This is a genomic window from Curtobacterium sp. DN_7.5, from assembly GCF_022655355.1.
Classification (GTDB): Bacteria; Actinomycetota; Actinomycetes; order Actinomycetales; family Microbacteriaceae; genus Curtobacterium; species Curtobacterium luteum.
Genome location: NZ_CP093378.1, coordinates 1,884,243 through 2,345,615 on the forward strand (window position 1 = coordinate 1,884,243; position 461,373 = coordinate 2,345,615).

Annotated in this window: 377 protein-coding genes, 6 tRNA genes, 3 rRNA genes, 1 other RNA gene and 2 pseudogenes (2 of these 389 running past the window's edge); 115 read left to right on the forward strand and 274 right to left on the reverse strand. The window is 72.0% G+C overall.

Annotation, left to right across the window (positions count from 1 at the left end):
- On the reverse strand, positions 1-10 hold the 5' end (the start) of the coding sequence (locus MON03_RS08800) for a heme o synthase (protein ID WP_022902336.1). 917 nt of this gene lie to the left of the window's left edge; the window shows 10 of its 927 coding nt (coding positions 1-10); its start codon is at positions 8-10; its stop codon lies beyond the left edge, outside the window.
- A gap of 520 nt (positions 11-530) precedes the next feature.
- On the opposite strand from MON03_RS08800, the gene tkt reads away from it, so the two are divergent.
- The 6 genes from tkt (at position 531) to pgl (ending at position 8,833) form a co-directional block, all read left to right on the forward strand.
- A complete protein-coding gene (gene tkt / locus MON03_RS08805; protein ID WP_175329187.1) occupies positions 531-2,624 on the forward strand; it encodes a transketolase in 2,094 nt (697 codons plus the stop codon).
- Positions 2,625-2,750: 126 nt separating this feature from the next.
- Complete coding sequence (gene tal, locus MON03_RS08810; protein ID WP_022902303.1) at positions 2,751-3,863, forward strand: transaldolase; 1,113 nt, start codon at positions 2,751-2,753, stop codon at positions 3,861-3,863.
- 1 nt (position 3,864) lies between these two features.
- The gene (locus MON03_RS08815) at positions 3,865-5,463 is read left to right on the forward strand and encodes a phosphoglucose isomerase-related protein (protein WP_022902304.1); all 1,599 of its coding nucleotides are present in this window, start codon (positions 3,865-3,867) and stop codon (positions 5,461-5,463) included.
- Positions 5,464-5,485: 22 nt separating this feature from the next.
- Positions 5,486-7,024, forward strand: coding sequence for a glucose-6-phosphate dehydrogenase (zwf, locus tag MON03_RS08820; protein ID WP_022902305.1), 1,539 nt, complete (start codon positions 5,486-5,488; stop codon positions 7,022-7,024).
- Complete coding sequence (locus MON03_RS08825; protein WP_022902306.1) at positions 7,021-7,965, forward strand: glucose-6-phosphate dehydrogenase assembly protein OpcA; 945 nt, start codon at positions 7,021-7,023, stop codon at positions 7,963-7,965. Before zwf ends, MON03_RS08825 begins: the two co-directional genes overlap by 4 nt.
- A gap of 97 nt (positions 7,966-8,062) precedes the next feature.
- Positions 8,063-8,833, forward strand: coding sequence for a 6-phosphogluconolactonase (gene pgl, locus MON03_RS08830; RefSeq protein ID WP_031272339.1), 771 nt, complete (start codon positions 8,063-8,065; stop codon positions 8,831-8,833).
- A gap of 408 nt (positions 8,834-9,241) precedes the next feature.
- Here the strand turns inward: pgl and MON03_RS08835 are convergent, their stop codons facing one another.
- The 11 genes from MON03_RS08835 to uvrB form a co-directional block, all read right to left on the reverse strand.
- Positions 9,242-9,604 (reverse strand): RNA polymerase-binding protein RbpA, encoded by a 363-nt coding sequence (locus tag MON03_RS08835; protein ID WP_175329185.1) that lies wholly within the window; start codon positions 9,602-9,604, stop codon positions 9,242-9,244.
- Positions 9,605-9,607: 3 nt separating this feature from the next.
- Positions 9,608-9,859, reverse strand: a complete 252-nt coding sequence (gene secG, locus MON03_RS08840; protein WP_022902309.1) for a preprotein translocase subunit SecG — start codon at positions 9,857-9,859, stop codon at positions 9,608-9,610.
- A 119-nt stretch (positions 9,860-9,978) separates the two neighbouring features.
- Positions 9,979-10,758 carry a triose-phosphate isomerase gene (tpiA, locus tag MON03_RS08845; protein WP_242088105.1) on the reverse strand — a complete coding sequence of 260 codons (780 nt, stop codon included), beginning with the start codon at positions 10,756-10,758 and terminating at the stop codon, positions 9,979-9,981.
- Positions 10,755-11,972 (reverse strand): phosphoglycerate kinase, encoded by a 1,218-nt coding sequence (locus tag MON03_RS08850; RefSeq protein WP_175329183.1) that lies wholly within the window; start codon positions 11,970-11,972, stop codon positions 10,755-10,757. Before MON03_RS08850 ends, tpiA begins: the two co-directional genes overlap by 4 nt.
- Positions 11,973-11,975: 3 nt before the next feature.
- A complete protein-coding gene (gap, locus tag MON03_RS08855) occupies positions 11,976-12,980 on the reverse strand; it encodes a type I glyceraldehyde-3-phosphate dehydrogenase (RefSeq protein WP_175329182.1) in 1,005 nt (334 codons plus the stop codon).
- A 307-nt stretch (positions 12,981-13,287) separates the two neighbouring features.
- Positions 13,288-14,268 (reverse strand): DNA-binding protein WhiA, encoded by a 981-nt coding sequence (gene whiA, locus MON03_RS08860; RefSeq protein ID WP_242088107.1) that lies wholly within the window; start codon positions 14,266-14,268, stop codon positions 13,288-13,290.
- A gap of 76 nt (positions 14,269-14,344) precedes the next feature.
- Positions 14,345-15,241 (reverse strand): RNase adapter RapZ, encoded by an 897-nt coding sequence (gene rapZ / locus MON03_RS08865; RefSeq protein WP_242088108.1) that lies wholly within the window; start codon positions 15,239-15,241, stop codon positions 14,345-14,347.
- A gap of 129 nt (positions 15,242-15,370) precedes the next feature.
- Positions 15,371-17,404 carry an excinuclease ABC subunit UvrC gene (gene uvrC / locus MON03_RS08870; protein WP_242088109.1) on the reverse strand — a complete coding sequence of 678 codons (2,034 nt, stop codon included), beginning with the start codon at positions 17,402-17,404 and terminating at the stop codon, positions 15,371-15,373.
- Positions 17,405-20,446, reverse strand: a complete 3,042-nt coding sequence (uvrA, locus tag MON03_RS08875) for an excinuclease ABC subunit UvrA (protein WP_175329180.1) — start codon at positions 20,444-20,446, stop codon at positions 17,405-17,407.
- 48 nt (positions 20,447-20,494) lie between these two features.
- Positions 20,495-21,418 carry an SDR family NAD(P)-dependent oxidoreductase gene (locus tag MON03_RS08880; RefSeq protein WP_242088110.1) on the reverse strand — a complete coding sequence of 308 codons (924 nt, stop codon included), beginning with the start codon at positions 21,416-21,418 and terminating at the stop codon, positions 20,495-20,497.
- Positions 21,408-23,480: an excinuclease ABC subunit UvrB gene (gene uvrB / locus MON03_RS08885; protein WP_277927286.1), complete on the reverse strand. Its 2,073-nt coding sequence runs from the start codon at positions 23,478-23,480 to the stop codon at positions 21,408-21,410. The genes MON03_RS08880 and uvrB overlap by 11 nt, the downstream gene beginning before the upstream one ends.
- A 214-nt stretch (positions 23,481-23,694) precedes the next feature.
- Here uvrB and MON03_RS08890 point away from each other — a divergent pair, with 214 nt between their 5' ends.
- Entirely contained in the window at positions 23,695-25,029 is a 1,335-nt protein-coding gene (locus tag MON03_RS08890) for an MFS transporter (protein ID WP_242088111.1), read from the forward strand.
- Between the two features lie 107 nt (positions 25,030-25,136).
- Here MON03_RS08890 and MON03_RS08895 read toward each other — a convergent pair whose 3' ends face one another.
- The 7 genes from MON03_RS08895 to polA form a co-directional block, all read right to left on the reverse strand.
- The gene (locus MON03_RS08895; protein ID WP_242088112.1) at positions 25,137-26,378 is read right to left on the reverse strand and encodes an acyltransferase; all 1,242 of its coding nucleotides are present in this window, start codon (positions 26,376-26,378) and stop codon (positions 25,137-25,139) included.
- Complete coding sequence (locus MON03_RS08900) at positions 26,375-27,871, reverse strand: class I adenylate-forming enzyme family protein (RefSeq protein ID WP_242088113.1); 1,497 nt, start codon at positions 27,869-27,871, stop codon at positions 26,375-26,377. Before MON03_RS08900 ends, MON03_RS08895 begins: the two co-directional genes overlap by 4 nt.
- A 22-nt stretch (positions 27,872-27,893) precedes the next feature.
- On the reverse strand, positions 27,894-28,949 hold the full coding sequence (locus MON03_RS08905; protein ID WP_175329174.1) for a BPSS1187 family protein: 1,056 nt from the start codon (positions 28,947-28,949) through the stop codon (positions 27,894-27,896).
- Positions 28,946-29,548 carry a dephospho-CoA kinase gene (gene coaE, locus MON03_RS08910; protein WP_175329173.1) on the reverse strand — a complete coding sequence of 201 codons (603 nt, stop codon included), beginning with the start codon at positions 29,546-29,548 and terminating at the stop codon, positions 28,946-28,948. Before coaE ends, MON03_RS08905 begins: the two co-directional genes overlap by 4 nt.
- 96 nt (positions 29,549-29,644) lie before the next feature.
- Positions 29,645-31,114 carry a 30S ribosomal protein S1 gene (rpsA, locus tag MON03_RS08915; RefSeq protein ID WP_175329172.1) on the reverse strand — a complete coding sequence of 490 codons (1,470 nt, stop codon included), beginning with the start codon at positions 31,112-31,114 and terminating at the stop codon, positions 29,645-29,647.
- 266 nt (positions 31,115-31,380) lie between these two features.
- Positions 31,381-33,060, reverse strand: coding sequence for a DUF885 domain-containing protein (locus MON03_RS08920; RefSeq protein WP_242088114.1), 1,680 nt, complete (start codon positions 33,058-33,060; stop codon positions 31,381-31,383).
- Positions 33,061-33,320: 260 nt separating this feature from the next.
- Positions 33,321-35,990, reverse strand: a complete 2,670-nt coding sequence (polA, locus tag MON03_RS08925; protein WP_242088115.1) for a DNA polymerase I — start codon at positions 35,988-35,990, stop codon at positions 33,321-33,323.
- Positions 35,991-36,091: 101 nt separating this feature from the next.
- Between polA and MON03_RS08930 the strand changes: the two genes are divergently transcribed.
- Entirely contained in the window at positions 36,092-36,460 is a 369-nt protein-coding gene (locus MON03_RS08930) for a PaaI family thioesterase (RefSeq protein ID WP_042726647.1), read from the forward strand.
- Between the two features lie 942 nt (positions 36,461-37,402).
- On the opposite strand, the gene MON03_RS08935 is transcribed toward MON03_RS08930, so the two are convergent.
- From MON03_RS08935 to MON03_RS08950, 4 genes are all read right to left on the reverse strand, one after another.
- On the reverse strand, positions 37,403-38,008 hold the full coding sequence (locus MON03_RS08935; RefSeq protein ID WP_022903868.1) for an ANTAR domain-containing response regulator: 606 nt from the start codon (positions 38,006-38,008) through the stop codon (positions 37,403-37,405).
- A 69-nt stretch (positions 38,009-38,077) separates the two neighbouring features.
- Positions 38,078-38,158, reverse strand: a tRNA-Leu gene (locus MON03_RS08940).
- A 7-nt stretch (positions 38,159-38,165) separates the two neighbouring features.
- On the reverse strand, positions 38,166-39,656 hold the full coding sequence (locus tag MON03_RS08945) for a HAMP domain-containing sensor histidine kinase (RefSeq protein WP_242088116.1): 1,491 nt from the start codon (positions 39,654-39,656) through the stop codon (positions 38,166-38,168).
- A 47-nt stretch (positions 39,657-39,703) separates the two neighbouring features.
- Positions 39,704-40,387, reverse strand: coding sequence for a response regulator transcription factor (locus MON03_RS08950; protein ID WP_242088117.1), 684 nt, complete (start codon positions 40,385-40,387; stop codon positions 39,704-39,706).
- Positions 40,388-40,543: 156 nt separating this feature from the next.
- Between MON03_RS08950 and MON03_RS08955 the strand changes: the two genes are divergently transcribed.
- Positions 40,544-41,086 carry a hypothetical protein gene (locus MON03_RS08955; RefSeq protein WP_242088118.1) on the forward strand — a complete coding sequence of 181 codons (543 nt, stop codon included), beginning with the start codon at positions 40,544-40,546 and terminating at the stop codon, positions 41,084-41,086.
- Between the two features lie 136 nt (positions 41,087-41,222).
- Here the strand turns inward: MON03_RS08955 and MON03_RS08960 are convergent, their stop codons facing one another.
- The 4 genes from MON03_RS08960 to exaC form a co-directional block, all read right to left on the reverse strand.
- Positions 41,223-42,389, reverse strand: coding sequence for a GAF domain-containing protein (locus tag MON03_RS08960; protein WP_175329166.1), 1,167 nt, complete (start codon positions 42,387-42,389; stop codon positions 41,223-41,225).
- Between the two features lie 354 nt (positions 42,390-42,743).
- Complete coding sequence (locus MON03_RS08965) at positions 42,744-43,709, reverse strand: helix-turn-helix domain-containing protein (protein WP_242088119.1); 966 nt, start codon at positions 43,707-43,709, stop codon at positions 42,744-42,746.
- 156 nt (positions 43,710-43,865) lie between these two features.
- On the reverse strand, positions 43,866-44,255 hold the full coding sequence (locus tag MON03_RS08970; RefSeq protein WP_242088120.1) for a DUF779 domain-containing protein: 390 nt from the start codon (positions 44,253-44,255) through the stop codon (positions 43,866-43,868).
- The gene (exaC, locus tag MON03_RS08975; RefSeq protein ID WP_242088121.1) at positions 44,255-45,796 is read right to left on the reverse strand and encodes an acetaldehyde dehydrogenase ExaC; all 1,542 of its coding nucleotides are present in this window, start codon (positions 45,794-45,796) and stop codon (positions 44,255-44,257) included. Before exaC ends, MON03_RS08970 begins: the two co-directional genes overlap by 1 nt.
- 181 nt (positions 45,797-45,977) lie before the next feature.
- Here exaC and MON03_RS08980 point away from each other — a divergent pair, with 181 nt between their 5' ends.
- Entirely contained in the window at positions 45,978-46,517 is a 540-nt protein-coding gene (locus tag MON03_RS08980; protein ID WP_242088122.1) for an HdeD family acid-resistance protein, read from the forward strand.
- A 10-nt stretch (positions 46,518-46,527) separates the two neighbouring features.
- On the opposite strand, the gene MON03_RS08985 is transcribed toward MON03_RS08980, so the two are convergent.
- From MON03_RS08985 to fmt, 18 genes are all read right to left on the reverse strand, one after another.
- Positions 46,528-47,625: a VIT1/CCC1 transporter family protein gene (locus MON03_RS08985; RefSeq protein ID WP_175329162.1), complete on the reverse strand. Its 1,098-nt coding sequence runs from the start codon at positions 47,623-47,625 to the stop codon at positions 46,528-46,530.
- Between the two features lie 274 nt (positions 47,626-47,899).
- A complete protein-coding gene (gene pyk, locus MON03_RS08990; protein ID WP_242088123.1) occupies positions 47,900-49,345 on the reverse strand; it encodes a pyruvate kinase in 1,446 nt (481 codons plus the stop codon).
- Between the two features lie 144 nt (positions 49,346-49,489).
- Positions 49,490-50,947, reverse strand: coding sequence for a glutamate synthase subunit beta (locus MON03_RS08995; protein ID WP_175329160.1), 1,458 nt, complete (start codon positions 50,945-50,947; stop codon positions 49,490-49,492).
- Positions 50,948-51,036: 89 nt separating this feature from the next.
- Positions 51,037-55,650, reverse strand: coding sequence for a glutamate synthase large subunit (gene gltB, locus MON03_RS09000; RefSeq protein ID WP_502798664.1), 4,614 nt, complete (start codon positions 55,648-55,650; stop codon positions 51,037-51,039).
- A 279-nt stretch (positions 55,651-55,929) separates the two neighbouring features.
- Entirely contained in the window at positions 55,930-56,913 is a 984-nt protein-coding gene (gene lgt / locus MON03_RS09005) for a prolipoprotein diacylglyceryl transferase (RefSeq protein WP_175329159.1), read from the reverse strand.
- Between the two features lie 251 nt (positions 56,914-57,164).
- A complete protein-coding gene (trpA, locus tag MON03_RS09010; protein WP_175329158.1) occupies positions 57,165-57,965 on the reverse strand; it encodes a tryptophan synthase subunit alpha in 801 nt (266 codons plus the stop codon).
- Positions 57,962-59,176 (reverse strand): tryptophan synthase subunit beta, encoded by a 1,215-nt coding sequence (gene trpB / locus MON03_RS09015; RefSeq protein ID WP_022903082.1) that lies wholly within the window; start codon positions 59,174-59,176, stop codon positions 57,962-57,964. Before trpB ends, trpA begins: the two co-directional genes overlap by 4 nt.
- A 103-nt stretch (positions 59,177-59,279) precedes the next feature.
- Positions 59,280-60,062 (reverse strand): indole-3-glycerol phosphate synthase TrpC, encoded by a 783-nt coding sequence (gene trpC, locus MON03_RS09020; protein WP_242091444.1) that lies wholly within the window; start codon positions 60,060-60,062, stop codon positions 59,280-59,282.
- A 16-nt stretch (positions 60,063-60,078) separates the two neighbouring features.
- Positions 60,079-60,318, reverse strand: coding sequence for an HGxxPAAW family protein (locus MON03_RS09025; protein ID WP_022903083.1), 240 nt, complete (start codon positions 60,316-60,318; stop codon positions 60,079-60,081).
- Positions 60,305-61,126 (reverse strand): Trp biosynthesis-associated membrane protein, encoded by an 822-nt coding sequence (locus MON03_RS09030; RefSeq protein ID WP_175329157.1) that lies wholly within the window; start codon positions 61,124-61,126, stop codon positions 60,305-60,307. The genes MON03_RS09025 and MON03_RS09030 overlap by 14 nt, the downstream gene beginning before the upstream one ends.
- Entirely contained in the window at positions 61,123-62,649 is a 1,527-nt protein-coding gene (locus tag MON03_RS09035) for an anthranilate synthase component I (protein WP_242088124.1), read from the reverse strand. Before MON03_RS09035 ends, MON03_RS09030 begins: the two co-directional genes overlap by 4 nt.
- Complete coding sequence (gene hisI / locus MON03_RS09040) at positions 62,646-63,029, reverse strand: phosphoribosyl-AMP cyclohydrolase (RefSeq protein ID WP_022903086.1); 384 nt, start codon at positions 63,027-63,029, stop codon at positions 62,646-62,648. Before hisI ends, MON03_RS09035 begins: the two co-directional genes overlap by 4 nt.
- A 124-nt stretch (positions 63,030-63,153) precedes the next feature.
- Positions 63,154-63,963 carry an imidazole glycerol phosphate synthase subunit HisF gene (gene hisF / locus MON03_RS09045; protein WP_277927212.1) on the reverse strand — a complete coding sequence of 270 codons (810 nt, stop codon included), beginning with the start codon at positions 63,961-63,963 and terminating at the stop codon, positions 63,154-63,156.
- The gene (gene hisG / locus MON03_RS09050) at positions 63,960-64,799 is read right to left on the reverse strand and encodes an ATP phosphoribosyltransferase (RefSeq protein ID WP_022903088.1); all 840 of its coding nucleotides are present in this window, start codon (positions 64,797-64,799) and stop codon (positions 63,960-63,962) included. The genes hisF and hisG overlap by 4 nt, the downstream gene beginning before the upstream one ends.
- Before the next feature lie 112 nt (positions 64,800-64,911).
- On the reverse strand, positions 64,912-65,175 hold the full coding sequence (locus MON03_RS09055; RefSeq protein WP_058726551.1) for a phosphoribosyl-ATP diphosphatase: 264 nt from the start codon (positions 65,173-65,175) through the stop codon (positions 64,912-64,914).
- Positions 65,176-65,267: 92 nt separating this feature from the next.
- Complete coding sequence (gene rpe, locus MON03_RS09060) at positions 65,268-65,927, reverse strand: ribulose-phosphate 3-epimerase (RefSeq protein ID WP_242088125.1); 660 nt, start codon at positions 65,925-65,927, stop codon at positions 65,268-65,270.
- 181 nt (positions 65,928-66,108) lie between these two features.
- Positions 66,109-67,680, reverse strand: coding sequence for an RsmB/NOP family class I SAM-dependent RNA methyltransferase (locus tag MON03_RS09065; RefSeq protein WP_242088126.1), 1,572 nt, complete (start codon positions 67,678-67,680; stop codon positions 66,109-66,111).
- Positions 67,677-68,612, reverse strand: a complete 936-nt coding sequence (gene fmt / locus MON03_RS09070) for a methionyl-tRNA formyltransferase (protein ID WP_242088127.1) — start codon at positions 68,610-68,612, stop codon at positions 67,677-67,679. Before fmt ends, MON03_RS09065 begins: the two co-directional genes overlap by 4 nt.
- Positions 68,613-68,711: 99 nt before the next feature.
- On the opposite strand from fmt, the gene MON03_RS09075 reads away from it, so the two are divergent.
- Positions 68,712-69,167, forward strand: coding sequence for a DUF4383 domain-containing protein (locus MON03_RS09075; protein ID WP_022904568.1), 456 nt, complete (start codon positions 68,712-68,714; stop codon positions 69,165-69,167).
- A gap of 77 nt (positions 69,168-69,244) precedes the next feature.
- Here MON03_RS09075 and MON03_RS09080 read toward each other — a convergent pair whose 3' ends face one another.
- The 16 genes from MON03_RS09080 to MON03_RS09155 all read right to left on the reverse strand — a co-directional run bounded on the left by MON03_RS09080 (position 69,245) and on the right by MON03_RS09155 (position 88,334).
- Positions 69,245-70,429: a glycine C-acetyltransferase gene (locus tag MON03_RS09080; protein ID WP_242088128.1), complete on the reverse strand. Its 1,185-nt coding sequence runs from the start codon at positions 70,427-70,429 to the stop codon at positions 69,245-69,247.
- Entirely contained in the window at positions 70,429-71,487 is a 1,059-nt protein-coding gene (gene tdh, locus MON03_RS09085; RefSeq protein ID WP_242091446.1) for an L-threonine 3-dehydrogenase, read from the reverse strand. Before tdh ends, MON03_RS09080 begins: the two co-directional genes overlap by 1 nt.
- Before the next feature lie 395 nt (positions 71,488-71,882).
- Complete coding sequence (locus MON03_RS09090) at positions 71,883-73,865, reverse strand: primosomal protein N' family DNA-binding protein (RefSeq protein WP_242088129.1); 1,983 nt, start codon at positions 73,863-73,865, stop codon at positions 71,883-71,885.
- Between the two features lie 8 nt (positions 73,866-73,873).
- Complete coding sequence (gene metK / locus MON03_RS09095; RefSeq protein ID WP_242088130.1) at positions 73,874-75,088, reverse strand: methionine adenosyltransferase; 1,215 nt, start codon at positions 75,086-75,088, stop codon at positions 73,874-73,876.
- Between the two features lie 5 nt (positions 75,089-75,093).
- Entirely contained in the window at positions 75,094-75,357 is a 264-nt protein-coding gene (gene rpoZ, locus MON03_RS09100; RefSeq protein ID WP_022906709.1) for a DNA-directed RNA polymerase subunit omega, read from the reverse strand.
- A 53-nt stretch (positions 75,358-75,410) separates the two neighbouring features.
- Entirely contained in the window at positions 75,411-76,331 is a 921-nt protein-coding gene (gene gmk, locus MON03_RS09105) for a guanylate kinase (protein ID WP_175329149.1), read from the reverse strand.
- Positions 76,328-77,200, reverse strand: a complete 873-nt coding sequence (gene pyrF, locus MON03_RS09110) for an orotidine-5'-phosphate decarboxylase (protein ID WP_242091447.1) — start codon at positions 77,198-77,200, stop codon at positions 76,328-76,330. Before pyrF ends, gmk begins: the two co-directional genes overlap by 4 nt.
- A gap of 71 nt (positions 77,201-77,271) precedes the next feature.
- Complete coding sequence (carB, locus tag MON03_RS09115; protein WP_242088131.1) at positions 77,272-80,550, reverse strand: carbamoyl-phosphate synthase large subunit; 3,279 nt, start codon at positions 80,548-80,550, stop codon at positions 77,272-77,274.
- Positions 80,550-81,749: a glutamine-hydrolyzing carbamoyl-phosphate synthase small subunit gene (gene carA / locus MON03_RS09120; protein WP_242088132.1), complete on the reverse strand. Its 1,200-nt coding sequence runs from the start codon at positions 81,747-81,749 to the stop codon at positions 80,550-80,552. Before carA ends, carB begins: the two co-directional genes overlap by 1 nt.
- Positions 81,749-82,294 (reverse strand): PH-like domain-containing protein, encoded by a 546-nt coding sequence (locus MON03_RS09125; RefSeq protein WP_022902503.1) that lies wholly within the window; start codon positions 82,292-82,294, stop codon positions 81,749-81,751. The genes carA and MON03_RS09125 overlap by 1 nt, the downstream gene beginning before the upstream one ends.
- A complete protein-coding gene (locus MON03_RS09130) occupies positions 82,291-83,646 on the reverse strand; it encodes a dihydroorotase (RefSeq protein WP_242088133.1) in 1,356 nt (451 codons plus the stop codon). Before MON03_RS09130 ends, MON03_RS09125 begins: the two co-directional genes overlap by 4 nt.
- The gene (locus tag MON03_RS09135) at positions 83,643-84,638 is read right to left on the reverse strand and encodes an aspartate carbamoyltransferase catalytic subunit (RefSeq protein ID WP_022902501.1); all 996 of its coding nucleotides are present in this window, start codon (positions 84,636-84,638) and stop codon (positions 83,643-83,645) included. The genes MON03_RS09130 and MON03_RS09135 overlap by 4 nt, the downstream gene beginning before the upstream one ends.
- Positions 84,635-85,255 carry a bifunctional pyr operon transcriptional regulator/uracil phosphoribosyltransferase PyrR gene (gene pyrR / locus MON03_RS09140; RefSeq protein WP_242088134.1) on the reverse strand — a complete coding sequence of 207 codons (621 nt, stop codon included), beginning with the start codon at positions 85,253-85,255 and terminating at the stop codon, positions 84,635-84,637. The genes MON03_RS09135 and pyrR overlap by 4 nt, the downstream gene beginning before the upstream one ends.
- Positions 85,256-85,312: 57 nt before the next feature.
- Positions 85,313-85,789 (reverse strand): transcription antitermination factor NusB, encoded by a 477-nt coding sequence (nusB, locus tag MON03_RS09145; protein WP_022902499.1) that lies wholly within the window; start codon positions 85,787-85,789, stop codon positions 85,313-85,315.
- An 11-nt stretch (positions 85,790-85,800) separates the two neighbouring features.
- Positions 85,801-86,364 carry an elongation factor P gene (efp, locus tag MON03_RS09150; protein WP_022902498.1) on the reverse strand — a complete coding sequence of 188 codons (564 nt, stop codon included), beginning with the start codon at positions 86,362-86,364 and terminating at the stop codon, positions 85,801-85,803.
- Between the two features lie 281 nt (positions 86,365-86,645).
- Positions 86,646-88,334 (reverse strand): ABC1 kinase family protein, encoded by a 1,689-nt coding sequence (locus tag MON03_RS09155; protein WP_175329142.1) that lies wholly within the window; start codon positions 88,332-88,334, stop codon positions 86,646-86,648.
- 147 nt (positions 88,335-88,481) lie between these two features.
- Between MON03_RS09155 and MON03_RS09160 the strand changes: the two genes are divergently transcribed.
- Together MON03_RS09160 and MON03_RS09165 are read left to right on the forward strand one after the other, a co-directional pair.
- The gene (locus tag MON03_RS09160; protein ID WP_242088135.1) at positions 88,482-88,784 is read left to right on the forward strand and encodes a hypothetical protein; all 303 of its coding nucleotides are present in this window, start codon (positions 88,482-88,484) and stop codon (positions 88,782-88,784) included.
- The gene (locus MON03_RS09165) at positions 88,784-88,963 is read left to right on the forward strand and encodes a hypothetical protein (RefSeq protein WP_242088136.1); all 180 of its coding nucleotides are present in this window, start codon (positions 88,784-88,786) and stop codon (positions 88,961-88,963) included. Before MON03_RS09160 ends, MON03_RS09165 begins: the two co-directional genes overlap by 1 nt.
- A gap of 18 nt (positions 88,964-88,981) precedes the next feature.
- Here the strand turns inward: MON03_RS09165 and aroB are convergent, their stop codons facing one another.
- The 9 genes from aroB to MON03_RS09210 all read right to left on the reverse strand — a co-directional run bounded on the left by aroB (position 88,982) and on the right by MON03_RS09210 (position 99,479).
- Positions 88,982-90,079 (reverse strand): 3-dehydroquinate synthase, encoded by a 1,098-nt coding sequence (gene aroB / locus MON03_RS09170; protein ID WP_175329140.1) that lies wholly within the window; start codon positions 90,077-90,079, stop codon positions 88,982-88,984.
- Complete coding sequence (locus tag MON03_RS09175; RefSeq protein WP_502798665.1) at positions 90,076-90,660, reverse strand: shikimate kinase; 585 nt, start codon at positions 90,658-90,660, stop codon at positions 90,076-90,078. The genes aroB and MON03_RS09175 overlap by 4 nt, the downstream gene beginning before the upstream one ends.
- A 59-nt stretch (positions 90,661-90,719) precedes the next feature.
- Positions 90,720-91,940: a chorismate synthase gene (aroC, locus tag MON03_RS09180; protein ID WP_242088137.1), complete on the reverse strand. Its 1,221-nt coding sequence runs from the start codon at positions 91,938-91,940 to the stop codon at positions 90,720-90,722.
- A gap of 45 nt (positions 91,941-91,985) precedes the next feature.
- On the reverse strand, positions 91,986-93,623 hold the full coding sequence (gene mltG / locus MON03_RS09185) for an endolytic transglycosylase MltG (RefSeq protein ID WP_242088138.1): 1,638 nt from the start codon (positions 93,621-93,623) through the stop codon (positions 91,986-91,988).
- Positions 93,624-93,713: 90 nt separating this feature from the next.
- A complete protein-coding gene (ruvX, locus tag MON03_RS09190) occupies positions 93,714-94,163 on the reverse strand; it encodes a Holliday junction resolvase RuvX (protein ID WP_022904368.1) in 450 nt (149 codons plus the stop codon).
- A 2-nt stretch (positions 94,164-94,165) separates the two neighbouring features.
- Positions 94,166-96,823 carry an alanine--tRNA ligase gene (alaS, locus tag MON03_RS09195; protein WP_242088139.1) on the reverse strand — a complete coding sequence of 886 codons (2,658 nt, stop codon included), beginning with the start codon at positions 96,821-96,823 and terminating at the stop codon, positions 94,166-94,168.
- Positions 96,824-96,915: 92 nt separating this feature from the next.
- Positions 96,916-97,098: a hypothetical protein gene (locus tag MON03_RS09200; RefSeq protein WP_175329137.1), complete on the reverse strand. Its 183-nt coding sequence runs from the start codon at positions 97,096-97,098 to the stop codon at positions 96,916-96,918.
- A 127-nt stretch (positions 97,099-97,225) separates the two neighbouring features.
- Complete coding sequence (rpsD, locus tag MON03_RS09205) at positions 97,226-97,855, reverse strand: 30S ribosomal protein S4 (protein WP_058726527.1); 630 nt, start codon at positions 97,853-97,855, stop codon at positions 97,226-97,228.
- Positions 97,856-98,105: 250 nt separating this feature from the next.
- On the reverse strand, positions 98,106-99,479 hold the full coding sequence (locus MON03_RS09210) for a replication-associated recombination protein A (protein WP_242088140.1): 1,374 nt from the start codon (positions 99,477-99,479) through the stop codon (positions 98,106-98,108).
- Between the two features lie 143 nt (positions 99,480-99,622).
- Here MON03_RS09210 and MON03_RS09215 point away from each other — a divergent pair, with 143 nt between their 5' ends.
- Both MON03_RS09215 and MON03_RS09220 read left to right on the forward strand, forming a co-directional pair.
- Positions 99,623-100,435 carry a peptidylprolyl isomerase gene (locus MON03_RS09215; RefSeq protein ID WP_242088141.1) on the forward strand — a complete coding sequence of 271 codons (813 nt, stop codon included), beginning with the start codon at positions 99,623-99,625 and terminating at the stop codon, positions 100,433-100,435.
- 113 nt (positions 100,436-100,548) lie between these two features.
- Positions 100,549-101,781 carry a DUF349 domain-containing protein gene (locus MON03_RS09220; protein ID WP_022902284.1) on the forward strand — a complete coding sequence of 411 codons (1,233 nt, stop codon included), beginning with the start codon at positions 100,549-100,551 and terminating at the stop codon, positions 101,779-101,781.
- 230 nt (positions 101,782-102,011) lie between these two features.
- On the opposite strand, the gene MON03_RS09225 is transcribed toward MON03_RS09220, so the two are convergent.
- The 5 genes from MON03_RS09225 to MON03_RS09245 are packed head-to-tail and all read right to left on the reverse strand — an operon-like array spanning position 102,012 to position 105,298.
- Positions 102,012-102,974 (reverse strand): bifunctional riboflavin kinase/FAD synthetase, encoded by a 963-nt coding sequence (locus tag MON03_RS09225; protein WP_242088142.1) that lies wholly within the window; start codon positions 102,972-102,974, stop codon positions 102,012-102,014.
- Between the two features lie 8 nt (positions 102,975-102,982).
- Positions 102,983-103,447: a hypothetical protein gene (locus MON03_RS09230; RefSeq protein ID WP_242088143.1), complete on the reverse strand. Its 465-nt coding sequence runs from the start codon at positions 103,445-103,447 to the stop codon at positions 102,983-102,985.
- Between the two features lie 60 nt (positions 103,448-103,507).
- On the reverse strand, positions 103,508-103,873 hold the full coding sequence (locus MON03_RS09235) for a hypothetical protein (protein WP_022902281.1): 366 nt from the start codon (positions 103,871-103,873) through the stop codon (positions 103,508-103,510).
- Positions 103,874-103,876: 3 nt separating this feature from the next.
- Positions 103,877-104,812 carry a tRNA pseudouridine(55) synthase TruB gene (truB, locus tag MON03_RS09240; protein ID WP_242088144.1) on the reverse strand — a complete coding sequence of 312 codons (936 nt, stop codon included), beginning with the start codon at positions 104,810-104,812 and terminating at the stop codon, positions 103,877-103,879.
- A gap of 39 nt (positions 104,813-104,851) precedes the next feature.
- A complete protein-coding gene (locus tag MON03_RS09245) occupies positions 104,852-105,298 on the reverse strand; it encodes a hypothetical protein (protein ID WP_242088145.1) in 447 nt (148 codons plus the stop codon).
- Between the two features lie 71 nt (positions 105,299-105,369).
- Between MON03_RS09245 and MON03_RS09250 the strand changes: the two genes are divergently transcribed.
- Positions 105,370-106,269 carry an iron-sulfur binding domain-containing protein gene (locus MON03_RS09250; protein WP_242088146.1) on the forward strand — a complete coding sequence of 300 codons (900 nt, stop codon included), beginning with the start codon at positions 105,370-105,372 and terminating at the stop codon, positions 106,267-106,269.
- Between the two features lie 3 nt (positions 106,270-106,272).
- Here the strand turns inward: MON03_RS09250 and rbfA are convergent, their stop codons facing one another.
- The 10 genes from rbfA to dxr all read right to left on the reverse strand — a co-directional run bounded on the left by rbfA (position 106,273) and on the right by dxr (position 119,807).
- Entirely contained in the window at positions 106,273-106,710 is a 438-nt protein-coding gene (rbfA, locus tag MON03_RS09255) for a 30S ribosome-binding factor RbfA (RefSeq protein WP_242088147.1), read from the reverse strand.
- Between the two features lie 90 nt (positions 106,711-106,800).
- The gene (infB, locus tag MON03_RS09260; RefSeq protein WP_242088148.1) at positions 106,801-109,638 is read right to left on the reverse strand and encodes a translation initiation factor IF-2; all 2,838 of its coding nucleotides are present in this window, start codon (positions 109,636-109,638) and stop codon (positions 106,801-106,803) included.
- Positions 109,639-109,712: 74 nt separating this feature from the next.
- Positions 109,713-110,027 (reverse strand): YlxR family protein, encoded by a 315-nt coding sequence (locus MON03_RS09265; RefSeq protein WP_175329130.1) that lies wholly within the window; start codon positions 110,025-110,027, stop codon positions 109,713-109,715.
- A gap of 107 nt (positions 110,028-110,134) precedes the next feature.
- The gene (gene nusA / locus MON03_RS09270; RefSeq protein WP_022902274.1) at positions 110,135-111,130 is read right to left on the reverse strand and encodes a transcription termination factor NusA; all 996 of its coding nucleotides are present in this window, start codon (positions 111,128-111,130) and stop codon (positions 110,135-110,137) included.
- A 580-nt stretch (positions 111,131-111,710) separates the two neighbouring features.
- Positions 111,711-113,465, reverse strand: a complete 1,755-nt coding sequence (locus MON03_RS09275) for a proline--tRNA ligase (RefSeq protein ID WP_242088149.1) — start codon at positions 113,463-113,465, stop codon at positions 111,711-111,713.
- 480 nt (positions 113,466-113,945) lie between these two features.
- Positions 113,946-115,079, reverse strand: a complete 1,134-nt coding sequence (ispG, locus tag MON03_RS09280) for a flavodoxin-dependent (E)-4-hydroxy-3-methylbut-2-enyl-diphosphate synthase (RefSeq protein WP_031272324.1) — start codon at positions 115,077-115,079, stop codon at positions 113,946-113,948.
- A 63-nt stretch (positions 115,080-115,142) separates the two neighbouring features.
- Positions 115,143-115,694, reverse strand: coding sequence for a cysteine hydrolase family protein (locus MON03_RS09285; RefSeq protein WP_277927213.1), 552 nt, complete (start codon positions 115,692-115,694; stop codon positions 115,143-115,145).
- Positions 115,691-117,148, reverse strand: coding sequence for a purine-cytosine permease family protein (locus MON03_RS09290; RefSeq protein WP_242088151.1), 1,458 nt, complete (start codon positions 117,146-117,148; stop codon positions 115,691-115,693). The genes MON03_RS09285 and MON03_RS09290 overlap by 4 nt, the downstream gene beginning before the upstream one ends.
- A gap of 123 nt (positions 117,149-117,271) precedes the next feature.
- On the reverse strand, positions 117,272-118,606 hold the full coding sequence (locus tag MON03_RS09295; RefSeq protein ID WP_242088152.1) for a M50 family metallopeptidase: 1,335 nt from the start codon (positions 118,604-118,606) through the stop codon (positions 117,272-117,274).
- A 112-nt stretch (positions 118,607-118,718) separates the two neighbouring features.
- On the reverse strand, positions 118,719-119,807 hold the full coding sequence (gene dxr / locus MON03_RS09300) for a 1-deoxy-D-xylulose-5-phosphate reductoisomerase (protein WP_242088153.1): 1,089 nt from the start codon (positions 119,805-119,807) through the stop codon (positions 118,719-118,721).
- 64 nt (positions 119,808-119,871) lie between these two features.
- Here dxr and MON03_RS09305 point away from each other — a divergent pair, with 64 nt between their 5' ends.
- Entirely contained in the window at positions 119,872-120,396 is a 525-nt protein-coding gene (locus tag MON03_RS09305; RefSeq protein WP_022904886.1) for a hypothetical protein, read from the forward strand.
- Between the two features lie 70 nt (positions 120,397-120,466).
- Here MON03_RS09305 and MON03_RS09310 read toward each other — a convergent pair whose 3' ends face one another.
- The gene (locus MON03_RS09310; protein ID WP_022904885.1) at positions 120,467-121,444 is read right to left on the reverse strand and encodes an FKBP-type peptidyl-prolyl cis-trans isomerase; all 978 of its coding nucleotides are present in this window, start codon (positions 121,442-121,444) and stop codon (positions 120,467-120,469) included.
- A gap of 6 nt (positions 121,445-121,450) precedes the next feature.
- Positions 121,451-121,948 (reverse strand): OsmC family protein, encoded by a 498-nt coding sequence (locus tag MON03_RS09315; RefSeq protein WP_242088154.1) that lies wholly within the window; start codon positions 121,946-121,948, stop codon positions 121,451-121,453.
- 35 nt (positions 121,949-121,983) lie between these two features.
- Here MON03_RS09315 and MON03_RS09320 point away from each other — a divergent pair, with 35 nt between their 5' ends.
- Positions 121,984-122,955: an asparaginase gene (locus MON03_RS09320; protein ID WP_242088155.1), complete on the forward strand. Its 972-nt coding sequence runs from the start codon at positions 121,984-121,986 to the stop codon at positions 122,953-122,955.
- Here MON03_RS09320 and MON03_RS09325 read toward each other — a convergent pair.
- From MON03_RS09325 to MON03_RS09430, 23 genes and pseudogenes are all read right to left on the reverse strand, one after another.
- Positions 122,876-123,751 carry a hypothetical protein gene (locus MON03_RS09325; RefSeq protein WP_242088156.1) on the reverse strand — a complete coding sequence of 292 codons (876 nt, stop codon included), beginning with the start codon at positions 123,749-123,751 and terminating at the stop codon, positions 122,876-122,878. The two genes, MON03_RS09320 and MON03_RS09325, sit on opposite strands and share 80 nt — an antisense overlap.
- Positions 123,752-123,857: 106 nt before the next feature.
- Positions 123,858-125,792 carry an FHA domain-containing protein gene (locus MON03_RS17375; RefSeq protein WP_277927214.1) on the reverse strand — a complete coding sequence of 645 codons (1,935 nt, stop codon included), beginning with the start codon at positions 125,790-125,792 and terminating at the stop codon, positions 123,858-123,860.
- A gap of 3 nt (positions 125,793-125,795) precedes the next feature.
- Positions 125,796-125,864 (reverse strand): annotated as a pseudogene (locus MON03_RS17470) (zinc-ribbon domain-containing protein); the annotation flags it as partial.
- Positions 125,861-128,338 (reverse strand): transglutaminase TgpA family protein, encoded by a 2,478-nt coding sequence (locus MON03_RS09335; RefSeq protein WP_175329121.1) that lies wholly within the window; start codon positions 128,336-128,338, stop codon positions 125,861-125,863. The pseudogene MON03_RS17470 and the gene MON03_RS09335, both read right to left, overlap by 4 nt.
- Positions 128,335-129,747 (reverse strand): DUF58 domain-containing protein, encoded by a 1,413-nt coding sequence (locus tag MON03_RS09340; RefSeq protein ID WP_242088157.1) that lies wholly within the window; start codon positions 129,745-129,747, stop codon positions 128,335-128,337. Before MON03_RS09340 ends, MON03_RS09335 begins: the two co-directional genes overlap by 4 nt.
- Positions 129,744-130,715: an AAA family ATPase gene (locus MON03_RS09345; protein WP_242088158.1), complete on the reverse strand. Its 972-nt coding sequence runs from the start codon at positions 130,713-130,715 to the stop codon at positions 129,744-129,746. Before MON03_RS09345 ends, MON03_RS09340 begins: the two co-directional genes overlap by 4 nt.
- 78 nt (positions 130,716-130,793) lie before the next feature.
- Complete coding sequence (locus MON03_RS09350) at positions 130,794-136,637, reverse strand: Ig-like domain-containing protein (protein WP_242088159.1); 5,844 nt, start codon at positions 136,635-136,637, stop codon at positions 130,794-130,796.
- On the reverse strand, positions 136,634-138,046 hold the full coding sequence (locus MON03_RS09355; RefSeq protein ID WP_242088160.1) for a serine/threonine-protein kinase: 1,413 nt from the start codon (positions 138,044-138,046) through the stop codon (positions 136,634-136,636). Before MON03_RS09355 ends, MON03_RS09350 begins: the two co-directional genes overlap by 4 nt.
- Before the next feature lie 131 nt (positions 138,047-138,177).
- A complete protein-coding gene (locus tag MON03_RS09360) occupies positions 138,178-138,999 on the reverse strand; it encodes a PP2C family protein-serine/threonine phosphatase (protein WP_022904252.1) in 822 nt (273 codons plus the stop codon).
- A gap of 52 nt (positions 139,000-139,051) precedes the next feature.
- Complete coding sequence (locus tag MON03_RS09365; protein WP_242088161.1) at positions 139,052-139,786, reverse strand: FHA domain-containing protein; 735 nt, start codon at positions 139,784-139,786, stop codon at positions 139,052-139,054.
- Positions 139,787-139,839: 53 nt separating this feature from the next.
- Positions 139,840-140,400, reverse strand: a complete 561-nt coding sequence (locus tag MON03_RS09370) for a hypothetical protein (protein ID WP_242088162.1) — start codon at positions 140,398-140,400, stop codon at positions 139,840-139,842.
- Between the two features lie 98 nt (positions 140,401-140,498).
- A complete protein-coding gene (locus MON03_RS09375; protein ID WP_307839864.1) occupies positions 140,499-141,269 on the reverse strand; it encodes a YaaA family protein in 771 nt (256 codons plus the stop codon).
- A complete protein-coding gene (locus MON03_RS09380) occupies positions 141,266-141,529 on the reverse strand; it encodes a F0F1 ATP synthase subunit epsilon (protein WP_022905158.1) in 264 nt (87 codons plus the stop codon). Before MON03_RS09380 ends, MON03_RS09375 begins: the two co-directional genes overlap by 4 nt.
- 1 nt (position 141,530) lies before the next feature.
- Positions 141,531-142,985: a F0F1 ATP synthase subunit beta gene (atpD, locus tag MON03_RS09385; RefSeq protein WP_242088163.1), complete on the reverse strand. Its 1,455-nt coding sequence runs from the start codon at positions 142,983-142,985 to the stop codon at positions 141,531-141,533.
- Positions 142,986-143,032: 47 nt separating this feature from the next.
- Positions 143,033-143,935 (reverse strand): F0F1 ATP synthase subunit gamma, encoded by a 903-nt coding sequence (locus tag MON03_RS09390; protein ID WP_022905155.1) that lies wholly within the window; start codon positions 143,933-143,935, stop codon positions 143,033-143,035.
- A complete protein-coding gene (gene atpA, locus MON03_RS09395) occupies positions 143,936-145,564 on the reverse strand; it encodes a F0F1 ATP synthase subunit alpha (protein ID WP_022905154.1) in 1,629 nt (542 codons plus the stop codon).
- A 110-nt stretch (positions 145,565-145,674) separates the two neighbouring features.
- Positions 145,675-146,469, reverse strand: a complete 795-nt coding sequence (locus MON03_RS09400) for a F0F1 ATP synthase subunit delta (RefSeq protein ID WP_022905153.1) — start codon at positions 146,467-146,469, stop codon at positions 145,675-145,677.
- Between the two features lie 2 nt (positions 146,470-146,471).
- Positions 146,472-147,017, reverse strand: a complete 546-nt coding sequence (locus tag MON03_RS09405; protein ID WP_022905152.1) for a F0F1 ATP synthase subunit B — start codon at positions 147,015-147,017, stop codon at positions 146,472-146,474.
- A 9-nt stretch (positions 147,018-147,026) separates the two neighbouring features.
- Complete coding sequence (gene atpE / locus MON03_RS09410) at positions 147,027-147,269, reverse strand: ATP synthase F0 subunit C (protein WP_022905151.1); 243 nt, start codon at positions 147,267-147,269, stop codon at positions 147,027-147,029.
- A gap of 58 nt (positions 147,270-147,327) precedes the next feature.
- Positions 147,328-148,188 carry a F0F1 ATP synthase subunit A gene (gene atpB / locus MON03_RS09415; RefSeq protein ID WP_502798666.1) on the reverse strand — a complete coding sequence of 287 codons (861 nt, stop codon included), beginning with the start codon at positions 148,186-148,188 and terminating at the stop codon, positions 147,328-147,330.
- 105 nt (positions 148,189-148,293) lie between these two features.
- Positions 148,294-148,773, reverse strand: a complete 480-nt coding sequence (locus MON03_RS09420) for a Cg1360 family ATP-synthase-associated protein (RefSeq protein WP_022905149.1) — start codon at positions 148,771-148,773, stop codon at positions 148,294-148,296.
- Positions 148,770-149,996 (reverse strand): MraY family glycosyltransferase, encoded by a 1,227-nt coding sequence (locus tag MON03_RS09425; RefSeq protein WP_022905148.1) that lies wholly within the window; start codon positions 149,994-149,996, stop codon positions 148,770-148,772. Before MON03_RS09425 ends, MON03_RS09420 begins: the two co-directional genes overlap by 4 nt.
- On the reverse strand, positions 149,993-150,667 hold the full coding sequence (locus tag MON03_RS09430; protein ID WP_022905147.1) for an L-threonylcarbamoyladenylate synthase: 675 nt from the start codon (positions 150,665-150,667) through the stop codon (positions 149,993-149,995). Before MON03_RS09430 ends, MON03_RS09425 begins: the two co-directional genes overlap by 4 nt.
- A gap of 38 nt (positions 150,668-150,705) precedes the next feature.
- On the opposite strand from MON03_RS09430, the gene MON03_RS09435 reads away from it, so the two are divergent.
- Positions 150,706-151,356: an HAD family hydrolase gene (locus tag MON03_RS09435; RefSeq protein ID WP_175329111.1), complete on the forward strand. Its 651-nt coding sequence runs from the start codon at positions 150,706-150,708 to the stop codon at positions 151,354-151,356.
- Positions 151,357-151,444: 88 nt separating this feature from the next.
- On the opposite strand, the gene prmC is transcribed toward MON03_RS09435, so the two are convergent.
- The 9 genes from prmC to argS all read right to left on the reverse strand — a co-directional run bounded on the left by prmC (position 151,445) and on the right by argS (position 163,406).
- Positions 151,445-152,320: a peptide chain release factor N(5)-glutamine methyltransferase gene (prmC, locus tag MON03_RS09440; RefSeq protein ID WP_502798699.1), complete on the reverse strand. Its 876-nt coding sequence runs from the start codon at positions 152,318-152,320 to the stop codon at positions 151,445-151,447.
- Between the two features lie 20 nt (positions 152,321-152,340).
- Positions 152,341-153,423: a peptide chain release factor 1 gene (prfA, locus tag MON03_RS09445; protein WP_175329110.1), complete on the reverse strand. Its 1,083-nt coding sequence runs from the start codon at positions 153,421-153,423 to the stop codon at positions 152,341-152,343.
- A gap of 3 nt (positions 153,424-153,426) precedes the next feature.
- A complete protein-coding gene (gene rho, locus MON03_RS09450) occupies positions 153,427-155,610 on the reverse strand; it encodes a transcription termination factor Rho (RefSeq protein WP_242088164.1) in 2,184 nt (727 codons plus the stop codon).
- Positions 155,611-155,773: 163 nt separating this feature from the next.
- Complete coding sequence (thrB, locus tag MON03_RS09455; protein WP_175329108.1) at positions 155,774-156,763, reverse strand: homoserine kinase; 990 nt, start codon at positions 156,761-156,763, stop codon at positions 155,774-155,776.
- A gap of 2 nt (positions 156,764-156,765) precedes the next feature.
- The gene (gene thrC, locus MON03_RS09460) at positions 156,766-157,845 is read right to left on the reverse strand and encodes a threonine synthase (RefSeq protein WP_175329107.1); all 1,080 of its coding nucleotides are present in this window, start codon (positions 157,843-157,845) and stop codon (positions 156,766-156,768) included.
- A 59-nt stretch (positions 157,846-157,904) separates the two neighbouring features.
- The gene (locus tag MON03_RS09465; RefSeq protein ID WP_175329106.1) at positions 157,905-159,236 is read right to left on the reverse strand and encodes a homoserine dehydrogenase; all 1,332 of its coding nucleotides are present in this window, start codon (positions 159,234-159,236) and stop codon (positions 157,905-157,907) included.
- 27 nt (positions 159,237-159,263) lie between these two features.
- Entirely contained in the window at positions 159,264-160,745 is a 1,482-nt protein-coding gene (locus MON03_RS09470; RefSeq protein WP_242088165.1) for a diaminopimelate decarboxylase family protein, read from the reverse strand.
- Between the two features lie 43 nt (positions 160,746-160,788).
- Entirely contained in the window at positions 160,789-161,544 is a 756-nt protein-coding gene (locus MON03_RS09475; RefSeq protein ID WP_175329104.1) for an LmeA family phospholipid-binding protein, read from the reverse strand.
- Between the two features lie 191 nt (positions 161,545-161,735).
- Positions 161,736-163,406, reverse strand: a complete 1,671-nt coding sequence (gene argS, locus MON03_RS09480) for an arginine--tRNA ligase (protein ID WP_022903538.1) — start codon at positions 163,404-163,406, stop codon at positions 161,736-161,738.
- 58 nt (positions 163,407-163,464) lie between these two features.
- Here argS and MON03_RS09485 point away from each other — a divergent pair, with 58 nt between their 5' ends.
- Positions 163,465-164,043 (forward strand): hypothetical protein, encoded by a 579-nt coding sequence (locus MON03_RS09485; RefSeq protein WP_022903539.1) that lies wholly within the window; start codon positions 163,465-163,467, stop codon positions 164,041-164,043.
- A 212-nt stretch (positions 164,044-164,255) separates the two neighbouring features.
- On the opposite strand, the gene MON03_RS09490 is transcribed toward MON03_RS09485, so the two are convergent.
- Positions 164,256-164,327, reverse strand: a tRNA-Arg gene (locus tag MON03_RS09490).
- Between the two features lie 150 nt (positions 164,328-164,477).
- Between MON03_RS09490 and MON03_RS09495 the strand changes: the two genes are divergently transcribed.
- Together MON03_RS09495 and MON03_RS09500 are read left to right on the forward strand one after the other, a co-directional pair.
- Positions 164,478-168,428 carry a Pls/PosA family non-ribosomal peptide synthetase gene (locus tag MON03_RS09495; protein ID WP_242088166.1) on the forward strand — a complete coding sequence of 1,317 codons (3,951 nt, stop codon included), beginning with the start codon at positions 164,478-164,480 and terminating at the stop codon, positions 168,426-168,428.
- An 8-nt stretch (positions 168,429-168,436) separates the two neighbouring features.
- Entirely contained in the window at positions 168,437-169,762 is a 1,326-nt protein-coding gene (locus MON03_RS09500) for a M1 family metallopeptidase (RefSeq protein ID WP_242088167.1), read from the forward strand.
- Between the two features lie 48 nt (positions 169,763-169,810).
- Here MON03_RS09500 and MON03_RS09505 read toward each other — a convergent pair whose 3' ends face one another.
- A complete protein-coding gene (locus MON03_RS09505) occupies positions 169,811-170,113 on the reverse strand; it encodes a helix-turn-helix transcriptional regulator (protein WP_022903381.1) in 303 nt (100 codons plus the stop codon).
- Between the two features lie 31 nt (positions 170,114-170,144).
- Here MON03_RS09505 and map (MON03_RS09510) point away from each other — a divergent pair, with 31 nt between their 5' ends.
- Positions 170,145-170,912: a type I methionyl aminopeptidase gene (gene map / locus MON03_RS09510; RefSeq protein WP_242088168.1), complete on the forward strand. Its 768-nt coding sequence runs from the start codon at positions 170,145-170,147 to the stop codon at positions 170,910-170,912.
- Here map (MON03_RS09510) and MON03_RS09515 read toward each other — a convergent pair.
- Both MON03_RS09515 and MON03_RS09520 read right to left on the reverse strand, forming a co-directional pair.
- A complete protein-coding gene (locus MON03_RS09515; RefSeq protein WP_242088169.1) occupies positions 170,896-171,462 on the reverse strand; it encodes a 4'-phosphopantetheinyl transferase family protein in 567 nt (188 codons plus the stop codon). The two genes, map (MON03_RS09510) and MON03_RS09515, sit on opposite strands and share 17 nt — an antisense overlap.
- A gap of 41 nt (positions 171,463-171,503) precedes the next feature.
- The gene (locus MON03_RS09520; RefSeq protein WP_141399211.1) at positions 171,504-171,707 is read right to left on the reverse strand and encodes a hypothetical protein; all 204 of its coding nucleotides are present in this window, start codon (positions 171,705-171,707) and stop codon (positions 171,504-171,506) included.
- Positions 171,708-172,016: 309 nt separating this feature from the next.
- Here MON03_RS09520 and MON03_RS09525 point away from each other — a divergent pair, with 309 nt between their 5' ends.
- From MON03_RS09525 to MON03_RS09545, 5 genes are all read left to right on the forward strand, one after another.
- Positions 172,017-173,939: a TPM domain-containing protein gene (locus MON03_RS09525; RefSeq protein ID WP_242088170.1), complete on the forward strand. Its 1,923-nt coding sequence runs from the start codon at positions 172,017-172,019 to the stop codon at positions 173,937-173,939.
- A gap of 74 nt (positions 173,940-174,013) precedes the next feature.
- Positions 174,014-174,739 (forward strand): PspA/IM30 family protein, encoded by a 726-nt coding sequence (locus MON03_RS09530; RefSeq protein WP_022902778.1) that lies wholly within the window; start codon positions 174,014-174,016, stop codon positions 174,737-174,739.
- 79 nt (positions 174,740-174,818) lie between these two features.
- Complete coding sequence (locus MON03_RS09535) at positions 174,819-175,640, forward strand: arginase family protein (protein ID WP_242088171.1); 822 nt, start codon at positions 174,819-174,821, stop codon at positions 175,638-175,640.
- A gap of 70 nt (positions 175,641-175,710) precedes the next feature.
- Entirely contained in the window at positions 175,711-177,114 is a 1,404-nt protein-coding gene (locus tag MON03_RS09540) for a dihydrolipoyl dehydrogenase family protein (RefSeq protein ID WP_242088172.1), read from the forward strand.
- Entirely contained in the window at positions 177,111-177,467 is a 357-nt protein-coding gene (locus MON03_RS09545; RefSeq protein ID WP_242088173.1) for a Fe-S oxidoreductase, read from the forward strand. Before MON03_RS09540 ends, MON03_RS09545 begins: the two co-directional genes overlap by 4 nt.
- 546 nt (positions 177,468-178,013) lie before the next feature.
- On the opposite strand, the gene MON03_RS09550 is transcribed toward MON03_RS09545, so the two are convergent.
- A complete protein-coding gene (locus MON03_RS09550; protein ID WP_148286031.1) occupies positions 178,014-178,817 on the reverse strand; it encodes an ABC transporter ATP-binding protein in 804 nt (267 codons plus the stop codon).
- 8 nt (positions 178,818-178,825) lie between these two features.
- A complete protein-coding gene (locus tag MON03_RS09555; protein WP_022902198.1) occupies positions 178,826-179,737 on the reverse strand; it encodes a siderophore-interacting protein in 912 nt (303 codons plus the stop codon).
- Between the two features lie 64 nt (positions 179,738-179,801).
- Here MON03_RS09555 and MON03_RS09560 point away from each other — a divergent pair, with 64 nt between their 5' ends.
- From MON03_RS09560 to MON03_RS09585, 6 genes are read left to right on the forward strand one after another with little or no spacing between them, the layout of a single operon-like run.
- Positions 179,802-180,758 (forward strand): alpha/beta fold hydrolase, encoded by a 957-nt coding sequence (locus tag MON03_RS09560; RefSeq protein ID WP_242088174.1) that lies wholly within the window; start codon positions 179,802-179,804, stop codon positions 180,756-180,758.
- Between the two features lie 60 nt (positions 180,759-180,818).
- The gene (locus tag MON03_RS09565) at positions 180,819-182,348 is read left to right on the forward strand and encodes an ABC transporter substrate-binding protein (protein ID WP_242088175.1); all 1,530 of its coding nucleotides are present in this window, start codon (positions 180,819-180,821) and stop codon (positions 182,346-182,348) included.
- Between the two features lie 29 nt (positions 182,349-182,377).
- Positions 182,378-183,331, forward strand: coding sequence for an ABC transporter permease (locus MON03_RS09570; RefSeq protein ID WP_242088176.1), 954 nt, complete (start codon positions 182,378-182,380; stop codon positions 183,329-183,331).
- Positions 183,328-184,224 (forward strand): ABC transporter permease, encoded by an 897-nt coding sequence (locus MON03_RS09575; RefSeq protein ID WP_242088177.1) that lies wholly within the window; start codon positions 183,328-183,330, stop codon positions 184,222-184,224. Before MON03_RS09570 ends, MON03_RS09575 begins: the two co-directional genes overlap by 4 nt.
- Positions 184,221-185,015 carry an ABC transporter ATP-binding protein gene (locus MON03_RS09580; RefSeq protein WP_242088178.1) on the forward strand — a complete coding sequence of 265 codons (795 nt, stop codon included), beginning with the start codon at positions 184,221-184,223 and terminating at the stop codon, positions 185,013-185,015. The genes MON03_RS09575 and MON03_RS09580 overlap by 4 nt, the downstream gene beginning before the upstream one ends.
- Entirely contained in the window at positions 185,012-185,794 is a 783-nt protein-coding gene (locus MON03_RS09585; protein ID WP_175329091.1) for an ABC transporter ATP-binding protein, read from the forward strand. Before MON03_RS09580 ends, MON03_RS09585 begins: the two co-directional genes overlap by 4 nt.
- Before the next feature lie 158 nt (positions 185,795-185,952).
- Here the strand turns inward: MON03_RS09585 and MON03_RS09590 are convergent, their stop codons facing one another.
- Positions 185,953-187,416, reverse strand: coding sequence for an amidase (locus MON03_RS09590; protein WP_242088179.1), 1,464 nt, complete (start codon positions 187,414-187,416; stop codon positions 185,953-185,955).
- A gap of 120 nt (positions 187,417-187,536) precedes the next feature.
- On the opposite strand from MON03_RS09590, the gene MON03_RS09595 reads away from it, so the two are divergent.
- Complete coding sequence (locus MON03_RS09595) at positions 187,537-187,842, forward strand: putative quinol monooxygenase (RefSeq protein ID WP_242088180.1); 306 nt, start codon at positions 187,537-187,539, stop codon at positions 187,840-187,842.
- 42 nt (positions 187,843-187,884) lie between these two features.
- Here MON03_RS09595 and MON03_RS09600 read toward each other — a convergent pair whose 3' ends face one another.
- Positions 187,885-188,511, reverse strand: coding sequence for a dihydrofolate reductase family protein (locus MON03_RS09600; protein WP_242088181.1), 627 nt, complete (start codon positions 188,509-188,511; stop codon positions 187,885-187,887).
- A gap of 71 nt (positions 188,512-188,582) precedes the next feature.
- Between MON03_RS09600 and MON03_RS09605 the strand changes: the two genes are divergently transcribed.
- A complete protein-coding gene (locus MON03_RS09605; protein ID WP_242088183.1) occupies positions 188,583-190,247 on the forward strand; it encodes an ABC-F family ATP-binding cassette domain-containing protein in 1,665 nt (554 codons plus the stop codon).
- A gap of 424 nt (positions 190,248-190,671) precedes the next feature.
- Positions 190,672-192,708 (forward strand): glycoside hydrolase family 43 protein, encoded by a 2,037-nt coding sequence (locus MON03_RS09610; protein ID WP_242088184.1) that lies wholly within the window; start codon positions 190,672-190,674, stop codon positions 192,706-192,708.
- A gap of 67 nt (positions 192,709-192,775) precedes the next feature.
- Here the strand turns inward: MON03_RS09610 and MON03_RS09615 are convergent, their stop codons facing one another.
- Both MON03_RS09615 and MON03_RS09620 read right to left on the reverse strand, forming a co-directional pair.
- Positions 192,776-193,258 (reverse strand): gluconokinase, encoded by a 483-nt coding sequence (locus tag MON03_RS09615; RefSeq protein ID WP_083881886.1) that lies wholly within the window; start codon positions 193,256-193,258, stop codon positions 192,776-192,778.
- Between the two features lie 47 nt (positions 193,259-193,305).
- The gene (locus MON03_RS09620) at positions 193,306-194,835 is read right to left on the reverse strand and encodes a GntP family permease (RefSeq protein WP_229727779.1); all 1,530 of its coding nucleotides are present in this window, start codon (positions 194,833-194,835) and stop codon (positions 193,306-193,308) included.
- A 267-nt stretch (positions 194,836-195,102) separates the two neighbouring features.
- On the opposite strand from MON03_RS09620, the gene MON03_RS09625 reads away from it, so the two are divergent.
- Positions 195,103-195,810, forward strand: coding sequence for a FadR/GntR family transcriptional regulator (locus MON03_RS09625; RefSeq protein WP_242088185.1), 708 nt, complete (start codon positions 195,103-195,105; stop codon positions 195,808-195,810).
- A 305-nt stretch (positions 195,811-196,115) separates the two neighbouring features.
- Here the strand turns inward: MON03_RS09625 and MON03_RS09630 are convergent, their stop codons facing one another.
- From MON03_RS09630 to MON03_RS09650, 5 genes are all read right to left on the reverse strand, one after another.
- Positions 196,116-196,730, reverse strand: coding sequence for a GNAT family N-acetyltransferase (locus MON03_RS09630; protein WP_242088186.1), 615 nt, complete (start codon positions 196,728-196,730; stop codon positions 196,116-196,118).
- A gap of 364 nt (positions 196,731-197,094) precedes the next feature.
- Positions 197,095-197,775, reverse strand: coding sequence for a uracil-DNA glycosylase (locus tag MON03_RS09635; protein WP_242088187.1), 681 nt, complete (start codon positions 197,773-197,775; stop codon positions 197,095-197,097).
- 5 nt (positions 197,776-197,780) lie between these two features.
- On the reverse strand, positions 197,781-198,500 hold the full coding sequence (locus tag MON03_RS09640) for a Type 1 glutamine amidotransferase-like domain-containing protein (RefSeq protein WP_242088188.1): 720 nt from the start codon (positions 198,498-198,500) through the stop codon (positions 197,781-197,783).
- Positions 198,497-199,030, reverse strand: coding sequence for a phosphoribosyltransferase (locus tag MON03_RS09645; protein WP_242088189.1), 534 nt, complete (start codon positions 199,028-199,030; stop codon positions 198,497-198,499). The genes MON03_RS09640 and MON03_RS09645 overlap by 4 nt, the downstream gene beginning before the upstream one ends.
- A gap of 159 nt (positions 199,031-199,189) precedes the next feature.
- Complete coding sequence (locus MON03_RS09650) at positions 199,190-199,966, reverse strand: SDR family oxidoreductase (protein ID WP_242088190.1); 777 nt, start codon at positions 199,964-199,966, stop codon at positions 199,190-199,192.
- A 92-nt stretch (positions 199,967-200,058) separates the two neighbouring features.
- On the opposite strand from MON03_RS09650, the gene MON03_RS09655 reads away from it, so the two are divergent.
- The 7 genes from MON03_RS09655 (at position 200,059) to MON03_RS09685 (ending at position 208,533) form a co-directional block, all read left to right on the forward strand.
- Positions 200,059-201,144: an acyltransferase family protein gene (locus MON03_RS09655; protein ID WP_242088191.1), complete on the forward strand. Its 1,086-nt coding sequence runs from the start codon at positions 200,059-200,061 to the stop codon at positions 201,142-201,144.
- Between the two features lie 299 nt (positions 201,145-201,443).
- Positions 201,444-202,772: a bifunctional o-acetylhomoserine/o-acetylserine sulfhydrylase gene (locus MON03_RS09660; RefSeq protein ID WP_175329080.1), complete on the forward strand. Its 1,329-nt coding sequence runs from the start codon at positions 201,444-201,446 to the stop codon at positions 202,770-202,772.
- Between the two features lie 32 nt (positions 202,773-202,804).
- The gene (locus tag MON03_RS09665; protein WP_242088193.1) at positions 202,805-203,812 is read left to right on the forward strand and encodes an acyltransferase family protein; all 1,008 of its coding nucleotides are present in this window, start codon (positions 202,805-202,807) and stop codon (positions 203,810-203,812) included.
- Between the two features lie 58 nt (positions 203,813-203,870).
- Positions 203,871-205,070 (forward strand): homoserine O-acetyltransferase MetX, encoded by a 1,200-nt coding sequence (gene metX / locus MON03_RS09670; RefSeq protein ID WP_242088194.1) that lies wholly within the window; start codon positions 203,871-203,873, stop codon positions 205,068-205,070.
- A gap of 181 nt (positions 205,071-205,251) precedes the next feature.
- A complete protein-coding gene (locus MON03_RS09675; protein WP_242088195.1) occupies positions 205,252-206,409 on the forward strand; it encodes a sensor histidine kinase in 1,158 nt (385 codons plus the stop codon).
- A 19-nt stretch (positions 206,410-206,428) separates the two neighbouring features.
- Positions 206,429-207,751 (forward strand): MHYT domain-containing protein, encoded by a 1,323-nt coding sequence (locus MON03_RS09680; protein WP_242088196.1) that lies wholly within the window; start codon positions 206,429-206,431, stop codon positions 207,749-207,751.
- Between the two features lie 110 nt (positions 207,752-207,861).
- Complete coding sequence (locus tag MON03_RS09685; RefSeq protein ID WP_175329076.1) at positions 207,862-208,533, forward strand: response regulator; 672 nt, start codon at positions 207,862-207,864, stop codon at positions 208,531-208,533.
- A gap of 234 nt (positions 208,534-208,767) precedes the next feature.
- On the opposite strand, the gene MON03_RS09690 is transcribed toward MON03_RS09685, so the two are convergent.
- The 5 genes from MON03_RS09690 to MON03_RS09710 form a co-directional block, all read right to left on the reverse strand.
- Positions 208,768-210,033 (reverse strand): MFS transporter, encoded by a 1,266-nt coding sequence (locus MON03_RS09690; RefSeq protein ID WP_242088197.1) that lies wholly within the window; start codon positions 210,031-210,033, stop codon positions 208,768-208,770.
- Between the two features lie 268 nt (positions 210,034-210,301).
- Entirely contained in the window at positions 210,302-210,481 is a 180-nt protein-coding gene (locus MON03_RS09695; protein WP_242088198.1) for a scaffold protein involved in DNA repair, read from the reverse strand.
- Between the two features lie 155 nt (positions 210,482-210,636).
- Positions 210,637-210,945, reverse strand: a complete 309-nt coding sequence (locus MON03_RS09700; protein WP_022902613.1) for a thiamine-binding protein — start codon at positions 210,943-210,945, stop codon at positions 210,637-210,639.
- Positions 210,942-212,231 carry a glycosyltransferase 87 family protein gene (locus MON03_RS09705; protein WP_242088199.1) on the reverse strand — a complete coding sequence of 430 codons (1,290 nt, stop codon included), beginning with the start codon at positions 212,229-212,231 and terminating at the stop codon, positions 210,942-210,944. Before MON03_RS09705 ends, MON03_RS09700 begins: the two co-directional genes overlap by 4 nt.
- A gap of 454 nt (positions 212,232-212,685) precedes the next feature.
- Positions 212,686-213,543: an ADP-dependent NAD(P)H-hydrate dehydratase gene (locus MON03_RS09710; protein WP_242088201.1), complete on the reverse strand. Its 858-nt coding sequence runs from the start codon at positions 213,541-213,543 to the stop codon at positions 212,686-212,688.
- Positions 213,544-213,567: 24 nt separating this feature from the next.
- On the opposite strand from MON03_RS09710, the gene MON03_RS09715 reads away from it, so the two are divergent.
- The 5 genes from MON03_RS09715 to MON03_RS09735 all read left to right on the forward strand — a co-directional run bounded on the left by MON03_RS09715 (position 213,568) and on the right by MON03_RS09735 (position 220,054).
- Positions 213,568-214,206, forward strand: coding sequence for an HAD family hydrolase (locus tag MON03_RS09715; protein ID WP_242088203.1), 639 nt, complete (start codon positions 213,568-213,570; stop codon positions 214,204-214,206).
- Entirely contained in the window at positions 214,203-215,285 is a 1,083-nt protein-coding gene (locus MON03_RS09720) for an NADH:flavin oxidoreductase/NADH oxidase (protein WP_022902607.1), read from the forward strand. The genes MON03_RS09715 and MON03_RS09720 overlap by 4 nt, the downstream gene beginning before the upstream one ends.
- 62 nt (positions 215,286-215,347) lie before the next feature.
- Positions 215,348-217,303, forward strand: a complete 1,956-nt coding sequence (locus tag MON03_RS09725; protein ID WP_242088204.1) for a hypothetical protein — start codon at positions 215,348-215,350, stop codon at positions 217,301-217,303.
- 202 nt (positions 217,304-217,505) lie between these two features.
- A complete protein-coding gene (locus MON03_RS09730; RefSeq protein WP_022902605.1) occupies positions 217,506-218,975 on the forward strand; it encodes a hemolysin family protein in 1,470 nt (489 codons plus the stop codon).
- On the forward strand, positions 218,972-220,054 hold the full coding sequence (locus MON03_RS09735; protein WP_242088205.1) for a hemolysin family protein: 1,083 nt from the start codon (positions 218,972-218,974) through the stop codon (positions 220,052-220,054). Before MON03_RS09730 ends, MON03_RS09735 begins: the two co-directional genes overlap by 4 nt.
- A gap of 162 nt (positions 220,055-220,216) precedes the next feature.
- Here MON03_RS09735 and guaB1 read toward each other — a convergent pair whose 3' ends face one another.
- Complete coding sequence (guaB1, locus tag MON03_RS09740; protein WP_022902603.1) at positions 220,217-221,656, reverse strand: GMP reductase; 1,440 nt, start codon at positions 221,654-221,656, stop codon at positions 220,217-220,219.
- Between the two features lie 253 nt (positions 221,657-221,909).
- Here guaB1 and MON03_RS09745 point away from each other — a divergent pair, with 253 nt between their 5' ends.
- Positions 221,910-225,707 carry a multifunctional oxoglutarate decarboxylase/oxoglutarate dehydrogenase thiamine pyrophosphate-binding subunit/dihydrolipoyllysine-residue succinyltransferase subunit gene (locus MON03_RS09745; RefSeq protein ID WP_242088206.1) on the forward strand — a complete coding sequence of 1,266 codons (3,798 nt, stop codon included), beginning with the start codon at positions 221,910-221,912 and terminating at the stop codon, positions 225,705-225,707.
- Between the two features lie 223 nt (positions 225,708-225,930).
- Here the strand turns inward: MON03_RS09745 and MON03_RS09750 are convergent, their stop codons facing one another.
- The 3 genes from MON03_RS09750 to MON03_RS09760 form a co-directional block, all read right to left on the reverse strand.
- Complete coding sequence (locus MON03_RS09750) at positions 225,931-226,371, reverse strand: GNAT family N-acetyltransferase (protein WP_022902601.1); 441 nt, start codon at positions 226,369-226,371, stop codon at positions 225,931-225,933.
- 62 nt (positions 226,372-226,433) lie between these two features.
- On the reverse strand, positions 226,434-226,676 hold the full coding sequence (locus MON03_RS09755) for a zf-HC2 domain-containing protein (protein ID WP_022902600.1): 243 nt from the start codon (positions 226,674-226,676) through the stop codon (positions 226,434-226,436).
- The gene (locus tag MON03_RS09760) at positions 226,673-227,482 is read right to left on the reverse strand and encodes a sigma-70 family RNA polymerase sigma factor (RefSeq protein ID WP_175329065.1); all 810 of its coding nucleotides are present in this window, start codon (positions 227,480-227,482) and stop codon (positions 226,673-226,675) included. The genes MON03_RS09755 and MON03_RS09760 overlap by 4 nt, the downstream gene beginning before the upstream one ends.
- A gap of 114 nt (positions 227,483-227,596) precedes the next feature.
- Between MON03_RS09760 and aroA (MON03_RS09765) the strand changes: the two genes are divergently transcribed.
- From aroA (MON03_RS09765) to MON03_RS09800, 8 genes are all read left to right on the forward strand, one after another.
- Positions 227,597-228,982, forward strand: a complete 1,386-nt coding sequence (gene aroA, locus MON03_RS09765) for a 3-phosphoshikimate 1-carboxyvinyltransferase (RefSeq protein WP_242088207.1) — start codon at positions 227,597-227,599, stop codon at positions 228,980-228,982.
- The gene (gene rsgA / locus MON03_RS09770) at positions 228,979-230,019 is read left to right on the forward strand and encodes a ribosome small subunit-dependent GTPase A (protein WP_242088208.1); all 1,041 of its coding nucleotides are present in this window, start codon (positions 228,979-228,981) and stop codon (positions 230,017-230,019) included. The genes aroA (MON03_RS09765) and rsgA overlap by 4 nt, the downstream gene beginning before the upstream one ends.
- 544 nt (positions 230,020-230,563) lie before the next feature.
- A complete protein-coding gene (locus MON03_RS09775) occupies positions 230,564-231,742 on the forward strand; it encodes an ABC-2 transporter permease (RefSeq protein ID WP_148286056.1) in 1,179 nt (392 codons plus the stop codon).
- Positions 231,743-231,793: 51 nt separating this feature from the next.
- Positions 231,794-232,576, forward strand: coding sequence for an inositol monophosphatase family protein (locus MON03_RS09780; RefSeq protein ID WP_242088209.1), 783 nt, complete (start codon positions 231,794-231,796; stop codon positions 232,574-232,576).
- 614 nt (positions 232,577-233,190) lie between these two features.
- Positions 233,191-235,890 (forward strand): helix-turn-helix transcriptional regulator, encoded by a 2,700-nt coding sequence (locus tag MON03_RS09785; RefSeq protein WP_242088210.1) that lies wholly within the window; start codon positions 233,191-233,193, stop codon positions 235,888-235,890.
- 407 nt (positions 235,891-236,297) lie between these two features.
- The gene (gene glmS, locus MON03_RS09790; protein WP_242088211.1) at positions 236,298-238,112 is read left to right on the forward strand and encodes a glutamine--fructose-6-phosphate transaminase (isomerizing); all 1,815 of its coding nucleotides are present in this window, start codon (positions 236,298-236,300) and stop codon (positions 238,110-238,112) included.
- Between the two features lie 185 nt (positions 238,113-238,297).
- Entirely contained in the window at positions 238,298-239,011 is a 714-nt protein-coding gene (locus tag MON03_RS09795; protein WP_175329057.1) for a M50 family metallopeptidase, read from the forward strand.
- 253 nt (positions 239,012-239,264) lie between these two features.
- Positions 239,265-239,873 (forward strand): NUDIX domain-containing protein, encoded by a 609-nt coding sequence (locus tag MON03_RS09800; RefSeq protein WP_242088212.1) that lies wholly within the window; start codon positions 239,265-239,267, stop codon positions 239,871-239,873.
- 15 nt (positions 239,874-239,888) lie between these two features.
- Here the strand turns inward: MON03_RS09800 and MON03_RS09805 are convergent, their stop codons facing one another.
- On the reverse strand, positions 239,889-241,130 hold the full coding sequence (locus tag MON03_RS09805; RefSeq protein ID WP_242088214.1) for an amidohydrolase family protein: 1,242 nt from the start codon (positions 241,128-241,130) through the stop codon (positions 239,889-239,891).
- 203 nt (positions 241,131-241,333) lie between these two features.
- On the opposite strand from MON03_RS09805, the gene MON03_RS09810 reads away from it, so the two are divergent.
- Positions 241,334-242,758: an O-acetylhomoserine aminocarboxypropyltransferase/cysteine synthase family protein gene (locus tag MON03_RS09810; RefSeq protein ID WP_229727778.1), complete on the forward strand. Its 1,425-nt coding sequence runs from the start codon at positions 241,334-241,336 to the stop codon at positions 242,756-242,758.
- A gap of 2 nt (positions 242,759-242,760) precedes the next feature.
- Positions 242,761-244,116, forward strand: a complete 1,356-nt coding sequence (locus MON03_RS09815) for an LLM class flavin-dependent oxidoreductase (RefSeq protein ID WP_242088216.1) — start codon at positions 242,761-242,763, stop codon at positions 244,114-244,116.
- 81 nt (positions 244,117-244,197) lie between these two features.
- On the opposite strand, the gene MON03_RS09820 is transcribed toward MON03_RS09815, so the two are convergent.
- The 8 genes from MON03_RS09820 to MON03_RS09855 form a co-directional block, all read right to left on the reverse strand.
- Complete coding sequence (locus MON03_RS09820; RefSeq protein ID WP_242088218.1) at positions 244,198-245,868, reverse strand: APC family permease; 1,671 nt, start codon at positions 245,866-245,868, stop codon at positions 244,198-244,200.
- Between the two features lie 125 nt (positions 245,869-245,993).
- Complete coding sequence (locus MON03_RS09825) at positions 245,994-246,752, reverse strand: hypothetical protein (protein WP_242088219.1); 759 nt, start codon at positions 246,750-246,752, stop codon at positions 245,994-245,996.
- Between the two features lie 153 nt (positions 246,753-246,905).
- Positions 246,906-247,282: a transfer-messenger RNA gene (gene ssrA / locus MON03_RS09830) on the reverse strand.
- Positions 247,283-247,375: 93 nt separating this feature from the next.
- Positions 247,376-247,852 carry an SsrA-binding protein SmpB gene (gene smpB, locus MON03_RS09835; RefSeq protein WP_022904941.1) on the reverse strand — a complete coding sequence of 159 codons (477 nt, stop codon included), beginning with the start codon at positions 247,850-247,852 and terminating at the stop codon, positions 247,376-247,378.
- Between the two features lie 229 nt (positions 247,853-248,081).
- Complete coding sequence (gene ftsX, locus MON03_RS09840; RefSeq protein ID WP_031274380.1) at positions 248,082-248,996, reverse strand: permease-like cell division protein FtsX; 915 nt, start codon at positions 248,994-248,996, stop codon at positions 248,082-248,084.
- Positions 248,993-249,751, reverse strand: coding sequence for a cell division ATP-binding protein FtsE (ftsE, locus tag MON03_RS09845; RefSeq protein ID WP_031274382.1), 759 nt, complete (start codon positions 249,749-249,751; stop codon positions 248,993-248,995). The genes ftsX and ftsE overlap by 4 nt, the downstream gene beginning before the upstream one ends.
- 71 nt (positions 249,752-249,822) lie before the next feature.
- Complete coding sequence (gene prfB / locus MON03_RS09850) at positions 249,823-250,932, reverse strand: peptide chain release factor 2 (RefSeq protein WP_031274384.1); 1,110 nt, start codon at positions 250,930-250,932, stop codon at positions 249,823-249,825.
- Between the two features lie 96 nt (positions 250,933-251,028).
- Positions 251,029-252,213, reverse strand: a complete 1,185-nt coding sequence (locus MON03_RS09855) for a cysteine desulfurase family protein (protein WP_242088220.1) — start codon at positions 252,211-252,213, stop codon at positions 251,029-251,031.
- A 77-nt stretch (positions 252,214-252,290) separates the two neighbouring features.
- Between MON03_RS09855 and MON03_RS09860 the strand changes: the two genes are divergently transcribed.
- The 3 genes from MON03_RS09860 to glgB all read left to right on the forward strand — a co-directional run bounded on the left by MON03_RS09860 (position 252,291) and on the right by glgB (position 259,280).
- The gene (locus MON03_RS09860; protein WP_242088221.1) at positions 252,291-254,330 is read left to right on the forward strand and encodes a glycogen debranching protein; all 2,040 of its coding nucleotides are present in this window, start codon (positions 252,291-252,293) and stop codon (positions 254,328-254,330) included.
- 205 nt (positions 254,331-254,535) lie between these two features.
- Positions 254,536-256,536, forward strand: coding sequence for an alpha-1,4-glucan--maltose-1-phosphate maltosyltransferase (locus MON03_RS09865; RefSeq protein WP_242088222.1), 2,001 nt, complete (start codon positions 254,536-254,538; stop codon positions 256,534-256,536).
- Complete coding sequence (glgB, locus tag MON03_RS09870; protein WP_350355048.1) at positions 256,533-259,280, forward strand: 1,4-alpha-glucan branching protein GlgB; 2,748 nt, start codon at positions 256,533-256,535, stop codon at positions 259,278-259,280. Before MON03_RS09865 ends, glgB begins: the two co-directional genes overlap by 4 nt.
- Positions 259,281-259,421: 141 nt before the next feature.
- On the opposite strand, the gene MON03_RS09875 is transcribed toward glgB, so the two are convergent.
- Both MON03_RS09875 and MON03_RS09880 read right to left on the reverse strand, forming a co-directional pair.
- Positions 259,422-260,441 carry a tetratricopeptide repeat protein gene (locus MON03_RS09875; RefSeq protein WP_242088223.1) on the reverse strand — a complete coding sequence of 340 codons (1,020 nt, stop codon included), beginning with the start codon at positions 260,439-260,441 and terminating at the stop codon, positions 259,422-259,424.
- On the reverse strand, positions 260,438-262,174 hold the full coding sequence (locus MON03_RS09880; protein ID WP_242088224.1) for a DUF8094 domain-containing protein: 1,737 nt from the start codon (positions 262,172-262,174) through the stop codon (positions 260,438-260,440). The genes MON03_RS09875 and MON03_RS09880 overlap by 4 nt, the downstream gene beginning before the upstream one ends.
- Positions 262,175-262,357: 183 nt before the next feature.
- Between MON03_RS09880 and MON03_RS09885 the strand changes: the two genes are divergently transcribed.
- On the forward strand, positions 262,358-264,238 hold the full coding sequence (locus tag MON03_RS09885; protein WP_242088225.1) for a coiled-coil domain-containing protein: 1,881 nt from the start codon (positions 262,358-262,360) through the stop codon (positions 264,236-264,238).
- 112 nt (positions 264,239-264,350) lie between these two features.
- On the opposite strand, the gene MON03_RS09890 is transcribed toward MON03_RS09885, so the two are convergent.
- The 10 genes from MON03_RS09890 to MON03_RS09935 form a co-directional block, all read right to left on the reverse strand.
- Positions 264,351-265,115, reverse strand: coding sequence for an alpha/beta hydrolase (locus MON03_RS09890; RefSeq protein ID WP_242088226.1), 765 nt, complete (start codon positions 265,113-265,115; stop codon positions 264,351-264,353).
- Positions 265,112-265,414, reverse strand: a complete 303-nt coding sequence (locus tag MON03_RS09895; protein WP_242088227.1) for an Rv1322 family protein — start codon at positions 265,412-265,414, stop codon at positions 265,112-265,114. Before MON03_RS09895 ends, MON03_RS09890 begins: the two co-directional genes overlap by 4 nt.
- A gap of 12 nt (positions 265,415-265,426) precedes the next feature.
- Positions 265,427-266,431 (reverse strand): aggregation-promoting factor C-terminal-like domain-containing protein, encoded by a 1,005-nt coding sequence (locus tag MON03_RS09900; protein ID WP_242088228.1) that lies wholly within the window; start codon positions 266,429-266,431, stop codon positions 265,427-265,429.
- 61 nt (positions 266,432-266,492) lie between these two features.
- On the reverse strand, positions 266,493-267,041 hold the full coding sequence (locus tag MON03_RS09905) for a DivIVA domain-containing protein (RefSeq protein WP_022904073.1): 549 nt from the start codon (positions 267,039-267,041) through the stop codon (positions 266,493-266,495).
- A 120-nt stretch (positions 267,042-267,161) separates the two neighbouring features.
- The gene (locus MON03_RS09910) at positions 267,162-268,187 is read right to left on the reverse strand and encodes a phosphatidate cytidylyltransferase (RefSeq protein ID WP_242088229.1); all 1,026 of its coding nucleotides are present in this window, start codon (positions 268,185-268,187) and stop codon (positions 267,162-267,164) included.
- Positions 268,187-268,741, reverse strand: a complete 555-nt coding sequence (gene frr / locus MON03_RS09915) for a ribosome recycling factor (protein ID WP_022904072.1) — start codon at positions 268,739-268,741, stop codon at positions 268,187-268,189. The genes MON03_RS09910 and frr overlap by 1 nt, the downstream gene beginning before the upstream one ends.
- A gap of 46 nt (positions 268,742-268,787) precedes the next feature.
- Complete coding sequence (gene pyrH / locus MON03_RS09920) at positions 268,788-269,507, reverse strand: UMP kinase (protein WP_242088230.1); 720 nt, start codon at positions 269,505-269,507, stop codon at positions 268,788-268,790.
- 111 nt (positions 269,508-269,618) lie between these two features.
- Complete coding sequence (gene tsf, locus MON03_RS09925; protein WP_022904071.1) at positions 269,619-270,446, reverse strand: translation elongation factor Ts; 828 nt, start codon at positions 270,444-270,446, stop codon at positions 269,619-269,621.
- A gap of 80 nt (positions 270,447-270,526) precedes the next feature.
- Positions 270,527-271,438, reverse strand: a complete 912-nt coding sequence (rpsB, locus tag MON03_RS09930) for a 30S ribosomal protein S2 (protein WP_175329042.1) — start codon at positions 271,436-271,438, stop codon at positions 270,527-270,529.
- Between the two features lie 324 nt (positions 271,439-271,762).
- Complete coding sequence (locus tag MON03_RS09935; RefSeq protein ID WP_242088231.1) at positions 271,763-273,205, reverse strand: sugar porter family MFS transporter; 1,443 nt, start codon at positions 273,203-273,205, stop codon at positions 271,763-271,765.
- An 872-nt stretch (positions 273,206-274,077) separates the two neighbouring features.
- Between MON03_RS09935 and MON03_RS09940 the strand changes: the two genes are divergently transcribed.
- Entirely contained in the window at positions 274,078-274,464 is a 387-nt protein-coding gene (locus MON03_RS09940; RefSeq protein ID WP_242088233.1) for a M23 family metallopeptidase, read from the forward strand.
- Positions 274,465-274,477: 13 nt separating this feature from the next.
- Here the strand turns inward: MON03_RS09940 and MON03_RS09945 are convergent, their stop codons facing one another.
- The 9 genes from MON03_RS09945 to rplS all read right to left on the reverse strand — a co-directional run bounded on the left by MON03_RS09945 (position 274,478) and on the right by rplS (position 281,601).
- Positions 274,478-275,431, reverse strand: coding sequence for a tyrosine recombinase XerC (locus MON03_RS09945; protein ID WP_242088235.1), 954 nt, complete (start codon positions 275,429-275,431; stop codon positions 274,478-274,480).
- A 16-nt stretch (positions 275,432-275,447) separates the two neighbouring features.
- Positions 275,448-276,695, reverse strand: a complete 1,248-nt coding sequence (gene dprA, locus MON03_RS09950) for a DNA-processing protein DprA (RefSeq protein ID WP_242088237.1) — start codon at positions 276,693-276,695, stop codon at positions 275,448-275,450.
- Complete coding sequence (locus tag MON03_RS09955) at positions 276,692-278,221, reverse strand: YifB family Mg chelatase-like AAA ATPase (protein WP_242088238.1); 1,530 nt, start codon at positions 278,219-278,221, stop codon at positions 276,692-276,694. The genes dprA and MON03_RS09955 overlap by 4 nt, the downstream gene beginning before the upstream one ends.
- Positions 278,218-278,580 (reverse strand): YraN family protein, encoded by a 363-nt coding sequence (locus tag MON03_RS09960; RefSeq protein WP_022902320.1) that lies wholly within the window; start codon positions 278,578-278,580, stop codon positions 278,218-278,220. Before MON03_RS09960 ends, MON03_RS09955 begins: the two co-directional genes overlap by 4 nt.
- A gap of 149 nt (positions 278,581-278,729) precedes the next feature.
- Positions 278,730-279,080, reverse strand: coding sequence for a histone-like nucleoid-structuring protein Lsr2 (locus tag MON03_RS09965; RefSeq protein ID WP_022902321.1), 351 nt, complete (start codon positions 279,078-279,080; stop codon positions 278,730-278,732).
- A gap of 92 nt (positions 279,081-279,172) precedes the next feature.
- Positions 279,173-279,496 carry a DUF2469 family protein gene (locus tag MON03_RS09970; protein ID WP_022902322.1) on the reverse strand — a complete coding sequence of 108 codons (324 nt, stop codon included), beginning with the start codon at positions 279,494-279,496 and terminating at the stop codon, positions 279,173-279,175.
- A 102-nt stretch (positions 279,497-279,598) separates the two neighbouring features.
- Positions 279,599-280,303, reverse strand: coding sequence for a ribonuclease HII (gene rnhB / locus MON03_RS09975; protein WP_242088239.1), 705 nt, complete (start codon positions 280,301-280,303; stop codon positions 279,599-279,601).
- On the reverse strand, positions 280,300-281,043 hold the full coding sequence (gene lepB, locus MON03_RS09980; RefSeq protein WP_242088240.1) for a signal peptidase I: 744 nt from the start codon (positions 281,041-281,043) through the stop codon (positions 280,300-280,302). Before lepB ends, rnhB begins: the two co-directional genes overlap by 4 nt.
- Before the next feature lie 201 nt (positions 281,044-281,244).
- Positions 281,245-281,601: a 50S ribosomal protein L19 gene (gene rplS / locus MON03_RS09985; protein WP_022902325.1), complete on the reverse strand. Its 357-nt coding sequence runs from the start codon at positions 281,599-281,601 to the stop codon at positions 281,245-281,247.
- 178 nt (positions 281,602-281,779) lie between these two features.
- Here rplS and map (MON03_RS09990) point away from each other — a divergent pair, with 178 nt between their 5' ends.
- Positions 281,780-282,571, forward strand: coding sequence for a type I methionyl aminopeptidase (map, locus tag MON03_RS09990; RefSeq protein WP_242088241.1), 792 nt, complete (start codon positions 281,780-281,782; stop codon positions 282,569-282,571).
- Between the two features lie 315 nt (positions 282,572-282,886).
- Here map (MON03_RS09990) and trmD read toward each other — a convergent pair whose 3' ends face one another.
- The 8 genes from trmD to aroA (MON03_RS10030) all read right to left on the reverse strand — a co-directional run bounded on the left by trmD (position 282,887) and on the right by aroA (MON03_RS10030) (position 292,492).
- Positions 282,887-283,591, reverse strand: a complete 705-nt coding sequence (trmD, locus tag MON03_RS09995; RefSeq protein ID WP_242088242.1) for a tRNA (guanosine(37)-N1)-methyltransferase TrmD — start codon at positions 283,589-283,591, stop codon at positions 282,887-282,889.
- A gap of 4 nt (positions 283,592-283,595) precedes the next feature.
- Positions 283,596-284,153, reverse strand: a complete 558-nt coding sequence (gene rimM / locus MON03_RS10000) for a ribosome maturation factor RimM (RefSeq protein ID WP_175329033.1) — start codon at positions 284,151-284,153, stop codon at positions 283,596-283,598.
- A gap of 19 nt (positions 284,154-284,172) precedes the next feature.
- Complete coding sequence (locus tag MON03_RS10005; RefSeq protein WP_022902329.1) at positions 284,173-284,409, reverse strand: RNA-binding protein; 237 nt, start codon at positions 284,407-284,409, stop codon at positions 284,173-284,175.
- A 4-nt stretch (positions 284,410-284,413) separates the two neighbouring features.
- Positions 284,414-284,833 carry a 30S ribosomal protein S16 gene (rpsP, locus tag MON03_RS10010; protein ID WP_242088243.1) on the reverse strand — a complete coding sequence of 140 codons (420 nt, stop codon included), beginning with the start codon at positions 284,831-284,833 and terminating at the stop codon, positions 284,414-284,416.
- Positions 284,834-284,976: 143 nt separating this feature from the next.
- The gene (locus MON03_RS10015; protein ID WP_242088244.1) at positions 284,977-287,097 is read right to left on the reverse strand and encodes an oxidoreductase; all 2,121 of its coding nucleotides are present in this window, start codon (positions 287,095-287,097) and stop codon (positions 284,977-284,979) included.
- 4 nt (positions 287,098-287,101) lie between these two features.
- Positions 287,102-287,968 carry an SDR family oxidoreductase gene (locus MON03_RS10020; RefSeq protein WP_242088246.1) on the reverse strand — a complete coding sequence of 289 codons (867 nt, stop codon included), beginning with the start codon at positions 287,966-287,968 and terminating at the stop codon, positions 287,102-287,104.
- Positions 287,969-288,046: 78 nt separating this feature from the next.
- Entirely contained in the window at positions 288,047-289,228 is a 1,182-nt protein-coding gene (locus MON03_RS10025; protein WP_242088247.1) for an acyl-CoA dehydrogenase family protein, read from the reverse strand.
- 3 nt (positions 289,229-289,231) lie between these two features.
- Positions 289,232-292,492, reverse strand: coding sequence for a 3-phosphoshikimate 1-carboxyvinyltransferase (gene aroA / locus MON03_RS10030; protein ID WP_242088248.1), 3,261 nt, complete (start codon positions 292,490-292,492; stop codon positions 289,232-289,234).
- Between the two features lie 153 nt (positions 292,493-292,645).
- Between aroA (MON03_RS10030) and MON03_RS10035 the strand changes: the two genes are divergently transcribed.
- The 4 genes from MON03_RS10035 to MON03_RS10050 all read left to right on the forward strand — a co-directional run bounded on the left by MON03_RS10035 (position 292,646) and on the right by MON03_RS10050 (position 296,852).
- Entirely contained in the window at positions 292,646-293,776 is a 1,131-nt protein-coding gene (locus MON03_RS10035) for a glutamate--cysteine ligase (protein ID WP_022903586.1), read from the forward strand.
- A gap of 97 nt (positions 293,777-293,873) precedes the next feature.
- Positions 293,874-295,004: a tetratricopeptide repeat protein gene (locus MON03_RS10040; protein WP_242088249.1), complete on the forward strand. Its 1,131-nt coding sequence runs from the start codon at positions 293,874-293,876 to the stop codon at positions 295,002-295,004.
- Complete coding sequence (locus MON03_RS10045; protein ID WP_242088250.1) at positions 295,001-295,528, forward strand: hypothetical protein; 528 nt, start codon at positions 295,001-295,003, stop codon at positions 295,526-295,528. The genes MON03_RS10040 and MON03_RS10045 overlap by 4 nt, the downstream gene beginning before the upstream one ends.
- Before the next feature lie 61 nt (positions 295,529-295,589).
- The gene (locus tag MON03_RS10050; protein WP_242088251.1) at positions 295,590-296,852 is read left to right on the forward strand and encodes an ATP-binding protein; all 1,263 of its coding nucleotides are present in this window, start codon (positions 295,590-295,592) and stop codon (positions 296,850-296,852) included.
- 83 nt (positions 296,853-296,935) lie between these two features.
- On the opposite strand, the gene ffh is transcribed toward MON03_RS10050, so the two are convergent.
- A complete protein-coding gene (gene ffh / locus MON03_RS10055) occupies positions 296,936-298,498 on the reverse strand; it encodes a signal recognition particle protein (RefSeq protein ID WP_242088252.1) in 1,563 nt (520 codons plus the stop codon).
- Between the two features lie 78 nt (positions 298,499-298,576).
- Here ffh and MON03_RS10060 point away from each other — a divergent pair, with 78 nt between their 5' ends.
- The 3 genes from MON03_RS10060 to lipA are packed head-to-tail and all read left to right on the forward strand — an operon-like array spanning position 298,577 to position 300,908.
- Positions 298,577-299,110 (forward strand): hypothetical protein, encoded by a 534-nt coding sequence (locus MON03_RS10060; RefSeq protein ID WP_242088253.1) that lies wholly within the window; start codon positions 298,577-298,579, stop codon positions 299,108-299,110.
- Positions 299,111-299,154: 44 nt separating this feature from the next.
- Entirely contained in the window at positions 299,155-299,928 is a 774-nt protein-coding gene (gene lipB / locus MON03_RS10065; protein ID WP_175329026.1) for a lipoyl(octanoyl) transferase LipB, read from the forward strand.
- Positions 299,925-300,908: a lipoyl synthase gene (lipA, locus tag MON03_RS10070; protein ID WP_242088254.1), complete on the forward strand. Its 984-nt coding sequence runs from the start codon at positions 299,925-299,927 to the stop codon at positions 300,906-300,908. The genes lipB and lipA overlap by 4 nt, the downstream gene beginning before the upstream one ends.
- Positions 300,909-301,111: 203 nt before the next feature.
- On the opposite strand, the gene MON03_RS10075 is transcribed toward lipA, so the two are convergent.
- Both MON03_RS10075 and ftsY read right to left on the reverse strand, forming a co-directional pair.
- Positions 301,112-301,270, reverse strand: a complete 159-nt coding sequence (locus MON03_RS10075) for a hypothetical protein (RefSeq protein WP_175329025.1) — start codon at positions 301,268-301,270, stop codon at positions 301,112-301,114.
- Positions 301,271-301,401: 131 nt separating this feature from the next.
- Positions 301,402-302,271 carry a signal recognition particle-docking protein FtsY gene (gene ftsY, locus MON03_RS10080; protein ID WP_175329024.1) on the reverse strand — a complete coding sequence of 290 codons (870 nt, stop codon included), beginning with the start codon at positions 302,269-302,271 and terminating at the stop codon, positions 301,402-301,404.
- A gap of 212 nt (positions 302,272-302,483) precedes the next feature.
- On the opposite strand from ftsY, the gene MON03_RS10085 reads away from it, so the two are divergent.
- The gene (locus tag MON03_RS10085; RefSeq protein WP_242088255.1) at positions 302,484-303,509 is read left to right on the forward strand and encodes a TerC family protein; all 1,026 of its coding nucleotides are present in this window, start codon (positions 302,484-302,486) and stop codon (positions 303,507-303,509) included.
- Positions 303,510-303,638: 129 nt separating this feature from the next.
- On the opposite strand, the gene MON03_RS10090 is transcribed toward MON03_RS10085, so the two are convergent.
- From MON03_RS10090 to MON03_RS10120, 7 genes are all read right to left on the reverse strand, one after another.
- The gene (locus tag MON03_RS10090) at positions 303,639-307,385 is read right to left on the reverse strand and encodes a chromosome segregation SMC family protein (protein ID WP_242088256.1); all 3,747 of its coding nucleotides are present in this window, start codon (positions 307,383-307,385) and stop codon (positions 303,639-303,641) included.
- Between the two features lie 69 nt (positions 307,386-307,454).
- On the reverse strand, positions 307,455-308,426 hold the full coding sequence (gene mutM, locus MON03_RS10095) for a bifunctional DNA-formamidopyrimidine glycosylase/DNA-(apurinic or apyrimidinic site) lyase (protein WP_242088257.1): 972 nt from the start codon (positions 308,424-308,426) through the stop codon (positions 307,455-307,457).
- A gap of 3 nt (positions 308,427-308,429) precedes the next feature.
- Positions 308,430-309,275, reverse strand: a complete 846-nt coding sequence (rnc, locus tag MON03_RS10100) for a ribonuclease III (protein ID WP_242088258.1) — start codon at positions 309,273-309,275, stop codon at positions 308,430-308,432.
- Between the two features lie 13 nt (positions 309,276-309,288).
- On the reverse strand, positions 309,289-309,492 hold the full coding sequence (rpmF, locus tag MON03_RS10105; RefSeq protein WP_079236346.1) for a 50S ribosomal protein L32: 204 nt from the start codon (positions 309,490-309,492) through the stop codon (positions 309,289-309,291).
- 45 nt (positions 309,493-309,537) lie between these two features.
- On the reverse strand, positions 309,538-310,098 hold the full coding sequence (locus MON03_RS10110; protein ID WP_242091453.1) for a YceD family protein: 561 nt from the start codon (positions 310,096-310,098) through the stop codon (positions 309,538-309,540).
- 195 nt (positions 310,099-310,293) lie between these two features.
- On the reverse strand, positions 310,294-310,788 hold the full coding sequence (gene coaD / locus MON03_RS10115) for a pantetheine-phosphate adenylyltransferase (RefSeq protein WP_175329020.1): 495 nt from the start codon (positions 310,786-310,788) through the stop codon (positions 310,294-310,296).
- 19 nt (positions 310,789-310,807) lie between these two features.
- The gene (locus MON03_RS10120) at positions 310,808-312,994 is read right to left on the reverse strand and encodes an ATP-dependent DNA helicase RecG (protein WP_242091454.1); all 2,187 of its coding nucleotides are present in this window, start codon (positions 312,992-312,994) and stop codon (positions 310,808-310,810) included.
- Positions 312,995-313,174: 180 nt separating this feature from the next.
- Here MON03_RS10120 and MON03_RS10125 point away from each other — a divergent pair, with 180 nt between their 5' ends.
- On the forward strand, positions 313,175-313,738 hold the full coding sequence (locus MON03_RS10125; RefSeq protein ID WP_242088259.1) for an RsmD family RNA methyltransferase: 564 nt from the start codon (positions 313,175-313,177) through the stop codon (positions 313,736-313,738).
- A 238-nt stretch (positions 313,739-313,976) separates the two neighbouring features.
- Here MON03_RS10125 and thiL read toward each other — a convergent pair whose 3' ends face one another.
- Entirely contained in the window at positions 313,977-314,972 is a 996-nt protein-coding gene (thiL, locus tag MON03_RS10130; RefSeq protein WP_242088260.1) for a thiamine-phosphate kinase, read from the reverse strand.
- Between the two features lie 24 nt (positions 314,973-314,996).
- Here thiL and MON03_RS10135 point away from each other — a divergent pair, with 24 nt between their 5' ends.
- Positions 314,997-315,482: a DUF3515 family protein gene (locus tag MON03_RS10135; protein ID WP_242088262.1), complete on the forward strand. Its 486-nt coding sequence runs from the start codon at positions 314,997-314,999 to the stop codon at positions 315,480-315,482.
- Between the two features lie 188 nt (positions 315,483-315,670).
- On the opposite strand, the gene MON03_RS10140 is transcribed toward MON03_RS10135, so the two are convergent.
- From MON03_RS10140 to leuC, 6 genes are all read right to left on the reverse strand, one after another.
- Positions 315,671-316,756 (reverse strand): D-alanine--D-alanine ligase family protein, encoded by a 1,086-nt coding sequence (locus MON03_RS10140; protein WP_175329018.1) that lies wholly within the window; start codon positions 316,754-316,756, stop codon positions 315,671-315,673.
- 29 nt (positions 316,757-316,785) lie between these two features.
- Complete coding sequence (locus MON03_RS10145) at positions 316,786-317,799, reverse strand: NAD(P)H-dependent glycerol-3-phosphate dehydrogenase (RefSeq protein ID WP_175329345.1); 1,014 nt, start codon at positions 317,797-317,799, stop codon at positions 316,786-316,788.
- Positions 317,800-317,890: 91 nt separating this feature from the next.
- Positions 317,891-318,709, reverse strand: coding sequence for a lysophospholipid acyltransferase family protein (locus MON03_RS10150; protein WP_242088264.1), 819 nt, complete (start codon positions 318,707-318,709; stop codon positions 317,891-317,893).
- Positions 318,710-318,714: 5 nt separating this feature from the next.
- A complete protein-coding gene (murA, locus tag MON03_RS10155; RefSeq protein WP_242088266.1) occupies positions 318,715-320,082 on the reverse strand; it encodes a UDP-N-acetylglucosamine 1-carboxyvinyltransferase in 1,368 nt (455 codons plus the stop codon).
- Positions 320,082-320,678 (reverse strand): 3-isopropylmalate dehydratase small subunit, encoded by a 597-nt coding sequence (gene leuD / locus MON03_RS10160; RefSeq protein ID WP_022904722.1) that lies wholly within the window; start codon positions 320,676-320,678, stop codon positions 320,082-320,084. The genes murA and leuD overlap by 1 nt, the downstream gene beginning before the upstream one ends.
- Positions 320,678-322,135, reverse strand: a complete 1,458-nt coding sequence (gene leuC / locus MON03_RS10165; protein ID WP_242088267.1) for a 3-isopropylmalate dehydratase large subunit — start codon at positions 322,133-322,135, stop codon at positions 320,678-320,680. The genes leuD and leuC overlap by 1 nt, the downstream gene beginning before the upstream one ends.
- Positions 322,136-322,339: 204 nt before the next feature.
- Here leuC and MON03_RS10170 point away from each other — a divergent pair, with 204 nt between their 5' ends.
- Entirely contained in the window at positions 322,340-323,407 is a 1,068-nt protein-coding gene (locus tag MON03_RS10170) for an FUSC family protein (RefSeq protein ID WP_242088268.1), read from the forward strand.
- Positions 323,408-323,584: 177 nt separating this feature from the next.
- On the opposite strand, the gene MON03_RS10175 is transcribed toward MON03_RS10170, so the two are convergent.
- From MON03_RS10175 to MON03_RS10185, 3 genes are read right to left on the reverse strand one after another with little or no spacing between them, the layout of a single operon-like run.
- Positions 323,585-324,190, reverse strand: coding sequence for a histidine phosphatase family protein (locus MON03_RS10175; protein WP_242088269.1), 606 nt, complete (start codon positions 324,188-324,190; stop codon positions 323,585-323,587).
- Entirely contained in the window at positions 324,187-324,576 is a 390-nt protein-coding gene (crcB, locus tag MON03_RS10180; RefSeq protein WP_242088270.1) for a fluoride efflux transporter CrcB, read from the reverse strand. Before crcB ends, MON03_RS10175 begins: the two co-directional genes overlap by 4 nt.
- A complete protein-coding gene (locus MON03_RS10185) occupies positions 324,573-325,097 on the reverse strand; it encodes a fluoride efflux transporter FluC (protein WP_242088271.1) in 525 nt (174 codons plus the stop codon). Before MON03_RS10185 ends, crcB begins: the two co-directional genes overlap by 4 nt.
- A gap of 161 nt (positions 325,098-325,258) precedes the next feature.
- Between MON03_RS10185 and MON03_RS10190 the strand changes: the two genes are divergently transcribed.
- Positions 325,259-326,119 (forward strand): ATP-grasp domain-containing protein, encoded by an 861-nt coding sequence (locus MON03_RS10190; protein WP_242088272.1) that lies wholly within the window; start codon positions 325,259-325,261, stop codon positions 326,117-326,119.
- 12 nt (positions 326,120-326,131) lie between these two features.
- Here MON03_RS10190 and MON03_RS10195 read toward each other — a convergent pair.
- The 13 genes and pseudogenes from MON03_RS10195 to MON03_RS10255 form a co-directional block, all read right to left on the reverse strand.
- Positions 326,132-326,538: pseudogene (locus MON03_RS10195) on the reverse strand (RidA family protein).
- Positions 326,539-326,617: 79 nt separating this feature from the next.
- Positions 326,618-328,954 carry a GNAT family N-acetyltransferase gene (locus MON03_RS10200; protein ID WP_242088273.1) on the reverse strand — a complete coding sequence of 779 codons (2,337 nt, stop codon included), beginning with the start codon at positions 328,952-328,954 and terminating at the stop codon, positions 326,618-326,620.
- Positions 328,951-330,399: a lysine N(6)-hydroxylase/L-ornithine N(5)-oxygenase family protein gene (locus tag MON03_RS10205; protein WP_242088274.1), complete on the reverse strand. Its 1,449-nt coding sequence runs from the start codon at positions 330,397-330,399 to the stop codon at positions 328,951-328,953. Before MON03_RS10205 ends, MON03_RS10200 begins: the two co-directional genes overlap by 4 nt.
- The gene (locus MON03_RS10210; protein WP_350355050.1) at positions 330,396-331,790 is read right to left on the reverse strand and encodes a pyridoxal phosphate-dependent decarboxylase family protein; all 1,395 of its coding nucleotides are present in this window, start codon (positions 331,788-331,790) and stop codon (positions 330,396-330,398) included. Before MON03_RS10210 ends, MON03_RS10205 begins: the two co-directional genes overlap by 4 nt.
- A 277-nt stretch (positions 331,791-332,067) precedes the next feature.
- Positions 332,068-333,561: a reverse transcriptase family protein gene (locus tag MON03_RS10215; RefSeq protein WP_242088275.1), complete on the reverse strand. Its 1,494-nt coding sequence runs from the start codon at positions 333,559-333,561 to the stop codon at positions 332,068-332,070.
- 162 nt (positions 333,562-333,723) lie between these two features.
- Positions 333,724-333,799 (reverse strand) — tRNA-Glu (locus MON03_RS10220).
- Positions 333,800-333,856: 57 nt separating this feature from the next.
- Positions 333,857-333,932 (reverse strand) — tRNA-Glu (locus tag MON03_RS10225).
- Positions 333,933-334,091: 159 nt separating this feature from the next.
- Entirely contained in the window at positions 334,092-334,727 is a 636-nt protein-coding gene (locus MON03_RS10230; protein ID WP_022904244.1) for an MBL fold metallo-hydrolase, read from the reverse strand.
- Between the two features lie 215 nt (positions 334,728-334,942).
- Entirely contained in the window at positions 334,943-335,944 is a 1,002-nt protein-coding gene (locus MON03_RS10235) for a LacI family DNA-binding transcriptional regulator (RefSeq protein ID WP_175329007.1), read from the reverse strand.
- Between the two features lie 20 nt (positions 335,945-335,964).
- Positions 335,965-336,399 carry a hypothetical protein gene (locus tag MON03_RS10240; protein WP_242088276.1) on the reverse strand — a complete coding sequence of 145 codons (435 nt, stop codon included), beginning with the start codon at positions 336,397-336,399 and terminating at the stop codon, positions 335,965-335,967.
- A gap of 5 nt (positions 336,400-336,404) precedes the next feature.
- Entirely contained in the window at positions 336,405-337,316 is a 912-nt protein-coding gene (locus tag MON03_RS10245; RefSeq protein WP_022904247.1) for a carbohydrate ABC transporter permease, read from the reverse strand.
- Positions 337,313-338,287: a carbohydrate ABC transporter permease gene (locus MON03_RS10250; protein WP_022904248.1), complete on the reverse strand. Its 975-nt coding sequence runs from the start codon at positions 338,285-338,287 to the stop codon at positions 337,313-337,315. Before MON03_RS10250 ends, MON03_RS10245 begins: the two co-directional genes overlap by 4 nt.
- Positions 338,288-338,447: 160 nt before the next feature.
- Complete coding sequence (locus tag MON03_RS10255; protein WP_175329006.1) at positions 338,448-339,734, reverse strand: ABC transporter substrate-binding protein; 1,287 nt, start codon at positions 339,732-339,734, stop codon at positions 338,448-338,450.
- A 326-nt stretch (positions 339,735-340,060) separates the two neighbouring features.
- On the opposite strand from MON03_RS10255, the gene MON03_RS10260 reads away from it, so the two are divergent.
- Positions 340,061-341,392 carry a glycosyltransferase gene (locus MON03_RS10260; protein WP_242088277.1) on the forward strand — a complete coding sequence of 444 codons (1,332 nt, stop codon included), beginning with the start codon at positions 340,061-340,063 and terminating at the stop codon, positions 341,390-341,392.
- A gap of 316 nt (positions 341,393-341,708) precedes the next feature.
- Here MON03_RS10260 and MON03_RS10265 read toward each other — a convergent pair whose 3' ends face one another.
- The gene (locus MON03_RS10265; protein ID WP_242088278.1) at positions 341,709-343,010 is read right to left on the reverse strand and encodes a glycosyltransferase family 2 protein; all 1,302 of its coding nucleotides are present in this window, start codon (positions 343,008-343,010) and stop codon (positions 341,709-341,711) included.
- A 146-nt stretch (positions 343,011-343,156) separates the two neighbouring features.
- Between MON03_RS10265 and MON03_RS10270 the strand changes: the two genes are divergently transcribed.
- From MON03_RS10270 to MON03_RS10285, 4 genes are all read left to right on the forward strand, one after another.
- Complete coding sequence (locus MON03_RS10270; RefSeq protein ID WP_022903341.1) at positions 343,157-343,318, forward strand: hypothetical protein; 162 nt, start codon at positions 343,157-343,159, stop codon at positions 343,316-343,318.
- Between the two features lie 91 nt (positions 343,319-343,409).
- The gene (locus tag MON03_RS10275; protein WP_242088279.1) at positions 343,410-344,336 is read left to right on the forward strand and encodes a beta-1,6-N-acetylglucosaminyltransferase; all 927 of its coding nucleotides are present in this window, start codon (positions 343,410-343,412) and stop codon (positions 344,334-344,336) included.
- Entirely contained in the window at positions 344,336-345,946 is a 1,611-nt protein-coding gene (locus MON03_RS10280; RefSeq protein WP_242091456.1) for a lipopolysaccharide biosynthesis protein, read from the forward strand. Before MON03_RS10275 ends, MON03_RS10280 begins: the two co-directional genes overlap by 1 nt.
- A complete protein-coding gene (locus MON03_RS10285) occupies positions 345,943-347,133 on the forward strand; it encodes a glycosyltransferase family 4 protein (RefSeq protein WP_022902584.1) in 1,191 nt (396 codons plus the stop codon). Before MON03_RS10280 ends, MON03_RS10285 begins: the two co-directional genes overlap by 4 nt.
- Before the next feature lie 16 nt (positions 347,134-347,149).
- Here the strand turns inward: MON03_RS10285 and MON03_RS10290 are convergent, their stop codons facing one another.
- The 26 genes from MON03_RS10290 to otsA all read right to left on the reverse strand — a co-directional run bounded on the left by MON03_RS10290 (position 347,150) and on the right by otsA (position 383,750).
- Positions 347,150-347,878, reverse strand: a complete 729-nt coding sequence (locus tag MON03_RS10290; RefSeq protein WP_022902585.1) for a class I SAM-dependent methyltransferase — start codon at positions 347,876-347,878, stop codon at positions 347,150-347,152.
- 63 nt (positions 347,879-347,941) lie between these two features.
- Entirely contained in the window at positions 347,942-348,853 is a 912-nt protein-coding gene (locus MON03_RS10295; RefSeq protein WP_175329000.1) for a glycoside hydrolase family 16 protein, read from the reverse strand.
- Complete coding sequence (locus MON03_RS10300; protein WP_242088280.1) at positions 348,838-351,228, reverse strand: DUF7402 domain-containing protein; 2,391 nt, start codon at positions 351,226-351,228, stop codon at positions 348,838-348,840. The genes MON03_RS10295 and MON03_RS10300 overlap by 16 nt, the downstream gene beginning before the upstream one ends.
- Positions 351,215-354,805, reverse strand: coding sequence for a glycosyltransferase family A protein (locus MON03_RS10305; RefSeq protein WP_242088281.1), 3,591 nt, complete (start codon positions 354,803-354,805; stop codon positions 351,215-351,217). The genes MON03_RS10300 and MON03_RS10305 overlap by 14 nt, the downstream gene beginning before the upstream one ends.
- Positions 354,802-355,764, reverse strand: a complete 963-nt coding sequence (locus tag MON03_RS10310) for a glycosyltransferase family 2 protein (protein ID WP_022902116.1) — start codon at positions 355,762-355,764, stop codon at positions 354,802-354,804. Before MON03_RS10310 ends, MON03_RS10305 begins: the two co-directional genes overlap by 4 nt.
- On the reverse strand, positions 355,761-356,657 hold the full coding sequence (locus MON03_RS10315) for a glycosyltransferase family 2 protein (protein WP_175328996.1): 897 nt from the start codon (positions 356,655-356,657) through the stop codon (positions 355,761-355,763). Before MON03_RS10315 ends, MON03_RS10310 begins: the two co-directional genes overlap by 4 nt.
- 331 nt (positions 356,658-356,988) lie before the next feature.
- Positions 356,989-359,748, reverse strand: a complete 2,760-nt coding sequence (locus tag MON03_RS10320; protein WP_242088282.1) for an alpha/beta fold hydrolase — start codon at positions 359,746-359,748, stop codon at positions 356,989-356,991.
- A 663-nt stretch (positions 359,749-360,411) separates the two neighbouring features.
- A tRNA-Gln gene (locus tag MON03_RS10325) sits at positions 360,412-360,486 on the reverse strand.
- Positions 360,472-361,509: an NAD(P)/FAD-dependent oxidoreductase gene (locus MON03_RS10330; RefSeq protein ID WP_242088283.1), complete on the reverse strand. Its 1,038-nt coding sequence runs from the start codon at positions 361,507-361,509 to the stop codon at positions 360,472-360,474. Before MON03_RS10330 ends, MON03_RS10325 begins: the two co-directional genes overlap by 15 nt.
- Positions 361,510-361,535: 26 nt before the next feature.
- A complete protein-coding gene (gene gltX, locus MON03_RS10335; RefSeq protein ID WP_242088284.1) occupies positions 361,536-363,023 on the reverse strand; it encodes a glutamate--tRNA ligase in 1,488 nt (495 codons plus the stop codon).
- Positions 363,024-363,127: 104 nt separating this feature from the next.
- A 5S ribosomal RNA gene (gene rrf, locus MON03_RS10340) occupies positions 363,128-363,244 on the reverse strand.
- 135 nt (positions 363,245-363,379) lie between these two features.
- Positions 363,380-366,506: ribosomal RNA gene (locus MON03_RS10345) — 23S ribosomal RNA — on the reverse strand.
- Between the two features lie 465 nt (positions 366,507-366,971).
- Positions 366,972-368,493 (reverse strand): 16S ribosomal RNA (locus MON03_RS10350).
- The 16S, 23S and 5S rRNA genes sit together here, the layout of an rRNA operon.
- A gap of 508 nt (positions 368,494-369,001) precedes the next feature.
- Complete coding sequence (locus tag MON03_RS10355) at positions 369,002-369,772, reverse strand: fumarylacetoacetate hydrolase family protein (protein WP_022904386.1); 771 nt, start codon at positions 369,770-369,772, stop codon at positions 369,002-369,004.
- A gap of 30 nt (positions 369,773-369,802) precedes the next feature.
- A complete protein-coding gene (locus MON03_RS10360; RefSeq protein ID WP_175328681.1) occupies positions 369,803-370,912 on the reverse strand; it encodes a branched-chain amino acid aminotransferase in 1,110 nt (369 codons plus the stop codon).
- Positions 370,913-370,926: 14 nt separating this feature from the next.
- Entirely contained in the window at positions 370,927-371,994 is a 1,068-nt protein-coding gene (locus tag MON03_RS10365) for a 3-isopropylmalate dehydrogenase (protein ID WP_242088286.1), read from the reverse strand.
- Between the two features lie 13 nt (positions 371,995-372,007).
- Positions 372,008-373,597 (reverse strand): phosphoglycerate dehydrogenase, encoded by a 1,590-nt coding sequence (gene serA / locus MON03_RS10370; RefSeq protein ID WP_242088287.1) that lies wholly within the window; start codon positions 373,595-373,597, stop codon positions 372,008-372,010.
- A gap of 160 nt (positions 373,598-373,757) precedes the next feature.
- The gene (locus tag MON03_RS10375; protein WP_148286238.1) at positions 373,758-374,141 is read right to left on the reverse strand and encodes a hypothetical protein; all 384 of its coding nucleotides are present in this window, start codon (positions 374,139-374,141) and stop codon (positions 373,758-373,760) included.
- The gene (locus MON03_RS10380; protein ID WP_175328684.1) at positions 374,138-374,563 is read right to left on the reverse strand and encodes a hypothetical protein; all 426 of its coding nucleotides are present in this window, start codon (positions 374,561-374,563) and stop codon (positions 374,138-374,140) included. Before MON03_RS10380 ends, MON03_RS10375 begins: the two co-directional genes overlap by 4 nt.
- Before the next feature lie 97 nt (positions 374,564-374,660).
- Positions 374,661-375,851, reverse strand: coding sequence for a mannitol-1-phosphate 5-dehydrogenase (locus MON03_RS10385; protein WP_242088288.1), 1,191 nt, complete (start codon positions 375,849-375,851; stop codon positions 374,661-374,663).
- 209 nt (positions 375,852-376,060) lie between these two features.
- Positions 376,061-377,086, reverse strand: coding sequence for a ketol-acid reductoisomerase (gene ilvC / locus MON03_RS10390; protein ID WP_022904393.1), 1,026 nt, complete (start codon positions 377,084-377,086; stop codon positions 376,061-376,063).
- Between the two features lie 45 nt (positions 377,087-377,131).
- On the reverse strand, positions 377,132-377,632 hold the full coding sequence (gene ilvN / locus MON03_RS10395; protein WP_022904394.1) for an acetolactate synthase small subunit: 501 nt from the start codon (positions 377,630-377,632) through the stop codon (positions 377,132-377,134).
- Entirely contained in the window at positions 377,629-379,452 is a 1,824-nt protein-coding gene (locus MON03_RS10400; RefSeq protein WP_175328685.1) for an acetolactate synthase large subunit, read from the reverse strand. The genes ilvN and MON03_RS10400 overlap by 4 nt, the downstream gene beginning before the upstream one ends.
- A gap of 46 nt (positions 379,453-379,498) precedes the next feature.
- Complete coding sequence (gene ilvD / locus MON03_RS10405; RefSeq protein ID WP_242088289.1) at positions 379,499-381,193, reverse strand: dihydroxy-acid dehydratase; 1,695 nt, start codon at positions 381,191-381,193, stop codon at positions 379,499-379,501.
- Between the two features lie 195 nt (positions 381,194-381,388).
- Positions 381,389-382,171, reverse strand: a complete 783-nt coding sequence (gene otsB / locus MON03_RS10410; RefSeq protein ID WP_229728069.1) for a trehalose-phosphatase — start codon at positions 382,169-382,171, stop codon at positions 381,389-381,391.
- Positions 382,164-383,750 (reverse strand): alpha,alpha-trehalose-phosphate synthase (UDP-forming), encoded by a 1,587-nt coding sequence (gene otsA / locus MON03_RS10415; protein ID WP_022902426.1) that lies wholly within the window; start codon positions 383,748-383,750, stop codon positions 382,164-382,166. Before otsA ends, otsB begins: the two co-directional genes overlap by 8 nt.
- Positions 383,751-383,947: 197 nt before the next feature.
- Between otsA and MON03_RS10420 the strand changes: the two genes are divergently transcribed.
- The gene (locus MON03_RS10420; protein ID WP_242088290.1) at positions 383,948-386,518 is read left to right on the forward strand and encodes a hypothetical protein; all 2,571 of its coding nucleotides are present in this window, start codon (positions 383,948-383,950) and stop codon (positions 386,516-386,518) included.
- A gap of 69 nt (positions 386,519-386,587) precedes the next feature.
- Positions 386,588-387,559: a magnesium transporter CorA family protein gene (locus MON03_RS10425; protein WP_242088291.1), complete on the forward strand. Its 972-nt coding sequence runs from the start codon at positions 386,588-386,590 to the stop codon at positions 387,557-387,559.
- On the opposite strand, the gene MON03_RS10430 is transcribed toward MON03_RS10425, so the two are convergent.
- Together MON03_RS10430 and MON03_RS10435 are read right to left on the reverse strand one after the other, a co-directional pair.
- Positions 387,556-389,136 (reverse strand): glycoside hydrolase family 17 protein, encoded by a 1,581-nt coding sequence (locus MON03_RS10430; RefSeq protein ID WP_242088292.1) that lies wholly within the window; start codon positions 389,134-389,136, stop codon positions 387,556-387,558. The two genes, MON03_RS10425 and MON03_RS10430, sit on opposite strands and share 4 nt — an antisense overlap.
- A 65-nt stretch (positions 389,137-389,201) precedes the next feature.
- Positions 389,202-390,353, reverse strand: coding sequence for an SLC13 family permease (locus MON03_RS10435; protein ID WP_022904227.1), 1,152 nt, complete (start codon positions 390,351-390,353; stop codon positions 389,202-389,204).
- A gap of 94 nt (positions 390,354-390,447) precedes the next feature.
- On the opposite strand from MON03_RS10435, the gene MON03_RS10440 reads away from it, so the two are divergent.
- Positions 390,448-390,639: a hypothetical protein gene (locus tag MON03_RS10440; protein ID WP_022904226.1), complete on the forward strand. Its 192-nt coding sequence runs from the start codon at positions 390,448-390,450 to the stop codon at positions 390,637-390,639.
- Between the two features lie 78 nt (positions 390,640-390,717).
- On the opposite strand, the gene MON03_RS10445 is transcribed toward MON03_RS10440, so the two are convergent.
- Positions 390,718-391,884, reverse strand: coding sequence for a mechanosensitive ion channel family protein (locus MON03_RS10445; RefSeq protein ID WP_242088294.1), 1,167 nt, complete (start codon positions 391,882-391,884; stop codon positions 390,718-390,720).
- A gap of 92 nt (positions 391,885-391,976) precedes the next feature.
- On the opposite strand from MON03_RS10445, the gene MON03_RS10450 reads away from it, so the two are divergent.
- Together MON03_RS10450 and MON03_RS10455 are read left to right on the forward strand one after the other, a co-directional pair.
- Entirely contained in the window at positions 391,977-393,518 is a 1,542-nt protein-coding gene (locus tag MON03_RS10450) for an amino acid permease (protein WP_022904224.1), read from the forward strand.
- 70 nt (positions 393,519-393,588) lie between these two features.
- Positions 393,589-393,888 carry a hypothetical protein gene (locus MON03_RS10455; protein ID WP_242088296.1) on the forward strand — a complete coding sequence of 100 codons (300 nt, stop codon included), beginning with the start codon at positions 393,589-393,591 and terminating at the stop codon, positions 393,886-393,888.
- A 521-nt stretch (positions 393,889-394,409) separates the two neighbouring features.
- Here the strand turns inward: MON03_RS10455 and MON03_RS10460 are convergent.
- Complete coding sequence (locus tag MON03_RS10460; RefSeq protein ID WP_022904221.1) at positions 394,410-394,622, reverse strand: SCO4848 family membrane protein; 213 nt, start codon at positions 394,620-394,622, stop codon at positions 394,410-394,412.
- Between the two features lie 211 nt (positions 394,623-394,833).
- Between MON03_RS10460 and MON03_RS10465 the strand changes: the two genes are divergently transcribed.
- The gene (locus MON03_RS10465; RefSeq protein WP_242088297.1) at positions 394,834-395,484 is read left to right on the forward strand and encodes an IMPACT family protein; all 651 of its coding nucleotides are present in this window, start codon (positions 394,834-394,836) and stop codon (positions 395,482-395,484) included.
- A 129-nt stretch (positions 395,485-395,613) separates the two neighbouring features.
- Here MON03_RS10465 and MON03_RS10470 read toward each other — a convergent pair.
- Positions 395,614-395,689 (reverse strand) — tRNA-Lys (locus tag MON03_RS10470).
- 100 nt (positions 395,690-395,789) lie between these two features.
- Here MON03_RS10470 and bcp point away from each other — a divergent pair.
- On the forward strand, positions 395,790-396,260 hold the full coding sequence (gene bcp / locus MON03_RS10475; RefSeq protein ID WP_022904219.1) for a thioredoxin-dependent thiol peroxidase: 471 nt from the start codon (positions 395,790-395,792) through the stop codon (positions 396,258-396,260).
- Between the two features lie 99 nt (positions 396,261-396,359).
- Here bcp and MON03_RS10480 read toward each other — a convergent pair whose 3' ends face one another.
- The gene (locus MON03_RS10480; protein WP_175328691.1) at positions 396,360-396,791 is read right to left on the reverse strand and encodes a hypothetical protein; all 432 of its coding nucleotides are present in this window, start codon (positions 396,789-396,791) and stop codon (positions 396,360-396,362) included.
- A 259-nt stretch (positions 396,792-397,050) separates the two neighbouring features.
- Between MON03_RS10480 and MON03_RS10485 the strand changes: the two genes are divergently transcribed.
- Positions 397,051-397,299 carry a WhiB family transcriptional regulator gene (locus MON03_RS10485; RefSeq protein WP_022904217.1) on the forward strand — a complete coding sequence of 83 codons (249 nt, stop codon included), beginning with the start codon at positions 397,051-397,053 and terminating at the stop codon, positions 397,297-397,299.
- Between the two features lie 238 nt (positions 397,300-397,537).
- Here the strand turns inward: MON03_RS10485 and MON03_RS10490 are convergent, their stop codons facing one another.
- On the reverse strand, positions 397,538-399,043 hold the full coding sequence (locus tag MON03_RS10490; RefSeq protein ID WP_175328692.1) for a sensor histidine kinase: 1,506 nt from the start codon (positions 399,041-399,043) through the stop codon (positions 397,538-397,540).
- 117 nt (positions 399,044-399,160) lie between these two features.
- On the opposite strand from MON03_RS10490, the gene MON03_RS10495 reads away from it, so the two are divergent.
- Entirely contained in the window at positions 399,161-399,661 is a 501-nt protein-coding gene (locus tag MON03_RS10495) for an Rv3235 family protein (RefSeq protein WP_022904215.1), read from the forward strand.
- 183 nt (positions 399,662-399,844) lie between these two features.
- Here the strand turns inward: MON03_RS10495 and secA are convergent, their stop codons facing one another.
- The 6 genes from secA to mtrA form a co-directional block, all read right to left on the reverse strand.
- The gene (gene secA / locus MON03_RS10500; protein WP_242088298.1) at positions 399,845-402,622 is read right to left on the reverse strand and encodes a preprotein translocase subunit SecA; all 2,778 of its coding nucleotides are present in this window, start codon (positions 402,620-402,622) and stop codon (positions 399,845-399,847) included.
- A gap of 154 nt (positions 402,623-402,776) precedes the next feature.
- Complete coding sequence (gene hpf / locus MON03_RS10505; RefSeq protein ID WP_022904230.1) at positions 402,777-403,478, reverse strand: ribosome hibernation-promoting factor, HPF/YfiA family; 702 nt, start codon at positions 403,476-403,478, stop codon at positions 402,777-402,779.
- A 175-nt stretch (positions 403,479-403,653) separates the two neighbouring features.
- Entirely contained in the window at positions 403,654-404,427 is a 774-nt protein-coding gene (locus MON03_RS10510) for a ComF family protein (RefSeq protein ID WP_242088299.1), read from the reverse strand.
- Positions 404,428-404,529: 102 nt separating this feature from the next.
- Positions 404,530-406,506: an LpqB family beta-propeller domain-containing protein gene (locus MON03_RS10515; RefSeq protein WP_242088300.1), complete on the reverse strand. Its 1,977-nt coding sequence runs from the start codon at positions 406,504-406,506 to the stop codon at positions 404,530-404,532.
- Complete coding sequence (gene mtrB, locus MON03_RS10520) at positions 406,503-408,191, reverse strand: MtrAB system histidine kinase MtrB (RefSeq protein ID WP_242088301.1); 1,689 nt, start codon at positions 408,189-408,191, stop codon at positions 406,503-406,505. Before mtrB ends, MON03_RS10515 begins: the two co-directional genes overlap by 4 nt.
- A 5-nt stretch (positions 408,192-408,196) precedes the next feature.
- Positions 408,197-408,871 (reverse strand): MtrAB system response regulator MtrA, encoded by a 675-nt coding sequence (gene mtrA, locus MON03_RS10525; RefSeq protein ID WP_022904652.1) that lies wholly within the window; start codon positions 408,869-408,871, stop codon positions 408,197-408,199.
- Positions 408,872-409,312: 441 nt separating this feature from the next.
- Between mtrA and MON03_RS10530 the strand changes: the two genes are divergently transcribed.
- The 5 genes from MON03_RS10530 to MON03_RS10550 are packed head-to-tail and all read left to right on the forward strand — an operon-like array spanning position 409,313 to position 414,804.
- The gene (locus tag MON03_RS10530) at positions 409,313-410,431 is read left to right on the forward strand and encodes a glycerophosphoryl diester phosphodiesterase membrane domain-containing protein (protein WP_242088302.1); all 1,119 of its coding nucleotides are present in this window, start codon (positions 409,313-409,315) and stop codon (positions 410,429-410,431) included.
- Positions 410,383-411,069, forward strand: a complete 687-nt coding sequence (locus MON03_RS10535) for a DUF4129 domain-containing protein (RefSeq protein ID WP_242088304.1) — start codon at positions 410,383-410,385, stop codon at positions 411,067-411,069. Before MON03_RS10530 ends, MON03_RS10535 begins: the two co-directional genes overlap by 49 nt.
- Positions 411,066-412,382: a DUF4350 domain-containing protein gene (locus MON03_RS10540; protein ID WP_242088306.1), complete on the forward strand. Its 1,317-nt coding sequence runs from the start codon at positions 411,066-411,068 to the stop codon at positions 412,380-412,382. The genes MON03_RS10535 and MON03_RS10540 overlap by 4 nt, the downstream gene beginning before the upstream one ends.
- Positions 412,379-413,374, forward strand: a complete 996-nt coding sequence (locus MON03_RS10545) for an AAA family ATPase (RefSeq protein WP_242088307.1) — start codon at positions 412,379-412,381, stop codon at positions 413,372-413,374. The genes MON03_RS10540 and MON03_RS10545 overlap by 4 nt, the downstream gene beginning before the upstream one ends.
- Entirely contained in the window at positions 413,374-414,804 is a 1,431-nt protein-coding gene (locus tag MON03_RS10550; RefSeq protein ID WP_242088308.1) for a DUF58 domain-containing protein, read from the forward strand. The genes MON03_RS10545 and MON03_RS10550 overlap by 1 nt, the downstream gene beginning before the upstream one ends.
- 7 nt (positions 414,805-414,811) lie before the next feature.
- Here MON03_RS10550 and MON03_RS10555 read toward each other — a convergent pair whose 3' ends face one another.
- Positions 414,812-415,807 carry a stage II sporulation protein M gene (locus MON03_RS10555; RefSeq protein ID WP_242088309.1) on the reverse strand — a complete coding sequence of 332 codons (996 nt, stop codon included), beginning with the start codon at positions 415,805-415,807 and terminating at the stop codon, positions 414,812-414,814.
- 159 nt (positions 415,808-415,966) lie between these two features.
- On the opposite strand from MON03_RS10555, the gene MON03_RS10560 reads away from it, so the two are divergent.
- Positions 415,967-416,836 (forward strand): RDD family protein, encoded by an 870-nt coding sequence (locus tag MON03_RS10560; protein ID WP_242088310.1) that lies wholly within the window; start codon positions 415,967-415,969, stop codon positions 416,834-416,836.
- A gap of 378 nt (positions 416,837-417,214) precedes the next feature.
- On the opposite strand, the gene ahcY is transcribed toward MON03_RS10560, so the two are convergent.
- Positions 417,215-418,693, reverse strand: coding sequence for an adenosylhomocysteinase (gene ahcY / locus MON03_RS10565; RefSeq protein ID WP_242088311.1), 1,479 nt, complete (start codon positions 418,691-418,693; stop codon positions 417,215-417,217).
- Positions 418,694-418,816: 123 nt separating this feature from the next.
- Positions 418,817-419,029, reverse strand: coding sequence for a DUF3499 family protein (locus MON03_RS10570; protein ID WP_242088312.1), 213 nt, complete (start codon positions 419,027-419,029; stop codon positions 418,817-418,819).
- 58 nt (positions 419,030-419,087) lie between these two features.
- On the opposite strand from MON03_RS10570, the gene MON03_RS10575 reads away from it, so the two are divergent.
- Positions 419,088-419,528: a metallopeptidase family protein gene (locus MON03_RS10575; protein ID WP_242088313.1), complete on the forward strand. Its 441-nt coding sequence runs from the start codon at positions 419,088-419,090 to the stop codon at positions 419,526-419,528.
- 49 nt (positions 419,529-419,577) lie between these two features.
- On the opposite strand, the gene MON03_RS10580 is transcribed toward MON03_RS10575, so the two are convergent.
- The 5 genes from MON03_RS10580 to manA all read right to left on the reverse strand — a co-directional run bounded on the left by MON03_RS10580 (position 419,578) and on the right by manA (position 426,695).
- On the reverse strand, positions 419,578-420,984 hold the full coding sequence (locus MON03_RS10580) for a DUF5719 family protein (RefSeq protein ID WP_242088314.1): 1,407 nt from the start codon (positions 420,982-420,984) through the stop codon (positions 419,578-419,580).
- Positions 420,981-423,833 (reverse strand): glycosyltransferase family 2 protein, encoded by a 2,853-nt coding sequence (locus MON03_RS10585; RefSeq protein ID WP_242088317.1) that lies wholly within the window; start codon positions 423,831-423,833, stop codon positions 420,981-420,983. Before MON03_RS10585 ends, MON03_RS10580 begins: the two co-directional genes overlap by 4 nt.
- Before the next feature lie 123 nt (positions 423,834-423,956).
- A complete protein-coding gene (locus MON03_RS10590) occupies positions 423,957-424,289 on the reverse strand; it encodes a WhiB family transcriptional regulator (protein WP_083882040.1) in 333 nt (110 codons plus the stop codon).
- Positions 424,290-424,464: 175 nt separating this feature from the next.
- Positions 424,465-425,433 (reverse strand): UDP-glucose 4-epimerase GalE, encoded by a 969-nt coding sequence (gene galE, locus MON03_RS10595; protein ID WP_175328706.1) that lies wholly within the window; start codon positions 425,431-425,433, stop codon positions 424,465-424,467.
- 53 nt (positions 425,434-425,486) lie between these two features.
- Positions 425,487-426,695 carry a mannose-6-phosphate isomerase, class I gene (gene manA / locus MON03_RS10600; RefSeq protein WP_242088319.1) on the reverse strand — a complete coding sequence of 403 codons (1,209 nt, stop codon included), beginning with the start codon at positions 426,693-426,695 and terminating at the stop codon, positions 425,487-425,489.
- 42 nt (positions 426,696-426,737) lie between these two features.
- Here manA and MON03_RS10605 point away from each other — a divergent pair, with 42 nt between their 5' ends.
- On the forward strand, positions 426,738-428,135 hold the full coding sequence (locus MON03_RS10605; protein ID WP_242088321.1) for an O-antigen ligase family protein: 1,398 nt from the start codon (positions 426,738-426,740) through the stop codon (positions 428,133-428,135).
- Positions 428,136-428,194: 59 nt separating this feature from the next.
- Here MON03_RS10605 and MON03_RS10610 read toward each other — a convergent pair whose 3' ends face one another.
- Positions 428,195-429,559 (reverse strand): hypothetical protein, encoded by a 1,365-nt coding sequence (locus tag MON03_RS10610; RefSeq protein ID WP_242088324.1) that lies wholly within the window; start codon positions 429,557-429,559, stop codon positions 428,195-428,197.
- A gap of 91 nt (positions 429,560-429,650) precedes the next feature.
- On the opposite strand from MON03_RS10610, the gene MON03_RS10615 reads away from it, so the two are divergent.
- Positions 429,651-430,952 (forward strand): O-antigen ligase family protein, encoded by a 1,302-nt coding sequence (locus MON03_RS10615; RefSeq protein WP_175328710.1) that lies wholly within the window; start codon positions 429,651-429,653, stop codon positions 430,950-430,952.
- Between the two features lie 202 nt (positions 430,953-431,154).
- Here the strand turns inward: MON03_RS10615 and MON03_RS10620 are convergent, their stop codons facing one another.
- Positions 431,155-431,901 carry a polyprenol monophosphomannose synthase gene (locus tag MON03_RS10620; protein ID WP_022903786.1) on the reverse strand — a complete coding sequence of 249 codons (747 nt, stop codon included), beginning with the start codon at positions 431,899-431,901 and terminating at the stop codon, positions 431,155-431,157.
- Positions 431,898-434,387, reverse strand: a complete 2,490-nt coding sequence (locus MON03_RS10625; protein ID WP_242088326.1) for a glycosyltransferase — start codon at positions 434,385-434,387, stop codon at positions 431,898-431,900. Before MON03_RS10625 ends, MON03_RS10620 begins: the two co-directional genes overlap by 4 nt.
- 139 nt (positions 434,388-434,526) lie before the next feature.
- On the opposite strand from MON03_RS10625, the gene MON03_RS10630 reads away from it, so the two are divergent.
- The gene (locus tag MON03_RS10630; protein ID WP_242088328.1) at positions 434,527-435,810 is read left to right on the forward strand and encodes a glycosyltransferase family protein; all 1,284 of its coding nucleotides are present in this window, start codon (positions 434,527-434,529) and stop codon (positions 435,808-435,810) included.
- A gap of 154 nt (positions 435,811-435,964) precedes the next feature.
- Here the strand turns inward: MON03_RS10630 and MON03_RS10635 are convergent, their stop codons facing one another.
- Both MON03_RS10635 and MON03_RS10640 read right to left on the reverse strand, forming a co-directional pair.
- Complete coding sequence (locus MON03_RS10635) at positions 435,965-438,508, reverse strand: hypothetical protein (RefSeq protein ID WP_242088330.1); 2,544 nt, start codon at positions 438,506-438,508, stop codon at positions 435,965-435,967.
- Positions 438,508-439,095 (reverse strand): hypothetical protein, encoded by a 588-nt coding sequence (locus MON03_RS10640; protein WP_242088331.1) that lies wholly within the window; start codon positions 439,093-439,095, stop codon positions 438,508-438,510. The genes MON03_RS10635 and MON03_RS10640 overlap by 1 nt, the downstream gene beginning before the upstream one ends.
- A gap of 228 nt (positions 439,096-439,323) precedes the next feature.
- Between MON03_RS10640 and MON03_RS10645 the strand changes: the two genes are divergently transcribed.
- The 5 genes from MON03_RS10645 to MON03_RS10665 all read left to right on the forward strand — a co-directional run bounded on the left by MON03_RS10645 (position 439,324) and on the right by MON03_RS10665 (position 444,592).
- On the forward strand, positions 439,324-440,226 hold the full coding sequence (locus MON03_RS10645; RefSeq protein ID WP_175328715.1) for an ABC transporter permease: 903 nt from the start codon (positions 439,324-439,326) through the stop codon (positions 440,224-440,226).
- A 4-nt stretch (positions 440,227-440,230) separates the two neighbouring features.
- Entirely contained in the window at positions 440,231-441,460 is a 1,230-nt protein-coding gene (locus MON03_RS10650; protein WP_242088333.1) for an ABC transporter ATP-binding protein, read from the forward strand.
- Between the two features lie 2 nt (positions 441,461-441,462).
- The gene (locus tag MON03_RS10655; RefSeq protein ID WP_242088334.1) at positions 441,463-442,512 is read left to right on the forward strand and encodes a glycosyltransferase family 2 protein; all 1,050 of its coding nucleotides are present in this window, start codon (positions 441,463-441,465) and stop codon (positions 442,510-442,512) included.
- 77 nt (positions 442,513-442,589) lie between these two features.
- Positions 442,590-443,732: a glycosyltransferase family 4 protein gene (locus MON03_RS10660; protein ID WP_242088336.1), complete on the forward strand. Its 1,143-nt coding sequence runs from the start codon at positions 442,590-442,592 to the stop codon at positions 443,730-443,732.
- Positions 443,729-444,592 carry a glycosyltransferase family 2 protein gene (locus MON03_RS10665; RefSeq protein ID WP_022904979.1) on the forward strand — a complete coding sequence of 288 codons (864 nt, stop codon included), beginning with the start codon at positions 443,729-443,731 and terminating at the stop codon, positions 444,590-444,592. Before MON03_RS10660 ends, MON03_RS10665 begins: the two co-directional genes overlap by 4 nt.
- Before the next feature lie 222 nt (positions 444,593-444,814).
- Here the strand turns inward: MON03_RS10665 and MON03_RS10670 are convergent, their stop codons facing one another.
- Genes MON03_RS10670 through MON03_RS10680 form a run of 3 tightly spaced genes read right to left on the reverse strand, consistent with a single transcriptional unit; the run spans position 444,815 to position 448,113 of the window.
- The gene (locus MON03_RS10670; protein ID WP_242088337.1) at positions 444,815-446,623 is read right to left on the reverse strand and encodes a glycosyltransferase family protein; all 1,809 of its coding nucleotides are present in this window, start codon (positions 446,621-446,623) and stop codon (positions 444,815-444,817) included.
- A 7-nt stretch (positions 446,624-446,630) separates the two neighbouring features.
- The gene (gene rfbA, locus MON03_RS10675; protein WP_022904981.1) at positions 446,631-447,494 is read right to left on the reverse strand and encodes a glucose-1-phosphate thymidylyltransferase RfbA; all 864 of its coding nucleotides are present in this window, start codon (positions 447,492-447,494) and stop codon (positions 446,631-446,633) included.
- Positions 447,495-447,504: 10 nt separating this feature from the next.
- A complete protein-coding gene (locus MON03_RS10680) occupies positions 447,505-448,113 on the reverse strand; it encodes a dTDP-4-dehydrorhamnose 3,5-epimerase family protein (RefSeq protein WP_031274433.1) in 609 nt (202 codons plus the stop codon).
- A 116-nt stretch (positions 448,114-448,229) separates the two neighbouring features.
- On the opposite strand from MON03_RS10680, the gene MON03_RS10685 reads away from it, so the two are divergent.
- From MON03_RS10685 to MON03_RS10715, 7 genes are all read left to right on the forward strand, one after another.
- The gene (locus MON03_RS10685; protein ID WP_022904983.1) at positions 448,230-449,171 is read left to right on the forward strand and encodes a glycosyltransferase family 2 protein; all 942 of its coding nucleotides are present in this window, start codon (positions 448,230-448,232) and stop codon (positions 449,169-449,171) included.
- Positions 449,164-450,768 carry a glycosyltransferase family 39 protein gene (locus MON03_RS10690; RefSeq protein WP_242088339.1) on the forward strand — a complete coding sequence of 535 codons (1,605 nt, stop codon included), beginning with the start codon at positions 449,164-449,166 and terminating at the stop codon, positions 450,766-450,768. The genes MON03_RS10685 and MON03_RS10690 overlap by 8 nt, the downstream gene beginning before the upstream one ends.
- Positions 450,765-452,339, forward strand: a complete 1,575-nt coding sequence (locus tag MON03_RS10695; RefSeq protein WP_242088341.1) for a glycosyltransferase family 39 protein — start codon at positions 450,765-450,767, stop codon at positions 452,337-452,339. Before MON03_RS10690 ends, MON03_RS10695 begins: the two co-directional genes overlap by 4 nt.
- 7 nt (positions 452,340-452,346) lie before the next feature.
- Entirely contained in the window at positions 452,347-453,333 is a 987-nt protein-coding gene (rfbB, locus tag MON03_RS10700) for a dTDP-glucose 4,6-dehydratase (protein WP_175328722.1), read from the forward strand.
- A 35-nt stretch (positions 453,334-453,368) separates the two neighbouring features.
- Complete coding sequence (gene rfbD / locus MON03_RS10705) at positions 453,369-454,220, forward strand: dTDP-4-dehydrorhamnose reductase (protein WP_242088343.1); 852 nt, start codon at positions 453,369-453,371, stop codon at positions 454,218-454,220.
- 146 nt (positions 454,221-454,366) lie between these two features.
- Positions 454,367-455,509, forward strand: a complete 1,143-nt coding sequence (locus MON03_RS10710; protein ID WP_242088345.1) for a glycosyltransferase family 4 protein — start codon at positions 454,367-454,369, stop codon at positions 455,507-455,509.
- A 76-nt stretch (positions 455,510-455,585) separates the two neighbouring features.
- Positions 455,586-457,169, forward strand: a complete 1,584-nt coding sequence (locus MON03_RS10715; RefSeq protein ID WP_242088346.1) for a glycosyltransferase family 39 protein — start codon at positions 455,586-455,588, stop codon at positions 457,167-457,169.
- 49 nt (positions 457,170-457,218) lie between these two features.
- On the opposite strand, the gene purE is transcribed toward MON03_RS10715, so the two are convergent.
- From purE to MON03_RS10735, 4 genes are all read right to left on the reverse strand, one after another.
- The gene (purE, locus tag MON03_RS10720; RefSeq protein WP_242088348.1) at positions 457,219-457,731 is read right to left on the reverse strand and encodes a 5-(carboxyamino)imidazole ribonucleotide mutase; all 513 of its coding nucleotides are present in this window, start codon (positions 457,729-457,731) and stop codon (positions 457,219-457,221) included.
- A 9-nt stretch (positions 457,732-457,740) separates the two neighbouring features.
- Positions 457,741-458,847 carry a glycosyltransferase gene (locus tag MON03_RS10725; RefSeq protein ID WP_242088349.1) on the reverse strand — a complete coding sequence of 369 codons (1,107 nt, stop codon included), beginning with the start codon at positions 458,845-458,847 and terminating at the stop codon, positions 457,741-457,743.
- A gap of 19 nt (positions 458,848-458,866) precedes the next feature.
- Complete coding sequence (locus tag MON03_RS10730; RefSeq protein ID WP_242088351.1) at positions 458,867-460,534, reverse strand: glycoside hydrolase family 6 protein; 1,668 nt, start codon at positions 460,532-460,534, stop codon at positions 458,867-458,869.
- Between the two features lie 193 nt (positions 460,535-460,727).
- Positions 460,728-461,373: the 3' portion of a 5-(carboxyamino)imidazole ribonucleotide synthase gene (locus tag MON03_RS10735; protein ID WP_242088352.1), read on the reverse strand. It continues 491 nt past the right edge of the window; only the last 646 of its 1,137 coding nucleotides appear in the window; the start codon falls outside the window, past its right edge — the gene reads right to left on this strand; it ends in the stop codon at positions 460,728-460,730.

Consider the following 461,373-nt stretch of genomic DNA (forward strand, 5'->3'; position numbering starts at 1 on the left):
GCCGGGTCACGGTGGCAGTGGGCAAGGGAACCTCAGTCTGTTTCGCGTCAGCTCGCACACTCGGTGGACGGCTCCGTCGTCGTCCGGGCGTGCGTCGACCCGGAATGACCACGGGCCTCCGTCAGTTTAGGCCATCGAGGCGCCGCGACGATGCCCCGCCCCGCCATCCGGACCGATCGACGGTCGGACGAGCACTCCCCCGCCACGCGTGGCCGTGCCCGCCCGGACCGTGTGACCGCGACGGACCGACGACGCTGACACGCCCGGGCCGTCCGGACGGTCGGCGTTGGAGCGCTGCACCCCGCGTCCGCACACGGTGAACAGAACGTGTCACCTGAACCCTCACTGAGTGCATGGTCACTATGCTGGAGTCGCCCTCCCGCAGTGCGTGCCCCGAAGACGTCGGTCACGACGAGCCGGTCGGCCGCCAGCAGACGGCGACCCGAACCCCGGCCCCCGGGATGGCGATCATGTCCGTGCGATGGCACGAGCCCTCGCACATGTCGCATTCAAGAAGGGTCAACATCCAAGTGGCTGAATTCACCTGGGACGCCATCGACAGGAAGGCCGTCGACACGGCCCGCGTACTCGCCGCCGACTCGGTCGAGGCCGCCGGCAACGGTCACCCCGGCACCGCGATGAGCCTCGCGCCGGTCGCCCACCTGCTCTTCCAGAAGGTGATGCGTCGCGACCCCAGCGACTCCACCTGGATCGGCCGCGACCGCTTCATCCTCTCCGCGGGCCACGCCTCGATCCTCCAGTACGTGCAGTTCTACCTGCACGGCTACGGTCTCGAGCTCGAGGACCTCCAGCACCTCCGCAAGTGGGGCTCGAAGACCCCGGGTCACCCGGAGTACGGCCACACCGACGGCGTCGAGATCACGACCGGCCCGCTCGGCCAGGGTCTCGCGTCCGCCGTGGGTTTCGGCTACGCGCAGCGCTTCGAGCGCGGTCTGTTCGACCCGGAGACCGCCGACGGCGAGTCCCCCTTCGACCACTTCACCTACGTGATCGCCGGTGACGGCGACATGCAGGAGGGCGTGACGAACGAGGCCGCGAGCCTCGCCGGTCGCCAGCAGCTCGGCCGCCTGGTCGTCTTCTACGACTCGAACCAGATCTCGATCGAGGACGACACCGACATCGCGTTCTCCGAGGACGTCGCAGCCCGCTACGAGGCGCTCGGCTGGCACGTCCAGCACGTCGACTGGAAGAAGACGGGCGAGTACTCCGAGGACGTCGAGGAGCTGTACCGCGCCGTCGAGGCCGCCAAGGCGGAGACGACGAAGCCGTCGCTCATCGTCCTCAAGACGATCATCGGCTGGCCGTCGCCGACCAAGCAGAACTCCGGCAAGATCCACGGCTCCGCCCTCGGCGGCGAAGAGCTCAAGGGCCTCAAGGAGGTCCTCGGCTTCGACCCCGAGCAGACCTTCCACGTCGACCCCGAGGTGCTCGAGTACACCCGCGGCGCCGTCGCCAAGGGCCAGGCGGAGCACGCCGAGTGGCAGAAGACCTTCGACGCGTGGGCCTCGGCCAACCCGGAGAAGAAGGCGATGCTCGACCGCATCAACGCCGGCGAGCTCCCCGAGGGCCTCGAGGAGGCGCTCCCGGTCTTCCCGACCGAGAAGGCCGTCTCGACCCGTGCCGCGTCCGGCAAGGTCATCAACGCCATCGCGCCGCTCATGCCCGAGTTCTGGGGCGGTTCGGCCGACCTGGCCGAGTCGAACCTCACCACGATCGAGGGCGCCAAGTCCTTCGGCCCGGCCGAGGCCTCGACGAAGACCTGGAGCACCGACCCGTACGGCCGCGTGCTGCACTTCGGCATCCGCGAGCACGCGATGGGTTCGATCCTCTCCGGCATCGTCCTGCACGGGAACACCCGCCCCTTCGGCGGCACCTTCCTCATCTTCAGCGACTACATGCGCCCGGCGGTCCGTCTCGCCGCGCTCATGAAGGCGCCGGCGATCTACGTCTGGACGCACGACTCGGTCGCCCTCGGCGAGGACGGCCCGACGCACCAGCCGATCGAGCAGCTCACCGCCCTCCGCGCGATCCCGGGTCTCGACGTCGTCCGTCCGGCCGACGCCAACGAGGTCGCCTACGCGTGGCTCGAGATGCTCAAGCACAAGGACCGCCCGGCCGGCATCGCGCTGAGCCGTCAGAACCTCCCCGTCTTCGAGCGGGGCGAGGGCGAGGCTTCGGGTGAGACCTTCGCGTCGGCCAAGAACGTCGGCAAGGGCGCGTACATCCTCGCCGAGGCGCCGAACGGCACCCCGGACGTGATCCTCATCGCGACCGGCTCCGAGGTCCAGATCGCCGTCGAGGCGCGCGAGCAGCTCAAGGGCGAGGGCATCAACGCCCGCGTCGTGAGCGCGCCGTCCCTCGAGTGGTTCTTCGAGCAGTCGGAGAACTACCGCGACCAGGTGCTCCCGAAGGACGTCACCGCCCGCGTGTCCGTCGAGGCGGGCATCGCCATGAGCTGGCGCGACATCGTCGGCGACAAGGGCCGCAGCGTGTCGATCGAGCACTTCGGTGCCTCGGCCGACTACCAGACGCTCTTCCAGGAGTTCGGCTTCACGACGGAGCACGTCGTCGCGGCCGCGAAGGAAAGCATCGCGGCCTCCTGACCCACCAGGGCCGGGTCCGGTCACCCGGATCCGGCCCTGCTGCCGGGAGGCGCGGCTCGGCCCCGCCACGCGCCCCCGGTCCCCACGACCACGGCCACACGGCCGACGAAGGAAGAAGAACAACACATGGCTGAGACCACCCCCACCGCCGCCCTCTCCGAGGTCGGCGTCAGCATCTGGCTCGACGACCTCTCGCGCGAGCTCCTCGAGACCGGCAAGCTCGAGCAGCTCATCGCCGAGAAGAACGTCGTCGGCGTCACCACGAACCCGACGATCTTCGCGTCCGCCCTCGCCAAGGGCGAGCGCTACGACGCCCAGGTCAAGGAGCTCGCCGCCGCGGGCACCGACGTCACCGACGCGATCTTCGAGATCACCACGCAGGACGTCGCCGACGCGTCCGACGTCTTCAAGCCGATCTACGACGAGACCAAGGGCTTCGACGGCCGTGTCTCGATCGAGGTCGAGCCGGGCCTCGCGCACGAGACCCAGAAGACCATCGAGCAGGCCAAGTTCCTGTTCGACAAGGTCGGCAAGGAGAACGTCCTCATCAAGATCCCGGCGACCGTCGAGGGCCTCGAGGCCATCACCGAGGTCATCGCCGCCGGCATCTCGGTCAACGTGACCCTGATCTTCTCGCTCGAGCGCTACCGTGCCGTCATCGACGCGTACCTCGGCGGGCTCGAGAAGGCCAAGGCCGCCGGCCACGACCTCTCGAAGATCCACTCGGTCGCCTCGTTCTTCGTGTCCCGCGTCGACTCCGAGATCGACAAGCGCCTCGACGCCGTCGGCACCGACGAGGCCAAGGCCCTCAAGTCGAAGGCCGGCATCGCCAACGCACAGCTCGCGTACCAGGTCTGGACCGAGGCGTTCGCCACCGAACGCGCCCTCGGCCTCCTCGAGTCCGGTGCGAACACGCAGCGTCCGCTGTGGGCCTCGACCGGTGTCAAGGACCCGTCGCTGCCCGACACGCTCTACGTGACCGAGCTCGCCGCCCCGAACACCGTGAACACCATGCCGGGCAAGACGCTCGACGCGACGTTCGACCACGGCGAGATCCACGGCGACGCCATCGCCGGCTCGTACGACGCCGCGCAGGAGGTCCTCGACCAGGTCGCCGCGCAGGGCATCTCCTACGACGAGGTCGTCGCGCTGCTCGAGAAGGAGGGCGTGGACAAGTTCAACGTCTCCTGGGGCGAGCTCGTCGACACCGTGAAGAACGCCCTCGAGGGCGCGAAGTAGCGTGACCGTCTCCATCGCCGCCAGCGGCGCGGCTGCACGGGCCATCGACACGGTGGTCCCGCAGCTCGTCGCCGACCTGGTGGCGTCGGGCATCACGGCGCAGGACCCCGGTCTCTGGGGCCCTGCCGCCGAGTCGGAGGCGTCGAAGCGTCTCGGGTGGACGGAGGCCGTCTCGGTCTCCCGTCCGCTCGTCGCGGAGATCACGGCGCTGCGCGAGCAGCTCGCCGCCGACGGGGTCGACCACGTCGTCCTCGCCGGCATGGGCGGCTCCTCGCTCGCGCCCGAGGTGATCACGCGGACGTACGGCGTCCCGCTGACGGTGCTCGACTCGACCGACCCGGGCCAGGTCCGGGCGGCGGTGGGACACGACCTCGAGCGCACCGTGCTCGTGGTCTCGTCGAAGTCCGGCTCCACCCTGGAGACCGACTCGCAGCGACGGGTGTACGAGCAGGCGTTCCGTGACGCGGGGATCGACCCCGCGTCACGGATCGTCGTCGTCACCGACCCGGGCTCCTCGCTCGACGACCTCGCACACGACGCCGGGTACCGCGTGTTCACCGCGGACCCGGACGTCGGTGGCCGGTTCTCGGCCCTGACCGCGTTCGGCCTCGTGCCGTCCGGGCTCGCCGGCGCCGACATCGACGAACTCCTCGACGAGGCCGACGCCATCTCGGTGCTCCTCGCCGTGGACACCGACGAGAACCCTGGGCTGGTCCTCGGCGCCGCCCTCGCGACGCTCGACCCGGCCGTGGCGAAGATCGGCATCGTGCCGGACGGCACCCACATCGTCGGGTTCGGCGACTGGGTCGAGCAGCTCCTCGCCGAGAGCACCGGCAAGGACGGCAAGGGGCTGCTGCCCGTCGTGCTGACGCCGGACTCCCCCGAGGTCACCGCGGGTCTCGCCGACCTGCAGATCGTCCGCATCGTCGGTTCGCGCGAGGACGAACGGCACGTCGCCGAGGGCGAGGTCGAGATCGACGGCACCCTCGGTGGCCAGTTCCTCGTGTGGGAGTACGCGGTCGCCGTCGCCGGGCGCCTCATCGGGATCAACCCGTTCGACCAGCCCGACGTCGAGGCCGCCAAGGCCGCGGCACGCGGGCTGCTCGACGATGGCCCCGCGCCGACGGAGCCGGCCTTCACCGAGGGCGGCACCGCCGTCCGCGCGACCGCCGGTCTGGCGGTCGGGACGACGATCGCGGAAGCCGTGACGGGCCTCCTGGCCGGACTCGACGCGACCGGCTACCTGGCCGTGCAGGCGTACGTGGACCGCACCGCGAACCGCGACCTCGAGTCGCTCCGCGACGCCTTCGCGGCGCGCAGCGGCCGACCCGTCACGTTCGGCTACGGCCCGCGCTTCCTGCACTCGACCGGGCAGTACCACAAGGGCGGACCCGCGAACGGCGTCTTCCTGCAGATCGTGGCCGACGAGGCGGAGGACCTGGCGATCCCAGGCCGCTCCTTCACGTTCGGCCGACTCATCCAGGCCCAGGCCGCCGGCGACGCGAGCGTCCTCGCGCAGCACGGCCGGCCGGTCCTGACCCTCACGACGTCGGACGTCGCCGCTGCCACCGCAGCGTTGCGCGCCGCCGTCTCCCTCTGACTCGTAAGGAGTTCACCGACTCATGTCACCGGTGGCGATCACCCCGGAGCACAACCCGCTCCGGTTGCCGACCGACCGACGTCTGAACCGGATCGCGGGCCCCAGCACCCTCATCATCTTCGGCGTGACGGGTGACCTGTCGCGCAAGAAGCTGATGCCCGCGGTCTACGACCTCGCGAACCGGGGGCTGCTGCCACCCGGCTTCGCGCTCGTCGGGTTCGCCCGGCGCGACTGGGAGGACCAGGACTTCTCCCAGCTCGTGCACGACGCGGTCCGGGACCACTCCCGCACCCCCTTCGACGAGGCCGTCTGGAAGCAGCTCGAACAGGGCATCCGCTTCGTGCAGGGCTCGTTCGACGACCCCGAGGCGTTCCTCGAGCTCAAGCGCACCGTCGACGAGCTCGACGCCGAACGCGGCACGCTCGGCAACCACGCCTTCTACCTGTCGATCCCGCCGAAGATGTTCCCGGTCGTGACCGAGCAGCTCAAGGTCTCCGGGCTCACCGAGAAGTGCGACGGCTCCTGGAGCCGCGTCGTGGTCGAGAAGCCGTTCGGCTCGGACCTCCGCACCGCACGCGAGCTGAACGCGATCGTCGAGAGCGTCTTCGCTCCCGACGACGTCTTCCGCATCGACCACTACCTCGGCAAGGAGACCGTCCAGAACCTCCTGACGCTCCGGTTCGCGAACCAGATGTACGAACCCATCTGGAACTCGAACTACGTCGACCACGTGCAGATCACGATGGCGGAGGACATCGGCGTCGCCGGACGTGCCGCGTACTACGACGGCATCGGGGCGGCGCGTGACGTCATCCAGAACCACCTGCTGCAGCTCCTGGCGCTCACCGCGATGGAGGAGCCGGTCTCGTTCAAGGCCGCGGACCTCCGTGCTGAGAAGGAGAAGGTGCTCTCCGCGGTCCGGCTCCCGGCCGACCTGGCGACGGCCACCGCCCGCGGGCAGTACGCCGGCGGGTGGCAGGGCGGCGAGAAGGTGCTCGGGTTCCTCGAGGAAGCGGGCATGAACCCCGAGTCCACGACCGAGACCTACGCCGCGATCAAGCTCGACATCGCGACCCGCCGCTGGCAGGGCGTCCCGTTCTACCTGCGTGCGGGCAAGCGCCTCGGCCGCCGCGTCACCGAGATCGCGATCGTGTTCAAGCGCGTCCCGGAGGACGTCTTCGGCATCCCCCAGTCGCCGCTCGGCCAGAACGCGCTCGTGATCCGCGTCCAGCCGGACGAGGGCGTCACGCTCCGCTTCGGTTCGAAGGTGCCCGGCGTCGGTACGCAGGTGCGCGACGTGACGATGGACTTCGGCTACGGGCACGCGTTCACCGAGGCCTCGCCCGAGGCGTACGAGCGACTCATCCTCGACGTGCTCCTCGGCGACCCGCCCCTGTTCCCCCGGCACCAGGAGGTGGAGCTGTCCTGGAAGATCCTCGACCCGATCGAGGAGTTCTGGCGTGAGCAGGGTCAGCCCGAGCAGTACCGTCCCGGCACGTGGGGCCCGGCGTCCGCCGATGCCCTGCTCGCCCGCGACGGCCGGACCTGGAGGCGTCCATGAAGATCGACATGCCGAACACCACGGTCTCGAAGATCCAGAAGAAGCTCGTCCACATCCGCGAGGAGGGCGGTGCGGTCGCACTCGGCCGCGTCCTCACGCTGATCATCTCGACGGCCCTCGGCCACGAGGAAGAGGCGATCAACGCGGCGAACGAGGCGTCCCGCGAGCACCCGATGCGCGTCATCATCGTCTCGAAGAACGAGGGCGACACGAAGTCCCCGGGCCGTCTCGACGCGCAGATCCGCGTCGGCAGCGACGCGGGTGCGAGCGAGGTCATCGTCCTCCGCGCCTACGGCGAGACCGCCACCGACGAGGAGAGCCTCGTCACGGGTCTCCTGCTGCCGGACGCTCCGGTCGTGGCGTGGTGGCCGGATGCCGCTCCGGCGCAGCCGTCCGAGTCCGCTCTGGGCCGGATCGCCCAGCGCCGGATCACGGACGCCGCCGCGCAGAAGGACCCGAACGAGGCCATCGCGGCGCTCGGCGCGTCCTACGTCCCGGGTGACACCGACTTCGCCTGGACGCGTCTGACGCTCTGGCGCAACCAGCTCGCCGCGGCGCTCGACCAGCCGCCGTACGAGCCGGTCACCGCGGTGGAGGTCTCCGGGGCGTTCGACAGCCCGTCGACGATCCTCCTGGCAGCCTGGCTGCAGCTGCAGCTCGAGGTCCCCGTGGCCGTCGTCACGTCGCCGCGTGCGACCGGCTCGAGCGGGATCCACGGCGTCAAGCTCGTCCGCGAGTCCGGCGCCATCGAGCTCGAGCGCTCCCTGGTGGACGTCGCGACGCTCTCGATGCCCGGGCAGCCCACGCACGATCTGTCGCTGCCGCGCCGGAACCTGCGCGACTGCCTGGCCGAGGAACTCCGTAGACTCGACCCGGACGTCCTCTTCGGAGACGTCGTCAAGCACGGGGTGCCCCAGCTGCGCGAGTCCATCGCCGGCTGAGCACACCACTCGACCGGTCCGTCCGCACCCGCGGGCGGACCGGTCGGACCGAAGGCGGTCCGCTCGCCGGCCTGCCGACCTCGAACACGGGAGTCACGTGACCAACGAACGACGGGTGCTCGTACACCCCGACAAGCAGGCCCTCGGCGCGTCGGTCGCCGCACGCTTCATCACCAAGATCATCGACGTGCTCGACGAGCAGGAGCGCGCGGACATCGCCATCAGCGGCGGTTCCGTGTCCACCCTCGTCCTCGCGGCGATCGGGCAGTCGCAGGCTCGTGAGAGCGTCGACTGGTCGAAGGTGCACGTGTGGTGGGTCGACGAGCGCTGGGTGCCCGCCGGCGACGCCGACCGCAACGACACCGGGACGCAGTCGGACTTCTTCGAGCACGTCGACATCCCGGCGGAGAACATCCACCCGATCGCGACGTCGGACTCCGGCCTGTCGATCGAGGACGCCGCGCTGCAGTACGAGCGCGAACTGCAGGACGCCGCTCCCGAGGGTGCCGCCGCGCCCCGGTTCGACATCACGCTGCTCGGCGTCGGCCCCGACGGGCACACCGCGTCGCTGTTCCCGGAGTTCCCGCAGCTCACCGTCACCGACCGTGCCGTGCTGCCGGTCGACGACTCCCCCAAGCCGCCGCCGCAGCGCCTGACGCTCACCTACCCGGTGATCAATGCGTCGCAGCGGGTCTGGGTGATCCTGTCCGGCGCCGAGAAGGCGTCCGTGCTCGGGCTCGCCCTCGCCGGCGCCGCCGTGGACGAGGTCCCCGTCGGCGGCGTCCAGGGTCGGAAGCGCACCGTCTTCTTCGTCGACCAGGACGCCGCGCGCGACGTCCCGGAGAACCTCATCGCGTCGACGTACTGACGCGGGACCCCGGACGGGAGGCGCGGTGCCGGCTGGCACCGCGCCTCCCGTCGTTCGCGGGGTGCGCCGGGCGCGGCGCGCCGGGCGCCGTGCGTGCCGGGCGGTCACGACTCCCCGCGACCCTTCGCCGACCGGTCGCGAACCGTCGGCCAGGCGGAGCGTGAGCGACCGTTCGTGACCAGGACAGGGCGTCCAGACGGGGTGTCGCGACCGCCCCGACACGCCGGCCCCGCCCCTCGTGTTGGTCGCAGGAACTGTCGCTCGCCGGCGCGTCTGACGGCATGTCGTGCGACCAACGCGCACGGCACGCGGCATGTCGTGCGACCAACGAACACGCGGCGGGCCGACGAGCAGACACAAAGGCCCCCGTACCGGGTCGGTACGGGGGCCTTCGGACGTGCGTGGTGCCTACTTCGAGGCGGTGCCGCGACGCTCGCGGAGCTGCTGGAGCGCGTCCTCGAGGAGCTGAGCTGCCTCTTCCTCGGTGCGGCGCTCCTTCACGTACGCGAGGTGCGTCTTGTACGGCTCGGTCTTCGCGACGACGGGTGGGTTCTCCTTGTCGCGGCCGGCCGGCAGACCGGTCGACGGCGAGTCCACCGTCTCGGGGATCTCGTCCTCGGGAAGGCCGGCGGCGAAGTACCGCACGACCTCGTTGCCCAGGGCGTCCCAGTACGAGATCGCCACGCGCTCGGCCTGGACCCCCCGGTCCTGCTCGCCCATCGGGCCCGCGCCCACGCGCGACCCGCGGATGGCGCTGCCTCCTGATGCCATGTGTCAGCTCCCCGTCGTGAACTTGTTGATGAGACCGAGCACGATGATCGAGATGATCCAGACCAGACCGAGGATCACCGTGATGCGGTTGAGGTTGCGCTCGGCGACGCCGGACGCCCCGAGGTTGCTCGTCACGCCGCCGCCGAACATGTCGGAGAGGCCGCCACCGCGGCCCTTGTGCAGCAGGATGAGGAGCGTGAGCAGGAGGCTCGTGATCGCGAGCAGGACCTGCAGCACGACGGAGAGAATCGCCACGACGTACCTTTCGTGTCAGTCAGCCATGCGAGTATACCGGCCCGGTGGACCGGACCGAGCCCGCAGGCCGGGCGTGGCTCAGGCCGGCCGTGCGGACACGACCGGCCTGAGTGCGGTTGTCAGAGTCCGACGTGCTGCCGGAAGCGCGCGATCGCCGCGAACTCCTGGACGTCGAGCGACGCCCCGCCGACCAGTGCTCCGTCGACGTCGGGCTCGCGGAGGAACCCGGCGATGTTGCCGGACTTCACCGATCCGCCGTAGAGGACACGGGTCGCCGCAGCGGCCTCGTCCCCCCAGGCGGCGGCGATGCCGCGACGGATCGCCGCGCACTCCTCCTGCGCCTGCTCAGCCGTGGCCGCCTGGCCGGAGCCGATCGCCCAGACCGGCTCGTAGGCCACGACGATCTCGGCGGGCTGCACGGCGTCGAGGACGACCTGCAGCTGCTCGACCGCGACGACACCTGCGCCGCGCTCCTCACGCTGCTCGCCGGTCTCACCGACGCAGACGACCGGCACGAGCCCGTGCTTGATCGCCGCTGCGGTCTTCGCCGCCACGACCTCGTCGGTCTCGCTGTGCATCGTGCGACGCTCGGAGTGGCCGACGATGACGTACTGCGCGTCCAGCGCGGCGAGGAAGGCACCCGAGACGTCACCGGTGTAGGCACCGGAGTCGTACTGCGAGAGGTCCTGTGCGCCGAAGCGGATCGGCAGCTTGTCCGCCGAGATGAGCGTCTGCACGCTGCGGAGGTCGGTGAAGGGCGGGAACACCGCCACCTCGACGTCGTCGAAGTCGTGGCGGGCGTCCTTCAACGTCCATGCGAGCTTCTGCACGGTGGCGATGGCCTGGAGGTGATCCAGGTTCATCTTCCAGTTACCGGCGATGAGCGGAGTTCGGCTCATCGGGACCACCCCAGTGCTTCGAGACCGGGCAGCGCCTTGCCCTCGAGGAACTCGAGGCTCGCACCGCCGCCGGTCGAGATGTGCCCGAACTGGTCGTCCGAGAACCCGAGCGACCGCACGGCCGCGGCGGAGTCACCGCCACCGACGACCCCGAGGCCGTCGACCTCGGTGAGCGCCTGCGCGACGGTCTTCGTGCCGGCGGCGAAGGCCGGGAACTCGAACACGCCCATCGGGCCGTTCCAGAACACCGTCTTCGAGCCGGACACCGCCGACGCGAAGCGCGCGGCCGTCTCCGGACCGATGTCGAGCCCGATGCCGTCGGCACCGAACGAGGACGACTCGATCGCGTCTGCGGCGACCGTCTCGTGCGCTGCGTCCGCCGCGAACCCGGAGGCCACGACGACGTCGGTCGGCAGGTCGATCGTGACCCCGAGCTCCTGTGCCCGCGAGAGGTACTCGCGGACGGTGTCGAGCTGGTCCGCCTCGAGGAGCGACTTCGCCACCCCGTGGCCCTGGGCCGCGAGGAACGTGAAGAGCATGCCGCCACCGATGCAGAGCGTGTCGACCTGCGGCAGGAGGTGGTCGATGACGCCGAGCTTGTCGCTCACCTTCGAGCCGCCGAGGACGACCGTGTACGGCCGCTCCGGGGTCGACGTGAGGCGCTCGAGGACCGTCAGCTCGGTCTCGATGAGCGAGCCGGCGGCCGACGGCAGCGCCGACGCGAGCTCGTACACCGAGGCCTGCTTGCGGTGCACGACACCGAAGCCGTCCGACACGAACGCGTCGCCGAGGGCGGCGATGCGCTCGGCGAACGCCTGGCGCTCGGACGCGACCTTCGAGGTCTCCTCCGGGTTGAAGCGGAGGTTCTCGAGCAGCAGGACGTCACCGTCGCCGAGATCCGCGACGGCCGCGGTCGCCTCGTCGCCGACGGTCTCGCCGACGAAGGTGACCTCCTTGCCGAGGAGCTCGGAGAGACGCTGCGCCACGGGGGCGAGCGAGTACTCGGGCGCCGGCGACCCGTCGGGCCGACCGAGGTGCGAGATCACGATGACGCGGGCGCCGGCGTTGACGAGCGTGTTCAGCGTGTCGAGCGACGCACGCACGCGGCCGTCGTCGGTGATCCTGCCGTCCTTGAGCGGGACGTTCAGGTCACACCGGACGACGACGCGCTTGCCGGCGAGGTCGCCGAGGTCGCCGAGGGTTCGGAGCGCCATGGGTTAGAGGCGCTCGCCCACGTACTCGGTGAGGTCGACGAGGCGGTTCGAGTAGCCCCACTCGTTGTCGTACCACGAGGTGATCTTCACGAGACCGCCGATGACCTTGGTCAGGCCGGAGTCGTAGATCGAGGAGTGCGGGTCCGTCGTGATGTCGGTCGACACCAGCGGGTCCTCGCTGTAGAGCAGGATGCCCTTGAGCGGGCCCTCCGCGGCCTCCTTGTAGGCGGCGTTGATCTCGTCGACCGTGACCTCGGACTTGGTCTCGAGGGTGAGGTCGGTGATCGAGCCGGTGGGGACCGGGACGCGCAGCGCGAAGCCGTCGAGCTTGCCGGCGAGCTCCGGGAGGACCAGGCCGATCGCCTTCGCCGCACCGGTCGAGGTCGGGACGATGTTCAGGGCCGCGGCACGGGCGCGACGCGGGTCCTTGTGCGGGCCGTCCTGGAGGTTCTGGTCGGCGGTGTAGGCGTGCACCGTCGTCATGAGGCCGCGCTCGATGCCGAACTTGTCGTGGAACACCTTGGCGAGCGGCGCGAGGCTGTTCGTGGTGCAGGACGCGTTCGAGATGATGTTGTGGTTCGCCGGGTCGTACGAGTCCTCGTTCACGCCGAGCACGATCGTGACGTCGTCACCGGTCGCCGGGGCCGAGATGATGACCTTCTTGGCGCCCGCGTCGATGTGCTTCTGCGCGTCGGCGGCCTTGGTGAAGAAGCCGGTCGACTCGATGACGATGTCGACGCCCAGCTCGCCCCACGGGAGGTTGGCGGGGTCGCGCTCCGCGAGGACCTTGATCGCCTTGCCGTCGACGACGATGTTGTCGCCGTCGAGCTCGACCGTCGCCGGGAGCTTGCCGGTGATGGAGTCGAACTTCAGCAGGTTCGCGAGCGACGCGTTGTCGGTGAGGTCGTTCACCGCCACGATCTCGAGGTCGCTGCCCTTGGCCAGTGCGGCCCGGAAGAAGTTACGGCCGATGCGGCCGAAGCCGTTGATACCGATCTTGACGGTCAATGGATCTCCTGGTGGGTGTGGAGCGCCCGAGGGGGCGCTGCTTTCGGAGTCGGGGGCCCTTCGGGCCCACGTGTGGTGGACGATACGCCCCGTAACGTCGCCGTAACGACCCTAGCAGTCGGACACTGCGCGACCGTGCCGGATGACGGTCCGTCCGGACGGTCGCGACGAGAGCGCCCACCAACGGACGGGAGGCTCCCCACCGGCACGGCCGAACCGCCGCTGGCGCGTCGCTCCGGAACCGGCGGCGTGGGCCCAGGTGCCAGCTGGCTCCGCGCCTCCCGTCCGATGGGTCGTCAGACCCCGATCAGGCCCCTTCGAGCTCCTCCGGGACGCTCGCCTCGGTCCCCGGGACGCCGAGGTCCGACGCCTTCTTGTCGGCCATCGCGAGGAGCCGGCGGATCCGCCCGGCGATCGCGTCCTTCGTCATCGGCGGCTCAGCGTGCTGCCCGAGCTCGTCGAGCGACGCGTCACGGTGCTCGAGGCGCAGCGAGCCGGCGTACTTGAGGTGGTCCGGGACCTCGTCGCCGAGGATCTCGAGCGCGCGCTCGACCCGGGCGCACGCGGCCACGGCGGCCTGCGCGGAACGGCGGAGGTTCGCGTCGTCGAAGTTGACCAGGCGGTTGGCGGTGGCGCGGACCTCGCGCCGCTGGCGCATCTCCTCCCACTCGGCCGTCGTCCGTGCTGCACCCATGACGGTGAGCATCTGGCCAATCGCCTCGCCGTCGCGGATGACGACGCGGTGGACACCCCGGACCTCGCGGCCCTTCGCGGCGATGCCGAGCCGGGAGGCCGCGCCGACGAGCGCCATCGCGGCCTCGTTGCCGGGGCAGGTCACCTCGAGCGCGGCGGCGCGACCCGGGTCGGTCAGCGTGCCGGACGCCAGGAACGCACCGCGCCAGATGGCGGCGAGGTCCTCGCGGTTGCCCGTGGTGAGGCGGTTCGGCAGCCCACGGACGGGCCGACGACGCGCATCCATCAGCCCGGTCTGGCGCGCGAGGGTCTCCCCCGCCTCGAGCACCCGGACCAGGTACCGCGTGCCGCGACGGGAGGACGCGGACGACCCGACGCTCGCCTCGGACCGGACGCCGTAGAGCTCGGCCAGGTCCTTGCGCACCCGGTGCACGATGATGCGGGTGTCGAGCTCGACCTCGACGGCGATCCTGCCCGAGATGACGTGCAGGCCGCCCGCGAACCGCAGGATGGTCGCGAGTTCGGCGGCGCGGACCGTGTTGCGGTTCACGACGACCCTGGCCAGTTCGTCCTTGACCTCGGCAGTCAACGGCACAGCATCATTCCTAACGTTTTCTCGGTGGGGCTCCGCGGCCCGGCGACGCTCGCGTGGGGAGCGGCCGGAGGGACGGTCACTCCCGGCCGAGATCTCGGTTCTTCACACGCACGGCGACGCTGGGCATCCCGCGGAGGAGACTCGCCAGCTCGGCGACGATGGCGACCGAACGGTGCTTGCCGCCGGTACAGCCGATGGCGATCGTAGCGTGTCTTTTGTTCTCGCGCTGGTACCCCTCGAAGACCGGCTCCAGCACATCGGCGTAGCGCTCGACGAACGGACGGGCTCCCGGCTGTGCCAGGACGTACTCCGAGACAGGGGCGTCGAGCCCCGTGTGGGCCCGGAGTTCCGGGACCCAGTAGGGGTTCGGGAGGAAGCGGACGTCGGCCACCATGTCGGCGTCCGCGGGCAGGCCGTACTTGAACCCGAAGCTCATCAGCGTGACCTGCACCCCGACGAAGTGGTCGTCCGCGAACTTCTCGGTGACGGTGTTCGCCAGCTGGTGGATGTTCAGGTCAGAGGTGTCGATGATCATGTCCGACGCCTCGCGGAGCCCGGACAGCCGGGCGCGCTCGCGGCCGATGCCGTCGAGGAGCGTGCCGTCGCCCTGCAGGGGGTGCGGACGCCGGACCTGCTCGAACCGACGGACCAGCACGGCGTCGGTGGCTTCGAGGAAGAGCACCCGCACCCGCGCGGAGGTCGTGGACCGGACCTGTTCGACCGCCTGCTCGGGGTCGGTGAAGAACCGGCCGCCGCGGACGTCCACGACGGTGGCGATCTTCGGGATCTTCTCGCCGGCGCGGTCGGCCAGTTCGCTCAGCGGCGCGAGCATCTGCGTCGGCAGGTTGTCGACCACGTACCAGCCGAGGTCTTCGAGGGCCTTCCCGACCGTGGACCGCCCCGCACCGGACATCCCCGTGACGATGAGGATGTCGTGTTGTTGGGGGGTGGTGGTAGCGGCGGTGTCAGTCATCTGGGAGGGAGCTCCGTCGTCGCGGCCCGGGCGGGTCGCCCGGGAGGGTGTCGGCTGGTGGTCGGCCACGTCAAGGCTATCGCCCGTGCCGTGCGGGGCGCGCGGATCGGCCGGGAGGCACGCATCGCCTCACGCGGGCAGTTCCGGCCCGTCGTCGGTCACGTCCGGCACGACGACCACGGAGCGCTCGTCGTCGCGGACCGGGGCCGCTCCGTCGGGTGCCGAGGCGCTGGCAGGTGCGGACGCGCTGCCGGGTGCGGAGGCACTCGTCGGGGCCTGTGCGAGCTTGGCGACCACGGCGGCCGCCGTCGCGGGTCCGATGCCGGGCACCACACCGATCTCCTCCGCGGTCGCGGCCCGGAGGCGCGCGACCGACCCGAAGTGCTTCAGCAGCGCGGCGACCCGCGACGGCCCCAGCCCCGGTATCTCGGAGAGCTGCGACCGGACGTCCCGCTTGCGACGGGTGCGCTGGTGCGTGATCGCGAACCGGTGTGCTTCGTCGCGGATGCGCTGGACGAGGAAGAGCGCCTCGGAGTTGCGCGGCAGGATCACCGGGAAGTCGTCGTCGGGCAGCCAGAGCTCCTCGAGGCGCTTCGCGATGCCGACGAGCGCGATGTCGTGCACCCCGGCCTCGTCCATCGCCCGCTTCGCCGCCTGCACCTGCGGTTGCCCGCCGTCGACGATCAGCAGCTGCGGCCGGTAGGCGAAGCGTTTCGTCGGCTTCGAGCCCTCCACGACGTCGTCGGTGGTGACGTCCGGGACGTCGGGCACCGCTGCGTCCTCGTCGAGGCGTGCCAGCCGCCGCGAGAGCACCTGGTACATGCTGTCGGTGTCGTCCGTCGTCTCGGCGATCGTGTACCGCCGGTACTGGTCCTTCCGGGGCAGCCCGTCCTCGAACACGACCATCGAGGCGACGACGTTCGTGCCCTGCAGGTGCGAGATGTCGTAGCACTCCATGCGCAGGGGCGCTTCCGTCATGCCGAGCGCGTCCTGGATGTCGGCCAGGGCCGCGGACCGCGTCGTGTAGTCCGCGGAGCGCTTGGTCTTGTAGAGCATGAGCGCCTGCGCCGCGTTCTGCTTCGCCGTCCGCGCCAGCCCGGCCCGGTCACCGCGCTGGGCGGTGCTGAGTTTGGTGCCACGGCCGCCCCGTCGCTGGCTGAGCCACTCCTGCAGGGCCTCGGCGTCCTCCGGCAGCTCGGGCACGACGACCTCACGCGGCGGCTCGTCACCCGCGGCGTAGTTGCCCTGCACGATCTGCTCGACGAGGTCGCCCGTGGCGATGTCGAGCTCCTTGTCGACGACCCAGCCGCGCACACCGCGGATGCGGCCGCCACGGACGGAGAACAGCTGCACCGCCGCGGCGAGCTCGTCCTCGGCGATCCCGAACAGGTCGAGGTCGACGCTGTCACGCAGCACGACCGCGCTCTTCTCGAGCACCGCCTCGAGCGCCTCGACCTGGTCGCGGTACTTCGCCGCCTGCTCGTACTGCATCGCGTCGGCCGAGGCGCCCATCCGCTGCCGGAGGTGCGTGATGACCCGACGGTCGTAGCTCGACATGAAGCGCACGAACTCCTCGACGAGCGCGCGGTGCTCCTCGATCGTGACCTTCTGCGAGCAGGGCCCGCCGCACTTGCCGATCTGCCCCGGGAAGCACGGCTTCCCGGTCTGCATCGCGCGCTTGTACGAGGAGTCCGAGCACGTGCGGATCGGGAACACCTTGATCATCAGGTCGATCGTGTCGTGGACGGCCCAGATCTTCGGGTACGGACCGAAGTACTTCGCACCCTTGATCCGCCGGTTCCGCGTCACCATCACCCGCGGGGCTTCGTCACCCAGGGTGATCGCCATGTACGGGTAGGACTTGTCGTCACGGAACTTGACGTTGAACGGCGGGTCGAACTCCTTGATCCACGTGTACTCGAGCTGCAGCGCCTCGATCTCGGAGCCGACGGTCGTCCACTCGACGCTCCGCGCCGTGAGGACCATCCGCCGGGTGCGCTCGTGGAGCGTCGGCAGCGGCGCGAAGTAGTTGCTCAGGCGTGCGCGGAGGTTCTTGGCCTTGCCGACGTACAGCACCCGGCCGTTCTCGTCGCGCCACCGGTAGACGCCCGGGTCGGTCGGGATCTCCCCCGCCTTCGGCCGCCACGGAACGGTGTCCGCCACCTACCGAGCACCCGCCTTCTGCTTCGTGCCCGACTTCGCCCCGGCCCGCGCCGACGCACTCGCCGTGCGGGCGCCCACGGCCTGCTCCTTGCCCACGCGGGCGTCCTGCGCGTCGAAGATCTCGCGCAGGAAGACACCGGTGTGGCTCTCCGGCACGTCGGCCACGTGCTCGGGCGTCCCGGTGGCGAGGACGGTCCCGCCACCCGCGCCGCCTTCGGGACCCATGTCGATGAGCCAGTCCGCCGACTTGATGACGTCGAGGTTGTGCTCGATCGTGATGACCGTGTTGCCCTTGTCGACCAGGCTCTGCAGGACGAGCAGGAGCTTCCGGACGTCCTCGAAGTGCAGCCCCGTCGTCGGCTCGTCGAGCACGTAGACGGTGCGCCCGGTGGACCGACGCTGCAACTCCGTCGCGAGCTTGACGCGCTGCGCTTCGCCGCCGGACAGGGTCGTCGCGCTCTGGCCGAGCCGGACGTACCCGAGGCCGACGTCGACCAGGGTCTTCATGTAGCGGTGGATCGCGGAGATCGGCTCGAAGAACTCCGCCGCCTCGCTGATGGGCATGTCGAGGACCTCGGAGATGTCCTTGCCCTTGTAGTGGACCTGGAGGGTCTCGCGGTTGTACCGGGCACCGCCGCAGACCTCGCACGCCACGTACACGTCAGGCAGGAAGTTCATCTCGATCTTGATCGTGCCGTCGCCCGAGCAGTTCTCGCAGCGACCGCCCTTGACGTTGAAGCTGAAGCGGCCGGGCTGGTACCCGCGGGCCTTGGCCTCGGGCGTCTCGGCGAACAGCTGCCGGATCCGGTCGAACACGCCTGTGTAGGTCGCGGGGTTCGAGCGCGGTGTCCGGCCGATCGGTGCCTGGTCGACGTGCACGACCTTGTCGAGCTGGTCGAGGCCCTTGACGCGCGTGTGCTTGCCGGCGATGTGCCGGGCGCCGTTGAGCTGGTTCGCCATGACCTTGTAGAGGATGTCGTTGACCAGCGTCGACTTGCCGGAGCCGCTCACACCGGTCACCGCCGTGAACACCCCGAGCGGGAAGTCCACGTCGATCTCCTGCAGGTTGTTCGCCCGGGCGCCCTGCACGCTGACGACGCGCTTCGGGTTGACCTTCCGGCGCTCGGCCGGGACCTCGATCGCACGCCGGCCGGCGAGGTAGTCCCCGGTGACGGACTCGCGGTTCGCGATGATGCCCTCGTACGAGCCCGAGTGCACGACCTTGCCGCCGTTGACGCCGGCGCCCGGGCCGATGTCGACGACCCAGTCCGCGGTGCGGATGGTGTCCTCGTCGTGCTCGACGACGATGAGCGTGTTGCCGAGGTTCTTCAGCTTGACGAGGGTGTCGATCAACCGACGGTTGTCGCGCTGGTGCAGCCCGATGCTCGGCTCGTCGAGGACGTAGAGCACGCCGGTCAGACCCGACCCGATCTGCGTCGCGAGCCGGATGCGCTGGGCTTCACCGCCCGACAGGCCGCCGGCGCCGCGCGCCAGCGTGAGGTAGTTCAACCCGACCTCGAGCAGGAACTCGAGCCGTGCGCGGATCTCACGGAGGACAGCGGCGGCGATGTGCGCTTCGCGGGTGGTGAGCGTGAGGTGCTCCATGAACGCGTACGCGTCGTCGAGGGACATGTCGGTGACGTCGGCGATGCTGCGCCCGTCGACCGTCACGGCGAGCACCTCGGGCTTGAGGCGCGTCCCGTCGCACACCGGGCAGGGGACCTCGCGCAGGTAGCCCTGGAAGCGCTGGCGCTGCGAGTCCGACTCGGCTTCGGCGAACTTGCGCTCGATGTAGGGCATGACGCCCTCGAACCCGCTCGTGTAGCGCATCTCACGCCCGAAGCGGTTGCGCCAGGAGACCGACACCTGGAAGTCCTTGCCGGTGAGGATCGCCGCCTGGACCTTCGGGTCGAGCTGGTTCCACGGGGTGTCGAGCGAGAACCCGAGGTCCTTCCCGAGGCCCGCGAGGAGCTTCTCGAAGTAGGAGTACAGGCCGCTCGTGCCCGTCCACGGGAGCAGGACGCCGTCCCGGAGCGATGCTTCCGGATCGCCGAGGACGAGGTCGGGGTCGACGGACATGCGCGTGCCGAGGCCGGAGCACTCCGGGCAGGCGCCGAACGGCGCGTTGAACGAGAACGTCCGCGGCTCGATCTCGGTGAGCGCGAGCGGGTGGTTGTTCGGGCACGAGAGGTTCTCGGAGTAGGTCCGGACGGCACCGGGGCCCTCGTGGTCGACGAGGTCGATCGCGACCGTCCCGCTGGTCAGGCGCAGGGCCGTCTCGAGCGAGTCGGTCAGCCGCCCGAGGATGTCGTCGCTCGCGACGAGGCGGTCGACGATGACCGAGATGTCGTGCTTGACCTGCTTCTTGAGCTTCGGCGGGTCGCTGAGCTGGACGCGCTCACCGTCGACGATCGCACGGGCGTAGCCGGACGCGGCGAGCTCCTGGAAGAGGTCGACGAACTCACCCTTCTTCTTCGAGACCACCGGCGCGAGCACCTGGAAGCGCGTCCCCGACTCGAAGCCCATGAGCTGGTCGGCGATCTGCTGCACGCTCTGCTTGCTGATGACCTCGCCGCACACGGGGCAGTGCGGGACACCGATGCGCGCCCAGAGCAGGCGCATGTAGTCGTAGACCTCGGTGATGGTGCCGACCGTCGACCGGGGGTTGCGGTTCGTCGACTTCTGGTCGATCGAGACCGCGGGTGAGAGCCCCTCGATGAAGTCCACGTCCGGGCGGTCGACCTGGCCGAGGAACTGCCGCGCGTACGCCGACAGGGACTCGACGTAGCGCCGCTGCCCCTCGGCGAAGATCGTGTCGAACGCGAGTGACGACTTGCCGGAGCCGGAGAGCCCGGTGAAGACGACGAGCGAGTCGCGGGGGATCTCGAGGTCGACGTCGCGGAGGTTGTGCACGCGCGCACCACGGACACTGAGCGTCGAGGTGCTGTGCGGCGCAGTACCGCCCGGGAGGTGGAGGTCAGCGGGCTCGCCGAAGGCGTTCCGGCCCGGGGACGCGGTACCGCGGTCAGAGGTGATGGTCATCGCCGTCGATTCTACGAACCCGGTCTGACATTCGTCGGGTCGGGCGGGTCACCCGAGTGCGTCGAGAGCGAACGCGACCCCGGACGCCCGCTCGCTCGCGGCCCACAGCCGGGCCGCTTCGAGGCGGTCGTGGGCCTTCGACTCCGCGACGACCGGGGTCGCCGGTCCGCGGAGCTGCAGGCGGCCCGCCGGTCCCCAGTACTCCCCGGACCGGACGTCGTCCCCGACCGCGGCGTGCACGATCGGGTCGGCTCCGGCGTCCTTGCCCTGTGCGTACAGCCGCTGCGCCGGCCGCGTCCAGGCGGGCTCGGGGCGGGCCGACGCGACGAGGGGACGGTCCGGAGCCAGCACGTCGAGGGAGAACCCGGGGTGCGCCACGACGCTCGACACGGGCGAACCGGCGTCGGCGAGCCGCTCGGCGAGCTCGAAGCCGAAGAGCATCACGGCGAGCTTGCTCCGGCCGTACTGCCGGTAGCTGGAGTAGTGCCCCGCGCCGAGCGGATCGGCACGGTCGAGTCGTGCCCAACGGTGGGCGATCGAACCGAGGTGGACGATCCGGCCTGCGCGGTGCGCGAGCAGCGGGAGCACTCGCCCGGCCAGTGCGAAGTGCCCCAGGTGGTTCGTGCCGATCTGCAGCTCGTGACCCTGCGCCGTCGTGCGCTGCTGTCGGGAGCCCACCACGCCGGCGTTCGCCACGAGGGCGTCGAGGCCGTCGGGGTACCGCTCGCCGAGGGTGTCCGCTGCGGCTGCCACCGAGTCGAGGTCCGCGAGGTCGAGCCGGACGTGGTCGAGCTCCGCGTCGGGCACAGCGGCCCGGATGCTGCGCAGTGCGGCGTCCGTCCGCTCAGGGTTCCGCGCCGCGAGGACGACCCGGTGTCCGGCCGCCGCGAGCTGCTCCGACGCCCAGTACCCGAGTCCGGCGGTCGCACCTGTGACGACGAGGGTGCGGTGTCCGCCGGGCTCAGCGGACATGGCCGGCGGACTCCATCTGCCGGAGTGCCTTCTTGAGGTCCTGCACCTCGTCGCGGAGCCGCGCCGCGAGCTCGAACTTCAGCTCGGCCGCGGCCTGGAGCATCTGCTCGTTCAGGTCCGCGATGGTCGCCTCGAGCTGGGTCGCTCCCTCGCCTGCGATGCCGCCGCGCTTGAGGTTCGGGGTCGGGGAGCGTCGGCCGTCCGCTGCCGGGCGACCTTCGAGCAGCGCCTTGGTGTCGTCGTTCTCCCGTTGCAGCACCTCGGTGATGTCGGCGATCTTCTTGCGGAGCGGCTGCGGGTCGATGCCGTGCTCGAGGTTGTACGCGACCTGCTTCTCGCGGCGACGGTCGGTCTCGTCGATGGCGTTGCGCATCGAGTCGGTGATCTTGTCCGCGTACATGAGCACCTGGCCCGAGACGTTGCGCGCCGCGCGTCCGATCGTCTGGATGAGCGAGGTCGAGGAACGGAGGAACCCTTCCTTGTCGGCGTCGAGGATCGCGACGAGCGAGACCTCCGGCAGGTCGAGACCTTCCCGGAGCAGGTTGATGCCGACGAGGACGTCGTACACGCCCTGACGCAGTTCGGTGAGCAGCTCGACGCGCTTCAGGGTGTCGACGTCGGAGTGCAGGTACCGGACGCGCACCCCCGCGTTGCCGAGGAAGTCCGTGAGCTCCTCGGCCATGCGCTTCGTCAGGGTGGTGACGAGGACACGCTCGTCCTTGTCCACGCGCTGCGTGATCTCCTCGAGCAGGTCGTCGATCTGGCCGTCGCTCGGCTTGACGACGATCTCCGGGTCGACGAGGCCGGTCGGGCGGATGATCTGCTCGACGACGCTGTCCGTGACCCCGAGCTCGTAGCGGCCCGGCGTGGCCGACAGGTAGACCTTCTGTCCGGCGCGCTCGAGGAACTCCTCCCATGTCAGCGGTCGGTTGTCGAGTGCGCTCGGCAGGCGGAACCCGTGCTCCACCAGGGTGCGCTTGCGGGACGCGTCGCCTTCGTACATCGCGCCGATCTGCGGCACCGTGACGTGCGACTCGTCGATCACGATGAGGAAGTCGTCCGGGAAGTAGTCGAGCAGGCAGTGCGGGGCTTCGCCCGCGACGCGGCCGTCCATGTGCCGCGAGTAGTTCTCGATGCCCGAGCAGAATCCGATCTGCTCCATCATCTCGATGTCGAACGTGGTGCGCATCCGGAGCCGCTGGGCTTCGAGCAGCTTGCCCTGCCCCTCGAGCTCGGCCAGCCGCTCCGCGAGCTCGACCTTGATGTCGGCGATGGCACGGTGCATGACGTCGGTGTCCGCGACGTAGTGCGACGCCGGGAAGATCGACACGGCCGGCAGGTCCTCGATCACGGACCCGGTGAGCGGGTGCAGCGACGACAGTGCCTCGATCTCGTCACCGAACATCTCGATGCGGATCGCGTGCTCCTCGTACATCGGGATGATCTCGATCGTGTCGCCCCGGACCCGGAACGTGCCGCGGGCGAAGTCGACGTCGTTGCGCTGGTACTGCATCGAGACGAACTTGCGGACGAGCTGGTCGCGCGAGATCGTCTGCCCGACGTGCAGGGCCACGGACGCGTTCATGTACTGCTCCGGCGTACCGAGGCCGTAGATGCAGGACACCGTCGACACGACCACGACGTCGCGCCGGCTGAGCAGCGAGTTCGTCGTCGAGTGGCGGAGGCGCTCGACCTCGGCGTTGACGGACGAGTCCTTCTCGATGAAGGTGTCCGTCTGCGGCACGTAGGCCTCGGGCTGGTAGTAGTCGTAGTACGAGACGAAGTACTCGACGGCGTTGTTCGGCAGGAGCCCGCGGAACTCGTTCGCGAGCTGTGCCGCGAGGGTCTTGTTGTGCGCGAGCACGAGCGTCGGCCGCTGCACCTGCTCGATCAACCACGCGGTCGTCGCCGACTTGCCGGTACCGGTGGCACCGAGGAGCACGACGTCGGTCTCACCGGCGTTGATCCGTCCGGCGAGCTCGGCGATCGCCGCCGGCTGGTCCCCGCTCGGCGAGTACTCGCTGATCACCTCGAACGGGCGGACCGCACGCGTGGGCTCGATGTCGACTGCCATGCCGTCAACGGTAGCCGTGACCACTGACAACACCCGGGTCCGATCGCCCACAGCGCACGGCCGCGTCCCAGGGTCCCGACGCTCCCACCGGTCATCCCCGGCGTACTGTCCGCTGCAGGCAGGCTCAAAGACCGCTGATAAGGACCCGACGTAGCCTCCGGTCCGTTCAGCAACCCGAACCCTTCTCCCCCGAAGAGGCCCCATGACGACGGCGACCCCGGCCGCACCCTCCCCCGCGAAGGGCACCCCGTTCCGTGGGCGCATCCGCGGCAAGGTGCTCCTGCTCCTCTGCTGCATGTACGCGATCTCGTACATCGACCGCACCAACATCTCCACGGCACTCCCCCACATCACCGAGGACTTCGGGTTCAGCGAGACGACCGCCGGCGTCGTGGTGTCGGCGTTCGCCCTGCCGTACGCGCTGCTCCAGGTGTTCGGCGGCACCATCAGCGAGAAGGCCGGACCTCGGCGTGCGCTCTTCGTCATCACCGTGCTCTGGGGCGTGGCGACGCTCTGGACCGGGCTGTCCGTCGGCTTCTGGACGCTCGCCGCCGCCCGCTTCCTGCTCGGCCTGACGGAAGCCGCCGCGTTCCCCGCTGCGACCCAGGCGATGAGCCGCTGGATCCCCCGCGACCGCAACGGCTTCGCGCAGGGCGTGGTGCACTCCGCTGCCCGGCTCGGCAACGCGGTGGCACCGCTCCTCGTCGCCTGGGTCATCGCCGCGACGGGCAACTGGCGGTGGGCGTTCGTCGCGACCGCGCTGCTGTCCGTCGTCTGGGCCCTGGTCTGGTTCGTCTGGTTCCGTGACCGCCCGGAGGCCGCGAAGGGCATCACCGACGCCGAGCTCTCGGAGCTCCCGCCCGTCGAGACCCGCGCCACGCGTCCGCCGGTCCCGTGGCGGCAGCTCGCGCGGCAGATCCTCCCGGTCACGTTCGTCGACTTCGGGTACGGCTGGGTGCTCTGGGTCTTCCTCACCTGGATCCCGACGTTCCTCAGCAGCACGTACGGCCTCGAGATCGGCTCCTTCGCCTGGTTCACGTCCGGCGTCCTCCTCGCCGGTGTCGTCGGCGACACCGTCGGCGGGGTGCTCAGCGACCGGCTCATCCACCGCGGCGGCGACACCCGCCACGCTCGGCGCGTGGTCCTCGTCATCGGGCTCGGCGGCTCGCTGGTCTGTCTCCTGCCCCTCGTGTTCGGTCAGGGTCTCGCTGTCGCGACGGTCGCCCTGGCCCTGTCCTTCTTCTTCCTCGAGCTTTGCAACGCGAACCTGTGGGCGATCCCGATGGACGTCGCGCCGCAGTGGTCCGGTACGGCGTCGGGCTTCATGAACACCGGCTTCGGCATCGCCGGTGTCGTGTCACCGATCGTGTTCGGCGCCCTGATCGACGCGTCCGGGTGGCAACTGCCGTTCGCGCTGTCCTGCGCGCTGCTCGCGGCCGCCGCCGTCGTGGCCTGGCTCATGGACCCGGAGCGGTTGACGTCGGTCGACGGCCGACTGGAGGTCGGGACCCCGTCGTCGGAGCGCGGACACGCCTGACCGGCGCACGAACACGGGAGCGGTCGCGGGCCGTGGACGCGACCCGGTGACGGCCTGGAGGCGCGGCGCACGTCCGGTGCCGCGCCTCCAGTCCGGTGATCTCGGGGTCAGCCGGCGGCCGCCGCCGCGCGTTTCCGCGCGCGTGCCTCGCGCTGCGCCCGTGAGGCGAGTGACGGCCGGCCCGTCAACGGCACGCTGAGCGGCGTCCAGCGGAAGACCTCGGTCAGGGCGACCGACAGGACCACCACGAGGACGTAGGTGACCGGGGTGAGCCACGGTCGTGCGACGTGCGCCTCGAGCCAGCTGTCCCCGTACAGGAGCAGCCAGATGACGAACGGGTGGCTCAGGAAGATGCCGAACGAGCGGTCCGATCCGTGGTCGACGACCTTCGCGAGCCAGCTCCCCGGCCGCCGTCGGTCGGCCCAGCGGGCACCGATCGCGAGGAACCCGACGAAGACCGCGGAGCTCCAGACGACCTGCACGGGCTGGAGCGGCGTCCCGGCGGCGTACAGCGACTGCCCGAGCAGGACCTGCACGGTCCAGACGCCGAGTGTGCCGACGGCGGTCGCCGCGAAGCCCCAGAGCACGCCGCGTCGGTGCACGCAGATGAAGCGCAGGAACCGGTCCGCGTGGTCGGCGGCGACCGCGCCGGAGACGATGAAGAACACGTACGAGAAGAAGAACTGCTTCTGGTACCCGTGCAGCCACGCGTCGCTCGCCGGGAAGTACTTGTAGCCGGCGAACACGACGACCTGCACGACGAAGGCGACTGCGAGCACCGTGACGTGGTGCCCACGGGTGCGCCGGACGATCCACACCAGGACGGGCAACAGCAGGTACACCTGCATCGTCACCAGCAGGAAGTAGAGGTGGTACCAGGCGACACCGGTGACGATCCCCTCGGCGTACGTGCGCACGAGGTCCGGGACGTCACCGCGCCGCGTCGGGCTGAGCAGCCACGAGGCGGCGACGTACACGAACGACCAGGCCAGGTACGGCACACCGACGAGCAGGAACCGCTTCGGCCAGAACTGTGCCATCGGCCGCGGGCGGAGGTCGTAGCTGTAGACGAGCACGAACGCGGTGAGGGAGAAGAACACCAGTCGCGTGAAGTGGAGCAGCGCGAGGAGCGCGTTCTGCCCGACGTCGTCCGTCGCCGCCGTGTGGCTGGTCGTGTGCACGCCGATGACGCAGGCGAACGTGAGGATGCGGAGGACGTCGACCTCGTAGAGGTGCCGGTGCCGTCCGTCCGCGGTGCGCGTCGGGGACGGTGCCGTCTCCGGCGTGGCTCCCCTGCCCGCGGTCGTGCTCGGGGCCGTGCTCGGTGCCGTGCTCGGTGCGGTGCTCACGGGTGCTCCGCCATGGTCCGGACGTCGGCGCGGCGGATCTTCCCCGTTGGTGCGCGCGGCAGGTCCGGGACGACCGAGATCTCGACCGGGCGACGGAACCGGGTGAGCGCCGCTGCCGCTCGCGCCTCGAGGTCGGCGACCAGGGCGTCGGCGTCGACCTCGACGTCCGGTTGCGCGATGACGTAGGCGACCGGCACTGCGCCGAGCACGTCGTGCGGCCGACCCACCACGACGGCCTCGAGCACGCGGTCGCCGCCGAGGAGGACGTCCTCGACCTCGGACGGGTAGACCTTCTCGCCACCACGGTTGATGACGTCGTCGGAGCGGCCGGCGAGCGACACCCAGCCGTCGGCGGACATCGAGCCCACGTCGCCGGTGCTGAGCCATCCTGCGGCGTCGAACCGCTCGGCAGCGCGTCCGCCGAGGTAGTGGTCGACGATCCCCGGACCACGCACCCACAGCGCACCGACCTCGTCGGCCGCGGCCCGGGAGCCGTCCTCGCGGCGGACCTGCACCTCGCAGCCCACCGGCACGCCGACGGTGCCCGGTCGTGGGGGCGCACCGAGCGGCGTCGCGGTGATCTGCGAGGCGCCCTCCGTCATGCCCCAGCTCACGACGAGCGGGACGTCGCCGAGCGCCTCCCGAACCGGGTCGGGCAGCGGGGCCGACGCGCTGCGCACGAAGCGGAGTCCGGCGGGGAAGTCGAGCGGGCCGGTCTTCGCCAGGACCGCGAGGACCGCGGGCACGGCGTTGAGCCAGGTGATCCGACGCTCCGACAGGAGCTCCCAGAAGCCCGTCCGGCGGAACCGGCGGTCGAGGACCAGGGTGGCCCCGGCGACCAGCGTCGAGAGGAGCCCGACGACCTCGGCGTTGACGTGGAAGAGCGGGAGCGAGTTGAACCCCCGGTCGTTCGCGGTGAGGCCGTTGTGGGCGGCGACGGCCCGTGCCACGACGAGCAGCTGGGACTCCGGCAGCTCGACGCCCTTCGGTGTGCCGGTCGACCCGGACGTGAAGAGGACGACGGACCCCTGCCCCGGAGCGTCCGGCACCGACATCGGCACGTCACCGTCCCGCACACCGGTCGGGAGGAACGTGGCCTGGTCGATCCGTGACGACGGAGCTTCCGGGACCGCGGCGTCCTCGTCGCGGTCGGAGACGACGAGCCCGGCGCCGCCGATGAGGTCAGCGAGCCGGGCGGGCTCGCCGACCGGCTGCCCGGTGTCCACCGGGACGGAGCGACGCCCGGACGCGACGGCCGCGAGGTGCACCACCGCGAACGCCAGGGGGTCGCCGACGTCGACGAGGACGGCCCCGGACGCCGGCACACCGATGGCGTCGAAGGTCGCCGACCACGCGGTGACGGCGTCGTCGAGGGCCCGCCGGGTCACGACGCGCTCGGACCGCGCGTCCTCGAGGAACGGGTGGCCGCCGTCGTCGTCAGCGCGCTGTCGGATGAGGGCGCGCAGTCCGGGGAGTCCTGCTGCTTGCTGCACGACCTGAGCGTATTGCCAGTGCCTATGATCCGCCCGGGCTGTGCGGTTCTGCGGTGCCGGGCGCGAATCGGTGGAGCAGCCACTGCCACAGGGGCAGCATCACCGGGGTGCCGTCCCGGTCGAGCGGCGTCGAGTCCTTGATGATGCGCGAGTGTGCCTGCGACGGGTCGCCGAGCCGCAGGTCGGTGAGGATCGCGTGCGGGTCGGCTCCGGGCAGCGGCGGCGTGGTGTCGGTGCCGAACGGTCCGGAGGGCCCTGTCAGACCGAGCGCGTGCCACGAGCCCCGGATGCGGGGACCGAACTCGTCGGCACGGTCGTCGATCGCGTACATCCGGGTGACGGGCGTCCGGCCCGGCCGGTCCATCCACGCGGCGTGCACCGCGCCGAGGGACTCCACGGGCGACGAGAACATGAGCACACCACGCACGGTGCGGATGTGCCCGATGTAGGCCGCTTCGCCCCCGCCCTGCGAGTGCCCGGCCACGACGACGTCCGACCAGTCGATGCCCTCGCGGGCGTCCACGAACCGACCCCACCCGCCGTCCGGGTCGTGGTCGTCGAGGTACTCGATCGCGTTGCGCAACCGCGAGACGATCGACCCCGCCGGTGTCACCTGGCTGAACTGCGAGGGACGGCTCCCGTCGAACCGGTTCCGTTGGACCTGTCCGTAGCACCGGGCGTCGGCCTCGCACGTCCCCGAGAGGGTCTTGCCGAGGTTCCAGTAGTCGAGCCCGAGCACGTGGTACCCGTCCTGCAACGCGGCGGCGAGGAAGCGCTGGTACTGCGCGGGCTTCGCGCGGGTCGCAGGCAGGAAGAGCAGCATCGGGCCGTCCGCGTTCGTCCGGGCGGCGAAGTCGTCGCGGTTCGGCTCCAACCGCTCCCCGGCGATCGACCCCAGTCGGAAGCGGTGGAACTCGCCGTCGGGCCCCGAGCGGTCGCCACGGGTCCGTTCCTGGGCCGCCGTCCGCCCGTCGTCGCTGAGCCGCTGCGCCGCGAGCACGTTCGCGGCGACGACCGTGCCCGCCCCGGTGGCGAGCAGCAGGACGAACGCGACGAGGAGCAGGACGCGGTGCTTCACCCCGCGATCCGCGCCCACACCTCGTCCGCGGAACGGAGGGTGTCCTCCACCGTGCCGGTCGCGTCGACGACGTGGTCCGCCAGGGCGAGCCGTTCCGCGTCGCTGGCCTGGGCGGCGACGCGTCGCTCGGCGTCCGCGCGGTCCATCCCGCGGTGTGCGACGAGTCGCTCGACACGCTGCGTGGCGGGGGCGTCGACGACCACCACGGCGTCGAAGCGGATCGGCCGCGCGCCGGCAGCCTCGGCGAGGAGCGGGACGTCGTACACCACCACGGCGTCGGGGTCGGCTGCCTCGGCGGCGTCGAACGCCTGCTGCGCGAGCCGCCAGACCTCCGGGTGGGTGATCCCCTCCAGCGCCTTCCGCGCGTCCGGGTCGGCGAACACGACGGCTCCGAGGGCGGGTCGGTCCAGCGACCCGTCCGGCGCGATGACGCTCGGTCCGAACCGCGCCGCGACCTGGGCCAGCCCGGGGCTGCCGGGAGCCACCGCTTGCCGGGCCAGCCGGTCGGCATCGACCACGACGGCCCCGTGGTCGGCCCAGCGGGCGGAGACCGTGGACTTGCCGGCGGCGATGCCACCCGTGAGACCGATGATGCGCACGACGTCCAGGCTAACGGGATCGGCTCGTGGAACGCCGGAAGCCCGGCACTCCCCGCTGAGGGAGTACCGGGCTTCCGGTCGCGGTCTGCCGCTCGATCAGTTGTTCGAGCTGAGCTTCTCGCGGAGCGCCGCGAGCGAGGCGTCGTCGGCGAGGGTGCCCGCACCGTTCGACTCGCTCGAGAACGTGGAGGACGACGAGGACGACGCGCTGGCCGGGAGGTCGAAGCCACCCTGCGCCTCGTCGGCGATCGTCTTCGCGACCTGGGCCTTGTGGGCCTCCCAGCGCGACTGGGCGGCGGCGTACTGCGCCTCCCACTCGGTGCGCTGGGCGTCGAAGCCCTCGAGCCACTCGTTCGTCTCCGGGTCGAAGCCGTCCGGGTACTTGTAGTTGCCCTGCTCGTCGTACTCGGTCGGCATGCCGTAGAGCGCCGGGTCGAACTCGGTGCCCTCCGGGTCCACGCCCTCGTTCGCCTGCTTGAGGCTGAGCGAGATGCGACGACGGTCGAGGTCGATGTCGATGATCTTGACGAAGACCTCGTCGCCGACCGACACGACCTGCTCGGCGAGCTCGACGTGCTTGTTCGACAGCTCCGAGATGTGCACGAGGCCCTCGATGCCGTCGGCCACGCGGACGAACGCACCGAACGGCACGAGCTTGGTGACCTTGCCCGGTGCGATCTGGCCGATCGCGTGGGTGCGGGCGAAGACCTGCCACGGGTCTTCCTGCGTCGCCTTGAGCGACAGGGAGACACGCTCGCGGTCCAGGTCGACCTCGAGGATCTCGACGGTGACCTCCTGGCCGACCTCGACGACCTCGCTGGCGTGCTCGATGTGCTTCCAGCTGAGCTCCGAGACGTGGACGAGACCGTCGACGCCGCCGAGGTCCACGAACGCACCGAAGTTGACGATCGAGGAGACGACGCCCTTGCGGACCTGGCCCTTGTGGAGGTTGTTGAGGAACGTGGTGCGCGACTCGGACTGCGTCTGCTCGAGCAGGGCGCGGCGCGAGAGGACCACGTTGTTGCGGTTCTTGTCGAGCTCGAGGATCTTCGCCTCGAGCTCCTGACCGAGGTACGGCGTGAGGTCGCGGACGCGGCGCAGCTCGATGAGCGAGGCCGGGAGGAAGCCGCGGAGGCCGATGTCGACGATCAGACCGCCCTTGACGACCTCGATGACCGTGCCGGTCACGACGCCGTCGGACTCCTTGATCTTCTCGACGTCGCCCCAGGCGCGCTCGTACTGCGCCCGCTTCTTCGACAGGATCAGGCGGCCCTCCTTGTCCTCCTTCTGGAGGACCAGGGCCTCGACCTCGTCGCCGACCTCGACGACCTCGTTGGGGTCGACGTCGTGCTTGATCGAGAGCTCGCGCGAGGGGATGACACCCTCGGTCTTGTAACCGACGTCGAGGAGGACCTCGTCGCGGTCGATCTTCACGACGGTGCCGGAGATGAGGTCTCCGTCGTTGAAGAACTTCAGGGTCTTCTCGACCTCGGCCAGGAAGTCATCAGCCGAGCCGATGTCGTTGATGGCGACCTGCTTGGGAGCCTTGGTCGTGGTGGTTGTCATGTAGAGATTGCTCCGAACGGACATGAGTCGGGCTGCACGGCGAGGGAGCGACCCTCTGGTCCGCACCTCGGACGAGGGCGAGCCGGACAGCGGTGTGGTTGTTTGGCGCGGATTGCGCCGCGCAAGTCTAACCGCTGCGGAAGGACGCCCACAACCGGGCGTGTCGCCGCGCGTCGCGACGTGACGGCGGACGGGAGGCGCGGTGCGGACCCGCAACGCGCCTCCCGTCCGCCGTCGGCGACAGCCGGCCGGCCGCGTGCTCGACGTCAGCCGACCAGCGCGGTCCGCAGCGTGTCGAGTCCGATGCTGCCGAGCGCGAGGGCACGGTGGTGGAAGGACTTCAGGTCGAACGAAGCGCCTTCGCGGGCGGCGACCTCGTCGCGGATGGACTCCCAGACGCGCTGCCCCACCTTGTAGGACGGCGCCTGTCCGGGCCACCCGAAGTAGCGGGCGACCTCGAACTGCACGAACTCCGGCGCCATGTTGACGTTCTGCCCCATGAAGTCGAGGGCGTACTCCCACGTCCACGCGCCGCCGTCGGGGTTCGTCTTCTGCAGGTGCACCCCGATGTCGAGCACGACCCGGGCGGCACGCATCCGCTGGCCGTCGAGCATGCCGAGCCGGTCGCCGTCGTCGTCGAGGAAGCCGAGCTGTTCCATCAGACGCTCGGCGTACAGCGCCCAGCCCTCGACGTGCCCCGACGATCCGGCCAGCTGGCGGCGCCAGGTGTTCAGCTCGCCGCGGTTGTAGACGCCCTGGCTGATCTGCAGGTGGTGGCCGGGGACGCCCTCGTGGTAGACCGTCGTCTTCTCACGCCAGGTGCCGAACTCGGTCACGCCCTGCGGCACGGACCACCACATGCGACCCGGGCGGGAGAAGTCGTCGGACGGACCCGTGTAGTAGATGCCGCCCTCCTGCGTCGAGGCGATCCGGCACTCGAGGCGCTTGATCGGGTCCGCGATGTCGAAGAACCGGCCGTCCATCTCGCGGATCGACTCGTCGCTCGTCTCCTGCATCCACCGCTGCAGCGCGTCGGTGCCGTGCAGGATGCGTGCCGGGTCCTGGTCGAGGACCTCGATCGCCCGGGCGACGCTCGCGCCCGACTCGATGCGGTCGGCGATGCGCTCCTGCTCGTCCCGCATCCGGGCGAGCTCCTCGAGGCCCCAGGCGTACGTCTCGTCGAGGTCGACCGTGGCGCCGAGGAACCGGCGGGAGTGGAGCTCGTAGTCCTCGCGTCCGACGGCGTCCACCGGGGTCGCCACCGGCAGGAGCTCGTGCTCGAGGAACTGCCCGAACGAGCGGTACGCGGCGGCCGCCACGGTGGCACCGCGGCGGAGGTCCTCACGGAGGGACTCGGGCAGCGCACCGCCGTCCTCGAGGGACGCGCCGTCGGCGAGCTGCCGGAAGAGCCCGTCCTCGGCGCCGGTGCGGGCGGCCTGCTCGGCGATCAGCGCGACCTGGCGCTTCGCCGGGGTGACGTGCTCCCGCGTGCCCTCGAGCAGGGTCTCGCGGATGCCCTCGAGGGCGTCCGGGAGGGCGGCGAGTCGACTCGCGACGTCCTGCCAGTCCGTCTCGGTCGCGGTCGGCATGAGGTCGAGGACCTCGCGCACGGACTGCGCCGGGCTCGCGATGACGTTGAGGTCGCGCAGGTGGAGCTTCCGCTCGTACGACTCGGCGATGAGGTCCAGCTCGGCACCGAGGTCGGCCTTCGTCACCCGGTCGACGTCGTCGGTCGCCTCGGCGGCGTCGAGGGCGCGCTTCGTGGCTGCGGCGGCCTCGGCCGTCGCGGCGGCGCCGGCGGGCGACGTGTCGCCGTACTCCCCCGTGCGGCCGGGCACGCCGATGTACGTGGCGACGGTGGGGTCGAGGTCGACGAGGGTGGTCACCCAGTCCTCGGCGACGCGGTCGACGGCGGTGGGCTGGCGGACGGGACGCTCTTGGCTCATGCAGACGACCCTACCGAGGAGCGTTCGGCAGGTCCTCCCGTGCGTGCCGGGTCCTTCCTGGCGTCCGTGGTCGTTCGTTCTGACCATCGACGCCCGGTTCCGCCGTGCGTCGCACGCATGACGGGGAGGACCGCACAGCCCTCGAGCAGGATCGTGTGCCGGCGCCAGCGTGGTAGGCGCGCGGACGACGGACGGGAGGCGCGGTGCCAGCCGACACCGCGCCTCCCGTCGGTCGAGTGGTCGCGTCGCGACCAACGGCGTCAGTGCGCCGCGGCTTCCCAGTTCGGGCCGACACCCACGGAGACGTCGAGCGGGACGCTCAGTTCGGCAGCGCCGCCCATCCGGGTGCGCAGGATCTCCTCGACGCGCTCCTGCTCGCCGGGCGCGACCTCGAGGATGAGTTCGTCGTGGACCTGGAGCAGCAGGTGCGAGTCGAGGTCGCCGTCGCGGAGATCCGCGGCGACACCGAGCATCGCGATCTTCATGATGTCGGCGGCGGAGCCCTGGATCGGCGCGTTCAGGGCGGCGCGCTCGGCGTTCTCGCGGAGGACGCGGTTCGGGCTCTTGAGGTCCGGGAAGGGACGGCGCCGGCCGAAGATCGTCTCGGTGTAGCCGTCCTCACGGGCCTGCTCGACCACGTTGCGGAGGTAGTCCCGGACCGCGCCGAACCTGGCGAAGTACTCCGTCATGAGGGTCCGGGCCTCGGACTGCTCGATGCGGAGCTGCTTGGACAGGCCGAACGCGCTCAGTCCGTACGCGAGGCCGTACGACATCGCCTTCACCTTGGTGCGCATCTCCGGCGAGACGTCGGCCGGCTCGACACCGAAGACCCGGGCGCCGACGAAGCGGTGCAGGTCCTCGCCCTCGTTGAACGCCTGGATCAGCCCGGGGTCGCCGGACAGGTGCGCCATGATCCGCATCTCGATCTGCGAGTAGTCGGCGGTGATCAGGGTCGTGTAGGGCTCGGCCACGGCGAACGCCGAGCGGACCCGACGCCCGACGGCAGTCTTCACCGGGATGTTCTGCAGGTTCGGGTCGGTCGAGGAGATGCGACCCGTGCTGCTGCCGGTCTGCTCGTAGCGTGTGTGGATGCGGCCGTCGACGATCGCGGCGTCGAGGGTGTCGACGATCTGGCGGAGCTTCGTGGCGTCGCGGTGCTGCAGGAGCAGGCCGAGGAACGGGTGCGGGTGCTGCTCCTGCAGGTCGGCGAGGCTCGCTGCGTCGGTCGAGAAGCCGGTCTTCGTCTTGCGGGTCTTCGGCATCGCGAGCTCGGTGAAGAGGACCTCCTGCAGCTGCTTCGGCGAGCCGAGGTTGACCTCGTGCCCGATCTCGGCGAAGGCCTGCTGGGCGAGGTCGGCGGCGCGCTCCCCCAGCTCGTGCGACAGGTTCGTGAGGACCGGTCGGTCGATCGCGACGCCGGTGGTCTCCATGGCGGCGAGGACGTGCACGAGCGGCAGCTCGATGTCGTCGAGGACCCGCAGCGAGGACTCGTCGAGCCGGGCGCGGATGGCGGTCGTGACGCGGAGCACGTACCAGGCGTGGACGCCGACGTTCACCGGGTCGGTCTCGGGCACGAGTTGGTTCGGGTCGGCGGTGGGGAGCTCTTCGCCGAGCTCCTGGTAGACGAGGTCGGCGAGGGGCTGCCCCTGCTTGCCGGGCTGCGCCAGCCACCCGAGGATGCGGGCGTCGCCGGCGAGGCCGTTGACCGTGAAGCCGACGGTGGCGAGCACCTTGATCGCCGTCTTCGCGTCGTGGAAGTGCTTCGGGGCGTCCGAGGCGAACCAGGCCGCGAGCTGCTCGTAGTCCTTCGCGCCGCTGCCGCCGGGGACCAGCACCGCGTCGTCGTGCGTGGCGATGCCGATCGCGCTGAGCCGGCCGTCGATGACCTCGACCGCGACGCCGAAGCCGTTCGCCGCGTCCTTCGCCTTGCGCTCGAGCCAGTAGCCGAGCTCTTCGTCGATGATCGTGGTGACCTTCGGCGGCACCGGGGCGCCGTCGCCGACCCCGCCCTCGGCGGCAGCGGACTCGGACGGTTCGCCCGTGCCAGCGACCTTGAGCACGCGGTCGAGGAGCGTGCGGAACTGGAGCTTGGCGAAGAGGTCGCGGACCGCCTGCTCGTCGAGCGGGCGGAGTGCGACGTCGGCCGGGCCCACCGGCAGCTCGACGTCGTTGACGAGCCGGTTCAGCTTGCGGTTCCGGACCGCGCGGTCCTTCTGCTCGCGGAGGTTGTTGCCGACCACGCCCTTGATCTCGTCGGCGTGCTCGAGCACCCCGTCGAGCGAGCCGTAGAGGTTGATCCACTTGACGGCGGTCTTCTCGCCGACCTTGTCGATGCCGATCAGGTTGTCGCTGGTCTCACCGACGAGGGCCGCGATGTCCGGGTACTGGTGCGGCTCGATGCCGTAGCGCTCGTACACCTTGTCGCGGTCGTAGCGGGTGAGCTCGGAGACACCGCGGACCGACGGGTACAGCAGCGTGACGTCGTCGTTCACGAGCTGGATCGAGTCGCGGTCGCCGGACACGACGTAGACCTGGTAGCCCTGCTCCGAGCCCTGGCGGGCGAGGGTCGCGAGGATGTCGTCGGCCTCGTAGTCCTCCTTCGTGACCGTCGTGATGCCCATCGCCTCGAGCGCCTGCTGCAGGAGCGGGATCTGGCCCTTGAACTCCGGCGGCGTCTCGGACCGGGTGCCCTTGTAGTCCTCGTACTCACGGGTGCGGAACGAGAACCGGGAGATGTCGAACGCGACGGCGAGGTGCGTCGGCTTCTCGCGCTGGAGGAGCATGAGCAGCATCGAGATGAAGCCGTGGATGGCGTTCGTGTGCTGCCCCTCGCGGTTCACGAAGCTGTCGACCGGCAGCGCGTAGAAGGCCCGGAAGGCGAGCGAGTGGCCGTCGATGACCATGAGGGTAGGCTTTGCGGAGTCCGACACCCGGACAGCCTACCGACGCCATCCGACACGGGAGTCCTGCGCGCGTGACCGACGAAGCGACCACCACGAACGCCGTCGACGACCGGCTCGCCGAGCGCGGGATGGGCGAACTCGCCGAGAAGATGGGCATGGTCATCACCGAGCTCACGGCCGAGCGCGCGGTGGGCACGATCCCGGTCGAGGGCAACCGGCAGCCGGTCGGGCTGCTCCACGGCGGCGCCTACGTCGTCCTCGCGGAGAGCCTCGGTTCGATGGCGGCGAACGTGCACGCCGGCCCGGGTCGCTACGCGGTCGGCATCGAGCTCAACGCCTCGCACTCGCGCAGCGCGACGAGCGGGATCGTCACCGGCACCTGCACGGCCATCCACCTCGGGAACACGCTCACCACGCACGAGATCGTCCTCACCGACGACCAGGGGCGACGCTGCTCCACGGTCCGCATCACCAACATGATCCGCGACGCCCGCTGACGCGCCGCCGCGCGCGAGCCGCGGCGCCGAGCGGTCACGACACCCCGCCTGCGCGCAGCGCTGGGGTCAGGAAACGTCGCTCTGCGGCGGCGAGAGCGACACGTCGTGCGCCCACGGCGCCGGCGCTCGGGCGCGCCGGACGGGAGGCCCGTGACGGGCGAGCACCGCGCCTCCCGAGCGCGAGTCGCGACGCCGAGCGGTCACGACACCCCGCCTGCGCGCCGCGCTGGGGTCAGGAAACGTCGCCCCGCGGCGACGAGAGCGACACGTCGTGCGCCCACGGCGCCGGCGCCCGGGCGCGCCGGACGGGAGGCCCGTGACGGGCGCGAGCGCCACGCCTTCCGACCGCCGTGTGGGAGGCGCCGCACGCGAGTCGCGTCGCCGAGCGGTCACAACACCCCGCGTGCGCGCCGCGCTGGGGTCAGGAAGCGTCGCCCCGCGGCGGCGAGAGCGACACGTCGTGCGCCCACGGCGCCGGCGCTCGGGCGCGCCGGACGGGAGACCCGTGACGGGCGTGCACCGCGCCTCCCGTCCGCCGTGTGGTCGCCGAGCGGTCACGACACCCCGCGTGCGCGCCGCGCTGGAGTCAGGAAACGTCGCCCCGCGGCGACGAGAGCGACACGTCGTGCGCCCACGGCGCCGACGCTCGGGCGCGCCGGACGGGAGACCCGTGACGGGCGTGCACCGCGCCTCCCGTCCGCCGTGTGGTCGCCGAGCGGTCACGACACCCCGCCCGCGCGCAGCGCTGAGGTCAGGAAACGTCGCCCCGCGGCGACGAGAGCGACACGTCGTGCGCCCACGGCGCCGGCGCTCGGGCGCGCCAGACGGGAGGCCCGTGACGGGCGAGCACCGCGCCTCCCGACCGCCGTGTGGTCGCCACGGACGACGAGAGCGCCGCCTCCCCGAGGGGAGGCGGCGCTCTCGTGCGAGCGACCTGCGTCGCTACTTCTTGGCGCTGAGCTGCTCGATGATCGCCTTCGCGACGTCGTGCATGGTGAGACGGCGGTCCATCGAGGCCTTCTGGATCCAGCGGAACGCCTCGGGCTCGGTGAGGCCCATCTTCTCGTTGAGGAGCCCCTTGGCCCGGTCGACGAGCTTGCGGGTCTCGAAGCGTTCGACGAGGTCGGCGACCTCGGCCTCGAGCGTGATGATCTGCTGGTGACGCGAGAGGGCGATCTCGATCGCGGGCAGCAGGTCGTTCGGCGTGAACGGCTTGACGACGTAGGCGAGGGCGCCGGCCTCGGTCGCGCGCTCGACGAGGTCCTTCTGGCTGAACGCCGTGAGCAGGACCACCGGAGCGATGTGGTTCTTGGAGAGCTTCTCGGCCGCGGAGATGCCGTCGAGCTGGGGCATCTTGACGTCCATGACGACGAGGTCGGGGCGGAGGTCGGTCGCGAGCTGCACGGCGGTCTCACCGTCGCCCGCTTCACCGACGACGTCGAAGCCGTTGTCGCGGAGGATCTCGACGATGTCGAGGCGGATGAGCGACTCGTCCTCGGCGACGACGACGCGACGCGGTGCTGCTGGGGTTGCTTCTGTGTCACTCACGCAGAGCAGCCTACTAGACCACGGAAGTGCCAGTTGTCGGGACCGTCCCGCGCGCCGTGACCGCCGTTGTACGAGTGGCGGGACTCGAACCCGCACGCCGTGAGGCAGAGCATTTTGAGTGCCCCGTGTCTACCGTTCCACCACACTCGCGAGGAGATCAGGCTAGCAGCACCCGCAGCTCGAACACGGCGCCGCCGAGCGCCCGGCTCCCGCCCTCCCGGCCCGCACCGCCCCGGTCCGCACCGCCGTGGCGCACACCGGCGTGCGCGAGCGACCCGCCGTGCGCGTCCGCGATCCCCCGTGCGATCGGCAGCCCGAGCCCCGCACCGCCCGAGCGGGCGTCCCGGGAGGCCTCGAGCCGCACGAGCCGGTCGAAGACGCGTTCCCGGTCGGCCTCGGGGATGCCGGGGCCGTCGTCCTCGACGCGGAGGAGGGCTTCCCCGGGCCCGTCGGTCAGTTCCAGCCGCACGCGCCCGGCTCCACCGGACGCCCGCGCCGCGTTGTCGACGAGGTTGCCGACGACCTGTGCGAGGCGGTCGGGGTCGACGTCGGCGACGACCTCGTGACCGGGGACGTCGACGTCGAGGGTCGTGCTCGGCAGGCGGAGTCGCAGCCGCTCGGCCTCGGCGGCGAGCCACGGCCCGAGGTCGGTCGGCCGGCGGTCGAGGTCGATCCCCCGGTCGAGCCGGGCCATCGTCAGCATGTCGTCGACGAGGCGCGCAGCGCGGTCCGCCTGCCGGACGACGTGCACGGCCATCGCCTCGGTGGTCGCCGGGTCCGCGGGACCGTTCCGGACGAGGGTGTCCGCGGCGGCTCGGACACCAGCGACGGGGGTGCGGAGTTCGTGCGCGGCATCGGAGAGGAACCCGCGCACGCGCCCCTCGGCAGCCACGGCCTTGGCCTCCGCTCCCTCGACGGCGTCGAGCATCTCGTCGAAGGCGAGTGCCACCCGGCCGATCTCGGTGTCCGTCCGGGCCGGTCGGAGCCGTCGCCCGCGGTCGCCGGCGGCGATCGACCGTGCGGCGCCGGTCATCTCGTCCAGCGGTCGCATCGTCCGTCGGACGACGAGCACGAGCCCGACCACCGCCACGCCGAGGAACGCGGCCGACGCACCGCCGAGGACCCACCCGACCTGCGCGAGCGTCTCCTGGACGTCCCGTGTCCCCGCGGTCAGCGTGATCCGCGTGCCATCCGTAAGGTCAGAACGCAGGGTCAGGACGCCGTCGTCGTCGCGCACCGAGGACGACGTGATGCGCGTCCCGGTGGTGCCGCCGGCCGTGGTGTCGCCCGTCGTCCCGGCGCTCGATGAACCGGCCGTCGCCGGGCCCCCGCCCCCGTCCGAGCCCGAGCGCTTCGCCGGTCCCGGCAGTCCCGCGGGGTCGGGCGGTCCCTTCCGGAGCTGGGCCGGCGTGGGTCCGGCCTCGACGGCGGCCCCGTCCGGCTCGACGATCCGGACCGAGAGGCCCTGCGCCGACAACCGGTCGGCGAGGTCGTCCGCGTCGAGCACCCCGACGAGCGCCGCGGCCGCCGAAGCGCGGTCCCGGAGGCGCTCCTCGACCTGGGCGGTCAGCCGGGCGCCGAGGACCGCCTCGACGGCGACGACGAACACGGCGAGCAGCACGGCGAGCAGCACCGTGACGGCCACCACGGTCCGCAATCGCAGGGAGGTGGTGCGGAGGCGTCCCGCGGGGTGGTTCACGCTGCGCCCCGGTCGGTGGCGAGCCGGTACCCGAGCCCCCGCACGGTGTGCACGAGCCGCGGCCCGTGGGCCTCCATCTTCCGACGCAGGGCGCTGAGGTGCACCTCGACGACGTTGGGTGCGATGTCCTCGTACCCCCAGACCTGCGTCGTGATCTGCGCCTTCGAGACGGTCCGCCCACGGCTCTCGGCGAGGAACCGCAGGAGGCGGAACTCCGTCGCCGTCAGGTCGAGCAGGACACCCGCTCGCCGCACGGTCGCGCCGTCCGGGTCGAGCACCAGGTCGCCGACCTCGATCACGGACGGAACCCGCCCCCGTCGCCGCAGCACGGCCGTGACGCGGGCGACGAGCTCGGCCATCGCGAAGGGCTTCACCACGTAGTCGTCGGCACCCTCGGCGAACCCGCGGAGTCGGTCGTCGAGCTCGTCCCGCGCCGTCATCATCACGACGGCGGCGTCCGAGCGGGCACGGATGCGGGCCGCCAGGAGGATGCCACTCGGCCCGGGCAGCATCCAGTCGAGCAGAACGAGGTCGGGTGCCGCACGGTCGAGGTCCTCGGCGATGCGTCGGCCGTCGGGGGCCTCGGCGACGACGAAGCCCTCGGCGCGGAGGGTCGTCGCGACCGCGGTGCGGAGGGAGTCGTCGTCCTCGACCACGAGGATGCGTGCTGGTGCGTTCACGGCGGACACGGTAGGTCGGCTCGGCCATCACGGAGCATGGAACGACCTGGAGAACGCCTGTGCGCCGATGATGCTTCAGTCCTGCTTCAGATTGGGAACCGACCGTCGTCCTCGTCGGCGGACCGCCCGGTCCGCCGCCAACGAAGAGGAGACACCATGCAGCACGAACAGGACGACCGCCCCACCGTCGGGCGTCGGCGCCGGACCCTCCGCGCGGTCGGCATCGGCTCGGCAGCCGCGGCGGCGCTGGTCCTCGGCGGGGTCGGCGTGACGGCCGCGATGGCCGCGCCGAGCGCGCCCTCGACCGCGCCGAGCGGAGCGCCCACGGGTGCGCCGAGCGGGGCCCCGAGCGGTGCTCCGTCGGGAGCCCCGACCGCGGGACCGGCCGCGCCGGGGAAGGGCAGCTCGGCAGCACCGGGCGGGAACGCAGCACCCGGCTCCGCACCGGCCCCGGGCTGCCTCGCCGGTCCGCTCGCCGACGGGAAGGCGCCCACCCCGCCCAAGGACGGCAAGGCACCCACCCCGCCCAAGGACGGCAAGGCACCCACCCCGCCCAAGGACGGCAAGACGCCCACCCCGCCCAAGGACGGGACGGCACCGAAGCCCCTGGAGGACGGCACCGCCCCGACCCCGCCCACCGGCAGCAGCGCACCCGGCCAGGACAGCACCGCCACCCCGGCCCCGACCAGCGGGTCCTGACCCGCGGGTCCTGGCCAGCGGGTCCTGACCAGCCGGTCCCGACCCACTCGTCACCCCACCGGTGCCCGCTGCGGGAGGCACGCACGGTCGGCCGACAGGTCGACGCGTGTCGTGCCTCCCGGCCGGCGGGCAACCGTCAGGAACGCTCGATCGCCTCGACCGCGGCGACCAGGCCGGCCCGTCGCGGCGACCGCCGCGGCAGCACGCCGAGGAGGGCCCGCAGGACCTGCGGATCCTGCGCGCCGTCCGGTGTCCGCGACCAGGCCAGCAGCGCGTCGACGCCGCCGTCGGCGACGAGCGCCTCCCGGAACCGTGTCCGCACCAGGTCGCGCAGGTCGTCGACGCCCGGTGACGCCGACCCCGGGAGCACCGGCCCGGTGTACCGGTCGACGGCCTGGAGGCGCGCCCCGCGGTCGAGCGCGGACAGCACGGTGTCGACGTCGGTGCGCAACCCCTGCAGGCGGTACGGCCGCGACGTCAGGCGAGCGTCCGGTGCGTGGTCGGCGAGCACGCGTCGGAGGCGCACCACCTCAGCCCGGAGGGTCGTCACCGCGCGGACGTCGCCGTAGACGGCGACCGCGAGGTCCGCGGCCGGGAGGCCCGCAGGCGCTGCCGCGAGCACCGCGAGGATCTCCGAGTGGCGCTCCGACAGCCGCACCGCGCTCGACCCCGTCCGGAGGGTCGCCGTGTCCGACCCGAGGAGCTCGAGCTCGGCGGGGTGCGGTGCCGCGGACGACGGGCGCCGGAGCGCCGCGAGGGCGAGTTCCGCCTCGGCGGCAGCGGCGGCAGCGGTGAGCAGGGGCAGGGTGTGCCGTTCGACAGCGCGGTCGTCGCCGGTGAGGTCGAGCGCGCCGACCACGGTGCCCGATGCGTCCCGGAGCGGGACCGCCGTGCACGAGAACGCCTTGACGGCGGTCGCGTAGTGCTCCTCGGCGTGGATCTGGACCGGACGACCGAGCCGGAGGGCGGTCCCCGGTGCGCTCGTGCCAGCGTGCTCTTCCGCCCAGTCCGCGCCGGGCACGAAGCCCATCTCCTCGGCGGCACTGCGGGCCCGGTGCGCCCCGTCCACCCACACGAGACGTCCTGCGGCGTCCGCCAGGGCGACGATGCAGCCGGCGGCGCGGGCATCGTCCAGCAGGAGTCGCCGGACGACCGGCAGGGCGGTGCCGAGTGGTCCCGCCCGTCGGACCGCGTCGAGTTCGTCGCGGCCGAGCGCCAGTGGCGGCAGCCCGTCCGGGTCGACGCGGGCAGACCGGCGCCACGACTCGGCCACGAGCGGACGGAGGCCGGACGGTGCGCGCATGCGGCCTCCTGTCCGGATCCCCCGCCGCGTCGTCGCGGTCGGTGCGGTCAGCCTACGTCCGACCTGGCGCGCGGACCAGATCCGCGATGGCGCGGTGGCGCGGTGGGCGCAGTGGGCACAGTGGGCGCAGTGGGCGCGTTCGGCGCCGGAAGCGCGCGGGGGACGATCCGCCGCTGGACGGACGTCCCCCGCGGCCGAGCGTTCGTCCTGGATCAGGGAGGGAACGCTCTCGCCGGTAACCATCCGGCTGACATCAACCCTCTCACGACGGGAGGGTTCTCGACCAGTGCCCCGCCGACGACCGCCGGACGGCGGGAGCCGTGCAGGGGCCCACAGTTGCCGCGGCTGCCGCTGCTACCGCGGAGCGATCGGTCGTCGGAGCGTGGCGGACGGCAGCTCCGCGAACACCTGCTCGTAGTAGGCGGCGAAGCGGCCGAGGTGGGAGAACCCCCACGCTCGCGCCACCTCCGCGACGGTGGTCTCCGCGGCGTCGGCGGAGAGCAGCTCCGCGCGCACGCGGTGCAGGCGCGTCTCACGCAGGAACCGCATCGGCGTGATGCCGACCTCGCGTTGGAAGGCGTCCTGGAGACCACGCACGCTGAGACCGGATGCGCGGCTGACGTCCGTGACCGAGATCGGGAGGTGGGCGTTCGCCACGATCCACTCCTGTGCGGATCGGAACCGGGCCGTCCCGGCGGGCGGCACGACGCGCTTCCGGGGCGAGGCGTCGAACGCCGCTGCCACGGCCTCCGCGAGGGCGAGGTTCCACCGGATGCGGGTGGATCGTGCCGTGTCGACGTGGAGCAGTTCGGGTCCGGCGGCGGAGATGACCCGCTGCAGCGTCCGCAGCGCTTCGGGGTCCGGGTGGCGGCGGAACACCAGCGGCCCGGGGACGCCGTCCCGGTGCGCCGCGGCGACCGCTTCGAGGAAGTCGCCGTCGAACCGGACCAGGTGCTGCGTGTTCGGCGTCGCGTCGAACGTGAACTCCCGGTGCGCCGGGTACATCACGGGCACGCCCGGGACCATCTCGAGCGGGCTGCTCGAATCCGTGTCGAGCAGGATGCCGGGACGTGTCGCCCACGCCAGGATGTACTGCCTGCCCGGGTTGATCGTGCCCCACCGCCGCGCGCCGACGGCCGAGGTGTTGACCGAGACGTGCTCGTCCCCGACGGTGCGGTACCGCCACGCGAACTCGCCGCGCGTCGCGCCGCTGATGTGGATGTCGTGACTGGCGTAGACACGCTCGTAGAAGGACACCGCCTCGTCGATGTCGAGGCCGCGCCGGTCCAGGTGTTCGGCGCGAGGAGAGTCAGAAGGCATGCGGTGCGATCTTGTCGCACGCCACCGACGCCGCAGCCTCGCGCAGGGGTGTCGCGAGGTCGTCAGCGGCCGAGAACTGCGCCAGGCGGACGAACGGCGCGGACCACCCGCGTTCTGCGGATGATCCGCGCTGTTCGCGACCGGATTCCCGGCCCGCTACCGCCCCTGCGGCACGAGTCCGAGGTCGACCAGCTCGTCGTCCGTCAGCATCCGCGATCGGGTCAGGAAGCGCTTCCCCTCCGGCACCTCGAGCGAGAAACCAGCGCCCCGCCCGTCGACCACGTCGATCGTGAGGTGCGTGTACTTCCAGTACTCGAACTGCGCGCGGGACATGAAGACCTCGACGGGGTCGATCCCGTCGACGTCGAGTGCGCCGAGCAGGACGTCACCGGGGCCCGTGCGGAACATGCCGACGGGGTAGCACATCGGGCTCGAGCCGTCGCAGCAGCCGCCCGACTGGTGGAACATCAGCGGGCCGTGCCGGGCGGCGAGGGAGCGCAGGAGCTCCTCCGCCGCCGGGGTGGCCGCCACGCGGGCGGTGCTCATCAGAAGAAGCCCATCGGACCCTCGGCGTAGGACACGAGGAGGTTCTTCGTCTGCTGGTAGTGCTCGAGCATCATCTTGTGGTTCTCGCGCCCGATGCCGGACTGCTTGTAGCCGCCGAACGCCGCACCCGCCGGGTACTGGTGGTAGGTGTTCGACCAGACGCGCCCGGCCTGGATGTCCCGTCCCGCCCGGTACAGCGTCGTGGCCTCACGGCTCCACACCCCGGCGCCGAGCCCGTAGAGCGTGTCGTTGGCGATCCGGATGGCGTCGTCGTAGCCGCTGAAGGACGTCAGCGCCAGGACCGGCCCGAAGATCTCCTCCTGGAAGATGCGCATCGCGTTGTCGCCCTCGAACACCGTCGGCGTGACGTAGTACCCGCCGGACAACTCGCCGCCGAGGTCCGCGCGCTCGCCACCGGTCAGGAGCTTCGCGCCCTCCTGCTTGCCGATGTCGATGTAGCTCAGGATCTTCTCGAGCTGGTCGTTCGAGGCCTGCGCCCCGATCATCGTCGACGGGTCCAGGGGGTGGCCCTGCTTGACGGCACGCACCCGGTCGAGCCCGTCCGACACGAAGCCGTCGTAGATCTCCTTCGCCACGAGGGCTCGGGACGGGCAGGTGCAGACCTCGCCCTGGTTGAGGTTGAAGAAGGCGAAGCCCTCGAGGGCCTTGTCGTAGAACGCGTCCTGCTCCTGGGCCACGTCGGCGAAGAACACGTTCGGGCTCTTGCCACCGAGCTCGAGCGTCACCGGGATGAGGTTCTGCGACGCGTACTGCATGATGAGCCGGCCGGTGGTGGTCTCGCCGGTGAACGCGACCTTGCGGATGTCGGGGTGCTGCGCGAGCGGGGCGCCGACCTCGATGCCGAAACCGTTCACGACGTTGAGGACCCCGGCGGGCAGCAGGTCGCGGATGAGCTCGACGAGCACGTGGATCGAGGCGGGGGTCTGCTCGGCGGGCTTGAGGACGACGCAGTTGCCCGCGGCGAGGGCGGGCGCGAGCTTCCACACCGCCATGAGGATCGGGAAGTTCCACGGGATGATCTGCCCGACGACGCCGAGCGGCTCGTGGAAGTGGTAGGCCACGGTGTCGTGGTCGATCTCCCCCGTCGAGCCCTCTTGCGCACGGATCGCACCGGCGAAGTAGCGGAAGTGGTCGATCGCGAGCGGGATGTCGGCGCCGAGCGTCTCCCGGATCGGCTTGCCGTTCTCCCACGTCTCGGCGACGGCGAGCATCTCGAGGTGCTCCTCCATGCGGTCCGCGATCCGGTTGAGGATCGTGGCCCGCTCGGCGACGCTCGTCCTCCCCCACGCCGGGAACGCCTTCCACGCGGCCTCCACCGCGCGGTCGACGTCGGTCGAGTCACCGCGGGCGACCTCGCAGAAGACCTTGCCGGTCACCGGCGTGGGGTTCTCGAAGTACTGCCCACCCGCGGGGGCGACGTACTCCCCGCCGATGAAGTGGTCGTACCGCGACCGGTACTCCACGAGCGAGCCCGCCTCGCCGGGTGCGGCGTAGGTGGACGGGGACGGTGCGATGGTCATGGTGGACACCTTTCGACGACGTTGTCGGTGACGCTGGGTCCGCGCCTGCACGGCACGGTACGACCGGGCAGGTTGCATCCGGTTGCACGCTCACCCGCCCGGCTGCACGTGGCCGCGCAACCGTGGTGTCCACCCCCGGGTACCGTCGGAGTCCGAGCAGCGCCGATCAGGGAGGAAGCTCGTGGACTCTCGTGCCGTCCGCACGTTCCGCGTGTTCGTCGTGGTGACCGCCGTGGTGGCGATCGCCCTCGGGGTGGTGGCGGTGGCCTGGCCGCGTCCGACGCTGGTCCTCGTGGCGGTCCTGTTCGGCGTGTACCTGGTCGTGGCGGGCGCGCTGCGCGTGTTCGCCGCGGTCCGGGGGCACGGCACGGCCCCCGTGTGGCGGTGGACGTCCGGCGTGGTCGGCGTCCTGGTCGGCCTCGCCGGCCTGCTGTGCCTCGTCGATCCCGCGGTCCCGCTGGTGGTGTACGCCGTCCTCGCCGGCCTCGGCTTCGTCATCGAGGGCATCGTGGCGGTCGTCGGCGCGTTCGCCGGGCACCCGGGCTCGTCGCGGGTGCCGAGCACGGTCAGCGGTGTGCTGTCGGTGCTCGGCGGCATCGCGGTCCTCGTCGCGCCGGGACTCGCGCTCGCGGTCTTCACGGTGCTCGCGGGCATCGCCCTCATCGTGGTCGGCGCCGCCGCGCTGCTGCTCCTGCCGCCGCGGGCCGCAGCGCGCCGCTGAACCCTGCCCCCTACGCGGCGCCGGTCCCGAAGAGCAGACCCAGCCCGTAGGTCACCACCGCGGCGCCGAACCCGATCGCGAGCTGCCGCAACGCTCGCTTCAACGGAGACGCCCCGCTGAGCACCCCGACGACCGCGCCCGTGCCGAGCAGCGCGATCCCGACGAGCACACCCGCGAGCGCGATCGCCGGCCACCCCTCCAGTCCGAAGGCGTACGGCAGGATCGGGATCACCGCACCGGAGGCGAAGAAGCAGAAGCTCGACACCGCCGCGCTCATGCCGTTCCCGACGGCCTCGTGGTCGTCGCGGGTCGCGGTCGCGCCCGTGTCCGACCCCACCGCGAGCCCGGCGATCACCTCGTCGGCGTGGGCGTGCGCAGCCGCCTCGTCCATCCCGCGCGCCCGGTAGACGAGAGCGAGCTCGTTGGCGTCCACGTCGAGGTCCGCGACGGCGCGGCCGGCCTCCGGGTGCGGTGACGACGCCTCGAGGAGCTCGCGCTGCGACCGCACCGACACGTACTCGCCCGCGCCCATGGACAACGCACCCGCGAGGAGGCCCGCGATGCCGCTCAGGAGCACGAAGTGCCGGTCGGCGCCGGACGCGCTGATGCCGATGATGAGCGCGAGGTTCGACACCAGGCCGTCGTTCGCACCGAACACTGCGGCACGGAACGTGCCGGACAGGCGCATCCGTCCACGGTTCGCGAGGCCGCGGACGACCTCGCCGTGGATCCGCTCGTCGGCCGCCATGCGGGCCGTCGCGTCGGCGTCCTCCGCATACGGCGAGCGGTCCTCGGCACGCTGCATGAGCGCGAGGACGAACACCGATCCGAACCGCTTGGCGAGGGCGGCGAGCACGCGCGTCCGCAGGCTCCCCCGCTGCGGCCGGCCCACGTCGTCACCGAGGAGTTCGAGCCAGTGCTGCGCGTGCCGCCCCTCGGCGTCGGCGAGGGCGGCGAGGATCTCGCGCTCCTCGCCCTCGCGGCGGGCGGCGAGGTTCCGGTAGACGGCGGCTTCCGCGCGCTCGTCCGCCAGGTACCGACGCCAGCGACGGACGTCGGCCCCGGTGGGTGCTGACACGGTGTCATCCTGGAGGCTCACACCGGCCATCCTGCCCGGTCACGCGGGCACGTGGTCGCCTCGGCCGCGGCGCGGATCCGGAACGCGGGCGCGGTGTGCTCCGGGGGCCTTCCGGGTTGCGCCCCGTCACGGACATCCGCACCCAGCCGGGCGGGCTGCGACGTCCACCGTGAGGCGCGACGCGCGGGCGCGACGTGCCCCGGTCACGTCGTGCGGAGTGGGACGCGACAGGGCGCGGACCGGAGGCGGCGTGCGTCGCGCACACCGTGCCTCCCGTCCGCGCCCTGTCGGGACGCGACCGGCGTCAGTCGCGCACGTAGGCCGGAGCGGCCTCGGCGTGCGCGTCACCGACGCGGTGCACGCGGAGGTCGTTCGTGGAGCCCTCGATGCCGGGAGGCGATCCCGCCGTCACGACGACCCGGTCGCCGGGTGCCGCGAGACCGTGCTCGAGCAACACGTCGTCGACCTGCGAGAACAGCTCGTCGGTGTGCGTCTTCCGGTCCACCAGGAAGGAACGGACGCCCCAGGTGAGCGCCATGCGGCGGCGCGTCGCCTCGTTCGGGGTGAAGGCGATGATCGGCAGGCCGTGGCGCAGGCGCGACATGCGGCGGGCGGAGTCGCCGGACTCGGTGAACACGCAGAGGTACGACGCCTCGGTGAACTCCGCGATCTCCACGGCGGCGAGGGTGATCGCGCCACCGAGGGTGCGCGGCTTCGTGCCGAGCGGCGCGATGCGCTCGAGGCCGTGGTCCTCGGTCGACTCGACGATGCGGGCCATCGTGCGGACGGTCTGCACCGGGTACTCGCCGACGCTGGTCTCGCCCGAGAGCATGACCGCGTCCGCGCCGTCGAGCACGGCGTTCGCGACGTCGGACGTCTCGGCGCGGGTCGGGATCGGGGACGAGATCATCGACTCGAGCATCTGGGTCGCGACGATGACCGGCTTCGCCATGCGGCGTGCGAGCTCGACGGCGCGCTTCTGCACGATCGGCACGGCCTCGAGCGGCAGCTCGACACCGAGGTCGCCGCGGGCGACCATGATGCTGTCGAAGGCGTCGATGATCTCCTCGAGCGCGTCGACGGCCTGCGGCTTCTCGATCTTCGCGATGACCGGGAGGCGCTTGCCCTCCTCGTCCATGATCTCGTGGGCGCGCTGCACGTCGGCGGCGTTGCGCACGAACGAGAGCGCGATGAGGTCGGCGCCCTGCCGGATCGCCCAGCGGAGGTCGGCCTCGTCCTTCTCGCTCAGCGCGGGGACGTTGACGGCGACACCGGGCAGGTTGATGCCCTTGTTGTTCGACACGGTGCCCGCGACGACGACCTCGGTGCGCACGCGCACGCCGTCGGTGTCGAGGACGCGGAGTCGCACGCGGCCGTCGTCGATGAGGAGCGGGTCACCGGGCTTGACGTCCTGCGGGAGGCCCTTGAACGTCGTGCCGCAGATCTCCTTCGAGCCGGGGACGTCCTCCGTGGTGATGGTGAAGACGTCGCCGACGGCGAGCTCGTGGGGGCCGTCCGCGAACTTCGCGAGGCGGATCTTCGGACCCTGCAGGTCGACGAGGATCGCGACGGGCTTGCCCAGCTCCGCGGCGGCGCGGCGGACGTTCTCGTAGTTGGCCTCGTGGACGCTGTAGTCACCGTGGCTGAGGTTGAGTCGGGCGACGTCGACGCCCGCCTCGATGATCTCCTTGACGGTCTCGTACTCCGACGTTGCCGGTCCGAGCGTCGAAACGATCTTTGCGCGTCTCAATGGATTCCTTCTGGTGGTGGGTGGTGCTTGGGTTTCCGCGCTGTGGGGCCGCGCGGAACGAAGCGAGGCCACCAGCACCCTACCGAGTGCTGGTGGCCTGCCGCTCACTCGCGGGTCGGGGTTCCCGATGCGTTCACGTCGGTCTCAGACCGTGATCGCGCGGTCGGTCGCCTTGACCGGAGCGGGCAGGATCGTCGAGCCCTCGAGGTAGGCGTCGACCTTGGCCGCTGCGGCACGGCCCTCGGCGATCGCCCACACGATGAGCGACTGTCCGCGACCGGCGTCCCCGGCGACGAAGACGCCCGGTTCGTTGGTCGAGTAGTCGGCCTCACGAGCGAGGGCGCCGGAGGGTGCAGTGGGCAGGCCGAGCTGCGGCGCGATGGTGTCCGTCTCGGGGCCGGTGAAGCCCATGGCGATGAGCACGAGGTCCGCAGGGATCTCGCGCTCGGTGCCGGCCTTCGGCACACGACGGCCGTCGAGGTACTCGGTCTCGGCGACCCGGAGGGCACGGACCTCGCCGGCCTCGTTGCCGAGGAACTCGACGGTGGAGGCGAGGAAGTGCCGCTCGCCACCCTCCTCGTGTGCACTCGTGACCTCGAACACGGTCGGGAACATCGGCCACGGCTGCTCGGACGGACGCTCGAGCGGCGGCTGCTTGCCGATCGCGAGGTTCGTCACGCTCAGGGCGCCCTGCCGGTGCGCCGTGCCGATGCAGTCCGCGCCGGTGTCGCCGCCGCCGATGACGACGACGTGCTTGCCCTCGGCCGTGGTCTGGTTGTCTACCGTCGTGCCGGCGTTCGTCTTGTTCTGCTGCACGAGGTAGTCCATCGCGAAGTGGACGCCGGCGAGGTCACGACCGGGGATCGGCAGGTCCCGCGGGACGAGCGCACCCGTCGCCACCACGACGGCGTCGTAGCGCGACTTCAGGTCGTCCCAGGTGATGTCCCGGCCGATCTCGACGCCGGCGCGGAAACGGGTGCCCTCGGCCTGCATCTGGGCGAGACGCGCGTCGATCTGGCGCTTCTCCATCTTGAAGTCCGGGATGCCGTACCGGAGCAGGCCGCCGATGCGGTCGTCCCGCTCGTAGACGGCGACGGTGTGCCCGGCGCGCGTGAGCTGCTGCGCAGCCGCGAGGCCGGCGGGGCCCGACCCGACGACGGCGACGGTCTTGCCGGTCAGGCGCTCCGGCGGGTGCGGGGTGACCCAGCCGTTCTGGAACGCCTCGTCGATGATCGAGACCTCGACCTGCTTGATCGTCACCGGCGGCTGGTTGATGCCGAGCACGCAGGACGCCTCGCACGGCGCCGGGCAGAGCCGGCCCGTGAACTCCGGGAAGTTGTTCGTGGCGTGCAGTCGCTCGATCGCCTGCCGGCCCTCGCCGCGCCAGGTGAGGTCGTTCCACTCCGGGATGAGGTTGCCGAGCGGGCACCCCTGGTGGCAGAACGGCACGCCGCAGTCCATGCAGCGGCCGGCCTGCCGCTTGAGCGCTCCGGACTCCTGCTGCTCGTAGACCTCTTTCCAGTCCATGAGCCGCACGGGCACGGGGCGACGGGGCGGGAGCTCGCGCTCCTGCACCTTGAGGAAGCCCTTCGGGTCAGCCATGCGAAGCCTCCGTGGTGTTCGGTCGCGGTGCGGTCGTGCGCGGTGCGGTCGTGCGCGGTGCGGTCGTGCGCGGTGCGGGTTCGACGAGGTCAGCCATTGGTCGCCTCCAGGATGCGGTTCCAGACGACGTCGCCGTCGGGGTCGAGACCCTCGTCGACGGCCTGCTGCCGGGTCGCGAGGACCGCGGCGTAGTCACGGGGCAGGACCTTGACGAAGTCGCTGAGGTCTCCGGACCCGAGCAACTCGGCGGCGACCGTCGACCCGGTCTCCGCACGGTGCCGTTCGAGCAGGTCGGTGACGATCTCCACGTCGGCGCTGTCGAGCGGTCCGAGTCGGAGCTCTCCGCTCGCGAGGGCGTCCTGGTTGACGTCCTCGTCGCGGAGGCCGCGCACGTACGCGGTGCCCCCGGACATGCCGGCACCGAGGTTGCGCCCCGTCTCGCCGAGGATCAGCGCGAGGCCGCCGGTCATGTACTCGAGGGCGTGGTCGCCGACGCCCTCGACGACGGCGGTCGCACCGGAGTTGCGGACCAGGAAGCGCTCGCCCACGATGCCGCGGATGAACATGCTGCCCTGGGTCGCGCCGTAGCCGATGACGTTGCCGGCGATGACGTTCTCCGCGGCGTCGAACGCGGACTCCTCGTCGGGGCGCACGATGATCTCGCCGCCGGAGAGGCCCTTGCCGACGTAGTCGTTGCTGTCGCCGACCAGCCGGAGCGTGACACCGGCCGGCAGGAAGGCGCCGAGCGACTGCCCCGCGGACCCGCGGAGCGTGATGTCGATGGACCCCGCCGGGAGCCCGTGCTCGCCGTGGCGGAGCGTGACCTCGTGACCGAGCATCGTGCCCACGGCGCGCTCGGTGTTCCGGATCGGCAGGTCGAGCGTGACCGAGCCGCCGTGCTCGAGCACGTCGGCGTTGCGCTGGATCAGTCCGACGTCGAAGTGCTCGTCGAGCTCGTGGTCCTGCTCGCGGTGGTGTCGCCGCGGCTCGCCCGGCTCGAACGTCGGACCCTGGAGGACCGGCGCCAGGTCGAGTCCCGAGGCCTTCCAGTGCTGGACGGCGCGGTCGACGTCGAGGACGTCGGCCTGCCCGATCGCTTCGTCGAGCGAACGGAACCCGAGCTCGGCGAGGAGCTCGCGGACCTCCTGCGCGATGAACTCGAAGAAGTTGACCACGTAGTCGGCCTTGCCGGAGAACCGGGCGCGGAGCTCCGGGTTCTGCGTCGCGACGCCCACGGGGCACGTGTCGAGGTGGCACACCCGCATGAGGATGCAGCCCTCGACCACGAGCGGCGCCGTCGCGAACCCGTACTCCTCGGCCCCGAGCAGGGCCGCCACGACGACGTCGCGTCCGGTCTTCATCTGCCCGTCGACCTGCACCACGACGCGGTCGCGCATGCCGTTGAGCATGAGCGTCTGCTGGGTCTCGGCGAGACCGATCTCCCACGGCGTGCCGGCGTGCTTCAGCGAGTTGAGCGGTGACGCGCCCGTGCCGCCGTCGTGCCCCGAGACGAGCACGACGTCCGCCAGGGCCTTCGTGACGCCCGCGGCGACGGCGCCGATCCCGGACTGGCTCACGAGCTTCACGTGGACGCGCGCCGACGGGTTCGCCCGCTTCACGTCGAAGATCAGCTGCTTGAGGTCCTCGATCGAGTAGATGTCGTGGTGCGGCGGCGGCGAGATCAGCCCGACGCCGGCCGTCGCGTGCCGCGTCCGGGCCACCCACGGGTAGACCTTCTGCGGCGGCAGCTGACCGCCCTCGCCCGGCTTCGCCCCCTGGGCCATCTTGAGCTGGATGTCCGTGGCGTGCGTCAGGTACATGCTCGTCACGCCGAATCGGCCGGAGGCGACCTGCTTGATCGCGCTGCGGCGTTCCGGGTCGAGCAGGCGTTCGACGTCCTCGCCGCCCTCGCCCGTGTTCGACCGGGCACCGAGCCGGTTCATCGCGATCGCGAGCGTCTCGTGCGCTTCCTTCGAGATCGACCCGTAGGACATGGCGCCCGTGTTGAACCGCTTGACGATCGACTCGATCGGCTCGACCTCGTCGAGCGGGATCGGCTGCCGGACGCCGTCCTTAAAGCGGAAGAGGCCGCGGATCGTCATGAGCGCCTCGGACTGGTCGTCGACCGCCTTCGAGTACTCGCGGAAGATGTCGTAGCGCCGCGCACGGGTGGCGTGCTGCAGGCGGAACACCGTGTCCGGGTTGAAGAGGTGCGGCGGTCCTTCGCGGCGCCACTGGTACTCGCCGCCGGTCTGGAGTCGCTCGTGCGAGAGCACCGCGCCGTCCTGCGGGTACGCCTGTGCGTGGCGTTCCGCGTTCTCACGGGCGATCACGTCGATGTCGACACCGCCGAGGATCGAGGACGTGCCGGTGAAGTACCGGTCGACGAACTCCTGGGAGAGCCCGACGGCCTCGAACGCCTGCGCGCCGGCGTAGCTGGACACCGTGGAGATGCCCATCTTCGACATGATCTTGAGGACGCCCTTGCCGAGCGCCTTGATGACGTTGCGGACGGCCTGCTCGGGCGTGATCCCGGTGATCATGCCCGCGCGGACGAGGTTCTCGCAGGTCTCCATCGCCAGGTACGGGTTGATCGCCGATGCGCCGTAGCCGATGAGGGTCGCCACGTGGTGGACCTCGCGCACGTCGCCGGCCTCGACGATCAGGCCGACCTTCATGCGCTGCTCGGTCCGGATGAGGTGGTGGTGCACGGCGGCGAGCAACAGCAGGCTCGGCACGGGCGCGTTCTCCGCGTTGCCGTCCCGGTCCGACAGCACGATGAACTGCTTGCCGGACTCGATCGCGGCGTCGACCTCGTCGCAGACCGCGTCGATGCGGTTCTGCATCGCGGCCTCGCCGTCGTCGACGCGGTACAGCCCCTTGATCGTGACGGTGAGGTGGCGACCGGACGCGGTCTCGAAGTGCTGGATCTTCGCGAGTTCGTCGTTGTCGATGACCGGGAAGCCGAGCACGATCTGCTTCGCGTGCTCGGGACCGGCGGACAGCAGGTTGCGCTCCGGCCCGAGGCCCATGCCCATCGAGGTGATGACCTGCTCGCGGATCGAGTCGAGCGGCGGGTTCGTCACCTGGGCGAACTGCTGCGTGAAGTAGTCGAAGAGGAGCCGAGGGCGCTGCGACAGCACGGCGATCGGCGTGTCCGATCCCATGGCGCCGAGGGGCTCCGCGCCGGTCTGCGCCATCGGGCGGAGGAGGATGCGGACCTCTTCCTCGGTGTAGCCGAACGCGCGCTGGCGCCGGGTCACCGAGGCCGGGGTGTGCACGATGTGCTCGCGCTCCGGCAGGTCGGACAGCTTGATGCGGCCGGACTCGAGCCATTCGCTCCACGGGCCCGAGGTCGCGAGGGATCGCTTGACCTCGTCGTCCTCGATGATCCGGCCGGCCTCGGTGTCGACGAGGAACATCCGCCCGGGGCGCAGGCGGCCCTTGCGGACGACCTTCGCAGCGGGCACGTCGATGACGCCGGTCTCCGAGCCCATCACGATGAGACCGTCGTCGGTCACGAGGAACCGGCCCGGACGCAGGCCGTTCCGGTCCAGGGTCGCACCGACGAGCGTGCCGTCGGTGAAGGTGATGGCGGCCGGGCCGTCCCACGGCTCCATGAGCATCGAGTGGTACTCGTAGAACGCCCGGAGCTCGGGGTCCATGCCGGTCTGGTTCTCCCAGGCCTCCGGCACCATCATCGAGACGGCGTGCGGCAGCGACCGGCCCGTCAGGCTGAGGAGCTCGAGGACCTCGTCGAACGACGCGGAGTCGCTCGCGCCCGGGCTGACGATCGGCAGCAGCGGCGCCATGTCGCCGAGCAGTTCGCTCTCGAGCTGCGACTGCCGTGCGCGCATCCAGTTGCGGTTGCCGCGGACGGTGTTGATCTCGCCGTTGTGCGCGAGGGTCCGGAACGGTTGCGCGAGCGGCCACGACGGGAACGTGTTGGTCGAGTAGCGGGAGTGCACGATCGCGAGCTTCGACGCGAACCGCTCGTCGCTGAGGTCGGGGTAGAAGGGCTCGAGCTGGAGCGTCGTGACCATGCCCTTGTAGACCATGGTCCGGCTCGAGAGCGACATGAAGTAGACCTCGGCGTCGTGCTCGGCACGCTTGCGGAGCCGGAACGCCTGCCGGTCGAGTGCGATGCCGCTCCACGCCGCGCCGTGCACGTCGTGGCGCACCGAGGCGACGAAGAGCTGGGCGAAGGCCGGCATCGCGGCACGCGCGAGCGTCCCGAGGACCTCGGGACGGACCGGGACCTCGCGCCAGCCGAGGACCCGCAGGCCCTCCTCGCGCGCGAGGCGGTCGATGACACCCTGCACGCGGTGGCGGTCGTCCTCGTCGAGGGGCAGGTACGCGGTACCGACGGCGTACTCCCCCGCTGCCGGCAGGTCGAACGGCACCTCGTCGCGCAGGAACGCGTCCGGCACCTGGCACAGGATCCCCGCACCGTCGCCCGTGCCCGCGTCCGAGCCCACGGCACCGCGGTGCTCGAGGTTGCGGAGGGCACCGAGCGCGGCGTCGACGATGTCGTGTCCGGCGGTGCCGCGGAGCGTCGCGACCATGGCGAGGCCGCAGGCGTCCTTCTCGTTGGCCGGGTCGTACATGCCGGTCGCCTCCGGCACGGCCGAGAAGCGGCGGTGCGGGGGCAGGAGCCCGGACGTCGACGACTGGGTGCGCGACTGGCTTGGCTGGAGCGCCATGGGGAACCGTCCTCACGAGGATGGGAACAGGGACAGCGGTGGCCCGGTGGTGCGTTCCGCCCGGACGGGCGGGACAGGTGCCCGTTCGTGCCGCCGGTGGGTTGCCCCGTCGGCACGGGTGGTGTGGAGCCCGGTTCGTGGCGGGCGGTGGTGGTGCGGTGGTGCTGCTGCCGGGTGGGTGCGCCCGACGGTCCGGACGGCTCGCGAGGGTGCTCCCGAGACCGGCGTCCGGTGGCTGGTCGGTGTCCGTCCCGCCGCGGTGGGCGACGGGGCCGGACGCTAGGACCGGGTGGAGCCGACCGGGTCGGCGGCGACGGCCGCGGGCTCGTCGTCGTGCTCCGACCAGGTGTCGTCCGAGTCTACATCGGCGCGTGCCGACGGCCCGCGACCCGGCAGGTACGGCGACGGCTCCTTGCCGGTGTGCCGCCGTGACTGGACGACGAAGATCACGATGCCGAGCACGATCGCGGCGAGGGACATCCACACGTTGGTTCGCACGCCGAAGAACGTCTCGCTCGTGTCGACGCGGATGGACTCGAGCACCGACCGACCGGCGCCGTACCAGATGAGGTAGAGCGCCATGACCTTGCCCCACTGCAGCGTGAACTTGCGCGCGAGGAACAGGATGACGAGCGCGCCCAGGACGTTCCAGATGATCTCGTACAGGAAGGTCGGCTGGAAGAGGGTGCCCTCCGGCAGGCCCTTCGGGTACGCGGCGTTCGAGGACTCGATCTGGAGGCCCCACGGCAGGCTCGTCGGCATGCCGAACAGCTCGTGGTTGAAGTAGTTGCCGAGTCGGCCGCTCGCCTGGGCGAGGAGCACCCCGGGCGCGATCGCGTCGATGAAGCTCGTGAACCGCAGGCCGACCTGGCGGCACCCGATGTACGCCCCGACCGAGCCGAGGATCAGCGCGCCGAAGATCGCCAGACCGCCTTCCCAGATGTAGAGGAAGGACAGCGGGTCGCGCCCGGGGCCGAAGTAGTCGCTGACGTGGGTGAACACGTGGAACAGGCGCCCGCCGATGATGCCGGCCGGGACCGCCCAGATCGCGATGTCGATGATGACCCAGCGCTCGACCCCGCGGGCGTTCAGGCGGTGGTTGGCCAGGAGCACGGCGATGACGATGCCGATGAGGATGCAGATCGCGTACGCGTGGATGCGGAAGTCGAGCGGCAGCGACCAGCCGAACGTGTCGCGCAGCCAGGCCGTCAGGTCGAAGTACTGCCAGGCGGTGCTCGGGCTCGGGATGCTCAGGAGGGGCATGGAGGTGCGGTCGCCTTTCGGTGCTTGCTGGCCGGGCCGCCGTGAACCGCGGCCCCGATCACTGTAGCGCGGACCACCGTCCGCCATGACCGTGCCGGACGGTCCTGTGGGAATCGTGACGGACGGGGATCGTCACGGACGGGGATCGTCACGGACGGCGATCGTGACGGACGGGACCGTCACGGACGGGAGGCCCGGATCGCGTGACCGGCGTCGGTCACGCGATCCGGGCCTCCAGGCCGTCCGCTGGGTCAGCGGCGCTGCGCGCCGGTCGTGAGGTCCGCCGCGCGGTCCGCGACGCCCCGGACCCCGAGGTCGGCGAGGGCGCGCACGAACGCCGACCCGACGATCGCGCCGTCGGCGTACTCGAGCACCTCCGCGACCTGGTCGGCGGTCGAGATGCCGAGTCCGACGCACGTCCGGTCGACACCGGCGTCCCGCAGCCGCGACACCACGGTCCGGGCGGCGGCGTCGACCCCGAGCCGCGCGCCGGTGACGCCCATCGTCGACACCGCGTAGACGAAGCCGCGGCTGGCCTCCACCGCCTGGTGCATCCGGGCGTCCGTCGACGACGGGGCGGCGAGGAAGACGCGGTCGAGGTGCGTGCGCTCCGAGGCGTCCATCCACTCCCGGGCCTCGTCCGGGATGAGGTCCGGGGTGATGAGCCCGGAGGCCCCGGCTGCGACGAGGTCGTCGGCGAAGCGGTCGACCCCGTAGCGGAGGACCGGGTTCCAGTAGGTCATCACGAGGACCGGCACGTCGGCGCGGCTCGTGATCTGCTCGACGGCGTCGAACACCTGCGCCACCTTGAACCCGTTCGCCAGGCTCTCCTCGGCGGCCCGCTGGATCACCGCGCCGTCCATGACCGGGTCGGAGTACGGCAGGCCGAGCTCGATGACGTCCACGCCGTTCTCGGCGAGGGCGACCGCGGCGTCGACGCTGGTCTGGACGTCGGGGAAGCCGGCGGGCAGGTACCCGACGACCGCCCCGGCGCGTTCGGCGTTCGCCGCGTCGATGGTCGACGCGACCGAGGCGTTCGTGTTCGTGCTCACAGCTGCACCGCGCTCTCGTCGAGGATGCCGAAGTAGCGGCTGGCGGACGCCACGTCCTTATCGCCGCGGCCGGACAAGTTCACGAGGATGACCCCGTCGGGGCCGAGCTCCTTGCCGAGCTTGATCGCGCCGGCGAGGGCGTGCGACGACTCGATCGCCGGCAGGATGCCCTCGGAGCGGCTGAGCAGACGGAACGCCTCCATCGCCTCGGTGTCGGTGATGGGCTCGTACTTCGCGCGACCGATCGCCGCGAGGTGCGCGTGCTGCGGACCGACGCTCGGGTAGTCGAGTCCGGCGGAGATGCTGTGGCTCTCGATGGTCTGCCCGTCCTCGTCCTGCATGAGGTACGACTTCGTGCCCTGCAGGACGCCGGTCCGCCCGAGCGAGATGCTCGCCGCGTGCCGACCGGTCTCGAGGCCCTCGCCGCCGGCCTCGTACCCGTGCAGGGCGACCGACTCGTCGTCGAGGAACGCGTCGAAGATCCCCATCGCGTTCGACCCGCCGCCGACGCACGCGGCGACGGCGTCCGGCAGGCGGCCGACCTTGTCGAGGACCTGCTGCCGTGCTTCGTCGCCGATCACCTTGTGGAACTCGCGGACCATCTCCGGGAACGGGTGCGGACCCGCGACCGTGCCGAGCAGGTAGTGGGTGTGCTCGACGTTCGCCACCCAGTCGCGGAGGGCGTCGTTGATGGCGTCCTTCAGCGTGCGGGACCCGGTCTCCACGGGGACGACCTCGGCGCCGAGCAGCCGCATCCGGGCGACGTTCAGGGCCTGGCGCTCGGTGTCGACCGCCCCCATGTAGACGACGCAGTCCATGCCGAAGAGCGCGGCGGCCGTTGCGGTGGCGACGCCGTGCTGGCCGGCGCCGGTCTCCGCGATGAGCCGCGTCTTGCCGAGGCGCTTCGCGACGAGGGCCTGGCCGAGCACGTTGTTGATCTTGTGCGAGCCGGTGTGGTTGAGGTCCTCGCGCTTGAGGATGATCCGGGCACCGCCGGCGTGCTTCGCGAACCGCGGCACCTCGGTGATGATCGACGGACGGCCGGTGTAGTCGCGCTGCAGGTCGTCGAGCTCCTGCCGGAACGCCGGGTCCGCCCAGGCCTCCCGGAAGGCCGCCTCGAGCTCGTCGAGCGCCAGGACGAGCGACTCGGGGACGAACCGCCCGCCGAAGTCGCCGAAGTACGGGCCGTGCTGTTCGCGGAGCGAGGTCACGATGTGCCTTCCGTGCGGGGTCCGGAGCTGCCGGACCGTGTGGGTCGTGCTGGGGAGCCGCGGGACGGGACCCGGTCGCCGCGCTCGGGCGCAGCGATCGGCGTCAGGAACGCGCTGCGGCGATGAACGACGCGAGGGTGGCGGCGGGGTCGTCGCCCGTGACGAGCGCCTCCCCCACCAGGACGACGTCGGCACCCGCGGAGCGGTAGTGCGCGACGTCGGCAGGACCGGCGACCGCGGACTCGGCGACGCGGACCACGCCGTCGGGGATGCGGTCGGCCAGCGAGCCGAAGAGGTCGCGGTCGAGCGAGAAGTCGGTCAGGTCGCGCGCGTTCACCCCGAGGATCCGGGCACCGGCGTCGAGGCCACGGGAGACCTCGTCGGCGGAGTGCGCCTCGACGAGCACGCGCATCCCGAGTTCCTCGGCGAGGCCGTGCAGCTCGACGAGCCGTGCCTGCTTGAGCGCCGCGACGATGAGCAGCACGACGTCGGCGCCGGCAGCGCGTGCCTCGACGACCTGGTACGGGTCGGCGATGAAGTCCTTGCGCAGGACCGGGACGCCGACGCGGGCCTTCACGGCTTCGAGGTCGGCCAGACTGCCGAGGAACTTGCGGCCCTCGGTCAGGACGCTGATCGTCGAGGCGCCACCGCGCTCGTACTCCGCGGCCAGGGCCGCGGGGTCCGCGATGGTGGCCATCGAGCCGCGGGACGGGCTGGCACGCTTGACCTCGGCGAGGATCTTCACGTCGTCGCCGGGGGCGAGGAACGCGAGCGCGTCGAGGGGCGACGCCACCCGGTCGAGGTCGCGTTCGACGTCCGCGTAGGGACGGTCGGCGCGACGGGCGGCTGCGTCCTCGAGCGCGCCCGCGACGAGGGTCTCGAGCACGTTCGACATGCTCGGACTACTCGCCGTGGTGCTTCGGGACGAACTTCGGGCCGTTGACGCCGTAGCCCGCCTTCGCCATGACGCCGCCGACGACGAGACCGATGACGACGACCGCGGCGGAGATCCACACGCCGATCGGCTGGTCGAACCAGAAGAAGAGCGTCCCAGCCGCGAAACCGATCAGCATGATGACGACGGCCGTCCAGGCTGCCGGCGAGTGGCCCTCGCCGAGTTCTGCGGGCTCAGTGTTGCTCACGGTGCTCCTCGTTCTGCTCCGGCGTCGTCGGTCGATCGCCGCCCTCCAACCCTACCGCGTCGACCGCCGCGGTCCGTGCTCGCTCGCCGTCGGCGGACGGCTCGGTCCGTGCTCGCTCGCCGTCGGCGGACGGCTCGGTCCGTGCTCGCTCGCCGCGGGCGGACGCCCCCGGGTCTCCGTCGGACGGGACCGGCGTCTGGTCGGCGTCGGTCGGGTCGGTGCCCGCCGAGAGGTCGTCCCAGTCGGTGATCGCGTCCCGCTGCACGGCGACCGCGCGGGCGTCGGCGGCGGCGCCGGCGGTCGCGGCGCCGTACTTCCGGCTCGGACCGGGCCAGGAACGCTGGACGAACAGGACCACGACGCCGAGCAGCACGGCCAGCACGCCGCCGACGATGCCCACCGCCGGCCAGGCTGTGACGTCGACCGAGGACACGACGCGCCGCACGCCGCCGAGGTCGCTCACCCCGGCGACCTCACCGATCGCGCCGCGGGCCGCAGCGACGGGGTCACGCAGGGCGGACACCCCGGTGACCACGACGGCGACGCCGAGCAGGACCTCGATGACGGCGAGCACCACACGCACCACCCGACCCGCGATCGTCATCGCGAGGAACAGCGCGAGGCTGGCGATCGCGAGGGCGGTGTACTGCGGGACCGACTTCGAGCCGTCCGCCGTGACCGTCGAGACGACCGCGGCACCCGCGCGGAGGTGGACCGTGAACCACGTCTGGGTCCACGACAGCATCACGATGCCCGCGACGACGAGCCCGGCGACGACGACGAGGGGACGGGACCGCCGGAGCGTCACGACAGCACCTCGCGCATCCGGTTCGCGGTCGCGACCGCACGGAGCGGAGCGGCGGCCTTGTTCACGGCCTCCTGGTGCTCCGTGGCGGGGTCCGAGTCCGCGACGAGTCCGGCGCCGGCCTGCACGCGGGCCACACCGTCCTGGATGAGGGCGGTCCGGATCGCGATCGCGAGGTCGGCGTCGCCCGCGAAGTCGAAGTACCCGACGACCCCCGCGTACGCACCACGCTTCGCCGGCTCGAGCTCGTCGATGATCTCCAGCGCGCGGGGCTTCGGCGCACCCGACAGTGTGCCGGCGGGGAACGTCGCACGGAACACGTCGATGGCCGAGGCGTCGGCACGGACCGCGCCCTCGACGCTCGACACGAGGTGCATGATGTGGCTGAAGCGCTCGACCGTCATGAACTCGGTGACCGCCACCGTGCCCGGCTCGCACACCTTCTGCAGGTCGTTGCGCGCGAGGTCGACGAGCATGAGGTGCTCGGCGCGCTCCTTCGGGTCCTCGAGCAGGTCCTCGCCGAGGCGGACGTCCTCCTCGGGGGTGGCGCCACGCGGACGCGAACCGGCGATCGGGTGCGTGATCGCCCGGCCCGCCTGCACCTTGACCAGGGCCTCCGGTGAGGCGCCGACGATCCAGAACGGCTCGTCGTGGACGTCGCGCAGCGCCAGGAAGTACATGTACGGGCTCGGGTTGAGCATGCGCAGCACCCGGTAGACGTCGAGCGGGTCGGCCGTGACGTCCTGGTCGAACCGCTGCGAGATGACGACCTGGAAGACGTCCCCGTCGCGGATGAAGTCCTTCGAACGCTCGACGGCCGCCATGTACTCGTCCGGGGTCGACCGGTGGGTCGGTGCCGGATCGGCGATGTCGAACGCCTCGGCGACGGTCGCGACGGTCGGCTGGACGAGGTCCGCCTGCATCCGGTCGAGCCGGGCCTGCGCGTCCGCCCACATGGTGTCCGCGTCGTCGACGCCGTCGTTGAGCACGCTCGCGACGAGCAGGACGAGCCCGGTGCGGTGGTCGAGTGCGGCGAGCTCGGAGACGAACGCGAGCGCCTGCCCGGGGACGTCGAAGTCCGCGGCGGGCACGTTCGGCAGGTGCTCGAGCTGCCGGACCGCTTCCCACCCGATGAACCCGACCGTGCCGCCGACGAGCGGCGGTGTACCGGGGACCCGCGGGGTGGCCCACCGCTCGTGCAGGCGCGCCAGCACGTCGAGCGGAGCGCCGTCGAGCGAGTCGACCGCACGCGACGCCGGGATGCCGGTGTCGATCCAGGCCGCGCGGTCGCCGTCCTGCGTGAGGACGCCGAAACTCCGCACACCGACGAACGACCAGCGCGACCACAGGCCGCCCTGACCGGCCGACTCGAGGAGGAACGAGCCGGGGCGACCGTCGGCGAGCTTCCGGTACACGCCGACCGGGGTCTCGCTGTCGGCGAAGAGCGCGCGGACCACGGGCACGACCCGGTGGTCGGCGAGGAGCCCGTCGAACTCGGCGCGCGCGGTCGTCGTGCTGGTGATCATCGGGTGGCCTCCGGGGCGGTCGCCGTGACGGGCGTGAGCGGATCGACGTCGAAGCACGCGTGTGCGCCGGTGTGGCAGGCCGCACCGACCTGCTGCACGGTCACCAGGAGGGTGTCGTCGTCGCAGTCGAGGGCTGCTGCGCGCACGTACTGTGCGTGGCCGGAGGTGTCGCCCTTGCGCCAGTACTCCTGCCGGGAGCGGGACCAGAAGGTCACCCGGCCCTCGGTCAGGGTGCGGCGGAGTGCCTCCCGGTCCATGTAGCCGAGCATGAGGACGTCCTTCGACGATTCCTCCTGCACGATGGCGGGGAGCAGGCCGTCCGCACCGAAGCGCACGCGGTCGAGGACCGCGTCGGTGCTGGCGTTGGTGCTGTCGGTCATGAGGCTCCTAGCCTACGGCGCGCGGTGCGCGCGGGACGGACGGGAGGCCCGGGGCGGCGCCGCCACGTGCCTCCAGGCCGGTGGTCGGGCACGTCGTGGGCCGCAGCCGGCCGGCAGGACCGGGTCAGCGGACGAGGTGGCCCGCGGCGCGGAGCGCCGACTTCACGTCGCCGATCGTCATCTCGCCGCGGTGGAAGACGCTCGCCGCGAGGACCGCGTCGGCGCCCGCGTCGACCGCCGGTGCGAAGTGGTCGAGGAGCCCTGCACCGCCCGAGGCGATGACCGGGACGGACGCGACCGCGCGGACCGCGGCGACCAGTTCGAGGTCGAACCCGTTCTTCGTGCCGTCGGCGTCGATCGAGTTGACCAGGAGTTCCCCGGCGCCGCGCTCGACGGCCTCGTGCGCCCAGCGGATCGCGTCGAGGTCGGACTCGGTGCGTCCGCCGTGAGTCGTGACGACGAACCCGGACGGCATGCGGTCGGAGCGCTTCACGTCGAGCGAGAGGACGACCGCCTGCGCGCCGAACCGGTCGGCGATCTCGCCGACGAGCTCGGGCCGTGCGATCGCGGCGCTGTTCACGCCGATCTTGTCCGCGCCGCACTGCTGCAGCCGGGCCACGTCGTCGACGCTGCGGACGCCACCGCCGACCGTGAGCGGGATGAAGACCTGCTCGGCCGTGCGGGTCACGGTGTCGTACATCGTCGCGCGGTTCTCGACCGTCGCACCGACGTCGAGGAAGGTGAGTTCGTCCGCGCCCTGTTCGTAGTAGCGCGCCGCGAGCTCGACCGGGTCCCCGGCGTCCTGGAGGTCCAGGAAGTTCACGCCCTTGACCACGCGCCCGCCCTGCACGTCGAGGCAGGGGATGACCCGGACCGCGACGCCGCCCTCGCGTGCGGGCGAGCCGGACGCGTCCTCGGGCACCGGGGCGGTCACAGTCGAGCCGCGTGGATCGAGCTGACCAGGATCGCCCGCGCGCCGAGCTCGTACAGCGAGTCCATGATCTGGTTCATGTCCGACCGCGGGATCATCACGCGGACCGCCGACCAGTCGCGGCCGTGGAGCGGCGAGACCGTCGGCGACTCCATGCCCGAGGCGATCGCGGTGGCGTCCGGCACGAGCGCCGTCGGGATGTCGTAGTCGAGCATCACGTAGCCGCGCGCCACGAGCACGCCGTGCAGCCGACGACGGAGGACGTCGATACCCGCGCGGTCCTCGTCCGTGGCGATGAGCACGGCGGTGGACTCGAGGATCACCGGGCCGAAGATCTCGAGCCCGGCCTGCCGGAGCGTGCTGCCCGTCGAGACGACGTCGGCGACCGCGTCCGCGACCCCGAGCCGGACAGCGCTCTCGACCGCGCCGTCGAGCTTCACGAGCGTCGCGGTGACACCGTGGCCGGCGAGGAAGTCGCCGACGAGGCCGGGGTAGCTCGTCGCCACGCGCACGCCCTCGAGGTCCTGCAGCGCGGAGAACCGCCCCGGCGTGCCCGCGAACCGGAAGGTCGAGCCCGCGAAGTCGAGCGCGTCGACCTCGTGCGCCTCGGACCCGGAGTCGAGCAGGAGGTCACGGCCGGTGATGCCGACGTCGAGGGCACCCGAGCCGACGTAGGTCGCGATGTCGCGCGGGCGGAGGAAGAAGAACTCGACCCCGTTCCGCTCGTCGATCAGGTGCAGCGCCTTCGGGTCACGGCGACCGGCGTACCCGGCCTCCTTGAGCATCTCGGAGGCGGTCTCGGACAGCGAGCCCTTGTTGGGCACGGCGATGCGGAGCATCAGGGGTCTGCTTTCTGGTGGAGGTGTCGGGCGGTCCGTCGGGGTGCGCTGGGCGCCGCTGGGCGCTGGGCGCCGCCGGGCGCTGGTGCGCCGCTGGGCGCTGGTGCGCTCCCTACAGATGTCGCCAGACGTCCGCCGGGGTGAGCCCCTTCGCGACCATGAGCACCTGGAGGTGGTAGATCAGCTGCGAGATCTCCTCCGAGGTGCGCTCGTCGCCCTCGTACTCGGCCGCCATCCAGACCTCGGCGGCCTCTTCCACGATCTTCTTGCCGATCTGGTGCACGCCGGCGTCCAGTTCGGCGACGGTGCCGGAGCCCTCGGGGCGCGTGCGCGCCTTCTCGGTCAGCTCCGCGAACAGGTCGTCGAACGTCTTCACGCGGTCCAGGCTACCGTCCCGAGCGGGTGCACCGGCCACACCGTCCGGACGGGAGGCGCGGCTCGGGTCCGCCACGTCCGTCACGGCTCCCGTCATGCTCGCGCCGCCGTGGCTGCCGCGCGCAGGTCCGCGATGCGCTGGGCCGGCTCGCCGCCGTACACCGCCGAGCCTGCGACGAGGGTGTCGGCGCCGCTCCGCACGGCCTCGGGCACGGTGTCCACCGCGATGCCACCGTCGACCTCGAGCCAGACGTCGAGGCCGGACGCGTCGACCGCCGCGCGGGCGTCGGCGAGCTTGGGCATCACCTCGGGCATGAAGGACTGCCCGCCGAACCCCGGCTCGACGGTCATGAGCAGGATCATGTCGTAGGCGTCGAGGTGGTGCAGCACCTGCGTGATCGGCGTCCCCGGCTTCACGGCGACGGCGGCACGGGCCCCGTTCGACCGGATCGCGGCGGCGGTGGCCACCGGGTCGGTCGCGGCCTCGAAGTGGAACGTCACGCTCGACGCGCCCGTCTCGGCGTACTTCGGTGCCTGCGTGTCGGCGTCGGTGATCATCAGGTGCACGTCGAGGGGCACCGGGGAGACCTCCTGCAGGCGCTGCACGATCGGGAGCCCGAGCGTGAGGTTCGGCACGAAGTGGTTGTCCATCACGTCGACGTGCACCAGGTCGGCGGTCTCGATGCGGTGGAGCTCGCGCTCGAGGTTCGCGAAGTCGGCGGACAGGATGCTCGGCGAGATGCGGATCGTCACCCGGCAAGCCTACCGGCGGTGCCAGTGGTGCCCCGAGACTCGGTTCCGGTTCCGCAAGACTCGGTCTCAGCGACGGTTCTCGGGTGCGGCGGCACGAGAACCGTCGCTCAGCCCGAGACTCAGCATCGCAGCCGCGCCGCCCGCTCAGCCCGAGACTCAGCATCGCAGCCGCGCCGCCCGCTCAGCCCACGCGGCGGAACAGCGCGACGAACATGGCGTCGGTGCCGATCCGGTGCGGCCACAGCTGGGCGACCGGTCCGTCCGCCACCTGCGGGTCCCGCACGGCCACCGACCGGACGACCCCGGCGGTGTCGAGCTGCTCGAGCACACCGGGGTGGCGTTCGAGCACGGCGTCGACCTGCCCGCGCGTCTCCGCGAGGTGCGGTGAGCACGTGACGTACGCCAGGGTCCCGCCGGGCGCGAGGACGCGGACGGCCGCGTCGAGCAGCTCCGACTGCAGCTCGGCGAGCTCCGGCACGTCCTCGGGCTGCTTGCGCCACCGCGCCTCCGGTCGACGCCGGAGCGCCCCGAGCCCGGTGCAGGGTGCGTCGAGCAGGACGCGGTCGTACTGCACGCCTGCACCGTCCCGACCGAAGCGTCGCCCGTCACCCTCGACGACGGTCACCACGTCGCCGAAGCCCGCGAGGGCCTTCCGCACGAGACCGACCCGCGCGGGGACGAGTTCGTTCGCGACGAGGTGCGCACCGCCGACGGCAGCCTCCGCCGCGAGCAGCGCTGCCTTGCCCCCGGGGCCGGCGCACATGTCCAGCCACCGCTCGCCCGGTCGGACGTCGGACGACCTGCTGAGGGCGAGGGCAGCGAGCTGCGAGCCCTCGTCCTGCACGCGGAGCCGCCCGGCGGCGACACCCGGCACGCGGGCGGGATCGCCGGACACCCCGCGGATGCCGGTGGGCGAGACCGGTGAGAGGTCCGCCTCGGACCGGACGGGAGGCACGGCGCCGGTCGCCCGGTCGTCCTCCGACGGGTCGTCGGTCCGGTCCACCGCGTCGCTGACGTCCTGCCCGTCGGTGTCGGCGTCCGCCCTGTGCACGGGCGCGGCGTCGGCGTCTGCCGGGTCAGCCGGGTCGTCGGCCGCCGTGGTGGCGGTGGCGATGTCGTCGTCCGTCGCGAGTCCGGGGAGCGCCGCGAGCTGCACGCGCGGTGCGACGTTGTCGGCCGCGAGCAGCGCTGCGAGCTCGTCCCGGGACCGCTCGGCGGCGAGGGCGTCCCGCAGCGCCGACACGACCCACGTCGGGTGCGACCACCGCGTCGCCAGGAGCGCGTCGCCGCCGCGGCCCTCGGTGATCGCCGCGTCCCACTCGGCGTCGGTCCGCGCGGCGACCTTGCGCAGCACGGCGTTGACGAAGCCCGTGGCCCGGCGGGCGCCGACCTCACGAGCGAGCTCGACGGTGGCGGACACGGCGGCGTGTGTCGGGGTGCGCATGCCGAGCAGTTGGTGGGTACCGAGACGCATGACGTCGAGGACGTCCGCCTCGATGTTCTCGACCCGGCGACCGGACGCGATGCCCACGATCACGTCGTACCGACCGAGCATCCGGATCGACCCGTAGGTCAGCTCGGTCGCGAACGCCGCGTCGCGTGCGGAGAGCCCCGCGCGACGGATGCGTGACGGGAGCAGGAGGTTGGCGTACGCGTCGTCGACCTGCACGGCGCGGAGCACGTCGAACGCGACGCGCCGGGCCGACGTCGGCCGGGCTCCACGGGCCCGCTGCCCGTTCACCGGGGCGCTCACGCGAGGACCTTCCCGTCCAGCGGGCCGAGCCCACGGGCCCACGCAGCGGCGTCCATCGCCTTCTTGCCCGCCGGCTGCACCTCGGTGAGCACGAGCGGGACGTCCGCCGTCCCGACCAGCAGCTGACCGTCGACCAGGCCGAGCGCGCCGGGCGCGAGGTGCGGGGCGGAGGAGGCCGTGCCTCCCGGCCGGACGGCGCTGCGGAGCAGCTTCACGCGGGTCTCGCCGAGGTGGGCGAACGCGCCGGGCTCGGGCGTGACGCCGCGGATGCGGGCGTGGACGCGGGCTGCGGGCTCGTCGAAGCGGACGTGCGCGTCGTCGATGGTGGGCTTCGGGGCGAGGGTGACGTCGCCGGTCTGCTCGGTGGCGACGGCGGTCCCGGCGGCGAGGTCGTCGACCACCCGGGCCACGACCTCCGCACCGGTCTCGGCCATCGCGGCGAGGACGTCGCCGCTCGTCGCGTCCGGGTCGATCGTGAACGGCTCGGACGCGTACACGGGGCCGGCGTCGAGGGCCTCGACCAGCTGGAACACCGTCGCGGCGGTCTCGGTGTCGCCCGCCATCACCGCACGCTGGACGGGTGCGGCGCCGCGGTACGCCGGCAGGGCGGAGAAGTGCAGGTTCACCCAGCCGAGCCTCGGGGTGTCGAGGGCGGGACGGCGGAGCAGTGCGCCGTAGGCGACGATCACGCCGAGGTCCGGCTCGAGCGCGGCGATCTGCGCGGTCACGGTCTCGTCGACCCGGGACGCCTCGATGACCGGCAGTCCGAGCTCGGCGGCGACCTGCGCCACCGGGGTCGGCGTCAGGACCCGCTTGCGACCCTGTGGCGTGGCGGGACGGGTGAGGACCGCGACGATCTCGTGGTCGGACGCCGCGAGTCGGCGGAGGGTGGGGACGGCCGCAGCGGGGCTGCCGGCGACGACGAGACGCATGGGGTCCATCGTCCCACGTGCGCGGCACTGGGCGGCACGGCGGGCCCCGGGTGCGTACGGTCGGCAGCACGACACCGTTCGCCGCACCAGGGAGGCACCATGTCCGACGTCACCACGTCCACCGACCGCTACGCCGGGTCCAGCATCCAGAAGATCGCCCTCGTCGTCGGGATCGTGTTCCTGCTCGTCGGGATCGCCGGGTTCGTCCCGGGGCTCACGACGGGCGACCTCGCCGGGGCGGGACACGGTTCGATGGCGATGTTGCTCGGGATCTTCCAGGTGTCCGTCCTGCACAACATCGTGCACCTGTTGTTCGGTGTCGTCGGGCTGCTCGCGGCGCGCTACCCGACCGGCTCCCGCATGTACCTCGTCATCGGCGGGGTCGTCTACTTCGTCCTGTGGGTCTACGGGCTGTTCACCGCCGGCACGATGTCGGGCGCGAACTTCGTGCCGCTGAACTGGGCGGACAACTGGCTGCACCTCGTGCTCGCGGTCGGCATGGTCCTGCTCGGCGTCGTCTTCCCGCGGGAGCGCCGGCGTCCGGTCAGCCCCTGACGGGCGCCGAGCGCACCGAGCACCACGCACGACGGCCCCGGGAGCGCAGCGCTCCCGGGGCCGTCACACGACCGGCGTCAGTCGTCCCCGACCGACGCGCGCGCTTCCACGAAGGCATCGACGCACCGCCGCACCTGCTCCTCGGTGTGCGCCGCCGACAGCTGCACCCGGATCCGCGCCTTCCCCTTCGGCACCACCGGGTAGCTGAACGCCGTCACGTACACCCCGCGCGCCTGCATCTCGTCGGCGATCCGCGCCGTCCGCACCGCGTCGTGGAACATCACGGGCACGATCGGGTGCTCCCCCGGCAGCAGCTCGAAGCCGGCGTCCTCCATCAGGGTCCGGAACTCCCGCGCGTTCGAGGCCAGCCGCGCCCGCGCATCGTCGGAGCGTTCGATGAGGTCGAGCGCCGCGACCGTGCCCGCGGCGATGACCGGCGCGAGGGAGTTCGAGAACAGGTACGGCCGCGACCGCTGCCGGAGCAGGTCGACGACCTCACGGCGGGACGACACGTAGCCCCCGGACGCACCGCCGAGCGCCTTGCCGAACGTACCCGTGTACACGTCGACCCGGTCGGCGACGCCGCAGAACTCCGGGGTCCCGCGCCCGTGCTCCCCGACGAAGCCGACCGCGTGCGAGTCGTCGACGATGACGAGCGCGTCGTACCGCTCGGCGAGGTCGCAGATCTCGGCGAGCGGCGCGATCGACCCGTCCATCGAGAACACGCCGTCGGTGACCACGGCGCGGAAGCGGGCCGACGAGGCGGCGGCGAGCTGCGCCTCCAGGTCGGCGGTGTCGCGGTTCCGGTACCGGAACCGCTGCGCCTTGGACAGCCGGATCCCGTCGATGATCGAGGCGTGGTTCAGCTCGTCCGAGATGATCGCGTCCTCCGGGCCGAGCAGCACCTCGAACAGCCCGCCGTTCGCGTCGAAGCACGACGAGTACAGGATCGTCGCCTCGGTGCCGAGGAACGCCGACACCCGGCGCTCGAGGTCGAGGTGCAGGTCCTGCGTCCCGCAGATGAACCGCACGCTCGCCATGCCGTAGCCCCAGCGGTCGAGGGCGTCCTTCGCTGCGTCGACGAGGTCCGGCGAGTCCGCGAGCCCGAGGTAGTTGTTCGCACAGAAGTTCAGCAGATCGGCGCCGTCCGCCTCGATCGCCGCCCGCTGCGGTCCGGCGATCCCCCGTTCCCGCTTCGTCAGCCCCGCCGCCTCGATGCCCGCGAGCTCCCCCGCCAGGTGGTCCTTGATCGCGCCGTACATCAGTGCTCCGTCCAGTCGATGACGACCTTGCCGCCGTCCGCGCTCGCCGCCGCGGCGAACGCCTCCTCCCAGTCACGCGCCGCGTACCGCGCCGACACGATCGAGCCGATGCGGTCCCGCAGCACCGCACTCGTCTGCAACATCGAGCTCATCGCCTGCCACGTCTCGAACATCTCGCGGCCGTAGATGCCCTTCACCGTGAGCATGTGCGTGACGACCTTGCCCCAGTCGACGGCGATCGGGCCGCTCGGCAGTCCGAGCATCGCGATCCGGCCGCCGTGGTTCATGTTCTCGACCACCGCCGGCAGCGCGGTCGGCGCGCCGGACATCTCGAACCCGACGTCGAACCCCTCGCGCATGCCGAGCCGCTCCTGTGCCGCGCGGATGGCCGCGGCGCCACCACCGTCACCGCGCACGTCCACACCGAGGTCCGCACCCATCGCCTCGGCCATCCGGAGCCGGTTCGGGCTCACGTCGGTGCCGACCACGAACCGGGCGCCCGCGTGGCGTGCGACCGCGATCGCCATGAGCCCGATCGGCCCGCACCCGGCGACCACGACGTCCTCGCCGACGAGCGGGAACGCGAGCGCCGTGTGCACCGCGTTGCCGAGCGGGTCGAACAGGGCGCCGACCGCGGGTTCCACCGGGCCGTGGTGCACCCACACGTTCGTGCCCGGCAGGGTCAGGTACTCCGCGAACGCGCCGTCGCGCTGGACGCCGAGGCCCTTCGTCCGGATGCACATCTGCCGCCGACCCGCGCGGCAGTTCCGGCAGGTCCCGCACACGATGTGGCCCTCGCCCGAGACCCGGTCGCCCACGGCGACGTCGCGGACGGCGGCGCCGACCTCGACCACCTCGCCGAAGAACTCGTGGCCGGGGACGAGCGGCGTCGTCACCGCCGACGCCGCCCAGTCGTCCCACCGCTGGATGTGCAGGTCGGTCCCGCAGATCCCGGTCCGGAGGACGCGGATGAGGACCTCGTCCTCCGCGGGTTCCGGCACGGGCCGGTCGGTCATGGTCAGTCCCGGACCGGCGTCCGGCTTGTAGAGCGCCCGCATCGGCGTCACCTCGTCACTTCGTCGTGCGTGTGATGTGTCCATCGGTGGTTCGTGGCCACCGTCGACCAGCCTCCCACAGGTCGGCCCGCGTGCGTCGCGGCTCCGGTCCGGTGTCGGCCTGGAGGCGCGGCTCGTCCCCGCCCCGCCGGTCGCGTGGGTGGGTGGTCGGCCGGGGTGGAGTCGGGCGGGGCGGGGTGATCGGCCGGGCGCCGGTCGTGGCGCGTGCAAACGACGACGGCGCGGCTGTCGCACGACGACGACGGCGTCGTTCGGCAGCGACGGACGCCGGCGCCGGTCGTTGCGCGTGCAAGGAGCGACGACGCCGCTGTCCCACGACGACGACGCGGTCGTTCGGCAGCGGCGGCGCGATCGCCTCGGAACCCTGGCCGCCCGGGTCAGACCTCGGTGAAGGGCTCCGCGTCGTCGAGTCGCACGCGCAGGCTCGGCGCCGCACGGCGACGGTTGCCGCCGGGGAGCACCCGCCGGGCCGACGAGCGCCGGATCACCTCGGCCTTCAGCGTCGCGGCGACCTCGGCCCCGTGCGCGTACGGGAACCGCACGATCGCCCGCACCGTCCCCGGGACCGCATCGCCCTCGACCGGCACCGGACCGAGCACGGGCCCGGCGGTCGCGTCCCCGAGCGCCTCGACCGCCGCCGTCACCGCCTCGTCCGTCCCGGTGAGCGTCGCGACGCGGACCGCGGGCGGGAAGTGCAGCTCGCGCCGGTCGGTGAGCTCGTCGTGCGCGGGGACGTCGAGGCGCCAGGTGGCCATCGCGGTGGCCAGCCGACCGCCGATGCCGACGAGGTAGACCTCGGCGCCGGGCGCACCCTTCGCGGCGGCGTTCGTCCAGAAGCGCAGGACATCCTCCTGCACGCGGAGCCCCTCCCGGGCGAGGAGACGCTCCCCGTCGAGGAGGAGCACGCACGCGTACCCGCCGGGTACGCTCGGCTCAGCGCCCCGGGTGGCGACGACGACGGCAGGACGCGCCGGGACCTCGTCGAGCGGTCGGGAGCCGTCCGCGACGACGATGCGCGTCCCCGGGAACGCCCGACCGAGTTCGTCGGCGGTGCGTTGTGCGCCCTGGCCGACGGGCTTGAGCTTGCCGCCGCCGCACGTCGGGCAGCGGAACCCGACCGCGAGGGCCCCGCAGAACCGGCACTGCGGCGTCGCGTTCCGGTGCGGCGTGCCGAGCGGACCACCGCACACCCGGCAGTGGGCCCGCTCGCCGCAGTCCGCGCACACCAGCCCCGTGCCGAAACCCGGGTTCGCGACCTGGACGAGCACGGGACCGTGCTGGCTCGCCTCGCGGGCCGCGCGCCACGCGGTGCTCGGGATGCGGGCCTGCGCGGCGAACCCCTCGGCGCTCGCCTGCTGCGCCGTCGGGATCACCTTCGGAGTGGGCACCCGGTACGGCGCGACCTCCTGCAGCCAGTGCAGCTCGACGAGCCGCTGCACGTCGGTGGAGCGGGCGTGTGCGAGGAGGAGCAGCGCGGCCCCCGACTGCGCCGTCCGGACCAGGGCGACGTCGCGGGTGTGCACGTACGGCGCCCGGGGCTCGACGAACGAGGCGTCCCCGTCGTCCCACATCGCGATGAGTCCGAGCTCGGTCGCCGGTGCGAAGACGGCCGTCCGGTTGCCGATCGCGACCACGGCGTGCGTCCGGGCCTGCAGCAGCGCCTTCGCCCGCTGCCCGTTCGTCTGCTTCGCGTCGAACCGGACGACCCGCTCCGTCGGCAGCACGGCGAGCAGGGCCCGTTCGAGGTCGGCGACGTCGCGGAAGTCCGGGACGGCGAGCACCGCGGACTGCTCCCGCGCCACGACGTGGGACGCGGCCTGGGCGAGGGTCGCGGCCCACCCCGGCACCCAGACGGGCTCCTCGGCGGAGCCGAGGTCGACGGGGTGGGGGACGGCGTCGACCGCAGCGCGACCGTGGTCGGCGAGGAGTGCCTCCAGGACGCCGTCGGCGTAGCCGGTGACGGGGACGGGCTCGACCGACGGCGGCGACCACGCGGTGTCGCGCGCCAGCCAGGCCTTCTCGGCCCGGACCTGCCGCGTCGGCACGGCGAGCCGGAGCACGTCCGAGGCGACACCTGCGGCACGGTCGGCGACGGCGCGCGCGAGGGTCCAGATCTCGGGCGCCAGGACGGGCGCGGGCGAGAGGACCTCCTCGACCTGGCTGAGCTCGCCGGGCCAGTCCCCCTCCGACGCGACCTCGACGACGTACGCGTCGGACATCCGCGCCCCGGTGCGGAGCGGCACCTTCACGCGCACCCCGGGCACGCAGTCGTCCTCGAGCTCGCTCGGCACCCGGTAGTCGAACAGACGGTCCAACTGCGGGAGCGGCGAGTCGAGGACGACGCGCGCGACGGTGGTCACACCCGGGCCTAGACGGCGGCGGTGACGAGTCCTGCTGCGGCGCGGAGCTCCTCGACGCGGTCGAGGCGCTCCCAGGTGAAGCCCGGGAGTTCACGACCGAAGTGGCCGTACGTCGCCGTGGTGGCGTAGCGCGGCTTGAGCAGGTCGAGGTCGCGGATGATCGCGGCCGGGCGCAGGTCGAACACCTGCAGGATCGCGGCCTCGATGGTGGCGTCGTCGACGTGGCCGGTGCCGAAGGACTCGACGTACAGGCCGACCGGCTTCGCGCGGCCGATCGCGTACGCGACCTGGACCTCGAGGCGGTCGGCGAGTCCGGCGGCGACGGCGTTCTTCGCGACCCAGCGGAGCGCGTAGGCGGCCGAGCGGTCGACCTTCGACGGGTCCTTGCCCGAGAACGCACCACCGCCGTGCCGGGAGGCACCGCCGTAGGTGTCCACGATGACCTTGCGACCGGTGAGTCCGGCGTCGCCCTGCGGGCCGCCGATCTCGAAGCGACCGGTCGGGTTCACGATGACGTCGACGTGGGACGAGTCGAGGTCGACCAGGTCGAGCACCGGGCGGATCACGTGCTCGGTGACGTCGGCCGTGAGCTGCTCGAGCGTGACGCTCGGAGCGTGCTGGGTCGAGAGCACGACGGTCTCGACGGTCTTCGGCACGACGCCGTCGTAGCCGACCGTGACCTGGGTCTTGCCGTCCGGACGGAGGTAGGGCAGCTCGCCGGACTTCCGGACCGCGGCGAGGCGCTCGGCCAGACGGTGGGCCAGCCAGATGGCGACCGGCATGTACTCGGGCGTCTCGTTCGTCGCGAAGCCGAACATGATGCCCTGGTCGCCGGCCCCCTGACGGTCGAGCGGGTCGACGCCCGCGCCGGACCGGCTGTCGAGCGACTCGTCGACGCCCTGGGCGATGTCGGGCGACTGCGCGCCGATCGACACCTCGACGCCGCAGGTGTGGCCGTCGAAGGAGACCTCCGACGAGTTGTACCCGATGCCCGTGATCACGTCGCGGACCAGCTTCGGGATCTCCACGTAGCCGGAGGTCGTCACCTCGCCGGCGACGTGCACGAGACCGGTGGTGACCATGGTCTCCACGGCGACGCGCGCGTGCGGGTCGACCTCGAGCAGTGCGTCGAGGATGGTGTCCGAGATCTGGTCGCAGATCTTGTCGGGGTGCCCCTCGGTCACCGACTCGGACGTGAAGAGGCGCAGGTTGCTCGTCGTCACCGCGGTCAGTCGGTGGGCTGCTGCTGCTTGGTGACCGTCAGCTTGTCCTCGTTGATCTCGTGGAGCGCGACGGAGAGCGGCTTGTCGTCGATCGTGGAGTCGACGAGCGGACCGACGTTGTCGAAGAGCGAGCCCTCGTGCAGGTCGGCGTAGTAGTCGTTGATCTGGCGGGCACGCTTGGACGCGAAGATCACGAGCGCGTACTTCGACTCGACCTTGGCGAGCAGGTCGTCGATGGGCGGGTCGATGATGCCCTGGGGGTTGGCCATGGTGTCTCCTGTCAACGTTCGTGTCGCGCCCGGTGGGCACAGCGCGGCCCCGGCTAGGGCGCAGTGAACAAGTCTACGACTTCGTGTGCCGCGGTGCTGACATCGGAGTTCACGATCTTCACGTCGAACTCGTCCTGCGCGGCGAGCTCCACCTTCGCCGTCTCGAGTCGACGCGCCTGCTCCTCGGGCGACTCGGTGCCGCGACCGATGAGCCGCCGGACCAGTTCCTCCCAGGTCGGCGGCAGCAGGAAGACGAGCACGGCCTCCGGCATGGCGTCCTTCACCTGGCGGGCACCCTGCAGGTCGATCTCGAGCATCACCCGATCGCCGGCGTCGAGCGCGCGGTCGATCGGCGGCCGAGGTGTGCCGTAGCGGTAGGAGTTGTGCACGGTCGCCCACTCGAGCAGTTCACGGTCGCGGATCATCCGGTCGAACTCGGCGTCGTCGACGAAGTAGTAGTGCACCCCGTCGACCTCGCCCGGGCGGGGCTTCCGTGTGGTGGCGGAGACGCTGAGGTTCACGTCCGGGAAGTGCTCGCGGATGTACGCGCTGACCGTGCCCTTGCCGACCGCGGTCGGGCCTGCGAGCACGACGAGCTTCGACGCGGTGCGCTTCCCGCCGCGGGCGGCGAGCCACTCGGCCAGGGCGTCCCGCTGCCGGACCCCGAGTCCGCCGAGGCGCTTGGACGAGGCGATGCGCAGCGTCCGCATGACGGCGTCGGCTCGCGCCGGACCGATGTTCTGCAGGGAGGTCAGCAGATCGCGGACCCGGAGGGACTTCTCTGCCGGGGCGCCCTCGTCGGACCAGGCGGCACGGCATACCTCGAGCGGTGTCCGCTCCCCCGCGACGACGGCAGCCTTGACCGCTGCCCGGGCGCGCCGGGCCGCGACCGCTGCCTGCGCGGCGGCGACACGGTCGACCTCCGGCGGGTTCCGGTGCGCCGGGAGCGCCTCGCGGTCGTTCCCGTCCGTCACGCGGCGGCCCCGAGTGCGGCGGCGATGCGGTCCGCGCGGTCCGCGACGAGCGCGGCGACCCCGTCCGGCCCGTCGACGAGCAGGCCGCGCGACTCGTTCACGAGCACCTGCTCGGCCCGGGAGCCGTAGAGCGAGCGGAGGTCCTCGATGCGGGCCCCCTGCGCGCCGAAGCCCGGCGCAAGCACCGGCGCGCTGCCGATGTCGTCGCCGGAGATGCCGAAGTCGCCGAGGTCGAGGGTCGCGCCGAGCACGAGCCCGACGTCGCCGAGGGGCGCATCGCCCGCGTTCCGGTTGTCGTCTGCCACGTCCTCGACGATACCGGCAGCCACGGTCCGGCCCGCACGCGGCCCCTCGGCGAGCACGGCCGTCTGCAGCACGCGCGCCTCGGGGTTGCTCGTCGCAGCGAGCACGAAGACACCCGCGCCGTTCGCCCGGGCCGTGTCGATCGTGCCGCGCAGCGAGCCGTACCCGAGGTACGGCGACACCGTCATGGCGTCCGCCCGGAACGGCCCGTCGCGGTCGATCCAGGCTTCCGCGTAGTCGTCACCGGTGCTGCCGATGTCGCCCCGCTTCACGTCGGCGACGACCAGGAGGCCCGCATCGCGCGCCCGACGGAGCGTCGCGTCGAGCGCGCGGAAGCCCGCCACCCCGGCGGCCTCGAAGAACGCGATCTGCGGCTTGACCACGGCGGCGCGGCCGGCGGCCGCGTCGACCAGGGTCGCGCCGAACGCGGTGAGGCCCTCCTCGTCGCGGCCGAGCCCCCACGCCGCCAGGGTGGCGGCGTGGGGGTCGATGCCGACGCACAGCGCCGAACGCGACGCCATGGCGGACGCGAGCCGGACGCCGAAGGAGGCCGCGCCTCCCCCCATCGGCACGGCCGACCGACCGCTGGCGCGTCGGTCCGGGACCGGCGGCGTGGACCCAGGCTGTGCCACCGCGCTCACCAGGTGGCGCGCTCGAGCGCGTAGTCCTGCAGGCTGCGGACCGTGTGCTCGGTGCCGATCGTCTCGATCGCGGCGACCGCCGCGCCGAGCTGGGCGATCGTCGTGAAGAGCGGCTTGTCCGCGGCGACCGTGGCCGCACGGATCTCGTAGCCGTCCGCACGACCAGCCGCGCCGGACGGGGTGTTGATGACGATGTCGACCTCGCCGCGGGCGAGCAGGTCGACGACGCTCTCCCCGCCCTCGCTGTACTTCCCGACCAGCGTGACCTCGATGCCGTTGCGGCGGAGGACCTCGGCGGTGCCCTCGGTCGCGGTGATCGTGAAGCCGAGCTGCTGCAGACGGTGGATCGGCAGGACGACCTGCCGCTTGTCGGTGTCGGCGACGCTCACGAAGACCGTGCCGCTCGTCGGCAGTCCGCCGTACGCCGCGTCCTGCGACTTGAGGAACGCCCGCGGGAAGTCACGGTCGATGCCCATGACCTCGCCGGTGGAGCGCATCTCGGGGCTGAGCACCGAGTCGACGACCTGCCCGTCGTGGGTGCGGAAGCGGCGGAAGGGCAGCACGGCCTCCTTCACGGCGACCGGCGCCTGCGCGGGCACCGACGAGCCGTCCCGCTCGGGCAGCAGGCCCTCGGCGACGAGCGCGTCGATCGAGGTCCCGGTCATGACGCGGCTCGCGGCCTTCGCCAGCGGGATGCCGAGCGCCTTCGAGACGAAGGGCACCGTGCGGCTGGCACGGGGGTTCGCCTCGAGGACGTAGAGCACGCCGGCGCCGATCGCGAACTGGACGTTCAGCAGGCCCTGCACGCCGATGCCGCGGGCGATCCGCTCGGTGGCCTCGACCACGCCGCGGATCTCCGCCTTGCCGAGTCCGACCGGGGGCAGGGTGCACGCGGAGTCGCCGGAGTGGATGCCGGCCTCCTCGATGTGCTCCATGATCCCCCCGACGTAGAGCCGCTCGCCGTCGAAGAGGGCGTCCACGTCGATCTCCACCGCGTCGTCGAGGAAGCGGTCGACCAGCAGCGGCAGCTCCGGACCGATGATCGCCTGGTCGGCCATCCGGTCGAAGTAGTCCGCGAGGGCGGCCGGGTCGTACACGATCTCCATGCCGCGCCCGCCGAGCACGAAGGACGGGCGGACGAGGACCGGGTAGCCGATCTCCTCCGCCACCGCGGTCGCGCTCGCGAGGTCGTGGGCCGTGCCGTTGCGCGGTGCGAGGAGCCCGGCTTCGTCGAGGATCGCGGAGAACTGCCCGCGCTCCTCGGCGGAGTCGATCGCGGACGGCGAGGTACCGAGGATCGGGATGCCCGCGGCCTCGAGCGGCTTCGCGAGCCCGAGGGCGGTCTGCCCGCCGAGCTGCACGACCACGCCGACGAGCTCGCCGGACGCCGCTTCGGCCGCGATGACCTCGAGGACGTCCTCGGTGGTGAGCGGCTCGAAGTACAGGCGGTCCGAGGTGTCGTAGTCGGTCGAGACCGTCTCGGGGTTGCAGTTGATCATGATCGTCTCGAACCCGGCGTCGCTCAGCGCGAAGGACGCGTGCACGCAGGAGTAGTCGAACTCGACGCCCTGGCCGATGCGGTTCGGGCCGGAGCCGAGGATGACGACCTTCTTGCGGTCGCTCGCGGCGACCTCGGTCTCGGCGTCGTACGACGAGTAGTGGTACGGCGTGAGGGCCGGGAACTCACCGGCGCAGGTGTCGACCGTCTTGAAGACCGGCCGGATGCCGAAGCCGTGGCGGGCGTCGCGCGCCTGCTGCTCGGAGATCCCACGCAACGATGCGATCTGCGCGTCCGAGAACCCGTGCTCCTTGGCCCAGCGCAGGGTGTCCGCGTCCAGGGTCTCGGCGGCGGCGACCTCGGACGCGACCTCGTTGATGAGCACGATCTGGTCGATGAACCACGGGTCGATCTTCGTGGCCTCGAACACCTCGGCCGCGGTGGCGCCGGCGACGAGCGCCTGCTGCACGGTGACGATGCGCCCGTCGGTCGGGATCGCCGACTTCGCGAGCAGGGCGTCCTTGTCGAGTTCCGCCGCCGGGGTGTCCCAGTGGAACGACGATCCGCGCTTCTCGAGCGAGCGGAGCGACTTCTGCAGGGCGGTGGCGTAGTTGCGGCCGATCGCCATCGCCTCGCCGACGCTCTTCATCGTCGTGGTCAGGGTGGCGTCCGCCGCGGGGAACTTCTCGAACGCGAACCGCGGGGTCTTCACGACCACGTAGTCGAGCGTCGGCTCGAAGCTCGCCGGCGTGACCCGGGTGATGTCGTTCTCGATCTCGTCGAGGCGGTACCCGATGGCGAGCTTCGCGGCGATCTTCGCGATCGGGAAGCCGGTGGCCTTCGACGCGAGCGCCGACGAACGGGAGACGCGGGGGTTCATCTCGATGACGATGACGCGGCCGTTCGACGGGTCGACGGCGAACTGGATGTTGCAGCCACCGGTGTCGACACCGACACGACGGATGATGTCGATGCCGATGTTCCGCATGTTCTGGTACTCGCGGTCGGTCAGCGTCAGCGCGGGCGCGACGGTGATCGAGTCGCCGGTGTGGACGCCGACCGGGTCGACGTTCTCGATCGAGCAGATGACGACCGTGTTGTCGAAGTTGTCGCGCATCAGCTCGAGCTCGTACTCCTTCCAGCCGAGGATCGACTCCTCGAGGAGCACCTCGGTGGTCGGGCTGGACTGGAGGCCGTCACCCACGAAGCGGACGAGCTCCTCCTCGTTGTACGCGAACCCCGAGCCGAGGCCGCCCATCGTGAAGGACGGCCGGACGACGAGCGGGTAGCCGAGGTCCTGCGCGTACTCCTTGGCTTCCTCGAGCGTGTGCGCGATGTGGCTCCGGGCGACGTCGGCGCCGGACTCGAGCACGAGCTCCTTGAAGAGCTGGCGGTCCTCACCGCGCTGGATCGCGTCGACCTTGGCGCCGATGAGCTCGACGCCGTACTTGTCGAGGATGCCCTCGGCGTCGAGCTTGATGGCCGCGTTGAGCGCTGTCTGGCCGCCGAGGGTCGGCAGGACCGCGTCGGGCTGCTCGACCTTGATGATCTCCTCGAGCGACGCGCTCGTGATCGGCTCGATGTAGGTCGCGTCGGCGAAGTCCGGGTCGGTCATGATCGTCGCCGGGTTCGGGTTGACGAGGATGACGCGGACGCCCTCGGCTCGGAGGACGCGGCACGCCTGGGTGCCGGAGTAGTCGAACTCGGCGGCCTGCCCGATGACGATCGGACCGGAGCCGATGACGAGGACGGAGTTGATGTCTGCGCGCTTCGGCATCAGTTGGCTTCCTTGGTGACGTCGGCTGCGGGGGTCGTGGCGTCGGCGGTCGCCGCGTCGAGCGGCTTCCCCTCGCGACGGGCTCGGACCAGGTCCCCGAACCGGTCGAACAGGTACATGGAGTCGTGCGGGCCGGCCGCGGCCTCGGGGTGGTACTGCACGCTGAACGCGGGCACGTCGAGCGCACGGAGACCCTCGACCACGTTGTCGTTGAGCGAGTAGTGCGACACCTCGACGCGACCGAACCCGGCCGGCGACTCGAGGACCTCGCCGAGGGGTGCGTCGACCGCGAAGCCGTGGTTCTGGCTCGTGATCTCGACCTTGCCCGTGGTGGTGTCGAGCACCGGCTGGTTGATGCCGCGGTGTCCGAAGGGCAGCTTGTAGGTGCCGAAGCCGAGCGCACGCCCGAGCAGCTGGTTGCCGAAGCAGATGCCGAAGAACGGTCGCCCCGTCTTCAGCGACTCCTGCAGCAGCGACACCTGCGCGTCGCTCGCCGCCGGGTCACCGGGTCCGTTCGAGTAGAAGAGCGCGTCGGGGTCCAGCGCTTCGAGCGCTTCGGCCGTGATGTCCTGCGGCACGACGTGCACCTCGAAGCCGCGCTCGGCGAGGTAGCGCGTGGTCGAGGCCTTCACGCCGAGGTCGAGCACGGCCAGTCGGCCGATCTGCTCGCCGACCGCCGGGACGACGTAGGTCTCCGGCGTCGACACGACGGCAGAGAAACTGGCCCCGGCCATGGTGGCCTGTGCCCGCACCGCGTCCAGCTGCGACTCGGCGGACAGCTCCGCATCGGGTCCGCTGAACACGCCGCCCTTCATGGCACCGGCGTCACGGATCCGGCGGGTGAGCGCGCGGGTGTCGACGCCCGAGATGCCGACGATGCCGTCCCGCACCAGGTGGTCGTCGAGCGTGGCGTTCGCCCGGTGGTTCGAGACGATGCGGCTGGGGTCACGCACCACGTAGCCGGCGACCCAGATGCGACGGGACTCCGGGTCCTCGTCGTTGACGCCCGTGTTGCCGATGTGCGGCGCGGTCTGCACCACGATCTGCCCGGCGTAGGACGGGTCGGTCAGCGTCTCCTGGTAGCCCGTCATCCCGGTCGCGAAGACCACTTCACCCAGGGTTCGGCCTCGGGCGCCGTACGCCCGTCCCTCGTAGCGGGTGCCGTCCTCGAGGACCAGTACGGCCCGTTCGCGTGTCATCAGTTCGTCCCTTCGCCCGCGGTGTGCGGGTGCTCGTGCTTCGTCGTCAGTCCCTGCAGGGCGGCGAGTGCTGCTGCAGCGTCGCCCTCCAGGAACCGGAAGTAGGTGTCGAGGTCCGTCGCACCTGCGGCGCCGGTCGCCGTCCATCGCAGACGGACCAGTCCCCCGGGTTCGACGACCCGGTCGATGGCCCAGGTCGCGCGGTCGGCGCCGCGGAGGGCGTCGGCAGCGACCCAGCGGTCGGCTGCTCCGGCGTGGTGCAGGACCACGCCGCGCTCGTGGACGGTCACGCCGCCGCGGCTGCGGAAGCCCAGGCCGCCCGCCGTGATCCGCTCCAGCGGCTGGTCGGCGCGGGTCGTCGCGACGGTGAACCCGTCCCACGACCCGGCCTGCGGACCCGGGTCCGCGGGCACCGGCACGGGAGGCACGGCTGCGGCCTGCGCGCGGGTCCGGCTCCGCCAGGTGCGCGCCATGGCGACGAAGAGCAGCGCCACCAGGAGGAGGATGACCCCACCCGTGAGCCACCGGGCCGCGTCGCCGCTCACCGTGCCGCCGCCCGGACGCCTGCGGCGTGCGCCGCTACGGTCCCGGCATCGACGACCGCGCCGTCGAGGACGGTCGGGAAGCCGTGGTGGAAGGTCGCGACGACCCGACCGGGCAGGCGCATGCCGAGGTACGGCGAGTTCTGTGACTGGCCGGCGAGGTCGGCGACCGAGAAGTCGCGCACCGCGCTCGGGTCGTACAGCGTGACCTCGGCCGGCGCTCCCTCGGCGATGCGCTGGCCGTGGCCCTCGACCCGTCCGATGCGTGCCGGGGCCTCGGACAGCACCCGCGCGACGTCGGCCCAGCCGAGCTGCCCGCTCTCGACCACGGCTGCCTGCACGATGCTGAGCGCGGACTCGAGGCCGACCATGCCGTTCGCGGCGGCAGGCCACTCGCAGCACTTCGCCTCCGAGGTGTGCGGCGCGTGGTCGGTCGCAACGATGTCGATCGTGCCGTCCGCCAGGGCTGCCCGGAGGGCGTCGACGTCCTCGCGGGCGCGGAGCGGTGGGTTCACCTTGTAGCGGGCGTCGTACCCGGGCGCGCCGTCGACCCCGGCGATGAGGTCCTCGGTGAGGACGAGGTGGTGCGGCGTCACCTCGGCGGTGACGTCGATGCCGCGGGACTTCGCCCAGCGGATGACCTCGACGCTGCCGGCGGTCGACACGTGGCAGACGTGGAGCCGCGCGCCGACGTGGTCGGCGAGGAGCACGTCCCGGGCGATGATCGCCTCTTCGGCCACTGCCGGCCAGCCCGCGAGCCCGAGCTCCGACGACAGCCGTCCCTCGTTCATCTGGGCGCCGATGGTCAGGCGCGGCTCCTGGGCGTGCTGCGCGATGACGCCGCCGAAGCCCTTGACGTACTCGAGGGCACGGCGCATGAGCAGCGGGTCGGCGACGCACGAGCCGTCGTCCGAGAACACCCGGACCCGCGCGCGGCTCGTCGCCATCGCGCCGATCTCCGACAGGTGCGTGCCCTGGAGGCCCTGCGACACCGCGCCGATCGGCCGGACCGTGACGTAGCCGGCGTCGTCGCCGAGCGCCTGGACCTGCTCGACGACCCCGGCGGTGTCCGCGACCGGGTTCGAGTTGGCCATCGCGTTCACGGCGGTGAAGCCGCCGGCGGCCGCGGCGCGGGACCCGGTGAGGACGGTCTCGGCCTCCTCGCCGCCGGGCTCGCGGAGGTGGGTGTGGAGGTCGACGAGGCCGGGCAGCGCGACGAGACCGTCCGCGTCCACGACCGTCGCGCCGGCCGCGTCGAGACCGGACCCGACCGCGGTGACGTGGCGTCCCTCCAGACGGATGTCGGCACGCGTGCCGTCGACCAGCTGCGCGCCGCGGATGAGGTGGGCGGTCATGCGACGGGCTCCTTCGTGGGTGCTGCGGCCGGCTGCGCGACCGAGGTCGCCGGAGCCGATCCGGTGAGGGCCAGGTAGAGGACGGCCATGCGGACGCTGACGCCGTTCGCGACCTGCTCGACGACGGTCGAGCGGGGGTCGTCGGCCGCGACGCCGGCGATCTCGAGGCCGCGGTTCATCGGCCCCGGGTGCATGATCAGCGTCCGCTCGGACAGCCCCGCCGCGCGGGCGGCGGTCAGGCCGAAGTGCCGGGTGTACTCGCGCTCGTTCGGGAAGAACGCGTCGTGCATGCGCTCCTGCTGGATGCGCAGGAGCATCACGACGTCCGGGTCCTCCGCCAGGGCGACGTCGAGGTCGTGGTGGACCGCGGCGCCGAACGGACGGTCGACCGCGGGCAGCAGGGTCGGCGGGGCGACGAAGGTCACCTCGGCCCCGAGCGTCGCGAGCAGCCAGGCGTTGCTCCGCGCCACGCGGCTGTGCAGGACGTCGCCGACGATCGCGACCCGGACCCCGTCGAGGCCCTTCCCGCGGCTCGCGGCACCGTGCAGCCGGCGGCGCATGGTGAAGGCGTCGAGCAGCGCCTGGGTGGGGTGCTCGTGCGTGCCGTCCCCGGCGTTCACGACCGGGACGTCGATCCAGTCCGCGTCCGCGAGCACGCGCGGCGCGCCCGAGGCACCGTGCCGCATCACGATGCCGTCGATGCCCATGGCCCCGAGCGTCTGGACGGTGTCCTTGAGCGACTCGCCCTTGGAGACGCTCGAGCCCTTCGCGGCGAAGTTGATGACGTCGGCGGAGAGGCGCTTGGCGGCGGCCTCGAACGAGATGCGGGTCCGGGTGGAGTCCTCGAAGAAGAGGTTCACGACCGTCTTGCCGCGGAGGGCCGGGAGCCGCTTCACTTCGCGGGTGTTCACCTCGGCCATCTCCTCGGCGACGTCGAGGATACCGATCGCGTCGGCCCGCGAGAGGTCGGCGGTGGAGAGCAGGTGCTTCACGAGGTCACCCCCGTGCGATGCGCGGCGGGCTGCTGCGCGGCGGGCTGCTGCGCGGCGGGCTGCTGCGGCTCGATCTGCTCGATGACGACCTCGTCGCGGCCGTCGGTCTCGGTCAGCCGCAGCGTCACGCGCTCGTCGGAGGCCGTCGGGAGGTTCTTGCCGACGTGGTCCGCCCGGATCGGCAGCTCGCGGTGCCCGCGGTCGACGAGGACGGCGAGCCGCACCGCCCGCGGACGGCCGATCCCCTGCAGGGCGTCGAGCGCCGCGCGCACGGTGCGGCCGGAGTACAGCACGTCGTCGACGAGCACGACGACCTTGCCGTCGATGCCGCTCGTCGGGATCGTCGTGCGGTGCGGCGCGCGACCGATGCCGTGCCCGAGGTCGTCCCGGTGCATCGTCACGTCGAGGGTTCCGAGCCGCTGCTCGCGGTCGGCCGCCCACTCGGGCTCGATGTCGGACAGGATCACCGCGAGGCGCTCCGCCAGGACGGCACCCCGCGTCGGGATGCCCAGGAGCACGAGGTCCGAGGCGCCGTGGTTGGCCTCGAGGATCTCGTGCGCGATGCGTGTCAGAGCACGCGTGATGTCGGTGTTCTGCAGGACCGTTCTGGTGCCCACGCCGACCTCCTTCCCCGCCTCACCGGACGGACTTAAAGGACGCTGACGTGGTCAACCCTACCGGGACTCCCGGTCTCCTGCGACCGTCCGACCGGACGGTGCGTCGTGCTGCTTCGCACCGGGGGCCCGGCCGCCCGCGACGGCGCCGAGGACGCCGTTCACGAAGCCGGCGGACTCCTCGGTGGACAGCGACTGCGCGAGCTCAACCGCCTCGGCGATCGCGACCGCGTCGGGGACCTCGCTGTTGAACCGGAGCTCCCAGACGCCCATCCGGAGGATGCACCGGTCGAGCACGGGCATCCGCGCGATGGACCAGCCCTGGGCGTGGTCGACGATCACGGAGTCGATCTCGTGCCGTGCCTCGTCGACGCCCGTGACGATCTGGCGGGCGTAGTCCCAGCTCGAGGCGCGCTCGGGCTGGTCGAGGTGCCGGACGGTCTCCGTGGCGAGGACGTCAGCGATCGGCAGGTCGCGGACCTCTGCCACGTACAGCATGTCGAGGGCGCGCTTGCGGGCCTTCGAACGAGCACTCATAGGACGAGCGCCTAGTTGTTGACGCGGCCGAGGAAGCTGCCGTCGCGCGTGTCGATCTTCACGGTGGTGCCGTTCTCCAGGTACAGCGGGACCTGGATGCGGTGACCGGTCGCGATGATCGTCGCGTCCTTCGTGCCACCGGACGAACGGTCGCCCTGGAGCCCCGGCTCGGTCTCGACCTCGGTGACGATCGACGTCGGGAGCTCGATGTAGAGCGGGTTGCCCTCGTTCATCGCGATGGTGACCATCGCGGACTCGAGGAGGTAGTTCTTCGCGTCGCCGACGACGGTCTCCGAGACGGGGATCTGGTCGTAGGTGTCGGTGTCCATGAACACGTAGGACTCGCCGTCCTGGTACAGGTACTGGTAGTCGCGGCGGTCGACGGTCGCGGTGTCGATCTTGGCGCCCGCGTTGAACGTGCGGTCGACGACCTTGCCGGAGACGACGTTCTTGAGCTTGGTGCGGACGAACGCACCGCCCTTGCCCGGCTTGACGTGCTGGAACTCGACGACCGACCAGAGCTGGCCGTCGATGATGAGAACGGCGCCGTTCTTGATGTCAGTGGTGCTCGCCATGGGTCTTCCGTTCGATGGTGTTGTGAAGGTCTCGCGGACGCGGGGTCCGGCGCGGCGGTCGCTGGCCGGATCGGCGCGACGCCCCGTCGAGTGTAGCGGACGGGGTCGTGCCGCCCCGCGCGGCGCCGCGCGGCGGCGTCCGGTGCGGCGGCCTCGCACCGTGCGACCGCATCCGGGACGGTGCGAGGCTGCCCACAGCGTGCGACGTTGTTCCGCCGCACCGTGTGCACAACCTCGCACCGTGCACGGAGCACCTCGCACGGTGCCTGCGCCCCGTCCGCTCAGTCCCGCCGCCGCGCCCGCCACGCGTCGAGCGCAGCCCACCCGAGCAGCACCACGGCCGCCCCGCCGAGCAGCCCGCCGGCCGCCCCGGTCGAGAGCACCGCCGTCGGCCGCGCCGGCAGGGTCAGGTACACGATCGCCAGGATCCCCGCCCCGGAGCCGAGCAGCACGAGCAGGATCCGCCGGATCAGTCCCGTGACGAGCCGTCGGTCCTGCCGGTCGCCGAAGAGACGGATGTTGACCGACAGGCGACCGGTCTCGATGGCCTCGGTGATGCGGTCCACCCGCCGCGGGAGCTTCCGCGCCGCCGACACGACCCCGAACAGCTCGCGGACCGCGACGTCGCGCAGGGCCGACGGTCGCAACTGGTCACGGATCTGCTGCTTCGCGAGGTCGCGGGACTCCTCGAGCAGGTCGAACGACGGCGTCAGCGTGCGGAGCGTCCCCTCGAAGATCGCGAGGGCGCGGGCAGCCGCCACGAAGTCCGGCGGCGGCTTCAGCCGGTAGCGCCCGAACACCTCGACGGCGTCGTCGACGGTCTGCACCCCGATCCGCGCGCCCGGCCCGAGCTCATCTGCGACGAACCGCGCGATGTCGCGCCGGAAGTCGGCCTCGTCGCGCGGATCGCGCACCGGGGCCATCCGCAGGACGTTGTCGGCGATCCGGGCCGTGTCGTCCTGCAGGTAGCCGGCCAGCAGGTCCTGGACCGTGTCCCGGAGACCCGGGTCGAGCCTCCCGACCGAACCGAAGTCGATCAACGCGGGCCGACCGTCGGGCAGGAGCACGACGTTCCCCGGGTGGAGGTCCGCGTGGTACAGCCCGTCGAAGACCACCTGCCGGAGGAATGCCCGCAGGATCGCGCGCATCGGCGCGTCCAGGTCGCGGTCGGTGCGCTGCGCACGCAGCGCACTGAGCGTCTCGCCCTCGAGGAACTCCATGACGAGCACCCGTCGTCCCGACAGTTCGGGGTACGGGACGGGCAAGTAGACCTCGTCGGGGCGGGCGCTCCGCGCCTGCGCGGCCCGGAGCGCGGCGAGGTTCCTTGCCTCGGAGGAGAAGTCCACCTGCCGGACCAGGTCCGCCGCGTACTGCGCGGCCACGTCCACCACGCCGACCTGCCGGGCCTCGGTGCTCGTGCGCGCCAGGAACCGCACGACCCGCAGCGCGATGTCCACGTCGCGGCGCACGGCGGCGTCGATGCCGGGCCGCTGGACCTTGACCGCGACCTCGGTGCCGTCGTGCAGCCGGGCCCGGTGCACCTGCGCGATCGACGCCGCGGCCACCGGTTCGGGGTCGAACGCGGCGAAGACCTCGTCGACCGGAGCGTGCAGGTCGGTCGCGAGCAGCTCGGCGACCTCGGCGGCGGGAGCCGGTGCCACGTTGCGCTGCAGGTGGGCGAGGCCCTCGGTCCACTCCTCCGGCAGCAGGTCGTCCCGCGTCGAGAGCAGTTGGCCCATCTTGACGAAGCCGCCGCCCGCCTCCTCGAGGGCGCGTCGCAGGTGCTCGGCCTGGTCGCGTCGGAGGTCGCTCGTCGCGGGGTCGTGTGAGAAGTCGAGGCGGCGGAACGGCACGAGGTGGTGGCGTCGGGCGATGCGCAGGAGTTCGGCGAAGCGGCGGCCGCGGGTTCGCAGGCTGCCGACGTCCGCGTCCTGCTGGCCGAGGTCGCTCAGGCGGGGCGGGGTGGGCACCCAGCCAGTGTGCTCCCGTGGCCTGGGTCCGCCGCGTGTGCGTCGGGTACGCAGGTTCCTCCTGCACCGGCCTGGAGGCACGGGGCGTTCTGCACAGGTCGGGCTGCGGTCACCCCGGGGTCGGTTCGCGGACGTCAGGATGCGGGGATGGAGACAGCACTCATCAGCGCGGTGATCGCCGCAGCTGCGGCGATCTGCGCCGCCGTGGTCAGTTGGTTCGGGGCATTCCAGTCGCAGCGGTCAGCGGATCGGGAGCACGCGTGGCGGCGCTTCGTCTGGTCGATCGGTGACCAGCGCAGCAAGGCGGAGTACGACATCTCGATCGCTGTGCTCCGCGAACTCGAGCACGTAGCGTGGTGGTCCAAGTCAGACCGGGGGCTCGCCACGCGCGCGCTGCGCCGGGTGACTCCCCCGGACGAACGGTACGACGACAGAGAGGAGCATCGCTGATGCCCATCTTGAAGCCGCTGCCCGACGCCATGGACCCGGACCGTGACGATGACGAGTACTGGGCGTACGAGAACGGCGCCACGGTCCCGAAGTACCTGGAATGGCGTCGCACCGGCGTGCTCACCGTGTCGATGCGCGTCAAGTGGTGGTGGCGGCGGACTCGGCGCGTCCTGCGCTGAACCCGAGCCACGGACCTGCTAGACGCCGACCTCCTGGTACGCCGTGAAGAGCAGGTGGTCCTCCGGACCCTCGAGCGTCGTCGGCTTGCCCACCCCGTCGAGGATGATGAACCGCAGCATGCCGGCGCGCGCCTTCTTGTCACGGCGCATCGTCGCGAGGAGCCCCTCCCACCGGCCGATGCCGTAGGTGGTCGGCAGCTCGAGCGACTCGAGGATCGCGCGGTGCCGGTCGACCGTGGCGTCGTCGAGGTGCCCGGTGAGCCGCGCGAGCTCCGCGGCGAACACCATGCCGACGGCGACCGCGGCACCGTGGCGCCACTGGTAGCGCTCAGCGTGCTCGATCGCGTGCCCCAGCGTGTGCCCGTAGTTGAGGATCTCGCGGCGGCCCTGCTCGGTGAAGTCGTCCGACACCACCTGCGCCTTGAGCTCGATCGCGAGCTCGACCACGCGCCGGAACTCGGGTGTCGTCGGGTCGGTCACCCGATCGACGTCCGCCTCGATGACGTCGAGGATCTCCGGCACGGCGATGAAGCCGGCCTTCACGATCTCCGCGAACCCGGTCAGGATCTCGTTGCGCGGCAGGGAGCGGACCAGGTCGAGGTCCGCGACGACCGCACGGGGGGCGGAGAAGGAACCGACGAGGTTCTTGCCCTCGTTCGTGTTGATCCCGGTCTTGCCACCGACGCTCGCGTCGACCATGCCGAGCACGCTCGTCGGGATCGCCACGTACGGGACCCCACGGAGCCAGGTCGCGGCGACGAAGCCGGCGAGGTCCGTGACGGCTCCCCCGCCGAGCCCGATGACGGCGTCGGTGCGGGTGAAGTCCGACTGGCCCATGATCTGCCAGCAGAACGCGGCGACCTCGACCCGCTTCGCCGCCTCGGCGTCCGGCACCTCGGCGATCAGGGCGTCCAGGCCGGCCGCGACGAGGAGCGCACGCAGGTCGTTCGCGCGTGCGCCGAGCGTCGGCGCGTGCACGATGAGCACCTTCGCGACGCGGGGTCCGAGGAGGGCGGGCACGGAGCCGAGCAGGCCCGAGCCGACCGCGACGACGTACCCGTCGTCCCCGCCGACGCGGATCTCGGTGGTGCCAGCGGGCAGGGCGGGTTCGGTCACGGTGTCCCTCCGGTGTGCTCGGGCGCGTCGATCGTGCCCGGTTCGCCGTCGCGTACCCACGCGACGACCTCGTCCACCACGCGGGACATCGGCCGCCGCGAGGTGTCCACGACGATGTGGGCGAGCTCGGCGTACGTCGCCGCACGCTCGTCCAGGATGGTCTGCCAGGCGTCGATGCCGCCGTCCGCGAGCAGGGGCCGGTCACTCCCGGCGATCCGCTCGGCCACGGCCTCCGGCGACACCGTCAGGAGCACGATCCGTGCACCGACGAGCGACTCGCGGGTCGCGGCGTGCGTCACGGCTCCCCCGCCGACAGCGACGACCCCGCCGGTGGTGACCGCGTCACGGACGGCGTCGGCCTCGAGCTCCCGGAACGCCGGCTCGCCACGCGTGGCGAAGATCGCCGGGATCGGGCCGTGCTCGCGCACGATCACCCGGTCGGTGTCGGTGAAGGGCACGCCGAGCGCCTTCGCGACCCGCTTGCCCACGCTCGACTTGCCGGCGCCCATCGGCCCGATGACAACGACGGGCGCGGTGAGGCGGCCGGTGCGTGGACTGCCGCCGCCGCGCGGACCGCCCACACGCGGATCGCCCGAGTGCGAGCCGTCCCCGCGCGGACCGCCGGCCCGCGGACCCGCCGTCACAGGACGGGCGCGGAGTCCGCGGACTCGGTGCGACGGGAGCGGAGCGTCTCCGGGATCGACGCCAGGTAGGCGTCGAGGTTCCGCTTCGTCTCCGCGACGTTGTCGCCGCCGAACTTCTCGAGCACGGCGTCAGCGAGCACGAGCGCCACCATGGCCTCGGCGACGACGCCGGCGGCCGGCACCGCGCAGACGTCGGAACGCTGGTGGTGTGCGGACGCGTCCTCACCGGTGGTCACGTCGATCGTGTGCAGCGCGTGCGGGACGGTCGCGATCGGCTTCATACCGGCGCGGACGCGGAGCACCGTACCGGTGGACATACCGCCCTCGGTGCCGCCCGCTCGGTCGGTCGTGCGGACGATCTCGCCGTCCTCGCGGTACAGCTCGTCGTGCGCCTCCGAGCCCCGGCGTCCCGCGGTCGCGAAGCCGTCCCCGACCTCGACGCCCTTGATCGCCTGGATGCCCATGATCGCGGCCGCGAGACGCGCATCGAGACGGCGGTCCCACTGCACGTGCGACCCGAGCCCCGGGGGCACCCCGTAGAACAGCACCTCGACGACCCCGCCGAGGGTGTCGCCGTCCTTCTTCGCGGACTCGACCTCGGTGACCATCCGCGCCGACGTCTCGGCGTCGAAGCACCGGAGCTGGTCGTCGTCGAGCCGGTCGACGTCCTCGGGCAGCGGCAGCGCGGTGCCGTCGGGGACGCGGACCGTGCCGACCTGCAGCGTGTGCGCGACCGACCGGATGCCGAGCACGGCGAGGAAGGACTTCGCGACCGCGCCGAGTGCGACACGGGCAGCGGTCTCGCGGGCGGACGCGCGCTCGAGGATCGGCCGGGCCTCGTCGAACCCGTACTTCTGCATCCCGACGAGGTCGGCGTGACCGGGACGCGGACGGGTCAGCGGGGCCGAGCGGCCGCGCGACATGTCGGTCTGCTCGACGGGCTCGGGGCTCATCACCTCGACCCACTTGGGCCACTCGGTGTTGCCGATGCGGATCGCGATCGGGCTGCCCATCGAGTACCCGTGCCGGACACCGCCGGACACGTGGAGCTCGTCCTGCTCGAACTTCATGCGGGAGCCCCGGCCGTACCCGAGCTTGCGGCGCGCGAGGTCGGTACGGATGGACTCGAACGACACCGGGACACCCGCGGGCAGGCCCTCGAGCATCGCGATCAGTTCGGGTCCGTGGGACTCACCAGCAGTCAACCAACGAAGCATGGCCCAATCCTCCCACAGCACGGTGCCGCGAGACGTCGCAGCGGGTCACTGGTAGTCGGGATGCGCCCGGAGCCACGCCTGGAACTTCGCGACCGCGACCTGGTGCTCGGCGAACGTGTCCGAGAACACGGTCTCGCCCGTCTCCAGGTTCACGGTGACGAAGAAGAGCCACTTGCCCTTCGCCATGTTGGTCACGGCCTTGATCGCGACGTCGCCCGGGTTCGAGATCGGTGCCGGCGGCAGACCCTTGTGGACGTAGGTGTTGTACTTGTTCGACGCGTCGTTCCGCTCGGCGTCGGTGGTGGTCACCCGGTGCGTGTTGCCGGTCCCGTAGGCGACGGTCGCGTCGGACTGCAGGGCCATGCCGTCGTCGAGCCGGTTCTGGAAGACGCGCGCGACCTTCGGGTAGTCGGCGGCGAGACCGGCCTCCTTCTGCACGAGGGACGCGAAGATGATGACGCGCTCCTGGTCTTCCTCGGCCACTCCGGCGGACGCCAGGTGCTCCTTCATCGTGTCGACCATCGACTGGAAGTACTGCTTCGCGGTCCACCCCGGGTTGATCGGGTACGTCGCCGGGAAGAGCCAGCCCTCGAGGGTCGTCGCGTTCGCCGGGAGCCCGTACGCGGACACGTCCTTCGCCGCAGCGGTGACCTCGGCCTTCGTCAGGCCCGCCTTCGAGACCATCCCGGCCTCGATGTCCGCGAGGGCCGTCCCCTCCGGGATCACGATCGACGCCTTGACGGCGTTGGCGGGGTCCTGCAGTGCCGTGAGGGCCGCCTTCGAGCTCATCTCCTTCTTGAGGGTGTACGAGCCGGGCTGGAACTGGACGTCGGGTGACTGCAGCAGGAGCTTGTAGAAGACCTTCGAGCTCTTCACGACGTCGCTGCGCTGCAGCGTCTTCGCGACGTCCTCGCCGATGTCGCCCTGCCGGATCGTGATGGTGACCTTGCCGGTCCCGTCGCCGCTGTAGTCGTCGGACTCCTGGGCGCCGGTGATCGCTGCGACGACCTGCTGCACCTTCGGTGCGATGAACTGGTAGCCGGCGACGCCGCCTGCGAGCACGATCGCGACGATGACGAGGCCGGCGATGAGCGGGCCGCGTCGGCGCGGCGGCCGCGGGTCACGACCCCGACGGGAGGCACGGCCTCCCCCGCCTCGTCCCTCGCCACCGCGTGCTGCCGCGGCTCGCGATGCGTCCTCGGCCGGGACCACGTGCTCGCCGGTGAGGAGCGCGGTCACCTCCGGGTGCAGCTCGTCGGCGCTCGTCGCGACCGGGGCGTCCGCGGGGGACACCGGTCGGCTGCGGTCGCGACGGGTGACCGGTTCGTCACGGTCGACATCGAAGCCGCCCGGGTCGGCCGGCGCACGGTCGGCCTGCGCCCGATCGACTCCTGCCCGCGCGGCCTGCGCACGGTCGTGTTCCGCCGTCGCGGCGTCTGCCCGCGTGGCGTCGGCTTGCGTCGCGTCGGCCCGCCTGGCGTCGGCCTGCGCGGCGCCCGCCTGCGTGGCGTCGGCTTGCGTGGCGTCTGCCTGCGCGGCGTCTGCCCGTGCGGCCTCACGCGCTCGCGCCTCGCGCCGCGACAGCGGCCGGTCGGCTCCCGGCCCGGCGTCGTCGCCGGCCCGTCGCCGTCCGCCGTCACCGGCGGGCGAGATGATCGCGTTCCAGTCCAGGTCGTCTGCCAACGGATCCTCTGGTCTCTCGTTCGGGGACTCCACCTGGGGCACCGCAACGGCAGCGGTCCGTCGGAGCCCGCAGTTCGCTGGGCTCGTCCGTCAGGGGAGCTCGGCCCCTGGTGGGGCTCCGGACGCACGCTCGTGGTCGAGCGCGTGTTGCAGAATGATAACAGCGGCCGCTTGATCGATCACGGCGCGGGACTTCTTCGTGTTCCGCCCGGCCTGGTGCAGGCCGCGCTGCGCCGTCACCGTCGACAGCCGCTCGTCGACGAGCCGCACCGGCCGGTGTCCGGCGATCCGGGCGGCGAACGCGCGGGCGTCCTCGGTCGAGGGGGTGTCGCCCCCCGACATCGACAGCGGCAGCCCGACGACGACCTCGAGCACGTCGTACTCGTCCGCGATGGCGAGGATCCGCCCGAGGTCGGCGTCGTCGTCGCGGCGGACCGTCTCGACCGGCGTCGCGAGCAGACCGTCCCGGTCGCACACCGCGACGCCGATCCGGGCGCGGCCGACGTCGATGCCGAGCCGACGCCCGGAGCGGATCGCCACGCTCAAGCCGCCAGGCGGGCGGTCACGGCCCGGAGTGCCGCGGGCAGCGCCGCTGCGTCCGTACCACCACCCTGCGCGAGGTCCGGCTTGCCACCGCCACCGCCGCCGAGGACGCCGGCGGCCTCCTTGGCGAGCGGTCCGGCCTGCACGCCGGCGGCACGCGCTGCGTCGTTCGTCGCGACGATCACCACCGGCTTCTCGTTCACGACCGCGCCGAGCACGACGACCGCGGCACCGTCACCGAGCTGGGCACGGACGCCCGTGGCCAACGAACGGAGGTCGTCGCCGGACTGCACGTTCTCGACCGTCTCGGCGACGACGGTGGTCGCGCCGACGGTGGACGCCTGCCGTGCGATCGCCGGGACGCGCTGCTGCAGGTTCGCGGACTCGAACTCCGCGATCCGCTTCTGCGCGGTCCTCAGGTCGTCCATGAGCGACTGGATCCGGGTCGGCAGGTCCTCGCGCGGGGCCTTGAGCGCGCTCGACAGCTGCGACACGATGGTGCGCTCGACCGCGAGGTCGCGGAACCCCTCGAGGCCGACGAGTGCCTCGACACGACGGTTCGTCGAACCGACGCTCGACTCCCCCACCAGGTTCACCAGGCCGACCTGTGCGCTCGACGCGACGTGCGTGCCACCGCACAGCTCGCGCGACCACGGCCCGCCGATGTCGACCATGCGGACCTCGGCGCCGTACTTCTCGCCGAACAGCGCCTGCGCCCCGAGCTCCTTGGCCTCGGCGAGCGGGAGCACGCGGGTGGAGACCTCGAGGTCCGAGCGGATGGCGTTGTTCACGACCTCCTCGATCTCGGAGCGGGTGTCGAGCGACACCGGCTGCGACCAGGAGAAGTCGAGGCGCATGTACCCGGACTTGTTGTACGAACCGGCCTGCAGCGCCTCCGGACCGAGGATGTCCCGCAGCGCGGCGTTGACCAGGTGGGTGGCCGAGTGGGCCTGCGTCGCGCCCCGGCGGTACTCGGCGTCGACCACGGTCGTGGCGGCGTCGCCGACCCCGACCTCGCCCGAGCGGACCTGCACCGTGTGGCTCCACAGGCCGGCGACCGGACGCTGGACGTCGAGGACCTCCAGATCGAAGCCGTTCCCGATGATCGAACCCTGGTCGGCGTCCTGACCGCCGGACTCCGCGTAGAGCGAAGTCTCGCCGAGGATGACCTCCGCGATGTCGCCCGCGACCGCCCGGTCCACGCTGATGCCGTCGACGATGATGCCGAGGACGCTCGTCTCCGCCTCGAGCGCGTCGTACCCGAGGAACGTCGTCTCGCCCTTGGCCCGGAACGCGCTGTAGACGCTGAGGTCCGCGAGCGCGGTCTTCTTGCTCTTCGCGTCCGCCTTCGCGCGGGCACGCTGCTCCGACATCAGGGTGTCGAACGCGCCGCGGTCGACCTGGACGCCGGCCTCCTCGGCCATCTCGAGCGTGAGGTCGATCGGGAACCCGAAGGTGTCGTGCAGCAGGAACGCGGTGTCGCCGCCGATCGCGGGCTTGCCGTCCGCCTTGGCGCGCTCGACCGCGACGTCGAGGATCGTCGTGCCCTGCGCGAGGGTCCGGAGGAAGGTCTCCTCCTCCGCGTAGGCGATGCGCGCGATGCGGTCGTAGCCCTCGGCGACCTCGGGGTAGGCGTCCTTCATGGCGTCGCGGGACGCCGGGAAGAGTTCGGGGAACGTCGCACCCTCGACGCCGAGGAGCCGCATCGCACGCACCGTGCGGCGCAGCAGCCGACGGAGGATGTAGCCGCGGCCCTCGTTCGACGGGCTGACCCCGTCGGCGATGAGCATGAGCGCCGACCGGACGTGGTCCGCGATGACGCGCATCCGGACGTCGTCCTCGTGGACGGCACCGTAGCGGCGACCGGAGACCTCCGCCGCCTTGTCGAGGACCGGTCGCACCTGGTCGATCTCGTACATGTTGTCGACGCCCTGCTTGATGAACGCGACGCGCTCGAGCCCCATGCCGGTGTCGATGTTCTTGTTCGGCAGCTCGCCGGTGATCTCGAAGTCGTACTTCGACCGCACGTCGGCGATCTGGTACTGCATGAAGACGAGGTTCCAGATCTCGACGTAGCGGTCGTCGTCGGTGGCCGGGCCGCCGTCGATGCCGTACGCCGGACCACGGTCGAAGAAGATCTCCGAGCACGGGCCCGCCGGGCCGGGCTGCCCCGTCGACCAGTAGTTGGTGTCCTTGCCGAGTCGCTGGATCCGGTCGTCCGGCAGCGAGGAGTGCTGCTTCCAGAACGCGATCGCCTCGTCGTCGTCCTCGTAGACGGTGACCCACAGGTCATCGGGCGAGAATCCGAGGCCACCGTCCGACTCCGGCGTCGTCAGGAGTTCCCAGGCGTACTGGATCGCCTGCTCCTTGAAGTAGTCGCCGAACGAGAAGTTCCCGTTCATCTGGAAGAACGTGCCGTGGCGCGGGGTCTTGCCGACCTCTTCGATGTCGTTCGTTCGGATGCACTTCTGCACGCTCGTGGCCCGCGGGTACGGCGACGGGACGAGCCCGGTGAGGTACGGGATGAACGGCACCATGCCGGCCACCGTGAACAGGAGCGACGGGTCGTCCGAGACGAGCGACGCGGAGGGGACGACGGTGTGCCCGCGGTCGCCGAAGAACTGGAGCCAACGGCGGCGGATCTCTGCGGTCTGCATGGTGCTTCCTGGTTTCAGGTCGAGTGCGTGGGAGGGCGTGCGCGGTGCTCGGGCGCCGCTGGTGCCGGGCGACGGGCGCCAGGCGCCGGGCGTCAGGCGTCGGTGCGGAGTTCGGCGTCGCGGGACTTGTACCCGTCGGCCACGGCGTCCGCGAAGGCCTTCGTCCGTGCGTTCACGTCCGCGAAGAAGCGCGCACCGCCGCGGGTGTTCGCGACCTGGTGCGCCACGGCGAACCCGATGACGATGCCGACGGCGACGAAGAACAGCTGCTTCACGGTGCCTCTCCCTCTCGCGTGCGTGGTGTGCACGCCCGACAAGCTTAGTGGCGGTGCTGAGCGGGAACACGGAACGGCGGGCCGCCCTCGCAAGAGGACGACCCGCCGTTCGTGAGCGATCAGGAGATCAGCGCGCTGCGTAGTACTCGACGACGAGCTGGACTTCACAGGTCACGGGGACCTCGGCACGCTTCGGGCGACGCACGAGGCGGGCCTGGAGCTTGTCGATCTCGACCTCGAGGTAGCCCGGGACCTTCGGCAGGACTTCCTGGTGCCCACCGGCGGCGGCGACCTGGAACGGCTCGAGGGACTCGGAGCGCTGCTTCACGTGGATGAGCTGTCCCTCCTTCACGCGGAAGGACGGACGGTCGACGAGCTTGCCGTCGACGAGGATGTGGCGGTGCACGATCAGCTGACGGGCCTGCGCGGTGGTGCGGGCGAAGCCGGCACGGAGCACAAGGGCGTCGAGGCGCTGCTCGAGGAGCTCGACCAGGTTCTCACCGGTCAGGCCCTTCGTCTTGCGGGCCTCTTCGAAGACGATGCGGAGCTGCTTCTCGCGGATGCCGTACTGGGCGCGCAGACGCTGCTTCTCACGGAGACGGACGGCGTAGTCGCTGTCCGCACGACGGCGGGTGCGGCCGTGCTCACCGGGGCCGTAGGGGCGCTTCTCGAGGTACCGGGCCGCCTTCGGCGTCAGCGGGATGCCGAGCGCGCGCGAGAGGCGGGTCTTGCTACGGGTGCGTGACTTGGTAGACACAGGGTCCTTTTCTCTGTCTGAACTGAATACTCGAGGGGCACCGCCCTCCGTGCGCACGAGACACACGGGAAGGACCGGTCCCGACGACGGGATCCAGAGGGATGAGCCTGTGGGATCGGACGGCTACAGTCCGAACCTCTGCCCCCGTGCCACCGGAGTGGCACTCTGTCCTCGACGCAGCCGTGCTCGAGGACCAGGACGTAGGCAGATCAACGATAGCAGCAAGTCGGGCGCCGGACCACCGCCGCGCCTACTCGCCGCGGGTGATCTTCCGGAGACGTTCGAGCCGGGGACCGACCTCGCGCTCGAAGCCGTTCGTGGTCGGGGTGTAGTACTCGGTGCCCTCGAGCGCGTCCGGGAGGTACTGCTGCTTCGCCACCCCGTGCTCGGCGTCGTGCGAGTAGACGTACCCCTTGCCGTGCCCGAGGCGCTTCGCCCCCGGGTAGTGCGCGTCACGGAGGTGGGTCGGCACCACGCCCATCCGCCCCGCCTTGACGTCCGCCATCGCCTGGTTCACCCCGTTGTAGGCGGCGTTCGACTTCGGCGCGGTCGCGAGGTACACCACCGCCTCGGCCAACGGGATGCGCCCTTCGGGCATGCCGATCAACTGCACCGCCTGCGCAGCAGCCACGGCGATCGGCAGCGCCTGCGGGTCGGCCATGCCGATGTCCTCGGACGCGGAGATGATGATCCGACGGGCGATGAAGCGCGGGTCCTCGCCCGCCTCGATCATGCGAGCCAAGTAGTGCAGCGCAGCGTCGACATCGCTCCCCCGCACCGACTTGATGAACGCACTGATGACGTCGTAGTGCTCGTCGCCCTGCCGGTCGTAGCGGAGCAGTGCGCGGTCCACCGCGGCCGCGACGGTGTCGGCGTCGACGACGGGCACCGTGTCGTCGTCGTCGTCCTGGGCGGCGGCGGCCGACGCGGCCGCGGCCTCGAGCGCGGTGAGCGCGCGACGGGCGTCACCGGACGCGAGGCGCACGATCGCGGCCCGGGCTTCGTCACCGAGGACCACGGCGCCACCGAGCCCGCGCGGGTCCTCCACCGCACGGTCGACGAGCATGCCCAGGTCGGCGTCGGTCAGGGGCTTGAGCGTCAGGAGCAGGGAGCGGGACAGCAGCGGCGCGATGACGGAGAACGACGGGTTCTCGGTCGTCGCCGCGATGAGGATCACCCACCCGTTCTCGACGCCCGGGAGGAGGGCGTCCTGCTGGGCCTTGCTGAACCGGTGGATCTCGTCGAGGAAGAGCACGGTGGTCGACCCGTACAGGTCGCGGTGCGCGAGCGCCTTCTCCATCACCTCGCGCACGTCCTTGACGCCGGCGGTGACCGCCGAGAGCTCCACGAACTCGCGCCCCGACTGCCGCGCGATCGCCTGCGCGAGGGTGGTCTTGCCCGTCCCGGGCGGTCCCCAGAGGATCACCGAGACGCCGCCCGGGTTCTCGCGCGTGCCCGTCGCGAGCTGCACGAGCGGCGACCCGCGACCGAGGAGGTGCTGCTGACCGGCGACCTCCTCCAGCGAGGTCGGACGCATCCGCACCGCGAGCGGCACGGACCCCTGGGCGAGCCCTGCGCGCCCACCCGTGGTGGGCGCGTTGATGCCCGAACGGTCCGTCGCCATGCCCCCAGCCTAGGCGTCACCACCGACAGCACCCACCGCCGGACGGGAGGCGCGGTGCGGGCCCGCCCCGCGCCTCCAGGCCGGTGCATGGGCCCGTCCGCTACGCTCGTCGCACACTCGAGACGAGAGGTCCGACCAGCACCGTGGCACCGAAGAACCAGGCGCGTGACAACCGCGAGGCGCGCGAGCGCCTCCGTCTCTACCAGGCCCGCCAGGGACTGCACGAACGGCAACGTCGTCGCCGGGTGCGGGACAACGTCGTCGGCACGGTCGTCCTCGTCGCGGTCGCCGCGCTGGCCACCGGTTCGCAGCTCGCCTTCGCCGGCTCGCAGGGCTCGGGGACGGCGGACGCGAGCGCAACGGCCACCGCGACGTCGACCCCGACGCCGAGCGCGACCGCCGGGAACACCGGGGACGTGCCGAGCAAGTCCATCGCGAAGGACTCGACGTGGACGGGCACGCTCACGCTGAACAAGGACGTCCGGCTCGGCATCGAGCTCGACGGGCAGAAGGCCCCGCAGGCCACCAGCGTCGAGATCAAGCTCATCGAGGAGCAGTTCTACAACGGCACGACCTGCCACCGCCTCGCCGACAGCACGGGCCTGCAGTTCCTCCAGTGCGGTTCGGCGAACGGGGACGGCACCGGGGACGCCGGGTTCGAGTACGGCCCGCTCGAGAACGTGCCGAGCGACGGTGAGTACGCGAAGGGCACGATCGCGATCGCCCGCAGTTCCTCGCCGTACTCGCAGTCGACCCAGTTCTTCATCGTCACCGGCGACACGACACTCGACTCCTCGACGGGCGGGTACACGGTCGTCGGGAAGGTCACGAGCGGCCTGTCCGACCTCGTGTCGAAGATCACCTCGAAGGGCATCGCGAAGGCCGGCAGCGACGGCACCGGCGAGCCGAAGGTCGCGACGAAGATCACCGGCGCGACCATCGAGCGGGAGCAGTAGTCCACAACCCGTCGACCCCGGCCGTCCCGGCAGCGTCTTCGTGCAATAGGCTGACGACCTGACCGTGCCGACGGGGACGTCGGCGATGCACGACCACGATCGAGGCGAGACCTGTGGGATCTGACGAAGCAACGACCTGGGGGCGGGTCGACGAGAACGGGACGGTGTACGTCCGGTACGAGGACGGCGAGCGAGCCGTCGGCGAGTACCCGGACGCCACGGCGGACGAGGCCCTCGCCTACTTCGCACGGAAGTACGCCGACCTCGAGGGCCAGGTGAAGATCGCCGAGCAGCGCGTGCAGCGCGGCGCCTCGGCGAACGACGTCTCCCGGACCGTCGCGCACCTCCGCGAGCAGCTGGCGGACGCCCGGGTCGTGGGTGACATCAAGTCGCTCGAGGACCGCGTCGCCGCGCTCTCCGACCAGGTCGGCTCGCTCACCAAGGAGCAGGCCGAGCAGGCCCAGCAGGCGCTGACGGACGCCCTCGCGCACCGGACGGCACTGGTGGAGGAGGCCGAGGCACTCGCCGCGGTGGACCCGGCGCGTGCGCAGTGGAAGCAGATCACCGCACAGCTCGACGACGTCTTCGCCCGCTGGCAGCAGCACCAGCACGACGGTCCGCGGATCCCGAAGAACGAGGCCAACGAGCTGTGGAAGCGCTTCCGTGCCGCTCGTTCGACGGTCGACCAGCACCGCCGTGCCTTCTACTCCGAGCTCGACGCGCAGCACCGTGACGCCCGCAGCCGGAAGCAGGACCTCGTCGCCCAGGCCGAGGCGCTCGCACCGCGCGGCTCCGACGCGATCCCGACCTACCGGCAGCTGCTCGACGACTGGAAGCGCGCCGGTCGCGCGGGCAAGCGCCATGACGACGCCCTGTGGGCACGGTTCAAGGCGGCCGGAGACGTCCTGTTCGAGCAGCGCCACGCCGAGGCGGCCGTCGAGAACGAGGAATTCGCTGCCAACCTCGACGCGAAGCAGGCGCTCCTGACCGAGGCCGAGCCGCTCCTGCAGGAGACCGACCGGGTCGCCGCTCGCCGGACCCTCACGGGCATCCAGCGTCGGTGGGACGAGATCGGCAAGGTGCCCCGCGGCGACGTCCGGCGCATCGAGGACCGTCTGCGTCAGATCGAGGACCACGTCCGGAGCCTCGAGGACCAGCACTGGAAGGCGTCCGACCCGGAGCGCAAGGCCCGTCAGACCGGTCTCGCGAGCCAGCTCGAGGACGCGATCGGCAAGCTCGAGGCGGAGCTCGCCGCGGCCAAGGAGTCGGGCGACGCCCGGAAGATCAAGGACGCGCAAGAGGCCCTCGACGCCCGCAAGATCTGGCTCGACGCGCTCGGCGGCTGAGTCCTGGCACCGCAGGACGCCCCGCGACCGACGTCGGTCGCGGGGCGTCCTGCGTTCTGCGCCGGGCGCGGGGCGCGCGGCGTACGCGGCGGCGAGACTCGGGCTGCGCGACAGTTCTCGCGTTCGGAGCCGCGAGACGTGTCGCCACGGCCGAGTCTCGCGGGCGCCCGGCCGAGACTCGCGCCCGCACGGCCGAGTCTCGCGCCCGCGGGAGACGGCATCTGCCGACGTCAGACCGGCGCGGGCAGCCCGAGCAGGAGTCGGATGTCGAGGTCGTCCTGCTGCATCTGCGCGGCGAGCTCGTCCATCGACGAGAACTTCACCATGCCGCGGACGTACGAGACGAACAGCACCGCGATCGTCTCGCCGTAGAGGTCGATGTCGACGTCGAGCAGGTGCGCCTCGATCTGCTTCTCCGGGACGCCGTCGAACGTCGGGTTGTTGCCCACCGACACCGCGGCCGGGTACAGCGTGCCGTCGTGCAGCACCCGGGCCGCGTAGACGCCGTCGGCCGGGACGAAGCCCTCGCAGTGCGGGTCGAGGTTGGCGGTGGGGTAGCCCATCGCGCGTCCCCGCTGGTTGCCGTGCACGACGACGCTCCGGACGGCATGCTCACGTCCGAGCAGCCGGGCGGCCTCGGCGACCCGGCCGTCGCCGAGCAGCTCGCGGATCCACGTCGAGGACACCCGACGCTCGCCGGCGGGGCGGACGTCGTCCACCAGGTCGACGTCGTCGATGAGCTCGACGGTGAAGCCGAGACGCTCCCCCAGGCTGCGCAGCAGGGTGACGTCCCCGGCGCCGCGGTGCCCGAACCGGAAGTCGCTGCCGACGAAGACGTAGCGCGCGTGCAGCGTGTCGACGAGGATCTCGGAGACGAAGTCCTCGGGTTCCTTCGACTGGAGGTCGTGGTCGAAGCGGAGCAGCACGGTCGCGTCGACGCCGACGTCCTCGAGGAGTTCGCGCCGCTGGGCGATGCTCGTCAGCGCCGGGGGCGTCTTCACCGGGTCGATGACGCTCAGGGGATGCCGGTCGAACGTGACGACGGTCGACACGAGGCCCTGCTGCCGGGCCGACTGTTCGAGGTGCGCGATCACCGCGCGGTGCCCGACGTGCACGCCGTCGAACTTCCCGATGGTCACGGCGCTCGGTCCGAAGCCCTGAGCCACGTCGGCGAGGTCGTCGTAGTACTGCACGGCCGTCCCTACTCGCCCACGGGGGCGGTCGGTGTCGCGTCCGAACGGTGGTCGGCCGAGGTCGTCGCCTGCGCGGCCGTCCGGTGGTGCTTGCGGAGCCACCAGAGGCCCGCGATCGGCAGGACGAGCGGCGCGAAGAGGTAGCCGAGCCCGTAGTAGGACCAGACGGTGTCGTCGGGGAACAGCTGGTGGTCGAGGAGCGAGAGCGTCCCGACGACGAGCACCCCGGCCATCTCGAACCCGATGGTGACGCAGGCGACGCGGTACCAGACCCGGCCGGGAGCGATCAGCGCGATCATCGCGACGATGTACACGACCGCGGCGACGGCACTGAGCGTGTAGGCGAAGGGCGCGAAGGAGAACTTCTCGATGATCTGCACGACGCTTCGACCCGTCGCGGCAAGCGCGAGGATGCCGTAGACGGCGATGAGGACTCGGCCGACGCCGGTCGCGAGTGAGGATCTGGTCGCCATTGCACCGATTCTACCGACCAGCACCGACCCGGATGACGCCGCCGGTCGCGCCGCACCGGATCAGACCAGGGCGAACCAGATCTGGTACATCCGGTAGACCATCACGGCGACGGTGAACGCGCCGGCGCCCAGCACGACGGTGCTCCATCGCGTCCGGTCGATGAGCGCCCAGACGACGGCCGCCGGCGGCACGAGCAGCACGGAGACCGCGTACACGCCGAACTCGAGCGCGTTGCCCTTCGGCGGACTGCCGACTGCAGGCAGCACGAGCGAGATGACCCCCTGCGCGATGAGCAGCAGCTCGACGAGCACGAGGGAGCCGACGGTGTAGTCGTTCGGCTTCCACCCGATGAGTCCGACCACCACGGCGAACAGCCCCGCGACCACGGCGAGCACGAGCTGGACCCACATGAACCACTCGATCACGGCTCAGGCTCCCGTCGGCGTGGGGAAGTTGGTGATGACGCGGAGCTGTCCGCGGCGGACCGAGACGAGACCGACGAGCCGGTCCGATCCGGCGGCGATGGCCGCGACAGGGCCGTCGTGGTCCGGGTGCTCCGCCCGCACGCGCTTGCCGTCGGCGAGGTCCTTCGCGGACAACGGGTCGAGGGCGACGGTCGGGAACAGGGTGCGCGCGACGTCCGCGGGACGGAGCAGCGCCGCCCGCACGTCGACCGAGTCGTCCTCGATGTCGACGGCGTCGTCCACGTGGAAGGGCCCGACGTCGATGCGCCGGAGGGCGGTCAGGTGCGCCCCGGTGCCGAGGGCTGCGCCGACGTCACGGGCCAGCGCCCGGACGTACGTGCCCGAGGAACACGCCACGACGACGTCGAGGTCGACGACCGGCACGTCGACGCCGTCGACGGTGACCGTGTGCTCCTGGCGACCGGTCACGTCGAAGCGCGACACGGTGACCGTGCGGGACTTCAGCACGACCTCCTCGCCCTTGCGCGCGAGGTCGTAGGCGCGCCGGCCGTCGACCTTGATGGCGCTCACGGTCGAGGGCACCTGGTCGATGGTGCCGCGCTGCGCCGCCACGGCAGCCTCGACGGCCACGTCCGACACGTCGGCGCCGGCGACCCCGGGTGCGGCGACCGGATCGCCGTCCGCGTCGTCCGAGTCCGTGGACACCCCGAGGCGGACGGTGGCGGTGTAGGTCTTCCCGAGGCCGACGAGGTGGGTCAGCAGCCGGGTGGACGGTCCGGCGCCGAGCAAGAGCAGCCCGGTCGCCATCGGGTCGAGGGTGCCCGCGTGGCCGATCTTCTTCATCCCGAGCCGGCGGCGTGCGATCGACACGACCCGGTGACTGGAGATCCCCTGCGGCTTGTCGACGAGGAGGATCCCGTCCGGCGGCGATTCGAGCACCCGGAGAGGCTACCAGCGCTCCTCATCCCCCGGCTGCGCTCAGCAGGCGTCGTTCCACTCGCGACGGGGGTGCTCGGGGTCGGTGACGTCGAGCACGGCCGACGCGGCGATCTTCACGTCGGCGCGCCGCTCGAGTCGGCCCTGCTCACGCTCCACCCAGAGCGACCAGCGCCACAGGCCACGCACGCCCTGGTCGAGGAGCCCGTGTCCGTGGACGACCAGCACACCCGGTCCCTCACCCGTGGAACGGAACGGGGCGACGACCCCGGACCGCAGCTCGTCCGCCGACGCCGAGGGCGCCGCGGCGGCCATCGCCTGCACGCCGTGCTGCTCGAACCCGGCGACGAGCGCGGCCGCGACCCGCTCGAGGTCGATGCCCGGCTGTCCGTCGACGCCGATGACGGTCCGGTTCGTGCCGACCTGCGCGATCGCCTCCGCCGCGATCGCGGCCATGGTGTCGGTCTCTTCGGGTGCCCAGCGTGTCATGCACCCCACCGTAGGCTGTCCTGGTGAACGCGCGTCGAGCCTCCAGGCCGCCTGTGGAGAACGCGCCACGTGTGGACGGCACCGCCGAGGCGGACGCCCCCGACATCGCCACCCCGCTCGTCGCGTGGTTCCGCGCGGAGGCGCGCGACCTCCCGTGGCGCCGTCCCGGCTTCCCCGCGTGGGGCACGCTCGTGAGCGAGATCATGCTGCAGCAGACGCAGGTCGCGCGCGTGGTCCCCCGCCTGGAGGCGTGGCTCACCCGGTGGCCGACCCCTCGCGACCTCGCCCAGTCGCCTCCGTCCGACGCGGTCCGCGCCTGGGACCGGCTCGGCTACCCGAGACGGGCGCTCGCGCTGCACGCCGCGGCGACCGTGATCGCGGAGCAGCACGACAACGTCGTGCCCCGCGACGTCGACGCGCTGCTCGCGTTACCGGGGATCGGCGACTACACCGCGCGGGCGGTGGCCGTGTTCGCCTACGGCGACCGGCACCCCGTCGTCGACGTCAACGTCCGTCGCGTCCTCGCTCGCGCCCTGCTCGGGCAGGGCGAGCCCGGCCCCGCGAACGCGAAGCGAGACCTGCCGCTGATGGAGTCCGTGCTGCCCGAGGACCGCGACGACGCCGCGGCCACGAACGCCGCCGTGATGGAGCTCGGGGCACTCGTGTGCGTCGCCCGCTCCCCCGCGTGCGACGCGTGCCCGATCGCCGACCGGTGCGCCTGGCGCGCCGCCGGGTACCCGGAGCACGACGGGCCGCGGGCCCCGAAGCAGGCGAAGTTCGCCGGGAGCGACCGGCAGGTGCGCGGGCTCCTCATGGCCGAACTCCGCGCGAGCGACGTGCCCGTCACGCGCTCCGAGATCGACCTCGTCTGGCCGGACGACGCACAACGGGAGCGTGCACTCGCCTCGCTCCTCCGCGACGGACTGGCCGTCGGCGACGATGCGGGTGGGTACACGCTCCCGATCGGGTGAGGACTACGCCTCCTCGTCCTCGTCGTCGTCGTGCTTGTACGGGTCGGCGTCGCCGGCGTACTGCGCGCCCGCCGAGGCGGCACGCACCTGGGCGTCGCGGACCTGGGCCTGCGCGAGCAGGTCCTCCATGTGCGCCGAGGTCTCCGGCAGCGCGTCCGCGATGAACTCGAGCGACGGGGTGAGCCGTGCGGTGATGTTCTTGCCGACCTCGCTCCGGAGCATCCCGGTGGCGGCCTTGAGCGCGGCGGCCGAGTCGGCGCGCTCCTCGTCGGACCCGTAGACGGTGTAGAAGACCGAGGCGTGCTGCAGGTCCCCGGTCACGCGCACGTCGGTGATCGTCACGAAGCCGAGGCGCGGATCGCGGAGTCCCTTGTCGAGCCGACGTGCGACGACCTCCTTGATGCGGTCCGCCATCTTGCGGGCGCGCTGCGGGTCAGCCATGAGTGCCTCCTGGGGCAGGTGTCTTCTGGTGGAACGGGTGGACCCCGCCGCTCCCCTGGGGGAACGGCGGGGTCCAGAATAGCCAGGCGACTAGTCGCGCGGCTTCTCGACGAGCTCGGTCGTCTCGATCTCGTCACCGATCTGGATGTCGTTGTACTTGCCCAGACCGATACCGGCCTCGAAGTCCGTGCGGACCTCGGTGACGTCGTCCTTGAAGCGACGCAGGGACTCGATCGCCAGACCGTCGGCGATGACGACACCCTCGCGGATGACGCGCGCCTTGGCGTTGCGGGTGATCGTGCCGGAGCGGACGATGACACCGGCGATGTTGCCGAACTTGGAGGAACGGAACACCTCGCGGATCTCCGCGACGCCCGACTGGACCTCTTCGTACTCGGGCTTGAGCATGCCCTTGAGGGACTGCTCGATGTCCTCGAGTGCGTTGTAGATGACCGAGTAGAAGCGCACGTCGATGCCTTCGCGCGCCGCACGCTCGCGTGCCTTGACGTCCGGGCGGACGTTGAAGCCGACGACGATCGCGTTGTCGATCGTCGCGAGGTCGATGTCCGACTCCGTGATCGCACCCACACCGCGGTGCAGGATGCGCAGCTGGACGCTGTCGTCCACCTCGATGTCGAGGAGCGACTGCTCGAGTGCCTCGACGGCACCGGAGACGTCACCCTTGATGATGAGGTTGAGCGAGTCGACCTTGCCCTCTTCGAGTGCGCGGGTGAAGTCCTCGAGCGAGATGCGCTTGCGGGCCTTGGCCAGCTGGGCGTTGCGCTCGGCGGCCTCACGCTTCTCGGCGATCTGACGGGCCGTGCGGTCCTCCTCGGTGACGAGGAACGTGTCACCGGCGCGCGGCACCGACGACAGACCCTGCACCTGGACCGGACGCGACGGGGTCGCAGCCTGGACGGCGACACCGTTCTCGTCCGTCATCGCACGGACGCGGCCGTAGGCCGTGCCGGCGACGATGGCATCCCCGACGTGCAGCGTGCCGGACTGGATGAGCACGGTCGCCACCGAACCACGACCCTTGTCGAGTCGGGCTTCGATCGCCACACCGCGGGCGTCCTTGTCGGGATTCGCACGCAGGTCGAGACCGGCGTCGGCCGTGAGCAGCACCGCGTCCAGGAGGTCCTGGATGCCGATGTTCTGGCGGGCCGACACGTCGACGAACATGACGTCGCCGCCGTACTCCTCGGCCACCAGGTTGTACTCGGTGAGCTGCTGGCGGACCTTGGCCGGGTTCGCGCCTTCCTTGTCGATCTTGTTCACCGCGACCACGATCGGCACACCGGCCGACTGGGCGTGGTTCAGCGCCTCGATCGTCTGGGGCATGATGCCGTCGTCCGCCGCGACCACCAGGATCGCGATGTCCGTCACCTGCGCACCACGGGCACGCATGGCGGTGAACGCCTCGTGACCCGGGGTGTCGATGAACGTGATCGGACGCTCGACGCCCTCGTGCTCGGTGACGATCTGGTAGGCACCGATGTGCTGGGTGATGCCACCGGCCTCGCCCTCGACGACCTTCGAGTTGCGGATCGCGTCGAGGAGGCGGGTCTTGCCGTGGTCGACGTGACCCATGACGGTGACCACCGGGGGCCGCTGCTGCAGCACCGAGTCGTCCTCGTCCTCGAGTTCGCCTTCGAGGTCGATGTCGAAGCCCTCGAGGAGCTCCTTGTCCTCGTCCTCGGGCGACACGATCTGGATCTTGTAGCCGAGCTCCTCGCCGAGGACCTCGAACGTGGCCTCGTCCAGGGACTCCGTGGCGGTCGCCATCTCACCGAGGTGGAACAGCACCGTCACGAGGTTGCCGGGGCTCGCGTCGATCTTGTCCGCGAAGTCCGAGATGCTCGCACCACGGCGAAGTCGGATGACCGTGTTGCCGTCGCCGCGCGGGACCTGCACGCCGCCGAGCGACGGCGCCTGCCGCATCTCGTACTCGGCGCGCTTCGTCCGCTTCGACTTGCGGGCACGGCTCTTGCCGCCACCGCGACCGAACGCACCGGCGGTCCCACCACCGGGGCCACGACCACGGCCGCCACCACCGGCGGGACGCGGGCCGCTGAACGCCGGGCGCGGGAACCCGCCACCGGCACCACCGGCACCACCCGGACGACCACCGGGGCCGCCACGACCGCCGGCACCCTGGCCCGGGCGCTGCCCGAAGCCGTTGGGACGACCGGACTGACCGGGACCACCCGGACGCGGCGCACCGGGACGAGGGACACCCGGACGCGGCGGAGCCGGACGCGGGATGCCGTTGCCGCCACCCTGACCGGCCGCGGGGCGCTGCCCCATGCCCTGGTTCTGGGAGTACGGGTTGTTGCCGGGGCGCGGCGGGCGGGAGCCCATGCCCTGGCTCGATGCGTAGGGGTTGTTCCCCGGACGGGCGCCCGGCTTCGGACCACCCGGCTTCGGACCGGCGGCCGCGGGCTTCGGCGACCCCGGCTTGACGGCGTCACCGCCCTTGTCGGTCGACGTGTCGTCCGCCGCTGCCTTCTCGGCCGCGGCGGCCTTCCGTGCGGCCTCGGCCTCGGCCTGCCGCTGCGCGACCGACTTCGGGGCGGCCGGCGTCGGGACGTCGGACGGTGCCTGGGCGGCGGGAGCGGACTGCTCGGGCGCGGGGATCGGCGCCGCGGGACGTGCCGGACCCGGCTTGGCACCGCCCGGCTTCGGGCCGGCGGTACCGGGCTTGGGTGCCGTGGCGCGTGCCGCAGGAGCGGCGCCGCCGGCGGCCTTGTCCGACGACGATGCGCCGGCCGCCTGCAGCGCAGCACGGAGCTTGCGCGCGACGGGGGGTTCCACACTGGAGCTCGGGCCCTTGACGAACTCGCCGAGCTCCTTGAGCTTCTCCATTGCGGTCTTGCTGTCGACACCGAGTTCGGATGCGATCTCGTGTACGCGTGGTTTTGCCACTGTTCTCCTTCACGGGTCCTGCCCCGTGAAGGGGCAGGACTCACTGGATGACGGGTCTCATTTCGAGCCGCTCATCAGTTGTCCATAAGCCGTTCAGCCTGTTCTGTCGTGTCCGGGCGCTCGGATGTCCGCTCGGCCGTGCGGCCTTGCAGGTACTCGAGCACCGAGGACGTGTCGGGTTCACGATCCAGCCGAAGCGCCCGGCGGAACGCCCGTCGCTTGACGGCCAGCTCGTAGGCGTCGACGGTCGGGGTGAGCCACGCTCCCCGGCCCGGCATGACTGCCTTCGGATCCGCCACGACTCGCCCGTCGCTCAGGGCGACGACACGGAGGAGGGAGGATCGGGGCGCGCGACGACGACTGCCGATGCACGTTCTGACGGGTTCCACCTTACTCCTTGCCTCGGACGGACGCGATCCGGCACGCCCGGTCCGGCCACGCCGGCAGCGAAACGCCGCCGACGCGGGCCGCGGGGGCGCAGCTGCGCGGGTCGTGCTTACTCGTCCCCGTCGAGGATCGAGTCCGGCTGGATGTCGATCCGCGCGCCCGTGAGCTTCGCGGCGAGACGGGCGTTCTGCCCCTCCTTGCCGATCGCGAGCGACAGCTGGTAGTCCGGCACGAGCGCCCGCACGGCCTTCGTCGAGGCGTCGAGCACGAACGCGCTCGTCACCTTCGCCGGCGACAGCGCGCTGGCCACGAACGTCGCGAGGTCCGGGGACCAGTCGACGATGTCGATCTTCTCCGCACCGAGCTCGGTCGTCACGGCACGCACGCGCGCGCCGAGCTCGCCGATGCAGGCGCCCTTCGCGTTGACACCGGACTCGTTCGCCTTGACGGCGAGCTTCGTGCGGTGGCCGGCCTCGCGGGCGAGGGACGTGATCTCGACGACGCCGGACGCGATCTCCGGGACCTCGAGCGCGAACAGCTTCCGCACCAGACCCGGGTGCGTGCGCGACACGGTGATCTGCGGCCCCTTCGGACCCCGACCGACGCTCGTCACGTACACGCGGATGCGCGAGCCGTGCTTGTACTCCTCGCCGGGGACCTGCTCCTCCGGCGGCAGGATCGCCTCGACGGTGCCGAGGTCGACGTGCACCATGCGCGGGTTCGGCCCCTGCTGGATGACACCGGCGACGATATCGCCCTCCTTGCCGCGGAACTGGCCGAGGATCTTGTCGTCACCGATGTCGCGGAGGCGCTGGTTGATGACCTGCTTCGCCGCGAACGCCGCGATGCGGCCGAAGTCGCTCGGCTGGTCGACCGACTCGCCGACGACGGTGCCCTCCTCGTCGCGCTCGGGCACGTAGACGGAGACCTCACCGCTCTTGCGGTCGAGCTCCACGCGCGCCTGGGCGTCCACGGGCTCGTCGTTCTCGGCGCGGTGCTTCTGGTAGGCCGTCAGGATCGCCTGCTCGATGATCTGGACGAGTTCTTCGAACGGGATCTCCCGCTCGCGCTCCATGAGTCGCAGGACTGCGAGATCGATCTTCACCGAGGTGCCTCCGTATTCAGCTGAGTCGCCTCCGCAGTGGAACGTCGCGGAAGTCGGCGACCAGCGTACCCCACTGCGGCTCGCGAGCCCGGCCGTGCGATGGTTCGTCAGTCGGATCGACGGCCGGGAGGCGTGGTCCAGGTGGTCACGACTCCCCGCTCACGTCCGCGGGGCGGTCAACAACGGTCACATCGGCGACGCCAGACCGACCCATCATGACCACTTGGCGCCGTGCATGCGGCGCGTCCTGACCACACGGCAACTCCCGCAGACCGCCGACGACGACGACGACGTCGACGACCGACTGGCGGGTGGGTCGACCGACAGCGGGCGTCGTCCGAGTGGTCACGACACCCCGCTCACGTCCGCCGAGCGGGCAACAACGGTCACAAAGACGACGCCAGACCGACCCATCATGACCACTCGGCGCCGTGCATGCGGCGCGTCCTGACCACACGGCAACTCCCGCGGACCGCTGCTGACGACGACAGACCAACGGGTGGATCGACGGACGGGAGGCGCGGTGCCCGCTGGCACCGCGCCTCCCGTCGATCATCGGCCGCGTCGGGGACGTGACCCGTCAGATCGCGCGGACCGCGTCCAGCAGCTCGGCCACCGGCACGTCGCTGCGCTTGCCCGACGAGCGGTCCCACAGCTCGACGACGCCGTCGGCGGCGTTCCGCCCCGCGACGACGACGATCGGCATCCCGAGCAGTTCCGCGTCGCGGAGCTTCACGCCGGGCGACACCTTGGGACGGTCGTCGTAGACGACCTCGAACCGCTCGCCCTCGAGTTGCGCCACGATGTCCGTCGCGAGGTCGTAGGCCACCGAGTCCTTGCCGGTCGCGACGACGTGCACGTCGAACGGGGCGACGTTCTTCGGCCAGACGAGGCCCTTATCGTCGTTGTGCGCCTCGGCGAGGATGGCGAGGATGCGCGTCACGCCGATGCCGTACGAGCCCATCGTGACCGTCGCGAGCTTGCCGTTCTCGTCCTGCACCTTGAGCCCGAGCGCCTCGGCGTACTTCCGGCCGAGCTGGAACACGTGGCCGATCTCCATGCCTCGAGCGGTCTCGAGCGGGCCGGAGCCGTCGGGTGCGGGGTCGCCGGCACGGACGTCGGAGACCTCGGCGACGCCGTCGGCGGTGAAGTCGCGGCCCATGACGAGACCGGAGACGTGCACGCCGCGCTCGTTCGCACCCGTGATCCACGCGGTGCCGTCGACGACACGGGGGTCGACGACGTAGCGGATGCCCGACGGGCTCTCGGCGCCGAGGACCTGCGGGCCGATGTAGCCCTTCACGAAGACGCCGGGGTGCCGCTTGAAGTCGTCGTCCCCGGCCGGCTCGACCTCGGCGGGCGCGAACGCCACCTCGGCGCGCTTCAGGTCGACCTCGCGGTCGCCGGGCAGGCCGACGACGACGACCTCGCGGGTTCCGTCGAGGTGCGTGAGCGCGAGGACGACGTTCTTCAGCGTGTCCGCCGCGGTCCACGGTGCACCGTCGCGCGGGGCGACAGCGTTCGCGTGCGCCACGAGCGTGTCGATGGTCGGGGTGTCGGCCGCGGGGAGCAGCACGGGCTCCGGCTGCCCCTCGATCGGCAGCGCGTCCGGCACCGGGGTGACGTAGGCCTCGACGTTGGCCGCGTAGCCGCCCGCGCTGCGGACGAAGGTGTCCTCGCCGACGGCGATCGGGTGCAGGAACTCCTCGGACTTCGAGCCGCCCATCGCGCCGGCGTCGGCCTTCACGATCGCGTACTCGAGGCCGAGCCGGGCGAAGATCCGCTCGTACGCGTCGCGCATCGTCTGGTAGCTGCGGTCGAGGCCGGCGTCGTCGATGTCGAACGAGTACGCGTCCTTCATCGTGAACTCACGGCCGCGCAGGAGTCCGGCGCGGGGGCGGGCCTCGTCGCGGTACTTGTCCTGGATCTGGAAGAGCGTGACGGGGAGGTCCTTGTACGACGAGTACAGGTCCTTCACGAGCAGGGCGAAGAGCTCCTCGTGCGTCGGCGCGAGCAGGTAGTCGGCGTCCTTGCGGTCCTTCAGGCGGAAGATGCCGTCGCCGTACTCGGTCCAGCGGTTCGTCGCCTCGTACGGCTCGCGCGGGGCGAGTGCGGGGAGGAGGACCTCCTGCGCGCCGGCGGCGACCATCTCGTCGCGGATGATGCCCTCGATGCGGGCACGGACCCGGAGGCCGAGCGGCAGCCAGGCGAAGATGCCCGGGGCCTGGCGACGGATGTACCCGGCGCGGACGAGCAGCTTCGCGCTCGTCACCTCGGCGTCGGAGGGGTCGTCGCGGAGCGTGCGGAGGAAGAGATGGGAGAGCCGTGTGACCACGGGGCAAGCCTAGCGGCGTGCTCGCGCCGTGCGAGGCGGGGCGCGGGCGGGGTCGTGGGCGGGGTCGTGGGCGGGGTCGCACCGTGCGAGGGCGCGACGCGCCCCGTGGCACGGTGCGAGGTTCCCCGCACCGTGCGAGGCTCCCCGCGTCCCACCGTGTGTGGAACCTCGCACCGTGCGTGCGCCTCGCACCGTGCGAGGGCGGGGCCGGGGTCGTGGGCGGGGCCGGGGCGGGGCCGCACCGTGCGAGGGCGCGACGCGCCCCGCGGCAGGGTGCGAGGTTCCCCGCACCGTGCGAGGCGAAACGGGTCCCACCGTGTGTGGAACCTCGCACCGTGCGTGCGCCTCGCACCGTGCGAGGGGGCACGCAGCACTCGCGCCGTGCGCAGGGGCGCACAGGGGCGCGCACCACGCGACGGACGGGAGGCGCGGCGCCAGCTGGCACCGCGCCTCCCGTCCGGTACGCCCGCGCGACGCGCGCTACGGGGCGGTGATGACCTGCACGGAGCCGGTGGCGGCGGCCGGACCCATCTCGTCCGCGATGCGGTTTGCCTCCTCGATGAGGGTCTGCACGATCTCGCGTTCCGGGACGGTCTTGATGACCTCGCCCTTCACGAAGATCTGGCCCTTGCCGTTGCCGGAGGCGACGCCGAGGTCGGCTTCACGGGCCTCGCCCGGACCGTTCACGACGCAGCCCATCACGGCGACGCGCAGGGGCACGGTCATGCCCTCGAGCCCCTTCGTGACGTCGTTCGCGAGCTGGTAGACGTCGACCTGGGCGCGACCGCAGCTCGGGCACGAGACGATCTCGAGCTTGCGCTCCCGGAGGTTGAGCGACTGCAGGATCTGCAGGCCGACCTTCACCTCCTGCACGGGCGGCGCCGAGAGCGAGACGCGGATCGTGTCGCCGATGCCCTCCGCGAGCAGGATGCCGAACGCGGTCGCGCTCTTGATCGTCCCCTGGAACTCCGGACCGGCCTCGGTCACGCCGAGGTGCAGCGGCCAGTCGCCCGCCGCTGCGAGCTGCCGGTACGCCTTCACCATGACGATCGGGTCGTTGTGCTTGACCGAGATCTTGAAGTCGTGGAAGTCGTGCTCCTCGAACAGGCTGGCTTCCCAGACGGCCGACTCGACGAGGGCCTCGGGCGTGGCCTTGCCGTACTTCTGCAGCAGGCTCGGCTCGAGCGACCCGGCGTTGACACCGATGCGGAGCGAGACCCCGGCGTCCTTCGCGGCCTTGGCGATCGCACCGACCTGGTCGTCGAACTTGCGGATGTTCCCCGGGTTGACGCGGACGGCCGCACAACCGGCGTCGATGGCCTGGAAGACGTACTTCGGCTGGAAGTGGATGTCGGCGATGACCGGGATCTGCGACTTCTTCGCGATGATCGGCAGGGCGTCGGCGTCGTCCTGGCTGGGAACGGCGACGCGGACGATGTCGCAGCCGGAGGCGGTGAGCTCGGCGATCTGCTGCAGGGTCGCGTTGATGTTCGTGGTGGGTGTCGTGGTCATCGACTGCACGGAGACCGGCGCGTCACCGCCCACGAGGACCTTGCCGACCCGGATCTGCCGCGACTTGCGACGCGGGGAGAGCGTTTCCGGGACTTTCGGCAGACCGAGGTTCACTGCTGGCACGCTCGCCACTCTACGCGGTGCGTGCGACGCTGCCGGGTCCGTTCACAGGTCGTTCGCGGAGTCGACGACCGTGATGAGCGGCGCGTAGAGCCGCATCGCGGCAAGTGCGCGCTCGTGGTCCTCGTCGCTGGCCCCGGCACAGGCGTCCGCGACGACCGTGACGGTCGCCCCGGCGTCGGCCGCCGCGAGGGCAGTCGACAGCACGCAGCAGTCCGTGGAGACTCCCGTCAGGACGAGGTGCGGGTGGTCGCCGACCACGGCCAGGAGGCTCGTCCCCCACTTCCCGAACGTCGGTTCCGTCACGACCGGGTCCCCGCGGTCCGCCGCCGCGGTCGCGAAGGGCTCGGTCAGCGCGTAGAGCGGATCGCCGTCGGGGACGAGCGCGAACGGCCACTCGCGGTAGTACGGCACCCAGGCGCCCTCGGGCTGACTCGGCGCGACGAAGCGCGTGAAGACGGACCGACCGGTGAACCGGGGCAGCAGGTGCTCGATGGTCACTCCGGCGTGGGCGTACCGGGGTGCCGCCCACGGGCTCTCCCCCGTGAAGACCTCCTGCATGTCGACGACGAGCCAGGCGTCGTCGGGGACCGTCACGCGCGGCCCTCCTGGCGGCGCACGGCACCGGCGGAGAACAGGAGCGTGCCGAGGAAGCCGACGACCAGGGCCACGAGGACCCCGAGGTTCGCGTACGCCCAGGCTCCGTCGCGGCCGCCGAGGCCGAACGGCCCGAGGAGGTACCCCTGCCAGGCCAGCCACGACGGTCCGGACAGGGTGACGAGCCCCCACCCGAGGACCGTGCCGACGGCGACCAACGCGATCGCGACCCAGCGCACGTCACCGTACCGGCCGTGGCGGTCCTCGAGCTCGGTCTCGGCGTAGTCGCGACGCCGCAGGAGCACGTCGGCCACGAACACCCCGGCCCAGGCGGCGATCGGGACGCCGAGGGTGATGAGGAACGCCTGGAACGGCCCGATGAAGTCCGGCGCGAAGAAGACGACGGAGACCGCGCCGATCACCATCACGACGCCGTCCACACCCGCCGCGACGGGGCGAGGGATCCGCACCCCCGCGCTCAGCAGTGCGAGGCCGGACGAGTAGATGTCCATCACCGCGCCGCCGACGATCCCGAGGATGGCGACGATCGCGAACGGGACGAGGAACCAGATCGGCAGGATCGTGGTGAGCGCGCCGATCGGGTCGGCGTTGATCGCGGCGTTCAGGTCCTTCGACGACCCGGCGAGCAGCACGCCGAAGACGACCAGGAGCGTCGGTGCGAGGGCTCCGCCGAACGTGGTCCATCCCACGACCCCGCGGGTGGAGGACGTGCGCGGCAGGTAGCGCGAGTAGTCGGCGGCGGCGTTGACCCAACCGAGCCCGAACCCGGTCATCACGAGCACCAGCGCACCGATGACCTGCTGCGCACTGCCCGACGGCAACGCGGCGATGGCGGCGAAGTCGATCGACGGGACCGCGAGCACGACGTACACCACCGTGAGCACCGCGGTCACGACGGTGATCCAGGTCTGCAGCCGCATCACGACGTCGAAGCCCGCGATCCCGGCCCCCACGACCAACGCGGCGACGACGACGAGCGCCACCAGCTTGGTGACGACGCCGTCGTCCCAGCCGAGCTCACGGAAGACCGTCGACGTCGCGAGCACGGCCAGAGCAGCCAGCGCGGTCTCCCACCCGACCGTGAGCACCCAGCTGAGGAACGACGGCAGCCGGTTGCCCCGGACGCCGAACGCCGCCCGGCTGAGCACCATCGTCGGTGCCGACCCGCGCTTGCCCGCGATCGCGACGACGCCGCACAGCAGGAACGAGAAGACCACCCCGATGACGGCCACCACGGTCGCCTGCCAGAACGAGATGCCGAACCCGAGCACGAAGGCGCCGTACGCGATCCCGAGCACGGACACGTTCGCCGCGAACCACGGCCAGAACAGCCCACGCGGCGTGCCCTTCCGGTCGGCCTCGGCGATGACGTCGGTGCCCTGGCGTTCGACGGTCCGCAGTTCCGGGCCCCGCGGGTCCGGTGTAGGGGGCATGGGCGCTGTGCTCATGCGCCGAGCGTAGTGCGCGCACCGCCGGCCGGGCAGGCTCGCCGTCGTCCTGTGGACGGACTGCTGCGGTCCTGGGGACGGACCGCTGCCGTCCTGTGGACGGGTCGGCTACCCGAACAGGTTCACGGGGCGCACGATGTCGGCGTAGATGAGCAGCGCGCTCATCCCGGCGAGGAGCACCACGACGACCATCGTGAGGGGCATCGTCTTCGCGAGGTCGATCGGCCCCGGATCCGCCTTCCCGACGAGCGTGAAGGACCGGCGCTTCACGGCCTCCCACAGGGCACCCGCGATGTGGCCGCCGTCGAGGGGCAGCAGCGGCACCATGTTCAGGACGAACAGGCCGATGTTGAGCGAGGCGAGCAGGCCGAGGATCGTGTAGGCCTTGTCGACGATCGGGACCCCCGACATCGACGAGACCTCACCGATCGCGCGCCCGACGCCGACGACGGACACCGGGCTGTCCTGCGACCGGGCCTGCGAGCCGAACGCCGCGTTCCACACCGCGACGAGCCGCTGCGGGAGGTCGATGATGAGGTGTGCTGACGCCGAGATCTGCGCGCCCGTCGCCGGCAGGACCGCCGTCGGCGACTGCCGGACGAGCGACTGCCCGATGCTGACGCCGACCACGCCGACCTGCTGGGTCTTGGTCGTGCCGTCCTCGTTCTTCGCGACCGTGCCGTCGGAGAGGTAGACGTCGCGCGTCGCCGTCACCGGGGTGATCTCGAGCGTCTTGCGGGCACCGTCGCGCTCGACCACGACCGTGAGCTCCTTGCCGGCGCTCCGCTGGAACAGCGTCGACACCTCGGCGATCGTCGGGTCGGCCTTCCCGTCGACGGAGAGCACGACGTCGCCGGACCGGATGCCGGCCTCCTTCGCCGGGGACACCGCGTCGTCCGCGGTGCAGGTCGTCGTCCGGCTGTTCGGCAGCACGCAGTCGACGCTCGACGTGAACGTGGTCGTCGGCGCGCCGAAACCACAGAGGAGCACACCGAACAGGACGATCCCGATGACGAGGTTCATCGCCGGGCCGGCGACCATCACGATGATCCGCTTCCACGGCGTCAGGCGGTAGAACGCGCGGGAGTCGTCCCCGCCGGACTCCGCGATCTGCTCGGCGCTGGCCTGCCGGGCGTCCTGCACGAACGCGCCGTACATGCCCGTGTTCGTGATCGCGCTCGGCTTGCCCGACGCCCGCGGTTTGAGCATGCCGACCATCGAGATGTACCCGCCGAGGAGGATCGGCCGGATCCCGTACTCCGTCTCGCCGCGCGTGAACGACCAGATCGCCTTGCCGAAGCCGAGCGAGTACTGCGTCACCTTCACGTTGAAGAGCTTCGCGAAGGAGAGGTGCCCGAGCTCGTGGAGTCCGATCGAGACCAGCAGGCCGACGATGAAGACGACCACGCCGAGGACGAAGAGCAGGACGGATTCGACGGTCACCGGGAAAGGGTACGGGACGCTACCCATGACGGAGCCGAGCGCACCCTGGGAGGTGGGTCGCGCCTCCCGTCCGACAGGTGGTGGGCTGTTCAGCCTGGAGGCGCGGCGTGGGTCAGCGCGACACCGCGCGGTCCGCCGCGGCGCGCGCCCAGCGCTCCGCTGCCAGGACGCCCTCGAGGGAGGACTCCCCCATCGCGTGCTCGTCGACGACCCGCTCGACCGTGTCGACGATGTCGAGGAAGCCGATCGCACCCGCGTGGAACGCGGCGACGGCCTGCTCGTTCGCGGCGTTGAACACCGCGGGGAACGTCCCGCCGGCCTCGCCGACGCGCTTGGCGAGGGCGACTGCTCCGAACGCCGCGGCGTCGAGCGGCTCGAACGTCCAGGTGCTCGCGGTCGTCCAGTCCAGCGGGACCCCGACGCCCGGCACGCGGTCCGGCCAGGCGAGCCCGAGCGCGATGGGGAGGCGCATGTCCGGCGGCGACGCCTGCGCGATGGTCGACCCGTCCACGAACTCGACCATCGAGTGCACGATCGACTGCGCGTGCACCGTCACGTCGATGCGGTCGTAGGGCACGTCGAAGAGCAGGTGGGCCTCGATCACCTCGAGACCCTTGTTCACGAGTGTCGCCGAGTTCGTCGTGACGACGAGCCCCATGTCCCACGTCGGGTGCGCGAGCGCCTGTGCCGGGGTGACGTCGCGGAGTTCGTCGCGGGAACGGCCCCGGAATGGTCCGCCGCTGGCCGTCAGCACCAGGCGCCGGACCTCGTCCGACGAGCCGGAGCGCAGCGCCTGCGCGATCGCCGAGTGCTCGCTGTCGACGGGCACGATCTGCCCCGGTCGGGCCGCGGCCTGCACGAGCGGCCCGCCGACGATGAGGCTCTCCTTGTTCGCGAGGGCGAGCGTCGCCCCGGACTCGAGGGCGGCCAGGGTGGGTCCGAGTCCGACCGAGCCGGTGATGCCGTTGAGGACGACGTCCGCCTCGACGCTCCGGATCAGCCGCTCGGAGTCGGCGGCACCGAACGCGGTGTCGTGGACGCCGAAGCGCGTGGCCTGCTCGGCGACGAGGGCACGGTTGTTGCCGGCGGTGAGGCCGACGACCTCGAACCGGTCCGGGTTGCGCGCGACGACGTCGAGCGCCTGGGTGCCGATCGAGCCGGTGCTGCCGAGGACGACGATCCGGCGCTTGGGGGGCTGCATTTCGTAACTGTACCGAGACCGCACACGAGCCATCCCTCCGCTGATATGCGGAAGGATGTTCAGCATGCGAACCAAACAGCGCTCCGTCGCAGCACTCCTCGCCTCAGCCGCCACCACGCTCGTGATCGTGGGCTTGGGGACGACGAACGCGCAGGCGACTCCCGCCCCGTCCGCCGCGGTCGACACCGCACAGCTCCGTGCGCTGAGCACCACGCAGAGCCGGGCCGAGATCGACGCACTCGTCAGCGGGACCGACCCGGTGTCGCTCTACGTCGACGCCGCGACCGGCGAGGTCCTCGCCGCAGCGCCGGCGCCGGATAGCACGGTGACCGGCGTGCACACGCGAGCGTTGACCCCGATCGGTCCGGGATGCACGTCGACGAGCGTCTGCATGCGGAGCATCTCGGGTACGCCGTACGGCCTCACCGGGACCGGTACCCGCACGGGCACGTGGAAGAAGATCATCAGCTACTCTTCCGGCGACCGGGAGACCAGTTTCTGGGCGTCGAACGGTATGGCGTACACCTACCGGGCGTACTCGAACGTGACGCTGAACGTGACCGTGACGATCACGAAGGTCCAGCGCTGAGCCGTTCCTCATGAGGCGAGGGCGATGAGCACCTGCTCATCGCCCTCGCCGAGGATCACGTCCTGCTCCGTCAGCCGATGGCGAGGATGTCGACGACGAAGACCAGCGGAGCGTTCGCGGGGATCCCGGACCCTTCACGCGGGTTCGCTCCGTAGGCGTCGTCCGAGGTGGCGACGATCAGGACCTGCGAACCGACCTTCTGACCGACGAGCCCCGTCACGAAGCCCTTGATGAGACCCTGCTCCGAGACGGTGAACGTCGTCGGGACGCCCTTCGACCATGACGAGTCGAACTCCTTGCCACCCTTGAGCAGCACGCCCTTGTACTGCACGAGAGCGGTGTCGCCGTCCTTGATCGTCTGCCCGTCGCCCTGCTTGAGGACCTCGACCTCCGTCTTCGAGGGGGTCTTGATCCCCGACGGGATCGTGATCTGCGGCTCACCGTCGGCCTTGTCCTTGACGGTCGGCAACGCGGGGTCCTGCTCCTGGGGCGTACCCGTCGCCTTGGTCGGGATCTTCGAGACGATGTCGGCGACGACGACCACGTCACCGCCGGTGTTGAAGCCGATCGCCGAGGACTGGCCGACGACGACCACGCGCTCGCCGACCGTCGAGCACGCGAGGATGGCGCCGAAGCCACTGCCGCCCACGGAGAGCGCCTGCGGGTTGCCGGAGTCGAAGCCCACGCTGCCGAGCTTCGAGGCGTCCTTCGCCTGGTACACGCTGTAGGAGACCTGCGCGTAGTCGCCCGACTTGAGGGACGCACCCTTGCCCTGCACCGCGACCGTGGCCTGCGGCTCCGATGCACTGAGCCCCTTCGCGAAGGACACCTTCGGAGCGGTGGCCGTGCCGACCGCACCCGACACCTTCACCGAGTCGGAGGCCTTGCCCGGATCGGGGCAGGAGGTGATCGCCGCTGCGCTGGCACTGGCGCTGGACGACGCGCTCGGCGATGTCGTGGCGGTGCCCGACCCCGTGCCGGAGCACGCGGCGAGTCCCAGCACGACGGCGGGGACCAGGGCGATCGGGAGCAGGCGAAGACGCTTCACGGGACCCTAGTCTGCCGCACTCGCCGATGATTCCCCTGCGAGCACCCGGATGTCGGGCTCGTGGTGGACGGGGAACGCAACGGAGCGCGCGATGAAGCAGAGCCGGTTCGCCTCGGCGTGCGCAGCGATCGCGTCCTCGATCCTGTCCGCCTCACGGACGGTGACGACCGGGTGCAGCGTCGTCTCGACGAGCTCGCCGGAGCCGTCGCGGTTGAGGTTCAGGCTCGCGGTCGCCCGGTCCTGGTAGTCGACGACCGTGAAGCCCTGCTGCACGGCGACGTGCAGGTAGCTCAGCATGTGGCACTGCGCCAGCGCCGCGACGACGAGCTCCTCGGGGTTCCAGCGGTCGCGGTCGCCTCGGAACGTCGGGTCGGCCGAACCCGCCAGGTCGTGCTTCCCCGCCGCGGAGACCACGTGGTCGCGGCCGTAGTCGCGGTAGCCGCTCGTGCCGGAACCGCGGTCTCCGGTCCAGCGGACGGACACCTCGTAGGAGTGGTCGGACACGTGGGGCACCTCGTTCGTCTCGTTAGCATTGCGGCATGACTGAGCGCCATCCTCTCACCGCCGACGGGTCCGTCGAACTCGCCGTCCTCGACCGGAACGGCTTCGAGGAGAGCCGGCACGTGGGCGCCGGAGTGGTCGTCGCCGCGGACGGCTCGGTCATCGACTCGGTGGGCGACGTCACCGCGAGCGTCTACCCGCGCTCGACGATGAAGCCGTTCCAGGCGCTGGCCGTCCGACGCGCCGGAGCCGCCTTCTCCGACGAGGAGCTCGTGCTCTCCACGGCGAGCCACGCCGGCACCGCCGCCCACCAGGCGATCGCGCAGCACATGCTCGAGTCCTTCGACCACGTCGAGGCGGACCTCGGCTGCCCGCCCGACCTGCCCTTCGACCGCGCCACCGCCCGGACGGCGGACGGGCCGCGACGGCTGGCGATGAACTGCTCCGGCAAGCACGCCGCGATGCTCGCCGCCTGCCGCGTCAACGGTTGGGACGAGCGTTCCTACCTCGACGTCGACCACCCGCTGCAGCAGCGCGTCCGCACGACGGTCGAGGAGTACACGGCGGAGACCGTCGACCTGGTCGGCACCGACGGCTGCGGGGCACCGGTCTTCCCGCTGACCCTCACCGGTCTCGCGCGGGGCATCGCCGGCGTCGTCGCCCGCGCCGACGCCGACTCCGCAGCCCTGACGGACGCCGTGCTCGCACACCCCTGGGCGCTCGACGGCGTCGGGCGCGCGAACACCGTGACGATCGAACAGCTGGGGGTGTTCGCGAAGCTCGGCGCCGAGGGCGTGATGGTGATGGGCCTCCCCGGTGGGGCGGCCGTCGCGGTCAAGACGCTCGACGGTGCGCAGCGCGCGGGCACGCTCGCGGCGCTGACCCTGCTGCAGCGGAACGGGCTGGTGACCGCCGAGGGCGTCGCGGGGGTCATGGCGGCGACGGGCGAGCAGGTGCTCGGTGGGGGCGTCCCGGTGGGCGCCGTCCGCGCCGGAGCCGGTCTGCGCTGAGCCCTGGCGCGGTTCCCGTCGGCTCGGCGGGGCGAGGTCCCGCCGACTCGGCGGAGGCGGTGCCTGCGTCGACGGCTCCCGCGCCCTCGGCTGGGAGGGCTCCCGCGCCCTCGGCGGGGAGGTCGAGGATCGGGAGCACCGGGGCGATCGCGATCGGCTCCCCCTGCGCGGTCCGGAACGTGCACCCCGACCGGCCGACCGTGACGACCGCGTCCGCGCGGCGCGGCGTCCGGCCGTGATCGGGGACGAGCACGAGCGTGCGGAGGCCGTGGCGCTCGTGCGGCGACACCACGTGGACGACGATCCCCTCCGGCAGCGGGGCGAGCCCGTCCGGCAGGCCCTCGCTGTGCCGGGACGGCGCAGCGACGGTCGCGGCGCCGAGCTGCGCGGACAGGGCGTCGAAGACCGCGCGTGCGAGCGCACCTCGTCCGACCACGACGAGGTGTGATGCTGCGGTGTGGACCGGCGAGCCGTCGTCGAGACGGTGCCCCACCACGAGCGTCGCTGGACGATCGGGATCGGGAACCGGTGAGTGCGTTCGGGCAGGCGCGGGCTGCGGGGCCGGGGGGTCGAGCTGGGATGCCGCGGTCTCAGATCGACGCTGCCGCCACTCGACCGCAGGCTGCGACGCTCGGCTCCGCCCGGCAGCGACGACGAGGCGGTCGAGCACGGCGAGCACCGACCCTGCTGCGACCGCGATCAGCCGGACGGTGCCCGGGAGCGCTGCGAAGACGCCGGTCCCGACGAGAACGAACGCGCCGACGACGAGGATCGTCCGGGCGAGGAGCGTGTTCACGCCACCAGTCGACCGGAGATCCGTGGGTCCGGTCGCCACTGTCGGCCCCGCTGTGGACTGATCGCGGCGGGATCCCTCCCGTGCAGGAGGAGGTCTCGCCACACGATCACTGCACGAGGAAGAACTGCTCCCCGATGTCCACCCGCGCGCCACGCTCGACCCGGTAGCGCCGTCCCGGTTCGCACCGCCGGATCGACCCGTCGATGTGCCGCACCACGGTGCCGTTGCCCGAGAAGCGGTCCGACACCCAGAGGTCTCCCCCGTCACGACCGAGCTCGAGGTGCGTCTTGGACACCGACTTGCCCGGGTCGTGGACGGTCAGGAGGTCGTCGAAGCGCTCACCCGGCTGCGGGCGGGGCAGGCGGCCGAGGAGGCCGGTGCCGTGCACGCCGAACCGCTCGCCGGTGCTGAAGTGCAGCACGAACGGCGCGTGGGTCGGGGTTTTGGAAACGATCCGGGTCTCGTCGACGTCCTGGTCGTCGCTGTCGTCGGGCACGTCGCCGTCATCGAGGTCAGTACCGGCGCTGGACGGCACGGATGGACGCTGGAGCGGCGGAGCGGGGCGCTCGGGAGCCGCGGTCTGCCCGTGGTCGGGCATCCCAGGGATCGGCGGGAGCGGTGCGGCCCGCGGCACGGGTGTGATCGGTGCGGCGGCGTCCCCCGCGTACTCGGGTGCTCCGGCAGGGTCGTCGGCGGCCTGGGCCTCTCCCGCGCTGTCCGTCGACACCGGCGCAGCGTGCTGTCCTCGTGGCCGCACGGCCGCGCGGAAGAGGTGGTCGTCGTCCGGCGCGGACGATGCCCCGTCAGCTGTCACATCCGGCGTCGCCTCGGTCGCCGTGTGCTCCGACGGTCGACCTGCTCCGGCAGTCGGCTCGGGCTCAGGCTCGTCACCCGCGACCGCTGCGTGGTGCAGGGCGGCGTCGCGCTCGGATGATCCGTCGTGGTCCGCGACCTCGTCGTGGTCCGCGACCTCGTCGCCCGAGGCGTCGCCATCCCGCTCGCGAGCGTCCGACTGCTCGTCGTCCTCGGCCGCAGCCTCGTCCTCGCCCGGTCCCTCGTCCTCGGCAGCCCAGTCGGGGCGGGCGACGGGGAGCGGGACGACCGGGCCGGTGAAGGCCGCCGTGACCGCGGGGCGGACAGCGCCGCAGTTGCTGCAGAAGATGTCGTCCGGCTCGAGCGCGTGGCCGCACACGTGGCATGTGGCACCGGCGGAACCCGGGGTCACGAGCGGGACCGGACGCTGGGGCGCGGGGCGGCGATCGACGAGCGGCTCCACGACGGCGGTGTCCCCGGGCTGTGGCGGCGAAGCGACCGGGGCCGGACGCTCCGCCGCGAGAGCAGCGTCCGCGGCGTTGCTCGGCTGGTCCTGCCCCGGCGTCGCCGACGGGGTGCCCGAGCCGGCTCGGTCTCCGGGCTCCTCCTGGGCGGGCGCGGCCGAGCGGCCGATCCACCAGGACGGCGTCGAGGGCGCGGCGGGCGCGGCCTCCGGTGCGGGAGGCTGCCATGCCGGGGTCGACTGCTGGGCCGGCGGCTGCCAGACGGGCGCGTCCGGGGTCGGCTGGTGCCCGCGGTCGGAGCCCGGGGCCCGCGGTGCACGGTCCGCGACGCGGGTCACCTCGGGGTCGTCCTCGGGGGACGACGCGGAGCCGGGAGCGAAGGCGTCGGGGTCGAGCGGCGGCTCTTGCTCGAAGGACGGCACCGGCGACTGCGCCCACGCCGGCTGACCGCCGGTCCGCGGGCCGGGCGCAGGCTCACCGCCCGTCGGCAGACCGGGCGCCGGCTGTCCGGATTCCGGCTGTCGGGACCCGTACCCGGCGGGAGGGGTCGAGGGCTGCGCGGGCGCCGCCTGACGCCGGGCACCGGGGCGGTCATCACCGGTGAGCCAAGCGCGGGTCGCCGGGTCCAGCGTGGACTCCGGGAGCCAGGCATCCGCCGCCGGGTCCGGACGACGGCCGTGCACGTCGGGCTGGAGGAGCGGCGGCGGCGGCGCCTGCTCGACCGGGGCGCTGGCGGCCGGACGTCGGTTCGCGGTCGCCGTCACCGCACGTCCGCACTCACCGCAGAAGATCGCTCCGTCCGGCAGCGCTGAGCCGCAGTGTTCGCATCTGATCACGTGGTGCCTCTGTCCTCACTCGGTCGACCTTCCTCGCGCTGTCGTCCACGACGTCCGATCGGCCTCCGGCCATCGTAGTCACGCGAGGTCCGACCGCCCTTCGAGGCGACGAGGCCGACCCGGCCGTCGACCGCCGCCCGGCGGACGTCGCCGAGCCGGAGGGAGCGGAGGGACACGGCCGTCCGGAACCGTTCCCGACGGGTGCGCCCCGTGCGCAGGCTGGTGATCGCCTCGTCGGTCGCCCGCCACATCCGGTCCGCGGTCGGCTCGTCGACCTCGCTCGGCCCGAAGACCGCACGGTCGGCCAGGGCCGCCAACCCGGGGCCGCCCTCCCCCGGCGCGCCGCGGACGCTCTCACGGCGGGTCGCCGAGGGTGCCACCGCGTGTCCGCGGTCGAGGAGCGCATCGCGGTACTCGTCCCACGCCCCGACGATCCGACCGCGTGGCGACGGAGCCCGACGTCGACGCCGACGTCGGATCCGTTTGACCAGGACGATCACGGCGAACGGCAGGAGCACGAGCGCGGCGACCGCGAGGACCCCGGCCACCCACGGGAGCACGGCGAGGAGGATCTGGAGCCAGAGCGGCTGCACCGGCGGCGTGTCGCGGTCGCTCTGCGGCGGCGCCTGCTGGTCCTGGTCCTGCTGGTCGGCCGGCGGCGGGGGCACGACGGTCTCCGGGCGGGTGACCGGCTTCGGGGTCTCCTGCTGCGCGTCCGGGATCTTCCGGACGGTCGGGTTGGGGTTGAGCACGACCCATCCCCACTGCGCCGTGTCGACCTCGATGCGAGCGGTGACGTCCGAGCCCGTGAACGTCGTCGTCCCGCCGTCGGAAGCCGCGTCGGCGCCGGAGTCGCCACCCTCCGCGAACCCGAGCACGACCCGTGTCGGGAAGCCGATCTGCTCGGCCATCAGCGCAGCCGCCACCGCGTACTGCTCCTGGTCCCCGACCATGAGCGCCGAGGTCAGCAGCTCGGTGATCCGGTCGGCGCCGTGTCCGGACCGGCTCGCGCGGTCGTCGCCGACACCGTGGCTCACGTAGCCCGTTCGTCGCAGTTGCTCCAGCATGGCGACGAGCTTCGCGCCGTCCGACCCCGCACCGTCCGTGTACGCCTCGACGGTGTCGCGCACCGCGTCCGGGACCCCGCGGAGCGCGGGGAGCTGCGCCGTCCCCGGCTTCGCCGAGGCGAGCTGGCCCTGTGTCGGCTGGTCCGGGAGCACCGCGGTCAGGTCGTAGGTCGTCCCGCGGGACACCCCGCCGACGACGGCACCGGTGCCCGTGGAGGCGTTGTAGAAGAAGGCACCGCGGTCCTCGTCGGCACGGCGCCCGGAGAAGTCGACGCGTTCGAGGTCGCCGACCGTGGGCAGCCACACCCCGCTGTAGCCGTCGACCGTCACCCCCACGCGCACCGTCGTCCCCCGCACGCCGCGGACGTCGACCGAGGTCGGGACGCGTTCGAACGTCCCGGACGCGGCGGCACCGTCCGAGCCGCCGACGCGGTAGACGACGCCGTCGTACGTGTCGAGGGTCGCGATCCGCACGAAGCCGTCCGCCGGGAGTCCGGTGACCCGCAGCTGCGCCGTGTCGGCTTCGTCGGACTCCTCGTAGGCGCGGAACCCGCTCAGCGGGCTGACGTAGTCGCGTGGATCGAACGGCTTGACCACGTCCGTCCGCGCCACCGTGCGGGCCCCCGAGGGCGGCGCGACGAGTCCGAGTGCGGTCGCGACGACCGCGGCGGCGACGATGGTCCCCGTCCCGACGAGCGCCGGCCGGAGGACCGAGCGCGCGATCGGCACCCGCGTCCCGACGGTCGACGCGACGGCCACGGCACGGCGCGCGTGCCGCGCGGTGAGGGCCCACACCAGCGCGAGGCCGGCGAGGACGACCGCGGTCACGATCGAGGTGTCGAGCCGTGTCGGCCCGACCACGATCCCGGCCGCGAAGAGCGCGAGGGGCGCGATCGCGCCCAGTTCCTGCCGGGAGGCGCGGGTCGCCACGCTCACGCCGGTCACCGTCACGACGAGGACGCTCACGAAGTACGGGACGAGCAGGGCTTCGTAGGAACCGACCGGCAGGCTGATGGTCACCAGCTGCTTCCAGCCGAGGGCCACGCCGGCGAAGAGGTCGAGCAGCCCGCGCCCCGTCGGCAACACCCCGTTCGCCGCCCCCGGCACAGCGGCCGGCACGCCGGTGAGCGTGAACGCGGCGACCGTCGCCAGGCCGACGACCGGCGACGAGAGTCGGTACACCGCGCCGAGGAGCGCGACGACCGTGCCCGCCACGATCGCGGTCACCGCGGCCACGAACATCGAGTCGTCGCGGTAGACCGGCCACCACGACGTGCTCGCCACCGCCACGAGCAGCCAGACGACCAGCGTCCCGCCCGCCAGGCGCAGCGGAGCGGCCCGACGCGCGTTGCGCCGAGCGGTCCGGCGGACCCGGGTCGCCGGCGTCGCGGGTGCCGGGGCGCTCACGCCGCCGCCGATCGGTGGAGCGCGGTGCGCAGGTCGTCGAGGTAGCCGATCGTCATGACGGTCAGCCCGGCGACCCGGAGGAACCGCGGCTGGGCCTCGGGCTCGCAGATGACGGCCACGACCTCGACCCCGACGGGGAACCGCGTGGCGGCGAGCCGGAGTGCCGGGAGCTCGACGGTGGAGCCGACCACGAGGAACGCGACCGAGATGCCCGCCGTGTCGTTGCCGACGATCCGGGCGACCTCGGCGATCGGGAGGCAGGCCTCGGCGAGGCCCACGGTCGCGAAGTCGTCGAGCAGCCTGGTCGGGGTGACCGTCGGCAGCCGGTGCACCGCGTACACCGGTCGCTTCGCGAACTCCGGCGTCCGCTCGGACACCACCACGGTGACGTCGCGGCCGTCCCGGATCGCTCGGGTGCCGAGCGACGCGGCGGCGCTCACGGCGAGCTCGAACTCGTCTCCGTCGGCGAACTCGGCTCGGGACGACCCGAGCGCGACGACGAGGTGCGACCGACGGGTGTCCTCGAACTGCCGGACCATCAGGGCGCCCGACTTCGCGGTCGACTTCCAGTGGATCGTGCGCGGGTCGTCACCGGGCATGTACTCACGGATGGCGTGGAACGCGATGTCGGCCGGTGAGAGGTCCGTCGTCGCCTGCCCCTCGAGGTCCCGCACGAGTCCGGTGCTCGTCGACGGGATCGCGATCGTGCGCGGGTGCACGATGACCTGCTCTCGGGCAGTCCAGACGACCTCGCGACGGACGAGTCCGACCGGGTCCGCTCGGACGCCGGTCACGGGGCCGACGTCGAGCACGCCGCGCCGCGTCGTCGGGACCGGGACCTCCTGCTCGAAGGTCCCCTTCGCCGCGATCGCCGGGATGGCGACGTCGACCAGCCCCACCCCAACGGGGACCTCGACCGTGCTCGGGACCGACGGCAGCCGTCCCGGGTTCTCGGCGGTCACCACCACCGCGGCCGGGTTGCCGACGGCGACGCGGTGCTGCGGGAGGCGCATCCGGACGAGCAGGCGCGACCGCCCGATCAGGGCGACCGCGGCGACGACGATCAGCAGCGCACCGGCGAACCCCACGACGACGACCTCGCGGAGGCCGAGACGGTATCCCGCGACGAACGCGACGAGCGTGAGGACCGCCACCGTCCATCCCAGGCCGGTGACCACTGACGAGACCTCGTCCCAGGCACGTCCGACGAGCCTCCAGGCCGTTGCCCAGAGCCGGACGACGCCGACGACCGCGTCTGCGGCGACGCTGTCGCGGTTCCCGACCAGACGGGTCCGCACGTTCGTCAGGCCGGCGACCGTCCCGGTGCGCTCGGACGCGCCCGACCCGCGACGCGACCGCGTCGAGGAGGGGCGGCGCGAACGCGTCGAGGCGGGCCGGCGGTCGGTCACGACGCGACCCGGTCAGCAGGGGGTGGCGTCTCGACCAGGAGCTGCGACACGACCGCGGTCGGGCTGACGCCGTCGAACTCGGCCTCGGCGTCGAGCACGAGGCGGTGCGCGAGCACTGGGACCGCCAGCGCCTTCACGTCGTCGGGCGTGACGTAGTGGCGGCCGTTGAGCGCCGCGAACACACGGGACGCCCGCATCAGACCCATCGCGCCACGGACGCTGACCCCGAGTCGGACCTCGCTCGCGGAGCGCGTCGAGTCGACGAGCCGGGCGACGTAGTCGGCGATGACGGCGTCGACGTGCACCGATCGGGCGAGCGCGGCCATCTCGGTGATCGTCGCCGCCGGCACGACGCTCGCGAGCGGCACCGACGCCGACGGCGCAGACGACGTCTCGAGGATCTTCACCGTCGCGGCGTGGTCCGGGTAGCCGATCGACGCCTTCATGAGGAAGCGGTCGAGCTGCGCCTCCGGCAGACGGTAAGTGCCGGCCTGCTCGACGGGGTTCTGGGTGGCGATCACCATGAACGGCGCGGCGAGCCGGTGGTTGACGCCGTCGACGGTGACCGCGGACTCCTCCATCGCCTCGAGCAGCGCGGACTGGGTCTTCGGGCTCGCGCGGTTGATCTCGTCGGCGAGCACGATGTTCGAGAACACCGGGCCGCGGTGGAAGTCGAACTCCTGGGTGCGCTGGTCGTAGACGCTGATGCCCGTGATGTCGCCGGGCAGCAGGTCGGGCGTGAACTGGATGCGGTTCGTCGAGCCCTGCACACTCTGCGCCATCGCCCGCGCGAGGCTCGTCTTGCCGGTGCCGGGGACGTCCTCGAGCAGGAGGTGTCCCTCGCTGAGCATCGCCGTGACCGCGAGCCGGATCACGAACGTCTTCCCGAGGAGCACCTGCTCGACGTTGGTCACGATGCGGCCGGCGACGTCGGCGAACCAGGTGGCCTGCTCCGGGGTCATGCTCATGCGGGGTCGTTCCTTCGGTGGTGAGTCGTTGGTCGTGGGCGCGCTACTCGGAAGCGTAGAGCGTGGTCGGCACGTGGCTCAGTTGCCGGACGGGGGTGTGGAATCCGCTGGCGGTGTCGTCGGGAACAGGTCCGTCGTCGTTCCGCGGTAGTCAGCTCCGTTCAAGCTCGCGATCGCGTACACGTCGACCGAGCCTGCCGTCACAGGCACTATCGGTGGGGACTCTCCGGCGTTCCAGCGCGCGTAGCCAGGGAAAACGGGGCCGCTGCCATCTGGGTTCGCATGCCACCTCGCGGTGTACTGCAGATTCACACCGTTGGGCTGAGGCGGTTCGTTGATCAGCAGCGCGCTGTTCTGCTGAGCGGTCTTGATACTGACCGCGGTGTTCAGCGCTGCGACGACGCCACCGGAGGTCGAATCGGTACAGAACTGCTCTCCAGGGCCTCCACACGCGGCGATGGTGAATGAAGCCGCGCTGTTGTACACGCCGGCGGGCACCCCCGTCCATTGCGCACCCGGCGCGAGCGGCGTGCTCTGCCCGTCAATTGTGAATACGTAGTGGTCGACACCGTTCTGCGAGGGCATGGTCACCGTTCCGTCCCATTGGTCAGCAGACGTGGGTGTGGCGGAGACCGTCCCGCTCGCGGTCCTGGACGGAACCGAGTAGGTCTGTGCGTCAATGTACGCGACGTTGCAACCGGGTCCATTGTCTGAGACGACTGCGTATCGCTGACTGCCGCCGTTCGGCTCGTTATCCGTGGTCGGACTGCTGGACCCAATGGAGCCGCTCGTTAGCGACGAGCACGACGGAGATGCGTCTTGCCCGACCTGGTAGAGCCGGTATGTGACCGCGGTCGACCCGGCCGGATCGGCGGCTCCCCAACTGACTCGGACAGGTGAAACGCCTGCCTCGTTGCGTTCCGTGCTCGCTGTTGCGGACAGGTTGGTCGGGGGCCCCGGCGTCCCGATCGCAGTGCCAGCCGCGCTGCCCTTGTTCCACTGGACCACCGTGTTGTTGCGGTCGGCGTCGTTCCGGGCAGAGACGGTCGCCGTGTACTGCGCTCCGCTCTGCGCCCCCGTGAACGACGTGCTCGTCGCGGTCCCCGTGCTCCTCGTGACCGTCAACCCCGGTCCGGAGATGGTGACCACGTAGTTGTCCACGGCACTGCCGTTGTTCGGCGCGGGCACCGCGTTCCAGTTCACGTCGACCTGGTTCGGCGTGTCCGGGTTCGGCTTCACGGTGATCCCGGTCGGCGGTGCCGGCACGTAGTCGGCGCTCATCGGCGCGGACTGCGCCGACGGCACGCTGTCGCCGACGGCGTTGGTCGCCGTCACCGAGAACCGGTACGAGGCCTTCGGGTCCAGCCCTGTCAGCTGGCAGACCGTGGCCGTGCCGCAGTCCTTCGACACCCCGTCGGTCCCGGTGACCCGGTACCCGGTGATCGGCGAGTTGTTCGCCTGCGGCGTCGACCACGTCAGCGTCACCTGACCGCCGTCGTACGACCCGGTGCGGGTCGGAGCGCCCGGAGCGTCGGGGACGTCCTGCACGGAGATCGTGACGTCGCCCCACACGTACCGGTCCGGGTCGTCGGTGGCGTCCGCGACCTGGTACTGCAGGTGCGCGTCGACCGGCTTCGCGGACGAGGACACCTGGACCTGCAATCGCGACTTGTCGGCGCTCGGCGTGACGCTCACGCCGGCGGGCAGGCCGCCACCGAGCCCGCGGATCGCCACGACACGGAGTCGCTCGCCCGGGAACGGGTTGGTCGGCTGGTCGTTGGCGAGCACGTTGATGGAGGTCGTCTCGCCGCGCTTGGCGATGCTCGTGTCGGCGCCGGGCTGGACGAGCGGACGAGTGGACGCGACGACCGACACGCTGATGGTGCCCGCCCGTCCGGCGTTGGCGTCGTCCGCGACCCCCACGCCGATGGAGGACGTGGTGTCCTTCTTCGCGGTGTCGGCGACCGTGACGGTCAGCCGCTGCCCGACGACGGTCGCGGTGACCCCCTGGCTCGGCTGGCTGACGATGGAGTAGCGCAGCTCGGGGAGGTCCTTCGGGTACGGGTAGTCGGTGAGCTTCGCGAGGTCGACGGTGCGCGACTCCCCCGGCTGCATGTCGAGCGCGGACCCCGAGAACGCGGGCGGCTGGTTCGACCGGGGCAGCACCTTGATCGGCAGGACGAGCGTCGCCGTCCGGCCCTTGCCGCCGTTGGCGTTCGAGCCGTCCGTGACCTCGAACGAGATCGACGCGTTCCCGTAGTACAGCTTCGCCGAGGTGAACTGCAGCGTCGACGAGTCCACGACGAGGTCTTGGCCGTTGGCGTGGGTGGCCTTGACGGTGCCGTCGTCCGTGATCTTCGCGGTCTGCCCGTTCGCGGTGACGACGTAGTCGGACAGCGGGATGCGGACCGTCGCCTCGCTCTTCACGGTGATGGCGGGGGCGGTGCGGTCGATCTGCGGGAGCGCGTCGTCGAACCCCGGCACGTTGATGAACCCGTACGAGACGACGTCCGGCCGGTCCTTGCGCGCGACCGAGAACGGGATCACCTGCGAGTCGTCCGTCAGCCGGACCTCGATGCGCTCGTCGTCCGTCAGCCGAGCCGTGTCGCCGTACCCGTCGACGACCCCGACGGTGAGGTCGGCAGCGGTGCCCTCGGCGAAGAAGACGTTCTTGAGGACGTCGACCGTGACGCTCTGCCGGCGGATGATGTCCTGCAGGTCGAGTGTCGTGTCGTCGACCTCCGGCCGCAACGGCTCGGCGTCCTTGTCGACCGTGACCGTGAGGAACGCCGTGCTCGACCCGCCGCTCTCGTTCGTCGCCGTGTAGAGGACGGCGAAGTCACCGCTCGTGGCGTCCGCGGGCGGGGTCACCCGGATCTGCTGCTTCCGGAGCACCTTCGCCCGCACGGCGGTGTCGGTGGGTTCGGCCTTCGTGACGGTGAGCTGGCCGCCCTCCGGGTCGGAGTCGTTCTGGAGCACGCGCACGGTGACGGAGCCGCCGGGGCGGATGGTCACGTGGTCGGCCTCGGCGACGGGGTTCGACGCCTGCTCGGCGCGCGGCGCGATGCCGACGCGGACGGTTCCCGTCGCCCGGGCGCCCAGTGCATCCACCACGGTGTAGGTGAACTCGTCGGTCCCGGCCGAGTAGTCACCGGCTTCGTAGGTGAGCGAGTCGGCGGAGACGTCGCTGACGGACCCCTTGTCGGGGTTCGAACCGACGCCGACCAGCTGGACCGAGTCGCCGTCGGGGTCGATGCCGTTGAGCGGGATCGAGATCCGCACGGACTTGCCCGCGACGACCCTGGCCGTGACGGTCTGCGGGACGGGCGGGTTGTTCGTCGCCGTGTCCTTGTCGCGGACCGAGATCGACACGGTGGCGTCGGCGTACTGTCCGTCGGGCCCGGCGACGCGGTAGACCGCGGTGTAGTTGCCGGGGGTCTTCGGTGCGAGGTACCGGAGGTGGTCGCCCGAGACGAAGAGCAGGCCGCCGTCGCCCGGGACGTTCTGGACGAGGTCCGGCTGCAGGGTGAGGGGTTCGCCCTCGGGCTGGGTGTCGTTGTCCAGCACGGGGATGTTCGCGACGTCCCCGACCCGCACGGTGGCGGTGTCGGGCTGGGCCACCGGCGGCTGGATGCGGTCGGGCTTCGGGATCTCGACGACGGTGATCGAGCCGGTCGCCGACGCGAGTCCGTTCGTCTCCGTGTAGCCGAACGTGACCGGACCGTCGAGCGGCGCCGTCAGCGTGATCCGGACCGTGTGCTGGTCGAGCACGCTCGCCTGCACGCCGGACGCCCGGTCCGGCTGGTCGATCGCGGTGACGAGGAGCACGCCGCCCGCGGGGTCGATGTCGGTCGCCGTGACGTCGGTGTCCTTCGTCGACAACGTGTTGACGAAGACCGTCTTCGGCGTGGTGATCGGCGGCGTCGAGGCGTCCGGCGGCGCCTGGATGGTGACCCGGACCACACCGCTGGTCGTCTTCGAGCCGTCCGTCACGGTGTACTCGAGCTGGTGGTCGCCGGCTCCGGCGCCGACGACACGGAACGTGCCGGAGTCGTAGCTCGGCGTGACCGTGAGGCCCTTGGACGACGACACGCTCGTCAGGGTGACCGTCCCGTTGCCGCCGCGGACGTGGTCGAGCGGGTCGACGGTGAACGCCTTGCCGGCGTAGCCCGCCACCGGGAACGCGTCGGCGTAGAGCGGGACGCTGCCGGCCTTCGCGACCGCGACGGTCAGGGAGCCGCGACCGTCGGCCTGGCCGTCGCTCACGACCAGCTGCACGGAGCGGTCGCCGGTCCGGCCGCTCTTGTTGCGGTAGTTGAGGAGCCCGTCGGGCGTCGTCGACACGGTGTCGCCGTCGGACGCCGTCGCGGACTTCAGGTACACCGGATCGCCGTCCGGGTCGACCCAGTCGCCGAGCACGTTGGTCACGACGTGCCCGTTCTGCACGACGTTCGCGCTGGTGTCGCGGACCTGCCGCGGAGCGTCGTTCTCGGACGGCTGCCGCACGGTGACCCGGACGGTCGCGGTGTCGGACCCACCGTTGCCGTCCGTGATCGTGTAGGGGAACGAGACGGTGCCGCGCGCGCGGTCGGAGAGCGTGATCTGCAGCCGCTGGCCCTCCGCGACGATCGCGACGCGACCGATCGCGTCGTCGATCTTCCCGACCTCGCTCACGATGATGGGGTCGCCGTTGGGGTCGTAGTCGTTGAGCAGGACCGGGAGGCTCGTGGTGCGTCCCGGACGCGCACCCAGTCGGTCGTCCACCGCGACCGGCGGTTTCTGGTCCTTCTCGACCTGCGGGTCGTCGTCGGAGACCTGCTCCTGCTGCTGGTCGTCGTCCTTCTTGATGAGGTCGGACCAGTTGTCGATGAGCTGACCGCTGCGGTCGATCGCCCACGACTTGCCGCTGTCGGGGTCGTTGGCGACGATCGTGCTGCCGTTGTGCAGGATCTGGAGGTCGCCGGAACCGGCAGCACTCTGCAGCCGCTGCACCGCGCGACCGTCGCACGTGTCGACGGCTTGTCCACCGGCCCAGGCCGCGTAGACGCACGATCCGTCGACGTACGGCCGGGCCGCGCGACCGGACACCGTCAACGGGGTCGCGTCGACCGCACCGTTCGCCGAGACCCGGACGATGCCGGCCGTCCCGGCGACGACGACGCTCGTGCCGTCGGCCGTGGAGCGCTGCAGGGCGGGCTGTGCACCCACCCGGTCACCGAGTTCGACGCGGTCGCCGTCGACCGCGAGGACGCCGTCGGTCCGGTCGAGCACGGCGACGTGCTGCCCGAACGCTGCGACCTGGAGGTCGTGCTCGGCGTCCATCCGCACGGTCCACTTCTGCGCGACGGACGGCGTCGCCCCGAGCGCGACGAGCGAGGCGGTCGACGTCTTCGGGGAGTAGACCGCCACGTGGTCGTCGGACGCGTCGAACACCGCGTCGGCGCCGAGCGTCAGATCGGCCTTGGCGGAGGCATCGAAGTCGGCGAGGTCCGCCGCCGGGGTCGTCCAGAGCTCGCCGGTGTCGGCGTTCCCGATGACCGCCGACGAGCCGGCGAAGAACACCTGCGGCGACCCGGCGGGCAGGGTGACGGGGTCACCCACGGTCGCATCGGCGACGTCGACCTTCGCGACGGTCCCCTTGGTCTGGTCGACGCTGTAGACGGTGGAGCCGCGCTGCAGCACCGCGAGCTGGTCCGTGGAGGTCTCCACCGCGGTGTTCAGCTCGAGGACCCCGGTGTTCGCCCGTCCGACGGCGCCGTACTGGGAGGACGGTACCCAGACGGTGCCGTCACCGAGGTCGACGCGCTGGGTGTGGTAGCCGCTCGAGGCCACGGCCGCGGTGGCGACGACGGCGCCGACGAGCACCGAGGCCGCGGTCGTGATCGCTGCCGACCGGTGCTTCGTGAGGAAGGCCCGGATCACCGGCCGCTCCCGATGGTCGCGCACCGCTGCGCGCTCGCTGCCCCGGTCTTGCCGTCACGGTTCACCGCGACGGAGATGCACTCCTCGTCCCCGCGCTGGCCGCTGACGACGAACGTGGTGCCCGACTGCTGACTGGACGCGCCGTTGGAGGAGACGACGTAGGTGTCACCGTCGGCCAGCCCGGGATCAGCCCAACGGAAGGTCACGGACGTCGCGCTCGTGCTCGCACGGACGTCCGACACGACCGGGATCGCCCCGCTGCCGAGTCGACCGACCACGACCACGGTCGCGATGGCCAGGGCGGCGACGACGACCACCGCCGACGAACCGGCCCAGAGCAGCGTGCTGCGGTTCCTGCGCCGCGCGCGGGTCGCCGATCCGGTGCGGTGCACCGTGCCGACGCTCTGCGCGCCGATCGCCGCGACGCCGCCCTGCACCGCTCGGCGCGCGCGGCGACGTCCTCCGACCCGGGTCGGCGGCTGGAGCTCGCGGATCATCGTGCGGTCCCCGTCCGGCGTCGGGGTGGCCACGGCCCACGCCTCGACCGCGACGTCCGCGGGGGTCTGCGGGATGCCGAGTTCGGCCTCGACCTGTTGGAAGCCCCGCACGAGCTCGAGCACGGTCGCCGGCCGCTGCTGCGGCTTCCGGGACATCGCGGTCGCGAGCAGTCGTTCGAGCGACGGCGGCACGTCGGTGCGGCCGGTGGGCTTCACGCCGCCCTTCTCGATCCGGCTCATCAGGTCGCCGGCGCCGTTCTTGCCGCCGCGGACCTCGAACGGGCTCCGCCCGGCGAGCAGCGAGTAGACGGTCGCGGCGAGCGAGTAGACCTCGGACTGGATCGTGCCGCGGGACTCGTCACCGAGGACCTCGGGCGCGGACCACGGGATCGACATGCCGATCGGCTCGTCCGGGTCGGACTCCCCCACGGTCGCCGCGATGCCGAAGTCGGACAGCACGGGGTTGCCGTACGCCGTGAGGAGGATGTTCGACGGCTTGATGTCGCGGTGCAGGACGCCTTCACGGTGAGCGGTCTCGAGCGCAGCACCGATGCGGATACCGATCGCGAGCACCTCGGACACGGGGACTGGCTCACGCCGGTACCGATCGCTGAGCGACGACGAGCAGAGCTCCATCACCAGGTACGGTCGGCCGTCGGACGCGACGCTCGCCTGGAAGACGGTGAGGATCGAGGGGTGGGTGCTCAGCCGGGCCATGAGGTTCGCCTCGGCCTGGAACATCTGCCGGACACGGTCGTCGACGACCTCGTCGAGCAGCACCTTCACCGCGACCTTGCGCCGCGGCATGTCCTGCTCGTAGAGGAAGACGTCCGCGAAGCCGCCGGAGCCGAGGACGTGCACGGGACTGAAGCCCGCGATCACGGGCGGGTCGGACGGCAGTCGTCGTGCCATGCTCCCCTCCTCCCCGACCGACGCACGGCCGGCACGCTCGTCACGGCCATGTCATTGTACGGAAGGCCACCGACGCCCAGCCGGGGGGCCGGACCACCTCCCAGGACCGGACTACCCCAGTTCGGGGGCCGTCAGTGGCGGGGCAGGGTGTCCTCGACGTCGCCGTCGTCGGGCGCCCCGTCGACCTGCAGCACGACGACCGTCACGTTGTCGCGTCCCCCCGCGACCACCGCGTCGCCGACGAGGCGTTCAGCGAGGTCCTGTGCGCCCTCGACGCGCGCAGCGATGCGGGCGATGCCGACGTCGCCGAGCTCCTTCGTCAGCCCGTCCGAGCAGACGATGTAGCGGTCGCCCTGCCGCAGCGGCAGGGTCCACCAGTCCGGCTCGGGCGGCTCACCGAACCCGACGGCGCGGGTGATGACGTTGCTGTCCGGGTGCCGTTCGGCGTCCTCGGCACGCAGGAGCCCCGCGTCCACCATCTCCTGCACGACCGAGTGGTCGACCGTCACGCGGCGGAGCACCCCGGCGTCGATGCGGTAGGTCCGCGAGTCCCCGACGTTGAACACGAGCGCCGCGGGCTGCCCCTGCGACGCCACGAGGGCGATCCCGGTGACGGTCGTGCCGGCCCCGATGGCGTTCCCGCCCGCGGCGCGCTCGATGTCGGCGGTCGCGAGGAGGAGCGCGCGTTGGATGCCCTGCCGGGTGGTGAAGGGCTGCTCGGAGACCTGCGCCAGCCGACGGACGACGGCGTCGCTGGCGCGGTCGCCCGCGAGGTGCCCGCCCATGCCGTCCGCGACCACGAAGAAGGGGGCCCCGACGATGTAGCTGTCCTCGTTGTGGTCACGTCGCCGACCCACGTCGGTCGCAGCGCCCCACGACAGGGTGAGGACGGCGCCGTCGGCACCGGGGACGTCGATGGCGTGCGCAGTGGCTGCTCGGCCGAGTTCGGTCACGTGTCTTCGATCGCTCTCTGGGGGTTCGGGGGCACGACGGTCAGGGAACCGGTCACGGCCAGTCCGGCGGGGCGGGGACGGGATCCCCCGGGGCCGCACGGAGGTGCGGCGAGAGGATCTCGACGGTGTTGCCGTCGCCGATCTCGACAACCGTACCCGTCAGCACCACCGCGGTCCCACCCGCCGGCATGCGGAAGGGCGCTCCGGCGACCGGGCGGACCACGGTGCCGTTCGTCGATCGGAGGTCCTCGACGACCGCGGCCTCACCGGAGGCCTGCACGAGCACGTGCGACGACGAGACCTGTCCGGATGCTGACCGCACGGTCACGAGCCGGGGTTCCGGCCCGCGCACGACGCGCGGGAGCGTGGGACGACGCCCGACGATCACGGGCCGGTCGAGCCGCACGACGTGGTCCCCGATGCGGACGGAGGGCACCCGCGCGGTGCGCGGTTCGGCCGGGAGGCGCGGTGCCGGTCCCGCGAGCGGTGCGGCTCCCAGGGGTGGTCGCGGGGGTGCCCCGCGGACGGTGTCGTCGGTCGTCGGCTCCGGCCCGGCCAGGGCGCCGCGGAGGACGGTGTCGTCGTCCGCGGGGCCCACGGGGCGCGGACGGATCACGGTGTCGCCGAGTGGGTCGGCAGCACGGTCCAGCCGGGTTCGGATGACCGTGTCGCCCAGGAGGTCGTCGCTCACAGCGTCGTCGTTCACGGGATCGTCGGCGGACGCGGTGCGGTGGCGTGGTCGGATGACGGTGTCGTCGATCTCGTCGTGAGTGTCGTCGTCGCGCACCCGAGCCCTCCCTCGCTGGTGTTCCAACCGTAGACGATGCCGGGACCGCGACGTCACAGCCGCTCCCACGCGGGTCTCGTCCGGGTCCGGACCAGTCGTGCCACGAGTGACGCCAGCGGATCGTCCGCGGCGGTCTCGAGCGCGTACACGGCACGGGTCTGGGCGCGGGCGTCGGACCCGAGCGCCCACGCACACCAGGCTGCGAGGGCCAACGCCCCGGCCGCTCCCTGAACACAGCCCTCCGGATCGCTCCCGGCTCGCCAGAACCGCCACGCCGCGGCCAGGCGGTCACCGGCCGTGCGCACCCGGTCGGGGTCCGGCGCGGGCCCCGCGCCGATCAGCGCAGGCGGCAGCCGGTCGGTGAAGGCGTCGAAGGGCACGACGGAGCGGGCGTCGCGCCCGGACGCATCGGCCACGTGCTCGAGCACGGCGAACCGCGTCGCGAGCGCGGCGCTCGTCGTGAGGACCGCGATCGACTCCGCGGGCGCCAGCGGGCGGCCCGCGGGTCCGGAGGTCAGGGCGGCGCAGGCCGCACGCAAGGTCACTGCGGCAGCGATCTCACGCGGGTACCGGATCGTTCGGTCGTGCTCGGACCGTGTCGTGGTGGGGATCATGCACGACATCGAAGCGCGATCCGTGCCTCCAGGCCGATCGGGAGCCGCCACCTGTGGACGGCGACCCGACCCGTGCGACCTGTGGAGGACGAACGCCGTCAGGCGGGGACGCCCTCGAGGGACTCGGCCACCAGGTCCCAGCCGTCCTGGGTGCGCTCGAGGACGACGCCGTTCTCCGCAGCCCAGGAGAGCAGCCCCTCGGCGGAGGCGACCGCCGCGCCCGTCCGGCCGAGCAACGCGACCAGGCGCCCCTTCGCGGTCTTGTTCCAGTGGTTGAGCGCCTTGCGGCGGCCGGAGCCGTCGACGCTCACCACCCGGGGCGCGAGCGCACCCGGCACCGGACCGAGCTGCCGGTAGCCCTCCGACCGGAGGTCCAGCACCACTCCGTCGGAGCGCGCGGCCAGCACCGGCGTCGAGACGGCCGGCCAGTGCGCGGCCAGCCGGAGGGTCCCGAGGCGGGAGTCGTGCGAGAGCCGGTACGCCGGGATCGCGTCCCCGGCACCGATCGGCCCGAACATCGCGGACTGCACCACGACGTGGTCGAACCACCACCGTCGGGTGGCGTCGTCGGCGCTCGGCGCACCGAGCGGGTCGTAGAGCACGCCCGTGTAGCGGTCGATCGCCGGCATCGTCGGCGAGGTCTCGAGCTCGAGGTTGCGGAAGCGCTCGGCGATCGACTTCGGACCGAGCTTCAGCGCCGTCCGCGCAGAGGACTCCTCGGAACTGACGGAGCGGGCCGCGGTGATCACCGCGGCCCGCTCGTCGGACAGTTCCGGGAACGACAGCGCACGCAGGTCGAGTGTGCGGTCGGTGTCCCCGCCCTCCCGCTTCGTCTCCGAAGGCGGGAGGAGGACGGTCAGTCCGGTCAGGACGCCAGCGCGGCCTGCCGCGCCACGATCGTGACCGTGTCGTGCTCGACCGACAGGAAGCCGTCGGCGGCGTCCGCCGTCACCGTCGAGCCGTCGGCCCGGGTGATGCGGACCTGACCCTCGGCGAGGGTGGCGAGCAGCGGCTCGTGCCCCGCGAGGACACCGATCTGGCCCTCCGTCGTGCGTGCCACGACCATGGTGGCGTCGCCCGACCAGACCTCGCGGTCGGCCGAGACGACGCTCACGGTGAGTGCCGCCATGTCAGCGGTTCTCCTTCTGGATCTGCGCCCACTTCTCTTCGACGTCGTTGATGCCACCGACGTTGAAGAACGCCTGCGTCGCAACGTGGTCGAACTCGCCGTCGGCGATCGCGCGGAACGACTCGATGGTGTCCTTCAGCGGGACGGTCGAACCCTCGACGCCCGTGAACTTCTTCGCCATGTACGTGTTCTGCGAGAGGAACTGCTGGATACGACGAGCGCGCTCGACGGTGATCTTGTCCTCTTCGGAGAGTTCGTCCACACCGAGGATCGCGATGATCTCCTGCAGTTCCTTGTTCTTCTGGAGGATCTGCTTGACACGCGTCGCGGTCTCGTAGTGGTCGGCGCCCAGGTACCGGGGGTCCATGATCCGCGACGTGGAGGTCAGCGGGTCGATGGCCGGGTACAGACCCTGCGACGCGATCTCACGGGAGAGCTCGGTCGTGGCGTCGAGGTGCGCGAACGTGGTCGCCGGCGCCGGGTCGGTGTAGTCGTCGGCCGGCACGTAGATCGCCTGCAGCGAGGTGATCGAGTGACCACGCGTCGAGGTGATGCGCTCCTGGAGCACACCCATCTCGTCGGCGAGGTTCGGCTGGTAACCCACCGCGGACGGCATGCGGCCGAGCAGCGTGGAGACCTCGGAACCGGCCTGCGTGAACCGGAAGATGTTGTCGATGAAGAGGAGCACGTCCTGCTTCTGGACGTCACGGAAGTACTCCGCCATCGTCAGGGCCGACAGGGCCACGCGGAGACGCGTTCCCGGCGGCTCGTCCATCTGGCCGAACACGAGGGCGGTCTTGTCGAAGACGCCCGCCTCTTCCATCTCGCCGATGAGGTCGTTGCCCTCACGGGTGCGCTCACCGACACCGGCGAACACCGAGACACCACCGTGGTCCTGCGCAACGCGCTGGATCATCTCCTGGATGAGGACGGTCTTGCCGACGCCCGCACCACCGAAGAGACCGATCTTGCCACCCTGCACGTACGGGGTGAGGAGGTCGATCGACTTGATGCCCGTCTCGAACATCGTGGTCTTGGACTCGAGCTGGTCGAAGGCCGGGGCCTTGCGGTGGATCGGCCAGCGCTCGGTGACCTCGATGGCCTCGTCGGTGTTGAGCACGTTGCCCAGCACGTCGAAGACCTTGCCCTTGGTGACGTCGCCGACGGGGACCGAGATCGGAGCGCCCGAGTCACGGACCTCCTGGCCACGGACCAGACCGTCGGTCGGCTTCAGCGAGATGGCGCGGACGAGGTCGTCGCCGAGGTGCTGCGCGACCTCGAGGCCGATCTCCTGCGAGGAGTCACCGATGGTGATCGTCGTGTGCAGGAGGTTGTAGATTTCGGGGATGGCGTCGTGGGGGAACTCGATGTCGACGACGGGACCCGTGACACGGGCGATCCGGCCGACACCGGGCGCCGACGACGTCTCGACCGCGGTGGTGGCGGTGTCGGTCATGGCTGGTGCCTTCCTGAGGGTGGGTAACTGTCCGCGAACGACGCGGACTACTTCTTCTTCGACGAGAGGGCGTCGGCGCCGCCGACGATCTCGGAGATCTGCTGCGTGATCTCGGCCTGACGCGCGTTGTTCGCGAGGCGGGTGAAGTCACGGATGAGGGAGTCCGCGTTGTCACTCGCCGACTTCATGGCCTTCTGGCGGGCGGCGTGCTCGGAAGCGGCCGACTGCAGCATGGCGTTGAAGATGCGGCTCTCGATGTAGACCGGGAGCAGGGCGTCGAGCACGGCGTCCGCGTCGGGCTCGAACTCGTACAGCGGGAGCGGCTCGTCGTTCGACGGCGCCTCGACCCCCTCGACGACCTCGAGCGGGAGCAGCCGGACGACCTGCGGCTCCTGCGTCGCGATGCTCACGAAGCGGTTGAACACGATGTGGATCTCGTCCACCCCGCCCTCGGCCGTGTCCTGGAGGAACTTGCCGACGACGGCGTCGCCGATCTCCTTGGCGGTCGAGAACTCGGGCTGGTCGGTGCCGCCGACCCACTGCTGCTCGGACGGGCGCTCACGGAAACCGAAGTACCCCACGGCCTTGCGGCCGACCAGGTAGAACACGACCTCCTTGCCCTCGCTGCGGAGGAGGGACGCGAGTTCCTCACCCTGCTTGAGGACGTTCGTGCTGAACGCACCGTTCAGACCGCGGTCCGAGGTGAACAGCACCACCGCGGCTCGCGTCGACGACTCGGGCTCCGTGGTCAGCACGTGGTCGACGTTCGAGAACGTCGCCACGGCCGACACGGCCCGCGTCACGGCCCGCGAGTACGGACCGGACGCGGCCATGCGGGCCTGTGCCTTCTGGATCCGCGACGCCGAGATCAGTTCCATCGCGCGCGTGACCTTCTTCGTGGTCTTCGCGGACTTGATCCTCTGTCGGTAGACCCGGACCTGCGCTGCCATCTAGCGACGACCCTTGACGATCTGCTCCTGGTCGACGTCCTCGGAGGACGCGGACTCGAACTGCTCCGAGCCGAGCGTCTTGCCGTCGCTCGTCTGGAAGCCCTTCGTGAAGGCGTCGATCTCGCGGTCCATCGCGGCGACGGTCTCGTCGCTGAGCTGGTTGGTCTCGCGCAGGGTGGTGAGGATGTCCGAGTTGCGGCGGAGGTGCTCGAGCAGCTCCGACTCGAAGCGGAGGACGTCCGACACCGGGACCTCGTCGAGCTTGCCGTTGGTGCCGGCCCAGATCGAGACGACCTGCTCCTCGACCGGGTACGGCGAGTACTGCGGCTGCTTGAGGAGCTCGGTCAGACGCGCACCGCGGTCGAGCTGACGCCGCGACGCCTGGTCGAGGTCGGACGCGAACATCGCGAACGCCTCGAGCGAGCGGTACTGCGCGAGCTCGAGCTTGAGCGTGCCGGAGACCTTCTTGATCGACTTGACCTGCGCGTCACCGCCGACACGCGACACCGAGATGCCCACGTCGACCGCCGGACGCTGGTTCGCGTTGAAGAGGTCGGACTGCAGGAAGATCTGGCCGTCGGTGATCGAGATCACGTTGGTCGGGATGTACGCCGACACGTCGTTCGCCTTGGTCTCGATGATCGGGAGACCCGTCATCGAACCGGCGCCGAGGTCGTCGGACAGCTTCGCGCAACGCTCCAGCAGGCGGGAGTGCAGGTAGAAGACGTCACCCGGGTAGGCCTCGCGGCCCGGCGGACGGCGGAGGAGGAGGGACACGGCACGGTAGGCCTCGGCCTGCTTCGACAGGTCGTCGAAGATGATCAGGACGTGCTTGCCGCCGTACATCCAGTGCTGGCCGATGGCCGAACCGGTGTACGGGGCGAGATACTTGAAGCCGGCCGGGTCGGAGGCGGGTGCCGCGACGATGGTGGTGTACTCCATCGCACCGGCGTCCTCGAGCGCGCCCTTGACGGAGGCGATCGTGGAGCCCTTCTGACCGATGGCGACGTAGATGCAGCGGACCTGCTTGTCGACGTCGCCCGAGTCCCAGTTGGCCTTCTGGTTGATGATCGTGTCGATCGCGATCGCCGTCTTGCCGGTCTGGCGGTCGCCGATGATCAGCTGGCGCTGACCGCGGCCGACGGGGATCATCGCGTCGATGGCCTTGATGCCGGTCTGGAGCGGCTCGTGCACCGACTTGCGGGACATGACGCCGGGTGCCTGGAGCTCGAGGGCACGACGGCCCTCGGCCGGGATCTCGCCGAGACCGTCGATCGGGTTCCCGAGCGGGTCGACGACGCGTCCGAGGAAGCCGTCGCCGACCGGGGCCGAGAGGACCTCGCCGGTGCGGGTGACTTCCTGGCCCTCTTCGATGCCGTCGAACTCGCCGAGCACGATGGCGCCGATCTCGTCCTCGTCGAGGTTCTGCGCGAGGCCGAGCGTGCCGTCCGCGAAGCGGATGAGCTCGTTGGCCATGACGCCGGGGAGGCCCTCGACGTGCGCGATGCCGTCACCGGCGTCGGTGACGTGCCCGACCTCGGCCGTGGAGGCCTTCGTCGGCTCGTAGTTCGAGACGAAGTCCTTCAGGGCATCACGGATCTCATCGGGGCTGATGGTGATGTCTGCCATGGGATTTTCCTTGTTGGTTTCCGGGGCCCTTCGGCTCCGAGAGGGTGATGCTGCCGTCACGACGACAGTTCCCGTTGTGGACTCTGGGTGGGGCGGCTTCGACGGTACGCTCAGCCGGCCAGCTGGAGCCGGAGCTCCGCCAGGCGCGTGGACACGGTGCCGTCGATGACGTCGCCGCCGATCTGCACCCGGACCCCGCCGACGACCGAGGGGTCGACGACCTGGTTGATGCTGATGTCCTTGCCGTACCGCTCGCCGAGACCGCGGGCCACGCGGGCGGACTGTCCGGCGTCGAGCGGCGTCGCGGTGATGACGGTCGCGACGAGCTTGTCCGCCTGGTCGGCCACGATGCGGCTCGCGTCGCGGACCAGCTCGCCGATCCGACGGCCACGCGGCTGCTGCACGAGCGCCGAGAGGATCGTCACGGTCTGCTGCGACGCCTTGGAGCCGAGCAGCCGCTCGACGAGCGCGCCCTTCTCCGCCGGGCTGCCGAGCTTGGTGCCGAGCGCCAGCTCGAGGTCGGCGTCCGAACGGACGGCGGTCTCGAAGGCGAACAGCTCCGACTCGATGGAGGACTCCGACCCCGCAGTGGCGGCGACGGCGCGGATGCCCGCGTCCTCGATGCCCGCGAGGAGGTCCTGCTGCGAGGACCAGCGCGAGCCGGCCACCGCGGTCAGGACCGCACGCGTCGCGTCCGACTGACCGGCGAAGACGCGGTCGAGGACGACCTTCTTGCCGGCCGGGTCGGCCGTCGGGTCGGACAGCAGACCGAGCAGCTGCGGCGCACCGGCGATCGCACGCCCGGAGGCGAGGATCTCGGCACCCGTGGCCAGGTCGGCGCTGCTGCCGAGGTCGGCGAGCACCGCCCTCGTGGACGCGAGTGCTTCCCTGGTGGCGCTGCGCATGCTCAGCGCTCCCCGGCCTTGGACGCCTCGAGGTCCGCGAGGAAGCGGTCCACGACGGCGTTCGACTTCGCGTCGTCCTTGAGGGACTCCCCGATCACACCGGACGCGAGGTCCAGTGCGAGCGAGCCGACCTCGGTGCGGAGCGACTGGAGCGCGCTCTGGCGCTCGGCCTCGATCTGCGCCTGGGCGTTCGCGGTGATGCGGGCGGCATCGGCGGCAGCCTGCTCGCGGACCTCGTTGCCGATGGCGGTTGCGTCTGCACGGGCCTGCTCACGGATGCGCGACGCCTCGGCACGCGCTTCCGCCAGCTGCTTGTTGTACTCGTCGAGCGCAGCGGCGGCCTGCTCCTGAGCGGCCTCCGCCTTCTTGATGCCACCTTCGATGGCCTCGGTGCGCTCGTCGAGCATCTTCGTGATCCGCGGGATGATGACCCAGTAGAAGACCGCGAGGATGATGACGAACGCAACGGCCGACCACACGATGTCGTACACCGGCGGGACGAGAGGACTGTGCGTCTCCTCCGCCGCGATGATCAGTGCGTTCTGCATCGAGGGGCCTTAGTTGGTGCCGGTGAAGATGAAGTACGTCGCGATGCCGATGAAGGCAAGGGCCTCGGTGAAGGCGATACCGATGTACATGAGGGTCGTCAGACGGCCCTGGAGCTCCGGCTGGCGAGCGACGGACTCGATCGTCTTGCCGACGACGATGCCCACGCCGATGGCCGGGCCGATCGCTGCGAGGCCGTAGCCAACCGTCGCGATGTTGCCGTTGATTGCCGCGAGAACGGTCGTTGCGTCCACGTGTTTTCCTTTCAGGTGCGACCCGGCGGATGCCGTGCCGTATGGGGGTCAGTGCAGGTCAGTGCTCGTCAGCCAGCGCGAGCTGGATGTACACAGCGGTCAGCAGCATGAAGACGTACGCCTGCAGCAGCGCGACCAGGATCTCGAAGAAGCTGAACGCGATGCCGAACGCGAGCGTCCCGACACCGAAGAGCTTGAAGGCGCCCTCGGTGTCGAACAGGAAGAACTGCGTCGCCGCGAAGAACAGGACGAGCAGCAGGTGCCCGACGACCATGTTCATGAGCAGTCGCAGCGTCAGCGTCACCGGACGGAGCACGAAGGTCGAGACGAGCTCGATCGGCGTCACGATGATGTAGAGCGGCCACGGGACCCCGGGCGGGAAGAGCGCATTGCGCAGGAACGCGCCGGGGTGCTTCTTGAGGCCCGCGTAGATGAACGCCACGTAGGCGACGACCGCGAGGATCAGCGGGTACGCGATGCGGCTGGTGCCCTGCAGGTTGAACCCGGGGATCAGACCCGTCAGGTTCAGGAACAGCACCGAGAAGAAGATGGTGGCGAGGATCGGCAGGAACCGCTTGCCGTCCTTCTCGCCGAGGTTGTCGAACGTGTTGCGACGGACGACGTCGAACGCGTACTCGATGAGCGCCTGACCGCGACCGGGCACGAGCTTCATCGAGCGGGTCCCGACGATGCCGATGACCAGCAGGACGGCGACGGCGATGAAGCGGATGATGACGAGGCGGTCGATCTCGAACGGCGTGCCCGCGAAGAGGAGCGCGTCAGGGAAGAACTCGTTGATCGACGGACCATGGAACTCGGCGGCCTGGCTGCTCCCCGCCGCGACGGAGTTGACCGCAGCGGTGAGGGACAGGGGAAGAGCGTGGGATAGCAGCGCTGTCTCCTGTGTCGGCGCGCGCACACACGGCACGCGATGGTGGACTTTGTGGAGGCTCGTCCGCTCCGAGCGCAGGCTCCGGACGCGGACTTCGAGAAGCCTATCAGGTGCGGGAGGCTTCCCGGGCTCTCAGTTGCGGGTGTCGCTCTTCCCAGGAGCCGAGGAGGAACCGGGGAGCGGCACGTCGATCGGGACCCGCGCGGTGGCGACCGCCACGACGTCGATGACGAGCGAGCCGACCACGCCGACGATGATCACGATCGCGAGGGTCGGGAAGTCGACCCAGTCCCGGCCGCGGAGCAGGAAGAGCGCGACGAGGAACAGCACGAACTTCAGCAGCCACGTCCCCATGACGATGCCGAAGAACGCGCCGGAGATCATCTGGCCCTTCGAGGCACGGAGCGCGACCAGGACGGACAGCGCGGTCAGCCCGAGGAACACGACGCTCAGCACCGCGCCGAGCAGGCCCCCGACGAGCCCGGGCGTGCCGGAGACGAGGAGCCCCACGACTCCCCCGACGACGGCGAGGCCGAGCGCGAGCAGGCCCGCCCAGACGAGGATGCGGCGGAACACCGGCCGGACGTGGTCGAGCGCGTTCGGTGCGGTCACGTGATGTCTCCAGGGATCGTGCGGTCGTTGGCGGCCCGGTCGAGCGGGTCGAGGCTGGCGTCCACCACGGCGGCGGAGCGGTTGGCGGTCTGGGCGGCGATCTCGGTGCGCTTCCGGCCGAGCGGCGCGAACGTGGCGACGGCGCACACGGTGAACCCGACGGCCACGAACGCGACCACCCAGTACCAGTCGACGAACAGGAACAGGAGGCAACCGAACGCGACGGTGGCCGTCCAGGCGTAGAAGATGAGCACCGCGTGGAAGTGCGAGTGCCCCATGTCGAGGAGCCGGTGGTGCAGGTGCTTCCGGTCCGCCGAGAACGGCGACTTGCCGGCGCTGAGCCGTCGGGTGACCGCGAGGCCGAAGTCGAGGATCGGCACGATGAGGATCGCGAACGGCAGCAGGATCGGGATGAACGCCGGCAGCAGCGCCTGACGGGTCTGCACGGCAGCGGGGTCGATGTTGCCCGTCACGCTCACCGCGCTGGTGGCCATCAGGAAGCCCACGAGCAGCGCGCCGGCATCCCCCATGAACAGCTTCGCGGGGTGCCAGTTGAGGATGAGGAACCCGAAGCACGCCCCGACGAGGACGGCCGTCAACAGCGACGGCAGGTTGAAGAAGAACTCCGTCTGCACGACCACGCGGTTGATGAAGAACGTGTAGAGGAAGAACACCCCGCCGGCGATGATCGCGACCCCGGCCACGAGCCCGTCCAGGCCGTCGATGAAGTTCACGGCGTTCATCACCAGCACGACCGCCAGCACCGTGAAGATGAGGCTCATGTACGAGGAACCGACGCCGAGCGTGTTGCCGATCGGCAGCGAGACGATCGCGACCCCCTGCCACGCCAGGATGCCGGCGGCGATGATCTGCCCGGCGAGCTTCGTCATCCAGTCCAGGTCCCAGATGTCGTCCGCGACGCCGAGCACGACGATGATCGTCGCGCCGCCGAGCACCGCGAGCACGCGCCCCGGTTCGGAGAACACCAGCCGGAAGTAGTCCGTCCCGGCGATCGACGGGAACAGGAACCACGCCGCGAGCATCGCGACGATGACGCCGAGGTACATCGCGATGCCCCCGAGGCGCGGTGTCGGCGTACGGTGCACGTCGCGCTCGCGGACCTTCGGGTACCAGCCGTACCGGACCCCGAGCTTCCAGACCAGCCAGCTGATGCAGAAGCTCACGACCGCGGCGATGGCTCCCGCGAGCAGGTAGTACTTCACGCGACCAGGTCGGCCCCGACGACCCGCGCGATCTCGTCGTCCGGGATCACGCCGTGCCGCACGATCGTCAGCTTGCCCCCGGTCGAGAGCCCGGTCGCGTCGACGATCGTCGACCCGGTGGATGCCGCGAACCCGTCGTGCACCTCGATCGGCCCGCCGTCGAGGTACACCGAGACGCTGTCGCCGAGCATGCGCTCGGCCGCGTCGACGTCCATCGCCGCGGGGTCGCCCGTGCTGTTCGCCGAGGAGACCGCGAGCGGACCGACCTCCTGCAGGAGCTCGAGCGCGATCCGGGAGTCCGGCATGCGGAGCGCGACGGTGCCGCGGGTCTCGCCGAGGTCCCAGTCGAGCGACGGCTGCGCGCGGAGGATCACGGTGAGCCCGCCCGGCCAGAACTCGTCGACGAGGTCGCGCACCTGCTGCGGGACCTCGCTCGCGAGCGCGTCGAGCGTCGGCGGCCCGGGGATGAGCACGGGCGGCGGCGACTGCCGGGTGCGGCCCTTCGCGTCGAGCAGCCGCTGCACCGCGGACGCGCTGAACGCGTCGGCGGCGAGACCGTAGACGGTGTCGGTGGGCACGACGACGAGCTCTCCGCGTCCGAGTGCGGCACGTGCGAGCCGCATCCCGGTGAGGAGGCCGTCGGGGTCGGTGCAGTCGTATCGGGAGGCCATGACTCGCACGATGATAGTGCGACAGAATGGGTGGCATCGTGAACCAGACGCCCGTGCCCCCGCTCCTGTTCCTGTTCGACATGGACGAGGTCCTCGTGCACTACGACTGGCGGGTGCGGATGGAGGCCCTCGCCGCGTTCACCGGGCACGACTTCACCGAGCTCCGCCGGCGCTGGTGGGACTGCGGCAACGAGGCCCGCGCCGAGGCCGGGCACTACGCCGACGGCGACGCCTACCTCGCCGCGTTCGAGGACGCGATGGGCTGCGACGTCCCGGAGGCCGAGTGGGCACGGTTCCGCGGCGCGGCCATGACCGAGCTCCCCGAGCGGATCGAGGCGGTCCGCATCGCGGCCGAGCACGGGCGCGTCGGACTCCTCACGAACAACGGGCCGCTCGCCGGGCGGTGGATCGCGCGGTGGGCGCCGTCGCTCGCGCAGCTCTTCGGCGAGCACCTCGACACGACGAGCAACTTCGGCGCGCGCAAGCCCGAGCCCGAGGTCTTCACGCGGGCGCTCGAGCACCACGGCGTGCCGGCTGAGCGGACCTTCTTCGCGGACGACATGCCCGTCAACGTCGAGGGCGCCCGCAGCGTCGGCATCCACGCGGTCCTGGTCGAGGAGCACACCGACCTCCGGCAGGCGGTCCGCGCGTTCGTCGCGCAGCAGCGCGAGGCCTCCGCCGTCGTCTGACCGGGGCTGCGCGTCACGCCCGGCTCCGCCAGGCACGCGAGGGACGCCCGGCCGGGAGGCACGGCGCACGCCCGCCTCGGCGGTCGCGTCAGCGGGTGGCCGTCGTGGTGCGGTCGCGTCCGGTGAGGTCGACGTGCGTCTCCGGGCTCCGGAAGCCCCGGGCGGCGAGCACCTCGCGCACGCCCGCCCCCTGCGGTTCGGCGTGCTCGACCACGAGCACTCCCCCGGGCACGAGCAACCGCCACGCGGTCTCGGCCAGGGCCCGCACGGCGTCGAGGCCGTCCGGTCCGCCGTACAGCGCCATCGCGGGGTCGTGGTCACGGACCTCGGGGTCGACCGGCACCGCGTCGTCGGGCACGTAGGGCGGGTTCGACACGACGACGGAGACCGTCCCGTCGAGCTCCCGCAACGCGTCGGCGAGGTCGCCCTCGACGAGCCGGACCGTGCCGCCGTGGGCCTCGACGTTGCGCCGGGTCCAGGGCAGGGCCTCCGGGGACCGTTCCACCGCGTAGACCACCGCGTTCGGTACCTCGGTGTCCATCGCGATGGCGATCGCACCGCTGCCGGACCCCAGGTCGACGGCCACCGGCGCCGGCACCGCGGTCGCCCGCAGCGCGTCGATGCCGAACTGCACGACGCCCTCGGTCTCGGGTCGCGGGACGAAGACGCCCGGACCGACCGCGAGGGTCAGCGCACGGAAGTACGCCTCCCCCGTGATGTGCTGCAGCGGCTCACGGGTCCGCCGTCGGGCGACGGCCTGCCGGAAGCGTTCGACGTGCGCCCCGGCGATCGCGCCTCCCGTCAGCGCGCGCGCCTGGACTGCGCCGCGGGACGTGTCCGTCGCCCAGGCGAGCAGGAGCTCGGCGTCGACCCGCGGCGTCGGGACGCCGACGGACCCGAGCGCCGCGGCCGCCTCATCGAGGAGGCGATCCGCGGCGAACGTCCCGTCCCCACCCACGGCGATCCGTGCCTCCCGACCGTCGATCACGCGTCCTGGTCGCCGATGGCGGCCAACCGGGCCTCTTCGTCGGCGCGGATCGCGGACTCGATGACGGGCTCGAGGGCGCCGTTCATGACCCGGTCGAGGTCGTACGCCTTGTACCCGGTGCGGTGGTCCGCGATGCGGTTCTCCGGGAAGTTGTACGTGCGGATGCGCTCCGAACGGTCCATGCCGCGGATCTGCGACTTGCGCGCGTCCGAGGCGATGGCGTCGAGCTCCTCCTGCTGCTTCGCGAGGATGCGGGCGCGGAGCACGCGCATGCCGGCCTCGCGGTTCTGCAGCTGCGACTTCTCGTTCTGCATCGCCACCGTGATGCCCGTGGGCAGGTGGGTGATGCGGACCGCGGAGTCCGTCGTGTTCACGGACTGCCCGCCGGGGCCCGAGGACCGGTACACGTCGATCTTGAGGTCGTTCTGGTTGATCTGCACCTCTTCCGGCTCGTCGACCTCGGGGAAGACGAGGACGCCGGTCGTCGAGGTGTGGATGCGCCCCTGCGACTCGGTCGCCGGCACGCGCTGCACGCGGTGCACGCCGCCCTCGTACTTCAGGTGTGCCCAGACACCCTGGGACGGGTCGGTCGCGTTCGACTTGATCGCGACCTGGACGTCCTTGTAGCCGCCGAGGTCGGACTCGGTGCGCTCGAGCATCTCGATCTTCCAGCCCTTGGACTCGGCGTAGTGCGAGTACATGCGCAGGAGGTCGGCCGCGAACAACGCCGACTCCTCGCCGCCCTCGCCGCCCTTGATCTCCATGATCACGTCGCGCCCGTCATCGGGGTCCCGCGGGATGAGCAGCCGGCGGAGACGCTCCTGGCGCTCCGTCAGCTGCTCCTCGAGCGCCGGGACCTCGTCCGCGAACGCCTCGTCCTCGCGGGCGAGTTCCTGGGCGGCGGCGAGGTCGTCCCCCGCCGCCTTCCAGGACTCGTACGCGGACTTGATCTGGTTGAGCTCGGCGTACCGCCGGTTCACCTTCTTCGCACGGACCGGATCGGCGTGGAGCGCGGGGTCCGACAGCTGCTGCGTCAGGTCCTCGTGTTCCGCCAGCAGCCCTGCCACCGACTCGAACACCGGTTACTCCTGGTGGCCGTTGTGGTGTCCGCCGGTCGTGGGGACCGACTTCTGCACCTGGACCAGGAACTCGACGTTCGACTGCGTCTCCTTGAGGTTCCGCAGCACGATCTCCAGCGCCTGCTGCGGGTCGAGCCCGGCGAGGGCACGACGCAGGCGCCACGTGATCGTGACCTCGTCGGCGGAGAGCAGCTGCTCCTCGCGACGGGTACCGGACGCGTTGACGTCGACGGCCGGGAAGATCCGCTTGTCCGCCAGGTGGCGGTTGAGGCGGAGCTCCATGTTGCCCGTGCCCTTGAACTCCTCGAAGATGACCTCGTCCATCTTGGAGCCGGTCTCAACGAGCGCCGTCGCGAGGATCGTCAGCGAGCCGCCGTCCTCGATGTTGCGCGCGGCACCGAAGAAGCGCTTCGGCGGGTACAGCGCGGCCGAGTCGACGCCACCCGAGAGCACACGGCCCGATGCCGGCGTCGCCAGGTTGTAGGCGCGACCGAGGCGCGTGATCGAGTCGAGCAGCACGACGACGTCGTGACCGAGCTCCACGAGGCGCTTCGCACGCTCGATGGCCAGCTCGGCGACCGTGGTGTGGTCCTCCGCCGGGCGGTCGAAGGTCGAGGCGATGACCTCGCCCTTCACCGAGCGCTGCATGTCGGTGACCTCTTCGGGCCGCTCGTCCACGAGGACGACCATGAGGTGCGCCTCGGGGTTGTTCTTGGCGATCGCGTTGGCGATGGCCTGCAGCACGACCGTCTTGCCGGCCTTCGGCGGCGACACGATGAGGCCGCGCTGGCCCTTGCCGATCGGCGACACGAGGTCGATGATCCGCGTCGACAGCTTCTGGGGCTCGGTCTCGAGGCGCAGGCGCTCGTTCGGGTACAGCGGCGTGAGGTCGGAGAAGTCCTTGCGGGCCGCTGCCTCCTCGGCGGTCTGGCCGTTCACGGTGTCGACCTTGACGAGCGCGTTGTACTTCTGCCGGCTCTGCTGCTCGCCGCCCTGGGGCTGCTTGATCGAACCGACGACGGCGTCGCCCTTGCGGAGGTGGTACTTCTTCACCTGGCCGAGCGAGACGTAGACGTCGCTCGGGCCGGGCAGGTAGCCGGTCGTCCGCACGAAGGCGTAGTTGTCGAGGACGTCGAGGATGCCCGCGATCGGGATGAGGACGTCGTCCTCGGTGACCTCGGGCTCGAGGTCGTCCTGCTGACCGCCACGGCCACGCTTGCGGTCGCGCTGGCGACGGCTCCGGCCCTCACCGTCCTGCTGGAGGTCCTGCTGCGGGCCGTTCTGGTTCTGGCCGTTCTGGCCGTTCTGGTTCTGGCCGTTCTGCTTCTGCTGACCGTTCTGCTGACCCTGCTTCTGCTGACCGTTCTGCTTCTGGTCGTCCTGCTTCGGCTGACCGTTCTGCTTCTGGTCGTCCTGCTTCGGCTGGTCGTCCTGCTTCTGCTGACCGTTCTGGTCGCCGTTCTGGGCGGCGTCGCCGTTCTGACCGCGACCACGGCCACGGCCACGGCTGCGGCGCCCACGACGCGAGCCGCCCTCGCCCTGGTCACCGGCGTCGCCGGAGTCGGCGCCCTGCTCGGCGGGCTGCGCGGCGGAGTCGGCCGGTGCCTCCTGGCCGTCCTGCTGCTGCGCGGCCTGCTGGCCGTTCTGCTGCCCGCGCCCGCGGCGCTGGCCCGCGGCCTGCGCCGCTTCCTGCGCGTCCTTCTCGGCGCGCACCTGGTCGAGACCCGCGAGCAGGTCCTCGGTCCCGGTGTGGCCGTGGTTCTGGTGGTCCGCAGCCGAGGTCGGCGCGGCGTTGACGGTGCCGCCCGAGGAGGCGCGGCGCGAGCGGCGCGCACGGCCGCCGGCCGGCTGCTCGGTCGCCTCGGCGCCGGTGGCGGTCGGCTGCGTCTCCGCAGCGGGCTGCTCGGGCGCCGACGGCGCCGGCTGCTCGGAGGTGGACTGCGCAGGGGTCGACTGCGCGGTGACCGGCTGCTCGGCGACCGGCTCCGGCAGCGTCGGCTGCTCGGTCGCCGGGGTCTCGGCCGTCGCGGGACGCTTGTCCTCGATCGTGGCGATGAGGTCGCCCTTGCGGAGCTTGGAGAGCCCGGTGATGCCGAGCGAGGAGGCGATCCGCTGCAGCTCCGGGAGTCGGAGGGCGCGCAGGTCGCTGGGGATCTCCACCGGGGTGGAGTCGTTGACGTTCGTCAAGGTGGGTGTTTCCTTTCGAACCGCAGAACGCGGAGAGTTTCCACCAACCCGGATGCACAGGGATGCACGCACCGTCGTTCAGACGACGGACCGAGTACGGGTGATCAGGAAGAGAATGCCCCCGCGCACCTGACCCTGCACCGGCGAGGATCGTTCCTGCTGCCTATGCGGGATCGGCTTGGAGCGCCGAGTGCGCTGCCACTGTAGCACCACCCAGGTCCACCGCCAGCATGAGCGGCCGCCAGTCGGACTGGGCGTGTCGCGACACCAGGTCCGCCGCGGTGAGGCGCTGTGCCGGGTCGCTGCCGAGGACGAGCAGGCTGGGGCCGGCGCCGGAGACGACCGCGGCGAGCCCGTGCTGCCGCAGGAGTCCGATGAGGGCGTCGGTCTCCGGCATGGCACTCGCCCGGTAGGCCTGGTGGAGCCGGTCCTCGGTCGCCGCGAGCAGCAGCTCCGGGCTCTGGATGAGTGCCGCGACGAGCAGCGCCGAGCGGGACACGTTGAAGGCGGCGTCCGCGTGCGGGACGCTCGCGGGCTGCAGGGACCGTGCGAGCTTCGTCGACAGCGTCGACGTCGGCACGAAGACCACCGGCGAGACACCTCGGTGCACCAGGAGCCGCTTGTACGCCGGCCCCTCCGCCGTCATCCACGCGATCGTCAGCCCGCCGAACAGCGCCGGGGCGACGTTGTCCGGGTGGCCCTCCATCTCGGTGGCGAGGGTCAGGAGCGTCGACGCGTCGAGGTCGACGATCCCCTCGAGGAGCCCTCGCGCGGCCATCAGCCCGGCGACGATCGCGGCGGCGGACGAGCCCATGCCGCGCCCGTGCGGGATGGCGTTGACGGCGTGCAGCTCGAGTCCGGGCTGCTCGGCGACGCCCGCGTACGCGAGCCCACGTCGGATCGCCTGCACGACGAGGTTCGTGTCGTCGGTGGCGACCTCGCCGGCACCGACGCCCTCGACGGTGACCGTCGCCCCGGCTCCGGGACGGACCCGGACGGTCACCTCGTCGTAGAGGGAGAGCGCGAGCCCGAGCGAGTCGAAGCCCGGGCCGAGGTTCGCCGAGGTGGCCGGCACCCGCACCCGCACCGCCCGTCCGGCCGGTACAGCGTGCTGGGCGGTCGCGCCCTCCCCCGGTCCGGACGAGCGGAGCACGCTCACTCCGCGCCGACCAGTCCGAGCACGTCCGCGACGGACTTGGTGTCCACCGGCACGACGGTGGGCTGCACCTCGCCGCCGTCCTCGGTGCGGAGGGCCCACTGCGGGTCCTTCAGGCCGTGGCCGGTCACCGTGATGACGACCTTCGCGCCCTTGCCGACCACGCCGGCGTCCGCTCGCTCGAGCAGCCCCGCGACGCCGATGGCCGACGCCGGCTCGACGAACACGCCGACCTCGGCGGAGAGGATGTGGTGCGCCGCGAGGATGGCCTCGTCGGAGATCGCACCGAAGTAGCCGTCGGTCTCGTCGCGCGCCTCGAGGGCGTACTGCCACGAGGCCGGGTTGCCGATGCGGATCGCCGACGCGATGGTCTCCGGCTTCGCGACGACCTCACCGCGGACGATCGGGGCGGACCCGGCGGCCTGGAACCCGAACATGCGCGGGAGCTTCGACGACCGGCCGGCGGCGACGTCCTCGCGGTAGCCGCGCGAGTACGCGGTGTAGTTGCCGGCGTTGCCGACGGGCAGGAAGTGGAAGTCCGGCGCGTCGCCGAGCACGTCCACGACCTCGAACGCCGCGGTCTTCTGCCCCTCGATGCGGTCGTTGTTGACCGAGTTGACCAGGTGCACCGGGTAGTTCGCCGCGAGGTCGCGCGCGATGTCGAGGCAGTCGTCGAAGTTGCCCTGCACCTGCAGCAGCTGGCCGTCGTGGGCGATGGCCTGGCTCAGCTTGCCCATGGCGATCTTGCCCTCGGGCACGAGCACCGCGGCGGTGATGCCCGCGTGCGTGGCGTACGCGGCGGCGGACGCGCTCGTGTTGCCCGTCGAGGCGCAGATGACGGCCTTCGCGCCGTGCTCGACGGCCTTCGAGATCGCCATCGTCATGCCGCGGTCCTTGAAGGAGCCGGTCGGGTTCATGCCCTCGAACTTGACGTAGACGTCCGCGCCGGTGCGCTCGGAGAGACGACGTGCCGGGATGAGCGGGGTGCCGCCCTCGCCGAGGGTGACGACGGGCGTCGCCTCGGTCACGTCGAGACGGTCGGCGTACTCGCGCAGGACTCCCTGCCACTGGTGGGCCATCAGGCTCCCCTTTTTGTTCGGTGTGGTGTTCGTGGGCGTGGTGCTCGCCAGGTCGCGGCTCAGGCGCCGGCGACCCGCAGCACGCTGGTGATCTCGGCGACGACGTCCTCGTTCCGGAGCGCCACCACGGTGTCGGCGAGGTCGGACTCGCGCGCCAGGTGGGTGCCGATGACGAGCGTCGCGGTCGCACCGGTGCGGTCGGCACCGGGAGCGTCCGTCTGCAGCGCACTGGTCTGTTCGACCGTCTCCACGCTGACGCCGTGCTTGGCGAGCACGCCGGCGACGGTCGACAGGACACCGGGGGCGTCCGCGACGTGCAGCGTGATCTGGTAGCGGGTGCGCACGGTCCCGATCGGGAACACGGGCAGGTCCGCCTGGGTCGACTCGGCGACGCCGGGGCCGCCGATGACGTGCCGGCGCGCGGCGGACACGAGGTCGCCGAGCACGGCCGATGCCGTCTCGACGCCGCCGGCGCCCGCGCCGTAGAACATGAGGTCGCCCGCGGCCTCGGCCTCGACGAACACGGCGTTCTTCGCGCCGTGGACGCTCGCGAGCGGGTGCGACTCCGGCACGAGGGCCGGGTACACCCGGGCGGAGACGCCCTCGCGTCCGTCCTCGTCGGTCAGGCGTTCGGCGGTCGCGAGGATCTTCACCACGTAGCCGGCCTTGCGGGCGGCACGCACCTGGTCGATCGTGATCGCGGTGATGCCCTCGCGGTGCACGGCGACGAGCGGCACGGAGGTGTGGAACGCGAGCGAGGCCAGGATCGCGGCCTTCTGCGCGGCGTCGTAGCCCTCGACGTCGGCGGTGGGGTCGGCCTCGGCGTACCCGAGCTCGGTGGCCGTCGCCAGCGCGTCCTCGAAGGTCGCTCCCTTGCGGTCCATGAGGTCGAGGATGAAGTTCGTGGTGCCGTTGACGATGCCCATGATCCGGACGATGCGGTCACCGGCGAGGGAGTCGTGCAGGGGCCGGATGATCGGGATCGCCCCGGCGACCGCGGCCTCGTAGTACAGCTGCGCGCCCACCTGCTCGGCCGCGGCGAAGAGCTCCGGGCCGTGGGTGGCGAGCAGCGCCTTGTTGCCGGTGACGACGTCGGCGCCGGACTGCAGTGCCTGGAGCACGAGCGTCCGTGCGGGCTCGATGCCGCCGATGAGCTCCACGACGATGTCGGCGCCGAGGATCAGCGACTCGGCGTCGGTCGTGAAGAGCTCCTTCGGCAGGTCGACGTCCCGGGGCGCTCCGGTGTCGCGGACCGCGATGCCGACGAGTTCGAGACCGGCACCCGCACGCGAGGCGAGCTCGTCACCGTGCTCGAGGAGGAGCCGCGCGACCTGCGAACCGACCGAGCCGGCTCCGAGCAGGGCGACGCGGACGTTGCGGTATTCGATCATCTGGGGGTGGTTCCTGTCGGTCGGGGGTCAACGGCCGGAGCCGGCTGCGGGAAGGACCCCGGTGTCACGGGCGAGCAGGTCGTCGATCGACTCGCCTCGGACGAGGATACGGGCTGCGCCGTCGGCCACCGCCACGACGGGCGGACGTCCGACGTGGTTGTAGTTGCTCGCGAGGCTCCAGCAGTAGGCACCGGTCGCAGCGACGGCGAGGAGGTCGCCGCGGTGGACGTCCCCGGGCAGGTACTCGTCCTGGACGACGACGTCGCCCGACTCGCAGTGCTTGCCGACGACCCGGCTGAGGACCGCCGGGGCGTCCGAGGACCTGGCGAGCCGGGCCGTGTAGTCGGCGCCGTACAGGGCGGGGCGGGCGTTGTCGCTCATGCCGCCGTCGACCGAGACGTAGGTGCGGGTGGCGACGTCGGCGGTCGGTTCGTCCGCCGCGACCGCGTCGTCCTCGGTCGCGACGACGGGCTCGTCACCGGGGTGTGCGTCCGCGTCCTCGAGCGTCACCGGCTTGATCGTGCCGACCGAGTACAGCGTGATGCCGGCGGGGCCCACGATGTAGCGCCCGGGCTCGACGGCGATCTCCGGTACGGGGATGCCGCGCTCGGCGCAGGCCTCCGCCACGATCGTCGCGAGGGCCCCGGCGACGTCCTCCGGCGCGAAGGCCGAGTCGGCCTCGGTGTAGTCGATGCCCCAGCCGCCGCCGAGGTTCAGCTCCGGCACGGGACCGGTGGCGACGAGGGAGGCGTGGACGTCCATGAGACGCCGGGCGGCCTCCCGGAACCCGGCCTCGTCGAAGATCTGCGAACCGATGTGCGAGTGCAGCCCGACGAACGCGAGCGACGGCTCGGCACGCACCTCGGCCGCCGCCTGCTCGGCCTCGGTGAGCGGGATGCCGAACTTCTGGTCCTCGCGGGCGGTCGCGAGGTACTCGTGCGTCGAAGCGTGCACGCCGCTGTTGATGCGGACGCGGACGCGCTGGACGACCCCGGCGTCGGCGGCCGCCCGTGCCACGCGCTGCACTTCCTCGTGGCTGTCGAGCACGATCGTCCCGACGCCGACCTCGACCGCACGGGCGATCTCGGCGTCTGACTTGTCGTTGCCGTGGAAGCCGAGCATGCCGGGGTCCACCCCGCCGGCGAGGGCGACCGCGAGTTCGCCGCCGGTGCAGACGTCGACGCGCAGGCCCGCCTCGGCCATCCACGCTGCGACCTGCGTCGTCAGGAAGGCCTTGCCGGCGTAGTACACGTGCGCCCGGGTGCCGATGCGACCGAAGGCCTCGGAGAACGCCGTGCGCACCCGCACGGCGCGGGACTGGACGTCGCGTTCGTCGACCACGTAGAGCGGCGTGCCGAACTGCCGGACGAGGTCGGAGGCGGTGATCCCGCCCACGGCGAGCTCGCCGTCGTCCGTCCGGGTCGCGGAGGCGGGCCAGATGCGCGCGGTCAGCGCGGAGGGGTCCGTCGGGAACCGCAGCCGCGGCGGGGCAAGGGGGTTCTCGCTCACGGGACCCGATCCTACCGAGCCGTGGCGGGCCTCCCGGCCGGTGTTACGAGCAGGAGCCCACCGACCGCAGCCCGTCCTCGCTGAGCGGCAGCGAATCCGCGGTCACGCGGACGGTCGCCTGTCGCGCCGTGATGTCCAGGTCGCGCACGGCGAGCTGGGACGGCAGGAAGCGCGCGGTGCACACGGTGACCGGGACGTTCGTGACGCCGGGGATCGTGTCGACCTTGAGCCCGAGCGACGAGTTGGTGATCCGTACGCTCTTCGGGGTGATCGTGACGCCCTTGCCGTCGTCCTGCGCGACGACGTCGCCCTTCGCGGCGTAGGTGATGTCGTACCCGAGGACCGCGGTGGAACCGGACAGCTCGACCCCGCCGTCGACGAGCTTCAGGCGGTCGAACAGCGGGCTGTACTTCGCGAGGTCCGTGATGCTGGCCGAGGCGAGCGTCACGGTGCCGTCGACGTCGCGGACGTCGCCCTGCCCGTCGACCGGCACGTCGTGCACGGTGACGTCGGCTGCGAGCGGGATGCCGTCGACCGTGATCCTCCGGGAGGAGATCTCGACCTGGTCGAGCTTCCCCGAGAGGAGCTGCGGGATGACGATGCCGTCGGCGTGTGCCTCGACCTGGCCGGTGGTGCCCTCGGGGAGGGAGCGTTCGACCTGCTCGGCGATGATCCGGTCGACCACGCCGCGGAGGACGAACTCGGCGACGACCACGAGGGCCGCGAGCACGAGGAGCACGACGACGAGGACGATCGGCCAGCGGCGGCGCTTCGGGCGGGCGACGGGGGCGGCGGTCATGCGTCCCACCCTGCCAGGACCCACCATCCACCCGCCTGGAGGCGCGGTGTGCGCCCGGTGTGTGCGCTGCGGTGGGGTGCGGTCGGCGTTTGCACAACCAAAGTCGTTCCGAACCACGCAAACGCGTGGTTCGGAACGACTTTGGTTGTGCGGCGCCCGCGGCGCCGCGCGCAGCGCGCTGCGCGCCCGCGCTACATGCGCTCGGGCGCGCTCACCCCGAGGAGCCCGAGCCCGTTGCGGATGACCTGCCCCGTGGCGTCGTTCAGCCAGAGGCGCGTGCGGTGGAGGTCCGTCACGGCCTCGTCCCCGAGCGGCGTGACGCGGCAGGAGTCGTACCAGCGGTGGTACAGGCCCGCGAGCTGCTCGATGTACCGCGCGATCCGGTGCGGCTCACGCAGCTCCGCGGCCTGCCGGACGACCCGCGGGTACTCGGCGAGGGCCCCCACGAGGGTGCTCTCGGTCTCGTGCGTGAGGAGTGCGGCGTCGAACGCGGACCGGTCCACCCCGGAGGCGGCGGCGTTGCGGGCCACCGACTGCGTGCGCGCGTGGGCGTACTGGACGTAGAAGACCGGGTTGTCGTTCGTCCGCTTCGTCAGCAGGTCGAGGTCGATGTCGATCGAGGTGTCGCTGGCGAACCGGACCAGCGCGTACCGGCCGGCGTCCACACCGACCGCGTCGACGAGGTCCTCCATCGTGACGATCGTGCCCGCGCGCTTCGACATGCGCATCGGCTCGCCGTCCTTGAGCAGGTTGACCATCTGCCCGATGAGGATCTCGAGGTTCTTGCCCGGCTCGTCGCCGAAGGCCGCGCACATCGCCATCATCCGGCCGACGTAGCCGTGGTGGTCCGCACCGAGCATGATGAGGTTCCGCTCGAACCCGCGCTCGCGCTTGTCGAGGTAGTACGCCAGGTCGCCCGCGATGTACGCCGGCTGCCCGTCGGACTTGATCACGACGCGGTCGCGGTCGTCGCCGAAGTCGGTCGTGCGGAGCCACAGCGCACCCTCGGCCTCGTACATCTTGCCGAGGGACTGCAGCCGCTCGATGGCCCGCTCGACGGCCTTCGACTCGTGCAGCGAGTTCTCGTGGAAGTACACGTCGAAGTCGACGCCGAAGTCGTGCAGGGACGACCGGATGTCGGCGAACATGAACTCGACGCCCTCGCGGCGGAAGAGCTCCTGCGCCTCGTCACGCGGGAGGTCGCGGACGTCGGTGCCGGCCGGCAGCGTGGCGATGACGCGCGCCGCGATCTCGCCGATGTAGGCGCCGCCGTAGCCGTCCTCGGGCGTGGGCTCGCCGAGCGCGGACGCCACGAGGGACCGGGCGAACCGGTCGATCTGCGCGCCGTGGTCGTTGAAGTAGTACTCCCGCGTGACGAGCCCGCCCTGCGCCTCGAACACGCGGGCGAGGCTGTCGCCGACCGCGGCCCAGCGGACGCCGCCCATGTGGATCGGGCCGGTGGGGTTGGCGGAGACGAACTCGAGGTCGATCTTCACGCCGTCGTAGAGGTCGCCGTGCCCGAAGGACGCGCCCTGCTCGACGATGGTCCGCGCGATCGCACCGGCGGCCGCGGCCTCGAGCGTGATGTTGATGAAGCCGGGGCCGGCGACGTCGACCGAGGCCACGCCGTCGAGCTCGGTCAGCTCCCCCGCGATCTCCGTCGCGAGCTCGCGCGGGTTCGTCCCGACGCGCTTCGCGAGCTGCATGGCGGCGTTCGACGCCCAGTCGCCGTGTGCGCGGTTCTTCGGCCGCTCGAGGGCCGCGTGCGACTCCTCGACCGTCACCGTGTCCGACGCACCTCGTCGCTCCACGATCCCCGTCAGGATCGACAGGTACGCGGCGGAGAGTTCGGCTGGGGTCATAGCGGTCGATCCTACCGGCGTCCACGGGCCTCCCCGGACGATGCGCCATCATGGCCGGATGACCTCCCGCAGCCGCGTCCGGGCGATCAGCGCCGCCGTCCTCGCGACCACCTCCGTCGCCGTGCTCGCCGCCTGCTCCGGTGGCGGCCAAGCGGGTCCGACGGCCACCGCGACGCCGATCGGGACGCCGGTCACGCAGTCCTGCACCGACCTGCTGCCGCTGGAGTCGCTCGCGGTGTACGGGCAGGCGTTCGAGGAGGTCGGGTCCTACCGGCCGTCGAAGGGCTCGCCCGCGGCCTGGATCGCCGAGCACCGCGGACGCGTGTGCCAGTTCCGTGAGGTCTCCGACCACGCCGTGACGATCTCGTTCGCCGTGGCCCACCTGCCTGAGAAGTCGCTCACGAACCTCAAGGACGCGCTCTACCAGCGGGGTGGCTCGGTGCCGACGTACCGGGTCGAGGGGTACTTCGACCTCGCGGACGACGGGGTCGGTCGCGCGGACGCGTTCCCGGACCCGTACTGGGTCACCGCGTCCTCGACGCTCTTCACCGAGCCGGGCGGTGCCCAGCCGGTGGTGGACGCGATCCGCGGCGTGGTCGCGCCGAGCGCGACGTCGTCGGCGACGCCGACCCCCTGACGCCGACCCCGCGGACGCCGTGCCCCTGAGGCGCGCTGCGCCGGACTGGAGGCCCGTGGCGGGCCCGCACCGTGCCTCCCGGCGGTCTGTCGGTGGCGGGAACGACCGTGACGCACCTGGCGGAAACACCACGGGGGACGGTCGCGGAACGCGACATCGCGCGCTGCCGACCGAGCGCAGCGAGGACGTCAGCTTGCGCGGGAATGTGTCTGTGCCCCCAGGAGGATTCGAACCTCCGCCCCTGCCTCCGGAGGGCAGTGCTCTATCCCCTGAGCTATGGGGGCCCGGGGTGTGATCAACCGTAGCAGGTCTCGGAGCCCCTCCCGGACCAGGGCGTGTCGCGTGCAGCGCGTCGTCGCAGTTTCCTCGGACGTCACTCCGGCCCTCTAGGATCGCGGCCCGACCGACCAGCGCACGGCCAGGGAGAGGGCTCGATGACCACCGCCACCGGGAACCCGCAGCACGAACTCGCACGCGGAGCGCACGCCCCCGCGCCCCGGACGCTGCTCGACGTCCTCACCGAGACCGCGACGACGCACCCCGACGCCCTCGCGCTCGAGGACCCGGACGGCACGCTCGACTACCGCGCACTGCTCGGCGCGGTGCACGCGCAGGCGGACGACCTCGCCCGTCGTGGGGTCCGGCGCGGTGACCGCGTGGGCGTGCGGATCCCCTCCGGCGGGCGCGACCTCTACGTCTCGGTCCTCGCGGTGCTGGCCGCCGGCGCGGCCTACGTGCCGGTCGACGCCGACGACCCCGAGGAGCGCGCGTCACTCGTGTTCGGCGAGGCCGGCGTCGTCGGCGTCATCGGTGCCGGTGGTGTCCTCGCCGACCGGCAGGGCGCTCCCCTGCCGGTGACCGACCCCGCGGCGAGCGCCGAGCTCCCCCGGCTGGAGGACGACGCGTGGATCATCTTCACGTCGGGGTCGACCGGGGTCCCGAAGGGGGTGGCGGTGACGCACCGGAGCGCGGCGGCGTTCGTGGACGCGGAGGCGCGGATGTTCCTGCAGCGTGCGCCGATCGGTCCGGGTGACCGGGTGCTGGCGGGGTTGAGCGTGGCGTTCGACGCGTCGTGCGAGGAGATGTGGCTGGCGTGGGGGCACGGGGCCTGCCTGGTGCCGGCGCCGCGGTCGCTGGTCCGGACGGGGGTGGACCTCGGGCCGTGGTTGATCGCGCACACGATCACGGTGGTGTCGACGGTGCCGACGTTGGCGGCGCTGTGGCCGGACGACGCGTTGGAGCAGGTGCGGTTGGTGATCTTCGGCGGTGAGGCGTGTCCGCCGGAGTTGGCGGCGCGGATCGCGTCGCGGGACCGGGAGCTGTGGAACACGTACGGGCCGACCGAGGCGACCGTGGTGGCGTGCGGGGCGTTGATGGACGGGTCGGCGCCGGTGCGGATCGGGCTGCCGTTGGACGGGTGGGACCTGGCGGTCGTCGACGAGGCCGGCGTGCGGGTGCCGCCGGGTGGTGTCGGGGAGCTGGTGATCGGCGGGGTCGGGCTGGGGCGGTACCTCGACCCGGCGAAGGACGCGGAGAAGTACGCGCCGTTCCCGGAGCTCGGGTGGGAGCGGGCGTACCGGAGCGGTGACCTGGTGCGGTACGAGCCGGAGGGGCTGGTGTTCCAGGGTCGGGCGGACGACCAGGTGAAGCTCGGTGGTCGTCGGATCGAGCTGGGTGAGGTGGATGCTGCCCTGCAGGCGCTCGACGGGGTGGCGGGTGGTGCCGCGGTGGTGCAGCGGACGCCGGCGGGGAACCAGGTGCTCGTGGGGTACGTGGCGCCGGTCGCCGGTCGGACGCTCGACGTCGGGGAGTTGAACGCCCGGCTGCGGGAGGAGCTGCCGGCGGCGCTGGTGCCCCTCGTGGCGGTGGTGGAGTCGCTGCCGACGCGGACCTCGGGGAAGGTGGACCGGGCGGCGCTGCCGTGGCCGTTGCCGGGTGCGTCGGACGCGTCGGTGCTGCCGGACACCGTGGCGTGGATCGCGGAGCGGTGGTCGGCGATCCTCGGGGTACCGGTGACGGGGGTGGACGACGACTTCTTCGCGCACGGCGGTGGGTCGTTGACGGCGGCGCAGCTGGTGTCGGCGATCCGGGAGCGGTTCCCGACGACGACGGTGGCGGACGTGTACGACCACCCGCGGATCGGGGCGTTGGCGGCGGCGCTGGACGAGTCGGGCGCGGCGGCGGCGTCCGAGCGGGCGGTGGCGCCGGTGCCGCCGGTGACGGGGTTCGTGCTGACGGTGCTCGGGCTGCCGGTGCAGATCCTTCGCGGGGTGCGTGTGCTGACGTGGACGGCCCTGGTGTCGTCGGTCCTGCACGCGACGTCGTTGCCGTTCCTGCCGTCGCTGTCGTGGCCGGTGCTGCTGGTGGCGCTGCTGGTGTTCGTGACGCCGGTGGGGAAGATGGCGGTGACGGTGGTGCTCGCGCGGCTGCTGCTGCTCGGCGTCCGTCCGGGTGACCACCCCCGGGGCGGGTCGGTGCACGTGCGGGTGTGGCTCGCGGAGCGGATCGCGGAGGCGGTGGACGGTCCGTCGACGGCGGGTGCGCCGTGGATCAGCTACTACGCGAGGGCGTTGGGGGCGCGGATCGGTCGTGACGTGGACCTGCACGCGTTGCCGCCGGTGACGGGGATGCTCCGTGTGGGGGCGCGTGCGTCGATCGAGCCGGAGGTGGACCTCGCGGGGCACTGGGTGGACGGGGACGTGTTCCGGTTGGGTCCGGTGCGGGTGGACGCGGACGCGGTGGTGCGGAGTCGGTCGACGCTGTTGCCGGAGGCGCACGTGGGTGCTGGTGCCGAGGTCGAGCCGGGTTCGTCGGTCGTCGGTCGGGTGCCCGACGGCGAGCGGTGGGCGGGGTCGCCGGCGGAGCGCGTGGGGTCGGCTCGGCACGACCGGGAGGCCCGTCCCCCGTCGCGTCGACGCTGGCTCGTCGCGTACGGGGCCGGTTCGGTCGCGGTCGCGGGGCTGCCGGTGGCCGGCGTCGCGGCGGGCCTGGCCGTGGTGGTGGCGCTCGTTGGTCCGACGTCGACGCTCGGTGCGGCGCTGCTGCGTGCCCTCGCGGCGGTGCCGCTCGGGGCGCTCGTCGCCGGTGTCGTGTACGCGCTGCTGGTCGTCGTGTCGGTCCGGCTGCTCGGGCTGGGGCTGCACGAGGGCCGACACCCGGTGCGGAGCCGGATCGGCTGGCAGGTGTGGACGACGGAGCGGGTGCTCGACGCGGCGCGGACGCTGCTGTTCCCGGTGTACGCGTCCCTGGTGACGCCGCTGTGGCTGCGGCTGCTGGGCGCTCGGGTCGGGCGGAACACGGAGATCTCGACGGTGCTGCTCATCCCCGCGCTGACGCAGATCGCGTCCGGGGCGTTCCTCGCGGACGACACGATGGTGGCGACGTACGAGCTCGGTGGCGGGCGGGTGACGATCGGCCGGTCGAAGGTGGGTCGGCGGGCGTTCCTCGGCAACTCGGGCATGACCGGGGCGGGACGGTCGGTCCCCCGTGAGGCCCTGGTCGCCGTGCTGTCGGCGGTGCCGAAGAAGGCCAAGCGCGGGTCGTCGTGGCTCGGGACGCCCCCCGTGCGGCTGCGGCGTGCGGCGACCGAGTTCGACGAGGAGCGCACGTTCCGGCCGCCGCGGCACCTCAAGGTCGCGCGGGGCTGCTGGGAGCTGCTGCGGCTCGTCGCCCCGGTGGTCTCGGCGGCGATCGCGCTCGGGGTCGTCGGTGCCCTGCTCGCCCTGTGGTCCTCGGTCGGCCTGGGGTGGACGGTCGTCCTGGCGGGTCCGGTGCTCATCGCCGCCGGGGCCGTTGCGGCCGTCGTGTCGACGGCGGCGAAGTGGGCCTTCGTCGGCCGCATCGACGCCGGCGAGCACCCGCTGTGGTCCTCGTTCGTGTGGCGGAACGAGGTGCAGGACACGTTCGTCGAGACCGTCGCGCGGCCGTGGTTCGCCGAGCAGGCGACGGGGACGCCGGCGCTCGCGGCGTGGCTGCGCACCCTCGGCGCGCGCATCGGCCGGGGTGTGTGGATCGAGACGTACTGGCTGCCCGAGGCGGACCTCGTGACGATCGGTGCCGGCGCGACGGTGTCCCGGGGGACGGTCGTGCAGACCCACCTGTTCCACGACCGGGTGATGCAGCTCGACGCCGTGGACCTCGACGCGGGCGCGACCCTCGGGCCGCACAGCGTCGTGCTGCCGGCCGCCGGCATCGGCGCCGGCGCCACGATCGGGCCCGCGTCGCTCGTGATGCGCGGCGAGCAGGTGCCGGCGGGGTCGCTGTGGTCGGGCAACCCGATCTCTCCCTGGACGGCTCCGCCGTGGACGGCCGGGTCGGGCGGGTCGGCCGGGTCGGCCGCCGACCGCGCCGCACGGACCCTCGACACCGCGGTCGTGCCAGACTGAGCGGCACCGTGAAGCCGCCGACGAACAGCCCCGCCGACCCGTACACCCCGCACAGCGGCGACCGCCGGTGGAGCGCCGTGCACTACGAGCTCCGGCTCGGGTACCGCGTCTCCACGAACCGGCTCGACGGCACCGCGACGATCACCGCACGGGCCGTCGAGGACCTCGACCGGATCGTCGTCGACCTGCACGGGCTCACGGTCGAGCGGGTGGACGTCGACGGGCACCGCGCGAAGAAGGTGTCGACGGCGACGCACAAGACCACCGTCACCCCGGCCGGACCGATCGCTGCCGGGGCGGAGTTCACGGTCCACGTCAAGTACCGCGGGACGCCCCGGCCCATCCGCAGCCCCTGGGGTCAGGTCGGGTGGGAGGAACTGACCGACGGCGTCATCGTCGCCGCCCAGCCCACCGGCGCACCCTCGTGGTTCCCGTGCAACGACCGGCCGGACGACAAGGCGACCTACCGGTTCGAGATCACCGCCGAGGCCGCGTACGACGTGCTCGCGAACGGCGAGCTGCTCGGCACCGACCGTGCCCGGGCCGGCACGACCTGGACGTACGCGACGACCGAGCCCATGGCGACGTACCTGGCGACCGTGCAGATCGGTCGGTACCGCACCACGGAGCTGCGGAGCCCGCACGTCCCGGTGACCCTGCACCACCCCGCGGACCTGCAGGCGGCGGCGAAGACCGACTTCGGCCGGGTGCCGGACATGCTCGCGCTCTACGCGGACCGCTTCGGCCCGTACCCGTTCGGCTCCTACGGGGTCGTGGTGACCGACGACGAGCTCGAGATCCCGCTCGAGGCCCACGGTCTGGCGGTGTTCGGCCGGAACCACGTCGACGGCGAGCACGGCACCGACCGGCTGATCGCGCACGAGCTCGCGCACCAGTGGTTCGGCAACTCCGTGACGGTCGCGCGCTGGCGTGACATCTGGCTGCACGAGGGCTTCGCCTGCTACGCCGAGTGGCTGTGGTCCGAGCACCGGGGCGGCGACACTGCGGACGTCCTCGCCGAGCGCCACCGCGCGGGCCTGCTCGACCAGCCGCAGGACCTCGTGGTCGGCGACCCCGGCGCCCGCGACATGTTCGACGACCGGGTGTACAAGCGTGGCGCGCTGGCCCTGCACGCGGTCCGGCGCACGTTCGGCGACCGCGCGTTCTTCGCCGGTCTCCGGACGATCACCGAGCGACACCGGCACGCCAGCGTCGCCCCGGCGGACGTCCTCGACGCGTTCGCGGGTTCCGCGGGGGCGTCCGTCGACGCCGTCCGTGCCGTCACGGCGCCGTGGATCGACGAACCGGGCGTCCCCGAACTGCCCGCAGCCTGACGGCCGGCGGCGTCGGAGCGACGCGAGCCGAGCGGCCGGCCGGCAGCCTCAGGCGACGTCCGCCGTGTCGTCCGCGGAGACGGTCCGGCCGACGGCGACGTCCTCGCCGACCCGACGCACCTCGCGCCAGACCTCGTCGAGCGAGAGCCCCACGACCGCTGCCACGGCGGCGACCGTCCCGAACGACGGCGTCGCGATGCGTCCGGTCTCGATCTTCCGCAGGGTCTCGGGCGACACCCCGGCCGCGAGGGCGACGTCGAGCATCGAACGATCGGCGCGGGCGGCACGGAGCAGCGCTCCGAGGGCACGACCGCGGGCGAGTTCGACGGGGCTGAGCGGCAGACGGACCATGCACCGATAGTAATACCGGTACGATCATCCCGTGATCGAGATCCTGACCCCGGCAGAGGTCGACCGTGCCCGCCGCACCGGAGCGCTCGTCGGCACGATCCTGCAGACCCTGCGCGACCGCACCCGTGTCGGCACGAACCTGCTCGAGATCGACCAGTGGGCGAAGCAGCTCATCGAGGACGCGGGCGCCGAGTCCTGCTACGTCGACTACGCGCCGTCGTTCGGCCGCGGCCCCTTCGGGCACCACGTCTGCACGGCCGTGAACGACGCCGTCCTCCACGGACTCCCCCACGACCGGGCACTCGCGGACGGCGACCTCCTCACCATCGACCTCGCCGTGTCGCTCGACCGCATCGCGGCAGACGCCGCGATCAGCTTCGTCGTCGGCACCGCGGACCCCGCCGACTCCGCGCTGATCGACGCGACGGAGCGTGCCCTCGCCGCGGGGATCGCCGCCGCCCGGCCCGGTGCCAGGATCGGCGACCTGTCCCACGCGATCGGCACCGTCCTCGAGGGCGCCGGGTACCCGGTCAACGTCGAGTTCGGTGGCCACGGGATCGGATCGACGATGCACCAGGACCCGCACGTGTCGAACACCGGACGGCCCGGACGCGGCTACACCCTTCGCCCGGGACTCCTCCTCGCCCTCGAGCCGTGGGTGATGGCCGACACGGACGTCCTCGTCACCGACCCCGACGGCTGGACCCTCCGCAGTGCCACCGGAGCGCGGACCGCACACACCGAGCACACCATCGCGATCACCGACGACGGCGCCGAGGTGCTCACGCTCCCCAGGTGACCGGCAGTCCCCCTGCCGCGACCGCGACCACGACGTCGGGTCCGGGGCGCGCGAGGACGACCGGCTGCACCCTCCCGTCGAGCGTCGCCCGCCCGCGGTCGACGTCGACGTCGACCGCGCGCGGGTCCACCCGCAGGCCCCGGCCGTCCCGTTTCAGGACGGCTTCCTTCGCCGCCCAGCAGGCCGCGAGCACGCCGACGTCGCCGACCGCACGGTCGAGCTCCGCCGGAGTGAAGGCGTCCAACGACGCAGCGGCCACCCGCGACACGCGCTCGACGTCGACGCCGACGGCGTCGGGCGCGACCGCGAGCGCCGTCAGGGCGGTCGTCCGGGACATGCTGACCCCGACCTCCCGGCCGTCCACGGTGGCCCAGGGCCGACCGTGCGCGATGCTGCCGCAGTGCGCGCAGACGCGCCCCGCGCGCACCGCGGCCACGTCGACACCCGTCGCCGACGCGACGGCGGCGAGCAGGGCCTCCCGGTCGGCCGCGCGGTCCGCGCCCGCCGGACGGAGCGTCATGACGACGGACTGGAGGCACGACTCACCCACGCAGGAAGCCTACGTCGGTGGGTGGTGCTGCCCGTGCCGTGTCAGGCGTGCGTGAGCGCGATCAGCGCGACGTTCATCGTGCTGTAGAGGCCCTCGGAGCGCGTCGCCTGGCGGACGCGTCCACGCAGGACCTCGTAGCGGCCGTCGTGCTCACGCACGAAGCCGATCACGCCGCTCGCCGGCGTCGACACCCGGTGGTAGCCGTCCTCGAGCGGGACGACCTCGGTGTTCAGTGTTCGCTCCATTGCTGTCCCCTTCCGCTCGTCGTCGAACAGTGCGGTCAGCATACCCCGGCCCGGGGGACAAACCTCCCGGACCTGTGCGGATGACGATGGTTCGTCCACAGTCCCCGGATCACTGGTCCCCCGCGTGCGCGCCCTGGATAGACTCCGGGCGACGGCGCCCCCAGGGGGCCGTCCGGGGGCGCCGACGGCGGTCCCCGGGGGACGGATGGAGGACGGATGCACACGGTCCACGATGGACGATCGGTCGGTACCGGACACGGTGCCCGGACGGCCACGGGCCGGCCGGCGGTCCGGTGGATCGCTCGTCTCGTGGCGGTGCTGGTCGCGGCCCTCGTCCTGCTCGCACCCGCGACCGCGGCCCGCGCCACCGAGCCCTTCACGCTGCAGGGCGGCGTGTACGTCGTCGACCGGGCCGACGCCCTGACCAGCGCGCAGCAGTCGCAGGTCGAGCAGGCCGCGCAGGACCTCTACGACCGGACGAAGACGCAGCTCTACGTCGTCTACGTGAAGACGTTCTCGAACCCGACGGACCACACCGCGTGGGGCGACGCCTTCCGGCAGCAGAACCAGATCGACTCGGACAGCATCGTGCTCGCCGTCGCGGTCGACGACCGGATCGCGGACGTCCACCAGACCAACGAGACCGCGCTCTCGTCGTCGGACGTGCAGCGCGCATACCAGGACGACGCCGTGCCGCGGTTGCGGGACGGCGAGTGGGCTGCCGCCGCGACCGCGTTCGCCGACGGCCTCGCGCAGACGCAGGACCCGCCGGACCTCACCGCGCTGTGGGTGGTCCTGCTCGTGCTCGTGGTCGCTGGTGTCGTGGTCGTGCTCGTGATCCGTGCCCGGAACAAGCGCCGCACCGCCGCCGCCACGAAGGCGCAGCAGGAGTCGCTCGTGGGCCTCGAGCGCTCCGCCGGTGGCGCGCTCGTCACGATCGACGACGAGCTGAAGACCGCCGAGCAAGAGGTCGGGTTCGCCACCGCCCAGTTCGGCGCCGACGCCGCGAAGCCCTTCGCCGAGGCCGTCGAGACCGCCAAGCGCGACGTCCGCCAGGCGTTCACCTACCAGCAGCAGCTCGACGACGAGATCCCGGACACCCCGCAGCAGCGCGCCGAGTGGGCGAACCAGATCATCGCGATCTGCGAACAAGCCCACGCCGCGATCGAGCAGCAGACCGAGGCGTTCGACCGGCTCCGCGCGCTCGAGGACGGCGTCGCCGACGCTGCGACGGCCCTCCGTGCGGACGTCGCCCGTGCACCGGAGTCCGTCACCGCCGCGGCCGTCGCACTCGACCGGGTCCGGTCCGCGTACTCCGGACGGACCCTCGCGACGGTGTCCGACTCCGTCGAGCAGGCGCAGCAGGTGCTCGCCTTCGCCACCGAACGGTCTGCGGCAGCGGACGCAGCCCTGGCCGCCGGCGACAAGGGCGAGGCCGTCGTCGCGGTCCGTGACGCACAGCACGCCCTCGCACAGGTCCAGCAGCTGACGACCTCGGCCACGAACGCCGAAGCGACCTTCGCCGAGGCCACCGCCCGTGCCGAGGCGATGCGCGCGGACATCGCCGGCGACGTCGCGGCCGCGCGCACGCTGACGTCCGGCGGCCCCGAGCTCGCCGTCGCCGTCACCCGCGCCGAGACGGTCCTCCGTCAGGGCCTCGACCCGAAGGACCCGATCTCCGCGGTCGACGCGCTGACCCGGGCGAACACCGACATCGACGCAGCCCTCGCGACGGCCCGGGGTGTCGAGGAGCAGAACCAGCGCGCCGCCCGGGCCCTGGACGACGCCCTGCGTGACGCCCGCTCGCGGATCAGCCAGGCACGCGACTACATCGCGCTCCGGCGCGGCGCCGTCGGCCCGACCGCCCGCACCCGCCTGTCCGAAGCCGAACGCGCGCTCGACGACGCGGTCGACCTCGCCACGACCGACCCCGGCCGCGCACTCCAGGCAGCCCGCGCCGCCGAGCAGTACGCGGCTGCCGCGATGGACGCAGCCGGCAACGACATGGGCGGCTGGCCGGGCGCAGACGGCGGGGGCGGGGGCGGCGCCCAGCTCGGCGGGCTCGTCACCGGGCTCGTGCTCGGCGGACTCCTCGGCGGGCGCGGCGGCAGCTTCGGCGGCGGGTCTTTCGGCGGTGGCGGCTTCGGGGGCGGGGGGTTCGGAGGCGGGGGCGGCGGCTTCGGCGGGGACGGCGGCGGAGGCGGCGGTTTCTCCGGCGGCGGACGCTTCTGACCACCCGGACACCGCGCTCCTCGCCCGCACGACCACACACCACGAACCGGTTCTTCTCCAGAAAGGGAACAGCAATGGCCAAGCAGACGATCCTCGGTCGCATCTCCTCGCTCATCCGGGCGAACGTGAACCAGATCATCGACAACGCCGAGGACCCGCAGCTGATGCTCGACCAGCTCGTGCGGGACTACTCGAACAACATCGCCGACGCGAAGACCGCGATCGCCCAGACCATCGGCAACCTCCGCCTGCTCGAACAGGACCACGAGGAGGACAAGAAGGCCGCCGTCGAGTGGGGCCAGAAGGCCGCCAACGCCTCGGCCGCCGCCGACAAGTACCGTGCCGAGGGCAAGACCGCCGACGCGGACAAGTTCGACAACCTCGCCAAGATCGCCATCGGCAAGCAGATCGCCGCCGAGCAGGAGGTCAAGGACAACGAGGGGCCGCTCGCCACGCAGAACGAGCAGGTCGAGAAGCTCAAGGCCGGCCTCGCGGGCATGGAGCAGAAGCTCGAGGAGCTCAAGTCCAAGCGGGACTCGCTCGTCGCCCGGCAGAAGACCGCCGAGGCGCAGTCGAAGGTCAACGACGCCATCGGCAACATCGACATCACCGACCCGACCAGCGACCTCAACCGCTTCGAGGAGAAGGTCCGCCGCGAGGAGGCCAAGGTCCTCGGCCAGCAGGAACTCCAGTCGTCGAGCCTCGACGCGCAGTTCGAGAGCCTCGAGGACGTCGGTAAGGACGCCGAGGTCGAAGCCCGGCTCGCCGCGCTCAAGAACGGCGGTTCGCCGACGATCTGACGCGTGTCCGGGGTGCCGGTCCAGCCGTCGCCCAGCACGCACTCCGGACGACGCCGGACCCTGCTGACAGACTGTGACGATGCACTTCATCGTGGTCGGTCAGTGGCAGGGTTCGGCGTCGTCGCGCGCGATGCGGCTCGCAGACGGTGCGGCGGCCATCGCCGCGGACCTGCCGCGCGCCTCGACCACGGTCGTCGAGGTCCCGCCCGGCGCCGGTGACCGTCTCGAGACCGCGATCGCCCGGTACACCTCGGTGCGGTCCGTGGCCGAGCGGGTCACCGAGGAGTCGAGCGTCGCGCCCGAGGCACCGTTCGTCATCGGCGGGGACGGGTCCGCGTTCCTCGGCGCCACCGTCGGCCTCGACGACGACACCCTCATCGTCCGGATCTCGGGTTCGAGCGGCTACCGGCCGCTCAACCGTGCGCAGCCGGTCGCGGCGGAGTCGGCGGCACTCCGGGTCCTCGTCGACCGACCGGACGACCTCTTCCCCGACCTCCCGGTGCTCCCGGGGTCGCGGGTCGTCGTCGCCGGGATCCGCGGGGTGGAGGACAGCGAGGTCGCCGCGCTCGACCGTGCCGGCATCCGACACCTCGACGTCGACGCTGCGACGCCCGAGGCCCTCGCCGAGACCGTGGCGGCGACCGGGTCCGGATCGGTCTTCGTGCACGTCGACCTCGACGTGCTCGATCCCTCGGAGGTCGACGGCCTCCTCGAGCCGGTCCCCTTCGGACTCGACGGTGCCGGACTCGTGGCGCTGATCCAGGCGGCGACACGCGGCCGACGGCTCCTCGGCGCGGCACTCACGGGGTTCGCGCCCGTCGATCCCGACCGCGCGGTCGACGATCTCGGCGTGATCCTCCGTGCGGTCGGCGCCCTGGCGAACGCGGCGAAGACCCCCTGACCGGGCGCCGACACCCCGCTGTACTCCTCCCGCTCGGCATCCCGTCGGACGGGCCGCGTAGGTTGGCGGCATGACGGACTACGACCTCATCGTGATCGGCGCCGGCGCAGTCGGCGAGAACGTGGCGGACTACGCCCACAAGCGCGGGCTCTCGGTCGCGATCGTGGAGGCGGAGCTCGTCGGCGGCGAGTGCTCGTACTGGGCGTGCATGCCGTCGAAGGCGCTCCTCCGCAGCGGGCACGCGCTCGAGGCCGCCAAGCGCCTCGACGGCGCGGCACAGGCCGTCACGGGCTCCCTCGACGTCGCGCGGGTCCTCGCCCGCCGCAACTCGTTCACCTCGGACTGGAAGGACGACGGGCAGGTCGCGTGGCTCGAGTCCGCCGACATCGCGCTCATCCGCGGTCACGCGCGCATCACCGGCGCGAAGACGATCGAGGTGGACGGCGAGACGCACACGGCCCGCGCCGCCGTCGCCGTGGTCACGGGCTCGCTGCACACCCTGCCGGACGTCCCCGGGCTCGCCGAGGCAGCACCCTGGGGCACCCGTGAGGCGACGAGTGCCCAGCAGGTGCCGGAGAGCCTCCTCGTGATCGGCGGCGGGGTGTCCGGTTCGGAACTCGCGACCGCCTGGGCATCGCTCGGTGCGAAGGTCACCTTCGTCGCGCGGCACGGTCTGCTCGGCGGCATGGAGCCGTTCGCGGGAGAGCTCGTCGCCGACGCACTCCGGGCACGCGGCGTCGACGTCCGCACCGGCGTCAACCCCGTCCGGGTCGACCGCGACGAGCACGGTCTGGTCACGACGACGCTCGACGACGGCGAGGTCGTCATCACGAGCGAGGTCCTCGCCGCGACCGGCCGACGGGCCCACACCGCGGACCTCGGACTCGAGACGGTCGGGCTCGAACCGGGCGCGTGGCTCGACGTCGACGACACCATGCTGGTGCACGGCACCGACTGGCTCTACGCGGTCGGCGACGTCAACCACCGCATGCTCCTGACGCACCAGGGCAAGTACCAGGCCCGTGCTGCCGGAGAGGCCATCGCGGCGCGGTACCAGGGCACACCGCTGCACACCGAGCCCTGGGGCGCCCACGTCGCGACCGCCGACCACGCCGCCGCACCGCAGGTGACCTTCACCGACCCCGAGGTCGCGAGCGTCGGGCTCACCGAGGCGAAGGCCCGTGAGCAGGGCATCGACGTCCGCACTGTCGAGTACGAGCTCGGGAACGTGGCCGGCGCCGCGCTCCAGGCCGACGGCTACACGGGTCGCGCGAACCTCGTCGTCGACGAGTCCCGCGGGGTCGTCGTGGGCGCGACGTTCGTCGGGCAGGACGTCGCCGAGATGCTGCACGCGGCGACCATCGCCGTCGTGGGCGAGGTGCCGATCGACCGGTTGTGGCACGCGGTCCCTGCCTACCCGACGATGAACGAGGTCTGGCTGCGGCTGCTCGAGACCTACGGCCGCCCGGCGTGAACCCCTTCGTCGACTCGGTCGTGTCGCGGGCAGGCTGGCTGTTCGCGACGGCGGTCGGGCTGGCGGTCGGTCTGCCCCTCTCCACCGGACCCGTGCGCGTGGTCGACGGCCTCATCGTGTGCTCCGGACTCCCCCGATGGGCCTTCCGTCGCGGCGGCACGTGCGTCGGCTCGGTGTACCTCACGCGCGACAACGACGGCGACCGGGTGCTCCGGCACGAACGGGTGCACGTGACGCAGTGGCGCCGGTACGGCTTGGCGATGCCGCTCCTCTACGCGATGGCGGGACGCGACCCGCTGCGCAACCGGTTCGAGGTCGAGGCCGGCCTCGAGGACGGCGGCTACGTCCGCTGAGCCGACCGCCCACCGGGCGCGGGGTCACACGACGGCGCACCACGCGCCTCCCGTCCGTCTGCCGTCGGCCGTGACACCCCGTCCGCTGCCCGCGTAACGGTCACGGGTGGTCGCTCCGCAAGCCCGCGACCGACACATCGTGACCGCTCGACAACGGTCCTGCGGGGAGTCGCGACCGCACGCCGAACACTCCGCTCGAGCACGCGCAACACGCCCTGCGCGTCACACCGCCGCGGGACCGCCGAGTTGCGCCGTCCGCGCAGTCGGTCGCAACACCCCGTCCGCGTCTCGCGGAACGGTCACAAGTGGTCGCTGCGCAAGCCCAGAACCGACATCTCGTGACCGCTCGGCGACCTTCGTGCGGGGAGTCGCGACGGACAGGCCGCTCGGGTGCGCCCGACGCGCTGCCCGCAACACGATGTGTGCGTCGCGCCGCGGTCGCAGAAGGGGCCGCGCGGCACGAACGTGAGCGGCACGTCACGCGACCAACCGCGTGCCGAGGAGCCTCAACGCGCCGCGTGAGCCGCCCGTCGGTCCCGCGGGGCGTCAGGCAGCCGGCCGCCGCGGGACGACCAGCGGCGTGCCCGTCTCGGGGTCGGGCACGACGACGCACGGCAGGCCGAACACGTCCTCCACGAGCGACGCCGTCAGCACCTCGGACGGGGTCCCCGCCGCGACGATCGAGCCCGCCCGCATGGCGACGAGGTGCGTCGCGTACCGGGCCGCCTGGTTGAGGTCGTGCAGCACCGCCACCACCGTCCGCCCTGCCCGGTGCAGCTCCGCGGCCAGCTCGAGCACGTCGTACTGGTGCGCGATGTCGAGGAACGTCGTCGGCTCGTCGAGCAGGACGATGTCGGTCTCCTGCGCGAGCACCATCGCGATCCACACCCGCTGCCGTTGCCCGCCCGAGAGCTCGTCGACGCTGCGGTCGGCGAGGGACACGGTGTCGGTCTGCTCCAGCGCGGCCTGCACGGCGGCCCGGTCCGAGCCGGACGACGGGTGCAGCAGGTCCTGGTGCGGGAACCGGCCGCGGGACACGAGGTCGCGGACGGTGATGCCGTCCGGTGCGATCGGCGTCTGCGGCAGCATCGCCACCCGTCGTGCCGCCGCCTTCGGACGGAGCGAGGAGATCGGCACGCCGTCGAGGTACACGGTGCCCGCGCTCGGCTTGAGCGTGCGCGCGAACGCCTTGAGGAGGGTCGACTTCCCGCACGCGTTCGGCCCGATGACCACCGTGAGCTCGCCGTCCGGGACGTCCACGTCGAGGGAGGACACGACCACGCGGTCGTCGTACGCGAGGGTCAGCCCACGGGCACCGAGTGCGGTCGTCGGCAGAGCGGTGGTGGGCACCGCCGTGGTCAATGCTCGGCCTTGCCGTTCCGCCAGTACCCCATGAACGCGACCTGCTTGCGGTCGAGACCGACACCTCGCACGAGGTGACGGCGGAGTTCCTTGACGCAGCCGGCCTCGCCCGCGATCCAGGCGTAGACCGGACGCTCGTCGACGGGGGCGGGGACCTCCCAGAGGACCTGCTCGTCGACGTCCACCTCGGTGAAGTCGGCGCTGTCGGCGCAGATCGCGGACGCGCCACCGGCCGTCGCCGTGACGGTCGAGGCCCACGCGTGCACCTGGTCGGTCATGCGGACACCGTGGGTCGCGCCGTTGCGCGCGATCCAGCGGACCTCGACCCCGGAGGGCGCGGTCACGGGCAGCCGGTCGGCGTCGGTGGGGACCTCGATGAAGACGTGGCCGACCGTGGCGACGTCGAGCGCCTCGAGGATGGCGCAGATGGCGGGCGCGGCGGTCTCGTCGCCGGCGAGCAGGATGCGGGTCGCGGTGCCCGGTGCGAACTCGGCGGCACCGGTCGGCAGCTCGTCCGGCGACTCGGGCACGCGCGGGCCGACGATGCGGAGTTCGTCGCCCACCCGGCAGTCGGACACCCAGCGCGAGGCGGGGCCGGCGTCGCCGTGCGCCACGAAGTCGATGTCGAGCTCGTGCGCGTCCGGACGGAAGGACCGCACCGTGTAGGTGCGGAGCGGGTTCCGCTGCTCGTCGGGCAGGGCACGCCAGGCGCCGTACCAGTCGCCGTCCTCCGGCAGCTCGGTGAAGCCGTGGCCGTCGATCGGCAGCATGACCTTGATCCGCTGGTCGAGCCCGACCGCGGAGAACTCCGCGAGCGCGTCACCCGTCAGCGTCACGCGCACGAAGTGCGGCGTGAGGGACGTGACGGCTGCCACGCGGACGGAGAAGATGCGGTACCGGGCTGCCACGAATCCAAGTATGGCATGCCTTACCTAACGCGACCAGGGTGCGTGGCGGTGGCAGGATCGTGCCGTGTCCGATCCCGCCCTGCCCGACCCGAACGACGAGTTCGCCGACCTCGCCGCGCTCGCGACCGCGAGCGGCGTGGCGGAGCCGCTCCGCGCCTCCAGGCAGGTGGTCCGGACCGCGGACGGGCACGACGTCTCCGCGATCCGCTGGGGCGACGGCCGGGAGGCACGGATCACCTACCTGCACGGGCTCGGCATCGACGCGCACAGCTTCGACCAGACGGCGATCGCCGTCGGCGCGCCGGCGGTCGCCCTCGACCTCCCCGGCCACGGCCGGTCGTCGTGGCGCGAGGACGCGGACTACGCCGCGAGCGCGACCGCACCGACGGTGCTGGCCGCGCTCGACGCCCTCGCCGTGCCGCCCGGGGTCCTCGTCGGGCACTCCCTCGGGGCGATCCTGGCCGCGCGTCTGGCCGCGACCGCGCCGGATCGCGTGACCGGACTCGTGCTCGTCGACATGTCGCCGGACTTCGCGCAGCGCGCCGTCGACCGGATCGCCCGCGCGCTCGAGGACGAGGAGCCGTTCGCGTCCCTGGACGAGGTCGTGGACCGCGCGGTCGAGGCACGCGTCGGGGACGACCGCGGGGTCCTGTTGCGCGAGGCACGGCACACCACCCGGCTCGGTGCGGACGGGCGACTCGTCCGACGCCACCACTTCCCGCACCTGGGGACCGGCCGGACCTCCTCCGTGGGGCGGTTCGCGGACGCCTGGCCGGACCTCGAGGCACTCGACGTGCCGATCCTGCTCGTGCGCGGCGACCGCGGCTACGTCTCCCCGAAGCTGCACGCGGGCTTCGCCGAGCGGCTGCCCGGAGCGCGCATCGTGACCGTCGAGTCGCGGCACGCCGTGCAGAACCAGGCGCCACTCGAACTCGCCCACGCGATCCGGGCATGGGCGGACGACCACGGATTGTTACACCCCGACGAGAAACCGTCGCAGGGCGACACCGCACGCCAGTAGTCTCGTGCGAGCGCCACGCGACGACCGTCGCCACGAGCGCCCGGAAGGAACCCACAACCCATGAGTCCGCTCCTCCCCCGCACCGCCGCGGCACGGCTCGCCGTCGTCGCGACCGCGGTGGCCGTCACCTCCGCACTCGCGCTGACCGGCTGCTCCGGATCGTCGACCGAACGCGGCGGCACCGACGCCACCGTGCGCGTCGGCCTGGTGCTCGAGCCCACGAGCCTCGACATCCGCACCCAGTCCGGTGCCGCGCTCGACCAGGTGCTCATCGACAACGTGTACCAGGGCCTGGTCGGGCGCACCGCCGACGGGGACGTCCGGGACGTGCTGGCCTCCTCGCACGAGGTCTCGTCGGACGGACGCACCTACACGTTCACGCTCCGCAAGGGCACGACGTTCCAGGACGGCAAGCCGGTCACCGCCGCAGACGTGGTGTGGTCGCTCGAGCAGGTCAAGTCGAACGACACGTACGTCGACTCCGCCAAGCTCGCCAACGTCTCGTCCATCTCGTCCCCGTCCGCGGACACGGTGGTCCTGCAGCTCGCGAAGCCGGACTCGGACCTCCTCTGGAACCTCACCGGACGCGCCGGGCTGGTGCTCGAGAAGGCGGCGAAGAACGACCTGTCCGACTCGGCGAACGGCACGGGACCGTACGAGGTCGCCTCGTGGAAGCAGGGCGACTCGCTCACCTTCGACCGCAACGACGACTACTGGGGCACCAAGGCGAAGGTCGCGAAGATCGAGTTCCGGTACATCACGCAGCCGTCGACGGCCGTGAACGCCATGGCGAACGGCGACCTCGACGTGCAGACCGCCGTCGACGGCACGCTCGAGAGCCAGCTCGAGGGCAACCAGGACATCACGCTGCACACCGGCAAGACGACCGACAAGTACACCCTCGCGTTCAACGACGCGAAGGCGCCGTTCACCGACAAGCGCGTCCGCCAGGCGATCCGACAGGCCATCGACGCGAAGGCGATCATCAAGGCGATCGGCGGGACGGGTGTCGAGCAGGGCGGTCCGATCCCGGCCCTCGACCCCGGCTACCAGGACCTCACCTCGATCGACGCGTACGACCCCGCGAACGCGAAGAAGCTCCTCGCCGCAGCCGGGAAGCCGAAGCTCTCCCTCACGCTCACGTACGCGAACATCTACCCGACGACCATCGGCGACGTCCTGAAGTCGCAGCTCGCCGACGTCGGGATCACCCTGACCGTCAAGCGTGTCGACTTCGCCACCTGGCTCTCCACGGTGTTCCAGGCCCCGAAGTCCGGTGAGCGGACGTTCGACATGAGCCTGGTGGACCACGTCGAGGCGCGGGACTTCGGCAACTGGGCGAACCCGGACTACTACTTCGGGTACGACAACCAGGAGGTCCAGGACCTCTACGCGCAGTCCGTCGCCGCGACGAGCGAGTCGGCCAAGGTCTCGGCGCTCGAGAAGGCCGCCCGGATCGTGTCCGAGGACGCCGCCGGCGAGTGGCTCTACACGTCGACGTCGATCACCGCGGTCCGGAAGGGCGTGACGGGGGTGCCGTTCAACGGGACGAACTCGCGTCTCGACCTGTCGGAGCTCGCGGTCGCGTGAGCGTCCTGCGCCGTCAGTAGCATCGTCACGTGACCCGGTTCCTGGTCGGGCGGCTGCTGCTGCTCGTCGTCGGCCTGCTCGTGGCGAGCATCATCGTGTTCGCCACGCTGCGCGTGCTGCCCGGCGACGTCGCGCAGATCGTCGCGGGGACGCAGGCGACACCGGCGCAGGTCGCGCAGCTCCGGCAGGAGCTCGGCCTCGATCGTCCCGTCGTCGTGCAGTACCTCGACTGGATCGGGGGACTCCTCCGCGGCGACCTCGGTCGGTCGCTCGTCACCGACGGTCCGGTCGCCCCGGAGCTCGTGCAGAAGCTCGCCGTCACGCTGCCCCTCGCCGGCATGGCGCTCGTCGCGGCGCTCGCGCTCGGGGTGCCACTCGGTGTGCTCGCCGCGGTGCTCCGGCGCCGTGCGGGGGGCGCGGTCATCGGGTTCGTCGCGCAGGCGGTCGCGGCCGTGCCGATCGTCTGGGCGGGCATGCTCCTCGTCGCGCTCTTCGCCGTCACCCTGCACTGGCTCCCCACCCAGGGCTTCCCGCTCGACGGGTGGGACGAACCCGGACGCGCGTTCTCGTCCCTCGTGCTCCCCGCCCTGACGATCGGGGCGGTCGAGGGTGCGGTCATCCTCCGGTTCACCCGGTCGGCCACGCTCGGTGTGCTCGACGCGGACCACGTCCGGACCGCAGCGGCCATCGGGCTCACGCGGACGCAGGCGCTCCTCCGGCACGGGCTGCCGTCGGTCGCGCTGACCGTGCTCGCGGTGCTCGGCGTGCAGATCGCGGGTCTCCTCGTGGGCGCCGTCGTCGTGGAGCAGCTGTTCTCGCTCCCCGGCGTGGGCCGCATGCTGGTCACCGACGTCGGGCGCCGGGACGTCACGAAGGTGCAGTCCGAGCTGCTCGTGCTCACCGGGCTCGTGCTGCTCGTCGGGTTCGCGGTGGACGTCGTGCACCGGACGCTCGACCCCCGGCAGCGGGAGGCGTCGTCGTGATCCGTCGCCTGCTCGCCCGGCCGACCGGGGTGTTCGCCGTGGTCGTGCTCGGCCTCCTCGTCGTCCTCGCCGCACTGTCGCTCGTGTGGCTGCCGCAGGACCCGTTCCGCGCCGACCCGTTCCACCAGTGGGAGGGTCCGAGCGCCGCGCACTGGTTCGGTACGGACGCCTCGGGACGGGACATCGCCAGCTACCTGCTCGCCGGTACCCGGACCACGGTCGTCGTGGCCGTCGGCTCCGGAGTGATCGCGAGCCTCGTGGGCATCGTCCTCACCGCCGTCGGGTCGCTCACCGCACGGTGGGTCCGCGAGGGCACGGCGGTCCTGCTCGACATCCTCGTGGCGTTCCCGACGCTGCTGACCGCGATGCTCCTCACCGCGGTGTACGGCGGCTCGCTCGGCGTCGTGGTCGTCTCGGTCGGGCTGTCGTTCGGCGTCACGATCGCCCGGGTGGCCCGCGGCGAGATCCGGCGGATCGCGCGGAGCGACTACGTCGCCGCGGCACGGGCGGCGGGCGTCGGCCCGGGCGGCGTGCTCCTCCGGCACCTCGTCCCGAACGCCGCGCCGCTCTTCACCGTGCAGCTCTCGCTCGCGATGGCGACGGCGGTGCTCGCGGAGGCCGGCCTGTCGTACCTCGGCTACGGCGCCGGGTCGAACACCGCGTCCTGGGGCTCGCTGCTGTCGGACCTGCAGGCGTACATCGGCGTCCATCCGTGGAGCGCCACGTGGCCCGGAGCCTCGATCGCGCTGGTGGTCGCCGCGCTGTCCCTGCTCGGCGACGCCGTCCGGGACGCCACCGACCCCCGCCTCACGACGAGCGACCGGGCAGCCGACGCCGGCGCGCACGTGGACGGCAGCCGCGCAGCGGCCGCCGCTCCGGGGGTGACCGCGTGACGGGCGGCACCGGCGGGCTCGAGGTGCGCGACCTCACGGTCCGCATCGCGGGACGGACGATCCTCGACCGTGTGACGTTCACCGTGCCTCCCGGCCGACGCCTGGGCGTCATCGGCACCTCCGGCTCCGGCAAGTCGATGACCGCGCTCGCCCTGATGGGGCTCGAGCCCACGGGGGCCGCCGTCAGCGGGAGCATCCGCCTCGACGGCACCGAACTCGTCGGTCTGCCGGACCGGGAGCGTGCGCGCCACCGCGGCTCCGGCATCGGCATGGTGTTCCAGGAGCCGGGGACCGCCCTCGACCCGCTCCGTCGGGTCGGGTCGCAGATCGCGGAGCCACTCCGACTGCACCACGGCCTGGACCGCCGCGCAGCCGGTCGCCGGGCCCTCGCCCTCGCGGCGGACGTCGGCCTGCCCGACCCGGAGTCGCTCCTGCGGCAGTACCCGCACCAGCTGTCGGGCGGCCAGCGGCAGCGGGTCTGCATCGCGATGGCGGTCGCGGGTGAGCCGGCCTACCTCGTGGCGGACGAACCGACCACGGCGCTCGACGTCACCACCCAGGCGCGTATCCTCGACCTCTTCGAGGGGCTCCCCGCGGGCATGGTGTTCGTCACGCACGACCTCGCGGTCCTCGCGCGCATCGCCGACACCGCGGTCGTGCTCGACGCCGGTCGGGTCGTCGAACGCGGTGCGGTCGAGGACCTGTTGGCCTCGCCGCAGCACTCCGCGACCGCGGCGCTCGTGTCCGCAGCGCGGGCGACGGTCCGCCGCACCCCCGGAGGAGACCGGTGACCGCACTGCTCGAGGGGACCGGGCTGCACCGGCACTACCGACTCCCCCGCCGGGGCCCGTTCGAGCCCGGCCCGGTCCGCACCGCGGTCGACGGCGTCGACCTGGCGGTGACGGCCGGGGGTCGCCTCGGCATCGTGGGCGAGTCCGGCTCCGGCAAGTCCACCCTGGTCCGGCTGCTCGCCGGCCTGGAGGCACCGACCGCCGGCACCGTGACGGCCTCCGGGCGTCCGGTGGTCGCCTCCAGCTCCGCACGCGCCCTGCGCTGGTACCGTCGCGAGACCGGCGTGGTGTTCCAGGACCCGTACGCCTCGCTCGATCCGCGGATGCGGGTGGGGGCGATCGTCGCCGAACCCCTCCGGGCGCTCCGGGTGCCCGGGTCGCACGAGTCGCTCGTGGCCTCGGTCCTCGAGCGCGTCGACCTGCCCGCCGACGCCGCCACCCGGTACCCGCACGAGTTCTCCGGTGGGCAGCGGCAGCGGATCGCGATCGCGCGGGCCGTCGTGCACTCCCCGCGCATCCTGTTCGGGGACGAGCCGATGAGTGCCCTCGACGTGGTGGTCCGGGCGCGCGTGATCGACCTGTTCCGCTCGCTCGCGGACGACCTCGGGTTGACCCTGGTGCTGGTGTCGCACGACATCGGTGTGGTGCAGCGGCTGTGCGACACCGTGGCGGTCATGTCGGGCGGGCGGATCGTCGAGCACGGGCCGGTGTCGTTGCTCGACGCGCCCGAGCACCCGGTGACGAGGGCGCTCGTGGCGGCGGCGCCGACGCTGCCGTAGGCGCGGGCGCGGGCGCGAGCCGGGTCGGGTCCGGCTTGGTCGTGGGCGGCGGATCGGGGAAACGCGCACGCTTCGACGCTGCACGCGTCGAACGACGCGCGCGGTGTCGCAACGCGCACGCTCCTCGGTCCGGCGGGCCGTCGGACAGGCCGGGCGGGTCAGGCGGTCCAGGCCGCGGGGTGCCGTCGCTGCCAGCGGAGACGACGCTCGAGCTGGGCACCGATCGCGAGCAGGACCCGCTCGCCCCCGGGCCGCCCGATCAGCTGGACCCCCATCGGCAACCCGCCGCCGTCCGGGTGGTCGTCCGCCGTGACACCGACGGGCAGGGTGATCGCCGGGAGGCCCGACACGTTCGCCATCGAGGTCCACGGCGAGTAGGCGCACTGCCGCCGGAAGTCCTCCTCCGGATCGTCGCCGTACCAGCCGAGCGGCCGCGGTGTCAGCGCCAGCGTCGGGGTGAGCACGGCGTCGAAGCGGTCGAACGCCCTGATGAGCGCGACGGAGAACGCGTCGAGCGCCGTCATCGCGTCGAGCACCCGGGTACCGGTGAGCCGCTGCCCGCGGTCGACGAGCCACGCCACGAGCGGTGTCAGTTGCGCGAGGTCGATCCCCGGCACGGTCGGGAGGCGTGCTGCGCTCGACTCCCACGCCACCCGGAACGCCTCGGCGTAGGGAGCGCGCGGCATGCGGACGTCCTCGACCCCGTGCCCGACCTCCCCGAGAGCGCGGACCGCGGTCTCGACGGCTGACCGTGCCGCCGGGTCGACGACGACGTCGACGGTGTCGTCCCACGGGGAGCCCTCGAGCACCCCGACGACGAAGCGTCCTTCGCCCCGGACGGCGGCGGCGGTGAACGGGCCGTCCCCGACGTCGGGCGTGACGAGCGCGTACGGTTCCGGCTCGTCGAGCCCGGTCGGACGGACGAGCGCGTCGAGCAGCATGCCGGCATCCGCCACCGACCGGGTCAGCGGTCCGGCGACCGAGAGGCCGCCCACGCCGGACCGGCCGGGCATCGAGGGGACGCGTCCGCGGCTCGGCTTCAGACCGACGAGGCCCGTGGCCGCGGCGGGGATCCGCACCGAGCCTCCGCCGTCGGTGCCGATCGCAGCGGGGAGCAGCCCGGCAGCGACGGCGACCGCGGCCCCGCTCGAGCTGCCGCCGGGCGCGCGCTGCGTGTCGTACGGGTTGCGGGTGGTACCGACCCGGGTCTCGGACGACGAGGACATCCCGAACTCGGGCGAGGCCGTCTTGCCGAGGCTGATGCTGCCGGCCGCGTCGGCAGCGGCGACCAGCGGGTGGTCCGCCGGCGCTGCGCGCTCGGGCAGGCTGGCCGTGCCGTTGCGGGTCACGACACCGGCCCGGTCGTACAGGTCCTTGTCGCCGGCCGGGAGGCCCCACAGCGGACGCGACGTCGGCACCCGCTCGCCGAGGTGGTCGGCGCGATCGCGAGCGGACTCCGCGGTCACGGTCACGAAGGCACCGAGCCCCGGCCCGTCCGCTCCCGCCGGGTCGAGCCGCGCGACGCGCGCCAGGTAGTGGTCGACGGCCTCGCGCGCGGTCACCTCACCACGACGGATCCAGTCCCAGAGGTCCTGCGCGGAGAGGTGGTGGAGTTCGAACACGCGGCCAGCCTAGGCGGGACCGCACGAGTACCGAGGCGTCGACGGCGGCCTGTGGACTGATCCGGAATCCCACAGGGTGGCGGCGAGTTGTCCCCCGCAACGACGACGAAAGGTGTCCCCATGTCGATGACCGTCCTGCTCGAGGTCCAGCTCCGCGACGACCTGCCCGCCGGTACCGTCGAGGCGGCGATCCGGGAGACGCTCGCACAGACGCGCGCGTTCGACGGGAACGAGTCGCTCGAGGTGATCGTGGAGGACACCGACCCGCAGCACGTCGTCGTCGTGGAGCGCTGGGCGAGCACGGCTCACCACCAGGCCTACGTCGCGTGGCGCGGGACGCCGGAGGGAGCCGCGAAGGCGCTCGCGGCGGTCATCGCTGGACCGCCGGTCACGCGGACGTTCGACCGCACGATCAGCCTCGGCTGACACCGACGCCGACACCGACACGCGTCCCGCACCGTGGGCGTCTCAGCCGCGCTTCCGGCGGTACCGGACGTGCGTGGTGAGGCGGGAGTGCAGCACCTCGACCGGTTCGAACCCGAAAGTCTGCGACCCGTCGAAGATCCGTTCACCGCTCCCGAGCAGGACGGGGGCGATGTCGAGGGTGAGCTCGTCGACCACGTCCGCTGCGAGGGCCTGGCGGACGGCGGACGCTCCCCCGGCGATGTCGACCCCGGCTCCGTCGGCCGCGTCGAGCGCCCGCGCGTAGGCGGCGTCGAAGCCGTCGGTCACGAAGTGGAAGACCGTACCGCCGTGCAGCTCGATCGGCGGGTGCTCGTGGTGGGTGAGCACGAAGACCGGCGCGTGGTACGGCGGTTCCGGTCCCCACCAGCCGTCCCACGGTTCGTCCCAGGCACCGCGGACCGGGCCGAACATGTTGCGCCCCATCACGTACGCGCCCCGCGGCCGCATCAGCCACCGGGCGGCGGTCCGGTCCGCGTCACCGACCTCGACGCCGGGCATGTGCCAGGTGTGCAGCTCCCCACCCCGGACGCCGAGCGGATGGTCACGACCCTGGTCCGGACCGGCGACGAAGCCGTCGAGCGACATCGACATGTGGCAGGTGGTGTCCCCGGTGCTCACGTCCGCCGCCATGGGGTCCTCCTCGTCCTCGTGGTGGCACGATCATGGCAGATCGAGCGCTTCCGGGATGGGACGATTGCTCCATGACCGCCACCCTCGTCGCCAAGGACCTCGCCGGCGGGTACGCCGCCCGGACGCTGTTCGAGGGGGTCGACCTCACCGTGGCGCCCGGCGACGTGATCGGCGTCGTCGGGGTGAACGGTGCCGGGAAGTCGACGCTGCTCCGACTGCTGGCCGGCGTCGACGAACCCCTCGCGGGGACGGTGTCCACCGCGCCCGCGGACTCGTTCGTCGGATGGCTGCCGCAGGAGCACGACCGGATCCAGGGCGAGACGGTCGCGGCGTACGTCGCGCGGCGGACGGGCTGCACCGCAGCGACGGTCGCCATGGACACCGCGGCCGAGGCCCTCGGTGCTCCGGACGCGGGTGACGCCGCGGCGGACGCGTACTCCGTCGCACTCGAACGCTGGCTGGCGTCCGGGGCCGCGGACCTCGAGGAGCGACTCCCCGCGGTGCTCGCCGAACTGGGACTCGAACGCGCGGACGGCGCACTCGGCGTCGGTCCGGAGTCGCTCATGACCGCGCTGTCCGGCGGGCAGGCGGCGCGGGTGGGCCTCGCGGCGCTGCTGCTCTCGCGGTTCGACGTCGTGCTGCTCGACGAACCCACGAACGACCTCGACCTCGACGGTCTCGCCCGACTGGAGCAGTTCGTGCAGGGTCTGCGCGGCGGCGCCGTCCTCGTCAGCCACGACCGCGAGTTCCTCGCCCGGTCCGTCACCGCGGTCCTCGAACTCGACCTGGCGCAGTCCTCGAACCGGCTCTTCGGCGGCGGCTACGACTCGTACCTCGAAGAACGCGCGATCGCCCGGCAGCACAAGCGCGACGCGTACGACGAGTACGCCGCGACCAAGGCGGACCTCGTCTCCCGTGCCCGGACCCAGCGGGAGTGGTCGAGCCAGGGCGTCCGCAACGCGATGCGGAAGAACCCCGACAACGACAAGATCCGGCGCCGCGCGGCGAGCGAGTCGAGTGAGAAGCAGGCGCAGAAGGTCCGGCAGATGGAGTCGCGGATCGCGCGGCTCGAAGAGGTCGAGGAGCCGCGCAAGGAGTGGCGGCTCGAGTTCACCATCGGCCAGGCACCTCGGTCGTCGGCCGTCGTGGCGACCCTCGCGGACGCCACCTTCACGCAGGGCGGGTTCACCCTCGGGCCGGTGTCGCTGCAGGTCGACGGCGGGGACCGGATCGGCATCACCGGCCCGAACGGCGCCGGCAAGTCGACGCTGCTCCGCGCCCTGCTCGGTCGACAGGCACCGACGACCGGCTCGGCGTCACTCGGGTCGAGCGTCGCGATCGGGGAGGTCGACCAAGCACGCGCGGCGTTCTCGGGGCCCGAACCGCTCGCCGCGGCCTTCGAGGCGCTCGTGCCGGAGTACGCCACCGCAGACGTCCGTACCTTGCTCGCGAAGTTCGGCCTCAAGGCGGACCACGTCGGACGGGCCTCGGCCGACCTGTCGCCGGGCGAGCGCACCCGTGCGGGCCTGGCGCTCCTGCAGGCCCGCGGCGTCAACGTCCTCGTGCTCGACGAGCCGACGAACCACCTCGACCTCGCCGCGATCGAGCAGCTCGAGCAGGCGCTCGACTCGTACGACGGCACGCTGCTGCTCGTGACCCACGACCGGCGGATGCTCGAGACCGTCCGGCTCGACCGCCACTGGCACGTGGAGGACGGGCGCGTCACCGAGCGCTGAACACCCGAGCGTCGTCCGCGGCGGACGGGAAGGTCAGGCCGTCGGGACGCGTGGGCTCCGCCGTCGGGCTCGGCACCGCGCACCCACGAGCCGAGGACCGGTCGGACCCCGACGGACCCGCCCTGCACCGTCGCGGGGCTCGAGCGGGCGAACGCGACCCCGGTGTCGAGGTCCGGCGCCTCGGTCACCCCGGTGCCGTCGCGCGCACCGGCGCCGGCCGCACCCGGAGCCGGTCCGTCGCGCCCGCGCCGAGGCCGGACACGGATCCATCCCCGCGCCGACGGGACGGGCACGACCGAGCGCAGGGTGCTGGCCTGGGTGGCAACACGTGGCAACGCGGGGCGACCCCTTGCACCGCGGCAGCGACATCGCGATCATGTTGACGTTGCCATCGGGGGCAACGATGACAGGAGGGGGCGGATCGATGGGGATTCGCAACACCGGGCCCGGTTCGACGGGCAGCACCAAGCGAGAACTGACGACGCGAGCGGCACTCGCCGCGATCGGCGTGGCCGTGACGGCAGCCCTCGGCGTCGCCGGTCTGACGGCCGCGCCGGCCACAGCGGCCCAAGCGGCGTCGAGGTCGATCGCACCAGCGGCATCGACGTCGCCGGTGCGCTCCACGGACGGCGCGTTCCACCCGGGCGAGCCGTGGCTCGACGACCAGGGGCAGCCGATCCAGGGGCACGGCGGCCAGGTCGTCACCGCTGAGGACGCGTCCGGGAGGACGATCTACTACTGGTACGGCGAGGACCGGGTCAACGGCTACAGCGACACCCGCGGCGTGCACGTGTACTCGTCGTACGACCTCAACGACTGGAAGGACGACGGGCTGGCGCTCCGCACCATGACGAGCCGTTCGGACTTCGACGCCCCGTACTTCTCGGCGCTCTACGGCGGCTACTACCAGACCCAGCGGGACGCCGTGTACCGCGACCTCGGGGTCACGGCTCCGAGTTCGACCCGTCCGGGTGCGATCCTCGAGCGACCGAAGGTGATCCACAACGCACGGACCGGACAGTGGGTCATGTGGGTCCACGCCGACGGCCCCACTGCGACCTCGGACGCGCAGTACGCGAAGGCACAGGCGGGCGTGGCCGTCTCCGACTCCCCGACGGGGCCGTTCCGGTACGTCGACTCGTACCGCCTCGACCACGTGGCCGCCGACGACCCGACGAACCACCAGCCGGACTCCCCGGGCATGGCGCGGGACATGAACCTCTTCGTCGACGATGACGGCACCGCCTACATCGTGTACGCGAGCGAGGAGAACCTGACGCTGTACATCTCGAAGCTCGACGACGACTACACCGGCCTGTCCACGGACCCCGCGGAAGCGGTCGAGGGCGTCGACTTCCGTCGCCCGCAGCCGTGGATCGGCGGGCAGCGCGAAGCGCCCGCCATCACCAAGGTCGGCGGTACGTACTACCTCGTGACGTCCGGCGCGACCGGATGGGCACCGAACGCCGCCGCCTACGCCACCGCGACGAACATCCTCGGGACGTGGACCGCGCACGGCAACCCGGCAACCGGAACCGATGCGGGCACCACCTGCGACTCGCAGAGCACGTCCCTGCTGAACCTCGGCGACGGTCGCGTCGTGTACCTCGGAGACCGGTGGAACAACGCCGAGGACCTCCGCACCGCTCCGTCCGTGTGGTTGCCCGTGACCTTCGGCGAGGGCGGCTCGATGTCGTTCTCGTGCGACACCGGCACCTGGAGCCTCACCGACCTGCACCCCTACTCCCCCTGGACGGTCACGACCACCGTGCCCGGTCAGGTCTCGCTCGGCGACACCGGCGCGCTCCCGAAGCGGGTCAGCGTCCGAGAGGGCGCCACCGGCACGACCCACCGCGTCACCTGGACGACCGCGCCGCTCCGGACCGCCGGCGAGCAGACCGTGACCGGCACGCTCGACGACGGACGGACGTTCACGCGGCTGGTGACGGTGCTGCCGAAGCGCCTGGTGTACTTCATCGACGCGGGTGGCCAGGCAACGGCGGACCACACCGCCGACCTCGCGTTCCTGCAGCGTCGCGGCGACCGGCTGCGCAACTCGGTGGCCGACCAGCGTTTCGGCGCCGATCCGAAGCACGGGACGCACTGGGGGTACTTCGGCACCACGGGCGGGACCAGCGGCACGTCGGGCGGTTCGATCACGAGCACCGTGCGCTGGCAGGCTGACGCGACCGACCTCGAGTACGCCCTCGGTGGCCTCGGGAAGGGGCGCTACCGGGTCGACGTGGGGTTCTGGGACCCGTGGACGAAGAGCGCTCCGGGTCGTGCTGCGGCCGTGCACGTCAACGGGACCTCCGTCGCGACCCACCAGCCGATCGACGGCACCTTCCGCACCCTGACGTCGACCACGCGCGTCGGCAAGGACGGCATCGTCGACCTCCGGATCTCACCCGCGACGAAGTACGGCATCCAGGTGAGCTGGGTCATGGTCTCGAAGGCCTGAACACCCGACCACGGCGCGCCCCTCCCTGATCCGCAGGGGCGTGCCGTGGGATCGGCGCACCGGGGAGTCAGCGCACCGCGAGCCCGAGCCGCTCGACCACCTCGTCGGCCTCCTCGTCCGGGGTGCGGTCCGCCGCCACGGTGATGTGCGCCTCATCCGGGCCGGGGACCTCCAGCGTCGCGAGCTGCGAGGCGAGGAGGGACGTCGGCATGAAGTGCCCGGTCCGCTGCGCCATCCGGCCGCCGATCAGGTCCGCGCTCCCCGCGACGTGCACGAACACCACACCCGGCGCGCGGAGCACGTCTCGGTAGGAGCGCTTCAGCGCCGAGCAGGTCACGACGCCGGGCGTCCCGGACCCGAGGTGCTCCCGGACCCAGCCGCCGACGACCTCGAGCCACGGCCAGCGGTCCTCGTCGGTGAGCGGTGTCCCCGCGTGCATCTTGTCGACGTTCGCCTGCGGGTGCATCGCGTCGCCCTCGGCGAAGTCCCACCCGAGCCGCTCCGCCACGGTCGCGGCGACGGTGGACTTCCCGGAGCCCGAGACGCCCATGACGACCAACACGCGGGCGTCGAGCACACCCTCGGAGCCGGCCCCGGTCACAGGAACACCCCCGCGAGCAGGACCCCGAGCAGGCCGAACACCGAGATGAGGCACTCGAGCACCGTCCAGGTCTTGAACGTCTGTCCCACGGTCGTGCCGAGGTAGCCCTTCACGAGCCAGAACCCGGCGTCGTTCACGTGCGAGAGGAAGACCGAGCCGGCACCGATCGCCAGCACGAGCAGCGAGGTCATCGGCTGCGACAGGTCGTGCGCGATGGGCGCCATGATCCCGGCGGCGGTGACCGTGGCGACGGTCGCCGACCCGGTGGCGACCCGGACGAGTGCCGACACCACCCAGGCGACGAGCAGCACCGAGATCCCGGAGTCCTTCACGGCGTCGGCGATCACCCCGCCGATCCCGGTGTCGATGAGCACCTGCTTGAACCCGCCGCCGGCGCCGACGATGAGCAGCACGCCGGCGACCGGCGGGAGGGCGCTCTCGAGCGATCGCGACACGGCCGTCCGGTCCATGCCGCCACCGATCGCGAAGAACACCATCGCGAAGACGGCGGCGATGCCGATGGCGATCATCGGCGTCCCGAGGAAGTCGAGCACGCTGACCCACGACCCGGCGGCGTCGGGCGCGACGGCCTCGCGGATCGCCTGCGCGAGCATGAGGACGACCGGCAGCAGGATGCCGACGAGCGCGGTGGTGAACGACGGGCTGCGCGGTTCGCTGATGACGCGCGTGAAGTCGCTCTTGCCGTGGGGCAGGGACGCGGTGTCCTGCGTGGCGGGGCCGCGCCGCGCCTCCCGTCCGGCCGAGGCGGGGTCGTCGTGACCGCCGGCCGGTCCGCGCGAGCCGAACAGGTCGGGAGCCGGGATGTCGACCCAGCGCGCGGCGAATCGCGCGAAGACCGGACCGGCGAGCACGATCACGGGGATCGCGAGGACGATGCCGAAGGCGAGGGTCGTGCCGAGGTTCGCGCCGACCGTGGAGATCGCGACGAGCGGGCCGGGGTGCGGCGGGACGAACGCGTGCATGGTGGAGAGGCCGACGAGCGCCGGCACCGCGATCTTCATGATCGGGACGTCGCTCCGCTTCGCCACGAGGACGATGATCGGGATGAGGAGGACGAGGCCGACCTCGAAGAACATCGGCAACCCGATGAGCGCTCCGATCAGCGCCATCGTCCACGGCAGCGCGGCCTTCGACGAGCGGCGGACGAGGGTGTCGACGACGCGGTCGGCCGCCCCCGAGTCGACGAGCAGCTTGCCGAACATCGACCCGAGACCGACGAGGATGCCGACGCTCGTCATCGTGGCGCCGAACCCGTTGCCGAAGCTCGTGACGGCCTTGTCCGGTGCGAGGCCGGCACCGATGCCGACACCGAGCGCGCCGATCGTCAGCGCGATGAACGGGTGGACCTTGAGCCACGTGATCAAGGCGATGATGACGACGATGCCGATCAGCGCGGCGACGATCAGTTGCACGACCGGCCCGGACGGGTCGACGGTCGGCGCTGCACCCCCCTCTGCTGCGAGGACGGTCGTGTGGGCGGTGGCCGCCGTGAGCGCGTGAGGCATCTGCGCCCCTTCCTGGAGTCGCATCCGCGGGACTCCGTCGCTTCGTGTCCTGATCCGAGCGCGCGTCGACGCGCTTCTGAATAATCTGATTAATCAGACTATACGATGATCCGCAGCGCGGCACCCGCCCTCCGCCGCAGTCTGCCGCTTCGATGGACCAGACGTCACGACCCCGCGTGACGCGTACTGCACGGAGGAACGATGTCGACCGGCCGCGGACTGCACGGAGGAACGATGTCGACCGGCCGCGGACTGCACGGAGGAACGATGTCGACCGCCCGCGGACTGCACGCCCGGGTGCTCGACACGCTCGGGCAGCGCATCGTCGACGGGGACCTCGCCCAGGGGACGGTGATCCGGCCCGAGCTCGTCGCGGAGGAGTTCGCAGTCTCGCGCTCGGTCGTCCGCGAGGCGCTCCGGGTCCTCCAGTCGCTCGGCCTCGTCGAGCCCCGGCAACGGGTCGGCACGCAGGTCCTCGGCATCGGGTCGTGGGAGCTGCTCGCGCCGACGGTCATCCGGTGGCGTGGGGCGTCCCCCGCGTACTTCGTGCAGCAGCGGGAACTCCTCGAGCTCCGGCTCGGGGTCGAGCCCGTCGCAGCGTCGCTCGCCGCCAGTGCGGTGTCGACCGCCGGTGCCGAGGCCGTCACGGCAGCAGCGGAGGACATGCTCGCCGCGTGCGACCGTGACGACAGCCGGACCTACCTCGAGGCCGACGTGCGCTTCCACCGGGCACTGCTCGAGGCCTCCGGCAACGCCGTGTTCACCCACTTCGCGGGCACGGTCGAGGCGCTCCTCCGGACCCGGACCTCGGAGTCGCGTGACACGATCACGCGGTGGACCCGGGACGCCGCGGCACGGCACGACGCGGTCGCCCGGGCGCTGATCCGCGGGGACGGGGACGCCGCGGCGGCGGCAGCCGCCGAGCTCGTGCGGGTGACACGGGACGAGTTCATCGCGGAGGCGCCGGCAGGCTGAGGTCGCGACCGGGGCCGGTCACCGGTGGTCGCACGACGTGCCGTCCCTCGGCGCCACCGGCGACACGGTCCGCGACCAGGCCGGGGCGCGTCAGCGCGCGGTGACCCCACCCCGGACGGGAGGCGCGGTGCCGGCCCGCCACGGGCCTCCCGGCCGTGACGTGCGTGCGTGGTGCCCGGTGGTCGCGCGACCTGGCGCGCGAGTGGGGCGTCGGTCGCACGACCTGCCGCGCGAGGGACATGTCGGTCGCAGGACGTGTCGTCGGCGCCGTCGCGCGGCGACGACCTCCGCGACCCGACGAGGGATCAGCGCGAGGCGCGCCCTCGTGCGAAGAGCCGCGGGCCGCGCAGGCGGAGTCGCATCGTCACCGTGCCGAGCCAGCGGTCGTACTTGTAGCCGACCTTGCCCATGCGGCCGACCTCCTCGAAGCCGAGGCGTTCGTGCAGGCGGATCGACGCCTCGGCCTGGCGATCGGCGATCACCGCGACGACCTCCCGGACGCCGGCCGCACGACAGTCGTCGATCAGGGCCTCCATCAGCGCGCGGCCGAGCCCCTTCCCGCCGGCGGCAGCACCGAGGTAGATGCTGTCCTCGACGGTGTGGTTCGACCGGTCTCGCGGGTTCCACGGGTCCACGAGCGCGTACCCGAGCACCTGCCCCGAGGGGTTCTCGGCGACGAGGAACGGCAAGCCGCGCCGGCGGATCTCGTCGTAGCGCTGCTTCCACGCGGCGAACGTGAGTGCCGACGGGTCGAAGGTCACCGAGGAGTTCCGGACGTAGTGCGTGTGGATCTCGCGTACGTCGGGCAGGTCCCGCGGTTCGGCGGCGCGGATCGAGTACGTGAACGCCGCCTCCTGCGGGACGGGCGCGCGCAGGTGTCGCGGCAGGACCCGCCGTCGCTGGTATTCCTCCTCGAGCACGGGTCGAGCCTACGGGGCGACGCACCGGGTGGGCGGGGCACGACGCGCGGTGTGGTCTCGCGTTGAGCGCCCCGAGTCTCGCGCCCGGCGCCGCGAGTCTCGCGCCTGGCGCCGCGAGTCTCGCGCCTGGCGCCGCGAGTTTCGGGCCCGGCGCGGCGAGTCTCGCGCTCAGCGACCGATCTCGTAGTCCGGGCCGCGAGAACCGTCGCTCAGCCCGAGACTCGGTACGAGCGACCGATCTCGTGGTCCGGGACGCGAGAACCGTCGCTCAGCCCGAGACTCGGGCCTGGCGCCGCGAGACTCGGGCCCGGTGCCGCGCGACTCGGGCCCGGCGCCACGAGACTCGGGCCCGGCGCTGCGAGTCTCAGGCCGGCAGGGACCAGTCGACCGGGTCCGCACCCTGCGCCACGAGCAGCTCGTTCACCTGCGAGAACGGCCGGCTGCCGAAGAACCCGCGCCGCGCGCTGAGCGGCGAGGGATGGGCGGACGCGACGACCGGCGTGTCCCCGAGGATCGGCCGCACGGACGCGGCCTGGGCACCCCAGAGCACCGCGACGAGGGGCCGCCCCCGAGCGACGAGCGCCCGGACCGCCTGGTCGGTGACGGCTTCCCACCCCTTGCCGCGGTGACTACCGGCCTCCCCTGCGCGGACCGTCAGCACGCGGTTCAGGAGCAGGACCCCGCGCGACGACCACGCCCGGAGGTCGCCGTGAGCGGGCGGCTCGACCCCGAGGTCCGCACGGAGCTCCGTGTAGATGTTCGCGAGGCTGCGCGGGACGGGACGGACCCCGGGGTCGACTGCGAAGGACAGCCCGATCGGGTGCCCGGGCGTCGGGTAGGGGTCCTGCCCGAGCACGAGCACGCGGACCTCGTCGAACGGATCGCGGAAGGCCCGCAGCACGTCGGCGCCCGCGGGCAGGTACGGCCGACCGTCGGCGACCTCGGCGCGCAGCCAGGCACCCATCCGGTGCACGTCGTCCTCGACGGGCGCCAGGGCGGTGGCCCACCCGGGGTCGACGAGCTCCGCGAGGGGCTTCGGTTCCACGACGACTAGGCGCCCATGGTGGCGACTGACACGGACTCCTCGCCCGCGATCACCCGCCAGACGCTGCCGGTCCCGCGGACCTCGAGCGCGCCCTCGCCGACGACGAGCGTGGTGTCCTCGTCGATCGCCAGCCCGGCCGCGACGAACTCGGCCTCCGCGCTCGCGATGAGGCGGGCGAGGGTGCCGGCCTGCGCGGCGTGCACGTCGACCGTGAGGTCGATGAGCCCGAGGCCCTCACGCAGCTCGACCTCGTCGAGCCCCTCGGAGGCCTCCTCCGGGCAGATCTCGACGCCGCCGATGCGCCACCCGCCGACGAGTGCGCGGTCCGCGGCGATGACGGCACCGGCCGAGTAGCCGAGGTAGGGCAGGCCGTCGCTCACGAGCAGCCGGACCTGGTCCACGATCGGTGCGATCGCGGCGAGGTAGTCGGGCGTCACACCGCCGGCGACGACGAGGGCGTCGACGTCGCTCAGCACGGTGGTGTCGAACGCCGCGCCCGCCGCGACCTCGGTCACGACGGTCTCGGCCAGGCGTGCGCCGCCGAGGGTCTCGGCGATGTCCGCGGTGCTCGACGGCGAGGACCCGTCGGCCCGGGCGACCGAGAGCACGGCGATCCGAGGGGTCGTGCGGCCGACGGCGGCGGCACGCGCGGTGGCCTCGGCGGTGAACGGCGCAGCGACGTCCGCCGCGGCGAGGAGTCCCCCGCCGACGAGGTGGATGCTCACGACTCGGCCGTCACCGGGGCGAGGGCGCTCCACGGGAAGGTGATCCACCCGTCGACCCGGCGCCAGACGTGGTCGGGTTCGAGGACGGTGCCGGGCTTGGAGTACAGGCACGCGCTGCGGACGTCGGCTCCGGCGTTCGCGATGATGTCGACGACGAGACGCAGGGTGCGGCCGGAGTCAGAGACGTCGTCCACGACGAGGACCTTCTTGCCGGCGAGGCTCGGGGCGTCGAGCGCGGGGGCCAGGATCACCGGCTCCTCGAGGCGCTGCTCGACGTCGGTGTAGAACTCGACGTTGATCGAGCCGCACTCCTTGGTGCCGAGCGCGTAGGCCACGGCACCGGCGATGATGAGGCCGCCGCGGGCGACGGCGACGACGACCTCGGGCTCGAACCCGGACGAGAGCACGTCCTTGGCGAGCAGGCGTGCGGCGTCGCCGAACTCCAGCCAGCCGAGCACCTCGGGCCCGCTCGTGACGGTCACGGTCGACGGAGCCTGGGCCACGGGCTCGGGTTCGCTGCTGATCGGCATCCGACCACGGTACCGGCACGGACCCCGCCGCCGCGACCCGCAACCCGACCCCGGGCGCGTGCCCACCGGCAAGGACCCCGCCGCCGCGACCCGCAACCCGACCCCGGGCGCGTGCCCACCGGCAGCACCCCCGCGACCCGAGGCCCGACCCCCGACCCGCTACCCCCGCGGCCGGAGCTCGCCCCGGGCCAGCTTGTGCTGCGCCGACTGCGCGACCGGCCGGACGGTCACGAGGTCGAGGTTCACGTGCCCCGGGAGCTCGACCGCGTGCACGATCGCCTCGGCCACGTCCTCCGCGACGAGCGGCTCGGGCACGTCGTCGTACACCGCAGCCGCCTTCGCCTCGTCGCCGCGGAACCGGGTCAACGCGAACTCGTCGGTCTTCACGAGGCCGGGGGCGATCTCGACGACGCGGATCGGCTCCCCGTTCAGCTCGAGGCGGAGCGCGCCCACGAGCGCGTGCTCGGCGAACTTCGCGGCGTTGTACCCGCCGCCGTTCTCGTAGGCGACGTGGCCCGCCGTCGACGTCACGGTCACGACGTCGGCGTGCCCCGCGGTGCCGGCGGTCGACCGGAGCGCGGGCAGCAGCGCGGCGGTCACCTGCTTGGTGCCGATGACGTTCACCTCGAACATCGCACGCCAGTCGTCGACGTCGGACTCCTCGACCGAGGCGGACCCGAGCGCTCCGCCGGCGTTGTTCACGAGGACATCGAGTGCGCCGGTCTCCGCCACGCGTGCGGCGAGCGCCGCGACGTCGGCCGGGTCCGTGACGTCGACGACGAGGTAGGTCGCGCCGGTCTCCGCGGCGAGCGCCTGCAGCTTCGCCTCGCGTCGGGCGACGGCCAGGACGTCCCACCCTCGGGAGCGGAAGAGCCGGACGGTCGCGGCCCCGATGCCCGAGCTGGCTCCGGTGACGACTGCGCGACGAGATGCCATGGGTGTTCCTCCGAACGCCTGGGTGTGGGACACGGGTGTGGGAGACAACCGTACCGATCACCGCGCCCCGTCAGCCGGTAGCGTGGCGGGCCATGACGAGAGAAGCCGCTCCCGTGGCCCCGACGCAGGGCCTGGAGCCCGGACGGTCGGTGCAGCGCATCCCGATGTGGGACACCGCACGCTTCCTCGCAGTCACGCTCGTCGTCATCGGCCACGCGATCCAGCGGCAGACGGGTGCGAGCGAGCACGCGTTGGCGCTCTACACGTTCATCTACGCGTTCCACATGCCGGCGTTCGGCGTGATCAGCGGCTACTTCTCCTCGGCGGCGACGCCCACCGCGGACCGGATGAAGCGGACGATCACGGACATCGTCGTGCCGTACATCATCATGCAGACGATCTGGACGGTGGTGCAGGCCGTCGTCGAGGGCGGCAAGCAGTTCAACCCGACGCAGCCCACGTGGACGCTCTGGTTCCTGCTCGCGCTCGGGATCTTCCGGCTGATCCTGCCGTACCTGGCGCAGCTGCGGTGGCCGCTGTTCTGGGCCGTGGTGTTCAGCATCGGTGTGGGGTACTTCGACAACGTGGACTCGACGCTGTCGCTGTCCCGCGCGATCAGCCTGCTGCCGTTCTTCCTCGTCGGCTGGCAGGTGAAGCAGTGGGGGGTGTTCGACCGCTGGTACGACGCTCCCCGACGGACCGTGGTCCGGGTGCGGATCGTCGCGGCGGCGGTGTTCGCGGCGTGGGCGGTGTCGTGTGCGGTCTGGATCCCGCAGTTCAAGGAGTTCGACCTGCACCACTGGTTCTTCTACGACGACTCGTACTCAGGTCTCGGGGAGGACGCCTGGTGGGCCGGGGCGGTCCGCCTGGGCCTGATGCTCCTCGCGGCGGTGCTCACGGCGTCGTTCCTGCTGCTCGTCCCGCGGCGTCGCGTCTGGATCACCCGGTTCGGCGCGGCGACGATGTACGTGTACCTGCTCCACACGTTCGTCCTCTACCCGATCCGCGAGTCCGGCGTCCTCGCCGGGGAGCACTCGGCGTGGCCCTACGTGCTCCTCATGGTCGTGCTCGCCTGCGCCGTCAGCCTCTTCCTGGCGCAGCCGTTCGTCCGTCGCGGGATGCGGTGGCTGCTGGAGCCGAAGGTGGACTGGTTGTTCCGGAAGGAACCCGTCGCGTAGACGATCGCACGGTGCGAGCCCGCCCGCGGACGGTGGGAGGTTCCGCACTCGGTGCGGGGTCCGCGGGGTGCCACCGTGCGTGGAACCTCGCACCGAGGGTCGCGAGTCGCGGCGCGCTGCCTCGCCGCCGCCACCCAGCCTGGAGGCGCGGCTCGCCGCCGCCACGTCCGTTACGTCGTGAGGCGGGCACGCTGGTGCCCGCCCGGCCACCTGCGTACCGTGACGTGCGACGCAGCGTTGCCCGGGCCTCCCGGCCGGTGCGCCGCCCGTCCCGACCACCGCACCCGACAGGAGCACCGATGAGCACGAACGACGCCGCCGCCTGGCGGTTCGAGACGACCCAGGTCCACGCCGGCGCACAGCCGGACCCGACCACGGGTGCCCGCGCGACGCCGATCTACAAGACGACCTCGTACGTGTTCGAGAACTCGGACCACGCCCGCGACCTGTTCGCGCTGGCGCAGCCGGGCAACATCTACTCCCGGATCATGAACCCGACGAACGACGTCGTGGAGCAGCGGATCGCCGCGCTCGAGGGCGGGTCCGGCGCGCTGCTGGTGTCGTCGGGGCAGGCGGCCGAGACGTACGCGGTGCTCAACATCGCGGGTGCGGGCGACCACATCGTGTCGTCGTCGTCGATCTACGGCGGCACGTACAACCTCTTCAAGTACACGCTGGCGAAGCTCGGCATCGAGACGACCTTCGTCGAGGACCAGGACGACCCCGAGGAGTGGCGTCGCGCGGTCCGGCCGAACACGAAGCTGTTCTTCGCGGAGACCATCGGCAACCCGAAGATCAACGTCCTCGACATCGCGACGGTCGCCGGGGTCGCGCACGACGCCGGCGTCCCGCTCATCGTCGACAACACGATCGCGACGCCGTACCTCATCCGTCCGTTCGAGCACGGCGCCGATGTCGTCGTGCACTCGGCCACGAAGTTCCTCGGCGGCCACGGCACCGTCATCGGCGGGGTCATCGTCGACGGCGGGACGTTCGCCTGGTCGGAGCACCCCGAGAAGTTCCCGGAGTTCAGCACGCCGGACCCCTCCTACCACGGCGCGGTGTTCTCGCAGGCGGTCGGCGACCAGCTGGCGTACATCATCAAGGCGCGGGTGCAGCTGCTGCGCGACCTCGGGGCGTCGAACTCGCCGGACACGGCGTTCGCGCTCCTCCAGGGCATCGAGACGCTGAGCCTGCGGATCGAGCGGCACGTGTCGAACGCGCAGGAGATCGCCGAGTGGCTCGACCGGCACCCGGACGTGGCCTCGGTCTCGTACGCGGGCCTGCCCACCTCCCCCTGGTACGCCGCGGCGACGAAGTACGCGCCGAAGGGCGTCGGGGCCGTGCTGTCGTTCGAGCTGAAGGGCGGCGTGGACGCGGGCAAGGCGTTCGTCGACAACCTGCAGCTGTTCTCGCACCTGGCCAACATCGGTGACGTGCGCTCGCTCGTGATCCACCCGGCGTCGACCACGCACTCACAGCTCACGCCCGAGCAGCAGCTGACGACCGGGGTCACGCCGGGGCTCGTCCGCCTGTCGGTCGGGATCGAGAACATCGAGGACCTCCGGGCCGACCTCGAGGCCGGGCTCGCCGCGGCCCGGGCGGAGTCGGAGCGCCTGCGCGCCTAGTATGTCAGTATTGTGCATGCTACGATGGTGGCATGCAGCCGAGCAGGGACCGTTGGATCGACACCACCAGGGGCACGATGATGCTCCTGGTGGTGTTCGTGCACTCACTGGGGTTCGTCGCCACTGACGGCCACGACGTCCCGCACTGGTTCACCGTGCTCGACAAGGGCACTGACTTCTTCCGGATGCCGGTGCTCGTCGCACTGGCCGGTGCACTCGTGCCGCGCGCGCTCCGGAAGCGCACCGGCGTGTTCATCACCGGGAAGCTGCGGGCCGTGGTCTGGCCGTACGCCGTCTGGGCGACCCTCACGATGACGGCGATCCTCGGGTACCGGGGTGTCGGCGCCGTCGTCGGCGCCGTCCTCCTCCCCGGTCCGTACCTCTGGTTCTCGTGGGCGCTGATCATCGGCTTCGCGTCCGTCCTGGTGCTGCGCGACCACCAGCGGTGGATCCTCCCCGCCGCTGCCGTCTTCCTCGCCGCCTCGGCCGTCGTCCCGCTCGCCGAGGCATCCTGGGCGGTCTTCAACGTGGCGTTCTTCCTCCTCGGGTGGTGGCTGATGGAGCACCGTGCGTCCGTGCCCGAGCACGTCCGACCGTGGCTCCTCGGCGTGTGCGTGACCGCCGCCGGCGTCGTGACGGTCGTCGGTGCCCTCGAGATCGCCGAGACCCGGCACGCCGTGCCGTGGTCGTGGGGCGGTGTCAGCGTCCTGGTCGTCCTGTTCCTCTACGCGCCTTCCCGGCGCATCCCCCGCGTGGCTGCTCCGCTCGAGTGGGTGGGGCGCAACTCGATGGTGTTCTACAGCAGCCACGCCCTGATCGCCTTCCTGCTCACCCGGGCCGCGGACCGGATCGGCACCCCGTCCCTGCTCACGCAGCATCCGCTGCTCACCGGGATCGGCACGTTCGCCGTCACGGTCACGCTCTGCGCGATCTGTGTCCGAGCACGCCGGTTCCGCTTCATCGAACTCGCGTACACGTGGCCCGCCCCCCGACGACGCAACGGTGGCGAGCACGGTCGTCGACGAGCAGTGGCAGCCTGACCCCTCGTCACGTAACACGGCGGCGGCGACCCGCGCCTCCCGGCAGACTGGTCGGACGATGGACTGGCAGACGACCCCCGAGGACTCCGTGCCGTCCTCCCTCGTGCCCGGCGCCGAACTCGGCACCCTCGGCAAGCCACCCGTCACCGGCGCCTGGCGTCCAGGCGACCACCCCGGGAACCGCCGCTTCGAGAACACGGGTGAGCAGTGGGTCCGCGGGGGACGACTGCCCGCGGTCCGGGTCGCCTACGAGACCTGGGGCACGCTCTCCCCCGAGCGGGACAACGCCGTGCTCGTGTTCCACGCACTGACCGGTGACTCGCACGTCGCCGGGAGCGCCGGCCCCGGACACCGCACCGCCGGCTGGTGGGGCGACGTCGTGGGTCCCGGGCGGGCGATCGACACGGACCGTTGGTTCGTCGTCGTGCCGAACATGCTCGGCAGCTGCCAGGGCACGACCGGGCCGTCCTCGGTCGCGCCGGACGGGGTCGAGTGGGGCTCGCGCTTCCCGTTCGTCACCGTGCGCGACCAGGTCGCAGTGCAGGCGCGGCTGGCCGACCGACTCGGCATCGAGCGCTTCGCGGGCGTCGTCGGCGGGTCGATGGGTGGGATGCACGCCCTCGAGTTCGCGATCACGCACCCGGACCGGGTCGCGCGGTTGGCCGTGCTGGCCTCGACGGCGCAGACCACCGCCGACCAGATCGCCGCCAACTCGCTGCAGCGCGCGGCGATCCAGATGGACCCCGGGTTCGCCGGCGGCGACTACCACGACGCCGGCCCCGGCGAGGGCCCGCACCGCGGCCTCGCGCTCGCCCGACGCATGGCGATGCTGACCTACCGCGCGTCCGACGAGCTGAACGGTCGGTTCGCGCGCTCGTGGCAGAGCGACGTGTCCCCGCTCGGCGACGACGGCCGGTTCTCGGTGGAGAGCTACCTCGACTTCCACGGCAACAAGTTCACCCGGCGGTTCGACGCGAGCTCGTACGTGACGTTGACGCACGCGATGGACTCCCACGACGTCGGGGCGGGCCGGGGCGGTGTCGACGCGGCGCTCGCGCAGGTCTCGGCAAGGACGCTCGTCGTCGGGGTGTCGAGCGACCGCCTGTTCCCGGTCGAGGACCAGCACCGCATCGCCGCGGGTGTCCCGGACACCGTCGACGGCGACCGGGCAGCGGTCATCGAGAGCGAGTTCGGGCACGACGGCTTCCTCATCGAGCACGAAGCGGTCGGGGCGCACCTCCGACGGCTGTTCGGATGAGGCGACTGCGGGCAAGCGGCCGCTGCCAGCCGTTCCCATCGCACCTGCGATCACGATTCGACCCCATCCGGCGTGGCATGGCGCGCCGAACACCCCCCAACGGGTGCCGTGCGTGGAATGATGGCGTGGTGCTCGGCCTGACCGAGTCTCGACTTCACCAGCTCGACCGCACAGGACATCGATGGATCTGATCGCACAGGAACGCGACCGACTGCTCCGGTCGACCACCCGTGTCGTCGGCATCGTGTGCGTCGTGATCAGTGTCGTCGCCGTGCTGTCCTCCCTCGCCGTCCCCCTCGGGCTGCTCGTCGGGGCCCTCGCGTGCATCGCCGCGATGATCGCCGGCTTCGTCGTCTTCGGGTCGACCGGCTCCGTCTGGTGGACCGCCGTCGTCCTCGCGGGCGGTCTCGGAGCCCTCGCGATCCTGCTCCTCGGCGTCGACGACACGGTCCGGCCGGTGATCGCGAGCGCGGTCGTCCCGCTCGCGGCCGGCGGCATCTCGGCACCCCTCATGGCGCAGCGCGGTCACCCGGTCGGCCTCGGGCTGACGATCGTCGCCGGTGCCGCCGTGGTGGTCGCGATGATCTGGGCGACCGGCTCGTTCTTCTCCGCGCCCGTGGGCGTTGCGCTGCTCGGCTGGGTGCTCATCGCGGTCGTGACCGTCTGGATCTCCCGGAGCATCCCCCGCGTGGCACGACGGATCTACAGCATCGGCACCGCCCACCGTGCCGAACGCCAGGCGAGCGAGACCGAGGCACAGCGCCGCCAGGGCGCCCGGCTCCTGCACGACACCGTGCTGGCGACGCTGACGCTCCTCGCCCACTCCGGCGTCGGCGTCTCCGAGCAGGCCATGCGTGAGCAGGCGGCCGAGGACGCCCGGCTGCTCCGCCACCTCCGCCTCGGAGCGACCCCGCAGCCGCAGCAGTCCGGCGACTACTCCCTCACCCGCGAGGAAGAGTCGCCCCTCGGACAGACCCTCGAGTCCGTGAAGCAGCGCTTCGGGCGGATGGGCCTCGAGGTGAGCTGGCACGGCACCGGCCAGGTCCTCCTGCCGTCGAACGTGCTCGACGCCTTCCTGCTCGCCCTCGGCGAGTGCCTCGAGAACGTCCGTCGCCACGCCGGCGTCGGCGAGGCCCACGTCACGATCGTGCACGACAACGAGATGGTGCGCGCGATGGTCACCGACTCCGGAGTCGGCTTCGACCTCACCAACGTCAGCGCCGAACGGCTCGGCTTCAAGGAGAGCGTCGTCAACCGTCTCCGCGAGGTCGGCGGCGACGCGAAGCTCTTCTCCGCGCCGGGGTCCGGCACGACCGTGGTCCTGGAGGCGCCCCGATGAGGCAGCAGGAGGCAGCACCGTGAGCCGCGTCCCCGAGGACACCATCAGCCGCGGACTGCCCGGCGAGACCGTGCAGCCCGCTCCGCGGACCCGCCGGGAGGCCCGTGAGCGGTACCGGGGCAGCGAGCGTCGGCAGGCGCGCGGCCTCCCGTCGACGTCCACCGGTGCCCGTTCCCTCCGGCAGGCGGCGAAGCCGGGTGCGAGCCTCGGCGCGGGCTACCTCGGCGCGGGTGCGGCGGTCCTCACCGCGATCGAGGCGGTCGCCGGCATCGTGTTCTTCCTCGTGCGCTGGCCGGAGTACACCGACCCGTGGCTCCCGGCGGCGGCGTGGGGCCTGTACGTCGTCGCGGCGCTCGGGGTCGGGCTGAGCCTCCTCACCTACGGCGAACGGCTCACCGGCGTCGCGTTCGCCCTCATCGGCGTGGTGCTCGCGTGCGTGGTCACGCTCGACTTCATCGGCATCTGGCCCGACCACGACATCGCCCACCTCGCCACCGCATCGGTCGCCGCGGGGTTCGCCCTCCTCCCGATCGCGTCCCTGCGCCCGGCGCGCGAGGTCGCGGTCGCGATCGTCGTGCTCGGCGCCGCGTTCGTCGTCATGTGCCTCGTGTCGAGCCCGGTCACGCCGGACACGCTGCCGGGCATGGTGTCGCTCGTGGCCCTCGTCGTCGTGCCGCCGTCGATCGCGCTCTTCGTGGTCCAGCGGTTCCGACAGCTCGTGCAGCGGGAGCTCGACCGCGTCCTCGTGCAGAGCAACGTCCAGGCGCCGCAGTTCGCCGTGGGCATGCTCGCGTCGGACGAGCTCGCCCGGCTCGACCTCGCGGCCGAGAAGCTCCTCGACGCCGTCGCGAACGGATCCGACCCGCTGCCGCTGTCCGACGCCTCCGCCTCGGTCGCGGCCTCGCTCGCGACCGAACTGCGCCTGCACCTCATCGAAGGCCGCCGCGAGACCTGGCTCTACCACGCGATCACCGAGTCCGACCACCTCGGGCGGGCCGTGAGCGTCGCCGACCCGGCCTCGCTCGCCGGGCACCTCTCCCCGGCGCAGCGCGACGGCCTCCTGCAGGCCCTGTGGCAGATGGCCGGCGACGGGCGCACCGCACAGCCCGGCCAGCCCGTCGTCTCCGTCACGCTCGGCCCGGTCGGCTCGGACGGGCACCCCGTCACGGACGAGACGATGGACGTCCCGATCGTCATCGAGTCCAGCAGCGTCAGCCGACGCCGACTCGGCCCGGCCACCTGGAGCGCGCTGCAGCGCATCGGCCCGTTCACGGAGGCCGTGCAAGACGGCTCGCTCCGCATCGTGTCGCACTGCGTCGTCAACCGCCACCCGACGATGTAGCCGGTGCGGACCCGGCTGGGACCCGAAACCAGCGGACACCCTGACCAGCCTGCCCGTACCGTGCGTTCGGTCCCCCTAGGATCGGCACAGCCCCCGAGAAAGGACGCCAGATGGCGACTCCAGAGGAACCGATCCGACTCGCGCTCGTCGACGACCACAAGATGCTCCTCGGCGCACTGACCGAGTGGATCCGCAGCGCCGCGGACGACATCACGCTCGTCGCCGCGGTCACGACCTGGCCGGAACTGCTCACCAGTCCCGCGTTCCCGGTCGACGTGGTGCTGCTCGACCTCGACCTCAAGGACTCGATCCCGGTCTCGCTGAAGATCTCGACGCTCAAGACCGCCGGGGTGAAGACCGTCGTGATGAGCACGTACTCCGAGCCCAACGTCGTCCGCGAGGCTCTGGCGGCCGGCGCGCTCGGCTACCTCGTGAAGAGCGAGGACGCCGAGATGATCGTCGAGGCGATCCGGTCGGCCCAGCGCGGCGAGCAGTACGTCTCCGCCGAGCTCGACCTGGCCATCAACTCCGGCGACGTCGGCGGCGTGCCGAAGCTCAGCGCCCAGGAGCGCCGCGTCATGGCCCTCTACGGCGGCGGCGAGCCGGTGAAGAGCGTCGCGTACCAGCTCGGCATCTCCGAGGAGACCGCGAAGAGCTACCTCAAGCGCATCCGTGAGAAGTACCGTGTCGCCGGCTTCGACGTCGGCACCAAGGTGGCGCTGCGGAAGCGGGCGATCACCGACGGCATCATCGTGCAGGACGGCAGCCCGCTCGGGCTGTAGTCGCCCGGGTCGCAGCCCGCTCAGGAGGCAGTCCGCTCGGTGCGACGCGTCCGCACCGTCGCACAACCGAAGTCGCCCAGCACCGCGCAACCGCGTGGTTCGGGGTGACTTCGGTTGTGCGAGCGCGAAGCGCGCCGACAGCGGACGGCGACGACCGCGCCGACAGCGGACGGCGACGACCGCGGCGCACCGACGGCCGACGGCGGCGCCGCGGCATCCGTCGCGCCGTCGGCGTCAGACGGTGGGCACCGGCGCGGTGATCGGCCCCGTGGACGGGTGCGACGAGCGGAGCGCGGCACGAGCGCCCGACCGACGCTCCACCCCGTAGCTGATCGCCGTGACACCGACGCCGAGCAGCGCGAGCACGATACCGAGCCACGCCGGGGCGAGGAAGCCGAACCCGGCAGCGATCACCGCGCCACCGAGCGCCGCGCCGAGCGAGTTGCCGATGTTGAACGCCGAGTGGTTGAGCGCCGCGGCGATCGTGCGCGCGTCACCGGCGACGTCCATGAGCCGCGACTGCACGGCCGGCGGGATCGCGGACGACGTGGCACCCAGCAGGAACGCGCCGGCGACCATGCCGACCGTCCACTGCGCGGTCAGCACGGTGAGGAGCAGTGCACCCACGAGCGCCAGCAGGCCGACGTAGATCGTCCGCTTCACGCTGTGGTCGGCCAGGTGTCCGCCGACGACACCACCGACCACCATGCCCAGCCCCACGACGACGAGCACGAGCGGGACCGCGGACTCGCTGAGCCCGGTCACGTGCTGGACCAGCGGCGAGATGTACGAGTACACCGCGAAGAAGCCGCCGAAGCCGATCGCCCCGAGGCCCATCACGATCCAGAGCTGCGGCTTCCGGAACGCGCGGAGCTCCCGACCGATGGTGGCGTGCTCGTCCCGGGGCGACCGGGGCACGAAGGCCGCCACGGCGAGGAACGTCGCCCCGAACAGTGCCGCGACGACGCCGTACGCGGCGCGCCAGCCCGCGACCTGGCCGACCCAGGTGATCGCCGGGACACCGACGACGTTCGCGACGGACAGGCCGAGCATCACCATCGCGATGCCCTTGCCGCGCTTGCCGGGGCCCATCATGTCCCCGGCCACGATCGACGCGATGCCGAAGTAGGCCCCGTGCGGGAGTCCGGCGACGAACCGCGCGACGAGCACGAGACCGAACGTCGGCAGGACCGCGCTCGCGACGGTGGCCAGGACGAACCCGACGAGCAGCACGAGGACGAGTCCCTTGCGCGGGAACTTGGCGGACATCGCCGCGATCGTGGGCGCGCCGACGACGACCCCGAGTGCGTAGGCGCTGACGATCCAGCCCGCGTGGGCGACACCGGCGTCCGGGTCCGCCGCGTACTGGCCCGGCAGGAGCGCCTCCGCGATGTTCGGCAGGAGCCCCATCGCGACGAACTCGGTCGAACCGATCGCGAACCCACCGAGGGCGAGGGCGACGAGCGCGGCAGTGCGGCGCGCAGGCGTGAGGTTGGTCATGGTGCCTGTTCTCGGACGGGAGGTGGGTCGAGCGGGGCGTCACGCGCTCGAGGTGTCGCGCGTTCCCCGCCGACCGGCTCGCCGTCGACGGTGGGCACCAGCACTCGGAGGGCGTCCCGGTTCGGCGTCGAACGGGTGACGGGACGGCCGGGCCGACCCGCTCCCAGCAGTGTAGAACGCTCCAACGGCCGGACGGAAGACGACAGGCCGAATCGATTCGACCGACACCGCGGTGCCCTCGGGCGACCTCGACGGGCCAGCCGGTGGGTCAGGCCGCGCAGCGCTCCGTGGTGCTCGGGGCGGCAGCCGCGGACTCGGGCAGCTCGTCCCGGTGGACCCAGCCCGCACCGCACTCGGAGCAGGTCGCCCAGGCGTGCTCGCCGGCGTCGTCCACGTCGATGACGACCGAACGCAGGTCGCAGTCGGGGCACCAGCCGTCGTGCATCATGAGCAGCTCCTCGTCGTCGTGCGGACGCCTGTCGCGTCCGTCACCGACAGGAGACACCTGACCACCGACATCCGCGGGAGGCGTGCGGCGTGTCGTCGGCGCGCAGAGCGGTCGATCAGCACACCCACCCGCGACCAGCGCGAGCACGCGCACGCTCAGCGGTCCAGCGCCGCCTCGAGCCGCTCCACCTTGCCGTCGATCTCCCCCGTGTGCCCGGGCCGGATGTCGGCCTTGAGCACGAGCGACACCCGCGTGCCGAACGGTGCGACGGCCTCGGTCGCACGCTTCACGACGTCCATCACCTCGTCCCACTCCCCCTCGAGCTCCGTGAACATCGACGAGGTGCGGTTCGGCAGGCCGCTCTCGCGGACGACCCGCACGGCGGCGGCGACGGCGTCGTGCACGGACCCGTCCTCGGTTGCGGCGGGACCACCGGACGGTGCGACGGAGAACGCGACGATCATGCGTCCATCCTGCCCGGCTCGAGCCGGGAACGCGACGACGGAGCAGCGGACGCCAGCGACCCCCGCGCCCGCCCCCGCGCCCCGAGCAGCACGAGCTCGACCACGCCCCACACCAGCACGACGACCTCGAGCACGTTCCGGAGCGTCAGCACCACGAGGATCCACGGCTGCACCGTCAGGACCTGGTCGTAGTAGCCCGGGTAGACGAGCTGCGTCAGGAAGGCCATCGGGAGCGCCAGCAGGGCCAGCGGCAGGAACCGCCTTGCGCTCGGCCGGCCCGCGACGAGCCCCCACACGACCGGCACGGCGAACCAGCCGATGTACTGCGGAGACCCGACCTTGTTCGTCGCGACGAGCGCGGCGACGAGCACGAGTGCGAGCAGCGGCGCGGCCTGGGTCCGGGAGGCACCCCGCCGGACCGCCCGGAGCGCCAGCACGACCCCGGCGAGCACCACCAGGGCCATGAGGGGCGTCGACACCGCCGCCGCCGCGTGGGTGCCGGCGCCGGACACCTCGAAGGTCAGGATCTCGCGGTCGTAGTAGACGGCGGCCCCCGGCACGTGGGCGGCGGCAGCCCACAGGAACGGGGTCGCGAGGGGCGACTCGATCTGGAGCGCCCGACCGCCCTGCTCCCCGATGAACGAGAACAGGTAGGGTGCACCGCCGTAGAGCACGTCCACGAGCACGATGAGCGCCGTGGTCACGAGCGCACCGACGACCACGCCCCGCCGACGTCCGCGCCGCAGGAGCGCCAGGACGCCCACGAGCGCGGCCGGCCACACCTTGGTCCACGCGGCGGCGGTGAACAGCACGGACGCGACCGCCGGACGGGTGGCGACGAACGCGACCCCGGCGAGCGCGAGCGCGGTCGCGATGCTGTCGATCCGGCCGAGCGCGATCGGGCCGAGGGCCAGCAGGAAGACGAGCCACCACCAGACGACACGGACCCGTGCCGCACCGACCCAGGTGCGGTGCCGCCAGAGCAGCAGGCACGCCGCGGCGTCGAGGAGCACCACGAGGACGAGCCAGCCGGTCCCGATCGCGGCGACGCCGCCGAGCGCGGCGGCAGCCATCGGCACGATCGCGAGGATCGGGTACACCCAGGCCTCGTCGACGCCGACCCAGAAGTGCGACTGCTGCCCCGTCTCGATCCACCGTCGGTAGGTGATGGTCACGTCGCCGAGCGGGAGGTTGGCGGACACCGTGGTCAGCCACCACAGCGCGGCGTGCACGGCGACGAAGGCCGCTCCGAACAGGACGGGCTCGACCCAGGCTCTCCGCTGCACCGGACGAGCGTACCGACCCGCACCCATGGTGCACCGGGGAGCGCGTCGCCGGGCGCGACCCGACAGCCGGCCTGGAGGCACGGGGCGGGCCCGCCACGAGCCTCCCGGCCGTCACGTGGTGACGTCACGACCGACGCGGGACGGCCCTGATGGTCACCTCGCGACCGACGCGCGACGACCGCACCGCTGTCGTGCGACGACGACACCGTCGCCCCGCGGCGGTCGCGGCTCGTGCCGGGCGACGGTCAGGCCGCGTCGCCGGGCGCGACCCGACGGCCGGCCTGGAGGCACGGGGCGGGCCCGCCACGAGCCTCCCGGCCGTCACGTGGTGACGTCACGACCGACGCGGGACGGCCCTGATGGTCACCTCGCGACCGACGCGCGACGACCGGTCCGCTGTCGTGCGACGACGACACCGTCGCCACGCGGCGGCCGAGGTCCTGCCGGGCGGTGGTCAGGCCGCGTCGCCGTCGACCGCGAGGTCGCGGACGACGCCGGGCAGCTGCTCCACGAGCGCCGTGATCGGGAAGGGCCCGCCACGGGAGGCACGACGCGCCGCGAGCCCGTGCACGACCGCGGCCGTGGCGGCGAGGTGTGCGAGGTCCGACGGCGTCAGCGCGCTGCCCGCCGCCTCGACGGCGCCCTGGCGGCCCGCGACGAGCGCACCGAGCACGCCGCCGAGCGCGTCGCCGGCGCCGGCGGTCGCGAGCCAGGGGGTCGCCGAGGACGCGACGAGCGCGACGCCGCCGTCCGGGGTGACCACGTGGGTGCGCTCCCCCTTGAGGAGCACGACACTGCCGGTCTGCCGTGCGGCACGGAGCGCGGCGGCGGCCGGGTCGGCCTCGACCTCGTCGCGGGACTCGCCGAGGAGGGAGGCGGCTTCGCCCGCGTGCGGGGTGAGCACCGCGAGCGGGCCCAGGTCGACGAGCGGGATCGCACCGGCGTCGACGACGACCGGGACGCCGTCGTCGGAGGCGTGTCGGAAGGCGTCGGCGGTCGCGTCGTCGAGGTCGTCGAGGGACGGGGCGGAGATGCCCGACCCGACGAGCCACGCCTGGACGCGTCCGACGCCGGACACGGACTCCGGTCGACGGGTCAGCACGTGGTCGGTGGCGCGCGTCGGACCGACGTAGCGGACCATGCCGACCCCGGTGTGCACGGCCGCGTCGACGCCGAGGACGGCCGCGCCCGGGTACCGGTCGGAGCCCGTCGCGACGCCGAGCACGCCGCGGCGGTACTTCGTCGACTCGCCGTGCGGCACGGTCAGCCAGCGGGCGGCGTCGGACGGTCGGAAGGGCACGGGGTCGCTCATCGTGCCCACAGTACGGTGGGGCGCATGAGCCTGTTCCTCCCCGGTCGCGTGGTGGTCTTCGACTACGGGGAGGTGATCAGCCGGACGCCGCACGCGTCCCGGGACGCCCTCGTCGCTGCGACCGGTGTGCCGGGCGAGGAGCTGTTCCCGGTGTACCAGGACCTCCGGCACGACCTCGACCGTGGCGACCTCTCCGTGCTGGCCTACTGGCGGGCGATCGGCGACCGGGTCGGGCGACGCTGGAGCGTCACGGACGTGCACCGCTTCTGGGCGATCGACTTCACCGGCTGGTTCGAGGTCGAGCCGGAGACCCTCGCGCTCGTGGAGGAGCTGCACGACGCCGGCACCCGGCTCGCACTCCTGTCGAACGCCGGCTTCGACTTCGGCGACCCGTACCGCCGGTCGCCCATGGGATCGCTCTTCGAGACGGTCGTCGTGAGCGCCGAGGAGCACGTGCTGAAGCCCCACGCATCCATCTACCGCGACGCGTGCGCACGCCTGGGAATCACGCCCGCGCAGATGGTGTTCGTCGACAACAGGGCCGAGAACGCCGCCGGTGCGGAAGCGATCGGGGCGGTCGGCCACCACTACACGTCCCCCGCCGGGCTGCGGACCTTCCTGCAGGACCTGGCGACGACGACCCCCGAAGGAGCACCCGCGTGACGCACGCCCTGTTCGAGCCCATCACCATCCGCGACCTCACCGTCCGCAACCGCATCTGGGTGTCGCCGATGTGCCAGTACTCGGTCGAGGCGCAGGACGGCGTGCCCACCCCCTGGCACCTCGTGCACCTCGGGTCGTTCGCGAAGGGCGGCGCGGGTGCGGTCGTGGTCGAGGCGACCGGGGTCGTGCCGGAGGGCCGGATCAGCCCGCAGGACCTCGGGCTCTGGAACGACGAGCAGCGTGACGCGTTCCGTCCGATCGTCGACTTCATCCACTCCCAGGGAGCCGCCGCCGGCGTGCAGCTCGCCCACGCCGGCCGGAAGGCGTCGACGTTCCGCCCGTGGGAGTCCACGCGCGGCTCGGTGCCGGTCGAGGACGGCGGCTGGCAGACCGTCGCGCCCTCGCCCGAGGCGTTCGACGGCTACGCGGTCCCGCGGGAGCTCGCCGCGGAGGACGTCCGGGTGCTCGCCCTGTCCTTCGCCGCATCGGCACGCCGCGCGATCGAGGCCGGCTTCGACCTCGTCGAGGTGCACGCGGCGCACGGCTACCTCCTGCACCAGTTCCTGTCCCCGCTGTCGAACCACCGCGAGGACCAGTACGGCGGCTCGCTCGAGAACCGTGCCCGCGCCCTGCTCGAGGTGCTCGACGCGATCCGCGCCGAGGTCGGCGACGGCTTCCCCGTGGTGGTCCGGTTCTCCGCGACCGACTGGGTCGACGGCGGCCTGACGCTCGAGGAGACCACGCAGGTCGCGCGGTGGGCGGCCGAGCACGGTGCCGACCTCGCGGACGTGTCGACCGGCGGCAACGTCGCGAGCGCCCCGATCCCGGTCGGCCCCGGCTACCAGGTGCCGTTCGCCGCGGCCGTCAAGCGTGACGCGGGCATCGGCACGATCGCCGTCGGGATGATCTCCGAGGGGTTCCAGGCCGAGCAGATCGTCGCGACCGGGCAGGCCGACGTCGTGATGGTCGGGCGGGAGTTCCTCCGCGACCCGTCGTTCCCGCTGCGCGTGGCGGTCGAGCTCGGCGTGCACGTCGACTACGAGCCGCAGCAGTACCACCGAGCACGGGTGACCGCCTAGGACGACGAGGGGCAGCTCGGGATGTTGTACATTACATACTTCACCTCGAGCAAGGAGCCCAGTTGTCCCACCCCCTCATCCGTGTGCAGCACGGTCGTCTCGCTGTCGTGGTGGCGTGCATCGTCGGCGGAGCGCTGTCGGCGACCTCGGTGACGGGTGCCGTCGCGGCCCAGCCGACCACGACCGCGACCGCGCGGAGCGGCGCAGCCCAGGCGGCGCCGCTCCCCCGTGCCGCCCCGCCGTTGCACGCGGTCGCGAGGTTCCTGCCCGACCGGTCGCGCGAGCTCGTGGTCGAGGGCAGCACCACGCCGGGCGACCGGGTCACCGTGACGTCCTCGGACACGGACCTCACCGGGGTCGCAGCGACCGCCGACCCGTCCGGTGCGTTCCGGATCCCTGTGCCTGCCGAGCACCTCTCCGGGGAGCACGCGTTCCAGGTGTCCGACGTGGCCGGACCGTCCACGACGGTCGACGCCGACTTCGGCGACGCCGTCACGATCACCAGCCCGGCCGACGGCGCGGGCGGTGTGGACGTGCCGTTCACCGCGACGGGTACCGGAGAGCCGGGTTCCGACGTCTCGCTCACCTTCGACGACCACGTCGCGAGCGGTGCGGTCGCCGCGGACGGACACTGGTCGATCCCCGTCGGCCCGGACCCCGTGTTCGCCGTGACGCACCCGACGGCCGACGACACCACGGTCGAGTACGGCGGCGACCTCCCGGCGATCGGCGGGACCGGGCTGCCGGGGTCGACTGCTCGCGTCGTGCTGCGTGACACCGCCTCCGGTCGAGCGGTCACGAAGACCGCGACGGTCGGGACGGACGCGCTCTGGAACCTCCCGCTCGACGACGACGACGTCGTGTTCCCGAACCGGTACGAGGTCGCTGCCACGGCGTGCGCCCCGACCTGCGGGACACCGACACCGCGCTTCACGCTGGCGGCCGCTGACGACGCCTTCACCATCGAGTCGCCCGCTGCCGGCGCGGTGGTCACGACCGACCGCTTCGTGACCTTCACCGGACGGGGCATCCCCGGAGCCCTCGTCGACCTGTCGGTGGGCGGCACGCCCGCCGACGGCCAGGCCCGCGTGCTGTCGGACGGCACCTGGTCCTTCACGACGGCGTTCGACGCCAGCACCGCGGGAGCGGTCTCGGTGCGTGCGGGCGGCGAGTACGGCAGCGCCACGTCGACGGTCGAGGTCCGCGTCGGCGACCCCGCCGCACAGCAGTTCGCGATCACGTCCCCGGTGGCCGGCTCGTCCGGTCCGGCGATGCCCGGCAACTACGTGATGGTCGAGGGAACCGGCCCGGCGGGCGAGCGCATCGTCCTCGGACCCGACTCGAGCACGACCCAGCGGACCGTCATCGGGGCCGACGGCACATGGCGCTTCCTGACCCGGCTGACCGGCACCGGCCCGCAGACCGTGACGGTCCGCCGCGCCGACGGGACGGACGCGCGCCGGTCCTGGACCACGACCGCGCGTCCGACGGCGACGGACACGTTCTCCGTCACGGCCCCCGTCGAGCGCCTCGGCGTCCTCGCCGGCTACGACCCCGTGGTGTACGCCGGGACGGGTCGGGCCGGGGGAACGGTCCGGCTGGAGGGCCGCTCGGAGACCGCCGTCGTCGGGCCGGACAACACCTGGACGCTCGAGGTGCCGTACGACACCTCGACCGTGTGGGGCGTCACGACCTCGACGCTGGTCGGGCCCGACGGCGAACGGGTGACGCGGACGTTCTCGAACGACGTCGTCACGCAAGACCTCTTCCGCGGTCCGGACACGCCGGTCAACTTCTCGACCGTCGACCGTGACGCGGACGGCACCGTCCGCGCCGTGGGACCGGCGTACGACTTCCCCGTCGTGCACGACGAGTCCGGGGCGACCATCGGACGGTTCGATCTCATCCCGGGCACCTTCGACGCGTTCTTCGACTTCCGGGTCGGAGCGGGCACGCACCGTTTCCTCCTCGACGCCCAGGGGCACAACGACTACCGGCTCGAGTTCACGGCGCGCTGAGCCGATCCCGGACCGGTGCCACGGGTCGTGCGGTCCCCGCGGGCCGCACGACCCGCACCTGTACGTCCTCACGGCTCCGCAACCCCCGACGCAGTACGATGGTCAGCACTGTGGACGATCCTCCGAACGCATCTTCGCCCTCCCACTCATCCGCCGCTCACACAGTGAGCAGCCCCTCCCCGCACGTTCCGGGAGGTGAAGAATGAGTCCGATCGACGTCGTCATGCTGATCGGCGGGATCCTGCTGACCCTCGGCACGGGGGTGTTCGTCGCGTCCGAGTTCGCGCTCGTGAACCTCGACCGCGCCGACGTCGAGGCTCGGCGCGACCGCGGCGAGACCGGCCTCGCACCGGTCATCGGTGCGCTCAAGGTCACCTCGACGCACCTGTCCAGCGCGCAGCTCGGCATCACCCTGACGACGCTGCTCACGGGCTACCTGCTCGAGCCCTCGATCGCCACGCTGCTCGAAGCGCCCTTCCTCGCGCTCGCGTTGCCGGAGACCGTCGTCGAGACGGTCGGGTCGATCGTCGCGCTCGTCATCGCCACCCTGCTGTCGATGATCCTCGGCGAGCTCGTGCCGAAGAACTTCGCCCTCGCGCTGCCGCTGCAGACCGCGAAGCTCGTCGTCCCGCTGCAGATCGCGTTCACGACCGTGTTCAAGCCCGCCGTGGCCGTGCTCAACGGCACCGCGAACGCCGTCCTGCGGGCGATGGGCATCGAGCCGCAGGAGGAGCTCTCGGGTGCGCGCAGCGCCGAGGAGCTCACCTCGCTCCTCCGCCGCTCGGCGTCCGAGGGCTCGCTCGAACAGGACACCGCGACGCTCCTCCAACGGACGATCTCGTTCTCGGAGCTCGACGCCGGCGAGGTCATGACCCCGCGGCCCCGGCTCTCGACCATCCGGGTGTCGGACTCGGCCGCGGACGTCATCGCCCTCACCCGGCGGACCGGGTTCAGCCGCTTCCCCGTCATCGAGGAGGACGCGGACGACGTCGTCGGCATCGTGCACGTCAAGCAGGCCGTCGCCGTGCCCCGCGAGAAGCGTCCCGAGGTCCCGGTCGGCGCACTCATGACGGACGCCGAGCGCGTGCCCGAGACCATGCCCGGTGACGCCCTGCTCGCCGAGGTCCGCAGCCGCGGCTACCAGATGGTGATCGTCGTCGACGAGTACGGCGGCACCGCCGGGGTCGTCACGCTCGAGGACCTCGTCGAAGAGCTCGTCGGCGAGGTGTCCGACGAACACGACCGGCTCCGCATCGACGTCGTCCGGTCCCGCGGCTGGCTGACCTTCCCCGGACTCCTCCGCCCCGACGAGCTCGAGGACCGCGCGGGGGTGACGGTGCCGGAGGACGGCGCGTACGAGACCGTCGGCGGGTTCATCATGTCGACGCTCGGGCGTCTGCCGGTCGTCGGTGACGAGGTGGCGATCGACGGGGGTGTGTTCCGCGTCGAGCGCCTCGACGGCCGCCGCGTCGACCGCATCCGCTGGACACCGACCGCGCCGGAGCCCGCCGTGGCGGCCGCCGAGTCGGCACCCACCGCGTCGACGTCGACCGCGTCGCGCACGGCCGGCCGGCGGAAGACCTCGCAGTCGCCCGCGACCGGCATCATCATCCCTGCGACCCGGTCGACCCCGACCGTGGACGACACCTCCGCGAAGGGCGGCACCCGATGACCCCCGTCACCGTGCTCGCCGCCGGCGGGTCCGCCTCGACGACCTCCGACTGGTGGGGCATCTTCTGGCTCGTCGTCCTCCTGCTCGGCAACGCCTACTTCGTCGCGGCCGAGTTCGCCGTGATCTCCGCCCGACGCTCGCAGATCGAGCCGCGTGCCGAGGCCGGGTCGAAGGCGGCGCAGATGACGCTCTGGGCGATGGAGCACGCCACGCGCATGCTCGCCACCACCCAGCTCGGCATCACGGTCTGCTCGCTGCTCATCCTCAACGTGTCCGAGCCGGCGATCCACCACCTGCTCGAGGGCCCGCTGCACCTGACCGGCTGGAGCGTCGAGGTCATCGGCGTCGTGGCGTTCGTGTTCACGCTGCTGCTCGTGTCGTTCCTGCACGTCGTGTTCGGCGAGATGGTCCCGAAGAACATCTCGTTCTCGATGCCCGACCGCGCCGCGCTCATGCTCGTCCCGACGCTCTGGTACATCGGCCACGGCCTGCACTGGGTCGTCGTCGGCCTGAACGAGGCCGCGAACGGCGTCCTGCGTCTGTTCAGGGTCGAGCCGAAGGACGAGGCGGTCAGCGCCTTCACCGTGGAGGAGGTGCAGACCATCGTCGAGCAGTCCCGCCGTGAGGGCACGCTGGTCGACGACGGCGGCACCCTCCGGATGGCGTTCGAGTTCACCGAGAAGCAGGTCCGCGACGTCGCCGTGCCGATGGCGGAGCTCGTCACCCTGCCGGAGGACGCCACCCCCGGCGACGTCGAGCGGGCGGTCGCGCAGCGCGGCTTCTCGCGGTACGTGCTCGTCGGCGAGGACGGCTCCCCCACCGGTTACGTGCACGTCAAGGACGTCATCGACCTCCGCCCCGACGAGTACGACGACCCGGTGCCGCCGAAGCGCATCCGGCAGCTCATCTCGCTGTACACCGAGACCGACCTCGAGGACGCCCTCGCGACCATGCGCGGCGCCGGCCGCCACGTGGCCCGCGCGTTCGACGCGGAGGGTCGCACGCTCGGCGTCCTGTTCCTCGAGGACATCCTCGAGGAACTCGTCGGCGAGGTGGAGGACGCGACGCGACGCCGCTGACGGACGGGAGGCGCGGTGCCAGCTGGCACCGCGCCTCCCGTCCGTCCCGGGGTCGCGACTCGAGACTCGACGTGAGCGACAGGACTCGCGCTGACGAGCGCGAGAACTGTCGCTGGGACCGAGACTCGGTCCTGCGGACCCGAGTCTCGGGAGCGGCCGGCGCTACCAGCTGACGGGCAGCGGCTTGCCTTCCTCGTAGCCGGCGGCCGACTGGATGCCGACGAGGGCGCGCTCGTGGAACTCGGCGAGCGACGACGCCCCCGCGTAGGTCGCGGAGCTGCGGATGCCCGTGGTGATCATGTCGAGGAGGTCCTCGACGCTCGGCCGCTCCGGGTCGAGGTAGATCGTCGACGACGAGATGCCCTCGGCGAAGAGCGCCTTCCGTGCGCGCTCGTACGGGTCGAGGCGCTCGAACCGCTCGCGCACGGCCTTGGCGCTCGCCATGCCCCAGCTCTCCTTGTAGGCCTTGCCCGCCGCGTCGCGGCGCAGGACGCCGGGTGCCTCGAGGGTGCCCGCGAACCACGAGCCGATCATCACGGCCGAGGCCCCGGCGGCCAGCGCGAGCGCGACGTCGCGCGGGTAGCGGACCCCACCGTCGGCCCAGACGTGGGCGCCGAGCGACTTCGCCGCGGCAGCGGTCTCGAGGACCGCGGAGAACTGCGGCCGGCCCACCGCGGTCATCATGCGGGTCGTGCACATAGCGCCCGGGCCGACGCCGACCTTGATGATCGACGCGCCCGCGCCCACGAGGTGCGCGACGGCGTCGGCGGTGACGACGTTGCCCGCGACGAGCGGGATGCCGAGGTCGAGCGACGCCACCGTGTCGAGCGCGCGGAGCATGCCCTCCTGGTGACCGTGCGCGGTGTCGAGGACGAGCACGTCGACGCCCGCGGCGGCGAGGGCCTTCGCCTTCGCGGCGACGTCGCCGTTGATGCCGAGCGCTGCGGCCACCCGCAGGCGACCGTCGGCGTCGACGGCCGGCGTGTAGATGTCGGAGCGGATCGCGCTCGTGGGGCTCGTCGTGCCGACGACGCGGCCGTGGCTGGTGACGGGTGCGAAGTCGACCTCCGCCGCGGTCAGGACGTCGTAGACGTGCCGGGAGGTGCCGGCGTCCTCGGCGTCGATGCCGGTGGACGCGCCGTGCAGGAGGTCGCCCAGGGTCGCGTCGGGGCCGGCGGTGCCCAGTCGGGTCGCCGGCACGCAACCGAGGTACTCGCCACGACCGTCCCGCACGACCACACCACGCCCGGCGACCGGGAGCAGCTGCTCGAGGGCCTCGGCGACCGTGGTGTCGGCCCCGAGGTCGTAGGCGGTGTCGAAGGCCACGGGCTGGTCCTTCACCCAGCGGATCGCGGCGTCGAGGTCCTGCAGGTGCATGTCCTGGGGCAGGACGCCGAGGCCACCGCGCCGGGCGAGCGTCGCGGCGAGGCGCGGCCCCGTGACGGAGTTCATGTTCGCGCTGATGATCGGGATCGTCGCGCCGGAGCCGTCGTTCGCGGCGAGGTCCACGTCGAAGCGACTCGTCACCCCGGACCGGCTGGGGACGAGGAAGACGTCGGAGTAGGTCAGGTCGTGCGTCGGCCGCGTCTCGTAGAACCTCATGGGGCCACTGTACGGCGGCACAGGGCACGCGGACCGGTGTCCGGCCCCGTCGGGAGCGCGGTCCTGCCCCGTCGGGACCGGCTGTCGGGCCACGCCCGCGCGACACGCGCGAGCCCCGGACGGGAGGCGCGAATCACGTCCGGCGGTCACCGAACGGTCATCCGGGAGCGGCTAGGCTCTCTGGCAGTACGGCAGCAGGGTTGCTGCGTACGACACACACGAGCATCTATCGACGGAGAGTGGGCGATCGGCTGTGTCGAGCCATCTGACCGGAACTGACGAGACCGCGGGCGACTTCGGGGCGAACGAGTGGCTCGTCGACGAGCTCTACGAGCAGTTCGTCGCGGACAAGAGCTCGGTCGACGAGTCCTGGTGGCCGGTCCTCGAGAAGTTCCACCGCTCGCAGACCGGGCAGGGGTCTGCTCCGTCCGCCCCCGCAGCGTCCACGCCGGCTCCGTCCACGTCCGCCCAGGGCACGCCTGCCTCGGCCGCACCCGCGCCGTCGGGCACCGCGCCCGCAACGCAGTCGAGCACGCAGCAGCCCGCCACCGGCGACGCCCCCGCCGAGGCCAAGTCCGGCCCGATCCAGGCGCGCACCACCTCGCGCCAGCCCGCCCCGCAGCCGATCCCCGCGGAGGCGAACGACGCCGCCGACGAGCACGAGGAGACCCACGAGGACGTGGCGACCCCGCTCCGGGGCATGGCGAAGACCCTCGCGTCGAACATGGACGCGTCGCTGACGGTCCCGACCGCGACGAGCGTCCGGACCATCCCGGCGAAGCTCATGATCGACAACCGCATCGTGATCAACAACCACCTGCGGCGTGCCCGCGGCGGCAAGATCTCGTTCACCCACCTGATCGGCTGGGCGATGGTCCAGGCGATCAAGGAGTTCCCGAGCCAGAACGTCTTCTACGAGGAGCGCGACGGCAAGCCGTTCCTGGTCGAACCGGCGCACGTGAACCTCGGGATCGCGATCGACGTCCCGAAGAAGGACGGCAGCCGGTCACTCCTCGTCCCGAGCATCAAGCGCGCCGAGACCCTGACGTTCGGGCAGTTCCTCTCCGCCTACGAGGACCTCGTCAAGCGTGCCCGCGACAACAAGCTCACGCCGGCCGACTTCCAGGGGACGACGATCTCGCTGACGAACCCCGGCGGCATCGGCACCGTGCACTCGGTCCCGCGCCTCACCAAGGGGCAGGGCTGCATCATCGGCGCCGGAGCGCTCGAGTACCCGGCGCAGTTCCAGGGCTCCGCGGAGAAGACCCTCGTCGAGCTCGGCATCGGCAAGACCATCACGCTGACGAGCACCTACGACCACCGGGTGATCCAGGGCGCCGGCTCGGGCGAGTACCTCAAGAAGGTGCACGAGCGACTCATCGGCGGGCACGGCTTCTACGAGGGCATCTTCGCGGCGCTCCGCATCCCGTACAAGCCGATCCAGTGGGCGACCGACATCAACGTCGACCTCGCGCACCGCGTCAACAAGACCTCGCGCGTGCAGGAGCTCATCAACAGCTTCCGGGTCCGCGGCCACCTCATGGCGGACATCGACCCGCTCGAGTACCGCCAGCGCACCCACCCCGACCTCGAGATCGAGAACCACGGGCTGACCTTCTGGGACCTCGACCGCGAGTTCGTCACCGGCGGACTGGCCGGCACCACGAACGCACCGCTGCGCGACGTGCTCGGCATCCTCCGGGACGCGTACTGCCGCACCACCGGCGTCGAGTACATGCACATCCAGGATCCGGAACAGCGCCGGTGGATGCAGTCCCACATCGAGGTCCCGTACGCGAAGCCGTCGAAGGAGGAGCAGCTCCGCGTCCTCGGCAAGCTCAACGAGGCCGAGGCGTTCGAGACCTTCCTGCAGACGAAGTACGTCGGGCAGAAGCGGTTCTCGCTCGAGGGCGGTGAGTCGACGATCGCGTTCCTCGACACCCTCATCCAGCATGCCGCCGGCGCCGGGCTCCAGGAGGTCGCGATCGGCATGGCCCACCGCGGTCGCCTCAACGTCCTGACGAACATCGCCGGCAAGACGTACGGGCAGATCTTCCGTGAGTTCGAGGGCTCGTCGCTGCCGGGCTCGGTCTCCGGCCAGGGCTCGGGTGACGTGAAGTACCACGTCGGCACCGAGGGCGTGTTCCGCGCGAGCGACGGCACCGCGATCCCCGTGACGATCGCTGCGAACCCGTCGCACCTCGAGGCCGTCGACGGCGTGCTCGAGGGCATCGTCCGCGCGAAGCAGGACAAGCAGGGCCCGGGCTCGACGAACGTCCTGCCGGTGCTCGTGCACGGCGACGCGGCGATGGCCGGCCAGGGCGTCGTGGTCGAGACGCTGCAGATGTCGCAGCTCCGCGGCTACCGCACCGGCGGCACGGTCCACCTGGTCATCAACAACCAGGTCGGCTTCACGACCCCGCCGGAGTCGGCGCGCAGCTCGGTGTACTCCACCGACGTCGCGAAGACGATCCAGGCGCCGATCTTCCACGTGAACGGCGACGACCCCGAGGCGGTCTCCCGCGTCGCGGAGCTCGCCTTCGCCTACCGCGAGGAGTTCCACCGCGACGTCGTCATCGACCTCATCTGCTACCGCCGCCGGGGGCACAACGAGGGCGACGACCCCTCGATGACCCAGCCGCTCATGTACAACCTCATCGAGGCGAAGCGCTCCGTCCGCACGCTCTACACCGAGGCGCTCGTCGGCCGCGGCGACATCACGCAGGAGGAGTACGACGAAGCGCACCGCGACTTCCAGGACCGCCTGGAGCGTGCCTTCGCCGAGACGCACGAGGCGCAGACCGGCACGATCCCGGTCATCACGGGCGACGACGACGGCGCGGTGAACGGTCTCGAGCGTCCGGCCGCGCAGCGCGACGACTCCGAGGTCGACGTCCACGAGACCGCCGTGTCCGAGGAACTCGTCCGGATGATCGGCGACGCGCACAGCAACCCGCCGGCAGGGTTCGCCATTCATCCGAAGCTCCAGCAGCTCCTGTCCAAGCGCACCGACATGACGCGGAACGGCGGCATCGACTGGGCGATGGCGGAGCTCATGGCGATCGGGTCGGTGCTCGTCGAGGGCAAGCCCGTCCGGCTCGCCGGGCAGGACGCCCGCCGCGGGACCTTCGTGCAGCGGCAGGCGGTGTTCCACGACCGCGTCAACGGCCAGGAGTGGCTGCCGCTCGCGAACCTCACCGAGGTTCAGGCGCGCTTCACGATCTACGACTCGCTGCTGAGCGAGTACGCGGCCATGGCGTTCGAGTACGGCTACTCGGTCGAGCGTCCCGAGGCCCTCGTGCTCTGGGAGGCGCAGTTCGGCGACTTCGCGAACGGCGCCCAGACCGTGATCGACGAGTTCATCTCGTCCGCCGAGCAGAAGTGGGGACAGCGCTCCGGACTGGTGCTCCTGCTCCCCCACGGCTACGAGGGCCAGGGACCGGACCACTCGTCGGCACGCATCGAGCGCTACCTGCAGCTCTTCGCCGAGGACAACATGGTGATCGCGCGCCCGTCGACGCCGGCGTCGTGGTTCCACCTGCTCCGTCGGCAGGCGTGGGAGCGTCCGCAGAAGCCCCTCGTGGTGTTCACCCCGAAGGCGATGCTCCGACTGCGCCAGGCGACGAGCCCGGTCGAGGCCTTCACGAGCGGCACGTTCCAGGAGGTCCTCGACGACGACCGGCAGCTCGACACCGGTGCCGTGCGCCGGGTGGTGCTGCACTCGGGCAAGGTCCACCACGACCTCCGCGCCGAGGTCGAGAAGTCGGCCCGCACGGACGTCGCGCTCGTCCGGCTCGAGCAGCTCGCGCCGCTGCCGCTCGAGCGGATCCTCGAGGTGCTCGGCCGCTACCCGGACGCCGAGGTCGTCTGGGCGCAGGAGGAACCCGAGAACCAGGGCGCCTGGCCGTTCGTGTGCATGAACCTGTCGCCGCACCTGCAGGGCCGGCCGCTGTCAGTGGCGTCGCGTCCGGCGAGTGCCGCACCCGCCACGGGTTCGTCGAAGCGCTCGGCGCAGGAGGCCACCGAGGTCATCCGCCGGGCCCTCGGCTAGCCGCACGCGACGCACAGCCGCACGCGACGCAGCTCGCGCACCGCACGAACATCGCGCCCCGTCCCGACGGGGCGCGATGTTCGTACGGGGGGCGGAGCGCTCACGGCGCAGCCGTCCGGACGCGCAGCGCAGCGCCAGCCGTCGGGACGCGCAGCGCAGCGCCAGCCGTCCGGACGCGCAGCGTAGCGCCAGCCGTCCGGACGCGCAGCGTAGCCCGTCGGGCCTACACGATGCGGGTGTACCGGACCCCCGCCTCGTGGTACCCGCGCTTCTGGTAGAACCGGTGCGCACTGTCCGTCGCGGCCGCACTCACGGCGCTGAGGCGACGCGCACCCTGCTCGGCCGCCCACGTCTCGAACGTGCCGAGGAGCGCAGAACCGGTGCCGTTCCTCCTGGCCGTCGGGTCGACGACGAGCAGCAGCAGCTGCGCCGTCGGCTCGTCCGAGACGTAGGCCCAGGTGAGCTGCGCCCCGGCGACCGCAGCCACGCGACCGTCGTCACCGCGCACCAGCCAGGTGCGGTGTCCGGCCTCCGGCGTCAGCCGCTCGAGCCGGGCACGCATGCCCGCCGGCTCGACGTCGTGGCCGAGCAGCCGGACGAGCGCGGTGACGTCGGCGACGTCCGTGTCGGACCAGGTGGTGATCGACTCGACGAGAAGGGTCATGCGGCGACCCTACCGAGCGCGATGGGCGTGTGACGACACGCCGACCGCAACCCGTGGCGGGGTCAGTGGGTGGCCTGCTCCACGCGGATGCGCGCGAGGACCTCGGCGCGGAGCTGTTCCGGCGCGGTCTCCTTGCAGGCACGTCGGACTGTCTCGATGAGGACGACACCGACGCGGTGCTCGGTCGTGCAGTCCTCGCAGCCCTCCATGTGCTCACGGATGTCCGCCGCGTCCTCACGGCAGAGCTCGCCGTGCAGGAACTCCTCGAGCTCCGCCTTCGCCTTCGAGCAGTCGCAGCCGCTCATCGCGCTTCCTTCCCTTCGACGCGACCCGAGGTCGCAACTGGCTTCCGGCCGCGTCCGCGCATCGTCGCCGTCGACGCTGCGTCCGGGACGATGCCGGTCTCGCGGGCGTGGTCCGCCAGCAGCCCCCGGAGGAGGCGGCGGCCACGGTGAAGGCGGCTCATGACCGTCCCCACGGGGGTCTTCATGATGTCGGCGATCTCCTGGTACGAGAAGCCCTCGACGTCCGCGAAGTACACGGCCATCCGGAAGTCCTCGGGGATCGCCTGCAGGGCGTCCTTGACCGCGGACGACGGCAGGTGGTCGATGGCGTCCGCCTCGGCCGAGCGCGCGGAGATCGACTGCGTGACGCTCTCCGCACCGCCGAGCTGCCAGTCCTCGAGCTCGTCGATCGTGCCCTGGTACGGGTTCCGCTGGTTCTTGCGGTACGTGTTGATGAACGTGTTCGTGAGGATGCGGTACAACCACGCCTTGAGGTTCGTGCCCTGCCGGAACTGCCGGAAGGCCGCGAACGCCTTGACGAAGGTCTCCTGCACGAGGTCCGACGCGTCGGCGGGGTTGCGGGTCATCCGCATCGCCGCACCGTACAGCTGGTCCATGAACGGCAGCGCCTGGGTCTCGAACAGCGACCGGAGCTCGCTCTCGGACACGGTGGTCTCGTCGGCGAGGACCTCGTCCTCCTCCTCGACCGCGTCGAGCTGCGCCTCGGTCGCCGCGACGAGGTCGTGCGGAGCCGCCACGTCGTGCGCCGCCGCGCCGTGCGGCCCGGTGACGTCGTGCGGTGCTGCCTGCGGTTCGTCGGTGGTCATCACGGCCGAGTCTAGGCCGAGCGTGGTGACCGCGACGGGCAGGTGCGTCCGCTCGCGCGTCAGTGTTGCTGTCGCCAAGGATCCTCCCGGTGGATTCAGTACCCTGGTGAACCGATGGCTGCCACGACGCATTCCCACCAGGCTCCTGCTCCCTGGACCGCCCCGCGCGCACGGGGCCCGCTCCGCGGCGACGTCGCGCTGCCGGGGTCGAAGTCGCTGACGAACCGGGAGCTCGTCCTGGCCGCCCTCGCCGACGGCCCCTCGACCATCCGGCTGCCGCTGCACTCGCGGGACTCGGCCCTGATGATCGCCGGCCTCCGGCAGCTCGGGGTCGGGATCGAGGAGCTCCCTCCGGCGCCCGGCACGGACGGAGCGCCAGGTGTGCCGAACCCGTACGGACCGGACCTCCGGATCACCCCGGCACCGATGCGCGGCGACGTCCGGGTGGACTGCGGCCTCGCCGGCACCGTGATGCGCTTCCTGCCCCCGCTCGCGGCGCTGGCGACCGGCCCGGTCACGATCGACGGCGACCCGTACGCCCGGAAGCGTCCGATGGGCGCGATCATCCAGGCGCTCGTCGACCTCGGGGTGGACGTCACCGACGACGGCGACGGCGCGATGCCCTTCTCCTTCACGGGCACCAGTGCGGTCCGCGGCGGCTCGCTGACGATCGACGCGTCCGCGTCCTCGCAGTTCGTCTCCGGCCTGCTGCTGTCCGCGCCGCGCTTCACCGAGGGCCTGCACCTCGTGCACGCGGGCGAGCGGCTGCCGAGCCTGCCGCACATCGACATGACCGTCGAGGTCCTGCGCGCGCGGGGTGTCCGCGTCGACCAGCCGGCCGTCGGCGAGTGGGTCGTGCACCCGGGTCCCATCGCCGCGCGGGACGTCACGATCGAACCCGACCTGTCCAACGCCGCACCGTTCGCGGTGGCCGCGCTCGTCGCGGGCGGCTCCGTCCGCATCCGCACCTGGCCGACCGAGACGACCCAGGTGGGCGCCGACCTCGAGACGCTCCTGCCCCTCTGGGGCGCGACCGTCACGCGGGACGGCGACGACCTCGTGTTCGACGGCGGCGTCGGGGTGGCGGGTGGTGCCTCCCTGCCGGGCGTCGACCTCGACCTCACGCGCGGCGGCGAGCTCGCGCCGGCGCTCGTCGCGCTCGCGGCCCTCGCCGACGGGCCGAGCGAGGTCACCGGGATCGGTCACCTGCGTGGACACGAGACGGACCGGCTCGCCGCGCTCGCTGCGGACCTGAACCGGACGGGAGGCGCGGTGCGCGAACTCGACGACGGCCTGCGGATCGAGCCGGCCCCGCTCCACGGCGCGGCGTGGGCCGCGTACGACGACCACCGGATGGCGACCGCCGGTGCCGTGGTCGGCCTCGTCGTCGACGGCGTCGCCGTCGACGACATCGGCTCGACCGCGAAGACCCTCCCCCAGTTCCCGCAGCTGTGGGCGGAGCTCGTCGCGACCGCCGGCTCCCCGGGGGCCGCTCCGTGAGCTGGTGGGACGACGCCGAAGGCGACGACGGCGGGGACGAGCCCTACGGCGACTACGAGTCGCGGGTCCGGATCCGTCCGAACCCGAAGGGCAACCGGCCGCGCACGAAGGTCCGGCCGACGCACGAGGACGCGACGGCCGGCTGGGTGACGAACGTCGACCGCGGGCGCTTCGGCGTGCTCGTCGGGGACGCGGTGATCACGGCCACCAAGGCCCGAGAGCTCGGGAAGAAGTCCGTCGTCACGGGCGACCACGTGTCGCTCGTCGGCGACACCTCCGGCGAACCGGGGTCCCTCGCACGGATCGTCAAGGTCGCCGAACGCACGACGCTGCTCCGGCGGAGCGCCGACGACACCGACGAGGTCGAGCGGGTGATCGTGGCGAACGCCGACCAGATGCTCATCGTCGTCGCCGCGGCCGACCCGGAACCGCGCACCCGGCTGATCGACCGGTACCTCGTGGCCGCGTTCGACGCCGGCCTCGACCCGGTCCTCTGCATCACGAAGACCGACCTCGCCGACCCCGCGCCGTTCCTGGAGCACTTCGCCTGCCTCTCGCTGCGGATCGTGACGAGCCGCTCGGACGACGTGCCCTTCGCAGCGCTCCACGACGTCCTGGACGAGAAGGTCACGGTGACCGTGGGCCACTCCGGCGTGGGCAAGTCGACGCTCGTGAACGCCATCACCGGGGCGACCCGGGCGACCGGACACGTCAACGCCGTCACCGGACGGGGGCGCCACACGTCGTCGTCCTCGATCGCGCTGCGGGTGCGGGACGGCGGCTGGATCATCGACACGCCGGGCGTCCGGTCGTTCGGTCTCGGCCACGTCGACCCCGCGAACGTCTTCCGGGCGTTCGCGGCGCACGCGGTCCCCGTGCGCGAGCCGGCCGACGGCATCCCGTTGTCGCAGGCCCACGACTGGGAGATCGTCGACCGGGTGGCGGACGGCGAGCTCGGGCCGACGGGCGTCGAGCGGCTGGACTCCTTCCGGGCGCTGCTGACCGGGATGGGCGCGGAGGACCCCGGGCAGGAGTAGGCCTCGGCGGCGGCGGCTGGCGGCTGGCGGCTGGCGGGCAGCGCGCGCCTGGCTTCCGGTCGGCGCCGGGCTCCCCGTCGGCGCCTGGCTTCCCGTCGGACGTCGCCGACTCCGGAGGGTCACGACTCCCCGCTCAGGCCCCCCGCGCGGTCACGAACGGTCGCTCCGCCGGCGCCGCACCCGACGCGTCGTGACCACTCGACGCCGCGGACGCGGGCTGTCGCGACCGCCGAGGGGACGCCGGGCGCCGCGACCGCCCGTACCCACGCCGTCGGACGCATGCACAACGACGCCGGGGACCAGCCCTCGGCGACGTCGGGGCCGCGGCCGGCGCGGTCACGACTCCCCGCTCAGGTACCCCGCGCGGTCACGAACGGTCGCTCCGCCGGCGCCGCACCGACGCGTCGTGACCACTCGACACCGCGGACGCGGGGTGTCGCGACCGCCGAGGGGACACCGGCATCCGCCCGCCACCACCGACGCCGACGCCGCCACCGCCACCACCGCCGCGCCGCGCCGCGGTGGCGGTGTATCGTTGCCCCACGTGTCTGAAGTTGCAAAGTACAACTTTGCGCCGGCCAGCACGGTCGACGCCCCGTCCCCCCACGTGTCCGCGCCGCACGCACCCGCGGCGCACACCGCGGCGACCCACGCCGCTCCGAAGCCACCGCGCCGCTCCCCCGGCAACGGTGTCCTCCGTCCCGACGGCCTCGGCGCGACCCTCCGGCACTTCGCCTCGCACATCCTGGTCCCGCTGTTCCTCGCCGCCGGCATGGGCCTCGCGTACCTCGGCGCGTTCCACGCCCCGACGCCGCACGACCTCCCCGTCGGCATCGTCGGCCAGGGTGCGGCCACGCAGGTGTTCGCGCAGACCGTCACGGACCAGTCCGACGGCGCCCTCGTCGCGCACGTCGTGACCTCCACCGACCGCGCTGAACAGCAGGTCCGCGACCGCGAGCTCGCGGCGGTCTACGCCCCGACGACGAGCGGCGCGACCCTCTACGTCTCGACCGCGGCGTCCGAGACCACCGCGACCGCCGCGCAGAAGGTCTTCATGCCCATCGCGTTCCGGCAGCACCTGCCGTTCCGCGTGGTGGACGTCGTCCCCGCCGGCGAGCAGGACTCGACGGGGCAGGGGCTGTTCTTCCTCCTGGTCGGCCTCAGCGTGGGCGGCTACGCATCGGCCATCGCGGTCGCCGCGGTCGCCGCACGCCTCCGGCCGTTCTGGACGACCGTGGTGGGGATCGTCACCGCGGGCGTCGTCGCCGGCATCGGCATCGTCGTCGCCGGCCCGGTGTACGGCGTGGTCACGACGCACCGGTGGGAGGTGTTCCTGTTCGCGTGGCTGTACGACGCGATCATCGTGGCGCTCGGCGTCGGTCTGCACCCCGTCCTCGGACGGTGGACCACGCCGATCCTCACGATGCTGTTCGTGATGCTCAACTTCACCAGTTCCGGCGGCATCTTCCAGCCGGCGTTCCAGCCCGGGTTCTTCGCGGCGCTGAACAGCTTCTGGAGCGGTGCTGCGTGGCTCCGGGCCGCCCAGGACCTCCAGTACTTCCCGGACGCGTCCCTCGGGCGTCCGAGCCTCGTGCTCGCACTCTGGCTGGCCGCCGCGGTCCTGCTCTGCGTCGTCGTGCACGGCCTGGTCGCCCGGCGGACCCGCATCGCCCGCGAACGCGCCGTCTCCGCGCAGGAGGAGGACGAGGTGGTCGCCGCCTGACACCCCCGCATCCCATCCCGGCGTGCCGCACCCGAGCGCTACGCTCGACGCGTGGACCTCAGCGCCGACCTGGACTTCGCCCGCTCCCTCGCCGACACCGCCGACGCGATCAGCCTTGAACGGTTCCGCGCCGCCGACCTGCACGTGTCGAAGAAGGCCGACAGCACCCACGTCACGGACGCCGACCAGGCGGTGGAGCGGGCCATCCGCGACCGCCTGGCGACGGAACGCCCGGACGACGCGTTCCTCGGCGAGGAGACGACCGCGGACGCGGGCGGCGAGGCCGTCAGCGAAGGACACCGCCAGTGGGTCGTGGACCCGATCGACGGCACGGCGAACTACCTCCGCGGCGTGCCGGTCTGGGCGACGCTGATCGCCCTCGCCGTCGACGGTCGGCCGGTGCTCGGTGTCGTCAGCGCTCCCGCGCTCGGCAAGCGTTGGTGGGCGGCCGAGGGTCTCGGTGCGCACTCGTTCGACGGCCCGCTGCACGTCTCCGGGGTGGCGGACCTCGCCGACGCGAGCCTCAGCTACAACAGCATCCAGCAGTGGGACGAGGACGACCGGCTCGAGCCGCTCGTCGCGCTGTCACGGAAGGTCTGGCGCACCCGGGCCTACGGCGACATGTGGCCGTACATGATGGTCGCGGAGGGTGTGCTCGACGTCGCGGGCGAACCCGACCTCAAGCCGTGGGACATCGCCGCGCTCGTCCCGATCGTCGAGGAGGCCGGCGGACGGTTCACCTCCCTCGACGGCGATCCCGGACCGTGGCACGGCAGTGCGCTCGCGTCGAACGGCCTCGTGCACGACGCCGTCGTCGACGTCATCCGTCGCTGACGGCACCGCGGGGCGATCCGAAGAACGCACATCGCGCATCCGGGTACCGCGACGGCAGCCCCTCGCGCCGACCCCTCTGCAGGACGGCATCCGACACCCGCGCGTACCCCGCTCGACCGGGACTCGTGAGGACGCCACCGCCGGGTGCCCGGGCGCCCGGGCGTCCGCCACCGACCGCCCCTGTCGCGGTCCGGACGACGGTGTACCCCGAACGCCCGGCACGTGTCCCGTGGCCAACCCCCGCGACCGCGACGCCGCCCCCCGGACTGGGGGCAGTCGAAGGGAGAAAACGTCGGGAACGACCGGTCCACCTCGCCGGGACCTGGGTTACTGTCAACGAGACGCCAGGTCAGGTGACGTCTCGGATTCCCTAGATCCGGCACGGAACGCGACCCGGTGCCAGTTCGTCGAAGACCCTAACCCGAGGGGTGATACAGACGATGACATCATCGTTCCCGAGCGGAACCGAGTGCACCCTCACTCGTCCGCATTCCAACCACGAAGCTCTCGCACGTCCGGTCACCGGCGCGGTCACCCGCCACGCCTCCGTCCGGTCCGCCTCCGCGCGCCCGTCCGTCGCAGCATCCGTCTCCGGACCCGGAGGCCGGTGAGTCATGGCACTCACCGGTCGCCGTCTCGAGGTCGACCGGATCGCGACCCTCGCAATGCTCCCTCGGGAGTCCGCGATGGTCGTCGTCGGCGACCCTGGTTCCGGGCGCAGCAGCGTCCTCGACGCGGTGGCTCACCGCGTCTCCCTCCCCGTCGTCCGCGTCGGTGTGAACGGGAGTGAGTCCCACTGGCCCCTGGCCGGCGTGACCGCACTGTTCACCGCCCTGGACGACCCCCGCGCCACCGCGCACATCGCCCACCTGCTGCAGGCGGGCTCCACCGGTGGTCAGGTCCCCGAACGCGCCGGCCTCGCCGCTGCGCACGACTTCCTCGAAGCCGTGCACACGCTCACCCTGCCGCCGACGGTCGTCCTCATCGACGACCTCGACCGGATGGACGTGGAGAGCCAGGAGCTCATCGCGTTCCTCGCCGGCCGACTGGCAGGGACCGCACTGCGTGTGGTCGCGTCCGTCCGCACCGTCCCCGCCGACGGCCCGCTCGCGGCGCTGCCCGCGCTGCGGCTCGAACCGCTCAGCGAGGACGTCGCCCTGACGCTCGCCCGCAGCACGGCTCCGGACGACGCGAACGACGGTGTCCTCGCGATCCTCGCGCAGGAGACCGGAGGCAACCCCGGCGTACTGCGCGAACAGCTCGCGGGCCTCACCCGCGGTCAGCTGATCGGCACCGAGCCGCTCGTACTGCCGCTCCGCCCCACCAAGACGACGGAAGCGATCGCCGCGACCGTGCTCGACGCCGCTGCGGGACGCGATCTGGACGTCCTCGCTCGGCTCGCGCTGGTCCCGACGGCCAAGGCCGCCACGTGGGACCGCGACGCACTCGACGACCTCGCGGACGCGGGACTCGTCGCCGTGCGGGGGCAGCACGTGGAGGTCGCGAACCCCCTCGTCCGCTCGTCGTTGTACTGGCGGACGCCCTCCCGGGAGCGCCGGGCCGCCCACACCGCCCTGGCGGAGGTCACGGCGGACACGGACGCACGAGCCCACGCCTGGCACCGCAGCTTCGTGGACGACGTCCCCGACGCCGTCGCGCTGCTCCGGGCCGCGCGGTCGTACGTCGTGGACGGCAACACCACCGCGGCGACGTCCCTCACCGAGCGAGCCCTGCTCGTCGGGGGCGGCACCGCGGACGAGCACGAGGCGCTGCTCGGCGTCGCCGAGGTCATGCTGGCGAACCGGCTCCTCAGCGCCGCCGCACGGTACCTCGCCGCGATCCGACCGTTCCGCGAGACGACCACCGAGGTCCGCCGGCTGCGCCTGCAGTACTCCGTCGAGTTCCTCAGCGGCGACGCCGTGCACGCGGACGAGCTGCTCCTGCCGGTCGACGCCGGCGACCCGGTGGAGACCGACGCCGTCGCGGGCCTGCTCGCGACCGTGGCGTGCTTCCGCGCCGAGGTGTGGGAGCTCGACCAGGCGCGAGACCTCCTGGCCCGCGCCGAGCCCTTCCTCGACTCGGCCTCCGCGCACACGCTGGAGATCACGGCGACGGCCCGCGAGCTCATCGCCGCCGTCGACGGGACCCTCCCGGCGGACGCGGACCTGCACGACGGGCTCTCGGCCGCCGTGTTGACGGGCATGTCCGACGCCGCCCTGCTGCTGCTCGCCCACGCCCTGAGCATCGGTGAGCGCTACCGCAGCGCCCGTCGGGTCTTCGCACTGGTCCTCGCCCGGGGTCCGCAGACGCCGCTCGTGTGGACGGAAGCGGCCCGCTACCTGTCCGCCGAGAACGAGGTGCGCTCCGGGAACTTCCGGCAGGCGCTCCGCGCGATCGACGTCTGGGAGGCCGGTTCCGCGGCGTCCGAGCGGTTCCGAGAGCCCTCGCGGGTGATCGCGATCGCCTGGCGCCACTTCGCGGAGGGTCGTTCCTCGGAGGCGCTCGACGTGCTGGACCGCTGCCTCGCGCAGCGCTCCACGAACCGGCTCTGGGGTGCGACGGCGAAGCTGCACGCGTTCCGTGGTCGGGTCCTGCTGCTCGACGGTCGGCTCGAGGAGGCCGCCGTCAGCCTCGAGGCGGCCGACGCCATCGGCCGTTCCCTGCGGAACCCCGCCGTGCTCCGGCACCTCGGGGACCTGGTGGAGGCGTACGCACGCCTCGGCCGGATCGACGACGCGCGGGCGATCACCGCCCGGCTGGCCGCGGACCACCACTCCCGGCCGTCGCGCTGGGGCGCGCTGGTCCTCGCGCGGAGCCTGGCGCTCGTCGCGGACGACACGACGCGCGAGACCGCGAGGCGTCGCGCGCTGGAGCTGTTCCAGCCGCACGACTCGCAGTACGAGCGGGCTCGCACCTTCGCGGCACTCGCCGCGGTCGGCACGGCCACCGAGCGTCCGCGGCTCGGCGCCGCAGCGGCAGCCGCGTACGAGGCCGCCGGCCTCCGGCGTCCGCTCGTCACGCCCGCCCCGTCGGTCGCGATGCCGTCGTTCGGCGGTTCGCTCCTCCGGTCCGGCCCGACGGGCTCGGCGCCGCAGCCCGGCACACCGCGGAGCGCGCCGGACGCGTCCGCAGCGCTGACGTCGCTGACCGCCGAGGAACGCGCCGTGGTGCAGAAGGTGACGGAGGGCTACCGCAACCGCGAGATCGCCTCGTCGCTCTTCATGTCGCAGCGCACGGTGGAGCTGCGGCTCACGCAGATCTACCGCAAGGTGGGCGCGCGCTCGCGCTCGCACCTCGTGGCGCTGCTCACCTGATCGCGGTCGCGACGCGACCACGCATCGGACGGGAGGCCCGGTACCAGCTGGTACCGGGCCTCCCGTCCGTTCCCGGGTTGCGTGGATGCGGGGTCCCGCAGTGTCGCACCCGCGGTGCGGGCCCCGCGCGGGGAACCGCAAGAGCGGTCGACGGGTGTTGCCCCGCCCCCCGTCCGCGGGTGACGCTTCTCCTGCACCGACCGCCGTGCTCCTCCCGGAGCCCGTCCGCGGTACCCCGTTCGGTACCCGAACCGTCGGCCCTGAGACCGCCGTCGTCCGTCCTCGCCTGATCCGAGGACGGGCGGCGGCCCCCGAGCCGGCGGACCGAGCGCGCGGCTGACCCGACGGCGGTCGGTGCCGTTCCCCCGAGCACCACCCCTGCAGTTCCCGACCCGAAGGGACGCCCGATGTGCGGCATCATCGCGGCCCGCGTCAGTGACGACGCGAGCCCCTACCTGCTCGACGGCCTCGAGCGACTCGAGTACCGCGGCTACGACTCCGCCGGCATCGCGGTCCGGACCGCCTCCGGCCGCACCGAGACGATCCGCTCGGTGTCCCGGGTCGGCGACCTCCGGACGCTCATAGCCGCACGGTCCGGCGACGCACTGACCGGGATCGGCATCGGCCACACCCGCTGGGCGACCCACGGTGCCGTGCGGGAGGCGAACGCGCACCCGCACGCGGACTGCGGCGGCCGCGTCAGCGTCGTGCACAACGGCATCGTGGAGAACGCCGACGAGCTCCGCGCGACGCTCGAACGCCAGGGCCACGTGTTCCGCTCCGACGTCGACTCGGAGGTCATCGCGCACCTCGTCGAGCGCGCCCTCGCGGTCGACCCGGACCTCATGCTCGCGGTGCAGATCGCGACCGCACAGCTCGAGGGGTCGTGGGCGATAGTCGTCCTCGACGCCCGCGACGGCCGGATGGTCGTCGCCGCCGACCGGTCGCCGCTCGTGGTCGCACGGTCGGCCCGCGGCGACTTCGTGGCGAGCGACATCGGCGCGATCGCCGAGTGGTGCGAGACCTTCGTGGCGCTCCGCGACGGCGACGTCGTCGAGCTGAGCGAGGCGTGGACCTGGTCGTCCGGCGGTGTGACGGTCCCGGTCCCCTTCCCCACGCCGTCGCCGTTCGCCGCGGCCGCCCTCGACCTCGGCGACCACCCGGACCACATGGCGAAGGAGATCGAGGAGCAGCCGGCCGTCGTCAGCTCGATCCTCGAGCGGGTCGCTCGTCGAGCGGTCGACGGCAGCATGTGGGTCGGACTCGGGCTGCCCGGGTTCCACCGGCTCGCCGTCGTCGCGTGCGGCACCTCCCTGAACGCCGGGCACGTGATCGCGACCGCACTGCGCGGCATCGGCGGGGTCCCGACGGACATCGTGGTGGCGAGCGAGGCGGACCAGGTCGTGCTCGGCCCGGGCACGCTCGTCGTCGCGATCAGCCAGTCGGGCGAGACCGCCGACGTGCTCCGGGCGCTCGACCGCTTCGACGACCGGCACCCGGTGCTCGCGCTCACGAACAACCTGCACTCGTCGCTCGCCCGCCGGGCGGACGCGGTGCTCGATTGCCACGCCGGCCCCGAGGTCGGAGTCGCGGCGACGAAGACGTTCACCGCGCAGGTCGTCGTCGGCGTCGCGGCGATGATCTCCGCGATGGTGGCCTCCGGCCGGATCGGGACCGCCCGTGCCGCCGCGCTCGTCGGCGAGCTCTCCGAACTGCCGGCCCGCGTCGAGCACGCGGCGTCCGTCGCAGCCGACCGCATCCCGCTCCTGGTCGCGAACGTCCGGGAGGCGTCCGGCTTCCTGTTCCTCGGCCGCGGCCAGGGTCTGGCGTACGCGGCGGAGGGCGCGCTCAAGCTCAAGGAGCTGAGCTACCGGTGGGCCGAGGCGTACCCCGCCGGCGAGCTCAAGCACGGACCGCTCGCGCTCGTCGACGAGGGCACCCCGGTCGTCGTGGTCGACCACGGCGAGCACCGGATGCAGGCGAACATCGCCGAGGTGCGGGCCCGTGGCGGCTTCGTCATCACCATCGGCGGCGAGGGCTCGGACATCCCCGCGCTCGCCGGCCGCGCGACCGGTGGCCTCACCTGGGGCGCGAGCACCGCGCCGTGGGGGCCGCTCGAGGCGGTCGTGCCGCTGCAGATGCTCGCCCGCGAACTCGCGCTCCAGCTCGGGTGCGACGTCGACAAGCCCCGGAACCTCGCGAAGTCGGTGACGGTCGAATAGCCAGGCACCGGCCCGTGAACCGCCTGACGGTGTTCCTCGCCGTCCTCGCCGGACTGACGATCGTCGCGACCGCCGCGGTCGTCGTCTGGGCGCTCTCCACCTGACCCCTGTCGGGTCGCTGACCGTTCCCTCCCGGGGCCCTGGCGGTGGGCCCGCTCCTCGGGCGGGGCTGCCATGCTGGTCGCTTGACCACCGCAGCCCCGCCCCTCGTCTTCGTCGCCCTGCTCGTCGGGGCCGCCCTGCCGTTCGTCCCGGTCGTCGGCCGGGCCGCCCGCATCGCCGCGACGATCGTGCACGAGGTCGGCCACGTCGTCGTCGTGGTGCCGTTCGGCGGGCAGATCCGCCGCATCGACCTGCACCCGGACGGCTCCGGCGAGGCCTGGGTCCAGCTCGGCCGCGTGCCGGGCGCGATCCGCTGGCTCGTGCGCGTCCTCAACCTGTACGCCGGCTACAGTGCGCCGCTCTGGGCCGGGGTGCTGCTCGTGACCGGTGTGCTGCACGGGTCGCGGTGGCTGCCGGTCGTCGTGCTCGGCGTGGTCGGCGTCGTCGCCCTGCTGTTCGTGCGGAACTGGTTCGGGCTGCTCGTGGTGGTCGGCTTCGACGCGCTCGCGCTGTGGGTCGCGGTCCGACCGTCGGACGCCACGGTGCTCGTCGTCGCGGCCGTCGGGGCGCTCTTCGTGGTGGACGGCCTGCGGTCGGTGGTGCAGGTCGCACGGTGGCTGCTCACCGGTGCCCGGGTGCAGACGGACTTCCACATCGCTGCGGCCGAGATGCGGGTGCCGGCGTCGCTGTGGTTCGTGCTGTTCGTCGCGGTGAACGCCGTGGCGGTGTGGCTCGCACGGGTACCGCTCGCCGAGTCGTGGGAGGCCGTCGCCGCGGGGGTCCGCGCGCTGGTCTGACGCGCGGGGCGCGGCGGCGCCGGTGCCGGTGCCGGTGCCGGGACGGCTGTCGAACGACACGTCCGCTGTCGCACGACGACGGCGATGTCGTCTGTGCCCGTCCGCAACCGTTGCACACGCGCTGCGACGACGACGACGCTGTCGCACCACGACGGCGATGTCGTACCGCCCGCCCCGTCCGTCGCACCCGGGAACCGCCCGGAACCCGGCCGCCTGTCCCCTACGGCCGCCGTCGGCCTGCCACGATGGCCGGATGCGCCTCGACGACGTGACGACCGCCCTCGCCCGGACGCCCGACGACGTGCCCGGGGTCCCCGCGGCACGCCGGTTCGTCGAGCAGCACGGTGACGCAGCACTCCGGCGCGAGGGCGGGCCGGAGCACCTCACCGCCTCGTGCTTCGTGTTCTCCCCCGACCTCGAGCGGACCCTGCTCTGCCTGCACCGGAAGGGCGGGTTCTGGGTGCAGGTCGGCGGCCACCTCGAGCCGCAGGACACCTCCCTTGCGGCCGCCGCCCGCCGAGAGGCACGTGAGGAGTCCGGGATCGCCGGCCTCGAGCTGCTCGACGGCAGCGTCGTCGACGTCGACCGGCACGACCTGCACAGCGGGTTCGGGATCTGCGCCGCGCACTGGGACGTCGGCTTCGTCGCGCTGGTCGACCCGGAGGACCCGTCAGCGGCGACGGCGGTCAGCGACGAGAGCGACGACGTCCGGTGGTTCCCCGTCGAGGCGCTCCCGGACGCGGTCCCGTCGACGTTCCCACACCGGCTGCTCGCGGCACGCGAGGCAGCACGCGACGCCACGCGCACCGCAGTGCGCGAAGCCGGCCGCAGCACAGCACCCGCTGCCTCCCGCGACGACTGACCCACGCACGCAGGCTCACTCCCAGGGGTGCTGCTCCAACGCCACCGGATCGATGACCTGCCCACCGGCGACCACGAGCGCCCGCGGGACCCGCCGCACGAGTGCGTCCATCGGGTTCTCCGCATCGACGAGCACCACGTCCGCCCGAGCCCCCGGCACCAGGTCGTGCACCTCGTCCGTGACGAACGCGGCGCCGTCCCGCGACGCGATCTCGACCACCCGACGGAGGTCCTCGTCCCGCACCACTCCCCCGGCCCGCGCGTACTGCCAAGCGATCCCGAGCAGGTCGCCGTCGCCGTAGGGGCTCCACAGGTCGCGGATCCCGTCCGTCCCGAACCCGAACCGGACCCCTGCCTCGTCGAACTCGTGCAACGGGAGCTGGCGCATCCGCAGCGGTGCGACGGTCGTCATCGTGACGCCGAGGCCCGCCATCCGTTCGAGCAGGTCGCGGCGCCGGACCGGGTCGACGTCCACGACGGCGAAGCCGTGCGCGATGTTCACCTTCCCGGGAGCGATCCCGTCCCGCTCCACCCGGTCGAGCACGAGGTCGATCGCGAACGCGCCGAGGTCCGCCGGTTCGTGCAGGTGCAGGTCGATCCCGCAGCCGGTGTCCGCCGCGATCGCGAACAGGCCGTCGAGCTGGCCGACCGGATCACGGTCGATGAGCGACGGGTCGAGGCCGCCGACGTGCGCGACCCCGGCGAGCGCCGCCTGCCGGAGGAGGTCGAGCACGCCGGGTCGGCGGAGGACCCCGTCCTGCGGGAAGGCCACGATCGACACCTCCACGGCGCCGTCGAGTGCCTCGGCCGCCGCCTGCACCGCGTGGACCCCGCGGAGGCCGACGCCGAGGTCGACGTCGACGTGGGTCCGGACGCGCGTGGTGCCGGTCCGGAGCCCCTCGCGGAGCACCCGGGTGGCGACGTCGACGCCGGGGATGCCGAGTGCGTCGCGACGGGCACGCTCGTGTGCGATGCGGCCCTGGGTGCCGCCCTCGCCGCCGTACGACTCCCACGGCCGGCCCCACCAGCTCTTGTCGACGTGCGCGTGGGCGTTGACGAGGCCGGGCAGCGCGAGCAGCCCGGAGCCGTCGACGACCGTCACCCCCGCAGCCGCGATCGACCCGACGGACCGCACGCCCCCGCCGACCCCGCTCGGCTCCACCGCGACGATCCGGTCCCCTGCGATGTGCACGTCGGCCGGGTCACCTCCCCACGGGCGGACGGAGCGGAGGACCAGGTCGACGTCGTCGTGGAGCATGCGACCAGCCTGGCAGACGACAGGCGGACGCCGAGCAGGCCGACGGGCGAACTCCGAGCAGGCCGACGGGCGGACTCCGAGCAGGCCACCGTCCCGCACCCGGCACCGGATTGGACCGGCCACCCGTAACCGGGTGCAGCATTCGACGGTCCGCGCGGCGCGGCGTGCAAGGGTACCGACACCCGACGACCGTGGAGGACCCGATGACCGACGAGGAGCGCGCCGACGCGGCGCACGGCTTCGCGACCGAGCAGGTGCACGGCGGTTTCGTGCCGGACGCGGCGCACGGAGCACGGGTCCCGGCGATCCACATGTCCTCGGGGTTCGTCTTCGACGACTTCGACCAGGCCCGTGAGCGCTTCGCCGGGTCGGACGACGGTTACACGTACACCCGGCTCGGCAACCCGACGAACGCCGACGTCGAACGGCGCGTGGCCCTCCTCGAGCGGAGCGCCGAGGCGATCCTGGTCGGCAGTGGGCAGGCGGCCGTGACCGTCGCCCTCCTCGGGTTGCTGCAGGCCGGCGACCACGTCGTCAGCGCCCGGAGCATCTACGAGGGCACGCGCGGCCTGCTGGTGCAGAACCTCGGTCGGCTGGGCATCGAGGTGGACTTCGTCGGCGACGCCCGCGACCTCGACGCCTGGGCGGCGGCGGTCCGCCCGAACACGAAGGCGTTCTTCGCCGAGACGATCCCGAACCCGAAGAACGACGTCCTGGACATCACGGGCGTGGCCGACGTCGCACACCGGGCGGGCGTTCCGCTCGTGGTCGACAACACCCTGGCGACCCCGTACCTCGTCCGTCCGGTCGAGCACGGTGCGGACATCGTCGTGCACTCGGCGTCGAAGTTCCTCTCCGGGCACGGCGCCGGCCTCGGCGGGGTCGTCGTCGACGGCGGCACGTTCGACTGGTCTGCGGCGCCCGAGCGGTGGACGCACCTGACGAGCCCGGAGCGTTCGCTCGGCGGGCAGAGCTACGTCGAGCGGTTCGGCAGCCGCGCGTTCGTCGTGTACGCACGCGACGTGATCGCCTCGCGCATCGGCCCGACGCCGTCGCCGTTCAACGCGTTCCTGCTCCGCCAGGGCATCGAGACGCTGAGCCTGCGCGTCGAACGCCACAGCGCGAACGCGCTGGCGATCGCGGAGTACCTGGACCAGCAGCCGGAGGTGACGAGCGTCGACCACGCGGGTCTCGCCTCCAGTCCGTTCCACGACCTCGCCCAGCGCTACCTGCCGCGTGGGGCCGGTTCCGTCTTCGCCTTCACCCTCGCCGGCGGCGAAGCCGCCGCACGGACCTTCATCGACGCGGTGGAGCTGTTCAGCCGGATGACCCACCTCGGCGACGTGCGGTCGCTCATCCTGCACCCCGCGACGACCACCCACGCGGGCCGCACGCCCGAGGAGCGCGCCGAGCAGGGCATCGACGACGGCTTGATCCGCCTGTCGGTCGGCATCGAGGACGTCGCGGACCTGGTCCGCGACCTCGAGCGCGGTCTCGCCGCGGTGCGCGCGGGTCGCGTCGACACGGCGGCGAGCACCGGCCTGGAGGCACGGGTCGGGTCCGTCTCGGACCTCGCCGCGCTCGCCCACACCGTCCCGCAGGGCCACGTCATCGCCGAGGAGCTCTGACGGTGGCGGAGCTGCAGCACTTCGGGTACTTCTTCTCGCGTGGGTTCGGTCCGCAGGCCTGGGGTCGGGACGACTGGCACTGGGGTCACGACTGGACGAAGCCGGACCTCTACCAGCAGTCGGTGCGGGCGTTGGAGCAGGCCGGGATGGACCTCGTCATCGCCGAGGACGCGATCTCGCTCGGCAACCCGTCGACGCTCGACCTCCGCATCCGGCAGGCCTACGGCGGTCCGAAGCACGACCCGCTGCTGCTCGCGCCGTACCTGTTCGCCGCCACGTCGCACATCGGGATCGCCCCGACCATCAACGCCGGGTTCACGCCGCCGTACCTCGCCGCACGTCAGGCCGCGACGCTCGCGCACCTGTCCGGCGACCGGTTCGGCCTCAACGTCGTCACGGACACCGGGAGCGCGCGGCACGCCGGGCTCGCGCCGTTGCCGCACGACGCCGCGTACGACCGTGCCGAGGAGTGGCTGCAGCTCGTACGCCGGCTCTGGCACTCGTGGGGGTCGGACGGGTACGTGGCCGGCGCCGCCGGGACGGGCGGTGTCCACGGCGACGGCCGCGCCCCGGGCGACGGTGCCGGCTGGCACTTCGCGGACGGTGACGCGCTCGATGCGTTCCACCACGAGGGCGCCTACTTCAGCGCTGACGGGCCGCTCAACGCCCTCCCGCTCGACACCGACCCGGTGATCGTCTCCCCCGGTGGGTCAGGCCGCGGGCTGGGGTTCGCCGGCACGCACTCGGACGTGCAGCTCGCGCTCGCGCCGCTCTCGGCCGGCGCGGTCCGGGACTACCGAGCGCGGGTGCTCACCGCCGCGTCCGACGCCGGCCGATCAGCCGCCGACATCCGGGTGCTCTTCGTCCTCAAGCCGGTGCTCGTGTCCTCCCCGGAGGAGGCCGACCGCATCGTCCGCGCCTCGGCCGACCCGACGGACGAGGCCCTGCGTGCCGCCGCGATCGCGTGGTCGAGCGACTCCGAGACCGACCTGCTGTCGCTCGACCTCGACGCACCGATCCCCGCCGGGACCTTCGGCGACCACGTGTCCGCCGGCACGATCCGCGGGCTCGTCGGGGACACCCCCGACGCACCGCTGCGCGAACTCCTCACCCGGAAGGCCCGGCTCGGCAGGATCACCACGAGGGACGGCTTCGTCGGCACCGCGGACGAGTTGGCCGACTTCGTCGAGGAGCTCGGCGCGGACGCGGACAACGACGGCTTCATCTTCTCGGGCGACCTGCACCCGGCGCAGGTGTACCGGATGCTCGGTGACCTCGTCCCGGTGCTCCGGCGGCGCGGGCTGCTGCGGCGCGAGTACGGCGACGGTGGCATCCGCGGCAACCTGTTCGACTTCTGACCCACGAGACGGACAGGAGGCCCGTGGCGGTGTCGCCACGGGCCTCCCGTCCGTCTCGTGCAGCGTCGCGTGACGCTGCGCTCAGTGGTGGACCGGCTCCACCACGTTGGACTCCTCGACCTCGCGGACGTCCTCGGCGGTGCGGAGGATCTCCTCACGCGTGCTCGCCGAGTTGATCGCCCAGTAGTAGATCACCAGCGAGAAGGCCGCCACGACGACGATGTCGACCCACAGCGGGAACACCGGGTTCGTGAGCGGACCGAAGTCGCTCAGGAACACGATGAGTCCCATGCCGACCAGGTAGGGCAGCAGCCACTGCGCCGCCTTCCAGTCCCACCGCGGCCGGACGCTCGAGGCGCCGCGGAACACGTTGTTCAGGACGATGACGACGGCGCCGATGAGGATCGCGACGCCGAGCTTCCAGTCGGTGTCCCACCCGGTCCAGAGGATGATGAGGTTCGCCACGATGAACGCGATCGGCGAGAACACCGCGGCGGCCGGCATCCGGTACGGGCGCTCGATCTCGGGGATGCGCTTCCGGAACGCGCCGAGGGCGAGCGGTGCCCCGGCGTACATGAGCACCGAGGCGCTCGTGATGAGGCTGACCAGCCCCTGCCACGACGGGAACGGTGCGAAGCAGGCGCAGCCGACCACGAACGCGGTGACGAGGCCCACCCACGGCACGCCGGCCTTCGTCGTCCACTCGAACGCCTTCGGGAAGTACCCGTTGCGGCTCAGACCGTAGGAGATGCGGGTCGTCGCGGTGACGTAGATGAGGCCGGTGCCTCCGGGCGAGATGATCGCGTCGATGAAGATGATCACGGCGAGCCAGGTGATGCCGGCGGCCATCGCGATGTCGGCGAACGGGCCGGTGTACTTCGTGAAGTCCGCGGTGGCCCACGAGCCCTGGATCGCACCGGACTGCAGCGCGCCGAGGAACACGACCTGCAGCAGCAGGTAGATCACGAGGCCGATGACGACCGAGCCGATGACCGCGCGCGGGATGTCGCGCTTCGGGTTCTTCGCTTCGCCGGCGAGCTGGTCCGCCTGCTCGAACCCGAGGAACGCGAAGATGATGCCCGACGTGGAGACCGCCGCGAGGATGCCCTTCGCGCCGCCGGGCAGGAAGCCGTCCGCCGCCGTGAAGTTGCTCCCGTGGAACCCGCTGAAGGCCAGGACGATGATGACCAGCAGGGGGATGGCGACCTTCCACCAGGTGGCGGCGGAGTTCGTGTTCGCGAGGATGCGGACACTCAGCAGGTTGACGACCGTGACGACCGCCATGAGGAGGATCGCGACCATGATGCCGGAGCCGGTCAGCAGCTGCTGCGTCTCACCGTTGACGACGACCGTGTGCAGCCACGGGTGCGCGAACTGCCAGTGCTGCGCGTACTTGATCATCGCCTCGACCTCGATCGGCGCCACCGTGACCGACTGCAGCCACGAGAACCAGCCGAACGAGGCACCCGCGACGCCACCGAACGCGATGTGTGGGAAGCGCGCGGTCCCGCCCGCGATCGGGAACATGCCGCCGAGCTCGGCGTGCACGAGCGCGAGGACGAGGACGGCCACGCCGCCGATGAGCCACGAGATGATCGCGGCGGGACCCGCCGTCTTGAGGGCCTCCTGCGAGCCGAAGAGCCACCCCGAACCGATGATCGATCCGGTCGAGGCCCAGATGAGCCCGATGAAGCCGACGTTCCGCTTCAGGCCGGAGTCCGGCAGCGCCTGTGTCGTCGTCGTTGTTGCCACTGTTGCTCCTGTCGAGTGACGCTGACCCGTGTTCGGGGGCCGCGTGCTTCGACAATGGCACTGGACAGGATGCTCGCCGGATTATTTAACGAGGTGGAAACACAAGTGCTGTATAAGCACTCAGGCTACTTGTCCTTCGACTTCCCCTTCGCCTTGTCGGCCTTCTTCTTCTCGGCCTTCTTGCCAGCTTTCTTCTTCTCGGCCTTCTTGGCAGCCTTCTTCTTGTCAGCCTTCTTGGACGCGTCCTTCTTGTCAGCCTTCTTCGACGCCTCCTCGTGCTCGGCCTCCTCCGACGCCGTCCCCACCACCACCGCAGCCCCCGTGTCCGCAGCGACGTCGACGACCTCGGCCTCGAGCTCGGGAGCGAGTGCGTCCTCCACCCGCTCGACGACGAGCTCCGCGCCGTCCTCCGCGAGCCGGAGCAGGGCCTGCGCCGCACGGACGCGAGTCGACGTCCGGCGGGCGAGGACGTCCGCACGGGCGCCCTCGAGCAGGGACCGCAGCGAACGCTCGGCGACGGAACGACCCCGCGGCGCCGACCGGTCCAGGCGGTCGAGTTCACCGGCGACCCCGGCGACGTCGTCCTCGACGTGCTCGTGCCGCACCGACTCGATGAGGGCGGCGACCGCGGACGCGGCGCGCTCGACGGCCGCTGAACGCTGGTCGAGCACCACGAGCATCTCGAAGACGGCGCCGTAGGACACCGTCTCGAGCCGGACGGGCTCCGCCGCCCGGCCGCGCAGGACGAGCCGGGAGTCGGGCGCGGGGAGCCAGGCGACCAGCGCCGCCACGGTGGCCACGGACCCGACGAGCCGCTCGTACTCCCCCAGCCCGAGGCGCTCCTGCTCACGCAGACGGACACGGATCGCGATCTCCTGCACCACACTCGCACCTTTCGTCCCGGGGGCGCGGGGCGTCCCACCGCGCCGGTTCCCCGAGCGTAGCCCCGTGGGGTGGCAGGACGACGAACGCCCCACTCCGCTGGAGTGGGGCGTTCGGTGACGACTCGGCGTGACAGTGGCCCGACGACCGGCAGGTGGTGGAGATGGGGGGAATCGAACCCCCGTCCATCGCTGCAATTCGACGTCTTCTACGGGCGTAGCCGGATCAGGCGTTCTGCTCGGCCCCGTCCATTGCTACCGGCTTCTTGGACGACGGGCCCAGTCTCAGTGCAAGTCCCGCACGGCCCTGAGGCGCAACCGTGCAGCAAGTCCTCTTGATGACGCCGGGATCAGGTTAGGGGACGGTCACCTGGCCGACGGACTTCATGTGCTGGGCTGCTTACGCAGCGAGAGCGAAGTCAGTGCGCTTGGAATTGGCACTTGTTGTTTTCCACGGATCGTTCACGAGATGACCGTGGGTCCTCGGCCCGCTTCCCGTCGGCACACAGGCAATGTCGAAACCGATCATCCCCATGCAGGCCGGACGTGCGAGCCACTGTCACGCTGTTGAGTTGGCAACCGCCGTTCAGGCGGTGCTCCAGTCTAGTCGACCGGCGTGTGCGGCGCTACTCGCCGACGCGGTTCCGGGTGCGCATCGCCCGCTCGGCCTCACGCTTGTCGGTCTTCTCGCGGAGCGCCTGGCGCTTGTCGAACTCGCGCTTGCCCTTCGCCACCGCGATCTCCACCTTGGCCCGACCGTCGTGGAAGTAGATCTGCAGCGGCACGAGCGTGTACCCGCCCTGCGCGGTCTTGTGCGAGATCTTCACGATCTGCTGCTTGTGCAGGAGGAGCTTCCGCTTGCGCCGTGGCGAGTGGTTGTTCCACGTGCCCTCGGTGTACTCGGGGATGTGCACGGCGTCGAGCCAGGCTTCTCCCCCGTCGATGAAGGCGTACCCGTCGACGAGCGAGGCGCGCCCTTGGCGGAGGGACTTCACCTCGGTGCCCGAGAGCACCATCCCCGCCTCGTACGTGTCCTCGATGAGGTAGTCGTGTCGGGCGCGACGGTTCGTGGCGACGATCTTCTCACCGCGTTCCTTGGCCATGACGACTCCTCCCGAGTCCGTGCGTGCGCCCCGGACCCGGTGTCCGGCGCAGCCTTACAGACTACTCAACACCGACGGCGCAGCGCACCTTCCCGGCGCGCCGCCCGCCCCGAGTCTCGCTGTGAGCGACGGTCCTCGCGGCACCGGCCCCGAGCATTGTCGCTCATGCCGAGACTCGGTCAGCGCGGACCGCAGCGCGCGACCGCAGCGCGCACCGCACCGCGCGCCGCTACACCTTGAGGTAACGGCGGATGGCGACGAACGCCGACAGTCCGGCGAGGAGCACACCGATCACGACCACGGCGGGGACGACGACGGCCGCGTCCCCCATCCCGATGAACGCCGTACCGGAGAACCGGACCGCCAGGTAGTTCCGGACGAAGAACCACACCACGGCGACGATCGCCCCACCCGCGAGGACCGCCCCGATGGCCGCGGCGATCACCCCCTCGAGGACGAACGGCGTCTGGATGAACCGGTTCGACGCGCCCACCAACCGCATGATGCCGAGCTCTCGCCGTCGACTGAACGCCGACAACCGGATCGTCGTGGCGATGAGCAGCACGGCAGCGACGAGCATGAGCGCGGCGATGCCGATGGCCGTGTACGACGACGCGTTGAGCAGGTTGAAGATCGGTTGCAGGTACCCGCGCTGGTCGACGACGCTCTGCACGCCGGCGACCTTCGACAGGCTCTCGACGAGCACGTCCGACTGCGACGGGTTCTTGAGGTTCACCCAGTAGGTCTCGTTGAGGTACTCGGGCTTGACGAACTCGGTCGCCGGCGAGTCCTTGAACTGCTGCTTGAAGCGGGTGAAGGCGTCCTGCTGGTTCTCGAAGTAGAACTTCTCGATGTACGGCTTCAGCGTCGACGAGTCGAGCTGCGCCTTGACCTGGTCGCGCTGGTCCGCGGTGGCCTTCGCCCCGGTGCAGTTGCCGGTGGTGTCGGTGTCGGTGCACAGGTAGACGGCGACCTGCGCCCGGTCGTACCAGTACCCCTTCATCTGGTTGATCTGCATCTGGAGCAGGATCGCCGTGCCGACGAACGTCAGCGAGATGAAGGTCACGAGGACGACCGACACGACCATCGAGGCGTTGCGTCGCAGGCCCGAGCCGACCTCGGACATGACGAGTCCGAGCCTCATCGGATGATCCCCGGGATGGTCTGGATGCCGGTGGTGTTCGACACGGTGTTGCCTCGCTGGATCGGGACGGCCTGGGTCTGGTAGCCGCCGGACTGCTCGTCGCGCAGGATCGTGCCGTTCGACAGCTCGATCACGCGGCGCTGCATCTGGTTCACGATGCTCGCGTCGTGGGTCGCCATGAGGACGGTCGTGCCGCCCTGGTTGATGCGCTCGAGGAGGGCCATGATGCCGGCCGACGTGGTCGGGTCGAGGTTGCCCGTCGGCTCGTCGGCGAGCAGGATCGCCGGCTTGTTCACGACGGCCCGCGCGATCGCGACGCGCTGCTGCTCACCACCGGAGAGCTCGTGCGGCATGCGCGTCGCCTTGCCGGCGAGGCCGACCAGCTTGAGGACGTCGGTCACGGCCTCGCTGATGAAGCCCTTGCTCTTCCCGATGACCTGGAGCGAGAAGGCGACGTTGTCGAACACCGTCTTGTTCGGCAGCAGGCGGAAGTCCTGGAAGACGACGCCGAGGTTGCGCCGGAAGTACGGCACCTTGCGCGACGACAGGGACCCGAGCCGCTGGCCGAGCACGTGGATCTGCCCGCGCGAGGGCTTCTCCTCCTTGAGCACGAGGCGCAGAAAGCTGGACTTCCCGGAGCCGGACGCGCCGACGAGGAAGACGAACTCGCCCTTGAGGATCTCGAGGGAGACGTCGTCGAGCGCGGGACTCGGGTTGCCCGAGTACACCTTGGTGACCTGGTCGAATTTGATCATGACCGGTTCAGGGTAGGTCGGTCCGGGCTGGAACGGGCCGAGGCGCGCGGCTCACGTGTCCGCGGATCCACTCAGTCGTCGTCGGACTGCTTGCGCCAGCGGATGCCCGCGTTGATGAAGCCGTCGAGGTCGCCGTCGAACACCGCGGACGGGTTGTTGACCTCGTGCTCGCTCCGCAGGTCCTTCACCATCTGGTACGGCGCGAGGACGTACGAGCGGATCTGGTCGCCCCAGCTCGCGGTGATGTTGCCCGCGAGCTCCTTCTTCTTCGCGTTCTCCTCTTCCTTCTTCAGGAGGAGCAGGCGCGACTGCAGGACGCGCATGGCTGCGGCGCGGTTCTGGATCTGCGACTTCTCGTTCTGCATCGACACGACGGTGCCCGTCGGGATGTGGGTCAGACGGACAGCGGAGTCGGTCGTGTTGACGGACTGCCCGCCGGGGCCGGACGAACGGAAGACGTCGACGCGGATGTCGTTCTCCGGGATGTCGATCGACTCGGTCTCCGGCATGAGCGGGATGACCTCGACCGCGGCGAAGGAGGTCTGCCGCTTGCCCGCGGCTCCGAACGGCGACATGCGGACGAGCCGGTGCGTCCCGGCCTCGACCGACAGGGTGCCGAAGGCGTAGGGCGCGTCGACCTCGAACGTGGCCGACTTGATGCCGGCCTCTTCCGCGTAGGAGGTGTCCATCACGGTGGTCTTGTAGCCGTGCTGCTCGGTGTAGCGCAGGTACATGCGCAGGAGCATCTCGGCGAAGTCGGCGGCGTCGACACCACCGGCGCCGGCGCGGATCGTGATGACGGCCGGCCGCTCGTCGTACTCCCCGTCGAGGAGGGTCTGCACCTCGAGGTCGCTCATCGTCTGCTGGATCGCCTTGAGCTCGGCCTGGGCCTCGTCCGCGGAGTCCTGGTCGTCGGCCTCGTTCGCCATCTCGACCAGTACTTCGAGGTCGTCGATGCGCGCTTGCGTGTCGGTGATCTTCCGGAGCTCGGACTGCCGGTGCGACAGCGCGCTCGTCACCTGCTGCGCGTGCTCGACGTCGTCCCACAGGTCGGGTGCGCCCGCCTGCTCGCTGAGTTCGGCGATCTCGCGCTGCAGGCGGTCGACGTCGACCACCGAGCGGATGTTGCCGAACGTCTCGCGGAGGGCGGAGAGTTGCTCGGAGAAGTCCAGTTCGACCATGATCGTCGATCCTACCGGCGCAGCACGGCCGGGAGGGACGGCTCGGCTCGACCTGTGGGCGAACGGGTCGACGTGGCCGGCTGTGCAGGGATCGCGTCAGCGGCCGAGGACCGGCTCGCGGGCCGCCATCCCGGCTGCGCTCGCACGCGCCACGGCGTCGGGCAGCGCGGCGAGGAAGGCGTCGACGTCGGCGTGCGTCGAGGTGTGCCCCAGCGTGATCCGCAGCGCACCGCGGGCGTCCGCCTCGCTGAGCCCCATCGCGAGCAGCACGTGCGAGGCCTCGGGGACCCCCGCCTGGCACGCCGAGCCCGTCGACACGGCGACCCCGGCGGCGTCGAGCAGGAACAGGAGCGAGTCCCCCTCGCACCCGGGGAAGGTGAAGTGCGCGTTGCCCGGGAGCCGGTCGACCGGGTCGCCCATGAGGACGGCGGACGGCACCGTCGCCCGGACGCCAGCGACCAGTCGGTCCCGCAGTGCACGGACCTCCGGGTGCAGCACCGAGCCGTCGGCGGCGATCGCGGACGCCGCCGCGCCGAACGCCGCCGCCGCCGGGGCGTCCTGCGTCCCGCTCCGCACCTGGCGCTGCTGTCCGCCGCCGTGGATGAGCGCCTCGACGGTGGCGCGGCGGCCGAGGACGAGCGCGCCGGCCCCCACCGGGCCCCCGACCTTGTGGGCCGAGACGCTCAGGGCGTCGAGGCCGGAGTCGCGGAACGACACCGGCACCTGCCCGTAGGCGGCGACCGCGTCGCTGTGCACCGGTACGCCCGCCGCGTGCGCAGCATCCACGATCTGCCGCACCGGCTGGATGGTGCCCACCTCGTTGTTGGCCCACAGGAACGTGACCAGGGCGACGTCGTCGGCGGAGGCGAGTCGTGCCTCCAGGGCGGCCGTGTCGACGCGCCCCTGCGCGTCCAGCGGCACCACGTCGACGACCGCACCCTCGTGACGAGCCAGCCACTCGACCGTGTCGACGGTCGCGTGGTGCTCGCCCGCCGGGACCACGATCCGGGGACGCGGACGCTCCTGCTGTCGAGCCCAGAACATGCCCTTCACGGCGAGGTTGATGCTCTCCGTGCCGCCGGAGGTGAAGACGACCTCGACCGGGTCGGCGTCGAGGGACCGCGCCACCGCGGCCCGCCCGTCCTCGAGGAGCATCTTCGCGTGCTGCCCGGCGCTGTGGATCGACGAGGGGTTGCCGACGGTCTGCAGCGCTGCGGTGAACGCGGCGAGCGCCTCCGCGGTCATCGGCGTCGTCGCGGCGTGGTCCAGGTAGACCGTCACACTGCTCTCCCATCGACGAGGGTGCCCCCTGATCGGGCGTTTCCAGGATACCCGCGGGCCCTCGTACCCTGGTGACCATGCACGAGACCGCGACCGACGCCCTGCCGGGGATCGTCCTCGGCGACGGCGGGGCGCGGTTCACGGTCCGCTCGGCGTCGGCGACGGGCATCACGCTCGTGGTGGCCGGACGCGGCGCACACCCGCTGCGCCGCGTCGACGAGTCCGGCGACACCTGGTCGGCCGAGGTGCCCGGCGTCCGGGCGGGCGACCGCTACCACCTGCTCGCGACCGGCCCGGCCGGACCGCGGCACGCGTTCGACGCGGCGGCCCCGCTGCTCGACCCGGCGGCCCGGGGCATCGTGCCCGTGGTCGACGCCGGCGCGAGCGTCCGCTGGACGTCCGAGGTCGTGGACGAGTCCTTCGACTGGGGCGACTCGGTGGCACCGCGGACCCCGCTCGACCGGGCGGTCGTGTACGAGGCGAACGTCCGGACCCTCACGGCCGCGAACCCGCACGTCCCCGAGGACCTCCGCGGCACGTACGCCGGGATCGCGCACGAGAGCACGATCGCGCACCTCCACCGCATCGGCGTGACCACCCTCGAGCTGCTGCCGGTGCACGCGTTCGACACGGAGCGGTGGCTCCGGGACGCCGGGCGCGAGAACGCGTGGGGCTACAACACCCTCGGGTTCTTCGCGCCGCACGCCGCGTACGCCTCCCCCGCCGCACGGGCCGCCGGCGCGTCCGCGGTCCTCCGCGAGTTCAAGGGCATGGTGCGGATCCTCCACGAGGCCGGGATCCAGGTCGTCCTCGACGTCGTCTACAACCACACCGCCGAGGAGGGCCTCGGCGGCCCGACGACCTCGCTCCGTGGGCTGGACGGCGCCGGGCGTTACCGGTGGGCCGCCGACGCGGACGCGTACTACGACACGACGGGCTGCGGGAACACCCTCGACACCTCCGTCGCCGCCACCGCCGACCTGGTCGTCGACAGCCTCCGCTACTGGGCACGGGAGGTCCGGGTCGACGGCTTCCGGTTCGACCTGATGGTCTCGCTCGCGCGGGACACCCGGCACGTGTTCGACCCGGCGCACCCACTGCTCACGGCGATCCGGGAGCACCCGGACCTGCAGGACGTCGTGGTCGTGGCGGAGCCCTGGGACGTCGGCCCGGACGGGTGGCGCACCGGGTCGTTCGGCGCGGGGACGAGCGAGTGGAACGACGGCTTCCGGAACACCGTCCGGCAGTTCTGGTTGACCGACATCGCGGAGGAGCGCCGCAACGGCGCACCCCGGACCGGCATCGGCGCGCTCGCCGGGGCCCTGACCGGGTCGCGGCACCTCTTCGGCGCCGAGCGCGGACCGCTCGCCGGCGTGAACTTCGTCACCGCGCACGACGGCTTCACCCTGCTCGACCTGGTGTCGTACGACCGCAAGCACAACGACGCCAACGGCGAGGAGAACCGCGACGGCTCGGACGACAACCGGTCGTTCAACCACGGGATCGAGGGCGACACCGCGGACCGCGGTGTGCGCGCCGCACGCGGCCGGAGCATGCGGAACCTCCTCGGGACGCTCCTGCTCTCGGCCGGGGTGCCGATGCTCACGGCCGGCGACGAGCGCAGCCGCACGCAGCACGGGAACAACAACGCGTACGTCGTGTCGGACGACCTGACGCCGGTGGACTGGTCGGACGACGAGGACGCGGAGTCGACGACCGCCACGGTCGCGGAGCTCACGCGGTTGCGCGCGGCGCACCCGGCGCTCCGGCCGACCCGGTTCGGCATCGAGGGGCAGGAGACCCCCGGGGCCTCCCGGATGACCTGGTACGGCCCGGACGGCGGCCCGATGACGGTCGAGGGCTGGGACCAGCCGATCCACCGCGCGCTGCAGTACTTCGTGGAGTCGACCCCGGAGCACGAACCGTACGACCGGGTGCTCGTCGTCGTGCACGGGAGCGGGCGGACGCGGGACATCACGCTGCCGGTCCGCGAGGACGTGCTCGGGTACCGGCTCGCCTGGTCGAGCGAGAAGCACCGCGACCACCAGCGGCTGCGTCCGGCGGGGCAGGTGTTCACCGCGTACGGTCCGGGCATCCACGTGTTCGAGATCGCGTAGGGCGCCGGGCGTCGCGTCGCGGGCATCGCGTCACGGTCGCGACCAGTCGCCGGCCTGGAGGCGCGCGGCGGGCCCGCCACGCGCCTCCAGGCGGTCGCGGTGCCGGTCCGGCGCCGCTCCTCCACAGCCGCCCCGCTCGCGTCCGTCGTCCACACGACACGCGTTCCGGAGAACGCCGACGCGCCTTCCGGGTAGCGTCGGCTCCGTGGCCACCGCAGACCGACCCCGGCGACCGAAGCCCGGGCGCATCCCCATCACCCAACTCGCACCGACGACGCCGAACGGGTACCCGAGCAAGGCGTTCGACGGCGAGGTGATCACCTTCGGCGCGACCGTGTTCCGCGAAGGGCACGGCATCATCGGCGCCGACCTCGTCCTGGAGCGTCCCGACGGCGGCACCCGCACCGTCCCGCTCACCCTCGTCGCGCCCGGCACGGACCGCTACGAGGCCACCGTGCAGGTCGACCACGTCGGCGTGTGGTCCTGGCACGTCGAGTCGTTCTCCGACGACTGGGCCACCTGGGTGCACGCCGCCCGGCTCAAGATCGCCGCCGGGGTGGACACCGAGGCCACGCTCCTCGACGGCGGTGTCCTGCTGGACCGCCTCGCGAGCGAGACCGACTCCCCCGCCGCGGTCCGGGCCGCGGCACGCATCCGCGACACCTCCCTCGAACCCGCCGAGCGGCTCGCCGCGATCGACGACGCCCGCATCACCGGCGAGGTCGAGGACTCCCCCCTGACCTCGCTGCGCACGCACTCGCCGACGCAGCTGCTCGACGTCGAACGCACCCGCGCCGGGGTCGGCGCCTGGTACGAGTTCTTCCCCCGCAGCGAAGGCGCGAAGAAGAACGCCGACGGCTCGTGGAAGAGCGGTGACTTCCGCACCGCCGCACGTCGGCTCCCCGCGGTCGCCCGGATGGGCTTCGACGTCGTGTACCTCCCGCCGATCCACCCCATCGGGACCACCGCGCGCAAGGGCCCGAACAACACGCTCACCCCGGGCCCGCACGACCCCGGGAGCCCCTGGGCCATCGGCTCGGCCGACGGCGGCCACGACGCGATCCACCCCGACCTCGGCACCGAGGACGACTTCCGCGAGTTCGTCGAGACCGCGAAGAACACCGGGATGGAGGTCGCCCTCGACTTCGCCCTGCAGTGCTCGCCCGACCACCCGTGGGTGACCGAGCACCCCGACTGGTTCACGCAGCGCGCGGACGGCTCCATCGCGACCGCCGAGAACCCCCCGAAGCGCTACCAGGACATCTACCCGATCCAGTTCGACGCCGACCCCGAAGGCCTCGTCGCCGAGGTCCTCCGGGTGCTCCGGCACTGGATGTCGTTCGGCGTGCGCATCTTCCGCGTCGACAACCCGCACACGAAGCCGCTGTGGTTCTGGGAGCGCGTCATCCGGGAGATCCGCGACGAGCACCCCGACACCGTCTTCCTCGCCGAGGCGTTCACCCGTCCAGCGATGATGCGTGCGCTGGCCGAGGTCGGGTTCCAGCAGTCGTACACCTACTTCACCTGGCGGAACACCCGCGAGGAGATCGAGTCGTACTTCGACGAGCTCAGCCACGAGACGAGCGCGTACCTGCGCCCGAACCTCTTCGTGAACACGCCCGACATCCTCACCGAGTACCTGCAGTTCGGCGGACGCGCCGGGTACAAGATCCGCGCCGCGCTCGCCGCGACCGGGGCCCCGACGTGGGGCATGTACTCCGGGTACGAACTCTTCGAGGACGTGGCCCGCCCCGGCTCTGAAGAGAACATCGACAACGAGAAGTACGAGTACAAGCCGCGCGACTTCGCGTTGGCGGAAGCCGAGGGTGCGAGCCTCGCGCCCTACGTCACCATGCTCAACCGCTTCCGCGCCGCGCACCCGGCACTCCGGCAGCTCCGGAACCTGCACGTGCACCACGCGGAGGACCCGGCGATCGTCGTGTACTCGAAGCACCTCCCCGGACGCTTCGTCCGGTCCGGCCGGGACGACACCGTGATCGTCGTCGCCAACGTCGACCCCCACTCCGCCCGGGAGACCACGGTGCACCTCGACCTCGGCGCCCTCGGGCTGGCGACCGAGGAGCCGTTCGACGTCCGTGACGTCGTCACCGGACAGCGGTTCGTCTGGGGTTCGTCCAACTACGTGCGCCTGGATGCCTTCCAGGAGCCCGTGCACCTGCTCGTCGTGGAGGGACCACACCGATGACCGACGCCGACAAGACGCCGAACGACCGCGAGCCGGACGAGCAGGTGACGCCACAGCAGCCGCCGCGCCAGCCCGGCCGCGGCCATGGGCCGAGCACGCCGCCGGTGCCGCCCCCGCCGCCGCCCGTGCTGCCGCGCCGGATGCCGGAGGACACGCCGCGACCGACGCACCCCGCGCAGCACGTCGCCGCTCCGGCACCGTCCGGCCCGCCCGCGGTGCCCCCGGTGCCCCCGGTGCCCTCGGTGCCCTCGCCCACCGCTGCACCGAGGGCGGACGCCGCGCCCGGACCCCGCTACGAGCCCCGGGTCTCCGCTCCCGGCGAGGACCTGCCCGGTGCGCCCGCCGCGCCGAGGGAGTCGCCCGACCGCGACGTCCCCGAATCGGCGACGCTCGCCGGTCACGCCCCGGACAGCGCCCACCCGCGCCACCTGACCACCGCGGCCGACGACGGCACCGACGCCCCGACCTCCGAGGGCGGGTCCCCGATCTCCGAGGGCGGGTCCTCGGCCACCGCGACGAACGATGGCGACCCCGTCGTGACCGGATCGGGTTCCGCACCCTCCCCCGACGGCCCACGGCCCGCTCCTGTCGAGGACTGGCTCCGACAGCAGGTGGCCGAGGCCCGGTGGTCCCAGCCGCACGACGTCCTCGGACCGCACCCGGTCGACGGCGGCACGAGCGTGCGCGTGGTCCGGCACCTCGCCACGGCGGTGCGGATCGTCCGACCGGACGGCGACGACGTCGAGCTGACGCACGAGGGCGACGGACTCTGGGCCGGCGCCACCGCGGGCACGCTCGGGCGCTACCGCGTCGAGGCCGACTACGACCCGGACCCCTCCGGCGACGGCGACGACATCACCTGGACGACCGACGACGCCTACCGGTTCGCCCCGACGATCGGCGAGATCGACCTCCACCTGTTCGGTGAGGGCCGCGACGAGCAGCTCTGGCACCACCTCGGCGCACACCTGCGCACCGAGGACGGCGTCGACGGCGTCTCGTTCACCGTGTGGGCGCCGCGCGCGACCGCCGTACGCGTGATCGGCGACTTCGAGGGCTGGGAGGGCCGCACGACCGCGATGCGTCGCCTGAACGACCTCGGTGTCTGGGAGCTGTTCTGGCCGGGCGCGCTCGAGGGGCAGCGGTACAAGTTCCAGATCCTCACGGACTCGGGCTGGGTGGAGCGCGCGGACCCGTTCGCACGCCGGACGGAGGTGCCGCCGGCGACCGCGTCCGTCATCACCGCCTCGCGCTACACGTGGTCCGACGGCGACACGGCATGGATGGAGCAGCGGGCCCGGACGACCACCCACGACCGACCGATGAGCGTGTACGAGGTGCACCTCGGCTCGTGGCGCCCCGGCCTGTCCTACCGCGAGGTCGCCGACCAGCTGATCGGCCACGTGCAGTACCTCGGGTTCACCCACGTCGAGTTCCTCCCCCTCGCCGAGCACCCGTTCGGCGGGTCCTGGGGCTACCAGGTCACCGGCTACTACGCGCCGACCTCCCGGTTCGGGTCCCCGGACGACCTCCGGTACCTCGTCGACCGGCTGCACTCCGCGGGCATCGGCGTGATCATGGACTGGGTCCCCGGGCACTTCCCGAAGGACGAGTGGGCACTCGCGAAGTTCGACGGGCACGCCCTCTTCGAGCATCCGGACCCCCGACGCGGAGAACAGCTCGACTGGGGCACCTACGTGTTCGACTTCGGGCAGCCCCAGGTGCGCAACTTCCTCGTCGCGAACGCCCTGTACTGGTTCGAGGAGTTCCACATCGACGGGCTCCGCGTCGACGCCGTCGCCTCGATGCTGTACCTCGACTACTCCCGGACCGAGTGGCTGCCGAACATCCACGGCGGCCGCGAGAACCTCGAAGCGATCTCGTTCCTGCAGGAGACCAACGCCACCGCGTACAAGCGCTACCCGGGCATCGTGATGATCGCCGAGGAGAGCACCTCGTGGCCCGGCGTCACCCAGCCGACGAGCGCCGGCGGCCTCGGGTTCGGGCAGAAGTGGAACATGGGGTGGATGCACGACTCGCTCCAGTACATCGGCCGCGAGCCCGTGTACCGCAGCTACCACCACGACGAGATCACCTTCTCGCTCGTCTACGCCTTCAGTGAGCAGTTCACGCTGCCGATCAGCCACGACGAGGTCGTGCACGGCAAGGGCTCGCTGTACGGGAAGATGCCCGGCGACGAGTGGCAGAAGCTCGCCAACGTGCGCGCCTACCTCGCGTTCATGTGGGCGCACCCCGGCAAGCAGCTGCTGTTCATGGGTCAGGAGTTCGCCCAGGTGCAGGAGTGGTCCGAGGCCCGCGGGCTCGACTGGTGGCACGTCGACGACCCGGGGCACCGTGGCGTGCAGAGCCTCGTCGCCGCTCTGAACGGCGTCTACCAGGACACGCCGGCGCTGTGGACCCACGACTCCACGCCCGACGGGTTCGAGTGGATCGAGGGCGGCGACGCGCCGCACTCGACGCTCGGGTTCCTGCGGAAGGACGGCGACGACCGGCTCGCGGTGTTCGTCAACTTCTCCGGGGTCCCCGTCGAGCGTCGCTTCGGCCTCCCGGCTGCCGGGACGTGGCGCGAGGTCCTCAACACCGACGCCGTCGAGTACGGCGGCTCGGGCGTCGGGAACCTCGGCGTCGTCACGGCGGAGGACACCCCGTGGGCGGGACGCCCCGCGTCCGCGCACCTCGTGGTGCCGCCGCTCGGTGCGGTCTGGCTGCAGCTCGAGCGGTAGCGCGACGAGCGACCGCGACGCAGCGCGACGCAGCGCGACCACATGACGGACGGGAGGCCCGGTGCCAGCTGGCACCGGGCCTCCCGTCCGAGCAGCGGTCGCGTCCGTCAGCCGGAGCCGTCAGCGCACGCGCTCCGCGCGTCAGTACAGCGCGCTCGCGAGCCGCCGTCGGGCGGCGACGACGCGGGGGTCGCCGCTGCCGATCAGCTCGAAGTACTCGACCAGCCGGACGCGCAGGGCCTCGCGGTCTGCACCGAACACGGTCGGCACGAGGTCGAGCAACCGGCCGAAGGCGTCGTCGACGTGACCGCCGCTGATGTCGAGGTCGGCGACCGCCATCTGCGCGGCGACGTCCGACGGCCCCGCGGCCGCGGCACTCCGGATCTCGTCGGCCGTGTGCCCCTGCAAGCGGTCGAGCAGCGACACCTGCGCGAGCCCGGCGACGGCCATCTGGTCGTGCGGGTCCTGCGCGATCGCGGTCGTGTACTCCTGGATCGCCGTGGCGTAGTCGCCCTGCTCGATCGCGTCGTACGCGGCCTGGTGGTGCGGCGGCAGCGGCTCCGGCTCGGGCTCGCCCTGGTCGGCGGCGTCCGCCGGGGCGGCACCGTCCACCGCGACCCGCCCCGACACGCCGTTCTGCTCCGCGGCCGCGAGGACCTGCTCGTACACGTCGCGCACCTGCGCCTCGGGCAGCGCGCCGACGAACAGCCCGAGGGGCCGGCCGCCGATGAGCGCGGCGACCGTGGGGATCGACTGCGCCTGGAAGGCCTGCACGAGCTGCGGGTTCGTGTCGGCGTCCACCTTGGCGAGGAGGACCCGTCCGTCGTACTCGGCGGTGAGCTGCTCGAGGATCGGCGACAGCTGCTTGCACGGCCCGCACCACTCGGCCCAGATGTCCACGATGACCGGGACGATGGTCGAGAGCTGCAGGACGTCCTGGAACGTCTGGTCGGTGACGTCGAGGACGAGCGACGGCACGGTCAGGTCAGCGGCGCCGTCGGCACCGGCGGGCACGCCGCCGGCGGGAGCCGCACCGGCCGGAGCGCCACCCGCGCCCGGCGCGGTCGGGGCCGTGGCCGCCGGGCGCTGTGCGCGGTCGACGAGGGACGACAGGTCGACCGCGCCGCGGAGGCCGGACGGGGTCGGGGGGACGTTGCTCATTGGACCTCACTCGCGGCGGTCAGGCCCTGCGTGAAGCCGAGCAGGACCGCCTTCTCATCGGAGCCGACGGGCGGCACGTAGAACAGGACCTGCACGCCGTATGTGGCGCTGATGCCCTTCTTGCTGGAGTCGACGCCCGAGAGCGCCTTCACGGCCCCCTCGGTGTTCACCTCGGCACCGGACGCCGTGGGCGTGACCTTCTCGACCTCGTCGAGGTCGGCGGAGACGAGCGCACCGGCCTTGTCGGTGGCGAACGCGACGGCACCGTCGTCCGGGATCTCGGACGAGTACTCGATCTTCGCGGTGTCGGGCAGCGCCTTCGCCTTCTTGTCCTTGTAGGCCTTGCCGATCGTCTTCCGGAGCGCGTCGTCCTGCACGGCGAACAGGTCGGCGTACTCGCTCGCGGTGTCCTTCGAGAGGATGTCCGCGTAGGCCGTCGCCACCTGGTCCGGGGCGATCGTCAGGAGCTTCGTGTTCGCGGCCAGCAGGGCAGCACCGATCGAGGTCGGCGCGAGCGTCGGGATCTGCGCGTCGGCCTCCAGCGAGACGTCGTACGCGACCTTGTAGGGGTCGCGGGCGGTCTCCTGCGTGAGGGTCAGCGCCTGCGGTGCGGCCGTCTTGGCCGAGCAGTCCGCCGCGGTGATCGCGAAGATCGTCCGGGGCCAGGCGTCGGTCTGCTGCGGCAGCGCCACGCAGACCTCGTCGGCCGAGATCGCCGGCGGGGCGTCCACGTCGGAGTCCTTCGCGCGGATCGTGTAGTTGGCCTTCCGCAGCTCGAGCGCAGCGCCGGTGAACCGCTGGGCGGCGAGCGTGGCGTCCCGTGCGGCGTCGGCCCGCTTCGCCACGGAGGCCACGCGCTGCACGATGCGGGTGATCTGCTGCTTGGTCGCGGCGACCGGCTCGGCCTGGTCTGCGGACCCGGTCGCGGTGGCGGTCGGGGTCGGTGACGCTCCACCGCCCTGCGGCCAGTACTCGGACGAGCACCCGGCGAGTGTCAGGGCGCCGACGAGCAGGACCGGTACCGCGACGAACGCGCGCCGTCCGCGACGACCGCGGCTCGGCACCTGGGCTCCGGCCGCGGCGGCACGGCGGGAGGCGCGGACGCGCGGCGGTCGCGTCCCACCGCTGCGCCGACGCGGGCCCCGGCCACGCCGCTGGTGGAGGACGGCCCAGACGAGCAGCGCGATCCCGCCGAGCAGGAACAACCCGCCGGCGACGAGGAGCGGCCCGACGGACGGCGTCGCCGTGTCTCGGGGCCAGGTCACGGACACGTCGCTCGGGGCTGCGTCCTCGCCGTCGCCCACGATCACGACGGAGACGTCCTGGGGCAGGCGGACCGTGAACTGCCCGGCGCCGTCGTACTCCTGGTACCAGAGGTCACTGCCCTTCGGGTCCGGGACGCTCGTGTCCGTGCCCGTGGTCCGCCCCGTGAGCGAGCCGTCCTCGGCGTCGAAGCGGAGCGTCGTGTGCTCGGCGTCCCCGATCCAGGCCTGGACGTCCGAGGTCGTGCCGTAGGCGGCGAACACGTCACCGGAGCCCCGGACGTTGATCTCCTGGTAGCCGGGGTTGGCGTTCAGCGTCGTGCCCGGGATCACCGTCACCGGGGCGGACGACTTCGCCGTGGACTGCGCGACGAGCGAGGACGGGGGTGCGAAGACGGTGCGCTGACCGACCGCGAGGCCGACCAGCAGCAGGCCGACCACGAAACTGACGATCGCCAGGACGAAGCGCACGGAACTCTCTCCCTACCGCGCCGGGGTGGGGAATCGGCGCCGGATCAGCGGTCCACGATACCGAGCATCCCTGGGGAGTGCATCCCCGCCGGGTGCTCTGCGACTCAGAGTCCTCCGGTCGGGCCCACGCTACGATCGACCCGCGGGCCGCACGGGTCCGCCGGCGAGCACCAGGAGCGACACGTGGCGAACGACGAGGCAGAGTTCGGTTCGGAACTGCGGGGGTACCGCCGCGACGAGGTCGACCGTGCCCTCGGGGACCTCCGCCGCGAGCTCATCAAGTCGAACAAGGACCGCGCGGACGCCGCCAAGGAGATCCGTCTGCTGCAGTCGCGCGTCGCCGACCTCCAGGGTGAGCTCGACGAGGCCGGCACCCCGACGTACAGCGGACTCGGGACCCGCCTCGAGTCGACCCTGCGCGTCGCCGAGGAGCAGTCCACCCGCCTGATCAGCCAGGCCGACATCGACGCCCAGCGCCTCCGTGCGTCCAGCCGTGCGGAAGCCGACCGTCTGGTGCGCGAAGCCAAGGAGGAGGCCCGAGAGACCCTCGAGGACGCCCGTGCCCGCGCCACCGACGAACTCCACCGTGCCCGGGCCGAGGCCGCGGACACGGTCGAGCGCGCCCGTGCCGAGGCCGGTCTCCTGCTGCAGGACGCGCGCAACGAGGGCGCCGCGGTCCGCGGTGCGGCCGTCACCGAGGCCGCCGAGGTCCGCTCGGTCGCGATCCGTGAGACCAACGCCCTCCGCGCGCGGGTCGAGCACGAGGTCGCCGAACTCCGCGAGACCGCGCACCGCGAGTCCGCCGACGCCCGGGCCGCCGCGGCCGACCTCGACCGCGAGACGGAACACCGCCGTTCGGTGTTCGAGGCCGACCACGCCCGTCGTGTCGAGGACCTCGACCGCACGGAGACCGAGCGCCGCGCCGCGCTCGAGCGCGAACTCACCGAGGCCCGCGCGGCCTGGCAGCACGAGCGTGACGAGCAGCAGCGCGTGCACGCCCTCGAGCTCGAGACCGGCCGCGCCGACCTCGCAGCCGAGGTCGAGCGCCGCCGTGCCGACCTCGACACCGAGCTCGCCGACCGCCGCCGCGACACCGAGGAGCAGCTCGCCGCCGCGCGCGCCGAGTGGGAGCGTGAACTCGCGACCGCCCGGACGTCCCTCGAGCAGGAGGTCGAGGCCGCCCGCGCCCAGCTCCGCGTCGACGAGGAGCAGACCCGCGCCGAGAACGCGCGGCTCGTGCAGGAGACCGAGGACCGCATCGCCCGCGAGCTCGAGGAGCACCGGACGCGCATCGAACGGGAGCGTGCCGAGGCCGAGGCCGCAGCCGAGCGGGCCTCGCGCGACCACGAGGCCGAGCTCGCCGCCCGACGCGAGCGCGAACACGGCGAGCTCGACACCGAGATCGCCGACCGCCGTGCCGCGGACATCGGCTCCCTCGAAGCCGAGCGCACCGCACTGCGGCAGGAGATCGACACCGCCCGGGCCGCCCTCGTGCGCGAGCGGGACGAAGCCGCCGCGGAGATCGCCCGGATGCGTGACGATGCCCGGACGACGCTCGAGTCCGAGCTCGCCGCGCGTCGCGACGACGCCGAGCAGGAGTACCTGCAGAAGCACCACGAGACCGTGACCGAGACGCAGAAGTACCTCGACGAGGCGAACCTGCAGCTCGCCGAGGCCACCCGGCGGGCGAGCGAGGCCCGGGAGCGAGCGGAGCGCCTGCAGCAGGAGGCCGACGACCTCGAGCGCACCAGCACCGCCGAGGCGCAGGAGCACGCACGCACGATCGTCGCGGATGCACAGGAGCGGGTGCACCGCATGGTCGAGGACGCCGAGTCCCGGACCGCGGGCATCGTCGCGGACGCGGAGGACCGCCTCGCCGCGATCCGCACCGAGCGTGACGCGGTGGCCGGCTACCTCGAGAACCTGCGGGGCGTGCTGACGCACGCCACGGGTCTCCTCGGCGACCCGGGCGCGCTCGCGGCCGTCCGCCAGGCGCCGGACGCCGGAGCGGACGCCGAGGACGACGCCGACGCCGACGAGCCCCAGGACGTCGACGCGCGCTGACATCGAGACGGACGGGAGGCCCGTGGCGGCGTCGCCACGGGCCTCCCGTCCGTACCGGGGTCGCGTCCGCACCGTCGATGCATCTGGGCGACCCGAGCGACCGCCGCGCCCGTCAGGCGGGCCAGTGCGTCGGCAGCGGGGTGCTCCCGGGCACGACGAGTTCCGCGATGCGGTCGAGGACGATGCGCACGTACCGCTCCCCCACCCACAGGTGCTTCGCACCCTCGATCGGCTCGACGCGCACGTTCGGTGCCAGCGCGAACCGCGCTGCGGCGGCGTCGGGGCGCAGGAAGTCGTCGTGCTCCGGGACGAGTGCGACGACCGGGATGCCCGCGCCCGCCCATGCGGCGAGCTCCTCGTCGCTGGTGCGGTGCAGCGGCGGCGACAGCAGGACGACGCCCGCGACGGTGCCGGCGCGGACGTGCTCCAGGGCGTGCTTGAGGATGACCTCGGTGCCGAACGACCACCCGACGAGCCACGGTGTCGGGAGCCCGCGGTCGACGACGTCGGCGACCGCCGCACGGAGGTCGAAGCCCTCGGAGACACCGTCGCCGAAGCTGCCCTCGGACGTCCCGCGGGGGGAACTGACCGACCGGAAGTTGAAGCGCAGCACCGCGATGTCGGCGAGGGCCGGCAGGCGCGCGGCCGCCTTCTTGAGCACGTGCGAGTCCATGAACCCCTGCGCGGTCGGCAGCGGGTGGAGGGTCACGATCGTGCCCCGAGCGGGCCGACCGTCCGGCTCCGCGAGTTCCCCCACGAGCGTGAGGTGGTCGTCGGTCACGAGCTCGACGTCGGTCCGACGAGCGGGCAGCTCGGTGCCCGAGCGGATCTCGACGGGCTCCTGCGGCGTCGGGTCGTCGGTCGGGTGCACGGTCATGCGATGCTCCAGCAGTGGTTGTGCCAGTGGCGCCGGGACGCCAGGTCGGCTTCGTCGCCGAGGACGCCGTCCGCACGCCAGACGACGACGTGCGCGGTGCCCGGCATCACCGTGCCGCCGCAGCCGGGGCAGACGTACTCCTTCTGCGCCGACGCGGCGGAGACGGGCTGCACCGTGTACTCACGGCCGCGCCGGACCTCGGTCCGCTTCCAGCCGCTCATGAGTCGGTCGAGGCCGGACTCCTCGTCGGGTTCGGGCCCGCGACCGTGCGGTCGCCGCGGCCGGTTGCTCCGCGGCACCCCGGCTGCCGATCAGTACCAGTTGTTGGCGACGCTGTGGGCCCAGGCACCGCAGGGGGTGCCGTAGACACCGGAGATGTAGTTGAGACCCCAGGTGATCTGCGTGGCCGGGTTGGTCTGCCAGTCGGCGCCTGCGGAGGCCATCTTGCTGCCGGGGAGCGCCTGCGGGATGCCGTACGCACCACTCGGGTTGTAGGCGTTGACCCGCCAGCCGGACTCCTTGTTCCAGAGCGAGACGAGGCAGTTGTACTGGTCGGTCCCCCATCCGCGGGCGGAGACCATCTGCTGGGCGATCGCCTGCGCGCTGCCCGGGTCGGGCGTGGCCGCGGTGGCGGCGAGGGTGTTCGTGGCCGAGACCTGGGTCGACGCAGCCGCGTCGGTGGTGGTGTCGTCCGTGGCCGTGGCGTCAGCGGTCGCGTCGGCCGTCGGGGCCTTGGTCACCTTCGGCTTCGGCACGGTGACGTCGTAGCCGTCGCGCCCGGCGTCGAAGGCTGCGTAGGTGCCGTGCGGCGTGAACTGCTGGGGCGCGGCTGCCGGAGCCTTGGCGAGCACGGCGGACTGCACCGCTGCCTGCGCGACGTCGGGCTGCATCGGGTTGAAGAGGGACCCGCCCACGAACCCGAAGACCGCGAAGAAGGACAGCGCCGGGATCGTCGCACGCTTGCGCATGAACGAGTTCACGCCGCGCATCGGCGCGTCCTGCGCGGGGGCCGCGACGGCCCGCGCGCGACGCTGCTTGACGATGCGCGGGTCGGCCGGCGTCCGCGGGACGGCGTGCGCGACCGAGGCGTCGGACACCCGGTTCGCCGCGACCGACTTCGGCGCGATCGCCACCGGACCGGTGACCTCGGGGACCGTCTGCGGAGCGGCCGTCGCGAGCGACGTGTCCGCGGTGAGGACCGAGGAGCCCACCGTGCGGGTTCGGTTCAGTGCCGCGCGGCGCTCACCCGAGACCGTGCGGTCGAGGTGCTCGCGAGGATCGCGGTCGGAGCTGGAGTCTGCCGTGTGCCTGCCCATGAGTCCGACCAGGATAACGGAAGCATCACGGAAAGCGAAGCACCGGTCACCCCGCGCGTCGTCAGCGCACGGCGAGCATGACCTCGACGACCGCGTCGAGGAGTGCGTCCACCTGTGCTTCGCGGTAGCCGCCGTGCTTCGGACGGAACACGACGGACCGGACCTCGGTCAGGCTGAGCGGCTTGCCGTCGCGGAAGTAGCCCGCGAGCCGCTCGGCGAAGGCGTCGACGTCCTTCGTGTGGTACCCGGTGCCGAGGAAGCTCGTCCGGGAGAACCGCTGGCCGTCCGGGCGCTCCAGGCGGGCGACGACGTCGGACGCCTTGGTGCGTGCTTCGGCGTACCAGGCCTTCTGGCCGCTCGAGGCGATCTCGCGCTCACGCTCACGTGCGGCGAAGGCGTCCTCGAGGCGTTCGAGCGCGGCGTCGACGTGCGCGGTGGAGTAGCCGCCCTTGCGCATCGAGAACGCGGTCGCCCGGATCTTCGCGGCCTCGAGACCCGGCTCGGTGTCGTTCGCCGTGTAGGCACGACGTGCGTCCTCGAGGAAGCGCTCGACCTCGTCGACGTCGTACCCGAGGGTCTTGCGTGCTGCGTTCGGGAAGGTGGTGGCCACGGCGACATTCTGCCAGGACCGTTCCCTGGTGCGACCTGGACGCGCGGACGGGGGCGCTCAGGCTCGCGCTCGACCGACGGCTGGCGGTCTGCGCTCGCGGCGCAGGACCGCGCTCGCGCCTCAGTGGTTGACGATGAGGTACAGCACGTAGGCGACCGCGGCCGACGGCAGGATGCTGTCGATCCGGTCGAGCAGCCCACCGTGCCCGGGGAGGAACGACGAGATGTCCTTGATCCCGAGGTCGCGCTTGATCATCGACTCGGTGAGGTCCCCCAGCGTCGCGGAGCCCGAGATCAGGACACCCAGGACCACCCCGGTCCACCAGGGCAGTCCGAGGAGCAGCCAGCTCACGATGATCCCGACGACGATGCTCGCGGCGACCGACCCCGCGAAGCCCTCCCACGTCTTCTTCGGGCTGATGCGCGGCGCCATCGGGTGCTTGCCGAGGTTGAGCCCGGTCGCGTAGGCCCCGGTGTCGACCGCGACGACCACGAGGATGAACGCGATCACCCAGAACTGCCCGTCCCGTTGTGCGGAGAGCAGGACGACGCAGGCGCCGAGCAGCGAGATGTACGCCTGCACGAACAACCCGTTCGTCAGGTCACGGACGACGTTCCCCGCAGGCGGCTTCGTCCCGCCCGTCGCGACCTCGACGAGCCGCCAGGCGCTGATCAGCACGATGCCGCCGAGGAGCGTGAAGAGCGCCGCCGCCTGACCGAACAGGAACGCCGCCGGGACGACCGCGATCGCCACGGCGACGCTCGGGATCCGCGGCACGTCGCGCCCGGCGAAGCGCATGGCGCTCGCGAGCTCGTACACGCCGACGCCGAGCAGGAACGCCGCGACCACCATGAACGCGGGCTTCCAGATGAGGAGCGCCCCGAGCATGACGACCGCGAACGCGAGCGCGATGCCGATCGCCGCCGGCAGGTTGCGCCCGGTCCGCGCCGTCAGTGCCTCGTTCCGCGCGTCGAAGTCCGCCCGACGCTGCCGGATCGACGCCTCGAAGTCGGACCTCGCCGCCCGAGCCCGGGCGTCGAAGTCCGACCGCGCGGCCCGTGCCCGGGCGTCGAGGTCGTGTCGGAGTCCGCGCTTGGCGGGTTCCTCGGTCGTGGGGCGCTCAGCGCCCTGGTCGTGACGACGCATCAGACCTCGAGGAGTTCGGCTTCCTTCTTCTTCAGCGCGTCGTCGATCTGGTCGACGTGCTTCTTCGTCACGACGTCGAGCTCCTTGTCGGCGCGGGCGATCTCGTCGTCCGAGATCTCGCCCTTCAGCGCGTCGAGGTCGTCCTTGGCCTTGCGACGGATGTTGCGCACGACGACCTTGTGGTCTTCACCCTTGCCGCGGACGAGCTTCACGAACTCCTTGCGGCGGTCCTGGGTGAGCTCCGGGATCGTCACGCGGACGACCTCGCCGTCGTTCGACGGGCTGGCGCCGAGGTTCGGGAACGTCGCGATCGCGCGCTCGATCTCCTTGAGCGCGGACTTGTCGTACGGCGTCACCACGAGGGTGCGCGCCTCCGGCGTCTGCATACCGGCGAGCTGCGCGAGCGGCGTCGGGGTGCCGTAGTAGTCGACCGGGATCTTCTGGAAGAGCGCGGCGTTGATCCGCCCGGTGCGGACGGTCGAGAAGTCGTCCTTGGCGACCTCCACGGCCTTCGCCATCTTCTCGGTGGCTTCGGTCAGGACATCACTGATCACGGTGGTTCTCCTTCGGTACTGCGTCGAGTCTAGTCAGCGGTCGAGGTCAGTTGCTGACCACCGTGCCGATGCGCTCGCCCCGGATGGCCGCCGCGACGTTGCCCTCGCCCTCCATGCCGAAGACGTGCATCGGCATGCCGTTGTCCATGCAGAGCGAGAACGCGGTGGCGTCGACGACCTTGAGGCCCTTGAGGAGTGCGTCCTGGTAGGTCACGTGGTGCAGCTTCTCGGCCGAGGCGTCCTTCTTCGGGTCGGCGGTGTACACGCCGTCGACGCCGTTCTTCGCGACGAGGACCTCGTGCGCGTCGATCTCCAGCGCCCGCTGCGCCGCGACCGTGTCGGTCGAGAAGTACGGCAGGCCCGCACCCGCGCCGAAGATGACGATCCGGCCCTTCTCGAGGTGCCGCTCGGCGCGCCGCGGGATGTACGGCTCCGCGACCTGGGTCATGCTGATCGCTGACTGCACGCGGGTCGCGGCTCCCGCCTGCTCGAGGAAGTCCTGCAGGGCGAGCGCGTTCATGACGGTGCCGAGCATGCCCATGTAGTCGGCACGCCCGCGGTCCATCCCGCGCTGCGAGAGCTCGGCCCCGCGGAAGAAGTTCCCGCCGCCGACCACGATCGCGACCTCGACGTCCTGTGCGGCGGCCGCGATCTCCTTCGCGATCGTGCTGATGACGTCCGGGTTCACCCCGAGCGACCCGGCGCCGAACGCCTCCCCCGACAGCTTCAGCAGGACGCGGCGCCGTCCGGTCTTCTCGTTCGTCATGTGGTCGCACCCTTCGTCGAATGTCTCGTGGGAATCTACTCGCGCACCCCACGGCGCGCGAAAAACGGGGCCCGGAACCAGGTGTTGGTTCCGAGCCCCGTCACGGGTTCGTTACGCGCCGACCTTGACGCGGGCGAAGCCCTGGATCGTGATGCCGGCGTTCTCGGCGGCCTTCGCGACGGAGATCTTGTTGTCCTTCGCGTAGTCCTGCTCGAGGAGCGCGACCTGCTTGCGGTACGCGTTCAGACGACCCTCGACGATCTTCGGGAGGGCGGCCTCTGGCTTGCCCTCCTCGCGCGTGATCGCCTCGACGGTCGCGCGCTCCTTCTCGATGTCCTCGGCCGGGATCTCGTCACGGGTGAGGAACGTCGGGTTCGCGAACGCGATGTGCTGCGCGATCGAGCGGGCCTCGGCCGCGTTGTCACCCTCGTAGGCGACGACGACGGCGATCTGCGGCGGGAGGTCCTGCGACGTCTTGTGCAGGTAGATCTCGAAGGCCGAGCCCTCGACACGGCGGACCGTGCGGATCTCGATCTTCTCGCCGAGCTGCGCGGCGGCCTCGTTCACGACGTCGAGGACGGTCTTGCCGTCGACCTCGGCGGCGTTCGCCGACGCGACGTCGGTCGCGTCCGCGGCGGCGACGGCCGCGAGGACCTTGTCGCCGAGCGCGACGAAGCGCTCGTTCTTCGCGACGAAGTCGGTCTCGCTGGCGAGCTCGACGACGGTCGCGGCGCCGTTCGCGGCCGAGGCCACGACGATGCCCTCGGAGGTGGCGCGGTCGTCGCGCTTGGCGACGGCCTTGGCACCCTTGATGCGGAGGAGCTCGACGGCCTTGTCGTAGTCGCCGTCGGCCTCGACGAGCGCGTTCTTGGCGTCCATCATGCCGGCGCCGAGGTCGTCACGGAGCTTCTTCACGTCAGCAGCGGTGAAGTTTGCCATTGACTGGAGTCCTTTCTGGACTTGCGTGTGTGGGACGTGGAGAGGGGCGTCGGACCGGTCCGGTCCGACGCCCCCGGATGTCACTCGGCGGAGGTGGCGTCCGCGTTCTTGGAGGCCTCGGCGACGGGCTCGCCGATCTCCTTCTCGGCGACCTGCGCGTCGGCGTCGTTCTCCTCGACCGGCGTCTCGGCGGTCGGGGCCTCGGCGGCGGGCGCCTCGGCAGCGGCCGGCGCGGCCTGCTCGCCACCGAGGAGCTCCTGCTCCCACTCGGCGAGCGGCTCGGCCTCGTCCTCGTCGCCGCCGTTGTGGCGGGTCTTGAGGCCCTCGGCCGCGGCGTCGGCGACGATGCGGGTCAGGAGACCGACGGAGCGGATCGCGTCGTCGTTGCCCGGGATCGGGTACGTGATCTCGTCGGGGTCGCAGTTGGTGTCGAGGATGCCGATGATCGGGATCCCGAGCTTCTGCGCCTCGTCGACCGCGAGGTGCTCCTTCTTGGTGTCGACGATCCAGAGCGCGCTCGGGGTCCGCGTGAGGTTGCGGATGCCGCCGAGGGTCTTGTGGAGCTTGTCCAGCTCGCGCTTCTTGATGAGGAGCTCCTTCTTGGTGAAGCCCTTCGTCGTGTCGTCGAAGTCGATCTCCTCGAGCTCCTTCATGCGCGCGAGGCGCTTGGAGACCGTCTGGAAGTTCGTGAGCAGACCGCCGAGCCAACGCTGGTTGACGTACGGCTGGCCGACGCGGGTCGCCTGCTCGGCGATGGAGCCCTGCGCCTGCTTCTTGGTGCCCACGAAGAGGATCGTGCCGCCGTGCGCGACCGTCTCCTTGACGAAGTCGTAGGCGCGGTCGATGAAGGACAGCGACTGCTGGAGGTCGATGATGTGGATGCCCGAGCGCTCGGCGAGGATGAATCGCTTCACCTTCGGGTTCCACCGACGGGTCTGGTGTCCGAAGTGGACGCCGCTGTCGAGCAGCTGGCGGATGGTGACGACGGCCATGCCGTCCCTCCTTGTTCTCGGCGCGCGGCTGTTCGAGCCGCGTGCACGGTTGCGGTTGTGTCGGTCACGACCGGTGGTCGTGGCCCCTGGTGCCCCACCCCGGACGGCCGCCCGCTCGCGAGAGCGGGACCGGTGGCCGTGGGGTGCGTGTGGACACGCGAAGTCAGCGCGCTCAGCGCGCTGCTGGACACATGCTAACAGACAGGGCCCCTGTCGCCGGTACCGGCACGACGCGCCAGCGGCGTGTCGGCCGTGCCGACAGGGAGAAGCGCGGTGCGGGACGGACCCGCACCGCGCCTCCCGGCCGGTGGTGACGCTGGTGCGTCAGGCCTTGGCGTCCACCGTCTCACCCTCGGCCGTGATGCCCATCTCCTCGAGCGAGCGGCCCTTCGTCTCCGGGATCTTCTTGATGACGAAGAAGAGCGACAGCAGCGCGAACAGGGCGTAGATGCCGTAGGTGACCGTGAGGTTGAACCCGGACAGGACCGGGAACGTGATCGTGACCAGGAAGTTCGCGATCCAGTTCGCGGCCGACCCGACGCCCAGCGCCGTGGCCCGGATGCGGTTCGGGAACATCTCGCCGAGGAGCACCCACATGAGCGGACCCCACGTTGCACCGAACGACACCACGAACAGGTTCGCGAAGATCAGCGCGATGACGCCCCAGGCGCCCGGGAGCTGCGGCTCTCCGTTCACGATGGTCGCCTGCGAGAACGCGATCGCGACCATCGCGAGCGACACGAACATGCCCGAGGACCCGGCGACGAGCAGCGGCTTCCGGCCGAGCTTGTCGACCGTGAAGATCGCGATGAACGTCACCGCGACGTTGACGACCGAGGTGATGGTCGAGATGAGGAACGACTGCTCCTCCTTGAAGCCGACGGCCTGCCACAGCGTCGTCGAGTAGTAGAAGATCACGTTGATGCCGACGAACTGCTGCAGCACGGCGAGGATGATCCCGACCCAGACGATCGGCTGCAGGCCGAAGCGGTTGCCCCGGATGGAACCCTTCTTCTCGTTGGCTTCCTTCTCGATGCCGTCCTGGATCTCCTCGAGGCTGGTGTTGACCGTGTCGCGGGGGACGATCTTCTCCATGACGCCGCGGGCGTCGTCCTTCCGGCCCTTCGCGAGGAGGAAGCGCGGCGACTCCGGCAGCGTGATCGCGAGCACGCCGTAGACGACCGACGGGACCACACCGACGAGGAACATCCAACGCCAGGCCGCGAGACCCAGCACTTGCTCGGACGCGCCACCGGCGGTGACGGCGAACAGCTGGTCGGAGAGCAGGGCGGCGAAGATGCCGAGGGTGATCGCGAGCTGCTGGAACGAGGCGAGACGACCTCGGATGCCCTTCGGCGAGACCTCCGAGATGTACGCCGGCGCGATGACCGACGCGGTCCCGATGCCGAGGCCGCCGATGAGCCGCCAGACCACGAGGTCCCAGGTGGCGAAGGCGAACGCGCTGCCGATCGAGCTCACGAAGAACAGGACGGCGGCCCAGAACATCACCCGGGTGCGACCCCAGCGGTCCGCGAGGCGGCCGGCGAAGTAGGCGCCGAACGCACAGCCGATCAGGGCGGAGGCGACCGCGAAGCCGCTCGCGGCGTCGGACAGGCCGAACTCGCCCTTGATCGCGTCGACGGCTCCGTTGATGACGGAGGAGTCGAATCCGAAGAGGAAGCCGCCGACCGCCGCCGCGATGGCGAACAGGGTGACCTTCCCCTTGAACGCACGGTCCTCGCCGTGCTGGGTGGACGTGTTCGACACGGTGCTCCAGGTTCTTGCCGCCGTGCTGGGTGGCGCACGGTGCCCCGGCGGTCGGCTGGTTCGCCGTCCGAGCGGCGTTGCGTGGTCCGGAGCGGCCCCGACTGTACTCCTCGGGCGGCGTGTGGTCATAACCGGTTCGCGGTCGGGGGGCGCTTCGTCGAAGCGCGCGCGTTTCGACGAAGCGCGCGTTGATCGACTGGTGTTCCGTCGCGCGCGGTGCGCAGGCGGCCGCTCACCCGGCGCGCGTGCGGCGTCGCGCGCGGCGCGCTTGCCGTCGGGCGTGCAGCGTCCCGCGCGGCGCGCTTGCCGTCGGGCGTGCAGCGTCCCGCGCGGCGCGCTTGCCGTCAGGCGTGCGGCGTCCCGCGCGGCGCGCTTGCCGTCGGGCGTGCGGCGTCCCGCGCGGCGCGCTTCCTCGCGGGCGTGTCCACGCGGCACAGTCCGACTGTCGTCCCTGCACAGGCCGGGAGGCTCGGCGCACCCTCCACAGGCGGCGCCGGGTCCGCCGCGTGGTCGGCTCGACACGCCACGATCGGCGGATGGGAGTTCGGTTGCGAGCGCTGGTGGGGCCCATCACGGGCACGGCGCTCGGCGCGGTGGTGGTCGCGGGCGCGGTGTGGAGTACGGGAGCGGTGTCGTCGGGAGTCGGCACCGGGTCGTCGACAGGCGTGCGGTCGGGATCGCCGACGGTCGCGCAGTCGGGGGCGCCGACGGTCGCGCGCTCGGGATCGCCGACGGTCGCGCAATCGGGGGCGCCGACGGTCGCGCGCTCCGGATCGCCGACCGCCACCGGCGCTCCCGACGGGAGCGGCGCCGATGCCGGGTCGGTCCGGGAGGGGAACGCGATGTGGGTGTGGCCGACCGGCTCGAGGGTCGTGACACGTCCGTGGGAGGCGCCGTCGGACGACTACGCCGCCGGACACCGGGGCATCGACGTGCGGGCGCCGGTCGGCGCGATGGCGGTCGCGGTGGCCGCGGGGACCGTGTCGTTCGCGGGCCAGGTCGGCGGCCGGACCGTGGTGTCGATCGACCACGGCCACGGCCTCGTGAGCACGCTGGACTCGGTGCTCCCCTCGGTGTCCGCCGGCGACGACGTCGACCAGGGCAGTCCCGTCGGGACGGTGACGGTCGGCCACTGTCCGGCCGCCGCGCCGTGCGTGCACCTCGGCGCACGTCTCGACGGCAGGTACACCGACCCGACGCCGTTCCTGCCCGCAGCCGAGTGGCCCGTGCTGCTCCCGGAGTCGGCCTGGCCGGGATGATCGGCCGCGGGCGTCAGGCCCGGGGGTGCGCGGTGCGGTAGACCTCGCGGAGCCGCGCCGACGACACGTGCGTGTAGATCTGGGTCGTCCCGAGGCTCGCGTGCCCGAGCATCTCCTGCACCGCGCGGAGGTCCGCTCCCCCGTCGAGCAGGTGCGTCGCCGCGGTGTGCCGGAAGGTGTGCGGCCCCGCTGGTCCCTCGCCCGGGAGGTCCTCCAACAGCCGGGCGACGATCCGGTAGGCGCTCCGCGTCCCGAGCCGGCCGCCGTGGTCCCCGAGGAACAGCGCCCGCTCGGCGTCAGCAGTGGCAGGGGCAGCGGCAGCGGCCCGGCGTGCTGCGAGGACCGGACGCCCGCGGTCGAGCCAGGCCTCGAGGGCGTCCCGCGCCGGCACACCGAACGGAACGACCCGCTCCTTCCCGCCCTTGCCGAGCACCCGCACGGTCAGCCGACTCCGGTCGACGTCCAACACGTTCGTCCCCACGAGCTCGCTCACCCGGATCGCCGCGGCGTACAGGAGCTCGACGACCGCCAGGTCACGCAACGCACCGGGATCGTCCGTCTCCGCCCTGGCCGCGAGCCCGTCGAGCATCGTCCGCACCTGGTCGCCCGTGACCACCCGCGGGAGGTGCGAGGCTCCCTTCGGCGCCCGGAGCCGGACGCCGGGGTCGGTCGGCACGACCCCGCTCTCGCTCGCCCACCGCGTGAAGGCCCGCACCGAGGAGGACCGCCGCGCGATCGTGGAGCGCGCGAGCGATCGCTGATCTGCTTCCCACAGCCAGTCGCGGAGCAGTTCGAGTGAGACGTCGTCGACGCTGGCCGCCCCACGTCCGCGCGCGAACCCGACGAACTGCTCGAGGTCGTTCTCGTAGGCGCGGAGTGTCTGCTCGCTGAGCCCCCGCGCGTGCCGGGCGTACCCGAGGAACGCGTCGACCGCCCGGTCGAGGTCCCTGCCGCTCGCGTCCGCCACGGCCCCAGGCTACGGCTCACCGTGCCGCCGTCCGCGACCACCCGCCGACCCCGTGCTGGGTGAGCCCCTGGATCTGCGCCAACGCGAGCGCGTCCGTCGCGTCCGCGACCGACAGCCCGCTGCGCCGAGCGAGTTCGTCGACGGACAGCGATCGACGTCCGAGTGCGTCGAGCACCCGGAGGACGTCCGGGTCGTCGTGCACGAGCAGCGGCGTCGCCGACGGCAGCGCGACCTCCCCGCCCCGGTGCTCGACCGCGGCTGCCGCGGCCTCGTCCGGGTGCACCATGAGCTGCGCACGGCCCTGCGCCACGAGCCGGTGGCAGCCGACCGACGCGGCCGAGGAGAACGCCCCGGGAACCGCGAACACCGTCCGCCCGAGCTGCCCGGCGTGGTGTGCGGTGTTCAGTGCCCCCGAGCGGGCACCCGCCTCGACCACCACCGTGACGTCGCCGAGCGCGGCGATCAGCCGGTTCCGAGCGAGGAACCGCCAGCGCGAGGGCCGGGTACCCGGCGGGGACTCGGCGATGACCGCACCCCGCTGGGCGACGCCCCGGAGCATCTCGACGTTGCCCGCCGGGTACAGCTGGTCGACGCCGCCCGCGAGCACGGCGACGGTCGTCGCGCCGGCCGCGATCGCCACGCGGTGCGCGGTGGCGTCGATGCCGTAGGCTCCCCCGCTCACGACCACGCACCCGGCGTCCGCCGTCCGCGACGTGATGTCGGCCGCGGCCTCGGAACCCGCGACGGTGTTCGCGCGCGACCCCACGACCGAGACCGCCGGCGGGTCGCCCCAGTCGGCGACGGAGCCGTGCGACGACCGGCTCCACAGCACGAGGGGGGCATGGTGCCCGAGGTCGTCGACCGCCCGCGGCCACGCCGGTCCGTCGGGCAGGAGCAGGCGCGCTCCGACGGCGTCCGCTGCGGCCAGCACGGCCCCGACGTCCGCGTGGGCGAGCCGCGGACGCCACCGCTCGACGGCCTTCGTCAGCGCCCGGCCGTAGCCCGTCGGGTCGTCCGTCCCCGCCACACCCTGTTCGACGCAGAGCGCGAGGAGCCCGCCGATCCCGTCGTCGACGGCGCCGAGGACCCCCTCGAACGCCGCGGCGGGACCGAGCCCCTCGACGAGTCCGCCCGCGATCGCGTCCCCGGGCTCAGCGACGACCGACCAGGCGACACGGGTGCAGGCCACGACCGGGTCCACGTCACGCGAACCGGTCGCCCGGAGCACGGCCTCGAGGAGTCCCGGCTCTCCGTGCGGCGTCACAGCGCGCTCCGCAGCGCGAGGGCGTCCTGGACGTGCTCGGCGGTCGGGCGGTCCGCCTCCGCGAGGTCGGCGAGCGTCCAGGCGAGCCGCATGATCCGGTCCCACCCGCGCATGGTGATCGTGCCGAGGTCGAGCGCTCGGTCGATGGCCTTCGTGGACCCGGGCGCGCCGGTGCCGTCACGACGGAGCCACGTCCCGGCGACGTCGGCGTTGCGGGTCCATCCCGTACCGCGCAGCCGGGTGCTCGCGCGGTCTCGCGCTGCCAGGACCACGGCCCGCGCCTCCGCGGTCGTGGGCGCACGGTCGTCCGCGGCACGCACCGCGGCCGTGGTCACACGTGGGATCTGCACACGGATGTCGATGCGGTCGAGGAGCGGGCCGGAGAGTCGCGCCAGGTACCGCCGGACCGTGCTCGCCGAGCACTCGCACGGTGTGCCGTGCGCGATCCCGGCGTGCCCGCACGGACAGGGGTTGGCGGCGAGCACCACCTGGCACCGTGCGGGGAACTCGACCGCGCCGGCGGAGCGGTGCACGGCGATGCGCCCGGACTCGAGCGGCTGCCGCAGCGCGTCGAGGACCGCTCGGGGGAACTCGGGTGCTTCGTCGAGGAACAGCACGCCGTGCGTCGCCCGCGAGACCGCTCCGGGGCGGATGACGCCGCTGCCGCCACCGATGAGCGCCACGGCCGAGGCCGAGTGGTGCGGAGCTTCCCACGGCGGCCGTCGTGTCCACGACCGCGCACCGTGCCCGGCGACCGACCGGATCGAGGCGACCTCGAGGGCAGCTTCGTCGGTGAGGTCCGGCAGGACGCCCGGCAGCCGCTCGGCGAGCATGGTCTTGCCAGCCCCGGGCGGCCCCAGCATGAGCACGTGGTGACCGCCCGCTGCGGCCGCGAGGACCGCCCGGACGCCGATCGCGTTCCCCACCACTTCGGCCAGCTCCGGCTCCGGCCGATCAGCTGGGTCGAGCGGCCCCACCGCGACCCGGACCGGCTCGACCTCGACCGGCGGGAGCGTCGCACCGGCATCGATCGCGGCCGCCCGCAACGAGTCGACGCCCGCGACCGCGATGCCCTGCACGATCCGGGCCTCGTCGAGGTTGCCCGCGGGGACCACCACACGCTCCGCGCCCGCGTCCCGCGCCGCGAGCAGCATCGGGATGATCCCGACCACGGGACGGGTCCGGCCGTCAAGGCCGAGCTCGCCGACGTAGACGGTGCGTGCCGACGTGCGCGGGGCGGCGCCGGCCCCGGCGAGCACCGCCATCGCGATCGCGAGGTCGAACCCGGACCCGCGCTTCGGGACGGCTGCGGGCGTGAGGTTGACGGTGATGCGGCGGGCTGGCAACGGGCAACCCGCGTTCGCCGCAGCCGATCGCACCCGCTCACGGGCTTCGCCGAGTGAGGTGTCCGGGAGCCCGATGATCCGGAACGCCGGCAGCTGGCTGGTCAGGTGCGCCTCGACCTCGACCAGGCGCCCGGTCACCCCGAGCAGCGCCACGGCCGACGCCCGTCCGATGTCGGTCACAGCGCACCCACCACGAGCTCGACCGCACTGCGCGGACCGTCGACGTGCACGGCGACGGCGTCGATCCGGACCGCTCGAGCGGAGACGTCCGGGTGGTCATCGAACCACGCCGGGACGAGCCGTCGGAGTCGGGTCAGCTTCGTCGCGGTGATCGACTCGAACGGGTGCCCGGTCGCCGCACCCGCGCGGGTCTTCACCTCGACGAAGACGAGCGTGTCCCCGTCCCACGCCACGATGTCGACCTCGCCGCGAGCACACCGCCAGTTCCGTTCGACGATCCGGTATCCCCGTTGCCGGAGCCAGTCCGCCGCGAGGGATTCCCCGTGGACGCCGAGTCGTGCCGTTGTTCCGTGTTCCATGTCCGCCTCCGCGGAACAGGTTCACGCACCACCGGATCGGTCCGATGGACACGATCGAGAACTGTGGAGGACCACTTCAGCCATGGCCGCTGTGCAGGAATGACGAAAGGGACCCGGACGAGGTCGTCCGGGTCCCTTTCGGCAGGGGATCAGTGCGCGGCGGCGTAGGCCTCCTGCACCTGCGTGGAGATGCGCCCGCGGCTCGACACCTCGTAGCCGTTGTCCTTCGCCCATTCGCGGATCTTCGCGAGTTCCTCGGAGTTGCCGCGCTTCGGCGCCGGCTTCGACGCGGTCGCGCCGCCGGACCGACGTCCGCTCACCTTGCGCGCGGCGGCGACGTAGTCGGAGATCGCTTCACGGAACTTGTCGACGTTGTCGTTCGAGAGGTCGATCTCGTACGTCGAACCGTCGAACGCGAACTCGACCGTGCGGCCTTCGCCCGCGGTGATGGGCGAATCGTCGAGGTCGTCGACGAGCTGGACGGTGACCTTCTGTGCCATTGCGACTCCTTGATCGGGGAAAGTCTTTCCCGATCACGGTATCCGAAAGGAATGCACTCCGTCACTTCCGCGCCGGTGATTCCCGGAAATGGTCACTCGTCGAGCGCGAGTTCCTTCGGCAATTCGAGTTCCCGCGTGGTCAGTTCTTCCACGTTCACGTCCTTGAACGTGAGGACTCGAACAGATTTCACGAACCGGTCGGAACGGTAGACGTCCCACACCCAGACATCGGTCATCGACAATTCGAAGTAGAAATCATGCTCGGTGTCCCGGCGGACGAGCTCGACCTCGTTCGCCAGGTAGAAACGTCGCTCGGTCTCGACCACGTAGCGGAACTGCGACACGACGTCGCGGTACTCGCGGTACAGGGCAAGTTCGACCTCGCGGTCGTAGTCGTCGAATTCGTCGTCATCCATCGCGTCCCACAGTCTACGGCGACCACGACGGCCCGTCCCACCCCGACGCCGCGACGCGCGAGCGGCGCCCCACCCCGACGCCGCGACGCGCGTGCCTCGGCCTCAGCCGACCGCGCCGAGTTCCTCGAACCCGTCCAGCGCCACGCTCGACGCCTGGTGCAACCACGACGTGCGGTGGAGCGCGTGCGCACCGGCGCTCCGGATGCCGTCGTAGTGCGCGGTCGAGCCGTAGCCCTTGTTCGATGCCCACGCGTAGTGCGGAGCGTCCTCGTGCGCGGCGACCATGAGCGCATCTCGGGCGACCTTCGCCACCACGGACGCCGCAGCGACCGAGGCGCAGTCCCGGTCCGCCTTCACCCGGACGACGACGTCCAGCGGGTCGACACCGGCCAGGAGCGCCGCTGGCACCGCGCGGCTGAGCCAGTCGAAGGACCCGTCGAGCACCACCACGGCGCCGTCGAGCGAGACACCGCCCGCCACCAGCCGCGCGAGTGCTGCGGCTCCCGCCTGTCCGAGCGCCGGCACGATGCCCTGCCGGTCGACGACCTCGGCTGACGCCATGCCCACCGCGGTCGGCGCCCAGCGCTGCACGACCGGCACCAGGGCGTCCCGGCGCGACGCGGAGAGCAGCTTGGAGTCGGCGAGGCCCTGCGGCACCCGGCCGACGTCGACCGTGACCGCGGCGACGCCGACCGCCACCGGTCCCGCGATCGCGCCACGGCCCACCTCGTCCATCCCGATGACGGTCACGCGGCCGGAGCCGAGCAGCCGCTTCTCGACCCGGAGCGAGGGGCGGACCGCGGTCACCGGTCCCGCTCCTCCACGCCGGCGAACACGTCCGGGTAGTCGTTCAGCCAGGTCCACCGGCTGGTGGGCCAGGAGATCACGAACGCGCGGCCGGTGACGTCGGACAGCGGCACGAAGCCCTTCGAGGGCGTGTCACCGTTGTACCGGGAGTCCTTCGAGTCGTTGCGGTTGTCGCCCATCACCCAGATGGTGCCCTTCGGCACGGTCACGGAGAAGTCGGTCGCGGAAGCCGGGGCCCCCGCTGGCAGCTTGAGGTACGGCTCCTTGATCGGAACGCCGTTGACGGACATCTGCCCGAGGTCGTTGCAGCACGACACGGTGTCGCCGGGGAGTCCGATGACCCGCTTGATCAGGTGGTCGTCGCTGTCACCGGTCCCGAGGCCGATCTGCGTGAGCACCCAGTCGGCGGCCTTGCCGACCGGGGTCGTCGGCGCGACCTTCGGGACGTCCGACCCGGTCAACCAGCCGCCCGGGTCCTTGAACACCACGACGTCACCGCGCTTGAGCGACACGACGTCCGGAACGAGTTCGTTCACGATGACACGGTCGTTGATCTGCAGCGTGTTCTCCATCGACGCCGACGGGATGTAGAACGACCGGATCAGGAAGGTCTTGACGAGGAACGACACGAGCAGCGCCGCGACGAAGATGATGAGGAGGTCACGGAGGAAGGTGAGGACACCGTTCCGCTTCTTCGCCGAGCGCGGCCGGAGCCCCGGTTCCTTGGTCGTGTCCGTCATTTCCACTCTCGATCGTGCAGGCTCCCCCGGCGGACTGCGGCCCTCCACCCGGTCATGCCGGCAGGTGCCGACACCTGGTGGAGCCGACACCGGGAGACCCGAGGACGCCGGGAAAAGGAAGAGCCCTCGTCCACGCACAACCGTACATGGACGAGGGCCCGTCAGCGGCGTCCGGCTCGCGGCCACCCACTGTGAAGGCGATCAGGCGTCGCGCTTCTCCTTGATCTTGCGACGGGCGGCCTTGCCGCGCAGCTCGCGCAGGTAGTAGAGCTTCGCGCGACGGACGTCACCGCGGGTGACGATCTCGATGTGGTCGATGATCGGCGAGTGCACCGGGAACCAGCGCTCGACGCCGACCTGGAAGCTCACCTTGCGGACCTTGAAGGTCTCGCCGAGGCCGTGACCCTGACGCGCGATGACGACGCCCTGGAAGACCTGGATACGCGAGCGCGTGCCCTCGATGATGTTGACGTGCACCTTGATGGTGTCGCCGGGACGGAAGTCGGGGACGTCGGTGCGCAGCGATGCTGCGTCGACGTGGTCGAGGAGCTGGCTCATGATGGGTTCACTCTCTGCGGACGCGCACGGGTCGCCGCGGATCGGTTTCGGAAACGTGTGTGGTTGTGCCCGGTGTCGGCGACTCCCCCGTGGCAGAGTCCAGCCAGGGCACAGCGTCCCATCTTGCCACACCGGGAGCAGGACACAAAACGACGGACGCTCCCGGCAGGATGGACCCATGATCGAACTCCGCACGCCCGCCGAACTCGACGGGCTCCGCGCCGCCGGACGCTTCGTCGCCGACGTTCTCGACGCACTCCTCGACACGGTCGACGTCGGCGTGAACCTGCTCGAGCTCGACCGCGTCGCCGCACGGATGATCGGCGAGCGCGGGGCGGTGAGCTGCTACGTCGACTACCACCCGTCCTTCGGGAAGAGCCCGTTCGGCAAGCACCTCTGCACCTCGGTGAACGACGCCGCGCTGCACGGCCTGCCGTACGACCGCGTGCTCGTCGACGGCGACCTGGCGAGCCTCGACTTCGCCGCGAGCCTCGACGGCTGGGTCGCCGACTCCGCCGTGACCGTGCAGGTCGGGACGCCCCGTGAGGACGACCAGCGACTCATCGCGACGGTCGAGTCCGCCCTCGCCGCCGGGATCGAGCAGTTCCGCGTCGGCAACAAGCTCGGCGACGTCTCGTACGCGATCGGCCACGTCGCCCACGACGCCGGCTACGACGTCAACACGCAGTTCGGCGGGCACGGCGTCGGCCGGACCATGCACGGCGAACCGCACGTCCCGAACGACGGTCGACCAGGCCGCGGCCTGAAGCTCCGGCCCGGACTGGTCGTCGCGATCGAGCCGTGGCTCATGCAGGGCACGGACGAGCTCTACCAGGACGACGACGGTTGGACGCTCAAGAGCGCTGACGGCTCGCGCGCCGCGCACGTCGAGCACACGGTCGCCGTCACCGACGCGGGTCCCGAGGTCCTGACCCTGCGTCGCGCCCAGCGCGAGGTGGCGTCCGCCTGACGCGCCTCGCAGCCTCGCGCGCAGCACGAGGCTGCTACCCACCCCGCGACTCGCGTGCAGCGACAGTCCTCGGGGCGCCAGCCCCGAGGACTGTCGCCCTGCCCGAGCTCGGTCACGCCGGGCGGCCGGGTCGAGGACGCGGCCAGACGACCGCCTGGAGGCACGGTGCGGCCTGGCACCGCGCCTGCCAGGCCGATGGTGCGCAGCACCGAACCGCACCGCTGACGCCCCGAGACTCGCGGTGAGCGACACTCCTCGGGCAGCTGGGCGCGAGGAGTGTCGCGCAGCCCGAGACTCGGGCCAGCGCGAAGGCGGCTACTCGGCGCGCTCCGCGTCGGGCAGCAGGTCCGGCCGCACGCGCCGCGTGCGCTCCACCTGCTGGTCGTGCCGCCAGGCGGCGACGCGGGCGTGGTGCCCGCTGAGCAGGACGTCCGGCACGTCGATGCCACGCCAGGACGCGGGCTTCGTGTACGAGGGGTACTCGAGCAGGCCGTCCTCGTGGGACTCCTCGACGAGCGACTCGGGGTTGCCGACGACGCCGGGTACGAGCCGCCCGATCGCTTCGATCATGGCCATGGCGGCGACCTCGCCGCCGTTGAGCACGTAGTCGCCCAGTGAGAGCTCCACGACCGAGCAGCGGGAGGCAGCCCACTCGAACACGCGGGCGTCGATCCCCTCGTAGCGCCCGCAGGCGAACACGAGGTGCTCAGTGGTCGCCGCGAGCGAACGGGCGATGGACTGCGTGAACGGGGTCCCGGCGGGGGTGGGCACGACGAGCGTCGACGACCCGTCCTCGCGGAGGATCGACGACAGCGCCTCTGCCCAGGGCTCGGGCTTCATGACCATGCCCGCTCCCCCGCCGTACGGGGTGTCGTCCACGGTGCGGTGTCGGTCGGTCGTCCAGTTCCGCAGGTCGTGCACGTGCAGGTCCAGCAGACCGTCGACCCGGGCCTTCCCGAGCAGTGAGACGTCGAGCACCGAGAAGAACTCGGGGAAGATCGTGACGATGTCGATGCGCACGGCGCTACCCCTGGTCGGTCGGCGTGACCGTCTCGGGGCGCGAGGTGTCCTCGGGGTCCTCGAACAGCCCGGTCGGCGGCGTCACGGTGATCGTGCCGGCCGCGATGTCGACGGCGGGGACGATGGCCGAGACGAACGGCACGAGCACCTCGCCGCGCTCGGGGGTGTCGATGGCGAGGAGGTCCTGCGCAGGCAGGTGGTCCACACGGGCCACGGTCCCGACCTCGGTGCCGTCGCGGAGGACGCGCAGGCCGACCAGCTGGTGGTCGTACCAGGCGTCGTCCTCGCCGGTCTCGGCGTCGGCGTCCTGCTCGACCCAGAGGATCGCCCGCGCGAGGGTCTCAGCAGCGGTGCGGTCCTCGATGCCCTCGAAGAAGGCGACGGGGTGGCCGTTGTACCAGCGGAGTTCGTCCAGCGTGATGGTCTTGCCCGACCACGGGGAGTCATCCGGGACCTGGAGCGTGAACGTCGCTCCGGACGTGAACCGACGATCCGGGTCGTCGGTGTAGAGCTCGAGCTTGATGCCGCCCTTGAGCCCGTGCGCCTTCGTGATGCGACCCACCCGGAGCTGGGTCGTCTCCCTAGGAATCGGTGTCGACCACGTCGACCCGCACCCGCTTGCCGTCGGCGAGAGCCGAGACGAGGGTGCGGAGCGCCTTTGCGGTCCGTCCGGCGCGACCGATCACGCGGCCGAGGTCCTCGGGGTGCACACGCACCTCGAGGACCTCGCCCCGCGCGGAGGTGGAACTGGCGACGCGCACGTCGTCCGGGTGATCGACGATCCCCTTGACGAGGTGCGTCAGCGCGGATTCGAGCAAGGAATTACGCCTCGGTCGTCTCGGCTGCGTCGTCGGCCGGGGTCTCGGCAGCGGCCGGGGCCTCCGCCTTCTTCTCCGACTTCGGCTTGAGGACGGCCTTCTTGGCCGTGTCCGCGACGAAGGCCTGCTTCGGCTCGCGGGCCTTGACCTTCGACTCGGTGTCCTTCTCGCCCTTGAACTTGGCCCAGTCACCGGTGAGCTTGAGCAGCGCGGCGACCTGCTCCGACGGCTGCGCGCCGACGGAGAGCCAGTACTGCGCACGCTCGGAGTCGATCTCGATGAACGAGGGCTCCTCGGTGGGGTGGTACTTGCCGATCTCCTCGATCGCGCGACCGTCGCGCTTGGTGCGCGAGTCGGCGACGACGACACGGTAGTACGGCGCACGGATCTTACCGAGACGCTTGAGACGGATCTTGACAGCCACAAATGCTCCTGTTGCGTGTTGTTGTGGTTGAACCGGACCGCGGGCGTGGGGGCACACACGGTGGAAGCTCGATGGAAAGCGCGGACTGCTGGATAGAGGGTCGAGCAGCCACGATTCGACCGTTCATTGTTGCAGATTCCGCGTCAGGGCGCGAGTCGACGCACCGCTTCGAGTGCTTCACTGGTGGCCCGGACGGCGTCCACGCTCCGAGCGTCCCGTGCGCCGCCGACCACCTCGAACGGCACACCGGCCGCAGCCAGGCCCGCCAGGAGCCCCTCGGGGTCCGTCCCGTCGAGGTCGACCGCCCGCTCCTGCCCGGCGCAGACCACCACGGTGTCGGCCGGCACCGCCCGCTCGACGCCGTCCTCGTCGCGGATCCAGAGGACGCCGGGCTCGATGCGGAGGTACTCCTGCACACCGCCGACCATGCGGACGCCCGCGTCCCGCAACCGCCCGACGGCGACCCAGCGCGAGGTGATGCCGATGCCGGTGCCGAACTTGCCGCCGCGCCGGAGCACGGTCACCTGGGAGCCGGGCCGCAGGACGCGGTCGGCGGCCGGCAGGCGCTGCGGCACGTCGCCGACGATCTCACCGCTGACGTCGACGTCCCAGCGCAACCCGAACTCGGTCGCCCGTGCAGCCTCGTCCGGTGACTCCACGAGGAACGCCGCCGTGTCGACGCCGATGCCGCCGCCGCCGATGATCGCCACGGTGCCCGCCGGGACGCCCTCGCGGAGCGCCTGCTCGTAGGACACCACGTGGGGCAGCGACGACCCGGGCACGTCGATCCGCCGCGGCACGACGCCGGCGGCGACCACGACGGCGTCGGCGCCGACGAGGTCCGCCGGGGCGGCTGCCCGCCCGAGGTGCACGGTGGCGCCGCGGGCGTCGAGCTCCGCCCGGGCCGCACGGACGGTCGCTGCGTAGTCCTCCTTGCCGGGCACCATCGCGGCCAGGTCGAACTGGCCACCGAGCCGGTCGGACGCCTCCCAGAGCGTCACGTCGTGCCCGCGGCGCGCGGCGTCGACTGCGGCGGCCAGCCCGGCGGGCCCGCCGCCGACCACCTCGACCCGCTTCGGCGCGACGGTCGGGCGGAGCGGGAACGCCAGCTCGCGGCCGGCGCGCGGGTTGACCAGGCACGAGACCGGGGCTCCGACGATCGAACGGTCGAGGCAGGCCTGGTTGCACCCGATGCACGTGTTGACGAGGTCGTAGGCGCCGGCGAGCGAACGCTCGACGAGGGCCGGGTCGGCGAGGAACGGTCGCGCGAGGGCCACCGCGTCGACCAGACCGTCGGTGAGCACGGCCTCCCCGTCCCGGAGGTCCGTCATGCGGTTCGACGCGATCACCCGGACCTCCGGGTGCGACGAGGCCCGCACGACCCCGGCGATGCGGTTCGCGTACGACAGCCAGGCGCCGTGGGGCACCGCTGCCTGCACGGTCGGCGTCCGTGACTCGTGCCAGCCGATCCCCACCGAGATGCCGTCGAGTCCCAGGGGCAGCAGCTCGTGGACGAGCGCGTCGACCTCGTCGTCGGTCGTCGAACCCGGCATGAGGTCGGCACCGGACAGCCGGATCGTCACCGCGAGGCCGGGGACGGCAGCGCGGACGGCCGCGACCACCGCCACGGCGAAGCGGCGACGTCGCGCCGGCGAACCGCCCCACTCGTCGTCGCGCAGGTTCGTCAGCGGCGACTGGAACTGGTTGATGAGGTAGCCCTCGGAGGCCATGATCTCGACGCCGTCGAAGCCGATGTCACGGGCCGATCGAGCCGCCGCGGCGAAGTCCTCGATCGTCCGCTCGACCTCGGCGCCCGTCAGCTCCTCGGGGACGACGCCCCGCGCGGCGGACCACGGGAGCGCGGACGGCGCGACGGCACGCTGCGGCTGCCCGTGCCGGTCGACCATGCCGTTCACGAGCGCGTACCGGCCGGCGTGGAACAGCTGCGCGAGCACGGCGCCGCCCTCCTCGTGGACGGCCTCGACCGCGGCCCGGAAGCGTTCGTCGGCGCCACCGACGCCGAACACCGCGAAGTCCGGGCCCCCGCGGGCCTCGTCGCTCACCGCGATGCCGCCCGTCACGATCAGGGCGGCGCCACCGGCCGCCCGCTCACGGTAGAACGCCGCCATGCCGGCCCCGCCGTCGTCGTGCACCTCGAGTCCGGTGTGCATCGACCCCATGACCACCCGGTTCGACAGGTGCAAGGGGCCGAGGCTCCACGGCGAGGAGACGACGGCGAGGTCGGGCATGGCGACGGTGCTCATGCCCCTACTCTGCCGTGTCGGACGCCGGGTCGGACGCCGGGTCGGCAGCAGCGTCGGCCGGCGGCAGGACCGCGTCGCGGAGCGGCGAGGTCGTGTCCGCCCAGAACGGCGGCGCGACCACGGTGAGTCCGCCGTCGACCGAGAGGGTCTGCCCGGTGATGTAGGACGCCTTGTCGGACAGCAGGAAGTCGACCGCGTCCGCCATGTCGTCGGCGGTGCCCGGGCGCTGCAGCGGCAGCTTCGACAGCACAGAGTCCATCGGCGCCATCCCCGGCACCGAGTTGTAGAAGTAGTCGAGCGAGTCGGTGTCGATCAGCCCGCCGTTCACCGCGTTCACGGTGATCTGACGCGGCCCGAACTCGACCGCCATGTACTTCGTGTACGCCTCGGTCATCGCCTTCGCCGCACCGAGGGCCGCATAGGTCGGGAACGCCCGGAGCGACCCGTACGACGTCACGACGACGATCCGACCGCCGCGGTCCATGAGCTCGGCGGCCCGCTGCGCACCGAGCACGAAGGAGCGCGCGTTCGTCGCGTAGCTCCGGTCCAGGTGGTGCAGCTTGAGGTCGGCGACCGGCTTGAACGCGCTCGCGGCCGCGTTCGCGACGAACATGTCGAGGCGACCGTACGTGTCACGGACGAGGTCGAACAGCGCGTCGATCGACTCCGGCTGCTCGATGTCGACCTGGGCGGTGATGCCGTCGCCGCCCGCGGCACGTACGTCGGCGAGCGACTCCTCGGCGAGGTCGGCGTTGCCCTTGTACGTCACCACGACGGTGACGCCGCGCTGGCCGAGCTTCTGCGCGAGCAGGCGGCCGATGCCGCGGGAGGCTCCCGTGATGAGGGCGATGGGTGCGGTGGTTGCAGCCAATGTGTTCCTTGCGTCTTCAGGGCCTGGAGGCGCGGGGCGGGCCCGCACCGCGCCTCCCGTCCGGTGGGTGGTGGCGTCCTAGAAGCCGGCTTGGCCGGTCACGACGGCGCGGCCGACGACCAGCTTCTGGATCTCGTTGGTGCCCTCTTCGAAGCGCTGCGCACGTGCGTCGCGGTAGACGCGCTCGATCGCGTTGCGCTTCCAGTAGCCCTGGCCGCCGTGCACCTGCAGGGCCTTGTCGGTGACGCGGGCGAGCATGTCGACGGCGACCATCTTCGAGGCGCTCGACAGCGTGCCGGCGTCGGGGCGGTCCTCCTCGTAGGCGCGTGCGGCTTCGAGCACGAGCGCCCGGGACGCGGCGATGTCGGCGTAGTTCTCGGCGAGGTAGAACTGGATCGCCTGCCGGCTGGAGAGCTTCTTGCCGAACGTCTCGCGCTCGTTCGCGTACGCGACGGCGAGCTCGTTCGCCCGCTCGGCGAGGCCGACGGCGCTCATCGCGACCGACACGCGGCTCGGCAGCAGGAAGCCGCCGAGCGCGACCTCGAGGCCCTGGCCCTCCTCGCCCAGGCGGGCGGAGGCCGGGATCGGGGTCTCGGTGAACCGGAGGATCGCGTGGTCGGTGCCGCGGATCCCCATCGTGTCGGAGTCGTCGATCACCTCCGCGCCGGGCAGCCCGCTGTTCGGCATGAGGAACGCGACCGTGCCGTCCTGGCCGGAGGTGCCCTCGAGCCGCGCGGCGATGAGCCAGTAGTCGCACCGCACCCCGAACGTGATGAGGTGCTTCTCGCCGTTCATCACGTAGGTGTCGCCCTCGCGGCGGACCGTGGTGCGGATGTCCGCCCCCGTGCCGGCCGTGGCCTCCGTCAGGGTGAACGCGACGAGCTTCTCGCCCGCGACGCTCGGCTTGACGACGTCCTCGATCTGCGCGGGCGTCGCGTACGGCGCCATCGCACGCCAGGTGCCGTTGATGACGTGCACGAGCATCCGGATCGAGGCGTGCGAGCGGGAGACGATCTCCATGACCTCGAGGTAGCGCGAGAACGGGATGCCCCGTCCGCCGAGCTCGGCCGGGGCGGCGAGGCTGAGCCAGCCCCGCTCCTTGAGCTCCTGGAAGAGCTCGGGGGCGACCTGGCCGGTGCGCTCGATCTCCTCCGCCCACTCCTCGCCGCGGCCGCGGACCCATCCGGTCACCTCGGCCTTGAGCTGCTGGAAGGCGGCCTCGTCGAAGGCCGTGCTCGTCGTGTCGTCGACGATCGTCATCGTTCAGTTCTCCTTCGTGGTGGTCGCCGCGCCGCTCGCGACGAGTGCCGCAGCCCGGTCCCGCAGGACGTTCTTCTGGACCTTCCCGACGGCGTTCCGCGGGAGCTCGTCGATGTCCTCGAGGCGCTCCGGCCAGTAGTACTTGCTCACGCCGGCGGCGTCGAGGTACTGCTGCATCGCCCGGAACGAGAGCCGCTCCCCCGCCGCGGGGACGACGAAGGCGCAGGCGCGCTCACCGAGCCGCTCGTCGGGCATGGCCACGATGGCGACGTCCGTGACCGAGGGGTGCTGGTAGAGCAGGTTCTCGATCTCCACGACCGGGATCTTCTCACCGCCGCGGTTGATGACGTCCTTCACGCGGCCGGTGATCGAGAGGAAGCCCTTGTCGTCCACGGTCGCGAGGTCGCCGGTGCGGTACCAGCCGTCGTCGGTGAAGACGTCGTCGGTCAGGTCCGGCCGGTCCAGGTACCCGTCGAACATGGTCGGCGAGTGCAGCTCGAAGTTGCCCTCGGTGCCGGCCGGCAGCTCGTGGCCTTCGTCGTCGACGATCCGGATCCGGATGCCCGGGAGCGCACGGCCGTCGTGGCCGTACGCGTCCGTCGGGTCGTCGTCCGGGCCGGAGAGCGCGCCGAGGCAGGTCTCGCTCGTCCCGAAGGCGCCGAGGATGGCCGTCCCCAGGACCGTCGCGGCCCGCTGCGCGAGGGCTCGCGGGACGGCGGCGCCGGTCGGGACGAAGATCCGGAGGCTGTCCGGGGCGGGCTCCCCACCCTCGACCAGGTCGACCAGGTCGGTCAGGAACGGCGTGGCGCACTGCACGAACGACGCATTCGCGACGCCGAACGCCTGCTCGAGCGCGACTCGGCCGTCCCAGACCGGCTGGATGACCTGCGGCGCGCCGAGCCGGAACGCGAGGAGCATGCCGTAGAGGAACCCGGTCTGGTGCGCGAGCGGCGACGGGATGTAGATCCGGTCCGCGCTCGTCAGACCCGACTGGGCGACGTGCATCGCGGTCGCCAGGCCGAGCGTGCGGTGCGGGTGCTGCACGCCCTTCGGCTCGCCGGTCGTGCCGGAGGTGAAGAGCAGCTGGCACACGTCGTCCGGCCCCGGTGCCCGGGAGCGGATCTGGTCGACGTCGACCTGCACCGAGCCGAGCGCCGTGTCGAACCAGCGCCAGTTCCAGTCGCTCGCGGCCACCCGGTCCGCGGCGTCCGCGGGCAGCGGCGGCTGGTCGTTCGGCAGGTCGCCCTGCCCGCGGGCCTCGGCGCGCAGCACGACCACGTGCTCGACCGACAGGCGCCGGCGCTGCGCCTTCGCCTCGTCGACGACGTCGAGCAGCTCGAGTGCGGGGCGCCGCTTCCGGAACACGTTCGGCAGGAACACGACCCGGGCCTTCGACCGCGCGAGGGTCATCGTGGTCTCGCGCGGGCCGAAGACGGGCATGATCGGCGTCGCGACCGCGCCGATCTGGACCGCGCCGAGCGTGATCGACACGAACTCGCGCCAGTTCGGCAGCTGCACGGCCACGGAGTCGCCCGTGCGGACGCCGAGCTCGAGCAGGAGCGCGGACACCCGGTCGGCCTCGTCCTGCAGCTGCTTCCAGGTGGTCTCGACCGGGGCGGTCCCGCCGACCTCGATCACGGCGACGCCGTCCGGGTCGGTCTCCGAGAGGGTGCGGACCCGCTCGCTCAGGACGAGCGGCTCCGCGTCGACGCCGACCGTCGCCGTCGCCGGCAGGTCGGTGCGCCCCGCGGCGGACGTGGACGGCGCGGACGGCGCGGCGACCGGCGGGGTCGGGAGCGCGCGGCGGGTCTGGTCCGTCGCGTGGGGTCGCGCCACCGGGGTGGACCCGTCCCCGCCGAGGTCGGTGCGCTCGGACACCGTGTCGGCGTCGTCGATGCGGGTGTCGTGACCGCCGCCGTGCACGGCACCGACGGACATGTCGAGTCCGACGGCGTTCATCGCCTCGAGGAAGGTCGGGTACGAGATGCGGTACGCACGGGGGTACGTGAGCGAGCTCGTCCCCTGCGCCTTCGACGCGGCGACCGCGAGGGACATGAGCACGCGGTGGTCGTTGAAGGACGACATCGGGGATCCGTGCAGGGTTCCCGGTCCGACCCCGGTGACCCGGAGTTCGTCGGCCCCCTGCTCGGCCCGGCCGCCCATGCGGTTCAGCTGGAGCATCGCCGCGACGCGGTCGGACTCCTTGAGACGGATGTGCGCCACGTTCCAGAGGCGGGTGGTGCCCTCGGCGAACGTCGCCATCGTGGACAGCACGGGGAGCAGGTCCGGGATCGGTCGGCAGTCGATGTCGAGTGCGCGCAGGGGCGACCCGTCGTGCTCGATCCGGACGGACCCGGTCGCCTCGTCGATGCGCATCGGGACGCCCATCGCCGCCGCGAGGTCGAGGAACTCGCCCTCCGGGTGGTCCGTGCCGGCCGTCGTGGTGGACGTGAGGCCCCGCAGCAGCACGTTCGACTCGCGGATACCGGCGGCCGCGATGCCGAACGCCGCGGAGCCGATGTCCGGCGGGATGACGTAGTCGTGCGGGGTCGCCTGCTGGCCGGCCGGGATCCGGTACTCGAGCCAGTCGTCGGACACCTCGACCGTCAGACCGAACTGCCGCATCATGCGCACGGTGAGCTCGACGTACGGCTGTTCGTTGAGCCTGCCGCCGGTGATGTGGATGCGAGTCTCCTGTTCGGCGAACGGCGCCACGAGCAGCAGTCCGGAGACCCACTGCGACAGGGTCCCGGCGATGGTGACGTCGCCGCCGCGGGGCCGCCGGGGCTGGACCGTCACCGGCGGGCAGTCGTTCGTCGCCTCGAGCTCGACGCCCATCTGGGTCAGCGAGGTCAGGAGGGCCTTGATCGGGCGGCGCTGGAAGTACTTCATGCCCGAGAGCGTCATCGGCTTGTCCGCGAGGGACGCCAGGCCGGTCATGAAGTAGAGCGTGGTCCCCGAGGAGCCCATGTTGAGCAGCCCGTCGGCGCCGCGCGACCCGTGGTCGACGACGTCGGTCGCCTCGTAGCGACCGCCGAGCCCGGTGACGAGGTAGTCGTCGCCACGGCGCTTGACGTCGACGCCGAGCGCCCGGAGGGTGCCGACGGTCCACTCGACCTGCCGGGTCGAACTGATGCCGGAGACGGTGCTCGTGCCCTTCGCGAGCGATGCCAGCACCAGCGCGCGGTGCGCGTGGTACTTGGAGACCGGGACGTCGATCTCCCCGACGAGTGGTGCGGACGAACCGCGCACGACCAACTGCATGCGGACCTCTTCCCTGCGAGCGAATCCACGGTAGTACCGTCATGGAACGATTCCCACGGTAGTACCGTTCTGGAACAACTGGGTGGAGCGAGGTGCACGACCGGCGCGGGCGTTCGTTGTGCGTGTCCGACAACCGACCGGCAGGATGGCCGCATGGACATCCGCTTCACAGAGTCCCACCCGTCGACCATCGGTGTCGAGTGGGAACTCCCGCTGGTCGACCGGGACACCGGCGACCTCACCCCGCGCGCCCCGGCGGTGATCAGTGCGGTGCAGGAGCGGCTGGGCGACCCGGACCGTGTCACGGAGGAGCTCCTGACCAACACCGTCGAGGTCGTCACGGGCGTGCACACGACGGTCGGCGGGGCCACCCGGGAGCTCTCCGGCATCATCGGCGAGGTCGTCGACGCCGCGGACCCGCTCGACGCGCAGGTCATGTGCTCCGGCACGCACCCGTTCGCCCTGTGGGACCAGCAGGAGATCACGCCGGACAGCGAGCACTACACGACCCTCATCGACCGGACGCGCTGGTGGGGACGCCAGATGCTCATCTGGGGCGTGCACGTGCACGTCGGGATCGACCGGCGCGACAAGGCCGTGCCGATCATGAACGCGATGCTCGGCTACGTGCCGCACCTGCAGGCCTTCACCGCGTCGAGCCCGTTCTGGGGCGGCATCGACACCGGGTACGCCTCGAACCGGGCGCTCATGTTCCAGCAGCTCCCGACCGGCGGACTGCCGCCGGGCATCGGCGACTGGAGCGGCTTCGAAGGCGTCGTCGACGACCTGACCCGGACCGGTGTGATCGACGGGTTCAAGGACCTCCGCTGGGACATCCGCCCGTCACCGGGCTGGGGCACGCTCGAGAACCGGGTCTCCGACGGCATCTCGACCCTGCACGAGGTCGGCGCCGTCACCGCGCTCGTCCAGTGCCTGGTGACGGCGCTCTCCGACCGGCTCGACCGCGGCGAGGAACTGCCGACCATGCAGCAGTGGTTCGTCCGCGAGAACAAATGGCGCGCGGCGCGGTACGGCATGGACGCGGAGATCATCACGAACGCCGCGGGTGACGAGCGGCTCGTCACCGACGAGGTGCACGACCTCGTGCAACGCCTCGACCCGATCGCGGAGCGGCTCGGCTGCCAGCAGGAGCTGCACCACCTCGACACGATGACCGAGCAAGGGGCCTCGTACCAGCGCCAGCTCCGGGTCGCGCAGGAGAACGGCGGCGACCTCCGCGCCGTCGTCCGCCACCTGGTCACCGAGCTGCGCGAGTCGCTCTAGTCGCCACCACCTCCGGCCGGGAGGCACGGTGCGGGTCCGCCCCGCGCCTCCCGTCCTGGGGGCTGGCACTGCGTCGGACGATCGGTACAGTTCGGATGTGACGGGGACGAGCGCCGGGGGCGCGTCGAGGGTCGGTGTCCACCGTGCGGCGGCCTTCGTCGCCGCCGGGCAGCCGCGCGAGGCGCTCGCCGTGCTCGCTGCGGCCGGGCCCGAGGAGAACGAGACCGCCGCCGCGCAGCGTGTCCGCGCGCTGGCTCTGCTCGCGGTCGACGAGGTCGACGAAGCGCTGGGAGCGGCCCGCCAGGCGGTCGGCCTCGACCCGGACGACGGGACCGGGCTGTGGCTCACGTCGACGCTGCTGCTCCGGACCGGAGACCAGGCGGGCGCAGTGGACGCAGCCCGGCGAGCCGTCGTCGTGGCCCCGACGTCGTGGCGCTCGCACGCAGCGGTCGCCGACGCGCTCTTCCTCGACCCGGCGCGACGGGTCGAGGCCCTCCGGGCCAGTTACGAGGCCGTCCGGCTCGCGCCCGAGGAGCCCGACGTGCACCGACGCCACGGGGACCTGCTCCTCGCCGCGGGACGACACCGCGACGCGCAGGCCGCCTACCGGCGCGGCCTGGAGCTCGCCCCCGGGACGACCGGCACACGGCACAACCTGGCGGTGTCCCGCCTCCGCGGCGGACACGAGGGCGAGTCCGCGCTGGCGTTCTCGAGCGTCCTCGCCACCGACCCGACCGACGCCACGGCGCGACGGAACTTCGTGGTCGCCGTCGTGAACCCGCTCGCGCGAGTACGGGGCATGCTCGGGTTCACCGCCGTGATGACCGGCCTGATGTCCCTCGGGGTGACCGGCGACGCCGAGATCGCGCGCCTGACCACGATCCTGCTCCCCGTCACCGGGATCGTCGGAGCCGTGGTCGTCGCGCTCCGGTTCGTGGCCGAGACCCGCAGCCGGACGCGTTCCGTCGTCGCGACCGCCCGTCGCGCGGTGCCGGGCTGGACCGCCCTCGCGGCGGTGACCCTCGCGGCCCTGCTCGTCTCCGTGGTCAGCGTCTTCCTGCCGCTCGCAGCCGCCCTCGTGGCACAGGCGGTCGTGCTCGCCTGCGCCGTCCTCGGCTCGGTGCAGTCGCGACGGATCCTGGTGGCGTTCCCCCGGACCCGCCCGGCGCCGCCCACCGTGGCCGCGGCCCCCACCGACGAGTCCTCGCCGTGGCGGAACCCGGCATGACGGACACGGTGTGGACCGATCCGGACGGGCCGGCGTCGACGTCCGGGTTCTGGAGCGTCGTGCACGACCGACCCGACAACGCTCCGGCCGTCCGTGGACTGCGGCGCTCGGTCCTCGGGACGCTGCAGCGGCTCCGGGTCGTCGTCGGCGGCAGCGCCATCGCCGGGTTCTTCGCGGGCGTCCCGCTCGGCGCACCCGGACCGACGCTCCTGCTCGCTGTCACCGGTTGGCTGATCGCGGCCGCACTGATCGCCATCGGGGTCGTGCTCGTCACCCGGACGGTGCGGCAGAACCGGGAACCGCTCGTCCGGCTGCTCCGCGGATCGACGTTGCTCCGCACGGTCGTGGTCCTGCTCACCGTCGCGGCCGTCCTCGTCCTGCTCGCCCCGGCCCTGCCGTTCGCGTTCCCGTGGCCACCACTGACAGCCTTCGCCCTGGTCGTGGTGTGCTCTGGACTGTCGTTCGTCCTGCACTACCAGGCGGCGCTCCCGGCACCGGGTCGGCGACTTACCGACACCGTCTGACCGCGGCGTTCCACACCGCGGCCGCACACCGCCCCACCTCCACCTGACCACCGAGGACCCCATGGACCACGAACCGACCGACCCCGTGATCGACGCCCTCCGTCGAGCCGTGGCGTCCGCGCCCCACGACGTCCCGCTCCGCGTCCACCTCGGTCGTCTGCTGCTCGACGCGGGCAGGACCGCCGAGGCGACCGCCGAGGCCGCGGCCGCGCTGGCTGCGGAACCGACCGACGCCGCGGCTGGCGCGCTCATGCTCGACACCCTCCGCGGCGGCTCCGCCCCGGTGTCGAGCGCCGCGCCGTCGAGCGCACCGTCGTCGAGCGCCCCTGAGGAGACGGCGGACGACCCCACCTCGTTCGACTGGCGCGCGGCGGAACAGGAGGTCGAGCACCTCGTCGGACCGGCCTTCGTCGACGACCTCGACGCCGACGACCCGGACCTCCCCTCCGCGTTCTCCGTCGAGGACCCCGGGACCCGGTTCACCGACGTCGGGGGCATGGAGCACGTCAAGCAACGGCTGAACGCGGCGTTCCTCGCGCCGCTCGCGAACCCCGAGCTCCGCGCGCTCTACGGCAAGAGCCTCCGCGGTGGACTGCTCCTCTACGGACCGCCCGGGTGCGGCAAGACCTTCATCGCGCGCGCCGTCGCCGGCGAGCTGGGCGCACGGTTCCTCAGCGTCGCGATCACGGACGTCCTCGACCCGTACATCGGCGTGAGTGAGCGGAACATCCAGGCGGTCTTCGAGGCCGCTCGGGCAGCGGCGCCGTGCGTCGTGTTCTTCGACGAGGTGGACGCACTCGGCCAGCGGCGGAGCCAGACGCGCAGTTCGCACGTCCGCGGCATGGTGAACCAGCTCCTCACCGAACTCGACGGGATCAGCGGCGGCAACGAGGGCGTGTTCGTGCTGGCGGCGACGAACCAGCCCTGGGACGTCGAACCCGCGCTGCGACGGCCGGGCCGCCTCGACCGGACGGTGCTGGTGCTGCCGCCGGACGCTCCTGCTCGTGAGGCGGTCTTCCGCACCCACCTCCGGGACCGACCGCTCGAGGGCGTCGACGTCGGGGTGCTCGCGAAGCGCACCGAGGGCTTCTCCGGCGCCGACATCGCCTACGTCTGCGAGGTCGCCGCCGAGCGGGCGCTGATGGACAGCGTCGCCAGCGGCACCGCCCGGCTCATCGGGATGCCCGACCTCCTCGACTCGGTGGCGGAGGTGCGACCGTCGACACGGTCGTGGCTCGAGACAGCGCGGAACGTCGTGCTCTTCGGCGAGGACGACGGGACGTACGCGGACCTCCGCGCCTACCTCAAGAAGTCGAAGCGCTGAACGACGGACGGGAGGCGCGGTGCCAGCCGACACCGTGCCTCCCGTCCGTCGTCGGTCGCGTCAGCGACCCACGGCAGTCCGCGTCAGCGGCCCAGGAACTTCTGCAGCGACTGCATCTCTTCCTCGGTCGGCGCCTTCGGGTTCTTCGCGTTCGCGCCGCCGAACCCGAACCCGGACCCCTGGGGGGCCTGCTGCTGGGGCTGCGCCGCGGCACCCGAGGCGAGCGCCGCACGCTTCGCCGGGTTGCCGACCTTCTTCTTCTTCGCGCCGCCCTGCTGCTGCTTCTTCTTGCCGCCGTGCATGCCCGGGATCGGACCCATGCCCGGCATCTGCGGCACGCCGCCGCGCGCGACGGTCTTCATCATCTTCGCCGCCTGCTCGAAGCGGTTCACGAGCGCGTTCACCTCGGTCACCGTGGTGCCGGAGCCCCGGGCGATGCGGAGACGACGGGAACCGTTGAGGAGCTTCGGCAGCTCGCGCTCCTGCTTCGTCATCGACTGGATGATCGCCTCGGTGCGGACGATCTCGCTCTCGTCGAAGTTGTCGAGCGCTTCGCGCATCCCCTTGGCGCCCGGGAGCATGCCGAGCATGCCCTTGATCGAGCCGGCCTTGCGGAGCTGCTGCATCTGCTCGAGGAAGTCGTTCAGCGTGAACGAGTCGGAGGCGATCTTCTCGGCGACCTTGCGGGCCTCGTCCTCGTCGAACGCCTGCTGGGCCTGCTCGATGAGCGAGAGGATGTCGCCGAGGTCGAGGATGCGACTCGCCATGCGGTCCGGGTGGAACGGCTCGAAGTCGTCGAGGCCCTCGCCCGTGGACGCGAACATGATCGGGCGACCGGTGATGCTCGCGACGGACAACGCCGCGCCACCGCGGGCGTCACCGTCGAGCTTGGACAGGACGACACCGGTGAAGTCGACGCCCTCCTGGAAGGCGCGAGCGGTGGCGACGGCGTCCTGACCGATCATCGCGTCGATGACGAACAAGACCTCGTCGGGGTCGACGGCCTTGCGGATGTTCGCGGCCTGCTTCATCAGCTCCGCGTCCACGCCGAGGCGACCGGCGGTGTCGACGATGACGGTGTCGTACTGCTGGTCCACCGCGGCCTTGATCGCGTTCTTCGCGACCTTCACCGGGTCGCCGACGCCGTTGCCGGGCTCCGGGGCGAACACGTGCACGCCGGCCTGTTCACCGACGACCTGGAGCTGCTGCACGGCGTTCGGACGCTGGAGGTCCGCCGCGACGAGCATCGGGGTGTGGCCGTCCTTCTTGAGCCACTTGCCGAGCTTGCCCGCGAGCGTGGTCTTGCCGGCGCCCTGGAGGCCTGCGAGCATGATCACCGTCGGCGGACGCTTCGCGAACTCGAGCCGACGCTGCTGCCCGCCGAGGATGCCGACGAGTTCCTCGTTGACGATCTGGACGACCTGCTGCGCGGGGTTGAGCGCCTTGTTCACCTCGTCGGAGAGTGCGCGCTCGCGCACCGCGGCGGTGAAGGACTTGACGACCTCGAGCGCGACGTCGGCGTCGAGGAGCGCCCGTCGGATCTCGCGGACGGTGCCGTCGACGTCGGACGGGGACAGGCGACCCTTGCTCCGCAGGTTGCGGAAGGTCTCTGTCAGCCGGTCGGAGAGTGAACCGAATTGCGCCATGATCCGTCGATTCTACAAGGCGGCCGCCGACAGCCCGACCGCCACCGCGCCTGCACCCCGGGGACTACCGTCCACACCGTGCACATCAGGGAGATCGACGTCGCCGGTCGGCTCGGGGCGACCGGCGCGGCCCTGTTCGTCGGCTTCACGGCGGCGGTGTTCACGGCACGCTTCACCGGTTCCGTGACGGTCGTCGCGCTGGTCGGCGTGGCCACCGCAGTCGGTCTCGTGGTCCTCGTGGTCGCGGCGTGGGCCGGTGGGGGCGGGTACGCCGCACACCGGGCACTGCGGGCTTGGGTCCGCGGCGGCTCGGAACCCGACGGCGTGCGGCGCGACCGCAAGCTGCGGTTCCTGCGCGACATCGTCGACCGGACCGGCTGGCACCTCTGGCTCGGCGCGGCACTGGCGGTCGTGTTCGGTGCGACCGCCGTCGCCGACCTGGTCGGCGACCACGACGTCGGCGGTGCGCTCCTGATGGGCAGCTCCGCAGTCCTCTGGGCGGTCCTCACCGTGCGCGGGATCGTGGTGGACCGACCGCACCGGGAGCGTGCGCAGCTGCTGTACGCCGAGCTCGTGATGGTCGAACGCCCGACCGAGACGCTCGACGCGTGATCGGTTGTTGTACGGCGTCCAGAAACTGACGTACGCTGGCGCCCATGCCGGAACTCGAGATCGTCCGGGTGCCGGGCCTCCTCGCCTACGACGAGGGCCTCGCACTGCAGCAGCGCCTCCGCGCCGACGTCCTCGCCGGCCGTTCGCCCGGCGCGCTCGTCCTCTGCGAGCACCCGTCCGTGTACACCGCCGGACGCCGGACCGAAGCGGGCGACCTGCCGACCGACGGCTCCCCCGTGGTCGAGGTCGACCGCGGCGGCCGCATCACGTGGCATGGTCCCGGGCAGCTGGTCGCCTACCCGATCGTCCGGCTCGCGATGCCGCTCGACGTCGTGGCGTGGGTCCGTGACCTCGAACAGGTGCTCATCGACGCCGTTGCCGGCGTGGGTGTGACGGCAGAGCGCGTCGAGGGTCGCAGCGGCGCCTGGGTCCCCCGGCCCGACCGGGCGAACCACGACAAGGTCGGAGCCATCGGCCTGCACGTCGCCGAGGGGGTCACGAGCCACGGCATCGCCCTCAACTGCGCGAACGCCCTCGACGCGTACGCCGCGATCGTGCCGTGCGGCATCGCCGACGCCGGGGTCACCACGCTGAGCCGTGCCGCGGGACGCCACGTCACCGTGGACGAGGTCGCCGCGCTCGTCGCGCCGGTCGTGCAGGCGGCACTCGACGGCATGCACACCGGCCACCGCATCGCAGCCGCCAGTAGGACGACCAGCCCGGACCACCCGACCAGCGCGGACCGGTCCGCCGGGGGCGAGCCGCGCCTCCAGGCCGGTCGGGTCCGCACCACCCACCTGCAGGAGGTCCCCGCATGACCCTCGCCCCCGAAGGCCGGCGCATGCTGCGTGTCGAGGCCCGGAACGCCGAGACGCCGATCGAGACGAAGCCCGCGTGGATCAAGACCCGCGCGACCCAGGGTCCGGAGTTCCGGGACCTGTCCGCCCTCGTCAAGGACAAGCAGCTGCACACGGTCTGCCAGGAGGCCGGATGCCCGAACATCTTCGAGTGCTGGGAGGACCGGGAGGCCACGTTCCTCATCGGCGGCTCGCAGTGCACCCGCCGGTGCGACTTCTGCCAGATCGACACCGGCAAGCCGTCACCGCTCGACCGCGGGGAGCCTCGACGGGTGGCGGACTCGGTGGTCTCGATGGGCCTCAAGTACGCGACCGTGACGGGCGTCGCGCGGGACGACCTCGACGACGGCGGTGCGTGGCTGTACGCGGAGACGATCCGGCAGATCCACGAGCACTCCCCCGGCACCGGTGTCGAGATCCTCGTGCCGGACTTCAACGGCCGCCCCGACCAGCTCGGGCAGGTCTTCGACGCGCGCCCCGAGGTGTTCGCGCACAACGTCGAGACGGTCCCGCGGATCTTCAAGCGCATCCGGCCGGCGTTCCGGTTCGAGCGGTCCCTCGACGTCATCACGCAGGGGCGGGACGCCGGGCTCGTGACGAAGTCGAACCTCATCCTCGGCATGGGTGAGGAGCGGCACGAGGTGATCGACGCGCTCGAGCAGCTGTACGAGGCCGGGACGGACATCATCACGCTGACCCAGTACCTCCGGCCGTCGCCGCGGCACCTGCCGGTCGCCCGCTGGGTGAAGCCGGAGGAGTTCGTCGACCTCCGCGAGATCGCCGAGGACATCGGGTTCTCGGGGGTGCTGGCCGGGCCGCTCGTGCGGTCGTCGTACCGGGCCGGGCGACTGTGGGCGCGGGCGACGGTCGCGCGTGGCGGCACGGTGCCGGAGCACCTGTCGCACCTGCTCGAGGCGCCGGCCGGCCGCCAGGCCGTCTGAGGCGCGCGCCGCGCGCCGCGCGCCGCGCGCGTGGCCGGCCGCGGCCGAGTCTCGCTCTGAGCGACGTTCCTCGCGCTCGTGACCCCGAGATCTGTCGCTGGTCGCGAGTCTCGGGCCGGCACGATGCGGCAGCGGCACCACACGACGGACGGGAGGCGCGGTGCCAGCTGGCACCGCGCCTCCCGTCCGTCAGTGGGTCGCGGCTACGCGCGTCCGCGGATGCTGCGCAGCAGCCACCCGATGATCGCGAGCAGGATGAGCGCGATGCCGATGAAGAGCAGGAACTTCAGTGCTGCGACGAAGATGCCGCTGAAGAGCAGGACGAGGCCGACGATGATCGCGATGATCAGCAGTGCGGGCATGGGGGTCTCCAATCCCTGGAACGAGACCGAGCGGATGCCCGGGCCGACGGAGACGGTACTCGTCGCGGGGTGACCGCGTTCGCTGACAGGTGTCGACCAATGCGCCGAGACCCCGGAGGGCGCCGGACGTCTCAGCCGACGAGGTTCTGCACGAACACGTGCGGTGTGAAACCCGTGAGGTCGTTGATGCCCTCACCCTGCCCGATGAGCTTGATCGGGATGCCCGTCTTCTCCTGGACGCTCAACACGAAGCCGGCCTTGGCCGACCCGTCGAGCTTCGTGATGACGAGCCCGGTGACCCCGGCACCCTCGATGAACGCCTGCGCCTGGGCCAGCCCGTTCTGCCCGGTGGTGGCGTCGAGCACGAGGAGCACCTCGGCGATCTCGGTCTGCTTCTCGACCACTCGCTTGATCTTCGTCAGCTCGTCCATCAGGCCGGCCTTGGTGTGCAGCCGGCCGGCGGTGTCGATGACGACGATCTCGGTGCCCTCGCGGATGGCCTTCTCGACCGTCTGGTACGCCACCGACGCCGGGTCCTGTCCGGGCTGCGCGGGGCGCACGACGTCGACCCCGGCGCGCTCGGCCCAGGTCGCGACCTGCTCGACCGCTGCCGCGCGGAAGGTGTCCGCCGCACCGACGACCACCGTGCGGTCGTACGTCTTGAGGAACTTGGCGAACTTGCCGATCGTGGTGGTCTTGCCGACTCCGTTCACCCCGACGACGAGCACGACGGCCGGCCGGTTGCTGAGCTTCAGCGTCGTGTCGAGCTTCGACAGCCGTTCCTCGAGGACCTCGCGGAGCATGCGCTGCAGGTCGGCGGGGTCGGTCGTGCCGTAGCGGTCGACACGCGCGTGGAGGTCCTCGATGATCGCCTCGGAGACGTCGGGACCGAAGTCGGCGCCGATGAGCGCGGTCTCGAGGTCGTCCCACGTGGTCTCGTCGATCGTCTTGCGCTGGAAGAGCCCGCGCAGCCGGGAGGACAGGGACCAGGAACTCGCCATGTTCCCAGCTTAGAGCGCGGCACACGTGCGCTGTGCCGGGTACGCTCAGAACCACGAAGGGGAGTATTCCCTCTCGGTGACCCCGTCAGTACGGTCCGGAACGATCCGGACCCGGGGCGCCGGTCGCGGCCAGCACATCGTGCGGCAGCGGCGGAAGAGACCTTCAGGCTCCGGCGCGCCGTCCAGGCCCGCCCCTGACCTGAAGGAAACCCGTGGACGTCCCACTCTTCGTCTGGCTCCTCACCATCGCCGGCATCCTCGCGCTGCTGGTGTTCGACTTCTACTCGCACGTGCGCACCCCGCACGTGCCGCACATCAAGGAGTCGGCGTTCTGGTCCGCGTTCTACGTCGGGCTCGCCATCCTGTTCGGTGTCGGCATCCTGGTCTTCGGCGGCGGGCAGGCCGGTGGCGAGTACTTCGCCGGCTGGCTGACCGAGAAGGCGCTGTCGGTCGACAACCTGTTCGTCTTCCTCATCATCATGTCGAGCTTCGCGGTGCCGAAGGAGTACCAGCAGAAGGTCCTGCTCGTCGGCGTCGCGATCGCCCTCGTCGCCCGCGGTGTGTTCATCGCGCTCGGCGTCACGATCATCGAGAACTTCTCGTGGGTGTTCTACCTGTTCGGCGCGCTCCTGTTCTGGCTCGCGTGGTCGCAGGCGAAGGGCGGCGGCCACGACGACTCCGAGGGCGACTCGAAGCTCATCCGCACGCTGCGCAAGGTGATCCCGACCACCGACGACTACCACGGCGACAAGCTCACCGCGAAGATCGACGGCAAGCGCCTCTTCACGCCGATGCTCCTCGTCATGGTCGCGATCGGCCTGACCGACGTGCTCTTCGCGCTCGACTCGATCCCGGCGATCTTCGGGCTGACGCAGGACGCGTTCATCGTGTTCACCGCGAACGCGTTCTCGCTCCTCGGGCTCCGGCAGCTGTACTTCCTCATCGCGGGGCTGCTCGAGCGGCTCATCTACCTCGGCCAGGGCCTGGCCGTCATCCTCGCCTTCATCGGTGTCAAGCTCGTGTTCCACGCCATGCACGTCAACGAGCTGCCGTTCATCAACGGCGGCGAGCACATCGAGTGGGCGCCGGAGATCCCGATCTGGTTCTCGCTGAGCTTCATCGCGCTGACGATCGCGGTCGCGACGGCCGCCTCGCTGGTGGTCTCGAAGAAGCGGCAGGAGCGCGGCCTCACCCCGACCGGGGAGCCGAAGCAGGCCGTCGAGGCCGACGCGAAGTAGTCGCGACCCACGTCCCGGCCCGCGCGCGCCGGATCCCGGCTCGCGCGCGCCGAGTCTCGGCCTGGGCGACAGTTCTCGTGCTCCGGAGCGCGAGGACTGTCGCTGCGTGCGAGCCTCGGTCGGCGCGCGCTACGCGACCGCGCCGGCCGGCTCCGCCGACCGCGCCTGCACACGCTGCCCGACGACGGCGGACACCCCGTCCTGCCGCATCGACACCCCGTACAGGGCGTCCGCGATCTCCATCGTCCGCTTCTGGTGCGTGATGACGATGAGCTGCGACGACTCCCGCAGCCGCTCGAACACGGTCAGGAGCCGCCCGAGGTTCGCGTCGTCGAGCGCCGCCTCGACCTCGTCCATGATGTAGAACGGCGACGGGCGCGCGGTGAAGATCGCGACGAGGAGCGCCACCGCCGCGAGGGACCGCTCACCGCCGGACAGCAGCGTCAGCCGGTCGATCTTCTTCCCGGCGGGCTTCACCTGCACGTCGATGCCCGTCGCGAGCAGGTCGTCCGGGTTCGTCAGCGTGATCGACCCGGAACCGCCCGGGAAGAGGATCGGGAAGATGACGTCGAACGCCTCGCGGGTGTCGTGGAACGCCGCCTCGAAGATGGTCTGCATCTTCTGGTCGAGCTCCTCGATGATCGTCATGAGGTCCGTGCGGGTCTTCTGCAGGTCCTCGAGCTGCTCCGCGAGGAACGCGTGCCGCTGCTCGAGTGCCTGGAACTCCTCGAGCGCGAGCGGGTTCACCTTGCCGAGCCGGCCGAGGTCACGCTCGGCGGCCGCGAGGCGTTGCTCCTGCTCGGCGCGGACGTAGGGCACGGTCTCGACGTCGGCGGGGTCGACCTCGTCGGTGGCGTCGTACTCGGGCAGGGCGGGGCCGCCGGGCAGCGTGGACTCGGCCTCGACGACGACCTCGTCCGGGTCGAGGTCGGCGGTCGCCGCGTCGCCGACTGCCGTCCCGTCCGATCCGTCATCGGCCGCTGCCGTCGCCGCCGCCCGGGCGCGTTCGGCCTCCCGGTGCTTCCGCGCCAGGACCCGGGGGTCGACGAGCACGTCCACCGGCACCGGCACGTGCGGCCCGTACTCCGCGACGAGGACGGCCTCGACGAGTCCGAGCTCGCTCTGCGCCCGGTCGAGGATGCCCGACACGTGGAGCTTCTTCTCGTAGATCTCCATCTCGAGCGAGTGCACGCCGTCCGTCAGGGTCTGCAGGCGGTCCCGGAGCTCGCGCTCCTCGTTCCGGATCGTCTGCAGCTCGGTGTTCCGCTTCGACCGCTCGGACTCCTCGTTCGCGAGCCGGACGCGGGCCTCGGCGAGGGACCGGTCGACCGCACCGAGGAGCCCGGGGAGGTCGGCGAGCACCCCCTCCGCGACGGCGATCTGCGCACGGCGGACCACGGCTCGACGGGCGGCTTCCTCGGCAGCGGCCCGCTCGGCCCGGAGCCGGCGCTCGAGCCCGGCTGCCCGGTTCCGCTCGGCGCGCGCCCGCTCGCGCACGGTCTCGACCTGGATGCGCTGCTCGATCTCTGCGGCGCGCGCGGCCTCGAGGGCGTCCAGCAACGCCGGCCGGCCCGACGCGTCGACGGCCGGACGGGGCCGCTCGGTGAAGGCCGCGGACGCCGCCTCGGCCTCCGCGAGCACCGCCTCGGCGGACTCGACGGCACCGTCCGTCTCGGCCAGCGCGGCGTGGAGCCGCTCGACCTCGGCCGTGGCGTTCTCCGCCTTCGCGCGTGCGGACGCGCTGCTGCGGTCGTACTCGGCCGTGGCCCGGGCGTGCGCGCGGGACGCGTGGTCGGCCTCTTCCGCCCGGCGGCGTGCGTCGTCGACGGCGGTGCGAGCGGCCTGGAGGCGCGTGGCCGCGTCCTCGACGTCGACCGCGACCGCGTCGCGCCGGGTCACGGCGTCGTCGCGTTCCGCGACGAGTTCGATCCGGCTCGTCACGCGCTCGCCGCCGCCCGTCACGCGGACGGCCCGGACGACGTCGCCGGACCGCGTCACGACCGTGGCCAGCGGGGCGGCGGTGAGCACGGCCTCCAGGTCGACGTCCTCGTCCACCGCGACGAGCGTGTCCCGCAGGATCGCGGTGAGTGCCGGCGGTCCCTGCACCAGGTCGAGCGCGGGGCGGACGCCCGCGGGGAGTCGGTCCGGGAGTCCCGCCGCGGGGACCGCACCAGGGTCGGCGTCGGCGACGACGACGTCGACGCGGCCGATGTCGGCGGACCGGGCGTGCGCGACGGCGTCGAGCGCGACCGCACGGTCGGCCGCGAGCACCGCGTCGGCGAGCCCGTCGAGCGCCACCGCGACCGCGCCCTCGAAACCGGGCTCGACCGTCAGCGCGTCCGCGAGGCGACCGGCGATGCCCGCCCGTCCCGCGTCGATGAGCGACTGGGACCCGTCTCGGACGTCGATCGACATGCCGAGGGCGACGACCCGGGCGTCGAGCGCGTCCCGCTCGCGTTCGAGGGTGTGCAGACGGTCGCGGAGCTCGTCCCTGGTGCTCTGTGCTGCCCGCTGCTGCTCGCGGGTCGTCTCGACTGCGGCGGTGAGCGCCTCCTCGTCGACACCGTCGGCGGGGTCCACGCCGATCTCGGCGAGGGCCGCGGCGGCGCGGTCCGCACGCTCGGAGGCCTCCGCCAGGGCGCGCTCCCGGCGTTCCCGGTCGGCCGCCGCGGCGCCGCGCTTCGACCGCGCGACGTCCACCGCCGAGGCGAGCCGCTGGGCTTCCAGGTCGTGCTGCGACACCAGGGCCGCCTGCGCGGCGATCTGCTCGTCGAGGGCGTCGAGCGCGGCGCGGGCCTCCTGCACGCGGGCGGCGACGGCTCCGGAGTCGGCGGCAATCTCCTCGGCGCGGGCCTCGAGCCGATCGGCCTCGTCGCGGACGGACTGCACCCGCTCCGGGGTGACCGTCGGCCCCTGCTGCGGCGCGTCGGCCTGCTGGGCGAGGAACATGAGCCGCTGGTTCGCCAGGCTCGACAGGCCGCGCAGTCGCTCCTGCACGCTCTCCAACCGGTGCACGACGGTCCGGGCGCGGTCGACGTCGTCGCCGACCATGCTCTGCTCGACCTGCTGCTGCCGGGTGCGGGTGCGGTCGAGACGCTCCTGGAGGACGATGCGCTCCGACTTCCGACCGGTCTCGACCTCGAGGTGGTCGTGCAGCTCGCGGCGGAGCCGCACGACGTCGTCCGCGAGGAGCCGGGCCTTCGCATCGCGGGCGACGGCCGCGACCGACTGGGCCTTCCGGGCGACCTCGGCTTGGCGTCCGAGGGGCTTGAGCTGGCGACGGATCTCACCGGCCAGGTCGGACAGTCGCGTGAGGTTCGTCTGCATCGCCTCGAGCTTGCGGAGCGTCTTCTCCTTGCGGCGGCGGTGCTTGAGGATGCCCGCGGCCTCCTCGATGAAGCCGCGGCGGTCCTCCGGCGTCGCGTGCAGCACCTTGTCGAGCTGCCCCTGGCCGACGATGACGTGCATCTCGCGCCCGAGGCCGGTGTCGCTCAGCAGCTCCTGCACGTCGAGCAAGCGGCAGTTCTCCCCGTTGATCGCGTACTCGCTGCCCCCGTTGCGGAAGAGCGTGCGGGAGATCGTCACCTCGGAGTACTCGATCGGCAGGAGCCCGTCCGTGTTGTCGATCGTGAGGAGCACCTGCGCACGGCCGAGCGGACCACGGGTCGAGGTCCCGGCGAAGATGACGTCCTCCATCTTGCCGCCGCGGAGGGTCTTCGCCCCCTGCTCCCCCATCACCCAGGCGAGGGCGTCGACGACGTTCGACTTGCCCGAGCCGTTCGGTCCGACGATGCACGTGACCCCGGGCTCGAACGCGAACGTGGTCGGCTGCGCGAAGGACTTGAACCCCTTGATGGTCAGGCTCTTCAAGTACATGCGGTCTCCGGGCGTTCTGCTGCGCTGCTCCTGGCGGGCTGTGCTGCTGGCTGTGCTGCTGCGGGCAGGCTAACGCCTGCGGGCGCGCGGGCGCGGTTGGCACACGGGGCAGATGTGGCTGGACCGGTTCATGAAGGCCTCGCGGACGATCGTCGTGCCGCACCGCGGGCACGGCTTGCCCTGCTGGCCGTACACGTTCAGGCGCTGCGAGAAGTACCCGGACTGCCCGTTCACGTTCACGTACTGCGCGTCGAAGCTCGTGCCTCCGTCCTCGAGAGCCCGTCGGAGGACGCTCCGGACCTCGGTCAGCAGGGTCCGGAGGTCCGCTCGGGTCAGGCGCTCCGCTGGTCGGTCGTAGTGGAGCTTCGCCGCCCACAGGGACTCGTCGGCGTAGATGTTGCCGATGCCGCTCACGACGCCCTGGTCGAGCAGGACGCGCTTGATGCCACTCGCGCGCTTCCGGGCGGCCGCGATGAAGCGGTCGTCGTCGAACGCCGGGTCGAGCGGGTCACGGGCGATGTGCGAGACCTGGTACGGGATGCCGCGGCGCCACGAGGCGTCCGGGTCGGCCTCGTCGATCGCGCCCGCGGCACCGGCCGGAGCACCGTCCACCGTCGGCACCATGCGGTCGATCGCCATCGACCCGAAGGTGCGCTGGTCGACGAACTCGAGTTGGACGACGGGCTCCGGCACGCCGTCACGATCGGTGGTCGCGGGCTGCACGTCGATGAGGATGCGGCGGTGCCTCGCGGCGGGGCGATCGCGCCCGAGGAGCACCTGCCCGGACATGCCGAGGTGGGTGACGAGGGCCTCGCGTCGGTCGTCGCCGTGCTCCGGCTGCAGCGGGAACCAGAGGAACTTGCCGCGGCGGACGGCGGCGGCGATCGTGCGGCCGGTCAACCGGTCGGCGAAGTCCTCGGCGGGGCCGTCGTGTCGGGTGAGGGCGCGGTCATCGACGACGTCCACGTGCAGGACGCGTGCGCCGGTGACGGCGGGTTCGAGACCGGCGCGGACGACCTCGACCTCGGGGAGCTCCGGCACCGGTCAGGCAGTCCGAGCGGCGTCGTCGGCGGTCGTGCTCGCGGGGGCGCTGCCGGTGGCCGTGCTCGCGGCGGCGCTGCCGGCGGTCGTGCTCGCGGCGGCGCCGCCGGCGTCCGCGCGCGGCGAGCCGTCACGGCCGGAGAGCTTCGTCCAGGCCTGCAGTGCAGCGGCCATCTCGGCTGCCTTCTTGCTCGACCCGGCGCCCGAGGAGATGTCCTCGCTCTGGAGCACCACGGTGGCGTGGAAGGTCTTGTCGTGGTCGGGGCCCTCTTCGGTCACCCGGTACGAGGGGTTGCCCAGACCGAGCGACGACGCGAGCTCCTGCAGACTCGTCTTCGGGTCCATCGCGGCGCCGAAGCGGTCCGGGTCGACCAGGAGCGGCTCGACGAGGCGCAGCACGAGCTCGGTCGCCGGGTCCGGACCCGCGGAGAGGTACGTGGCACCGATGACGGCTTCGACGGTGTCGGCGAGGATCGACGACTTGTCGCGGCCGCCGGTCTGCTCCTCGCCCTTGCCGAGCCGGAGGTACTTCCCGAGCCCGATCATGCGGGCGATCTCAGCGAGGGCGACCGTCGAGACGAGGCTCGCCCGGCGCTTGGCCAGGTCGCCCTCGTCGAGGTCGGGGAAGGACCGGAAGAGCTTCACGGTCACTGCCTGACCGAGGATCGAGTCGCCGAGGAACTCGAGCCGTTCGTTGTGCCCGATGCCCCCGTGCTCGTACGCGTACGAGCGGTGGGTCAGGGCGAGCTGGAGCAGCTCGAGGTCGATGTCGACGCCGAGGATGCCCTGCAGACGAACGACGTCCGGCCCCACGGGGCGGGACCCCGTGGTGCCGGACGTGTTGGTCATGCGGTCGGTCCGATCAGACGTCGGCGACCTTGCGGCCCTTGTACTCCAGGTACAGGGGGGTGCCGGCCGAGTCCTCGACGACCTTCGCGCGGTGCGGGAGGCTGTAGGTGACCTTGCCGTTCTCGATCGTCTTCACGAGCTGGACCGGCGCGGCCTTCCACTGCGAACGACGGGCGTGCGTGTTGGCACGGGACTGCTTGCGCTTGGGAACGGCCATGGTGGTTCTCTTTCGGTTGGTCGGTTGGTCAGTGGCGAGGGCGGTTCAGGCCGACGTGAGGCCGTCGCCCTCGGGGCTCTGGTCAGGGGTGCTGCTGTCGTCGCTCGCACGGAAACCGCCGAGGGCGGCCCAGCGCGGGTCCAGGACCTCACGAGGAGTGTGGTCCTCGAGGTCGGCCAGGCGTTCACCCGTCTCCGGGTCGAGGCCTGGGCAGTCCGGTCGGCAGACCGGCTGGAACGGCAGCGACAGCACCACCGCATCTCGAACGACCGGTTCGCAATCCACGTGGTCATCGCGAACGAAGAAGTCGAAATCCTCCGAGACATCGTACGCGAAGAGCTCCGCGAAATCGACCTCGACGGGTTCGCTGATCTCGATCAGGCACCGGGAGCACTCCCCGAACGCCTCGGCCGACGCGTGTCCGGAGACGAGGACGCCCTCGTGCAGCCCCTCGAGTCGGACGTCGAGGTGCATCGGCGCGCCCTGTCGGACGGCGATGACCCCGGCACCCATCGCGTCCGGCACCTCGACGTCGAGCGAGTGCTCGCGCATCTCGCCCGGACGGTGCGCGAGGTCGCGCACGCGCAGGGCGTAGGGGCTGTTCACGGGGGAAGACACGATCGACGATCCTAGCGCGAACCGGGCGGCACGTCGAGGCGGCACACCCGCGTGTCCGTCGCGCGGAGGCGGGTGCGCGCCGTGCGGCCGGTGTGCGTGTTGCGGCGCGCCTGCCCCGGCGCAACGGGCGGTGTGCCCGGCTCAGCGGCCGGTGTGCTCCGCTCAGCGGCCGGTGTGCCCCGCTCAGCGGCCGGTGTGCTCCGCCAGCGCACGCGCCACGACCCCGGGCACGTACGGCGTCACGTCCCCGCCGAGCGTCGCCACCTGACGGATGAGCGAGCTCGACACGTGCGCACGCGAGGCCTCGGGCAGCAGGAACACCGTCTCGACGTCCGCGAGGTGCCGGTTCATGATCGCCATCGGGGTCTCGTACGCGACGTCCTCGCCCGAGCGGACCCCCTTCACGAGGACCGTCGCACCGACCTGACGGCAGTAGTCGACGAGGAGCCCGGCGGTCCACTCCCCGACGCGCACGTTGTCGCGGACGCCCGTCTCGACCAGCGACTCCTCGATCAGTCGGACCCGCTCGCCGGCCTCGAACATCGCGGGCTTCTTGTCCGGGTTGTGGACGACGAGCACGTGGACCTCGTCGAAGAGCCCGGCCGCACGCCCGATGACGTCGAGGTGCCCGAGGGTCACGGGGTCGAAGGAACCGGGGACGACCGCGATCTGCGCCATGCAGCGACCCTAGCCGAGGTCAGTTCTTGCCGAGGAAGGCCGCGTCGGACTCGTCGAGTCGGCGGGCGAGCGCTTCGCGGAGCGCCGGGTGCCCCTCGAGGTCGGGGTCGGGCCCGAGCACGCGCTCGGCTTCCTCGCGCGCGTCGACGATGAGGTCGGCGTGCTCGACGACGCGCAGCAGGTTCAGGGACGAACGACCACCGGACTGTCGCTCCCCCAGCACGTCGCCCTCGCGCCGGAGCTCGAGGTCGACCCGGGCGAGCTCGAAGCCGTCGTCGGACGCGGCGACGGCGTCGACGCGCTCCCGCGACGGGGACTCGAGCTCCGCCGTGGTCACGAGCAGGCACACGCCGGCGAACTGCCCGCGGCCGATGCGGCCGCGCAGCTGGTGGAGCTGCGACACCCCGAACCGGTCGGCGTCGAGCACGGCCATCATCGAGGCGTTCGGCACGTCGACACCCACCTCGATCACCGTCGTCGCGACGAGGACGTCGATCCCGCCGGCCGCGAAGGTCGTCATCACGCGGTCCTTCTCGTCCGCGGTCATCCGTCCGTGCAGGACCTCGATCCGTCTGCCGTCGAGCACCGGCATCCGGCGCATCCGCTCGGCGGTCGCGACCACCGTGGCCGGCGTTCGTTCCGGGGTGTCGTCGTCGGCGGGTGCTTCCGGCGCAGGTTCGCCGTCGTCCTCGGCGTGCACGTCGTCGATGGCGGGGCACACCACGAACGCCTGTCGACCGGCGGCGAGCTCCTCGGCCATGCGCGACCAGATCCGGGACTCCCACCCCGGGTGCTCCGCCAGGCCGACCGTGAAGGTCTCGACACCGGCACGACCCGACGGGACCCCGGCGATGGTGGAGACGTCGAGGTCGCCGAAGACGGTCATCGCGACCGTGCGCGGGATCGGCGTCGCGGTGAGGACGAGCACGTGCGGCGGGGTCTGGCCCTTCGTCCGGAGGGCCTCGCGCTGCTCGACGCCGAACCGGTGCTGCTCGTCGACGACCACGAGCCCGAGCTCGGCGAAGTCGACGCGGTCGCCGAGGAGCGCGTGCGTGCCGACCACCAACCGCGAGCTCCCGGACGCGGCCGCGAGCAGGGCTCGGCGACGCTCGTCGGTGGACTGGGACCCGGTGAGGATCACCGGACGGAGCTCCGCCGCGAGGTCCGGGCCGAGGAACTTCACGATCGACCGCAGGTGCTGGGCGGCCAGGACCTCGGTCGGGGCGATGAGCGCCGACTGCCCGCCGGACTCCGCCACGGTGAGCATCGCGCGGATCGCCACGAGGGTCTTGCCGGAACCGACCTCGCCCTGCACGAGCCGGTGCATCGGCCAGGTTCCGGCGAGGTCCGTCGCGATCTCGGCACCGACCGAGCGTTGGTCGTCGGTGAGGGTGAACGGCAGCGAGGCGTCGAACCGTTCGAGGATGCCCCCGGGCGAGGCCGAGCGCGGGGTCGAGGCGACCGCGCGGGCGGCGATCCGACGCTGCACGAGGGCGGTCTGCAGCACGAAGGCCTCGCGGTAGCGGAGGGCGTCCTGCGCGCGCTTGAAGTCCGCGACCTTCTCCGGGCGGTGCAGCAGTTCGAGCGCGCGCCGGTACGGCACGAGGTCGAGTCGGGAGCGCACGGACGCCGGGATCGGGTCGTCGAGGTCGGGCAGGGTGTCGAGCACGACGCCGATGGCCTTCGCGATCTGCCACGAGGACAGCGACGCTGTGGCCGGGTAGATCGGGATCGGCTGCCGCGACCAGCGGATCGCCTCGTCCGAGCCGGGGTCGGCCAGGGAACGGGGGTCGTCGCGGTCGAACAGCTCGTAGTCGGGGTGTGCCAGCTGCCGAGCGCCGCGGTAGTCGCCCACCTTGCCGGCGAACACCCCGCGGGCACCGGGGACGAGGTCCTTCGTGCGCCAGCCCTGGTTGAAGAACGTCAGGGTCAGGAGCCCCTTGCCGTCGCCGATCTTCGCTTCGAGGATCGAACCCCGTCGAGCCCGCATCGTGCGCTCGCGGACGTCGACCACCTCGGCCACGATCGTGACGGACTCGCCGATCGCCAGCGAGTCGAGCGCCGTGAGGGCACCGCGTTCGGCGTAGCGACGGGGTGCGTGCTCGAGGAACTCCCCCACCGTGCGGTACCCGAAGGCCTTCTCGATCGCGCTCGCGGTCCGGCCGCCCAGCACGCCGGACAAGCGGGCGTCGAGCCCACCGACCACGGCCGACCCGGAGGCGCCGTCGACCGTGGGCGCGTGCCCGCTGCCGGGCGCGGCCGGGGCAGCGTTCGTACCAGGGGTGACCACATGCCAACGGTACCCGGCACGACCGACTCGCACCGTGCCTCCAGGCCGGCCTGTGGAGAACGCGGGCGGGCCGTCCCGGGCCGCTACGGTGGCTGCATGACCCGCATCATCGCCGGTGCCGCCGGCTCCACGACGCTCCGGGTGCCGAAGTCCGGCACCCGGCCGACGAGCGACCGTGTGCGCGAGGCGCTGTTCTCGTCGCTGGAGTCGCGCGGGCTCGTCGACGACACCGCGGTGGCCGACCTCTACGCCGGCACCGGCGCCCTCGGGCTCGAGGCGGCGTCGCGCGGGGCGGTCGAGGTCGTCCTGGTCGACCGGGCCGCGGGCGCGGCGGCAGCGTGCAAGGAGAACGCGCGCACGGTGCAGAAGCGCGTGCCCGGCGTGCGGATCGACGTGCACGCCCAGCCCGCCCTGGGCTTCCTGCGGCAGACCGTGCGGACGTTCGACCTCGTGTTCATCGACCCGCCGTACGAGGTCAGCGAGCAGGAGCTCGGCGAGGTGCTCGAGGCGCTGGTGCCGCGGCTCACGCGGGGCGCGGTCGTCGTCGTCGAGCGCAGCAAGCGGTCGCCGGAGCCGACGTGGCCCGCGGGGCTCGAGCCGTTCAGCAAGCGCAGCTACGGGGAGACGGTCGCGTGGGAGGCCGTGGTCGCGACCGCCTGACGGTGCAGCCTGGGCGGTACGGCCCGGCTGGTCCGGCCTGGCTGGTCCGGCCCGGCTGGTCCGGCCTGGCTGGTCCGGCCCGGATGGTCCGGCCCGGATGGTCCGGCCTGGAGGCCCGGTCCGGCTCAGACGCGGAGCTCGCGTCCGCGGCGGGCTCCGGCCCCAGCCGGCGGCACCGGCCCCAGCCGGCGGCACCGGCCCCAGCCGGCGGCACCGGCCCCAGCCGGCGGCATCCGCCTCAGCCGGCGGCGCCGTCCCAGTCGGCGTAGGGGTCCCAGCCGGACGTCGGGACCGGACGACCGCCCCGGAGGACGTCGTGCTCACCGCGTTCCCGGACGGAGCCGATCCGCCGGAACCCGGCGGGGAGCGGCATCCCCGGCGGGAACGTCGCGAGGAGCCCGTGGTCCTCGCCGCCGTGCAGGGCGGGCCCCTCCTCGACCACCGTCGGGTCGAGGTCGAGCGTCACCCGGCTGGCCCGCGCGAGTCGTCCACCGTCGATCGCGAGGCCGTCGGACAGGTCGAGCATCGCCGTCGCCCCCGCGCCCGCGGCGGCCACACCGTCCGCGATCGGCGGGACGGGCCGCCGCTGTCGGAGGACGTCGGGGTCCGCGTCCGCGCCGCTCGCGACGGTCGCCGCCCGGGACGGTTCCCCGGCTGCGTCGACACCGTCGCGGAAGAGCCGTGCCAGGCCGCGGGCAGCTCGGCCGAGCTCACCGGAGACCGCCACCACGTCACCCGGCTCCGCGCCCGAACGGAGCACGGGCGCCCGGCCGCCGAGGTCGCCGAACGCGGTGACGGCGACGGTGAACGTCGAGGAGGTCGAGAGGTCACCGCCGACGACGCCGCACGCCGGTGCGAGGGCCTCCACCGCGAGCCGGACACCGTCGGCGAAGCGTTCCAAGGCGCTGACCGGGGTGTCCTGCGGCGCGGCGAGGGCGATGACGAGCCCGGTCGGCGTCGCACCCATCGCGGCGACGTCGGAGAGGTTCGTCGCGGCGGCCTTCCAGCCGATGTCCTCGGGCGACGACCACGCCCAGCGGAAGTCCGGGCCGTGCACCATCATGTCCGTCGTCACGACGCAGCGCCCGTCCGGGGCGGCGAGGACAGCGCAGTCGTCGCCCGGTCCGATCACGGGGTCACCGGCAGGGAGCCGTCGGACGATGCGGTCGAGGACCTCGAGTTCCCCGACCTCCCCCACGGTCGGGCCGGGCTGGCTGTCGTCCTTCGCGTCCACACGAGAACGGTAGCCTGGACGTCGATGGACACCGCGCGACGCACCACCCGGACCGCCGCGATCGTCGGCGTGGCGATCGCCCTCGCGGCCAGCCTCACGGGGTGCACGAACGCCGTCTCGATGACCGCCGCACCCTCCGCGGACGCCGCTGCCTGCGCCGCGGCCCAGGTGCGGCTGCCGAGCGTCGTGGGGCAGGACGATGCGCTGCGGAACACGACCGCGCAGTCGACGGCGGCGTGGGGCGACCCGGCCGTCGCGATCTACCACTGCGGTGTCGCCGTGCCGACGGTGTCCGATCTACCGTGCTTCTCGAAGGGCTCCGTGGACTGGATCCGCGACGACCGCGGGGCGCAGGTCGTCTACACGACGTTCGGCCGGTCGCCGGCGGTGCAGGTCGTCATCGAGTCGTCGGGGGCGACCGACCAGGTACTGCAGGACATCGGGACGGCGGTGTCGACGCTGCCGAAGGACGGGCACCGGTGCCTCGACCCCTCCGAGGTCAACGGCTGACGGTCCCGCTCGGGCACGAGTCTCGGCCGCGCCCGCACGAGTCTCGGCCGCGCCCGCACGAGTCTCGGCGTCAGCGACTGATCTCGTGCCGATGCGCGCGAGACCTGTCGCCCAGCACGAGTCTCGGCTCGCGCCACCGCGGCGGCGCGGCGGCGCGGCGGCGCGGCGGCGCGGCGGCGCACGACGCCTCAGCGGACGGCGGTGCGGCCCAGCTCGATGAGCTCGGTGACGAGCTCGCCGTACGAGACACCCGTGGCGGCCCAGCAGCGCGGGTACATCGACAGCGGCGTGAACCCCGGCATCGTGTTGACCTCGTTCACCACGAAGCCGTCGTCGGTCAGGAAGCAGTCGACCCGGGCGAGTCCGGCTCCCCCGACGGCCTCGAACGCGCGGGCACCGATCGACCGGATCTCGTCGGTCTCCGCGTCGGTGAGGGGCGCCGGGCAGAGCAGGGCCTCGTCGCCGCCGAGGTACTTCGAGTCGAAGTCGTAGAAGCCGTCCTCCGCCACGACGATCTCGCCCGGGAGGCTCGTGCGCGGGACACCGTCGCGGCCTTCGAGCACGGCGACCTCGACCTCGCGACCGACGACCCGGGGCTCGACGATGACCTTCGAGTCGTGCTCGAACGCCAGGTCCATCGCGGCGCCGAGCTGCGACGGGTCGTCGACCCGCGAGACGCCCATGCTCGAGCCGGCGCGCGCGGGCTTCACGAACACGGGCCAGCCGTGTGCGGCGACCGACTCGGCGACGTCGACCGGATCGGCTGCCCACTGGCGTCGGAGCACCGTGGTCCACGGCGCGACCCGCAGCCCGGCGTGCTCGAGCACGGCCTTGGCGACGTGCTTGTCCATCGCCAGGGCGCTCGCGAGCACCCCGTCGCCGACGTACGGCAGCCCGGCGATCTCGAGGAGGCCCTGGATCGTGCCGTCCTCACCGAAGGGGCCGTGCAGGATCGGGAAGACCACGTCGACGTCGGGCACGGTCGTCACGGTGCCGTCGGCGTGCGACACGACGAGGTCGCGGGTCGCCGGCGAGGTCGGGAACGCCACGCGCGTGCCGTTGTCGAGCACCTCCGGCAGGTGCCGGTCGTGGATCGCCCAGCGTGCTGGGTCGTCCGGCTGCAGCGTGAACGCGCCGCCCTTCGTGATCCCGATCGGCACGATCTCGTAGGCATCGCGGTCGACGACGTCCATGATGCCCCCGGCGGTCACGCAGCTGATCGCGTGCTCGCTCGAACGGCCGCCGAAGAGCACGGCGACGGTGGTCTTGGCCATGGAGGACCCCCTGGGTGGTCGCGGACCCGTCACTCGCCCTGGGGCTCGTCGGTCTCGGTGAGGTGCGGCGCGATGTTGCGCGGGTCGAGCCTACCGGCGAGGACCTCGCCCACCTGGCTCACGATGGGCATGTCGACGCCGTTCGCGGCCGCCAGCTCGAGGATCGGGGCGACCGAGGCGAGCCCCTCCGCGGTCTGGTTCATCTGCCGCACGACCTCGTCGAACCGGTAGCCCTGCCCGAGCAGTCGGCCGGCGGTGTTGTTCCGCGAGAGCGGCGACTGGCAGGTGGCGATGAGGTCCCCCAGCCCGGCGAGGCCGGACAGCGTCGAGGACTGCGCGCCGAGCGACACCGCGAACTCGGTCATCTCCGCGAGGCCCCGGGTGATGATCGACGCCTTCGTGTTCTCGCCGTAGCCCACGCCGTCCACGATGCCGATGGCGACCGCGATGAGGTTCTTCAGCACACCGCCGAACTCGGTACCGATCACGTCGGTGTTGGTGAACGACCGGAAGTACGGGTTCGTGGCGACGGTCGCGACCGCGGTGGCGGTGTCGAGCGACGTCGACGAGACGACGGCCGCGGTCGGCTGCCGCCGTGCGATCTCGAGCGCGAGGTTCGGTCCGCTGGCCACCGCGATGCGCTCGCGGTCGATCCCGAGGCCCTCGTGCAGGACCTCGCTCATCCGGAGGCCCGTCGCCTTCTCGACGCCCTTCATGAGGCTGACGACCGGGACGTCCTCGGGCAGGAGGGAGGCGATCGCGGCGAGGTTCGAGCGGAGCGACTGCGACGGCACCGACACGTACACCTGCTGTGCGCCGTCGAGCACGGCGGACAGCGACGTCGACGCGGTGAGCGTCCGCGGCAGGTTGATGCCCGGCAGGTACTCGGAGTTCCGCTTCGTCTCGGTGATCTCGCGCGCCACCTCGGGTCGGCGTGCCCACACGACGGTGTCCGCCCCGCCCTCGGCGAGCACCTTCGCGAACGTGGTCCCCCAGCTGCCGGCGCCGATCACGGCCACCCGTGGCTTGTCGGTCGTCTGCATGACGACGCGGATCGCGGCGGTGTCGACGGCACCGGGAGCGGCGACGACGGGGTCCGGGTGGTCCTCGTGCGGGCGGAGGCCCGTTCCGTGGTCACTCAAACTTGCCGGTCTCCTTCTGGTTGTTCGCGGCCGGGTCCCAGCGCGTGGCCGGGGCCGTCTCGCCGCGGAGTTCCTCGAGCAGCTCGGTGATGCGCTGCATGACGATGCCGGTCGCCTCGACGAGCATCTGCTGGTCGATGGGCCGTCCGCGGTAGGCGGACAGGTCGACGGGGTCGCCGACGATGACGTCGACGCGGGTCGGCGGGAAGAGCTTCAGCTTCTTGCCGTAGCGCGCCATGATGCCCTGCGTGCCCCAATGGGCCATCGTGATGAGCGGCACGTCGTTCTCGAGCGCGATCCGGACGGCACCGGTCTTGCCGCGCATCGGCCAGAGGTCCGGGTCGCGGGTCAGGGTGCCCTCGGGGTAGACGATGATCGCGCCACCCTGCTCGATGACGGACCTGCCGCCGCCGAGCGGGTCGCTGAGGCGCGTGCGACCGGAACGTTCGACGGGGATCTGCCCCATGCCGGCCATGAGCTTGCCGAACACGGGGACGTTGAACAGCGACGCCTTCGCGAGGAACCGCGGCGCCCGGCGGGACAGCCAGACGGCGGTCCCCACCACGAGCGGGTCGATGTTCGTGAAGTGGTTCGGCGCCAGGACGAACGCGCCGCCCTCGGGCAGACGCTTCGGCCCGTGCCAGTGGTACCGCGCGGAGAACCGGAAGACCGGGATCACGACGGACGCGGTGATGCGGAACGCGGTGTTCAGCTCACCGCGGCGCCAGCGCCGCCCGGGGTTGGGCAGACCGGTCGAGACCTGCGAGGCGGACGCGCGCCGCGCCTCCAGGCCGTCACCTGAAGCAGCCACGACGCTCAGCCGGCGAAGTCGAAGTCGGCGCCGAGCTTGCGGAGCTTCGGGATGAAGTGCTCGTAGCCCCGGCTGATGATGCCGACGTTGGAGATCCGCGACTCGCCCTCGGCGGTCAGCGCCGCGATGAGGTGGCTGAAGCCGCCGCGGAGGTCGGGGACGCGGACGTCCGCAGCGTGCAGCGTCGTCGGCCCGGTGATGACCGCGGCCTGCTCGAACGGCCGACGCGCGACGCGGCGGTCGTGTCCGGGCAGCCCTTCCTTGTGCACGACGATGTCGGCGCCCATCTCGTTGAGGGCGTCGGTGAAGCCGAAGCGGTTCTCGTACACGGTCTCGTGGACGATGCTCTGCCCGTCGGCCTGGGTGAGCGCCACGATGAGCGGCTGCTGCCAGTCGGTCATGAAGCCGGGGTGCACGTCCGTCTCGACGACCACGGGGCGCAGGGTCTCGCGCTCGCGGTAGAAGCGGATGCCGTCCTCCTGGACGTCGAACCCGCCGCCGACCTTGCGGAAGACGTTGAGGAACGTCATCAGCTCCTGCTGCTTCGCGCCCTCGACGAAGATGTCACCGTCGGTCGCGAGCGCCGCCGAGGCCCAGCTGGCGGCCTCGTTGCGGTCGTTGATCGCGCGGTGGGTGTAGCCGCGGAGCGACTCGACGCCCTCGATGAAGATGGTGCGGTTCGGCTCGACCGTGACGATCGCGCCCATCTTCTGCAGGATCGCGATGAGGTCCATGATCTCGGGCTCGATCGCGGCGTTCCGGAGCTCGGTGACCCCGGTGGCGAGGACGGACGAGAGCAGGACCTGCTCGGTCGCGCCGACGCTCGGGTAGGGCAGCTCGATCTCCGCGCCCCGCAGGCCGTCCGGCGCGGTGAGGTGGATGCCGCTGACCTGCTTGTCCACGACCGCGCCCATCGCGCGCAGGGCGTCGAGGTGGAAGTCGATCGGGCGGTCGCCGATGCGGCAGCCGCCGAGGTCGGGGATGAACGCCTCACCGAGCTTGTGCAGCAGCGGACCGCAGAACAGGATCGGGATGCGGCTCGACCCGGCGTGCGCGTCGATCTCGGCGAAGTGCGCCGACTCGACGTTCGACGGGTCGAGGATGAGCTCGCCTCGTGCAGGGTCCGTGATGCGCACCCCGTGGACCTCGAGCAGGCCGCGGACGACCTGGACGTCGGAGATGTCCGGGACGTCCTTGAGGATCGAGGGGGTGTCGCCCAGCAGCGCAGCGACCATGGCCTTGGTCGCGAGGTTCTTGGCTCCGCGGACCTCGATGCGTCCCACGAGCGGCTTGCCGCCCCGGATGACGATCTCGTCCGACTTGAGACCAACGCGAGCCCCTGCGGCCGCTGCGTCCTGTACGAGAGAGTTCACTACTTCACCGGCAATGTCTTCGGCCGCCAACTGGAGCGGCGGGATTCGAACTCCGTGATCGAGGACTCGTCACGGAGGGTGAGCCCGATGTCGTCGAGCCCTTCCATCAACCGCCAACGAGTGTAAGCGTCGATCTCGAAGGGCACGTCCACATCGCCCAGCGACACGCGCTGCGCCACGAGGTCGACCGTGGCCGATGCCCCCGGGTTCCGCTCGATCTCGGCCCAGAGCGCCTCGACTTCCGATTCGGTCACGATCGCCGTGACGAGTCCCTGCTTGCCCGCGTTCCCCTTGAAGATGTCCGCGAACCGAGAGGACACGACGACGCGGAAGCCGAAGTCGCGGAGTGCCCAGACGGCGTGCTCGCGCGACGAGCCGGTGCCGAAGTCCGGACCGGCGACCAGCACCGCGGCACCCTGGTACTCGGGCTGGTTCAGCACGAACTCCGGGTCCTGGCGCCACCCGGCGAACAGGGCGTCCTCGAAGCCGGTCTTCGTGACGCGCTTGAGGTAGACCGCGGGGATGATCTGGTCGGTGTCGACGTTGGAGCGCTTCAGCGGCGCGGCGACGCCGGTGACGGTGGTGATCTTGTCCATCAGAACTTCCCCTCGGTTGCGGTGGCGGACGTCGCCGCGGCGATCTCGTCATCGGTCGGCAGGTCCCACGGGCTCGACAGCGTGCCGCGGACCGCGGTGGCAGCGGCGACGAGCGGCGACACCAGGTGGGTGCGCCCGCCCTTGCCCTGCCGGCCCTCGAAGTTGCGGTTCGAGGTGGACGCGCAGCGCTCCCCCGGCGCGAGCTGGTCGGGGTTCATGCCGAGGCACATCGAGCAGCCGGCGAACCGCCACTCGGCGCCGAAGTCCGTGAACACCTTGTCCAGCCCCTCGGCCTCGGCCTCGAGCCGGACCCGAGCGGAGCCCGGCACGACCATCACGCGGACGCCGTCGGCCTTCTTCCGGCCCTCGATGATCGACGCGAAGGCCCGGAGGTCCTCGATGCGGGAGTTCGTGCACGACCCCATGAACACCGCGTCGACCGCGATGTCCTTCATCGGGGTGCCGGCCTCGAGGTCCATGTACTCCAGCGCGCGCTGGGCTGCGGCCTGGTCGTTCGGGTCGGTGTAGTCGGACGGGTCCGGGACCGTCTCGGAGAGCGAGACGCCCTGACCGGGGTTGGTCCCCCAGGTGACGAAGGGCTCGAGCTCGTCGGCGTCGATGAACACCTCGGCGTCGAAGACCGCGTCGTCGTCGGTCGCGAGCGTGTCCCAGTAAGCGACGGCGTCGTCCCAGTCCTGACCCGTCGGCGCGTGGTCGCGGCCCTGCACGTAGTCGTAGGTCGTCTGGTCGGGGGCGACCATGCCGGCGCGGGCGCCGGCCTCGATCGACATGTTGCAGATCGTCATGCGGCCCTCCATCGAGAGCGCGCGGATCGCGGAGCCGCGGTACTCGAGCACGTAGCCCTGGCCGCCGCCCGTGCCGATCTTCGCGATGACCGCGAGGATGATGTCCTTCGCCGTGACGCCGGGGCGGAGCGTGCCCTCGACCGTGATCGCCATCGTCTTGAACGGCTTGAGCGGCAGCGTCTGCGTGGCGAGGACGTGCTCGACCTCGGACGTGCCGATGCCGAACGCCATCGCGCCGAACGCGCCGTGCGTGCTGGTGTGCGAATCGCCGCACACCACGGTGATGCCAGGCATCGTGAGTCCGAGCTGCGGACCGACGACGTGCACGATGCCCTGTTCCTTGTCGCCGAGCGAGTGCAGGCGCACCCCGAACTCCGCGCAGTTGCGTCGGAGCGTCTCGATCTGGGTACGGCTCGTCGGGTCCGCGATGGGACGGTCGATGGCGAGCGTCGGGGTGTTGTGGTCCTCGGTCGCGATCGTGAGGTCGAGGCGACGCACCGGGCGGCCGGCCTGGCGCAGGCCGTCGAACGCCTGCGGGCTCGTCACCTCGTGCACGAGGTGGAGGTCGATGTAGAGGAGGTCCGGCTTCCCGTCCTCGCCCTTGACCACGACGTGGTCGTCCCACACCTTCTCGGCGAGCGTCTTTCCCATCGGCTCGACCCTTCCTCGTTGTCCGTCGATGCGCCGCTGTCGCGGCTCGTCCGGCCACTCTAGCAGGTTGGTATACCAAGCCGCGTCGGTCCGGACGCCAGGCGCGTGGCGAGCCCGCCACGCGCCTCCAGGCCGGTGGCGGGGACCGCCTGGAGGCGCGGCCCGGGTCGGCGACACCCGTCGCGGTGGGAAGATGGAGGCGACATGACGACACCTGCGCACTCGACCCGGACCGTGAACCTCGAGGGCGCAGCCCGCGCGGCGATCGCCGGCGGCGCGCCGCTCGCGCTGCTCATCGCCCTCGGGATGCCCGGGTACGCGGCGTTCGCGATGTTCGCCGGGTTCACCGCGATCTTCGGCGCGACGGAGCCGTACCGACAGCGCGCCGTGACCACGGGTGTCGCCGGGGCGCTGCAGGCGGCTTGCATGCTCGCGGGCATCGGGGTGGCGCTGCTCGGGCACCCGCTGTGGCTGCAGGCGATCGGCCTCGTGGTCGTGCTGGTCGTCCCGGTGTGCACCCTCACGGCGCTGCAGACGATCCCGGCGCAGCCGATCTTCCCCGTGTTCGCGTTCGTCGTGTCCGCGCTCGTGCCGCTCCGGCCGGCCGACGTCCCGACGGTCCTGCTCATCATCGTCTGCTCGGTGGCGTGGGCGTGGCTCGTGGCGATGTCCGGCGTCGTGCTCCGTCGGGTGTTCCACCCGCACGCACCGCACCGCTTCCGACCGCTCGGCGCACGCAAGCACCGGACGCTCGCCGTCCTCCGCACGCGGGCGCTCCGCGAGACGGTGGCGCTCAACGTCGTCGGGTCGCTGGTCGCCGGCGGTGTCGCCGAGGCGCTGCCCGGCCTCGGACACCCGTACTGGGCGGTCATCGCCGTCGTGTCGACGCTCCCCGCGCTCCGCCAACGCCACACGCTCCGCCGCGCCTGGCAGCGCGTGGTCGGCACCGTCGGCGGGACGGTCGTCGCCGTGGGGATCCTGCTGCTCGAGCCGGGCGTCTGGTGGATCGTCGTGATCGCCGTCGTCGGGCAGTTCTTCGCCGAGATCTTCGTGGCGCTGCACTACGCGGTGACGCTGCTCTTCCTCACGCCCCTCGCCCTCGCGGTGTCGTGGCTGAGCCTCCCGGAGGCACCGCAGCTCCTCGCGCTCGACCGCATCGTGCAGACCGTGCTCGGTGCCGTCGTGAGCGTCGCGCTGCTGCTCGTCGGTCGGGCGGTCGAGCGTCGCCGGGGCCGTCCGCTGGGTGCGACGAGCGCGGTGCCGACCGTCTGAGGCGGGGCGCTCCGGGCGTCGCTGGTCCTTCCGGGCGAGCCTGGTCGTTCCGTTCGACCAGGGACGCCCGATCACGCCGGCCATCGCACATGACCGCGGAAGGAACGTGCGCAGCGGACGGACGGGAGGCCCGTGGCGGCGCCGCCACGGGCCTCCCGTCCGATGGGAGTCGCGACGTCAGTCGCGCGGCTGGATGTTCCAGGCGTCGATCACCGGGCGGCCGTGCTCGTAGCCGAGGATGCTCACCGAAGCGGTACCGAGCTTGAGCACGGCACCGTCCTGCGGCGCCAACCGGATCCAGGCGGCGCCGAGTGCGCGGAGGACGTGGCCGTGCGCGACGACGATGGCGTCCTGGCCCTCGGCGAGGACGGGCCGCGCACGGTTCAGGATGCGCTCGACGCGGACCCGGACCTCGGCGGCGTTCTCCCCCGGCGTACCACCCGCCGGCACCCCGTCGGTCCAGAGGTCCCACGGTCCGTGGCGCAGCACCTTGATCTGCGGGGTGGTCAGCCCCTCGTACGCGCCGTAGTCCCACTCGAGGAGGTCCTCGTCGAGCTCCGGGTCGACGCCGACCAGCCCCGCGGTGTCCCGTGCGCGCTGGAGTGGGCTCGACAGCGCGAGCGCGAAGGTGCGGTCGGCGAGGAACCGACCGGCGCGCTCCGCCTGCTCGACGCCGTTCTCCGTGAGCGGGATGTCCGTGCGGCCGGTGTGCTGCCCGCTCTTCGACCACTCCGTCTCTCCGTGGCGGACGAGGACGAGTTCGCCGGGGCGTTCCGAGGTCATGTGTTCCTTCCGATGAGCAGGCCGAGCGCGGCTGCGCCGACCGAGACGACGAGCATCCCGAGGCCGTTCAGGACGGCGAGCCGGGACTTGCCGGATCGGAGGAGCTGCACGGTCTCGACGCTCGCCGTCGAGAACGTCGTGTACCCACCCATCATGCCCGTCCCGAGCACGGCGACCATCGGGAGCGGCAACGCACCGGCCTGCCCGAGCCCGGTGACGAGCCCGAGCACGAACGACCCGGTCACGTTGATCACCAGCGTGCCGAGCGGGAACCGTCCGAGGGCGGTGCCGCTGATCCGCGCCTTGACCGCGCCGTCGAGGAGGAAGCGCAGAGCGGCTCCGACCCCGCCACCGACGGCGACGGCGAGGAGTTCCAGCGGGGTCACGAGGCGTCTCCCGCCCGCTCGACAGCGCTCGGGTCGACAGCGCCCGGACCGACAGCGCCCGGACCGACCGTGCTCGGACGGAACCGACCCGCGACGAGGACCCCGGCTGCGACGGCGACCAGCCCGAGCCCGACGGAGAGGAGCGCGTACCCGGCGCCGGCGCCCCAGCGTCCGGCGTCGAGCAGCTGGGCGGTGTCGTCCGCGAGGGTGCTGTACGTCGTGAAGCCGCCGAGGACACCCGTGCCGACGAGGAGGCGGAGCGTGCGACGGCCACCGACGTCCGGACCACGGTGCGCGAGCGCCTCCAGGAGCAGGCCCAGGCAGAACGCCCCGACCACGTTGATCGCGAGGATCGTCCAGCTGATCCCGGCGCCCGGCGGGAACGCGGCGGCGAGCGCGGCCCTGGCGCCGGTGCCGACCGCTCCCCCGAGGGCGACGACGCCGAGGTACCGCCAGCGCAGGTGCACGGGCCGTTCGGGCGTCGCTGGTGCCTCGTGGGGCGCGGGTCGTTCCGGGGACATGGCTCTCCTATCGCCGAGCACGCAGCACCGTGGCGCGTGCGACTCATCTCGGGATAGGGACCGTTGGCGGCTCGACCGCGGTTGGGTCCGGCAGGCCCCACTGCCGGGTCTGACGACGCACCCACTGTAGCGCGGCCGCCCCGGACCGACAGACTGGGTCCGTGACGATCTCCGCCCTCGCCTGGACGACCACCGGCCCCGCACGGGGACTCGACGAGGACGAGGACCTCGCGCTCGCGGCGCTTCGCCGCACGGGTGCCGTGGTCGACGTCGTGGACTGGGACGACCCGGACGTGGACTGGTCCGCGTACGACCGGGTCGCCGTGCGGTCCACCTGGGACTACGACGACCGCCTCACCGAGTTCGTCGCGTGGCTCCACCGCGTCGACGCCGTGACCGAGCTCGTCAACCCGCTGCCCGCGGTGCTCTGGAGCACCGACAAGCAGTACCTCCGCGAGCTCGACGCCGCCGGGGTCCCGACCACACCGACGCGGTTCGTCCCACCCGGCGAGCGCCCGGTGTTCCCGGCGGGTCGGTTCGTCGTGAAGCCGGCCGTCGGCGCCGGGAGTCGGGGCGCGGCGTCGTACGGCCCAGGCCAGCACGCCGCCGCTGCCGCCCACGTCCAGAACCTGCACGCAGCCGGGCAGGTCGTGCTCGTGCAGCCGTTCGTCGCGTCCGTGCCCGTCGACGGCGAGTGGCCGCTCGTGTTCCTCGGCGGCGAGTACAGCCACGCGGCCAGCAAGCGGGTCGCGTTGCCCGAGGCTGCGCTGGTCGAGGGGCTGTTCGCTCCGGAGGACAACACCCCGCACACGGCGAGCGCCGAACAGGTCGAGGTCGCCACGGCCGCGATGGCGCTCGTCCACGAGCGGTTCGGGGTACTGCCCTACGCGCGGGTCGACCTGGTCCGTGCGGACGACGGGTCCTCGCTGGTGCTGGAGCTCGAGCTGGTCGAGCCGTCGCTGTTCCTGCCACAGGCCGACGCCGCAGCAGCCGACCGGCTCGCCGCGGCGCTGGTCGGCTGACGCGCGGTCCGTTCAGTCGACGACGGCGGCGACGGCCTCGATCTCCACCAACTGATGGTCGTACCCGAGCACCGTGACCCCGAGGAGCGTGCTCGGCACGTCGTGGTCCCCCATCGCCCGGCGGACGACCTCCCACGCGGAGACGAGGTCGACCTGCCGCGACGACGCGACCAGGACCCGGGTGCTGATCAGGTCGTCGAGCGTCGCGCCGGCCGCGGCGAGCGCTGTCCGGAGGTTCGCCACGCACTGCTCGGCCTGGCCGGCGTGGTCACCGACCGCCACTGTCCGACCGCTCGCATCGAGGGGGCAGGCACCGGCGAGGAACACGAGCCGTGCCCCGCCGGTGCCGTAGCGGCGTACGCGTACTCCGCGACGTCGCTGAGCGCTGCGGACCGGATGAGCTGCACGGCGGAGGGCATGCACCGACCCTGCCAGGGCCCCGCCGGCCGCGCCACCCGCCGCGGACGGTCCCGCCGCGCGGCTCGGCCGCGCCGCCCGTCAGCGCCGCCCGATCGGGTTCGGCATCCGCCCCGCCCGGATGAGGGACTCCGTCTGGCCGGAGAGGTCGACCATCTGCACCGTGTTGCGGAGCTGCAGCCGGTTGAGGCACGAGTGCTCGAAGTCCGGCACGCGGAAGTCGATCGGGCGGGTCCGCCCGACGGAGCCGTCCACGCACTCCCCCACGAGCCGCCAGAACTGCGCTGCCGGCAGCACCCCGTCCTCGTCGAGGATCGCGGCGAGGTACCGGAGCACGCCGTCGAACACGTCCGTGAACATGCCGAGCGCGGCCTCGTCGTCGTCCGCGGGCTGCACGATCCGCTCGGTCCCGGCGGGCACGGCGACGTCACCGACAACCACGACCTCCTCGCCGATGTCCTTCATGAAGACCCGCGACACGACGCCGTCGCGGAGGACGAGCACGAGGTTCTCGCCGTGCGGCATGAAGAGCAGCTGGTGCTCGGTCAGGCAGTGCACGACCGGCCGGACGTAGGCGGCGAGGTACCGCTGCACCCAGGTCGCGGCGTCGAGCCCGGACTGCTCGACGAGGGCGGCGGCGACCGACCGCCCGCGCGCGTCCCGGTGCAGGAGCGCGGCCATCGTGATCGGTCGCTCCCCCGGCGCGAGCCGTGGCACGGGGCTCTCCCGCCAGAGCGCGGCGAGCATCTTCCGCTGCGGCGACACGACGTCGACCCGGTGGTACGCGTCGCCGGTGTAGCCGATCGACGCGTGCTCCCGCAGGACGCCGAACCCGGCGTCGGCGAGCACCGGGTCCGCCTCGACCAGCCCGGCGACCCAGTCGTTCACCGCCGGCGCCGCCCGCATGTAGGCCGGCGACATGCCCCGGAGGAAGCCCATGTTCTGCACGGCGAGCGCCGTCTTCACGTACGACCGCGCCGGTCGCGAGCGGTTGAACGCCGTCCGGATCGACTGCTGCGGCTGGTGTTCGTCCGGCCCCTCGCCGAGGTCGACGAGGTCCTGCCGTCCGAGGTCCGGCGCGAAGGTGACCGCGATCCGGTGCTGCCACTGCCACGGGTGCACCGGGAACCACGTGTACCCGGCGGGGTCGAGACCACGGCGCTCGAGGGTGGCGCGGAAGCCGGCGACCGTCGCCGCGTCGAGCTCCGCGGCCCAGTGCTGCGCCTCGGTGCGGTCGGCTGCGAGCGCGAGGTGCGTGTGCTCCCGGCGGGCGGCGAGCCAGCGGTAGCGGAACCGTCCGCCCGTCTCCGGGGCGTAGGCACGGTACTCGTCGAGCCCGAACCCGATCCGGCCGTTGGCGGCGACGAACGCCGGGTGCCCCTCGGTCATCGCGGCCTCGGCGTCCTGGAACGACGCGACGACGTCGCCGTCGGACCGTCCCCGGGCGAGCTGCGCGGCGGACGGACCACCCCGGCGGTGCTTCGCCGCGGCGCTCGCCAGCGTCGAGGCGATCTCCTCGAGGTAGGTGCCGAGGAGTTCGTCCGGGATGCCGAGCACGGCACGCAGGGCGAGCACGAGGTCCTGCGCGTCGAGCGGCACGGGCGACCCCGCGCGCGTCCGGGTCAGGGATGCTTCGTCGAGCGCCCAGTGCTCGAGCGCGTGCACCCGGGCCCGGAACCGGTAGGTCGAGTCCCCGGCGTCGAGGACCCACGCGTCGCCGTCGGCCCGGGGCGCGATGAGCCGCTCGTGCGTGAACTCGGCGATCGCCTTCGCTACCAAGTGCCGTTGGGCCGGCTCGAGGTGCTCCGGCCGCAGGTGCGCGGCGGGGCCGTCGTCGTCGGGACGCCCGAGCCGCCCGGTGTCGAGGACCGACAGGAGCGCCTGCTTGCCGTCCACGTCGACCACCCGCAGCGCTCGGAACCCGACCTCGGCGTTCTTCCGCTGCACGGCCGTGTTCCGCTCGTCCGGTTCGACGACGACGCGGCGAGCGCCGAGCACGTCCCGGCAGTGCTCCACGACGGCCCGCATCACCGCACTCGTCAGGCCGTGCACACGGCCACCGCCCGACGCCCCGGCCGCCGGCGGCGGGGCGACGAGCAGGTGCATGCCGACGTCCCCGGGCTCGGCGTCCCACACGTCGGTGAGCAGCACGGTGGCCGGGTCGTACGTCTCCGCGTACGCGATCGGCTCACCGTGGCGGCGGAGCAACCAGCCCTGCTGGGCGGGGTCGTCGCCGACGGCACGGAGGTACGCGCGGACGGCGTCCACGTCGTGGTCGGGCATGCCCCACCAGGACGACGCCGGGTGGGCGAGCCACGACTGGACGACGGCGGCGTCCTGTCCCGGGTCCACGGGGTGCACCGACGGGAGGCCCGTGGCCCGGCCCGACGGGACCGCGACCGTCACCGGGGCGCTCACGCGGACACCTCGGTGGTGGCGGTCCGACGGTCTGCCGCGACGACGTCGCTCGGGCCGGCGGTCGGGGCGGCGCTCGCCGCGGGGTCGGGAACCGACCGTCCGCCGGGCAGGCCGAACTCCTGGAAGGCGATCCGTTCCTCCAGGCCGTACACGGCGCGCCCCGTGACGGACCGGATGATCGACGCGTTCCGCCACGCGCCCATCCCGAGGTCGGGGGCCGTGAGGCCGTGCGTGTGCTCCTCGGCGTTCTGCACCCAGATCCGCCCGCCGAGGGTGTCCACGTGCAGGTCGCGCGCGACCGCGAAGCGCCCCCGGTCGTCGCGTGCCACGAGGTGCTCGACCGGGGCGAGGAAGTCCGGCGTCCGCGGGCGGTACCCGGTGGCGAGGACGATCCGCGCGACCTCGTGGGTGGCCTCGGTGTCGAGCTGCCCGTGCCGCAGGGTGAGCCGGTAGCGGTCGGCGTCGGGCGACCACTCGGCGGCGACGACACTGGTGTCGGTGCGGAGGGTCGTCGGGACGGGGCCCCGCGCGCTGATCCGGTAGAGGGTGTCGTACACCTCGTCGACCAGGTCGGCGCTGATGCCCTTGTAGAGCCCGCGCTGCTCGCGGCCGAGGCGGTCACGGACCTCGCGCGGCAGGGCGTGGAAGTGGTCGGTGTACTCCGGGCTCGTCATCTCGAGCGTGAGCTTGCTGTCCTCCATCGGGAAGAACCGCGGCGACCGGGTGATCCAGTCGAGGCGGTACCCGCCGTCCCGGATGCCCTCGAGCAGGTCGCGGTACACCTCGGCCGCGGACTGCCCGCTGCCGATCACTGCGATCGACTCGGCGTCGCGGAGCTCGTCGCGGGCGTCGAGGTACCCGGCGGAGTGGACGACCGGCCCCTCGAGTCCGCGCAGCGCGTCGGGCACGGCCGGCTCGGTGCCGATGCCGAGCACGACGTGGCGCGCCCGGTACCGCTCCGGCCCGTCAGCGGTCTCGGCGTGCACCGTGAAGAGATCGGTGTCGTCGTCGTGCTCGACGGCGACGACCCGACGGCCCCACCGGAGTGTCCCGAGGCGGTCGGCCGCCCATCGGCAGTAGGCGTCGTACTCCACGCGCAGGGGGTGGAAGTCCTCGCGGATGTAGAACGGGTAGAGCCGTCCGGTCTCCTTGAGCCATGCGAGGAACGAGAACGGCGACGTCGGGTCGGCCATGGTCACGAGGTCCGCCAGGAACGGGACCTGGATCGTCGCGTCGTCGAGCATCATGCCGTGGTGCCAGGCGAAGCCGTCGGCCTGGTCGAGGAACACCGCGTCGAGGTCGTCGAGCGGTTCCGTGAGGCAGGCGAGGCCGAGGTTGAAGGGCCCGATGCCGATGCCGATGAGGTCGTGCACCGTGGCGGTGGCGGTGGCGGTGCCGGTGGCGGTGGCGATCGTGCTCGTGCTCGTGCTCGTGCTCGTGCTCATCGCCGTGCTCCCGTCGTCTCGGTGGCGTGCCGTGCGCTGCGCTGCCGCTCGACGTGCAGTCGTCGGGCCGTCGCGGCGACGTGCCCGAGCGCCGCGACGACCTGGTCCTCGGTCGCCCCTGGGTTGAGCAGCGTCAGCTTGTTGCAGGGCCGACCGTCGATCACGGTCTTCGCGATGAGTACCCGGCCCTCGGCGAGCAGCGCCGCTCGGAGCGGCGCGACGAGGGCGTCCGCGTCGTCGTCGCTCACGTCGTCCGGCTGCCAGCGGAACAGCACCGTGCTCAGGTCCGTCGGCGCGACGAGCACCAGCTCAGGGTGCCGACGGACGTGCTCGTGCACCCGGCCAGCGACGTCGATCACCGTGTCGAACGCGCGTCCGATGGCCTCCGCACCGCTCGCCCTGAGGGTCGCCCAGAGCTTCAGCGCGTCCAACCGGCGGGTCGTCTGCAGCGACTTGTCGACCTGGTTCGGCTCCTCGGCGTCCTCGGGGTTGAGGTAGTCGGCGTGCCAGGCCGCGAGCCCGAGGTCCTCCGGCACCCGGACGAGCAGCGCGCTGGACGACACCGGCTGGAAGAACGACTTGTGGAAGTCCGCCGTCACGCTGCGGGCCCGCTCGATGCCGTCCAGCAGGTGTCGCCTGGTCGGCGACACCAGCAGGCCGCACCCGTAGGCCGCGTCGACGTGGAGCCATGCCCCCTCGAGGTCGCACACGTCGGCGATCGGCTCGAGCGGGTCGACGCAGCCGCGGTCGGTCGTACCCGCGGTCGCGACGACGGCCATCGGGGTCCGTCCCTCGCGGCGGGCGTCCGCGATCGCGTGGGCGAGGGCGTCCGGGCGCATCCGGCCGGCGGCGTCCGTGGCGACGTCCACGACGGCGTGCTCCGGCAGCCCGAGGACCATCGCCGACTTCCGGACGCTGAAGTGGCTCGACGCCGTGGCGAACACGACGAGGTCGTCGAGCGAGGGACGGGCACGTTGACCGGACGCCGGACCGCGGAGGGTCGCGGCCTGCCGGGCGAGCAGCAGCGCGTGCAGGTTCGACTGCGACCCGCCGGAGGTGAAGACCCCGTCGCCGTCCGCGAACCCGATCGTCTCGGTCGCCCAGCGGACCACACGGCGTTCGATCTCGGTGCCGATGCGCGACTGGTCCCACGTGTCGACCGAGGGGTTCACGGCGGCGAGCACGGCCTCGGCGGCGACCGCGGGGAGCGCCACCGGGCAGTTGAGGTGGGCGAGCGACGCGGGGTGGTGGAACCAGACGGCCTCGGCGCTGAAGAGTCCGTCGACCTCGTCCACGGCGGCCTCGGCGCTGTGGAGCGGGGCGTCGAGGTCGATCGACTCGACGCGTGCCCGCAGGGTCGCCGCGGGGGTGTCGGTCGTGGGGGTGGTCACGGCGGCGAACCGGTCAGCGGTATGCGCGACGGCCGCACCCACGAGGTCGCGGTACCGCTCGGCTCGGTCGGTGTCCAGGATTTCGAGCTGTGGTGTAACGCTGTTCACGTTAGGTAAGGCTAACCTCACTTCGTTGTGGACGGAACCGCGAACGGGGGAAGAACGATCGTTCCACCTCCGGGCGTGGGCGGTGGGCGCGAGGCGGAGCGAGGGCGAGGGCGAGGCGAGGGCGGGGCGGGGCGGGGGCGGGGCGGGGGGGGCGGGCGTGGGCGCGGCGTCAGCGCCAGTCGATGCGGTCGAACTCCGCGCGCAGCCGCGCCGCCCGAGCGGGGTGCGTCTGGCCGACCCAGCCGATGCGGCCGAGCAGGTGCGCCCGGAACTCGGGGTGACCGTCGCGGTTCTGGGACGCCGGCCCGTGGCGGACGCAGTTGTGCAGGATCGCGTGGAGTCGGTCGACCTCTGCGCGGCCGGGCGACAGTCGGTCGTTCACGACGACGCCCGTGACCGCCTGCCGGACACCCCGCCGGCGGACCCGGGTCTTGTGCGGGTTCACCTCGTGCCCCTGGTCGCGGACGATCCGGTCGACCCCGGCGATGAAGGCGTCGACCCGGGCGGCCAGCGCCGCTCCCCCGCTGAACGTCAGGTCGTCGGCGTACCGGGTGTAGGTCGCTCCGGCCGCGACGGCCCAGCCCGTGAGCCGCGCATCGAGGTGCCGCAGGGCCAGGTTCGCGAGCGCCGGTGAGGTCGGCGCTCCCTGCGGCAGGTGCGCCTCGGCCAGCGCCCGACGGAGGGCGACCCGTTCGTCGAGGGACCCACCTCCGCCGCCGGGCATCGCGCGCAGGACGTGCGGCGGGACCTCGTGCACGCAGAGCCCGGTGAGCACGTGCGCCACCGGCTCCGCGAACCCGGCGTTCCGGAACACGCCGTAGACGCTCGGCGCCCGCACCGTGGCGAAGAACGAGGTGAGGTCCATCGTCACGACGACCTCGGTCCCGACGTGCCGGGCCGCACTCGTCACGATGCTCCGGCCCGGCACGAACCCGTGGGCCGCGTCGTGCACCGGCAGCGTCGTCAGCAGCTCGTCGAGGACGGTGCGCTGCGCCCGGCGGAGCAGGTGCATCGGGGCCTCGAGCAGCCGGGGCGTGCGCCCGGGCCGGACCGTCCACGTGTGCCGGTAGTGGTGCAGCGGTCCGTCGGGGTCGGCGTGGCGGTTCCACCCCTTCGTGTCCGCCAGCCAGAGGAGCCGACCCACCGTGAGGTCGAGCGCCCGTGCGAGTTCCGGCAGCGTGTCGACGAGCAACGGCCCCTCGACGTGCCGAGCAGCGTGGACCGGGGAGACGGGGCGTGCGAGCACCCGGACGGGCCGTCGGCGGGTGCGACGCCCGTGCTCGGAGACCAGCCTCGGGGTCCGGGCGAGCACCGCGGCGAGCGAGCCGGGGGCGTCGGTCGGGGGTCGTGGGAACGCGTCCAGCGCGGCGACCACGGCCGCGCCGACGATCACACGCTCGATCCCGACGACGTCGAAGCCCGCTGCCCGGAGCGTCGGGAGGTCCCAGGCGTCCGCGGCGAGGAAGCCGTCCGCGAGGGCGACGGCGATCGCGTCGAGGGGCGTGGCGTTCCCGGGGGACCCGTCGGTGCCTCCGTGCGGCGTCGCGCGCGGAGCGCGCCTGCCCGCTCGGGGCGTGGTGTCCTGCTGGTCCTGCGTACCCCGGGGTGACCCCGGAGAGGACGACGCACCGCGTGCGTCATCCGCCTCCCCCGGGAACTCCACGGGATCACCGTACGCGAGACCGCCGACGGTCGCGTCGGCCGCGGAGGGCGAACGCCCCGGCACTCACGGACGCGGACCGGGAGACCACGGATCCCTGCACCCGGCGGACGCGGGACCCCGGGGACGACGAACGCCCCGCTCCTGCTGGAGCGGGGCGTCCCGTGGTGACCCCAGCGGGATTCGAACCCGCGTTACCGCCGTGAGAGGGCGACGTACTAGGCCGCTGTACGATGGGGCCGTGGACCCGCTCGGGAGCGGGACACACACGTTGTCGGACTCGGAGGCGAGCCACCTGTGGTGACCCCAGCGGGATTCGAACCCGCGTTACCGCCGTGAGAGGGCGACGTACTAGGCCGCTGTACGATGGGGCCGTTCCGACAACTCGACAAGTATGGCACAGCGCCCGCTCCTCGCCAAAACGAGGCGTGTCGCCCGGGTGTGCCGTTCGTACCGGAGCCGACCCCGTCGCGGCCGCGACCGGAGTGACGGCCTGGAGGCGCGCCTCCCGTCCGCCCGTCCGCGCGCGTCGATCAGACGGTGACGGTGTCGCCGGGGGCGATGACGACGACCTCGCCGCCTGGCTCGACCACCTCGCGGAGGCGGCCGACGTGCATGCCGAGGCCGACCTCGGACAGGGTCGCCTCGTGGATCGGGTACGCCCGCCGCGGGGCGACGGCGGCGACCCAGTCCATCAGTTCGCCGATCTTGAGCCACGGCGCGCCGATGGGGGTCGCGAGGACCTCCACGGGGACCGGCGGCACCGTGTAGGCGTCGCCCGGGTGGAACAGTCGACCGTCCACCAGCACTCCGGTGTTGTCGATGACCGGGATGCTCGAGTGGATCAGGTTGTGACGTGTGCCGTGGAAGGCGAGTCCGAACGGCCCGACCGTGCGCTGGTCGCCGTCGGTCACGACGTCGACCGGGATGCCGGCGTCGGCGAGCGCGGTGGTGACCCCGGCCGGGCCGATCACGACGGCGTCGGGGTTCGCGTCGAGGATCCGCCGGACCTGCTCGGGCGTGACGTGGTCGGGGTGCGCGTGCGTGACGACGATCCCGAGGACGCCCGTGAGGTCGACCGGACGGGTGAAGTTCCCCGGGTCGAGGACGAGCCGTGCACCATCGCGGGTCAGCACCTGACAGGCGTGTTCGAGCTTGGTGACCTCCATGCCGGCGACCCTACGCGGGCTCCCGACCCGCGGGCCGGCGGGACGGGGGCTGGCTCGGGCTGGCGCGGCGCGGCGCGTTCCGCGTTCGCACAACCGAAGTCACGGCGAACCACGGATGCCGGTGGTTCGTGGTGACTTCGGTTGTGCGAACGCACCGCACGCCGCTGCCGCACCGCACGCCGCGAACGGGACGACGCCGCCGACGCACCGTGCGCTCACCGCGGCGGCGCCGTCGTCCCCCGCACGACGAGCTCGGCCGCGGCGGGCGTCAGCGGCCCCGTCGGCAGCCCCTCCACCTCGGCGAGCACCGCCCGCGCGGCCGTCCGCCCCTGGTCCTCCGGGTCCTGCGCGATCGTCGTGAGGCCGACCGTGGCCCCGTACTCGTGCCCGTCGACCCCGATGACGGACAGGTCCTCCGGCACCCGGAGCCCTGCCCGGCTCGCGGCGAGGAGCAGCCCGAGCGCCATCTCGTCCGAGGCGCAGAAGACCGCGGTCGGCCGGTCCGTCGGGTCGGCGAGCAGGGCTGCACCGGCCTCGACCCCGCCCGCGAACGAGAACCGCCCGTCCACCATCCACGTCGGACGGGGGTCGACGCCGCAGGAGGCCATCGCGTCGACGAACCCGTCGTGGCGCAGGTACGGCACGGCGACGTTCATGCCGTCCTCGTCCTGCCCGCCCATGTAGGCGACGGCGCGGTGTCCGAGCGAGACGAGGTGCCGGACCGCGAGGTGCGACACGACCGCGTCGTCGACCCCCACGTTCCGGAGTCCGGGAGCGGGTCCGCCGATCACGATCATCGGGTGCCGGGCGAGTTCGAGCTCCGCGCGCTCGGTCTCGTCGAGTACGAGGGAGAGGAGCACGAGCGCGTCCACCCGGTGCCGGAGCATCGAGCGTCGGAAGGCCCGGTCGCGGTCTCCCCCGGGGCCGCCCAGGTTGTAGAGCACGAGGTCGTGCCCGGCCCGTCGGAGCTCGGCGTCGACCCCGCCGAGCGCCTTCACGTAGAACCACCGGTCGATCACGGGCACGACGACCCCGACCGCCCGCTGGCGCCCGGTGGCGAGGCCGGCCGCGGCCGAGCTCGGGACGTACCCGAGCTCGTCGGCGACCCGTCGCACCTGGTCGATCGTGGTGCCGGCGACGGACGGCAGGCCGCGCAGCGCTCGGGAGACGGTCGACTTCGAGAGTCCGGTGACGGTGGCGATCTCCTGGATGCCCATGGATCCGGCCTGGAGGCGCGTCACCCGTCCGTCGGACGGCGCGCGTCCGACGCGTGGGCGGCGGTCAGGGCGTGCACGGCACGGCTCGCGGCGGTCGACGCGCGCCCGGCGCGGCGCGCACGGCGGCGTCCGTCCGCGACCTCGTCCCACCCGGCGTGCGCGTGGCCGCCGGAGGCGCGGACCGAGCGGACCGGCGGGGTGTCACCGGGGTCGGACCCGACCCCGTCGACCTCGCCGGTCCCCGCGCGGACGCGGCGGAGCACCGACACGCGCCACCGGTCGAGGAGGACGACGGCGACGACGGCGACCAAGAGCGTCAGCGCCCAGCCGAGCGCCGGGCGCCCGGTGACCTCGCAGAAGATCGTCACGCCGAGGAACAGCACGCCGAACATGCCGACGAAGCCGATCGCCTCCTCGATGCGGGCCGTGGGACGGGTGGGTCCGCGCTGTGCCATGGTCGTCAGCCCTTCACACCGCCGGCGGTGAGGCCGGCCACGATGCGCCGCTGGAACACCAGCACGAGGATCACGAGCGGGATCGTGACGATCGTGCCCGCTGCCATGACCGCCGTGTACGGCTCCTGGTGTGGCTGCGACCCGGCGAACGACGCGATCGCGACCGTGACCGGCTGGGTGGCGTCCGATGACAGCTGGGACGAGATGAGGTACTCGTTCCAGGACGAGATGAACGCCAGGATCGCGGTCGTGAACACGGCGGGCGCGGCCAGCGGCAGGATGATCCGCCGGAACGCCTGGATGCGGGTGCACCCGTCGATGCGGGCCGCCTCCTCGAGGTCCCACGGCATCTCGCGGAAGAAGCTCGCGAGCGTGTAGACGGTGAGCGGCAGCACGAACGAGATGCTCGGGAGGATGAGCGCCTGGTACGACCCCATCCAGCCGATGTCCGTGAACAGCTGGAACAGCGGCGAGATGAGCGCGACGCCCGGGAACATCGACGCGGCGAGGATCGCTCCGGCGATGAGCGACTTGCCCTTGAACTCCAGCCGGGCCAGGGCGTACGCGGCACTCGTGCCCACGAGCAGCGCGATGATCGTCACCGTGACGCCGATGAACAGGCTGTTCAGGAGCGCGCGGCCGAGGTGGTTGCCGAGTGCGGTCGAGAACGCCGTCGTGTAGTTGGCGAACGTGAAGTGCGTGAACCACGGGGTCGGGTCGAAGGTGAACCCGACGTCGCGGAAGCTCGTCACGATCATCCAGTAGAAGGGCAGCAGGCACCAGACGGCGATGACGACGGCCTGGATGCCCGTGCGCCACTTCTGACCGAGGTGGCGCTTGACGCGCACCTGCGTGGTGTCGGTGGTGCGCTCGCGACTGCCGGCGAGTGAGCGGGGACGGTCGGCTGCGAGGGTCACTTGAGCTCCCCCTTCTGCTGGGCGGCCTGGGTCTGCACGACGTTGGCGCCGAGGAACCGCACGAAGATGAACGCGACGATGAAGATCACGAGGAACGTGATCGTGGACAGTGCGGAGGCGGAGTTGAAGCCCTGCCGGACCTGGTCGACCACGAGGATCGACAGGGTGGTCGTGGCGTTGCCCGAGCCGCCGCCACCGCCGGTGAGGATCGCCGGCAGGTCGTACATGCGCAGGGCGTCGAGCACGCGGAACAGGATCGCGACCATCAGCGCGGGCTTGACGAGCGGCAGCGTGATGTTCCAGAACCGCTGGATCGTCGACGCGCCGTCCATCTTGCCGGCCTCGTAGACCTCCTCCGGGATCAGCTGGAGTCCCGCGAGGATGAGGAGCGCCATGAACGGCGTGGTCTTCCACGTGTCGGCGATGATGATCGCCCAGCGGGAGGCCCACTCGCCGCTCGTCCAGAGGATCTGCTGCCCGAGGACGTGGTTGAGGACGCCGTTCGCGTCGAAGATGAAGTACCAGAGCTTCGCGGTGACGGCGGTCGGGATGGCCCACGGCACGAGGATCGCGGCACGGACGAACGCGCGGCCCTTGAAGTCGCGGTTCATGATGATCGCCATCCACACGCCGATGACGGTCTCGAGCGCGACCGTCACGACGGTGAAGAAGAAGGTGTTGCCCATGGACACCCAGAACTGGGAGCCGATGCTGCCGGGCGGGCAGGTGGTGTTGCCGCACTGCTGGGCGAGCCAGTGCACGTAGTTCGTGACGCCGGCGAAGCCGCCCTGCACGAACAGCCCGGTCGCCTTGTCGAGGCCCTGGTCGAGCTGGAACGACTGGACGACGGCGCTGACCACCGGGTAGCCGATGACGACGGCGAGGAGCACGATCGTCGGGCCGATGAGGTAGACCGCCCAGCGGCCGTGCTCGGCGTTCAGGCCGCCCTTCCGCCGCTTCGGCGGCTCCATCCCGGTGGGGTTGGGGATGGCGGCGGGGATCTCGGTTGCTGCTGACACGTGACGGCCTCCTTGCCGGGGTGTGTCGGGACGCGAGTGGGGGCGGGCGGGAGGCACGGTGCACGCTGGCACCGTGCCTCCCGTCCGATGCGGCGTCAGCCGCTGATCGGCGTCAGTTGCCGTTGCTGGTGGCCGTCTTGAGGGCCGCCTGCATGTCCTTCAACGCCTCGTCGACGCTCTTCGAGCCCTTGAGGGCCGCGTAGGTGTTGTCCTGGATCGCCTTCGTCACGGCCGGGTAGAACGGCGTCACGGGACGCGGCTCGGCCGACTCGATCGACTTGAGCAGGGTGGGCAGGTACGGCAGCTTGCTCGTGAGCTCGGAGTCGGTGTAGAGGTCACCGACGACCGGGGCGAGCGAGCCCTGCGTCGCGAAGAACTTCTGGGTCTCGTTCGACTCGAGGAACTCCAGGAAGTCGTGCGCGGTCGCCTTGTGCTTCGAGTAGACGCTGATCGCGGCGTTGTGGCCGCCGAGCGTCGAGGCGCCGGTGCCGTCCTTGCCGGGGATCGGCGCGATGCCGAAGGTGTCCTTCACCTTGCTCGAGCCGTCGGTCTTCGCGAGGTTGTAGACGTACGGCCAGTTGCGCAGGAACAGCAGCTTGCCGTTCTCGAACGCGGTGCGGCCCTGCTCCTCCTGGTAGGTGATCGCCTCGGCCGGGATGTTCCCGTCCTTGAACGCGTCCACGAGGTTCTGCAGGCCCGCCTTGGCGTCCGAGGTGTCGACGTCCGCCGCACCGCTGCTGTTCAGCACGGAACCGCCGGAGCCGTTGATCGCCTCGGAGGCGTTCACCGTCAGGCCCTCGTACTTCGCGAACTGCCCGGCGTAGCAACCGATGCCGGCCTTCTTGGCGATCGAGCAGTCCTGCATCATCTCGTCCCACGTCGTCGGGGGCGTCTTGACGAGGTCCTTGCGGTAGTAGAGCAGCGCGCCGTCCGAGGTCTGCGGCGCGGCGTAGAGCGTGTCGTTGTAGGTCGCGGTCTTCACCGTGGCGGGCAGCAGCTTGGACGTGTCGATCTTCATCTTGCCGGTGAGCGGCGTCAGCCAGCCCTTCGCGGCGAACTCGGCGGTCCAGACGACGTCGACGTCGACCACGTCGTAGTTCTCGTCCTTCGCCTGGAAGTGCTGGACGAGGTCGTCGTGCTGCTGGTCGGCCTGGTCGGACTGCTCCTTGAAGGTGACCTTCTCGTCCGGGTGGGCCTTGTTCCACTTCGCGATCAGCGGCCGGACGACGTTCGAGTTGTCCTTGCCCTGCACGTACGTGATCGGGCCGCGGCTGTCCTGCCCGTTCTGGGCGTCGCCCGAGTTCGCGGATCCGCCGCTCGAGCAGCCGGTGAGCACGAGCCCGATCGCGGCGATGCCGGCGACCGAGGCGAACCGCACCTTGGCGCGTGTTGTCTTCACAGGGATGTCTCCTCATCGAGATCACCAGGCCGCGTCGATCGGGTGCTCACGACGATGCCTGGAGCAGGCGGCACTGCCCGCTGACGGAGGAAGTTACGCCCGGAACGACCCCACCGCAACCGGTTGCATCGGTTCCGTGACCTGGTCGTGATGACCTTCCGACGGACGGTTTCTGCGAACTTGCCGAAAGTGTGCGCTCACTTTCCCGTGCCGCCTGGGATCGGCGTCGAACGCGTCGTGGCGGGCCCTGCGGGGTTCCGCACGAACCCCGCCGTCGGATGCGGCGACCGTTGTCCGGCGCGCGCAGGCTCCGTAGCGTCGCGGACATGGCCCTGATCCCCTCCGTCTCCGTGCCCGGCCCCCGTCGTGTCGTCAGCCTCGACCTCGACGCGCCGCTGCCCGAGCTCGTCGCCGACGAGACCGGCTCCTCCGCGCTCGTGGTCGGCTACCGGGGCGGCTTCCCGGTGACGACGCTCGACGTGCTGCTCACCGACGACCCGGCCGATGCCCGGCGCGCCGTCGAGCCGCTCGTCGCGCAGACCGCGGACGCACCGGCCCCAGACGCCGGCGACGTCGTCCGGGACGAGGACCTCCCGCTCATCTCGGTCGTCGTGTCGACGATCGTCGCCCGGATCGAGACCATCACGACGCTCCTCGGCGTCCTGGAGCAGCTCGACTACCCCCGGTACGAGGTGATCATCGTCGACAACCGCGTGAAGGTGCCGGAGCACGACCTGCTGCCCGGCATCCTCGAGGGCCACAACGTCCGCCTCGTGGTCGAGCGCCGACCGGGTTGCTCGGCCGGCCGGAACGCCGGGGTCGCCGCCGCGAAGGGCGAGGTCATCGCGTTCACCGACGACGACGTCCGGATCAGCCCGCAGTGGCTCCGGATGATCGGATCACGCTTCGTCCGCGAGCCCTCCCTCTCCGCGGTGACCGGGCTCATCCTGCCCGAGGAGCTCTCGACCCCGGCGCAGATCTGGTACGAGGCCTACTACGGCGGCTTCAGCGGCGAGCGCACCTTCGAGCCGGTGACGATCGTCCCCGAGGACGCGCCCGGTGCGATGCGCCATGCCCGGGTCTCCGCGATCGCCCCGGACGGCACCGTGCGGAAGCACTTCGCCGTCTACGGCATCGGCGGGTACGGTGCCGGTGCGAACTGGGCCGTGCGTGCGTCGGCGTTCCGTGCGGCCGGCGGGTTCGACCCCGTGCTCGGCGCCGGTGTCCCCGCGCGCGGCGGCGAGGACCTCGCGATCTTCATCGACATCCTGTGGGGCGGCGGCCGGATCGGCTTCGAGCCGAAGGCCGTCGTGCACCACACGCACCGGCAGGACCTCGAGGGGCTGCACCACCAGCTGCACTCGAACGGCGTCGGGTTCACCGCGCTCATGTGCGCACTCATCGCGAAGGACCGCCGGCACCTCGCTGCGCTGACCCGGCTCATGCCGATCGCGGCGAAGGTCAAGTTGAAGCAGCTCGTCACGCGTCTGGCGGGCAAGCGGGACGCGGCGCCGGAGACCGTCACGGAGGCGTCGACCACGCGCATCCCCCGGTCCCTCGCCTACCACGAGTTCCGCGGGTTCCCGGCGGGTCCGCCGGCGTACTTCCGGAGCCGGCGGTTCTGGCGTGACGTGGAGGAGGGGCGCTTCCGTCCCTGAGGCGCTGCGCCGCCGGGCCCGCGTCCGTTCGCCGGGCTCGGTGGCGCTGTCGCTGTCGCACGCGTCCGTCCGTCCGCCGGGCCGGTGCGCGCGCGTCGCGGTCGTCCGACGGAGCCGTCGTCGCACGACAACGAAAACGTCGCTCCCCAGCGTCCGCGACGACCCGCGCCCGCAACGAACGACACCGCCGTCGTCGCACGACAACGGCCACGTCGCTCCCCAGCGCCGGCAACGCTCCGCGCCCGCGCCCGCGCCCGGACCAGCCCGCGCCCGGGAACCAGCCCGCACGCGAACCAGCCCCAGCCGGCGCCGCGCCCTACCGCGCCGCGAGCCGCCCGCGCACGTACCGCCACGGCCCGCCGAGCGCCGCGACGAGCTCCGCCCGCTTGAGCCCCGCCGTCGCCGCACGGAACTCGTCGTCCACCGGCCACCCGCCGACCGCGTCCACCGCTGCCGAGACCTGGTCGCCGCTGCCCTGCCCGAGCGCGCCGAGCTGCCGGAGCGCCCCGATCGCCCGCCGGAGCACGGCGAGGGCGGTCCCGGGCCGGCTCATCAGCTTCGCGACCCAGGCCCCGAGGCCCGTCCCGTACCCGAGTGCCTGCGATCGCAGGGCCTCGCGGTCGGCGCGGTGCTTGTGCCAGACGATCGCGGAGGGCTCCACGGCGAGCGCCCCGCCGGAGAACAGCACCCGCGTGAAGAGGTCCGGGTCCTCGCCCGCACGCGCCGGGGTGCCGGGGCCGAGGGCGACGTCGAACCCGCCGAGCTCGAGCGCCGCCTCGCGCCGGAGCGACATGTTCGCGCCGGTCCCGAACGCCCCGACCGAGAACGGGAACAGCGGCAGGTCCGCCGGCGGCTCCGCGGTCCGGTACACCCGGCGGTCGGTGTTGCGCGCCCAGGTGACCCGTTCGTCGAAGTACCGCTGCGTCGGGGTGCGGAGCTCCCCGCTCGGCACGAGCCCGGTCACGCAGACGACGTCCGCGTCGCGGGCGTACGCGGCGACGAGCGCCGCTGCCCACCACGCGTCGACGACCACGTCGTCGTCGACGAAGGCGACGACGTCGCCGGTGGCCGCCGCGAGACCGGCGTTGCGTGCGCGCGAGACCCCGGCACGGGCCTCCAGGACGTACTGCAGGCGTGCGTCCGCGAACGACGCGACCACGTCGCGGGTGGCGGACGTGCTCGGCGCGTTGTCGACGACGATCACTTCGAGGTCGTCCCACTCCGACGCCAGGACCGACGCGACGCAGCGTCGGACGTCCTCGGGTCGGTCGCGGGTGGCGACGACGACGGTGATGCGGCCGACGGGCGCGCCCGTCGGCCCGGCCGGGAGGCCCGTGGCGCGGAGTGCGCGCAACGCGCGTGCCGTCTCGGCCGGGTCCAGGGCGCCGCCCGGTCCGATCGCGACGTCGACGGACCCCGCGAGTTCGCGGCCGTCGCGGACGAGGAGCCGCGCGCGACGGAAGCCCTCGGCGTCGGCGAGCACGACCGCGTCGGCCGCGAGCGCCCGGTGCCGGTCGACCGCACCGACCCAGGCCGCTCCGGGCCAGGTCGGCGCCTCCGCGGCGGGCATCGCGGGCTGCAGGGTGAGCACGCCGGTCATCGTGGGACGGTCGGTCATGCTCCGATGCTCCGGTGGTGGCGTGCACGGGTCAACGAGGGCCCCCGGCGCGTGCGCGGACCTTGCGGTTTGCCGCCACCTGACAGCCGGCGCTCCCCTAGGATCGTGGGGATCCCGGGCATCAGGTCGGGGCACGAGGAGGACGCATGCCGCTGGACCCGATGCCCGAGTCCTCCGCCGTCCTCGAAGTCGTGCTCGAGGACGCCCCGACGTGTGTCTGCGGTCACGTGCGGGACGCGCACGAGCACTACCGTCCCGGCACCGACTGCGCGCTCTGCGACTGCCCCCGGTTCCGCAAGAAACGCTGATCAGGGGCCTGGGTGCGGGAAACCGCTGCTTCCCCGCACCCGGTCCGACCCCGCCTTGTCGGTGTTCGGCGGCCACCGTAGCGTCGCGGACATGGCCAACTCCCCCGCCGTGGCGTGCGTCGTCCTCGCCCACGAGGACCCGGCACACGTCCGTCGCCTGATCGAGGCGCTCGACCCGTTCCCGGTGTTCCTGCACTGCGACGCGCGGACGCCGGACGACGTGTGGGCCGCGATGACCGCCGACCTGCCCGCACGGGTGCGCCTGCTGCCGCGGATGCGCACCGGCTGGGCGCGCTGGGAGAACGTCGCCGCCGAGGTCGAGGGCTACCGGGCCGCCCTCGCGGAGACGGACGTGTCGCACGTCGCGGTCCTCACCGGCAGCGACTACCCGCTCGGGAACCCGGCGGAGCTGACCGCGCTGCTCGAGGCGAACCACGGGACCTCGTTCCTCGGCGTGCACCCGCTGCCGTGGTCGGAGTGGGGCCGTGGGGGCGGCCTGCCGCGCCTGCGGTTCCCGCACTGGGCGTGGCGCAAGCACATGATCCGTGTCCCCGTCCCGCGTCGACTCCCCCGCGGCGTCACGCCCGCCGGTGGGTCGCAGCTCAAGGTCCTCGCACGGGAGCACGCCGACGCCGTCGTGCGCGCCGTCGACACCCGGCCGGACCTCGTCCGGTTCTGGCAGCGCGTGTGGATCGCCGACGAGACGTTCGTGCCGTCGGTGCTCTGGACCGAGTCGCTGACGCCGGGCTTCCGCCAGGCCCACCTGCCGCACTCGCTGTGGTGGATCGGGTGGGACGGCTCCGCGATGAAGAGCCCGCCGTGGCTGACGATCGCGGACGCCGGCCGGCTGTTCCAGTGGCGGACCCAGCCCGTCGCCGAGGCCCGGGAGGTCCCGCAGCTGTTCGCACGGAAGTTCTCGACCGACCGGAGCTCGGAGTTGCTCGACCTCGTCGACGCGGCGTTCGGGCTGCGGCCGACACGACCCGAGCGCGTGGCGGCCGAGGTGGTGCCCTCGTGATGCCGTCGCAGGACACCGGGGCCGCGCAGCCGACGACCCGCCGCGAGGCCCGTGCAGCGCGCGAGGCCGCCGCCGCGACCGGCACCGCGGTCGCGGAACCCACCGCCGTCGCGGATCCCGCCACCGGCACGGACCCCGCCACCGGCACGGACCCCGCCGCCGGCACGGACCCGGCCGGCACGGACCCGGCACCCGCCACCGGCTCGACGCGCACGGTGTCGTCGGTCCTCTTCGGCCGGGGCCTGCTGTACGTCGTCGTCTGGTCGATGCAGCTCGTCGTGTCGTCGCTGATCTCCCCCGTGCTCGCGCACCTGATGCCCCCGGCCGAGTTCGGGGTGCTCGCGTCCGCGATCGCCCTGTACCAGGCCCTCGGGGTGCTCGCCGTGGCCGGGCTCGACCAGGCGACCGTGCTCCAGCGCGCCGAGGACGGGGACGACCGGCGTGCGCGGGGCCTGCTGAGCGTCGGCATCACCACCGCGGTCCTCGTCACGGTGGTCTCGCTCGTCTCCATCCCGGTCTGGGGCGACGCCGCCGGGTTCGTCGGGCAGCACCCCTTGCTGCTCATCGCCGTCCTCTGGGTCGGTCCCGCCGCGGTCGTGCAGCTGTCCCTCGCGCTCCTCGTGGCGCAGGACCGGATCCGTGTCTTCGCCGTCACGAGCCTGCTGTCGTCGATCGGCGGCTCGATCATCGGGCTCGGCCTCCTCACCTTCGTGCACGCCGACGCGGTGACCTACGCCTGGGGCGGGGTCGTGGCGCAGGGGATCGCGATGGTGATCGGCATCGTCGCGACCCGTCCCCGCATCGCGGGGCTGTTCGACCGGAAGACCACCGCCCGGGCGTTCCGGCTGGGCATCCCGATCGCGCTCGGGAACCTGTCGTACTTCGTGCTGAACGCCGGCGACCGCATCGTCATCCAGCGCCTCCTCGGCCCGGAGGAGGTCGCGCGCTACCAGATCGCCTACGTCGTCGGGTCGGCCGTCATCCTCCTGCTCTCCTTCACGAACCAGGCGTGGGCACCCCACTTCGCGGCGCTCCGCGACGCCGTCGCCCGTCGTGAGCTCGCCATGCACTCCCGCGACGAGCTGTACCGCATGCTCGCGCCGGTGCTGCTCGCCGTGACGCTCGTGTCGCCCGTCGCCCTGCCGATCCTCGCCCCCGCGTCCTACCGGGTGCACGAGCTGACCGTCGTCGTGCTCATCGTCGCCGTGACCGCGCTGCCGGTGGTGGCGAGCGGCGCGACCGGACGCCTGCTCGTCATCGAACGGCGGGGCGTGGCCGTCGGCGTCATCGCCGCGATCGCCGGCGCCGTGAACATCGGCGCGAACATCCTCCTGGTGCCGTGGCTCGGCCTCGCGGGCGCCGCCGTGTCGACCGTCGTCGCCTACGTCGTGCTCGCAGCCCTCCAGCAGGCGGTGCTCCCCGACCGTCGGGCATGGCGCGGGCCAGGGTGGCGGATCGTCGTGCCGGTGGCTGCGGGCCTCACGGTCGCCGTCGCGTCGCTGTTCGTGCCCCAGGACCTGTTCTGGAACTGCTTCCGGATGGCCGGCGCCGTCGCGTGCCTGCCATGGTTCATCCGCCGACTCCGTGCCGCCCGAGGAGGGACCGCATGACCACCGGACGGCCGCTCCGCATCGCTCTCGTCACCTCCGGACTGGCGATCACCGGCGGCCTGGAGCGGTGCGTCCTCGAGGACACCGAGGAGCTCGTCGCCGCAGGCCACGAGGTCCTCGTCTGGCACCGGGACGACGGGATGCCGCGGGCGGGTGAGGGCCGTCCGGCCTTCGAACGCCTCGGCGTCCGGCTCGTGCACGGCACCGACCCGCGCTTCGGTGTCCGCTCCGCGCTGCGGGACGTCGTCCGCTTCGTCCGCGAAGGGCTGCGGCTCCGCAGCTGGGCACCCGACGTCATCTGGCTGAACCGGCCCGAGTACCTGCCCTACGGTCGCGTCGTCTCCGCCGTGTCCCGTGTCCCGCTCGCGGTGCACCTGCACCATGCGCCGAACTACGGGCGGCTGCGGCCCTTCGCCGGCGGCCGGACCCGCTACCTCGCCGTGTCCGCCGCGATGGCCGACGCGTGGGCCGCCGTGGGGGCGCCCCGTGACCGCACCACGATCGTGCCGAACGGGGTCGACACCGCCGAGTTCCCCCCGGCGACCGAGTCCGCCGCCCGCGACGCGCGAGCGCGCCTCGGGCTGCCCGAGGACGCCCCCGTCGTGCTCTACTACGGCCGGCTCAGCCGCGGGAAGGGCGTGGTCGCCCTCCTGGAGGCATGGGGTCGCGTCCGTTCGTCGGCTCCCGTCCGACGGCGGGTGACGTGCCCGACCGCGGGCGGCGCGACACACACCACACCCGTCCTCGTCCTCGCCGGCGCGCTCTACCCCGACGAGGAGGCGGCCGTCCAGCGGGCCGTCGACGCGCTCCCCGAGGGTTCGGTCGTCCTGCTCCCGGAGCGTGACGACGTGCTCCCGCTCCTGCACGCCGCGGACCTCGTGGTCGTCCCGTCCGTCGAACCCGAGGGCTTCGGCAGGACGGTCGTCGAGGCCATGTCGACCGGCACGCCGGTGGTCGCGGCCGCGTCCGGCGGCACGGCCGAGATCCTCTCCGGCGAGTGGGCGCGGTACACGGTCGACCCGAGCGACGCGGCGGCCCTCGCGGCCCGCATCGTCGACGTGCTCGAAGAGGCGGCGACGGACCCGTCGCTCGGGGCCCGCTGCCGGGAGTGGGTCAGTGCCCGGTACGGCCGGACCCCGCACGTCGCTGCCCTCCTCGCCGCGCTCGAGGAGCACGCCCGACGCTGAGCGCCCGCGGCGGCGCTCAGTCGCCGACGGCCGACGCGACGAACACCATCACCGGACTGTCCTCCCGGAGCGGTCCCCGCTGCCAGTCCCCGAAGACCTCGACCGCCTCGAAGCCGGCTGCGCCGACGTCGCGCAGCAGCTCGTCGTGGCCCCGGAACCGCAGGTCCTCGCTGTACGCCAGGGTCTCGTCCGTGTCGACGAAGCGGTTGGACGCCACGAGACGGACGACGCCCGGAGCGATCTCGGTGGCCTCGGACCACTCCTCGAGCGGACCGGCCGCCGTGACCCGGGTCGACCGCCCGTCGGAGGTCCAGGCCTCCCAGGCCCGCGCGGCGGGGTTCCGGCTCTCGAACGCCACGGTGCCGCCCGGCACGAGCACGGACCGCAGGTCGCGCAGTGTGCGCTGCCACGCAGCGTCCCCGATGTGCTGTGCGACGTTCCCCGTCATCAGCGCGAGGTCGCGGGGCTCCGCCGGCACGTCGCGGCTGTCACCGAGGATCCACGAGACGCTCCCGCCGCCCGGACGTCGTCGCGCGGCGTCGAGCATCGTGGCCGAGGGATCGACGCCGAGCACGTCGCGGTCGACACCGGCGAGCGTCACGGTCAGGATCCCGGTGCCGCAGCCCAGGTCGACGATCCTCCGGGCGCCGACGTGGTCGGCGAGACCGCGCCAGAAGTCGTGGTCCGGACCGTCCGGGTTGTCCACGTCGTACAGGTCCACGAGCCGTCGGTCCAGGTCCACCACCCCGCGACCGTAGCGCGGCTCGCCCGGAACGCGCCGCGGGCCGGGCGCGTCGGCCGGGTCGGGTCAACCCTTCGGCACGTCGACCGTGATCCAGTCGATGAGCAGCGACCCGTCCGACTCCTTCGGCGGCACACCACCGAGCGACCCGGCCTGCACCACGAAGTGCATGGGCTCGACCGGGATGTCCTTGTCCGTCGAGGCGATCTCGTGCCCGTCGATCGAGAACGTCATGCGCTGCGGCGTCCAGTCGATCGTGTACGTGTGCCAGTCCTTCAGCGAGGCCGCGGTCTCGAGGTGGACGCACTTCTCCGCGGGCGCGGCGAGGCAGTGCACGTTGAGCCACGCGGGCGCTCCGAGTGCGCCCTCGGGGAAGTCGACCTCGCCGTCGGCCCAGACGTTCCGGTCGCTCCACAGCAGCACCGCGACGCCGTACCCGTCGACCTCGTCGCTGCGCATGCGGATGCTGTAGCGGCCGGCGGTCTGGCCGCCCCACTTGCCGTCGACCAGCGGCACGATCCCACCCGCGAGCGGGGTCCCGCCTGCGGTCGTGCGCATCCGCATGTCGAGCACGCCGTCGTGCGCGGTCAGTGCGGACGCGGAGTAGCGACCGGTCCCCGCGGTGTCGGCGAAGCCGTGGTACACGGAGAACCGGTCCGCGTAGGGCTGTTCGAACCCGCCGGTCGCGGTGGGCTCGGCGAAGTCTTCCGAGAACGCCCGCGTCCACCCGGCCGCAACTGCGGTCGGCATGGTCTCACCACTGGGGTCGACCGCGGTGCCCGAGGACGCACCGGTGGCGGCCGCGGCGACGATCCCGGCGGTGACGACGACCGCGCCCGCGGCCAGCCCGAGGCGACGGCGGCCCGGGCCGGCCGGGCGGAGGTGCCTCGAGTGACCCGCACCGTGCGCGGGGGCGGCACCGTGCGCCGAGGCGGCGTCGGTCGTCAGCGTGGACGGCGGGGTCAGGTCGTCGTCCACGCGCGCACCTCCGAGAGCCCGGCGTTCTGGGTGCCGGAGGAGACGCCGGTGACGGTGAACCGCACCCAGGTGACGGTCCGCCCGGAGAAGTCGACGTTCAGCGTCGAGCCGTCGTTCGGCAGCGAGCCCACGCGCACGCTCGTACCGTCCGAGAAGGTCAAGGTGCCGCTCGTGACGCGGTCGGTGGTGTTCGGGCGGTCGTGGAGCTCGATCCGGCCGAGGCGCTGCGCGGAGGCCCAGGTGAGCTGGATCCAGGTTCCGGACCGGCCGTTCGGCGCGACCCACTCCGCCGACGGGTTCACCGGGTAGCCGGACACGACGCCGTCGACGGCCTTCTGCACGGTCTGCCCGTCCGCCGGGTTCTGCGCGCTTGCCGTCGGGGTGGCCGACCCCGTGACGTCGCGAGGCGCCGGAGTCGGAGTCGGCGTCGGCGTCGGCGTCGGCGTCGGCGTCGGCGTCGGCGTCGGCGTCGGCGTCGGCGTCGGCGTCGGCGTCGGCGTCGGCGTGCTGCCGGTGCCCGACGCGCCGATCGCCCGGATCTCCGCGAGCCCGGCGTTCTGGGTCCCGCTGCTCACCGACGTCACCGTGAACCGCACCCAGGTCACGCTCCGGGCGGCGAACGACACCCGCTGGACCGTGCCGGCGTTCGGCAGGGCCGACACCGCGACGCTCGACCCGTCCGAGAACGTCAGGGTCCCGCCGGTGACCTGGTCGGTCGTGTTCGGCCGGTCGGCGAGGTCGATGGCCGTCAGCGACGTCGACGACGGCCAGGTGAGCTGGAGCCAGGTACCGGCGCGACCGTTCGGGGCGACCCACTCGGCGGACGGGTTCGCCGGGTAGCCGGACACGACGCCGTCGACGGCCTTCGCCGCGGTCTGGCCGTCCGCCGGGTTCTCGGCGCTCGCGGTCACGGTCGCCGCCGACGTGACGTCGACGGTCGTCGGCGGCGGGGTCGTCGACCCGGAGCCGGACGTGTACGCCCGCAACTCGGCGAGCCCGGTGTTCCGGGTGCTGCTGCTGACCGAGGTGACGGTGAAGCGCACCCACGTCACCGATCGGGCCGCGAAGGTGACCTGCTGCAGCGTGCCGCTGTTCGGCAGCGCCGGGACGGCGACGCTCGAACCGTCGGAGAACGTCAGCGTGCCGCCCGTGACCTGGTCGTCGCTGTTCGGTCGGTCCGCGAGGTCGATGCTCGACAGGGCCTTCGCGGACGACCACGACAGCTGGATCCACGTCCCGGCGCGACCGTTCGGGGCGACCCACTCCGCCGACGGGTTCGCCGGGTAGCCCGAGACGACGCCGTCGACGGCCTTCGCCGCGGTCTGGCCGTCCGCGGGGTTCTCCGCACTGACGGTGACCGTCGCCGACCCCGTGACGTCGGTGCGGTCGCTGCCGGGATCCGACGGGTTCGTGGGCTGCGACGGATCCGCCTGTCCGACCGTGTACTGCCGCTGGAGCCAGGACGACTCGGGACGGGAGGAGCACGCCGTCCAGGTGGCGCACGTCTCGCTGTCGTGGGCGGCGTAGGTGAAGAACGCCGACGACTTCGCCGCGACCTGGGCCGAGGTCAGGTTCGTCGGCCGTCCCTCGATCGGGTACCCGATGTACCCGGTGAACGTGTGCGCTCCGGTGTACTGCCGCTGTGCCGCGTCCGTGAGGTACGCCACGGTGTGGTGGTCGCTGTGGTCGCCGTCGCCGTACCCGCCGGCGTGGTCGAGCGTCCGGACGGCCGTGGGCGCGTACCCGCTGACGAGGCCGGCGATCGTCGCGCGCAGCTCAGCGAGCGTGTAGGTCGCCGGGGACGGGGCGTCCGCGATCGTGGAGAGGGTCTGCACCCACCCCTGGTAGAGCTGCTGCAGGCTCGTGTACCCGGTCGCCCAGAAGCCGTTCCCGCCGAGGTTCCCGTCGGGGAGGTCCATGAAGACGAGGCTGAGGCGGGGGTCCGCGGTCAGGGTCTCGAGCCGGAGTGACTTGCCCGCCACCGCGATGGTGCTCGTGGTCGTCGCGGGGTCGACCCCGGCGATCGACGCGTACGCCGCCACCAGTCCGGTCTGCCGTTCGCGCCAGTACCACGCGGGGTAGCCCGCGTCGGCGGCGGTCACGACGACGGTCCGGACGCAGGCGCCCGCCTCGATGCTCGCCCGCAGGTCTGTGCCCTGGAAGAGCAGGTCGTCGTCGGGGTGCGCGACGACGTCCAGGACCCGTCCGGCGCGGCAGTCCGCGCCGGCCCCGGGGTCGGTCGTCGCCGCGTCCGCAGCGTCACGCGCGCCGAGCACCGTCGTCATCGCCAGCACGACGGTCAGGGCCGTCACCGCGGCGGTGACGAACCGGACCGACCCTGACCGTCGGCGCTGCGGCTCCTCAGGCTGCGCCATGGCGGAGCCCCTCGGGGGTGAGTTCGTACACGACGGTCGTGCCGGACGACCAGACGGGCTTCCAGTACGGCGAGTCCGCCATGGCGGCCGACAGCTCCCGGTAGTCGGACTCGCTCTGGTACCCGTACCGCTCGTCGTAGGCGCCGAACGGCGCGGCCACGATCGCGTAGTACTTCGTCGCCGCCCAGGTGCTGACGAGCTTGCGCGTGACGTTCGAGACGTCCGCCGTGGCGTCGTAGTCCTCGCTGGCCGGGTAGGCACCGAACACCTCGCGCGAGAGCGCGCCGACGTCGAAGTACCGGGACCCGATGTTGCTCGGGACGGCGTTCGCCGACCCGGTGAGCAACATGATCGAACCCTTCGGCGCGGTCCGGTCGTAGAACTGCATCGCGGCGGCCTGGCTCCGGGTCGGGACCCGGTTCCAGTCGAGCGAAGTCTGCCCGAAGGACCCGACGGCGACCAGCCCGGCGACGAGGACCGTGGCGGCGACGAACCGGACCGCGACGGGACGTCCGACGCGGCGGACGAGCCGGCCCGCCCAGGCGAGACGACCTCCGGGCACGGGCAGGCCGGCGGCGAGGACGGCGATCCACGGGGTCGCGAACAGCACGACGCGGAAGATGCCCTCCTGGCCGTAGTTCGTCGCGACGAGGAGCGAGATCGGGCTCGCGGCGGCGAGCAGCAGCCCCCAGTGCACACGGTCGCGACGGACGAGGACCGTGATGATCGCGGCGAGTCCGAGCACCACGAGCGCGGCCGCCGGCACGTCGAACGCGAGCCGCGTCACGAGCGGCTTCGGCAGCACGGTCATGTCGTGCGCCGGCGGCTGGACGTTGGTGAGCACCTGGCCGACCGCGGCGAGCGACAGGAACTTGTCGAGGATGCTGCCGTTGAGGAGCGCGAACACGACCGCCGGGACGAGCACGACGAGCGACACCCACCAGGGGCGGAGCAGGCGGAACACGACCAGCACGACGATCGCCGCCACCGTCAGGTACGGCGAGATCTGGTGCGTGACGGCCAGCACGATGCTGATCGCTGCGATGCCGATCAGCCGGGACAGCCCGACCGCCTGCGGACGGAGGACCGTCACCGGCTCGCCGTCCTCGCCCGTCACCGTGGCGCGGCGCAGCGTTCCGGTGGCGAGCACGAGGATCGCGACCGACAGCAGGATCCCGGTGGACTGCGGCGAGAAGTACGTCGTGTTGAGCGACCCCGTCATGGCGGTCAGGAACGCCGCGATCCACGGTCGACGGGCGCCTGGCAGCCAGTGCGCCGCGAGCACGCCGACGCCGATGGTCGTCGTGAAGGCCAGCAGGACCGGCACCCACGCCGCGATGGTCATCGCGTCGACGATGCCACCGACGTCCGCGACCCACGCACCGCCGGCGAACAGGCCGGACCAGGTCTGGAAGATGTCCGACGCGGGGTCGGTGCGGCCGAACTGCCGGATGTACTCGAGCACGCCGATGTGCCGGGCCGCGGCCATGACCGTCGGCATGCCGTACGTGATGGCCTGCGCGAGCTGCACGACGCCGCCGAGCACGACGACCGGCACCGCGACGCCCTTGCCGCGCACGAGCGCCACGACGGCGGCCGCGACGACCAGGGCGAGCCCGACCGGCAGACCGATCCCGAGCGAGCCGAACAGGCCGTCCGGCACGGGGTCGCCGACGTGCGTGACGGCTGCGACCACCACGACGAGCAGCCCCGCGCCCGACGCAGCGGTCACCGTCCGGGTGGTCGTCCACGTCCAGCGGCGGCCGTCCGGCTGCGCGGCACGATCGAGTCGCTGCCGGTGCAGGTCGCGGAGGTCGCGCGGCACGGCGGTGGCGACCGCGATCGCGGTGAGCAGCACCACGGCGGCGAAGGGCACCACGGGCGCCCACAGGCCGGCCGTGGCCATGGTGTAGCCGATCGCGATCGTGCCGACGATCGACGTCGACACCGCGAAGAGCGTGAACCGGGCGAGGGGCATCGGGCGCAGCAGCAGCATCGGGGCGATCCCGACGACGGCGAACAGGAACACGCCGACGGCCGAACCGCGCAGCACGGGGACGTCGAACGCGGCACCGATCGCAGCAGCGAGCAGGGTGACGACGACGAGGGCCGCGGCGGTGAGCCGGGCGGCGGGTCCCATCACCCCGGTCGCGACCGGAGCGGGAGCAGCCGTGGCGAGCTCGTGCCGTCCCCGGCTGGTGCGGTCGATGGTGCCCGCTCCCCCGAGGCGTTCGGCGAGCGCGAGGAACGGCGCCGTCACGACCGAGCGCCGCTCGACGCGACGCAGTCGGCGGGCGGTGTCGGTCCAAGCGGCCTCGACCGAGGCGGGCCCCGGGTCGACCGCGGTCGCGCCGGACGCCGCCACCGCGGTGGCTCCGCTCGGGACCCGTCCGGCGACGCGACGTCCGCGCTCGCCACCGAGCTCCGTGACCGGGTCGCCCTGCTCGAGTCCGAGCCGCGCGAACGCGGCGATGGCATCGGGGACGGTGTCGACGGTCGCGGCGACGGTGTCGCGGTCGAGGGCGTTCTTGGTCATCCAGGCTCCGAGTCCGTGGCCGTGCGCGGCGGCGGTGCGGCGGAGCGACGAGGAGTCGTCCGCGGGGCGCCACCAGGCGATCGCGGCGGGTTCGACGGCGATCGCGGAACCCGCGAACAGCAGTCGGGTGAAGAGGTCGAGGTCGTCGCCGCCGCCGACGCGGGTCCCCGGCCCGAATGCGGTGTCGAACCCGCCGATGGCGAGCGCGGCACGGCGGCGGACGGCGAGGTTGGCGCCGGTGCCGTACGCGGCGGCGGCGAAGGGGTGCAGGGGTGCGTCGGCCGGTTCGTCCTCGCGGCGGAACACCCGCCGCCGGATCGTCCGCGCCGCCGGCGTGTGCTCGTCGTGCCAGCGCTGCGCCGGGGTGCGGATCTCGGCGGTGGGCACCAGGCCGGTCACGCAGGCGACGTCGTCGTCCTGCAGGAACGGCGCCGCGATGGCGGCCGCCCAGTCCGGGTCGACGACGGCCCCGCTGCCCAGGAAGGCGACGACGTCGCCGGTCGCGGCGAGCAGTCCGGCGTTCCGGGCCGCGGCGAGTCCGCCGCCCGGGGCCGGCACGGTCGTGACGGTCCGGCCGCCGATCTCGGTGCGGCCGTCGCCGTCGGCGCCGGTCGAGACGACGACGACGTCGAGTTCGACGCCCCGCGACGCCAGCACCGAGCGCATGGTCGCGCCCGCGTCCCCGTCCGTGCAGAGCACCACGGTGACGGACGGCAACGCCTGATCAGCGGCCGGACGTCGTTCCGGGGTGAGCATGTGCCGGACGGCACGCTCCAGGGTGCGGAGCTCGATCGAGGGTCCGACGCGGCGGCGGTCGGCGACCTCCGCCTCGACGAAGCCGACGGGCTCGCCCCGGTCGCGCACGAGGAGTCGTGCGCGCCGGTAGCCCTCGGCGCCGGCGAGGCCGACGGCGTCGCGGTGGCCCCCGCCGTGGAGTTCGGCGCGGTCGACCTCGCCGATCCAGACGGCGCCGTCCCAGGTCGGCACGAGCGACGTGTCGACGACGGGGCGGAGCACCCGGTTGAGGGTCGTCCTGGTCATGGTGTGCCGATCGGTTGGCGGACCGCGGGGGTGACGGGTGCGCTGACGACGACGCCGCCGAGGAGCCGGCCGACCGCGTACCCGGTGATCGTCGAGGCGACCGACAGGACGATGGCGGCGGCGCGGACGCCGCCTCCTCGGCCGACCGCCCGCAGCTCACGGGCGATCGCCCCGGGGATCACCCGGGTGAGGTACGTCGACTCGCTCGACAGGGAGTCGCCCGTGCCGACACGACGGCTCAGGACGGCCTTCGAGATGCCCTCGTAGTAGCTGCGGCGCCGCAGGTACCGGACGGTGACCCGGTCCGCGGAGACGCGGTGGGAGACGTTCGACCGGGGTTCGTGCCGGATCCGGGTGCCCGGCCGGGCCTGCGCGAGCCGGATGCAGAGCTCCGTCTCCTCGCAGCCGAGCGGCTGGTTGCCGACCCGGCCGATGCCGGAGCGGAACCCACCGGCGGCGAGGACCGCCTCGCGGCGGAACGCCATGCTCGAGCCGATGACGTTGCGCACGTCGCCGGCGGTCTCGGGGAGGCCCGCGTAGCTGCAGCCGACGATCCAGAGCAGCTCGTCGGAGTACGGACCGGAGCCGGTCGCGTCGGGCCAGGACGGCGTCGCGCGTCCGCCGACGCCGACGACCTCCGGGTCCTCGAGCGCGGCGAGGAGGTGTCCGAGCCAGTCGTCGTCCGCGGTGGCGTCGTCGTCGAGGAACGCGACGACGTCGGCGTCCGTGAGCGCGACCCCCGTGTTCCGGGCGCCGGACAGACCGCGGTCCTCGGCGTTCTCGACGACGCGCAGCTCGGGCCATCGCGCCTTCGCCCGTGCGTACAGCTCGGGCTCGTGGTCGATCACGACGACGACCTCGGGGTGCTCGGGCTGGCGCTTCGCCGACTCGACGCTGTCCTGCAGGTCGCCCCACCGCAGCTGCGTGTAGGCGCAGATGACGACGGCGACGCTGGTCACGCGAGGTCCCCGTCGAGCGCGCGGGCGTCGACGACGGCCGGCTCCGTGGCGGCGCTGACGGGTGCCGTGATCTCGCCGGTCGGCGCGTCGATCGGCGAGACCGGCGCCGGCAGCGTGAGTGCGGCGGCGGCGACACGTGCACGGCTCTTCGCCTGCGACGCGCGACGGCGCTCGTGCATGATCGACGTCAGCACGCGGATGCCGTCGGTCACGGCGTTGAGGTTGCTCGCCCCGTGCACCCGCAGCTTCTCGTGGCTGCCGACCTCGGCGATGCGGAGGTCCGCGGCCGACCAGCGGCAGGTCAGCACGGTCTCGATCTCGAACCCGTCGCCCCACAGCATCGACCCGTCGGTCGGCTTCGGGAGCGTCGACGACAGCAGCCCGATGGCCGGCAGGGTGTCCGCCCAGAAGGCGTTGTAGCCGTAGCAGAGGTCGCTGTAGCGGGTTCCGAGGATGGCGTTGCAGACGATGTTGAGCCCGCGGTTCCCGAGGTTGCGGACGATCGTGATGTCGTCGCTGCCACCGCCGAGGGCGTAGCGGGTGCCCTTGGCGACGTCGGCACCGTCCGTCAGCGCCTGCACGAAACGCGGGATCTCGTCGGGGTCGGCGGAGCAGTCGGCGTCGAACATCACGACGATGTCGCCCGTCACGGCCTCGAACCCGCAGGCGAGGGCGTTGCCCTTGCCCTTGCGGGTCTGGTGCACCACGCGGATGTCGGGCATGAGCCGCTGCGCGGTCGCGACGGTGTCGTCGACCGAGTTGCCGTCCACGAGGATCACCTCGTACACCGGGGGCAGCTTGGGCAGGATGATCTCGAGGTTGCGGGCTTCGTTCCGTGCCGGGATGACGACGGAGACCCGGGGGTCTGCGGGTCGGACGGTGTTGGCGGGCATTGGACGTGCTCCTGTCGGGTTCAGGTTGCCGTGTTCGGTGCGTTCGGACGTGGCGCGGACGCGGGGTCCGCGGTCCGGCAGGGGCGCGGGTACGACGCCGCCGGGAGGGCGAAGAGGGCGGGTCCTCCCCCTTGTGCCTCAACCCTCGCGTCGCCGGGATGGCCGGTCAATGCGCTGCGGGGCCGCTTGCGGACCCTCGGGTGCGGATACGGAAACCCGCAACCGGTGCCGGCCGCGGTTCCCCGGCCCACCGGACGACGGCCTGGAGGCGCGTGCCGGGCTCGACACGCGCCTCCAGGCCGTCACGGGGTCGCGCCCCGCAGAGCCGGGATCAACCGGTCGTGACGGGTGCGTCCGCGAACGCGGCGCGCAGCGCCGCCGCGAGTTCGGCGACGTGCGGTTCGCGGAGCAACGAGGTGTGCTCGCACGCCATGCGGACCGTCGCCGTGTCACCGACGAGGATCGCGCCCCAGCCGTCCGCATCGGGGTTCGCGTCGGCGAGGACGTAGGTCGACCGCCCGCGGAACGGTGTCGGGTGGTGCCGTCGGGTGACGATCTCGGCCTGGTCGAAGAAGGCGTCGAAGTCGTCCTGCCCGCCGAAGCGCACGACGCCGGCGGCGTACGCACGGAGGCGCTTCGCGGCCTGCGCGCCGTACGGGACGCCCGCGGGCATGATGCGCCCCGCGACGCGGTCCACACCCGTCCGCAGCGCACGCAGGGCCGGGTTCCGCGGCGGGCGCGGCTCCATCCGGCTGAAGAGCAGGCGCGCCTGCTCGCTCTTCGTGCGCGGGAGGTAGGTGTCGAGGAGCGCCAGGTGCGCGACCTGCTCGCCGTTCTCCACGAGCAGCCGTGCGATCTCGAGCGCGACGAGGCCGCCGAGCGAGTGCCCGACGAGCAGGTACGGGCCGCGCGGCTGCACCACCCGCATGAGCGCGAGGTAGCGCCGGGCGCTCCGCTCGATGCTCCAGTCCGGCACGCCCCGGCGCTCGAGACCGTGCTGCTGGAACGCGTAGACGTCGTGCTCGGTGAGGTGCCGCGAGAGCGGCAGGAAGGTCAGGGCGAGCGCACCGCCGCCCGCGAAGCAGAAGACCGGCGGCCGGCCCGGCGTCCGAGCGGTGGAGACCTTCACGACGTCCGGGTGGCTCGGCAGCGCGCTCGTGCCGGACCGGACCCGACGCGCGAACTGGCGCAGGGTGGGGTGCTCGAGGAGCTCGGAGGACCGCAGGTCCACTCCGAGCCGCTCCTGGACGACCGCGAGCATCTCCTCGGCCGACAGGGAGTCGCCGCCGAGCGCGGTGAAGTCCTCGTCGAGCGGCACGCCCGGCAGCCCGAGCACCTCGGCCCAGATCTGCCCGAGGACGAGCTCCCACTGGTCGTACGTCGCCTCGGTCATGTCGGCCTCGACCTCGGGGGCGCCCGGCAGTGCGGACCGGTCGACCTTGCCGCGTTCGTTGCGCGGCAGCTCGGTCATCGGGACGATGGCCGCGGGCACCATGTACTCGGGCAGGCGCTCCCGGAGCGCCTTGCGGAGCGCCGCGGGCGCCGGGGTGCGGTGGCCGGGCCGGGGCACGACGTACGCGACCAGCCGGGTCACCGCCGGGGGCTCCACGAGCGCCGTGACGACGACGTCCAGGAGGTCGGGCACGGCCCGGAGCGCCGCTTCGACCTCGCTCGGCTCCACCAGGTAGCCGCGCACCTTCACGGCGTCGTCCACCCGGCCGAGGAGGACCAGTCGCCCGGCCTCGTCGATCTTGGCGAGGTCGCCCTGCCGCCACGTCGGGGTGCCGTCGTCCGTGCGGCCGAGGCGCTGCGCCGTCTGGTCGGGTGCGCCCCAGTAGCCGGTGGTCAGCCCGTCGCCCACGACCACGAGCTCCCCGGTCTCGCCGACCTCGGCCAGGCTGCCGTCGGGGCGCTCGATCCGGAGCGACTTGCCGGGGATCGGCCAACCGGCGGGCACGACGCCGTCGGGGACCGCGTCGTCCGGACCCACAGGGCAGAACGCCACGCTCGCCAGTTCGCTGGCACCGAAGCCGTTGACGAGCACCGTGTCCGGCCCGAGGTGGGGTCGAGCCGCGGCGACGTCGGTGCCGGCGCTCGGTTCCCCGACCGTGACGACGATGCGGAGGCCGGTGAGTCCCGCCCGGGGTCCACGGCCGGCGCCGGCGACGCTGCCGACGATCGACCGGAGCATGTGCGGGGTGCAGAGCATCGCGGTGACACCGTGCGCCTCGAGGTCCGCGAGGGTGCCCTCCACGCCGCGGTCCCGCGGTTCCAGGACGACCACCGCGCTGCCGTCCATGAGCGCGGCGAGCGCGTACATGAGCCCGGCCGTGAACGACAGCGGCGCCGCGATGCCGAGCCGGTCGCCGGGCCCGAAGCCCAGCACCACCGCGTCGGCCTCGGCGTCCCGCACCTGCTGCCGGTGCGTCACGACGACGCCCTTCGGCAGGCCGGTCGACCCGGAGGTGAAGACGATGACGAGCGGGTCGCTCCCACCGGGTCGTGGCGCCGGGTCCGGCGCGAACCCGTCGTCGTGTGCCGCAGCAGCCTCGCCCTGCACCGTCGCCTCGTCCAGCACCGCCGCCTCGGCCTGCACTGCGCCGAGCAGGTGCACCCGGCCGTCGACGTCCCCGAGGGCCGCGGTCGCCCGGTCCGCGAGGGCTGCGGTCGCCACGATCTCCTCGACGCCGGCGAGCTGCACGACGTGCGTCAGCCGAGCCGCCGGCAGGTGGTCGTCCAGGACCACCACCGTCCGTCCGGCCCGCACGAGGGCCAGGACCGCGACGACGGTGTCCGCGGTCTGCCCGCTCATCAGGCCGACGGGCCGAGACGCGCCACCGCGGACCGGTCCGACGCCGGCACCGCCGTGGTCATCGGGCCGGAGGGTCGACGCCAACACCCGGGCGAGTGACCGCGCGGCGCGGTCGGTCTCGGCGAACGTCCGGTCGGGACCCGATCCGGTCAGGGCCAGCGCGTCGCCGTGCGCCGCCACGACCCGGTCCCACCGGTCGAGGACGGAGTGGTCGTCGGCCGCCTCGATCACGGGGACGTGGTTCCACGGCGCACTGCTGGTCGTGACGGGTGTGGGCACGGAGTCTCCCCTGGCGGCTCGGCTGCTGGCACCGCGGACGTGCGGTGACCCTGCGACGGTACGGCGCGGGCGGACCGCAGCGGGCGAGGGTGGCGACGTCGTGCGGTTCCCCGCAACCAGCTCCGGGTGCGGCACCGGTCCGACCGGGTGTGCGGGACCACGGGGCGGACCCTGTCGATCCGCACAGGGACGCGGAAGCAGGCCCCGAGGGTCCGCGAGCACCCGCACCGGTCCACACCGCGCGCGCACCGTACGTCGGTGCACCGCGCGCTCGACCGGGGTGCCCTCGCGGCCGGGGAGTCCCGGACGGTCTGCGGTTCCCCGCAGCACCGGAGGGCCGATCGTCCGCGGGCGCGACGGCCGGTTCGCGGCGCACACGACGGCCGGTTGCCCGCGGGGGCACGACGCGTGGGGTGGACGGGCGCATGTGGACGGGCGCGGGTGGACGGGCGCGGGTGGACGGGCGCGGCTGCTGCCGAGGGATCTCGCCGGTCAGACGAACGTCGGGCGTGTCGCTCGTGCGGGACCGCGTGTCGCGCTGGCCGGAGCGCCTCGCGACCGGCGTGTCGCCGTGGACCGCGGTCGACGCCCAGCGCGCTGCGGGCGCCGCGCACCGGGAACGAGAACGGCCCCCGACATCTGTCGGGGGCCGTTTCACGATGGTGGCTGGGGTACCTGGACTCGAACCAAGAACGACGGTACCAGAAACCGCTGTGTTGCCAATTACACCATACCCCAAGAGGCCGTTCGGCCTCGCGTCCCGGTCGCCCGGGGCACGATCAACCACTGTACAGCATCCCGGACGTCTCTGAGACCACCGACCAGGTCGCGGTGGACAGCGGATGCCGTCCGCGCTCCGTGACCGGCCGCGACGATGAGTTGTTCGGGCCCGGGCGGGGTCACGTCGCCGACCGCGTAGAGGCCGGGGACAGCGGTGCGCCCGGACGCGTCGACCACCAGCAGTCCCTCGGCGTCGCGCTCGACGTCCGCCCGGAGCCAGTCGAGGTCCACGTGCCAGGTCGGCCGGACGAACCCGCCCGTCCGCGGCTCCACGTGGCCGTCCTCGAGCCGGACGCCCGTCATGCCGGAGCGGTCGCCCTCGAGGTCGGCGACCGGTCGCTCGTCGACGCGGATGCCGGCCGCGGCGAGCCGCTCGCGTCCGGCTTCGTCGAGCGTCGGTGCGCCGTTCGTGTAGACCACGAGGTCGTCCGTCCACGCGGCGAGGTACAGCGCGCGGTCCACGACGTCCGGCGTCTCGCACACGAACGCGAGGGCCTCTCCCGCCTTCTCGTACCCGTCGCACTCCACGCAGCTGTGCACGGACGTGCCGTAGAACGCTCGGAGCGACGGCAGCGACGGGAACTCCTCCCGGAGGCCCGTGGCGACCACCACCGCCCGCGCGGTCGCGGAGACGGCCGTTCCGCGACCCGTCGCGTGCACGCGCCACCCGGCCCCCTCGGGGACGACCTCGTCGACCACGGCCTGCACGACCGTCGCCTCCGGGTACGCCTCGACCTCGGCTCTACCGAGCTTCCGGAGCTCGAGCGGCGAGATGCCGTCTCGCGTCAGGAAGCCGTGGGACTGCAGGGTGGCGGCGTTCCGCGGCCGGTTGGCGTCGATCAGGAGCACCGTCCGCCGCGCGCGGACGAGGTTGAGCGCGGCGCTCAACCCGGCCGGCCCGGCGCCGACGACCACCACATCAACCACGAGGACCCCGGCGTCCGTCGCGGCCGACGTCGCGGGACGCGAGACCTGCCCCACCCCGTCGCTCCTTGCGTCCACGACCGCTAGCGGGCCGCGAGCGAGCGGAGCCGGGCGAGGGTCGAGTCCTTGCCCAGGATCTCCATCGACTCGAAGAGCGGCGGCGAGATCCGCCGACCGGACACCGCGACCCGCAGGGGGCCGAACGCCAGGCGCGGCTTCAGCCCGAGGCCGTCGATGAGCGCCGTGCGAAGCGCACCCTCGATCGCCGGCGACTCCCAGGTGTCCAGCGGCTCGAGTGCCGCGATGCTCGCCGACAGCACCGCGCCGGCGTCGTCCTTGAGCGTCGCTGCGGCGTCGTCCTCGACGACCAGGTCGTCATCCGCCGTGAACAGGAAGCCGAGCATGGCAGGCGCTTCGCTGAGCACCTGCATGCGCTCCTGCACGAGCGGTGCGGCGGCCGCGAGGACCGCTGCCTGCTCGGGCGTCGGCGGCGACGCGACGAAGTCCGTCAGGTACGGCAGCAGGCGGTCGCGGAAGTCGTCCGGAGCCAGCAGCCGGATGTGGTCGCCGTTGATCGCCTCGGCCTTCTTCTGGTCGAAACGCGCCGGGTTCGGGTTCACGTCGGCGACGTCGAACGCCGCGACCATCTCGTCGATCGAGAACACGTCACGGTCGGGTGCGATCGACCACCCGAGGAGCGCGAGGTAGTTCACGAGCCCCTCGGGCACCATGCCGTTCGCACGGTGCAGGAACAGGTTCGACTCGGGATCACGCTTCGAGAGCTTCTTGTTGCCCTCCCCCATGACGTAGGGCAGGTGACCGAAGACCGGGATGGACTCCGCCAGGCCGATCTCGTACAGCGCCTCGTACAGGGCGATCTGCCGCGGTGTGGAGGACAGGAGATCCTCACCACGGAGCACGTGGGTGATGCCCATCAGGGCGTCGTCCACGGGGTTCGTGAACGTGTAGAGCGGCTTGCCGTTCGGACGGACCACGACGAAGTCCGGGAACGTGCCCTGCTTGAACGTGATCTCCCCGCGGACGAGGTCGTCGAACGAGAGGTCACGATCGGGCACACGGAGCCGCAGCGCGGGCTCGCGCCCCTGGTCGCGGAACGCCTGGCGCTCCTCGTCGGTGAGGTCGCGCTCGTGGTTGTCGTAGCCCTGCTTCGGGTCACGGCCCGCTGCCCGGTTGCGGGCCTCCATCTCCTCGGGCGTGACGAACGACTCGTACACGTGGCCGGATGCCCGGAGCTTCGCGATCACGTCCTCGTAGACGTCGGTTCGCTGCGACTGCCGGTACGGCCCGTGCGGTCCGCCGACGTCGACACCCTCGTCCCAGTCGAGCCGCAGCCACCGGAGCGCGTCGAGGATCTGCTCGTAGGACTCCTCGCTGTCGCGTGCGGCGTCGGTGTCCTCGATCCGGAACACGAGCTTGCCGCCCGTGTGGCGCGCGTACGCCCAGTTGAAGAGCGCCGTGCGGATCAGACCCACGTGGGGCGTCCCCGTCGGGCTCGGGCAGAAGCGGACACGGACATCGGAGCCGGAAGCGGTGGTGAACGGTGCAGTCATGACCCCCACAGCCTACCGGGCGCAGTGGCGGCGGACCCGGTCCGGGAACGCAGAAAACCCCTGACCACGTGGTGGTCAGGGGTTCCCTGGTGTTGCAACGTTGAGTCCGGCGGCGTCCTACTCTCCCACAAGGTCCCCCTTGCAGTACCATCGGCGCTGAGAGGCTTAGCTTCCGGGTTCGGAATGTGACCGGGCGTTTCCCTCTCGCTATGACCACCGGAACACCTTCGACCCAGATCCTGGATCAAAACCATTCCTTCAGATCTCGCTGAAGTATTCAGTTTCGTTCCCGATCGTCTGTCGGGAACCACAAAGTGGACGCGAGCCCGTGACACGAAGGCCACGGAAATCAGTGTGTTGTCAAGTCTTCGGCTTATTAGTACCGGTCAGCTCCACGGGTCGTTAGTCCCCGCTTCCACATCCGGCCTATCAACCCAGTAGTCTGCTGGGAGCCTCTCACACTCAAGGTGCATGGAAATCTCATCTCGAAGACGGCTTCCCGCTTAGATGCTTTCAGCGGTTATCCGGTCCGAACGTAGCTAATCAGCGGTGCCCTTGGCAGAACAACTGACACACCAGAGGTTCGTCCATCCCGGTCCTCTCGTACTAGGGATAGATCTTCTCAAATTTCCAACGCGCGCAGCGGATAGGGACCGAACTGTCTCACGACGTTCTAAACCCAGCTCGCGTACCGCTTTAATGGGCGAACAGCCCAACCCTTGGGACCTACTCCAGCCCCAGGATGCGACGAGCCGACATCGAGGTGCCAAACCATGCCGTCGATATGGACTCTTGGGCAAGATCAGCCTGTTATCCCCGAGGTACCTTTTATCCGTTGAGCGACAGCGCTTCCACAAGCCACTGCCGGATCACTAGTCCCGACTTTCGTCCCTGCTCGACCTGTCAGTCTCACAGTCAAGCTCCCTTGTGCACTTACACTCGCCACCTGATTGCCAACCAGGTTGAGGGAACCTTTGGGCGCCTCCGTTACTCTTTGGGAGGCAACCGCCCCAGTTAAACTACCCACCAGGCACTGTCCATGAACCCGATCAGGGTCCTACGTTAGACATCCAGAGTGACCAGAGTGGTATTTCAACAACGACTCCACGAACACTAGCGTGCCCGCTTCACAGTCTCCCACCTATCCTACACAAGCCACACCGAACACCAATACCAAGCTGTAGTAAAGGTCACGGGGTCTTTCCGTCCTGCTGCGCGTAACGAGCATCTTTACTCGTAGTGCAATTTCGCCGAGTTCGCGGTTGAGACAGCTGGGAAGTCGTTACGCCATTCGTGCAGGTCGGAACTTACCCGACAAGGAATTTCGCTACCTTAGGATGGTTATAGTTACCACCGCCGTTTACTGGGGCTTAAATTCAGAGCTTCGCCCAAAGGCTAACCCTTCCTCTTAACCTTCCAGCACCGGGCAGGCGTCAGTCCGTATACATCGTCTTGCGACTTCGCACGGACCTGTGTTTTTAGTAAACAGTCGCTTCCCACTGGTCTCTGCGGCCTTCACCGCTCACGGAGCAAGTCCGGTCACGGTTCCGGCCCCCCTTCTCCCGAAGTTACGGGGGCATTTTGCCGAGTTCCTTAACCACGATTCTCTCGATCTCCTTGGTATTCTCTACCTGACCACCTGAGTCGGTTTCGGGTACGGGCGGCTGCAACCTCGCGTCGATGCTTTTCTCGGCAGCATAGGATCACTGATTTCCCCTCACGGGTACGCGTCGGATCTCAGGCACACAGACGACGGATTTGCCTATCGTCAGCCCTACATCCTTACACCAGGTTCACCTTACGGATACCATCGCCTGGCTCAGCTACCTTCCTGCGTCACACCTGTTCATACGCTAGCCGCACCAGCATGGGGTCGAGCGTTAGACCGGCCCGCATCACCCCGAAGGGATCCGCTGGTCCGGGTTAGGACTCTTAGCACCACTGGATTAACTTGGGCGGTTGTTCGCCGGTACGGGAATATCAACCCGTTGTCCATCGACTACGCCTGTCGGCCTCGCCTTAGGTCCCGACTTACCCAGGGCGGATTAACCTGGCCCTGGAACCCTTGGTCTTTCGGAGGACGGGTTTCTCACCCGTCTTTCGCTACTCATGCCTGCATTCTCACTCGTGTGGCGTCCACGGCTGGATTACTCCGCCGCTTCACTCGCCACACGACGCTCTCCTACCACTCCGCACGACTGAACCACGAAGGCTTATCGAGTGTGCGAAATCTACAACTTCGGCGGTGTGCTTGAGCCCCGTTACATTGTCGGCGCGGAATCACTTGACCAGTGAGCTATTACGCACTCTTTCAAGGGTGGCTGCTTCTAAGCCAACCTCCTGGTTGTCTGTGCAACTCCACATCCTTTCCCACTTAGCACACGCTTAGGGGCCTTAGTTGGTAGTCTGGGTTGTTTCCCTCTCGACGATGAAGCTTATCCCCCACCGTCTCACTGCTGCGCTCTCACTCACCGGCATTCGGAGTTTGGCTGACGTCAGTAACCTGTTGAGGCCCATCGGCCATCCAGTAGCTCTACCTCCGGCGAGAAACACGCAACGCTGCACCTAAATGCATTTCGGAGAGAACCAGCTATCACGAAGTTTGATTGGCCTTTCACCCCTATCCACAGCTCATCCCCTCCATTTTCAACTGAAGTGGGTTCGGTCCTCCACGACGTCTTACCGTCGCTTCAACCTGGCCATGGATAGATCACTTCGCTTCGGGTCTAGGACATGCGACTGACTCGCCCTATTCAGACTCGCTTTCGCTACGGCTACCCCACACGGGTTAACCTCGCCACATATCACTAACTCGCAGGCTCATTCTTCAAAAGGCACGCCGTCACCCCTACAAGGAGGCTCCGACGGTTTGTAAGCAAACGGTTTCAGGTACTATTTCACTCCCCTCCCGGGGTACTTTTCACCTTTCCCTCACGGTACTTGTCCGCTATCGGTCATCTGGGAGTATTTAGGCTTATCAGGTGGTCCTGACAGATTCACACGGGATTTCTCGGGCCCCGTGCTACTTGGGATACACATCCGGCCATAACACCATTTCGTCTACGGGGCTGGCACCCACTACGGCCCGGCTTTCAAACCGGTTCGACTATGATGCGCTGTAACCGTCCCAGTCCGGCAGAACTGAGCGACGTGTCCCACAACCCCGACCATGCAACGCCCGCCGGCTATCACACATGATCGGTTTAGCCTCATCCGCTTTCGCTCGCCACTACTCACGGAATCACATGTTGTTTTCTCTTCCTGTGGGTACTGAGATGTTTCACTTCCCCACGTTCCCTCTACCCGCCCTATATATTCAGGCGGGAGTCACCAGGTCGACAAGTCGCCTGGCGGGGTTTCCCCATTCGGAAATCCTCGGCTCACAGCTCGATTATCAGCTCCCCGAGGCTTATCGCAGATTTCTACGTCCTTCTTCGGCTCCAGATGCCAAGGCATCCACCGTTTGCTCTTAGAAACTTGACCACAAAGATTAAAATTGCGATCGACTCGAACAACAACCAAGCCCGAAAGCTTCGCCATCGTCACGAACGATCTAAGATGCTCGCGTCCACTGTGTAGTTCTCAACATACGATCGGCACCACACTCCCCCAACACGAACCGTGTCAGCTTCATGCAGCCCACCGAAGAACCCGACCAGAACCCCCATCACAGGAACCCCAATCACGGCCCACCCCCACCAACCGGCAGGGACCCCGACCATCACAGCCGGGAAGCCTGGTCCCTCAGGACCCAACAACGTGCACCAGCCACCCCGCTCCCCCACCAACCCGTTCCTGACCCGCAAGCAGGCCGTACTAGAGTCGGCAGACGCGCCGACGACTGCACTGTCAATGTTCCACCCATGAGCTACCGGCAACCACGTTCGGGTTGCATCGGCGCCTGGACCCACCCACCCCGAAGAATGAACTGAGCCAGATGCTCCTTAGAAAGGAGGTGATCCAGCCGCACCTTCCGGTACGGCTACCTTGTTACGACTTAGTCCTAATCACCGATCCCACCTTCGACGGCTCCTTCCACAAGGGTTAGGCCACCGGCTTCGGGTGTTACCGACTTTCATGACTTGACGGGCGGTGTGTACAAGGCCCGGGAACGTATTCACCGCAGCGTTGCTGATCTGCGATTACTAGCGACTCCGACTTCATGAGGTCGAGTTGCAGACCTCAATCCGAACTGAGACCGGCTTTTTGGGATTCGCTCCACCTTACGGTATCGCAGCCCTTTGTACCGGCCATTGTAGCATGCGTGAAGCCCAAGACATAAGGGGCATGATGATTTGACGTCATCCCCACCTTCCTCCGAGTTGACCCCGGCAGTCTCCTATGAGTCCCCGCCATAACGCGCTGGCAACATAGAACGAGGGTTGCGCTCGTTGCGGGACTTAACCCAACATCTCACGACACGAGCTGACGACAACCATGCACCACCTGTACACCGACCACAAGGGGGCGACCATCTCTGGCCGTTTCCGGTGTATGTCAAGCCTTGGTAAGGTTCTTCGCGTTGCATCGAATTAATCCGCATGCTCCGCCGCTTGTGCGGGCCCCCGTCAATTCCTTTGAGTTTTAGCCTTGCGGCCGTACTCCCCAGGCGGGGCGCTTAATGCGTTAGCTACGACACAGAAACCGTGGAAAGGTCCCTACATCTAGCGCCCAACGTTTACGGCGTGGACTACCAGGGTATCTAATCCTGTTCGCTCCCCACGCTTTCGCTCCTCAGCGTCAGTTACGGCCCAGAGATCTGCCTTCGCCATCGGTGTTCCTCCTGATATCTGCGCATTCCACCGCTACACCAGGAATTCCAATCTCCCCTACCGCACTCTAGTCTGCCCGTACCCACTGCAAGCCCGAGGTTGAGCCTCGGGATTTCACAGCAGACGCGACAAACCGCCTACGAGCTCTTTACGCCCAATAATTCCGGACAACGCTTGCACCCTACGTATTACCGCGGCTGCTGGCACGTAGTTAGCCGGTGCTTTTTCTGCAGGTACCGTCACTTTCGCTTCTTCCCTACTAAAAGAGGTTTACAACCCGAAGGCCGTCATCCCTCACGCGGCGTTGCTGCATCAGGCTTTCGCCCATTGTGCAATATTCCCCACTGCTGCCTCCCGTAGGAGTCTGGGCCGTGTCTCAGTCCCAGTGTGGCCGGTCACCCTCTCAGGCCGGCTACCCGTCGTCGCCTTGGTGAGCCATTACCTCACCAACAAGCTGATAGGCCGCGAGTCCATCCCCAACCAAAAAATCTTTCCACCACCAGGCCATGCGACCAGTAGTCATATCCAGTATTAGACGTCGTTTCCAACGCTTATCCCAGAGTCAGGGGCAGGTTACTCACGTGTTACTCACCCGTTCGCCACTAATCCACCCAGCAAGCTGGGCTTCATCGTTCGACTTGCATGTGTTAAGCACGCCGCCAGCGTTCGTCCTGAGCCAGGATCAAACTCTCCGTAAAAAATTACAACCAACACCGAAGTGTCAGCGAGTTGATACTGACAAAAAGAACTGTCAACTGACAATTCTGTCTATCCAAAAGGAATTGTCTCCGGACTCACCATCAGATGAGCCACGGGGTCAATAAATTGGCATTGACAATGTGCACGCTGTTGAGTTCTCAAGGACCAGACGCACTCCCCCACTCGACCCCGAACACGAGGTTCCGCCAGAGAGGCACTTCCTTCCACACCGAACACGACACCTTGCGGTGACGCTTCTTCGGGGTGATGTTGCTGCGAGCGGGACCCCGTCCGGACTGCATATCCGGGTCTGTGACCCGGTGACCGTCTCGGCCGTTCCGTTCTCCGCCTCAGCGGCAACGAGTGATTACTCTACACACGCCCCGGGGGCCCCGCCAACCGTGGTCCATCCCGGGCGTGTCGCGCTCCCGGACGCGGCGGTCGTCCCGTGCATGAACGCGGACGGCCCGCCCCCTGAGCAGGGAGCGGGCCGTCCGTCGGAGCGGGTCAGTGGTTGGCGATGACCGGGTTCCGGAGCGAACCGAGTCCGGAGATCGTCACCTCGACGACCTCGCCGTCGCGGATCTGTCCGACGCCGGCGGGCGTGCCGGTGAGGATGACGTCACCGGGCAGGAGCGTCCAGATCGACGAGATGAACTCGATGAGCGTCGGGATGTCGTGGATCATCTCGTTCGTCGAGGCGGCCTGACGCAGCTCACCGTCGACGCGGGTCTCGAGGCGGATGTCCGACGGGTCGATCTCGGTCTCGATCGCGGGGCCGAGCGGGCAGAAGGTGTCGAAGCCCTTCGCCCGGGTCCACTGGCCGTCCCGGGCCTGGAGGTCGCGGGCCGTGACGTCGTTCGCGATCGTGTAGCCGAGGATCACGCTCGCGAAGTCCTCGCGGCGGACGTTCTTCGCGAGCGACCCGATCACGATGGCGAGTTCGCCCTCGTGGTCCACCCGTCCGATGTCGGCGGGGAGTCGGATGGGGTCCTCCGGACCGATCACCGCGGTGTTCGGCTTGAGGAACACCACGGGGTCGTCACCCGAGCGCTCGTCCATCTCCGACGCGTGCTCGGCGTAGTTGAGCCCGACGCCGATCACCTTCGAACGCGGGATCACCGGCGCGAGCAGCTTCGCCTCCGTCAGGGGCACCCGCTCCCCCGTCGTCTCGAACCCCTGGTACATCGGGTCCCCGGCGAGCACGACGAGGTCGCGCTCGTCGAGGATGCCGTAGCGGGGATCTTCGCCCTTGCTGCTGAACCGTGCGATCTTCACCGTTCGACCCTACCGACGCCGGAGCCGCGATCAGGACGCGTCGGTCAGCTTGGTCATCCAGCCGTGCGGGTCCGGCAGGCGCCCGTACTGGATGTCGGTGAGCTCCTGGCGGAGGGACATCGTCAGCTCGCCGGCGCCCTCGGTCGGGGAGCCGATCGTGAAGCCCTCGCCCCGGAGCTCGGCGATCGGGGTCACGACGGCAGCGGTCCCGCAGGCGAAGGCCTCCGTGATGGAGCCGTCCGCCACGCCGTCACGCCACTCGTCGAGCGACACCCGACGACGCTCGACGCGGAGGCCGCGGTCCTCGGCGAGCTGCAGGATCGAGTCGCGGGTGATGCCCTCGAGGATGGAGTCCGAGTCCGGCGTCACGAGGGTGCCGTCCGACTTCACGAGGACGACGTTCATGCCGCCGAGCTCCTCGAGGTACGTCCCCTCCGCCGAGTCGAGGAACATCACCTGCTGGCAGCCGTGCTCGTACGCCTCCTGCTGGGGCAGCAGCGACGACGCGTAGTTGCCGCCGGTCTTCGCCGCACCGGTCCCGCCCTTGCCCGCGCGGGCGTAGGTCGTCGAAAGCCAGATCGACACCGGCTTCGGGCCCGAGGTGAAGTAGGCACCCGCCGGGCTCGCGATGCAGTGGTAGTCCACGGCCTGCGCCGCGCGGACGCCGAGGAAGGACTCGGTCGCGATCATGAACGGCCGGAGGTACAGGCTGGTCTCCGGGGCCGAGGGCACCCAGTCGACGTCGGTCTGCACGAGCTGCCGGATCGACTCGACGAAGGCCTCGACCGGCAGCTCGGGGAGCGCCAGTCGCCGCGCCGACCGCTGGAAGCGCCGGGCGTTCGCGTCAGGACGGAACGTCCACACCGATCCGTCGGCGTGCCGGTAGGCCTTGAGGCCCTCGAAGATCTCCTGCGCGTAGTGCAGGACGCTCGCGCTCGGGTCGAGGGACAGCGGACCGTAGGCGTGGACGGCGGCGTCGTGCCAGCCGTCGTCGAGCGTCCAGTGGACGGTCGCCATGTGGTCGGTGAAGTGCTTGCCGAAGCCCGGGTCGGCGAGGATCGCCTCACGCTCGGCCGCCGCGCGGCGGTCGGGCGACGGCGTGGTGGAGAACTCGAGCCCGAAGGCGGTGTCGGTCGTCATGGGGGTGACTCCTGTCAGGCGGTGGTGGTGCGTGCCGTGAGGGCGGCGACGATGGCGTCGCCGACCTCGGACGTTCGACGCTGCGTGGTGCCCCGGTCCGCGAGGTCCGCCTCGACCGCCCGGGTCACCGCCGACGCGAGGTCGTTGCGACCGAGGTGGTCGAGCAGCAGGGCGACGGAGAGGACGGCGGCCGTCGGATCGGCCTTCTGCTGACCGGCGATGTCGGGCGCGGAACCGTGGACCGGCTCGAACATGCTGGGGAAGGTGCCGTCCGGGTTGATGTTGCCCGAGGCCGCCAGACCGATGCCGCCGCTGATCGCGCCGGCCAGGTCGGTGATGATGTCGCCGAAGAGGTTGTCGGTGACGATGACGTCGAACCGAGCAGGGTCCTGCACCATGTGGATCGTGACCGCGTCGACGTGCTGGTAGTCGACGGTGACGTCGGGGTACTCCGCGCCGACGGCCGCGACGGTGCGCTGCCAGAGCGCTCCGGCGTTGACGAGCACGTTGCTCTTGTGCACCAGGGTCAGGTGCCTGCGCGGCCGCCGGTCGGCGAGCGCGAAGGCGTACCGGACGACCCGCTCGACACCGTGCGCCGTGTTGAGCGACACCTCGGTCGCGATCTCGTGCGCTGTGCCGACGCGGATGGCGCCGCCGTTCCCGACGTACGGTCCCTCGGTGCCCTCGCGCACGACGACGAAGTCGACCGTGCCCGGGTCGGCGAGCGGGGTCGTGACCGCGTCGTACACCTTAGTCGGGCGGAGGTTCACGTAGTGGTCGAAGGCGAAGCGCAGCTTCAGGAGCAGCCCGCGCTCGATGATGCCGCCGGCGAGCCGCGGGTCGCGCGGGTCGCCGCCGACGGCGCCCAGCAGGATCGCGTCGTGCGACGCGATCGCCGCCAGGTCGTCGTCGGTCAGGATGTCCCCGGTCGCGAGGAACCGATCGGCGCCGAGCGAGAACGCGGTCTCCTCGACCACGAGGTCCTCGGGCAGGACGGCGTGGAGGACCTTGAGCGCCTCGTCGACCACCTCGGGTCCGATGCCGTCGCCGCGGACCACGGCGAGCTTCACGGTCTGCGTCATCTGCCCGACTCCCCTACAGCGTGATGTCGATCTCGCGGAGCGAGGTCGCGTCGATGGTGGACCGCACGTGCTCGAGGATCTCCGCGGGCACCGGGGAGTCGACGGTGAGGACGCTGAGCGCCTGACCGCCGGCCGCTTCGCGGGAGATCTGCATCGCCGCGATGTTGATGCCGGCCTCGCCGAACTCCTTGCCGTAGACGGCGACGATGCCGGGGCGGTCGACGTACTCCATCACGACGTGGTGACGGTCGAGCGGAACCTCGACGTCGTGCCCGTTGATCTCGACGAGCTTCTCGACCTGCTTCGGACCGGTGAGCGTGCCGGAGACGCTGATCGCCGGGCCGTCGGACTGGGCGCCGCGGATGGTGAGGACGTTGCGGTACTCCGGGCTGTCGGCGTCGGTGATGAGCCGGACCGAGACCCCGCGCTGCTCCGCGATGAGCGGGGCGTTCACGTAGGAGACCTGGTCGCTGACGACGTCGGTGAAGACGCCCTTGAGCGCCGCGAGCTTGAGCACGCTGACGTCGAATCCGGCGAGTTCGCCGTGCACCTCGACGTCGATGCTCGTGACCGGCGAGGTCGCGAGGCCGGTGAAGACCTGGCCGAGCTTCTCGACGAGCGGGATGCCCGGGCGCACGTACGGGTCGATGACGCCGCCGGCGACGTTCACCGCGTCGGGGACGAGCTCGCCGCCGAGCGCGAGCCGGACGGACTTCGCGACGGAGACGCCCGCCTTCTCCTGGGCCTCGTCGGTGGAGGCACCGAGGTGCGGGGTGACGACGACGTTGGGCAGGGACGTCAGCGCGTCGTCCTGCGGCGGCTCGGACACGAAGACGTCGAGACCTGCGCCCGCGATCGTGCCGGAGGTGAGGGCGCGGCGGAGGGCGTCCTCGTCGATGAGCCCACCGCGTGCGACGTTGACGACGAACGCGGTCGGCTTCATGAGCGCGAACTGCTCGTCCGAGATCATGCCGACCGTCTCCGGCGTCTTCGGCATGTGGATCGTGGTGAAGTCCGCGCGGCGGAGCAGGTCCTCGAGCGAGACGAGTTCGACGCCGAGCTGCTGCGCCCGCGCCGTCGTCACGTACGGGTCGTACGCGATGACCGAGACCCCGAAGGCCTGCAGACGCTGCGTGATGAGCGCACCGATGCGACCGAGGCCGATGATGCCGACGGTCTTCTCGTAGAGCTCGACGCCGGTGTACGCCGAGCGCTTCCACGCACCGCCGGCGAGCGAGGCGTGGGCGGCCGGGATGTGACGCGCGAGCGAGAGGATGTGGCCGACGGTGAGCTCCGCGGCGGAGATGATGTTCGACGTCGGCGCGTTCACGACCATGACGCCGGCCGAGGTGGCGGCCTTGATGTCGACGTTGTCGAGACCGACACCCGCACGGGCGACGACCTGCAGGTTCGGGGCCGCGGCGATGGCCTCGGCGTCGACCTTGGTGGCGGACCGCACCAGGATCGCGTTCGCGTCGGCGAGGGCGGACAGGAGCGCTGGTCGGTCGGTACCGTCCACGTTCCGGATCTCGAAGTCGGGCCCGAGGGCGTCGACGGTGGCGGGCGAGAGTTCTTCGGCGATCAGGACGACCGGCTTCGGCACGACTGCTGTTTCCTCACACGAGACGGGCGGTATCCCACCATGCTACCGACGCGAGCGCATGGTGACGACCGCGTGACGCTCGCGGTGGTGACCGGACGACGGACGGGAGGCACGGTGCGGGCCCGCACCGTGCCTCCCGTCCGGCCGTCCGCCGGGTCCGTCAGGACCCGATGGTGGTCGTGGTCGTCACGTACTGCAGCAGGCTGAACCAGAGGGCGCTCACCGCGCAGAGCGCGGTGAGGAACACGACGATCGTCCGGGCGGGCGGCATCCGGCGCGACACGACGAGGGCGACGACGAACCCGACCGGGGCGATCGCGACGTCGAGCACCAGTGCCGTCCACGGGACGGAGCTCTGCAGGGCGGTGGCCCCGTTCTTCGCGAGGAACTCGTTGTTCGCGAGGATCGGGGTCGAGACGCCGACGAAGTTCCCGACGGCCTGCGTCGTCACGTAGGCGAGCAGGAGTGCGGCGACGACCCAGACGACGATCCGCCACGGGGCGAGCACCCGGGCGGGGGTGGATGCGGGTGCGGGCGCGCTCAACCGAAGCTCCTCGTCAGGATGAAGGGCCACGGGATCAGCACGACGGCACCGATGAGCAGCCAGACGAACTTGGTGCGGTTGCGGCTCGACTGTCCGATCCAGAGCGTCGCGACGAACCACAGCGCCGGCGCCACGATCGCGAGCGCACGCATGACCTCGGAGGCGAGGTCACCCACGGCGAGGACGCTCGCGCTGATCAGCCACGCGACCGTGTAGAGCAGGTAGAGACCACCGAGGACGCCGAAGCCGATGAGCGGTCCGGAGCCGAGCGGGCCCTCGTCATCGTGGGAGCGGCGCTCCTTGACGGCGACCGGGTTGTGGGCCGCGTCGACGTGCGTCGCGTCGTCCGCGTCACCCCAGCTCAGCGCGTCGTCGTCGTCGTGGTCGACGGACCCGTCCGGAGGTGAGGCTGCGGTGGTCATGCCTCGATTCTACGAGGCGTCGAGGAGTGCCGGTGTCGGCGGGGGGCGACGTCGGTCGTCCACACGGGCGGGACGACGCGGGCAGCCCCGGACCGGGTCAGACGTCGGCGGACTCGGTGGCGAGGACCGCCGCCACGACGTCGCGGACCGCCGGGAACAGCGGGTGGCTCTCCATGAGGCCCGTGAGGATCTCGGTGAGGGCGTGCGCCGTCGCGCCGGAGCGCAGCAGGGCGTGCAGCTCGATCGACTCGGGGTCGTCCTGGTCGTCGAAGGCGAGGGCCGCACGGATCGCACCGAGGAGGTGGTCGACGGGCATGCCGCGTTCGGCGAGCTGGGACGCGGGGCCGACGAAGCGCTCGCGGCGCCCGAGCTTGCGGAGCGGGTTCCGCCCGACCCGGAACGTGGTGTCGGGCAGGTGCGGGTTCGCGATCCTGGAGAGGTTCGCCGCGACGTAGCGGGCGTGCTCCTCGGGGTCGAAGCCGTGCTTGGCGATGAGCAGTGCGGTCGTCTCGGCGAGGACGCCGTCGACCTCGGCCCGGACCTCGCGGTCCTCGAGCGCCTCGCGGATGAGGCGGATGCCGCGCGTGGAGCCGTGGTACGCAGCAGTGGCGTGCGCGGTGTTGACCGTGTAGAGCTTGCGCTCGACGAAGGGCTGGAGGTCCTCGACCCAGGTCACGCCGTCGATGACCGGCGGTTCGGTGTCGGAGGAGTCGAAGGGCGTGCGTTCGATGACCCACTCGTAGAAGGGCTCGAGCACGACGTCGAGGCCGCCGGACTGGCCGAGGACGCCCGACTGGTCCGGGACGATGCGGTCGATCGCGCAGTTGGCGAAGACGGCCGCGATGTCGCGGTCCTCCAGCACCGGGGCCCGTCGGATGCTCGCGTGCAGCGAGTCCGTGGCGTTGAAGGCGTTCTCGCACGCGACGATGGTGACGTCGCCGCGCTCGGTGCCGCGGGCGGCGAGTCCCTCCGCGATCACCGGGGCGACCAGCGGGAGGGTGCGTGCACCGACAGCGGTGGTGACGACGTCCGCCTCCGCGATGGCCTGGACCACCCGCGCACGGTCGGTCTTGCTGTTCAGTGCGCGGAAGCCGTGGACGAGGTGCTCGACCGGCATCTCGCCGACCTCGTGGACGACGAAGCGACCGGCCTCGTTGAGGGCCGAGACGACGCGCTCGTCGACGTCGACGAAGGTGAGTTCGTACCCGCTCGCCACGAGGAACTGCCCCACGAAGCCGCGCCCGATCTTGCCGGCGCCGATGTGGACCGCCCGTCTCGTCACCGCCATCGGACGATCATCCCACGCCGATCGGTACGGTCCTGACCATCCCGGCCCTCGGTCGCCGACGGGCGTCGTCCGAGGGACGCGGGGACCCCGCGGACACGCCGATCTCCGGCGCCGGGGGTGATGAAGAGCTGCTGCATAACGTTCGGGTCACATCGAGAGGCGGCGGTGCACGGTGCACCGCCGCCTCGTCGTCGAGTGGTCTGCGAAGACTACCGCGCGGCCGAGCCGTCCACGTAGTCGGCGTCGTTCGACTTCCACGCGAACAGCGCGCGGAGCTCGCGGCCGGTCGCCTCGATCGGGTGGCCCTCGCCCTTCGCGCGGAGCGCCTTGAACTCCGGCGCGCCGGCGTCCTGGTCCTCGATGAAGCGCTTGGCGAAGGTGCCGTCCTGGATGTCCGCGAGGACGGCCTTCATGTTCTCCTTGACCTCGGGCGAGATGACGCGGGGGCCGGAGACGTAGTCACCGAACTCGGCCGTGTCCGAGATGGACCAGCGCTGCTTGGTGAGGCCGCCCTCCCAGATGAGGTCGACGATGAGCTTGAGCTCGTGCAGCACCTCGAAGTACGCGATCTGCGGCTGGTAGCCCGCCTCGGTCAGCGTCTCGAAGCCGTACTGGATGAGCTGCGAGGTGCCACCGCAGAGGACGGCCTGCTCACCGAACAGGTCGGTCTCGGTCTCCTCGGTGAAAGTCGTCTTGATTCCGCCGGAGCGCAGACCGCCGATGGCCTTCGAGTACGACCACGCGAGGTCCCAGGCGGAGCCCGAGGCGTCGACCTCGACGGCCACGATCACTGGGACGCCACGGCCGGCCTCGTACTCGCGGCGGACGGTGTGGCCCGGGCCCTTCGGCGCGACGAGCGACACGTCGACGCCCTCCGGCGCCTGGATGTAGCCGTAGCGGATGTTGAAGCCGTGGCCGAAGACGAGCGTGGCGCCCGGCTTGAGGTTCGGCTCGATGTCGTCCTTGTAGACGATGCGCTGCACCTGGTCCGGCGCGAGGATGACGACGACGTCGGCCCAGGCGGTCGCGTCGGCCGGGGTCAGGACCTCGAAGCCCGCCTCCTCGGCCTTCTGGCGGCTCTTCGAGCCCTCCTTGAGGCCGATCTTCACCTCGACGCCGCTGTCGCGGAGGTTGAGGGCGTGGGCGTGGCCCTGCGAGCCGTAGCCGATGACGGCGACCTTCTTGCCCTGGATGAGCGTCAGGTCGGCGTCGGCGTCGTACACGATGTCAGTCACGAGGGTGTGTCTCCTTGGTTCTGTGGTCTGTGGGGGCCGACGGGGTCAGCGCACCCGGTCGGTGATGCTCTTGGGTCCGCGGCCCATGCCGAGGAGGCCGGCGCGCGCCAGTTCCTTGATGCCGTACGGCTCGAGCACGCGGAGGATGGCCTGGATCTTGCCGGGGTCGCCCGTGACCTCGACGACGAGCGAGTCGGTCGCCACGTCGACGACCTGCGCACGGAAGAGGGTCACGGCCTCGAGGACCGCCGAGCGGGTCTGGTTGTCCACGCGGACCTTCACGAGCATGTGCTCGCGCTGGACCGACTGCGAGAAGTCGAGCTCGACGATCTTGATGACGTTGACGAGCTTGTTGAGCTGCTTGGTCACCTGCTCGAGGGGCAGGTCCTCGACGTCCACCACGACGGTGATGCGGCTGAGTCCCTCGACCTCGGTGTTCCCCACCGCGAGCGACTCGATGTTGAAGCCGCGGCGGGCGAAGAGGCCGGCGACGCGCGTCAGCAGACCCGGCTTGTCCTCGACGAGCAGGGAGAGGACGTGGCTCATGCGGGGTCTCCGGTCATGTCGGCGTCCTCGACGTCCCAGCTGGGCGCGTGGTCGCGGGCGTACTCGATCGAGGAGTTGCCGACGCCCTGCGGGACCATCGGCCAGACCATCGAGTCGCGGCTGACGACGAAGTCGATCACCACGGGACGGTCGTTCGTCTCGAGGGCGAGCCTGATGGCGTCGTCGACCTCGTCGGCGCGCTCGACGCGGATGCCCAGGGCACCGTACGCGTCGGCGAGCTTCACGAAGTCCGGCACCCGCCGGGTCTGGTGCCCGGTCTCGAGGTCGGTGAACGAGTGGCGGCCGTCGTAGAACAGCGTCTGCCACTGCCGCACCATGCCGAGCGACGAGTTGTTGATGATCGCGACCTTGATCGGGATGTCGTTGATGACGCAGGTCGCGAGCTCCTGGTTGGTCATCTGGAAGCAGCCGTCGCCGTCGATCGCCCAGACCACGCGGTCCGGCTCGGCGACCTTCGCGCCCATCGCCGCCGGGACGGAGTAGCCCATCGTGCCGGCGCCGCCCGAGTTCAGCCAGGCGTGCGGACGCTCGTACTGGATGAACTGCGCGGACCACATCTGGTGCTGCCCGACGCCTGACGCGTAGATCGCCTCGGGTCCGGTGAGCTCGCCGATCCGTTTGATGATCGCCTGCGGCGCGAGGAGTCCGTCGGTCGGCTCGGCGTACCCGAGCGGGAAGTCCTTGCGGAGCCCCTCGAGCTTCTCCCACCACGCGGCGGTGTCCGCGCGGTCGGCGGGTGCGATGCCGCCCCACGCGTCGAGCAGGTCGGCGAGGACCTCCTTCGCGTCGCCCACGATCGGCACGTCGGCGAACCGGATCTTCGAGATCTCGGCCGGGTCGATGTCGACGTGCACGACCTTGGCGTCGGGCGCGAACTCGTCCGCCTTGCCCGTCACGCGGTCGTCGAACCGGGCGCCGAGCGCGATGATGAGGTCGCTGTCCTGCAGCCCGAGGACCGCGGGCACCGTGCCGTGCATGCCGGGCATGCCGAGGTGCTGCGGGTGCGTGTCGGGGAAGGCGCCGCGGGCCATCAGGGTCGTGACGACCGGCGCACCGGTGGCCTCGGCGAACGCCTTGAGCTCGGCCGTCGCACCGGAGCGGACGACACCCCCGCCGACGTACAGCACCGGACGCTCGGACTCGGCGAGCAGCTGCGCGGCGGCCGCGATCTGCTTGCCGTGCGCCTTCGTCACGGGGCGGTACCCGGGCAGGTCGATCTTCGGCGGCCACACGTACGGCGCCGACTTCTGCTGGGCGTCCTTCGTGATGTCGACGAGCACCGGACCCGGACGGCCGGTCGTGGCGATCTGGTACGCCGCCGCGAGGGTCGCCGGGATGTCGGCCGGGTCGGTCACGAGGAACGAGTGCTTCGTGATCGGCATCGTGATGCCGACGATGTCGGCCTCCTGGAAGGCGTCCGTCCCCATCAGGGTCGAGAACACCTGCCCCGTGATGGCGATGAACGGCACCGAGTCCATGTAGGCGTCGGCGATGGCCGTCACGAGGTTCGTGGCACCGGGGCCGGAGGTCGCGATGGCGACCCCGACGCGGCCGGACGCCGAGGCGTAGCCCTCGGCGGCGTGACCGGCGCCCTGCTCGTGACGGACGAGGACGTGGCGGATCGTCGTGGACGCCATGAGCTCGTCGTAGAAGGGGATGATGGCGCCACCGGGCAGGCCGAAGACGTCGGTGATCCCGAGGTGCTCGAGCGTCCGCAGGACGGCTCCCGAGCCGGTCAGGACCTCCGGCGTCCGGCGTGCACCGGCGGCCGCGGACAGCGGAGTGGCTTCCGTGGGCATGAGGTGTTCCTTGCCTGGAGTGATGGCGGTGGTGCGTGTGTCGACGCTAGCCCGTGACCGCGCCCTTGGCGGCGGACTGGACGAGCTTCGCGAACTTCGCGAGGACTCCGCGGGTGTAACGCGGGGGCAGCGGGGCCCAGCCTGCTCGGCGGGCCTCCAGCTCGGCGTCGTCGACCAGTAGGTCGAGCGAGCGAGCCGCGATGTCGACACGGATGCGGTCGCCATCGCGCACGAATGCGACTGGACCTGCGTCCACCGCTTCCGGTGCGATGTGGCCGATGCACAGGCCGGTTGTGCCGCCTGAGAATCGTCCGTCCGTCAACAGTAGTACATCCTTGCCGAGGCCCGCGCCCTTGATGGCCGCCGTGATCGCGAGCATCTCGCGCATGCCCGGACCGCCCTTCGGGCCCTCGTACCGGATGACGACGACGTCGCCCTTCTGGATCCGACCCTCGTCGAGGGCGTCCATCGCGGCGCGTTCGCGGTCGAACACGCGTGCGGGGCCCTCGAAGACCGCGGCGTCGAACCCGGCCGTCTTCACGACGGCACCCTCGGGGGCGAACGAGCCCTTGAGGATCGTCAGTCCGCCGGTGGCGTGGATCGGCTGGTCGAGCGGGCGGAAGACCTTGCCGTCGACGGCCGGCGGGTCGATCTCCGCGAGGTTCTCGGCCATGGTCTTGCCCGTGACGGTCATGACGTCGCCGTGCAGCAGCCCGGCGTCGAGGAGGGCCTTCATGACGACGGGGATGCCGCCGTTCTTGTCGACATCGTTCATCACGTACTGACCGAACGGCTTCATGTCCGCGATGTGCGGCACCTTCGAGCCGATGCGGTTGAAGTCGTCGAGGGTGAGGTCGACCTCGGCCTCGTGCGCGATGGCGAGGAGGTGCAGCACGACGTTGGTCGAGCCTCCGAGTGCCATCGCGACGGCGATCGCGTTCTCGAAGGCCTCCTTGGTCAGGATCTGGCGCGCCGTGATGCCCTTGCGGAGCATGTTCACGACGGCCTCGCCCGAACGGTGCGCGTAGTAGTCACGGCGACGGTCGGCCGACGGCGGCGCGGCCGAGCCGGGCAGCGACATGCCGAGGGCCTCCGCGACCGAGGCCATCGTGTTCGCCGTGTACATGCCACCGCAGGCGCCCTCGCCCGGGACGATGGCGCACTCGATCTCCTTGAGCTCGGCCTCGGTGATCTTGCCGGCCTTGCACGCGCCGACCCCCTCGAAGGAGTCGATGATCGTGACCTCCTTGAAGGAGCCGTCGGCCTGCTTCACGTACCCGGGCATGACCGAGCCCGCGTAGAGGAAGACGCTCGCGAGGTCGAGGCGCGCGGCTGCCATGAGCATCCCCGGGAGCGACTTGTCGCAGCCGGCGAGCAGCACGGTGCCGTCGAGGCGCTCGGCCATCACGACGGTCTCGACGCTGTCCGCGATGACCTCGCGCGAGACGAGGGAGAAGTGCATGCCCTCGTGGCCCATCGAGATGCCGTCCGAGACGGAGACGGTGCCGAACTGCAGCGGGTAGCCGCCGCCGGAGTGGACGCCCTCCTTGGCCCCCTGCGCGAGGCGGTCGAGGGACAGGTTGCAGGGGGTGATCTCGTTCCAGGAGGACGCGATCCCGATCTGCGGCTTCTCCCAGTCCTCGTCGCCCATGCCGACGGCCCGGAGCATCCCACGCGAGGTGGTGGCTTCGATCCCGTCGGTGACGACCCGGCTGCGCGGCTTCACGTCGATGTCAGGCATGGGGTGAGTCTAGGCGCAGTTGGGATACCAGCCGAGCAACAACATGCGTCCGCATGGTGTCCGGTGCAGCGGCTGGGGCCGGGCGGGCACGCGCGAGCGGCGGTCTGGAGGCTCGGGGCGCGTCCGTCAGGCCGGTCGCGTGGTCAGGCCGGTCGCGTGGTCAGGCCGGTCGCGTGGTCAGGCCGGTCGCGGCGGTCAGCGCGTCGCGCGCGCCCGGGCGAGCTGCTTGAGCACCTCGGTGAGCGCCGCCGGGTCGGTCACCCGGTACCCGGCGAGCGTGTCGCCCTGGCCCACCTTGACCCCGACGTCGCCCTCGCGGAGCACGCGGAAGCCGTCCTCGTCCGTGACGTCGTCGCCCGCGAAGAACACCGCGTCCGCGCCGCGCAGCTCGCGCAGCCGGTCGATCGCGTCGCCCTTGGTGACGTGCCGGACGGCGAACTCGAGGATGTCCTTGCCGCCGCGCTCGAGGACGGCGTCGTCGACCTCGTGCGCGACCCGGCTCGCCTCGGCGTCCGCGGCCGCGGCGGTCTCGGCGTCGACGCCGCGGGTGTGGATGCCGAGGCCGGCGGGCTTGTGCTCGATCCGGACGCCCGGGTACCGCGAGACGACCTCGTCGAGGGCGGCCCCGAGGCGCTGCACGCGTGCGGACTCGTCGTCGGTCAGGGCGTCCTCGTCGTGGCCGTCGACCCGCCACTCGACCCCGTGGGACCCGACCAGCGCCATGCCGTCCGGCGCCTGGGTCACCCGGGCGAGACCGTCGAGCGGGCGGCCGGACACGAGCACGACCTCGGTGTCGCGGGCGCGCTGCAACGTGAGGACCGCGGCCCAGGAGCCGGGCAGCGCCCCGACCTGCGCGGGGTCGTCGGCGAACGGCGCGAGGGTGCCGTCGAAGTCGAGGGCGACGAGCAGTCGCGGCGCAGCCGCGAGCGTCTCGAGGGCCGACGACAGGGCGGACGGGTCGGTGACGGTCTCAGGCACCACGGGCCTCCCGGGTGTCCTCGGCCGCACGCGCGGTCTGTGCGCCTTCGTCGAAGATCGACATGCCGTCGTCCTCCGCCTCACGGTGCGCGTCCGCAGTCGCGTCCGGGTCGATGCGCGACCCCTTGGGCGCATGGCGGTCGAGCGCTTCGAGGAAGGATCGCGACCAGCGCGCCACGTCGTTCTCGCGGACCCGCTTGCGGAGCGCGCGCATGCGCGTGGAGCGCTCACGCCGGGGCATCTCGATCGCGCGCTGGATCGAGTCCTTCAGCGCGCCGATGTCGTGCGGGTTGACGATCACCGCCTGCTTCAGCTCGTCGGCGGCGCCGGTGAACTCGGAGAGGATGAGCACGCCGTCGTTGTCGAAGCGCGTCGCGATGTACTCCTTGGCGACGAGGTTCATGCCGTCACGCAGGGCCGTCACGAGCATCACGTCGGCGGCGAGGTAGAGCGCCACCATCTCCTCGCGCGGGTAGCCGTGGTGCAGGTAGGCGATCGGCTGGTGCCCGATCACGCCGAGGTCGCCGTTGATGCGGCCGACCGTCAGTTCGATCTCGTCTCGGAGCGCGGCGTACGTGTCGACGCGCTCGCGGCTGGGGCTCGCGACCTGGATGAGCGTGGCGTCCTCGACCGCGACCCGGCCGTCCTCGACGAGTTCGCCGAAGGCCTTGATGCGGTGGCGGATGCCCTTCGTGTAGTCCAGCCGGTCGACGCCGAGGAGCACGGTCTTCGGGTTGCCGAGGCTCGCGCGGATCTCGCGGGCGCGCTCCTGGACCTCGGGCCGGTGCGCGATCTCCTCGAAGCCGGCGGCGTCGATCGAGATCGGGAAGTGCCGGGCCTCGACGTGCCGCACGGTGATGCCCTTGCGGCTGCGCGGGGCGGCCGGGTCGTCGACGGGGACGTCGATCGTGGAGCCCTTGGTCGTGTAGCCCTTGATGTGCCGGACCGCCCGGAGGAAGTCGCTCGCGTCGTCGTGGCGCTGGAAGCCGATGACGTCGGCGCCGAGCAGGCCGTCGAGGATCTGCGCGCGCCACGGCAGCTGGGCGTAGATGCCGACCGGCGGGAACGGGATGTGGTTGAAGAAGCCGATCGTGAGGTCGGGTCGCAGCTCGCGGAGGAGCGCGGGCACGAGCTGGAGCTGGTAGTCCTGCACCCAGACGACGCCGTCCTGCTCGACGATGTCGGCGATCTGGTCGGCGAAGCGCTGGTTCACGCGCTTGTAGGCGTTCCACCAGTCGCGGTGGTAGCTCGGGTGCTCGATGACGTCGTGGTAGAGCGGCCAGAGGGTGTCGTTGCTGAAGCCCTCGTAGTACTCCTCGACGTCCGCGGTGCTGAGCGGTACCGGGACGATGTGGATGCCGTCGTTGTCGAACGGGGGGACCTCGACCTCGGGCTGCCCGACCCAGCCGACCCAGGCGCCGTCGTTCGCCCGCATCACGGGTTCGAGCGCGGTGACGAGGCCACCCGGCGAGTGCCGCCAGCCCTCGTTGCCGTCCTCGTCGACGACGCGGTCCACCGGGAGGCGGTTCGACGCGACGACGAAGGCGTAGCGGGTGCGGTCGGTTCGGTCTGCAGCCATGGGGTGGTGGTGTCTCCGTTCGCCCGGGGTGGTGCACGCGGGTCGTGGTGCACGTGGACGGTGCCGAAGTTACCAGCGGGACGTCAGCGGATTCACGGGACCTCGGCAGGTTGGATATGATGCACCCTCGTGTCGGGGGGACACGAGGTGCCCACAGGGGTGGCGCCGGCCTCCCGGTCGGAAAGGATCCGCCTCTCGTGAGCGAGCACCCGCCCGTCCCGCCGCAGCCCCCGCAGGACCAGGGGCCCCGTCAGCCCGCGCCGTCCGCGCCCGCCGCGCCCTCGGACGGCTTCGACCGCCTCCTGCGCAGCGTGCCCGGTCGCGACTGGCTCGCCGCCGTGCTCGGTGCGGTCGGCGGCTGGGTCGCCGCCTACGTCGTCGCCGCGATCGCGCTCCTGCTCACCGTGGCGGTCGCCGCGGCCGGCTCGGGCGGAGCCGGCTCCGGTTCCGCCGACCTCGGGTCGTCGGGCAGCCTCGGCGGCTCGGGCGTGCCGGACGTGCAGTCGCTGTTGTCCGGCGTCAGCGTCCTCCTCGGCGCGCCCGCGCAGCTCGTGGTGCTCGCGGACCTCGGACGCCTGCACGGCTCCGGGTCGATCGGCCTGCTCGGATCGGGCTCCGGCTCCGTCGGGGTCGTCCCCGCGGTCGTGCTCGCGGCCCAGGTCGTGCTCGCGGTGCTGCTCACCCGCCGCATCCGCTCGCGGGTCGTGGCGCTCCCCCAGCTCCTCGTGACGAGCGTCGTCAGCGGCCTCGTGCTCGTCGCGCTGACGACCCTCACCGGGCTCGTCCTCGCGATCCGGTTCCCGGCCGTGGACGGCGTGTCGATCGAGCCCGTGCACGGCGTCGGCCTCGGCAGCGTGCTCGGGTCCTTCCTGGTCGGCGCCCTCACCGCGCTGCTCGCCCGGCCCGCGCTGCTCGTGCGCGGCAACGTCCTCGTCGGCCGGGTCCTCGGCACGGTCCGGGTCGCCGCCTCCCAGCTCGTCGTGCTCGTCGTGGTGGTGTCCGTCGTGGTCGCCGTCGTCGCGCTCGTCGCGCAGCCGTCGTGGAGCGCGGCGCTCCCGGTCTTCATCGGCAACGCCGGCGTCCTGCTGACCGCGCTCGGCTTCCTCGGCGGCATCGGCACGTCCGGGCTCGGCTCGGCGAGCAGCACCGCGAGCGTCTTCGGCGGCGCGGGCGGCTGGACGTGGCTCGTCGTGCTCCTCGTGCTCGTGTCGGCGTTCGTCGCCGGCCTCGCGCTCGCCGTCCGTCGCAACGACCGGGTCCGCAGCACCCTCGACTGGGTCGTGACGCCCGTGGTGTGGCTCCTCGGCGGCGTCGTGCTGCTCGTGCTCGGGACGCTGGTCGTCTCGTACCGGGTCACCGGCGTGAGCACCCTCGGCGGGACCGGATCGGTCGGGATCACGGCCTGGACGCCGGTGGTGTTCCTGCTCTGGGGTGCCGCCATCGAGGTCGTGGCGCGGTTCGTCGCCCCGGTGATCCTCCCCCGTCTCGGCGGCGGCGTGCTGCTGCGCACCGCGAAGGCCGTGGGCACCGACCCGCAGCCGGCCGTCGCGTGGACGTCGCCCGTCGGCGCCGCGCCCGCGGTCGGCGACCAGCCGTCCCCCGGGCAGCCGGTCACCGGGCAGCCCGCCGCCGCGCAGTCGGCCGCCGGCGCGTGGGCGCAGGCCCCCGGGGTCGAGGCGCCCGTCGGCACGCCGGCGGTCGCCGGCCAGCAGGCGTTCACGGGTGTCCCCGCCGGCGGTCAGCAGCCGTTCGTGGGCGCCCCGGCGGGCGGACCGCAGCCGTTCGTCGGCGGGCAGGTACCCGCCCCGATGTCCCCGAAGGCCCGGAAGGTCCTCGTCCGTTCGCTCGTCGCAGCCGGCGTCGTGGTCGTGGTGGTCGTCGCCGGTGCGGTCACGACAGGGGTCCTGCGCGCGAACGTCTGGGGTCCCGGGGCGACCGCACGCGACTACGTCGACGCGATCGCGCGGGGCGACGGTGCGTCAGCCGCGGCCCTGACCGAGGCACCGTCGAACGCGTCGATGCTCGACGGTGCCGTGCTGAAGAGCGCCGAGGACCGGCCGACCGACGTGCGCATCGGACGGGTCTCGACCTCCGGCGACTCGGCGTACGCCACCGTCCGGTACCAGCAGGGCGGGTCAGACCGCACGGGCGAGATCACGCTCGAGCGCACCGGCACCTCGTTCCTCGTGAAGGACGAGTGGCGCGTCACGAAGCCGCTCGCCGACCGGGTGTCCATCGCCGCGAGCGACGTGCTCGAGGGCGCGCCCGTCACCGTCGCGGGGAAGAAGGTCGGCACGATCGAGAACGGCGTGTTCGAGTCGCTCGCCTACCCCGGCAGCTACCAGGTGGCGGTCGGCGGGACCGACTACTTCACGGGCGGGACGAAGACCGTGAAGGTCGGCGCCGCCGCGGCACCGTACGTGTCGTTCGAACCGAAGGCGACCAAGGCGCTCGAGACCGACGCCGAGCAGTACGTCTCGGACCTCATCGACGAGTGCGCCACGAAGACCGACATCGGCTACTCGGACGGCTGCCCCTGGTACGGCCCGTACGACGCCGACGGTGCCGTGCAGTACACGGTGGAAGCGGCGCCGGAGCTCTCGGTCGAGACCTCCGGGAGCGGCTACGTCGAGGTCCGGAGCACGAAGGACGGCACGGTCGCGTACTCGTACCGTGACTACTTCGGCGACGCCCAGAAGAGCGAGGACTCGTTCGACGTCGACGTCTACCTGAAGGTCGAGGACGGCAAGCTCGTCTCCGCCTACTGACGCTGACAGCACGTCCCGCACGACGGCCGGCCTGGGGAACCAGGCCGGCCGTCTCAGTACGCTGGCGTGATGGTCATGACGAGGGCGTGGCGCAACGGCGCCGCCGCGGAACGCGACTTCCCCGTCGAGCGGGTCTCCGACCTGGTCGCCGAGCCCGACACGTTCGTGTGGGTGGACCACACGGACCCGCGTCCGGACGAGCTCGCCGACGTCGAGGAGGAGCTCGGCGTGCACGCGCTCGCGGTGGAGGACGCACTCGAGCGCGGCCAGCGACCGAAGCTCGACCGGTACCGGGAGAGCCTCTTCCTCGTCGTCTACGACGTCACCGGCCGGACCGACACCGGCGAGCTCGTCAGCCACGAGGTGAAGGCCTTCGTCACGAAGCGCGCACTCATCACCATCCACGGAGCCGACGTGGACCTCAGCGACGTCGAGCACCGGCTCGACGCGAGCGCCGACATCGCCGACCACGGCGTCCCCTGGCTCATGTGGGCGCTGCTCGACACCGTCGTCGACCACGCCTCGGACGTCGTGGAGGACCTCGACCAGGCCGTCAGCGCGCTCGAGGACGACCTCTTCGAGCACGGCAGCAGCAGCGAACGGCAGATCCAGCGGCGTTCGTTCGTCCTCCGGAAGCAGCTCGGGGTGCTGCGGCGCCTCGTGGTGCCGACGCGGGACAGCGTCACGTCGGTCCTGCACGGGGACGCGGAGCTCGTGGTGGACGGCATCCGACCGTACTTCCGCGACGTGCAGGACCACCTCGTGACGATCGCCGACTCGGTCGAGCAGCTCCGCGACGCGGTCGGCAGCGTGCTCGACACGAACCTCGGCATCGCGTCGAACCACCAGAACGTCGTCATGAAGAAGGTGACGGGGTGGGCGGCGATCATCGCGATCCCGACGGCGATCACCGGGTTCTTCGGGCAGAACGTGAAGTTCCCCGGCATGAGCCAGTGGAGTGGGCTGTTCCTGTCGCTCGGCCTGATCGTCGCGACGTCCCTCGTGCTCTACCGGGTCTTCAAGAGCAAGGACTGGCTCTAGCGGTCCTCGGCGAGGAAGACCGGCCACGAGTCGACCGACGTGCTGTACGTGCCGTTGGTCGGCGAGACGGTCCGTTCCCGACCGAACATGTCGGTGCGTGCTGCTTGTCCGCGCAGCGGCAGCGTCTCCGTCACCGGTGTGTTGTCGACGGACCAGAGGACGCGAACCGTTCGTTCACCGTCCGAGAACTCTGCGACCCGCAGACGACCGGACGACCGATCCGCCACGAACTCGAGTCCGCTCAGCTGTCGGATCAGCGTCGCGTACGCAACCGCCGCGTTCTGCGCACCCCAGTCCGTCGTACGGTTCCCGAACACTCCGAAGTGCGCCTGCCGGTCGAAGGAGGCAGCAGGGACGTCATCGAGCGCTTCGTAGACCACGTACCTGGACACACCGACACGCGCAGCGGCGACCCATCCGCGCACCAGGTAGGCCGCCTGCAGTCCGGCCGCAACGGAGCCTCCCTGTCCTTGCGCGGACCACCACCCGTTCTCGGTCACCCACAACGGCTTCTCCGATCCCGCGTACCGGTCGATCTCGTTGCGGAGCCACTGCAGCGAGGCTTCGGTGCACGTCTCCGGCGAGAGCGGAGAACAGATGTCCGGAGCCCCGGGGTCGTGGGCTTGGTTGGTGTACGGGTGCGCTGAGACCACCTGGACCCGGTCGGCACCGCCGAGACGGAGGAATCGCGACCACCAGTCGTGCTCGCCGCTGCTGTTGAGGGTCTGGACACCGCCGACGAGTGGCGAACGGTGCGGCGCCTCGTCGACCCGGTCTGCCACGGCGTCGAGCAGCGCGACGTACTGTGCCGCGCTGTCGGGGATGTTCCGCGGCCATTCGTTGTAGACCTCGAAGGCGAAGTCGAGGTCCGGGAAGCGCGCTTCAAGGTGCTCGACGGTCGCCGCGGCGTACCCGGCGAACGCTGCGCGCGCCGCGTCGGTCACCGGCGGGGAGTTCCTCGTCACGGTGTAGAACTCGTGGCCGTAGTCCAGCGGCACGATGATGGACGAGACGTTCGGCTCGAGTGCTGCGATCCTGCGGTCGATCTCGGAGAAGTCGTACCGTCCACGTTGTCGTTCGACCGCGGGCCACTGGACGTCCGTACGGATCGTCCCGACACCGATCCGATGCACAGCCTCCGTGGTCCGATGGTGCCAGTTCGGGTCGGAGCCGTTGTCGACCCAGTGGCCGGCGAGCCCGAAGGCCGGGTCGGTCGAGGTCGCGGGGACCCAGGCGATCCCGGTGGACCGGGTCGCGGCGCCGACGTCGACAGCAAGCCGGTACCGGCCGTTCGATCGAGGGGGCAGCTCGATCGTGGCCGTCCCGGCAACGGTGGGGACGGTGCCTTCGGCGATGCGGCGAGCAGCACTGTCGAAGAGCGCCCACCCCACTGCGTCGGTCGGGGTGTCGACCCGGATCACGGCCGCTTCCGACGGTCCGTAGACGTGACCGGGCCGGTCGGATGCGATCGTGAAGTCGGTGGACGGCTCACCCACCGCGCCGGTCGACAGCGAGAGCGGAGCGAGCAGGACGGGCAGCGCGAGGACGGCGGAGGTGAGACGTCGCGGAAGGATCACGCGCCGACCGTAGCGTCCGTCGTCTGGAACGTCGCACACCGTGATGTGCAACATTCAGAACGTCGTCAGATCCGCAGCGCGAGCACCCCGGCCACGACCGTGAGCGGTGCCACGACGCACCCGAGTGCCATGTACCGCCCCCACGACAGGTGCACGCCTTCGGAGGCGAGCCGCGCGTGCCACAGCAGCGTCGCGAGCGAGGCCCACGGGGTGATGAGGCAGCCGGCGTTCACGCCGACGAGCAGCGCCGCGTAGCGCAGTGCCTCGTGCCCCGCCGCCGGCTCGAGCACCAGGTAGGCGGGCAGGTTGTCGATCGCGTTCGCCGCGACCGCCCCGGCGCCGCCGAGGGCCAGGAGCGATCCGGTGCCGGTGCCCCCGGGCAGCGCGTCGACGATCGGGTCGGTGAGCCCCGTGGTGTGCAGGGTCTCGACGACCACGAAGAGCCCGGCGGCGAAGATGAGCGTCGACCACGGCACGCGCGAGATCCGCAGTTCCGACGGCGCGCGGAAGGCGGCCACGACGACGAGCAGCACCGCGGCGACGACCGCGGCGATCCACACCGTGACACCGGCCGTCAGCGCGACGACGAGCGCGACGAGCACGGCGGAGGCGGACCAGAAGAACACCGGGTCCGACGCGCGCCGGACCGACACGGGTGTGTAGCGCCCGAACAGCTTCCCGCGGAAGACGACGAGGAGCACCGCGCACGGGATGACGACCCCGGCGAGCGCCGCCCACAGCATGAGACCGGCGAACGGGATCGGCCCGTCGAGTCCGATCCGGTCGACCGCGAGCAGGTTCGTGAGGTTCGACACCGGCAGCAGCAGCGACGCGGTGTTCGCGAGCCACACGGTGGTCAGCGCGAACGGCATCGGCGGCAGTCCCACGCGGCGCGCGAGCGTGATGACGATCGGGGTCAGGAGGACCGCGGTGGTGTCGATCGACAGGAACACCGTGCAGACGACGGCGAGCACGACGACCGCTGCCCAGAGTCCGATGGTCCGGCCGCCGCCGACGCGGGCGGCGAGGTCGGCGAGGCGGTCGAAGACCCCGGCGTCCGCGGCGAGCTCGGCGACGATGGTCAGCCCGAGGACGAACCCGAGCACCGGGACCACCCGGTCGGCGAGCTCGGCGAGGTCGGACAGGGGCAGGAGCCCGAGGGCGACGCAGACCGCGCCGACCACGAGCAGGACTCCGCCGATGACGGCCTGACGCACACTGACTCCTCACGAGCGCGCCGGCGCAGGGTGACCGGCGGCGCTCCAATGTAGCGGCCGGTAGCGTGGACGGGACGACCAAGAGGAGGAACCCGTGCGGAAGTTCATGTTCAGCGGTGCCGTGTGGAGCTCGATCATCAGCGGCTACAGCGTGCTCCAGACCACCCGGCAGGGCCCGCGCGACTGGCGCCTCGCGCTCACCTGGGTGGCGTGGCTCGCGACGACGATCGTCGCGATCGGCACGGTCGTCGAGGACGACCGCGCCGTGAAGGCGCGGCAGCCGTAGGTCGCGGACGCGACCGGCAGACGGACGGGAGGCACGTGGCGGGTCCGCCACGTGCCTCCCGTCCGTCCAGGGGCGTGTCTACGGCACGTCGGACGGGCGGACGTCGGAAGTGCGGATCGGACCGGTGAACATGGCGGCGCGGTCGTCGTGCTCGCCGCCGAAGAGGGCGGACGACGCCGCCGTCGACGCACCGGGGTGGCGCGGGGACGCGACGTCCTCGACCATGAGCACCCGCTGCACGGGCTGGGCGTCGGGGTGGGTGCGCTGGATCCAGGCGACGAGTTCCTCGCGGACGTAGCAACGCAGGTCGAACAGCGACGGCGCGTCGTGCGCCGTGACGAGCACGCGGACGTGCACGAACCCCTGCACCGCGTCGGTGACCTGGAGCACCTGCACCCGGCGGTCCCAGAGCTCGGTGCGCTCGAGGATCCGCTCGAGCTCGACCCGCATGTCGCCCGGCCGGACCCGCCAGTCGAGGTCGAACTCGACGGCGCCGAGCAGTTCGCTGTTCGTCCGGGTCCAGTTCTCGAACGGTGTGCTCGTGAAGTAGGTCGAGGGCAGCACGAAGCGGCGGTCGTCCCAGAGGTGCACGACGACGTAGGTGAGGGTGATCTCCTCGATGCGTCCCCACTGCTGCTCCACCACGACGACGTCGTCGACCCGGATCGACCCGGAGAACGCGAGCTGCATGCCCGCGAAGACGTTGCCGAGGGTCGACTGCGCCGCCAGGCCGGCGATGACGGAGATGAGGCCGGCGCTCGCCAGGACGCTGGCCCCGGCGGCCTCGACCCCGGGGAAGGTCAGCAGGATCGCCCCGACGGCGATGATCACGAGCACCGCGACGGTGAGTCGGCGCAGGACCAGGACCTGGGTCTTGATGCGCCGCGCCACGCGGTTGTCCGGGACGTCGGTCCGGTACCGGTGCAGGCCGAGGCTCTCGAGGAAGATCGCCACCTCGCACGCCAACCAGCAGCCGGTGCCGATCACCGCGATGAGGAACACGTGCGAGACGTCGTCCCGCCACGGGTAGGCCCTCGTGTCCGGGATGCTGGTCGCGAACGCCGTCCACAGGAGCGCGACGAGCAGCACCGTGCGGAACGGGTGCTTCGTGCGGCGGGAGAGGACGGCGGCCCAGCGTTCCCGGCGTGCGAGCGACCGGAACACCAGGTGGGTGACGAGCGCCGAGACGGCCGTGACGAGCAGGGCGAACCCGATCGCGACGAGGAGTCGGAGGAGGATGTCCATGCCCTCCATGCAACCAAGACGACGGTGTCCCCGGTCCAGCCGGGCGGGGTCGTGTGCCACCGGCGGTCGCGGACCCCTGTAGCGTGTCGCGCATGACAGCGCAGAACGACACGGGGACCCGTCGCGCTCCCGCGAACGACTTCTCGCACGAGCAGGAGGGTTACCAGCACGGTCTGAAGCCCCGGCAGTTGCAGATGATCGCGATCGGTGGAGCGATCGGTACCGGGCTCTTCCTCGGGGCCGGCGGCCGGCTCAACTCCGCGGGTCCCGCACTCGCGATCACCTACCTCGTCGCCGGCGTCTTCGCCTTCTTCATCCTCCGCGCCCTCGGCGAGCTCGTGCTGCACCGCCCCTCGTCGGGGTCGTTCATCTCGTACGCGCGGGAGTTCTACGGCGAGAAGTTCGCGTACGCGGCCGGCTGGATGTACTTCCTCAACTGGGCGATGACCTCGATCGTGGACACCACCGCGGTCGCGCTCTACATGCAGTACTGGAAGCCGTTCACCTCGGCGCCGCAGTGGCTCATGGCGCTCATCGCCCTCGTGGTGGTGCTCGCCGCCAACCTGGTCGCGGTGAAGGTGTTCGGCGAGCTCGAGTTCTGGTTCGCGCTCATCAAGGTCGCTGCGCTCGTCGCGTTCCTCGTCGTCGCGCTGGTCTGGCTCATCTTCGCGTTCCCGGTCGAGACCGGCGGCCAGGCGGTGCAGACCGGCTTCTCGATCCTGCAGAACAACGGCGGGGTGTTCCCGAACGGCCTGCTGCCCGCGGTGCTCGTGATCCAGGGCGTCGTGTTCGCGTACGCCGCGATCGAGCTCGTCGGCACCGCCTCCGGCGAGACGCAGGACACCGAGAAGGTCATCCCCCGCGCGATCAACTCCGTCGTCTTCCGCATCGCGGTCTTCTACGTCGGCTCGGTCGTCCTGCTGTCGCTCCTCCTGCCGTACACGTCGTACAAGGAGGGCGAGAGCCCGTTCGTGACCTTCTTCTCGTCCATCGGGAACCCGCAGGTCGGGCAGGTCGTCGGGTCGATCATGAACTTCGTGGTGCTCACCGCGGCGCTGTCGTCGCTGAACGCCGGGCTGTACTCGACCGGCCGCGCCCTGCACTCCATGGGCATGAACGGGTCCGCGCCGAAGTGGACCACGAAGATGTCCCGCGGCGGCGTCCCGTACGCCGGCATCCTGCTCACCGCGGGGTTCACGGTCGTCGGTGTCGTGCTCAACTACTTCGTTCCGTCGCAGGCGTTCGAGATCGCGCTGAACGTCGCCAGCCTCGGCATCATCACGGCGTGGGGCACGATCATCCTCTGCCAGATGAAGCTGCGGAGCTGGGCCAAGCAGGGCCTCGCGAAGGAGCCGACCTTCAGGCTGCCGGGCGCACCCGTGACCGCGTGGTTGACCCTGGCGTTCCTCGCCTCGGTCGTGGTGCTCATGGCGATCGACTGGCCGGTCGGGACGTTCACGATCGCGTCCCTCGTCATCATCATCCCGCTCCTCGTCGTCGGCTGGTTCCTGCAGCGCGACCGGATCCTCCGCATCGCCGCGCTCCGCGAGGGCGTCACCGGGCCCTACCCCGTGACCGGGCGTGACCCGGCGAACCAGGTCCGTCGTGACGGGACGGACGACTCCGCGAAGTGACTGTCCGCGGGCCGCGCCGGCCCGCCTGGACGAACGTGACGGGTCCGGCACCCACCGGTAGCATCGGTGGGTGCCGGACCCGTCGCTCGTCCCCTCCCTGGACCTCCAGCTGACCTGGCGCGGCGTCTTCGGCCGTGTGCGCGTCTTCGACGACCGGGTCACCGCCGAGACGAGCTTCGAACGCCCCGTCAGGACCACCGTCCCGATGACCTCGGTCCGGGGGTGGCGCATCGAGCCGTGCGACTTCGACGCGGTCTGCCTCGAGTTCGTCACCGACGACGACACCTACCGGGTCCTGCTCGACACCTCGGACGAGTCGATCGCCGACCACGCCCTGCGCCGCGTGCTCGGGCCACCCCTCGGGGACTGACGCTCCCCTCCCCCGACCTGACCCAGCCTCCCGCGTCCCGCATCCCGACCCTCGGACATCGCGACACGCCGGTGCCGGATGTCGTCCGCGCGGGTCCGCTCCTGGTGGAATGCGTCCGACACCCCGAGCAGCTGCCCGGTGCGCACGCGACACCGAGGTCGACGTCGACCGTGGCCGGCCGCTCCACCTGAACCCCGGCGTCGCCGGGCTCCGGGACGGATTCGGGTTCCGGCCCGCAGCCCGGCGACGACGGTCAGGCCGGACGCACACGCTCCCGCGGTGTCTGGTGCTCCGGAGGCGTGCGACGGTCCCGCGGTTCGGTGAGATCGTTGCGGAACGACGGGCCCGCTGTCGTGCGACAGCGGCCGTGTCGTACGACGACGGTCGCGTCGTACGACGCCGGTCCCGCTCTCGTACGACAGGCCCGCTGTCGTGCGACAGCGGGCCTGTCGTCGCACAGCGGCCGCTCCGCCCGCCTCGCGCAGCGGCCGCTCCGCCCGCCTCGCGCAGCGGCCGCGCCGTCAGACGAGCAGGAGGATCCCCGCGACCACGGACGCGACGGCGATCACGAGCGCGATCACGACCAGGACGAAGTGCACGCGCCAGAACGTGGTCGGCCGCCCGGCGGCGTCGCGCGCACGGGGGTCCTTCGCGACCCGCTGGAAGAAGCGCGGCCAGGCGACGACGTTGAAGACGGCACCGACGAAGAGGACGAGCGCGGCGAAGACGGTCACACGACGATCCTAGGACGCCACGATGCGCTGGCCTGGCCCGGGCGAGCCTGCGGACGGGGCCCGGCGGTGCTCGGCCGCCCCCAACGCGGCCGAGTCCCGCGCTCGGGCGCCGCATCTCCTGCAGCTGGTGCCCCCGACCCTACACGCGCCGTTCGATCGCGTCGATCCGACGGCGAGGACGCACGACCCGGCACCGGTAGCCTCGGACGCTGTGAGCACCGTGTACCCGTCGACGATCGCGGCGCCGGTGGAGCACGAGATCGTGATCACGAAGTCCCGGTTCATCACGACCGTGGCACCCGTCGCCGACGTCGCGGACGCCGACCGGGTGATCGCCGGGGTCCGGAAGCGCTTCTGGGACGCCCGCCACAACTGCACCGCGATGGTCACCGGGGTCCTCGGCGACCAAGCACGGTCCTCCGACGACGGAGAACCGAGCGGCACGGCCGGGGTGCCCATGCTCGAGGTGCTCCGTCGTCGCGGGCTCACGGACGTCGTCGCCGTGGTGACGCGGCACTTCGGCGGCGTGAAGCTCGGCGCCGGCGGACTCGTCCGCGCGTACTCGACGTCGGTCTCCGAGACCCTCGACCGGGCCGTCCTCGTGCAGCGTCGAGCGCTCACCCGCATCGGGGTCGACGTTCCGCACGCCGAGGCCGGACGGATCGACAACGTGCTCCGCGACTGGGTACGGCACCACGACGCGGAGCTCGGTGACACCGGGTACGGGTCCGTCGCGACGTTCGAGCTCTGGGTGCCGCAGGAGCTGATCGGGGCGCTCCGGGCCGACCTCGCGAGCATGTCGGGCGGGGTGCTGGAGCCGCTCGTCGGGGCAGAACGCGTCGTCGACGTACCGACGGGCTGAGCGGGACGGGAGCGCCCGCGACGGACCTGCCGGATCCGACCTTCGTGAACACGTCGGGCGTGTCGCCCCGCAGCCGCCGCCAGCCCCGGGAACGACGAAGGCCCCGGTCCGTTCGGACCGGGGCCTTGCTGGTGCACCCCCTGGGACTTGAACCCAGAACCCACTGATTAAGAGTCAGTTGCTCTGCCAATTGAGCTAGAGGTGCGTTCGCTGCGTTCCGTTTGACCGTGCTGCAACGGGAAACAACAATAGCATGGCTTTCGGGTGCTCACGACCACCGGGCACCACGATCGAACAGGAGCACCATGACCGACCGTCTCGCCGCCGGCGACACCGCCCCCGACTTCACCCTCCCGGACCAGGACGGCACGGAGCACTCGCTGTCCGGGCTCCGCGGGAAGAAGGTCATCGTGTACTTCTACCCGGCCGCGTCCACCCCGGGCTGCACGACCGAGGCGTGCGACTTCCGCGACAACATGTCGTCCCTGCAGGCAGCCGGGTACGAGGTCCTCGGCGTCTCGAAGGACGAGCTCCCCGCGCTCAAGAAGTTCCAGCACGAGCAGGCGCTGACCTTCCCCCTGCTGAGCGACCCGGACCTCGCGGTGCACAAGGCGTACGGGGCCTGGGGTGAGAAGAACAACTACGGGAAGATCGTCACCGGCACGATCCGGTCGACGATCGTCGTCGACGAGGACGGCTCCGTGCAGCTGCCGCTCTACAACGTGAAGGCCACCGGCCACGTGGCCAGCCTGCGGAAGAAGCTCGGCCTGGTCTGATCACCGGACGCGACGCACTGGAGGCCCGGTGCCGGTCCGTGGGACCGGCACCGGGCCTCCAGGCGGTTGCGGCGGGCGTCGAACGCCGAGCCGGACGTGTCAGTCGCGGTCTGCGTCCTCGCGGACGAGGGCGGCCGTGACCGGCCGCGAGAGCACGAGCGTGATGGCGAGCAGCGCGGGGATGAGCAGGAGCCAGCCGAACCAGGCGACGCGGAAGACGCCCTGGAACGCGCCGATCGCGAGCGCACCCTGCAGGACCTGCCAGACGATGATCCCGGAGCGGACCCAGGGGCGGCGGTTCCGGAGGCCGACGAACAGCGAACCGAGCCACAGGGCCGCGATCGCGGTGAGGATCGTCAGCGCGATGCCGGAGGCGAGACTCGACGCCGGCGAGGTGACGAGCTCGACGAGGAGCCAGACGGTCACGGCGGCCAGCGCGAGGAACTCGAGCCCGAGGACGACCTGCAGCACGCGGAACGCGGGCGAGGGCTGTCCAGGGTCCGCGGACCCGGCGGGTGTGGTGTCGTGCACAGCGATCCTCCAGCGTCGGAACCCTTGATTTGGCCCTACCAGTATGGAACGATATTCGAGGTCGTTTGGACGGCACGATGTGGTGCGCGTCTCCCGCGGTTCGACGCTCCTCCCCCGAGCGTTCAGCGGGCGTCAGACTCGCTTCCAGCGGATCCCTCCCCCACAGGGTGTCCCCTCATGCTCAGCATGCCCAGCGTTCCGATCCCCGAACTGCGGCCCACGGCTGCCGTTCGAGCATCGACATCAAGGAGCACCACACATGGACTGGCGTGACCAGGCAGCTTGCCTCACCGCGGACCCCGAGCTCTTCTTCCCGGTCGGGAACACCGGCCCCGCAGTGGACCAGATCGAGAAGGCGAAGTCCGTCTGCGCCCGGTGCACCGTCACCGAGATGTGCCTGCAGTACGCCCTCGAGAACAACCAGGACTCGGGCGTCTGGGGTGGCCTCAGCGAGGACGAGCGTCGTGCGCTGAAGCGCCGCGCCGCTCGCGCTCGTCGCGCCTCCTGACACAGGTCGCCTGAAGCCCGTCACCCCGGTGGGGTGGCGGGCTTCGTCGTGTGCGGGCGGGGGCAGGTGCCGGCGCCCGGGTGCGCGCCGGTGCGCCCGGGTGCGCGCCGGTGGGCGCCGGTGCGCTTCGTGCGCGCCGGTGCCCTTCGTGCGCGCACAACTAAAGTCGAACGGCACCGCGGTTTCCCGTGGTGCCGTTCGACTTTGGTTGCGCAGCGCAGCGCGGCTGCGCGGGCGATCAGGCCGCGGGCGACCGGGTGAGCCAGCGGAACGGGATCGAGATGCCGACCTCGGTACCGCTGCCCGTGAGCGTGTGCCAGTCGATCGTCCCGCCGAGCTCGCCCTGGATGAGCGTCCGGACGATCTGCGTGCCGAGTCCCGACCCGACCTTGCCCTCGGGCAGACCACGGCCGTTGTCGCGCACCTGGATCTCGAGGTGGTCGTCGTGGCGATCGGCGACGATCTCGACCTCGCCGTCGCGACCGTCCAGCCCGTGCTCCACCGCGTTCGTCACGAGCTCGGTGAGGCCGAGCGCGAGCGGAGTGGCCGCCTCCGAGGGCAGGACCCCGAACTCGCCGGTCTTCTTCGGGCGGACGGTGGTGTTGTGCGACGCGGCGACCTCGGTCACGAGCTTGAGGACCGAGTCGAACACCTGGTCGAAGTCGACGTTCTGGCTGAGCCCGGTCGACAGGGTGTCGTGGACGACCGCGATCGCCGCGACCCGGCGCATGGCGTTCTGCAGGGACGTGCGGGCTTCGTCCGAGTGCGTCCGGCGAGCCTGGATCCGGAGCAGGGACGCCACCGTCTGCAGGTTGTTCTTGACCCGGTGGTGGATCTCGCGGATCGTCGCGTCCTTCGTGATGAGCTCGCGCTCCTGGTGCCGCAGCTCGGACACGTCCCGGCAGAGCACGATCGCTCCGATGCGCTCCCCGTGGTCGCGGAGCGGGATCGACCGCAGCGAGACCGTGACGCCCTTCGCCTCGACGTCGGCACGCCAGGGCGCACGGCCGGTGACGACGAGGGGCAGTGACTCGTCGACGTCGAGCTTCGAGCCGATGAGTTCGGTCGTCACCTCGGCGAGGGACTTCCGTTCGAGCTCACCCTCGAAGCCCATGCGGTTGAAGGCGCTGAGCCCGTTCGGACTGGCGAACGTCACGACGCCGTTCGTGTCGAGCCGCAGCAGTCCGTCGCTCGCGCGCGGTGCCCCACGACGTGGGCCGGCGGGGGCACCGAGGTCCGGGAAGTCGCCCGTGGCGATCATGCCGAAGAGATCGTTCGCGCTCGCGGTGAAGTTGAGCTCCTGGCGGCTCGGCGTCCGCATCTCGTCCTGGTTCGAGTGCCGGGTCACGACCGCGATCGGCCGGTCGGTGGTCTCGGCGCTGTTCGCACTGAGCCGACGCAGGACCGGGATCGCGCGGACCCGGGTCGGGGTGTCCTCGTACCAGTCCGGCTCCGCGGAGTCGACGACGCGGCTCCCGGCGAAGCAGTCGGTGACCTGCTCGCGCCACTCCTCGCGGATCTCCTGACCGACGATGTCGCGGTAGAAGAGCGTCGCGGCCGAGCTCGGCCGGGCGTGGGCGACGGCGACGAAGGTCCCGTGCTCGGCGGTGGGGACCCAGAGCACCATGTCGGCGAACGAGAGGTCGGCGAGCAGCTGCCAGTCCCCGACGAGCAGGTGGAGCCACTCCACGTCGGCTTCGGAGGAACGGCCTTGCGCGAGGACGAGGTCACTGAGGGTCGACACGAGCCAAGTCTAGGTGCCGCCCTGTGTGGACAGATCCGCGTTGTCCACAGCCCTTCCGCTGCAAACATTCTGCATGTCGCACGGGAAATACGCTCGGCCGGAACGAAAGGGGCCGGGGTGGCGCGAGGAGCAGTACAGCGGGACGACGAGGGGCAGGACCGGGCGGAGACCGTCGCCGAGCCGACACTCCACCTCGTCGCCCGGGAAGCCGACCGGCCGGCCCAGCCGCCGGAGGGCCAGCCGCCGGTGGCCCTGGACGTCCAGCCGCTGGTCGCCGCGCTCCCGGATCCACGACAGACCGCGCGGGCACTGGCGCTCTGCGTGGTCGAGATCCTCAGCGGCGCACGCGAAGTCGACAGCATCGCACGGTGGGTCACCGAGGACGTGCACCGGCACCTCCAACAGCGTGCGGCCGTGGCGGCACGGAACCGCTCGGCGACACGACGCCCCCACCGTCGTCCGTCGCTCCGTGCCGGCAGCGTGGTCGCGTGCTCCCCCGCGGACAACGTGGTCGAGGCGACGGTGGTCGTGCACGGGCGGAGTCACGCGCGCGCCGTGGCGATCCGACTCGAGGTGCGGAACGCCCGCTGGCGAGCGACGGCGGTCGGCGTGTTGTGAGCCGCGCAAGCGGGGCGTCGGCGCGAGTCTCGTGGCCAGCGACACCGCTCGGGGTCCGGGACGCGCACAGTGTCGCGGAGCGCGAGTCTCGTGGCCGGCAGCGCGGAGCGGCGGACGACCGGACGGACGGACGGGAGGCGCGGTGCCAGCTGGCACCGCGCCTCCCGTCCGTCGATTCCTGCGTCAGCCGCGCTTGGCCGCCCGACGCTCGGCACGGTTGTTCGCGGACGCCTGGCCGGAGGCCGTGGCGGCGTTGCCGAACGCGGAGCCCTGCTCCGGGCCCTGCTGCTCCTCCGCCTCCGCCTGGGCACGCTGGGCCCGGGCGGTCGCCGCCTGCTCGAGGCGCCCCTGCTCGTCGCGGACCTCGACCTCGCCGTCGATCGACGGTGCCGAGTACTCCAGACCGCTCGCCTCTTCCTCGCCGAGGCCCTTCGCCTCGATGACCGCGTTCTCGCCGTCGGACTGCACCTGCACCTCGAGGTTGAACAGGTAGCCGACCGACTCCTCGCGGATCTGGCCCATCATGCTCTGGAAGAGCGCGTAGCCCTCGCGCTGGTACTCGACCAGCGGGTCACGCTGGGCCATCGCGCGGAGTCCGATGCCGTCCTTGAGGTAGTCCATCTCGTAGAGGTGGTCGCGCCAGCGGCGGTCGATGACCGAGAGGACCACGCGACGCTCGAGCTCGCGCATCGCCTCGTCGCCGAGGAGCTCCTCGCGCTTCTGGTACGCCAGCTGCGCGTCGGAGAGGATCTCACGCCCGAGGAACTCGCGGGTCGCCTTGCCCTTCGAGCCGGCCTCGGTGATGACCTCGTCGATGGAGATCGAGATCGGGAAGAGCGTCCCGAGTTCGGTCCACATGGCGTCGAGGTCCCAGTCGTCCGGCGAGCCCTCGCCGGTGTGGGTGTCGATCACGTCGTCGACGACGCTCTTGAGGAACGTCTGCGCGCGGTCGTGGATGTCGTCGCCCTCGAGGATGTGCCGGCGGTCGCTGTAGATCGCTTCGCGCTGGCGGTTCAGGACGTCGTCGTACTTGAGGACGTTCTTCCGGATCTCGGCGTTCCGGCTCTCGACCTGCGCCTGGGCCGACCGGATGGCCCGACCGACGAGCTTGTTCTCGATGGCGAGGTCGTCGGGGACGTTCGAGCGCCCCATGAGGCTCTCGGCAGCACCCGAGTTGAACAGGCGCATGAGGTCGTCGGTGAGCGACAGGTAGAACCGGCTCTCGCCCGGGTCGCCCTGACGGCCCGAACGACCGCGCAGCTGGTTGTCGATGCGGCGCGACTCGTGGCGCTCGGTGCCGAGGACGTAGAGGCCGCCGGCCTCGCGAACCTTCTCGGCCTCGTCCTTGATCTCCGCCTTGACGCGGTCGAACACGTCGTCCCACGCGGCCTCGTACTCCTCCGGCGTCTCCGTCGGGGACAGACCCTTCGCGTGCATCTCCTGCACGGCGAGGAACTCGGAGTTGCCGCCGAGCATGATGTCGGTGCCGCGGCCGGCCATGTTCGTGGCGACCGTCACGGCGCCGAGTCGACCGGCCTGCGCGACGATCGCGGCCTCGCGGGCGTGGTTCTTCGCGTTGAGGACCTCGTGCTTGACGCCCTTCTTCGCGAGGAGCTTCGACAGGTACTCGGACTTCTCGACGCTGGTGGTGCCGACGAGGACGGGCTGGCCCTTCTCGTGCCGCTCCGCGATGTCCTCGGCGACCTGCTCGAACTTCGCCTTCTCGTTCTTGTAGACGAGGTCGGTCTGGTCGATGCGCTGCATCGGACGGTTCGTCGGGATCGGGACCACGCCGAGCTTGTACGTCGACATGAACTCGGCCGCTTCGGTCTCCGCGGTGCCCGTCATGCCCGAGAGCTTCTGGTACAGGCGGAAGTAGTTCTGGAGCGTGACGGTGGCGAGGGTCTGGTTCTCGGCCTTGACCTCGACGCCCTCCTTCGCCTCGATCGCCTGGTGGATACCCTCGTTGTAGCGACGGCCCATGAGGATGCGGCCGGTGTGCTCGTCGACGATGAGCACCTCGCCGTTCATGACGACGTAGTCCTTGTCGCGCTTGAACAGCGAGACGGCCTTGATCGAGTTGTTGAGGAACGAGATCAGCGGGGTGTTCGCCGACTCGTAGAGGTTGTCGATGCCGAGGTAGTCCTCGACCTTCTCGATGCCGGGTTCGAGCACGCCGACGGTGCGCTTCTTCTCGTCGACCTCGTAGTCCTCACCCGGGGTGAGGCGCTTGGCGATCGAGGCGAACTCGGTGAACCAGCGGTTGGCCTCGCCCGAGGACGGCCCGGAGATGATGAGCGGCGTGCGGGCCTCGTCGATGAGGATCGAGTCGACCTCGTCCACGATGGCGAAGTAGTGACCGCGCTGCACCATGTCGGACGCCTGCCACGCCATGTTGTCGCGCAGGTAGTCGAAGCCGAACTCGTTGTTCGTGCCGTACGTGATGTCGGCGGCGTACTGCTCGCGACGCTCCGCCGGCGACTGGTTCGCGATGATGCAGCCGGTGGTCATGCCGAGCGCGCGGAACACGCGGCCCATGAGCTCGGACTGGTACGACGCGAGGAAGTCGTTCACCGTGATGACGTGGACGCCGCGCGACGGGATCGCGTTGAGGTAGGCCGCGGTGGTCGCGACGAGGGTCTTGCCCTCACCGGTCTTCATCTCGGCGATGTTGCCGAGGTGGAGGGCCGCGCCTCCCATGAGCTGCACGTCGAAGTGCCGCATGCCGAGGGTACGTTTCGAGGCCTCGCGCACCGCGGCGAACGCCTCGGGCAGCAGGTCGTCGAGGGTCTCGCCGTTGGCGTACCGCTCGCGCAGCTCCTTGGTCTCGTCCTGGAGTTCCTCGTCGGTGAGGGACGCGAAGTCGTCTTCCAGGTCGTTGATCGCCGAGGCGTAGGCCTTCAGGCGGCGGAGGGTTCGTCCTTCGCCGATGCGGAGGACCTTCTCCAGCACGTTTGCCACGTGAGCTCCTTACGAGGTCGTCTCGCGCCGTCTGCGCGATGCGATCAGCCAGTCATGCTAGCAACCCCGCGACGACCGACGCTGGGAGCGACGCGGCTGTGCGCGGCCCGCGAACGGGCCGCGCACAGGCGTCGCGTCGGCGGTGCCGACGGGGTCAGGCGAGGGCCGCGGCCGGCTCGCTCACGGCGTGGGCACCGGCGGATGACGGGTCCTCGATGCCGATGACGCCGTAGTCCCACCCCTTGCGGCGGTAGACCACGCTCGGCCGTCCGGTCGCGGAGTCGACGAAGAGGTAGAAGTCGTGCCCGACGAGCTCCATGTGGTACAGCGCGTCGTCGACCGTCATCGGCGCGGCCTCGAAGACCTTCTCGCGGATGACGACCGGGCAGTACGCCTCGTCCTCGGGCTCGTCCTGCGTGTCGGCCTCCACCGTCGGGATCGCTCCGGTGGCGACGGTCTGCAGGAGCTTGCCGTCCGCAGGGGTGACGCCGAGGTGCTCGAACGCCGTGCCCGAGGCCTCACCGACGGAGGTCGGGCGGTGACGTCCGCGGTGCACCTTGCGGCGGTCGCGTGCGCGTCGGAGTCGTTCGGTCAGCCGGGCGAACGCCAGGTCGAACGCCGCGTACTTGTCCGAAGCGGCCGACTCCGCCCGGACGAGCGGCCCGGGGCCGATGAGCGTCAGCTCGATGCGGTCCTCGCCGCCGCTGCCGCCGCTCTTCTCGTTGTGACGGCTGACCCGCACCTCGAAGGCGAGGGCCCGGTCGGCGAGCGCGTCGATCTTCTCGGACTTCTGTTCGACGTAGGTCCGGAATCGGTCGGTGACCCCGACGTTCCGGCCTGTGATCGTCACGTCCATGTGGCGGCTCCCATCCACGCTTCGGCGCGTCGCCTCCGTCCGGCGATCTCTGACGCCTTGTCGTGAGGCTAGACCCGACCCGGTGCACGTGTCACGACATCTCCGCGTTCCCCGATGGACACCCACCGGACACCCAGGAGACACCGTGGCTCCCCCTCCCCGGACCTGCCGGCGCTCAGTCCTCGACGCTCGCCACGGTCACGCAACGGACGACCGTGCCGCCCGCGGCCCGGACGGCGCGCACGGCCTCGGCCAGCGTCACGCCCGTCGTCACGACGTCGTCGACGAGCACGACCGTCCGCCCGGCGACACCGTCCGCGCGCAGCGTCCCGACGGTGGCGGCCACGCGGCCCGTCGCGCCGAGCTCCTTCTGGCCCGACGACCGGGCTCCCCGCGAGCGCACGAGCGCACGACCGACCGGCGCCCGACCCCGCCGGAGGAACAGCACCACCGGGTCGAAGCCACGCCGCCGCGCACCCCGGGTCGAGGGCGGCACGCGGAGCAGCAGCGGATCGGCCGGCGCCTCGGCGAGCGCCCGGCGCACGAGCGCGCCGAACCGCCGGGCGAGCGGCGGCGCGAGGTCGACGCGGGACCGCAGCTTGACCTCGAGCAGGAGCGTCCGGACGAGGCCCTCGTACTCGAACGCCGCATCGGTCCGGACCCCCGCGACGAGGCGGACCCGCGGCGGACGCTCTGCGACGAGGAGGCGGCAGGCATCGCACAGGGCACGGTCGGCTCTGCCGCACCCGGCGCAGTCGACCGGCAGGAAGAGACCGACGACGGCGAGCACGGCGTCGACGGACCGGCGCGGCGGTGCGGTCGCCGCTGGGAGGGGGACGGCGGGCGGGGGAACGGCGGGCGGGGGGACGGCGGTCGGGGTGGCGTCCGGCGGGGACGCGTCCGACGGCGGCGCGGTGTCGGACGGACGTGCGGTGCTGGGCTGGCTCACCCGACGATCGTGGTCCCGGCCACCTGCCGGACGGCGGCCGAACGCGCGACGGTGGACGGGCCTCCAGGCCGGGCCTGCTGTGCAGGACCGACAGGAGGACGGTCAGCGCTGGGTGCCGAGCACCCCGGCCCGGACGCCCGTCTTCTCCCAACCGCCACCCGTGGACTGCAGGACCTGCGCATCCGACATCCGCAGCAGCAGCGATCCGCCGCTCCCCCCGACGATCGTCGTCGCACGCCCCTCCGGCTTCGGCAGGGTCGTCGGCCGACCGCCGATCGTGGTCCGGACGACCTCCGGACCGGTGTCCGTCTGCCCGACCGAGGCCACGTCCGCGTCACTGACCCACGTGGCACCGACGGCGTCCTCGGACGCCGCCTGCACCCGGACCGGGGACCCGAGGGAGGTCGGGACGCGGTCGCGGTCGCGGATGATCGCCATGACGTACAGGGCCGGCCCGTCCGCGGTCTGCAGGAGCGCCAGCGCCCGCGTCGAGTCCCGGGACACCTGGAACGACACGAGTCGTCCCTTCGGCAGGGTCGTCGGGACCACGTGCGGCTCGCCCTTGAGGGAGTAGGACGTGACCTCGGACGGGTCGTCCTCGCTCCCGACCCAGACGGAGCCGCCGCCGAGGTCGTCGACGGACGGTGGCACGAGGTCGGTCCGGGTGTCGATGCGCAGCCGCTGCTGGCCGGAGCGGACGACGAAGACCCCCTCGTCGCTCCGCACCGCCGCGACCGTGCCCGAGCCGCTCAGCGCGAGCGCCGTCGGGTCGAGCGCGGAGATCTGCTGGCTCATGCCACCGCCGAGTCCGGCGACGCTGCCCGTGCCGGTCGCGTAGCCGGCCTTGCCGCCGGCCTCGACGAGCGGCCGGGGGTCGACGTCGGGGTTCTGCTGGGCGTCGGACGAGCCGTTCTCCGGGACGGTCAGGGTCGCACCCTCGACCGTCATCGTGACCGACGACACGGAGGCGACGGTCGCGAGGGACTTCGCGAGCTGCTCGCGCATCCGCACCCGGTCCGCGGTGCTCGAGCGCAGCGCGTCGCTCGACAGGTCGACCTGCGCCGTCCCGCTCTCGATGGTCACGGCGTTCAGCGAGAGCTGCGTGCCCTCGGGGAACGCCGACACGACGGCGCCCTTCAGCCAGTCGGACGGCCCGGCGAGCAGCGCGCTCACGATCCTCGTGCTGACCGAGGAGCGGGCGAGGAACCAGCGGACGTCCGGCACGAAGAAGTCGTAGGTGGGGTCGTAGAAGTACAGGGCGTGCTGCTGGAAGACCGACTGGAACCGCACGGGCGACAGGATGATGCCGTCGGGTGCGTAGGCGATCCGCCAGTCGTCGCCCTCGTGCACGAACTGGAAGGTCAGTGTCGAGGTGGTCGGCCGCACGGCCTGGGTGTACTCGCCGTCGGCGTCGACCGAGGCGCTCGCGGTGAGCGTGTACGTCAGCTCGTCCGCCCCGACTCGTTCGACCTGACCGCTGCCGTCGCTGATCGTGACGCCCTGGCGGGGGTTCCACTTCTGCGCGAACGAGGAGGAGAGGAACTCCCGGGCGGTCGCGTAGTTGTTCTGGGCCCCGGTGGCCGCCGCGATGAAGCCCCGGAGCACGGCCGTCTGGTCCTCGCCGCCGGAGGGACCGTCGGGGCGGAGCTCGACGCCGGAGACCGACTCGTCCTTGATGGACTGGCCCGAGCGGACGTCGCCGGAGACCGGGATGGCGGCGCAGGCGGACACGGCGACGAGGGTCAGCGCGGCGAGCGCGACAGCGAGGGTGCGGCGGAGCCGGCGGGCGACGCGCGGGGCGGCGGCGCGGCCGGCGCCCGGTACGGGGGCGCGGCCGGCGCGCGCTGCGGCGGCGCGGCCGGCGCCCGGTACGGGGGCGCGGCCGGCGCGCGCTGCGGCGGCGCGGCCGGCGCGCGGTGCGGCGGCGCGCCCGGCGCCCGGTGCGGCGGCGTGCCCGGCGCGGCCGGCGCGCGGTGCGGCGGCGCGCCCGGCGCCCGGTGCGGCGGCGTGCCCGGCGCGGCCGGCGCGCGGTGCGGCGGCGCGGCCGGCGCCCGGTGCGGCGGCGTGCTGGCGGGTCATTCGTCCTCCTCGCGGACGGCACGCGGGCCGTCGTAGGGGTCGTCGAGGTCGGGCAGCGGGATCGCCGAGGTCGCGGTCGACACCTGGCCGGTCCGCGGCAGGGTGAGCACGAACGCCGAGCCCTCCCCCACGCGGGACCACACGTCGATCCGACCGCCGTGGAGGTTCGCGTCCCCGAGGCTGATCGCGAGCCCGAGCCCGGTCCCGCCGATGGTGCGCTTGCGGCTCGGGTCAGCCCGCCAGAAGCGGTCGAAGACGCGGGCGGCGTCCTCGGGCGGCATGCCGACGCCGTGGTCGCGGACGGCGATCGCGACGGTGCGCGCATCGCTGTCGACGACGACCTCGACGGGGCGCTCCTCGCCGTGCTCGATCGCGTTGCCGACGAGGTTCCGCATGATGCGGCGGACACGGCGGGCGTCGAGCTGCATCGTGGTGTGCCCGCCGGGGGTGCGGAGCCGGAGGTCGACACCGGCGCGCTCGGCCAGGGGGCGGAACTCCTCGACGATGTCGGCGGCGAGCGCAGCGGGGACGACCGGCTCGGTCTCGAGCTGGACGGCCTGGGCGTCGTAGCGGGAGATCTCGAGGAGGTCGGCGAGGAGCAGCTCGAAGCGCTCGACCTGGGCGTGCAGGAGCTCCGCCGACCGCGCGACGGCCGGCTCGAAGGCGTGCCGGGAATCGTAGAGCACGTCGCCGGCGAGTCGGATCGTGGTGAGCGGGGTCCGGAGCTCGTGCGAGACGTCCGAGACGAACCGCTGCTGCACCCGCGAGAGTTCGGCGAGCTGGGTGATCTGACGACTCACGGCGTCCGCCATGCCGTTGAAGCTCCGGGCGAGCGTGGCGATGTCGTCACTGCCGTGCACCGGGATGCGCTCGTCGAGGCGTCCGGCGGCGATCTTGCGGCTCGTCTCGGCCGCACCGCGGATCGGCACGACGACGAGCCGGACGACGAGGCTCGTGACGAGGGCGATCAGGACGATGAGGGCGACGCCGCCGATCGAGAGCGTCTGCGACACGAAGTCGAGGGTCTGCTGCGCGTCGGACAGGTCGTACACGAGGTAGAGCTCGTACTGTCCAGCGCTCGGGATCTGCAGCGTCGAGCCGACCGCGAGCCCTGGCTGCCGACGCCCGCCGTCGTCGAGCTCGACCGGCTGCAGGCTGAGGCGTCCGGTGTCCTTGCCGACCTCCTTGCGGAGCGAGTCCGTGATGACGGCGTCGGGGAAGTCCGGGGTGACGATCGTCTGCAGGGTCTGCGGCGTCGTCTGGTTCGGGCTGCGCTCGATGGCGACGTCGGTGCCGCCGGGGCTCGTCGTGTTCGACAGGATCGCCTGCTGCGCCTCGTTCTGCAGGGTCTCGAGCTCGGACTGGTTGTTGTCCTCGCCCGCGGTCGCCGCGTCGAAGATGTTCTGCGCGACGATCGTGGCGCGCGCGGACTCCGCCTCGATCTGGTCGCGGCGCTGGGCGTAGACGTTGTTCGAGATGCTCACCATGACGGCGGTGCCGATCACGGCGACGGCGAGCCCCGTCGTGATGACGGTGATGGCCACGGAGCGGACCAGGAGCGACCGCCGCCACAGGTACGCGACGCCCCGCCAGGCGCGACGGCCCCACCGGCGGAGTCGGCGACCGGTCCGGCCGAGCGTGCCGGTGGCGACCGGGCGGGGTCCGGACGGTGCGCGCCGCGGCACGGTGCTCAGGCTCCTCCGGCCCGGTACCCGACGCCGCGGACGGTCGTGACGATCTTCGGGTTGTCCGGGTCGTGCTCGATCTTGGCGCGGAGGCGCTGCACGTGCACGTTCACCAGGCGGGTGTCCGCCTTGTAGTGGTAGCCCCAGACCTGCTCGAGGAGCATCTCGCGCGTGAACACCTGGTTCGGCTTCTCGGCGAGGGCGCGCAGCAGGTCGAACTCGAGCGGGGTGAGGGCGATGACGGTGTCGCCGCGACGCACCTCGTGCCCGGGGACGTCGACGGTGAGGTCCCCCACGTGGAGCACGGTCGAGTCGGTTGCGGTCGGTCGCAGCCGGGTGCGGATGCGGGCGACGAGCTCCTTCGGGTTGAAGGGCTTCACGACGTAGTCGTCGGCGCCGTTCTCCAGACCGGCGACGACGTCGGCGGTGTCGCCCCGGGCGGTGAGCATGATGATCGGCGTGCCGCTCTCGGCGCGGATCCGCTTGCACACCTCGATGCCGTCGATGCCGGGGAGCATGACGTCGAGCAGCACGAGGTCCGGCTCGGTGCCGCGGAACGCCTCGACGGCCGCGTTGCCGTCGGCGCTGAACTCGGGCTCGAACCCCTCGGAGCGGAGGACGATGCCGATCATCTCGGCGAGGGCCTGGTCGTCGTCGACGACGAGGATGCGCGGTGTCATGTGATGGGGGCTTCCGTCCCTGTGGAGCGTGCGGTGCCCGTCCGGCACCGATCCTCACGATAGCCGGTGCCCCCGCCGCGCACGGTTTTCCGACAGGATGGAACCGACCGCGTGTCCGCGCGCGGTCCGGTGAGGGGGTGCGGCATGTCCGACTGGCAGGTTCCGGGGTCCGGTGGCGCCGAGGGGCGTCCGCCTGGAGGCCCGCAGCAGCCCGGCACGCCCCCGCCGTCCGCCGCGTGGCCGGGTGGGCCCGGCCCGTCCGCCCCGTGGCCGGGTGGGCCCGGCCCGTCCGCCTCGTGGCCGGGTGGGCCCGGCCCGTCCGCCTCGTGGCCGGGTGGGCCCGGCCCGTCCGCATCGTGGCCGGGTGGGCCCGGTCGGAGCAGCGCCCGGCCGGGTGGTCCCGTCCCGTCGGGCCCGGGTCCCGCCGGGTCGCGACCGGTCGTGCCACTGCGGCCGCTCGGTCTCGGCGACGTCCTCGGCGGCGCGTTCACGGTCTTCCGGCGGAACGCCCGCGTCCTGCTGCTCTGGAGCTTCCTCGTCACCGGGGTCGTCGGGGTGCTGGCGAAGGTCGTGTCGACGCTCGCCCAGGGCGGCCTGCAGTCGCGGATGTTCTCCTCCCTCGACTCGGCCGGGTCGTCGTCGGACGCGGCGTCGATCGCCGCGGGGACCGCCACGGCGTTCGTCCTGCTCTCGGTGGGCCTGCCGTTCGTGGCGGCGCTCTTCCGCGGGTTCCTGCTCGCGCCGGTCGCGGTGGACACCGGACAGCGCGTGCTCGGACGCCGTGCGACGTTCCGTGGCATCTGGGGGCTGCTTGCCGGTCGTCGCTGGTCCGTCGTCGCGTGGGTGCTCCTGCAGGCAGCGGCCGGGGTGCTCCTCGGGGGCGTCTTCCTGGTGCTGTTCATCGGGTTCGTCGCCGGCCTCGCGGGCAGCCGTGCGAGCTTCGGCTGGTTCCTGCTCGCAGCGGTCGTGGTCGCGCTCGGGGGCGGTGTGGTCTCGACCTGGCTCGCGACGAAGTTCGCGTTCACGATCCCGACGATCGCGCTCGAGGGCCGCGGGGTCTTCTCCGCGGCGGCGCAGTCGTGGCGCCTCACGCGCGGGGCGTTCTGGCGCACGTTCGGCATCATGCTGCTCGTCACCGCGATGTTCGCGTTCGCGGTGTCGATCGCGTCGTTCCCGCTGCAGGTGGCCACGGTCTTCGTCAGCGGGGTGTTCGACCCGCTCGGGCAGACCTCGGGGTCGTCCGGGCCCGGGGTCTGGTCCGTCGTGGTCGTGGTGCTCGGGGCGCTCCTGGTCACGGCGGTGCAGTGCGTGACCGACGTGCTGTCGGGGTCGGTCCTGACCCTGCTGGCGATCGACCGGCGCATCCGGACCGAGGGACTCGACCAGCGCATCGCCGCGCACCTGGACACCGGGCAGCCGGCCGACCCGTTCGCCCCAGCGGAAGCCCTCCCGGTCCGGCCCCCGCAGCAGCCGTGGGGACCCCAGCAGCCCTGGGGACCGCAGCCGCCGCAGTGGCAGCAGCAGCAGTGGGCGCCGCCGCAGTGGGGCGGGCCGCGGTGAGCGCGGTCGACCCGGACGAGGCCCGACGCCTGCTCGAGCAGGAGCTGCAACGGGCCGAGTACGACGGCGCACGGGCCACCTGGTGGGACCGGGCGTCGAAGGCCGTCCTCGACTGGCTCGGCTCGTTGCGCGCGGACGGCCTGGACTCCCCCGCGGTCGGGCACACCGTGCTGGTGATCGCGGTCGTCGTGCTCGTCGCCGTCGCGGTGGTGGTCGTCCTCGCCCGGGGGCTCCCCCGACGGCGCGCCCGGACCGCCGCGGCGAGCGCCGGTGGGGTGTTCGACGACGGCGACGTCCGGACCGCTGCAGACCTCGCCCGCTCCGCGGAGTCCGCGTTCGACCGCGGCGACTGGACGACCGCGGTCCTCGACGGCTTCCGCTCGCTCGCCCGCGGTCTCGGCGAGCGCGACCTCGTGCCCGACGTCCCCGGCGCGACCGCACGGTCGATCGCCGCCCGTGCCGAGCGTGCCTTCCCGGACCTCGGTGACGCGCTCGACCGGGCCGCACGGACGTTCGACGACGTCCGCTACCTCGACCGCAGCGCGGGCCGCGAGACCGCGGACGCCGTCCTGACGACCGCCCGCTCGGTGGCGCGGGCCCGCCCCGCGCGGACGGACGCACCGGCGGTCCCCGCGTGAGCGCCACGACCGCCGTCGAGGCCCCGACACCGGCGTCGGCGACGACCGGCTCCTCCGGCGGCGCAGGGCACGGAACCGGCCCCGCGCGACGGCGTCGCCGGGGCGCCTGGGTGGTCGTCGCGGTCGTCGCGCTGCTGCTCGCGACCCTGACGGCGGCGGTCGGCGGCCAACGTGGGCCCGGCCCCCGTGAACTCGACCCGGACAGCGCCACCGCGAGCGGCGCGAAGGCGCTCGTCCGGGTCCTCGAACGACGGGGCACCGACGTCGAGGTCGTCCGCAGCGCCGACCGCGTCGGCGCCGGCACCGTGCTCGTCGACGACACCGCCGGCGCGCTGTCCCCGGCGGTGGCCCGGCGCATCGCCCGGACCGCCGACCACGTCGTGCTCGTGGGCGCGACCGGCGCTGCGCTGCAGGCGTTCGGACTCGACGCCGAGCCCGTGGCCACGGTCGACGACGACACCACCGTCAGCACCGCGTCGTGCGCGATCCCCGAGGTCGCCGCCGCCGGCTCCGTGACCGCCGGGGGGACCGCGTACCGGGTCACCGGCGCCGGGATCGACCGCTGCGTGCCCACGGGGTCGGGTGCCGACCGGGGCTGGGGCATCGTCCGGGCCGGTACCGCCGCCGGCGACGTCACGCTCCTCGGCACGACGGCCGCGCTGCGGAACGACACGATCACGAGCGCCGGCGACGCGTCCCTCGCCCTGGGTCTGCTCGGCGGCTCCGACCGGCTCACCTGGTACGTCCCGGTGCCGGGCGGCGCCGACACCGCACCGACGCTCGGCGACCTCGCCCCGCCGTGGGTCCCGAGCCTCGTCGGGCTCCTCGCACTCGTCGCCGTGGCCGCCGGGGTCTGGCGCGGACGCCGACTCGGTCCGCTCGTGGTCGAGCCGATGCCCGTCGTCGTCCGCGCTGCCGAGACCACCGAAGGCCGGGCGCGCCTGTACGCGCGGACCCGGGACCGGGCGCACGCGCTCGACACCCTGAGGGTCGCCGCGCTCCGGCGGATCGCGACGCAGCTCGGGCTCCCGCGCTCGGCGCACGTCGACGAGGTCGTCCGGCGCGCAGCCCGCGCGACCGGCAGGCCCGATGCCGAGGTCGGCCGCGTGCTCGTCGGCAGCGCCGCCGATTCGGACGCCGCACTCACCTCCGGAGCGGCCGCGCTCGACGAGCTCGAACGCGCGGTGTCCGCCGCCGCGACCGGCGCGTCGCCCCCGCCGACCACCGCAGCCCGACGCAGCACCCGCGAGCGACCGGGCGCCCCCGGACACACCCGACCGACCGACCACGACGGACCTGGAGCACGACCGTGACCGACCTGCCCCCGAACCACCAGCACCCCGCGGTCGCCGTCGCCGATCCGCTCCGCGACGCCTTCGACCGCGTCCGCGCCGAGGTCGCCAAGGCCGTCGTCGGGCAGGAGGGCGCGGTGTCCGGCCTGATCGTCGGCCTGCTCGCGCAGGGGCACGTCCTGCTCGAGGGGGTCCCCGGTGTCGCGAAGACCCTGCTCGTGCGGAGCCTCGCGGCCGCGATGTCCCTGGACACGAAGCGGATCCAGTTCACGCCGGACCTCATGCCGGGCGACGTCACCGGCTCGCTCGTGTACGACGCGTCCACGGGCACGTTCCCGTTCCGCGAGGGCCCGGTCTTCACCAACGTGCTCCTCGCGGACGAGGTGAACCGCACCCCGCCGAAGACCCAGTCGGCGCTCCTCGAGGCCATGGAGGAGCGTCAGGTGAGCGTGGACGGCGACGCCCGCGCGCTGCCCGACCCGTTCTTCGTCGCCGCGACGATGAACCCGATCGAGTTCGAGGGCACCTACACGCTGCCGGAGGCCCAGCTCGACCGGTTCCTCATGAAGCTCACCCTCGAGGTGCCGCCGCGCGACGTGGAGTGGCAGGTGCTCCGACGTCACGCGGACGGCTTCGTCCCGCGGGACGTCTCGTCGGCGGGGATCGTCCCGGTCGTCGGACGCGACGAGGTGCTCGCCGCGCAGCAGGCCGTCCGCGGGGTCGGGGCCCGTGACGACGTCCTCGCCTACGTGGTCGACCTGGCGCGGGCCACCCGGCAGGTGCCGTCCGTCCGCGTCGGCGTCAGCCCACGTGGGGCGACCGCCCTCCTCGCTGCGGCGAAGGCCTGGGCGTGGATCACCGGCTACGACGCCATCACCCCGGACCACGTGCAGGCGATGGTCCTCCCCGTGTGGCGACACCGGCTCCGGGTTGCCGCGGACGCCGAGCTCGAGGGCGTCGGCGCCGACGGGGTGCTGCAGCAGGTGCTCGAACAGGTCCGGGTGCCGATCTAGTGGCGGTCAGCGGTCGCTTCGTCGCGCTCCTCGCGGTGGGCGTCGTCCCCCTCGTGCTCCTCGGGACGGGGTGGGGCGGGTTCGCCTGGGTGGCGGTCGTCCTCCTGGCGGCGACGGTCGACGTGGTGCTCGCCGCCGATCTCCGGCGTGTGCGGGTCGACCGGCGGATGCCCCGACTCGCCCGCCGCGACACCGTGGCCGACGGCACGCTCGTCCTCGCCAACGACGGCGGTCGGGCACTCCGCGCCGTCGTGCGCGACATGTGGGAGCCCTCGACCGGCCACGGCCCGACGCGCGTCCGGCTCACCGTCCCGTCCGGCGAGCGTCGCACCGCACGTGTCCGGTTCGCCCCGTTCCGCCGGGGCCGACGGCGGAGTGCCGGAGTCACCCTCCGCGCCTTCGGACCGCTCGGGCTGGCCGCGCGCCAGCGTGTCCTCCCGGCACCCGCGGAGCTCGTCGTCACGCCGCCGTTCCGGTCGCGCCGCCACCTGCCGTCGAGGCTCGCCCGGCTCCGCGAGCTCGACGGCGAGACGACGCTGCAGCTCCGCGGTCACGGCACCGAGTTCGACTCGCTCCGCGACTACGTCCGGGGCGACGACGTGCGCTCGATCGACTGGCGGGCGACCGCGCGTCGGCAGGACCTCGTGGTGCGGACGTGGCGGCCGGAGCGGGACCGCCGGGTCGTCGTCGTGGTCGACGCCGGACGCGCCGGGGCCGGACGCGTGGAGGACGAGCCCCGCCTCGACACCGCAATCGAGTCGGCACTGCTCCTCGGCGCCCTCGCCGCGGCGGCCGGGGACCGCGTGGACCTCGTCGTGCTCGACGACCGGGTCCGCGGCCGCGTCGCCGGAGCCACCCGCGCCGACGTCGTGCAGCGGTTCGGCGAGACCCTCGCGGAGGTCGAGCCCGGGCTCGCCGCGACCGACTGGGCTGCGGTGCCGGCCGCGGTGGACGCCGTGACGACCTCCCGTGCGTTCGTGGTGCTCCTGTCGAGCCTCGACTCGGTGGGCGCGTCCGGCGACCTGCTCGCCGTGCTGCCCCGGCTGACCGCGCGCCACACGGTGGTGGTGACGAGCGTCACCGACCCGGCCGTCGCTGCCGCCGCCCGCGGCGACGCTGCCGGTCCGGACGTCCACCAGGCACCCGCATCGGGGTACCCGGCCGACGGCGGACACGGGGGCCGACGACGGCGTGGACCGGCCACAGGTCGACGGGGGTCGACCGCCGGACGCGTGCCGCGCCTCCCGGCCGGCGGGACGGAACGCGACGTCTACCGCCGGGCCGCAGCGGAACGCACGCTGCTCGACGCCGACGGCGTGGCGGACGCTGCCCGGCGCACCGGTGCGGAGGTCGTCCGGGGCACCCCCGCGGCCGTGCCGCCCCTCGTTGCCGATGCCTACATCCGCGCGAAGGCGACCGGACGGCTCTGACGGCGGGTCAGCCGGCCGTCAGGGCCGTCGCACCGCGCTCGAACTCCTCGAGGTCGCCGCGCTCGCCCGCGCGGTGGGCACGACCGCCCACGACCCACTGGTAGACGAGGACCACCGCGAGCGCCAGTGTCCCGATGCCGATCTTGACCGGCCACGGCCAGGGCTGGCGCGTGACGACGCCCTCGACCAGCCCGGAGAGCAGCAGCGTGAGCGTCAGCCCGACGGCCACGATGATCAGCGCGCGGCCGTCCTCGGCGAGTGCCTGCGCCCGGGTGCGCGGACCGGGGGCCACCCACGACCAGGCGATCATGAGTCCGGCTGCCGCAGCGAGGAAGATCGAGTAGAGCTCGAGCTGCCCGTGCGGCGCGATGTAGAGGAAGAAGTCGCCCAGGCGGCCCTGCGAGTGCATCACCGCGCCGGAGACCCCGAGGCCGACCGCGTTCTGCACGATCGCGTACGGAACGAACAGGCCCGTGATGCCGAACGCGACCATGCTCGCGGCGATGTACGCGTTGTTCGTCCAGACCTGCGCGGTGAAGGCCCCGAGGCCGTGGTCCGAGTAGTAGTCGACGAAGTCCTGCGTGGCGTACCGCCGGAGCGCCTCGGGGGTCCCGAAGGTGTCGACCGCGCCGGGGGTCGTGCTGATCCAGACGCCGACGACGACCGCGACGGCCGCGGTGACGAGCGCGACCCAGATCGTCGTCCAGCGGATGCGGTAGAGCGCGGCCGGGAGCTGCACCGCGAAGAACGTGGTGACGGCCGACAGGGGGTCCACGGGGGTGCCCGTGAAGCGCAGTCGTGCCCGGAAGAGCGTCAGGGACAACCGGTCCCCCGTGGCCGTGCGCGGGGCGGCGCCACGGATGCGGGCGAGGTCGGTCGCGGCCTCCTGGTACGCGGACACCAGGGCGTCGACGTCGGCGCCGGAGCGGTGGCGCCGCCGGGCGAGCCGGTCGAGCTCCTGCCAGCGGTCACGGTGCACGTCCGCGTAGGCCTCGAGGTCCACGGTTCCCCCCTGGGTGGTCCGGTCGGTGTGGTCCGGTCGGTGTGGTCCGGTCGGTGTGGTCCGGTCGGTGTGGTCCGGCTCGTGCCGTGCGGCACGGGCGGTCCGGTTCGTGCGGTCCGGCTCGTGCCGTCCGGCGCCGGTCTCCGACAGAATGATCCCATGTCGAAGCCGAACGCGTCGCGCGACCTCGCCGACGGCCGGTTCGTCCGGGCCCTCGACGACACCGCGGACGAACTCGTCGTCGGCGAGGCCGTCGCGCTCGACGTGCAGCCCGCGGGCATCGCACTCCGCTTGGCGGCGGCGCTCCTCGACGCCGCCTGCCTGGTCACGCTGTACGTCATGCTCCTGCTCGGGCTCGCACGGGTGGTCCCCCGCGGCGTCGACACCGGGTGGGTCGCCGCGTTGCAGATCGTGGTGGCCGTGCTGGTCCTGGTGCTCGTGCCGGCGGCGGTCGAGACGACGACCCGGGGCAAGAGCGTCGGTCGCTACGCCCTCGGCACGCGGGTCGTGCGCACCGACGGCGGGGCCATCGGCTTCCGGCACGCGTTCGCGCGGGCGCTGGTCGGGCTGCTGGAGCTGTGGGGCTCGCTCGGGTCCGTGGCGCTGCTGGTGGCGCTGTTCGGCTCGCGTCCGAGACGCCTCGGTGACCTCCTCGCCGGTACCGTCGTGCAGCACGAACGCACACGCCGGCAGCAGGACCCCGTCGTGCTCCTGCCCGTCGAACTCGCGGGGTGGGCGCGGGTGGCGGACGTCTCGGCGCTCCCCCAGCGGCTCGAGAACCGCCTGGGTGCGTTCTTCCGCGGGGCCGCCGACATGCGGCCGGACCACCGCGCGGCCACGGCGCAGTCGCTCGCCGCGGCCGTCGCCGGGTACGCGCACCCGGTGCCGCCGGTCCCCGCGGAGGTCTTCCTCGCCGGGGTCGTGGCGCTCCGGCGCGAGCGTGACCTGCGCGCGCTGCGGGGTCGGGCGGCGACCATCGCCGCGGCCGCTGCGACGGCGAGCGCGCGACCGCCGGGCTTCCCGCGCTGAAGCCGGGCGCGGCGGGCGGTCACGACTCCCCGCTCACCTCCGACCGCCGGTCACGACCCGTCGCTCAGGACGCGGACGACCGACGCTCCGCGACCACCCGACGCCGAGCACACGGGGAGTCGCGACCGCCCGGGGCCGACGGCGAGCGCGCGACCGCCGGGCTTCCCGCGCTGATGCCGGGCGCGGCGGGCGGTCACGACTCCCCGCTCACCTCCGACCGCCGGTCACGACCCGTCGCTCAGGACGCGGACGACCGACGCTCCACGACCACCCGACGCCGAGCACACGGGGAGTCGCGACCGCCCGGGGCCGACGGCGAGCGCGGCCCCGCCCAGGCGGCAGTGCGCCCGAGCGGCCCCGCCCGACCCGCCCAGCCGCTCAGTACCGGTAGTGGTCGGGCTTGTACGGCCCCTCCACCGGCACGCCGATGTACGCCGCCTGCTCCGGGCGCAGCGTCGTCAGCTGCACCCCGAGCGCGTCGAGGTGCAGCCGCGCCACCTTCTCGTCGAGGTGCTTCGGCAGCACGTACACCCCCGTCGGGTACTCCGACCGCCGGGTGTGCAGCTCGATCTGCGCGAGGACCTGGTTCGTGAACGAGTTGCTCATCACGAAGGACGGGTGCCCGGTGGCGTTGCCGAGGTTCATCAGGCGGCCTTCGCTCAGCACGAGGACCGATCGACCGTTCGGCAGGCGCCACTCGTGCACCTGCGGCTTGATCTCGACCTTCTCCGCCCCGGGCAGGGACTCGAGGCCGGCCATGTCGATCTCGTTGTCGAAGTGGCCCACGTTCGCCACGATCGCGAGGTGCTTCAGGGCGAGCATGTCGTCCACCCCGACGACCCCGAGGTTGCCGGTGCACGTGACGACGACGTCCACCTCGCCCGCGACGTCGGCCAGACGGGCGACCTGGTAGCCGTCCATCGCCGCCTGCAGCGCGCAGATCGGGTCGACCTCGGACACGATCACCCGGGCGCCCTGACCCCGGAGGGCCTCGGCCGCGCCCTTGCCGACGTCGCCGTACCCGACGACGAACGCCACCTTGCCGCCGATGAGCACGTCCGTCGCGCGGTTCAGGCCGTCCGGCAGCGAGTGGCGGATGCCGTACTTGTTGTCGAACTTCGACTTCGTCACGGAGTCGTTGACGTTGATGGCGGGGAACTTCAGCGTGCCGTCGCGGAACAGCTCGTACAGGCGGTGCACGCCGGTCGTGGTCTCCTCCGTGACGCCCTCGACGTCGGCGGCGATCCGGGTCCAGCGGTCCCCCGAGTCCCGCAGCGACGCCGCGACGGTGTCGAGGACGATCCGCCACTCGGCGCTCGCGTCCGCGGCCGGCTCCGGCGCACGACCGGCAGCCTCGGCGTCCGCGCCGGTGTGGACGAGCATCGTGGCGTCACCACCGTCGTCGAGGATGAGGTTCGGACCGATCCAGTCCGCACCGGCCGCCGACGCCTCGGCGCTCCAGTCGAAGATGCGGTTCGTGCACCACCAGTACTCCTCGAGCGTCTCGCCCTTCCACGCGAACACCGGCACGCCGGCGGGTTCCGCGGCGGAGCCGGTGGGCCCGACGACGACGGCCGCAGCCGCCTCGTCCTGGGTCGAGAAGATGTTGCAGCTCGCCCAGCGCACCTGCGCTCCGAGGGCGACGAGGGTCTCGATGAGCACCGCCGTCTGCACGGTCATGTGCAGTGACCCGGTGATGCGGGCGCCGGCGAGCGGTTGCGAGGGGCCGAACTCCTCGCGGAGGGACATCAGGCCCGGCATCTCGTTCTCGGCGAGGCGGATCTGGTGGCGTCCGGCCTCGGCCAGGGAGAGGTCGGCGACGCGGAAGGCTGCTGCGGTGCGGGCTTCGGTGGGCATGCGGTCAGTCTTCCACGCACGCGTCCGCGCGCGGTGTGCGCGACGCGGTGCGACGCGATCGGCCGGGAGGCACGGTGCGCGACCCGACGTCGGTCACGCGGGCAGCGCCTCCAGGCCGGCGCGTCAGTCGGCCTCGCGGAGCGGCTCGCGTCGCACGACGCGCCACCCGCGGGGCACGCGCAGTCGCGCGGCGTGCCGCGCGCAGAGGTCGTACCCGTGCGGTTCGACCCGGGTCGAGAGCGGCCCGACGACGACCATCGAGTCGGCGTAGTCGTACGTGAGGGTCGCCGACGCGCTCGCGCCACAGGCGACCTTGCTGCAGATCCGTACGTCCATACCGCCTCCGACCCTACCGGGTGCGCCCCGGGCGGCCCGTCGCGCGTACGATGACGGGATGCGTCGCAAGCCCCCGCTCGTCACCCCGGTCGACCGAGGCCGGGGCCGTTCCCGCCACGGACGCGGCGGCCGGTCGAGCGTGACCGGGCCGGACCTCGCGCCGCTCGTCACCCGTGCCGAGACGTTCGACCGGATCGTCGGCGACACCGCGCACTACCTCGTGCAGCTGTGGTCCGACGAACTCGCCGGCGTGGTGTTCCAGGTCGCGGACATGCCGACGGACCAGACCATCCCGGAGCGCATGCCCCGGTGGCGGGTGGACCGCGCCGGACGGCGGGTGACGATCTTCCGGATCCCGGTCGAGCGGGTGACCCGACGACCCGAGAAGGACGACGTCGACCGACGGATCGTCATCGAGACCGCGGTGTTCCGCGCCGTGGGCGAGCTGATCGACAAGGACCCGTGGGACCTGGCGCCGGACCGCTACCGGCACTGGTGACGGCGGCCCGCCCCGGGACGGAGTCCGCGGCGGTCGCCGGAGACCCCGGTCAGGGGTAGACGCGCACCGGTGTGGAGACCGCCGTCGACGGACGGATCGGGTACCCCGCGATCCCCTCGTCGTCCTGGTACGTGACCCCGCCGACGAGTCCCTCGGCGCCCTCGATGCGCAGCTGCGTCGCCGTCGGTGCCGTGAAGGTCGCGGTCGCGCCGGACACGACCGTCAGCTCCTGCACGCGGTCACCCGAGGTGACGGTGACGTCGGCGTCCCGCTGCGTCGGGTTCACGAGCGACATCCGGGCGCCGCCACCGGGTGCGATCGCGGTGACGACGTCGTCGCCGAGCGGCTCGGCGGACGCGAACCAGCCGAGGTCGGTCGCGCCGCCCTGCGTCGGGGTCGTCGTCCGGGCCCCGGCCACGACGGGCACCGTCGAACTGACCGTGAACGAGTACCGCCCGTCCGGGAAGTCGTCCAGGGCGACGTCGGTCACGATGCCCGGCTCGGCGGTGGCGTTCACGGTGGAGCCGCCACCGTCCGCCGTGGTGATGCCGACGGAGACGCGGGCGGTCGCGGTGCCGGGGACGAAGAGCCGGAGGACCGGGGCCGCGTCGGCGGTGTCGTCACCGCGCTGCGCGGCCTCCGCGCCGCTCAGGACGACGCCCGGGATCACCTGCGACGTGCTCGGCGCGGCACCGCCGGAGACGATGTCGAACCCGCCGGGGGTGAGCGTCCGGACGACGGTCTCCTGCATGTGCGCGACGATCTGTCCGCCCGACGACTCGACGTGGACGACGGTGGACCCCTGGTCCGAGACGAACCCGGACAGCGGGACGACCTTCTGGCTGTTCGGCGCGACGACGATGCCGGTCGTGCCCGGTGCCGACACCTCGCCGGCGGCGTCGTAGATCGACAGGTCGACGGTGGCGTTCACGTCGGTCGGGTTGGAGAGCGTGATGAGGCTGGTGCGACCGGTCTCGGTCGACCCGCCCACGAGCCACGTCGACTGCGCCGGGTCGTCGCAGGACGCCGCGCCGACACCGACGAGGTCGCCGTCGGAGACGCTCTGGTAGCTGCTGCCCGCGACCTGCGGCGTCGTGGAGCCGGCCGGGGCGGTGAGGAGCCGCGGATCGCTCGAGCCGGAGGCCGACGCGTCGAGGTCCGAGCGCTCGACGGTGTCCCCCGTCGTGGCGGTCGCGATCGTGGCGCTGCCGACCGCGGTGGCCTTCGTGGCGTCGTTGCCGGCGTCGTCGGACAGCCGGAGCGCGTCGCCGGCGCAGACGCGCTCGGCGTCGGCGGCGACGGGGGTCACGGTCTGCCCGGCGGGACGACCGGGCGTCGAGGCGGTCCCGAGCGCGTGCGCCGCCGTCACGGTGCCGGCGGCGACGACGACCGCGACCGCGGTGGCCGTGCCGCGGACGAGCCAGCGGCGGACGGTCGAGGGGGTGCTGGCGCTCATTCGTCGCGCTCCTCGTCGAAGGTGGTCGCGGGCTCCTCGGCCTCGATGCGGTTCGAGGTGGCACGGCGTCGGCGGGGCGCGGTCGGCACCGCGAGCAGGGCGGCTGCACCGAAGACCACGCCGAGGACGACCAGGTAGGCGACGTGCGTCGCGTGGGCGGCCGCCGAGCCGGTGGACGTCCGGTCGACCGTGCCGTCGAAGTGGAAGAGCTGGCCGCTCGGCGTCTCACCGATGCTGGTGAAGAGGGCGTTCTGCCCGATCGCCCCGGCGGCGCGGTCGTGCACCGCCTGCGCCTCGGGCGAGGAGCCGGCGTCGTCGAGCAGGACGAAGCTCACCCCGAGCGAGCGGAGCGCCGGGCGCGGGTCGTAGCCGCTCCGGCTCGCCAGGTTGCCCGCGAGCGTGGTGAGCTGCTCGCCCGCACGGCTCAGGGACAGCGCCGTCGACTCGAGCGTCGACTGGTCGTCGAGCGTCGAGCCCTGACCACGCTCGAGTGCCACGGACAGTGACCCGTCCGGCTGCGGGTCGACGACGAGCGTGCCGACGTCGGGGTTCGCCTGCGCCTCGGCGTTGACGTAGGCGCTGAGGACGCGTCCGCTGGTCGGCTGGATCGCGGCGGTCTGCAGGTAGAAGGCCGCGAAGGCCGGCGCGACCGTCACGCCCGCGAGCACCGTCGCCACGAGTGCCGCGACGGGAGCGGTCCGCGGCAGGACGTCGAGCCCGATGCATGCTGCGGCGACGATCCCGAGCCAGGAGACGCTGAGCCCACTGCCCGGCCAGATGATCGTGGTCGTGGACCCGACGCCGGTGACCGCGAGCTGCGTGGCACCGAACGCGGTGGCGTACCCGAGCAGGGCCAGGACGAGTGCGGCGCCGGCGACCGACCACCGGTGCCCGAGCATCGCCCCGAGCGCGGCGGCGGCGACCGGGAGCGCGAGGACGGCCATGGCGACCGGCAGCACCCACACCGGGAGCCCGAGCGGCGCGGACGCCTGCAGCCAGCCGCTCCAGTCCGGCACCGGCTGCCCGATCGCGAGCTGGAAGGCCGAGGGCGCGCGGGTGGCGGACGGCACACCGGGGTCGGCGAAGACGGCGAGCGGGTTGCCCCGCGCGACCTGTGCGAGCACGAGCGGCAGGAAGAGCACCGCGGCGGGGACCGGGACGAACACCCGACGGTGCGCGCGTCGCCAACCGACGACGAGCGAGACGAGCCAGGCGACGAGGAGCACGGGCAGCAGCGACGGCGCCGAGGCCGCCACGACGGCGAAGAGGATCGCGGCCCCGGACGCCCACGCCCACGAGCGGTGGGCCTCGAGGAGCGCGAGGAAGAGCCACGGCAGCGTCAGGTGCGCGATGACGGCCCCGAGGTGGCCGCTCGTGACCGCACCGACGAGCGTCGGCGCGATCGCGTACAGCGCAGCCCCGACGACCGGCACCCAGGCGCGCGTGGTGACCTTGCGGACGGCGAACCAGGCACCGAGCGCCGACACCGGGAACGCGAGCAGCACCACGAGCACCACCGAGGTCGACGGCGACCAGAACGTGATCGAGCCGAGGACCGCGACCACCGCCGTGAAGGGGTCGCTCGGGCCGGTGAAACCGGTGCCGATCGAGTGCCAGCCGTAGCCGACGTTCTGCCAGAGGCGTCCGACCGTCGTCGACAGCGGCAGGAGTCCCCCGCCGGTGAGGGCCGGCGAGCCGAGCAGCGGGAACAGCGTGACGACGCTCAGAACCGCGGCCGCGAGGACGACCCACACGCCGCCGTCGCCGAGGAAGGAGGCGCGGGCGATCGGGGCGTCCTCGACCCGCGCGAGTTCGACGTCGCGGGAGGTCGTCCGCCGCTCGTGGACCCGGCGCCAGCTCACGCGGAGCGGCTCGACGGCAGCCCAGCCCACGGAGCGGTTCCGCGCCAGCACCTTCCGCGAGCGACCGGTGCCGCCGCCGAACGCGACCGCGAAGGCCGCCGCGAGTTCGCCGCTCACGGCGGCCGGGTGCTTCGCGACGAGGTGGCCGACCGCCCGCCCCACCGCGAACGGCACGAGCATCAGCCAGTGCAGCCAGAGCAGCCCGGCCGGCGCGTAGGTCATGCGGCGGTGCAGCTGCGCCTGTCGGTGCATCCGGACGCGCTTGCCTTCGGTGAGGCGCTTGCGGCCGAACTCCTCCACCGGGCCAGCGCTCGTGATCCGCGCCTCCGGCACGACGGCGACGCGGTGGCCGGCCAGTCGGGCTCGGACGCAGAGGTCGAGCGCGGCGTCGACGTCGGGCAGCGCCGGGTCGAACCCACCGAGCTGCTCCCAGACCGAGCGCCGCACGAGCATGCCCGCCGCCGCGACGCCGAGCACGTCGGTGTGGCGGTCGTGCTGCCCCTGGTCCAGCTCGTCCTGCACGAGCACGAGCGAGCGACCGGTCCGGGTCATGCTCTCGCCGAAGTCGCGGATCTTCGACGGGTCGTCGTCGTGCACGAGCTTCGGTCCGGCGACGACGACCGACGGGGCGATCTCCACCGCGGTGAGGAGCTCGGCGAGCGCGGTCGGCGCGGGCGCGTTGTCGTGCCCGAGGAACCACAGCCACTCGTCGACGGGCCCGTCGGCGTCCACGGGGCGGACCTCGCGCACGCCCGCGGCGACGGCCTGGGCGAACGTCCGGTGCCCCGGGAGGCGGACGAGTTCGGCGGAACCGCCGAACGCGAGGTCGGCGGTCGAGCCGTCGGTCGATCCGGCGTCGACCACGACGAGCCCTTCGGGGTGACGGGTCTGCCGGGCCAGCGCGTCGAGGGTGCGGTCGAGGTGGTCGCCGCCGTCGGCGGCGACCAGGATCGCGGTGACACGGGGCTGGGAGGCACTGGGCTGCATGACGGGCGTCACTCTACGGTCTGGAGGCACGTGCTCCGTCGCGGACGACGGCGTGCCGTGAACCTGTGGAGGTCATCACCGCACGGTGTGAGCCGGACGTTGTCCGGGCCTCCCGTCGGGCGGCTAGGCCCGTTTGCGCAGCTTGCGACGCTCGCGCTCGGAGAGACCGCCCCAGATGCCGAAGCGCTCGTCGTTCTCGAGCGCGTACTCGAGGCACTGCGCCCGGACCTCGCACGAGGTGCAGATCTTCTTCGCCTCGCGCGTCGATCCGCCCTTCTCCGGGAAGAACGCCTCCGGGTCGGTCTGCGCGCACAGCGAGTCCGCCTGCCAGGCGAGGGGGTTCTCCTCGTCGTCGGTGTCGGGACGCCGCACGCCCGGGACGCCGAGCGACACGGGGTCGACGTGCCAGTCCTCCGGAACTCCGGCGCTGAAGTCGGAACCGTTCACCCTGATCACCCCTGACGTCTCGTGACGGACCACGACGGGTTGCCGTCGTTGCCTGTAATTACAGCGGTGTCATTCGCCAGGTGTCAAGTCGCGGATCATAGAAGCCGCTGACCGTTCCGGCGTGTCATGTCCCCCGTACGGGCGTGTCGCCCGCGTTCTGTCCGGGCTTCGGGGGACAAGCCGGTCACACTCGGGACACGCTCCGGCGCGCCTCCCACGCACTCGACACCATCTCGTCCAGGGAGTGTCGCATCGCCCATTCGAGGTCGCGGGCAGCCGCCTCTCCGGTCGCGACGATGCGCGCCGGGTCGCCGGGACGCCGCGGAGCGACCTCGGGCTCGAAGGCGATTCCGGTGCCGGCCGCCATGGCGTCCATGATCTGGCGGACGCTCACGCCGTCGCCGCTGCCGAGGTTGTAGGCGCGCTCCAGCGGCTCCCCCGCCTCGAGCTTCCGCGCGGCGACCGCGTGCGAGTGGGCGAGGTCGGCGACGTGCACGTAGTCGCGGACGCAGGTGCCGTCCGGCGTCGGGTAGTCGTCGCCGTTGATGCGCGGGGTGCGCCCGGCGAGCAGCGCGTCGAACACGAGCGGGAAGAGGTTGTGCGGGCTCGCGTCGTAGAGGTCCGGCTCCCCCGACCCGACGACGTTGAAGTAGCGGAGCGACGTCGTGGTGAAGCCGCGGGCGACCTCCATGTCCCGGAGGAGCCACTCGCCGATCAGCTTCGACTCGCCGTACGGCGACTCCGGCGCCTTCGGTGTGGACTCGACGACCGTGTCGACGTCCGGGGTGCCGTAGACGGCCGCACTCGACGAGAAGACGACCTTCGTGACGTCCTGCTCGGCCATCGCGCGGAGCAGGGTCGTCATGCCCGTGACGTTCTGCTCGTAGGTGTGCAGCGGGCGCTCCACGGAGACCCCGGCGTACTTGAAGCCCGCGACGTGCACGACGCCCGTGACGGCGTGCTCGCGGAGCGTCCGTGCCACGAGGTCGCCGTCGAGGATCGTGCCCTCGACGAACGGCACGTCGTCCGGCACGAAGGCGCGGAAGCCGCTCGACAGGTCGTCGAGCGCGACGGTGTCGATGCCGGCACCCCGGAGCGCGCGGACGACGTGGGACCCGATGTACCCGGCACCGCCGGTGACCAGCCAACTCATGCTCGCCACGCTAGCGGACCGGCCGGGTCGGCAGGGCCGTCAGGGCTGCGAGTTCACGCGCCGGTCGCGATGAAGACGGTGGACGTCAGGCCCGAGGTCGCGTCCGCCTCGACCGTGACGTCGCCCTCGTCGGGGGTGACGTAGCAGCTCTCCCCCTGGCGGAGCAGGGTCGCGCTCGTCGCACCGACGAGCGTCACCACCCCCTCGGTGCAGATCGCGATGGAGGGGCCGTGCAGCGGTGCCACGCCGCCCGTGCCGAGCCCGACCGGCCCGCCGTCGCCGGTGACCCGCACGAGCGCGAAGCCCACACCGTCCGGCGCGAACCGGTCGACCCCGGGCGCGAGGTGCTCCGGCTCGAGGACCGGTGCCGGGTACGCCGTGAAGTCGAGGACGTGCAGGAGCTCGGGGACGTCGACGTGCTTCGGGGTGAGCCCGCCACGGAGGACGTTGTCCGACGGCGCCATGAGCTCGATGCCGAGCCCGTCGAGGTACGCGTGGATGTTCCCGGCGGGCAGGTACATGGACTCGCCCGTCCGGAGCGTCACACGGTGCATGAGCAGCGAGACGACGATGCCGGGGTCGTCCGGGTACGCCTCGGCGAGGTCGCGGACGGTGCGGACGTTCGGGCCGGCGGCGTCGTCCGGCACCGTGGTCGCGAGGTCGCTCACCGCCCGGACCACCGCGAGCGCGCCCTCGTCGGCGGTCTCGAGCCAGCGGACGGTGTCCTCGAGGCCCTGCCCGAGGTGCGCGACCAGCGGGCCGAGACGTCCGGACCCCGCGTCCAGGCGCTCGACGTCCGCGAGGGTCTCGGCGACCGGCCGGAAGCCGCTCAGCGCCTCGAACCGCTCGCTCAGCGCCACGACGAGTTCGGGCTTCGGGAACGGGTCCTTGTAGTTCCGCGCGGGGTCGTCGACCGGGACGCCGTCCGCTTCCTCGCGGTCGAAGCCCTCCCGCGCCTGCTCCGGGGTCGGGTGCGCCTGGAGCGACAGCGGTGCGGCGGCTGCGAGCACCTTGAGGAGGAACGGCAGCCCGGTGCGGCCCGCCCCCAGCGCCGCCTCCGGCTCGGCGGCGATCCAGTCGAGGAGCGTGTCGGCACCACCGACCGTCGCCGGGTTCACCACGACGCTCGGGCTGCCGGGGTGCGCCCCCAGCCACAACTCCGCCTGGGGGGCCCCGGTGACGGTGCGGCCGAGGAGCTCCGGGATCGCGGTGACGGACCCCCAGGCGTAGTCGCGCGGGGTGTTGGTGATGCCGAGGAACATGCGGCGAGCCTACCGGCGGGCGCGCGACGGTAGCCTGACGGGGTGACGAACACGTGGCCGCTGGCACGAGGGACGGTTCCGGAGCGGGAGGCGTTCGCGTTCGCGAGCACCCTGCTCGGTGTGGTGTTCGCCGGTGACGCCCTGCCGAACACCCTGACCTGGGTCGGTGCCGGGATCCTGTGGGGCGCGGTGGCCGTCTGGGGCGTCACGATCCTCGTCCGCGCCCGCCCGCCGATCTCCCGCACCCCCCGGTCGCTCTGGTTCTTCCTCGCGTGGTGCCTGCTGTCGCTCGTCTGGTCCCACTGGCGCTACGCCACCCTGCCGAGCATCGTCGTCCAGGTCGTCTGCGCCGCGGTGGCGTTCGCGGTCGCCTCGACCCTGAGCTGGCGCCGCATCCTCGACGCGACGAGCCTCGCGATGCGGTGGGTGCTCATGCTCTCGCTCGTGTTCGAGGCGTTCGTGGCGGTCGTCCTCCGGCACCCGATCGCGCCGGTGTGGACCGACTACGGCGACGCGAAGATCCCCGATGCGTTCTACTTCTCGCGCGCCGAGCTGTTCACCGGCGGCCGCATCCAGGGGCTGCCGGGCAACGCGAACCTGCTGGCCATGGTCGCGCTCCTCGCGGCGGTCGCCGTTGCCGTGCAGTGGGCCGAGGGACGCATCCGGCGTGCCCGGGCGATCGGCTGGCTGTCCGTCGCCGCGGTCGTGTTCCTGCTCACCCGGTCGTCCACGGTCGCCGCGGCCGCCGTCGTCGTCGCGCTCGTCCTGGTCGTGGCGCTCTGGGTCCGGCGGACCCCGACCGAGCGCCGCACGCCGCGCTACCTGGTCGTCCTGCTCGTCGCCGTGGTCCTCGCCGTCGTCGGGTACGTGGCGCGGGGCGCGGTGTCCGAACTCCTCGGCAAGGGGTCCGACGCCACCGGCCGCGGGGAGATCTGGGCGAAGGTGCTCGGCCTCGTCGACCAGCACCCGGTGCTCGGCTGGGGCTGGATCGGCTACTGGTGGCCGGGCATCCCGACGCTCGCGGACCTCGCGCACCGCAAGGGCGTGACGTACCTCCAGGCACACGACGCGTACCTCGACGTCTGGATGCAGACGGGGATCATCGGGCTCCTGCTCTTCCTCGTCTACGTCGTCACCACGCTGCACCGGGGGTGGGCCGGCGCGACCAGGATCGGCTACGACGCGCGCCTCGAGCAGCGGTCGTTCGACCCGGTGTCGCTGTTCCCCCTGCTCGTCGTCGTCGCGCTCCTCGTGCAATCGGTAGCCGAGTCGCGGCTGCTCTACCAGGGCAACTGGATCCTGTTCGCGCTCATCGCGATCAAGTCCCGGATCGTCCTCGTCGGCGACGAACCGGTGTCCGTCGGGGACGGCCCGCGCACCCCGCCGACGCGCCGCGAGTTCCGCTGGGCGTCGACGGACGATCGCGCGCTCCGCGACTGACCCGCCGATCCGCCGGTCCCCGCAGCGTGACCGACGAGGGCGCAGCACGGCCCGCACCCTCACCGCAGCCGGGCGCAGTCGATCCGGGTCCCCCACGGCGCCGTCTCGACCCGCACCGACGCGAGCGCCGGATCGGCACGGCACGACGCCGCTGCGCGGGCGACCTGCGGAGCCCACTCGGGTCCGTCCGCCCGCCGTGACGGCTGCGGCTCGTGGTCCAGGGCGACCGGCGCTGTCCCGGCGACCGCCGAGCCGACGACCACCGCGACCGCGCACCAGCCGAGGGCGGTCCCGGTGAGCCGCACCGCGCCTCCCGGCCGGGTCGTGACGGGCCGACGAGCGCCGCCCCACGTGATGAGGACGCCTGCTGCCGTCGCGATCGCGGACAGCAGCAGGAGGCCGCTGGCGGCCCCGTAGCGCAGGGGCGGCGCGTCGACCATGCCCGGCGCGGGTCCGGACCACGGCCGGTCCGCCCCGTTCACCCAGAGGGCACCCGCCCACACGACGACCGAGCCGACGGTCAACGCGACGACGAGGACGCGTGCCCGCCACGACCCGACGGCGACCGCCGCGACGAGGAGCACGCCGACGGCCGCCGCGGGGACGAGCACGACGGCCCAGCCGTGGTCGAGCACCGCACGGACCACCTCGCCGACCCGGGCGTGCAGGAGTCCGCCGAACGGCTGCAGGAACCACCCGGCGACGACGTCGCGCCACGACGCGACACCCGGGTCGAGGCGCCGGGGCGTGACGGCCGACACGGCGACCTGCGCGGCCACGCCGAGCACCGCGACGACCGTGACGGGCAGTGGCCGGAGGCCCACGCGACGCTCACCGACGGGTCCGTCGGGCACCCACGCGAGGAGCAGCAACGGCAGGAAGAGCGCGGTCTGCGGCTCGGTGAGCGTCACCGCCGCGGTGACGGCCGCGAGCCCCACGGCGGACCACCAACGGCGCGGACGGTACGCGAACACCCACGGTGCGAGGGCGAGCAGGTACCAGTGCAGGTTCGCCGCGTTGCCGGCGATCTCGACCGGCGCGAGCGGCAGGAGCGCCGGGACCGCGGCGAGCAGCGCGCGGAGCGGCCAGGGGTGGACCACGTCGCGCGCGAGGACCGAGACGAGCGCGGCCGCCCCGCCGACGACGAGGCAGGACCCCAGGGAGAGCACGACGGCGTAGTGGGCCACCGGGAACACCCATGCGACGTCGACGAGCAGGCGCGGCAGGAGGTGGAGGTAGCCGGCGTACGGCTCGAGGAGGTCGAGGGGGCCGTCCGCGGCACGGTCGCGCCAGAACACCCCGCCGTCCTCGGCCCACACCGTCCGGGCAGCGACGGGCCCGAGACGCCACCAGCCGACGAACGTCACCACGACCCCGACGAGCCCGGCGGCGCCGACCGTCCGGACCGAGCGCCAGCGCTGCACGACTGGATGGTACGGCGATATCGCGTTTCGTGGATGGAGGGCGCGACCAGAGCGGAGCGTGCCCTCGGCCGAGGTACGACAAGATGGACGGGTGACGGACAGCCGGGTGACGAGACGCGTGCTCGCGCGCCGCTACCTCTCGGCCTGGATCGGGTTCTCCGCCGGCGGTCGCTTCAGCCAGGCGCTCGCGACCGTGATCGTCCTCTTCGCGTTCGGGGAACCGACGGTCACGGCGCTCGTCGGTGACGCCGGGACCTGGGCAGTGCTCGTCACCCTCGTCGTGCTCGCCGGCCTCAGCCTGCTGGGGCAGCGCTACCGCATCGAGTGGCACGGCGTGCTCCCCCTGTCCCTGCTGGCGTTCGTCGGGTACTGCGCGCTCAGCGTCCTGTGGAGCGAGTACTCCTGGGTCGCGCTGCGGGGCCTCACCGCCACGGTGTGCTTCGTCGGGCTCGGGCTCTACCTGGCGCTCGGCCGTGACCTCGTGCAGGTCATCCGCGCCTCCGGGGACGCCTTCCGCATCCTGCTCGTCGTCGCCCTCGGTCTCGAGGTCCTCTCCGGGCTGGTGCTCGACGTCCCCTTCCCCGCCTTCGGCATCCGCGGCGACATCGCCTACGGCGGTCCGATCCAGGGCATCGGCGGCACCCGCAACTTCATGGGGTTCATCGCGGCCATGGCACTCGTGACCTTCGTCGTCGAGTTCCTGACGCGGTCGGTCTCCGTCTGGCGGGCGGTCGCGTCCACCGCGCTCGCGGTCATCGCGCTCATGCTCGTGCAGTCCCCCATCACCGGCCTCGCGATGATCGCCCTCGCCGTGACCGCGCTGGCCCTGTGGTCCCTGCGGCACGCCCGACCCGGCGCACGGCCGGTCGTGAACGCCGTGCTCGGTGTGGTGGTGCTCGCGATGCTCGTCGTCGGCGTCGTCGCCCGGCACCGGGTGCTCGCCGAGATCGGCGCGGCCGGCGGCACCGCGACCCGGCTCGACCTCTGGGCGCAGATCCGGGCGCTCACCGCGCAGTTCCCGATCCAGGGCTGGGGCTGGGTGGGGACCTGGCCGCAGGAGGCGGTCGTCCCGTACGTCACCTTCATCGACCCCGCGGGGCAGCGCTTCACGTCCGGGCTCAACGCCTTCGTCGACGCGTGGCTGCAGATCGGGCTCGCGGGCACGATCCTGCTCGGGATCACCGCGCTCCTGGCCTTCGCCCGGGCCTGGGTCACGGCGACGACGTTCCCCGGGGTGGCGTACGTGTGGCCGGCGGCGGTGCTGGTGCTGCTCGCGGTGACGAGCACGGCCGAGAGCTACCTCCTGCACGGGGCCGGGCTGCTGTTCTTCGTGACCGTGCTCGTGGTCGCGGCACGTCGGCGGTCGTGGCGGCGCCACCTCCCCCGCGTCTGACCCGGGCGCTGCGGTCCGGCCTGGAGGCGCGGCTCGGCTCCGTCCCGCCGGTGCGGCGCGGCAGGTCCTCGGTCGCGCACGCACCTTCCCGTCGCGAACGCGATCACCGGTCAGGACGAGCGTTCCCGGTCGTCCGGGAGGACCAGGAACGCCCGGAACAGCCAGGCGCGCCCGGGACGACCAGGCACGCGGTCGGCGACGGTCAGGCCGTGCGGCGACGACCGAAGCGCCGCTGGACGCCCCACTGCGTGACGCGGAGCATCGCCTCGACCACGATGCCGCCGCTCATCTTCGAGACCCCGTGCACGCGGTCGCGGAAGCGGATCGGCACCTCGACGATCCGGCCGCCCTGTGCGTCGACCCGGAGCGTCATGTCGACCTGGAAGCAGTAGCCCTTCGAGTCGATCGCGTCGAGGTCCATCGCGGCGACCGCTCCGGCGCGGTACACCCGGAAGCCCGCGGTGACGTCGCGCACGCCGATGCCGAGCACGATCCGTGCGTAGGTGTTCGCGCTCCGGCTCAGCACTTCGCGCCGCAGCGGCCAGTCGACGACCGAGCCGCCGGCGACCCACCGTGAGCCGATCGCGAGCAGGACGCGGTCGTCGGCGAGCACGGCGTCGATCATCGCCGGGAGGCGGTCGGCGGGGTGCGACCCGTCGGCGTCCATCTCGACGAGCAACGGGTAGCCACGCTCGAGCCCCCACCGGAAGCCCGCCACGTAGGCGGTGCCGAGTCCCAGCTTGCCCGACCGCTCGAGCAGGTGGACGCGGTCGTCCTCCGCGGCCAGGGCACGGACGACGTCGGCGGTTCCGTCCGGGCTGCCGTCGTCGACCACGAGCACGTGGGCCGACGGCACGGCGGCGACGACGGCGGCCAGGATGGCGCGGACGTTCTCCGCCTCGTCGTACGTCGGGATGACGACGAGGGCGGTCGGGGTCTCGAGCGTCACCGGTTCTGCAGGCGCCGCTTGATCTTGCCCGCGACGGCCCGCGGTCCCTCGGTGCGGAAGTAGTGCACCGCGCGGCCGAGGTCGTGCCGCACGCCGTAGGTCTTCTTCCGGTCCGGCACGCGCACGCGCATCTCGTGCGGGGTGACGGCGGTGCCGGCGTCGCGCACGGACTTGTCGGCGGCACGGATCGGGTTCCGGCAGAACTCGACGAGCGGCTCGAGCACGTTCTCCCACGTGAACTGCTCACGGATCCGGTCGACGTTGCCGATGAACTCGGCGCGGGCCTTCTTGTCGAACAGCGCCGTCTCGAGGGCGTCGGCGAGCCCGGCGACGTCCTGCTCGTGCACCGCGATGCCGAGGCGCTCCGCCGCGACCAGGTCGCCGAAGGAGTCCCCGGCGGTGGTGACGATCGGGAGACGCGCCCACAGGTAGTCGAGGATGCGGGTGCGGAACGAGAACGTGGTCTCGAGGTGCTCGTAGTGCGTGGAGACGCCGGCGTCGGCCTCGAGGAGGTACGCGCCGCGCTCCTCGTAGGGGATCCAGGTGTCGTTGAAGAACACGTTCGTGCCGGTGAGCCCGAGCGCGTCGGCCTCGGCCCGGACCTTCGCGACGATGTCCATCTCGGGCACGTCGGGGTTCGGGTGCTGCACGCCCATGAAGAACAGCTTCACGCTCGGCTTCTTCGCGGCCAGCTGCCCGATCGCCCGGACGAGCGTGATCGGGTCGAACCAGTCGTAGATGCCGCCGCCCCAGACGACGAGCTTGTCGTTCTTGCCGATCCCGGGCACGACCCCCTTGACCCGCTGCACGTCGTGCACGGGCGGGGTCGAGGAGAGGCCGAACGGCACGACACCGATGAGCGAGCGCAGGTCGGGGTCGCGCGAGTACGTGCGGGCGTTCACGCGGCCGGAGCCGGCGAGCTGGCCGAGCCAGAACATGCGCTGGCGCTCCGAGGCGCAGATGAAGTAGTCGCCGAGCTCGAGCTGGTGGTTGAGCGTGTCCGAGGCGTCGAGGATCTGCCGGTTCCACTTGTCGACGTCGTCGCTGCGGCCCTGCTCCAGCTGCTCGAGGTGCAGCGGGTCGTAGACGTCGACCACCAGGATCTTGCGCGTCGACTCGAGCACCGGGAACAGGCGGAGCGCGTGGCCCTGCACGACGATGACGTCGGCCCAGGCCTCGTGCTCGACCATCTGCCGCGGGTGGCGGTGCGGGACGGTCACGACCTCGTAGGCCGGGTCGACCGGCTCCGAACGGGTCAGGGACACCACGCGGACGTCGTGCTCCTTCGCGAGCTGCTTCGCCATCTGGGTGGCGCGGATCGCCGGACCGGCCATCTTCGCGCCGATCGAGTCCCCCGTGATGATGAGCACGCGGCGCCGGGTGCCCACCTCGAGCACGCCGAGCGAGTGCACGATCTTGTCGTATCCGGCGAGGTAGTTCTCGATCGGGTAGGCCGGCTCGTCGCGGTTGCCGAAGAGCCGCAGGAGCTCGCGGTCGCTGCGGACGCGCGTCGCCTGGACCTGCCGCCGCGACTCGGTCATCGACGGGAGCTGCTCGACGAACTGGTCGACACCGTAGATGCCCGCCATGCTCGTCTTCGGCACCGGGATCGTCGGGACGCTGTCGTCGCCGGGGTTGCGCAGGTCGAGTTCGGTCGAGTCGAGCTCGCCGCGGCCGACCGCACGCCGGACGACGAGGGCGAGCGAGCCGGGCAGCGCGGCCGCGAGCTGCTCGTCGCCGAGGTTCTTGTAGAGCGTGAAGAGCGCGTTCCGCTCGAGCAGGTAGGTCTCGCGGAAGTCGCCGAACTTGTTCATCGACGCGTGGTGCTTGTGGAACGCCACGGACTTCGGCTGGTACCGGAAGCGCCAGCCGAGCAGGTTGAGCCGCCACCCGAGGTCGACGTCCTCGTAGAACATGAAGTAGCGGTCGTCGAACCCGCCGAGCTGCTCGAACAGCTCCGCGCGGATGAACATCGCGGCGCCGGTGCCGAACAGGACGTCGGTCTCGCTCTCCCAGCGCCCGGTGTCCGGCGACCCGGCGAACGGCTTGTAGCCCATGCCGTACCAGGTCATCGCGGCCTCGGTGAAGTCGACGTTGACGCCCTCCCAGTCGAGGACCTTCGACGCCACGGCACCGATGTCCGCGCCGGACGCGAACGTGGCCATCGCCTCGCGCACCCACCCGGTGTCCGGACGGGCGTCGTTGTTGAGGAACGCGACGACCTCGCCGGAGGACTTCGAGACGCCGAGGTTGCAGCCGCCGGTGAACCCGAGGTTCGCGCCGGCGTCGACGAGCGTGAAGTCGAGGTCAGACGCCTTGAGCCGGCCGAGGTGCTCCGGCCCGGACCCGTTCTCGACGACGATGACCTCGAGCTTGTCCTGCGGCCAGTCCTGCTTGCGGAGCTCCGCGATGCTCGTGAGGGTGTCGTCCGTGCCCTTGTAGTTCACCAGGACGACGGAGACGACTCCGGCCTTGCGCTCGCTCACGCGGTTCCTCCTGCAGCTCCCGCACTCGTCGCGCGGTCGTTCGGCGGCCGACAGCGGGGTGCCCACGGCCGATGACACCCTACAAGGCGCGCCCCGTGACTCCCGGGTCCGAACCTGTGCGTCGTGCAAGATGGACGCCGTGACTGCCGTGATCCCGACGACGCCCATCCCTGCTCCCCTGCGCGACGAGTACGTCGCCATCGCGGCAGGCGAGCACGCCACGGGCCCCCGCGGCACGGTCCGCTTCGCCGTCTCCACCGCCGACCCGGACGAGGGCAAGGGCGACCTCTTCGTCGCGCTCGGCCTGGCCCGTGCGCTCCGCGAGCAGGGCTGGGGCGTCGCGGTGTGGCCGCTCGAGCGGTGGGGCGAGTCGGTGCCGGACGACACCGTGGTCGTGGTCAGCATGATCGAGTCCTTCGTGCCCGGCCACGTCCCGACCGGCACCGCCCTCGTCGCCTGGGTGCGGAACTGGACGGAGCGCTGGGCGGCACTGCCCTACCTCGACGAGTTCGACGCCGTCTGGGCGTCCTCGCCGCTCGCCGCCGAGGCGGTGTCCGCGCAGTACGACGGCCCGGTCGAGGTCGTCCCGATCGGCGTCGACACCGACCTCTTCACCACCGCGCCCGACGAGCCGCGGTCGGACCGGGCGGTCACCACGGTCAACTTCTGGGGCGTCCGCCGCCACGTGCAGGACGTCCTCGCCGAGGTCGCCCCCGCCGAGCCGATCGTCTGGTTCGCGGCGAACGTCGACCACGTCGAGGCCTCGGCCGGGGTCGAACTGCGTCCGATGGTGTCGTACTTCGCGCTCCCGCAGGTCTACCGCGCGGCGGCCTTCGTGGTCGACGACGTCATCGCGCCCGCCGCCGCCTACGGCACCCTCAACTCGCGCCTGTACGAGTCGCTCGCCGCCGGGGCGCTCCCGGTGACGGACTGCGCGACCGGGCTCGACGCCCTCGGCCTCGCCGACGTGCCGGTCTTCGAGGACGCCGCCGGCCTCGAGCGGGCGCTCGCGATGCCCGCGGCGGATCGGACCGCGCTCGTCGAACGACTCCGCGCCGTCGTCGTCGAGCGCCACACGTTCCGTGCCCGCGCGGAGCAGGTCGGGCCGTCGCTCGTCGCCGCCGTCTCCCGCGTCGCCGGCCGGACCGGGGCCCGGAGCGCCTTCCTGCGCTGGGCCACCGAGCAGCGGGAGGCCCTGCGCCGGGCGGAGCACGACCGCGACGTCCACCTCGCCGGCGTCCACGACATCAACGAGCGGCTGATCGCCTCCGAGCGGAAGGTCGGCGAGTACGACACCGCACGGCGTGCCGCCGAGGCGGAGCGCGACCAGATCGCGGCCCGCTTCGACGGGCTCACCCGCTCCCCCGAGTACCGCCTCCTGCACGGCGCGGGCCGGGTGGCGCGGCGCGCGCTGCGCCGCTGACCGGTCGCCACCGGCACGGCCGGTGCGGTCGTCCGGCGCGGCCGGTGCGGTCGTCCGGCACGGCCGGTGCGGTCGTCCGGTGCGGCCACACGACGGACGGGAGGCGCGTCACCGGCTGGTGACGCGCCTCCCGTCCGTCAGGGGGTGACCGTCCCTACTTGACGGTCACCGTCTTGGTGCCGAAGCTCACCCAGGTGCCGCGCGGCAGGTCCTCGTAGTAGACGCGGACGGTGTGCTTGCCCGGGGTCAGCCCGGTCAGCGTCACGGCGAGCCCGACGTCCGAGCCCCAGTCCGGGTGCACCTTCTGCACGTCGGTCCGCACGGCGTTGGCGACCCCGGAGCCGGCGCGCACCCCGTCGACGTGCAGCAGGTACCGCACGGGGTCCCAGCGGTCGGGGTCGATCGCCCAGCCCGACAGCCGGACCGTGCCGGTCCCGGCGGTCGCCGACTCGTACGCGCCCCGCACGGCGCCGGTCTTGCCGGTGGCGCCGGTCGTGGGCGGGTCGACGACGGTGACCGTCTTCGTGCCGAAGCTCTTCCACGTCCCGCTCGGCTTGTCCTGGAAGTAGACACGGACGGTGTGCGCCCCGGCCGTGAGGCCGGTGAGCTTCACCGACAGGCCGACGTCCGAGCCCCACCCGGGGTGCACGGCCTCGACGTCGGTCCGCACGGCGTTCGCCGTCCCCGTCGCGCCGCGCACGCCGTCGACGTGCAGCAGGTACTGCACCGGGTCCCACACGTCCGGGTCGATCGCCCAACCCCGCAGGGTCGCGCTGTGCACGCCACCGCTGACGGACTCGAACGCACCGGTCACGGTGCCCGAGTTGCCGGTCGTCCCGGTGTGACCGGAGGGCGCGGTCGACGTCGCCGACGTCACGGTGACCGTCTTCGTGCCGAAGCTGACCCACGTGGCGCTCGGGAGGTCCTGGTAGTAGACGCGGACGGTGTGCTTGCCCGCGCTGAGGCCGGTCAGCCGCACCGACAGCCCGACGTCCGAGCCCCAGTCCTTGTTCTTCGCCTCGATGTCGGTCCGGGTGGCGTCGGCGGTGCCGGTCTTGCGGGCGCCGTCGACGTGGAGCAGGTACTTGACCGGGTCCCACACGTCCGGGTCGATCGCCCAGCCCTTCAGCGTGATCGTGCCCGCGCCGCCGGTCGCCGACTCGTAGGCACCGCGGACCGCTCCTGTCCCGCCGGTCTTGCCCGTGCTGGGCGCGGTGACCGAGACGGTCTTCGACGCGACCTTCACGTAGCCGGTGCCGGGCGCGTCGACCACGTACAGCGCCACGGTGTGCGACCCGGGCTGGATGCCGGTGAGCTGCTGCGACCACCCGAGGGTGGTGCCCACGCCCGGGTAGACCGCGGCGACGTCCTTCCGGACGAGCGTCGTCTTCCCGGAGGCACGGCTGGTGCCGTCCACGAGGAGCTTGTACGACGCGGGCTTCGACGAGTCGGGGTCGAGCGCCCAGCCGACCGCGCTGATCGTCCCCGGTCCGCCGGTCGCCGTGTCGATGACGCCCTTCGGGGCCGCGCTCGTGATCGTGCGGGTGTAGCAGCCGAGCAACGTGTTCGACCCGGACCCCTGGTTGATCGCGTAGGAGCACACCGAGTGCGAGCCGGGGGCCACGCCGGTCAGCTCGGCCGAGAACCCGTGCTGGGTGTTGCCGGTGCCGAGCGAGCCGGCGAGGTCGGGGCGGGCGACGTTCGCGGTGACCGTCTTCCACCCGGCGCCGTCGATGTAGAAGGCGACGCGGAGGGCGTTGGTGGTGTCGGGGTCGACCGCCCAGCCGGTGACCGTGTACGACGAGGCCGAGGACGCGGTCACGGCGTCGACGTTGCCGTAGGGGCTCCCGTTGCCGGTCGGCGAGCCGAACCAGTCGGTGTACATGCGCCAGAAGTTCCGGTTGCCGTACGCCGAGCAGCTGTCACCCGTGCCGTAGAGGTTGTTCATGGCGGCGGTGTTCGGCGTGTACGGGGTGTAGATGTACAGCCCGGCCGTCGCCTGGTTCTTGATGTAGACCGTCTTCCGACCGCACGCCGAGTTCGGGTTGTACAGGATCGAGTTGTTCCGGCCCGCCTGGTACGCCCACGAGGTCGGCGACGCCTGGTACCGCTTGAACTGCAGCGCTGCCGCGTAGACCTGCTGCCCGAACCCGTAGTAGGCCGGGTCGCACGGGGCGGTGTCCGGGCACGCGAAGCCGGTGGCGTGCAGGTACATGTAGCTCGTCGGGCTCGAGGTCGTGACGATGCCCTGCTCCTTCTGCAGCAGGACGAGCAGGACCTTCTGGCTGATGCCGCACGCCGAACCGACCTGCGCGATCATCGTCGCCGCCGTCTTCGTGCCGCTCGCGATCGCCGTGCACCGCCCGGAGACGGCCGGGATCGCGCTCATCGCCTGCGAGAAGTCCTTGAGGCACTTCGGGCCCCCGGAGGCCTGGCGGCACCCGGGAGCGACGCTGTTCAGGAACGACTGCACGCTCGACGCGCTCATGGCCGAGCCGTCGTAGAAGTTCGCGTCGCTGATGATGTTGCCCGGATCGAACGCACTCGCCGTCGCCGCGGAGGCGCTCTCGGTGGTCGTCTGCTCGGCGAGGACGGTGCCGAACGTCAGGCCGCTGACGGCGACCGCGAGGGCCGCGACGAGGGCGAGTGACGTGCGGAGCGGTCGCCGACGCGTCCCGCGGTCTCGGATGCTGGTCATCACGGCACCTCCGCCGTCATCGGGTCGGACATGGTCGACGCGGACCCGACCGAGTACTGCAGGGTGACCGACCAGGTGCCCGAGGACACCTGTGCGGCGGGGAAGGAGACCTGTGCGCAGTTCACCGAGCTGGCGCTCGCCTGCGCGGCGGACTCCGCGGTCCGGGTCGTGCCGCCCTTCTTCGCGGTGAAGGTGCACGTGCCCGAGGTGTTCGTGGTGCCCGAGACGAGTCCACCGGCCTGCAGGGTCTTCGTCCCGGCGTCCCAGCCGGCGAACGTGACGACGGCGGTCGCGGGGAACGCGGAGGGGTCGGCGTCCGGCTGCACGGTCTCGCCGGTGCCGGGGAAGGCGCCGGGGGTGTCGTCGTCCGCGGGGTTGGTCGCCTCCGAGGCGGGAGCCTCCGACGCACCGGACTCCGTGCCGGCCGCCGACGTCGGTGTCGGGGAGGACGCGGACGACGACGACGCGCCCGTGGTGCGGGTGGCAGACGGGGTGGGGTCGCCGTCGCCGCCGGAGCAACCGGACACGAGGAGACTGAGCGCACCGACCACCGCGAACGCAGCGATCGGCCGTGATGCGAAGGGCATGCTGACGGGCCGTCCTGTGGGTGTTGACAAGGGTCCGGGTTGCGCCAACGGTAACCCGAAAGTGGAGGTTGAGGGTTGATATCGCCGATATTCACCCCCACACGGGGTGCACGACGGCTGTCGGGGAGCGTGCAGCGGACCGCGACGCCGGACGGGTGCGCCCCAGCCGGTGTGCGAGGGCCGGCGAGTATGCTGTCCCGGTCCCGAACCCCACGAACGAAGAGACGAATGGTCGATCAGAACCGCATGGCCGCGCTCGCCGCCGAGCCCCTCGTCGTGGTCGGTGCCCCGACGAGCGCGATCCGGGGGACGTGGCGCGAGCTGCGTGACGTGTTCCGGCAGCGCGAGATGCTCGGCATGCTCGTCCGACGCGACCTCAAGGCCCGGTACAAGGACTCGGCGCTCGGGTTCGTGTGGACGCTCGTGCGACCGCTCACCCAGCTCCTCATCTACTACTTCGTCATCGGCAAGGTCCTCGGTGCCGCCCACGGCATCGACAACTTCGCGATCTACGTCTTCACCGGCCTGTCCGCCTACACGCTCTTCAGCGAGATCGTCGCCGGGTCGACCGGGTCGATCGTCGGCAACAGCGGTCTGATCAAGAAGGTCTACGTCCCCCGCGAGGTCTTCCCGCTCGCGAGCGTGGGCGCCGCGCTCGTGAACTTCGCGATCCAGTTCGGCATCCTGCTGGTGGCGACGCTCGTGCTCGGGCAGTTCCCGCTGCACGAGGGGCTCGTGTACCTCGTCCCGTCCCTCGCCGTCATCGTCGTGTTCGGAGCGGCGATCGGCCTGGTGCTCGCGGCGCTCAACGTCTACCTGCGCGACGTGCAGTTCGTCATCGACGTCGGGCTCATGGTGCTCCTGTGGGGTTCCCCGATCGTCTACTCGTACTCGATGGTCGTGAAGGAACTCACCGCGCCGTGGCTCCTGACGATCTACACGAACAACCCCCTGACCCTCGCCGTCCTCGGTCTCCAGAACGCCATCTGGCTGCACGACCCCGCGGCGGTCGTCTACCCGGACCACCTCATGCTCCGCCTCGGCATCGCCCTGGTCGTCGGCCTGGTCTGCCTCGTCGGAGCGCAGCGCGTCTTCTCGCGCCTGCAGGGCAACTTCGCGCAGGAGCTCTAGACCCATGGCCATCAGCACCCCCGTCACCCCGACGACCACGACCCCGGCCGCCGAGCGCCCGGACGTCATCGTCGTGGACCACGTCCGCAAGCGCTTCACCGTGCGCAAGGACAACACGATCCGCGAGCGCATCGTCACCCTCGGCCGCGCCGGCCGGAAGCACCGTCAGGACTTCTGGGCGCTCGACGACGTCAGCGTGACGATCCAGGCCGGGACCACCGTCGGGCTCATCGGCCAGAACGGGTCCGGCAAGTCCACGCTCCTCAAGGCGATCGGCGGCATCATCCAGCCGACCTCGGGCACCGTGTCCCGACGCGGGCGGCTGGCGGCCCTGCTCGAGCTCGGCGCCGGGTTCCACCCGGACCTCTCCGGTCGCGAGAACGTCTACCTGAACGCGGCGCTCCTCGGGCTGAGCCGCAAGGAGACCGAGTCGCGGTTCGACGACATCCTGGCGTTCTCCGGCATCGGCGACTTCATCGACACCCAGGTGAAGTTCTACAGCTCCGGCATGTACGTGCGGCTCGCCTTCGCCGTCGCGGTGCACACCGACCCGGACGTGCTCCTCGTCGACGAGGTGCTCGCGGTCGGCGACGAGGCCTTCCAGCGCAAGTGCCTCGACCGCATCCGCACGTTCCAGGAGCAGGGCAAGACGATCATCATCGTCACGCACTCGCTCAGCCAGGTGCAGGAGATGTGCGACCGCGTCGTCCTCCTCAACAAGGGCACGGTCCTGCACGACGGCGAGGCGATCGAGGCGGTCAGCAAGTTCCGCGACGTGCTCGAGGAGCGCCGCTCGGGCGAGCTGAGCGCCGACGTCCAGGTCGGTCGGGGCACGGTCCTCGGCGCGACCGTGCACGCGGAGGGCAAGGAGCGCCGCGAGGACGTCCTCCCCGGCGACGACCTCGTGGTCGACATGGAGTTCGAGCACCTCGACGGGGTCTCCGACTGGGAGGCCGCGGTCCAGATCAACAACACCGCGGGCCAGGTCGTCTACGGCACCACCACCGGCATCATGGGCGTCCACCTGACACCGCTGCACGGTCGCCGGAAGCTCCGCCTGCGGATCACGGACGCGAAGTTCGGCACCGGGAAGTACTTCATCAACGTGTCGATGATGGACTCCGCCGGCCGGCACCTGCACGACCTGCCCGAGTGCGACTCCTTCGAGGTGCCGTCGTTCGGCGACGCGGTCGGCACGGTCTACGCAAAGCCGTCCCTCGAAGAGCTCGACTGAGCGTGTCGGGACGGACCGATCCCGCGGGCGCCGCGTCGACCGCGGTCGTGATCGTCAACTGGGAGCGTGCCGACCTGACGATCCGTGCTGCGCGGGCGGTGCTCGACGACCCGTCCTCGGCCGCCGAGGTCGTCGTCGTGGACAACGGCTCGTCCGACGACTCCGTCCGGGCCCTCCGCGCCGCACTGACCGACGCGACCGTCGTGGAGCGAGCCGACAACGGCGGCTTCGCGGCGGGTGCGAACGCGGGGATCCGGGCCTCCGACGCCGAGGTCGTCGTCCTCCTCAACAACGACGCGGCGCCCGCGCCGGGGTTCGTCGCCGCGCTCCGCGACCACCTCGCGCACGCCGGGCCGGAGGTGGCGGCCGTGACGGGCCGCATCGTGCTCGCCGGACGCTGGACGCGCCTCCCGGCCGGGTCGCGGCCCGCACCCGACCAGCGCACGCTCCGGGACCACGCCGGCCGGTCGTGGACGCCGTCGCCGGACGGCGACGTCCGGCTCAACTCGACCGGCGTCCTGGTCGACCGCGACGGCAACGGCGCCGACCGCGACTGGTTCGCTCCGGCCGACCACGCGGCCGACGTCGACGTCTTCGGCTTCTCCGGTGGCGCGTCGGCGCTCCGCCGGGTCGCGCTCGACGACGTGGGCCTCCTCGACGAGTCGCTGTTCATGTACTACGAGGACACCGAGTACGCCTGGCGGCTCCGCCGCCGCGGATGGCGCGTCGAGCACGCGGCGGACGCCGTCGTCGAGCACGACCACTCGGCGTCGTCCGGGGTGCAGAGCGACCTGTTCGTGTTCCGGAACGCACGGAACCGCGTCCTCGTGGCGCTCTGGCACGCACCGTGGCCGACGGTGCTGCGGGCCGTGGCACGGACGCTGGTGCGCGGCCTCCGCGGTCTCGCGTCCACCGCGGACCGCCGGGAGGCGCGGCTCGTCCTGGCAGCGCTGGCGGACGTCGCGGGACACCTCCCCCGGCACCTCGCGCACCGGCTCGCGGAGGACCGCCGCGCGAGCGTGCCGCGCCGGGCCGTGGACCCGGGCGCATGAGCCACGAGCGCTATCCTGGACCCTCCCCCGACGACGGCCCCGGCCGAGACGACGGCCTCGGCCGAAAGGAACCACGCGTGCCGCACACCTCCGTCCTGATCGACGGGACGGCCGTACCGCGGAACCTCGGCGGCGTCGGACGCTACGTCGAGGGCGTCGTGTCCCACCTGACGGAGCCCGGCCTCGACGTGCACCTCGTCGTCCGCCCCGGCCACGTCGCACACTTCCGGACGATCGCGCCGACCGCCACCGTGCACGCCGCACCGGCCTGGACCGACTCGGTGCCCCTGCGCCTCGCGTGGGAGCAGACCGGACTCCCGGCGCTCGCCCACCGCCTGCGTGTCGACGTGCTGCACTCGCCGCACTACACGTTCCCGGTCGCCTGGCGCGGCGGCTCGGTGGTCACGCTGCACGACGCGACGTTCTTCTCGAACCCGGAGTGGCACTCCAGGCTGAAGCGCACGTTCTTCACCTGGTGGAGCCGCCGCTCGCTCCGCACCCGTCCGGTCGTCGTCGTGCCGAGCGCCGCGACGGCGACCGAGGCGGCCCGGGTCGTGCGGGGCATCCGCGCCGACGTCCGCGTGGCACCGCTCGGCGTCGACCGCACCGTGTTCCACGCGCCGTCGACGGCCGAGGTCGAGGACGCCCGGATCGCCGCGACCCTCCCCGAGGGCGCTCCGTGGATCGCGTTCCTCGGGACGATCGAGCCCCGCAAGAACGTCACGGCGCTGCTCGACGCGTACGCCGCGGTGCGGACGGCACGTGACGCGACCGGATCCGCGACGCCGTGGCTCGTGCTCTCCGGGGCGCGCGGGTGGGACACGGCCGCGATCGAACGGCTCGACGCCCTGCAGGAGACCGACCACGTCGTCGAGGCAGGCTACCTCCCGATCGAGGACCTCGCCGGCTTCCTCGGCGGCGCCGAGTTCGTCGTGTACCCGTCGCTCGGCGAGGGCTTCGGCCTGCCGGTGGTCGAGGCGATGGCCGCCGGCGCCTGCGTCGTGACCACCCGGCGGCTCTCGCTGCCCGAGGTCGGGGGCGACGCCGCGGTCTACACCGAACCGGACGCCGTCGACCTCGCCGCCACGATGGCCCGCCTGCTCGACGACGCCGAGCTGGTCTCGTCGCACCGGTCGGCCGCACTCCGACGTGCCGCCGACTTCACGTGGGACGCCACCGCAGCGGTGCACGTCGACGCCTACCGGGAGGTCGCCCGGTGACCGACACCCCCCGCGTGGCCGTCCTCACCGTCACGTACAACACGGGCGAGACGATCCGCCCCTTCCTCGCGAGCATCGCGGCCGCGTCGACGTCACCGGTCGCGGTGGTCATCGCCGACAACGGCTCGACCGACCTCGACGCGCTGCGGGCCGTCGGCGAGTCCTACGGGGCCACCGTGGTGTCCTCCGGGGGCAACCTGGGCTACGGCGGCGGGATCGACGCGGCGCTCGCAGCGCTCGACGACGTGCTGCCCGACGTCCGCCCCGACTTCCTGCTCGTCACGAACCCCGACGTGGTGCTCGGCCCCGGCTCGATCGACGAGCTCGTCCGCGCTGCCGACCGACTGCCCGACGGCGGTGCGTTCGGGCCGCGGATCCTCGACGAGCAGGGCGAGACCTACCCGTCGGCACGGCAACTGCCGTCGCTCCGCACCGGCCTCGGCCACGCCGCGTTCTCACGGTTCTGGCCGGCGAACCCCTGGAGCCAGCGGTACTGGTCCACGACCGAGGTCGTCGAGCGCGAGGCCGGCTGGCTGTCGGGCGCGTGCTTCCTCATCCGGACGTCCCTGTTCCGGCAGCTCGGCGGCTTCGACGAGTCGTACTTCATGTACTTCGAGGACGTCGACCTCGGGCAGCGCGTCGGGCGTGCGGGGAAGGCGAACGTGTACGTGCCGGCCGCCGTGGTCACGCACACCGGGGCGCACTCGACGTCGTCGAACCGGCGCCGCATGGAGATCGAGCACCACCGGAGCGCGTACCGGTACCTGTCGCGGAAGTACCGGGCGTGGTGGCTGTGGCCGCTCCGGGTGGCGCTGCGTGCCGGGCTGTCGCTCCGTGCCCGCTGGGTGACTCGCAAGTAGCACCCGGTGCGCCGCGGCGGCCGGCGCGTCCCCCGTCCGCACGACCCTGCGCCGCGTTCTGCGTCCGCACGACCCCACGGTGCGTTCTGCGTCCGCACAACCGAAGTCACCCGGAACCGCGTCGAGACGTGGTTCGGGGTGACTTCGGTTGTGCGCCGGCGCGCCGAACCGGGAGTGCCTCGGCGGGCGGTGCCCCGAACCCGGGCCCCGCGCGCGGAGACCTCAGCCGAACAGCCGCGTGCGCTCGGCCCGGGCGGCGTCGAGCAGCACGCGAGCCCGAGCGTCGAACGAGTGCTCGGCGGCGATGCGGCTCGCGATCACCGCACGCTCCGACGCCGACGGCCACGGGTGCTCCGGTGCGAGCAGGCGCTCGAGCTCGTCGCGGGAACCGGCGACGGCCAGGGTGGGCACCGCCAGGACGTCGGCGAGCCCCTGGACCGGGTCGGTCACGACGACCCCGCCGGCGGCGAGCACGTCGAACACCCGGTTGGACACGAACCCTCCCGTCGCCATGTCCGGCCAGTGGTCGTTGAGCACGACCCGTGCGGACGCGTACGCCCGTGCGACCTCGGCACGCGACAGCCCCGGCTCGCCGAGCAGGTCCGACGGTACGACGTCCGTCCACCCCGGTCCGTGCACCCGGAGGTCGGCGCCGAGCGACACCGCGTCGGCGACGACCGGGCGGTCGGCCCCCCGCGTCGACCCGACGAAGACCACGTGGTCGGCATCGGGGTCCGTCTCGGACCGGTTCCCCGGGTGGAACACCGACGGATCGGTGGCCTGGAGCAGCGGGGTGACGGTGACGCCGCTCCGCGCCGAGGCAGCCGCGGCCCAGGCGGGGCCGGCGGCGAAGGCGCGGTCGAACGACCGGAGTTCGGTGTCAGCGACGTCGTCCGGGTGGCTGATGACCCAGAGCAGGTTCACCGACGCCGGGTTCGGCGGAACCCGGTCGAGCCCCCGGACGACGAGGGTGACGTCGTCGGCACCGTCGTCGCCGCGGACGTGGGCATCGCGCCGGTCGACCCGGACGCGCTGTCCGAGCCGCTCGAGCGCCGCCGCGAGCTCCCCGGCGAAGTGCACGTCGCCCCAGCCGTCGCCCTCGGGTCCGGCCGGTGCGGCGATCTTGACGGACCAGGTCAGCCGGTCACCCGTCGTCCGGGAACGCGCCGCCGGCGTCACGGGGCGCGCGCCCCACGGCGGCAGCGGCGGCCCCGCCACGACGTCGGCGCCGGGTCGAGCGGACGGCCGGTCGCGCCAGCCGGCGACCATGTCCACCACGGCGGCGTCGACCGTGCGGCCGGGTTCGACGGTGCGCACGACGGGCCCGACGGCTCGGCTGCGCACGGCTGTCTCCGCATGGTGCGCCGCGTCGGCGGTCCAGGCGGTCAGCACGGTGCGTTCGTCCGGGAGGCACGGGGCCGGGACCACCGCCCCCTGCGGCATCGAGACCACCGGTTGGTCCGCCCCGAGGAGGAGGTCGTCCGACGACGCGGCACGGTCGTCCGACCACGGCAGCGCCCCGGGCCGCACCAGGAGCGCACCGTTCCGGTGCTCCCCGGCGGCGGTCCGCACGACGGCCTGGACCGGACAGCCGACGTCGCGCGCGAGGGCGCGCAGGCCGTCGGCGTCGATCTGCACCGAGGTGTCGACGAGCACGAGCGTGCGGCCGACGCCCCCTGCGACGCCGGCGTTGATCGCCGACCCCAGTCCGTCCAGCTCCTGCCGACGCACCCACGGGAGCGCCGCGTCGAAGGCACCGCGCGGCGAGGCGTCCGCCACGTACGACAGCGCGCGGACGTCAGCGTCCGGTCCGAACGCCGACCGGGCAGCGGCGACCAGCCGCGGCACCTCCGCGTGCCGGTCGGAGCGCGTGGTGACGAGCACCGTCACCGGTGCGTCCAGGTGCGGGAGGTCGCCGTCCCAGCCGGTCACGCGGACGACGTCGGGCGGCGTCGCAGCCGCGCCACGGGCCTCCCGGCCGACGGGAGCGACCCCGTCGACACCGCGACGCGTCCGACGGAAGAGGCCCACGAGCGGCTCAGGAGGCGAGCAGGCGCTGCAGGTACACGCCGTACCCGCCCTTGACCAGCGGCGCGGCGAGCTCGGCGAGCTGCGCGTCGTCGATCCAGCCGTTGCGCCAGGCGATCTCCTCGATGCAGCCGATCTTGAAGCCCTGCCGGTCCTCGATCACCTTGACGTACTCCGACGCCTGCATCATCGACTCGAACGTGCCCGTGTCGAGCCAGGCCGTGCCGCGGTCGAGGACCTGCACACCGAGCTCGCCCGCCTCGAGGTAGCGCTCGTTCACGGTCGAGATCTCGAGCTCGCCGCGCGCGCTCGGCTCGATCGTCTTCGCGATCTCGATGACCTTGTTGTCGTAGAAGTACAGGCCGGGGACGGCGTAGTTCGACTTCGGCTGCGCCGGCTTCTCCTCGATGGAGACCGCGGTGAAGTCGTCGTCGAACTCGACCACGCCGTACGCGGTCGGGTCGGCCACGTGGTACGCGAAGATCGTGGCGCCCTGCACCGCGGTGTTCTTGCGGAGGTTCGTGCCGAGGCCGGTGCCGTGGAAGATGTTGTCGCCGAGGACGAGGGCGACGCTGTCGTCGCCGATGAAGTCCTCGCCGATGACGAACGCCTGTGCGAGCCCGTCCGGGCTCGGCTGCACCGCGTACTGGATGTCCATGCCGAGCGCCGAGCCGTCGCCGAGCAGGGCCTTGAACTGCTCGTTGTACTCCGGCGTCGTGATGACGAGGACCTCACGGATGCCGGCCATCATGAGCGTCGACAGCGGGTAGTAGACCATCGGCTTGTCGTAGATCGGCATGAGCTGCTTGCTGATGCCCTTGGTGATCGGCCAGAGGCGCGTGCCGGAACCGCCGGCGAGGATGATGCCCTTCATCGGGTCTCCCTTACTTCTTCGTCCGGAGCGACTCGGTGTAGGCGACCGCTTCCTCGTAGGTCGGCAGGAGCCCCTGCTCCGCGGCCTGCTCGAGCGTCGGCGCCGCGGTGTCCTTCTCGGAGAGCACCGGCTCGCCGAGGCCCTCGGGCAGCGTCAGGCCGACCGTCGGGTCGAGGATCGTGATCCCCTTCTCGCGCTGCGGGTCGTAGTGGGCGCTGACGAGGTAGTTCACCGTCGAGCGGTCCTCGAGGGCGACGATGGCGTGGCCGAGGCCCTCCGACAGGTAGACGGCCTTGCGGTCGACGTCGTCGATGCGGACCGAGTCCCACTGGCCGAACGTGGGCGAACCGACCCGGATGTCCACGATGTAGTCGATGAACGCCCCACGGACGGCGGTGACGTACTTCGCCTGGCTCGGCGCCACGAGGGCGTAGTGGATGCCCCGGGCGACACCGGCCGAGGAGATCGACATGTTCACCTGGCGGAGGTCGAGCGGGTGCCCGACGGTCTCCTCGAGGACGTCCGCGCGGTACGCCTCGAGGAACGCGCCTCGGGCGTCGCCGTGCTGCACGGGCGTGAACTCCCACGCGCCGGGGATCTTGAGTTCGCGGATCTGCACCACGGCAGCCTAGCAAGGCGACTGGTACACCACGTTTCGCCACGACCTCGCAGGATCGCATTAGGCTGTTGAGGCCTCGCGCACCCGCCAGACATCGAAACGAGACCTGCATCCCCGTGAAGTTGTTCGTCCAGATCCCATGCCTCAACGAGGAGAACACCCTCGCCAGCGTCATCGACTCCATCCCGAAGGAGATCGACGGCATCGACGAGATCGAGATCCTCGTCATCAACGACGGCAGCACGGACCGCACCGTCGAGGTCGCGAAGGAGCACGGCGTCAAGCACTTCGTGCACCACACCACGAACATGGGCCTCGCCCGCTCGTTCCGCGACGGCGTCGACTACGCGCTGCTGCACGGCGCCGACATCGTCGTGAACACCGACGGCGACAACCAGTACCCGCAGTCGCAGATCGCCGAGCTCGTGCAGCCGATCCTCCGGAAGGAAGCCGAGATCGTCATCGGCGACCGGCAGACCCGCACGATCGAGCACTTCTCCGGGTTCAAGAAGCTCATGCAGCGCTTCGGCTCGTGGGTGGCGTCGCGCGCGGCCGGGCTCGACCTGCCCGACGCAGCGAGCGGCTTCCGCGCGTACTCGAAGTACTCGCTCATCCGGCTGAACATCGTGACCCGGTTCAGCTACTGCATGGAGACGATCGTCCAGGCCGGCTACAAGCGCCTCGCGATCGCCTCCGTCCCGATCACGACGAACCCGAAGACGCGTGAGTCGCGGCTGTTCAGCAACATCTGGCAGCACATGTTCCAGTCGGGCTCCGCCATCGCCCGCGTGTACCTCATGTACCGCCCGATGGCGCTGTTCGCCTGGGTCGCCGCCGTCCTCGGCGCGCTGGGCCTCTGGCCGCTCATCCGCTACCTGGTGCTCCTCGCGATGCACACCGACGGCAACCACCTGCAGTCGATCATCCTCGGCGTCGTCCTGCTCATCACCGCGGTGCTCGCGGTCGTGATCGGGGTCGTGGCCGACCTCACGCGGTTGAACCGCACGCTGGCCGAGGAGCAGCTCGACCTGCAGAAACTGCAGCGCTACGGTGACTGACGCGGGGACGCCGGTGCGGGGGGTGGGCCGCGCCGAACGCCTCGTGGTGCTGGCGGTCACCATCGCCTTCGCCGCAGTGCTCGCGGTGTGGGCGTTCGGGACCACCACCTTCAAGGCCCCCGACGAGCCGACGCACGTCGACGCGGTCGTGCACGTCGCGATCGGCGACGGGTGGGCGCCGCCGGGCACGCTGCCGTACCTCAACGCGACCGAGTCCGCGCAGCACGACAACCTCCGCGAGCGCTCCGCGCAGCACCCGACCTGGGGTGCGCTGCTCGACGAGTACCCCGGTGACCACGTCGGCAGCGTCGACCAGATGACGCAACACCCGCCGACGTACTACGTCATCGCCGCGGGCGTCCTGCACCTCGTGCACTTCGAGGACCTCCGGTGGGACCACGCCGTGCTGGCCCTCCGCCTGTTCGACGCCCTCCTGGCGCTGCCGCTCCCGTTCCTGGCGTGGGCGACGGTCCGTCGGCTCACCCGGTCACCACGGGCGGCCGTGGTCGGGGCCGCCGCGGTGCTCGCGATCCCGGAGCTCGCAGCCATCGGCGCCTCGGTGACGAACGACGCCCTCATGCTCCCGCTCGCCGGGCTCCTCGTGTACCTCGTCACGCGGCTGCTCACCGGCGACCACCGCGTCCGGCTCCTGGTCGGCATCGCCGTCGCCCTCGGCGCGATGCTGCTCGTGAAGGGCACGGCACTGCCGGCGGTCCCGTTCGTGGGCATCGCGGTGGTGACCGCCGGGCTCCACCGGGGCGTCGTGCTCCGGAACGTCATCAGGGCCTTCGGCACCCTCGCACTCGCGGCGCTGGTCGGTGCGTGGTGGTGGCTCCACAACCTCATCGTGTACCGGCAGATCCAGCCCGACGGCATGGCGTCCTACGCCCGACCGGACAAGCCGTTCCCGGCCGGCACCGGCCCCTCGCCGGAGGTCTTCCTGCGCGACTACTGGAACGGTGTCACCCGGACCTTCTGGGGCAGCGTCGGCAGTCTCGCGCAGTTCCAGGTCGCGCAGGCCCTCATCGACGCGCTGACCGTGCTCTCGCTCGCCGGCATCGCGGTCTGGGCCTTCCGACGCGGCCCCTCGCTCCGCCCGGCGATCGTCCTCGCGGCCTACCCGGTGATCCTCATCGCCCTGCACATGCAGAGCGGGTGGGGCGGCTACGTCAGGAACACCATCGTGGCGGGCACGCAGGGCCGCTACTACTACCCGACCCTCGTCGCGCTCATCGCGCTGAGCGCGCTCGCGTGGCCGCGCGCCACCGTCACCGCGCGCGGCCGGACGCGGCTCGCCGTCGGGATGGCGATCGCCGCGTGCGCCATCGCCCTGTACGGCGTCCTCTACGTCGTCCGGGCCTTCGGCGCCGACGGCGCGTGGTGGATCACCCGGTCGAACCTCACCCGCTACGACGTCGTCGGGCTCGTGGGCGGGGGTTGGATCGCGACGCTGGTCGTCCTCGCGGGGCTGCTGCTCGCCGCGACGGCCGTGCTCCTGGTCCGGTGGCTCCGCGGGACGGCGCCGGAGCGCAGGGCGACGTCGCCGGTCACGCCGGAGCGCACGTCCTCCGCTCCGCACTCGGAGGCCCGCGCGTGACCGCCCGCCGCGAGTGGACGATCCTCGCCGGGGTCACCGCCGCCTGGATCGGGTTCCTGCTGCTCTTCGCCTTCGTCACGCCGGCCTTCGGCGCCCCGGACGAGCCGGCGTACGTCGACGCGGCCTTCCGGACGGCGCTCGGCCTCGGCTGGCCGCCACCGGGATCGATGCACTACCTCGACGCGGTCCGCCAGGTCGTCGAGCACCCGGTGCCGGCCGCCGACCGGGTCACCGTGTCGGCGTTGCTCGCGCAGTCCCCCGGCGACTCCGCGGCGATCGACCAGATGTCGCAGCACCCGCCGACGTACTTCCTCGTCGCCGCCGCCGTGCTCCGTGCGATCGGTTGGGGGTCGCACAGCTGGGGCACGGCGGTCCTGGCGCTCCGGCTCCTCGACGTGGTCGTCGTCGCCGCGCTGCCCGTGCTCGTCTGGGCGACGGTGCGTCGTGCGACCCGGTCGCCGCGGACCGCCCTCGTCGCGCCGTTCCTCCTGTTCGCCGTGCCGCAGCTCGCGCAGGTCACGTCGGGCGTCACGGTCTGGGCGCCGATGGTGCTCTTCGGCGCCGTCACGGTCTGGCTCGCGGTGCGCGTCCTGACCGGGGACCGCTCGCGGTGGACCACCGCGGGGCTCGCGGTCAGCGTGACGGCGATGTCCGCGTTGACGGCCCTCGGCCTCGTCGCGATCCCCTTCGCCGTCGTCGTGGTGCTGCTCGGACGGAGCCGTTCGCTGCGGGCGCGGCTCGTCCACGCCGCGGTCGTGTTCCTGGTGCCGGTCGTGGCCACGGGGTGGTGGTGGGTCCGCACCCTGGTCCGCAGCGGCACCCTCGTGCCCGACGCGCTCCGCGCTGCGACCACGGTGGTCCCCTACCCCGAAGGCGGTCCGAACCCGGGGGCGTTCGCGGGGCGGCAGTGGGACGGCCTGACGAACTCGTTCTTCGGCCTCCTCGGGGCGGACCAGTGGGTGCTGCCACCCGCGCTGGTCGACTCGATGACGGTCCTCGCGCTCACCGTGCTGGCGTGGTCGTACGCCCGTCGCGGCACCGGTCGGGGGCTCACCACGACGCTCCTCGTGTGGCCGGCGCTCGTGCTCGTCGCGACCCTCGCCTACAGCTGGCGCAACTACCTCGGCACACACCAGGGCAACGGACTGCAGGGTCGTTTCCTCTTCGTGGCCGTGGTCGCGCTCATCGCCGCGCAGGCGATCGCGTGGCGAGCGCTCGTCGTGCGCCCGGCCCTGCGCCAGCGGCTCGCCCGCGTGGCCGTCGTGGCCGCCCTCGTGATCGGCGCGTACGGGTTCGGCGTGCTCTACCGCGGCGGGTGGGAGGACGTCCAGTTCCGCGTGACCGTGGGGGGTCTCGACCGCATGGGTGGCGCGTCGCTCGGCGGGACCGCGCCCGTCGCCCTCGCCGCGATCCTGTTCCTCGCCGCAGGGGTCTGGTCGGTCGTCGCAGTCTGGCGGCTGTCGGCCGCCCGCACGGCCGGGCCGGTAGACTCCTCGCCGCGCACACCGTCCGCACCGATCGAGACCGTCGACGACCGTCCGCAGCGATCGACCCCCGACACACAGGAATGAGACCCCAGTGAAGATCCTCGTCACCGGAGGGGCCGGCTTCATCGGCTCGAACTTCGTCCGCCGCACGCTGGAGGACGCGTACCCGGGCCTCGAGGGTGCCGAGGTCGTCGTGTACGACGCGCTCACCTACTCGGGCAACGAGGCGAACCTCGCTCCCGTCGCCGACTCGCCGCGCTACACCTTCGTGCACGGGGACATCCGCGACGCCGAGAAGCTCGACGAGGTCGTCCCGTCCGTCGACGCGATCGTGCACTTCGCCGCCGAGTCCCACGTCGACCGCTCGGTCCGCGACTCGGGCATCTTCGTCGAGACGAACGTCGTCGGCACCCAGCGCCTGCTCGACGCGGCGCTGCGCCACGGCACCGAGCGCTTCGTGCACGTCTCCACGGACGAGGTCTACGGCTCGATCAGCGAGGGCTCGTGGACCGAGGACCGCCCGCTCGAGCCGAACTCGCCGTACTCGGCGTCGAAGGCCGGCAGCGACCTCCTCGCGCGCAGCTACCACCGCACGCACGGCATGAACCTCTCGATCACGCGCTGCTCGAACAACTACGGGCCGTACCACTTCCCCGAGAAGGTCATCCCGCTGTTCGTGACCAACCTCATCGACGGCGAGCACGTCCCGCTCTACGGCGAGGGCAACAACGTCCGTGACTGGCTCCACGTCGACGACCACTGCCGCGGCATCGCGCTCGTGCTGGTCAAGGGCCGCGCGGGCGAGGTCTACAACATCGGCGGCGGCACCGAGCTGACGAACAAGGAGCTCACGCAGCTCCTGCTCGACGCGACGGGCAAGGACTGGTCGTTCGTCGACCGCGTCGCGGACCGGCTCGGCCACGACCTCCGCTACTCGGTGGACATCACGAAGATCCGCGAGGAGCTCGGGTACGAGCCGCAGGTGCCGTTCGAGCAGGGGCTCGCGGACGTCGTGCAGTGGTACCGCGACAACCGCTCGTGGTGGGAGCCGCTCAAGGAGCGCGCGGCGCTCAGCTGAGCGGCGCGCACGACCTCGACGGGACGCACGACACCATGACGCGATACCTCATCACCGGCGCCGCCGGCATGCTCGGCCAGGACCTCCAGCACGCGCTGGCGGGCCGTGCCGTGACGGCCCTCGGCCGCGCCGACCTGGACATCACCGACGCCGAAGCGGTCGACGCGGCGGTCTCCGGCCACGACGTCGTCATCAACTCGGCGGCGTACACGAAGGTCGACGACGCCGAGACGCACGAGGACGACGCGTACGCCGTGAACGCCACCGGTCCGAAGCTCCTCGCCGAAGCCGCGGTCCGCCACGGCGCGAAGCTCCTGACGGTGTCCACCGACTACGTGTTCGACGGCCACGGCACGTCGCCGTACCCGGAGGACGCCTCGACGGACCCGATCAACGCCTACGGCCGGTCGAAGGCTGCGGGCGAGGCGTTCGTCCGTGAGATCGCACCGGACAGCTCGTACGTGGTGCGCACCGCGTGGATCTACGGCGCGCACGGCCCGAACTTCGCGGCCACGATGCTCCGGCTCGCCGGGTCGCACGACACGGTCAGCGTCGTCACGGACCAGGTCGGGCAGCCCACCTGGACCGGCGACCTCGCAGCGCGCATCGTCGAGCTCGTGGACGGCGACGCCCCCGCGGGCACCTACCACGGCACCAACGCCGGGCAGGGCTCGTGGTTCGACTTCACGCGCGCGATCTACACCGAGGTCGGCCTCGACCCCGAGCGGGTCCTGCCCACCGACAGCACCGCGTTCGTGCGGCCCGCCCCGCGGCCCGCCTACAGCGTGCTGGGGCACGACGGCTGGTCCCGCGCCGGGCTCGCGCCCATGCGCGACTGGCGCGAGGCGCTGCACGCCGCCGTCCAGGCGGGCGCCCTCCAGGCCTGATCCGCCGCGCGACCAGACGACGGCCTGGAGGCTCCCCACCGGTCCGGTGCGGAGCCTCCAGGCCGTCACGGGGTCCTCCCCGTCCCCCCTGGTAGGGTCGGCCAGCCGGGTCACGGCACCACGACCACGACGAGGAGCACACCAGCATGACCACTCTCCACGTCGTCGTCGACCAGGTGGTCGCACCGGTCCCCGGCGGCATCGGCCGGTACGCCGAGGAGCTGACCCGCCACCTCGTCGCCACCGCGCCGGAGGGCTGCGAGGTCGCAGCGGTCGTCTCGGCGGTCGGGAACGACGACCTCCGCCGCCTCGAGACCCTGCTCCCCGGCCTCTCCGAGCTCCAGCGCCTGGCGCTCCCCCGCCGCGAGCTCTCGCTCGCCTGGCAGGGCGGCATCGTCGGTGGGCTCGCGAAGGAGATGGTCCACGCGCCCAGCGTCCTGGCCCCGCTCGTCAAGCACGACCGCGTCCAGTTCCCCGGGCGCCAGAGCGTCGTGACGGTGCACGACACGGTGCCCTGGACGCACCCGGAGACCCTGACGCCCCGCGGCGTCCACTTCCACCGCGCGATGGTGAAGCGCGCGTTCAAGTACGCCGACGCCGTGGTCGTGCCGACGCACGCGGTCGCGTCGGCGCTCAACGAGGTCCACCGGTTCGACGACCGGCTCCGGGTGATCGGCGGCGCGCCGAGCGGTCGGCTCAGGACGCCGGTCGACGCCGACCTCCGCGCGGAGCGGCTCGGCCTCCCCGAGCGCTACGTGCTCGCCGTCGGGACGCTCGAGCCCCGGAAGGGCCTCGCCCACCTCATCGCGGCGATGGCGCACCCGGACGCCCCGCAGGACGTCCCGCTCGTCATCGCGGGTCCGGACGGTTGGGGCGACGTGGACGTCTACGGCACCGCCGAGCGGGCCGGGCTCGCGCGCGACCGGGTCAAGGTGCTCGGCCGTGTGGACGACGCGGACCTCGCGGTCGCGTACGACCGGGCGACGGTGTTCGTCTTCCCGAGCCTCGCGGAGGGCTTCGGCCTCCCCGTGATCGAGGCGATGAGCTTCGGCACGCCGGTGATCCACTCGGACGACGCCGCGGTGAGCGAGGTCGCGTCGGACGCCGGCGTGACCGTCGCCCGTGACCCGCGCGACTCGTACCCCGAGCGGCTGGCCCAGGCCGTCTACCAGGTCGTGAACGACCCGCTCCTCGCATCCCACCTGGCGGTCGCCGGGCCCGACAGAGCGCGGATGTTCGACTGGAACGACGCAGCCTTGGAGACCTGGCAGTTGCACGCGGACCTCTGACGGCGAAGCCCCAGGCGGCGGCTCCGACCCGCTGTTAGCGTTCCGGGGACCACCCTCGAGTCCCGACGGGAACGCCATGTCCGCACCACCCACGGCCGTCGACGACCGGCCCGCCGTCGACACGGCAGCCGATCGTCCGACCGTCGACCCACGACGGACCGCGCTCGCTGCGGCGCTCGTCGGGGTGTTCGCGTTCGCGGTGTCCGTCACCGGCTCGTGGATCCCGTCGGCATGGGCCGACGAGGCGGCGACCATGAGCGCAGCACGACGCTCCCTGCCCGAGCTCTGGCACATGGTGCACCACGTGGACGCAGTGCACGGCCTCTACTACGCGATGATGCACGTCTGGTTCGAGGTCGTGCCGTACTCCGTCTTCACGCTGCGGCTCCCGAGCGCGATCGCGGTCGGCCTCGCCGCTGCCGTCACCGTCCTGCTCGGCGCCCGCCTCGTCGGCCCGTGGACGGGCATCGTCGCGGGAGTCGTGTACGCGGTGCTCCCCCGGGTCACCTGGGCCGGCAGCGAGGGGCGGTCCTACGCGGCGACCACGCTGTTCGCCGTCGTGCTGAGCCTCGTGCTCGTGGTCGCCGTGCGGCACACGGCGGAGCGGCGTCGACGGGCCTGGGTCTGGTGGCTGCTCTACGGGGTCGCCGTGCTGTGCTGCGGGCTGCTCTTCGTCGACATGCTGCTCCTGGTCGTCGCACACGGGGTCACGCTGCTCGTCGGGATCCTGCTCGGTGGTGGTCCGGGCGGACGTCGGTCGCACGTGCGCACGGCGCTCTGGTGGCTCGTCCCGACGGTCGTCGCCGGAGCCCTGCTGTTGCCGTTCGTCCGCCTGGCCTCGGGCGAGGCGGACCAGCAGCTCTACTACATGGGGCGGATGGGCTGGGGCTTCGGCATCGTCAAGCTCGTCTTCCTGCAACAGTTCTTCGCCGGGACCAAGGCGATGGCTGCGGTGGCGTGGCTCCTGGTCGCGGTCGGGGCCGTCGGCGCCGTGGTCGTGCCGCGGCTGCGTGACCGGATCCCCGCGGTCGCGCTCACCCTGCCGGCCGTGTTCCTGCCGCCCGCGGTCGTCTACGTGGCGTCCGTGCTCGTGCGGCCGCTGTTCAACCCGCGGTACTTCACCTTCGAGACGCCGCTGGTCGCGATCGCGATCGCACTCGGCCTGACGGTCCTCCCGTGGCGCCGGACCGCGGTCCTCGGTCTCGCGCTGCTCGTGCTGCTCGCCGTCCCGCAGTGGGGCGCGCAGCGCATCCCGACCGCGAAGGACGCGTCGACGTGGGGCCCCGCCTCGGCACTCCTGGAGCGTGAACGTGCGGCCGAGCCCGCCGGCACCCGCGACGGCGTGGTCTACGGTCCGCTGCCGTCGCACGTCAACCGGACCACCGAGTTCGTGGCGGCCTCGTACCCCCGGGCATTCCGAGGCATGCGCGATCTCACGCTCGAGCGGAGCGCGGTCGACATCGGTCAGCTGTGGGCCCAGCGACGACCCGCGAGCGGGCCGTTGTCCGGCCTGACCCGCGTCGACCGCGTCTGGTTCGTCGGGGAACCGACGGCGGACGAGCCGCGGCTCCTGCAGCGACGACTCACGTCAGTCGGGTGGCGGGTGGTCGGGCAGTGGCGCGAGGGCGCGTTCCGGCTCATCGACTTCGCCCGACGCTGAGCGCCAGCGCCGCGCCGCGCGTTCCGCACCGCGCGTTCCGCACCGCGCGTCAGAGCGACTCGCGGAGCCGCGCCGCCTTCTCCTCGACGAGCCGCTCGAGCCCGTCCGCGTGGGCCGCGAGCCGGGCCGCGACCTCCGGGTCGCCGGAGCCGATGATCCGCGCCGCCAGGAGTCCGGCGTTCGCCGCGCCGTTGATCGCCATCGTCGCGACCGGGATGCCCGCGGGCATCTGCACGATCGACAGGAGGGAGTCGAGACCGTCGAGGCGCGCGAGTTGCACGGGCACCCCGATGACCGGCAGCGTGGTCATCGACGCGACCATGCCGGGCAGGTGGGCCGCGCCGCCCGCCCCCGCGATGACCACACGGATGCCGCGACCCGCGGCGGCCCGGGCGAACCGGGTCATCTTGTCCGGGGTGCGGTGCGCCGAGACGACGTCCGCCTCGAACGGGATGCCGAGCTCGGACAGCTGGTCGGCGGCGGCGCGCATCGTCGGCCAGTCCGAGTCCGACCCCATGATGATCGAGACGAGCGGCTGGACGGGGGCTGCGGTGTCGGTCACGCGTCGAGCCTAGCCGAGCAGCACCCGCCGCCACCCGTCGCCGTCGGTGCCGATCGTGCGCTCGCCCGCGACCCACGACGCCGCGCCCGGGTCGGCCGTGCCGCGGTCCACGGCCGCGACGACCGCGGCTCGCCAGGCGGACGGGTCGTCCGGCACGGCGACGACACCGTGGGCGGCGGCCTCGGCGTAGGAGGGCCTGTCCGACACCACCGCGGGCAGCCCGAGCGCGACGTACTCGAGCGCCTTGAGGTCGCTCTTCGCCCGGTTGAACTCCTCGTCGCGCAGGGGCGCCACGCCCGCACGCCACCGCTGCCGGTGGTCGACGAGCCAGCGGACGAACGCCGGGTAGTGGCCGTCCGGTACCTCGACCCGGCGGTACCAGTCCGCGTCGTCCTCGGCGACACCGATCACCTCGAGCCGTACCGGACGGCCGTCCGACGCGACGAGGTCGGTGAAGACGTCCCGCAGGAGTTCCAGGTCGGCGGCGTGCGTGAGCGTCCCCATGTACAGCACACGGTGCTCGTCAGCGGGGAGGTGGCCGGTGTCCACGACGGGTCCTGGTGCCCACAGCGTCGGGTCGAGGGCGTTCCGGACGACGACGACCTCGCGGGCGATCGGTCGCACGACCTCGGCGAGCTCGGTCGTGCTCACGACCACGACGTCGGCACCCCGGACCAGCGCGTCGATGGAGGCGAGTCGGTCGGGGTCGTACTCGGCGCGGGCCAGTCGCTCCCGGCCGGACGCCGTGAAGAAGTCGTCGTCGACCTCCGCGACGACCCGGACACCGCGGGCGTGCGCCGCGTCGAGGAACGGCCCGACCGACGCTCGCGGGAGGATGTCCCGCTGCACGAGCACGACCGCGTACGTGGTGTCGTCGGTGCCGTCGACGAACCCCGCCGGGTCGACCTGCCGGACGGTCGCGGTCCCCGCGGCGGCGAGGTGCTCGGTACGGCGGACCACCCGGACGTGCGCGGACGCGGGGTGGGCGCCGTGCGCGCCGGCGACGACGTACCCGACGACCGGGAGCGGCGCGGAGCCGGACCCCGTGGCGGGTGCCGTGCGGGTCAGGGAGCGACGGAGGCGGCGGGCGGCCCGGCGGACGAGATCACGCGGCATGGGACCATCCTCCCGTACCTCAGCGCACGCGGACGGTGCGGCACCCCAGCGAGCGGTCCCCTCCAGAGCCGACGCCGAGGGCCGTGAGGCACACCGACCGACTGCCCGACGCCACGGTCACCGTGCCGGAGAGTCCGTGCGCGGGCCCGGCCCCGTGCGCGCGGTCGACGTCCGTGCGGCGTGCGTCGGCGACGAGCGTGCCGACGGTGCGACCGCCCGCGGTGACGCGCACGCGGAGCGCGCGGGAGGTGTCGTCGCGGTCGAACGTCCAGCCGCGGACGGCCACGCGTCGGTGGCTCGGCGACGTCACGGCGTCGAGGCGCCCGGTCGGTGCGACCGCGGGCACGGTGACGGTCCGGCACGGGTCGGCGGTGGAGTCCGCGCCGGCTCCGACGTTCCGAGCGACCGCGCAGACCCGGTGCTTCCCCGGCGTGGTCGGGACCACCCCGGCGTACCCGTGTTCCCGTCCGACACCCCACTGGGCCGCGACGTCCGTCCGGGTGGCGTCCGCGGTGAGGCTCGCAGCGGTGCGGCCGTCGACCGTGACCGCGACCGACAGCGCGGTGTCCGGCTCGTCCCCGTCGAAGGCCCACCCGGTGACGGCGACGCCCGCCGAGGCGGTCGCCACGCGCTCGAGCGATCCGTACGGGTCCGCGCGGTAGGCCCGTGCCGGCTGCGCTGCCGCCGCACCGAGCTGGGCCTTCGCCACGAGCGTCTGCGCGAACGACGAGAACCACGTTCCCGCTGCCGGTCCGCCGTTGCACGTGCCGTCGCTGGCCCCCGGCGTCTTGACCCAGAGCAGTGCGTCGAGGGCGGTGCCGTCGGAGACCACACGCGGCGAGGTCCCGAGGCCGGCGCCCGGCCCGTTGCACCAGGTCCCGCGCCAGCCCTGCCCGTTCCTGGAGGTGTCGATCACGTAGTGCGCTCCCCCGGTCGCCGCGGACAGCTTCTCGGCGTAGGCCTGCTCCTGCGTGGTCGGGTAGTAGTTCGCGACGTTCGTGAAGAACCCGCGGGCCTCGGCGACACCCGCGCGGCGCAGGCGGTCGGCCATCGTCGCGACCGGCTGCCAGTTGGAGTTCCCCGCGTCGAGGTACGACGGCACCCCGGCGGCCGTGAACGCGGCGACGGAGCGGCTGAGGATGCGGTAGCGCTGCGCGTCGAGCGTCGCGTCGCACTTGGCGTTGCTGAGCATCGCCAGGGAGTCCGGTTCGACGACGACGGCCGCCCGGTGTCCGGCGAGCCGCCCGGCGATCTGGTCGACCCACGCGTCGTACGCGGTCTCGTCGAGTCCGCCGGCGGAGTACCCGCCGCAGTCGCGGTCCGGGATCGCGTAGGTCACGAATACCGGGGTGGTGCCGGCCTGCTCCGCTGCGGCGACCGCGCGGTCGATCGTCGTCGTGAGGGTCGTCCCACGCGTCCAGTCGCCGAGCCAGATCGCCACCGGGTACCGGGCGATCGTCGCCGCCGCGGCGGCGCCGGCCGGGTCGCTCGTCCGCAGCGCGTCGGCGGCCTTCGCCGCCTCGCTGGTCGCGGACCGGTACGGCCCGCCCGCGAACAGGCTCGTCGACGCCGCCGCGCGGATCGCGGCGGCTCCGGTGGCCGCGTCGGCCGACGGTGCGGCGACGACGACGCCGGTGAGGACGGTGGTGACGACTGCGGCGGCGCCGAGGACGGCGAGGCTGCGCATGCGGGCTCCCTGACTGGACGGACCGACCCCTGACCGGTCGGAGCGTCCATGACAACACGTGCTGCCCAGCCGGCGACACTCGCCAGATCGGGTGGCACCCGAGGGAGTGTCGGCACAAGTGCGGACAACGGCCGGGAGGCCCGTGGCGGCGCCGCCACGGGCCTCCCGGCCGTCCTGTCACGCGTCCTGCGCGTCAGTCGTCGAAGTGCGCGGCAGCAGCGCGTGCTCGGTAGACGACGTCGTCGACGTCGTCGCCGACCACGGTCACGTGGCCGATCTTCCGACCCGGCCGCGGCGCCTTGCCGTAGAAGTGGTACTTGGCCTCCGGGAAGGCGGCCAGCGCGCCCGGGTACCGCGCGGCGAGGTCGCCGTCCGCCGGGCCGCCGAGCACGTTGATCATGACGGCCGACGGTGCGTGCATGCCGGTGGCGCCGAGCGGCAGGTCGAGCACGGCGCGGAGGTGCTGCTCGAACTGGCTGGTGGTCGCCCCGTCGATGGTCCAGTGACCGGTGTTGTGCGGGCGCATCGCGAGCTCGTTGATGAGGATGCGCTCGTCCGCGGTCTGGAAGAGCTCGACCGCGAGCACGCCCGTCACGCCGAGCTCCTCGGCGATCCGCACGGCGATCGACTCGGTCAGGTCGGCGATCCGGCCCGCGCTGTCCGGCGCGGGTGCGAACACCTCGGCGCAGACACCGTCCTGCTGCACGGTCTCCACGAGTGGCCACGCCACGACCTCCCCCGAGGGGCGGCGCGCGACGGACTGGGCGAGCTCGCGGGTGAACGGGACGAGTTCCTCGACGAGGAGCGCCTGCCCGCCGCCGGCCTCCGCGATCGCGGTG

Excerpts from the sequence above, each read along its gene's own strand:
- tal (WP_022902303.1), top strand. The coding sequence starts at position 2,751 with ATGGCTGAGACCACCCCCACCGCCGCCCTCTCCGAGGTCGGCGTCAGC.
- zwf (WP_022902305.1), top strand. The coding sequence starts at position 5,486 with ATGTCACCGGTGGCGATCACCCCGGAGCACAACCCGCTCCGGTTGCCG.
- MON03_RS08825 (WP_022902306.1), top strand. The coding sequence starts at position 7,021 with ATGAAGATCGACATGCCGAACACCACGGTCTCGAAGATCCAGAAGAAG.
- MON03_RS08835 (WP_175329185.1), bottom strand. The coding sequence starts at position 9,604 with ATGGCATCAGGAGGCAGCGCCATCCGCGGGTCGCGCGTGGGCGCGGGC.
- tpiA (WP_242088105.1), bottom strand. The coding sequence starts at position 10,758 with ATGAGCCGAACTCCGCTCATCGCCGGTAACTGGAAGATGAACCTGGAT.
- MON03_RS08850 (WP_175329183.1), bottom strand. The coding sequence starts at position 11,972 with ATGGCGCTCCGAACCCTCGGCGACCTCGGCGACCTCGCCGGCAAGCGC.
- rapZ (WP_242088108.1), bottom strand. The coding sequence starts at position 15,241 with ATGACTGACACCGCCGCTACCACCACCCCCCAACAACACGACATCCTC.
- uvrA (WP_175329180.1), bottom strand. The coding sequence starts at position 20,446 with ATGACCATCACCTCTGACCGCGGTACCGCGTCCCCGGGCCGGAACGCC.
- MON03_RS08880 (WP_242088110.1), bottom strand. The coding sequence starts at position 21,418 with ATGTCCGCTGAGCCCGGCGGACACCGCACCCTCGTCGTCACAGGTGCG.
- MON03_RS08890 (WP_242088111.1), top strand. The coding sequence starts at position 23,695 with ATGACGACGGCGACCCCGGCCGCACCCTCCCCCGCGAAGGGCACCCCG.
- rpsA (WP_175329172.1), bottom strand. The coding sequence starts at position 31,114 with ATGACAACCACCACGACCAAGGCTCCCAAGCAGGTCGCCATCAACGAC.
- MON03_RS08920 (WP_242088114.1), bottom strand. The coding sequence starts at position 33,060 with ATGAGCCAAGAGCGTCCCGTCCGCCAGCCCACCGCCGTCGACCGCGTC.
- MON03_RS08930 (WP_042726647.1), top strand. The coding sequence starts at position 36,092 with ATGGGCGAACTCGCCGAGAAGATGGGCATGGTCATCACCGAGCTCACG.
- MON03_RS08955 (WP_242088118.1), top strand. The coding sequence starts at position 40,544 with ATGCAGCACGAACAGGACGACCGCCCCACCGTCGGGCGTCGGCGCCGG.
- MON03_RS08960 (WP_175329166.1), bottom strand. The coding sequence starts at position 42,389 with ATGCGCGCACCGTCCGGCCTCCGTCCGCTCGTGGCCGAGTCGTGGCGC.
- MON03_RS08965 (WP_242088119.1), bottom strand. The coding sequence starts at position 43,709 with ATGCCTTCTGACTCTCCTCGCGCCGAACACCTGGACCGGCGCGGCCTC.
- MON03_RS08970 (WP_242088120.1), bottom strand. The coding sequence starts at position 44,255 with ATGAGCACCGCCCGCGTGGCGGCCACCCCGGCGGCGGAGGAGCTCCTG.
- exaC (WP_242088121.1), bottom strand. The coding sequence starts at position 45,796 with ATGACCATCGCACCGTCCCCGTCCACCTACGCCGCACCCGGCGAGGCG.
- MON03_RS08985 (WP_175329162.1), bottom strand. The coding sequence starts at position 47,625 with ATGGCCGGTGTGAGCCTCCAGGATGACACCGTGTCAGCACCCACCGGG.
- MON03_RS08995 (WP_175329160.1), bottom strand. The coding sequence starts at position 50,947 with ATGGCTGACCCGAAGGGCTTCCTCAAGGTGCAGGAGCGCGAGCTCCCG.
- gltB (WP_502798664.1), bottom strand. The coding sequence starts at position 55,650 with ATGGCGCTCCAGCCAAGCCAGTCGCGCACCCAGTCGTCGACGTCCGGG.
- lgt (WP_175329159.1), bottom strand. The coding sequence starts at position 56,913 with ATGCCCCTCCTGAGCATCCCGAGCCCGAGCACCGCCTGGCAGTACTTC.
- MON03_RS09035 (WP_242088124.1), bottom strand. The coding sequence starts at position 62,649 with ATGATCACCAGCACGACGACCGCGCGCGCCGAGTTCGACGGGCTCCTC.
- hisI (WP_022903086.1), bottom strand. The coding sequence starts at position 63,029 with ATGACCGACAGCACCAACGCCAGCACCGACGCGGTCCTCGACCGCGTG.
- hisG (WP_022903088.1), bottom strand. The coding sequence starts at position 64,799 with ATGCTCCGCATCGCCGTGCCCAACAAGGGCTCGCTGTCCGAGACCGCC.
- fmt (WP_242088127.1), bottom strand. The coding sequence starts at position 68,612 with ATGCGTCTCGTCGTCGCCGGCAGCCCCGCTGCGGCCGTCCCCACCCTC.
- MON03_RS09075 (WP_022904568.1), top strand. The coding sequence starts at position 68,712 with ATGTCCGACGTCACCACGTCCACCGACCGCTACGCCGGGTCCAGCATC.
- MON03_RS09080 (WP_242088128.1), bottom strand. The coding sequence starts at position 70,429 with ATGTACGGCGCGATCAAGGACCACCTGGCGGGGGAGCTCGCGGGCATC.
- tdh (WP_242091446.1), bottom strand. The coding sequence starts at position 71,487 with ATGCGGGCGCTCTACAAGCCGGACGCCGGTCCGGGACTGACCATGACC.
- rpoZ (WP_022906709.1), bottom strand. The coding sequence starts at position 75,357 with ATGGCCAACCCCCAGGGCATCATCGACCCGCCCATCGACGACCTGCTC.
- pyrF (WP_242091447.1), bottom strand. The coding sequence starts at position 77,200 with ATGGGGGGAGGCGCGGCCTCCTTCGGCGTCCGGCTCGCGTCCGCCATG.
- carB (WP_242088131.1), bottom strand. The coding sequence starts at position 80,550 with ATGCCGAAGCGCGCAGACATCAACTCCGTCCTCGTCATCGGCTCCGGT.
- carA (WP_242088132.1), bottom strand. The coding sequence starts at position 81,749 with ATGACACGCGAACGGGCCGTACTGGTCCTCGAGGACGGCACCCGCTAC.
- MON03_RS09130 (WP_242088133.1), bottom strand. The coding sequence starts at position 83,646 with ATGACCGCCCACCTCATCCGCGGCGCGCAGCTGGTCGACGGCACGCGT.
- nusB (WP_022902499.1), bottom strand. The coding sequence starts at position 85,789 with ATGAGTGCTCGTTCGAAGGCCCGCAAGCGCGCCCTCGACATGCTGTAC.
- efp (WP_022902498.1), bottom strand. The coding sequence starts at position 86,364 with ATGGCGAGCACCACTGACATCAAGAACGGCGCCGTTCTCATCATCGAC.
- MON03_RS09160 (WP_242088135.1), top strand. The coding sequence starts at position 88,482 with ATGGAGACAGCACTCATCAGCGCGGTGATCGCCGCAGCTGCGGCGATC.
- MON03_RS09165 (WP_242088136.1), top strand. The coding sequence starts at position 88,784 with ATGCCCATCTTGAAGCCGCTGCCCGACGCCATGGACCCGGACCGTGAC.
- aroC (WP_242088137.1), bottom strand. The coding sequence starts at position 91,940 with ATGCTTCGTTGGTTGACTGCTGGTGAGTCCCACGGACCCGAACTGATC.
- alaS (WP_242088139.1), bottom strand. The coding sequence starts at position 96,823 with ATGCAGACCGCAGAGATCCGCCGCCGTTGGCTCCAGTTCTTCGGCGAC.
- MON03_RS09210 (WP_242088140.1), bottom strand. The coding sequence starts at position 99,479 with ATGGCGACGGACCGTTCGGGCATCAACGCGCCCACCACGGGTGGGCGC.
- MON03_RS09230 (WP_242088143.1), bottom strand. The coding sequence starts at position 103,447 with ATGGCGACCAGATCCTCACTCGCGACCGGCGTCGGCCGAGTCCTCATC.
- MON03_RS09245 (WP_242088145.1), bottom strand. The coding sequence starts at position 105,298 with ATGACACGCTGGGCACCCGAAGAGACCGACACCATGGCCGCGATCGCG.
- rbfA (WP_242088147.1), bottom strand. The coding sequence starts at position 106,710 with ATGGCTGACCCGCAGCGCGCCCGCAAGATGGCGGACCGCATCAAGGAG.
- MON03_RS09290 (WP_242088151.1), bottom strand. The coding sequence starts at position 117,148 with ATGCCCCCTACACCGGACCCGCGGGGCCCGGAACTGCGGACCGTCGAA.
- dxr (WP_242088153.1), bottom strand. The coding sequence starts at position 119,807 with ATGCAGCCCCCCAAGCGCCGGATCGTCGTCCTCGGCAGCACCGGCTCG.
- MON03_RS09305 (WP_022904886.1), top strand. The coding sequence starts at position 119,872 with ATGCGAACCAAACAGCGCTCCGTCGCAGCACTCCTCGCCTCAGCCGCC.
- MON03_RS09320 (WP_242088155.1), top strand. The coding sequence starts at position 121,984 with ATGACTGAGCGCCATCCTCTCACCGCCGACGGGTCCGTCGAACTCGCC.
- MON03_RS09345 (WP_242088158.1), bottom strand. The coding sequence starts at position 130,715 with ATGAGCATGACCCCGGAGCAGGCCACCTGGTTCGCCGACGTCGCCGGC.
- MON03_RS09355 (WP_242088160.1), bottom strand. The coding sequence starts at position 138,046 with ATGGCACGACGACTGCCGTCCGACCCGCCCGTGATCGCGGGCTTCAGT.
- MON03_RS09370 (WP_242088162.1), bottom strand. The coding sequence starts at position 140,400 with ATGATCCCCACCACGACACGGTCCGAGCACGACCGAACGATCCGGTAC.
- MON03_RS09380 (WP_022905158.1), bottom strand. The coding sequence starts at position 141,529 with ATGGCGGCACTCACCGTGAGCGTCGTCTCGGCCGACCGCGAGGTCTGG.
- atpD (WP_242088163.1), bottom strand. The coding sequence starts at position 142,985 with ATGACCGACACCGCCACCACCGCGGTCGAGACGTCGTCGGCGCCCGGT.
- MON03_RS09390 (WP_022905155.1), bottom strand. The coding sequence starts at position 143,935 with ATGGCAGCGCAGGTCCGGGTCTACCGACAGAGGATCAAGTCCGCGAAG.
- atpA (WP_022905154.1), bottom strand. The coding sequence starts at position 145,564 with ATGGCAGACATCACCATCAGCCCCGATGAGATCCGTGATGCCCTGAAG.
- MON03_RS09400 (WP_022905153.1), bottom strand. The coding sequence starts at position 146,469 with ATGCGCAGCGCCACCAGGGAAGCACTCGCGTCCACGAGGGCGGTGCTC.
- MON03_RS09405 (WP_022905152.1), bottom strand. The coding sequence starts at position 147,017 with ATGCAGAACGCACTGATCATCGCGGCGGAGGAGACGCACAGTCCTCTC.
- MON03_RS09430 (WP_022905147.1), bottom strand. The coding sequence starts at position 150,667 with ATGGCCTCCCGATACGACTGCACCGACCCCGACGGCCTCCTCACCGGG.
- thrC (WP_175329107.1), bottom strand. The coding sequence starts at position 157,845 with ATGGCCCACCAGTGGCAGGGAGTCCTGCGCGAGTACGCCGACCGTCTC.
- MON03_RS09465 (WP_175329106.1), bottom strand. The coding sequence starts at position 159,236 with ATGATCGAATACCGCAACGTCCGCGTCGCCCTGCTCGGAGCCGGCTCG.
- MON03_RS09475 (WP_175329104.1), bottom strand. The coding sequence starts at position 161,544 with ATGACCGCCGCCCCCGTCGCCCGCCCGAAGCGCCGCCGCTGGCCGATC.
- argS (WP_022903538.1), bottom strand. The coding sequence starts at position 163,406 with ATGACCCCAGCCGAACTCTCCGCCGCGTACCTGTCGATCCTGACGGGG.
- MON03_RS09485 (WP_022903539.1), top strand. The coding sequence starts at position 163,465 with ATGACCTCCCGCAGCCGCGTCCGGGCGATCAGCGCCGCCGTCCTCGCG.
- MON03_RS09495 (WP_242088166.1), top strand. The coding sequence starts at position 164,478 with ATGACCACCGCCACCGGGAACCCGCAGCACGAACTCGCACGCGGAGCG.
- MON03_RS09505 (WP_022903381.1), bottom strand. The coding sequence starts at position 170,113 with ATGGTCCGTCTGCCGCTCAGCCCCGTCGAACTCGCCCGCGGTCGTGCC.
- MON03_RS09520 (WP_141399211.1), bottom strand. The coding sequence starts at position 171,707 with ATGGAGCGAACACTGAACACCGAGGTCGTCCCGCTCGAGGACGGCTAC.
- MON03_RS09530 (WP_022902778.1), top strand. The coding sequence starts at position 174,014 with ATGGCCAAGCAGACGATCCTCGGTCGCATCTCCTCGCTCATCCGGGCG.
- MON03_RS09535 (WP_242088171.1), top strand. The coding sequence starts at position 174,819 with ATGCACTTCATCGTGGTCGGTCAGTGGCAGGGTTCGGCGTCGTCGCGC.
- MON03_RS09540 (WP_242088172.1), top strand. The coding sequence starts at position 175,711 with ATGACGGACTACGACCTCATCGTGATCGGCGCCGGCGCAGTCGGCGAG.
- MON03_RS09565 (WP_242088175.1), top strand. The coding sequence starts at position 180,819 with ATGAGTCCGCTCCTCCCCCGCACCGCCGCGGCACGGCTCGCCGTCGTC.
- MON03_RS09595 (WP_242088180.1), top strand. The coding sequence starts at position 187,537 with ATGTCGATGACCGTCCTGCTCGAGGTCCAGCTCCGCGACGACCTGCCC.
- MON03_RS09600 (WP_242088181.1), bottom strand. The coding sequence starts at position 188,511 with ATGGCGGCGGACGTGAGCACCGGGGACACCACCTGCCACATGTCGATG.
- MON03_RS09605 (WP_242088183.1), top strand. The coding sequence starts at position 188,583 with ATGACCGCCACCCTCGTCGCCAAGGACCTCGCCGGCGGGTACGCCGCC.
- MON03_RS09610 (WP_242088184.1), top strand. The coding sequence starts at position 190,672 with ATGGGGATTCGCAACACCGGGCCCGGTTCGACGGGCAGCACCAAGCGA.
- MON03_RS09615 (WP_083881886.1), bottom strand. The coding sequence starts at position 193,258 with ATGGGCGTCTCGGGCTCCGGGAAGTCCACCGTCGCCGCGACCGTGGCG.
- MON03_RS09620 (WP_229727779.1), bottom strand. The coding sequence starts at position 194,835 with ATGCCTCACGCGCTCACGGCGGCCACCGCCCACACGACCGTCCTCGCA.
- MON03_RS09625 (WP_242088185.1), top strand. The coding sequence starts at position 195,103 with ATGTCGACCGCCCGCGGACTGCACGCCCGGGTGCTCGACACGCTCGGG.
- MON03_RS09645 (WP_242088189.1), bottom strand. The coding sequence starts at position 199,030 with ATGCCGATCAGCAGCGAACCCGAGCCCGTGGCCCAGGCTCCGTCGACC.
- MON03_RS09650 (WP_242088190.1), bottom strand. The coding sequence starts at position 199,966 with ATGGCATCTCGTCGCGCAGTCGTCACCGGAGCCAGCTCGGGCATCGGG.
- MON03_RS09655 (WP_242088191.1), top strand. The coding sequence starts at position 200,059 with ATGACGAGAGAAGCCGCTCCCGTGGCCCCGACGCAGGGCCTGGAGCCC.
- MON03_RS09660 (WP_175329080.1), top strand. The coding sequence starts at position 201,444 with ATGAGCACGAACGACGCCGCCGCCTGGCGGTTCGAGACGACCCAGGTC.
- MON03_RS09665 (WP_242088193.1), top strand. The coding sequence starts at position 202,805 with ATGCAGCCGAGCAGGGACCGTTGGATCGACACCACCAGGGGCACGATG.
- metX (WP_242088194.1), top strand. The coding sequence starts at position 203,871 with ATGGACTGGCAGACGACCCCCGAGGACTCCGTGCCGTCCTCCCTCGTG.
- MON03_RS09675 (WP_242088195.1), top strand. The coding sequence starts at position 205,252 with ATGGATCTGATCGCACAGGAACGCGACCGACTGCTCCGGTCGACCACC.
- MON03_RS09685 (WP_175329076.1), top strand. The coding sequence starts at position 207,862 with ATGGCGACTCCAGAGGAACCGATCCGACTCGCGCTCGTCGACGACCAC.
- MON03_RS09690 (WP_242088197.1), bottom strand. The coding sequence starts at position 210,033 with ATGACCAACCTCACGCCTGCGCGCCGCACTGCCGCGCTCGTCGCCCTC.
- MON03_RS09695 (WP_242088198.1), bottom strand. The coding sequence starts at position 210,481 with ATGATGCACGACGGCTGGTGCCCCGACTGCGACCTGCGTTCGGTCGTC.
- MON03_RS09700 (WP_022902613.1), bottom strand. The coding sequence starts at position 210,945 with ATGATCGTCGCGTTCTCCGTCGCACCGTCCGGTGGTCCCGCCGCAACC.
- MON03_RS09710 (WP_242088201.1), bottom strand. The coding sequence starts at position 213,543 with ATGAGCGACCCCGTGCCCTTCCGACCGTCCGACGCCGCCCGCTGGCTG.
- MON03_RS09715 (WP_242088203.1), top strand. The coding sequence starts at position 213,568 with ATGAGCCTGTTCCTCCCCGGTCGCGTGGTGGTCTTCGACTACGGGGAG.
- MON03_RS09730 (WP_022902605.1), top strand. The coding sequence starts at position 217,506 with ATGAGTCCGATCGACGTCGTCATGCTGATCGGCGGGATCCTGCTGACC.
- MON03_RS09735 (WP_242088205.1), top strand. The coding sequence starts at position 218,972 with ATGACCCCCGTCACCGTGCTCGCCGCCGGCGGGTCCGCCTCGACGACC.
- guaB1 (WP_022902603.1), bottom strand. The coding sequence starts at position 221,656 with ATGAGGTTCTACGAGACGCGGCCGACGCACGACCTGACCTACTCCGAC.
- MON03_RS09750 (WP_022902601.1), bottom strand. The coding sequence starts at position 226,371 with ATGACCCTTCTCGTCGAGTCGATCACCACCTGGTCCGACACGGACGTC.
- MON03_RS09755 (WP_022902600.1), bottom strand. The coding sequence starts at position 226,676 with ATGAGCGGCTGCGACTGCTCGAAGGCGAAGGCGGAGCTCGAGGAGTTC.
- MON03_RS09760 (WP_175329065.1), bottom strand. The coding sequence starts at position 227,482 with ATGACCACCGACGAACCGCAGGCAGCACCGCACGACGTCACCGGGCCG.
- aroA (WP_242088207.1), top strand. The coding sequence starts at position 227,597 with ATGGCTGCCACGACGCATTCCCACCAGGCTCCTGCTCCCTGGACCGCC.
- MON03_RS09785 (WP_242088210.1), top strand. The coding sequence starts at position 233,191 with ATGGCACTCACCGGTCGCCGTCTCGAGGTCGACCGGATCGCGACCCTC.
- glmS (WP_242088211.1), top strand. The coding sequence starts at position 236,298 with ATGTGCGGCATCATCGCGGCCCGCGTCAGTGACGACGCGAGCCCCTAC.
- MON03_RS09800 (WP_242088212.1), top strand. The coding sequence starts at position 239,265 with ATGCGCCTCGACGACGTGACGACCGCCCTCGCCCGGACGCCCGACGAC.
- MON03_RS09805 (WP_242088214.1), bottom strand. The coding sequence starts at position 241,130 with ATGCTCCACGACGACGTCGACCTGGTCCTCCGCTCCGTCCGCCCGTGG.
- MON03_RS09810 (WP_229727778.1), top strand. The coding sequence starts at position 241,334 with ATGACCGACGAGGAGCGCGCCGACGCGGCGCACGGCTTCGCGACCGAG.
- smpB (WP_022904941.1), bottom strand. The coding sequence starts at position 247,852 with ATGGCCAAGGAACGCGGTGAGAAGATCGTCGCCACGAACCGTCGCGCC.
- ftsX (WP_031274380.1), bottom strand. The coding sequence starts at position 248,996 with ATGAGGCTCGGACTCGTCATGTCCGAGGTCGGCTCGGGCCTGCGACGC.
- ftsE (WP_031274382.1), bottom strand. The coding sequence starts at position 249,751 with ATGATCAAATTCGACCAGGTCACCAAGGTGTACTCGGGCAACCCGAGT.
- prfB (WP_031274384.1), bottom strand. The coding sequence starts at position 250,932 with ATGGTCGAACTGGACTTCTCCGAGCAACTCTCCGCCCTCCGCGAGACG.
- MON03_RS09860 (WP_242088221.1), top strand. The coding sequence starts at position 252,291 with ATGCACGAGACCGCGACCGACGCCCTGCCGGGGATCGTCCTCGGCGAC.
- glgB (WP_350355048.1), top strand. The coding sequence starts at position 256,533 with ATGACCGACGCCGACAAGACGCCGAACGACCGCGAGCCGGACGAGCAG.
- MON03_RS09875 (WP_242088223.1), bottom strand. The coding sequence starts at position 260,441 with ATGAGCAACGTCCCCCCGACCCCGTCCGGCCTCCGCGGCGCGGTCGAC.
- MON03_RS09890 (WP_242088226.1), bottom strand. The coding sequence starts at position 265,115 with ATGACCGTGCACCCGACCGACGACCCGACGCCGCAGGAGCCCGTCGAG.
- MON03_RS09900 (WP_242088228.1), bottom strand. The coding sequence starts at position 266,431 with ATGGGCAGGCACACGGCAGACTCCAGCTCCGACCGCGATCCTCGCGAG.
- MON03_RS09910 (WP_242088229.1), bottom strand. The coding sequence starts at position 268,187 with ATGCGTCGTCACGACCAGGGCGCTGAGCGCCCCACGACCGAGGAACCC.
- pyrH (WP_242088230.1), bottom strand. The coding sequence starts at position 269,507 with ATGACGAACGAGAAGACCGGACGGCGCCGCGTCCTGCTGAAGCTGTCG.
- tsf (WP_022904071.1), bottom strand. The coding sequence starts at position 270,446 with ATGGCAAACTTCACCGCTGCTGACGTGAAGAAGCTCCGTGACGACCTC.
- rpsB (WP_175329042.1), bottom strand. The coding sequence starts at position 271,438 with ATGGCCGTCGTCACCATCCGCCAGCTGCTCGACAGCGGCGTCCACTTC.
- MON03_RS09960 (WP_022902320.1), bottom strand. The coding sequence starts at position 278,580 with ATGGAACACGGAACAACGGCACGACTCGGCGTCCACGGGGAATCCCTC.
- MON03_RS09965 (WP_022902321.1), bottom strand. The coding sequence starts at position 279,080 with ATGGCACAGAAGGTCACCGTCCAGCTCGTCGACGACCTCGACGATTCG.
- MON03_RS09970 (WP_022902322.1), bottom strand. The coding sequence starts at position 279,496 with ATGGATGACGACGAATTCGACGACTACGACCGCGAGGTCGAACTTGCC.
- lepB (WP_242088240.1), bottom strand. The coding sequence starts at position 281,043 with ATGACGGACACGACCAAGGAACCGGGGCTCCGGCCGCGCTCGGCGAAG.
- rplS (WP_022902325.1), bottom strand. The coding sequence starts at position 281,601 with ATGAGCCAGCTCCTCGACCACGTCGACGCAGCATCGCTGCGCACCGAC.
- map (WP_242088241.1), top strand. The coding sequence starts at position 281,780 with ATGATCGAACTCCGCACGCCCGCCGAACTCGACGGGCTCCGCGCCGCC.
- MON03_RS10015 (WP_242088244.1), bottom strand. The coding sequence starts at position 287,097 with ATGAGCACCGTCGCCATGCCCGACCTCGCCGTCGTCTCCTCGCCGTGG.
- MON03_RS10025 (WP_242088247.1), bottom strand. The coding sequence starts at position 289,228 with ATGACGATCGTCGACGACACGACGAGCACGGCCTTCGACGAGGCCGCC.
- aroA (WP_242088248.1), bottom strand. The coding sequence starts at position 292,492 with ATGCAGTTGGTCGTGCGCGGTTCGTCCGCACCACTCGTCGGGGAGATC.
- MON03_RS10035 (WP_022903586.1), top strand. The coding sequence starts at position 292,646 with ATGGACATCCGCTTCACAGAGTCCCACCCGTCGACCATCGGTGTCGAG.
- MON03_RS10045 (WP_242088250.1), top strand. The coding sequence starts at position 295,001 with ATGACGGACACGGTGTGGACCGATCCGGACGGGCCGGCGTCGACGTCC.
- MON03_RS10050 (WP_242088251.1), top strand. The coding sequence starts at position 295,590 with ATGGACCACGAACCGACCGACCCCGTGATCGACGCCCTCCGTCGAGCC.
- ffh (WP_242088252.1), bottom strand. The coding sequence starts at position 298,498 with ATGGCGCAATTCGGTTCACTCTCCGACCGGCTGACAGAGACCTTCCGC.
- lipB (WP_175329026.1), top strand. The coding sequence starts at position 299,155 with ATGCCGGAACTCGAGATCGTCCGGGTGCCGGGCCTCCTCGCCTACGAC.
- lipA (WP_242088254.1), top strand. The coding sequence starts at position 299,925 with ATGACCCTCGCCCCCGAAGGCCGGCGCATGCTGCGTGTCGAGGCCCGG.
- MON03_RS10075 (WP_175329025.1), bottom strand. The coding sequence starts at position 301,270 with ATGCCCGCACTGCTGATCATCGCGATCATCGTCGGCCTCGTCCTGCTC.
- ftsY (WP_175329024.1), bottom strand. The coding sequence starts at position 302,271 with ATGGCGAGTTCCTGGTCCCTGTCCTCCCGGCTGCGCGGGCTCTTCCAG.
- MON03_RS10090 (WP_242088256.1), bottom strand. The coding sequence starts at position 307,385 with ATGTACTTGAAGAGCCTGACCATCAAGGGGTTCAAGTCCTTCGCGCAG.
- rnc (WP_242088258.1), bottom strand. The coding sequence starts at position 309,275 with ATGACCAACACGTCCGGCACCACGGGGTCCCGCCCCGTGGGGCCGGAC.
- rpmF (WP_079236346.1), bottom strand. The coding sequence starts at position 309,492 with ATGGCCGTTCCCAAGCGCAAGCAGTCCCGTGCCAACACGCACGCCCGT.
- coaD (WP_175329020.1), bottom strand. The coding sequence starts at position 310,788 with ATGGCGCAGATCGCGGTCGTCCCCGGTTCCTTCGACCCCGTGACCCTC.
- MON03_RS10125 (WP_242088259.1), top strand. The coding sequence starts at position 313,175 with ATGACCCGCATCATCGCCGGTGCCGCCGGCTCCACGACGCTCCGGGTG.
- MON03_RS10135 (WP_242088262.1), top strand. The coding sequence starts at position 314,997 with ATGGACACCGCGCGACGCACCACCCGGACCGCCGCGATCGTCGGCGTG.
- MON03_RS10140 (WP_175329018.1), bottom strand. The coding sequence starts at position 316,756 with ATGGCCAAGACCACCGTCGCCGTGCTCTTCGGCGGCCGTTCGAGCGAG.
- MON03_RS10145 (WP_175329345.1), bottom strand. The coding sequence starts at position 317,799 with ATGCAGACGACCGACAAGCCACGGGTGGCCGTGATCGGCGCCGGCAGC.
- leuD (WP_022904722.1), bottom strand. The coding sequence starts at position 320,678 with ATGGACAAGATCACCACCGTCACCGGCGTCGCCGCGCCGCTGAAGCGC.
- leuC (WP_242088267.1), bottom strand. The coding sequence starts at position 322,135 with ATGGGAAAGACGCTCGCCGAGAAGGTGTGGGACGACCACGTCGTGGTC.
- MON03_RS10170 (WP_242088268.1), top strand. The coding sequence starts at position 322,340 with ATGACGACACCTGCGCACTCGACCCGGACCGTGAACCTCGAGGGCGCA.
- MON03_RS10175 (WP_242088269.1), bottom strand. The coding sequence starts at position 324,190 with ATGACCTCGGAACGCCCCGGCGAACTCGTCCTCGTCCGCCACGGAGAG.
- MON03_RS10185 (WP_242088271.1), bottom strand. The coding sequence starts at position 325,097 with ATGTCCCCGGAACGACCCGCGCCCCACGAGGCACCAGCGACGCCCGAA.
- MON03_RS10205 (WP_242088274.1), bottom strand. The coding sequence starts at position 330,399 with ATGAGCACGAGCACGAGCACGAGCACGAGCACGATCGCCACCGCCACC.
- MON03_RS10230 (WP_022904244.1), bottom strand. The coding sequence starts at position 334,727 with ATGGAGGTCACCAAGCTCGAACACGCCTGTCAGGTGCTGACCCGCGAT.
- MON03_RS10235 (WP_175329007.1), bottom strand. The coding sequence starts at position 335,944 with ATGGGCATCCAGGAGATCGCCACCGTCACCGGACTCTCGAAGTCGACC.
- MON03_RS10240 (WP_242088276.1), bottom strand. The coding sequence starts at position 336,399 with ATGGCACAGCGCGGACCCACCCGTCCCACGGCCCGCATCGAGGAGGCG.
- MON03_RS10250 (WP_022904248.1), bottom strand. The coding sequence starts at position 338,287 with ATGGAGCCGCCGAAGCGGCGGAAGGGCGGCCTGAACGCCGAGCACGGC.
- MON03_RS10260 (WP_242088277.1), top strand. The coding sequence starts at position 340,061 with ATGGCCCTGATCCCCTCCGTCTCCGTGCCCGGCCCCCGTCGTGTCGTC.
- MON03_RS10265 (WP_242088278.1), bottom strand. The coding sequence starts at position 343,010 with ATGACCGACCGTCCCACGATGACCGGCGTGCTCACCCTGCAGCCCGCG.
- MON03_RS10270 (WP_022903341.1), top strand. The coding sequence starts at position 343,157 with ATGCCGCTGGACCCGATGCCCGAGTCCTCCGCCGTCCTCGAAGTCGTG.
- MON03_RS10275 (WP_242088279.1), top strand. The coding sequence starts at position 343,410 with ATGGCCAACTCCCCCGCCGTGGCGTGCGTCGTCCTCGCCCACGAGGAC.
- MON03_RS10280 (WP_242091456.1), top strand. The coding sequence starts at position 344,336 with ATGCCGTCGCAGGACACCGGGGCCGCGCAGCCGACGACCCGCCGCGAG.
- MON03_RS10285 (WP_022902584.1), top strand. The coding sequence starts at position 345,943 with ATGACCACCGGACGGCCGCTCCGCATCGCTCTCGTCACCTCCGGACTG.
- MON03_RS10300 (WP_242088280.1), bottom strand. The coding sequence starts at position 351,228 with ATGGCGCAGCCTGAGGAGCCGCAGCGCCGACGGTCAGGGTCGGTCCGG.
- MON03_RS10305 (WP_242088281.1), bottom strand. The coding sequence starts at position 354,805 with ATGACCAGGACGACCCTCAACCGGGTGCTCCGCCCCGTCGTCGACACG.
- MON03_RS10315 (WP_175328996.1), bottom strand. The coding sequence starts at position 356,657 with ATGCCCGCCAACACCGTCCGACCCGCAGACCCCCGGGTCTCCGTCGTC.
- gltX (WP_242088284.1), bottom strand. The coding sequence starts at position 363,023 with ATGACTGCACCGTTCACCACCGCTTCCGGCTCCGATGTCCGTGTCCGC.
- MON03_RS10360 (WP_175328681.1), bottom strand. The coding sequence starts at position 370,912 with ATGACGACCGACACCGCCTTCGGGCTCGAGTTCTCCACCACGCCGTCG.
- MON03_RS10365 (WP_242088286.1), bottom strand. The coding sequence starts at position 371,994 with ATGACGCAGACCGTGAAGCTCGCCGTGGTCCGCGGCGACGGCATCGGA.
- MON03_RS10380 (WP_175328684.1), bottom strand. The coding sequence starts at position 374,563 with ATGACCACCGCAGCCTCACCTCCGGACGGGTCCGTCGACCACGACGAC.
- MON03_RS10385 (WP_242088288.1), bottom strand. The coding sequence starts at position 375,851 with ATGGCGGTGACGAGACGGGCGGTCCACATCGGCGCCGGCAAGATCGGG.
- ilvN (WP_022904394.1), bottom strand. The coding sequence starts at position 377,632 with ATGAGCCACGTCCTCTCCCTGCTCGTCGAGGACAAGCCGGGTCTGCTG.
- MON03_RS10400 (WP_175328685.1), bottom strand. The coding sequence starts at position 379,452 with ATGCCCACGGAAGCCACTCCGCTGTCCGCGGCCGCCGGTGCACGCCGG.
- ilvD (WP_242088289.1), bottom strand. The coding sequence starts at position 381,193 with ATGCCTGACATCGACGTGAAGCCGCGCAGCCGGGTCGTCACCGACGGG.
- otsA (WP_022902426.1), bottom strand. The coding sequence starts at position 383,750 with ATGGCTGCAGACCGAACCGACCGCACCCGCTACGCCTTCGTCGTCGCG.
- MON03_RS10425 (WP_242088291.1), top strand. The coding sequence starts at position 386,588 with ATGGTCATGACGAGGGCGTGGCGCAACGGCGCCGCCGCGGAACGCGAC.
- MON03_RS10445 (WP_242088294.1), bottom strand. The coding sequence starts at position 391,884 with ATGGACATCCTCCTCCGACTCCTCGTCGCGATCGGGTTCGCCCTGCTC.
- MON03_RS10450 (WP_022904224.1), top strand. The coding sequence starts at position 391,977 with ATGACAGCGCAGAACGACACGGGGACCCGTCGCGCTCCCGCGAACGAC.
- bcp (WP_022904219.1), top strand. The coding sequence starts at position 395,790 with ATGACCGACCGTCTCGCCGCCGGCGACACCGCCCCCGACTTCACCCTC.
- MON03_RS10485 (WP_022904217.1), top strand. The coding sequence starts at position 397,051 with ATGGACTGGCGTGACCAGGCAGCTTGCCTCACCGCGGACCCCGAGCTC.
- hpf (WP_022904230.1), bottom strand. The coding sequence starts at position 403,478 with ATGGACGTGACGATCACAGGCCGGAACGTCGGGGTCACCGACCGATTC.
- MON03_RS10515 (WP_242088300.1), bottom strand. The coding sequence starts at position 406,506 with ATGACCCGCCAGCACGCCGCCGCACCGGGCGCCGGCCGCGCCGCCGCA.
- mtrA (WP_022904652.1), bottom strand. The coding sequence starts at position 408,871 with ATGACACCGCGCATCCTCGTCGTCGACGACGACCAGGCCCTCGCCGAG.
- MON03_RS10560 (WP_242088310.1), top strand. The coding sequence starts at position 415,967 with ATGTCGAAGCCGAACGCGTCGCGCGACCTCGCCGACGGCCGGTTCGTC.
- ahcY (WP_242088311.1), bottom strand. The coding sequence starts at position 418,693 with ATGCCCACCGAAGCCCGCACCGCAGCAGCCTTCCGCGTCGCCGACCTC.
- MON03_RS10570 (WP_242088312.1), bottom strand. The coding sequence starts at position 419,029 with ATGGACGTACGGATCTGCAGCAAGGTCGCCTGTGGCGCGAGCGCGTCG.
- MON03_RS10575 (WP_242088313.1), top strand. The coding sequence starts at position 419,088 with ATGCGTCGCAAGCCCCCGCTCGTCACCCCGGTCGACCGAGGCCGGGGC.
- MON03_RS10580 (WP_242088314.1), bottom strand. The coding sequence starts at position 420,984 with ATGAGCGCCAGCACCCCCTCGACCGTCCGCCGCTGGCTCGTCCGCGGC.
- MON03_RS10585 (WP_242088317.1), bottom strand. The coding sequence starts at position 423,833 with ATGCAGCCCAGTGCCTCCCAGCCCCGTGTCACCGCGATCCTGGTCGCC.
- galE (WP_175328706.1), bottom strand. The coding sequence starts at position 425,433 with ATGAGTTGGCTGGTCACCGGCGGTGCCGGGTACATCGGGTCCCACGTC.
- manA (WP_242088319.1), bottom strand. The coding sequence starts at position 426,695 with ATGTTCCTCGGCATCACCAACACCCCGCGCGACTACGCCTGGGGGTCC.
- MON03_RS10635 (WP_242088330.1), bottom strand. The coding sequence starts at position 438,508 with ATGACCAGCATCCGAGACCGCGGGACGCGTCGGCGACCGCTCCGCACG.
- MON03_RS10640 (WP_242088331.1), bottom strand. The coding sequence starts at position 439,095 with ATGCCCTTCGCATCACGGCCGATCGCTGCGTTCGCGGTGGTCGGTGCG.
- MON03_RS10645 (WP_175328715.1), top strand. The coding sequence starts at position 439,324 with ATGGTCGATCAGAACCGCATGGCCGCGCTCGCCGCCGAGCCCCTCGTC.
- MON03_RS10650 (WP_242088333.1), top strand. The coding sequence starts at position 440,231 with ATGGCCATCAGCACCCCCGTCACCCCGACGACCACGACCCCGGCCGCC.
- rfbA (WP_022904981.1), bottom strand. The coding sequence starts at position 447,494 with ATGAAGGGCATCATCCTCGCCGGCGGTTCCGGCACGCGCCTCTGGCCG.
- rfbD (WP_242088343.1), top strand. The coding sequence starts at position 453,369 with ATGACGCGATACCTCATCACCGGCGCCGCCGGCATGCTCGGCCAGGAC.
- MON03_RS10710 (WP_242088345.1), top strand. The coding sequence starts at position 454,367 with ATGACCACTCTCCACGTCGTCGTCGACCAGGTGGTCGCACCGGTCCCC.
- MON03_RS10715 (WP_242088346.1), top strand. The coding sequence starts at position 455,586 with ATGTCCGCACCACCCACGGCCGTCGACGACCGGCCCGCCGTCGACACG.
- MON03_RS10725 (WP_242088349.1), bottom strand. The coding sequence starts at position 458,847 with ATGCCGCGTGATCTCGTCCGCCGGGCCGCCCGCCGCCTCCGTCGCTCC.
- MON03_RS10730 (WP_242088351.1), bottom strand. The coding sequence starts at position 460,534 with ATGCGCAGCCTCGCCGTCCTCGGCGCCGCCGCAGTCGTCACCACCGTC.